Below are 461,373 nucleotides of genomic sequence, written 5' to 3' on the forward strand. Positions count from 1 at the left end.
ATAAAATGGAAATTCCTGAAGAAGAATACTACTTGCCACTTGGAAAAGCAGATATCAAGAGACAGGGTACAGATGTTACTTTGGTTTCTTTCGGTAAAATTATGAAGCTTGCTTTACAGGCTGCTGAAGATATGGCCAAAGAAGGAATATCTGTAGAGGTTATCGACCTGAGAACAGTTCGTCCTCTTGATTTTGACACCATTTTAGAATCAGTGAAGAAAACAAACAGGCTGGTTATTTTGGAAGAAGCCTGGCCATTTGCTTCTATATCTTCTGAAATTACTTATATGGTACAGCAGAAAGCATTTGATTATTTGGATGCTCCTATCAAGAGAATTACTACTCCTGATGCACCTGCACCTTACTCTGCAGCCTTGTTTGCAGAATGGTTCCCTAAGCTTGAAAAAGTGAAAGAGGAAATTAAAAAAGCGATGTACGTAAAATAATTATAGAGAAAAACTTCCGAAAGGAAGTTTTTTCATTTATTATATTCATGAAGAAAAATTCTTGACGTCATAAAATTAGTATAAATTTGCGCCTTTAAAATAATTAAGCTGATATGGCAGAAGTTACAGAAGATGGCTACCACTTTGACATAAAGAAACTTTCCTTTATAGGAGTTTTAGTGTCTCTAGGAATTGTTTTTGGAGATATTGGTACCTCTCCGCTTTACGTAATGAAAGCAATTGTGAATGCAAGATCCCAGGGGAGTAATATGCCATTCAACGAATACATAGAGGGGGCACTCTCCTGTATTATATGGACTCTTACGCTTCAGACAACAATCAAATATGTGATCATTGCTTTGAGAGCAGATAACAAAGGTGAAGGAGGAATTCTGGCTTTGTTCTCTTTAGTAAGAAACCTTAAAAAAGGATGGTTGTATCTCATTGCCATTATTGGTGCTGCAGCCCTTATTGCGGACGGAGTAATTACTCCCTCACTGACGGTAATGTCCGCTATTGAAGGTCTTGAAATTTATAATCCGCATACGCCTGTGGTTCCCATTACAATCGGAATTCTGATTGCCATTTTTGTAGTACAGCAATTCGGAACAAGCTTCATAGGGAAGTTTTTTGGTCCGGTAATGGTAGTTTGGTTCTTAGTATTAGGAGGTTTGGGAGTAATGCATTTGAGCGAAAATTTTGAGATTTTAAGATCATTCAATCCGTACTACGCTTATAAACTAATAGCCAATTCACCAAGTGCTATTGTTATTTTGGGAGCTGTTTTCCTTTGTACAACTGGGGCAGAAGCATTGTATTCAGACTTAGGGCACTGCGGTGCTAAAAATATCAGGATAAGCTGGGCATTTGTTAAAATTATGCTTATTCTAAACTATCTTGGGCAGGGAGCCTGGCTTTTGACCAATTATAACAAACCTGGATTCTCCGTAGTAAACCCGTTCTTTGGAATTATGGAAGAATGGATGATCATTCCGGGCGTAATTCTGGCAACAGCAGCGGCAATCATTGCCAGCCAGGCATTGATTACAGGGTCTTTCACCATATTCTCGGAAGCAATGTCTCTTAACCTTTGGCCGAATCAAAAAATTGATTATCCTTCCGGTGTTAAAGGGCAGATGTATATTCCAAGAATCAACTGGGGCCTTCTTATTCTGTGTATTATTGTAGTTCTTCACTTCAAAGAATCAGGGAAAATGGAAGCTGCTTACGGACTTTCCATTACAGTGACAATGCTGATGACGACAGTTTTGCTGGTATTCTGGTTACTGAAACACAGAGTAAGCAAAGTGTTGATTCTGTTTTTCGCATTAGTATACATGGCGATTGAGCTCGGGTTCTTCAGCGCGAATATCATCAAATTTATGGAAGGTGGATGGATTACGGTTGTATTGGCTGGTTCTATTGGACTTTCTATGTATGCATGGTATAACGGCCGATTGATCAAAACAAGATTTATACAGTTTGTAAAAATCGAAAAATATGTGTCGATCCTTAAAGACATGAAACTGGATGAAACGATCCCGAAATATGCTACTAACCTGGCATACCTGAGCCGTGCAAAAAGAAATGATGAGGTAGAATCCAAAATTATTTATTCTATCATCAAAAAGCAGCCGAAAAGAGCCGATCATTACTTTATCCTGAGCATTGTAAACCAGGAAGATCCCTATACATTCAGATATACGGTAGACGAAATTCTTCCGGGAACGGTCTATAAGATTAATTTCCTTCTGGGATTCAAGGTAGACCGAAGAATCAACGATTATTTCAATATGGTGCTTAAAGATTTAATGGCAGACGGAACCATTCCTTCACGAAGCAGCCATCCTTCTCTGAGAGCTCATGATATACCGCCGGATCTTAAATATGTGATCATAGATAATACATATATCAACGATATACTTTTAACTGTTAAACAAAAGATTATTCTTAACATTTACAATTTTGTGAAGTATATCGGAAGTGACGACTTTAAAGCCTGGGGAGTATCTTCTCACAACGTTGAGGTCGAATCTGCTCCAATCACAGAATTAACAGTTTATGATAATAAGATAGAGCAGTCCGGATATTTCCGTCACAACTCGTAACCCGCTAGCAGTAACCATACTATCTATTTAAATAAAATTCAATAAATTTGTAGATAATTTTTTTAATGGATACAATACAAAAAGAAAAAAATATAGCTTTGATTAAGGATGTTCTGAGAAACTACCTGTTAGAAAAGGGTTTCAGAAACACCCCTGAAAGATATACGATATTGGAAGAGATTTATAATATGGATCATCACTTTAATGTAGATGATCTGTATCTTCTGATGATGCAGAAGAAATACCATGTTTCCAAAGCAACCATTTACAATACTATTGAAATTTTCCTTGATGCAGGCCTGATCCGTAAGCATCAGTTCGGAGAAAAGACATTGACGTCTTCATCTTATGAAAAGTCTTATTTTGACAAACAGCATGACCACCTGGTGATCTACAAAAAAGACTCAGATAAAGAGATTGAAGAAATTATTGAATTCTGCGACCCAAGAATCCAAGGAATCAAAGAAGCCATCGAAGAAGCGTTTGGCGTAAGAATTGATTCTCATTCGCTGTATTTTTATGGCACTAAGAATGACTAATTAATGAGAATAATACTTTTTCTGTTAATCTTTATTTCTACGCTGGGTTTTGCGCAGGATAAAACTCCTGTGAAGAGAGATCCGTATTTACAGACTCCTGCTCAGAATAAACAGGTACAGTTAAGACCTGAAGATAAAGTAAAGATCATCCACGCAGACGAAATCAAGAAAAATCCTGAAAAGTACGATGGGAATCAGTATTTTACCGGAAATGTTCAGATAGAACATCAGGGCTCCATTCTTACTGCGGATGAGGTGGTTTTGTATAATGAAGAAAACTTTGTAAAAGCAATAGGCAATACAAGACTTCAGAATACAGACGGCTCTGTAATTACTGCAGGAGAAATGGAATATGATGCCAACACCCAAAAAGGTGTTGCAAGAAAAAACGTGGTTCTGACAGATCCTAAACAAACCATCAAAACAGATATTCTGTATTACGACAGGCTGGCTAATCAGGCTTATTTTAATACAGGAGGAACAATTTCTGACGGTCAGAATGTAACCTACGCCAAAGTAGGAACTTATTTCCTGAATACCAGAGTGGTTGATCTTACGGGAAATGTAAAGATCGAAACGCCTCAGTATACGATCGAGGGCCCCAACATCAAGCAGAATCAAAATACAAAAATTGCTGACTTTATCGGCCCTACAACCATTACCAGCAAAACCAATCCCAGAAACAGAATTTATACGGAAAAAGGCACCTATAAAATGGATTCTAAAGAGGCTTTTCTCACCAAAAACTCCAGAATCTTTTACAATGAGAAAATCCTTACCGGTGATGATATGTATTACAATCAGATTACAGGATTCGGTAAGGCAACGGGAAATGTAACTCTTGACGATCCTAAAGAAAGAAGATATATAAAAGGCGGTTACGGAGAAATTTTTGAGAAAAAAGACTCCGCAATGATGACGAAAAACCCCTATGCAGTTAAAGTGATGGAAAAAGATTCCATCTATTTTGCATCAGAAAAAATCATCTCTTACCAAAGACCGGATTCACTGGATATCAAAGTTAAGAAAAGCTACCTCAGAGCCTATAAGAAGGCACGTATTTATAAATCTAATGCGCAGGGAAGAGCAGATTCCATTGCCTTCAATGAGACAGACGGAATTATGCATATGTATACCAACCCGATTCTTTGGAGCGGAGAAAAACAGGTAACCGGAGATAAAGTAGAAGCCTACTTTAATACCCAAACGGAAGATATAGATTCATTAAAAGTAATCGGAAATGCCTTTGCCATCAGTAAAGTAGACTCACTCACTTTAAAAGATGAGTTTAACCAGGTAAAAGGAAAATTCATGACTGTCTACTATGAAAAAAATGCCATTAAAGAGGCAAGAGTCGTAGGAAATGCCCAGTCTATCGTCTATGTGGATGATACTGATCAGGAGACCAAAAAACCGGAAAGAATAGGGATTACATTGTCTACCTGTGGAATTATCGGAGCATTGTTTGAAGAAAGAGCGCTGCAGATCATTTCGTGCAGTATCGGAGCAGCTTCAGATACTTATCCGATGAGCATGATAGAACCTTCGAAAAGGAAATTCCCGGATTTTAACTGGAATACCAAAGACCGGATCCGGAAATGGCAGGATATTCTTGTAGATACCCCTAACAATGAGGAAATACAGTATACTGCTGATAACGAGCTCTTCGATAAAGCCCAGAAAGCGATAGATGACGAAAAAGCCAAAGAAGAAGCCAAGAAACCTAAACGAACCAGAAAATAATAGAAAAGGCCAGTAGCTCACTGGTCTTTTTTGTGGATTAATTTCAGCATTTAATGAATCTTTTATAGCTTTGCTGAAATTTTTGGAGACAATGGAAATGCATAAAGATTTTTTTATATATCAGGCTCAGACCACCCAATTTGCCGCGGGTTTTGAAGTAGAAAAAGCTACAGGAAGTTATATATACGGAACAGACGGGAAAAGATACCTTGATTTTGTAGCGGGAGTTTCCGCCAATACATTGGGGCACTCCCATCCTAAAATTGTGGAAGCCATCAAAGAGCAGACGGATAAATATCTTCACGTCATGGTCTATGGTGAATATGCACAGGAAAAACCTGTCGCATTATGCAGGCTGCTTGCAGAAGCTACTCCGGATCCTTTAGAAGTTACGTACCTTGTAAACAGTGGTGCTGAAGCCATTGACGGAAGTTTGAAACTTGCCAAAAGATTTACGGGAAGAGAAGAAATTATTTCCTTTAAAAACTCTTACCACGGAAATACCCATGGGGCTTTGAGTGTTTCAGGAAACGAAACCCATAAAAGAGAATTCCGTCCTTTATTACCAATGGTCTCTTTCATTGAATTCAATAATGAAGAAGACTTTGATAAGATCACAGAGAAAACCGCCTGCGTTATCCTTGAAACCATTCAGGGAGCAGCAGGTTTTCTGGTTCCCGATAAGGGCTATCTGATCAAGCTGAAGAAAAGATGTGAGGAAGTAGGTGCCCTTTTGATTTTGGATGAAATACAGCCGGGATTCGGAAGAACAGGGAAGTTATTCTCTTTTGAACATTTTGGAATTGTTCCGGATATTCTGGTGATGGGTAAAGGAATGGGAGGAGGCGTTCCGGTAGGAGCTTTTATGAGTTCCAGAGAAATTATGGAAACCCTTTCACACTCACCAAAGCTTGGCCATATCACTACATTTGGAGGGAATCCTCTGATTGCTGCTGCAAGTTATGCTACATTAAAAGAAGTATTGGAAAGCGGATTAATGGATGAAGTGGAGGAAAAGGAAAAGCTGTTCCGCGAGCTCTTGGTTCATCCTAAAATCAAAAATATCAACGGTAAAGGGTTAATGCTTGCCGTCAACCTGGGATCACCGGAATATACATTGGAAGTAGCCAAAAAATGTATGGAAAAAGGGTTGGTAGTTTTCTGGCAGCTGTACAGAAATGAGTACCTCAGAATCTCACCGCCGCTTACATTATCAAAAGACGAAATCAGAGAAGGATGTCAGATTATTCTGGATATACTGAATGAAAATTAAAAGTAAAATCTCTCCCGAAAGGAGAGATTTTTTTATGCTTTACATGGCTTAATTAGGCATTAAAACTTACTGCAGCAAAGATTTAAATCCAGTGATAAATATCATACAGATTCTATAAAAAAGTAATTGTTTTTTTGCGTAATAAAAAAATTAATTTATATATTGCGGGACGATAAAACAAAGATTATATGGCGAAACATAAAGTCCATTACGAATTTCCAATGCACTGTTTATCAGAGATTTTGTATGAATATCTGGCGACTGCAGAGGGATTGTCTGAATGGTTTGCGGATGAGGTAACAGAGAAAGGCGATGATTTCTTTTTTAGCTGGGGCGGAGGACCTGCTGAGAAGGCCACTTTGATCAGATATAAGCCTGAAGGTTTCGTACGTTTCAGATGGGAGGAAGATGAAGGAACAAAAAATTTCTTTGAAATGACAATCACAATTGATGATATTACAGAAGATCTTGCTTTAAATATTACAGATTTCTGTGAAGAAGGTGATGAAGAGGAAAATGCAATGTATTGGGAAAATCTTATTGAAAACCTGAGAATAAAACTGGGTGCGGCGTAATACCGTGCTATATTAAATGATAAAACTGATGAACGATTTATCGTTCATTATTTTTTTGTAAATAAATCACTGCAAAAATTGGAAAATCAATATTTTACATCAGACGAGTTAAATGTAAAGAACAGAGCTTTTCTCTGGGGAGATGCTGTAAAGGTTTCTTTCTTTGTAAGAAATGGAAGATTGATCATGGACGAAGAATGCTATTTTTTCCTGATGGCTTCCATGAGAAAGATGAGAATGAATATTCCCTTAACCTACACCCTGGAGTTTTTCCAGACGCTTTTTCAAAAAGAAATTATCGAAGGTAAAGGAGTAAAGAACGGCATTATCAATTTCCAGGTGTTCCGGAATCATGATGGAATAACATTGGCAAAATCTTCTGTATCTTATTTTTACGAAGTTTCAGAAATGACAGATGTGCTGGCAGTTCATCAAAGACTTTTAGAACTGGATCTGACCAAAGAAATTAACGTCAATAATAACCTCCTTAGCAATATCAGAGTACACTGTCCGGAAAATATCTACGGTGCTATTTATGCACAGGAAAATGATCTTGATGACGTGATTCTTTTGAATCCTAACAAGAGAATTGCACGTACTACCGTGGGAAACCTGCTTTTTTTGGAAGGTGATGTTATTAAAGTGCCAAAACAGACGGAAGGAGCTTACATTTCTCCCTTGATGGAAAATTTTGTTACTTTTTTACATAAAAATAACCTGGCAGATATCCAGGAACACGAAATTATCGCATTCGAATCTCAGAAAGCTGAAGAAATTTTAATGATTTCAGATGAGAAAGGGATATTTTCTGTAGGGAAGATAAGAAATAAGACTTTTGAAAATTCCCGTTTTTCAGAATGGGTAGAAAGCTGGAAGGAAAGCTTTCATCAGTAAAAATTGACAAACCCGGTAAACAACAAAGTTCCAGAAGTCCTTTACCGGGTTTTATTCTGAGTAAATCAGAATTTGTATTTTATTTAATATTCGTTGATGATTTCAACAAATTTCTGTGCAATTTCTTTTCGCCCTTTTTCGCTGGTAATGTAGTTTCTGTTTTCAGAATTATTGATGAATCCAAGCTCTACCAATACAGCAGGAGCTTTGGTTTCTCTTAGAATATGAAAATTGCTTTCCGATATTTTACGGGCATTGAATTTTTTATAAATTTTTCCGGCGAGTTCCTTGGAAATATCAGAATTCTGAACATATACCTCATATCCGTTATCTTCCCTCTCTTTTTCAGGAGAAGTGTTGACGTGAAGTGAAATAACCATTTCGGGGTTCAGTTTATTGATTTGATTGGTTCTCTCGGAAAGAGTAGGATAGATGTCAGAATCTCTCGTTAAAATGACTTCATATTGATCCTGTTTTTGATTGATTTTCTGAATTTCCTTAGCAATGCTTAATGCAATATTTTTTTCCAGAATTTCACCATGGGCAGCCCCAAAATCATTTCCGCCATGGCCGGCATCTATAACAATGTATTTTTTGTTAACAGGAGTGAAGGATAAAAACGCAGTAGAAAATAGTGATAAAGCAAGTAATGTAATACCTTTCATATCAGTGATTTTAGTTTTTCAAAGAACGGAAAAACTTTCTTTAAAATTGGTTAAAGGAATCTTAAAGTTTGTTAATTGTCTTGATATGACGAAAAATATACTTTTTAGTTGAGTGAGATATCTTCAGGAGAATTGGCCCAGAGAAGAAACTCTCCCCCAAGGTTCTGCATGATAGACTTCCAAAGGGTCTGATCATTAGGAAGCGTATAATCCAAATTATAAACATCCACCACAGTCCACATTTTTCTTTGAACTTCAGCATCCAGCTGGCCCGGAGACCATCCGGAATACCCTGAAAATATTTTAATATGATCAATATCCAGCTCACCGCTTAAAACCGCGTTAATAATACGTTCAATATCCTCAGTAAGGTAATATTCATCCGTGATATCGGTATAGACCTCTGTAACTCTTTTGCCTTTGACAATGAAAAATACCTTGTCGTTTTCTACAGGACCGCCATCATAGACCTCAATTTTAAAGTCAAAAAAATCTTTGAACTTGCTGCTCATCTGACTGTTCTTTTTGTTCAGGATCAAGCCAAATGCACCACTTTCGTTATGTTCAATAACCAACACTACCGATCTGGAAAAAATATCGCCGGAAATGTCAGGGGTCGAGATTAATATTTTACCTTTGTAGGAGTGATTCATACTCAAATTTAATAAAAAATATTTATGGAAAACCTGCACGACAAAAGAAAAGTGTATGATAAATCCCAACTTATTGAAAGTGAGATAAAACAAAATCCCATTGAGCAGTTTAGAGACTGGTTTTTGGAGGCTAGTGAGAGCCCTGTCATCTCAGAAGCCAATGCTATGGCGGTTTCTACAGTAGAGGAAGACGGGTGTCCAAGAACAAGAATGGTACTGCTGAAAGCATATACCCATGAAGGGTTTATCTTTTATACCAATTACAACAGCAGAAAAGGAAAAGCCATCGAAAATAATCATAAAGCATGCCTGCATTTCTTCTGGCCTAATCTTGAAAGACAAATTATCATTAAAGCTGATCTTGAAAAAGTAGCGGAAAATTTAAGTGACGGTTATTTTCATTCAAGACCCAAAGGAAGCCAGCTGGGAGCTGTTGTTTCTCCTCAAAGTCAGATCATTCCCAACAGAGAAGTCCTGGAAGAAAAACTGAAAGATCTGGAAAAGGAATATGAAAATACAGAAGTTCCGAGACCAGCCCATTGGGGAGGATATCTTGCAAGACCATATGAAATAGAATTCTGGCAGGGAAGGCCCAATCGTCTTCATGACAGAATTATTTATCAGCTTGAAGATTTTGATTGGAAAATTTCCAGACTGGCGCCTTAATAAGAGAAGGGATGCCAGAATTAGATAGAAGCTGCTGATGCTGTTTTTTTGCTATTAACTGATAATGAAATACATAATAAGAATAAGCGGGCCAAAGCCCGCTTATTCTTATTATGTGTAATGGTAGAAGAAGGCATTGGCCTAAACATATTAATTTTTAACACGTTAAAAACTACCTGATATTTAATTTTTTATAGCAATTAATAATAAAAAAAGGCCGTTTCTAAGAAACAGCCTTTGAATTGTTGTAATCTGAATGATTATTTTTTCTTAGCACCTGAAACTGCATTTGATAAATCAGCTCCAGCCTTGAATTTAGCAACTTTTTTAGCAGCAATTTTGATTGGTTTCTTAGTTGCAGGGTTAATACCTTGTCTAGCCGCTCTCTCAGCTACTGAGAAAGTACCGAAACCTACTAAAGAAACTTTTCCATCTTTTTTCTTTAATGTAGTAGTTACGTTACCAATGAAAGACTCTAAAGCAGCTTTTGCTGCAACTTTAGTGATACCTGCATCTTTTGCGATTGCGTCGATTAATTCAGACTTGTTCATAATTTTTAATATTAAAGTTAGTTCGTAATTATAGCAAATATAATACTATTTTCTAATTGTGCAATTTTTTTATTAAAACTTGTAAAATTTTTTTGCTTTTCGGTGAAATCAGTTAAAATATGATAATTCCAATTTTCACGGAAAATCTACGTTACAGGTTACTAAAATCATGCCAAATGCTTATGTGTATTGACTTTAGCAAAAAGTTAATATTATTTTTCATATTTATTAAATCCTAAATTCTGTATAAACAATTAATTTTTTTGACCATATGATTATTAAATCTATAAGTAATTTTCATAATTCTTGTATTTTGTAAAATTAAACCCCTGTGTTTGTGGGAGTTTTAAAATCATACTAAAGACCTGTTTTATTAATTTTTATTAATAAATTTGCACCATGCTAATAGAAGTTTTTAAGTCTAAGATTCATAGGGTGAGAGTAACAGCCTCTGACCTTAATTATATAGGGAGTATAACAATAGATGAAGATCTTATAGAAGCTGCCGGCCTGGTAGTGGGAGAAAGGGTCTATATTGTGAATGTGAACAACGGAGAACGTTTTGATACCTACGTGATCAAAGGAAAAAGAAAATCCGGAGAAGTATGTCTGAACGGGCCTGCAGCAAGAAAAGTACAGCGCGATGATATTATCATTATTATTGCTTATGCTCAGATGACCCCGGAAGAAGCAAAAGACTTCCAGCCGAAGATCGTTTTCCCGGATGAAAAAACAAACCTTCTTACGTAGTACATGGAGAAAACATCAAAAAGCCCCGTAAAATCAATACTTACAATAGTAATATCGCTTGCTTTTGCAGGCTTTTTTTTATGGCTCGCCTTGAAGGGGCTGGATTTTAAAGTGATTCAAAAGTCTCTTTCGAAGGCAAATTATCTGTGGGTATTGCTGGCGTCCGTATTTGGGCTTCTTGCCTACTGGTTCAGGGCGATCCGATGGAATCTGATGCTGGAACCCATGGGACACAGGATTTCCAGCTCCAATGCACTTTGGTCCATATCATTTGGATATCTTATGAATCTTACCATTCCCAGGAGTGGGGAAGTGGCGAGAGCGACAGCTTTATATGGAGTTGAAAAAGTACCTGTAGACAAATCTTTCGGAACCATCATTTTGGAGAGAGTAGTGGATCTGGTTTGTATGTTGGGATTTCTGGGACTTACATTCTTGTTCAAGTATGAAGCAATTCTATCCTTTTTTAAAAATTCCGGAATAAATATTCCTACCAAGATGCTGATCATCGTTTTACTTTTGGTGATAGGAAGTATTCTCTTTTTTATTTTCAGAAAAAAACTTGTACATGTTCCGTTTGTAGGAAAAGTAGTTAGTTTCATAGACGGAATTTTTGAAGGATTAACTTCAATTTTTAAATTGAAAGAAAAGGGGAAATTTATCCTTTATACATTAGGGATCTGGATCTGCTATTATTTTGCCGCATATCTGGTTTGTTTTGCCCTTCCGGAAACCTCAAATTTTACTTTTGCAGACGGGTTTTTCATTATTGTAGTTGGAACATTGGGAATGATCATTCCGGCCAGCGGAGGAATCGGAGCCTACAACCTTGCAATGAAATATGGTTTCATGGCGTTATTCATTTCATTAGGAAAAAGCGCAGATTTCGGAGGTGAAATGGGGCTTACCTATTCTTTTATTTCTTTACCGCTGCAGATTGTAATTATGCTGGTAATGGGACTGATTTCTATTCCTATGCTGGCAAAGGCAAGAAATAATGCAGTCTCTGATAAAGAATTTGAAAATTAGTCATCCCGTTTTTTAAGCATACAGGGTCCAATTTTTTAATTGGATCTTTTTTAATGATCATTTTGTGACTTAAAGAGTTTAAAATTAAGCAGTATCGAGCATTTTTTCATCAATAAATTTGGTCAGTTCGTAAATCACTTCTATCTTAATGCAAAAAATAATCATAATATAAAACACTATGGCAATTAATCTACAGAAAGGGCAAAAGATCGAGATAGGATTAACGAAAATGACGATTGGGCTAGGATGGGACCCGAATGAAGGAACCGGCTACGATTTTGACCTGGATGCTTCTGCAATCATGATTGATTCTGACAGAAAATTAGTAAGTGAAGAATACTTTGTTTTTTACAATAACCTGAATTCCCCGGATGGAGCGCTTACCCATACAGGAGATGATCCCAGTGGCAAAAACAGTGATGGTGATGATGATGAAGCCATTATTATAGATCTTGATAAAGTGGATTCCAGAGTGGCAGAGATTCTCTTTGTGGTAACGATAGAAGATTTTGAGAGAAGAAGGCAGAATTTCGGGCAGGTGAGAAACTCTTATATCAGAGTAGTAGACAATCATTCCAATCAGGAAATTGCAAAATATGAGCTGGATGAAGATTTCTCTATTGAAACAGGTGTAGAGTTCGGCAGGCTATACAAAAGAAACGGAAGCTGGAAGTTTGAAGCTTCGGGAATAGGATACAGAGCAGATCTCGGGTTTTTCCTTGAGAAATATTACAAGGGGCAAATCATCAAATAAAAAATCAAATACACAAAAACGATAACTATGGCAATCAATTTACAGAAAGGACAAACGATAGATTTAAGAAAGAACGACCGCGGAGAAAACGTTTATGATCTTTCTAAAGTAACCATCGGATTAGGATGGGACGTAAGAAAACAGGGCAGCGGATTCTTCGGAAAGCTCTTCAGTAAAGAAGCAGAATATGACCTGGATGCAGTCGCGTTTCTTTTAGACGGCAATGGAAAAGTTGCCAATTTGGGAAGAACGGTACAGACCAATGACGGAAGGCAGATGGGGCTTTACCAGGGAGATGTGGTTTTTTTCAATTCTATGCAGCACCCAAGCGGAAATGTATGGCTTACGGGAGATAACCGAACCGGAGCTGGCGATGGTGATGACGAGCAGATCATTGTAAAGCTGGATCAGCTGGATCAGAGCTATCAGAAAATTGTATTTCTTGTTACCATTTATCAGGGAAGAACCAATAATCAGCACTTCGGAATGATTGAAAATGCATTCATCCGTGCGGTAGATGCTTCCGGAAAAGAAATTACAAAATACAGCCTTTCAGGCGATTCAAGTATGAACGGAATGTGTGCAATGGTTTTTGCCGAAGCCTACCGCCACAACGGAGACTGGAAATTCCGTGCTGTGGGAGAGCCGCACCATACTGATAACTTTATAGATATTTTGAGACAGCAGTACGCTTATTCCAACTAGATTTTCAATTTTTTCCAACCCACATACAAGCCGGCTTGGAAGTCTCCGACTTCCTCCGCCGGCTTCAGATTAATACTTGTCTATAATGAGCAGGAGATTATTAGCTTATTTTTTATTAGATACTTCTGGATCTATGAACGGAGAACCAATTCAGGCATTGAACAATGGCTTCAACGGCCTTATCAGTATGCTCCGTGCAGATCCGCAGGCAATGGACAGCCTGCATTTAAGTGTCATTACCTTCGATAGAGAGGTTAAGAATATGGTCCCATTAACAGATCTGGCCAGTTTTTATCCCATGGAAATTACCTGTCCGGATAGCGGACCTACTCATACCGGTGCTGCATTGGAGATGGTTTCTGAATTGGTTCAAAAAGAAATGGTAAAAGAGTCTTCCGATACAAAAGGAGACTGGCAGCCTCTGCTGTTTATTTTTACGGATGGAAAACCTTCTGATATTCAGAAATACAGACAGATGATCCCTGTGATCAGAGGACTTGAGTTTGGGGCGATCGTAGGATGTGCAGCCGGCCCGAAAGCTGATGAGCAGTTTTTGAAAGAACTCACAGATCATGTGGTAAAACTTGATACTACAGATGCCATTACCCTTTCTTCTTTTTTCAAATGGGTGAGTTCTTCTATCACACAGGGAGGGCAGTCTCAGAATACGGGAGAAAATATCACTTTACCTCCGCCGCCATCGGAGCTTAATATTATTATTTAAAATTGTCTTTACAAAAATGAGAAGACTGCCTATTTATTTTTTAATAGATATCTCCGAATCTATGGTAGGAGAGCCTATTGAGCAGGTACAGGAAGGTATTGCCAATATCATCAGGGAATTAAAAAAAGATCCGTATTCGCTGGAAACGGTCTACATTTCTGTAATAGGATTTGCAGGAGAAGCGGAAGTGATTACTCCGATGCAGGATATTATAAGCTTTTATCCTCCGAAAATTCCTATTGGGAGCGGAACGTCACTTTCTCAGGGGTTAATCAAAGTAATGGATTGTATTGATAAAGATATTGTCAAAACAACCTATGAAAGAAAAGGCGACTGGAAGCCTATTGTCTTCGTTTTTACAGACGGCGTTCCTACTGATGATGCCACCAAAGCTATTGAAAGATGGAATACCAAATACAACGGAAAATCCAATACGATTGCCGTGTCTATAGGAGAAAATACCAATTATAAGCTGCTCGGTACTTTGGCAGATAATGTTTTGTTGTTCAATAATGCTGATGAGAATTCTTACAAAGAGTTTTTCAAATGGGTAACAGATTCTATTAAAACAACTAGTCAGAGCGTCACAGAAGCCAAAAAGGAAGGAATCAATTTATCTAAAATTGATTCTCACATTCTGGAAAAAGTAGATCCCGAAATGGAGCAGAGATTTCCGGACAATAATTTTGTAGTACTGAACGCAAAGTGTCAGGAAACAGCAAAGCTTTACCTGATGAAATTCAAAAAAGCCTTTGCAGAATCCAGCATACCGGGAATGGCCACAAGATACTACAGGCTTGACGGAGCGTATAAAATTGATGAAAAAGCTTACTACAGACTTTCCTCCAATCAGAAAACCCAACTTAAAATCAATATTGAAGAACTGGACGGAGGAACATCATGTCCTCATTGTGCCAATCCCATTGCCTTGGCCACCTGCTCGTGTGGAGGTATTCACTGTCTGAGAGGCGAAGGATACAGCAAATGTCCATGGTGCGGAACTTCAGATTATTATGGATTTTCCGGGGGAGGATTTGATATTAACAGAACTTTGGGCTAATGATGGGTAAGTTTTTCAGAAAATCCTCGGATGGATCCAAGCCTAAAACTGTGGAGAAGGCCCTTATCTATAAAGAAAAAGAAGAATTCAAAGATGCTCATTGGGTAGTAAAGAATGCCAGTGCAAAGCAGTTCTATGAATTCCATCTTGACATGGACGATTTTCCGAACATAAAAATTCAGAATATCGCAAACCTGCATGAGACGGGCCTCAGTTTTGAAAACGGGAAAATTTCAGGAACTCCGGTTACCAGCAATATGTATCATCTGGACGTACAGTTTTATCATATTCATGATCAGAATCAGATAGAGACCAAAAAAATACAGCTCTTTGTCAATGCAGATCCCAAAGACTTGTGGAAAAATATCCCAAGCGATAAAAATGCGGCTTTTTATAAGTCTGAGGAAAATTCATTCAAAGGTTCTTTTTCAGATAAAAAAATGGTTGTCGCTTCCAAAAGAGGACGTTCTCATGCTCACGAAGGTCAATTTCGTGAAGACGATTTTGCTGTACGTATGCTGCCTGCAGATTGGAATATTGTTGCTGTTTCAGACGGTGCAGGCTCAGCTTCTGCTGCAAGAGAAGGTTCAAGGCTGGCAGTGGTAACAGTCAGTGACTTTTTCAACTCACAGGAAATTTTAGATCAGATCGAACATAATGTCAATATTCTGTACAACCGTCAATCTTCCGCTGAAGAACAACGGGAAGCTCAGCAAAATGTCATTAATATCTTATCCCAAAGTGTTTTATATGTTCATCATACCCTAGAAAAAACTGCCTCAGAAAATGCCCTTTCTATGAATGATCTGCATGCAACCCTTATCTTTACTCTGCTTAAAAAATTCAGTTTTGGATATATCATTCTGAGCTTTGGAGTAGGAGACTGTCCCATTAATCTCATTAATTCTGATTTTTCAGACGTTCAGCTTCTAAACAGGATGGACGTGGGAGAATTTGGTGGCGGCACCCGTTTTATTACGATGAAAGAAATCTTTGATGATACAATGTTTTCCCGTTTCCGGATCACCTGTGTAGAAAATTTCTCGTATCTGGTGCTGATGACAGACGGCATTTATGATCCTAAATTTACCACAGAAAATAAGCTGGAAGATACAGACCGCTGGAAACTGTTTTTTGAAGACCTTGCCGGAAATAATGACGACCGAACAAAAGTAGATTTTATCAATGATGAAAAAATTGATGAAGAACTTTTAGGCTGGAGTGACTTCTGGAGCAGAGGAAATCATGATGACCGCACATTGGCCATAATCTATTAATACCATGAAAAAGACCATTAAGGTTGTCTCTGTTCTGGACGCAGCCAAATCCTATGAATATGTTGATGAAAATCCTATCCGCGGCGGGGTGAAAGATGTTTATTTTTCGCCGGATAAAGACTATGTAGTCGCTTTCTACCGCAGTCCGCTGGATGAAGGACAGAGGGAAAGAATCTTGAGAATTGTTTCTACTTACCTTCAGAATATCAAAGGTGGGAATACTTCAGAGTATTTTCTGAACGAGATATTCAGATGGCCTTATGATATTGTTGAGAAAAATAAACTCACAGGAATTGTGGTTCCTGTTTATCATCCTAAATTTTATTTTAGCAAAGGATATATCGGTTCAGATACTATTCAGGGACAGGATAAAGTGGGAAAATGGTTTACCGCTCCCATGTTCCGGAATCAGCAGTACCCGTTGAGACTGGATCCTTCAGAGCTGGGAGACTGGCTGAGCTATTTCCAGATTGCTGTCAATATCAGCAGAGGGGTAAAAAAACTGCATCAGATGGGGCTGGCACATTCCGATTTATCTTACAATAATATTCTGGTAGATCCCGTTACAAAATCTGCCTGTATTATAGATATTGACGGGCTGGTAGTTCCCAAACTTTTTCCGCCTGAAGTAATAGGAACCGCAGATTTCATTGCTCCTGAAGTGTTGAAAACAAAACATTTAAGTCTTCAGGATCCGGGCAGGCAGCTGCCCAATCAAAAAACAGACCTGCATGCTCTTGCCGTTTTGATTTATATGTATCTGCTGAGAAGACATCCTCTTCGCGGAGGGAAAATCTGGGATCTCGATTCTGAAAAAGATGAAATTCTATCCATGGGAGAAAAAGCCCTTTTTGTAGAACATCCTGAAAATAATTCCAACCATGTAAAAGCAGATCATCTCAGAAAATGGGATGCCTTCTGGGGAGACCCAGAAAAAATTCCGTACACCGTTACAGGCCCTTACATTTCAGAATTGTTCAGGAAGGCTTTTATAGACGGACTGCATGATCCCATCAGACGCCCAACAGCCAATGAATGGGAAACTGCGCTGCTTAAAACCGTAGATCTGATACAGCCTTGCCATAATCCCCATTGTACAGAAAAATGGTATGTTTTTGATAATACCAGCAATCCGAAATGTCCGTTCTGCGGAACACCCCACCAGGGAACACTTCCGGTATTGGATCTGTATTTCAGATTTGATGATGAGGTATGGAAGCCGGAGAATCACCGATTAATGGTCTATCATAATCAGTATCTTTTCAAATGGCATGTTTCCCGGAAAGTGATCAGAAATGAAAACCTGACAATGCAGGATAAAATGCCTGTAGGGTATTTTACATTTCATCAGGGAAAATGGGTGCTGGTAAACCAAAGTCTATCCGGAATGAAGGATGTCACAGAACAAAAGGAAATTCTTCCCGGTTCTATGGTCGAACTTACTGATGGTAAAAAAATATTACTTTCCTCTGAAGAAGGCGGAAGACTGATCTATGTAACCATGGCAAACCAGTAATTCGTCATAGCGAACGTAGTGAGCCAATCTCATATTTTCAGATCTCACAAATAATTGTGACTATTTATGCTCATTTATTTGTGAGATTTGTATTTGATCAAGAATAATAAATGATAAAATTGATTTTAGCAAAGTCTATATTCAATAGAAACGGGCTGTAGCCCATTAAGAAAAATAGATTTAGATTCCAGCGGCTTTAGCCAAAACTTAAAAAAAATTACTCCCTTTCCGTTTCCATAAAATAAGAATACTGATCCTCATCCACAATTTTGAAACCCAGACTTTTATAAAGATGCTGCGCTTTATTGGTTTTTAAAACACTTAATGAAACCGTTTTTCCAGCTAATGAAGCTTCCTCCAGAATATCCATCAAAATTTTTTTTCCAAGACCTTTGCCTTGCTGGCTGGGATCAATCTGAAGCTGCAGCACCTCAATATTGGTAAACGTTCTATCTACTTTTAACAGTCCGATGGGTTGATTGTCTAAAAAAATAATATTAGCTTTATCAAACTGATACAGAACTCTTTGCAAAGTTGTTTCCCTGTCGGTAGAAAGTCCTGAAGTTTCGTAATGAGGATTCATCGTTTTTATTCTGAGAGCAAGAAGAAAATCAATATCATTTTCATCAGCTTGTTTGTAGTGCAGATCAGGATTCATGTAAAAAAATTAGAGTTTTATTTTAATGCAATTTTCAGTCCCATTTCTTCCTTCATATACAGCAAAACCTCCGCGTTTCCTTTGGCATCGTCTACCGGGTGGTGGGTATGTTCGGTTTTTCGGAGATGTTTCCATTGGGCAAATGTGTCTTTTTCAAGCCCGCAGTAAAGATCAGAAAGTCTTCTGGAAGAAAAGCCAAACGGATTTCTGCCGATAAAATGGTGGAAATACCAGCAGATAAACATCCAGTCGAAACCATTATTATCACTGATAAATATTGGCCTGCCCTTAGAATGAATTTTAATCCAGTCTTCAAAAGCCAGCATCACCTTCTCAGGATCATCAAAACTCATCGTTTCTTCCCTGCTGAAACCGGAAACCGCCAAAGCATCAGGATTGTATTTTTCCGAAACAGGCTTTAATTTTCCATAAAAAGTTGTATCCAGTTCCTTCTTCACCAGCACTGCTCCGAAACAGACCATTGAAAAATCGCCGGGAATCGGGCCATCCGACTCTATATCAACCATGATGTAGCTCATTGAAATCGTTTTTAGCAGAACGAAGATATTGAAATAAATTGAAGGACGGAAGATGGAGGATGGAAGTTGGAAGTTACTTTTTGTTTACAAAGAACTTCTGTGTTTTTTCATCAATGGATAATTTGAAAATATCTCAATCAAAAAACTTGATAAGTTTATCATCTTACAGAACCTCCATCTTCCATCCTTATATCAACTCAAAAAAGCTCCTTTTTCCGATTTTTATTTTCGTTTGAGGAATCAGTTCAATTTCTTCATCTGCGTCCGTTATTTTAACAGTATTAATCTGAATTCCCCCGCTTTCAATTAATCTCCGGACCGCAGACTTGCTGAGGTTATTTTTAAGCTGATGACAAAGCTCAATAAGAGATATGGTGTTTTCAGTACTTAGTAAAGAAGCAATAGCAACAGGTTCGTACACTTTCTCCTCAGAATTTTTATTCTGAAACTGATTGATAAAAAACTGTTCTGCATGTTCCGCAGAAATGGTATTGTGATATTGGCTGATGATATTCTTTGCAATCAGCTTTTTAATATTCATAGGATTTTCACCTTCTGAGATTCTGGAAAGAAGATCTCTTTTTTCTTCCGGAGAAAAATCTGTAGTCAGGTTGATAAACTCTTCAATCAAAACATCAGGAATCGACATTGTTTTTCCAAACATTTCATTGGGTTCATCTGTCAGTCCGATAATATTATTAAGCGATTTGCTCATTTTCTCCTTTCCGTCAAGACCTCTCAGCAGCGGCATGCACATGACAATCTGGGCAGGCATCTGATGCACTTCCTGCAGCTGCCTTCCCATCGTGCAGTTGAATAGCTGATCCGTGCCACCCATTTCAATATCACATTTTATCTTGACAGAGTCAAATCCCTGAAGAATAGGGTAGATCAATTCATGCAGGGCAATAGGAGTATTTTCTGTGAATCTTTTATTAAAGTCATTTCGGTGCATTAATTGGGCTACGGTAACTTTGGAAAGCAGCTGGATTACCTCAGAAAAATCAAGAGCATCCAGCCAGTCAGAATTAAAAACAATTTTCGTCTTTTTTACATCAATTACCTTGGAAAGCTGATTGATATAGGTCTGGGCATTGTGTTGAACATCTTCAGTGCTCAATGGTTTTCTTGCCTTGTTTTTTCCGGTGGGATCGCCAATTCTCGCAGTAAAGCTTCCTACTACAATAACGATCTGATGTCCCAGGTCCTGGAACTGTTTCAGCTTTTTTAAGACCACAGCATGTCCCAGGTGAAGATCCGGTGCGGTGGGATCAAATCCAAGTTTGATGGTGAGTTTTCTGTTTTCTGTTTCAGCTTGAGCCAGTTTCTCTTCCAGCCCGTTTTCAGGCAGGATGATTGCCGCGTTTTCTTGTAATAAATGAACCATGTCTGATAGTTTTAAAATGAAAAAAGCCCGGACAGGTACTGTCCGGGCTCTATATATACGTTAGATTATTTTTATTGGATTACAGATATAGAAAGTCTTCCCGAACGATAGCCCGGAGTGTAATATTCACTGAAGAATGGAAGACGCAATATGCTGTTAAGATGTTTCATTGTAATAAAAAACAGGAATTTCCTGAAGAGCCAATATCTAAACCATTAAGATGCATTGCAGGGTTATAACAAGATTTGTTTTTAAGAAAAAACTTAACCATCCATCAATCTTAATGGCTTAAAATAATGGTTCAAAACAATTTTACTTGCGAATTCTGAAGCTAATTTCATGCCATAAATCCCTTAAAAGCAAAATACAGGATAAAGATGTAAAAACCGTATTTTATTATCTTTTTAGTCACTTGGAAAGAAGCCTTTATAACAGGGCTGATCTTTTGTTTTTCTGCAGGAACTTTCATAGAGAAATAAATTTAATGGTTAAGTACATGTTCAGAATATAAACTTTTAATCTGTTCTTTACATATCTCAAGATCTTCTGCAGACGCCTTATCTGCTTTGTCAAAAAATAAATGTCTGATGATTTCCAGACCGGAATAGATAAAAATACCATTGTCAGATGTGAGTGTCAATGCTTTATCCATTCCCATTTTTTCATATTCGTCATGAGATTTTCCATGGGTGTTTATAATAATGGTTGTTTTACCTTTCAGAAGGCCTTTCTGTACCCCCTGATCATAGCGGTAAGCAAAACCATAGCTGAATACACGGTCTATATATCCTTTCATCACAGCAGGAAGCCCGGTCCACCAGATCGGATAAATAAATGTGATCTGCTCTGCCCATGCTATATATTCCTGTTCCGTTTTTACATCCGCTGAAACTTTACCCATACGCTGTCCCTGCATATCGTTTAGAGAGAGTACAGGATCGAAACCTATAGCATAAAGATCTCTCACAACAACTTCTTCATTACGGGCATGAAGGGTTTCAACAACAGTATTCAGCAGGTTATGATTTAAACTGTTTTCGTTAGGATGTGTGTAAATGATTAAATGTCTCATTGTTTTGATTGTTAAGATTAATGAGACAAATGTAGTACAGTGTACTTTTCAAAAATTGTAAGAAAACGAAATGGCTTATTCAGACTTTGGATTACAGATTTCCTGCTGGAATTTTAAATACTGTGCCGGCGAAATGTTGATAAAATGCTTGAAATCATGAATCAGCTGGCTTTGATCATAGTAACCGCATTCATCAATGATGGTAAACCATTGTATCTGGTTTTGCTTTCCGGTTTCCTCCTCAATGATTTTTACTGCTTTTAAAAAACGGTTGTAGCGGGTAAGCTCTTTTAAAGAATAACCAAACTGCTCCTTCTGCTTTCGCTGTATATTTCTTTCCGTCTGCCGGGTCTGCTCGGCAATTACTTTTACAGCATTTAAAAGATTATGGTCAAAACGGCTCAAAAGCTCACCGGTAGAATCCCGTTCCTGAAGGTAAGGTCTGCAGAACGCAAGAATATGATTGACCTGTTCTTCTGCTGAATCTAATTCTGAAAGCTGATACCAAAGATCTGTAAAACAATTTTCTTCCAGCAGTTCATCCGGATGTTGTACCGGCCGTTCCATGGATATTTTCCCAAAAAACCTGTAAAAAGCATCATCCTTGAAATTCGCGACCAGAATAGAGCAGCCTGGGGGAAGCGTATACTCAAAAGCCTGTCTTACCGGTCCGAATACCATGCATTTATCCACACTAATGATCACCTTTTCACGAGTAGACATGCTGGCACTTTCCCCGAAACAAAATAACAGAATGGTCTGATAAGTGGGTAAAAGCGTTTTCATAACTGATGTATCTGAAGGGTTTTCAGCAAAATAAAAGTGACTGAATACATTTTCATATTCCTGAGGAACCGAAATTCTATACTCATTATATTCCTGATGTAACGCCATAAGCCTGAAATTAGAAGGTGAGGTGTTTTACCATTTTATAATTAGTCATTGCAATTCCTTGTACACTAACAGTTTGTTCCTGAGTAATCTGAAAGCCTGCTTTTTCAAAAAATGGTCGTGCAGTTTTGCTCACATCAGCAGTAATTTCCTTCTGATGATTTTGTAGAGCTTCTTTTTCGATCTGATGATAAAGCAGAAAAGCAATGCCTTTATGCTGATGGTCTTTGTGTACAAAAAGAAGGTCAATATAATTTCCCTGATCGAGCGAACAGAAGCCTGCTATTTTATTTTCAATGACAGCAAGCAAAACATATTGATCTCTGATTACGCTCATCCATCTTTCCTCATTTTCTGCACCGGATTTCCAGGCTTCGAGCTGTTGAAGATCATAATCTTTTTTACATACTTCATCTATGGCTGCTGTAAAAAGCTGCAACATGTCGGGCAGATCCTTGGTGGTTCCTTTTCTGATGGTAATGCTGTGATTATTGGATGTAGTGTTGTTCATAAAGCCTTTGCTGTTCTTTATTGAGAAGCGGATAGAAAAGATTCATTTGCAGAAGAGTATAATGGCGGATTGCTTCTTCAGGATTGAGTTTCAAAATAAGCCTGTTGTGAGTAAGCCAGTTATCGGCAATGATAAAAATCTGTTCAACCAGTCCCTCTATAATAAATTGCGGAAGATCTTTCTGGAATATATGGTTTTTCTGAAGATCAGAAAAGATCAGCTGAAATTCTTCTTTCCTGCTGAAATTGATCCCTTCATATTGGGATTCAATGCCAGGATTCTGGTTTAGAATATCTATAAAATTAATGAATATGAAGCGGTAAGCGTAAAAAATTTCGGAAGTAGAATAGGTAAACTGGTATAAATCCTCAAGTGTTTTATTTTCTTTTTTTTTCATCCGGTTCAGCAGTGTGTCCATTTTAAGGGTAAGCTCTGAGAAAAGAAATTGAACGATGTCCTCCGAATGTTTGAAATGATAATGCAGATTTCCTGCGCTGATATGAAGTTCAGCCGCAATATGCCTGGTGGTGACATTGTTATATCCCTTATCATTAAATAATTCCAGTGCTTTGGACAGAATTTTATCCTTGGTCTTCATTATCCAAAGATAAGAATATCAGAATGGAAATAAATCATATTTTTTAAATTAGAACATTTGTTCTAATTTAATATATTTGCAGTATAATGATACAACAATGGAAGGAAAACAGAAATTCAATGATAAGCCGGCAGAAAGTACTGATCCGGAAAACAGAACAGATCCTCAGGAAATACTATCAAAAATACTGCAGGTAATTCTTGGAATAATCATGGCTGTATTGCACATGTGATGAGAAAAGGAATCTCATTTTGGTTTCTGCTGGGACTATTGTCGTGGGGAGGAATAATTCTGCTGAGAAGAAACGGAATTATAATTCCCATTATTAATAATTATTTTACAGATTGTATTACAATTCCTATGTATTGTTATCTGATAGAATATATCATGAATGCTATGATGGGCTGGCAGTGGAAACCAGATTTGAAATTCGTACTCACCTCCGTACTGTATCTTTCTTTTTTATTTGAGGTGCTATGCCCGGAATTGTCTCCGCGTTTTACAGGAGATGGGCTGGATGTGCTGGCGTATTCCGGAGGAGCAATAGGATATTACTTTATGGCAGTCAGAGAGGATGATAAAATCGCCGGCGATTCCACATCGTGAAGGAGATTGCCGGCTGTGTTATAGTTTTTATCCTGGTTCAATAATTATTCTTACTGCATTTTCTGCAGCCGTTTTCTTTCGGTTATGTTTACAAGACAATTATTGAATGCAGAATGTTACATTGCAGGATGCATATTTTTTTATTTCCGTTCCAGTTTAATGATTGGACCTTTGTAAAACTTAGTCAGATCATACAGATCCGTAAAATAACGCTGGAGGTCCGGAATAAGGTTATGGTCAAAATCTTTCAGACTGCATTGGTCTTCTGCCAGAAGATATAAAGATTGGTTATCTGGTTTCAGATATTCACAGAGAATGTTATCTTGATGCTGTTTTCTGTGGATAAGTTCCGTAAGAAATATTCCGTAGATCAGAAATTGGTTAAAATTTTTAGAATCAACAATATAATTCATATCCTGTTTCAGCAGCTTTTCATAATCTGAAAGTATCTGCAGGAAATTTTTGGCGTGAGCAGTTGTTGGAATTTCGTAAAAAAGATCAATACCATTGACGAAAAGCTGAGTTTTGGTCTCTTCATGATCTGAAGAATACACCTGATGGAACCATTGGAAAATAAGCAAAAGCTCTTCCTGGGTAAGCTTTTCAACAGAATCCTTTATTTTTTCTTTAATGGTTTCAAGGGTATTTTTCGCTTCAGGCTGAAGAAATTTCAGAATATTTTCTTCTTCACGGCACAGCTTATTGTACAAATTAATTTTGGCAACAGTGGGATTGGTCTTGATGAAATAAAGTTCTTCCGCCATAGTTATTTACCAAGTCAGCTTTTAAATGGTTATTTAAATATACGAAATATGCGGTAACTGCATTAAAAAAATTAATATGCAATGAATGGTATGGCTATCGTACCGTTTCATGAAGTGCAATTCTGTTTCCTTCTGAGTCTTCAAATTCTGCTACAGCAAAACCGTATTTGTCGTCTGTTCTCTTGGGATAAAGAACGGAACCTCCATATCGAACCGCTTTTTCCAATGTTTGGTCAATATTCTCAGTTTTAAAATAAATAATAACACCATCTTTAGAAGGTTTGTAGGCCTCTCCTTTGGCCAATGCTCCTGTGATACCGCTGCTTTTTTCTTCAAAAGGAAACAAAGCCATCTCGTAGCCATCTATGATTTCTTTGGTAAAACTAAAGTTGAAAACGGCAGAATAAAATTTTTCAGCACGTTCCAAATCATTCACTGGAATTTCAAAGTAGACTGCAGGATTGGTGGGTTTCATATTTTTCGCAGGATCAGGTTTTTCTGACGGACTGCAAGATACACTTAATAGTAACAAAAACATGAAAAAGTAAGGAAGTGGTTTCATGATCTGAAAGTTTAATGGCCGGACTATTATTTTCTTAATCTAAAAATAAAGTTTTTATCCCAATTTAAAAAATAGATAGACTTATCTATTTTTTATGTAGATTTGTGAAAATTTTCATCATGAAAAAAGAAAAAGTGCGTGAAAGAATTATCAGGGTTGCTTCGGATCTGTTTTATAAGCAGGGGTACAATTCTACGGGAATCAATCAGATTATTGCTGAAGCTGATATTGCCATTGGTTCTTTGTACAATCATTTTTCCTCGAAAAATGATCTTCTCCACGCTTATCTTGTTAAGGAAGAGCTGGATTGGTTTAAAGGATTTGAAAACAGTACCTCTACCATTTCAGATCCGAAAGAAAAACTTCTGGCACTTATTGATTACAGAAAAAAACTGCAGCAGACATCAAAGTTTGCAGGGTGTCATTTCATTAAAATTATTTCCGAAATAGGAGAGGGGAATCCTTCCGTTTCCGGATTTGCCCAACAGCATAAAGAAAAACAAAAAGAGCTGATCAGAACATTAGTCAATGAATATACAGCACAAGCATTGATGACCGATCCCGAATTAACAGCAAAAAGTATTTTTCTTTTGATAGAAGGTGCTGTGGTGACGTCTACCATCAGCAGGCAAAACGATTCTTTTGATCACGTAAAAAAAATTGTTCAGGGTTTATTACCCTAAATTTTTTATTCTTAAAAAATAGATATATCTATATAAAAATGAGATACAAGTATTTGAATTTGTGGGTGATATTGTTGGGTCAATTATTGATCATAATGGACATTTTTATCATCAATGTATCTGTACCCTCTATTGAGCGTGACCTTCATGCTTCTAACGGGGAGATGCAGTTCGTGATGGCCGCTTATCTTATCGGATTTGCCTCTTTACTGATTACCGGGGGAAGATTGGGTGATCTGTATGGAAGGAAAAAGATGTATATCACCGGATTATCAGCGTTTATGATAAGTTCCGTTGCGTGTGGATTTTCTGCCGGAGCAGAGCAGCTGGTTATTTCAAGGTTCGTACAGGGGATAAGCGCAGCGATGATGGCCCCCCAGGTATTATCCATGATACAGATCCTGTTTCCCGGTCATAAGGAACGTACCGAAGCAATGGGCTGGTATGGAATTACAATTGGAATAGGAACTGTTTTGGGGCAGTTTCTTGGGGGGTATTTTTCTTCTCTGACCGTCATGGAAGAGCCCTGGAGATTTGTTTTTCTGATTAATGTTCCCCTAATTATACCGGCCGTTTTTTTTACCATCAAGGTATTGAATGAATCTAAGGCTTCTGTGAAGCAGTCTTTTAATACAGGAGGAGTTGTCATTCTTTCTGCAGGGCTGTTTTGTGCTACTTATGCCTTTACCTTGTCTGAACATGAAGGATTTACCTTTAAAAATGGGTCATTAATGATCATTTCAGCAGGAATTTTGTTCATTTTCATAAAAGATCAAAAGAAAAGAATCCGGAATGAACGTTCTTATCTTATTGATTATGAGTTATTCCAATATAAAAACTTTAATCTTGGAATGGCAGCCGTTTCTTTCTTTTTTATCATGCTGGATTCCTATTTTTATATTCTTTCTCTCTTTTTTCAAAATGGCTTAAAGATCAGTCCACTGGCTGCGGGAGAAATTATCGTTTTTCAGGGATTAGGGTTTATCCTTGCTTCTGTTATGTCAGTAAAACTGATTTTAAAATATGGTAAAAAAGCCTTAATGGCAGGACTTTTATTTATTATTGCGGTACTTATCTTTCAGCTGTTGCTATTCAGAATGGAGATTAGTTTTCCTGTTTTTTATCTGTTGTTATTTTTGCATGGGCTGGGAATAGGGTCTGTCATTCCTTCTCTGGCTACTATTGCCCTGTCGGGAATGCCTGAAAAGCTTACCGGCAATGCTTCCGGTGTCTATAATACTTTTCAGCAGATTGCTGCTGTTATCGGAATTGTTGCCGTAGGAAGTATTTTCAATTATTTTCTGGGAGAAAAACCTGAATATCAGGATTATCAGAACGCTTTTCTTGCAGCCATACTGATCAATATTTTATGCATTATTGTTGTGATTGTCTGTGTTTTTAAAGTTCCGGATGAGGTTCTTCCTGAAATGAGATATATTCCGAAAAAATGAGACCTTTACACATTTCATCTTTCAAATGTCACTGTCAGCAATTCAGATTGTACAGTTTTCTACTAACGGAAAAGCTGAATGTAAAACATCCAGCTTTATTGATTCTTAACTAAAAAAAATTAATTTGATTCCGTATACTTTTTGAAATTATCAAGAATAGCCTGCCAACCACCCTTCTGCATTTCTTCAGGATTTTGATTTTCCGGATCGAAAGCTACGTTGAGGTGGGTTTGCCCCTCCTGTTCTTTAAAGTCAACCTCTACCTGCCTTCCGTCCGGCATGGTATACTTAAAGTTTTCACCGTCTTTTATTTCATCATAAACCGCTTCGAAGTCGAAACCGAAGCTTCCGTCTTTGGCCTCCATCCTTGCAGCATATTTTCCTCCCACTCTCATATCATTGGAGGCTGAGGGACACTGCCATGAAGGATCTGCAAAGTTCCACTGTGTAATGTGTTCCGGACTGGTGTAATAATTCCATACTTTTTTTGCATCTGCGTTAATGGCAGCAGAAACTGTGATTTTGTGGCTCATTTTTATGGTTTTAATGTTAATAATAATTCATCAAGTTTTTCTAGAGTAGCCCTCATTCCCTGTTCCATACCCATTTCGATAACGGTTTGAAGGTCGGTTAATGACTGATAGGTGACAACCGTTTCTACCAAAGTGTTTTCGTTTTTATCTGTAAAACTGACTGCCCATTCTGCCTGAGGTAAAGCTGTGTTGATTTCTCCTTTTTCGTTGCAAAATGCATCGCTTGAAGAATAAGAATCAATAGGGTTGATCTTGTGATAGCTAACCCATCCCCAATATTCAGTTCCATTGGGGTCTACCATGGCATAATGCCAGTGTCCGCCTTCACGGAAGTCCATCGACTTTGTTTTAGTGGTCAGTGGTTTTGGAGCAAACCATCGGTCAAGAAGCTCACTCTTTGTGTAACAGTCCCAAACCATTTGCCGGCTTGCCATAAACTCACGTCTGATTGTTAAAGTGTTCTTTTCCTTATCTGCAAGAAAATCGAACTGAAGATGATGTTTCATACTATTATTTTATAGTTTGTTTTGGTTAAATAATTTGATCCTTATTGCTGCTGGCTTTTTAAGGTTGCCAGTAAAGTGTCAAGCTGGTCGAAACGGCTTTCCCATATCTTTCTGAACTGTTCCAGCCAGTGATCAATTTCTTTCATTTTATCAATTTGTAGAAAATAATAAATTTCTCTTCCCTGATGATTTTGGGTCACCAATTCACATTCAGTCAGGATTTTAAGATGTTTTGAAACTGCCTGCCTGGTCGTGTCAAAATGTTCTGCTATCGTATTGGGTGTCATTGCCTGTACTGCTATCAGTGCAATAATTGCCCTGCGGGTGGGATCTGCTACAGCCTGAAAAATATCTCTTCTCATAGACAATAATTTTTAAATGAAACCATATGGTTGCAAATATATGTGCAACTTTTCGGTTTCGCAAGTTTTTTTTTGAAAAATGAACAGATCAAAAACTGTAATTAATAATAATTTGCTGTAAAAGCTATGTAATCAGTTGTTTATAATGTTATTGCTGTCCGCTATTTTCTGTTTTCGCGCATCGCTTTAATCAATCTGTCATTTCTTTTATCGGCTCTTTCATTATTAAGAGAAAGAACAGCCCATATGGCAGCCGGAAGCCATCCGATCAGTGTAATCTGTAAAATCAGACAGAGAATTCCGGTGAGAACTTTTCCACGGATCATAAATGATAAGAAGGGGAGTACTATAGCTAACAACATGAGTGTAAGTTTTAATTGATTTTTTTAACGGGACTGCGGATCAAAATATGCTTTAAAAGTAAGGGGATCTTCTGTTGACGCTTCAGCTTCTTCAAGATATTCCAGATATTCTTCCTGATGTTTCTGCATATAAACAAGTACAATGGAAAGGTTGACAAACAGATTTTTGTCTTTGGAACCCAAATGTAATGCCTTTTCTAAATAATCCAGCGCCATTTCGTTTTCTCCCATATCAGAATATACAGCACCAATATTGGTGAGAGCTGAAGTATTTTCAGGCTCAATCCGTAAAATTTCCTCTAATTCTTTCACTAAGAGATCATTTAAAGTATCCCAATGGTCTTCATTTTCCCATCTTTTAGCCTGAAGTTTTTTTACGTTTTCTAATCTTTGTTTTATCGTGCTCATTATTTACAATTACTAATGGATCGTTTCCCCGTACAAATTTAGCTTTCCTAAAATACATATTTGGTTTTTTCTTTAGTAAAATATTTTATTCTTTAAGCCAATACTAGGGTTCATTTTTCAAAAGTTCATGATAACTGTAGAATGGATTTTAATAACCATTAGTTGGAAGTAAAAAGAACAGCAATCGCTGTTCTTTTTGTATTGTTTTTAATCTATTGAACCAATTCTTTCAGTGTTTTTTCTGACTTCATCAGCTCACCGTCCGGAATCTGATGATTAAGGTAGGTGAAAAGTAAATTGGTTACCCAGCTGTCTTCAATATTGTGAATGAAGTAAGAGCATATCAGGCCAAAATCATCGGAAATATATGCCGGCAGATCTGAAGAACCTGTATTTCTGAATGTGGAAACAAATATTTCCTTTCGGATATCGCTAATTTTATCTTCAGTTTCCTCATCAGTAGATTTTTCTTCAATGGCTTGATAAGCATTCATCCACCTGTCAGAAAATTCAGAAGAATCTCTGTTGTCAAGAATTTTATCAATCTTTTCAGGCGTAATGTTGTCAAGAATCATTTTTAATGATTTATTAAAAACTAATTCTAATGCGTTTATTTCTTCTGTCATCATCCAATAATTCTATCCAAATGCTCTTTTCAGCAAGCTTTCCACTTTCGGTTCGCTGCCTCTGAAGTTTTTGTAAAGTTCCATGGGATCTTTTGTTCCGCCCGAAGAAAGCAATACTTTATATTTGGCCGCAATTTCAGGATTGAAGATTCCGTTTTCCTTGAAATACTGGAATGCGTCAGCATCCAGAACTTCTGCCCATTTGTAAGAATAATATCCTGCAGAATAGCCTCCCTGGAAAATATGGGAGAAGCTTGGGCTCATTGCGGTTTCAGCATTAGAAGGATAAAGCGTGGTTGCTTTGGTATACTTATCTTCAAATTCTTTCACACTCTCGTTCTCCAATTCTGCCACTTTTGTATGGTAGTTCATATCCAGCAGTCCAAAACCTAACTGTCTTAACGTCTGATACCCTTCCATAAAGTTTTTAGACTGTTCAATTTTTTCAATTTTTTCGTCAGGAAGTACTGCTCCGGTTTTATAATGTTTCGCGAAAGTCTTTAAGAATTCCGGCTCATAGCAGAAGTTTTCCAGAAACTGTGAAGGCAGCTCAACGAAATCCCATTTTACGGATGTTCCGGAAAGAGTAGGATATTGAGTATCGGCCATCATTCCGTGAAGGGCATGCCCGAATTCGTGGAACAGAGTAGTTACTTCCTGGAAAGTCAGTAAGCTTGGGGTATCTTTTGTGGGCTTGCTGAAGTTGCAGACAATGGAGATATGAGGACGGGAATTTTCACCGTTCCGTTTGTACTGGTTTTTGTAGCTCGTCATCCATGCGCCTGCTCTTTTCCCTTTTCTCGGGAAATAATCAACGTATAATAATGCCTTGTAGCTGCTAGCCTGAGCGGAGTCGAAGGCCTCCTTTACTTCATATACATTGACGTCTTCATGGTATTTCGGAATGTCATTTCTTTCTTCAAACGTAAGCCCGAAAAGCTTTCCGGCCAGTCCGAATACAGCCTCCTGTACCTGGTTTAATGGAAAATAGGGTTTTAATTCTTCATCATTAAGATCGAATTTCGCCTTACGAAGTTTTTCAGCATAGAATGCATGATCGTAGCCTTGCATTTCCTCAATTCCGTCAGCTTTTGCTAACGCTTTTAATTCTTCAATTTCCTGATCTGCATAAGGCTTTGCTTTGGTCAGAAGTTCATTTAAAAAATCTAAAACTTTTACCGGAGACTTAGCCATTCTTTCTTCCAGAACAAAATCGGCATAGCTGGTATATCCGAGGAGCTCAGCTTTCTGCTGTTTTAAATTCAGAAGTTCTTTAATAAGTTGCTGATTGTCAAATTCTCCGCCATCAAAAGACTTTTTACCATTTGCCAGAGCCAGTTCTTTTCTCAGCTCACGGTTTTCAGCATAGGTCATAAAAGGAATATAGCTCGGATACTGTAGCGTTACTACCCAGCCATCAAGGTTTCTTTCTTTAGCTTCTTCAGCATATTGATCAATGATAGCTTCAGGAATTCCTGTAAGATCTTCCTTATTGGTAATATGTTTAAAATAAGCATTGGTGGAGGCCAGCACATTCTGACCGAACTGTAAAGATTTCAAAGAAAGATCCATGCTGATTTTCTTCAGTTGTTCTTTATCTTCTTCATTCAGTAAAGCTCCGCTTCTTACAAAACCTTTGTAGGTTTCATTCAAAAGCATTTCCTGTTCATCATTGAGGTTATATTTTTCCTTTTCATCATATACTTTTCTGATTTTGTTGAAAAGAGCTTCGTTTTGAGAAATTTTTGAAGAATATTCTGTTAAGATCGGAGAAACTTCCTGTGCGATCTGCTGAATTTCGTCGCTGGTCTCCGCTGAATTTAGGTTGAAAAAAATATTAGAAACCACATCCAGCTGCTCTCCGGAATAGGCTAAAGCTTCAATTACATTTTCAAAAGTGGGTTCATCAGGGTTGTTGACGATGGCATCAATTTCGGCTTCAGATTTTTGAATCAATTCTTTAAATGCCGGAAGATAATCTTCATTTTTAATGCTGTTGAACGGTGCTGAATGGTATGGAGTGTTAAACTTTTCTGTTAAAATATTCATGTTATATTTTTTTATAATCAGGTAAATGTAAGGATTCATTGGGAATCACAGCTGAAGCGGACAAAAATAATGCCTCACTGTCAAGTTATGACAAAAATACCTTATCTTTAATTAATCTTGTCATATGGAAAGAAGGAGTGATGCGGGAATATTTAATTTTGAGAACCGATTTCAAAATCATGATTAAATAAATAATCTTAAATATATAGACTATGAAAACACTCTTAAAAATTATCGGTATTATCATTGTACTGATTCTTATCTATGCTGTCATTGCCATGCTGGCTTTCAGTAAAGATTATCACTATGAAAAATCCATTGTCATTAATGCTCCACAGGAAAAAGTATGGGCCTATACGGGGAACTTAAAAGGATATAACCAATGGGATCCTTTCTCCAAGACAGATAAGAACATTGTCATTACCTATTCAGGAGAAGGAGATAAGCTTGGAGACTCCTATCATTGGAAGGGTGATAAAAATGTAGGGGAAGGTGAGCAGTCTATCACCGAACTCATCCCTAATCAAAAAATGGCAACCCAACTTCACTTTATAGAACCTTTTGAAGGAAATGCTAAAAGCAATATTGTACTGACACGTGAAGGGAGTGGAACAAGAGTAACCTGGATGATAGATAATGAACTGAACACCATCATGAAAATTATGAAACCTATGATGGATAATAACATGGATAAAATGTTTGGCCAGGGGCTGGATAATCTTAAGAAATTAGCTGAAAAATAAAATGAAAACCTTGTCAATTGACAAGGCTTTTTTTATTACAATTCTTTCTTCCCGATTTCGTTAATCGAGTTATAGTTTCCTTCACCTTTCGGGTTAGGACCGTACTCATTAGGACCGTGATCACTGTCTGCAAACAACATCCAGAAGCCATAAAAAGGAATTAACTGGTACCATCCTGAATTTCCTCTGTCATGGCATCTTTTGGCGCCCTGTGCAATGAAAAACCATAGAAATGGAATAAGTAAAAGGAAAAACACAATGGTAACACCCACGGGTGGCTCGTTGCTTTGAAAATAAATATTGAACGGTACAGAAAATACGGTATACAGAAGATAGGACAATCCGTATTCTGTCCTTCTGATTCTTCCATCAAATGAAAATGGTGCTTTAAACATGATTTTAGTTTTAAAAGCGGCAAAGCTAAAAAATATTTTTTATAAATAATAACTATTTTATGAACGTTATTTTATGCAGAGCAAAGTAATATTAGTCTAAAAATATTATCTTTATATAAAGAATAGATTATATGGAGAAGATTGTATTTGAAAAAAGTGATATCCGGGACTTTGTTAAAATTACCATTGCAGAGAAAATTGAAAAGCTGAAAAATTTTATTGAATTTACTCTGGAAGCCAGTCGTGACATAAAAAAAACTCCGAAATATGACAGCATGAGAGAAGAAATGCAGGAGGAGATTTATCAGATGCAGCGGCAGCTGGGTGCTTTGAATGATCTCAAAAGAAATATGGCAAAAGTTCTGAATACCACTACAGAAAGGGTACAGCTTGGCTCACTGGTGATAACGAATAAGGCCAGGTTTTATATATCCGTGTCACTGGGAGAATTCTTTTTTGAAGGAGACAGGTTCTATGCCATTTCTCCCGAAAGTCCTATGGCCAAAAAAATGATGGGCATGAAGGCCGGTGATGAATTTACCCTCAATAAAATCCATCAGAAGCTTATAGAGGTACTCTAAATAAGATTCATCAATATCCCTTTTCAGTGTAATGGTTTCCATCATTATAATAATTAACTTCAGATTTATGTTTGGAGTTTTATTTTTATTTAGTACCTTGCTATGCAAAATACTAAACTATGAAATGGGAGCAATTAAGAACAGACAGCATTAGCCAGTGGATCATTATTCATCTTCGTTATCTTGTAGGATCCGCTTTTTTTCCGTCGGGTTTAATAAAGCTTATGGGAGACAGGTTTACCAGGATTTCAACCGATCACCCAATCGGATATTTTTTTGAAGCCTTGTATCAGTCCGGTTTTTATTGGAATTTTTTAGGACTGGCACAGGTAACAGCCGGAATTTTACTGATGACACAGCGCTTTGCCACACTGGGAGCATTGATGTTTCTGGCTATATTGAGTAATATCTGGCTGATCACCCTCAGCCTTTCCTTTGCAGGAACCTGGATAATCACCTCCTTAATGATGATTGCGGTCATGATCTTGGTCATCTGGGATAAACATAAACTGCTTCCTCTTTTTAATTACAACAAAGCTATTATGGTGAAGGAATATCCTGATCCCGATAGCCGATGGGGCGTTGCCGGGGTAGTATATTCCATAAGTTTTATTGCATTGTTTATGCTGAATCCTGTAAAAGGTGAGGCTTACGAAAAATGGCTGAGTATTCTGATCGCTTTGATTATTGCAGCAACATTCATCATAAGCAATTATCAGGCGTATAAAAATCGTAAACTGGCTGTAAATCCTTAACGTTTTAAATGAGATAGATTGAATTCCATGTTGTAAATTTGCAGTATGAATAAAGCAACCCTTTTAAAAGAAATTATAGAGGAGAGAAGGAGTATTTTCCCGAAAGATTATACTGACACAGCAATCCCACAGGAAGTTTTGACGGAAATTTTACACGCTGCCACGCTGGCTCCCAATCATAAACGGACCAAGCCATGGCGTTTTAAAATATTCAAAGGAGAAGAAAAAGTACAGCTTGCATCAGAAATGCAGGCCATCTATAAAGCAACCACAGCAGCGCCTCTTTTTTTAGAAAAAAAATACGCTGACATTGGTTTTAAAATTAATAAAGCTGATGTTGTAGTCTCCATTGTTGTCAATTTCAGCGGAATGGTTCCTGAATGGGAAGAAATAGCAGCTACTTCAATGGCGGTTCAGAATATGTATCTTACCTGCACAGCAAATAATATAGGGTGTTACTGGAGTTCTCCTAAGATTGTAGATGGATTGAAAGACTCTCTTACTATTGAAGAAAACCAGAAATGTCTTGGATTGTTCTATATGGGTAATCTGGAATAAATGCCCTGGCCGAAAGGTTTGTTGAGCTTTTTTTCTTTATGAAAGAAAATAAGGGAAAACAGGTTTCCGGCCCCTGAAAAAATGAATTTCATAAAAGTTTGTATCCGGAGCTTTTTACTTCAAACTTTTTTATTATCTTTGCACTCTTAAATATTTAACTGGGACGAGTTCCCGTAAAATTCAAACATTATGTCAGTAAAAATCAGATTACAAAGACACGGTAAAAAAGGAAAACCTTTTTTCCACATCGTGGTTGCAGATTCCAGAGCGAGAAGAGATGGTAGATTCATCGAAAAACTAGGAACTTACAACCCAATTACTAACCCGGCAACGATCGAATTGAACGTTGATTCTGCTGTAAAGTGGTTAAACAACGGTGCTCAGCCAACTGATACTGCTAGAGCTATCTTATCTTACAAAGGTGCTCTTTACAAAAAACACTTACAAGGTGGTGTCGCTAAAGGTGCTTTTGACGAAGCTGAAGCTGAAAAAAGATTCAATGCTTGGGTAGAAGCTAAAGATGCTAAAGTACAAGGTAAAGTAGAAGGTTTGGCAACGGCTAAAGCTGATGCTAAGAAAGCTGCTTTAGAAGCTGAAGTAAAAGTAAACGAAGCTAGAGTTGCTGCTGCTGCACAAGCTGAGGCTGATGCTAAAGCTGCTGAAGAAGCTGCTAACGCACCTGCTGAAGAAGTTGCTGCTGAAGCTGCAGAAGGAGAGGCTCCTGCTGCTGAAACTGAAGAAAACACTGAAGCTTAAGAACAAAACCCTGTTATGCGTAAAGAAGATTGCTATTTTTTAGGTAAAATCACACGCAGACACGGACTTGCGGGTAACGTCATCCTTAAATTGGATACCGATCAGCCCGAGCTTTACAATAAACTGGAATCAATATTCGTTGAAATCAACGGATTATTGGTTCCATTTTTTATTGAAAAATCATCATGGAGCAAACTGGATGCTCTCAATATTGCATTCAAAAATTCTTCTGAAGCAATGGTAGATCAGGTGTTGGGCAAAAGTGTTTACCTTCCGCTTGCTTCACTACCCAAACTTTCAGGAAAACAATTCTATTACCACGAAATCATCGGGTTTGAAATTTTTGATCAGGATGATAACAACTGCGGAGTGATCAGATCCGTAAACGATCAGACGGCGCAGGTGTATTTCATTACCAATCTGGATGGAAAAGAAGTGGTGATTCCTATGATCAAAGATTGGATTCTTGACGTTGACAGAGAAGAAAGAACAATCAAAATGGAGCTTCCTGAAGGTCTTATTGATGTTTTTCTTGTTCCTTCCAAGAAAGACGAATAATTTGCAATAAGCAAAGCTTAATTCGTACGCTCCTTTCTATTATCCTTAGATTATATCCAAATATTATTCTCAGTTCAAAGTCTTGTGAATGCAGGTCTATCAGTTGAACATTTTCCTGAATTCTCCGGGAGACTGATTGGTTTTCTGTTTAAAGAGCTTGCTGAAAGACTGCGGATGCTCAAATCCCAGCTCATAGGCAATTTCACTTACAGAAAGACTGGTTGTACTCAAACGTTCTTTAGCACACTCTATTAATTTATTCTGAATATGCTGCTGGGTGTTTTGCTGTGTGTGAAGACGCAAAAGTGTTCCAAGATAATTAGGCGAAATATTCATCTGATCGGCAATACATTTCACAGATGGAATACCGTTTTCAAGGAGATTGCCGCTTTCAAAATATTGGGAAAGAATATCTTCAAACTTATACAGCAGTTCATGACTGGATTTTTTCCTCGTGAAAAACTGGCGTTCATAAAAACGGTCAGAGTACACCAGCAGTAATTCAATCTGGGCAATGATGAGCTCCTGCGTGAATCTGTCTGTGTTGGTCTGATATTCCCGCTCAATATTTTTAAACAGATCAATTAGGATTTTTTCTTCCTTATCCGAAAGAAAAAGGGCTTCTTTTACTTTATAACTAAAAAAATCATAGGATTTTATTTTTCTCGTTAATGACGTGTTCCAGAGAAAGTCAGGATGGATAAGCAATAAAAAACCGGTAGGTTCCACGTCTATATCAGGATTGATTTCAAGGCTCAAATATTGCTGTGGTGAAACAAAGCAAAGCACTCCCGAATCGAAATCATACGGTTGCTGTCCGTAGTTGAACTTTGGAGTAACATTCTTTTTCAAACCGATTGAATAAAAATTCTGAATCCATTTCAGTTCCTCATTGTCTACAACATACCGCACTTTGCTGTAGTCTATGACGCTGATGAGCGGATGCTCAGGATTAGGAAGACCACAGAAAGCATGAAAATCCGAAATAGTGTTAAAATGAACAGGCTGTTTCATAAGAGCAAAGTTAGCTGTTTTTACAAAAGTATAATATATTGATTTTAAAAGCCTTCAACCCCGGCCAGACTAACTTTTCTAAAATTGTATTTCAGATGCCCTGCTGAACGGAGTTGAAGAAATTATCAGATTTAAATGGCCGTAGAAACGGTAAGACTTTCCCACTTCTGCGCGTCCTTCTTTAAAATATCAATTTTGTTATTCAGAAATTCCAGTGTTCCTACTCCCAGTAATAAATGTACGGGAGGATTTTTCTCTTTGCTGATCTGGATCAGTACATCGGCTGCTTTTTCCGGATCATTTGGCTGATTTCCATTAATCTCATTAAGGTGGGCCTGTTCCGAATTTCTTGCTGCTTCATAAGCCTGGATTGGGTTGGCAGGTGTTTTCACAGAGTCTTTGGTTAAAAAATCGGTGCGGAAATATCCGGGATAAACAACAGTAGCATGCACTCCGAAATCTTTTACTTCTTCAGCCAGTGCTTCTGTAAATCCCGCAACAGCAAATTTTGTAGAGCAGTAGATGCCCCAGCCCGGAAAATTAGCAGAATATCCTCCCACAGAAGAAATATTGAAGATATTTCCTGATTTTTGTTCACGAAGATAGGGCATTGCGTTTCTGATCACATTCAATGTTCCAAAAACGTTCACGGCATAATTTTCTCTTGCTTCTTCGTCGGTAAGCTCTTCCAGCGTTCCGATTTGTCCGTAGCCTGCATTGTTCACAACCACATCAATTCTTCCGAAATGATTCACTGTTTTTTCAATAGCAGATTTGATTTCATTATTGTCTGTAATGTTGACACCAAGTGGAAGGAAGTTTTCTGAAACCGCTCCGATGGTGCAGATCAGGGATTCAACGGTACGGCTTGTAGCAGCAACCTGAAACCCTTCAGATAGTAATTTTTTTACCAATTCGAATCCTAAGCCTTTCGAAGCTCCTGTCACGAACCATACTTTTTTTGTTTCCATTTTTAAATATTTTTTTGTTTAAATGATGGTACAAAGATGGCAAGTTACGAAAAGGGAAATGTAGCCGAATCGGGGAATGATGTATCCAAATCGTGAATGGGATGGAAAAGACGGTTCAGGATAAATTTTGCTGTAACCGGTCAATCTGCTCATACATTTTATTAAAGAACATTTTCCTTTCCCGGTTTCCGGATTCATTCAGCGACCTGGAGTTCTTGATCTGATGCTCAAAATAGCTCAGAGAATCTTCACAGGTTATTTTATCATTGGTCATCATATATCCGAACATGCTGAAAGGCACAAAAAAAGAACATTGCTCTTCATTCTTGAATAAAATACTGTTATTTAAAATGACTAAATCATTCACATAAATCTGAAAATTAGTTTTTTCCAGTGTTTTAATTTCGAGCCCTTCCAATAATGTTTTCAGATCTTTCAGAATAAGATCCGCGTCTTTTTTCTTTAATAATCCCATTTCGTAATAGAAGGATATTTGTCTTAAAGCACTCATGATGGTGGTGTCATTCCAGATTTCAGTAACGTTTTGCTTATCATAAAGGTCTTTCAGGAGATCGTTTTTTACAGAGTGATAATCCATATTAAATTCATGAAACGGACTTAAAAACTTATCCTGATTCAATAAATTCATCCAGACATAAAACTTGAAACGTGAAAGCACTGAATCTGAAATGGTATAAAAAAACGGAATGTCCTTCGCAGAGTAAAATACTTTGGAGTGGGTAATATTCTGAAAAACATTCAAAATCTTCAGAGAGTTCTCAAAATAATTTAAAAGATCTTCGGTAGTTCTTACGGGCTGTGTTCTCTTGACAACCAGCTGGTTTTCCGTTCCCAGAAACTGATCCAGTGAAATCTGATAATATTGGGCGAGTTCCAGTGCTTCTTCAAAACTGAACTTAGCTTTTAGTGAAGTCCTTCTGTGAGCTGCGTCATAACTGATATTAAGGATGTTGGCAATCTCATCATTTAAAGATTTTTCACCAATTTTTCTCCGAATCTCTTTTAATAAGGCTTCCTGGTGCATAGTTTTGTGATTTTCACAAATGTAGGATTTTTTGTGAGAACAACGGTTGAAAAGGGGGGAGCTTGAAGCTGGTAAAAAGGAAATGTCATGTTAATGATTATTAGTATTGATCACTGAAAATAACTTCCAACCCGTATTTTGTGATTTTCGCAAACATGATATTTTTTTTAATTTTTTTTCACATTTGGAACCAGGGCTTCTGCTGATAATTTTGAATTGTAATTTTAAAATAACGAGTTATGAAAGCACGAATTTTATTCACAGCAGTTCTTTTATCCGGCAGTCTGGCATATGCATCAGACAGTTTAAAAGTTGATTCTTTGAAACCCAGATTAATAGCAGCTTCTCCCTCAAAGAACGTCCGAAATGTCAATGGAATTTTATTTAAATATAATGATGAGGAAAATCAGTTTAAACCTAAAAAAGTAAACGGATTGGGAATGGGGTTCAATTTTCTGGGCATTTTTCTGCCGCCGTTAATGCTGTTCAACCTGAGAATACCCAGCAATGGTGATTATGTAATTGTTCCGCGTGAGAAGATGAATACCATCAATGGACTTCAGCTCTCGCTCATCAATATGGAACCCACGGTTACTAATGGTTTGGAGATCAATGTTTCAAGTAATATGAACACTTATGCAGTAACCAACGGAATGTCTGTGTCTCCGTTTTTTAATCTGCACCATGAGATGAAGGGCGTTACTATCGCACCACTGGCCAATATCGGTAATAAATGCAGGGGAATACAAATCGGTATGTATAATAAATGTGAAGATTTCCGAGGTATACAAATTGGCGGATGGAATGAAAACGGAAGAAGAAAGCTTCCTTTGATCAACTGGAATTTTAAGAAACAGAAAGTTAATAAGAAGTCATGAAAAGGTTGATTGTAATCACTGCATTATTTCTTTGCGGTTTTTTGAAAGCTCAGTATGAAGAAGTTAAAGAGAAAAAATGGCTGGTCATTCTTCTCAGTACCAGAATTGAAGGAACTGTAATGAATCGTACAACTTTCCTGTCAATAGGAACAAAACTGACGGATGGTGATAAGAATTATTATAGCTTAAGAGGACACTTTAACTGGTGGGATGAAAGAAAACTGCTGGTGATTCCGGAGTTTGATTATTTCAGAAAAGTGGTTTCCTCTAAAGATGGAGCCTTACTATCAGCAGTATATGTTGGAGCCGGAGTTTCACCCTATGCTGTTTCACCCAAAATAGGAATAAATTTTTATCATTTTTTCTCTTTAGAACTTGGCTACAACTTTGAGTACAATGCATACAAACCTTTTCCTATCAAAGGATTCCGTCATGGAGAAGGAATCAACCTGGTCTTTTAAATAATATAAACCATTAAACCTAACAATCATGAAAAATTATAAACTGATATTGTCCTTTTTATTCCTGTTTTCACTACGTATTTTTTCACAACATACAACGAATGATACAATGAATGTCCAGCAGGAGGAACCTTTTGATTATAAAAAATATTATGACTGTAATTTTGGAGAAGGAAATGTTTTGATTGTCATCAGGAAAGGAAAAGAATTTACAGATCTTAAAGATTTAAGAAAATCCGGGAAAGGCTTTGCTATTAAAATGGAAGCCATCTACAGTATGGAATTTGCAGATGGGCAAAGATATGAATCAAGCGTGGTGAAGAAAATCACGGCCGACAGTCTTTCGATCACCAATTTTTTCAATGAAAATGCGGCAAAACTGGCAGGGCAGCCTTTTAAATTGATCAGTTACCCTCTGTCCTCCTTGAAATATGTCCGTTTTATTGATGACCGTATGCTGTCTCTGTACAGTAAAAAGAATATTCAGAAGAACTTTGATCTGCTAGTGAAAAGAATGGATCGGGCAAAAATGTGTCCGGCGGTTATTCAGTTTAAAGAAAAAAATAACGAAATGAAAGTCTGTCATTTTTACCTGACCTCTCAGGGATATGATCTTCTTTACGAAGATAATGGAAGAGTATATTATATGGAAGGCAGAGTAGAATGGAAATGATTGCTGAAGAGAGTGCAGTCTTTATATTGTACTCTCTTTTTGTTTTTCAGCATACGTTTTAATAAAATTATTCCCTATTCACGGAAAAAAGTACTGAGAGTGATGCATCTACTGAAGAAAAACAATATTTTTGTAATATAGCTAGGATGAATGATGAAAATAAAATATCTCTTACTGTTTTTGATTATGGGGTGGGTGCTCTGCCAGGCACAGACCAATAATGATGGAAAGCACACTCTGGAAGTACACACTTATGATGAACTGGAAAAAGAATTCTATGGACACCGTGCGGGAGATGCCAACAGTAAAAGTATTGCAGAACATTATCTGAAAAAAGCAAAATCTGAAAAAAATACCGCTCATATTGCAGAAGGATATATCATGCTCCATTTTGAGGAAAATGTTCCTGCTGCATTAAAATACCTTGACAGTGTACAATACATCACCCAAAATTCCAAAGAAGATATTTATCCGGCAAGAACTTATCTGTTAAGAGGAAATCTTTATTTTCGGAATGATAACCTCCAGTCTGCATTGAACAATTATATCCTAGGACTGAAGTATGCAAAAGAAAAAGGAAATAAGAGGCAGATTGCCATGGCTCATATCAGTATAGCCTACCTCAATAATTATATCGGAAAGCATGAAGAAACAGCAAAAGTACTGAAGCATTATGCCTATGATGCCGACTATATGAATGAAGACGAGAAAAATTCTCTTAAACTGAATCTTGCAGATGCCTATATAGAAATCAATAAAATGGATTCAGCTTATATTCTGATACAGGATGGGCTGCAGAATTCCAGAAAACATAAAGACCTTTACCGTTATTATCAGAATCTCGGACTGCTGGGATATTATAATCTGCATTCCAGAAAATACCAGAAAGCCATTGACGGCTTATTGGAATGTGAAAAATATTTCTTCACCAACAATAATGGCAGTAAAAGAAATCAGCATTATACCCTTCTTTATTTGGGAAAATCCTATGCTGGTCTTCAGCAGAAAGAAAAGGCCGTAGACTATTTCAGCAGGATAGATTCCATGGTTCTTAAAACCAACTACATCTATCCTGAGCTGAGGGATGTATATACCTATCTTATTGATTATTACAAAGAAAAAAGCGATACGGAAAAGCAGTTATATTATGTAGAAAGGTTTTTGAAAGTAGATCAGGTGCTGGATAACCAGTTCAGATACATTTCCAGAGAACTTCCGAGAAGATATGATACCCCTGAGCTTCAGCAGGAAAAAGAAAGCATTACGAATGAGCTTACGAAAAGAAAAAGTCTTTTTTATATCGTCTTAAGTCTTTTGCTGATATCCCATCTGCTATTCATCAACGTTTATTTTAAATATAAAAAGTCTGAAAAGAACTATAAAAAGATTGCACAGGACCTGATCCTGTCGGTTAATGAGAGAAAATTTGATAAAGACTATAAATCTGAACCGGAAAAAGAAACCTTCTCCGAACCTCTTTCATTGGAAAATACAGGAAACGCAGAAGACAAAGCTACCAGAACAATCTCTGAAGATGTTGCCCAGACTATTTTAGGTGAGCTTGAAATCTTTGAAAGCAAGGATCAGTTTCTCAACAAAGGAATCACGCTGGGAAGTCTCGCTAAAAAGATTAAAACCAACTCAAAATATCTGTCGGAAATTATCAATACCCACAAAGGGAAGAACTTTGCCACGTACCTCAATGATCTTCGTATAGATTATGCGATCCGCAGACTGGCTAATGACAGAAAATTCAGGTCTTATAAAATTCCTTTTATTGCCGAAGAATTAGGATATAATAACGAACAGGCTTTCACTTTAGCATTCAAAAAAAGAACCGGAACACCTCTTTCTGTCTATCTGAAAGAAATTGAAAATATGACCGGAAAATAAGTTTAACTTACTGATTTTCATTCTATTTATGTTTATAAATTCATGATTTTAGGTATATAAATTTATGAATCTATAAACCATACCCTTGCATCATTATATTGCTTAATGCATCTTTGCTTCAGGTAAAAACACAGCCATTTATTGTGTATGTGCACAATACAAGAGATCAGTTCCGGGCTTTTGATTTTTTACAAATCAGGCCAGGTACTGTATCATAAAAATTAATTACAGCGAAGATGAAAATGTAAAGTAAACCACCAGAAAATAATAGTAATAATGAGATCATTGTTCAGAAGTTTAAAAATATAAAGTGTAGTGATTATTTAAAAATCAGAAGCATTTGAATGCAAAATCCGGTGGTGAATCCGCCACAATAGTTTAAAAGTAAGTATAGTGTTAAAAATGGATGTGGGGCCGGGTAATTGCCAAAGCGTTATCACTTAAAAAACTAATAACCATTTCAGTAAAACTAATTCCATGAAAGCTCAGAGTAAATAAAATTTTATTCTTTTAAAAGTGATAGTGTAAAAGCGGCTATTCCGGGCCCATACGGATTTTATTGAAGTTCAGGACAGTATTGAGTGGAAATGTACCCTTCAAATGCAGAAGACAAGGCAGAAGAAAAAAGGTGAATTTCCTGAACTGAAAGTTTAAATGCTTGTTAAATGATTTTTAAAGACAGCGCAATCATCAAGTTGCGCTGTTTTTTTGTAACTTTGCAGACATTAATTTTTATACAAAAAATTTATCATCAACAAATGAAAAAGCAAACGATCAAAGAAATCCTGAAGGATTACAAGAAAGTATTACATCATGACATTACAGTTTACGGATGGGTAAGATCCTTCCGTGCTAATCGCTTTATTGCGCTTAATGATGGTTCTACGATTAATAATTTGCAGATAGTTGTTGATTTCGAAAATTTTGATGAAACGATCATCAAGAATATCAGTACAGCTTCTTCTCTTAAAGTAATAGGAGAAGTGGTAGAAAGCCAGGGAGCAGGACAATCTGTGGAAATTATTGCTAAGAAGATTGTGATTTTAGGTGATAACTTTACAGAAGAGCTTCAGAGTACAATTCTTCAGCCTAAAAAACACAGCCTTGAAAAACTTCGTGAGCAGGCACACTTAAGATTCAGAACCAACCTTTTCGGAGCCGTGTTCAGAGTACGTCATGCTGTAAGTTTCGCAGTTCACTCGTTCTTCAACCAGAACCAGTTTTTCTATATCAACACTCCGGTTATTACGGGAGCAGATGCAGAAGGAGCCGGTGAAATGTTTGGAGTAACAAACTTTGACCTGAACAACATGCCGAAAACAGAAGAAGGAGAAATTGATTTTGCACAGGATTTCTTCGGTAAGAAAACCAACCTTACCGTTTCCGGACAGCTTGAAGGAGAAACTGCCGCTATGGGATTAGGAAGAATTTATACTTTCGGACCTACTTTCCGTGCTGAAAATTCTAACACTACAAGACACCTTGCTGAGTTCTGGATGATTGAGCCGGAAGTGGCATTCAACAACCTTGAAGACAATATCGACCTTGCGGAAGATTTCTTAAAATATGTGATCCAGTATGTATTGGATAACTGTAAAGATGACCTTGAATTTTTAGACAACCGTTTTGCAGAAGAACAAAAGACAAAACCGGAAAAAGAAAGAGCAAAAGAGGGGCTTATCGAAAAACTTCAGAATGTAGTGGCTAAGCGTTTCAAGCGTGTAAGCTATACTGAAGCTATCGAAATCTTACTGAACTCTAAAGAAAACAAAAAAGGAAAATTTGCATACCCTGTTGAAAAATGGGGAACAGACCTTCAGTCTGAGCATGAAAGATATCTTGTTGAAAAACATTTTGAAAGTCCGGTAGTATTATTTGACTATCCGAAGGAAATCAAAGCTTTCTATATGAAACTGAATGATGACAACAAAACCGTTGCGGCCATGGATGTTCTATTCCCGGGCATCGGTGAAATCATCGGCGGATCAGAAAGAGAAGCGAGATTAGATGTTTTAAAACAGAAAATGGCAGATATGCATGTAGATGAACACGAGCTTTGGTGGTACCTTGATACCAGAAAATTTGGTTCTGTTCCTCATGCAGGCTTTGGTTTGGGACTGGAAAGACTGGTTCTTTTCGTAACGGGAATGACGAATATCAGAGACGTAATTCCTTTTCCTAGAACACCGAAAAGTGCTGAATTCTAGAACAATAAAAAAAGCCTTAATCACAAATTAAGGCTTTTTTTATTATTTAATAGTTTATTATATTAGGATAACTCATGCAAAAATCATGCTAAATGTGTTTTTTATCAAATAAATTTATTAAATTCGTAGAATATGTTATGTTAAAACGCAAAGAAGAATATGCTTAAACAACACTTACAACTCAAATTAGGACAGAAGCTTGCCCCTCAGCAGATCCAGTTGATGAAGCTTATTCAGCTTCACACTCTTGAATTTGAAGAGGAGTTGGAGAGAGAGTTAGAAGAAAACCCGGCTTTGGAAATTGCGAAAGAAGATTCTAAAGAGGATGATTATTCTTCTCTGGAAGATGCTTATCAGGATGAGGGTACGGAAAGCATTGAAACAGATTTCGACGTCAATGAATATATCTATGACGATGAACCCAGCTATAAAACCGCGTCCAGCAACTACTCTCCGGATGACGAAGAGTTTGATAACGAAAGTCTTCTTACAGAAGGGCAGTCCTTATATGATTATCTTACAGAACAGATCCACCTGGTGAATATCGGTGAAGAAGATCTTAAGATTGCAGAATATCTTATCGGAAACTTAGATACAGACGGATATCTGAGAAGAGAAATTAAATCTATTGTTGATGATCTGGCTTTCTCGCAGGGAATTTACACTACAAAAGAAAAGGTAGAGGACATCCTCGAAAACTATGTTCAGAAGCTTGATCCGTCAGGAGTAGGAGCAAGAGGTCTGCAGGAATGTTTATTATTGCAGATTGAAAAGAAAGTAAGCTCAGACAAAGCGGTGTCTCTGGCTGCCAACATCTTAAGACATCAGTTTGAAGCCTTAACAAATAAGCATTACAATAAGATCATTCAGAAATACGATATTGAAGAAGATGATCTGAAAGATGCCCTGGATGAAATCTCAAAACTGTCTCCTAAAGTAGGAGGAAATTTTGATACCCAGACCATTACGATTAATCAGGAAATTATTCCGGACTTTGTGATTCAGGTGAAGGACGGTCAGGTAATTCCTATGCTGAACAGCAAGAATGCACCTACGCTAAGAGTTTCTGAAGAGTATAAGGATATTCTTACCACTTATTCTCATGATAAGAATTCATCCGAACATAAGCAGGCTGCTTTATTTATTAAACAAAAGCTGGATGCTGCAAAATGGTATATTGATGCTATTAATCAGCGTCAGAATACGTTATTGCAGACCATTACAGCCATTGTAAAGTTCCAGAAGGATTATTTCATCACCGGTGATGAAAAATCGCTGAAACCAATGATTCTGAAGGATGTTGCCGATATTACAGGATTTGATATCTCTACCATTTCAAGGGTTGTTAAAAGTAAATATGCAGATACCCCCAACGGTATTGTATATCTTAAAGATCTGTTCTCTGACAGCTTAACGAATGACGATGGAGAAGAAGTTTCTACCAAAGAGATCAAAACCCATCTTCAGGAGGTGATCAGTAAAGAAAATAAAAGAAAGCCGCTTACAGATGATGCATTAGTGGTCATCCTGAAAGAGCAGGGATATAATATTGCGAGAAGAACGATTGCAAAATATCGTGAACAGCTCAATATTCCTGTCGCAAGACTAAGAAAAGAACTTTAAAATAAATCAAAAGAGGCTGTCTCAAAAGTGAGACAGCCTCTTTTGTTCATTGGCCTCAAACAGCTAAGAAATCAGAAATACCTGATCGCTGATCTTTTTGAACAGACTGAATGTATTGACCTGTTTTCCGTATTCTTTGCTTTCCCAAAATACTTTTCCGTCCCTGTAATCGTGCATCAGTACAAAAATTCCCCCATTGATCTTTAAGAATGCAATTGCAGGAAAACTGAGTTCCTCGATATCATTCCAGTCATCAAGCCTTACGACCATGGATTCTATATCAAAGTCATTTTGTAGTATATTGTAAAAGCTGTAGAAATTATAATCTTCTATTGGGATGTTATAATCTCGTATTTTGCCTGCTTTTTTATGCTGCTTTACAAATTTATTCAACAGAAAGTTGAAAGACAGTAAATACTCATATTTTCCAATCATAAATGCTGAAGGTTTTTAATAGATATAGTAGGCATGCTCCGTAATCCTGTTCTGTATACTCTTAATGCTTATTTTATACGGAATATTTTCTCCGTTTTTATAATGAAAATCAATGGTGCTGATATTCTTTTTGCTTACACCGATCCATTGGTTGCCCTTAAGCTGGTAAAGAGAAAACTGATTATAATGAAGCATATTTTCGCCTTCGTTAATAATAATCAGTTTGTTTTTATCCTGCGGATAAAAGGTAATGTGGGTTTTCCCGATTTTATACGACTGCTCTTCCAGGAAATTGACATGCTGTTTCTGAGTATAAGCAAGAAGTTTAGATTTCATCAGTAAAAACCTGTAACGTGTATTGGTGACTCTTTTCTCTATCTTCCTCCGGATTTTTTTTATAGGATAGGAAATCTTGTTAGAGGTGTAATGAATTCCCCGAGGTGAAATAGAAAATTTACCCTTCGCATCAAACGGATCTATAAAGAAATAAGGATTGTCTTTAAGGTTGATAAGATGAATCAGAAGGTATTGTTTTTCAGTCACCGTATTGAAAATATTACCTTCCACCCAGTGATGGGTGACATCGGAGTACACGAATTCCTGAACGATGTTTTTGTGATAATATTTAATTTCTTTCTGAAGTTCAAGCTTCCGGACAACCAGTGTGAAGCTTTCAATTTCAGTCGGGATCTCAGTGATATCTTTGGAATGAACAAGGTTAAATTCAAAATTACATTCGTCAAAACAGAAATGGCGGGTATTCTGAAGAATATGTGCATAGTCCTTACTCTTTTTGAAAAGATTGATGCACTGATCATTGTTCTTCAGTAAAGTGAAAAATCCGGCCGGATAGTTTTTGTGAGGCGATATTACATCATATTTCTTCAGTATTTTCTCTGTGATAAAATACCGGATATTCCCGAAGATAATATCAATGTCACAATATCCCCAGAAGTCGTATTCCTTTAAATAGTCCTGAAATATCAGGCCATAGGTTGGCTTAAAATCACATAGTTTGTAACCGTCCAGAACGCTGATAGAAAGACCCAGCTTTTCACTGGCTATTGTACTGAATTCGGCGAGGCTGCTGATCCTGATAAAATGCACATTCGGTAAATGAAATGGCGGTTCCAGATTGGTGAATAATAAAAAATCAACATCCGGATTGTATTTGCAGCTGTATAAAAAATGATTGAAATACTCAGGCCAGCTTTTGCCAAAATAACAGTTTATTAATGCGATTCTGGTCATTTTATGTCAGTTTTTTAATATTCAGCAATGAGTCATAGCTTTTATGTAAAAAATAATACAGAATAGACTCGTGGATATTCGGTTTTGAAGCAAACATTCTGTTGATAAACATATGAATATAGCTTACCACCAATGATTGAACCATTTGCTGAGATTGAAGTTCTTTAATCTCCGTAATATAACGGGCGGTTTTTTTAGTTCTTACATCCAGAATTTCAGAAAATTCATGTGCACCCGCAAGAAGTTCCAGGGTCTGATGCCTGTGATCTCTGTATTTATCTTTCAAAGTCTGTTTAGAATGATCATCCAGCATGCTTCCGTATCCATTGGCAAGCTGTTGCAGGATGTCTCTTTTTTCTGTCATCGTATACCCGAAATCGTCAAGAATACGGTTGATGCCTGCTGCGGCAGCTTTCCAGACGGGAGTTTCTGTATATTCAGTTTCTTTCAACAGCTGGCAGACACATTCACTGTCGAAGTAAAAAATGCTTTCCATCTGATCTATCGTAGTTTCGCCATAGCGTTCAATTTCCCTGTTGTAAGTATCCAGCATAATTTTATGAATAATCATTTCCCGGGTCAGGAACTTGTCCAGTAACTGGTAAATCTGGCTGGAAAGGGTATGGTCCTGAGATGCAGTCAGAAACCTCACTCTGATATGCATGTCCGGATCGCTGTAACGGATAAAGAACCATTTTTTTATAATTCCTTTTCTGACAAGTCCGTTGGCGAATTTATAGATGGTATCTTTAATAATCTGGTCCGAAACCTTTGTGCTGCAATAGATCTTATAGAAAAGCCATTCGCTTCCGGGTACGAAATTTCGCACAACCGTATTTTTTACAGGAAAAGGTGTTAGTTTTGATTTCTTTTGGCTGCTTACATTATGCCAGGGGATAAGAAATTCATTGCTGTGAGGATTCCCGTTTTCATCTCTGGTTACCGTTTTATATTGATCGGAAAGGTTTTCCAGCACTCTTATCTGTTTCTCTTTTACCAGATGATCAAAGAGAATTTCCAGCGAAAGAGGATTGTTGGTAAATACCGGAAGTTCCATATCTTTTTCGGTAAAAACACAGACCTCAGGAATGTTTTTCTCCTTTAGATACTCTTTGAAGACCTGAATATCAGGCTTCTTTCCCTTGAATATTTTCTGATCATCCAACAGCCATGATGCTCTGGAAAGGATCACATTATTCATCATAATTCTGGGCAGAAATTCGTAATTCACAAACATTCCCCAGTTCCAGTTATAAGACGGCGTCATATGCTGGTACTGAAGATCACACAGAAAATGATACATCGGTACTTTATGCAGGTTGTAATTATGCGCCGATGAAAGACTTGGGATTACTTCTTTATGATGCTTTTTGGAACGGAGAACAATTCTGTCATTCTGCACCGAAATCATAAGATCCTCCAGATAAACAGGCTCGCTGTCTGCGTGGTGGCGGTTAATGATGGGAATTTCATATTTTCTTAGATGAGGTCTGATGGTAATATTCCCGACTCTCGGCTGAGGATTGTGTACCACTTCAGCAATGATCTGCCCGTCATAGAATGATTCTTCTTCCACCAAAGCTTCTTGTACCAATTTCTCCAGATGTTCATCCATATGGCAAAAACGTCCCAGATAAGTGGAAGACGAAGGTCCGTCACTGAATTTATGAAAGATAACAGGTTTTCCCTCCTCATCTTCATAGATATGGGCAAGCGAAGACATTGAGAACGGGATGTTTTTATTCTCCTCTGAAAATGGAGAAACTTCTTCCTGCGTAATCTGTATTACATTCTCATTGTTTTTTAAGGCATTAATAAGCTTTTCTCCCAAAAACTGATTCCATTTCAGGGATCCCTGAATGACATTGGTTGTGTTTTCAGACTTAAACTGGATTCCATCCGTCAGAGTGGGGTTGTCATTATCCGAATGTAGCGGATAGTTAATTCCCGATAACGGGTCAAGGGCTAACAATACCGGAATTTCCTGCTGATCATATCTTGCAGTAAATTCTTTTTTAAAATTCTCCAGCGAATCAATATTGTCGGGTGCGCCGATCTGAAAGACTGTTGAAAGTACCTTTTTAAAATCTTTAAAAATATTTTTATCCAGCGTATTGGATGTTTTGCCCTTCAGTAAGTCGGTCTGAAGGATATTTTTTTTGTGGTTTTTGATTCCTATGGAATTTAAGATCTCAGAAATCTGATCAACTGCAAGAAATGTAGTATTGGTTTTATTGGCTTTCTGTACAATTTCAAATATGGTAATTAAACTGCGGATTAATGCTGCATCTTCTTTGTTTTCTTCATCAGCGGGAATGTTCAGTTCTTTTAAAAACTGATAGATAAAATCCTGAAAATTCTTGTCGGTAACCTTTGGTGAAAGCTCACTGATAAGAATTTTTGAGTCTATAAGATCATTAACATAGTCGAAACTATCCTCATAAGAAATGTCCTGGTTTACTAATATTTCTATGATGGAAGAAAGCTTCAAGCCGCTTTTACAGGCTTTTATGATAGAATTCAGGTATTTGTTTTTTTCGGTGGAAATAATTTCATACTTCAACCCGGAATCCCTGATGGTGGGCTCAATATAGCGGTATTTATTTTTGGTGCTGTAGATCGTATTGTTGGTATAGAAATGACAGACTTTTCTGACCTGCATATTTTCCTCCAGTTTTACCGTAATATCATGCAGCAGCTGCATATCCAGTCTTGCAAATATCTTATCCTGGTCCTTATCCAGAATGATTTCTGTACGGTCACTCCATTCTCCCTTACTTATTCCGGCATTGGTTCCGAAGGGGATGGTTCTGAAATGGGTTCTTAGCCAGTATTTCAGCAGTGATTTTTTGATCTTATCCGCTTTTTCTCCGGACAGTTTTTTTTCTTCCCAGTTGATGAGCTGTTCATACAAATCCGGTGATGACAGATAAATGGTATTGCGAAAGCTTTCTGTATGGATATCCTCCTCCCACTGATCAATGCTTTTTTGTGGAAGAAGCGGTGTTCTCAGCAGGTAAAAGCTCAGTTTTTCTATATCGTTGTATTTCATCCTATATTCATTAAGTAAATTTTATCCCAATCCTTTGCTTTTTCGGGATACTGATAATCCAGCAATACCATTCCTACCCCCGAAATACCTTCCAATAGCCCTGTATGTTCTACCCATTCGTCATTTTTAAGATCATAAGGGAATTTGGCTCCTTTTTCCAGCTGGTTCAGAGTAAGAGACATCCAGTAATTGTGTGCTTCTTTCAGTTCTTCGTCTTGAAATATTCTGTAGAATTTATTGAATATGTGTGAAATTCCCGCGGTTCCGTGGCATATTCCTGTGTCTATGCAGTCGTTTTTCTGACTGTAAAATACTCCGGATTTGTCTGCTTTTATTTTCGATACATTCAATATAAGGTGATGGCACATTGCTTTCAGGTTTTCGTCCTGCAAAACGGTATACGCTTTCCAGAGCCCGATTGCAACTCCCAGGTCGCCATAGCACCATGCCAGTCTCTCGGATAACTGTTTTTCACCTGTTGCAATATTAAGTTTTGAAGGAAATATGTGCTGTGCCTGTTTATTTTCTTCGTAAAGTTCCTTAAGAAAGGTAACGCTTCCACTGATCAGTTTTGCACAGGTTTCTTTTTTGCATCCTCTGTGATAGCATTCGGCTAAAAAAGATAGGATAGAAGGCTGTCCGTGGGCAAGACCAAGGTCAATGATGTTCTCTTCTTTTACTATATGATCAATCCAGAAGATGGATTGGTTTCTTTCATGTTTCAGTTGGTCTATATGAGACACTATTTTTTCTACGGCATCGAATTTCTTAATTTCAAGAAAGTAAATCCCCAATCCGATCAGGCCGGTAAATAAATCGTATTCTTTTTTATCTGCAGCGGCAGAAAGCAGTTCAAGAAAAAATTCAATAGAATCTTCTTCCAGACTGTCAATATCTTCATCTGTAATAATATCAGCATTGTGTAAAAGCCTCATAAAGTAAATAATGGCTAAGCTTCCGGTTGCAAATGATGAGTAAGAAGCTTCTGAAGCCATATCAATGAGATCCTCAATTTTTTCAATCTCTACATCATTGTTGTAAAATAATGAGTAGTATCCGTTTCCCAGGCTGAACGTGATGTTTTCACCTTTATCCTGATTACATTTTTCTGAAATTTGGGCTAAAAAGAAGTCAATTTTATCTTTATACATATTGGCTTAATATTTCAATAGCTGTTAGGGAATCTTTATGTGAACGCGAGATATTGTTAAACATAAATTCATTATATCCGTAGAGTTCTTTAAATTCCAGCAATTTTTCGTGAAAGAAACTTCCGTCTCCTACAAGGCTTATATTGCTTATATCATTGTTGGTACTCTTTTTAGCAACATTAATCGCCTTACGTTTTGTTTTATGGCAGCATCCGGAAAATGTAAGGACCATGGACGGCTCTTTTCCGTGTTTTGCTTTATATTCTGTTCTGAAGTTTTGCAGCTCTTCCTTAAGATAATCCTTATTTGATTCTCCATGAAATATGGATCTTGCAAAATTGAGATCGTTCTCCAAAGCAACTTTTAAACCTGAGTGTGATGATCCCATATACCATACATCCGGAATATTCCCTTTGTAAGGAGGAATGATGAGATCTTTTTCAAGAAATTCACTTTCATCTCTTAAAAAGCTGAGTGTAGATTCCAGTTTAGGAAGAAAAGAAGAAAAATAGTTTTCTTTATCTACATCTACATTAAAATATTTAAGATCATATTCACCAACCAGACCTTTTACAAATCCAAGGTCTAATCTTTTGGGATATAAACTGGATAACAGCTTATAATTGTGAGCCACTCTGAATGGGCTTTGCAAGGGAAGAATAACGCCTGCAATTCCTATTTTGATTTTTTCGGTTAATCCTAATAATATGGGAATCAGCATTTCAGGAGTAGACCACGCCATGTCATGGGCTTTTGAAAAATAGTTTTCGGTAACCCAAAACCTGGAAAAACCCAGTTCATCCGCTCTTGTAGCATAGTCGATGATATCGTATAATGATTTCTTAGAATTGTTGAGTGAGTTTTCTCTTATGCCAAATTCTAAAAGGCCTATTTTTAATTTATTTGCCATAATAGAGCTATTAAAAGCAGCTACCCCTTACGGAGTAGCCACAGTTTTTTGTAAAATGTTTCTGATTAAGATACAGGACAAACACAAAGGTTAGTAGATCTGCTGCTTCCCGCAGTGCAAGTCCAGTGTGAACAATCGAAAACAGATGTTACTAGCTCTTTTCCAGCTTTTACTGATTTCATTTCGTCAGAATTTAATTGAGATAACTTCTCTTTTTTAAGAGTTAACTTCTTTGTAAGCTTTTTGCTCATGGTTAAAAAAATTTTAATTTGTACCTACTCGTTAGCTTTTCGGTTTCCGCTTTTTTATCAATTAAATTATATTTTTAAAAATTTGATGACAGATGTGTTGATGGCATCCGGTTTTTCAAACGGCACATAATGAGAGGCATCCGGAATAATCAGCAGCTGTGCGTTAGGGATACTGCTATTGATCATTTTGGTATGTTCTTCCCTGATCACATCGTTACTTCCTGCGATGATCAAAACCGGATTTTTAATCCCTTTCAGCTGTTCTGTACTGATATGGGGGTGCTGAACCATTAGTTTGATCAGCCTCTGGTTAGGGGCATCTTTTATTTCAAGCTGTTTTTTAAAAGTATCCAGCGTTTTGGGTTCTATACCTTCCGGATTTGTATTGGCTCCGATAACAACAAGCTTGTTTACAAGATCAGGATGATTAATCGTAAACAGTAATCCTGTAATTCCGCCGTCACTCCAGCCTAAAATATTAAATTTACTGATGTTAAGCTCTTTTGTTATGGCTAATAAATCATCAGAAAATGTTTCGTACATGTAATCACCAGTGGAAAGATCCGTACTTCTTCCTTGCCCTCTTGTATCGATTGCGATGACTTTGAACTGCTTTGCAAGATCAGGAATCTGCTTATAGAAATCTGATATGCTGCCATTGTTTCCATGAAGCAGGACAAGCGGTTCTCCGCTTCCATATTCTTCATAATATATTTTAGCGTTCTTAAGATCTATATATTTTCCTGATTTATTCTTTCCATAGATTGTTTTTCTGGCCTGCTCTTTATTATTGTAATAATCCACCAGCGCCTGTTCTTCAGTGCTGTTTTCTGTTTTGCTTATCGTTTTGGGAGCGCTCCCGTTTTTATCTTTGAGGTAGCTGATGTCTATATTGGAGATGAAACTTCCTTTGCCGGTTTCCCATTTTCCCTGGCTCTGATAACGGAAAAGCAGGTCATTGGATAAGGTTTTTTTTGCTGAGATTCCGAATACGAAATCTACATTATCCTGCGGCACACTTTCAACGAGCTGTAAGGTAATGGCCAGCTGATCGAGATCACTATAAATGAGTTTATACTTTTGAAGATCTATCGTTTGCCATCCTGTAGTACCTGTTTTGTAAATAATGTTTTCATACAGGAGAGATTCCTGCGGAATATTGTCCTTGACAGAATAGATATTCAGTTTCAAAGTAATTTCCTTGAATTTTGAACTCGGAATGATATAAAAATTATAGCTGTTAAGTTTGGTCCATCTGTAAATGTTGAATACCTGTCCCTGCTCTATAGTAGGAACATTTTTATCAAACATTTTAGAGAAAGTAAGCATCGGCCGTTTTGTGTTGCCAACAGCTTCATTTTTTGGCTTTTTCCCTGTTAGATTGATTTCCTGAATCGCATTGGTTTTTTTACTTAATTTGATATGGGCATCTGAAATAATTGCCTGCACGGTAACTTTTTTATCGTCATAGCCGTTGGATTCGAAAATAAGGTGATCGCTTTTCCTGGTATCTTCAGGGATTTCTATTGAGTAGTTCCCATGACTATCTGTAATGGTGCTGATATTTACATTCTCAAGACTTACTGAACAGTAAGAAATTGCCTGGTTGCTTTCATCGGTAACTTTTCCAGATATTTTTTGAGAGTAAATACTTATACTAAGCAATAACACACCTAGTACCAATATGATTTTCATGAGTTAGTTTTTTGTAAATATATTGTTTTATTTCAAATTAATCACATTTTGTGGAAAAAATATGAAAAAAATATTTATCAAATGAGCTAATATTGTTGATTTTTTATACAATATTTTACATTAATTCTAATAAATTATACTTTTTTTATACAAAATGTCAATATTCGGAGAGGGTCTGTATAATTTGTTTTTCACCTGTTTGTGTTTTAAATAACTCTACTTTCCGGAGAAAATAGAGTTATTTGTTTTTTTTACAAAAAATAATAGCTGATTTTTAATATGGGCAGGCGGGGCATTTTAATGATTGATTTTAATAGTGTCCAGCCCAAGTTCTCTCATAGAAATCTCCCTCATTTCCACCTTCCTTATTTTACCCGAAATGGTCATGGGGAATTCATCTACAAACTTCCAGTATTTTGGAACTTTATAATGGGCAATTCTTCCTTTGCAATATTCCTGAAGTTCTTCTTCCGTGATGGTAAATCCTTTTCTTACTTTTACCCAGGCCATGACTTCCTCCCCAAACCTTTCACTGGGAACCCCGATAATCTGAACATCCAGAATGTTGGTATAGGTATACAAAAAATCTTCAATTTCCTTCGGAGAAATATTCTCCCCGCCTCGGATAATAAGGTCTTTTATCCTTCCCGAAATCGTAATATAGCCATCCTGGTCCATTACGGCCATATCTCCGGTGTGCATCCAGCGGGCATCATCAAGCACTTTTTTAGTGTTTTCGGGATCATTCCAGTATTTCAGCATTACAGAGTAACCTCTTGTACAAAGCTCTCCATGTTCTCCACGTTGGAGAGTTCTTCCGTTTTCATCAATAATTTTTATTTCAAGGTGATCCTGAACGGTTCCCACTGTGCTCACCTGCTTTTCCAAGGGTGTTCCTATTAAAGTCTGCGTTGATACAGGAGACGTCTCCGTCATTCCGTAACAGATGCTCATTTCTTTAATGTTCATAAGGTTTTCCACCTTTTTCATGATCTCCGGAGGACATACAGAGCCCGCCATAACACCCGTTCTCAGACTGGAAAAATCATAAGTATCAAAATCTTTTACAGCAAGTTCAGCAATAAACATGGTAGGTACCCCGTACAAAGACGTACATTTTTCGTCAGAAACAGCTTTTAACGTAATATCCGGATCAAAGCTGTCATTGGGAATGACCATGCAGGCTCCATGGGCGACACAGCACATATTCCCGATCACCATACCAAAGCAGTGATAAAAAGGGACCGGAATGCAGACACGGTCTTTTTCTGTATATCTTAATCTGATACCTATAAAGTAACCGTTATTGAGAATATTATGATGAGAAAGGGTAACACCTTTAGGAAAACCTGTAGTTCCTGATGTATATTGAATATTAACAGGATCATCAAACTGTACATGCTCTTCAAAACTGTGCAGAACTTCATCTGAGATATCCTGGCCATTGTTCACAAACTCTTCCCAGTTTTCATCAAAGAAAATCTCATGCTCCAGATTAGGGCATACTTCTTTGGCATATTCTACCATTTCTTTGTAGTTGCTGCTTTTGAAGCTTAAAGAAGAAAAAATAAAACGGACTTCAGATTGATTAAGAACATAGGTCAGCTCATGCGTTCTGTAGGCCGGATTAATATTGACTAAAATAGTGCCTATTCTCGCGGTGGCAAACTGCAGAAGAACCCATTCGTAACGGTTGGAAGACCAGATTCCGATTCTGTCACCGGATTTTGCCCCTAAAAGAAGCAATGCTTTTGCTACAGCAGTGGTCTGATTATAAAATTCCTGGTAAGTAGCTCTGTAATTCTGATGAACACAAACTAAAGCTTCCTGATGAGGATACTTTTCGACAGTCCTTTTAAGATTTGCTCCAATGGTCTGTCCTAATAATGGAACATCAGAAGTTCCATATACATAAGATAAGGGCATAGTGTAAGATTTGGTGGGCTAAAAATAATAATTATATCCCGAACTATGCCTATGAATATTAACTTTCCTGAGAATCTATTTCTTTAAGCTGTTTTAAATTTTTATCAAGCTTTCTGATAATAGTTCCGTATACCAGCCTGTAATAAAACCAGATCATGGATATAGCCAGTAATGTGCTTACCACAATGCCTACAATGATAATGGTGAGATTGGAGCCGGTAGGCTGTATATTCTGTGAGTTGAGTGTATAAAAAATAAAGGCTGTAAGTACAAAGGTAAATACTACCAATAATACGATGCTGATCAGTATAAATGCATTGACCGTAGTTTTGAACTTAATAATCCTGGTGATGAGCCCTTTCAGGTTTTCTTCAATCTTGATTCTTCTGTAATTCTGGTAGAATTTTAAGACAAAATAGGCAGTGATCAATAAGCTTAAGATTTTTATAGCTAAATAAACATGACCGAAGTTATTCTCTACTTCAGGAGCCTCCTGAGCGCCCAACCTTTCCAGCATTTTACGGAAACTGTCGGATTCTTCTTCAGGGACAAGATAAAACAGCCCCAGTACGGAAAAGAACAGAAATTCTACCACGCTGATCCAGAAAATATACTTCACATAATTGCGTGATTTTCTATTCAACATCTTAAGAATCTCATTGTTGTCATATTTAGGCTGAACAGGCTGTTCCTGCCATGTTTTTTTAAAACTATCTAGATCAAATTCAGGCATATTTTTCCATCTGTTCTTTAAGGGTTTTCTTTAATCTGTTCATTTTTACACGTGCATTAACCTCAGTGATTCCGAGGTTTTCTGCAATATCCTTGTAAGGCAGATCGTCAAGATACATCATGACAATAGCTCTTTCCACATTGGGAAGAGTCTTGATTACAGTATACAAAAGTGATACCTGCTGCTGTTTTTCATCATCATCTTCCACAAAATCTCTATGGTTAATGTCCAGCTCGTTAGTAGGAAGGCTTTTGCTTTTTTTTCTAAAAAGAGTAATGGCGGTATTGAGCGCTACACGATACATCCATGTGGAAATCTTGGAATTTCCTTTAAAGGAATCATAACTTCTCCAGAGCTGTAACACGATCTCCTGGAAAAGATCCTCTTCATCCTCCAGAGAATTGGTATAAAGACGCGATACTTTAATAATCAGTCCCTGATTATCTTTGATAAGCTGCGCAAATTCTTTTTCTCTGGAATCCATAGATATATAATGGCACGAAGATAATAATAAAGTGGTAATTGGTGAAAATTATAACATAAAATAGTAAAAAGACAAAAAACAAAAGAGAAATATTGATCAGCCGGAATCCTCTGCACAGAATTAAAATCCCTGCAGCATTTAGCTGCTTAATATTTTTACCACAAAATTTGCGTACCTTTGCCTCCGCGAGAAAATCGGCCTGTTGATTTCCCGTTGTACGGGAGGTAGGAAAGTCCGGACACCACAGAGCAGCAAAGCGGATAACATCCGTCACCCGTGAGGGTAGGACAAGTGCAACAGAAAGCAGGTACAGTTCGGCTGTAGTGAAACCAGGTAAACTCTTTGCGGTGCAATGGTAAGTATATCGGTTCTTTCCAGCAATGGAAATAGGGGCGGCTCGTCCTGAAAACCGAGGGGTAATCAGCTCAAGTGTTGCAGCAATGTACCACGCAGATAAATAACAGGCACTTCTTCGGAAGTACAGAATCCGGCTTATAGATTTTCTCGTGATTTTTTTAAACGCTCAAAGCCAGAGCCTGGAAGAGTAAATTTTTTAAACTTCCATTCTCAAGCTCCTATCTTCCAACCCGATTTTATTCGCTTTCCAATTGTTTTTTAGATTCCTGCAGATCCTGTCTGTCTTTCTCAGAAAGGGTAGGATATTTCAGATCCATTTTTTCCAGGGTGTCAATAATAATCTGAATTGCTGCTACTCTTGCGAACCACTTATTATCAGCAGGCAGCACATACCATGGAGCATGATCTTTTGATGTTTCATTAATCGCGGTTTCATATGCCCCCATATACTGATCAAATAATGCCCTCTCCGGAAGATCTGCAGCAGAGAATTTCCAGTTTTTTTCCTGTTCATCAATTCTGGCGAGAAGTCTTTTTTTCTGTTCATCCTTAGAAACATGTAAAAATATCTTTACGATAGTAGTTCCGTTCTGGGCAAGGTGTTTTTCAAAATTCCGGATACTTTCATATCTGTTTTCCCAGAATTTATCATCAAAATCTTTTACTGAAGACCAAGTTTTTTCACTTAAATTATATTCCGGATGCACTTTACAGACCAGGACACTTTCATAATGTGAGCGGTTGAAAATTCCAATCATTCCTTTCTGCGGCAGAGCGAGATAGTGTCTCCATAAAAAATCATGCGCATATTCTTTAGAACTTGGTGTTTTAAAACTGGTCACATTACATCCCTGTGGATTCACTCCTCCGAAAACATGCTCTATCATACTGTCTTTTCCTGCAGCATCCATGGCCTGAAGCACCACCAGAAGAGATTTGCTTCCATCCGCATACAGTCTTTCCTGAAGTTCACGAAGTTTTTCTTTCTCCTGAATCAGCATTTGTGCTCCTTCTTCTTTGGTAAGCTTTCCTTTGTATGATGTTGAAGCTTTTTTTATTGAAAATTTTCCGCTTATTTTAAAATCATCTGAAAAATCGGTGTCCATATTTTTTTTAGATTAAATGATTAAATGATTAAATGATTAAATGATTAAATGATTAAATGATTAAATGATTAAATGATTAAATGATTAAATAGTGTTATTAAAATTCAATAGAGGTGGTTTGTACTCCGGCCATTTAAAAAAATCTAAAGGCTTCAGTTACTAACAAAATAATATTTCTATTACCTATTATGATCCAGCCGCTATCTCTCATCTAATCTAACATAAATGTAATAAAAAAACCGCCTCAATGGAGACGGTTCTTTTATTTTTTTGAGTAGAGATTACTTCGCAGCAGCCTTTTTAGCAAGTTTTGCCGCTTTTTTCTCTGCTTTAGCAGCTTCTTTCTGCTCAGCCGGAGTCAGTACTTTTGGCTCAGGAGCGTTCGCATCTACGTTACCTTTGATGTAGATTACACTTCTGTTGTTTGCAGGGTCGTTAGAGAAAACTTCAATCATTTTGTTAAACGGACCAGGGATAGCAGTGTTGTATCCAACCTTGATCTTCGCTGATTTCCCAGGCATAATCGGATCTTGGCTGAATTCAGGAGTTGTACATCCACAAGAAGGCTTTACATTTGAAAGGATCAGTGGCTTATCACCAGAATTCGTTACAGTAAAGAATCTTGTACCATCAGAGCTAGGTTTAATAGTTCCGTAATCGAAAGTCGTTTTATCAAATGTAATTGTTTGTGCAGATGCCAGAGCAAATGTCCCGAATAATGCAATTCCTGCAATTAGTTTTTTCATATTCTTGAATGTTAATATGTTTGTTAGATAAATTTTGTGAAACAAAGTTAAAAATTATTTTAATTCATGCTTAAAAATTTTTTTCTTTAGACTATTTTTGCAAATTGCAAGCCAAAGAAATAGAATTTATGCAGATTTCAGAAAAGTACAATCCACAAGAGACAGAACAAAAATGGTACAGTTACTGGTTGGAAAACAAATTTTTTCATTCAGAACCTAATGACAAACCACCATATACCATAGTCATTCCTCCGCCAAACGTGACGGGGATATTACACATGGGGCATATGCTGAACAATACCCTTCAAGATGTTCTGGTCCGTCGTGCAAGAATGCGCGGATTTAATGCTTGTTGGATTCCGGGAACAGATCACGCTTCAATTGCTACTGAAGCTAAAGTGGTTGCTAAACTGAAGTCTGAAGGAGTCAATAAGTCAGATATTACCCGTGAAGAGTTTTTAACTCACGCCTGGGACTGGACCAATAAATATGGAGGAACGATCCTCGAGCAGCTGAAAAAGCTGGGATGTTCATGTGACTGGGACAGAACGCGTTTCACGATGGAGGATAAGCTTTCGCAGCAGGTGATCAAAAGTTTTGTAGACCTTTATAACAAAGGACTCATCTACAGAGGCTATAGAATGGTAAACTGGGATCCCGAAGCCAAAACCAATATTTCTGACGAAGAAGTAATATTTAAAGAACAAAACGGGAAATTATATTTCCTTAAATATAAAATAGAAGGATCTGAAGAATTCCTTTCAGTGGCAACTACACGTCCTGAAACTATTTTCGGTGATACTGCGGTATGCATCAATCCGAATGATGAAAGATATGCCCACCTGAAAGGTAAAAATGTAATTGTACCTATTGTAGACAGAGTAATTCCGATTATTGAAGATGAATATGTAGATATTGAGTTCGGAACCGGAGCATTGAAAATTACTCCTGCTCACGATATTAATGATTATGAGATCGGACAGAAACATCAGCTGAAAATGATTGATGCGCTGGATGATGACGGAAATCTTAACGAGCATGGTTTACATTATGCCGGTAAAAACAGATTTGACGTAAGAAAGCAGATTGCAAAAGAGCTTGAAGAGAAAGATCTTCTGTTAAAAGCAGAAGATTATGTTAATAAAGTAGGAACTTCCGAAAGAACAGGTGCTGTTATTGAACCTAAAGTTTCAGTACAGTGGTTTCTTAAAATGTCTGAAATTGCTAAACCTGCTTTGGATGTAGTAATGGATGATGAGGTTAAGTTTTATCCTGAAAAATTCAAAAACACCTATAAGCACTGGATGGAAAACATCCGTGACTGGAATATTTCCCGTCAGCTTTGGTGGGGACAGCAGATTCCCGCCTATTACTATGGAGAAGGAGAAAATGATTTTGTAGTAGCAGAAAATAAGGAAGAGGCTTTGGAACTGGCAAAGCAAAAAACCGGAAATTCTAACCTGACTGCAGAAAATCTTAAACAGGATGATGACGCTTTAGATACATGGTTCTCATCATGGTTGTGGCCAATGTCTGTATTTGACGGATTGCTTGATCCTGAAAATAAAGATATCAACTACTACTATCCTACATCTGATCTGGTTACAGGCCCGGATATTATTTTCTTCTGGGTTGCCAGAATGATCATGGCCGGACTGGAGTACAGAAAAGAAGTTCCTTTCAAGAATGTGTATTTTACAGGTATTGTAAGAGATAAGCAGAGAAGAAAGATGTCCAAATCGCTTGGAAACTCTCCGGATCCTCTTGAACTCATGGATAAATACGGAGCAGACGGAGTACGTGTAGGTATCTTATTGAGCTCTGCAGCTGGAAATGACCTTCTTTTTGATGAAGACCTGATGCTTCAGGGAAGAAATTTCATGACGAAAATCTGGAATGCATTCCGTCTGATCAATATGTGGCAACATGAAGATAAATCTGCTGTAGCTACAGATAACCAGGCTATTGAATGGTTTGAAAACAAATTAAATAAAACAATAGCTGAAATTAATGATCAGTTTGAAAAATTCAGAATTTCTGATGCACTTCATTTGATCTATAAATTAATTTGGGATGATTTTTGTGGTTGGTACCTGGAAGCTATCAAGCCTAATTACGGTGAAGGAATCTCTAAAGAAGTTTATAACAAAACCATTTATTTCTTTGAAGAATTAATGAAGCTTCTCCATCCGTTCATGCCTTTCTTAACAGAAGAATTATGGCAGACGATCTCGGAAAGAAGTATTGATGAGGCTTTGGTGATTGCTCAACAGAAAGAAGCAGGAGCATTTGATGAAACAATTATTAAAAACTTCGAAACGGCAGCAGAATTAATTTCCGGAGTTAGAAACTACCGTCAGACCAAAGGAATTTCTCCAAGAGAAGCCGCTGAGGTATTTACTAATGCCACTGAATTTGCCAACGAAGCCGTTGTAAGAAAACTGGCCAATATCTCTGAAATCCACTTCGGACAGAAAACAGATAAGCCTAGCTTTACATTCCTGGTAGGAGCCACTGAAGTTTCTATTCCTTTAAGTGAAAACCTGGACTTAGGAGAAGAAAAGGCTAAAACTGAAGAAGAAGTGAAATATTTAAAAGGATTCTTAGTTTCTGTAGAAAAGAAGCTATCCAATGAAAAATTTGTTGCGAATGCAAAGCCTGAGATTGTAGAGGTGGAGCGTCAGAAACAAAAAGATGCTTTGGATAAAATAGCGATCCTTGAAGAAAAACTGAAAAGTTTATAAAAATTACCTAGCAAATAGGTTAATTTGTCGGAATGTCAGGCTGAGCGGAGTCGAAGCCTTTTTGAATATGAAACAATATTTTGTATATATATTAAAATGTTCCGATAATTCCTATTATACAGGAGTTACCAATAATATTGATTTGAGATTATCTCAACATCAGTCAGGGAAATTTCCTGAAAGCTATACTTATAAAAGAAGACCGGTTGAGCTGGTCTTCTTTTATCTATTTAATGATATAATTCAAGCAATTGCGTTTGAAAAACAAGTGAAAGGTTGGAGTCGTAAGAAGAAAGGAGCAATTATAAATAATAACTGGGATAAGTTAAAAGAATTATCTATTTGCCGGAATGATAGCCATTCTGACAATTTTAAAGGTAAAGATCCCAAAGGCTTCGGCTCCGCTCAGCCTGATACAGAAAACAAAGAACAAATTAAATGAAACATATAGAAAACATAAAGAAACTATTCTCGAAAGACTTTGTAGAAAGTCCGTTGCTGGAAAGTTTTGAAGTAGGGAAGATCTATCTTTCCAGTGGTAAGCTTGTCGCCTGTGATCCCCTCATCACAAATGATATGCTTCCTTTTGCTACAGAATTTCCGAAAGGAGATTTTCCTGTAATATTACATAAAGAAAGAGAAAGCAATTGTGTAGCCTATGCTGAAATAATATTCGAAACTTCTGAAATTAAAGAATGGAAAATGGCAATTACTCCAGGACAGGATATAAAAGAACTTGCAGAAGGAGAAGTTTTCGGATATCCTGTAGAAAGCGGGATGGGATGCTTCATGGATGTTGATACCCAAAACAGCCTCAACGAACTGGAACAGAGACTGTACCAAAATAAAGGAGGAGATTTTATGGGAATCTACGAAGAATTTTTCCACGATTATTTCTTTGATGAAAAAGGAGCAATAGACCAATTTGCATTTCTGAAACCTGCAAAAGAACATCCCGGAACTATATTTGCTTTTGAAACAGGATATGGTGAAGGATTTTATGCAAGTTATATAGCTTACAATAAAGATCAGAAACCAGTTAAAATAATTACTGAATTTATTGAAATAAGTTAATTTTAAATTATTTATTTTTGGATTGCAATTTTGACATGTATAAATTTTAAAGCTAATACAAAACACAATGAATTTCTCATCAGAACAACCCCGGATTATTGTTGTAGGAAGCTCCTCTATAGATTTGGTTCTTGAAACCGAAAAAATTCCTATGCCCAACGAAACCGTTTTGGCCGTCAAGTCAGATAGCTATTTTGGTGGAAAAGGAGCTAACCAGGCAGTAGGTACTGCCAGGCTGGGAGCAAGTGTATACTTTATAGGGTGTGTAGGGATGGATCCTCTGGGACAGCAGATCATGAGAAATCTGGTAAGCGAAAATGTAAATGTAGGTTTTGTTCATGAAACAGATAAGGATGCTACAGGAACAGCTTATGTAACAACTTCTCACGGAAATGCAGCTATTGTAGTAGTGCCGGCAGCCAACAAGTATCTGAGCAAACCGCATATAGATGAAGCTGAAAAATATTTCCATACGGTAGATCTTGTGCTGATACAGCTTGAAATTTCTATGGATGTCGTAGAGCATACCGTTAAAAAAGCTAAGCAATACGGAAAGAAAGTAGGATTATATGCTTCTCCAGCTATGAGAGTGCGGGAAGATATCTTAGAAATGGTTGATTTTATTGTAGCTAAAAGTAACGAACTCTATATCATTTTCGGAGAAGAAAAAAGAGAAGAAGTCCTTAAGAAATACTTTAACAAAGTTTTTGTAAGGGATGATACCAATTCAACGATCTATTTTGATGGTACAGAGATGAAGTACTACAGAAATGATAAAGATGAAAAAGTTCATAAAATGGGAATGGGGGATGCTTTTACATCAGGATTTGCCATTGCCCTCTGCCATGGAAATTCTATTGAAGATTGTGTGAAATTCGGAAATGAAGTTTCATCAAGAGTTTCAGGAGGTAAAGGCTCTCAGACAGGGCTGCCGAGAATCTCAGATTTCTTCTCTTAAAGCTATTTACGACATATCAAAAGTCTGAAACTTAACATAAAAATATAAGTAAAATGTCCACTTTTATAGTGGATTTTTTCTTTTGATACTATGGAAAAACTAACACTCACCACAGAAGATCATGTTTCCCTTGCCGTGCATCTTTTTAAACCCGAGAAAGATAATGGCAAATTACTGCTGATCAACTCGGCCACAGGAGTAAAACAGCAGGTCTATTTTTCTTTTGCCAGCTTTTTTGCAGAACAGGGGTTTACGGTTATTACTTATGATTACAGAGGAATAGGCCTTTCCAAACCGGAGAATATGAGAGGGTTCAAGGGCTCCATGAGATTATGGGGTTCAAAAGATTATAAGGCATTAACCCAATATATTCAAACAAATTTTAATGATTATAGAAAATACTGCTTAGGCCATTCTGTCGGAGCTTTAATTCTTGGTATGAATGAAGATTCTGAAATATTTGAAGAATTTATTTTTGTAGGAACACAAAATGCTTTTGTAGGAAACCTTAAAGGAATTACAAAGGTAGAAGCATATCTGGGCTTTGGAATTGCTCAGCCTTTAACCACTTCATTATTAGGATATTTTCCGGCGCATTGGTTCGGACTGGGAGAAAGTCTTCCAAAAAATTGCGCATATGACTGGAGAACCTTAATTTTAAACAAGAAATCAACCAACAGGCTGTTGGAAAAAATGGAGAACTTCTCTGAAAATCTGACGCAGAAAGTATTTGTAATCCGTGCGGAAGATGATATATGGCTTACGGAAAAAGGGGTATTAAGCTTATTAAATCATACCTATCCTAATCTTAAGCCTACTTACAGATTAGTAGCTGTTTCCGAATCTGATAAAAAAGAAATCGGGCATATCAATTTTTTCAGAAGTTACAACAGCAAACTATGGAATATTATTTTAAATGAACTGATAGATTAATGAAAAGTACGATTGACAACACCGTAGCATTTGTAAAAGAAAAATTAGAAGGAGCAGAAGCCGGACATGACTGGTTCCATATTGAAAGAGTCTGGAAACTCGCTGCTCAGATTGCAGAAACAGAAGATTGTGATATAGAGGTTGTGGAATTGTCTGCACTTCTTCATGACATTGCAGATCCTAAATTCCATGATGGTGATGAAACCATCGCTCCCAAAATAGCCAGAGCATTTCTCGAGGAACAGAATGTTTCTGAAGAAACCATTCAGAAGGTTTTGTTTGTCATTGAAAATATTTCGTTTAAAAACAGAGATCAGGCGCCGGTAAATCCACCTATTGAGCTTCAGGTTGTACAGGATGCAGACCGTATTGATGCTATTGGAGCAATCGGAATTGCCAGAACATTCAACTTCGGAGGCTTTAAGAATAATCTTATGTATCACCCTGATATTAAGCCCCAGCTCGGAATGTCTAAAGAAGAATATAAAAAATCTAATGGAACCACCATCAACCATTTTTACGAAAAGCTATTGCTTCTGAAAGATATGATGAATACTGAAAAAGGAAAAAAAATGGCCGAAGAAAGACACAATTATATGCTGAATTTCCTCGACCAGTTTTATAAAGAATGGAATGTAGATTAGAAAATATTCAATTTGCTTCTGCTTGTCAAAATTGACTATCCGAACAAATGATGCTATGTGCAATATTGTTTCGGATCGTTTTCATAGGCAGATTTATTTGAACAATTCAAGAAAAATGAAGAGAGAAAACCTTTTTTATTGCCGGTTGAAATTAAAAAAATAGTTTCAGACATACATAAAATATAGAGAAGAAGTATCTTTGTAGAATATGACACTCATTATTCTTATAATATTTCTGGCTTCCGTCCTTTCTTTGATCCTGTTTAAGGTGAAATCAGGAAGTATGGCGAAGTGGGCCAAGCTGTTTCGTATTGTAACACTGGTCTTCTCAATATCTGTCTTTACGTACTGGTTTATTAAGAAAAGTGCGGTGGCATTTGTGGATAATTCTGTAGGCCTGCAGGTGATCAATAAGCTTCCTCAGGCATTAGACTTTTACATGATTAATGTAAATAAGACCGACAAAAATACAACTCTTGAGCCCAAACACATTGGGATAGTACGTCCGGAATATTACAGAATAGAATACCTGAAAATGGATAAATCTGATGAATACTGGATCGTAGGATATCTCGGAAAGAAAAATCTGGTTTACTTTTCCCAACATTCTGTACCCAATAAAAATATTGATCAGATTGTGGAAGTCCAGAATTACATCAATCAAAGTATGAAGCTTTCTGAAATTGCTAAAAAGCAGGTGGATGCTTACAATTATGAAAATACAAAGCTGGGCATCTGGATTACCCTGGATTTTCTTCTGCTGTTTCTCAATCTCGTGCTGCTTGTGAGAAAAAATAAATAAACAAAAATGGAATGAGTACTACATCTCATTCCATTTTTGTTTTGTTAAGGATAATCAAGAATCTGCATTACCTGTTCCTTAAATTCTTCAGGACATGCCCTGATGAGTTTGTCTTTAGTATGTTTGTTGATCTTTTGGGGCACAATCCATTCCGTTTTATTAGAATTCAGACTGTGGCTGTCATAGACTCTTTTTATGGTATTATTTTCATAAAAAATATATTCATCACCAAGCCAGTTATTGGCAATACTGATCGTACAAATTTCCTTTTCCATGATTTATGTTTTTTAAAGTATAATGATTAATGAAAAACATTATACTCTAATATACGAAATTTTCGTGATGAAAAAAGGAGTGATTTTCTATTTTAAAATATATCGAAATTATTCTATTTATAGGTGATATCCCTTAAAAAAGGGTTCCTGTGCTCTCTGTAGCCATTTGCGGGATGTGGAGATCTGTTTTCCATTCCTCATTCACTTTTTTAATGAAATAAGCAGACAATAAAGGAGAAGCTTTCTCGATATTCTGATGCACAAAGAAGTAAAGATTCTGCAGTCCCTCTTTCTTCCATTTGGTAAGATGCTTTAACCAGTCATCCAGTCTTTCATAATCACTTTCTGCATTGGCGCCTACATAACGTATGAATGCATTGGGCGTCGTAAGACGCATGTGAAGCATATCTCTTCTTCCTGCAGTATCTACAATAATATTGGTGATATGATGTTTTTCAAAAAGCTCGCAGGTTGTATTCAGAATTTCCTCATCGGTAAACCATTCCGTATTGCGGAGTTCTATAGCTAACGGAACTTCTTTAGGCCATTCTTTTACAAACTTTTCAAGCCTGTCATAATCCTTAGGCTTAAAATTATCATGAAGCTGCAGGAAAGCCATTCCCAGTTTTTCATCAAAATTGATAACGGAAGATGCAAACTGTGTAACAGGATCCGTTACGTCAATCAGTCTTCTGAAATGAGAAACGGTATTGGTGATCTTTGGAAAGAACTTAAAATCTGCCGGCGTTTTTTCCTTCCATGTAGTTACCTGATCAGGCGTAGGCATTCCGTAGAAAGTAGCATTCAGCTCAATAGAATTAAACTGAGTTGCATAATAGGTAAGCTCATCCTTGGTTCCTTTGGGATAAAAACCTTTAAGATCCGTTTTGTTCCATTTTGCACATCCGATAGAAATATTTTCAAGTCCTTTTTTATTAAGAGCCAGTATTTCTTTAGTTCTGGGATGATCTTTAGGTAAAGTGAAATCTATTTTTGAAGGGTCTTCTACTTGTCCGAATTTCATATCTGTAATTTTGGTATTAAACAATAAACACAAATATAAACCAAAATATCAGAGCATTCTAGTAATTCTACAGAAAGTGCTTCACCAGAAAACGATTGTTAATAGTAAAATTTTAAGAAATCAAAACGTTTTGAAACACTTGTAAGAAAGGATGTTGTTGAAGTGTTGTCTAGAAAAAAGATTAACATTTCCACGCTATTTCTATTAAGTTTTTTTTAAGGAAATATTAAACATTCTGTTACGTAATGTTAATTCTATGTTACCATACTTCATTTTTACTAGGTCTAATTTTACACCAAGTTTATAGCGAATAAAATATGAAGAAAAAAATCATCTGTGCTTTTGCTCTGTTATCATTCGGGTTTGCATTTTCACAGGAAACCAGCTCTAAAATTTTCGGAAGATTAAAGGGAACCTCTTCCGAAGTTACAGTAAAGGTAATACATATTCCTACCAACAGTACCTTTGAAACGAAAAGTAACAGCAAGGGACAGTTCAGTTTGGATAATCTTCAGCCGGGAGGACCTTATAAAATTGAAATATCTGACGGATCACAGGTTATCTATGAAAACCCCAATCTGCAGCTTTCTCTAGGAAATAACGATTTACCCGTAGTAGAAGTGGGAAGCAAAGAGAAAACAATTGATGAGGTAAAAATTACTTCCAGAAAAACGACTGCAAAATATGGAGTAGGAATCAGTCAGGCGCAGATTTCCGGACTTCCTAACATCAACCGTGGAATTCAGGATGTTACTAAACTGGTTCCCCAAAGTGCCAACAACTCTTTCAACGGAACCAATTTCCGTTATAATAATGTAACGATTGACGGTTCTATCAATAATGATGCTATCGGATTCAGTCCTTCATTAGGCGGGCAGACCGGTACTTCAGGAATGCCTGGAAGCAGCACGCGTTCCAATTCTATAAGTCTGGATGCTATTCAGGATGTGCAGGTGTATATTGCACCTTATGATGTGAAATTGGGAAACTTCCTTGGGGGAAGCATTAATGCAGTCACGAGAAGCGGGAGTAATGATGTTACCGGATCAATTTATGCATATGGAAGAAACGCAGCCATTACCGGAAGAAACAGGGTAGGGGATAATTCTAAAATGCCAAGCGATTTCCAGGACTTTATCTATGGTGGAAGAGTAGGATTACCGGTTGTAAAAGATAAAGTGTTTTTATTTACCAACCTTGAATATACCAAAAGAACAGACCCGGTTTTCTATAATGCCAATGATCCGGGTGCATTGGTAAATGAGCAGGTTGCACAGCAGATTTCAGATTTTGTACGAAATAAATATGGATTTAATGTGGGAAGCTTTAATCAGTACAATAACTTCTCTGAAAGCTCTAAGCTTTTCAATAAATTAGATTGGAAAATTAACGATAAACATACCTTGTCCATTAAAAACAATACGGTATTTTCACAGGCATCCAATCTCGAAAGGGATGGAGCCAACTTCAGATTTTCCAGCATGGATTTCGTTCAGAAAAATACAGCGTCTACCACTACACTTGAATTGAAAAGCCGTTTTAATAATCAATGGAGCAATAATTTGGTGCTGGGTTATTCTTCTATTCATGATTACAGAGATCCTGCTTCCGGCAACGTGATGTTTCCTCAGGTAGAAATTGCTTACAACGGAGGAACTATTCTTCTTGGAAACGACAGAGAAGCAACGGTTTTCAATATGAAGCAAAAAACTTTTGAAATCACAGATAATCTTACTTATAAGACAGGAAATCATACTTTCTTATTAGGAACTCACAATGAACTTTACAACATTGATTATGGTTTTGTAAACGCCTTGAACGGAAGAATTTCCTATAAAAACTTAACTGATTTTTACAATGGAACACCTTCAAGAATAAGAGGCACCTATCCTTTTAACGGAGACAGCAGACAGACCCTTTTTGATAATCCGTATGCTCAGTACAAGGTAAATCTTCTTTCCATGTATCTTCAGGATGAAATCAACTGGGGAAGAGTAAGACTTTCACCAGGAGTAAGAATAGATTATACAGATTTACCGAATAAACCGCAGCTGAGTCCCTTGGTAACGAATTCGCCTCAGGATCCAAACGCCGGAAATACCTATAATTACACTCCACTAAGCCAGCTTACCAACAACTATCTGAATAAACCTACATTCTCCCCAAGACTTGGGTTCACCATTGATCTTACAGAAAACAGATCTATGGTATTAAGAGGAGGTTCAGGAATCTTTGTAGGAAGAATTCCTTTTGCATGGTTAGGATATGCTTATTACAATGACGGAGTTGGTTTTGGAAGCTATGATTACAATGGGCCAACAGCAGCACAGCTTGCTGCCAACGGAGATCCCTTGAACAGCGCCAATTTTCCGAAATGGCAGAATTCTTCAAAAGTACAGGTAGACCTTATTGATAACAATTTTAAAATGCCAAGAGTCTGGAGAAGTTCATTAGCCTTCGATTATACTTTAGCGGGATATAAACTGACTTTGGAAGGGATATATACAAAAGTGCTTTACGATCTGAAATTCCAGCAGGTGAATAAGACCGATAACGTGACGTATTACAGTTATGACACGAACCATGAAATGCCTGTCTATACCACCAATATCAACAGTAACTTCTCCAATGCCTATCTTTTATCCAATACAAAAGAAGGATACCGCTATAATCTGACGGCACAGCTTTCAAAGTCATATGATTTCGGATTCAATTTCTTTGTAGCTTATACTTATGGAGATGCTAAAGATATTACCAATGGTATCAGAAATTCAATGGAAAGTAACTGGCAGATGAATCAGTCTCTGACGCCTAATGATCCGAAACTGACCACGTCCAATTTTGCCATCAAGAACAGAGTGGTAGCCAATCTCGGATATGCCTTTACTATCTCCGATATGAACAGGTTATACACCAATGTATATTTCAATGCTCAGTCCGGAAATCCTTTTTCATGGGGATTTGTAAACAGTACGATTGCCAATACGGGGCAGGCTGCAGGTCTTGCTTATATATTTAAAGATGCTGCGGAGGCTGCCAAATATATTGTTCCTGTAAAAGATGCTGCAGGAAATGTAGTGGTAACGGCTCAACAGCAGATTGCAGAGTATGAAAATTTTGTCAACAGTAATGATTATCTGAAATCCAGACGGGGTAAGTTTACAGAAAGAAACGGAGATGTTACCCCATGGAATATTCAGGCGGATATCAGAATAATGGATGAAATCAGACTGAGTAAGAAATCCAAGAATAATATACAGATCTCTTTAAGCATCATCAATTTTACCAACTTGCTGAACAAAGACTGGGGTAAAGTCTATTTTGTACCTAATACTTTCAACTCTACAGCGAGTGTTGGATTAACGAAAGTGGGAAATATAGCAACAGGTCAGCCTTCTGCGGGAGATCCTACCTATAATTTCAAAACTCCGGGACTGCCGTATACGATTGATCAGTTTGCATCAAGATTCCAGGCTCAGCTGGGTGTTCGATACAATTTTTAATAACGCTTTTACATTTTACTTCATATAATTCTTTTTCAGAGGTCCGGATGTTCTTTCCGGACCTTTTTATCAATAATGAATAATTACTATATAAAAAACGACAAAAGCACACCTTCCGGTATGCTTTTGTAAATATAGCGTGTTTATTACTTGGTCCTATGCCTCGCAGCTTGAGCAGGATACGAAGTTAACCATCATTTCTTTAGAAACCGATGAACTTCTTTGGTAGTACAACGTTTTTACTCCTTTTTTCCATGCTTCAATATATAGATAATTGACATCTTTTACAGGCATTGTAGAAGGAATCTGAAGATTCAGCGACTGCGCCTGGTCAATATATTGCTGTCTCTGTGCTGCCTGAGAGATGATTTCCATTGGAGAAATTTCTTTGAACGTTTTGAATACTGCCTTTTCTTCAGGAGTAAGTTCATTCAGGTGCTGTACAGATCCATGGTTGAGCATGATTGTTCTCCATGTTTCTTCGTTATCCAGTCCTTTTTCTTTCAATAGTTTTGCCAGGTATTTGTTTTTACGCATAAAGTTTCCTTTAGCAAGACCTGCTTTATAGTAGTTAGAAGAGAAAGGTTCAATTCCAGGAGAAGTTTGTCCTAAGATGGCAGAACTTGAAGTGGTAGGAGCAATAGCCATTGTAGTGGTATTTCTTAATCCGTATCCTTTTAATACTTCCGGTTCTCCGTAGATGTTGGCAAGCTCTCTTGAAGCCTGTTCAGCCTGTTCTTTGATGTGTCTGAATGCTCTTGCGTTGAACTGAGTCGCTTCAAAGCTTTCAAACGGAATCATATTTTTCTGTAAATAAGAATGGTAACCTAAAACTCCTAATCCAAGCGCTCTGTGACGCATCGCGAAGTTTCTTGCTCCCTGTAGGTAATAGTTACCTTCAGTTTTATCGATAAACTCGGATAATACAGCATCAAGGAAGTATACTGCTAATTTTACAGCATCTGTATCTTTCCACTCATCGTATAATTCTAAGTTCATGGAAGACAGACAGCAGATGAAAGATTCTTCCATAGTAGACGGAAGCATGATTTCAGAGCAAAGGTTACTTGCGTTCACCGTCATTCCTAAATCCTTATACACCTGAGGCTTATTTCTGTTCACATTGTCGGTAAAGAAAATATAAGGAAGACCTTTTTGCTGGCGGCTTTCCAGTACTCTTGCCCAAACTTTACGTTTTTCCATATCACCGTCTATCATATCCTGCATCCAGTAGTCGGGTACACATACTCCGGTAAACAGGTTCTGAATAGGGCTTCCGATATCTTTAATGGATAAAAATTCTTCAATATCTCCGTGGTCAATATCTAAGTAAGCAGCAAAAGCTCCTCTTCTTACGCCTCCCTGAGAAACAACATCCATCGCTGTATCAAAAAGCTTCATGAATGAAACTGCTCCTGAAGACTTTCCGTTATCCGTTACCGCAGTTCCTCTGTTCCTTAATTCTCCGAAATATCCTGAAGTACCCCCTCCGATTTTGGTCTGCATGATCACTTCACCCATTTTGTGGGTAATTCCTTCAATGCTGTCCGGAATGTGAGTGTTGAAACATGAGATAGGAAGACCTCTTTCCGTACCCATATTAGCCCATACAGGAGAAGAGAAACTGATCCATCCTTTTGTGATCATTTCTTTGAATGCCGGTTGAAGTTCAGGTTTGTATAACCTTTTTGCAGCAGCAGTGGTAATTCTGTCGATAGCACCGTCTACCGTTTCACCTTTCAACAGATATCCTCTGTTCAGCATCTGCTCAGACTCTTCATTGAGCCACCATATATTTGAATTTTGTTCTTCCATAGATGTTATATTTTCGAATTCCGGAGTGATTCTTTCACTCCGGAATTTTGTTTCTTTATATTATTGATTGTAAAATTTCTACTTTGTGGGAACCGTTCAGCCCGCTTTCATCTCTTAATCTCTGAAATTCTTTAAAAGACGGAACATTCAGAACTTCATGCTGAACTTCTTCATTAACGTAGTTTGAATAATGTACAAAAGTAACGCCGTCTTCCTTTACAAAAACCTTGTATTCAAAGGTGGAAGAATCTAAATTTTTAAAATCTTCCAGGAATTTTTGGATATTGGTTTTATTGTCTGGAACAAATTCGGGGTTTACCGTATAGGTTACAATTACATTGATCATTTCTTTTGTATTTGTGCTTTATTAATGAGCAGCAATTCCATTTCCACCTAAAGATCAGAGAAGGATAATTCCTAATACTGACTGCTTTGACGCTCGCTTCGCTCGCGCCTTTCTATTAAAACAAATCGTTTGCTGTAATACTCTTATCGTGCTTCGTGTAATCTACAGGTCTTTTTGCAAAGAAATCATCAAGTGAATTGGCGAAAACTTCCTCTTCGAACCATACCATTGGTTTGTATTGTTCCGGAGTGATGTTGTATCTTGTTTTCATGTTGATTTTCTTCAAGCTGTCATCTACACGGTATTTCATGAAGTTTAATAAATCTTCTTTAGAAACATTGTCGATTTCTCCCAGTTCAAAGATCCAGCTAAGGATATCACCTTCTCTTGCGATAGATTCGTCTACTAATGTGTAGATGTCTTCAATATCACTGTCTGTTAATAAATCAGGCTGTTCTTCACGGATTTTATTGATCAGGTAGATTCCTGCGTTGGCGTGAATCTGCTCATCTACGGAAGTCCATGCAATGATATTGGAAACATTTTTCATGAATCCTTTGAATCTTGTGAAAGAAAGGATGATGGCAAACTGCGAGAAGAGAGAAACGTTTTCTACTAAGATACTGAATAACAGTAAAGCAGAAACATACTCTTTAGGGGTTGCAGAATTAGCATGTTTTAAAGCATTTCCTAAAAACTCAATTCTTCCTTTTACGGCAGGGATCTCAATAACGTTAAGGAATTCGTCATTATATCCTAATACCTCTAATAAACGGGAATATGCTTCAGAATGACGAAACTCGCATTCAGCAAAAGTAGATCCTAATCCATTGAATTCCGGCTTTGGCAAATGGTTGTATAAATTTCCCCAGAATGTCTTTACAGACACTTCGATCTGTGCAATGGCTAACAGCGCATTTTTCACAGCATGCTTTTCGTGTGGTTCCAACTGCGAATGAAAATCCTGAACATCTGCAGTAAAGTCCACTTCCGAATGTACCCAGAACGATTTGTTGATTGCCTCTACAAATTGAAGAACCTCCGGGTATTCAAATGGCTTATAACTTACTCTTTTATCAAAAATTCCCATATTAAATATCTTTATAATTAAATAATTTAGATCCTTGTGGATAACGTTCCTGAAATACTTAACTTTTTGTTTATCTGTAGGTTGTGAATTAAAGTTATTCACTTTTGCAAATCCATATTTCTTGTAAAGAACTAATAGCAAAGTTCGAAAAAAAGAACTGATTTTGAAAGAGGTAAATACTAATAGGCTGACTTTTAGCCCGAAAAGTTTTCCACATTTACATGAAACAGGCTCGAGTAATAGGCTGGACCGCAATCTCAGGGGTAAATGAATGAAAAACTAAAGTTACAGTTAAACAAAATTTCATAAAGTACTATGGATAAAGGTTAAAATTATTAAACAAAAAAATATTTGAATAAATTTTTATTCTTGTAACAATTTGAAAATATCATCTACTTATTGGGTATAAAACATACATCACTTAATGTTAGTAATTCAGGATTTAAACAAGTCATACGATACAGGGAAAAGCAAGCTTCATGTTCTCAAAGGAATTAATCTGAATATTTCTGAAGGGGAGTTTGTTTCTATTATGGGAAGTTCCGGTTCCGGAAAATCCACGCTTCTTAATATTATCGGGATTCTGGATGAGAAAGATTCAGGAACTTATGAACTGGACGGAGTTCCTATCGAGCATCTTTCTGAAGTAAAGGCTGCAGAATACAGAAGCAGATTCCTGGGATTTATTTTCCAGTCTTTTAACCTTATCAATTATAAAACGGCTTTGGAAAATGTAGCACTTCCCCTGTACTATCAGAACGTACCGAGAAAGGAGCGAAATAAGAAAGCTCTGGAATATCTGGAAAAAGTAGGGCTGGCACAGTGGGCAAACCACCTTCCCAGTGAGCTTTCCGGAGGTCAGAAACAGAGAGTGGCTATAGCAAGAGCTTTGATTACCGACCCAAAAGTAGTACTGGCAGATGAGCCTACCGGAGCATTGGATTCCAAAACAACTCATGATATTATGAAACTGCTTCAGGATATCAATAATGAAGGGAAAACAATCATCGTTGTAACCCACGAGCCGGACGTGGCTGCACAGACCAAAAGAAATGTAGTGCTGAAGGACGGGATTATTGAAAGTGATGAGTTTATTAAGCAGATTGTACTATAGGAATTTGATAATTTGAAAATAAGATAATTTGAAAATTTTACTGATTTTGTTTTTAATCTTTAAATTTTTCAATCTTTAAATACCCATAAAAAATGTTTGACCTAGATCGTTGGCAGGAAATATTCAGTTCTATCCGGAGCAATGTGCTCAGGACGGTACTTTCAGGGTTTACAGTAGCCTTGGGGCTGTTTATTTTTATTGTGCTTTTCGGAATTGGAAAAGGGCTTCAGAATGCTTTCTCAGAAGGATTCTCAGGCGATGCCAAAAACCTGATTACCATTGTTACAGGGAAAACTACAATAGCTTATAAAGGACTGCAGTCTGACAGAACAGTTACATTGAATAACGGTGATTATGATTTCCTTATTAATGCAGATAAAAAAAATGTAGGCGCTTCAAGTCCCAGGTACAATGCCAGCTTAATGGTAAAATATGGAAAAGAAAGCGGAATTTATCAGGTTCACGGAGCTGAACCCGGAGAGCAGGTCATTGAAAACCGAAAGATGATTGACGGCAGATATATCACTCCCCGAGATTTAGAAGGAAAACAAAATGTGGCGGTTATCGGAAGAATGGTTCAGAGGGATTTAATTAAAAACGGGAGTCCTGTAGGAAAAGAATTAGACATTAATGGATCCATATTTAAGGTAATAGGTGTTTTTTCAGATGATGGCGGAGACTGGGATGAAAGACATATCACTGTACCTATTACGACCTTACAGCAGATGAAAAAAGGCTCAGATACGGTGAATATCGCTTACATTTCATACAGTGATAAGCTGACTCCGGAGCAGGCCATTAAATATGGGGATGAGCTGAAAGATAAATTAAAATCGAGAAAAAATGTATCTCCTGATGATGAAAACGGAGTGCGTGTCTGGAACAATGCAAAGAACATGAATGATACCTTTATATTTATGGCAGTTCTTACAGCCATTGTAGGATTTATTGGTCTTGGAACGCTGCTTGCCGGAATTATCGGGATCAGTAATATCATGGTGTACATTGTAAAAGAAAGAACCAAAGAGATTGGGGTACGAAAAGCCATCGGAGCAAAACCAAGCGGAATTGTAGGACTGATTGTTCAGGAAAGTGTTGTCATTACAGTAGTATCAGGGCTTGTTGGAGTAGGCATAGGTGTTCTGACCTTAAGTCTTATTGGGGATAGTCTTGAAGAATTCTTCATTAAAAGTCCAAGTGTAGGATGGGGATCTATTATGATGGCATTCATTGCTTTGATTTTCTCAGGATTGATCGCAGGATTTGTACCCGCATACAGAGCTTCAAGAATTAAACCGATAGAAGCATTGAGAACGGAATAATAATTTGAAAAAGATAAACGAATTAAGAGAACTTATAATTCATAACTAATAATTCAGCAAGGTGAATATCATATTTAAAAAAGATACTTGGCAGGAAATTTATTATTCTTTGAGGAATAATAAGCTCCGAACATTTCTTACCATGATTGGCGTAGGATGGGGAATGTTTTTGTATGTAAGCCTTCTTGGAGCTGCAAAAGGAATGGAGAACGGTTTTGATAAATTGTTCTCAGGTTTTGCTACCAATTCCATCTTTCTGTGGGCGCAGAAAACCTCCATTCCTTATGAAGGATTTCCAAAAGGAAGAGAAGTTCATCTGAACTTAACCGATATGGAAATGCTGAAAAGAAAAGTAACCGCCATAGATTATATATCACCTCAAAATGCAAGAGGAAGTTTTACCGGAACACCGGGAGAATCGATGTCCAGAAACGGAAAGAACGGAACGTATTCGCTTACCGGAGACTACTCTGTAGGAAATAAAATTTCGGAAAAGAAACTGATCTTCGGACGTTACATCAATGATGCCGACGTTTCAGGAAATAAAAATGTAGTGGTAATTGGGGAAGAAATTTATAAAAACTTCTTTGATGCCAAGAAAAAAGAAAATCCGATAGGAAAATCAATCAATATTAAGGGGCTGTTCTTTAATGTAATTGGAGTTTTCCGTGTGAAAAAAGGAGGCGGATTTGAAAATGACCAGACGGCTTTTATTCCACTTTCTACATACACAAAAATGTATAATGCGGGAGATCAGATAGACATGTTTGCCATCGTAAGTAAGCCGAATGCCAATGTGAATTCTGTAGAAGAAGACGTAAAGCAGGTGCTGAAATCAAAAAATAAGGTTTCACCCGAAGATACCAACGCATTTGGAAGTTTCAACTTAGGAAAAGAATTTAAAAAACTGACAGGTTTCCTTACGGGAATGCAGTTGTTAACCATCATTGTAGGTACACTAACCATCCTTGCAGGAGTTATTGCTATTTCGAATATCCTTCTGATTACGGTCAAAGAAAGAACCAAAGAAATCGGGATCAGAAGAGCGTTGGGAGCCAAACCGGCAGAGGTAAGAAATCAGATTTTGCTGGAAAGTGTCGTCATTACGCTCTCCTCGGGGTTACTGGGCTTTATGTTCGGAATTTTTGTACTGATGATTCTAAACGCCGTTACCCAGGGACAGGATTCATTTCCTTTCTATAACCCGACGGTCAATTACGGAAACGTATTTGCGGCAATGGCGGTAATGGTCATTTTAGGACTGGTAATCGGGATGATTCCGGCGCAAAGAGCAGTTAAGATCAGACCTATTGAAGCATTAAGAACAGAATAATTAATTTTCCACATCATTCAATCTATTTAATAAAAAATAAACTATACATATGAAAAAGAAATTCACCTGGAAAAAAGCCATTTATATAGTACTGGGGCTTTTATTTGCAGTGGCATTGTTCTCGGGGCTCGGTTATCTTATCAAATCAAACTCTAAAGAAGGTGAGGCTTTCCTTACCCGTAAGCCTACAGTCCAGAATATGGATGATAAAGTAATGGCTACTGGGAAAATTGTTCCGAAAGAAGAAATTGAAATCAAACCGAATATTGCAGGGATCATAGATAAAATCTTGGTAAAGGAAGGCGATAAGGTAGAAGTGGGGCAGCTGATAGCCACTGTAAAAATTGTTCCGAGCATCTCCGAAGTAAATGCTGCACAGCAGGAAGTTCAGAATGCACAGATCCAGATCAGCAACGCCCAGATGAACGTAGGAAATATGCAGAAGCAGTTCGAAATGCAGGATAAATTATACAAGCAGGGAGTCGCTTCAAAACAGGAATTTCTGAATTCCCAGCAGCAGTTATACGCTCAGCAGCAGACTTTGAAAAATGCACAGCAGCAATTAAATACCGCTCAGAAAAGATTACAGATTGCCAAAACAGGAGCAACTCCTGAGCTTAAAGGGCAAGGTTTAGCTACTACGGAAATCCGTTCCAAAGCTTCAGGTACTGTACTTGAAGTTCCTGTAAAAGCGGGAAGCCAGGTGATTGAAGCCAATAACTTTAACGCCGGAACTACCATCTGTTCCGTAGCAGATCTGAATGTTCTGATCTTTAAAGGTGAAATTGATGAAGCACAAGCCGGAAAACTAAGCGAAGGAATGGATATGAACATCGTAATCGGTGCCCTACAGAACAAAACTTTCCCAGGAAAACTAACCATGATCGCGCCTAAAGGAAAAGATAATGCAGGAACTATCAAATTTCCGGTAGAAGGTAATGTAACTAATCCTAATAATGATTATATTAGAGCAGGTTTTTCTGCCAATGGTGAAATTGTTTTGAGTTCTCAGAAAAATGCATTATTATTGGACGAGTCTTTAGTTCAGTACGAAAAGAAACAGGGAAAAGATGTTCCTTTTGTAGAAGTGAAGCAAAAAGACGGGAAATTTAAGAAAGTATATGTGAAACTGGGAGCAAGTGACGGTATCAACGTACAGATTCTTCCTGGATCCAATATTACAAAAGACACTGAAATAAAAGTGTGGAACCCATCTGATAAAGATAAAGAAGAGCTTAAAGAAAAAGCGAATAAAAAATAATAAACTACACTATACACTTTTAAACTGTGAATCCTGGAGGAATTTTTTTCTCCGGGATTCTTTTTTTAATCAAAATTTTTACAATAGTAAATTCCTATATTTGAATGATATAAATTCATGGAGAATGTGCAGGTACGCCGGGAAAACTTATAAATCACATTATGTCTGTTTTAAATGTAGAAAATCATTTAAGCAGCCGGAATCATATGATATTATAAGAAGGATTGAAAAAGAAAAAATATACCATGAGCTAATGGGAAGTCAGTTCGTAAAGTAGGATATGCCTTCACAAAAACAGAAACAGAAGAATTACAAAAAATTGTTTCCGAAATTGAAAACAGAACTATAAAATGTCCTGAATGCAGCAGTCCTATGGCTGATTTGGGGAAAGATTTCAAAGCACCCAAAAAAACAGCAGTCAAAGAATGGAAAATTATAGAAAGCCTTTTTAAAACAGGAAAATATTTTCATACCTGTGGATGTGATGGAATAGGTTATATTCCTAAAAATCCCAATGACTATAAAATTTATTTAAAAACCATATTGCAGTCCTACGAGGAATCATTGATTTCCTGTCAGAATAAACCAATAGAAGAATTTACTGATAAGAATGAGGAGATTAATTATTGGTCAGACAAAATTCAAAAGATAAAAACCGAAATTACTGATAATAAATTCGAAGAGGTGTAACGAAAAGTAAATTTAAAATGTCTTAATTTTAAATTCCAAACTATACCTCCATGAAAAAAGATTATTGGATCCTGCTGCTTTTTATCATCGCAAAGTTTATCCTTCAATATTCATTGATAAGCCCTGAGTATGAACTTCACAGAGATGAATACCTGCATCTTGATCAGGCCAATCATCTGGCATGGGGTTACCTCTCCGTTCCTCCTGTTAACTCATGGCTGGCATGGATGATTAAAATATTGGGAAATTCCATATTTTGGGTTAAATTTTTTCCAGCGCTGTTCGGAGCTTTAACCATTGTATTGACATGGAAAGTAGTTGAAGAGCTTAATGGAAGTCTATTCGCTAAAGTCCTGGCTTCTTTAGGTATATTATTTTCAGTACTTCTTCGCGTTAATATGCTGTTTCAGCCGACATCTTTAGAAATTTTCCTGTGGCTGTTCCTTTATTATAGCCTGATTAAATATTTCAATTCCCAGCAAGTAAGATGGATCTACATAGGAGCCATCATTTTCGGAATAGGAGTATTAAATAAATACAATATTGCTTTTTCGTTATTAGGGCTTATCCCTGCATTATTATTAACGGAGCAAAGGAAGATTTTTATGCAGTCTCATGTGTATTGGGCTGCACTTTTAGCATTAATCATTATTTTTCCCAATCTCCTCTGGCAGTATCAGAACCAGTTTCCGGTAATTCATCATATGAAAGAACTTTCAGAAAATCAGCTTGTGCATGTAGACCGTATGGATTTTATGAAATCTCAGATCCTGTTTTTCATAGGTGTTATTTTCGTAATGATAACAGGATGGGGAGCACTATTATTGTACAAGCCATTTGAGAAATTCAGATTTTTCTTCTGGAGCTATATTATAACAATCACTCTTTTTTTATTTTTCAAAGCAAAAGATTACTATGCGATAGGACTGTACCCTGTCTATATTGCTTTTGGTTCCGTTTTTCTCGGGCATTTGCTTGAAAAAGGATGGAAAAGATTTTTGAAACCCGTCTGCATTCTCGTTCCGGTACTTTTATTTCTTCCTTTATATAATGTAGCCTTTCCGAATAAAAGTCCTCAATATATAGAATCCCATCAGGATCAGTACAAAAAATTCGGACTGCTTCGCTGGGAAGACGGAAAAGATCATGCGCTGCCTCAGGATTTTGCAGATATGCAGGGCTGGAAAGAACTGGCTCAAAAAGTAGATAAAGAATATTCCCGGCTGTCAAAGTCAGGAAATACGATGGTTTTGTGCGATAATTATGGGCAGGCCGGTGCTATCAATTACTATTCAAAGGCCGGTGTTGTAGCAATGTCTTTTAATGCAGACTATATCAATTGGATCGATTTAAGCAAAAAATATAAAAATGTGATCAGAATCAAAGAGGCTTCTGAAGCAGGAAAAGAGCTCAGTGAATCCGGTTCGTTTTTCGAAGCTGCTAAATTAAAAGATTCTGTTGCCAATCCCTATGCAAGAGAAAGAGGAACTGCCATTTTCAGATTACAGGGAGCCCGAATAGATGTTATTAAAAGAATAAGGGAAGAAATCATCGAAGTTAAAAATGAATGGAAATAGTTTTTAATAAGATTGGAGATAATGATGGGTAGGGCATATCAATTTAATAGATAAATATTATCGCAACCTTGTTGCTTTAATTTATTTTATGGTAACTTTGCACCATCAACTATCAACTATCAACTGAACTATGGCAAACAAAAACTTTGATGTTATTATAATAGGAGGAAGCTATTCGGGATTATCAGCAGCAATGGCTTTAGGAAGGTCTTTGAGAAACGTTCTCATTATTGACCACGGAAAACCTTGTAACAGACAAACTCCGCATTCGCATAATTTTGTTACCCACGACGGCAAAACACCTGGAGAAATTGCAAAGCTGGCCAAAGAAGACGTAGAAAAATATGAAACCGTTCGCTTTTACAACGGAAGCGTAGTAAAAACAGCGAAAACAACTGAAGGTTTTGAGATTGAAGGTTCTGCCGGAGAAAAATTTCACGCTAAAAAACTGATTTTGGCTTCAGGTGTTAAAGACATTATGCCGGATATTCCCGGGTTTGCAGAATGCTGGGGGATTTCTGTGATCCATTGTCCATACTGCCACGGCTATGAAGTGAAAAACCAAATAACAGGTATTCTTTCTAACGGAGAAATGGCGTACGAATTTTCAAAACTGATCTTTAATCTGACCAAAAACCTTACTTTGTTTACCAATGGAAAGGCTGCACTTTCAAAAGAACAGATTGAAAAACTGAATCAGAATAAAATCATTCTTAACGAAGATGAAATTAAAGAAATAAAACATGAACAAGGTTCTATTCAAAAAATAGTTTTCAAAAACGGAAAGGAAATTCCATTACAGGCCTTGTATGCTAAAATTCCTTTTGAACAAAATATACAGGTATCTGCTGATCTGGGATGTGAACTGACAGACAATGGATTTATCAAAGTGGATATGATGCAGAAAACAAACATTCCCGGCGTTTTTGCCTGTGGAGATAATGTCACCATGATGAGGTCCGTAGCCAATGCTGTTGCACAGGGAAATTTTGCAGGAGCTGTAGTGAATAAAGAGCTCTGTGATGAAGAATTTTAAAAGCTTTCTTGGAAAATAAAGGAGGAGTATTTTCATTTTTTAGTGTTGAAAAATCATTTTTTCAATAGATAAATCTCAATGAAAATTCCGTACATTTGGGGTGGAAATTTCAAAAACTAAAAGTAAAATGGATATTATTTTCGACCTGATTGAAAAAGAAAGACAAAGACAAACCCATGGATTAGAGCTTATCGCATCAGAAAATTTTGTTTCTGAAAACGTGATGAAGGCAATGGGAAGTGTACTGACAAATAAATATGCTGAAGGATATCCCGGAAAAAGATATTACGGAGGATGTGAAGTAGTAGATGAGGTTGAAACATTGGCGATCAACAGAGCTAAAGAACTTTTCGGAGTAGATTATGTGAATGTTCAGCCACATTCAGGTTCTCAGGCGAACGCTGCCATTTATCTTGCGGTTTTGAAACCAGGTGACAAAATTATGGGGATGGATCTTTCAATGGGAGGACATCTTACGCACGGTTCTGCAGTGAACTTCTCCGGTATCCAGTACAACGTAGTTTCTTACGGAGTGCAGCAGGAAACAGGTCTAATTGATTATGACCAAATGAGAGAAGTAGCATTAAGAGAAAAGCCAAAAATGCTTATCGCAGGTTTCTCAGCATACTCAAGAGATTTGGATTATGCTAAATTCAGAGAAGTTGCAGATGAAGTTGGTGCTACACTTTGGGCAGATATTGCTCACCCAGCTGGTTTGGTAGCAAAAGGATTATTAAATTCTCCATTCGAACACTGTCACGTAGTAACCACCACCACCCACAAAACCCTGAGAGGGCCAAGAGGAGGAATGATTATGATGGGTAAGGATTTCGAAAATACCTATGGCCACAAAACGCCGAAAGGAGAAATCAAAATGATGAGCCAGGTGCTGGATGGAGCTGTATTCCCGGGAATTCAGGGAGGACCGCTGGAGCATGTAATTGCCGGTAAGGCCGTAGCTTTTGGTGAAGCCCTGGATGTACAGTTTGAAACCTACGCAAAACAGGTTAAATCTAATGCTCAGGCATTATCAAAAGCAATGATCGACAGAGGATTTGACATCGTAAGTGGTGGTACAGACAATCACCTGATGCTGGTAGATCTTAGAAACAAAGGGGTAAACGGTAAAGAGACAGAAAAAGCATTAGTGCTTGCAGATATTACTTGTAACAAGAATATGGTTCCGTTTGATGATAAGTCTCCGTTTACTACATCCGGTATCAGATTAGGAACTGCTGCTATCACAACAAGAGGACTGAAAGAAAATGATATGGATACTATTGCAGGATTAATTTCTGAAGTAGTAGATAACATTAAAAACGAAGAGGTTCTTGGATCAGTTAGAAAGAAAGTTAACGAATTAATGGAAGGAAAAGCCCTGTTCAATTACTAACAGGTATTCCGATATCAGATAAAGAATGAGCAGAATGCTCATTCTTTTTTTATACAAATGGACAAAAAATCTTATACCTTCGAAGAGATCAAACAGAAACTGGTGAATTATTGTGTTTACCAGGATCGCTGCCATGCAGAAGTGGAACAGAAGATGAGAGAATTTCTGCTCATTGATGAAGCAAAGGAAGAAATTATTTTATACCTCCTGAAAGAAAATTACCTTAATGAAGAAAGGTTCACAAGAAGCTATATCAGAGGTAAGTTTTACATCAAGCACTGGGGCCGAAACAAAATCAAAATGAATCTGAAGCAAAAACAGATATCCGAAAGACTCATCAATTCCTGTTTTGATGAGATCTATGAGCCTGACTATGAAAAAACAATCAGAAAGATTTTTGAAGATTATTACTCGAAACAAACAGGCTTGAAGGAATATCAAAAAAAAACCAAGACAATAAAATATTTGATGAGTAAAGGTTTTGAATATGAGAAAATAAATGATATTTTTGACTAAATTTTAATAAATTTAAAAAAAACTAGACCGTGATTTCCTTAAATAAAACAAAAAGTTCATTGAAAAAGATTGATATATAGATATTTAATAATTATTTTAAATATAAAACAGCTAAAACAAGAAAATTTTACAGATAAATGTCATCTTTGTGAGAATTTTTGTGGTATGGTTTTTGTCAGTGAGTTTAGCTGTATTATGATGAAATTGTTAGATTTCATAAATGTAACATCAAATTTATTTTCGATTTCAACATATTGAGATAAATTTATTTATTTTTGCATGATTGTATCGGAATTATCTTTGATTGGATGATTAGATATTAGACTATAATTAAATATGAACACCAATAAAGACAATGTACAATTCTCTTAGGAAAACAATATTTGGAGGGGATAATGTTGTCAATCTCTCAGACGTAAGATATCTTCCTAGATGGATAATTCTTGTAATAGACATTATTATTCTGGTTATATCTTTATTTCTTTCTACTTACATTATCGAAAAAATTACCAAACAGGAGTTCATTTATCACGAAGATAAAAGTATGATTTTCGCTTTTATCATTTTGATAAATACTGTTTTTATGTATGTTTTTAAAACCTATGCGGGGATTATCCGCCATTCAACATTCATAGACTTATTTAAGCTTTTGATATCGTGCTTTTGCACAATGCTGGCTGTCGGAACTGTAAATATCTTTTATTTCTGGGTAACCGGAAGTAAGTTTATACTTACACCGTATCTGATCCTGTATTTTGTGATTTCCTTTATGGGGCTGTTTCTCTTTAGATTATATGTGAAAGAGTTTTTCCATATAGTAAGAGAATACAGAAGAAGTGCTCTGAAAAAAAGAATTCTCGTATTGGGTATTGATGAACAGTCCATTGCTATTGCCAGAGCTATTCTGGACAATCCCAGTCTTCCCTATCAGGTCGTAGGATTTCTGACTCAAAGGACAGATTCAAAAAGAGCCTCATTACTTGGGAAGCCTATCTATGAAAAGAAAAAAATTGAAGAAAATACCAAAGAAGATCTCATTATAGATGGTGTCCTCATTGTAAAGGAAATGATGGCAAGAGATGAAGTGAACGCCTGGGTGAATTTATTTCTGGAGAAGGACCTTAATATTTTTAAAGCTCCATCCGTACAAAAATTAAGAGATAGTGATTTAGGAGGATCTATCAGAACTCTTCAGATTGAGGATTTACTGAACAGAAAACCGATTAAAATTCAAAACGAAAAAGTTAAAAGCAGACATTTTGAAAAAACTGTACTGGTAACCGGTGGGGCAGGATCGATAGGAAGCGAAATTGTAAGACAGGTCGCCAATTTTAACCCTTCTTTAATAGTGGTATTGGATCAGGCAGAAACGCCGCTTTACGAAATTGAACTCGAAATGAGGGAAAAATATCCTCAAATTGCTTTCAAGTTTGTCTTAGGTGATGTCTCCAACCAGCACAGAATGGAAGCTCTGTTCCAGATGTATAACTTCTCAATGGTTTACCATGCAGCGGCTTATAAGCATGTTCCGTTGGTGGAAGAGAATCCTCACGAAGCCATCTTTGTTAATATATTAGGTTCAAAGATTGTTGCAAAGTTATCCAGCAAATATAAAGTAAACAGATTCGTTATGGTATCTACAGATAAAGCTGTAAATCCTACTAACGTAATGGGCGCCTCAAAACGTGCTGCGGAACTTTTTGTACAGTCACTGCAGAATGTTGAGGGTAACGTTACAAAATTTATTACAACAAGATTTGGAAACGTATTAGGATCCAATGGGTCAGTAATTCCTCACTTTAAAAAGCAAATTGAAGCCGGAGGTCCTGTAACCATTACCCATCCGGACATTGTAAGATACTTTATGACCATTCCTGAAGCCTGTGAACTGGTTCTTCAGGCAGGTACCATGGGAGAAGGTGGAGAAATCTTTGTTTTTGATATGGGGGAACCTGTTAAAATTCTTGATCTTGCTAAAAGAATGATCAAGCTATCAGGCTTTGAGCCCAATATTGATATTAAAATTATTTATACGGGGTTAAGACCGGGGGAAAAACTGTATGAAGAACTTTTAAGCGATGATGCAAAAACGCTTCCTACTCACAATGAGAAAATTATGATTTCTAAAGATCCTTCTATGGGATTTGAAGAGATAGATACTCTCACAAAACAAATCACAAAGGCCTCCTTAAGAAGGGATAAAGTAGAGGTAGTAAGAATCCTTAAAACTATAGTTCCGGAATTTAAAAGCAATAATTCTATATTTGAAGCTTTAGATAAATAAGAGGAATATAAGTGTATATTTGTACAATTTTAAAATATGAAAGGGAAAATATTAGCTATATCATTAGGTATTTTATTGGTTTCTTGTAAGACGAATAAGAATGCACAAAATGATTTAAATTATATGCAGAATATAGAGCAGGTGGCTATAGATGCTTCTGTGAAAAATTCTGGCAATGCAATACAGACAGGTGATCAGCTTATTATTCTGATTACCGCAAAAGATATGGATGTTGTAAAACCATTCAATCAGAATTATTCTTCATCAGATGTGATACAGCCTAATGGTGGCGCGGGGGGAAATACTCCTTCGCAGGGTGCTACAAGTATTACAGGACCTACTTATATTGTAGACGCTAATGGAAATATTGATTTTCCGGTTTTAGGCCAGATCAATACAACCAATAAATCACTGGTCGATTTTAAAAATGAAATTCGCGAAAGATTAACGAAATATATTATAAATCCAACTGTAAACGTAAGGCTTGCCAATTTCAAAGTTACAGTACTTGGAGAAGTAAACAGACAGGGAGATTATACTATATCTAACGGGCATGCAACTATTTTAAATGCTCTCGGTCTCGCTGGTGACCTTACTATGTACGGAAAGAGAGATGATATCCTGATTATACGATCAGAGAACGGACAGATTACTCATGGAAAAGTGAATCTGCAGGATGCCAATCTTATCAACTCGCCTTACTATAATCTGAAACAAGGAGACGCTATCGTAGTAGCATCTAATAAAGCAAGAAATATTGCCGCAAAACAAAATCCTAATACAGGTATTTATTTAACAGCAATTTCAATTGGTATTACGGCAATCGCTGTAGTAATAAGTCTATTCAAGAAATAAATTAATGAACAATCAGGATCCTACTCAATTTTCTCAAACAGAAGATCATCTTAATATTAATGATATTGTTAGGCCATATATTAAAAGATGGCCATGGTTTGTGATTTCAGCTTTTTTATTTGTATTGGGTGCTTATATCGCTTTTAAATTTATAACTCCTGTATACAACGTAAAAACTACCATTTTAATTAAAGATACCAAAAATGCTCCTAGCGCAACTAATGATGCCAGTGTTTTACAAGATTTATCAGGCTTTGGGGGAATGAAAACCAACAGTATCGAGAATGAGATTGAAATTCTAAAGTCTAAAAGACTGATGAAAGATGTAGTAATTACTAAAAATCTTCAGGTTGATATTTTTGCCAAGGGAAAAATTATTAAAAAAGAATTATATAAAAATACTTCACCTATAATTGTAAAAGTAATCAACGAAAAACCTCTTGCAAAGTTCCCGGGTAAACCCTTAAATGTTTCATTAAAAGGAAATGAAATTACTATTACTTCAGATGAATTAGATAAAAGTATTGTTTCTGGTTTCGGAAAAACAATTAGTCTTCCTTTTGCCAATATTATTATCATTAAAAATGATAAGTTTAATCCAAATGAAGTCAAAGAGTTAAATACTAGTGATTTAGAAATCAGTATTTCACCAATAGAGGCAAAAGTTAATAGCTTACAAAATCAAGTCGGTATTGGAGTAGTAAATAAAGAAACTACTGTTGTAGGGCTTGAAATAAACTATCCGGAGACAGCTAAAGCCGCAGACATTTTGAATACTTTAGTTGTAATGTATAATAATGATGCAATTACCGATAAAAATCAGGAATCTAAAAAAACTCTGGACTTTATTGAAGACAGAGTAAAAAAGCTATCTGTTGAACTTGGTCAGGTAGAAAATGAAAAAGAAAACTTTAAGTCTAGAAACAACTTAACAGACCTGGAAACAGAAGCAAAGATTAATTTGGAGAGTTCTGCAGCAGCAAGGGCGAAACAGTTAGATGTAAATGCTCAGTTAGAGCTTACCAATTCCTTGATGAGCTTTGTTTCTAAGCAAGGGCAGTATCAGGTACTTCCATCTAATGTAGGTCTTAATAACTCTGAAGCAGTAGCAGGAATTGTAAATTATAATCAATTAATACTGCAGAGAAACAGGTTGCTGGAATCTGCTACACCAGAAAACCCAGCAGTTGTCGATATTACAAAACAGATTAATTCTTTACGTACTTCAATCGTTCAAAGTTTACAAAGAAATCAAGCAGGGCTTGAACTTGCTCGAGGTGAATATTTAGGAGAACAAAACAAAGTTTCTGAAAAAATTTCTAAACTTCCATCCATCGAAAAAATGTTTAGAGGTATTGAAAGACAACAGCAGATAAAGGAAAACTTATATTTACTATTATTACAAAAAAGAGAGGAAACAGCTATTGCACAGTCTATTACAGCGCCTAAAGCTAAAGTGATAGATACAGCATATTCATCACAAGCTCCGGTGGCTCCTAAAAAAGCTTTAATTCTTTTAGCTTCATTTATTGTCGGATTATTGATTCCGGTTGTTGTTATATATCTAAAAGATTTATTTAATAATAAGGTTAAAACTAAACATGATCTGGAAAAAATTATTCATGCTCCAGTAATTGCAGAATTGCCAAGTCTTGAAAAAGGGGATTCTGAGATTGTGAAGGTGAATGATATTACACCAATGGCAGAAGCATTTAGAATTCTTATTACCAATATGAATTTCATGCTTCCTAAGGATAAAAAAGGGAAAATTGTATTCGTTACATCTACTGTAAAAGGGGAAGGAAAAACTTTCACTTCTGTAAATTTAGCTTTGACACTTGCTAATCCCAAGAAGAAAGCAATAATAATCGGGTCAGATATCAGAAATCCGCAATTGCAAAGATATAATCCTGCCAGAAAAGGTCTTACTGGACTTACTGAGTTCCTTTACTCGGATAATACTAAACTTGAAGATATTATTCACGTATCATCTTTTAATCCTCATTTGGATGTTATTTATTCAGGAATGATTCCTCCTAATCCAACAGAATTATTATCTAACGGACGTTATGAGATTCTTTTAGATGAATTGAAAGGAAAGTATGACTATATTATTCTAGATACAGCACCGCTGCTTCTAGTAACAGATACATTCCTTATTGCTGATCTTGCTGATGTCACGATCTACGTATCAAGATCCAGATATACAGAAAAATCATTAATGGAATTTGCCAATATTAATATTGATCAGAAAAAGATCAGAAACGTAGGCTTTGTTCTTAATGATGTTAACAGAGAAAATTTAGGGTATAGTAACAAATACGGTTATGGATATAATAATCATGTTGAAAAATCATGGTTTGAAAAAATAAAAAATAAACTTAGTTAGTGATGAAAGACTATAAAATAGCAGTTATTGGACAAGGTTATGTGGGACTTCCCTTGTCATTGGAATTTGCAGCTCATTACCCTGTATTGGGATTTGATATCAATACGCAGCGTGTAAATCAGCTTAATGATGGACAGGATATTACCCTGGAAGCCGATATAGAAAAACTTAATGAAGGCTTAAGAAAATATAATGAATCTGATGGTACATTAGGATATAAAGCTACCAGTGAGTTATCAGATATTGCTGTGGCAAGTATTTTTATCGTAACAGTTCCTACACCTATAGATAGATATAACGCACCGGATCTTAATCCATTGATTTCTGCTTCAAAAATGTTGGGGGGAATCATTAAAAAAGGAGATATTGTTATTTATGAATCTACTGTTTTCCCAGGGTGTACAGAAGAAGAATGTGTACCGGTTTTGGAAAAATATTCAGGATTAAAATACAATGAAGATTTTTTTGTAGGATACTCTCCCGAAAGAATTAACCCTGGAGATAAAGTAAATACACTTACCAGTGTAAAAAAAGTAACCTCTGGTTCTACAGACGAAATTGCTGAAGAAGTGGATCTTTTGTATAAAAAAATCATTACTGCAGGAACTCATAAAGCATCAAGCCTTAAAGTGGCTGAAGCCTCAAAAGCAATTGAAAATGCACAGCGTGATGTTAATATCTCCTTCGTAAATGAATTGGCATTGATCTTTGACAGGATAGGAATTGACACAAACGATGTTTTAGAAGCAGCCGGAACAAAATATAATTTCCTGAAATATAAACCAGGATTAGTTGGAGGACACTGTATTTCCGTAGATCCTTATTATTTAGCACATAAAGCAGAACAGTTGGGATACCATCCTGACGTGATTTTATCCGGACGTCGTGTTAATGACTCAATTGCTAAATTCATTGCTGCTAAAGTGGTAAAACTTATGATTGCCAAAGGTGGAGTTATTAAAGATTCCCAGGCATTGATCTTAGGAGTGACGTTTAAAGAAAACTGTCCCGACGTAAGAAATACAAAAGTAGTGGATATTTATACTGAACTTTCAGATTATGGAGTTAATGTAGATATTTATGACCCTTGGGCAAGCAAAGAAGAAGTGAAACATGAATACGGAATAGATATCCTGGATGCCCTTATTGAAGGTAAAAAATATGATTCTCTGATTATCGCTGTATCCCATAATGAATTCCTTCAAATGGATCTTAACACGCTGAAAAAAGGAAATTCTGTAGTTTTTGATACTAAAGCCTGTTTAGACAGAGATTTGGTAGACGCCAGATTATAAACATTTACAATGAACTATGATATCATAATTGTTGGAGCCGGGTTAGTAGGACTCGCTACGGCATATCAATTAAAAATTAAAAAACCAGACGCTAAAATTTTGGTTTTAGAAAAGGAAAATGATGTATCACTACATCAATCCGGACATAACAGTGGAGTGATTCATAGTGGAATATACTACAAGCCAGGTAGTTTAAAAGCGAAAAATTGTATTGAAGGTTATAATTCTGTAATCAATTTCGCTAAAGAACATGGTATCCGCTATGATCTTTGTGGAAAAATTATTGTTGCCACTTCACAGGAAGAACTGCCGCTTTTAGATAATATTTATAAAAGAGGTGTTGAGAACGGACTTCAGGAACTGAAATACCTTTCAAGAGAAGAATTTCGTGAAATTGAACCTCATTGTGAAGGTGTGAGAGCAATCAAAGTCCCGCAGACAGGGATTATTGATTATCCCGGAGTGGCCAAAAAAATTAAAGAGCTTTTTCAAGAATTAGGAGGAGAGGTTAAATTCAATAGCGAAGTAAGAAATATTATCAATAATAACGCTGAAATCATCGTTAAAACTCAAGCTTCTGAATTCAAAACAAAGAAACTTATTTCATGTGCAGGACTGTATTCTGATAAGATTACAAAAATGACCAATGAAAAGAATGATGTTATTATTATTCCTTTCCGTGGCGAATATTATAAAATAAGGGATGAAAAAAAACACCTGGTAAAGCACCTTATTTATCCTGTTCCTGATCCTAATTTCCCATTTTTGGGCGTTCATTTCACAAGAATGATTGACGGTAATATTGAAGCCGGCCCCAACGCGGTGCTAGCTTTTAAAAAAGAAGGATATAAATTCTTCGATTTTGATCTGGAAGAAACCATGCAGACATTAATGTGGCCCGGATTTAGAAAAATTGTTGCCAAATATGGTAAAACAGGACTAGGCGAAGTACATCGCTCATTATCCAAATCCGCATTTACCAAAGCTCTTCAAAAACTTATGCCTGAAATTCAGGAATCTGATCTTGTACCGGGCGGTTCGGGAGTTCGGGCGCAGGCTTGTGACAGAAATGGAGGTTTAATTGATGATTTTGACATTGTGAAAAATGGAAACATTATTCATGTAAGAAACGCGCCTTCACCAGCAGCCACATCTTGCCTTTCTATTGGAAATAAGATAAGCGAGTTAATTGAAAACTAACCTCCAAGACTAAAATATACATTTCATATGAAAATTCAAATGGTTGATCTTAAAGGTCAATACGAAAAAATAAAGCATGAAGTAAATGCAGGGATTCAGGACTGTCTTGATAATACTGCTTTTATTAATGGTCCTGCAGTAAAAGAATTTCAACAGGATTTTGAAAAATACCTTAATGTAAAACATGTGATCCCATGCGCAAACGGAACAGATGCGTTACAGATTGCTATGATGGCGCTGGACTTACAGCCAGGAGATGAAGTAATTTGTCCTGCTTTTACATATGTAGCAACTGCAGAAGTAATAGGGCTTCTTGGTTTAAAGCCAATTATGGTAGATGTTGACGAGAATACTTTCAATATTGAATTGGAAGGACTGGAAAAATATCTTACTCCCAATACTAAAGCCATTGTTCCTGTACATCTGTATGGACAGGGAGCCGATATGGAAAAAATCCTTGAATTCGCTGAAAAGCATAATCTGTTTGTTATTGAAGATAATGCTCAGGCCATCGGATCTGATTACACATTTACAGATGGAAATGTAAAAAAGACCGGAACTATAGGCCATATAGGATGTACATCTTTTTTCCCTTCCAAAAACCTGGGCTGCTATGGAGATGGAGGAGCTTTAATGACGAATGATGATGATCTGGCAATGAAAATAAGAATGATTGCCAATCATGGTCAGCAAAAAAAATATTATCACAAAGTTCTGGGATGTAATTCCAGGCTAGATACCATCCAGGCTGCTGTTCTAAAAGTAAAATTAAAGCATCTCGACGAATATTCTACGGCAAGAAACAAAATGGCTGCATATTATGATGAGAATCTAGAATCAATAGCAGAGATTCAGATTCCACAAAGAGCAGAAAATTCTACCCATGTTTTTCACCAGTATACATTAAGGGTAAAGAATGGGAAAAGGGACGAATTACAAAAATTCTTGGGCGAAAAAAATATTCCAAGTATGATTTATTATCCTCTGCCGTTATATAAGCAGGAAGCTTTTGCACAATATGTAGAACCTGATTTTACATTGCCCGTTACAGAACTCCTTTGTTCAGAAGTGATTTCCCTTCCTGTTCATACAGAATTTAATCAGGAGGAAGCCGATTTTATTATTTCAGAAATCAAAAACTTTTTTAATAATAACTAATAATCAACTATAAAAAGAAAAAAATATGTCGGATTTTTTTGCACACGAAACGGCAGTTATTGATGAAGGCTGCAGCATAGGAGCCGGAACAAAAATTTGGCACTTTTCTCACATTATGCCAAATTGTATTTTAGGAGAAAAATGTAATATCGGGCAAAACGTAGTTGTTTCTCCTGGTGTGATCTTAGGAAAAAATGTAAAAGTTCAGAACAATGTCTCTATATATGAAGGAGTAACCTGTGATGATGATGTATTTCTTGGCCCTTCAATGGTTTTTACTAATGTTATTAATCCTAGAAGTGCAGTTAACCGAAAAAACGCATATCTTAAAACACATGTGGGCACAGGAGCCTCTATCGGGGCTAACGCAACAATAGTATGTGGTCATAATATTGGAAAATTTGCTTTTATCGGCGCTGGAGCAGTAGTAACAAAAGAAGTTCCAGCTTACGCATTGGTCGTAGGGAACCCTGCAAGGCAAATGGGTTGGATGAGTGAATTTGGGCACCGTCTGAATTTTGACGCAGAAGGTATTGCCGTGTGTGAAGAAAGTGGTGAAAAATATAAATTAGATAATAATCAAGTTTCAAAAATTTAATATAGAATGTCTGAAAAAATAAAATTTGCCGTTGTAGGCTGTGGGCATATAGGAAAAAGACATGCAGAAATGGTGTCTAGAAATGCCGAATGTGAATTGGTAGCTTTAATTGACGTAAAAGATAAATCCTCTTTAGGGATTGAGAATTATGAGGTGCCTTTTTTTTCTTCACTAGATGCATTTCTTAATTCAGGAATTGAAGTAGACGTTATCAATATTGCTTCACCCAATGGTTTTCACTTTGAACAATCTTATAAAGCAATATCGGCAGGAAAACATATTGTGGTTGAAAAACCAATGGCACTGAATAAACAAGATGCGGAAAAACTTATTTTTCAGGCTTTACACAAGCATAAGCAAGTTTTTGCAGTGATGCAAAACCGTTATTCTCCTCCTTCTGCTTGGGTTAAAGAAATGGTAGAAAGCGGAAAGCTTGGTAAAATATTTATGGTACAGCTTAACTGTTATTGGAATCGTGATGACAGATATTATAAGCCGGAATCCTGGCATGGAAAGCTGGATCTGGACGGAGGTACATTATTTACCCAATTCTCACATTTTATTGATATTATGTACTGGCTATTTGGGGATATTACCAACATTAAGGCTAAGTTTGCAGACTTCAATCATAAAGATCTTACAGATTTTGAAGATTCAGGTTTTGTAAGTTTTGATTTTGTGAATGGAGGAATGGGATCTCTTAATTATTCTACATCCGTTTGGAATCAGAATCTTGAAAGCTCAATGACTATTATTGCAGAAAATGGAGCCGTGAAAATTGGTGGTCAGTATATGGATAAAGTAGAGGTTTGTAACGTAAAAGATTATGTAATGCCGGAATTGCCACCTACAAACCCAGGTAATGACTACGGCGCCTATAAAGGTTCTGCTGCAAACCACCATTATATTATTGAAAATGTTGTGGATGTAATCAAAGGGAGAAACACAATTACTACAAATGCCCTTGAAGGACTAAAAGTGGTAGATATTATTGAAAGAATTTACGAACTGAAAAATTCGTAATAATTGCTAGCAACAATTTTGTTGTGGGAAAATGTAATGATAAAATAGAATGGTTGAAAAAATATTAAACCTGATAAAAAAGCCTGCAATTTTATATTCAATTGCCAATATGCTTTTTTTGTCTACTATTTTTTTAGCAGATGTTATAGTGGCAAGAACTTATTCTTTGGAACAGGTAGGAGGCTGGAAACAGCTTATATTGCTTGTACAGTTTACTGCTACACTTTTGTCTTTTGGATTTATTGAAGGTTTTAGGTATAATATTGCCAAACATCACGATAAAATAAAAGAGCTTCTGGGAACAGTAACATTTATTTTTTTAATAATAAGTGTTGTCATTTTTGTTTTTTTAAGTTTTGACACTGTATCAAAAACATTTGGCGAATTATTAGGTATTAATGTTATAGTAAAAGCTGGCTTTTTAATTCCACTTTTGTATTTCCTGCTTTCTGCAAATGGTATTTATTTACAGATTTGCTTATCTGTAGGTAAGATTAAGGTAATATTAATCTCAATGGTGGTGTTCTGTGTTGTATTGGCTGTCAGTCTCTTTACATTTTTAATAAATAATTTTTTTGATTTTCAAATCAATATTTTTTTACCTTTTTTATTGGCATTGGGTTTACAGCTACTGACTTACGTGGTTATTTTGAAAATCTATCCAAAGGTGAATATGAACGGAGCAAATATTTCCATAATGTTTAAATATGGTTTTCCATTATTTATCGCTACTTATTTAGGAATGTTTACTTTGCACATTGATAAGGTTATTATTAATAAAATTGGAGGGTTAAGTGAATTTGCTATTTATTCTATTGGGGCATTGGAAATTCCTTTTGCAGGATTAATTACAAAATCAATAGTTAGTGTGAGCTATCCGATAATAGTACAGCATGTAGAGAATAATGAGATCGAAAAAGGAACAGATATTTGGCTGAATGACATTAAAAAAGCCTCATACTTTATTTTTCCCTTGGTCTTTGCATGTATATTATTTTCTAAACAGATTATTTTAGGATTATTTGGGGACAGGTATGCTGCAGCCGTTCCTGTTTTTGAAGGATATTGTCTCATATTGCTATGGAGAAATGCAACATATGGTACAATATTGTCAATTAAAGGAAAAACAAATTATATTACTCTTGTTTCTTTAATATCATTAATTGCTAATATCATCCTTATTTATTTTTTTTACCAGATGTGGGGAATTATGGGGATTGTACGGGCTTTATTTTGTTCAGTTTCAATTTGGAATATTAGTAGTTTATATTTTGAGAAAAATATAAAAAAATATTTTTCGATATATAAAGATAAATGGATGTTTATATTAATATTAGCAGTTTTTACATTATATATTTTTAAACAATGGTTCCATTATTTATAAGGGATTGTTAATCGTAAAATTATTATTTGTTGAACAAATCACATTTTATAATATAAAATTTAAAACAAAAATCAAATGTGTGGAATAGCAGGAATTATAAGTCAAAGTAGAGAAATTTTAACTTACCAGCAATTAAAAAAAATGACGGATGCTATTGAGCATCGCGGGCCTGATGGTGAAGGACAATGGATAAATGATAGTAATGTAGTAGGGTTAGGACACAGAAGGCTGTCCATTATAGATTTATCTGATGCAGGAAGCCAGCCAATGCATTATTTAGACAGATACAGCATTGTTTTCAATGGTGAAATATATAATTACATCGAGGTTAGAGAATTTCTGAAAACAAAAGGATATACATTTGTTTCAGATTCTGATACGGAAGTATTAATGGCTAATTTCGACTATAAAAGAGAAAAGTGTCTTGAAGACTTTGATGGTATGTTTGCTTTTGCTCTTTGGGACAAAAAAGAACAGACCTTATTCTGCGCAAGAGACAGGTTTGGAGAAAAACCGTTTTTTTATCACCAAAGCAACAATAGTTTTTATTTTGGATCTGAAATGAAAGCCCTTTGGAGCGCAGGTGTTCCGAAAGAAACAAATAACAGAATGCTTTTCAACTATTGGCATTTTGGTTATATTAATAATTCAAATGATTTATCTGAAACCTTTTATAAGGATATTTTTTTACTTGAACCGAGTCACTATATTGTTGTAGATCCTAATGGTAAAATTCTGAAAAAACAAAAATATTGGGATATTGATTATAAAAATCAATTGGAAAAAATTGATTTTAATGAGGCTAAGGATACATTTTTCAGATTATTTGAAACCTCAATAAGCAGAAGACTGCGCTCCGATGTAGCTGTGGGAACAAGTTTATCAGGAGGTCTTGATAGTTCTTCAACAGTTTGTATGATTAATCATATGAAGGTTAATAATGTGGAGCAAAAAACGTTCTCTGCTCGTTTCCCTAATTTTATCAAAGATGAATCTGTTTATATAGACAAGGTATTAAACAGTGTCAACGCAAAAGGAATAAGCTGCTTCCCAACTACAGAAAGCATGCTCGCTAATGTTCAGGAGATTATTCATCATCAGGAAGAACCATTCGGTACACTAAGTATTGCTGCTCAGTACGAAGTAATGAAATTAGCCCGAGACAATAATGTTATTGTGCTACTGGATGGGCAGGGTGCAGACGAATACCTTTGCGGTTATCATGGTTTGATAGATTCTTTCTTTATTGAATTAAAAAATAAAGATAAGAAAGCATATAAGGAACAATTGGAAACGTATAAGAAAGTACATGCTTCAAACCAGATTAATAGTGTGTCAAGAAGACTCAGAAATAATTTTCTGAAAGAGAAGCTATCTGATGCCCAAATAGACAGATTACTGGGCATAAAATCCGGCATTGATAATTTTACAAAGAAAGATGCCAAAAAGGATCTGTATTCTAAATATAAGAATGAACAGTTTGAAAGAAAATACAGTGCTTCATCATTAAATGAAATGCTTTATCATGCAACTTTCAGAGGAGGCTTACAAGAATTGTTAAGATATGCCGACAGAAACTCTATGGCACATTCTTTAGAAGTTCGATTACCATTTTTATCTCATGAATTGGTAGAATTTGTATTTACCTTACCATCAATATGTAAGGTAAATAATGGTTTTTCTAAATATATACTTAGAGAAGCGATGAATGATATCGTACCAAAAGATATTGTCTGGAGAAAAGATAAGATTGGATATGAACCGCCTAATAATAAAACTATTGATGGGCTTTCATTAAAAAATTATTTGGTAAGAGAAATTGGCCTTTAATTAAGGGCTATTTCCAGAAGTTTAAATTAAGAAAAGGTTACTATTTATTTATGAAGGTTTGCTATCTAAGTTGGGGAGAAACTCCCAGGTCATACGGTGTTTTTGGATCACAGGTTTTAGGACAGTTTATCGAAACAAGAAAACAAATGCCCGAAAGTGAATTTTATTTCATTTCTGGAGTTCCTATTATACATAGTGGGTTAGTGAGAGAAAAACTGAAATATAATGAGGAAGTAAGCAAAGTAAAGACCAAGCTTGGAGATATAAAATTTGCTTGGGTTCCTATATTCTGCCCTCAGAATATAGTATATTCTTCAAGACACTTTTTCAATTTTCTTGTATATGGAGCGGACATTCTACTAAAAAAACAATTTTTAAAGATTAAACCGGATATCGTACATTGTAGATCTTATGGAGCAGCCTGGGTAGCTTTAAAAGTGAAACAAAAGTATAAATTAAATTATAAAATCATATTTGATGCCCGAGGTCTTTATCCGGAAGAGCATGCCTTGAAAAATAACTTTTCTAATACTAATAAAAACTATTTATTTTTAAAAAAAATTGAGAAAAAACTTTTAGATGAATGTGATTTGACAATTGCCGTATCGGATACAATGAAAAATTATTTTGAATCTCTGAAGGCAAAAAAAGTGGAATGTATCTATTTAAGCGCTAACACTGAAAAATTATTTACAGAAAGGGAAAAGAATAAAGATGAAGTGGTATTTGGCTATGTAGGAGCACTAAGTGAAAGTACTTGGCACAGAACCTCCGAATTACTGAAACTATATCAGAAACTAAGACTCACTGTAAAGAACCCGAAGATTCATATCATCACAACTTCCAGCCACCATGATGTAAAAGAGATGTTTAAAGAAATTCCTGAAAATGAAATTTATTTATCTTCAACCCGTACTGTGGATGAATTGAAAGAAGAAATGAAGAAATTTGATTTTGGAATAATGTCTTATTTTAATGCAAAAAATGAATTTCAGCTTACTTTAAGTGATATGGTTTTAGCCGTAAAATCAGCTGAATATTTAGCAGCAGGTCTTCCGATGATTGTTAATAAAAAATGTGGGGGTATTTCATACATTATCAATAAACATAATTTAGGAATTGCCTACGATCCAGATTCATTCGATGAAATTAGTACAGAGAATATTTATAGGTTTGTAAATGATAATAAAGATGCAGAAAGATCTCAACTATCATTAGAGTTGTTTGATTACAAAAACAATGCAATTCGGTACATGAATTATTATAAATCTTTAGTAAAGCAATAAATGTATTTTTTTATAGTATTACAATTATTTTTATACATCTTTTCTATTAAATTATTAAAGCACAAACCACTATTTGTGGCACTTACTATACTTCATCTTATCGTATGTTTTATAGTACGTGATATGACTCCGTTTTCTATAAATGCAGATTACGATGCTTATTATTATGGTTATGGAGATCTTGATTTCAGTACTCCATGGTTCCTGAGACTATTCCGGGAGCCTTATTTCTATTACTTAAAAAGCATAGCAGGTCTATTTGCTTTTGATAAAAAAGAAATGTTTAATTATATTTATTATTTCAATTTTTCAATAAGTGCACTATTTTTTATATGGCTTGCTCAATTAAAGGATGTAGCGTTATGGAAAAAAGTAATATTCTATGTCATTTATTATTTCTTATTTTCATTTACTGTTCTCAGAAACTCTCCGGCATATATTTTAGTAACAATATTATTTTATTATCTACAAAGAGATAAAAGATGGTATTGGGGATATTTGGCATTTTTTGCCCATATCAGTAGTATAATTGCGTTAGGTGTATCTGTTTTTAAAAATAAAAAACCGACATTCAAATTTTTAATCTATGCTATTTCTGCATGTGTACTGATATTTGTATTTTCAAAGATACCAATATTCTCTGCACTGCTTTTTAAATTTGATGCATACTCTACCCTTGCGAGAAAGGCTTCTATCTCTCATATAGTATTTTTTCTGGCATTTAACTGTGCAACTATTTTTGTATATTTTAAAAACAGAAAAATCGTATTCAACAACGTTTATATTTTATTATATCTTATTTGTGTTGTTTTATTTACCATAAACCCGGTAATGTTTTTTCGATTTTCGATTTATGCTATTTCCTACTTGATAACAAGCCCTACCGAAAAACTGACAAGTATAGATAAAATTCTTAATAATGCAGTGTTTTTACTCTTCTTTTATTTTATATATACTTTTAATGCCAATAATATAACCATATAAATTATTAATAAGATACCCATAAAAATCACTATATGTTATGAAAAAAGTTATAGTATTGATATCTACCTACAATGGAGAAAATTTTATTAGAGAACAGATGGATTCTATTCTGATGCAGCAGGATGTAGAAATAGAAATTCATGTAAGTGATGATAATAGTAGGGATAATACAGTCAATATTATTAAATCTGAATACTCTGATAAAATTTCAAATTTAAATATTAATAAAATAGGTACAGGAGCAGCTGCAAAAAATTTCTTACAGCAGCTAATGAGGCTTTCAGAATCTGATACCTTTGATTATGTAGCATTATCTGACCAGGATGATATATGGAATCCTAGAAAAATGATAGCAGCAGTTGAAGCATTAGAGAAATCGAACTCAAAGATGTATGCTTCAAATCTGACAATTTGGAATAATAGCGACAACAGTACACAGTTATTCAAAAAAGATTTCCCCCAAAAAAAGTACGATTATCTTTTTGAGGGAGGAAGTGCAGGATGTACTTATGTACTGACAAGAGATATAGTTCTGGAACTTCAACAGATAATAAAAAATATAGATTACTCAGAATGGCCAAATTTTTCACATGATTGGCTGCTTTATTTTTTAGTTAGAAATTTGAATGAGAAAGTATTTATAGATGGTAATCCTTATATCAATTACCGAATTCACGATCAAAATGTACATGGCCATATGAATACTTTGTCTGTAAAAATGATTAAAGAGAGAACAAAATTATTTTTTAATGGATGGTATCATCATCATGCCTTACATTACAAAAAATTATTACAGAGCAATTCCTTGGAATATAAAATTTTAGATAACTTTACAAAGTCATATTTTTCACGAATGGGAGTTTTGTTAAAATATAATTTCCAATTAATGCGTGATAACAAGAAATTTTTAATGTTTTTTTTCTTTACAATGATAAACTTTAAAACACCAAAAGATGTATAGAAGAATTATTAAAAGATTTTTAGATATTATTATTTCGTTTACCGTTATTTTATTCTTATTCCCTCTATTTTTGGTAGTTTATATCTTAGTTAAATTAGATAGTCCAGGGAAGTTTTTTTTCTTTCAGGAAAGGTTAGGATACAAAGGACAAGTATTCAAAATCTATAAGATACGTACTATGTACGATAAGGAAAGAGTTGCAGATAGGGAAATATTAAAAGGAGATGTAGAAGTAACAAAAATAGGTCACTATTTAAGACGTTTCAAGATAGATGAACTTCCACAAATTATTAATGTTTTTCAAGGTGATATGTCGTTAGTAGGACCAAGACCATGCTTGCCTAGACAATTGGAAGAATTTAATGAAGACGGGAAGATGCGTATTAAGGTAACTCCCGGTCTTACAGGTCTTGCACAAGTAAACGGGAATATTCATTTATCATGGGAAGAAAGATGGAAGTATGACAGAGAATACGTTGAAAAACAAAGTCTTTTATTAGACTTAAAAATTGTATTTAAAACCTTTTTGATACTTCTTAACGGCGAAGATAAATATATAAAACGTCCTAATGTATAGAATATTAGTAATAGGAGCTGTAAACTCTACAGCAAGGATCATTCAAAAGCTTATCAGCCATAAGCTGGAGATAGTTGGTGTATTAGGGCATGAACCTAAAGATAAAAACAAAGTTTCTGGTTGGGCAGATTTAGCTTCATTGTGTCTCAATTCAGGAGTTGATTATAAAAGTTTTGTAAAAATCAATGATGAAGAAAATCTTAACTGGGCTAGAGAGAAAAATGTAGATATTATTTTTGCTGTTGGGTTCTCACAATTACTCTATTACCAGTGGTTTTCAGTTGCCAAGTTGGGGTGTATAGGTTTTCATCCTACAAAGCTTCCGTTAGGAAGAGGAAGAGCTCCCCTGGCATGGGTTACTCTAGAACAGACTCATGGCTCTGCAACATTTTTTCTTATGGGAAAGGGCGCAGATGACGGACCTATTTTTGCTCAGTCTATTTTTAAAATTGAAGAAAATGATGATGCTGGAAGTGTTGAAACCAAAATTTTAGACCATATTGATATTGCGTTAGACCAATGGCTGCCAGAGTTGAAAGACGGTTTATGGAATCCAGTTCCTCAATGTGAACACTTAGCTTCTTATTATGGGGTTCGTAAAGAGGAAGATGGACTGATCAACTGGAATGATAATGCTCAATATATTAACAGACTCATTAAAGCGGCATCAAAGCCTCATCCAGGAGCTTACACCTATTGTAAGGATGAAAAAATTACTGTTTGGTCCTGCCGTTTGGAGAAAGACCTTCAATTCAAAGGAGTTATTGGAAGAGTCCTGTTAAAAAATGAAAAACAGGAATGCCTTATTCAGACAGGAGAAGGATTGTTATGGATAGAAGATTATGAGTTTAAAGAACAGCCTGTTATCCAAATTAATGTAGGAGATAAACTTGGATACAGCATAGAAGACGAAATTTATAGAATAAAAACCATATTAAAAAATAATAAATGAATAGAGTAGTAGTAGTAGCACCACATGCCGATGATGAGATAATTGGATGTGGAGCAACCATTGCCAGACATATAAAATCAGGAGATGAAGTAACTGTAGTTGTTGCAACTAATGCTTCTCTTGGAGCTCCAGAACTTTATAGACAAGACCAAGTAGAAAATACACGCTCCGAAGCTCTTGCCGCACATAAGTTTTTAGGAATAAAAGAAACCATTTTTATGGACTTCCCAGCTCCTGCCCTTAATGCTTTTCCCGAATTCAAGATTTCCTTGGAAATTTCCAAAATATTCAATAGAATAAATCCTACACATTTATATCTTCCTCATCCCGGAGATATTCATCAGGATCACAAAGCGATCTATAGAGCTTCCTTAGTAGCTGCCAGGCCACAAGGAGAAAATAAAATTTATAATATATACTGTTACGAAACGCTTTCTGAAACAGAATGGACCCCAATGCAAGAGAAAGCTTTTATCCCAAATCATTTTGTGGATGTAACGGATGTATTCTCAAAAAAAGCAGAAGCAATGAAGTTTTTTGGCTCACAAATAAAAGAATTTCCTCATTCCCGATCAACAGAAGCATTTGAAGCTTTAGCAATGTATAGAGGTGCTACGGTAGGAGTAGCAAGGGCAGAAGCCTTTGTAGTAGAAAGACAATTGGTTTTGTAGTTAAAAATTGAATTAATCTTTTGTTTGTGAAATAGAAACTTACAAAGAAATTCGTTAAAAGATAAGGGAATAAAAAGGATATATATATTTGTTAGTACTACTATCGCTTTTACAAAAACACCTATCTTTGTGTAGCAAATTTCAGGTGAGAATAGGGAATAAGAATTGAATATCAGAATTAAAAAAACAGAGAAAAATATTATATCTCTAATAATAAAGATGCTGGGTATTATTCACTTTTAGGTTTAATTTAAGATTGTTTTACTGATAAAATAGTCGCTTTCAAATAAGTAGGAATTAAAGGTAAGATAATAGCAAAGCCGAAGAATTTAAAGGATCAAAATAAATATGGGAGCACAAATAAAAAAAATAGAATATGTATTTCCTGAAATTGTAGTTACAAATGAAGATTTGAAAAGAGATTTTCCGGATTACGATTTCGAAAGGTTTGAAGAAAAAGTAGGAATTAAAAAAAGATATATTGCAGGCGGAAGCGAAACAGGCTTAGATCTTGCTGAAAAAGCATGTAATAAGCTGTTTGAGAATTTTGATAAACAAAAAATAGACTACATATTATACTGTACACAAAGCCCGGAATATTTTCTTCCGACAACAGCCTGCATTCTTCAGGATAAATTAGGGCTGAGAACAGACATCGGCGCGTTGGATTTTAATTTAGGGTGTTCTGGTTTTACCTATGGAGTAAATTTAGCCAATGCTCTTATCTCTTCTGGGCAGGCAGAAAATGTTTTGCTGGTTACTGCAGAGACGTATTCAAAATTTATCCATCCAAAAGATAAAACAAACAGATCCATCTTTGGAGATGCAGCCGCTGCAACACTTATTAGTAAAACTGAAGAAGATCATATTTTCAAGTTTAAATTCGGGACCGATGGTTCCGGATATGACAAGTTGATCATTAAAAACGGATGCAGCAGATTTCCTTTAGATCCGAATGCTGAAGAAATAGGATATGGTACAGATAACATCTATACAGATAATCATTTGTACATGAATGGTCCTGAAATTTTCAACTTTACAACTAAAGTTATTCCTAATTTTGTGAAAGAAATTATGGAAGTCAATAAGATGGAAGTAGGTCAGGTTGACCAATTTGTTTTTCATCAGGCCAATTCTTTTATGCTGGACTTCCTGCGAAAAAGAATTAAAATAGACAAAGAAAACTTTTATAATGATCTGTCTGATGGAGGAAATACCGTTTCATGTACAATCCCTATTGCATTAAAGAGGTATACAGAGCGTTTGGATAAAGATCAGGAACTTACTCTTGCAATTGTTGGGTTTGGAGTAGGATTATCATGGTCAGGAGGAATCATTAAAATAAATAATAAACTTTAACAATAGAATAAAATGAATATTGCAGATTTTACATCACAATTACAGGAAGAATTAGAATTGGAAATTGATTTGACTCCGGAAACGGATCTGTCTCAATTAGAAGAATGGGACTCTATGGCTGCTATGATCCTTATCGGTTTCGTATCAGATAATTTTGGAGTATTGCTAAACGGTGATGATATCGCTAAAATTACAACAGTAAATTCTTTGGTTGAAAGAATCGGAGAAGATAAATTTGATTAATTATGTTTCAGGAGTTTAATAATGTTTCGATAGAGTATATCAGTTCCAGCGTTCCGATTCAAGCAGTTGGGAATTCTTTTTTTTCAACATTGTTAACAGAAAAAGAAATAAAAGTTTTTGAAAAAACAGTTGGTATCAAAGAAAGAAGATGGGCAGATAAAGGAGTTACGGCATCAGATCTTGGATTTGCAGCTGCAGAAGAATTACTGAAGCAGGTTGACAAAAGCAGGATCAAAAGCCTTATCTTTCTTTCACAGACATCAGATTATAAAATTCCTTTCACTTCCAATATTTTACAGGATAAATTGGGATTGCAGCAGGAAATTCTGTGTTTTGATATCAATGCAGGCTGTGCAGGTTTTATTCAGGGATTAAGTACGGCTTTTTCCATTGCTTCTACTTTAAAAGAAGGAGAAAAAGTATTGCTGATTATTGGAGAAACCTTATCAAAGATTTTATCACCTACTGATAAAAGTACCAATATGCTGTTTGGCGATGCTGCCTCAGCTATTTTGGTTTCGAAAAACAGCAGCGCTGATCAGTCATATTTCAATTTCTTTTCAGATGGAGCTAATCATGAAGCCATTATAATTCCTGAAGGAGGCTATAGAAAAAACATCACAAAGGATAGCTTTGATTCTGAAAACGAATCAGGTCTGTACCTTAATATGAACGGAGCAAAAGTGTTTGATTTTACATTAAGAGAAGTTGCTCCCAGTATCAAAAAAATTGAAGAAGAATCATCAGTCAATCTGTCAGAAATTGATGGTTTCTTCTTTCATCAGTCCAATAGATTTATTATCAAGCAGATCAGTTCACTATTGGGAATAGATAATAATAAAGTTCCGATTAATATTGAACGTTTCGGAAACACAAGCGGGGTAACCATTCCTTTATTAATCACTACGAATCTGGAAAACCTTGAAAACAAGTCCAAAGTTTTATGTAGCGGTTACGGATCTGGTTTATCCTGGGGAAACTGCATCATTAATCTATCGGAAACAAAAATTTTACCATTAAAAGAAATATAAACATGAAAGCATTAATACTTCCCGAGCATTATTACAGAAATGATGTTTTAGAAAAAGAACATGAACTTTTGTTTCAGCAGACTTGGTGCTTTATAGGTTTTAAATCTTTTTTGAAAGAAGAAAATGACTTTATCACTCAGGACATCGGAGGAATTCCGGTAGTTGTACAAAACTGCAGAGGTACGATAAAAGCATTTAAAAATATTTGTTCACACAGACACTCAATTATTCAGGTTGAGCAGTCCGGTAACAGACCTTTGATGTGCCCCTATCACGGATGGGCATACAATGATAAGGGAGTTCCTACAGGGATTCCTAAAAAACCTTTATTCAAATTCACTAAAGATGAATTAGAGTGCTTAAAGCTTAAAGAATATAAAGTAGATTTTTGTGGAGAGCTCATCTTTGTTAACCTCTCTAACGATCCGTCAGAATTGAAAGATTTCATGGGTGATCTGTATGATGAAGTTGAAAAAATGAGTAATAATTTCGGAGAATTGGTAGATATTAATGATATGGTCATTAATGCCAATTGGAAAATTTTAGTTGAAAATACCTTGGAAAGTTACCACGTTAATCTTATCCACGAAGAGACCTTCAAAAAATTAGGAGCCGGAGGAATGGAATTTACTTTTATTAAAGAACATTCTGTTTGGGATGCAACGCTTTTAGCAGGTGAAAATGAAGGTAAAAATGCTAAAATTCACTCGCCTTATCAGAACAGAGAATATAAGATTTCAGGTTATAAGCACTTGGTTGTATTTCCAAATGTGTTGATTTCCAGTACATATGGTGTTTCCTTCAATTTGTCTTACATTACTCCTATTGATAGCAATTCTTCAAAATTTGTCAGTTACGTTTTCTTAACAAAAAAAGAAGATGAGAAAGCAAATCCTACATTGGAAAGCATCTATAAACAGTCATTGATAAGCTTTAACAGAAAAGTTTTCGATGAAGACAAAACAATTTGCGAAAAAGTACAGATCGGAGTAAAAAAATCACCTTTTACAGGAGAATTAAGTGATGAAGAAGCAAGAGTGTGCGAATTCCAGAAAAACTATAAAAAATACATTGATTAAATGAATATTATTCTTACCGGAGCTACTTCAGGAATTGGTTTTGAAACCATGAAAGATCTTGTTAAGGACGGCCATAAAGTGGTAGCAGTAGCACGAAATTTTGAAAAGATTCAGGATTTTTTGAATGAAGCTAAAGATAATGTCGTTTGCTGTCCATTGGATTTATCAGAAGTTTCAGAAATTGAAAATTTGTTTAAAAATTTAGATTTTTCTGAAAAGTTTGATGCGCTTATACACTGCGCAGGAATGGAAGAAACAGTTCCGCTTACATTATACAATCCCGAAAAGATTGAAAGAATATATAAGCTAAATGTATTTTCAGGCATTGAATTGCTCAGACATTTTACAAAGAAAAAGTACAGCAATGATGGGGCAAGTGTGGTCTTCATGTCATCAGTGATGGGAGTATTGGGGCAACCGGGAAAAATAGGGTATTGCTCTACAAAATCTGCAGTAGTAGGTTTGGTAAAATCTGCCGCCTTAGAATTCGCGAAAAGAAAAATAAGAGTGAATGCAGTGCTTCCCGGGGTAGTTGATACTCCAATGACGCAGAATCTATTTTCACAGTTGAGCGAAGATAATGTAAAAGAGATTGTAGACATGCACCCTCTTGGAATCGGAAATACAGAAGATGTAGTTCCCGCAATAAAATTTTTAATATCTGATGGTTCAAAATGGATCACAGGTCAAAATATAATAATCGATGGAGGATATTCAGTACAGTAAAGAATCTGTAATTATTGGAGCCGGAGGTCTTGGAAGAGAACTCTTGAGTTTTATCAACCACTCCCGTAAATTTAATGGCAATGTTCCTAATATTGTAGGATTTGTGGATGATAATCAGACAGCCTTAGACAAATTCAATCTTGATCTGCAGGTGATTGATTCATTATCCAATAATGATTTAAATAAATATGAAAGTATTTTACTAGCAATCAATAGCTCTGATCTAAAAAGAAATATCTTTTCTAATACTGATAATTCCAAGATACACGGTTTTGTTCATCACACTTGTATTATTGGTGACCGAACCAAAGTAGATCAGTCCGTAGTGCTTTTTTCCAACGTTCTGATATCATGCGATGCAGAGGTTTCAAAAGGAGTCTTTATCAATTGCGGAACTCAGATTGGCCACGATGTCTTTATTGACGAGTTTACGAATATTATGGCGAATGTAGATTTGGGCGGACATTGTAAAATTGGAAAAAATGTGTTGATTGGGACGGGATCAACCATCTATCCCGGAGTGAAAATTGCTGACAATACCATTATCGGAGCCGGAAGTGTAGTTTTCAGAAATATTAAAGAAGCCGGAACTTATGTAGGAAATCCTGCAAAAAAAATATTTTAATGACATCCATGAGAAATGTATTTCACAAACTCAAAGTAGCAGATAAATCTTTTTTAACAGAAGATGCTGTATTATTGACTTTTGATGTCACCGAAGATCTTAAAAGTTCTTTTGTTTTTGAATCAGGTCAATATGTTACTTTGAAGTCAGAAATCAACAACGAAGAAATCAGGAGATCTTACTCAATTTGTACAAGCCCTGAAGAAAATTCTTTATCGGTTGTGGTAAAAGCAATAGATGGTGGTGTATTTTCAACCTTTGTTAAAAACAGAATTGAAGTAGGGGATGATTTGGAAGTAAGTGTACCGGAAGGAAGATTTGTTTATCATATATCAGAAAATTCTGCCAAAAATATTTTTTTAGTAGCTGCAGGAAGTGGAATAACTCCTATTATTTCAATTGTTAAGAATATTCTCAATAATGAGCCGTTAAGTAAAGTTACATTGCTTTTTGCCAATAAACAGATTGAGGATACTATTTTTCTGGATCAGCTAAAAGCTTTGGAAGCTCAGTTTAAAGAGACTCTAAAAGTAATTTACATATTTAGTAGGAAAAAACAGGAACATCATCATTTTGGACGTATTGATTATGACTTTTTAGATACCCAAATTCATAAGGAACTGGATGTGAAAAGTTTTTCGGAATTTTACACCTGCGGACCTGAAGAATTGGTAAAAACTGTTCATGATTATCTTCTCTCTATTGAAATTCCAAAGGAACTTATTAAAAGTGAACTTTTTTATTCTTTGGAAGGTGAAGTGGGTATCGAAGAAATTATTTCTGAAGAAGTAAAATCCGGACAGACAAAAGTTGAAGTAATTATTGATCAGGAATCTCATTACGTAACTGTTGACCATAAAAATAATCTCCTGGAGTCTTTATTAAACGAAGGCCTTGATATTCCGTACTCATGTAAAAAAGGAAACTGTAGCAGCTGTGTAGGAAAAGTGATTTCAGGTACTGTAAATATGAAAGAAACAGATGTTTTAATGGACTACGAAATTGAAGACGGATTTATCTTAAGCTGTCAGTCCGTTCCAACCTCTGAAGAATTAACCATTTCATACGACGAATATTAATAAATTATTATGAATTCAAAAATCTGGTTATCCTCTCCACACATGGGAGGTAACGAACAAAAATATATCAATGAAGCTTTCGAAGAAAACTGGATCGCTCCATTAGGACCAAATGTTAACGGTTTTGAAGAAGACCTGGAAAAGTTCCTGAATCAGAACGTAAAGGTTGCCGCTTTATCAGCAGGAACAGCAGCTATTCACCTGGCTTTAATTGAAGCTGGTGTTCAGCATGGGGATGAGGTAATTTGCCAGTCTATGACGTTTTCTGCATCGGCCAATCCAATAGCTTATTGTGGTGCCAATCCTGTTTTTGTAGACAGTGAACCAGATACATGGAATATGTGCCCGAAAGCATTGAGAGAAGCCATTGAAGACAGAATTCAGAAAGGTAAAAAACCAAAAGCTGTTATTGTTGTTCACCTATACGGAATGCCGGCAAAAATGGATGAAATTACCGCTATCGCTAAAGAATTTGGAATAGATTTGATTGAAGATGCTGCTGAGGCTTTGGGATCCACCTACAAAGGAAAGGCTTGCGGAACATTCGGACGTTTCGGAGTGTTAAGCTTTAACGGAAATAAGATTATCACTACTTCAGGTGGGGGTGCACTGGTATGCCATACCCAGAAAGATAAGGATCAGATTGTTTTCTTATCCACTCAGGCAAGGGATAATGCTCCTCACTATCAGCATTCACATATTGGTTTCAATTACAGAATGAGTAATGTTGTGGCAGGAATAGGAAGAGGACAAATGGAAGTTCTGAAAGATAGAGTTTCTGCCCGCAGAGCGATGCATGATTTCTACCTTGAAATTTTCAGTACTATTGAAGGAGTAACCGTATTTACAGAACCAGATAGTGATTTTTATTCGAATCACTGGTTATCTGCAGTCATTGTTGATCCGGAAATTACCGGGAAGAACAGAGAAGGTTTAAGACTTGCTTTTTTAGAAGATAATATCGAGTCAAGACCACTATGGAAGCCCATGCATCTTCAGCCTGTTTTTGAATCTGCCCCTTATTACGGAGGAAACATTGCCGAAAAACTCTTCGATAACGGATTATGCCTTCCCTCAGGCTCTAATTTATCCGATGATGACAGAGAGAGAATAACAAAAGTAATCCATACTTACTTTGAAATTTAATAGTACACATTTGAATGAATCAGTATAAATATTGGAAAGTAATTTTTGATTTTATATTAGCAGTAGTACTTGTGTTGCTGTTTATGCCAATACTGATCATTTTGTTTGTGGTTGCAAGTCTGGACACATCTTCCAATGGTATTTTTTTTCAAACCCGGATAGGGCAGTACGGAAAACCATTTACTATTTTTAAGTTTAAAACAATTCATGAACATAAGAGAACATGCTCCGGAACAGGGCAGGCTCTCAGGAAATTTAAATTTGATGAACTTCCGCAGTTGTTTAATATTTTGAAAGGTGAAATGAGCTTTGTCGGACCCAGACCTGATATTGAAGGGTATTATGACAAACTTACCGGGAAAGACAGAAAAGTACTGGAACTCAAGCCAGGATTAACGTGTGAAGCAAGCATAAAATACAGAGATGAAGAAAATATTCTGAAAAATCAGAATGACCCATTAGCATATAATGATGAAATACTTTTCCCCAATAAAGTAAAAATGAATCTTGAATATTTTGAGACCATGTCTTTCAGAAATGACGTCAGGATTTTGTTTAAAACAGTAAAAACCGTATTGAAATAGAATTTATGAAAATTAAAGAAACTCCGCTTAAAGATTGCTATATCATAGAGCCTACCGTATTCGAAGATGATAGAGGATACTTCTTTGAAAAGTACAACGAAAAAAGATTCGAAGAACTTACAGGAATGAACGGGCACTTTGTGCAGGATAATATTTCCAAGTCTTCTTACGGAGTACTTAGAGGGCTGCACCTTCAGAAAGGAGAACATGCCCAGGCAAAACTGGTATCTTGTCTTGAGGGAAGCGTATGGGATGTAGCAGTAGATCTTAGAGAAGACTCCCCTACATTCGGGAAGTGGTTCGGTATTGAGCTTACGGCTGAAAATAAACTGCAGCTGTATGTACCCAGAGGATTTGGACACGGTTTTTCAGTGTTAAGCACGAGCGCTGTATTCTCTTACAAATGCGACAATTTTTATAATAAAGAATCAGAAGGAAGCGTGAAATTCAATGATCCCGATCTTGGTATAGACTGGAAAATTGATGAAAAGGATGCCGTGCTTTCAGATAAAGACCAGAATGCTCCCGGATTTAAAGAAAAAAACTTTTAAAGTATATCCCTGAAAACCACTTTTCTAAAGTGGTTTTATTTTTTGATCCTTAACTCTTCAATATTTTGTATCTTTGCAGACTCAAAATCAAAACGATGCGTACAAAATCTGTAGGGAAGAAGAAAATCAATGTAGTCACTCTTGGATGTTCCAAGAATGTATACGATTCTGAAGTATTAATGAGCCAGCTGAAAGCCAATGGAAAAGAAGTGGTTCACGAAGACCGTGGTGACATTGTTGTCATCAATACCTGCGGATTTATTGATAATGCCAAAGAAGAGTCTATCAATACCATTCTTGATTATGTAGAGGCTAAAAACAGGGGAGAGGTTGAAAAAGTATTCGTTACAGGATGTCTTTCAGAAAGATATAAACCGGATTTGATTAAAGAAATTCCGGATGTAGACCAGTACTTCGGGACCAGAGATCTTCCCATGCTCCTGAAACACCTTGGAGCAGATTATAAACATGAGCTGGTAGGAGAAAGACTGACCACTACTCCTAAACATTATGCATATCTTAAAATTTCGGAAGGATGTGACAGGCCATGTTCTTTCTGTGCAATTCCGCTCATGAGAGGGGGACACATTTCCACTCCCATCGAAAAATTAGTTTCCGAGGCTCAGAAATTAGCGAAAAAAGGAACAAGGGAACTCATTCTTATTGCACAGGATCTTACCTATTATGGTCTGGATCTTTATAAAAAAAGGGCATTAGGTGATCTTCTGAAGGAATTGGTAAAAGTAGAAGGTATAGAATGGATTCGTCTTCATTATGCCTTCCCGAGCGGTTTTCCTGAAGATGTTCTGGATATTATCCGGGAAGAACCTAAAGTCTGTAACTATATAGATATTCCTCTTCAGCATATCAATTCAGATTTATTGAAATCTATGAAAAGAGGAACTACCCACGAAAAAACGGATGCTCTTTTAGGAAAATTCAGAGAAAAGGTTCCCGATATGGCCATTCGAACTACGCTTATCGTAGGATATCCCGGTGAAACAGAAGAAATATTCCAGGAACTTAAGGATTGGGTAAGAGAACAGAAGTTTGACAGATTAGGCTGCTTCACGTATTCTCATGAAGAAAATACTACTGCCCATGTATTGGATGACAATATTCCGCAGGAAGTAAAAGAGGCCAGGGTAGAAGAAATTATGGAACTGCAGTCTCAGATTTCGTGGGAAAAGAATCAGGAAAAAATAGGTAAAATTTTCAGATGTATTTTTGACCGTAAAGAAGGAAATTATTTCATCGGAAGAACAGAGTATGACTCTCCCGATGTAGACAATACCGTATTGGTTTCTGCCGAAGATACTTATATTTCAATAGGTGAGTTCGCAGAGGTCAGAATTACTTCAGCGGAAGAGTTTGACTTATATGGAGAATTAGTGTAGCTAACTTGTTATTAATCAGTCGGAAGTGAAGTTCATAAAATTAATATATTAATAAATTTTAACATAGAATTTTCTCTGCTGTCTGTTTTTATATATCTGACAATCAAATTGTTAATATTTTGCAGAATTAAGATTTTTTAATTTTCTTTTTTTAATTATTAAAATTTGAAAATTATGTCTTAAATTTGCGCAATAAGCAATATTTTTAAATAATATGCTTTCAATGAGTTAATCATTAAAATGGGAGTAAAACTTAATTTTAACAGTTATAATAGAGTTTTAGTTTCAATATGATATTCACAAGTTGGGATGCATTTCCTTTTTGGAAATATTGATGAAAAAAAATGTAATTAAAAATCTTTAAAAACTTATGAAAAAAATTTTATTAACAGCAATTATGCTTGTTGGCCTTTCGGCTTTTTCTAAGGCTCAGACTACAGGGCGAGTGGGGATTAACACGACCACGCCTGCCGCAACACTGGACGTAGTAGCAACTACTACGGATAATACCAGACCTGATGCCTTACTAGTCCCTCGTATGACAAGATCTCAGTTGTATGCAAAAGATGCAGCTTATACGGCTGCTCAAAATGGTGCACTTGCTTTCGTTACTACAATTGACGGAACGGCTACAACTAAAACAGCTAATGTTACAGCTGTAGGATTTTATTACTATGACTCTGTATCTTCTACTTGGATTGCTGTAGGTGCTGGCAGCACAGCGGCAGCTCCTCCTACTTACAGAACTGTTGCAGGATCTGCAAGCATGGTAATTCTTCCAAGTGATTTGGGGAATGTAGTATTGTTTTCAGGTGGTGTAGCTGGACAGATCCAATTACCTACTCCTACTGCAGCTATGGTTGGAAAGAAGTTAACGCTTATATCAATTGATGGACTTCAGCACAATTTGACTAACTTGAATACTAATTATTTAACAAAATCATTATCTGTTTTGCAGCAGTTTGGATCTGAGTTTATTACAGACGGTACTAACTGGTATGCATTAGGAGGACAATAATTACAAACACAATAATTTAAAATTTAAATTTAAGATGAAAAATATAAAGTCTACTATAGCTGCTGTTATGTTATCCGTTTTAGGAAGTTACATGAGCGCACAGATTAAAGGTAATCAAACTTTTGGAGATAATACAATTCAGGCTTCTTCAGCTTTTTTAGATGCTTCTTCAACTGCTAACGTTACTGCTGCTAATTTAGGTAAAGGATTTATTTTCCCTAGAGCTGATATCACCCAATTAGCATTAGCTAATCAAGGTACATTATATAATGCTGGTAATAACCCAAACAGGTTTGACGGCATGATTGTTTACAATACAGCATCTACTGGTACTGCAGCTAGCGGAACTTTATCAGAGCCGATTTTTCCTGGGTTTTGGTACTATGATAATAAAACAACAAACCCTACAGGTGGGGTATGGAGACCAATCGCAAATGCTGGTACTAGAGAAAATATTCTTACCACTGAGACGGTTACCAACAGACAAATTAACAGTGCACAGGTATACGGTATAAAAGGAACTTTTGCTGCAAGTGGTACAAGTACTTCAGTTACAATTCCTGCTCCAACGGGAATGACTGCTATGTATGCAATTACTATTTATAAAGCTGGTAGTAATACGGTATATTCTAGAGAACTATATTCATACGACCCAGCTACAGGAGCTGCTGTTACAGGATCTCCTAGTATGTCTGTAGTATATCCTAATGGAACTTATGACTATGTTCTGGAATATTTAAAATAAATAATTTATTTAAGTACAGATATAAAACCAATGAGAAATCATTGGTTTTTTATATTTTACGAGATTTGCGTTCATTTGTTTTGACGGGTAATTCATCACCAGCAATTCGTTTTTTAATGATTTGAGAAAAAATTCGGAGCAGTGCATTGACTTTTGAATTTTAACAAAATGAGCGATGTTAAAATTTAATTCAGAAATCATATTGTAGGGGACTAAACCGCTTCTGAAAGAAACTATTTTCAAGATCCTGCTTTTAAGACTTTACATAGTAAATGTAGATTGTATAGGTTTTATTTTAACTTTAGCAATTTTGCAATATATTGATTATCAGTATTTTTTAAAATCACAAGATTTAAATTATGCACAAATTAGTTAATTATGTTAACTTTTTGCAAGTTTTTTTAACACTTTTTAACAATGTGGCTCAAAACCCCTATTCATAAGGGATTACAACGTTTGTTAACATTTTATTAACATTTGGTTAACTATTTTTAACATATCAAATAGGGTTTTATAAAGATTCCTGATACATTTGCTCCGTCAAAACCAATAAAAGTTCAAAATGATGAAAAGATTCATTCTCGTAATCATAATGATGATTTCAACCCTGGGTGTTTATTCTTTTACGAGTAATGCCTTAGATGCGAAAAAAACAAGTTATGCATCGTACTACCACGATAAATTTAACGGTAGAAAAACCGCTAGCGGAGAAATCTTTGATAACTCAAAGTTTACCGCAGCAAACAGAACGCTTCCATTTGGAACAAACGTTAAGGTTACCAACCTTAAGAATGGTAAAGAGGTAATAGTGAGAATTAATGACAGAGGGCCTTTCCATTCATCAAGATCTTTAGATATGTCTAAAGCAGCGTTCGATGAGATCGGAGATACCAATCACGGTACAATTCCGGTTGAATATGAAATTGTCGATTAATTTTATGATTTAAATTAAAAAAAAGCCAGCTATTCAGCTGGCTTTTTGTATGCGCTAATATTTTGTGGATTATATATCCAATTCCAGTAAAGCAGGACAATGGTCAGAATGTACGGCCTCTTTTAAAATAGCAGCCCTCGAGAGCTTATCTTTTAAACTGTAAGAAGTAAAGTTATAATCCAGTCTCCAGCCCTTATTTCTTTCTCTTGAATTCTGTCGGTAGCTCCACCAGGTATAATTATCAGGATTACTGTTGAAAAATCTGAAACTGTCTATCAGTTCACATTCATTCATAAAATTCGTCATCCATTCTCTTTCCATAGGAAGGAAGCCCGAAACGTTTTTTAAACCAATAGGATTGTGAATATCAATTGCTTCATGGCAGATATTAAAATCACCGGATATAATAAGATTGGGAATTTCTTTCTTTAAATTTTTGATGTACTCAAGAAAGTCATGGCAAAACTGCATTTTGAAATCCAGCCTCTCGATATTGGAAGCAGAAGGAACATACACAGAAATAGCTGAAAAGCCATCAAAATCTGCACGGATGATTCTCCCTTCATTATCGTAACTTTCGATACCGCAGCCATACTCCACGTGATTAGGTTTGATTTTTGAGGCAATTCCGACTCCACTGTAGCCTTTTCTGACCGCCGAATGCCAATAACTGTGGTAACCCAGTTTTTCAAGGCTTTCAATGTCGATCTGATCGTTTCCGGCTTTACTTTCCTGAATACAGATAATATCCGGATCGGCAACTTTTAACCAGCCTAAAAAATCTTTAGTGAAGGCAGCCCTGATTCCATTCACGTTGTAAGTAATTAATCTCATTAGTCTTCTATAAAAAGTTTAAAATTTTCATTGTATTTTGAAGGAATAAATTCCGTAATCTCATAATCTGCGATCTGATGAACATAAAAAGGGTCTTCGGAGATGATGTGTTCAATGTCATTTTGAGACGCTGCATTCGCGATGATGATACCTCCTGTTCTGGGTTCCTTTCTTCCTGAAGCTATAAAATTTCCTGATTCATAATATTTATTAAGGAAAATATTATGTTGAGGAATATGCTGTTCTACATTTTCTATAGAACTCTTGTAGGTAAGCGAAATAATAAACATGATTTATTTTTTACGAAGATATGAAGTATAATAAACAGGCAGAAATAAAAAAGCCGGTTTTGAATTTCAAAGCCGACTTTTTTATAGGATTATAAAGTGATTTTACTTTTTAAAAACAGTTTTGCCATCTTTGGTCAGTTCTATTTCCTCACCTTTACCTCTCAGCTCATAATGATCATTTTTGTACCATATTCCTGAGGCTGGTTTTTGTCCCTGTAATTCAATCGTTTCATTGTTGAATACCACGGTTGCTGTGTTTTTCGTATTATTGAAAGTCATTTCCAGCGTCTTGCCGTTTTTATCTTTCGAAGTACTTTTTACAATTTCATCCTGAGTTCCTGCCACAGCTGCTGAATCAGACGGCTTGGAAGCGATACTGTCTACAGTAGTGCTGGCATCTGTTGCTTTTTTTTCCTTATTACATGAAGTTAAAAATAATGCGGCAGATGCTGCGGCAATAAAAATGTGTTTTTTCATAAATGTATATTATTAATGTGTGTGTCTTGTTGTATGCAAAATAAGTGCCTTAAAAACAGAAGCGGAAAAAATCATTCGATTTTTTCCGCTTTTAACCCAAAATTAAATAAACTATGAAAAAAACTACTTGGGTTCTAAAATACTGATAGGGATAATACATTCTTCCAGTGAAATGCCCCCATGCTGGTAAGTTTCTTTATAGTAATTAACAAAATGATTGTAATTTTTAGGATAAGCCAGGAATATATTGTTTTTGGCAAATATATATTTCGAGCTCAAATTTCCTTTAGGTAAAAAAAGTTTTTCAGGATTCGTAATTGCCCATACATCACTATCATCATACGTTAAGCTTTTACCTGTTTTGTATCTGATGTTGGTGGATGTTTCTCTGTCTCCAACCACTTTACTGGGTTTTTTCACATATACCGTTCCGTGATCAGTAGTGATTACCAATTTATATCCGTTTTCTGCGGCTGTTTTAATGATCTTCATCAAAGAAGAGTTTTCAAACCAGTTGAATGTTAGAGAACGGAACGTCTTATCATCACGGATCAGCTGATCTACAATATGATTGTCTGTTTTAGCGTGAGAAAGAATATCAATGAAGTTATAGACAATTACCAGAAGGTCGTTATTTTTATGCTGATTGAAATCATCGTAAATTTTTCTTTCAAAATCCGCATTCAGTACTTTAAGGTACTTCATAGATTTTGATCCGAGGCCGATCCTCTTCATCTGATCTTCCAGGAAGTCACGCTCAAATTCATTTTTGTTTCCTTCTTCATTGTCGTTAAACCACTTGTCGGGAAAACGTTTCTCAATCTCAGAAGGCATCAGTCCTGCAAAGAAAGAGTTTCTTGCATATTGGGTGGCAGTAGGAAGGATGCTGTAATAATAATCCTCAGAAATCTTATTGTAATATTTAGTAAACAGAGGTTCAATAACTTTCCACTGATCATAGCGAAGATTATCTACCATCAGTAAAAGAACTTTTTCTTTTTCCACTTCAGGTTTAATCTTTTCCTTGAAAAGTGTATGGCTCATCATAGGTTTATCCGAATCCGTAAGCCAGTGCTCGTAATTTTTTTCTATAAACTTAGCAAACTGAATATTAGCTTCTTCTTTCTGAGACTGCAGCAGATCAGCAAATTCATTATCCGCCACTTTATCAAATTTTATTTCCCAGCTCAGAATCTTTTTATAATATTCCGCCCATTCCTGATACGTTCTCAGGTAAGAAAGTTCCATAGACAGGTTTCTGAATTCCTGCTGATACTGTAAAATCGTTTTTTGCTCCACCAGATTATCCTGCTGAAGATTTTTTTTGAGGGAAAGCAATATCTGGTTAGGATTTACAGGCTTCAGGATATAATCTGCTATCTGAGATCCTATGGCCTCTTCCATAATATGCTCTTCCTCACTTTTGGTTACCATTACAATTTTTAAGGAATTATCTTTATCCTTAATCATCGGGATGGCTTCCAGACCGGAAATTCCGGGCATATTTTCGTCAATCAGCGTTAACGCAAATTTCTCTGAGTCCATAAGTTCCAAAGCCTCGTTCACATTGTTAACAGGAGTTACCTGGTAACCCTTTTTTTCTAAAAATACAATATGAGGTTTAAGTAAATCTATTTCATCATCTATCCATAATATCTTTTCTGACATAATTTATTTTTTACATGGTTATTCTATCAAAATGTTGACCAAATCCTTTTAAAATCTCACAAAATAGAAATATTAAAAGTTAAATATTAGTTAAATGAAAATACCATTTAATATTTCACAATTTTGTTCACTTTATTCGGTTGTTCTTATATATTCCAAAGCTTTTTCCAGAACTTCGTCTTTTCCGTTTTGAAGGCCATTCACCGTAGGTTTTACAATGACGTCCGGAATAATTCCTATCCGCTGCGTTTCCCTTCCGTCAGGGTAATAGGCTCCAAGACCGGAAAATCTTGTGTCAAGATCAGCAATTTTAAAAATAATGACGTCCCCGTTGGCTCCTGAGGTATTGCTGCCAAAAACTTTAGCTTTCGGATGCTGTTTGAGCATCATTGCGGTGGTTTCTGCCTGGCTTTGGGTGTTCTCATCTACTAGAACGATGACATTACCTTTATAGTATTCCGTGTTTTTTCTGCCGGTGACGTTTTTCCTGCTGTAAAATTTGCCGGGATAGCCCGTATCAGGAAAAGTAAACTGATAATAAACAGAAGGCTGTGGAAGAAGAAGATAACTTAGCGGGATGATCGTTTTTCTGGGATAATTCCTGAGATCAAAAATAATGGATTTTACAGTTTTTAAATCTGCAAACATCTTATCCAGGTCTTCTTTTTCTATGATTCCCATATTGACATATCCAATTTTCTCTTCTTCATCAATGAATTTCCACTTTTGGGGAACCGGAATTTTTTCACGAATAATATCCTTAACGATATATGTTTTGGTGGTTATTTCCAGATTTTGTCCGCCTCTTTCAATTTTTAAAGCAATAGAATCCTTCTTGCTGAAAAGAAGCTTATCTTTTATTTTGCTGACTTTACCCCATGAATTAGATGCCGGTACATATTTTCCCAGAAAGTTAATCAGCTGGGGAATTGTTTTTCCTTCAATATCATAAATGACATCTCCCGGAAGCAGAGGGTTTTGACTTTTGGGACGGGTTTTGTTAATTTTTGTAACGACTAATTTTCCTTCAGCATAAGAATATTCTACAGGAACCTTTCGGCTGCCATACAGTGTACTGTAAATCTCTTTGGAAAAAAGATAAGCATGCGAGTCATCTGTTTTGGCGACCAGTTCTGCCAATGCTAAGTGATAATCTGTTGTATTGTCAGCCATCAGAAACTTTGGGATCATTTCTGTAAGAACGGTATTCCAGCTTTGGTCGGTTTCATACTTATAAGGAAAAAAATACTCTGCATAATTCCAGTATCTGAATAACTCCAGCAGGCTCACTGTTTTGGATGTAAACTCTGAGCCATATGACTTTTCGTTCCTGAAATATATTTTTCTTCCGCCTTTTCCGAAATAATGGTTGTCTCCTAAATTCCGGTTGCTTTCAATGTAGCGGAGCTTCTTAGTGACGTCTCTGGAGAAAATTTGAGCATTGTCAATCCAGCTTAAGTCAAAATTTTTTAGGAAGTATTCTTGATGATCCTTTACTGAACATTCTCTGCATAAAGGAATTTCTCCAAGGTTTTCAATCCATTCCGAATACAAATTATTTAAAGATTGTTTATCCGTGATATTCTCCAGTTCATTAATTTTTTGAAAAAGCTGTTTGTCCCAGTTCAGATTTCCTTTCGCAGCATGCGGATGGTAATATTTTAAAAACCCCCAAACTCTGCACAGCGATTCAAGTTTTTCGGTCTCGGTTACCATTTGTCCGGAAAAATGTAAACTTAAAAATACTAAAAGAAGAAGAGCATATTTTCTCATTAATGAGTGGTCGTGTTTTCTTTCAAAGATAGGCTTAAAATACAACAGCTGCAAACGTTTCTGCCGAATAAATACGCTGCGGAGACAGATTTCTTTTAACATGAAATTAACCGGAACTCAAATTTAAAATGCCTAACTTTGTTGCTAATATTGACGTTTCAATGCAGAATAAGCTAAAAATCATCAACGATCCTGTTCATGGATTTATCAAAATTCCTCACGAAATTTTATTTGATATCATTGAACACCCCTACTTTCAGAGATTGAGGAGGATAGGGCAGACAGGGCTTTTAAACCTGATTTTCCCGGGAGCCACTCATACGAGGTTTCATCATGCACTGGGAGCAATGCACCTGATGTTTACTGCTTTGGAAACATTGAAGCAGAAAGGAGTGAAAATTTCTGAGGAAGAGGAAAAAGGAGCGATGCTGGCTATTCTGATGCATGATATTGGTCATGGTCCGTTTTCTCACGCCCTGGAAAGTATGCTGATGGATGACTGGCATCATGAAAACCTTTCTTTATTGCTGATGAATAAGCTTAATGAGGAGTTTCATGGACAGCTTTCAATGGCGATTGAAATGTTTCAGGGAAAATATCACAGGAAATTTTTCAATCAGCTGATTTCCTCACAGCTGGATGTGGACCGTCTGGATTATCTGAAAAGAGACAGCTTTTTTACAGGCGTTTCTGAAGGAAATATTAATACCCAGAGAATTATTTCCATGATGAATGTATGTGAAGAGGGCGAACTGGTGATTGATGCAAAAGGAATTTATTCCATAGAAAATTTCCTGACAGCCCGAATGTTCATGTACTGGCAGGTGTATTATCATAAAACTTCCGCCCTGGCAGAATTTCTATTGGTAAAAATTCTTGAAAGGGCAAAATACCTGATTTCCCACGGTGCTGAGCTTCCTGCAACGGATAATCTGAAATATTTCCTATACCGTGAAAAGAGTGCAGCTACGGATGAGGATATAGAAAGATTTACAAAGCTTGACGACAATGATGTAATTCAGGCCATGAAAGAATGGCAGAATTCGGACGACTTTGTTCTTTCTTATTGGTGTAAATGTGTAATTCAGAGAAATTTACCGAAAACCATTATTTCATCACATCCGTTTGACGGGAAATTAATTGACGAAAAAATAAAAAAGACCAATGAATTTTTCGGAATCAATAATGGGAAAGAATTGGTGCATGAAATAAAACGAAAACTGCTGCCGTATCATGCGGACAAGCAGCCTATCTATTTACTGCATAAAAATGGTAAAAGAACAAGACTTCATGAGTCGGAAGACCAGCTTTTATCGGGGTTAATTGTAAATAAGACTACCCGTTATATCCTTATGTTTCCTAGAGATATCTCCGGACTGGAATCTTAAAGAATATTAAAATTTACGATCTGAAACTAAAACGTGTTTGCAAATTATAGAATTTCTTATCTTTGCAGAATATGGAATTTACAGCTTCGCAAATTGCAAGTTTTATTGACGGAAAAATAATAGGTGACGAAAATGCACTTATTACAGGGGTTTCACCAATTGAAAATGGCGAATCAGGACATCTTTCTTTTATAGCACAAGATCGATTTTCCCATTTTCTGGATACCTCAAAATGCTCCGTTATCATCGTTTCAGAACAACTTCTGGTTAAAAATAATTATAATCCTACCTTAATCGTTGTAAAAGATGCTTATCTTTCTTTCCAGATTCTGATGAATCTATATCAGGAAATGCAGGGAAGAAAAGAAGGTATTGAAAATGGTTCATCCATCCACGATACAGCTGTCATAGGAGATAAAGCCTATATCGGGGCATTTACCTATGTTTCCGAGAAAGCTAAAATCGGGGAAGGTTCGCAGATTTATCCGCATGTGTATATAGGAAAAGGAGTAAAAATTGGTAAAAACTGTAAGATAGACAGTGGTGCCAGAATTTATGACTACTGTATCATAGGAGACAATTGTGTGATTCATTCCAATACGGTAATTGGAGGTGATGGCTTTGGTTTTCAGCCAACAGCAGAAGGCTTCAAGAAAATACCACAGCTTGGAAACGTCATTATTGAAGATGATGTTGAAATTGGTTCAAACTGCAGTATAGACAGAGCTACAATAGGCTCTACCGTTATCGGAAAAGGAACCAAGATAGACAACCTGATTCAGATTGCACACAATGTGAAAATAGGGAAGAACAATGTAATTGCAGCACAAGCAGGAATTGCAGGTTCTACTACCATTGGAGACTGGAACCAGATTGGTGGACAGGTAGGAGTTGTAGGACATATCAAAATAGGAAATCAAGTGAAAATTCAGGCTCAGAGCGGCGTGAATTCCAGCGTTAATGATAGAGAAACATTGTATGGTTCGCCGGCAATCAGTTACAATGACTATTTGAGAAGTTATGTTCATTTCAGGAATTTACCCGGAATTGTAAACAGAATAAATAATCTTGAGAATAACTCAAAAGATAATACTAATGAGTGATATGCAAAAAACACTTCAGCAAGAGGTTACTCTTTCTGGAATTGGTCTTCACACTGGTAAAGAAGTAAAACTTACCATTAAACCTGCTAAAGAAAATACAGGTTTTGTATTTGTAAGAACAGACTTGGAGGGACATCCACAGGTAGAAGCAGATGTAAATTATGTGGTAGCAACGGAAAGAGGAACTACCTTAGAAAAATTAGGCGTAAAAATTACCACTTGCGAACACCTTTTGGCAGCCCTTGTAGGTTGTGATATTGATAACGCAGTTTTAGAAATGGATGCCTCAGAACCTCCTATTCTGGACGGATCTTCAAAATACTTTGTAGAAGCCATCGAAAGTGTAGGGGTAGCAGAACAGAGCGTAGCAAGAGAATATCTTGTTGTAAAAGAAGTTCTTACGTACAGTGATCCGGCTACAGGTTCAGAAATCACAATCATTCCTTCAGATACTTACGAAGTAACGACCATGGTAGATTTTGGGACTAAAGTTTTAGGAACCCAGAATGCCACTCTTAAAAATATTTCAGAATTTAAAGACGAAATCTCATCAGCAAGAACATTCAGCTTCCTGCATGAATTGGAAATGCTTTTGGATCATGGTTTGATCAAAGGAGGAGATATTTCCAATGCTATTGTATATGTAGATAAAGATCTTACTCCTGAAACTACAGAAAAATTAAAGAAAGCCTTTGGAAAAGATAATGTATCTATCAGACCAAACGGTATTCTTGATAATCTTAATTTAAACTATCCTAACGAAGCGGCGAGACACAAATTGCTGGATGTAATTGGTGACCTTGCCTTGGCAGGGGTAAAAATAAAAGGTAAAGTTATTGCCAACAAACCGGGACACTATGTGAACACTCAGTTTGCAAAAAAACTAAACCGCCAGTGGAAACTGCAGAAAAAGAAAAACGTTCCGGATTTTGACCTTACAAAAGAACCCGTATTCGATATCAACGGAATTATGAAGCTTATGCCTCACCGACCTCCGTTCTTATTGATTGACAAAGTTCTTGAACTTTCAGATTCTCACGTAGTAGGTTTGAAAAACGTAACCATGAACGAGCCTTTCTTCGTAGGACATTTTCCTAAAGAACCTGTAATGCCTGGAGTACTTCAGGTAGAAGCATTGGCACAGACAGGAGGTATTCTTGTATTGGCAAGCGTTCCGGATCCTGAAAATTACTCTACTTATTTCATCAAAATTGATAAAGTAAAATTCAAGAGAAAAGTAATTCCGGGAGATACGCTGATATTCAAAATTGAATTAATAGAGCCTATCAGAAGAGGAATTGTTCATATGCAGGGATATGGATATGTAGGAGATGCAGTAGCAGTAGAAGCAGAGCTGATGGCTCAAGTTGCAAAAAATAAAGTTGATTAAATGATTCATCAATTAGCAGCCGTAGATAAACGTGCGAAAATCAGCAAAAATGTGATCGTAGAACCTTTCACTACTATTGCAGGGGATGTGGAAATTGGAGAAGGAACCTGGATTGGTCCTAATGTAACCATTATGGATGGGGCAAGAATCGGCAAGAACTGCAGGATTTTCCCGGGTACAGTAATCTCCGCAATTCCTCAGGATCTGAAGTTTGATGGCGAAGACACCCAGGTGATTATCGGTGACGAAACAACAATCAGAGAATGTGTTACGGTTAACAGAGGAACAAAAGCCCTGGGATATACCAAAATAGGTGCACACTGCCTTATTATGGCTACTTCACACATTGCTCATGACTGTGTTATCGGAGATCACGTTATCATTGTTAACGGTTGCGGTATTGCGGGACACGTTGAGATTGGAGATTATACGGTAATGGGAGGTTTATCAGCAGTTCACCAGTTTGGTAAAATCGGGAAACATGTGATGATTTCCGGAGGAACCCTGGTAAGAAAAGATATTCCGCCTTATGTAAAAGTAGCTAGAGAACCCATGTCTTATGCAGGGATCAATTCTGTAGGTTTAAGAAGAAGAGGATTTACCAATGAGAAAATCTTTGAAATCCAGAAAATCTACAGAGCCATCTTTCAGATGAAGATGAACGTTTCTCAGGCTATTTCCCACATCGAAAAAGAAATGCTTCCAACGGCTGAAAGAGATGAAATTTTACAGTTTATTCAAAACTCACCAAGAGGTATCGTGAAAGGATACGGAACCGGAAAGGATAGAGAATAATTTAATAATAAACACTATCAGGCTATGAAAAGTTTACTTGTACTTACAGCGCTTTCAGCAACTTCTTTTTTGTCTGCACAGCAAGCGGAAAAGTCTGAAACGGTAAAAAAAGAAGAACCTTTCACCATAGTAAGGAAACTTCCTGAAGGATCTAATGATAGTATTGCAAAAAATAACTTAAATGGTATTCTGAAACAGAAAAATACCGGAAGTTCTATCTTTGGAACTGCCGATCAGTATAAATCTGATCTTCAGATGAATGTAAACAGATTGAATAATAATGTGAATACGTTCAATAATAATACATTTAACAGAATGATGCCACAAGGGCAAGGAATACAGTTTAATAAAAGAAAATAAATATTTACAAAATTAATGGCAACAAGTAACGATATCAGAAAAGGTCTTTGCATCGAATATAGCAATGATATTTTTAAAGTAATCGAATTCCTTCACGTTAAACCAGGAAAAGGACCTGCTTTCGTAAGAACAAAATTAAAATCAGTGACCAACGGTAAAGTAATTGATAATACTTTCTCTGCAGGACACAAAATAGATGAAGTAAAAGTAATCACCAGAAAATTCCAGTATCTGTATGATGATGAGAACGGATTCCACTTCATGAACAATGATGACTTCTCTCAATTATATATCAATAAAGAAATGATCGAGAATTCTCAGTTTATGAAAGCTGGTGAAGAAGTAACCATCATTTTGAAAGAAGCTGATGAAACTCCACTTTCTGCGGAACTTCCACAATCTGTATATCTGGATGTCATTGAAGCTGATCCGGGTGTGAAAGGAAACACGGCAACCAATGCTCTTAAAAACGCAATCGTTGAAACAGGAGCAAGAGTAATGGTTCCTTTGTTCATTGAACCGGGAGACAAAATTAAAGTGAGCACTGAAGACGGCAGCTACTTAGAAAGAGTAAAAGAATAAATAAAATTGACATAAATTCGGTTTGCATCAGCAGTCCGAATTTTGTTTTATAAGAAAATCTATTGTTATGAGATTTCATTCTCCGCAAAAGCTTAAAACCATTGCAGATTTAATAGGATCTACATTTGTAGGTCCTGAAGATTTTGAAGTATTGGGAACCAATGAAATTCACATGGTAAAGCCAGGTGAAATTGTTTTTGTTAATCACCTTAAATATTACGACAAAGCATTAAATTCTGCCGCTACTATTATTTTAATTGATAAAGAAGTAGAATGTCCGCAAGGAAAGGCACTTTTAGTTTCTGATGATCCTTTCAGAGACTTTAATAAAATCAATACGCACTTTACCAGAATATACAATTTCACAGAAGAGCTTCATGATGTTGAAATAGGAGAGGGCACAAAGATCCACGCCTCTGCCGTGATTGGGAATAATGTGAAAATCGGAAAAAATACTTTGATCTTCCCTAATGTAGTGATTGGTGACCGTACGGAAATTGGAGATAATGTCATTATCCAGTCCAATACCGTTTTAGGAGGTGATGCATTTTATTACAGAAAACTGAACGGAAATTTCGACCGTCTGATTTCAGTGGGAAATGTGATCATCGAAAACAATGTAGAGATCGGAAACGGATGTACGATTGACAGGGGGGTTACAGATTCCACCATTATTGGAGAAGGTTCTGTTTTGGATAACCAGATCCAGATCGGGCATGATACCGTTATCGGAAAAAAATGTCTTATTGCTTCTCAGGTAGGTATCGCAGGATGCTGTATCATTGGTGATGAGGTTACATTATGGGGGCAGGTAGGTATCGCTTCCGGAAACAAAATAGAGGCAGGATCCGTACTTTTGGGAAAAACAGGAGTAAACAGAGATCTTGAAAAAGGAACCTATATCGGCATGTTTGCAGAAGATTTTAAAACGTATCTGAAAAAAGAAGTAAAGCTGAGAAATCTCAAATAAACAATTCTAAAGGTTTTATCTAAAATCAAAGAAATTTAAGTAAATTTGTGAGCATTAATAAAATAATAAATAAATTAAAACAACAATAAAATGTCAATTTTAGTAAACAAAGATTCTAAAGTAATTGTACAAGGATTTACAGGGAACGAAGGAACTTTCCACGCTGGTCAGATGATTGAATACGGAACAAACGTAGTAGGTGGTGTTACTCCGGGAAAAGGAGGTAGCGAGCACCTGGGAAAACCGGTATTTAATACAGTAGCTGACGCTGTTGAAAAAGCAGGAGCCAACGTAAGTATCATTTTCGTACCACCGGCATTTGCAGCAGACGCAATCATGGAAGCTGCCGAAGCAGGAATCAAAGTAATTGTATGTATTACGGAAGGTATTCCTGTAGCTGATATGGTAAAAGTAAAATCTTATATCGCAGACAGAGACTGCAGATTAATCGGACCAAACTGCCCTGGAATCATTACTTCTGAAGAAGCTAAAATTGGTATTATGCCAGGTTTCGTTTTCAAAAAAGGTAAAGTAGGTATCGTTTCAAAATCAGGTACCCTTACTTACGAAGCGGCTGACCAGGTGGTAAGAGCAGGTTACGGTATTTCTACTGCTATCGGTATCGGTGGTGACCCAATCATCGGAACTACTACCAAAGAAGCATTAGAGTTATTCATCAACGATCCTGAAACTGAAGCTGTTGTAATGATCGGTGAAATTGGTGGAGGTCTTGAAGCTGAAGCTGCAAGATGGTACAAAGCCAGCGGATCTAATAAGCCTGTTGTAGGATTTATTGCAGGACAAACTGCTCCTAAAGGAAGAACAATGGGGCACGCAGGTGCTATCGTAGGGGGTGCTGAAGATACAGCTCAGGCAAAAATGGAAATCATGAGAGAAAACGGAATCAACGTAGTAGATTCTCCAGCTGATATCGGTGCTACTGTAGCAAAAATTCTAGGATAAGACAAAACAAAAAACATATGAAAAAACTTTTATTAGCCTCAGCACTTACTCTTTCTGCTTTATCTTTTGCACAGGTGCAATGGGGAAGCACAAGATTTGGTGTTACAGGCGGCTTAAACTACTCCAGAGTATCCAATGCCCATAATCCTTCGGGCCCAAGATATACTTTTCAGGCTGGAGCTTTGGCTTTAATCCCCGTAGGAAAAACCAACCAGTTCTTTATTCAACCGGAAGTTCTGTACTATGGTGCAGGAGAAACAGGGAAAGATAAAGATGCTAAAGGAGTAAGTGGTTATGATGCAGTATATGCTAACAACTACTTAAGTGTGCCTCTTTATTTCAAAGGATATTTTTCGGAAGCTGAATCAGAATTCTTTGGATTATTAGGACCTAGATTTAACTTTTTGGTCAGTCAAAACGTTAAAGATGTTCCTTTAAACAGACCGTATTATGATCCGGACGTAACCGATCCTACACAGCCGGCCGGCGTGAATGGAAAAGCGAAAAGCTTTAACTGGGGAATCGGTTTAGGAATAGGATATAGCTACAAAAGACAACTTGAAGTTGCTGTAAAATATGACTTAGGTCTTGGTGATACGTACCCTGGTCTTAAAAAAGAAACCAAAGGTACAGATAAGAAAAAATCAGAACAGGTACTGGCTCTTACGTTAAGCTACATATTCCAATAAAATAGAATATTTCAAAATAAAAAATCCCGGAAACTCAGTTTCCGGGATTTTTTTATATGGCTGATATTAAATTATCCTTTAATCCACTTCCATAGCTCTTTCATGGTCGCTTTATTTCCATACATCAAAATACCTACACGATAGATTTTTCCGGCCAGGAAGATCATAAAAACAGTAGTTGCCAGCAACAGTACGATTGATAGTACAATCTGCCATACAGGAACTCCAAAAGGAATTCTTGCAATCATCGCAACAGGTGAAGTAAACGGAATGATAGACAGCCAGAAACCCAGGGGACCGTCCGGATTGTTCATTAATGTGAAGCTTCCATACATCCCTAATGTTAATGGTAAAATGGCAAATAAAGTGAATTGCTGTGTCTCAGTTTCGTTATCTACTGCAGAACCAATGGCTGCATAAATAGAGCTGTAAAATATATATCCCAGAAGGAAAAACACAATAAATACAAAAATAATCAATGGGAAATTCAGTTCCAGTAAACTGTGGGAAATTTGTGTAGCAAGCTGTCCCATATCCAGTTTAGCAGTGATTTCTTCATTTCCGCCAGGGATATTCTTCTGAAGAGGAGAGAAGCCGGTATTTAAAACCAGTGCTCCAATTACAGACATGGTGATCCAGATGATAAACTGAGTCAGTGCAACCATAGTTACCCCTAAAATCTTACCCATCATCAGTTCAAAAGGCTTTACAGAAGAAATAATAATTTCCACAACACGGTTGTTCTTTTCTTCCAGCACACTTCGCATCACTCTTACCCCATAAATGATAATGAACATGAAAGTAACATACATCAAAACCATGCTCAGCCCGGATTTTACTCCAAACGCAAGATCAGAGTCTTCTTTATTGTTATCTGTCACGTTGATGGTCTTTAGCGTGAAGCTTTTATCCAGATCATTAAGCTGAGCCTCCTGAATACCCAGTTGTTTTATTTTTTCTTTTTTAACAACATTGCTGATATCAGAAACAATTCTCTGTTTTGTATCAAACCCGATTTTACTGTTGATGACAAGTCTTGTATCCTTTTCAAGTTCATCAAAATTCTGATTTTTCAGTTCAGGAAGAATCAGAATGCCGTCCAGAGACTCATTTCCCTTTAAATTGTTGATCTTGGATTTTTCATCCGCAGCAGAAACAAAAACATAGTTTAATTTCTCGTTAGACTTCAGCTGGTCTGTAAACAGACCGCTTTTATCAACCACTTCTATGATACTGTGAGACTCATTGGCTTTAAACATAAGCCCAATCACCGCTCCAAAAGCAATAATCATTACCGGCGCCAGCAAAGTCAGTATAATGAAAGATTTTTTCTTAACCTGTGTAAGAAACTCTCTTTTCGTAATTAAAAAAATATTATTCATAAAATTAAGGATGGTTACTTACAGCATTAATAAACACTTCATTCATGCTCGGAATTCTCTCGTCGAATGACCTCACTTTTCCTACCTGTACCAGATCCAGAAGTACTTTATTCTGGCTTTCTTCATTTTTCAGGTCAAAAGAAACAAGATTATTTTCATTCGACAAATTGAATATTTCATAGTTGCTTTTGAAATTCTCAAACTGCTCACTGCTTACCTCAGAAAGGGTAACCCCAAAAATATTTTTCTTGAATTTTTCCCTTACATCAAAAACCCTTCCGTCAATAATTTTCTTGGAATTGTTGATCAGAGCAACATAATCGCACATTTCCTCCACACTTTCCATTCTGTGGGTAGAAAGAATAATCGTGGTACCATTATTTTTGAGATCAATGATCTGATCTTTGATTAAGTTGGCATTTACAGGATCAAAGCCTGAAAAAGGCTCATCCAGAATTAAAAGATGAGGTCTGTGTAGAACTGTTACCACGAACTGAATCTTCTGAGCCATACCTTTAGAAAGTTCCGAAAGCTTTTTCTTCCACCACTGGTCGATATGCAGTTTTTCAAACCATTTTTTGGCCTCATTCAAAGCATCACTCTTGCTCATTCCTTTCAGTTCCCCAAAATAAAGAATCTGGTCGCCGACACTCATATTTTTATACAAGCCTCTTTCTTCCGGCATATAACCAATATCTTTGATATGGGTGGGGTTGAGTTGATCTCCATTGATGAAGATATTTCCTGAGTCGGCCTGAGTAATTTGGTTAATGATACGGATAAAAGAAGTTTTTCCGGCTCCGTTGGGACCTAAAAGCCCATAAATACTGCCTTTTGGGACATGGATGCTGAAATCATCCAGCGCGACCTTTTTTCCGGCATTATAGGTCTTTTTAATATGTTCAGCTTTTAGCATTAAAAATATTCTTTTTACAATTAGTATTAAAAAGTCCCGAAAGTTACGGAAATATTAAAACAGAATTCATGTAAAAAGAAAAAATCCTGATGATTATCAGGATTTTAATTTATTGTTTTACGATTTGAGTAACTTTCTGCGTATTGTCACTTAAAATATAACGGATCATGTATTTTCCGGGCTTCAGTTTTTCAATATTGATTTCGCCGGAATTCATGTTGACTGTATAACTAGCGACCTGCATACCCAAAATGGAATAAAAAGTCACACTTTTGATTCTTAAAGAAGAATCTTTTGCCTTAATAATAAGGAAATCCTTTGCAGGATTCGGATAGGCAAGCAATACACCATCATCCGCTTTTTGAGTGATGGAACCCGGCTCTCTAAGCTGAGCTTTTAAATTGTTGGAAAATCCAACAAAAGTGCCTACAAATAGAAATAAAAGTAAAAGTTTTTTCATCAAATTTATAATTTCTCGAATATATATAACAAATGTAATACATTCTACAATGTCATACAATAGTTTTTTGTAGAACTTATATTAAATTTGTAGAAACTTATTCAAAAAGTATTCCAAAATGATACATTCAAGAAATAGAAGACTTAGAGTTAATGAATCTATCAGAAGTTTGGTAAGAGAAAATGTGCTTACAACTGATGATTTTGTAATGCCGATCTTCGTAATGGAGGGCGAAAACAAGCAGGAGGCAATCCCGTCTATGCCGGGAATTTTTAGGCGGAGTATAGATTTAACCGTCAGGGAATGTAAGGAATTATTTTCTTTGGGTGTAAAAGCTGTCAATTTGTACATGAAGGTGTCTGAACATCTTAAGGACAATACCGGAAAAGAAGCATGGAATAAAGACGGATTAATGCAGAATACGATCAAAGCAATCAAAGATGCCGTTCCCGGAATGATTGTAATGCCGGATGTGGCCCTGGATCCTTATTCCATCTACGGACACGACGGAATTATTGAAAACGGAAAAGTTCTGAACGATGCTACCAATGATGCACTGGCAAGAATGTCGGTCTCTCATGCAGAAGCCGGGGCAGATCTTGTAGCTCCAAGTGATATGATGGACGGAAGAGTATTGGTTATTCGTGAAGCATTGGAAGAAAGCGGATTTACTGATGTAGGAATTGTAAGCTATGCGGCCAAATATGCCAGCTCTTTCTATGGACCCTTCAGAAGTGCTTTAGACAGCGCTCCAAAAGATGATATGGAAATTCCGAAAGATAAAAAAACGTATCAGATGGATTTCCACAATACCCGTGAAGCATTGAATGAAGTGTTCAAAGATATTGATGAAGGTGCAGATGTTATCATGATCAAACCGGGCCTTCCTTATCTGGATATCGTTTCCAAAGTACGTGAAGCCATTGATCTTCCTATCGCCGTTTATAATGTAAGCGGAGAATATGCCATGGTAAAAGCGGCAGCTCAGAATGGCTGGCTGGATAATGATAAAACAATCATTGAAAGTTTAACCTGTTTCAAAAGAGCAGGAGCAGATATGATTTTCACTTATTTTGCAAAAGAGGCTGCTATCTTACTGAATAAATAAAACTTATAGAAGTAAGGATCGGGAAAAGAACGTTAATGTTTAGTTAATTGCTTCTGCAAGACCATTTCGAATAGATAAATCAGGTATTTTTGAGTTAAACTAATTTCGAGAAACGAAATAATTACAACATCAAAAAATTATTTATGAGAAATCTTAAAAAAATTGAGAGAAATCAATTGAAGGAAATCAAAGGCGGCGACATTATTATTGACAATCCGAACTGCGGAACATGGTGTAAAGGAATCTGGCATCCATGTACAATCAATCATCTGGCTTGTCCTCCCGAGTAATATTCCGAACCTGTAATAAAAGCAAAAAAGCTGTTCCATAAGAACAGCTTTTTTTATACCTATTTACTGAATATTACAGCCAGCCTTTTTTTCCATAAACATACGTATCATCAAATTGCTTATCACTCATGAAAAGATATAAAATTCCTTCAATAAAAGGAATAATAGAGGCCGCTCCTAAAGTAAATATATTCAGGGACACCTGAATAATTCCTTCTTTCGTATATCCCAGGTAAAATTTATTTAAAGCCAGCCAGCCTACAAGAATTCCCAATAAAGCTGCAGGAATTTTTTTCTCTGAACGGTAAGGAATACTGTTCTGCTGGTTTTGTGCATTTTCTGTTTTTGTATACCCGTAATTTTCCATTTTGTATTATTTTAAGTGTTTGATATGTTTTTACTATAAGTAGATCAAAATTGTGAAAAGTTACAATGATTTGGAAATGAATAAGTTTACATTTAACGCAAACAAGTTGACATTAACCTGTAAGGGAAGTTTATATTTTTGATATATTTGTCCTATGATTTTACGAGGAGAAAACTTAATCAAAGAATACGGTCCTAAAAAAGTTGTAAAAGGCGTTTCTGTACAGGTTCAACAGGGAGAAATTGTTGGTTTGCTGGGTCCGAACGGAGCAGGAAAAACCACATCGTTTTATATGATTGTAGGATTGGTTAAGCCTACTTCAGGAAAGATTTTTCTCGATAAACAGGAGATTACTACAGATGCCATGTACCGAAGAGCCCAAAAGGGGATAGGGTATCTGGCTCAGGAAGCTTCGGTTTTCAGAAAGCTGTCCGTAGAGGAAAATATTATGGGAGTACTGCAGCTTACCAAGCTTTCCAAGCGTGAGCAGCAGATAAAATGTGATGAACTCATTGAAGAGTTTTCTTTACAGCACGTTCGTAAAAACAGAGGAGATCTTCTTTCCGGAGGAGAGAGACGTAGAACCGAAATTGCTCGTTGTCTGGCTACAAGCCCGAACTTCATTCTTCTGGATGAGCCTTTCGCGGGGGTAGACCCGATTGCCGTGGAAGATATCCAGAAAATTGTAAGAAGCCTTGTCGATAAAAACATCGGAATTCTGATTACTGACCACAACGTACAGCAGACTCTGGCCATTACCAATAAAACCTACATTATGTTTGAAGGAAAGATCCTGAAAGAAGGACTTCCGGAAGATCTGGCAAACGATCCGCAGGTAAGAGAAGCATATCTCGGTGAAAACTTCGTTTATCAAAGTATTTTAGATAAACCTAAAAAGAAGAAATACGCTTATAATATCTGGGCAGGTAATTTTGATTCAAAAGCACAGCTGCAGGGATTCGTCAGTGAAAATTTCAGTCAGTTTGATGATCTCAGGCTGCTGCATGGTTTTGAAGAAGTCAGCTTTGCTACTTTAGCCAATTCTGAAATTGAGCATATCTTTAATGATGTGGTAGATAAGAACGCCAATAATTCATTTGTTTTGCAGAAAAAGGAAATTAATTCACAATATTCTCTGGAGCAGGCAGAAGCAGAGTCTAAAGAAGCCAGCAGAAAAGAGCTGCACTACCTTACTACTTATCTGTTTGAAGGATAGGAAGAGGTTCGCAGAAAAATTCTTTACTGCTTTTTTTCTAAGACTTTGTAAGAAAAAATTAGGATATTGGAAATTAAATATAAGGATTGCTGTAATGAGCAGGTCTTAGGTTTGGTTTGCTGTATTCTCTTGCCCGGCAAATATGATTTCCCAATTATTAAAAGCGAGGTCAGATAATTGATGCTGGTTCATACTGTCGATGAAAGCTTGATAAGCGATATCTAAGAAGGATTTCAGCTTACATTCATAAGACACAAATACACAAGATTTTGAAAAACAGTTGATGATTGGGCTGTCATCCTGTTCCAGTAAATGGATAAGATCTCCTAATCCTTTTTTCTGAGCTTTCTCAGAAATGGTAATTCCTCCGTTTTTTCCTCTTTTTGTTAACACCAGCTCTTTTTTAGACAGAAATTGAACCACTTTAATGAGATGATTACGCAGAATATTAAGTCTTTCAGACAATTCATCCAAAGAAGAAGAGGCCTTATCATTTTGATTTAAATAGATTAAGACGCGCAAACTATAATCAGTAAAGTGGTTCAGTTTCATGAATTGCTAATTTAAATGAAGCAGTTGGGGCCCGAATTCTTCATAAAGAATATCCTCTTTGGCAATGCCTAACTGTAGTAAAGAATTATATTGAGCTTTAATAAATGCTTCAGGACCACAAATATAATACTTTGCATTATCAATAAGAATTTCATCCCTTATTTCCTGTAAGTTTATTCTTCCTTTTTTAACAGGGTCAGAATGGTTATCAACGGTTTCATAAAAAATATGAGTGGTTAACCATTGATTGTCTGTATTCAAATGGTTTATATGATCTTTAAATGCGTGTACTTTTTCGTTTCTGCAGCTGTGAAGCCAGACTACTGTGCTGTTTTGTAGAGTATTCTTCCGGGTTTCCAGCATACTCAGTAATGGAGTGGCTCCTATACCACCGCTTATGAGTACCAATGGATTTTCAGATTCAGGATGGGCATAAAAAACTCCTGCAGGGGCGCTTACCCATAGTTCATCCCCTGTTTTCTTTTGATGCAGCTGGTTAGAAACAATGCCATCAGGTAAGTTTTGGCCATTCTTTTCTCTTTTAACCGAAATTCTGTAATATTCAGGATTGAATGCTGAAGATAGGCTGTATTGTCTGGGCTGCTCGTGTCCTAATTCAGGAATAAATGTTTTTATTGAAATGTACTGCCCCGGAAGATAATCTGCAATTAATTGATGGTCCCTCGGCTTTAGATAGAATGATTTTATTTCATCGCTTTCCTCTACAATATCTGCAATTACAAAAGCTCTCCAGCCTTTCCAGCCTCCTTCTTTTTTCAATGCAGATTCATACAGCTCATGTTCTATCGAGATCATAATCTGGGCTAGCTCGTTATATGCCTGAGTCCATGCTTCTATAAGCTCATCATGAGCTGCTTCTCCTAAAACTTCCTTTATTGAGGAAATCAGATGAAAACCTACAATATCATACTGCTCCGGACTGATATTTAAGCTTACATGTTTATTTCCAATAGACTGTAAAACATTGATAAGTACCTGCGGATTTTCAATATGTTCGGCGTAGGCCAGTACAGCTCCGGCTAAGGCATGTTGCTGTTTTCCACTGGCTTGGTGGCTCATATTGAACAGGTTTTTAAGTTCAGGATTATGCGTAAACATTCTGGTATAAAAATGCTTTGTTAAATCTGTGCCATTGGTTTTTAGAACTGGCACTGTTGCTTTTACAAGTGCTTTTTGGTTGGTATTCATCTCGTCTTTTTTTAATGATGGTACAAATGTATAAAAAAGAATTTTAATTGTTGTATCTAAAATGAAACAATTGAAAATGCAATATTTTTACTGAAAGATATCTAGCAGAATAAAGTAGGGATAGTATTTCTTCAGCTTGTAAATGGTTGATTTTCAAAGGAAAGCTATAATGAATTCATGGGGATCGTTTCTGAAAAACATCACTTCAATTTTTAGCCAAATAAAAGTTCCAGTTGCATTAAGTGGGGTATTTCTATGAATTGTTTTGAAAAAGGCTTACATTTACTTGGTTCTATAAACAATATTAATGGCAAAACCTTTTAACAGAACCGTTACTTTATTCGGAATTTATAAGCAGCTCGTACCATTCATCAGACCTTATCGTCCCATGATTTACGGAACCCTGTTTCTTACTTTTCTCGGAGCTCTGGCAGCACAGGTAAACCCGATTGTTTTGAAGTATACAGTGGACGAGGTGACCAAGCTTACCCATCTTCCGCACCCGATGTCAGAAGGAATTCATATTCTCATTATCATTTCTGTCATTTTATTGGGAAAAGAACTTCTGAATATTTTTATCAACTTCGGACAGAAATTTTATGGTGAAAAAATCAGAATTAATGTGAGTTCTGTACTCGCACAATCGGCAATTGATAAAATCCTGACATACAGAGTCGCTTACTTTAACGATGAAAACCATCAATCCGGAAAATTGCAGATCAGAATAGACCGGGGTATAGAAAGCCTGACCAAACTGGTTCAAAACTTTTTTATTGATATTCTGCCGCTTTTTTCCAATGCCATCATCGCACTGATCATCATGTACATGCAGAATGTGTATGTGGGGCTTGTTTCTACGATTATTGTTCCGATCTACTTTTACATCAGCTCTCTGCAGGCGAAAAAACTGAACGGAGTTCGCCGTCAGCTTAGAAATCAAAGGGAAAAAAAGACTTCCGGACTTCTCAATCTCATTAATTCTATTATGGTGATTAAAAGCTTTGTCCGCGAAAAATTCGAAGGGAAAAAGCAGTATGATCTCCAGATGGAATTAATGGAGAGCCAGATGATTACAAGAAAAACCAATTTCATCTATGATGGTTTGAAAACCTTTATCGAACAGTTCGGGGTGGTGTTGATCATCCTTTTAACCGTTTATCTTGTGCTGGACCAGCAGATGACTATTGGAGCTATTATGCTTCATATCATGCTTTTCAACAATGTCTCTGCACCTATTCGCCAGCTTCACAGGATTTATGATGACATGAACGATGCCATGATTTATGCGGAAGGTTATTTTGATATTCTGAATGCAGATGACGAGACAGAATCTAATGGGCGTTTTGTAGAAAAGGAAATCAGAGGAACTTTTGAATTAAAAAATGTTGATTTCACGTATCCAAACGGTACAAAAGCTTTACATGACGTTTCCATGAAAATTGAAAACGGAAAAACAACGGCTTTGGTAGGATTAAGCGGTGCAGGAAAATCCACAGTTATTAATCTTTTGTGTAAATTCTATCTTCCGGATTCAGGAGATATTCTTCTGGATGGAGTCAATCTTAATGAATTTGATAATACTTTTCTGAGAAGTGATCTTGGTCTTGTTCTTCAGAGAAACCATATCTTCCAGGGGAGCATAGAAGATAATATCCGGTACGGAGATATGAATGCCAGTTTCGGGGAAATTCAGGAAGCTGCTAAAAAAGCTTATCTGCACGACCAGATTATGGATCTCCCTGACCAGTATCAGCATGATGCCACACAGCTTTCCGGAGGACAGCAGCAGAGAATTGCCATTGCAAGATTATTTCTTAAAAATCCTCCCATCATCTTTTTGGATGAGCCGACAGCCAGCCTTGATGCCATCGCTACAGAGCAGATCAAAAATTCTCTGGATGCCATAAAAGAAGGCAGAACTGTGATCATCATTTCCCATTCACTCTCCCAGATTCTGGATTCTGATATCATTTATGTCATGAAAAAAGGAAGAGTGGTTGAGAACGGAACCCATGATGAGCTTTACAGTAAAGAAGGAACCTACCGTGAGATTTTTGATGCCTCAGCCCGCAGCCTTAATCTTGATAAACTGGTCAATACTTACAAGGAAAACTAAAAAGCTTCCTCGTTATAATTCATACCTCAAAAAAGAATTTTAGCTTTGCTTTATCATGAACGATCATTATCTAAAAAAACTCGATCGGGTAACTGCTATTCTTACCCAATTACAGTCTAAGCCAATTGTAAGGGCGCAGGATCTGGCTGAAAAATTTGATGTAAGTATCAGAACCATTTACCGTGATGTAAAAACCCTTGAAAATGCAGGAATTCCCATTGTAGGAGAAGCAGGTAACGGCTATTCTTTAATGGATGGCTACAAGCTTCCTCCTATTATGTTTACCAAGGAAGAAGTCTTAAGTTTTATCACTGCAGAGAAGCTGATGCAGAAATTTTCCCACCAAAGTTTAGGCAGTCATTATCAGGCGGCTATGGAAAAGGTTCGTTCAGTATTGCGGCATTCCGATAAAAACCTGATTCAGAATATCGAAAAACAGATTGATGTTTTCAGCTTTCAGACCGATTCCGGAGATTCCCTTAAAAATGTGATTCCTATTATTCTGGAAAGTATAGCAGAAAAAAATCAGCTTCTTATCAGATATAAAACTATAGACGGCAGGGTAGATAACAGAATCATTGAAACAGTCGGGATGTTTTTTGAATTTAACGTGTGGTACATCATGGCATACTGTACCTTGAGGAAAGATTTCAGACAATTTCGTATCGACAGGATTTTAGAAATTTCGAGAACTCAGAATCCCTATTTGCAGGAATACGGACAAGTGAATGATTATCGTAAAAAATCCAATGGGAATAAGGCTAAAGCCAAATTGCTGGTTGACAAAAAAATAATGAATCACCTGGTAAATTCTAAAAAATATTACGGATTAACCGAGGAAGTAGAGACAGAAAACGGAGTAGAACTTACTTTTGAAACAGAATGGATCAATGATGGATTCCCAAGATGGATTATTACTTTTGCAGATTATGCCACTGTTCTGGAGCCGGAAAGTCTCCGTATACGTCTGAAAGAACTGCTGGTAAAAATGATAGATAAACATCAATAATAAACCCCAACAAGACAGCTGTTGAGGTTTAAAGACTTGATTGAGGCAATAAATGAAATAGTTAATACGCTGAGGTAAAACTGCAAAAAGCTAAATTTGTTTGTAGCAAAAATGATATGAGTAGTTAAGATGGAGGAAAATCACCAGTAACAAATGACATTGCATGGATAATTTTCAGGATCTCCGCCTTTCGCGATTTTACCTTTCACTTTTTTATTAAAATCTTTCCCAGAAGAAAGGAGGCTCAATTCCTAAAGCTCTCAGGTAAACATAGCCTTGTCCACGGTGATGAACTTCGTTGTCTACAAAATAAAGAATGTTCTGATATACAGGAAATTCATATTGTCCGAATAAATTGAAAGTCTCCTGAAAACGTTCTTCAGAAATCTGATTAAAATAATGGTTAATCACTTCTGTTTCTTCATCCCATTTCTTTAACAGTTCTTCTTTGGTTTTCGGATTAAATGCTTCTTCACTGTACGCTTCCATATTTCCTTCCACAATTCCTTTTAAAGCTGGCCCGCCAATGCTGATCAGTTCCACTGCCAGTTTTGCAAAAGGTCTCATTCCGCCCACAGAAAATTCGAACAGCTCTTTTTCAGGAAAAGATTCAATGACTCTTCTTGTAAGATTTCGGTGTCCCTGCCAGTCGTTAAGCAGCTGTTCAGAAGTCATAAATTGTTTAGTGGCTGTTGCTGTAGTTGTCATAATGTTATTTTTTTGTTTGTTGCTGATACAAAGGTAGGAGAGGGTTATGACAACAGTTTGTCAGTAGGATTTTTGATGTTGAAAAAATATTTTTTCTTTATTAAAATATTGATCCCTACTTTTGCGTTAGAAGAAAAGTATATTAATAAAAGAAATCGCCAAACTAGAATTATGAAGAAGTATATTTTGCCTGTAATCACCGCTTTTTTATTAATATCATGCAATAAGATAGAGGAAAAAATTGACGAGACGGTTCAAAGAACAACAGAAACTGTACAGCAGAAAGCACAGCAGGCTGTAGAGGAAACGGTAAAGAAAACAGTGAATGAATCTATTAATTCTTTAACCCATTCGGAAGATGTTAAGTTTAATACCGTATTTCCAGCTAAAGGACCTTCTGTCGTTTCTGAAGAGAAGGGCAGGAAAATTAAGATTCCCGGAAGATCTGAAGGATATATTTTTAAATACAAAGCAGACATAGCCGTTTTGCTCCCATTTCTCGAAGGCCAGCCAACATCCGACGAAAGTAAATCTGAAAAAACAGCCCGTAAAATTGATGGTCAAAGCATCATTGATAAGATAAGTTTTTTATCAAAATTCCTTCCTGATAATACTTTTGATGCCAGTATTCTGGAAGATATCAAATCTGATAAGAATATTCAGTATTATAAGCTGAAAAGATTTCCCAACAGTAGTACCATTATCTACAACCCAAAAAACCAGACCATCATACAATACGTAGAGGTAAATAAATAATTTGGATATGGCCGGTTTCTCCCGGCCATTTTTTGTGCACAGTCGCTGGGCAGCAGGCAAAGTACGATCAGTCTGCGCAAAACCTCTATTGGTAGAATAAGATTAAAATCATTTCGCATATCAGTTATATTTTTGGTCAGAATCCAGCGCTCATACCAGATTTTACTTTTTACATTGTTCAAAAAAAAGTATTTTAGTACTATGAAAATTTACACAAAAACAGGAGATAAAGGTCAGACTGCACTATATGGTGGAACAAGGGTTTCCAAAGCCAGTGCAAGGGTAGACAGTTATGGAAATATAGACGAGCTGAATTCATTCATCGGGATTGCGAAAAGCCACATCCAGGACGAAGAAGTGTTGAGACAGCTGAAGAAAATACAGTTTGATTTATTTACAGTAGGTTCCGAAGCTGCAACTCCAGTGAATAAACTGATGCTTGCTAACGGAAAATCACGGCTTCCTATCATTATTTCAGAGACAGAAATTGAAGAACTGGAACAATGGATGGACACTTTTGATGAAAAGCTGGAGCCGCTTCAGTATTTTATCCTGCCGGGCGGAGGAAAATCTGCGACTTTTCTGCACGCAGCAAGAACCATCTGCAGGAGAGCAGAGCGCTCACTGGTATTTTTAAATGAATCGGAAGAAGTGCGTCCCGAATTGATTAAATATTTAAACAGGCTTTCAGATTATCTTTTTGTATTGGCCAGATATATTTCAAAACTGAACAACGAACCGGAAGAATACTGGAACCCGAATGAACGATAAAGCATTACTTTTCATCAACGGAGACGCTCCGAAATCATTACCCAATTCTGAAAATTATGGCTTAATCGCATGTACAGACGGTGCTTTCCATTATTTAAAAAAGATGGGATTTCCCCTGGATCAAATGGATTTTATTTCCGGTGATTTTGATTCTCATTCCGGATCAGATGAGGATATGTATGGGGAAAAATTTATTCTTACCCTTGATCAGGAAAAAACAGATTTTCATAAAGCATTGGAAATCATTCAGGAAAGAGGCTTTTCTAAGGTTGATGTATTGGGAGGAAGCGGAGGCGAACAAGATCATTTTCTTGGAAATCTTACCGTGGCGTATGCATTCAAAGATGTAATGAATATTAAATTTTATGATGAGTTTTCTGAATACTACTTTATTCCTAAATACGTTACACTGAGAGGAGTAAAAAATAGGATGATTTCGCTTTATCCATTTCCATCAGCGACCAATATAACCACAAAAGGTCTGAATTGGCCGCTAAGCAGCGAAAGTCTGAATATTACTTCTAGAATTGGAACCCGGAACTTCGCTGTTGAGAACGAAATTTCCGTGGAATACGAATCAGGAGATCTTTTATTATTTGTAGGAATAAAGGAGATAGAATATCCTGCAATTTATTAAATCTTATTAATAGAAATGAGTCTTACCCATTTTAAAAAAAGACTGTCATTAAACACAAACAACACCAATATTTTCACAAATAGCAAAAATTTTTACATCAATAGAAACGGGTAATTATCATGAGCATAGTCGAAGGAGCCCGTTTTAAACAAAAATAAAATAAACCGGCTTTAGCCAAAACTTATTAAAATATTGAATAAACTAATCAAAATATCAGTTTTTACCATGTCATTATGCTGTATTTTCTCATGCAAAACCCAGCATTTTGAAACACCCGAATACGGAAAAAACGAAGCTGAAAAAGTGATTCAAATAAAGAAAGTAACAAATTTCCGTACTGTCGGAAATATGAAAAATGTAGATGGAAGAACCTTAAAAGAAGGAAAGTTTTACCGAAGTGCTCATCTTCATAAGCTTAAAAAGAAGTCTTTTGAAGAATTTGAAAAACTGGGGATTAAAGAAATTATTGATCTTCGAAATTCAAAAGAAATCGCCGGAAAACCAGATCAGCTTCCTTCAGCAATGAATTATAAAAAATATTCAGCGTTTGAAGATGAAGGAGATCAGCTGGCTCAGGCCAAAAAACTGGTTCTTAAAGGCAAGGTGAACGCATCTGATGCTGATAAAAGAATGATCAGTTTCTACCGCGAATACGTTACGGAAAATCCGGAAATGATAAAAAAAATGATTACAGAAATTCTGGAATCTAAAGATCCAATCCTTTACCACTGCACTGCGGGAAAAGACAGAACGGGAATTACCACGGCATTACTTCTTACCATTCTGAAATTTGATAAAGAAACTATTTATAATGAGTATCTTTTATCTAACAATTACAGGAAGGAACTTGTTCAGAAAAGACTCCGCCTTGCCAATACCTTGCATTTTCTCTATCCGAAAATGGATCTGAAGGTACTGGAAAAGCTGAGCTGGGTAGAAAAAAGATATCTTGATGCCGCTTTTGAAGAAATTGATAAAAAGTACGGATCTGCAGATACCTACATTCAGCAGGCGTTAGGGATTTCAGATTCCAAAAGAAACGAGTACATCCGGAAGTTTACCTATTGATTATCAGAGATAAATTTTTGTGCGGTTTAATATTGCCTTTTAAATTAAAATTATAATAATTTTAACACCTAAAAATGAAACTTTTTTAGCAATTTTGCATTTCTTAATTCACTTGTTTAGAAATGAAAATAAAGTACTCGGAACTTATTGATCAGACATTGTATTTCCCTACGGAGGAATTTAATGTTTCTGAGAACAATTTGTTGTTTCACGATGTTCCATTGATGGACGTTGTAGAGCAATTTGGCACTCCGCTAAAGATTAGCTATTTGCCGAGAATTTCTCAAAATATTCAGAAAGCTAAAAGCTGGTTTAAAGAAGCTTTTGAGAAAACCGAATATAAAAAGAATTATACCTACTGCTACTGTACAAAATCCAGTCATTTCAATTTCGTATTGGAAGAAGCATTAAAGAACGATATTTCGATAGAAACATCATCTGCTTATGACATGGATATTGTAAAGTCTCTTTACGAAAAAGAAAAGGTAGATAAAAACATAGAAGTCATTTGTAATGGTTTCAAAACTGATGATTATCTGACAAAGATTTCAGATATGATCAACAGCGGTTTTGAGAATATTACTCCGATTCTTGATAACTACAGAGAATTGGATAAGCTTACGGAAAGCATTGATTCTACCTTTAACATCGGAATCAGAATTGCTTCAGAGGAAGAGCCGAAGTTCGAGTTCTATACCTCAAGACTGGGAATCGGATATAAAGATATTATCCCTTATTACAGCCAGAAGATCGCTGAACACCCGAATGCAAGATTGAAAATGCTTCACTTCTTCATCAATACCGGGATTAAAGATACATCTTACTACTGGAACGAATTATACAAATGTCTTCGTGTATATGCCCGTCTGAAGAAAATTGCCCCTGAAGTAGATTCACTGAACATCGGAGGTGGTTTCCCGATCAAAACTTCCCTGAATTTTGATTATGACTACCAGTATATGGTAGAAGAGATTGTTTCTCAGATCAAAAAATTCTGTGAAGAAGAAGGAGTAGAAGAACCTAATATATACACTGAGTTCGGAAGTTTTACCGTTGGAGAAAGTGGTGCAAACCTTTATAAGATCATTTCTCAGAAACGCCAGAATGACAGAGAAAAATGGAATATGATCGATTCTTCTTTCATGACCACTCTTCCTGATACGTGGGCTATTTCAAGACACTTTATCATGCTTCCGCTTAACCGTTGGGAAGATACGTACGAAAGGGTTTTCCTGGGAGGGCTGACTTGTGATTCAGACGATTATTATAACTCGGAACAGCATACCAATGCCATTTATTTACCTGTTTTCAGTGATACAAAACCTCTGTATATCGGATTTTTCCATACCGGAGCCTATCAGGAAACAATTGGGGGGTACGGCGGTGTGCACCATTGTCTGATGCCTCAGCCAAGACACGTCCTGATCCAAAAGGATGAAAACGGTGAACTGCAGTACGAAATTTTCCGCGAAAAACAGGAACCGGAAGATATTTTGAAAATTCTTGGTTATAAATAATTTTATAATCAATAGGAACGGGTAATTATCCTGAGCATAGTCGAAGGGAGCCCGTTTGATCAGAAATAAAAAATCAACTCAACTGGCTTTAGCCAAAACGTATACAAAACAAAAGCTCTCAGAAATTTTTCTGAGAGCTTTTTTATTTAAAAATATTTTGAAATTTTATCCAGTTCCAATTCCTCATAATCAGAAACTACAGTATCGGCTAACGTGTAATCCTGGTTTTTTGAATGTGGACTTCTGTACGCTGCACAGAAGATTTTTGCTCTGTGGGCTGCCAGAATTCCGTTGGTAGAATCCTCAATCACCATGCAGTTTTCAACAGGTTCGCCTGCCATTTCTGCTGCCAGTAAAAAAACTTCAGGATGAGGTTTTGATTCTTTTAAATCTGCACCGCTGATCTTTCCGCTGAAATATTGCTCCAGTCCAAATTTTTCAAAAACCATATTAATCGTTACCATCGTAGCAGAAGAAGCCAAAATAAGCTTTATCCCATTTTCATGATAATGTTCAATCAGCTGTCTTACGCCCGGAATTAAATCAAATTCATCATCATTGTAGAAATAGTCTTTGAAATGAGACCTTTTGATTCCTGCGATGGATTCATAAGTATGATTCAAATTAAATTCTTTAATCAATGTTTCAGAAACCCTTTGGGTAGAAGCTCCTGTAAAAGAGGTGTATAAATCTTCGGAAACCGCAATTTCCAGTTCATCAAACGTTTTGAAATAAGCTTTTCTATGTAATGGCTCCGTATCTACAATTACACCATCCATATCGAAAAGAACAGCTTTTAAAGGCATATAATGAGTTTTGTACAAAAGTAACTTTAAAAATTTAAACAGTAAAAAGATTTGAAAATTTAACATCAGAAGGAAGGTTAAAAATTCATAACAAACCGTTCCTTACTTATAACTCAAGTACTATTTTGTATCTTTGCGAAATCATTTAATCTTACAATCAGTTAATTTTTTAATTAATAATTATATATGAGAACATACGCAGGAATTCCCGAGGAAAACGCAACGTTAGAGAATTCGAAAGTAATGTTGGTAACGGTTCCTTATGACGGAACTTCAACATGGGGTAAAGGAGCTGATAAAGGCCCTGAATTATTCTTAAACGCTTCTGAAAACATGGAGCTTTATGATATTGAAACTCAAACAGAGCCTTACCTTCAGGGAGTTTATCTGGCAGGAGAAGTTTCTGAGAATTCTACTCCGGAAGCAATGACGGAAGCCGTTTATCAGAAAACAAAAGAGCTTCTGAACAATGAGGGCAAACTATTCACCCTTTTCGGTGGAGAACACTCTGTTTCTATAGGCTCTATCCGTGCGGTAGGAGAGAAATTTGAAAACCTTACCGTTCTTCAGTTAGACGCTCACACAGATTTGCGTCCTGAGTTCCATGGTTCTACTTCCAACCACGCGTGTGCCGTTTTTGAAGCCAATCAGAAGCATAACTTAGTACAGGTGGGAATTCGTTCTATGGATGCTGAGGAAGCAGAATATTTACCGGAAGGAAGAGTATTCTTTGCCCATGAAATCGCTAACAACGAAAACTGGATCAATGATGTTTTGGAGAAAGTATCAGGAAATGTTTACATCACTATTGACTTAGATGCTTTTGATCCTTCTATTGCACCTTCTACAGGAACTCCCGAACCAGGTGGATTACAATGGTACCCAACGCTGGAATTATTAAGAAAAGTATTTGAAAAATGCAATGTAGTAGCATTTGATATTGTAGAGCTAATGGATTCTCCGATGGCTAAGCCAACGGCTTTCCTTTCTGCTAAGTTGTATTATAAAATGCTGGCTTACTACGATATTTATAACAATAACTAATATTCCGCAAGAATCGGATTTTTTCTGCCGTATATTCTTTGGAAATTTGTGAGGTAAAATAACAGCACTATGTCCACACAAAATCAGATAGATTATAACAGAATTGCCAAGGCGATAGAGTATATCCAGCGCAATTTCAGGCTTCAGCCAAGTTTGGAAGAAGTGGCAGAAAATATTCACTTGAGTCCGGCCCATTTTCAGAAGATCTTTACAGACTGGGCAGGAACAAGTCCGAAGAAGTTTTTACAGTTCATCAGTCTTGAGCATGCTAAAAATTTATTGAAGGAAGAAAAAGCTAGTTTGTTCGATACAGCTTATGAGACAGGATTATCCAGTACCAGCAGGCTTCATGATCTGTTTGTAAAGATAAAGGGAATGTCTCCGGCAGAATACAAAAACGGAGGAAAAAGCCTTACGATTCATTATAGCTTTTCGGAAAGCCCATTCGGAAATATACTGGTAGCTTCCACCGAAAAAGGAATCTGCTACATGGCTTTTGAAGACCATAAAGAAAAAGCACTCGGGGAGCTTAAACAAAAGTTCCCCAATGCTTCTTTTACGGAGCAGCAGGATTCTCTCCAAAAGAATGCACTGTCTATATTCGATAAAGACTGGACAAAACTCAATACCATAAAATTACACTTAAAAGGAACCGATTTTCAGCTTAAAGTATGGGAAAGCCTGCTGACCATTCCGATGGGAAAACTGTCCACTTATGGCAGCCTGGCAGAAAAGATGGGAAACCCTAAAGCATCCAGAGCTGTAGGAACCGCTATTGGAAGTAACCCCGTAGCATTTCTTATTCCGTGTCACCGTGTGATTCAGTCTACCGGACATTTGGGCGGCTACCGATGGGGAAGTGAAAGAAAGCAGCTCATTGTGGGCTGGGAAGGATCACATATTTACTCATAAAATATTCTACCACAAAAGGATTCTACAATTATTAAGTTTTGGCTAAAGCCAATGGATTAGATTAATTTTTGTTAAATGGGCTCCCTTCTACTATGCTCAGGATAATTACCCGTTTCTATTGATGTAAAAATTCGTGTCATTAGTAAAAATATTGGTGTAATTTGTGTTTAAATATAAAAGCATTTAATTAAAAACTATGATGAGCCTCTTCGAAGAAATATCAGACTATCCTCTCAATATCCTTCCGCATGACGGAACCGTTCATTACTACGGAAAAGTTTTCTCAAAAGAAAAATCAGATTTTTATTATGATTATCTGCTTAAACAAATTCCATGGGAAAATGATGAAGCATTAATCTTTGGAAAGCTTATTTTAACCAAAAGAAAAGTAGCCTGGTTTGGAGAGAAAGCTTTTGAATACACCTACTCGAAAAGAACAAAATATGCTAAATTCTGGACTCCGGAATTATTGGAACTGAAGAAAAAATGTGAAGAAGTTTCCGGAGAAACTTATAACTCCTGCCTGCTCAATTTATACCATGACGGAAGCGAAGGAATGGCTTACCACAGTGATGGCGAAACGGATCTGAAGAAACACGGAGCGATTGCTTCTCTAAGTTTTGGGGCTGAAAGAAAGTTTTTATTCAAACATAAAACAACCAAAGAAAAAGCAGAAATATTCCTGGAAAACGGAAGCTTGTTAATCATGAAAGGAACTACTCAGGACCATTGGCTTCACAGACTTCCCCCCACTACAAAAGTGAAGACCCCGAGAGTAAACCTGACCTTCAGGACCATTGAGGAATAAATTATGAGACTGATTTAATATCAATAGAAGTGGGCTTTAGCCCACTTGAACAAAAGAACAAAATCATCTGGCTTTAGCCAAAACCTAAAATAAACTTCAAGCTCTCAAAAACAAAAAAGCTGTTCAGACGAACAGCTTTTTCAATTTATTTTAGAACGTCAGCTTCAATAGAGCTGTCATCATATACCTTAATAAATGCTTTGGTGTAATCCTCTTTGGTGGCAAAATTCGGATTATCCATAAACTTCTGTGGGTTGATTGCGAAAAGCGGAAACCATGTACTGCTGATCTGAATCTGGATCTTATGTCCTTTTTTAAAGGTATGAACTACATCCTGAAGTCTGAAATTAACGGCTGTTTTCTGGTTAGGAACCAATGCTTCTCCTTTTTCTTTTGTATTTCTGAATCTTGCAGGCATAATCTCACTTCGTACCATCTGATGATAATTACCATAAATAACTCCATCTTTCTTTTCTGCAGGCTTAAAATCTTCAGGATAAACATCAATTAACTTTACAGCAAAGTCGGCATCGGTAGATGTGGAAGCGATATTCAGTTTGGCCATGATCTCTCCGGCAAAAGTTATGTCGTCTGTCAATACATCGGTAGTGAAAGTTAAAACATCAGGTCTTCCCACTGCAAATCTCTGGTCTTCCGACATATAATTTTTCGGGGTGAAACCATTAAAATCTTTTAAATGATCTGAACTTAAAACAGGATTGTTAGGATCACTGTAATATTCAGAATACCCTTGTCCGGAAGTTTTCTTCAATGTTTTATCAGCTAAATAGAAATTCACTTTCTGTGCATTTTTAGGTGGATAAGAAGCGAATTCTTTCCATTCTTTAGCTCCTGTGTCATACATCAGTGCTTCTGGCAGTCCTGCATCCTGTTTCGTGTTTCCTTTGAGATAATGGCTGAAGAACTTTGTTTCTATATTTTTCTGATAATAGGTGGCAATACTGTCTCCAAAATACGTTTCACTGTGAAAATGTTTTCCCTGCTCCTGAGACCAGCCGCCGTGGGAGAAAGGTCCCATTACAATGGTATTTTTAGCTTTGGGACTTGTTTTTTCGATGGTTTTATAAATGTTAAGAGGTCCGGAAAGGTCTTCTGCATCAAACCATCCGCCTACAGTCATTACAGCATGATTGATATTCTTCAAATGAGGAAGAAGTCCTCTTTTCTGCCAGAATTCATCGTAATTGGGATGATTCATAATTTCTGTCATAAAGAAATTGTTCTTGTAATATTTTTCATAACCGTCTTTCAGGGTGCCCATATCTCTGTAGAACTTAAGACCGTCTTCAGAAGTCTGCTTTATGAAAGAATCCATGTACCATGCCTGCTTTTCAGGTTGTGTCTTCTGAACCCCAAAAACCGGGAAGGTTCTGAAATAGCCCAGCATAAATCTTCCGTTGTGAAGAAAATCATCATTCCAGAAATCAGAAATAGGAGCCTGGGGAGAAGATGCTACAAGGGCCGGATGCTGTGATAAGGTTCCTACTGCGGTGTAGAATCCCGGATAAGAAGTTCCGAACTGACCTGCTTTTCCATTATTGTCTTTGATATTTTTCAGCAGCCATTCAATGGTATCATAAGTATCTGTACTTTCATCCACATCTTTTTTGGTTTTATGCTCTACCTGCGGAGTCATATTGGTAAAAGTACCTTCGCTCATATATCTTCCGCGTACATCCTGATACACAAAAATGTACTTATCCTTCATAAGATAGGTATTGGGGCCTAACTTTGCTTTATATTCATTCTCTCCGTAAGGTGCAATGCTGTAGCAGGTTCTCTGCATCAGAAACGGATATTTGTTCCTGTTTGAAATATCTTTCGGGATATAGACCGCTGTGAAAAGCTTCACGCCGTCACGCATGGGAATATAAAATTCTTTCTTGGTGAAATTGTCTTTAACGAATGGGTCTTTCTGTTCCGTCTTCTGCGCTTTCCCAAGAATGAAAAAAAGAATACATAATACTGAAATATGGATTTTCATAAAAAAAATTTAGCGCTAATTTAAAAATAAAAACAGGTTTATTTGTAAATCTTTGTTTAAAAGGTGGCTGCTATTCATATTTGTTTGGTAAATATGATCCTATTTCGTGGGAAACCAGCCGTCAAAAATTCTTTGAATTTTCGCCACCCCAACGGAGGGGAATTTTACCTCTTCAGCTGTAATGGTGTTCAGGGGTAAAATTCCGTCTGTTCATAAAAATAGCCGGAACAATCCGGCCATTATCAAAAATTATATATAAAATTGTGGTGTTGCTTTACTGTGCTTTTTTGCCGGCAAACTTATTCAGTTTCATGCTGATGGAGAACATGATGTATCTTTTCAGAATTAAATCTTCACGGTCTTCGAAATAAGAATCTGTAATGGTTCTTCTCACACTCTGGTTTTGGTTTAATACATCATAGACTTTCACTTTTGCCGTAAACTGTTTTTTATAGAAGGAGTATCCAAGGCTGGTATTCCAGAAATAAAAATCCTTTTTAAACCCAGGGGCAATATTGGAATTGGTATTATATTCAAAATCGTTACCAAATACGAAATTGCCTTTCAGCAGATAATTGGTGAGTTCAAGTTTTAACGACTGATTAGTTGTATTTACGTTGGTCACACTGTAATTGGTATAGTTGGAGAAGCTGTATCCAATCCTGTAGGAAGGCCGGATGGTTATCTTATCTTTGATTTCGTACACAAGATTTAGACCCGGATTAAGATTATAAGAATTGCTGGTGAAAGACTGCCCGTCAATGAAACCATTATTGTAAGCATAATTCATGTTGAATCTTGGGTTAATGGTCAGTGTATTATTTTTCCATTTCAGCGTTTTACTGAATCCCCCGCCGGCATTGATGCTTTTATTTCCGCTTACGTTATCATACGTAACGATCTGTTTCCCGGTATTATCGTAGGTGGAAAAATTAATAATATCATTATTCCTGTAGGTAAAACCGATATTGATATAGTAACTGATAAATTTTACTTTGTTATAATTGTTGAAATACAGGGAAAGACTGTTGCTCCATGTATTTTTCAGGTCAGGATTTCCCTGAAAGGTTGCCAGAGGATTAGACTCATCTTTATACGGAGTAAGCTGTTCTGCAGTTGGTATGGTGAAATTAGAATAATTATAGATACTTAAAATTTTACCTTCACCCAGCTGATAATAGAGGTTAACATTATATTCCGGCAGCGTAAAATTTTTCTGCAGATTATACTGCTGGCCGTTATACAGAGAATTGACCTTCATGTCGGAAACATTAAGTTTCGCGGACGCCCAGAAATTCAGTTTGTTTTTATTAATCTGATACGTTAATTCGGGAGAGATCTGATTGATTCTCTGCTTCATATTATTAGATAAAAGCTGGTTGAATTTGGAGTAATTACCTGTTGCATTATCGAAATCATTTACATTTCTCAGGTCTGTGGAGGATCTGGTTTCATATTTCACTTCAAAACTCACGCTTGATGAATCGGAAATAGGTTCCGTATATCCGGCATTGAAATTAAATGAATTGTTCTGATTTTTATTTTTAGCCAGCTGATCCCTGTTGTCAAAAGTGGTACCGCTTTGCTGATAGAAGGTATTCTGGGACTGGTTCAGATTATCTCTTCTGGATTCTGATATAGAGCTGTTCATATTGGCTGAAACTGAACGGCCTTTTTTCCTGAATTTTCTTGAAAAATAAAGGTAGGGATTAAATGAATTGCTTTCAGAATCATTACTTGAATAAGCATTACTTTCGTTAAGAAGGCTCCCGTTTCTTAAAGTAGATGACTTCAAATTGTTAAAGCTAAAGCTTTTGTTTTTAGTGAATCTTGGGGAAAGATAGATACTCGTCATAGAATCCAGCTTTATTTTGACTGAAGCGTCGAAATTGTACTGTTTAGATTCATTTTCACCATTGCTTTCAGAATGGGTCTGAAGCGTGTAATCCGGTAAAAGGGTAGATCTTGAAACTTTGGATCTTGTTTCCGTATTAGAATCGGAGTGCATCACGCTGAAAGAATCCAGATCGGCATCTTTTCCCAGCTTATCACTGTAATTAAGGCCTATGGTTGTAGATCTCTGAATTCCTTTCGTGCCGCCTCCCTGATTAAAGTACGTTACATTTCCCACTGTTGAGACGGTTCCGCCCTGCATCATCCAGGCATTTCTGCCATTTCCCATACTGTCAAAAACCTCATCTCTGGAGAACCCCTGCGAATTAATATTATTGGACGAGGCCAGAAGGCTTATTTTCGTGTTTCCCTTAAAATAACTGGCCAGCCCGCTTGCTTCATAACGTTTGTCGGATCCATAACCTACGGTAAGTCTTGTCAGTAATCCTTTATTTTTCTTTTCGTCAATAGTAAAATTGATGGTTGTGTTTTGAGATTTCGGGGCCTTTCCGCTTAATTCTTCCTCCTTTGTTTTAGTGGTGGTAAACTGAATGTTTTTGATGATATCGGCAGGTAAGTTCTGAAGGGCAATTTTGCCGTCTTTATCAAAAAACGGTTTTCCGTTGATCATAATCTGATCTACTTCCTTCCCGTTGACTGTAATTTTTCCGTCATTATTTATTTCTACACCGGGAATCTGCTTCAGAAGTTCCTCTATTTTACTGTCAGGTCTTACTTTAATGGCTGCCGCATTGAACTCAATGGTGTCTTTTTTAATTTTAACGGGAGACACTGTGATCTTCACTTCATCAATAGCATTCACCAAACCCTGTTTTTCAAGCTGAATATCCCCCAGAGATAAGGACTGGTCTATTTTTTCAAACTTTTTGGTATAGGAAGATACCTTCTCAGCATCAATCTTAAGAATGGAAGGTTCTTTAAGCTCATCAATTTTCAGGGAAAATTTTCCCTCTTTATTGGTTGCTGTGTAATTAACGATAGATGAATCTTTTACTTTCAAAAGATAGACGGTCGCATTTTCTATCGACTTCTTTTCAGAATCTGATATTTTTCCGTCAATGTGTAATTTTTGGGCGTGCAGTATAATGACTGTGAACATCAAAGTCAATAGCAACAGAGTTTTCTTCATTAGTTTTTTTTGAGCGGTAAAAATATAAAAACATCCCAAAATTGGGATGTTTCTAGGCGTTTTTTGTGAATTTTTATTACTTTTTAATAAAAATTATGCTCTTAAATATCTTGAATAAGCATATCCTTCCTGGCCATCTGCAGTTTTTACTTTCCACCAGTCGTCAGAAGTCTGTTCAATTAAAGTGACAGAAGAACCTTTAGACGCTTTACCAACAACAGCAGCTTCAGTAGAAGGCTCCTGTCTGATATTCAGGTTAGAATCTTCAGTAGCAACGGTTAAAGAAGCTCCTGAAGCAAGACCTGCAACCTGCACATCAATATTGATATCTGAAGCAGAATAAGTAGAATCAATAGCCCCTAAAGCATTCCATACGGCATCTTTAGCAGCAGTATTGGAAGCACTTCCGGAAACATAAAGAATACCGTCCTGCTCCTGAACCTGAAGATTGGAGATCCCCGCAGACTGAGCTGCTGAAACTACGCTTGAATATTTATCTTGTAATTCGCTCATCTTAAATTATTTTACGATTAGGTTGTTGTTATACTTTCCGATTTTCAAAGCATCTACAGATTCTTTGATTTTTCTAGCCTGCAGGGCAGAAACATTTCCTGTAAGAGTAAGCTGTCCGTTTACAACCTCCACTTTTACAGAAGGGAAATCTTTCACCGCATCCTGTACTTTCTTTTGAACAGCAGGATCTACAGCTGAGGCTGTTTCAACAGGAGCAGCAGCAGGAGCAGCAGCTATTGTAGACATATCCATTACGTCTTTTACTCCGCTGATTGCTTTTAGTTTGGCGATCATCGCGTCTTTAGATTGCTGATCTGCAAAAGTTCCGCTTAAGTGAGCTACACCTTCTTTTACTTCCACAGAAGCATTGGGATTAGAAGTTACCACCGTTGTAGCCTGAGTCTGAAGATCGGCATCAGAAACTTTCTTTTTACAAGAAATAGCACCGAAAGATACAGCTACAGCTAATGCAGCCATTGCAATAGTTTTTTTCATATTGTATATTTATTTTAATGTTGTTATACACTCAAATGTAATAATAAAATTTGTACCAAAAGAATAAAAATTCAATAAATGTTTTTAATTTTTTTTACAATATTTTCTAAATCAACGTTTTAGTTTTCAGTTATTGAAAACTTAGCAGACATAATGTGAAATTTATCAACATTTTTAAAATATACTGCCAATTCTAAAACTATTATATTTGCGCAAATTGAAACTTATATATGAAAGGACAGAATAAACTTTTTATAGCAATTATCATTGCCCTGGTTGTGGGTGTAGGGATTGGAGGTGTTGTGCATGTGAGTTATCCGGAAAGCGCAGAACCTTTTTCCAAAAACATAAAACTGTTAGGAACGGTTTTCATCAGATTGGTACAAATGATTATTGCGCCTTTGGTTTTCACAACTTTGGTAGTGGGAATTGCCAAGATGAGTGATATTAAAATGATTGGAAGGGTAGGAACAAAAGCAATGCTTTGGTTTATTTCTGCTTCTCTGGTTTCTCTTTTTATCGGGTTAATCCTTGTTAACTGGCTGGAGCCGGGGCATGTTACCAAATTGCCGATCCAGGATGTTTCGTCTGCTGATGAGCTTCTTAAAAACAGCAAAAGTTTTTCTATGGAGGACTTCGTAAAGCACATGATTCCTAAAAGTTTATTTGAAGCCTTTGCGACTAATGAGGTTCTGCAGATTGTAGTTTTTGCAGTGATGTTCGGAATTGCTCTGGCTAATCTGGGAGAGGAATATGCAAAACCTGTGGTAAAGCTTTTTGATATTATTGCCCATGCTATCCTAAAAATGGTAGGATATATTATGTGGTTTGCTCCGCTTGGAGTGTTGGGAGCTATCGCAGCAGTAGTAGCAACCAATGGTTTTGAAATCTTTAAGGTATACGCTATTTATTTGAGAGATTTCTTCTTTGCAATCGGAGTTCTTTGGCTGGTACTTCTCTTGGTAGGATACTTTATCTTAGGAAACCGTCTTTTTGATCTGTTAAAAAGAATAAAAGAGCCATTACTAATTGCCTTCTCTACCACCAGTTCAGAGGCTGTATTCCCGAAATTAGTGGAAGAGCTTGAAAAATTCGGATGTAACAGCAGGGTAGTGTCTTTTATCTTACCGTTAGGATACTCATTCAACCTGGATGGAAGTATGATGTATATGACTTTTGCTTCAATTTTCATCGCTCAGATCTACGGTATCGAAATGACCATCGGACAGCAGATCACCATGCTTCTGGTACTAATGCTTACTTCAAAAGGAATTGCAGGGGTTCCGAGAGCTTCTCTTGTAATTATTGTAGCAACCTGTTCCATGTTCGGGATTCCGCCGGAAGGGATCGCCCTGATTTTACCTATAGACCATTTCTGTGATATGGGAAGAAGTATGACCAACGTACTTGGAAATACTCTGGCCACTACTGCCGTTTCTAAGTGGGAAGGACAGCTGACTGAACCATTAGACAAAATTTAAATACTGATGAGTTTAAATAATTTAGAAAATCATAAAAGCCATATTGAAAAATATGGCTTTGCTGTTATCAATAATGTGTTTTCGCATAAAGAGCTTGAAGAGATCAACCATGTTCTGAGCCATATTGATACCTCAAAAGAGAATTTCAGAAAATCTGATGATCTTTTTGCTATCAGACAGTTTTTAAAAGAAGTTCCGGAAATCAGAAACCTTGTTTTTAATGAAAACATCAGGAAAATAATTAAGGAGCTCTTCGGTGAAAACTATTTTGCCGTTAAAAGCATTTATTTTGATAAACCAGAAACTTCCAATTGGTACGTAGCTTATCATCAGGATCTGACCATTTCTGTAGATAAAAAACTTGAACTTGCGAATTTCGGACCCTGGACCACCAAACAAAATCAGTTTGCTGTACAGCCTCCGCTGAATATTTTAGAAAATATCTACACCATCAGAATCCATCTGGATGATACGGATGAAGATAACGGAGCACTGAAAGTCATTCCTCAGTCTCATGCAAAAGGTATTTACAGACCGGAAACCATTGACTGGACTGTAGAAACAGAAGTGATCTGTAATGTGGAAAAAGGTGGCATCATGATCATGAAACCACTCACGCTGCATGGTTCCAACCGGACGACCAACGGAAAGAAAAGAAGAGTAATCCATATTGAATTTTCTGATATCGAGCTACCTGAAGTCCTGCAGTGGTCAGAAAGAATGAATGGATAAAAATCGCGCCCTTCGAGTTTTCGAAGGGCGCGATTTTTATAGTCGGAAGCTGGATGCAGGAAGAGGGAATTATATTAGTTTTTTAGTCACAAGATATGACTTCACCGTATGGGTCATTTTTGTTGTAAGAGAGGAAAAGCAAAGCTTCTTTTGGATTAGGATCCCAGAAAGATGTCGTTGCGGAGACGATCATATTTGTTTTCAGTATATTTTCGATTATACTGTCCTTACTTCCAAAAGTTGTAACCGGAGTAATTTCCTGAACTTTTGACATTTCATTTATTTTTACTTTATAGATAGCAAAAGGCTGCTTAGGTTTAAATCCACTGATTTTTGATAAATCAGATTTATTTCCAGTTTGAGTTTCATCATAGCAACGTGCGAACTGTATAAAACTAAATTTATGATTATCTAAGTAAGTAAAGACTTTCTCCTGATTTTTCAGCCACAATTTTTCAGCTTTTGTTGGTTTATTTTCCAGTTTTGATTTTGGAGTGCATGATGAAATGGAAGAGGTGTTATCGTATCTATTTAAAAAGATCAGATACCTTTCATTGGGCAGTACATTAACTTCGCAAGCTCCGGAATAAGAATTTCCAATTAGCCCTCTCACATTTATTGTTTTGAATATTGTTCCCTTATACATTTTTTCAATTTCAATATCTGCTTTATAGGTTCTTTGTTCGATATTTTCGTCATATACTTTCAGTATTTTGATAATGCCTGCAAAGTCAGCACTCTGATAATTCTGTGGTAATGTTTCATATACACATTTACAGGCTGAAACTTGTATAATACTGAAAAGTAAAAATAGTAGTAATGATAATTTTTTCATAAGTGTTTTCATTGTTTTATTTTACAGCAATCTCATCAATAAAAATATAGGCATCACCGCCTGCTCCCTGATGCCATTCCGGAAGTTTTCCGAAGTAATAGGCTTTTACTTTGATATATCGGGCTTCGGTAGGAAGAATTTCGCTGGAAAAATCTTTGATCTGTACCTTTTCATCTTTAGGGTCAATGTCATTGTCAATGGTTTTTAAAAGGATAAAATCTTTACCGTTCATGGAAGCGTAATATTCCACTTTTTTAGGCATCAGAATCCATGCTCTGCTGTCCTGAAGGTAGGTAGAGGATAATGACTTGATTTGTTGCGGTGATTTGAAATCAATAACGGCTTCAAAATTTTGTCCCTGATAACCTTGCCATTCCCCTTTTCTCCAGTTGACATCTCCCTTGATGTCGTCAATAAGAGCCAGTTTTCCGGTAGCACTGTACTGAGGAGTAACTTTTGAGAGGATGTTAATATCCCAATAATTAGGTCTTCTGTTGAAATTGGCAGTCGTTACAGAGCTTTTCTCACCATTTCTTTCAGCGTAAGCCATTACCTGGGTGGTTTTGGTAATCGTGAAAGGAGTTTTATAAAAAGAAAAAGTCTTTCTTTTATTGCTGTCACTGTCATCCATTGTCATGTAATACAGCTTATCACTGGGGTTCAATGCAGTAATTTCAACTTTGGTAGAAAAATCAAATATTCTGTCTGCTGAAATTACCGGTGAAGCGGTTTGTTCTGTATATCTAAAATCTTTAAAAGATTTCACATTTTCAAAACCAAGCTTTTTAAGCTCTGCTCTTCCGGTGTTTTTAGTAATTGTCCTTGTAGTACCGTCTTCAAGATGAATTTTAATTTCATCAAAGTAAGGAGTTGTCGTTTGCCATTCGGGTAATCCTGGAGTTACGGAATAAATTCCCATGGAACTTAAAACATACCATGCACTCATCTGGCCGCAGTCTTCATTTCCGATCAGTCCGTCAGGCGTATTTTTATAAAAATTATCAAGGATATATTGTATTTTGGCATCTGTTTTTTCAGGCTTGTCTACAAAATTGTACAGGTAAGCAATGTGATGGCTTGGCTCATTTCCCTGAGCGTACTGTCCCATCAATCCTGTGATGTCCACCTGCTCTCTTCCTGTTGTTTTATCCGGAGCGGTAAATATGGCATCTATAAATTGCTCAAATTTCTCTTTTCCGCCGTGCACTGCAATCAATCCCGGAATATCCTGCTGTACGGAATAAGAGTAATGCCACGAATTTCCTTCCGTATAATTATTATTGACTTCCCTCGGATCAAATGGCTCATACCAGTTTCCATTCTTTCTCGGCTGCATAAAACCTGTTTTTGGATTGTAAAGATTTTTCCAGTTCTGAGAACGTTTCATGAAATACTGATAATCCTCTTTTTTTCCTAAAATTTTTGCCATCTGGGCAATACACCAGTCGTCATAAGCATATTCTACGGTTTTGGAGACGCTTTCATGCTCATCATCTATGCTGATGTAATTATTCTGTTTATAAGCATTCAATCCGAAAATATCCTGCATTGCCGAACTCCTGGCAGCCTGAAATGCCTTTTCATAATCAAATCCCTGAATTCCTTTAGCCATAGCATCCGCGATGACGGAAACAGAGTGGTAACCGATCATACATTCTGTTTCATTGGAAGCCAGTTCCCATACCGGAAGTTTGCCTCCCTGCTCGTATTGCTTAATAAAAGTATTGATGAAATCTGCAGTTCTCTTTCTGTCGATTAAAGTCATCAGCGGATGTGCACCTCTGAAAGTATCCCAAAGTGAAAATACGGTGTAATAATCAAAGCCATTGGCATTATACAGCTTGTTGTCCCTGCCTCTGTATTTTCCATCCACGTCCATATTAATGTTCGGTTGGGTGAAAACATGGTAAAGAGCGGTATAGAAAACTGCCAATTTGTTTTTATCCTCAGATTTCACTTCAATTTTTGAAAGTTCTTTATCCCATTCATACTGCGCCTGCTTTTTAATTCCTTCAAAATCATTGGATTTTCCTTCTTCCAGCATATTTTTTCCTGCTCCTTCGTAGCCGGTAGGAGAAACAGAAACTTTAACGCTGATCTTTTCACCCTTTTTCACGTACGTAGAAAAGGCCAGTGCAAGCTTTGTTCCGGTAAACAGATTGTTTTCCTGTTTTCCATTCACTTCTTTTTTTGAAATTTTCACAGGTTTTGAAAATTCAATCCTCGCATAGATATATTGGTTGGTAGCCCACGCTTCACTTCTTCTGAAAACTTCAATAGTTTTATCATCAATGATCTTTACTTCACCTTCCAGCAGTTTGTCTCTGTGGTTGAGGTCTAAGATAATATTGGCATTTCCTGCGTTGTTGAAGGTGTATTCATGATAACCTACTCTTTTGGTGGCAGTAAGACGAACGTTAATATTATTTTTATCCAATCTGACAGCGTAAAACCCCGCCGTTGCTTTTTCATTTTTATGCGAAAACTTTGAAGAATAATCTTTACTGCTCAGGCTTGGATTTCCCATAGTGGGCATCAGCATAATATCCCCATAATCTGAAACTCCTGTACCATTCAGGTGGGTATGAGAAAAGCCATAAATTACAGAATCCGAGTAATGATATCCGCTGCACCCGTCCCAGCTTCCATCAATTCTTGTATCAGGAGAAAGCTGAACCATCCCAAAAGGAACAATTGCTCCCGGAAAAGTGTGGCCATGGCCTCCGGTTCCGATCAAAGGATTAACATACTGGGAATAATTCTGTGAGTATATAATTTGGGTAATCAATAAAGAAAATGCTATCAGCCTTTTTTTCATGTTCTAATTTTATAAAGACGAAGATATTGAAAAACAGTAAAACAGATGTAATAAAAGATCATTGCCGATTGTCTTATTGAAAAACGATATAATTCATGAAGAAGACGTTACTTGCTGTGATCATGTTGCTGCCTGCATTTGCACTGGCTCAAAGTGTAAGCGGAAAGATCACCCAAACCGGAAATGGTGTTGCCTACGTGGAGGTAATTGCCGTAAAGGATCAGAAGAAGCAGACTGCTATTTCAGATGAAAAAGGAAATTACACTCTGAAACTTTCTGAAAATGGAAATTATAGTGTTAAGCTTATACAGGACGGCATAGAAATATCCACCCAAGATGTTGTTATTAACGGAGAAACAAAGCAGGACTTTTCTATTGATACAAGGAAAGAAAAACAGATAGAAGGCGTTACGCTTACTGCCAGAAAAAAATTAATTGAGAGAAAAGCAGACAGGCTCGTTTTCAATGTTTCCAATTCTGTGGCGTCACAAGGGATGGACGGGGCAGATGCTCTTGCGACAACTCCCTTGGTAAAAGTAAATGACAATACGGGAGTTTCCATTGTGGGAAAAAGCGGAGTAGCAGTGATGATTAACGACAGGATTTTGAATTTGTCAGACGCCGAACTGGTGACTTACCTGAAAAGTCTCAGATCCGAAAATATTGAAAAAATTGAAGTCATTACCGCACCGCCTGCTAAATATGAAGCGCAGGGAAACAGCGGTCTGATCAATATTGTTCTCAAGAAAAATCAGAATCTCGGATGGAGCGGCAGCTTAACATCGAGTCTCCAGCAGCAGACCTATACAGGAAATTCAAACAGTGTGACGGTGAATTATCAGAATGAAAAACTCCGTACGTCACTCAAGCTGAGACAAAATAAAAATGAAAAGCACTCTTACGAAAACTATTGGATAGAAGGAGCAGATGGTCTTAAAAGCAATGACAACAGAAGAGATTTCGGGGATGGGCTTGGCGCTAATTTAAGTCTGGATTACCAGCTGGGTAAGAAGTCTAATGTAGGATTTATCTATGATTTCGGATTTGGACATTCCAATATGGATATTACCAATACTTCCAACTATTTCCAGAATGGTAATTATACCAATACACTGCTTACTTATGCGGAACACAGGGCAACCGGCAGGCAGCATACTGCCAGTGCCTACTATGATCTGAAATTCGGAAAGCAGGATAATAAATTAAGTATTACAGGTAATTATTTCTCCAATACACCGGAAACAATAATTGATTTTACAACTACAGAAAATTCAGGGGACCGTTTTGTGGTAAAATCACCTTCTACGGTAGATTATAAAATCTATTCCGGGCAGGCGGATCTTACACTGCCTTATCAGATTGCCAGGACAGAAGCAGGGATAAAATTCACCAATTTTGATAATAATTCGAGTATATTTTATCAGAACTTAATGAATGGGCAATATATCACAGATCCTCTGAAAAGCAATGAATTTGAGTATAACGAGAAAAACTATGCAGCTTATATCAGTTTTGAGAAGTCATTCAGCGAAAAATGGTCGGCGAAAGCAGGACTGCGTTATGAGTATTCTGTAGTCAGTGGAAATTCTTTAACTTCCGGACAGCAGACCGAGACTTCTTATGGAAAGTTTTTTCCCACAGCTTATATCAGCTATAAAAGCAATGAAAATAACACTTTCAGTCTGAATTATTCCAAAAGAATTAACAGGCCGGGATTCCGTGCGATCAATCCGTACCGATGGTATACCAATATCAATTCTTATTTTACCGGAAATCCATTTCTTAATCCATCTATCAATCATAATTTTGAGCTTTCTTATGTTTATAAAGGAAAATTGTCTGCATCCGCGTATTTCCAGAGAACATTAGATGCATTTGGGCAGCTTACTACTCTGAAAGGTGAGAATAAGGTAAGTACATTCGAAAACTACTACCATCAGAACAGTATGGGAGTTTCTCTTAATTACTCAGATACTTTTTTCAGAAAATGGGAGGCCAATTACTCTGCTAATTATTCTTACATGAATACTGGTGTTTTTATTACCGATGCCCTTTCTAGAAAGGGGAACAGCTACGATTTCGACTTTCAGAACAATATTTCACTTAATTCCGGCAAAACAGTACAGCTCGTCCTGAATTACTGGTTTCGTCTGCCTTCCAATTCGGGAAATTCATATATGAAGTTTGCAGGAAACCTTACTTCGGGAGTTAAGATGAGCCTTATGGAAAGAAGCCTCCAGCTGAATATATTTGTTTCTGATATTCTGAGGCAGGGGAAAAGCCAGGGTGAAATTTATTATAGTACAGGCACACATTCTTATAACAATTACTACGATGCCAGAAGGCTTACCGTATCCGCAACGTATACTTTTGGAAATAAAAAAGTAAATGGAATGGACCGCAATGTAAAATTTGACGAAAAGAACAGGGCTTATTAATCACCTGAATTTACATTATTTTGATGCTTTATGGCACTCGGAATGAAACGGAGTGGAAAGGCAATACAGAAAATTTCTACACTTCTCCTTCAAAAAAATCATTGAGATATTTCTCTTTGTCTTGTTCTTCCCGTCCGGAGCCCAGGTATTTCTTCCAGGATCGGGATTCATAATAGACGATGCCCATTTCCCAAACACAGTAAGTAGGGAGGTGGGTTTTGTTTCTGTTCCATATTTCAAACTTACCGGAACCGTTGTAATAGACACTTTCCCATAATTCATTTTCACTCCGCCAGGTACACACCAACAGAAGATACTGTTCTCCGCAGCGATGCATAATTACGAATCCCGTATCATCCTTTTTCTGAAAGTTTTCTTCAGCATTTTCAATGCATATTTTGGCATCGGTGATGTCCTGTGAAGAAATTTCAGCAGGATCAGACGCCAAGTCATACCACTTGAATTTTGTTTTTCCAACGGTAAAGATTTCTCTTGGCTGTGCGTATTTGGAAGGATAAGATGTAGATTTCATATCAATTGTTTTCTGGGATTAGATGTGGTACCAATATAAAAAACAGAAATAATAGTTTTTAACGATCTGATTTATCACCTGATATTATAGATTTTATTGATTCTAAATTACCGAAAAAATGCGTAAATTTGTAAACAATTTATATTTATATGTTGACGAAAGAAAAGGTTCAGGATTTCCTTAAAGAAATAGAAGTAGACGACTTGGTGAATAATCTTCAGATTATGGGTAATGATGTTTATATTGACATGACTGCCCATTCACCTGCGATGCATGAAAAGAAAAAACTGGAAGCTGCCATGAAGCAGGCTTTTGCCAGTGAGTTCGGAGAAGACGTTCATTTAAAACTTAAGATCGTTTCTCCGGAGCCTAGTGAAATTCAGCAAAGTCAGATTAAAGGAAAACAAATTCCTGGAATTCAAAATATTATCGCTATTGCTTCAGGAAAGGGAGGCGTAGGAAAGTCTACAGTGTCTGCAAATATGGCAGTAACACTGGCAAAAATGGGTTTCAAAGTAGGGTTGTTAGATGCTGATATCTATGGTCCTTCAGTTCCTACCATGTTTGATACAGAAGGAGAAAAACCGATTTCTGTAGAGGTAAATGGCAAAAGCCTGATGAAACCTGTTGAGAATTATGGTGTGAAAATGCTTTCAATAGGGTATTTCTCGGGGGCAAATCAGGCGGTAGTGTGGAGAGGTCCTATGGCTTCGAAAGCATTGAACCAGATGATCAGAGATGCTGCATGGGGAGAATTGGATTTCTTACTGATAGACCTTCCTCCGGGAACGGGTGATATTCACCTGTCTATCATTCAGGAAGTGCCTGTAACAGGTGCAGTTATTGTAAGTACACCTCAGCATGTTGCATTGGCAGACGTCCGAAAAGGAATCGCAATGTTCCAGATGGAAAGCATTAATATTCCGGTTCTTGGATTAATCGAAAATATGGCGTATTTTACACCGGAAGAACTTCCTGACAATAAATATTATATCTTTGGAAACCAGGGAGCGCAGTATTTAGCGGAAGATCTCGGAATTCCGGTATTGGGAGAGATCCCGTTGATCCAGAGCATCAGAGAAGCAGGAGATGTAGGAAGACCGGCAGCGCTTCAGGAAGGATCTAAAATTGCAGATATCTATACTGAAACTGCCAGAAAAATGGTAGAAAGCTTGGTGGAAAGAAACAAGAACCTTCCGCCTACTGAAGCAGTGAAGATTTCTACAATGGCCGGATGCTCGCCAAAAGCAAAATAATAATAACTTTCAATAAAATTTGAAAAAACCGAATTGAACTGAAAAAATATGGAAACAAACATAACACACGAAGATACAGTAACAAGAGTAATGGAAGCTCTGGAAAGCATCAGACCGTTTTTGAATAAAGACGGTGGTGATATTGAGCTTATTGATGTGAAAGATAATCAGGTGTTTGTGAAACTTTTGGGTAACTGTTCCGGTTGTTCTTTGAATTTTTCAACCTTAAAATTAGGGGTGGAGAATACCATTAAGCAACATGCTCCGGAAATCGAAAAGGTAATCAACGTAGAGTAAAAGTATATCTGAGATATTTTTAAAAAGACAGGCTTTTTAAGGCCTGTCTTTTTTTTGTTTTTATATCAAACCTCAAAGGTTTCTGCATGCTCGCGGCTATGAAGAGACTTCTACTGTTTTACAACTTTATTCCCCACACCCGTAACAGAAACATCCGGCTTTCCGGATTTTGTTCCGGAAGTTCGGTAATAGACGATATTACCGCCGCCTTCCATAGATACTTTATCTACTTTATCAATATACACTTTATTCCCCGTTCCTGAGACTGTAATTTTTTTAGCACTTCCTTTTACTGTTAAAGTGTTGTCTCCACCTTCGACCTCAACAACGCCTCCGTTGAGGGTATACTTGAGCGCATGACCTATACCTTCTACATGAACCACTTTATTGCCTTCTGTTTTTTCTACGCCTTTTTCAGACTCTACTTTTCTTGATTGTGCGAAAACTGTTGCTGTTCCGAGTAAAAGAATTGCCAGAATTCCTGCTTTTTTACTATTTTTCATTGTGAATTTGGTTTTTGTTGATGATAAATATAGAAATAAAATGATTTTTTCAGGCATTTTAAAAGTTAAATCATCATAAATTTCTTCATAACAAAAAAGCCCCGGAAATTCCGAAGCCTTATTATAAAATGGTATACTGTAATTGATGTTTACTTTATAATGACTCTTTTGATCTGTCCTTCCGAAGTTTTTACAAGATAGACTCCTGTAGAAAGGGTAGAAGTGTTTATTGTTAAAGCATTTTTTTCTTTCCCGATTAATTTTCCCGACATATCATACAGTTCGTAATCCTGCTTTCTGTTGAAGTAAAGAGTATTTCCTTTATTAACAGGATTAGGAAATACATTAAACGTTGCCTGTTCAGTTTTTACCTCACCTGTTCCGAGTGTTGCCGGCATTGCTACTTCATACATGGATAAGGTTCCACTGATCTCGTTGGCGATAATTACATAACCTTTATTGGTAGTTGTGTTTTCCGGGGCGATATAGATAATTCCTTCAGGACCATTATCGCCGCCATATGCTGAAGTAGAACGCGAATGTTTGTAATCTGTGAAAGTAGGATTATTAGGATCTGTGATATTGTACACCATGACACCTCCGGTTCTTTCCAGTGTAATGAAAGCATAGGTCTGTCCATTGATGCTTCCTAAAGCTACTCCTTCAGGTTCAGGGCCTTTGGCACGGCTTCTGTTCTTAATGGCATTCGACTCATTATCTGCGTTGAATAGTAAGGGCTGATAAGCTGCTATGTACCGTTCAAACTGATCTCCACTATCATAGACAATCTGTTTTGTATCTGCATTGAAGATAGAGAATGAACGGGCTCCTAAAGCAGCCATTTCTTCAAACTCTGCATCTCCGTCTGTATTTCCTGTAGCAGATGAAACCCTGAATCTTCCCAGGTTATAAGAAGCCTTTACGATATTGGAATTTGGGAACAATACAGGATCTAAAGTATAGTTGTTAGCTCCTACAGTCGTTCTTTCACTGAATCCTGAAAGGTCTTTTTCATCTCCTTCATTAGCGGTTACAATATAATTGGTACTTCCTACCTTGTAATTTTGTACCGCATCTGGTACGTAATAGGCTTTCACAGGCCAGTTGGCAATTAAAACCTCTCCATTATTATCTGAAGCATCAAATCCGTTACCCGGCAGGTTCATATCTTTTTTGCCCAATCCCCAGACTCCTGTGATGGTCTTGGTGGCTAAGTTAATCTCGGCAATGGCATTGTTTTCCTGAAGCGTTACCCATGCCTTCTGGCTGTCGGCGCTGATGGTTACATATTCGGGTTCCAGATCCTGAGAAAGTGTATTGTTCGTTCTAACTTTTCTTAATCCTGTAGCTGTTAACGCTGCTACCTGTGAATCAAAACTATTAAAGTTGAGCGTGGTTACATTGCTTTGAGAAAGAGATCCGATGCCTCCGGAAATATCAATGATACTAATGGTTCCTTCGGGATCTACCGTATAGGCATCATTAGGTTCTCCTTCATTGGCAGTAACCACTTTTGTTCCGTCCGGCGAGAAGGTTACCATGTCGGGTAAAGCTCCTACAGTTACCTGTTTCAGAAAATTACCGTTGATATCGAAGAATACTACAGAGCCATTTTGCTGTGGATTACTATTGGGAGAGGCTGCTGCAATGATTCCATTTTTAACGGCAATACTGGTGATTCCGCCATAAGGAGCCATGTTCACTGTTTTTACCACTGAAGGTATCGCAGGATTGCTGAAGTCGATAATATCAAAAACATCTGTAATAGAGCTGATCGTGAATAAACGTTGTGTGGATGGATCATGAACTACAATTTCCGTAGAGCTGTTATTGTTTCCGGAAGGATCAAAGCTCAGGAGATAATTCAGCTGAATCTGATGAGAAGGAACTGGTGCCGGCTTATCATTATCTACAATATAAACAGTAGCCGAATTATCTCCGGAAATTGTTGCTCCAACCGGATTTTCAAGACTCACCACGAAATACTCAGCCTGCTGCTCAGCCACTGTGTCATCAATAATCGGAATAGTAACGGTGTAACTCGTTGTAGATGGGGTAATAGTAATGGTCTGATTGGCCAGAGTAAAATCATTGCTGCCAGCCGTACTAAAAGGAGCCGGTTTTACAACAAGATTAACTGTAGAGGTTGAAGGATTGCTGATATTGATTTTAAATGCAAGATTTCCTGCATTTTCATTGACTTTGATGAAATTCTTCTCTAAAGAAATCGTTGTTCCCACTGTTGTAAAAGTACTGGATGTAACAGCCGTAATCCCGTTATCACTGAAGTCTTCTACCATATCAGGTTTAAGCGCTGCAAAATAAGTTTGTCCCAGCCCGAGTCCGGAAGTTGGGATTACCGTGATGGTATTGTTGCTGAAAGTGGTAGTGAAGGGAACTGGTGTACCTGCAGCATTTCCAAGCCGGAATTCAATGAGGTTTTGTGCATTAGAATCGTTAATCGCGGAATTATCTGTAAGCCTTACATTTTCATTAAAAGTTATGGTAGGATTTACAGTGGTTGGGATATTGTTGGTGTTATTTGCAGGAAGATATGTAACCGTTGGCGGAGTAGTATCTACACTTCCTGCCGGAGTTGCATCTACCGTAAAGTTATCAAATCGGTTGTTTCCTTCCGTTCCGCCTCCTGCAGCAGAAAATTCTACCTTTACTTTAAAATTTGGATTGTTATTGGCCGCCTGAATCGCAGAAAAATCCAGGGTCACCAGCTGTGGATCCGCATCCTGGGGATTTACTGTCTGGAATTGTACAAAAGTAGTTCCGTTGGTAGAATAAGACCAGGTTTGCGTTCCTGCTCCCTGCGCAGATCTTCTGGTTGTAAATTTAACAATGACATTGTTATATCCCGTTGTCGGAACGTTGAATTGTAACGCTCCTCCAATCGGATTATTGAATCTTAAGTGAGTTCCGGAAGCGTCACCGTTTCTGGCATTCAAATTCTGAGAACTAAAGTTCTGTCCGGTACCGCCGGCAAAATCTATACTGCTTGTACCGCCTGCTATAGCGGCAAGAGAACCGTTCACCAACGTTGATGAAGGTGCAGTGACGGTAGCCGCAGAAGAGTTATCGTTAAAATTCCAGTAATGAATCAGTGTCTGTCCGAAAAGACCGCTCTGAAAAAAGAATGCAGCTAGCACAGACCCTTTTAATAGGTAGTTGTTGATCATTTTTTACTTCAATTAGATAAATGCAAAAATGAACTTTATGTTTCGCAACTATTTTAATGGAATTTTAAGAAATGTTTAAAAAATAGGTTTATTTCTGATAAAAGATAAAATTGTATTGAAATGGGAAACTAGAATGAAATTATTTCCCGGATTTCCCGGAAAAGTTCAAAATTGTCCCTGATTTATTTCCTTCAAGAGGATGTTTCTGCATATAAAAATACCCCGAAACAGCAGTCACAAGCAACAGTACAAAAATAACCAGAACAATTCTTTTTAACATGCCTCTCATATCGCTAAATTTTTAATATCTCTAATTTCTAAAGTAGATGTAGGGTATCCGTTTTGTGTCACTTTGATCATTGCTCTACCCACTTCGTGTAAAGTTAATGATTTTGACTGAAAAAAAACAGGAAAAATCCAAATAAAAGGTTTAAAAAACCATTTTACATTCAATTGACCCTCAACTGGTTTCATAAATCCGGGACGGAAATTATAAGCCCCTTTGAAATTCATCTTTTTTAAATCATTTTCTGTTTTGCCTTTTACCCTTGCCCACATCAGTTTTCCACTCTCTGTACTGTCTGTGCTTGCTCCGGAAACATAGCTGAATACCATGTCCGGATTTTGATTCAAAACAGCTTTCGCAAAGTGAATGGTTGTATCGTAAGTGATTTTGGTATAGTCTTCTTCATTCATCCCCACACTGCTGATTCCTGCACAGAAAAAGCAGGCATCATATCCCTTCAGTTTCTCATCATCAAGATCTATGGATAAAAAGTCAGAGATAAGATATTCTTTCAGCTTTGGGTGTGTTTTTCCGGAAGGCTTTCTGCTTACGCTCAGGATTTCGGAAACATCCGGATTTTCAAGGCATTCCATTAAAACGCCTTCACCTACCATTCCCGTAGCTCCTGTAAGAATTATTTTGATTGAGTTCATTGATTTTTGCTATTGATATGGTTATGACGGATGAGGATGAGGTTTTACTTTAAATTTTTTGATAAAAGATAAAAGATATTGTTGATAAAATTCAATAGGGGTGGGCTTTAGCCCGCCTTAAAAAATGATCTACCTTCCATTGGCTTTAGCCAAAATCTAATAAAAAATGTAAAAAACCGTCTGAGAGCATAGAGATTGCTTCGTCGCGCTGCTCCTCGCAATGACAAAATAAAAGCCAGCACAAAATGGCTGGCTTTCAATATCATTTCGGGCTGCTATTTTTTATGTTGCAGCTGACTGTAAATATTATGAATCAATCCGTCTGCCACAGAAATTTTCGGAACGAATATCCTGTTGATATCAGACCATGACATGACATTATTGAAGATTCTAAGAGCGTGCACCAATACGTCAGCGCGGTCTTCTCTAAGGTTGTAATTAGTCATTCTTTCTTCCACAGACAGCTCATTGAATTCTTTGTACACTTTTTTCAGGTGAGACAGAGACATAGGTTTTCCGTCTTTGGTTTTGCTCATGGAAAATACTTTGTTAATGTTTCCTCCTGACCCTATGGCTACAATGGGTTTCTTGCTGACAATATTTTCCTTGATTTCATCCTTCATTTCTTTCCAGTTGTCTACCGTAACCAGATTGTTAAGAAGACGGATGGTTCCGATATTGAAAGATTTTTCGTAGACCATTTTGCCGTTTTCGTAGAAGGTAAGCTCTGTGGAACCTCCGCCCACATCAATATATAAGTAGGCAAATTCTTTGTCAAGACCTTCTGCCACATGGTTTTCATAGATCAGGGTAGCTTCTTCGTCTCCGGAAATGATTTCGATATTGATTCCTGAGGTATCTTTCACCATATCAATAATTTCATTACCGTTAACAGCATCGCGCATGGCACTGGTAGCACAGGCTCTGTAATGGTCTACCTTGTATATTTTCATAAGATCGCTGAAGATTTTCATGGAATCAATAACCATTTTTTCTCTTTCCGGACCTATTTTCCCGATGGTGAAAACATCCATTCCCAGTCTCAGAGGAATTCTGAGGAGGTTCAGCTTGATGAATTCAGGCTTTCTGTTATTGATCTTTACTTCATTGATAAGAAGGCGGGCTGCATTACTCCCTATGTCTATCGCTGCGATCTTCATTTTTTAGTTGTTTTAGCTTTTAAATATTTATAGGTTTCTATTTGTGACCGGCATTCTTTTTTATCATTCCGTATATACTCATTGCTCAGTTTTTTGTCCAGAATTCTGGCTTTCACATTATCCCTAAGCTGAATATCAAGAATATCTGTTAATTCTTTCTTAAGGTTTTTATCAGTGATTTTGGCAGCGGCTTCAATCCTGTAATCCAGGTTTCTGGTCATCCAGTCAGCGGAAGAAATGTACATGTCTTCGGAACCTTTATTGTAAAAATACATAACTCTGGCATGTTCCAGATATTCGTCTACAATACTGATGGCTTTTATTTTTTCTTTAAAATCCTTTTGGTTTACGGCACAATAGATTCCTCTTACAATTAATCTTATAACTACGCCGGCTTTGGCCGCATCATATAGTTTTTCTATCAGCATTCTGTCGCTCATAGAGTTTACTTTTACGATGATCTCTGCTCTTCGTCCGGCTTTAGCTTCCTCGATTTCTTTATCAATATGGTGAACAATTTTTTCACGCATAAAATGAGGGCAAACTAATAAATTTTTACAAGTTTTCAAAATCGGAATGAAATCATCTTTAGGCTTTTTCAATACATTGAAAACTTTATTAATATCTGCCATGATTCCGCGGTCAGCAGTCAATAACAGATGGTCACCATATATTCTTGCTGTTTTTTCATTGAAGTTTCCGGTGCTTACAAATCCATACTGGATGGTTTTATTGTGTGATCTCTTTTTGATGACACAGAGCTTGGCATGCACTTTTTTGTTAGGAATGCCCACAAGCACGGTAATTCCTTCCGGTTCCAGCATATCTTTCCATTCCAGATTGGATTCTTCATCAAATCTTGCCTGAAGTTCCAGCATTACCGTGACTTCTTTGCCATTTCTGGCAGCATAAATTAAAGCATTGATAATTTTTGAACTGCTGGCCAGGCGGTAGGCCGTGATCTGTATAGACTTTACATCCGGATCCATGGCAGCTTCACGAAGCAAATCAATCACCGGATTATATTTGTGGTAAGGAAAGGTAAGAAGAACGTCTTCTTTTAAAATGACATCAGTTACTCTTTCCCCATGTTCAAAAGCCTGATGCGTAAAGGAAGTTCTTTCCACCGGTCTTTCATACTTTTCAAAAACATCAGGAAAATCCATAAAGTGCTTGAAATTATGAATTTTTCCTCCGGGAATGATGCTGTCCTTCTTGGTTAAATTCAGCTTTCTGATAAGGAGCTCCAGCAAGGCTTTATCCATATCTTTATCAAAAACAAAACGGGTAGGCTTTCCTTTTCTTCTGTTTTTGAGTCCTTTTTCTATCTTTTCTGCAAAGTTGGTTTTGATGTCGTTATCCAGATCCAGCTCAGCATCTTTCGTTACTTTAAAGGCGTTGGCGGAGAATTCATCGTACCCGAAATAAGAAAATATATGTGGAAGGTTGAAGGTGATCACGTCCTCCAGTAGCATTACATTTTTCTCTTCCGGATCTTCTGTTGGCAGCAATACAAATCTGCCTACAAAACGGGAAGGAATCTCAATGATTGCATAATTGCTGGAATACTGCCAGTCTTTTTTTCTCATCGCCACCCCCAGATAAAGACTTTTGTCTCTTAGATAGGGCATTGGTGTATTTTCATGAAGAAGAATAGGAATCACATTAGATTCTACCACCTCATCGAAATATTGCCGGACAAATTCTTTCTGTCTCGCGGTCAGGTTTTTGGAGTTTTTAATGAAAACTTTATGCTCAGCCATTTCTGTCTGGATTTTTTTCCAGGTTTTATCAAAATTCTGCTGCTGTCTCATTACAATTTCATTGATGCGCTGAAGAATTTTGGATGGCGGCTGGTAGAAAGATTCAGCAATCACCTTTTCTTTAAAATCCATGGCACGCTTTAATCCGGCAACACGCACTCTGAAAAATTCATCTAAATTATTGGAGAAAATTCCGAGGAAGCGTATTCTTAAATGTAAGGGAACTTTTTCATCCATAGCTTCCTGCAAAACTCTTTCATTAAAGGCAAGCCATGTAATATCTCTGGGATTAAAGTGTATTGACATTCTAAATGTGTATATTTTATCAAAAATAATAATTCGTAAAGATTCTTGCTCTATTTCTTAGGTTAAACTTTGATTAATTTTTGAAGAAAGCAAAAAATAAGAAATCAATGAAACAGTTCATTTATGCCTGCGCTCTCAAGCTTTTTTTTAAGCCTTCCACTTTCTTGTACATCTTGTTAAAAAAAATATTTCGTTCTTTATTATTGGTAGAGAGAAGTTCTGAATTTTTTAAGATGAGCTTAATACTTTTTTCATAATTATCACATACTCTTTTATCCTGAGTATAATAATAGCTCAGGATATTGTAGGGCATAAACAGTATTTTCTGGTCAACAGACTTAATGAATACACTGTTATTCATGATCAGCAGGTCATTTTGATATAATTTAAAATATACTTCCTTGTTTCCCTTTTTTTCATTAATGGTATCTTCTTCTATCTGTTTCAGCATATCCAGAATATCATTGCATATATCCAAAGCATTTTCCGTAAGGATCAAATCCAGCTGATGGAAGTAAATAACCTGTTCAAGAAGTGCATAAATGGTAACCTCACTCCAGATTTCTGTGGAACTTACATCGTTGTACACTTCAGGCAGAAGCTGCGCCTTTTCTTTAATGTTTGCCGGAACTTCAAATTTTTCGAAACTTACTCTCTTTGAGAAAAAATCAGCATCCATGAGTTTGAGCCATGTATAAATTTTAAACTTATAAAGTTTTTCAAATTTCATAAAATAAAAGAGGGGAATATCTTTGGCCGCATAGATGAATTCTACATCTGGAGTTCCTTTTATTTTTTGCAGGTTCAGGATAGAGAATTCAAAGTATCTCTCCAGATCGTCAATATTATAAATATCATGTACTTTATTCAGTACTGCATTGCCGGAACCGGAGCTGTGGATCTGATCCAGCGAGATTCCGAAATGTGAGGCAAGAGAAATGCCTTCATTGAGCGTTATATGGCTTTTTCCGCTGATCCTCCTGTAGGCAGTATCATTGGAGAGAGCCAGTTTATCTATCATTATATCTACAAGCTTTTTCTTTCCACCCGATTCCTTAATCAGGAAATCGAATAGAGTTTTTTGATGGTTTTTCATGGTTTTAGTGTTGTATTCTCAAAATTATCTAAAAAAAACAAATAAAATCTATTTTTTAGATAATTTATCTAATTGTTTTTTGTGTTTCAGATGCATTGTCTTTTCAGACGTGATTTATTTTATGGATTTTTGTAATGAATCCAAATTTTTTTCTATGAAAAAATCTATATTATTAATTTTTTTCTTGATAATCTCATCAGGGAAATGGCAGTCACAGACCCTTACATTTCTGTATGAAGACGGTGGAAACCAGATCGAAAGAAAGTATTGCGCTACCTGTGCTGCCCACACAAAGAATGCAACAAACGGTATTACAGACAAAAAAGAGTTTCCTCCGTCTGAATATCAGGTGAAGATCTATCCCAATCCTACCAAAGACAAAGCTACGCTGGTTTGGTCATCTGAACTTGGGAGTATGATTGAAAAAGCAGAATATGTAGCTTATAATTTCACCCAATACAGGGAGCTGGTACTTGACAAAAGAGGGAACAAAGCAGTTCTCGATCTTTCTGATCAGCCAATAGGAATGTACGTTGTCATTTTCTATCTGACTACAGGGGAAAAACTTACCTACAAGATTCTTAAACAATAACCATAAAAACTTGCTAACATGAGAAAAAAGTTATCTCTTTTATCCCTGCTCTTTTGGGTGGTTGGATGGATACATGCACAGAGCACGGGACAAACTGGCGGAGAGCTATCCGTATCTCCCACTGGAGGTGCCAGTTATTCAATACCTATTGCCACACTTCCCGGAATTAAGAATATTGCTCCCGGAATTTCCCTGAGTTACTCCAGCCAGGCAGGAAACGGAATTGCCGGATGGGGCTGGAATATTACAGGAATTTCCTCCATTACAAGAGTGGCTTCAACCAAATTTCATGATGGTCTTATTGATGCTGTAAATTTCAACGAGAAGGACCGTTTTACACTGGATGGACAAAGGTTGATTTTGAAATCCGGAATATACGGACAAAATGGAGCCGAATATCAGACCGAAAATTATTCAAACAATAAAATCATTTCCTACGGTTATATTGCAGAAGGCCCGGAATATTTTGCCGTTTATTATCCCGATGGAAGGATTGCCAAGTACGGATATGTGGGGAATTTTTCCCAGGCAGGAAATTCTTTGGAGTGGAAGATTGTTTCCATAGAAGATCCTCAGGGCAACCAAATGAAGTTTTCTTATGAAAGTATTAATGGCTATATCTATGTAAAGTCTATAGAGTACGGAAACAATTCGGTGGTGAATCCCACTCAGAATGTAAATAAAATTAATTTCTATTATAAGGCCGCTTCCAGATCAGATCAGATCTATATTTACAGTTACAGAGTTATTCATTCTGAAAGAAAGCTGGACAGAATTGAAATTCTGGGAAATGATAAACTGTTCCGGAAATATCAGCTGACCTATGATACCACTTCCCTGAATTATGAAAGGCTGGTTAGCGTGCAGCAGTTTAATGGCAGCGGAGAGAGTGTAAAACCGGTTTTGTTTGAATATGATACCACAGAAAACGGGCTTACCAATAATTCAAAAACGGTCACCTCGGTATCGCCGGCCTATGATAATACAAACTGGCAATATACCTCAGGATATTTTGATAATGACGGATCAATAGATTTCATGACCTATCCTAACTCCAGAGACAAGGTATATCGCTTTAATTCTACGCAGCTGGCTGTTACCAATTCTAATCTCTCAGGAAGCCTCACCAATATTGAAAAATTTACGGATATTTTTTCAACAAAATTAGTGCTGGCTAATAATAAATTTTATAACCTTGATGCGGTAAGCACTGTTACGGCGGCCAATACCGGGAGCACCAATCTGAGTGATGAGGAAGTAGTTAAGATTAATAATTATATTCCAAATAACAGCACCAATTCATTAGATCTGGCATTTTCTAATTACTACAGGTTTGAAAATGCTCTCAATGAAAGATGTATTGTGATCAATGACAGCAATACCTATTATTCCAGGATCCCTAAAAGATATTTAAGCGGAGATTTTGATGGGGACGGGGTTTCAGATTTGCTGGCCATAACGCTTCCTTACAGCATCAGCCAGATCTATAACTGTGGCGGTACACTGGATCCGTCAGCGAAAGCAACAGCTAAACCTCCTCTTGGATGCTGTACACAGGGATATAATGTGGATGGCTCTACCGTTTATATGCTGAAACTGGATCCCAATAATACAGCACCGCAACAACCTGCTGTACTGGGATATAATAATGTGATAAAGTCTGCCTCCAAACTCTACGCAGCCGATTTTGACAGAGATAATGTGCTGGATATTTATGTAGTTAATCCCGGGCAGATCGTCGTTCTGGGAATGAAGAACGGGGCTTTTGTACAGAAAGCTGTATTCTCCGGTAATCTGATCAAGTCTGAATTTCCGGTATACATCGCTGACTTCAATGGAGACGGAAAAACAGATCTTATTACACCCATTGCCGATGCCAATTCCAATTGGTATATTTTGATGTCCAATGGTGGCTTCTTTGAGGCGACCGTACGCGATATCGGGGCTAAATATTTTAAGCCTAAAGTTGATAACCTGTGTTATCCCATTACATCAGGAGGAAATTATCCTAATAACCTCTGCGGATATATGCTGCAGCAGTTCTATTATACATTCACGGATATTAATGGTGACGGAAAGGCAGATATGTTTTATCATGACATTCTGACTCCTTATAATGTTCCTGAAGACGGATATGCAAAGAATTATCCCTACCTGACGTACGGCGACAATTATACGGTAAGAGACAGAGGAGGTGTGAAATACAATATGGGCAGCGATATTAACGGACTCCCGAATTTTTCGCCCTATATAGACAGCTGGCAGAATAATCACACCTATGGCGGTGCTACCAATAAAGGAACTCCGATATTTCTGAATAATCCCAACGTTGCCAATCAGAATTTAGATTATGCGTTTTTTGGCGGAGACAAAATAAAGTATGTTTCTTTCAAAAAAGATAACAGGGTAGATGTTACCATTAAAAGAATCAAAGAAAATGATCTGATTACCAATATTACTTATGATACGGCAGTAGATACGGGAGGGGGTACCGGCAGTTATGTTGCAGACAATTCGGAAGAATATCCTTATATCAATCTGAATATCGCTCCTTCCATAAAGCTTGTGAAACGGGTAGAAAAAAGCTTCAACGGAGAAACAAAAATACAGGATTACAAGTATAAAGGAGCTGTGGTCAACATGGAAGGACTGGGCTTTATCGGCTTTAAAGGACTTGCCGTATCAACCGTTTATGGAGGAAATATCACCCAGCCGTTATGGACAGTCTCTCTGCAGGATCCACAGAAAAGGGGAGCGGTGTCAGAAAGTTTCCAGATGAGCGGTGCGGTAAGCTTTAGCGCTCCGTCTTCATTTATTTCCAAGACCATAAATACCTATAATACATCCCTTCTTCCTAATAAAGTCTTTGTCAATCTTCCAACGCAGGTACAGCAGATTGATAATTTGGCTGGAGTTACTACCAATCAATATTATGAACTGTATGACACGTATTATAACCCTAAGAGAATTCGGAATGTTGCCAGCGGAGGAGAAAAAATAACGCTGGTAGACTATGAAGATAATGCTGCTCCTGCCAACAGCCAGTATTATATTGGGAGAATACTTAAAAAAACAGTTACACAGACTCTGGGTACAGATACTTATTCTACAGAAGAACAATATTCATATACCGGAAATCTGGTCACCCAAACCAGGAAAAAAGGGAACAATACAGATTATATTACAGAAGACATCAGTTATGATCCTTTTGGTAATTCAGTCCTGAAAACACTTTCTGCTCCAGGGATGATGCCAAGAGAAGAAAAGATGCAATATGATCCGTCCGGCAGATTTCCTGTAAAATCTACGGACATCCAGGGAACTTCGTCACTGTTTACCTATGATACAGATTTTGGAGTACTGCTTTCCAAAACCAATCATCTTAATCAGACAATCTCTTATACGTATGACAACTGGCAGCGAAAATCTGAAGAAAAAGATATTTATGGAAATACTACACAGCTGTCTTATGAATGGATTACCTCAGGAGATTTCAGTAATGGTACAAAACTGAGGATAGCAGATCCTACAGGCGCGGTTCAGGAAACGATTACTGATAATTGGGGCCGTAAACGCCTTGAGAGAGCGCTTTCAATTAATAGTAAATGGATCGAAAAAAGAACAGATTATGATGTTCAGGACCGAGCGTACAGAGAGAGTGATCCCTATTTTTCAACTTCAGCGCCAAGTAAATGGACCGTCACCGAATTTGACATTTACGGAAGAGTTGTGAAAGTGAATTTTCCTTCCGGAAAAATAATTACTTCGTCATATAACGGTTTATCTGCAACGGTGATAGACGGACAAAAAACACAAACCATCACCAAAGACGAATGGGGAAATAAAATTAAGTTGACAGATAACGGAGGTGTAATTACTTACAGCTATTATGCCAATGGAGCACTGAAATCAACCAATTATCAGGGGCATATCATTACTGTGGAACAGGATGGCTGGGGAAGAAAAACAAAGGTGTCGGATCCGTCCGTGGGGGGTGACTATACCTATGTTTATGATAATTTTGGACAATTATTACATGAAATTAATCCAAAAGGAAAAACAGATTACGCGTATGATCAATTTGGACGTCTTGCCAAAAAAGATATTTCCGGTGACCATACCGATATCAAAATTTCCTATACATATGATGCCAATGGATTTTTAACTGCAGAAACAGGATCTTCTAACGGAGTAAGTAACTCCTATACCAATGAATACGATAGCTTTTACAGACTTAAAAAAAGAGTGGAAGATAATGGTACAGCAGTTTTTACAAAACACTTTACTTATGACGGCTTTGGAAGAACCAAAACAGAAATTAAAGAAACAGTGTTCGGAACACTCACCAGCAGCTATGGTATTGAAAATCTGTACGCTTCCTGCGGACTTTTGGACAAAATAAAAAATACTGCAGGAACAGTAATATGGCAGCTGAACGAAATCAATGAAAAAGGAAGTATTCTGAGCGCAGCGCTCGGAAACGGAGTTTCTATTACGAATCAGTACAGTGCCAATAATTTCTTACAGGAAAGCAGGCATATCAACGGTTCTAATTCCGTACTATTAAGTAATACTTATGATTTTGAAGATATCAGCGGGCTTCTCAACAAACGCAAGAATGATGCTGTACCAATCAGTATCGTTGAGAGTTTTGGCTATGATGCCATGCAGCGTCTTATATCCTGGACGGATGTGGCGGGAAATCAGACCCAGAGCTATGATGCCTTTGGAAGAATTGATAACAACAGTGTAGTAGGCGAGTACAAATATGAAAGTGCCAACAGGTACAGAAAGAAAGGTATTAATTTGAACCTTTCAGGAGATTCATACTACTCCGTTCCTGCCAATCAGCTGCAGCAGATTTCTTATAACGCCTATAAAAATCCGGTTGAAATTACACAGGATAATAATCAGTTGGTAAAATTTGCTTATAATATCCATCAGACAAGATCCAATTCAGAATATAATTATAACAAATCTTTCTTATTCTACGGACGGCATAAAAGCTATTCCGATGACAACACTGTTGAAATTATAGAATATAGTTATCCGGGAAAACCCAGTGCCACTGCTTTAGGAACAAGAATTATAACATATGTGGCAGGCAATCCTTATTCGGCGCCGGCAGCCTATATCAAAGACTTTTATGTCACCGGACAAGTTATGAAAGAAGGGCTGCATTATCTTCACAGAGATTATCAGGGAACAATTCTTGCTATTTCTGATGAGGTTGGCAAAGCTGAAGAAAAAAGGCATTTTGATGCATGGGGAAATTTAATGTATCTTGAGCAGAATGGTACCAAGGTAAGCCTTAAAGGATTCCCGGATTTAATGATCGAAAGAGGCTATACAGGACATGAACATTTTTTCCAGGTAGGATTGATTCATATGAATGGAAGAATGTATGATCCTAAACTGCATACCTTCCTGTCCGTTGATAACTTTATTCAGGATTCATTCAACAGCCAGAATTACAATAGGTTTGGGTATGTTCTGAATAATCCTCTGATGTTTATTGATCAAGGTGGCGAATTTGCGTGGGTCTTAGTATATGTGGGAGCAATCATTGGCGCCGTGATGGGAGCAACCAGTTATATTGGTCATGCAATACAGACGGGGAACTGGAACTGGGGACAGTTTGGCCTTTCTATTCTGGGAGGAGCTGTTTCCGGAGCCATTATGGGGGCTTTGGATGGCGGAGCTTCCAGTGCGCTCACCTGGGGAGCTATTGCCGGATATGCGGCAACAGGATTGGTGAGTGGTTTAATGCCAAGTTATTCTATGGATCTTGGTGGAGGATTTGGGTTTTCTGTTTCTCCATCTATAGCCTTTGGAAAAGGGTTTAGTGTAGGCGCAAGCTTTAGTGTATCGTACCGTAAAGGAGATTTTGGTATTGCCGCAGGATTTGGGGTAAGCTATAAAATTTCTCATGCCGGAAGTGGACTGAGCGGCTGGGAATACAGAAAATCTATTATGGCCGGAACACTGGGCACCGAAGGGAATTTAGGAGTGATGCTTGGAACCAATATGTGGAGCGGACTGCATGAACAGCGTACCGGTATCGTAAAACTGGTAAGTGGAGATTTTTCGCTCACGTATGAGAATGACGGAGCACCATTTGGCAAGATAGGATTAGGGGATAATAATGACAGCTACAGAACAGCCGCCATGTCTTTGTCAATTGGTGACTTTCACGCAGGATTTAACTTATTTACAGGAGTAAGAAATAGATCTACTTATGAGGAGTATCCTGGAAATGATACAAAATATCAGTATGATTACAGAGAAATGAGAAAATATGGACGTGATGATTATCTTCCTGGAGCTTATGGAGAAAAGTATACCCATGGGCTAGTAGCGGAGGAAGGGCCTAGATATAGACTCGGAGCAGCATATGTCGGATGGGGCAACTTTAGAATAGGGGTTAATTCTGAATGGATCAGACATGGAATTCAAAATGTGCTGGCCCACCGATGGATCTCTCCTCAACCTGCATTTTTGATGCTTTCAAATAATTGGGCACCCTATTTTCAGTATCAAACAGTAAATGAATTTACATCATGGTAGCACAAAAAACAATAACTGGATTTCTAATCTTCATGTCTTTTTTTTCTATGTTCTCATGTCAGTCGGCAGAGCTCAAGCATGTCAGAAATAAACTTTTAAAAAAGACACAGGGTTTTGAAACTGCGAATTTTCCACTTTTGTATTTTGACAGACTCTATATCCTGGAAGGAACCTATATTACAAAAGGAAAATTCAATATTGTTCCACCTAAACTGGAAATGCATAGAGGATCGGATCAAAAGAAGTATGAAGACTATATCATTTTCAACAGCAATGGTACGGTTGAAAAACTCTATGCTGAAAATGAAAAAGCAGCAAAGCAATTGCTGGGTAAGGATACTTCAGGTCCTAATGCCATAGTATATAGGAAAGGGGACAGGTTTTTTATGGATGCTGTTCAAGCATTCAAGATGGGAGGCGGATATGGAATTGACAGACAGGAAATAAAATTTGAAAACAATAAACTGTTTATCCAGGATGGAGCCAATTGTTCCGTTTACTTACCTGTTGAAAAGCCATAATTAAAATTTCAATTTCATTTTATTATAAAAAGGGGAAAAGGCATCTTTTCCCCTTTTTCATAGTATTGTCGTATCAAATTTAATCACAATGTGACAAATTGTACAAAACCCTATTGTATTCCACATTTAATAAATTTATTTTCAATGATGTCTCAAGATACTTTATCATCACAATTAAGCAAAAGCATAATCGTCGGATAATTTTGTTCTGTGTCATTTTGTCATAATTTTTCAAATGGTACAGATATTGAGAAATTGAGAGTGTAAATTAAATTAAAAATAGAAAAAATATAAAATATTATGAGTAAAATAATTGGAATTGACTTAGGAACAACCAACTCTTGTGTTGCTGTAATGGAGGGTAAAGACCCTGTTGTTATTCCTAACGCAGAAGGTAAAAGAACTACTCCTTCTATCGTAGCTTTTACGGAAGACGGAGAGAGAAAAGTAGGTGATCCTGCAAAAAGACAGGCTGTAACGAATCCAACCAAAACTGTTTACTCTATCAAAAGATTTATTGGAACGCACTTTAAAGATGATGCTTCTGAAATCACAAGAGTACCTTATAAAGTAGTTGCCGGACCAAACGATACCGTAAAAGTAAAAATCGACGATAGAGAATATACACCACAGGAAATTTCTGCAATGACGCTTCAGAAAATGAAGAAAACTGCTGAAGATTATCTTGGTCAGGAAGTAACAAGAGCGGTAATTACTGTTCCTGCCTACTTCAACGATGCACAGAGACAGGCTACTAAGGAAGCTGGTGAAATTGCAGGTCTTAAAGTAGAAAGAATTATCAACGAGCCTACGGCTGCAGCGTTAGCTTACGGTCTTGACAAAAACCATAAAGATCAGAAGATCGCAGTATATGACCTTGGAGGTGGTACTTTCGATATCTCTATCCTTGATTTGGGAGACGGTGTATTCGAAGTATTGTCTACAAACGGTGATACACACTTAGGAGGTGATGACTTTGATGATGTAATCATCAACTGGATGGCTGACGAGTTCAAAGCTGAAGAAGGTGTAGATTTAAAATCAGATGCCATTGCACTTCAGAGATTAAAAGAAGCAGCTGAAAAAGCAAAAATTGAATTATCTTCTTCTCCTCAGACAGAGATCAACTTACCTTATATCACAGCTACAGCTACAGGTCCTAAACACTTAGTGAAGACCTTAACAAAAGCTAAATTCGAGCAATTATCTGCTGATCTTGTAAGAAGATCTATGGAGCCTGTTGCCAAAGCATTAAAAGATGCTGGTTTATCAACTTCTGATATTGACGAAGTAATCTTGGTAGGTGGTTCTACAAGAATCCCGATCATCCAGGAAGAAGTAGAAAAATTCTTCGGTAAAAAACCATCTAAAGGAGTAAACCCGGATGAGGTGGTAGCAATTGGTGCCGCTATCCAGGGAGGTGTATTGACAGGTGATGTAAAAGACGTATTATTACTTGACGTTACTCCGCTTTCTTTAGGAATCGAAACAATGGGGTCTGTATTCACAAAATTAATTGAAGCGAATACTACCATCCCAACTAAAAAATCTGAAGTATTCTCTACAGCTTCTGACAATCAGCCGGCTGTAAGCATCAGAGTAGGACAGGGGGAAAGACCAATGTTCAACGATAACAAGGAAATCGGTAGATTTGATCTTCAGGATATCCCGCCAGCACCAAGAGGAGTTCCTCAAATTGAAGTAACATTCGATATTGATGCAAACGGTATCCTAAGTGTATCTGCTAAAGATAAAGGAACTGGTAAAGAGCAGTCTATCAAAATTCAGGCGTCTTCAGGTCTTTCTGACGAAGAAATCGAAAGAATGAAGAAAGAAGCTCAGGAAAACTCTGCAGCAGATGCGAAGAGAAAAGAAGAAGTTGAAATCTTCAACAAAGCTGACGGATTGATCTTCCAGACTGAAAAGCAATTGAAAGAATTCGGTGAGAAACTTTCTGCTGACAAAAAAGCAGCAATCGAAGCAGCTCATGCAGAATTAAAAACAGCTTTCGAAGCTAAAAATGCTGATGACGTAAAAGCTAAAACTGAAGCGTTAGATGCAGCATGGATGGCAGCTTCTGAAGAATTATATGCCGCTGGCCAGCAGCCAGGTGCTGATGCAGGTGCAGGTGCTCAGAATCCAGGTGGAAACACCGGAGCTGAAGATGTACAGGATGCAGACTTCGAAGAAGTGAAATAAGTATTGATTACGATCAGTTAAATATAAAAAACACAGCAGACATTGTTTGCTGTGTTTTTTTTATTTCTGATCTTTTTGTATTACAAAATTCAGCATTGAATTATATCTGTATTTACAATTTTAAGAAATATTTTTTTTGAGTTGAAAAATTTTATATTGTGTTGGAAAGGAAGGAAGGAACTGGATGCATTAATTTTTGGGGTGACAAAGATTTGGCTTGTTTTATGCTATATTCACCAAGTTAATTTTAAAAAAATGACAATATGAAAAAGAAATTATTCACATTATTAGCTTTTGGATTATTTGCAATTGCTATTAATGCTCAGGAAACTGTAAAACAGGAAGCAAAAAATGTAGGCAATGCCATTCAGAAAGGGGCAAAAGCCACAGGAAAAGGAGTAAAAAACGGTGCAGAATGGGTTGGAGATAAAACCCGAAAAGGAGCAAAAGCTACAGAAAAAGGAATTAAAAACAGCACAAAATGGGTTGGAAAAACGGCTGCCAAAGGTGCAAAAAGCGTTAAGAATGTTGCTGTGAAAGGAGCAGATGCAGTTTCAGACGGTTATAAAGATGTAAAAGCAGATTTAAAGAAATAATTTTCTGAAAATAAAAAAAGAAACGACTCTAACAGGAGTCGTTTTTTTATCTAAAAGGGTCTGACAATATTATCAGCTTGATTTTCTGACCAGGAAATATATGCCGGAAATATTACAGTCTTTATTATTTTTTCAAATTAACAAACCACTATCAACAATGAAACATGATTTTTATGTTGTGTTGTTGAAGAATACATTTTAAAATAAAAAGGTAAGCCCATAGTGATGAAATGAGTTAGAAACCGCTGTTGATAATAATTATATTATAACCTTATTTTCTATATGGGTGATTATATGTAAAAATTATTTTATTTTAAGTTAAAATAATTCCGGCAATTTCATCAATCTATTTTTTATTTAGAATAATTATAATTAATTTTGCGGTCTAAATATTGTAAGGGTGAAAGTATCGTTATTAGTTGGTGCTGTTTTTTTAACAGCAGGCGGATTCCTGTCTGCTCAGAAAGTAGAATTCTATCATAATGGGCAACTGAAAAAAGGAGCGCTTGCTCAGGATAGCCTGAAAGAGTGCAAAGAATTTCATAGAAAAGCTAATTCTATGATTCTTAAAGGAAAATGCGAAATTGTCTTTTTCGATGCCGATAATAAAAAAGAAACCATAATCATAAAAGATGGAGAGGAGCTGCAGCTTCAGATCTTATCCCCCAAAAGTTCATTACGAGAAAAATCAGAAATCCGGATAGAAGGCGTACAGCTTACCGCAAAAAAGAAACAGTTTTCCGAAATTTCAATTCAGCAGGAAGCCCTTCAGAATCTTCAGTCTTTCTCCATCGGAGATGTCTTGCAGCAATTACCCGGACAATATGTACAGCAGTTCGACAATACCCAGTTTAAGAATATTGTCTTCAGAACAGCGAGTGGTGCCTCAGTAACGGGCTCCGGAAATATTCCCGGAGGCGATGATTTCGGAAACAGGGCATTTGGAGTACAGCTGATGGTCAACGATATTGCCTTATCCAATAATGAAAATATGCAGAGCTATGATTCTGCCAACAGCGGCCCTTTTGGAATAAGCTTCAATACAACAACGAATGGAGGAAGCTTAACACCCAGCCAGCCCAACTATGGGGTGGATTTAAGAGAAATTCCTACAGAAAATATCGAAAGCATTGAAGTGATACAAGGGGTTCCTGATGCTAAATATGGAGACTTAACATCAGGACTTATTAAAGTAACAACCATTGCCAAAGCATCACCTCTTCGTTTGGATGCTTCCCTCAGAGAGGGAACTTATCAGGTAGGGCTCACAAAAGGTTTTAAGCTTAAAAACAACAATGCGCTTAACGTTTCCGTAGATTATATGAATTCACTTTCCGACCCAAGAACCAGCCTCGTAGGATATGATAGAACGAATGTGAATGTACTTTGGTCATCAAGAAGTAAAAGCGGATTCAGTCATAAACTTTCAGCGTCATTTTCTACCAATACCAGTAAAGGAAAAAGAGATCCGGACGACCTTGACGGACTCATCATTAATGTAGACAATAAAAGCTTCTCATTAGGAAATAATATCAGCTATCATTTTAACCGGAACGGAAGTAAACCGTTTTTCAGAATGATAAGCGCAGATGTAGGGATCAGTTATTCGACACAGCTTACAGAACGCAGATATTGGCTGAATCAGGGTGCACGTCCTTATGGAAACTCAACTTCAGACGGAGTTTATTATGCTCCGTATACACCGCCAAGTTATGAGAACCAGGCATTTTCCGATGGTAAACCGCTTACAATTTTTACAGACATAAGTGTAAACGGAACTAAAAGTACTGCTTCAAAATGGGTTCACATGTACAGTGCCGGGGCCAACTTCAGATACGGGAACAATTTTGGAAAGGGACGTTATGGAACAGCAGGGCAGTTTACAACAATTACTGCTGCCGGACAGGGATCCAATGGGATGAGAGATTTTAATTACCGTGACAATGTTTTTGCGACTAAGCAGTACGCATTTTATATTCAGGATAATATTACAAAAGCATTTGCCAATAAGCATATCCTAAGAACCAATCTCGGACTTCGTTACGACCTGCAGAATTCATTTTCTACCTACTCGCCCAGGGTTAACACCTCGTATCAAATGGGTAAATTCTCTTTGAGAGGAGGTTTCGGGCTTACTTCCAAAGCACCGTCTTTAAATCAAATCTATACTGCACCAAGATATTTTGACTTCCTTCTTGGAGATTACCGTCTGCCGGGATATTACTCTGCAGCTATTATGCAGACCGTAGTTACTCCGGGTGATAATGCTAACCTGAAGCCTTCCCGAAGCTGGAAAACCGAAGTGGGAGCAGATTACAGATTTCCTTTTGCAACCGTTAACCTTACAGCGTATTATAACAGGCTATTTGACGGATTTACCACAGCGAGTGTCCACAAAATTATGGACAAAGCGAAAGTGAATGTGAACATATCAGGAACCGATGTGCCAACTTTTGAAATTGTAGGTACAGAAAAATTTAATTACCTCCAGAACCGTATTGTTAACGGATATTCGTCAGTAGATAAAGGGTTGGAACTGATGGCAAGTTTCAAAAAGATCGAAGCTTTAAATCTTGTTATTGGCTTCAATGCCAGCTATGTAGAGACTTCCGGTCATAAAGATGAAGGCCTTTATAAAATCAGCGCTCCTGCTATTGTGGATAAAGAGTATGAATATGGAATCTACAATGACTCACGAAACAAAAGTTCCATGGCCAGAGCGAGTTTCAGTTTTGATTATCACCTGGCTTCATCAGGTTTAATTATTGGTCTCAGAACGGATCATTTCCTTTCAGACAGAAGACTGAACGGAGCCAACGATATTTATCCGATAGGGTATATTACACATAGCGGAGAATCGCAGATGATTCCTGAACACGAGCGCACCAATCCGAAATATCAGGGGCTTTTCCTGAAACCTTCAGAAGAAAAATTGTCAGGACTCTATAACAAAACACTGCATAATATCCATTTAAGGGTAACCAAAGATTTCTTAAGTGGTTTCAGACTTTCCATCTATGTAAGTAATGTTTTCAACTTAAAAGCATACGACGAAAGAGGAACTTTGTACGGAAACTTTACTTCTACTTCATTCGGAGGAAATATTTCATACAGATTTTAATACAACTAAAAAAAAATAAACATCATGAAACGATTGATACTAGCATTCATAATTCCTGTACTCACAATCATAGGGTGTAACAGAGATGATGACTTTGGAAAAAATACCGAAATTAAACCCGTACCATTTACTGTAAATATTAAATATGATGCTTCAAAATACCCTTCTGCTGCAGATAAAGGAGTTGCCAATGTAACCGTTATCCTGAAAAATACGGCAACAGGGGATCAGATTAAGGGAAAAACTGATGCTAACGGTGATCTTAAATTAAATGCCGTTTTACCGGGAAACTACAGCGTTCAGGCAGAACTGCAACTGAAAAAAAGTGAATACGAGCAGCAGATTGGACAGGAAACCAGCTATGAAATTGTACACTTCGGAGGCTTTGACGAAAAGGTAACGGTTAATGCAAATACTTCTTCAAAATTAATCAGGATTACCAGTGGAAATCTTGGTGATCTTGTGATCAAACAATACTATTATGCAGGTTCAGATACAAAATTAGGTGCCAATTTCAGAGATCAGTTTATCGAAATTCATAATAATTCTGACCAGACGATATACGCTGACGGTTTATATCTGGTTTTTCTCGAAGGAAATACCAATAATAATCCGACTACTTATACCTTATCTAACGGGCAGTACGACTGGAGCAAAACAGCTGGTGGCGGATCTGCTGCCAATACAGATTATGTTTACTCCAATATCTTCATTAAAATACCCGGAAGCGGCAGCCAATATCCGATTTTACCGGGGAAAAGTATTGTCATTGCTCAGACAGCCATTAATCATAAAATGCCTTTTGATGATATTAACGGGAATGGAGTCGCCATTCAGGATCCGGACAGAACAGTAGACCTGAGCCATGCAGACTTTGAAACCTATATGGGAGATTACAATACAAGTATTGGTAAGAAACCTTTTGCATGGGACATCCAGAATATTATGGTGCCGGATATGCTGGTTTCGTACTGGAGTATTGCATCCAATGATCTGATACTTAATGTAAACTCCATGCTGGGCCTGGGAATTCTGAGGGCAACAGATGCAGAAGTGGCAGCATGGAAAAAAGTTGCCGCTCCCAAAGCGCCAACCGGAACTCTGTTTCTGCAAATCCCAAAAAGTTATATCATAGACGGAATTGATATTACAGACAAAGAACAAAAAGCACCAAAAGACTTTCCTGCAGATATAGATGCATCAAGAACATTCATTGTCAATGCAGCGGGACAGGCAGAAGGTACTTTTACAGGACTTTCTGTCATCCGTAAAACAAAAGAAATGATCAATGGGCGTGTGGTATTGCAGGATACGAATAATTCGGCCAATGATTTTGTAACGATTAAAGCAAACCCTCGAGGATATGCGCAATAATAAAAATAAAACAATTCAAGTTTTTAGGTACGGTCTGCTGGGATTAGCTGCATTAAGCAGTCAGTTCCTTCATGCCCAGGCTACTCAGCTGGACAGCATTAATGTGAGCTCTGTGGAAAAGAATATCAGAATTAATGATCCGTACATTTCATTTTTTCAGCCTTTGGATTTTTCCCGGACAACTTTTCAGTATTCTTCAACAAAACAAAACTTTAAACGGGTGCAAACCGCTGAAGAGCTTGGAAGCTTTACTTTTCAGTCTGAAGGAGTATATAAACTCAATAATAAGATTGCTTTATCCGGAAGACTTAAAGCAGATAAAACGACAGAAGAAAATGTTCCCTATATTTTAAGTGATGAGAGAACTGCCCATTCTTCTTTTATCTATAACCCTTCTTATTACTGGGTTCCGCGTACGGCAAGATGGCAGAAGCAAAGCTATCTTATTAACGGGCAATTTGCCTATAATCCTGTAAAACCTGTAATTCTGCAGGTGGGAGGAGAGGGGATTTATGCCAAATCTTACCGGCAGAACGCAGATCCAAGACCCAAAGTTGACGATTATCAATACAAAGCTTTTGCAAAATTAGGATGGAAGTGGAAACAGCATGCAGTTTTTGGAAAACTGAGCTACGTTCATCATTACAAAGGAAATGATATCATGTTTGTGAATATGAAAGGAAATGTACCTGCCAATGACAGCATTTATATCCGCTATAATGAAGGCTATGGTAATCAGTACATCGGAATAACCCAGTACAAAACCTCTGAATATAAAATGGGAGGATATATCTGGGGTGCAGAGTATGCCTATAACACTGCAAACACTCACTTTTCTGCAGGGTATGATTACAAAAATCTTATTGAACGCTTCTACAGGATTTTTGAATACCAGGATGCAAATTTCAACTGGCAGAAGGACTATACAAAATATTCCGGGCTGAAAACAGATCTCCATAGCTTCTACCTCAATTTTTTAGGAAATTATAAGGGAAAGAAATGGGCTTCCATGGTAAGTTACCAGGATCAGGCAGATACGAATTATAATTACCCTTTGGAGTATACCTCATACCGTCTGGAGCAGAAGAATCTCTTCTGGCAGAACAGTTTAGTTTGGTTCAACCGTAAAAATGAAGCTTTTAAAATTCTTTTTGATGCAGCCTATGGAAAAAACCGTGTAAGGGATTTATCTGTAGTAATGGATAGAAAACTGGCGTTCTTCCATTACCTTCTCGGAGCAGAAAAAGAATTTGTTGTAAAGCCTTCACACAAGCTGGCCGTAGGTCTTTCGCAGAATCTTTACGTACCTTTGGAAAAAGAATTCAATTATCAGCCTTATCAGAGTACAAAAGAGAATATCTTTGCAACGAAGATCGCTCAGCCGGACTTTGCCTATGATGCAACGCCTAAAATAGGCCTTAGATGTAACGTAAGTTATATTTTTGATCAGAATAAAATCAGGTATGAGCTGTTTGGAAATTTTTCTCAGACCTGGCTGATGAACAGTACGTATAAAAATCAGGCAGAATACAATGGCAGAGCAAATCATGTGGTTTTAGCAGGATTAAATGTTTATTATTAAAGTAATGAAAGACAGATATATTGCTTTTCTGGCTATGGCCGGAATAATATGTTTACTAAGTTATACTTCTGATAACAATCCTACGGGATATACCGTAGAAGAGCTTCGTACATTATACAGCAGCGGAGACCAAAGCAAATGGCCGGCTCCTCATTTATTTGATGAAGCTAAAGAAGGGTTTCAGGATATCGGACCTTTATCTAAAATGAGTTTTCCTGAAGACAATCCGTATTCCGAAGATAAAATGGAACTGGGGAAAATGCTGTTCTTTGATCCGAGATTATCAAAAAGCGGACAAATTTCCTGTGCCAACTGCCACAACCCCGAAATAGGATGGTCAGACGGAAGCCGGGTTTCATTTGGACACGACAGGCAGACGGGAACGAGAAACGCACCTACTCTTGTGAATATCGGGTATGCTAAAACATTCTTCTGGGACGGCCGCTCCGCAACTTTGGAAGAGCAGGTGAAAGCCCCTATTGAAAATCCGGTAGAAATGAATCTTCATATGTCAATGGCGACCAAAAATATCAGAAAAATTAAAGGCTACAGGTCTCTTTTTGTAAAAGCTTTTGGAAATGGCGAAGTAACCGAGGAGAGAATTGCAAAGGCTATTGCCACTTTTGAACGTTCTCTGATCAGCCCGCCATCCCGGTTTGATAAATTCGTTACCGGAAAGAAAGATGCTTTAACAGATTCTGAAATCAACGGACTTCATTTATTCCGGACAAAAGCTAATTGTATTAATTGCCATAATACGCCTTATTTTTCTGATCAGAAGTTTCACAATCTTGGACTAACTTATTATGGAAAAAAATATGAAGATCTGGGAAGGTATATCGTGACGAAGAAAAATGAAGATGTGGGAAAATTTAAGACTCCTACATTAAGAGAAGTTTCGGAGAACAAACCTTATATGCACAATGGCCTTTTTCCTGAGCTGGCAAACATTGTCATGATGTACAACGCCGGAATGGGGAGGGAAACTCCCAAAGCAGATCAGATGAATGATCCCAAATTTCCACAAAAATCAGGAATGGTAGAAAAACTGAATCTTACAGATGATGAAGTTTTCGATATTGTGGCATTTTTAAAAACCCTGAACAGTTACAAGTATAAAATGCGTCCGCCGGAATTGCCGAAATCATAATCATATAGTAAAACTCTTCCCATCGGAAGAGTTTTTTTGTAAAGAATTAGTTGTATTCTCTGTTCAATTCCCCACCGGTTTGTAGGTTCATCGCTGTAACTCTTTCATAAGAATTGGGCATTACTGCTAAATTAAACAGGTAAGGATTACTGTTTTATGAAAAGTGAAGAATGAATGATGAGGAGTGGTTTTAATTTGTATATTTGATTTTTATTTAGAATAAATAAAAATATTAATCAATAAATAATTATGAAAACAATTTTATCCATCTAATCTACATTTTCACTAAAAAACTATGGAACAACAGAACAAAAGAATCCTCACCCTGGATCTGATAAAAGGTATAAGCGTCATTGGAATGATCATTATCCATACCTTATTGGTGTATGCCAATGTAAAATCACAATATGAAACGGTCATTGGCAGTTTTATTGTTTTTCTCGGAAGAGGAACTTCCATTTTCCTGATCTGTATGGGAATTACTTTCATGACTTCAAGCCATCAAAGTCTTAAAAGTGCTCTAAAGCGAGGCGTTTTACTTGTGTTTGCAGGTCTTTTCATGAATTTCATGAAATTTATGATCCCTGTGATTTTTAATTTTGCTCCCGATAATTTTATGCAAAAATACGGCTGGCATGCTCCAATTGAGCAGCAGTATGTATATCTGGTACAGCTTGGGGATATTTTACAGCTGGCAGGGATGTCTTTACTGTTCGTAGGGTTTATCAGAGAGTATGTGAAAAATAAATATGTCATGCTGGCTATAGGTTTGTTCGTTGCTCTGATCTCAAGAGAAGTCAGCGGACTCCATCTGGATTATCCTGTCATCAATTATATTCTGGATCTTCTTTTTAATACTGATTATCCTGCGTATGTCTATTTCCCTGTTTTCCCATGGATGGCATTTATTATTATCGGAATGTTCTTCGGGAAATGGTTTCAGGAACTGAACTACGATACCCGGCAGATATTCAGAAAGATGCTGTATGCAGGAATTTTGTTCATTGCGATAGGGGCACCGCTGGTTTTTCTGTATGGTGATTATCATTACAACGGCTTTTACCATATGGGGCCAGGAGGTGTTATCTATTTTGCAGGCTGGACCTTGCTGTTTTTATGGCTGATCAATACCATTACAGACCATGTGAAAGAAAATGGCTTCATGCGTGTTCTGAAATACTGCAGTAAAAATTTAACTTCAATGTATATGATCCAATGGATACTGATCTCATGGGGAAAAGGAATTTTCGGATATAGACAGCATGAAATAGGTTATGTATCAGTACTCATTGTACTCTATATCATCCTCACTTTTTCAGTGCAGACTCTTGTAGATCTTATAAGAAAGAAAAAAACGTTACTTGATTTCCGACCCATGTCACCAGATAAAACAGCTCTGAAGTAATCCCGGTTCAATTGATTGCATGATGACAAATCACAGTAACAGGTTTACTGTGGTTTTTGCTTTTTCTTATTTATTTCTTCTATTTGCTTTTTTACCGAATTGACATCTTCTTCAGAAAGTTGATCATAGCCTTCTTCCTTAATCTGTGCTAATTGCGTTTTTACTATTTCATCCTGCTTGTCCTCATTTTTCATCAACTGATCCCGTAGTGAAATATAGAATGGGGCAGCGTACACTTCATCTTCCAAAAACTCAGAGATATTTTTGTTTTTTCCAACGCAGCCTAAAGTATATTTCATCACTAAAGGATGAGAGGAATAGAATGTATAGACCTCTAAAAATCTTTTATCTTTCCTTTTAAACAGCTCTTTCCCTGAATATAATTTTAATGCGTTGCTTCCATTCATGGCAAAATAATAAAGTTCATCATTGGTCGCTATTCTGGCAACTTTTTTAAACTGATTATAGAGTTGGCTTTCTTCGCCGCCCGCTCCGGTATGAGATGACTCAGCGTAAGAGATATTGTCCAGAGGTTTCGCTGTTTTTTTAACGGCACCGGAAACCTGAGCATTCAACTTTATAATGCTAAACGTGAACAGCAAACAATAAAAAAGAGTAAGTCTCATAATTTATATTAAATTTTAAAGTTAAATAAAATAACTAATGAGTAAATACTTAAATTCGTGTAGACTTAAAATAAAAATTCAAAATGAAATACCCTAAAATTTTTGTCATTGTTACCCTTCTGCTGTTTCAATTGGGAGCAGCTCAGGAAAAAGCAGATATTGTATTGAATAAAGCTTTAACGGAAGCTAAAGCAGGTAAGAAAAATGTTTTATTGGTGTTCCATGCCTCATGGTGCAAATGGTGTAAGATGATGGAGAAAAATATGGATCTTCCCGAAACTAAACTCATTTTTGATAAAAGATTTGTTACAGCATATATAGATGTTCAGGAAAGAGGTGATAAAAAAAGCCTTGAAAACCCGGGCGGACAAGAGCTGATGAATAAATATAAAGGCGAAAATGCCGGACTTCCGTTCTGGCTGATTGTAAGCCCGAAAGGAGATGTATTGGCAGATTCTTTTGATGCGAAAGGAGAAAATCTGGGATCTCCGGCAACACCGGAAGAAGTTACCACTTTCATTGCCAAGCTGGGAAAAGCCTCAAAACTAACTAATGAAGAGGCACAGACCATCGAAAAGGTATTTGTAAAGAAATAAGAAGAAAAAAATAGAAAATCCCTCCAATAAATGTATTGGAGGGATTTTTTTTTATAATCTGTTGATTACTGCTTTTTATAGTAATATTCAATATTCGTCCATAAAACCTGATCTCCTGATTTTATCATTTGAGAAGGATTGGTAAAAATATTTCCAAAAACATTTTCATATTGGGTAGTCCCAAAATGTGCACTTTTAGTGATCAGAAGGCCTTCTTCATCTGCTCTGGGTACTCTTTTTATATATCTGTACGTTCTTTTTAACGTAAAGGATGAAGTGCTTTTATCGAAATTACCAATGTAAGACGGTGTATTCATAGCCTTTTCCTTGATGAGTACAGAGTCATTGACGATCGTGAAACTATAAGTGAAATCTGTAGATGAATTTTCAGAAATTAATCTGATGGTTTTGCTGGTAAGATCAAGGCTTATCTTTTCCCAGGCAGGTTGCCGGTACTCTTTCCAGTAATCGTTGAGATAAGACTCCTCCGGTGTAGACTTTTCCCCATTGGATCCCTTGTACAGCACCGTATTTTTTACACTGTAGCTTTTGAATTCAAACAGATACATTTCTTTATCAATAGGTCTCGGATCATCATGGGTATTGTCATTATTTTCACATGAGATGATTGACAATGCCGTCATCAGGGCATAAAAGGGATATTTCATGGGTACATTTTTACAAAAATAGGGCTTTCACAGGTATTAATGAAACAAAACAGAAAGGAAATCAGAGTTAACTGACTAAAAAAGAAAAAGGCGAGAGAACAAATTTATTTTTGCCTTTCGCCTTTTTACCTTAATTTATTTTCCAAAATACATCTGATCCTGCTTCTGCTGCTCATTATAAATGATCTGGAAGCTTACCGGCATGTATTGATAAAGGAGTTTCCAATGTTGGATTTTTGCATGCTTTTTAAAGCTTTCAAAAGACCGTACAAACATGTTTTCAATCATGTCTCGTACATAAGAATTACCATTCCTGTAAAGCCAGTCCATCAGTTTAATATGATGGGCGATAATACTGATCTTAGATTCCTGTAAAAGGTTTTTTAAGTAATTTACGGTGGCCTGCATGATTCCGGCAAAATTGTCCTGAACAGACAGCTGGATAATTTCATTGCGAAGTGGCGGATAGAAAAATTTTAAGTACTCAACAGCTAATTTTTGATTAATAGTTTGCATTTGTTCTTTCATCATAATTAATAATTTTTCAAACACTTTTAGATGCAGCGAAATGTATACCAAAATTTATAAACAGGCCGCAAAAATAAATACCCCTAAGATCACAGCAATGTGAGTGAGCAATATCTCTGCATTGTGTCTGTTAGTCGTGGTTTTCCACGTTTTCCAGTCGGAAATTCTTCTTATTTTGTTTTTCATAATCTATTGATTGTGAGTTATTTTAATTTTTGTTTAATCTAAACACTTTGTAATGAAACGGCTTAATAATGTAATAAAACCGTTATATACCATGGCTGTAAATCTGTCTTGAATGCACTTTCTGCAGATTGGCAGAAATATGGTTGAAAATCACTTTTCTGTATTCCTCACTGCAGAAAGCGGTACAGTTGTCCAGAGAATAGATAAAAGTAGTCTCAATAGCATTCTTTAATACTGTATCTCCGTCAGTGTATATTTTGTCCATTTTCTGTAAACTTCTGAACAGCAGGTTTCTGTCATTCTGACGGATCATATTTTTAATACGTTCCGTAAAAGTGCGGATGATGCTGTATGAGTTCTGAATTTTAATGTCTTTTACTTCGTTTTCAAAATCGGGAACCACATCTGTGATTTCCTTTACTGCTTGCAGATAATTCATAAGAGTATATTTTAATGGTGATTGTATTCCAGCACTTTGATGAAAGCACCAAAGATGAAAATAGTCAGAAAAGCCAAAAAGAGCAGGTGATAGGGCTTGAGCCACTTTGGAGTCTCGGGTCCTTTGCTTTTTAACCTTCTGAGCTTGTCTATTCTGTTCAAAGTCTTTAAGTCCATTTTCTATGTTTTCAAATGATGATGCCAAAGGTATTCCGCTGGAATTTATTTTTACTTAAAATATTGATAATGAATTTTTTGTAGGTTTTTTGTCTGGTTTTTATCATAAAAAAACATGTCAAAATGATAAGGTTTTTATCAAATTGAAAATGAAAGAGAAAAACTTGTGCTATCTTTCATTACAAATGAATGACCGAGAATTCCCATCCTTTGGAGGGGTGTTGAGAATTGAAAGAATTTTGACGGGGTGGTCAAAAGAGAGTAGTACAAAATGACATTTTTTAAGTTTCGCAGAAAGGATAAGAATGAATATCTTTGCAGTCCAAATATTCAGAAAAATGTTTTCAAAAATAATAGTACACAGAGTCGGAAATAAGATCAACGGGGATTCCCTGACGATTTCACAGGAAGAATTGAAGCTGGAAGAAGGAATGGCAGAAATGCTTGAAGATTACTTTTTAGGTTCTTTTAAATCAGAAGAAACGTTCCACTTTTACAGTGATACGTATCTGGTGAATAATCCGGTGTACAGTGCGGTATCAGAAATTTTCGATGATAAAGACAAGTTCATCTGGGAATCTGAAAATATTGCAAAACACCTTTATGAAGCAGCAGAAAATCCGAGAGTTCAGAGCGGAGAGCTTTTCATTGTACTCTTTGAAGATGAAAGTGACCGTCCGGACAAAGTGGATAAAATAGGGATTTTCAAAACAGAGAAGAGAGAATCTTTCCTGAAAATAAATCCTTCCGAAGAAACATTTGATATTGAAAAAGACCAGGGAATCGGTTTGTCTAAAATTGATAAGGCGGCTTTGATCTACAACAACAATAAAGAAACAGGATATGTACTTTCTGTAGTTGATAATAACAAAAACGGGGATATGTATTACTGGTTTGAAGATTTCCTGAAAGTAAAACAACGTGATGACGAATATTTCCACACGCAGGAAGCGTTGATGGTGTATAAAGATTATATCACCAAACAGCTTCCTCAGGAATTTGAAGTTTCCAAGGCAGACCAGGCAGATTTCCTGAATAAGTCTATCAATTTCTTCAAGGAAAAAGAAGAATTCAAGCTGGATGAATTTGCCAGTGAAGTGCTGGGTGATGAGCATGTAATTGAAAGTTTCGTCAATTTTAAAACAGATTACGAGCAGGATATGCAGGTGAATATCGCGGAAGAATTCCCGATCAGTGAAGCGGCGGTAAAAAAGACCCAGAGACATTTTAAGAGCATCATTAAGCTGGATAAAAATTTCCATATCTACATCCACGGAGACCGTCAGAAAATTGAAATGGGCGAGGATGATAAAGGAAAATACTACAGACTTTATTTCGAAAAAGAGGTGTAAAAAAGAAATCTCCGTTCCATAATAATATCATAACTTTATTGCTGATACAAAATAGAAGCTATGAAATTTCTGATTATTTTCTGGGGAGCTTTTTTCATTTTTTTCTGCGCTCCTTTTCCAATCTTATTGTATATGCTGAATGAGGAGCTGGCAGCAGAACCGAGAAATTCATTAGCGGTGAGCTATGGGTATCTCGGTTTTTCTTTGTTGATATGGGGGTATGTGATTATTTTCTTTATCAATAAACTTTTCATTAAAGCTTTTAAAGAGAAGAATACTATTCAGTCCATTTTACAGAACGGAGTTCCAAGAGACGCCCGAATTATTGATTATAAACTTCTCAAATACATTCCCCAAAAAAACATGAATCTCATTGAGGTCAGACTTTCTTTTCCTAACCGCAGCAATACCGTGATAGAACATAAAATGATGTTTCATGATGCTAAACCACACGAAAAAAGATTTGAGGTGGGAAACACCGTAAAAGTATTGCTGAATCCTAAGGTATCACAGGAACCTTTCTTTATTTTAAGTGATCAGAAAGTAGGATTCAATACATCAGGAATGTTCTTAAGGATCGTATTTCTTGTATTATTGATTGCTTATGTTATTGGCTTATACTCTTATTTCTATTGGCGAGAATCTTTTGATTTCGGCTGGAGGTTTCTGACATTCATGCACCCGATTATTTTCAGCGGTGTTATGTCGATTATGTATGTATTGGTTTTTCAGCTGATTTTCGGAAGGTTTTTTAAAAATACAAAAGAGGAACGCATCCTTTTTTCGGGAAGAAGTGCAGAAGCTGACATCATCAGCGTAAGTGAGACGGGGCTCACCGTGAACGATCAGCCTCAAATTATGTTTCAGCTGAGTTTTAAAGATTTTAGAGGAACCGAACATATTACCGTATATAAGAAAATAGTCAGCCGTCTGAATCTGTCTTCCGTCCCTAAAAAAGGAACCGTAGAAATCATGTATGATGAAAATGATCCGAAGAAGGTTATGATTCCCAGAGGGTTTTAGAAAGTAAAAGGCGAAAAAGTAAAAAGGTAAAAACCCTGAATCTGATAATAATACATCAGAATAACTACCTGTTTTAGAATTTAGAGGTAAAAGTCCATGTTTAACATTGACTATTTAACATATAAAAAAAATATTCAGATGAATTTTTTTAATAAATACATTTTTGTTTAAGTAACAGGGGTAAAATCAATTTAGTTTATAATGAAAATATCTCTTATGCATTACTATAAAAAACTAATACAAATATTCATTTTATTTTCTAGTGTTTTATTTTATACACAATCATACAAACACGATACTCTGCGTGGGGAATTCACTTATCAATTAAAAGCTAAATTCGATAATCGAACTGACAACCGATATGAAGAACTATTCATCTTACAAATAGCAAATCGACGAGCTTTTTTTGCAAGTGCTGTATCGTTGAAGGGTGATTCAGTAATGACAAATTCAGGTACAGCATCAAATAATCCTGATGGAAGTATAATTCTTGGTTGGAAAGCAGGGGTCGTGATTCCAAAAACGAGTTTCAACTTTACAATTATACAATCTAATGAAAATATACAATATTTCGATTTCGCTTTTATGTCGTTACTTACGTATAAAGAACCTGTAATAAAAAATTGGAAACTTATAGATGAAACAAAAATAATTAACACAATTAATTGTAAAAAAGCAGAAGTTACTTTTAAAGGGCGTCATTGGATAGCTTGGTATTCTCCTGAAATTCCGTTTCCTTATGGTCCGATGAAATTTAGCGGATTACCTGGATTAATTGTCAAAATAACAGATGATAAAGGAGATTATGATTTTGAACTTGTAAAATCTGTACCTACTTCTAAATTAAAAGGTAAATTAGTTAATATTAGGGAAAGTCGATATACTGGAGCTACAGAAACTACACAAGCAAAATTAAAACAAGCAAAACAGAATGTAGAATCTAATGTCGCCGGTGTACTCGCTAGTTACGGTACAACTATTATACAAGGTCAAGAAATGATAAGGCAAAGACAAAAAGAACGGGAAGAAAACAAAAAATACGAAAACCCATTAGAATTAGAAAAAGATTAGTAACAGCTAATCTTTTTTTCATTTGCTAATATCTATTCGTTTTTTTACCTTATTCATTATCTTTGTCTTCTTAGCTAAATCATATGAAAACAAAACTTGTCGATCTGACAAAACCTATCCAATACAATGCGGGAGACCCATGGTTCATGCGGGTGAAAATTAAACATAAAGCACACCGGAAATCACATTGGTTGATTAGGTTGGCATTAAGACTTCCTTCAAGGCTTTTTCCTAAAAACTGGATTGGATGGGCAGATGATACCATCAAAAATATGGGGCTTCATGCTACAACACATATTGATGCTCCCTGGCATTACGGCCCTGTAGTGGAAGGAAAGCCTGCTAAAACGATAGACCAGATTCCGCTGGAATGGTGTTTTGGAGACGGAATTGTGATCGACTGTACTCATAAAGAAGATTTTGTGGCCATTACCGTAGATGATCTTAAAAAAGATCTTGGTAAAAACGGAATTACCATCCAGGAAGGAAATATTGTTCTGATCAGAACGGATCGGGATAAAATGATGGGTACTCCGGATTTTGTAGAAAAAGGAACGGGAATGAGCAAAGAAGCTACAGAATGGCTGATAGACCAAGGGGTAAAAGTAATGGGAATTGATCAGTGGGGCTGGGATCTTCCTCTGAAATATATGGCTCAGAAAGCCAAAGAACTCAATGATCCGGAATTCTTCTGGGAAGGGCACCGTGTAGGTATTGAAAAAGAATATCTGCATATCGAACAGCTCACAAATCTACGTGCATTACCTCCGTCCGGATTTAAAATCTGTGTATTTCCACTGAAGATTGTCGGCGGTTCTGCTGCTCCGGCAAGAGTGGTAGCAATGATGGATGTTTAGAAAAAAATATCCGGAAACTAAAAATAAAATGGCGGATTTGAAATTAATCAAATCCGCCATTTTATCTGTATCTCTTATTTTTCCGGATTAATTCTTTTTTCTGAAAAATAAAGCTCGGTTATATTCAAAGTTCATCCGGGCAATATTCAGTACAGAAATTCCCTGAGGGCATTCCACCTCACAGGCTTCTGTATTCGAGCAGTGACCGAATAATTCCGTATCCATCTGAGCTACCATATCCAGCACCCTTTTGCTCCGTTCTTCTTTTCCCTGTGGAAGAAGGGCCATGTGGGTGATTTTTGCAGAGGTAAACAAAGCTGCACTTCCGTTTTTGCAAGTGGCAACACAAGCTCCACATCCAATACAAGCCGCGGAATCAAAAGCTTCCTCAGCCGTCTGATGGGTCACCGGAATGGCGGTAGCATCAGGGGCCTGGCCTGTATTGACAGACACAAAGCCTCCTGAAGAGATAATTCTGTCAAAAGCTGAGCGGTCTACTTTTAAATCTTTCTTTACGGGAAATGCTTCGGAACGGAACGGTTCTATCAAAATGGTTTCCCCATCTTTAAATGATCGTAAATGAAGCTGGCAGGTAGTGGTGTTTTTTAATGGACCGTGGGCAATACCGTTAATCATCATCCCGCATTGTCCGCAGATTCCTTCACGGCAGTCGTGATCAAATTCTACAGGTTCATCCCCCTCAATGATCAGCTTTTCATTCAGGGTATCCAGCATTTCTAAGAAAGACATATGGGAATTCAATCCTTTCAGGTCGTAAGGGACCAGTTTTCCTTCACTTTTTCTATCTTTCTGTCTCCATATCTTAAGATGTAAATCCATAATTTTCTGTTTTTTATTTGTAACTTCTTACCGTTGGCTGAATCTCTTCAAAAACCAGAGGTTCCCGGATCAGTTCAGGTTCTCCGTTTTCGCCTGTCCATGCCCATGCGGAGATAAATTGGTATTCTGCATCATTTCTCATCGCTTCTCCATCCGGAGTCTGATATTCTTCTCTGAAATGAGCTCCGCAGGATTCGTTACGGGTTAATGCATCATAGCACATCAGTTCTCCTATTTCAAAATAATCGGCTACACGGCCTGCCTTTTCCAGTTCGGTATTCATTTGATCTCCCTGTCCGGAAACCTTTACGTCTTTGTAAAATTCCTGTTTCAGTTTTCGGATTTCCTGAATGGCATATTTCAGTCCTTCTTCATTTCTGGCCAGTCCGCAATAATCATACAGGAGTTTTCCTAATGTTTTGTGGAAATAATCAACGGTTTTGGTTCCTTTGATGTTGATGAAATTATTAATCTGGTCTTTAACCGCTTGTTCGGCCTGTTCAAATTCAGGGGTATCGGGTGAAATTTTTCCGGTATGAATTTCATCAGCCAGATAATTGGCAATGGTGTAAGGAGCAATGAAATATCCGTCTACTGATGCCTGCAGAAGTGAGTTGGCTCCTAATCTGTTGGCTCCGTGATCGGCAAAATTGGCTTCACCTAAAGCAAATAGACCGGGAACAGTAGTCATCAGCTCATAATCTACCCAAAGTCCGCCCATGGAGAAGTGCGCAGAAGGAGAGATCATCATAGGTTCTTTATACGCATCATATCCTGTTATTTTAAGATACATGTCGAATAAGTTTCCGTATTTTTCTTTAATCTTCTCTTTTCCCTGTTCCTGTATTGCCTTCGAAAAATCGAGATATACCGCATTTTTCAACGGCCCGATTCCGAACCCGGCATCAATTCTCTCCTTGGCGGCACGGGAAGAAATATCCCTTGGAGCAAGGTTTCCAAAAGCAGGATATCTTCTTTCGAGATAATAATCCCTTTCATTTTCCGGAATATCATTTGGTGGTCTGTTTTCCCCTTCCTTCAACGGAACCCAGATCCGCCCGTCATTACGTAAAGATTCAGACATTAAGGTCAGTTTTGACTGATAATCTCCGGATTGCGGAAGGGAAGTAGGATGTACCTGTATCCAGCTCGGGGAAGCCATTAAAGCTCCTTTTTTATGTGCTCTCCAGATGGCAGAACCGTTACATCCCATGGCAAGGGTAGAGAGGTAATAAATTTTTCCGTAACCTCCTGTTGCCAATACAACAGCGTGAGCTGCATGTCTTTCAATATCTCCCGTGTCTAAATTTCTTACGATAATTCCTCTGGCTTTGCCGTCAACAGTCACCAGATCCAGCATTTCATGTCTTGAAAATAATTGCACGGAACCTTTTCCTACCTGTCTCATCAACGCTTGATAAGCACCCAGAAGAAGCTGCTGCCCAGTTTGTCCTCTTGCGTAGAACGTACGGCTTACCTGAACCCCTCCGAATGAACGGTTGTTCAGATATCCCCCATATTCACGGCCAAAGGGAACGCCCTGTGCCACAGCCTGGTCAATGAGGTTCAGAGAACATTCTGCCATTCGGTATACATTGGCCTCACGCGCTCTGAAGTCTCCTCCTTTCAGGGTGTCAACAAACATTCTGTAAACACTGTCGCCATCGTTTTTATAGTTTTTTGCTGCATTCACACCTCCCTGTGCTGCCACAGAATGTGCTCTTCTCGGGCTGTCCTGAAAACAGAATGATTTCACATTATATCCCATTTCTCCTAAAGACGCAGCGATAGAACTTCCTGCCAGTCCCGTTCCTACAACAATGACATCCAGTTTTTTTCGGTTGGCAGGATTAACGAGTCTTGCTTTCTTTTTATAGTTTTCCCATTTATGTTCCAATGGGCCCTGTGGTATTTTTGAATCTAAAATCATGACCGTTGTGTTTAATGATACGTAAAGAATACATAAATGGGCATTAATGCAAAACCAACACATATAATGATTGAATAAGCAATCCCGATGGTTTTAAACCATTGTACAAATTTTGGATGATATAATCCCAGAGTTCTTACAGCACTGTGTATTCCGTGAATCAGGTGATAGCATAGAGCGATCATTGATACAACATAAATGATAACGTACCACCATTCTTTAAAGACATTGACTACCAGAACGTAGAGGTCTTTATTCCCGTTTTCATCCAAAGGAGGATTTCCGAATTTGTAGATATACCAGAAATTCTGGAAATGAATTACAAGGAAGATCAGGATTAAAGTTCCGAGAATTCCCATATTTCTGGAAGCCCATTGGCTGGCTCTTCCACGTCTGTCGGCCTTATAATCTCCGCCGGATTTTCTGTTTTTTAAAGTGATAATTAAGCCGTCTACCGCATGCAGAATGATACTGGCATACAAAACGTAAGAAACTATTTTGATAATGATATTTCCTGATAAAAAATGCGAATAGGCATTAAACTGCAGGTGTGCCTGCTCTTGCGGAAGGAAAAGCTGAAGATTTCCAAGGAAATGAATCAACAGGAAGAATCCCAAAAAAAGTCCCGTAAGGCACATCAGCATTTTTCTTGACAATGTTGATAACATATTTTTGATTTATTGGTTAATAATATCCTAAGACTTTCATCCACAATCCTCCTACAACCATATAAATGATCAGCAGAACGATTCCTATCTCAAGACCTCTGAGCCACCAGGCTTTCAGGTCCACATATCCGCTTCCGAAGAATACCGGTGCCGGACCGTGCCCGTAATGGGTAAGCACTCCATAAATAGAGCCCATGAAGCCCAGCATCATTGCCAGCAGCATAGGAGGAATTCCTAAAGAAACCCCTACCCCCAATAATGCGGCATACATGGCTGCTACGTGCGCCGTAGCGCTGGCAAAAATATAATGACTGAAGAAATAGACTACAATAATCACCGGGAAGGCTACCTGCCAGCTCAACCCTCCGATTTGCACCTTGATCAGATTACTGAACCAGCCAATGAATCCCAATTCATTTAAAGAACTGGCCATCATCACCAGTACGGCGAACCAAACGATTGTATCCCATGCACCTTTTTCACCTTTTACATCCTCCCAGGTTAATACGGAAGTTAGTAATAATAAGGTTAATCCGATGAAAGCTGTTGTGGTAGCATCAATGGAAAGTGCACCGCCAAATATCCAAAGGGCCAGCAGGATAAAGAACGCCAGCAGCATCAGCCATTCGTTTCTGGAAATAGGCCCCATTTCTTTTAATTTTTCTGCGGCCATTTTAGGCGCATCGCCCGTTTTTTTAAGTTCAGGCGGATATAATTTGTATAATACTAAAGGAACGACAAAAAATGCTACTGCGCCCGGAATAAAACCCGCTGCGGCCCATGACATCCAGGTAATATCAATACCAAGATTGGCAGCAAATTTCTGGCACATCGGGTTACTCGCTGTGCCGGTAAGGAACATGGAAGACGCGATGAGGTTCATGTAATAGCTGTTCAGCGTTAAGAATGATCCTAATTTTCTATGAGTTTCCGGTTTTTCAGGAACGGAATCAAAGCTTATCGCCATAGATTTCATGATCGGGTAGATGATTCCGCCGCCTCTTGCCGTATTACTTGGAATAGCAGGTGCCAGGCAGACATCAGCCAATCCTAATCCGTAAGCTAGCCCAAGTGAGCTTTTACCAAAAACTCTTATGAATAGGAAGGCAATACGGTTTCCCAATCCTGTTTTGATAAACCCTCTGGCAATAAAGAAGGAGATCCCGATCAGCCAGATGACTTTGTCTCCAAAACCGGAAAGAGCCTTGGTAATAGATTTTCCTGCATCTCCGGGAGCGACTACCTGCGTAAGGGCTGTAAAACCAATGGCCATCATACACATGGTTCCCATGGGAGCTGCTTTAAGAATGATTCCTAAAATAGTGGCTGCAAAGATCGCAAACAGATGCCAGGCATTTTCGGCTACACCTTCCGGAGCAGGAATGAACCATATGATTAACGCAACAACAAATGTGATCGCTACGTTTTTAATATTAATTTCTTTCATGATACTAACTATTTTAAGCGTTTAGAATCTACTTTGTACCTGGACAATGAATAGATTATTATTGTATTGTGATGTGTTTTCCACCTGATGTTTGTAGCGGTCAAACTGTACTCCCAGCTGAATTCTAGCCCCATAGTTTTTCAGGAATTCCAATCCGAACATCGGGGTGATTGTCTGTCTTGGGTTGGAAGCCATTCTGAAATTAGTGTCCAGATATTCGTAACGGCAGGACAGTTCAAAAGCACTCAGGTTTTTGTGATTGATCTCATATCTTAGATTCGGAAGGAAATAGGCACCACGAATGAGATACTGGTCCGGATTGTCTGGCCGAAGTTCAGGGGCAATAGAGTTGTATAAAACGTGGTTGGTTGCCTGTTTGGCTTCCAGCTGCATATCAAGGCTCCATTTGGGATCAAACTGAATCAGTGAGCTCAGATCTATCCCTACAGCGTAGACTTTTTTGCTGAAAACTTCTCCGGTTCCCCCATTCAAACCTACATTGAAATGGTATTTTTTTGATAATCCGAACACAAGGCGGGTTGAATACTGTTTTCCGTTGTCATTATCATTGATCTGGTTTTTTCCATTTCCGTTCACTATAGAAACTGCGTATTGGAAAGGAATTTCTCCCAATTGAAGCTGTCCTGTAGCAGACATTCCGATCTGGAAGCTCGTCCAGCCCAGTTTTCCGAACTCTGTATACTGATTAGACCAGTCTAAAGATTTAATAATATCAATAGGATAAGTCTCTTCAATACCGAACCACGGTCTGAACTGTCCTACGGTAATCGCTAACTTTGGGTTGAAAGTATATTTCAGGTAAGCATTTTCAAGAACTCTGCTTTTAGGATCATTTTTAAAATCGGCAAGATTGGCTAAAACAACCACTTCAGTACGTTTACTGATCTGTGCCCGAACCTGGACCCTCATGTATTTCAGCATGAAATTATTATCTGTTCCGGAGCCGTCCGTGTGATGAAGTCCGTTTACATCAACATCTTTGCTCATCCCTACAAGATAGCGCGCCTGAAAAAGGCCTTTGATCTGCAGCTGCGGATATTTTACATTGTCTTCTTCCTGTGCCTGAGGTGTGGTCTTCAGAGAATCCTGATTTTGCGCATAAGCAGATAACCCGCAGGCCAGCATGCAAAGGATCAGGCTTTTCTTTTTAAGTGAAAAAAAGGCCATATCTATTTTTGTTTTTACTGTGAATATCAGTTTAACCACAACTTGTTAACTAACCCACAAATCTTTTGGCTGATAACAACCTGAATACTTAACATTGCTTCCGTTTAATCCTAATAAAGGTACACTCAGAGCATTGTCTGCTAAGGGCAAGTACAGTTGTGGCTGAATATTTATTTTAATCCTAAGAAAGTGAAAGGTGCAGATTCTTTAAAATTTGCATTGGATTTCCCGTTATAAGTGTTATTATTACTAAGATCCAGTTTCATCACTTTTCCTTTAGGACTTAAATCAAAATCTTTAAGATCTACCCAGAAAGTATTCGGAGTGAAAACAGTCTCAAAATAATACACAAGATTCTTCTGATCAGAAACAGAACGCCATCTTGTAGAGGAAATATTAGGCTCCGTTGCAGAAGTGATTCCATAAGGTACGGAACAGTTTCTGATAACGCTGAAAACACTGGCTATTGCTGTGCGGGTATCTGCAGTCTGAGGAATTGCATTGATGTAGTAGGAAGCTCGTACGAAACGGTCTGCCGCACGGTTTGTTCCCGGAAGCATTACCGTTCCCGGAATCCCTTTCCAGTAATTGTTTAACGCCAGCTGTTCCTCAAAAACAGGAGAGTTGGTCATTACTGTATAAGAGGGATCATGATGAATAACCAGTTTTCCGTCAATATATTCAAATACCGCATTGTCTCCGGAAGCATCCGAAATGGAAAGGTGGACGGTTGTAAACCTTTCTGTTCCCGGAATATAATCACTTACAATAACGAACGGCTCTTTTCGTGAGAACTCTACGGCTTCTTTTACTGTGGCAAAATTGTCAAGATAATATTGGGCCCATAATGAAATTGCAATTCCCTTTTTACTTCCTTTACCATCAAATTTTGGGTATTGGGATTCTCCCAGCCAAAGAAGATTGGCCACTAATCCTTTTTCATTCATTCCGTCTGCTGACGCAATATCCCAGGAAGAGCTTACAAGACTTCCATATTTTGCCGTCCATTTTACAGATTTCGGACCTACCAATCCATTACGGTCTATTCCTTTGGGCAAAACCCATAAGTTGGCCGGAATTTCGTCACGCCAGTCCATAGAACGGGCTGTGATAACCGTATTTTGGGGTCCTTTGTAAACTACTCTTGTACATGCTTCTGATGGATTCCACAATCCTATAGAAAGGATCAGAGAAAATAAAATTAATGGGAACTTTTTCATAATAGTATTATTTGAATTTAAATTTTGTATTGAATTTATTGAGAATAATTCAATGGATTTTGATCATATTCATTATTTGGTGATATAAATTTAGCGAAATTTGTTTAAATAAAACAATAATTAAGGTTAATAATGTGTAATCCATGTTATGAATCATGGTTAATGAATGAATAACTCCATTATTGAGAAATTTTTTGTATATTTTAGAGATATGACATTAAAAAAGGGGAAAAACAAAGAATATTTCAACGCGTTTTTTAATGTTCTTTTTATCCACCATCGCCCGTGACTGCTTGTTAGAGAGGTATTTGAAATAAGATACCACAAAAATTAACATTATTTAAAAAAGCGCTATATTTGATTAAAAGACTGAAAAGATATATGAATTTTGTAGAATGTCATGAAGAGCCTATCCATATTCCGGGTTCTATACAAAGTTTTGGTTATTTGATTGGCATTGATGCAGAGACTCATACCATTACTTTTTTTAGCAGGAATATCTCGGATATATTTGCAATCGAAAGCCCGGAAAAACTTTTCGAAAGGAAGATTACAGATTTTCCGGAAAGCTTTCAGAGTATTATCAATTCAGAAATATACACTTCTCTGGAAAGGTTTACCAGACGTAAAAACGAAACCTATTTTGACAAAATCTTTATCAATACAAAAGAATATCACTTTTCTGTTTTCAGAAGTGAGGCTTATATCTTCCTTGAATTTGAGGAGGTCCTGATCAATCCTGACAAAAGAATTTCCAACAAATATGATAATTTTTACATCATAGATAACGAAAAAGAACTCTGGGACCACCTTCTGGAAACCTTGACAAAAGTAGTGAACTATGACAGAATGATGGTCTATAAATTCATGATGGACGGTTCCGGGAAAGTAATTGCAGAGAAGAAGAATGAAAATATGGAAAGCTTTCTGGGGCTTCATTATCCGGAATCTGATATTCCGAAACAGGCACGTGATCTCTATATGAAAAAAAGAAAGAGAATTTTCAGCAATGTATATGCTGATACGGTGCCGGTTTTAAGCAAAAGTCCGGAAAGTATTGACCTTACTTTTTCAGCGTCCAGAGGAATGTCGCCTGTTCACGGGCAGTATCTGAAAAATTCAGGGGCAGCATCAAGCTTCAGTGTTTCTATTATTATTGATGACCACCTCTGGGGACTGGTAACCTGCCAGAATGTGGAACCCAAGCATATTGACCTGGAAGACAGAGTGCAGGCCGGAATCTTCACAACGTTGGCCGCCAATGCTTATTCCTCATTCAAATCCAAACGCGAACTGAATTACCGCCTGGAACTGAATGAAAAAATAGCTGAACTCAAAACAAAATTTTTAAAACACCATCATCTGCTGGATTCTCTTATTGAAAGTAAAAAAGAGATACAAAACTTACCGCAGGCAGATGGATTGGCCATTATTTCAGATAACAGCATCATCACATCTGGCAGTACACCGGATATGGAAAGCATTGCCAAGATTGTACAATGGGGATTGGGGCATACCAATGACCGGATTTACGTAAGCCGAAGCTTTCTTAAAGACCACGGTGAAGAACTGAATCTTCCTGAAACCGCTGCCGGAATTATTTTTTACTTTATAGAAAGGGATAAAAATGAAATGCTGATCTGGTTTCGTAAAGAGTTTGATGAGCACATTAACTGGGCAGGAAATCCTGAAAAAAAAGTAGCCGTTTTTTCTCAGAACGGAGAAGAAAAAAAAATGGTATCCCCCAGAACCTCTTTCAATATTTTTACGGAAAATATTAAAGGGTATTCCACAAGGTGGAACTCCCGCAGTGTAAGTGCAGTGCATGCTGTAAGGGATTTGATTCTAGAAACATCCCACAAAAACTACAACGCCATTAAAAGCCTGAATGATGAGCTTAAGAAGCTAAATGAAGAGCTTGATAGTTTTTCTTATACTATTTCTCATGACCTGGGAACGCCTTTGACGGTGATGAAACTGAATGCCCAGATGCTTCTGGGAAATCTTGCCGGGGATACGGAGAAAAGCAAAAGAAAAATAAATACCATCATAGAAGAAATTGACAGTATGGCTGAAATGATGCAGGATGTACTACAGCTTAGCCGTGCCAAGCACAGTGAAGTGCAGCTGGAAAGTCTGCAAACAGCTTCTACGATCTATAAAATTTCGGAAAATGCTAAAATGACATACGGAAGTCCGGCCAGTGAGATCATCATTAAAGAATGCCCGGATGTTTTAGCGGATAAAACCATGCTTCATCAGGTATTTCTTAATATCATCAATAATGCCGTAAAATATTCTTCCCACAAAGATCATCCAAAAGTGGAAATTGAAGGAAAAGAAGACGGAGATACTGTTATTTACAGAATCTCAGACAATGGTATTGGTATTCCTCAGGAGGAAAAACATAAGATGTTTAAGATCTTCAACAGGATGGATAATGCCAAAAAATTTAAAGGAAATGGAATAGGACTGTCTATTGTACACCGTATCATGAACAGGATTGGCGGAAATGTTGATTTTGAAAGCAATGAAGGCGGTACTTCTTTTATTTTGACGTTCAAAAAGCCTTATATTTGAGAAACTTTTAAAACGTTATTTATGGTTTCAGAATATCTTAAACAAAATACAGCAGATTATCACGATGCAGCAGAAAAACTTTTTAATTCTGAAAAGATTTTTAATAAAACTTTTACCTTAGAGGATTATAAAAAAATAATTCACACCAATTATCTGATGCTTCTGCACAGTGAAGATAAAATCTTCAGCAGCCTTTCTGATAAATATGCAGAGAAACTCCAGCTGAACGCAAGAAAGAAGCTTTCACTTATTGAAAAGGATCTGAAAAGTCTTTCGCTGGAAAATCAGGAAGTATCTCATTCCTTAGAGTTCAGTAATGAGCATGAAGCACTGGGAGCCATGTACGTAATTGAAGGTTCTACACTGGGAGGAAACGTTATTGCCAAACAGCTTTCTAAAACAGAAGGTTTTGATGAGGTTACGTTTAACTTTTTCGGATGTTATCAGGAGAATACAGGGCCAATGTGGAAGAATTTCAAGGAAGTTCTGGATACAGAAGTAATGCAGGAAAACTACAGCGATGTTCTTTCCGGTGCGAAAAAACTATATACGTTTTTGCTGAACGTCAACTAATTTATTTTAATTCTAATTAAATTCCTGAAAAATTGCGCAATTTTTCAGGAATTGTTAAATTTGGGGAGTTTCAAATTTAAACTTAACTAACAAAAAATAATTTTAAAAAGTAACAATATGAAAGTAACTGTAGTAGGTGCAGGCGCTGTAGGTGCAAGCTGTGCAGAATACATCGCAATGAAGAACTTCTGTTCAGAAGTAGTTTTGGTAGACATTAAAGAAGGGTTTGCTGAAGGGAAAGCAATGGATTTGATGCAGACAGCATCTCTTAACGGATTTGATACAAAAATTACGGGTACAACAGGAGATTACAGCAAAACTGCAGGTTCTCATGTGGCGGTAATCACTTCAGGAATTCCAAGAAAACCTGGAATGACAAGAGAAGAATTGATCGGTATCAACGCAGGTATCGTGAAAGAAGTTACTGAAAACTTAGTAAAACATTCTCCGGAAGTAATCATCATCGTGGTTTCTAACCCAATGGATACTATGGCTTACCTTGTTCATAAAACTTCAGGTCTTCCTAAGCACAAAATCATCGGAATGGGTGGTGCACTAGACTCTGCAAGATTCAAATACAGATTGGCTGAAGCTTTAGAAGCTCCAATTTCTGATGTAGACGGAATGGTAATTGCCGCTCACAGTGATACAGGTATGCTTCCATTATTGAGCAAAGCTACCAGAAACGGAGTTCCTGTAACGGAGTTCTTAAGTGATGAGCAACAAAAATATGTCATTGAAGAAACTAAAGTAGGAGGTGCTACACTTACAAAATTATTGGGAACTTCAGCATGGTACGCTCCAGGTGCGGCAGTTTCTGTAATGGTTCAGGCTATTGCTTGCGACCAAAAGAAAATGATCCCTTGTTCTTTAATGCTTGAAGGAGAATACGGACAAAACGATATCTGCCTTGGTGTTCCGGCTATCATCGGTGCTAATGGTGTAGAATCTATTGTCAACGTAACTCTGACTGCTGAAGAGCAATTGAAATTCGCTGAAGCTGCTAATGCAGTAAGAGAAGTGAATGGAGATCTTAAATTTTAATAAGTATCTGCTTTAAGCACGAATTACAATAATAAACCCCGGCTGTTTCAAGGAAACAGCCGGGGTTGTTTTTTTGAACAATATTGAATGATAACTTTTGAACCATTAAAGAACGGAGAATTAAGATTGATAAAGAAAAATCAATGATTTTTTAAGCTTGATGGTTGATGTTTTCGACGCGGCCGGAGGCCGCGCCGAAACTTATTATCACAAAATTTTGAATACAATATCACTTCGTTGTATTCACAAACCGACTTACAGCGCTCACAAAGTCTTTATTTTTCTCATAATACAAAAGATGTCCGCCATCAATAGAAACGACTTGCTGATTGGGAAACTGAAAGGTTTTATAATGCCGGGTTCCGACTGCCTTATCTTTTTTTCCTGTTATAACAAGCACCGGAATTTTAATATCTCTTGTAATGGGAGCGTAATCGGTGTAGTATTCTTGGAAATCTTGAGGTTTTGAAATAACCGCCATTCCAAAGTCGATGATGCGGGGATGGAGAGAATCTATTTTATCCATTTCTTTGATGGTTTCGATATCTTCGGTTAGGAATTTATACCCGATTCTTTTCTTTCTTAAAGCACTGCTTATTTTTGAAAGTTCTGAAGAAAGGCTGTCTTTAGGCACTTCTCTGTTTTTTACCTGTAAGAGACTGTTACCATATTCTATCTGCTCTTTGACAGATTCATCATTCAGGAAATGAAGCGTGACATTGGCAAGAATGAGTCCTTTGGTATGCTGAGGATATTTTTTAGCATAATTAACCGCGATGATTCCGCCAAAAGAATGGGCTAAAAGGAAGATTTTTTTCAATCTGAGATGCTGCCTCAACGCTTCAATATCCTGGATCATTTTTTCAAGATGATAGTTTTCAGAAGTTCCGGATCCGCCAGAACCCCGCTGATCCATATAAATCATCTTCATGCTTTTTTCCAGGTTATTTCCTCCCATCAGTTCAAAAGACGGGTACCCCTGACCTGGGCCTCCGGGTATATAGATGCAGGCTTCTCCCTGTCCGGAAACTTTATATCTTATTTTTACATGATCTGAGGTCTCAAAGAAACTTTCGGAAGTGTTATTCTGAGCTGAAACTATAGTTAATGAGACAAAAAATGATAAAAGGAAAGCAATTGTTTTCATATTATGATAACAATTGTAAGGGGTTATTTATTACGGTAATAACGACTTATTTTTTTTATCAAAATTTATGCTGCAAAAAAGAGCGGTAAAAACCGCCCTCAACAAAATTTTATCTAACAAATATATTTTACATATAAACGCATCCGCATCCCGTTTCCCATTCCTGGCACAGACGCATGGGCTCGTTACATCCGGGATTGCCACCGCCACCTCCGGAGACTCTATAACAGGTACCATCACTACAATAGTAAGAACCTATAGTGGGAGGGCAGTTGCCATCCATATCACATACTGCGTACGGAGTGTCACCACCGCTGATCAGCACAAGCTGATTTCTCCTTAATTTTTTTACATTTTTCATAGTAATCATTTTTTAATTTGTTGATTACTAATGTATAGAAAAAATAGCACACCTGCAAGTGATTTAATTAAGGCGCATTGAGAGCATATAAACTGGTCAAATTTAATCCATATCCAAAGTCATAAAAAAGGCTGTTTCTTCTGAGTTATTGTACAGTCTGGTATTCACTCCCGTAATATTGAATCCCATTCTTCTGTAAAACTGGATGGCAGGGTAGTTGGTGTTCTGGGTCTCCAGCTCAATAACGCGGCAGTTTAATCTTCTGGCTTCTTTAACTGCACTTTTAATCAGCATGATTCCTATTCCCTTTCTTCTGTGTTTTTCATCAATCAGTATATTTTCAATATAAAAACTGTTGTTCCAGATCCTGTGTTCACAGATAATCCATCCTGCAAGTTCTTCATTCTCATAAGCACCGAAAGAATTTCCCTGCTCAATAAGGGTATTAAGGTCTTCCAGCTCTTCAGGAGTTGTTTCCCAGGTCTTGCTGTAAGGTAAGGACTTTTCCTTTACAATAAATTCAAAAGCTCCTCCAGCCTCGATTGATGAAACCACATATCTTTTGTCTGTGGTATAACCATTATGCCCCCAGTCTACACTGGGATCAGATTCAAGTTTTTGCAATTTTCTTATTTCCATGTGAGGTATTTTCTAAGTTTATTGAATTTCCGTACAGATTTCAATCAGATAATTACTGGGATCTTTTACATAAGCCGTTTTTTGACCCCATGGTTTTACTGCAATATCTTCATAAAGAACAGCTCCGTTTTGCAAAGCCTTTTCTACCAGAGCTTCTACATTGTCTGTAGTAAACGCCAGTTCTATTCCGAAGGGTTTGTCCTCGGTTTTTGCCGTTTTAAAACCGTTTTTAATATTGGAATTTGCAAGATTTACAGAAGCAAATGAAAGGCTGGTTTCTCCCGTCAGTAATTCGCCATAATCTTTTTCCGGAGTAATAAATTTTATTTCCGTATCAAAAGTATTTTTATAAAAATTCATAGACTGTTCTACATCTTCCACATAGAGAATGACATATTTGAATTTGATCATAGTATTTAATGTAAAGGTTTTTACCTGTTGTTTATTATATATTCGTCATCGACCATCAGCTCTATATTCGGACCATGTAAAGGATATTCTTTAAAACTTCCGAAGTGCCCGAAATGCAGAGGATAATTCTGGGTAAGTTTCCTTACTTTAGCTCCGAAGGCATTGATATCAATTGTTTGAATGGAATCTTTTGTCTGTCTGCCATTGCCAAAAAAAAGCATCAGATTACAATGATCTTTACAATCAAAATCATTATAATAAAATACATGGATGTTTTCTTCCCTGCAGATCTTTTTCAAATCCTGAATCAAATCTTTTTTATACTGTAAAGCAAGGTTACAGTCAATTCTGGCAGAATAATTTTCAGCATTGCTTTTCCTGAAGTCAGAGCCTGTCATCTGAATAAAGCGGTGTTCTATATTTTTGAATTTTTCCTTTTCCGGAAGAAAAGTTCTGCTGGATTGGCTCGTAAAAGGAGCACTCGAATCTATTACAATGGCATTTTCACGAATCAGCAGTTCTTCGATTTCTAATGCCAGCTGAAAATGAAAATCGAAAAGCATATAATCTCCAATGCTGATGATCTGTTGATTTACGCCGATATTCAAATGCAGAGAGGTTTCTTTATAATGACTTTTCAGCGCATTCAGCTTCACAGTTAGTTCACTGGGATTTTCTACCTGCACTCTTGCCACCAGTTCTGCAGGATTATCAGCATGTCCGCCGTACCCCGGATAAAATTTGAAAAATTTATAGTCATATAGTTGATCAGGAAATTTGAAATACCAGTATACGCCTAAAATCATAAGGGTGGATTGATGAATTGTACAATAATCAAAATTAAATAAAATTTCACACTCCAAAACTTTCAAAACCCTTAAATTTGTTGTCAATAAAAATTTTACTTGGATGCTTAGGAACATTTCAATTGCGGCAGCTACTTTATTGTCCGTAGTTACAATCAATGCACAGAAGAACAGAAATACCCAACTGGAAAGACCCAAATTAGTCGTAGGGCTGGTTGTAGACCAGATGCGCTGGGACTATCTGTACCGTTTTTATGGTAAATATGGAAATGATGGTTTCAAGAGACTTTTGAATACCGGATATTCTTTGAACAATGTACATATCCCTTACGTTCCTACGATTACAGCTTTAGGACATACCTGTATTTATACGGGATCTGTACCGGCTATTCATGGAATTGCAGGAAATGACTGGACAGATAAAGAAACAGGAAAAGGGGTATACTGTACTGCGGATGAAAGCGTTCAGCCGGTAGGAACTACCAATACCAAAACAGGAAGCCACTCTCCGAAAAATCTTTGGTCCACAACTGTAACTGACGAATTGAGACTGGCTACCAACTTCCAGGGAAAAGTAGTAGGCGTTTCTTTGAAAGACCGTGCCTCTATTCTTCCTGCAGGACACACGCCAAACGGAGCTTTCTGGTTTGATGACAGCACGGGAAATTTCATTACCAGCACATGGTACATGAATGATCTTCCTCAATGGGTAAAATCATTCAATTCTCAGAATCTTCCTGAAAAATTAGTCGCTAACGGTTGGAATACATTACTTCCAATCAACGAATATACAGAAAGCGCACCAGACAATTCTCCATGGGAAGGGCTTTTGGGAAGCGCAAAAACACCTACATTTCCTTACAGCAACTTAGCAAAGGATTATCAGGTTAAAAAAGACAATATCCGTTACACACCTTTCGGAAATACCTTGACATTGAAGTTGGCAGAAGCTTCTGTAGAAGGTGAAAAGCTCGGTGGAGATAATATCACAGACTTTTTAGCGATCAATCTTGCCTCTACAGATTATGCCGGTCATAAATTCGGACCGAACTCTATTGAAGTAGAAGATGTGTATATCAGATTAGACCAGGATTTAGCAGAATTCTTTAAATATCTGGATTCCAAGGTAGGAAAAGGAGAGTACACCGTCTTTCTTTCTGCTGACCACGGAGGAGCACATTCTGTAGGATTTCTTAAAGAACATAAAATCCCTACGGGGTTCTTTGGGGAAGATGCAGAAAAGAATCTAAATCAGAAGCTGAAAGAGAGGTTTGGAGCAGATAAACTGGTCAATGCAATAGATAACTATCAGGTTTATTTTGACAGAAAAGTATTGGCAGACAACAAGCTTGAATTAGATGATGTAAGAAACTTTGCCGTAAAAGAAATTGAGAAAGATCCTACAGTTCTATATGCTGTTTCTGTAGACAAAGTTCAGGAGTCAAGTATTCCGGAGCCAATCAAACAAAGAATTATCAACGGGATCAACAGGCAGAGAAGTGGAGATATCCAGTTAATTTCGCATGATTCTATGCTTCCGCCCTATTCTAAAACAGGAACCACACACAGTGTGTGGAATTCTTATGACTCACATATTCCTTTGATCTTTATGGGATGGGGAGTGAAGCAGGGAGAAAGCAACAAAGAATATCACATGACAGATATTGCGCCTACAGTCTCTTCTTTATTGAAAATACAGTTCCCGAGTGGAAACGTAGGAAATCCTATTACGGAAGTTATTGGTAAATAAGTTGAAACTGATACCTCATAAAAAAAACATTCCATTACGGAATGTTTTTTTTGTTTTTCTTAGCCTATGAATTTCTTATCATCCGCTGTATCTCTTTATGAAACATTTTGTTTTGCTTTCGGACTTTTACAATGGAATATAAAAGCATCAGAATAAAAAAGATCCCCAACACAACAGAACCAATGGTAATGCTGCTATAGTAAGATTTCAGTTTTTTACTTTTTAAAGCAGTTTCCTTATTGTGATTGTCAATTACATGGTTAATAGATTTCAGCTCATTCTGCTTTATTTGGAAACGCATTTCCAGGTATTTCTTATTATACTGCTGATATAGGTTCTGTTGTCCCAGCGCAAGATAATTATCCGCTAACTCCTTATAAAGTCCTTCATTCAGGGTTATATCTCCGGTATTTTTGCAGAGGCTTTCAGCTTTTAATAACAGGTTGACTGCAGACTCATTTTCGTGATTTTGTTTGTAAATTTCAGCAAGTCCTTTCAAAGCGAATGCTTCCAGACTTTTAGCAAAATTTTTTCGCGCATAGTTTACAGACTGCAAAAAAGCCTCCTGCGCTTTGTCAGTCTGATGAAGATTAAGATAGCAATATCCGATATTGTAATATACCACACTCATATTGGAATAAGTTGTTTTCTTCACCGGAACCTTTTCATAATTCTGTATGGAAATCAGAAATTTTTCCAAAGCAATTTCTGAATTAGACTGGCTTTTATACACCATTCCTCGTATGGCATAGCTTGCTGCAGTTTCCGTATATTTTTCTGGATTTTTCTCCGGAATTTTTGCAATATACCGATCTGCCTCAATCAGTGTTTCAAGGCATTTGCTGAAAAGTTCCATCTGCTGGTACTGTATAGCCACCGAAATAAATACACCTGCCTGGCTTTTCGGATCATTGGTTTTCAGAGACAGTTCCTTCGCTTTCAGAATATATTTTAATGATTCTTCAAAGTTCCTTTTCGCAATATTGGCCGTGGAAAGAAGCATATAAAGATTAACAGAGGTCTTCACATCCGGAGAATTTTTTAATAGCTGTTCCCCTATTTTAATCGTGTTATCAGGATTGTCATATATTTCAAGTTTTGCTTTTTTCATTAAGACACTGTCGGGTGTCTTTTGTGCTTGTGTGAAAATACAGACGAACAGGGAGAATATCTTTAGAAATAGCTTCATGCGGTTTGGGTTTTACTGATTTCCTGAATATATGCATTGGGAGACATTCCGGTAACAGATTTAAAAACAGTTGTAAAGGCACTGTGCGAAGAGAAACCCGAATATTCCGCGAGATAACTCACTTTATAATTACGAAAAGCAGAATCTTCCCTTAATAGCTGCACAATATGATTAATCCTGAGTTTATTGATATATCCGTTAAAGTTTTTCTCCCTGTTATTGATAACTTCCGAAAGATATTTGGTATTGATTTCCAGTTGAGAGGAAAGCTGGGATAATGACATATTTTTATTTAAGTAGGCATCAGATTTTTCGAATTCTTCTAATTTTTGAAGAATTTCATCTTCTTTTTCTCTCGATATTTTTGTTGAGCCGGGATCTTTTGTTACCGATGTTTTGTTTACAATAAGCTGCTGAGGTTTCTGGCTGATCTGCTTTTCAAAAAAGTCAAACTGCTTTTTTAAGTCTCTATTCTTACTTTTAATAATCAGAAAATAAGTAAGCAGGCCCAGAACAATTACCGATAAAATGAGAATCAAATACCAGAAAGATCTTACATGCATATAGTTTTGAAATTCAATATTTTTATTCTGATTGGTTTCAACAAGTTTTACAAGATAACGTATTCCCTCTTTTGAATTTAAATCGGTTTTTGCTTTCAGATCATTATGAAGTTTATTGTATTGGTTGTATTTTTCATCATTATGAACCGCGTAGTAATTTTTGGATAGTGATTCGTAGATTTTAATTTTTAAATTATTAAAAGGCAGGTTTTCAATCAGGCCAAGCGCGGTTTCCAGCTTTTCAATAGCAGCTTCATAATCCTGTTTCAGAAAATAATACTGGGAAAGGTTTTCGTAAGCCAATCCTAGCAGAAAAGGCTTGTTTTTTTGGGATTCAAGATCTGAAATAACCCGGTTTATAAGTATTTTATAGTCAGAAAATTTGTTTTGTTTCAGCAGATAAGAAGACCGGAAAGTCCTGTTCTCGATTTTTATAATGGCATTTTCTTCATTATGATCACTAAGGTACCGGTTGCTTTTATCCAGATTTTGTAGTGCCGTGATATAATCTCTGTTAATTCCTGAGTTTAAAGCCTGAAGCTGGTACAGTTTTGCTGTGGTGATTCGCAAAGCCGGATCATTGCTTTTAAGAAGTCTCTGATCAGATAAAAGATGGGATATAATTTTTTTTGACTGATTATACAATCCTAAGTTTTGGTATTGATCAGCCAGATTATAGCCGCCGAAAACCTGCATGAAATAAGAAATTCCGGTTTTGGGATCAGCGTCTTCATGCTGAGCGAAAATATTTACAGACTGTACATAATCGCCCTTCATTGCCAGTGCCTGTGAAATGATGTTCTGAAGTACCATTTTATGTTCGGTATTCTGATCACTAACGAGAATTCCCTGAGTATAGCTGATGCATTCGTCAGAATTCTGATAGAGTTTAAGAAAGGCTTTATCTGCCAAAATCGTAAAGTCCGGACCGGACTGCCCATTCATCAAATGAGCACTGAAAATCAAAATAAACAGCAGGAATCTTCTGCTATTGTGAATTAATTGATGAGTAAATAATTTGTTTTCTGTGTTTTTTTGAATAATGCGGGTAAAATCCATATTCAAAATGATGTTTTGTATCTTGTTGGCTATTAATGTTTTGGAAATTTAATTCTTTCAAAATTCACGAATTATGAAAGCCCATTTCTTTTGATCGGGTAAATATTGTTTTAATATTGTTTCCACCAATTCGGATCGCTAAATATAATAAAATATGAAAAATTTTTACAGAATGTCAATGAAAATATTGGCCGCTTGTTTTTTCCTGAATTTTAGCTATACAGAGGCACAGCTTACTGTAATAGGTTTGGGGAATTATAATGTAGGTGCAGTTTCGGATAACGGAGTAGTAAGTATGCATACAAGCGCAGGAGCGATCTATAAGTGGGATGCAGCCAACGGACTTGTACAGATAGGGGCAATATCCAATGGATATCCGGCTGCCGGAAGGACAGTGGTTTCCAATGACGGAACCAAAATCTCGTCTTCCATTACCAATGCAGCAACAGGGTTCAATGAAATATCAACTTACGATGTAGCAGCTTCCTCCTGGGTCAACAGAGGCGGACTTGTTCCCACCGGATGGGATGGAAGTGTGAGCTCCACCTGGGGAATGACTACTAACGGAAGCACAGTTGTAGGTCTTGGTTATCTCACTGCCGCAAATGCACACGCGGTAAAATGGGACGAAGCCGGAGGAATGATAGATTTGGGAAGCATAGTTCCCGGACGAAGCTCCAGAGCCAACGCAATTAATGCTGCAGGAACAGTGATTGTAGGATGGCAGGACGAGCCGACAGGTACCAGAAGCGGTGCAAAATGGCAGGATGGCGTAGAAAGCTTTATTACAGATAATAACGGTAATAATGTAGGAGAAGCAGGCGGAATTTCTGCGGATGGAAGTACCATCATAGGAGCTGCAAATCCAAATCCATATGTATGGAATGCTGTAAGCGGGCTGACGTATATTACCCATCCTAATGCTTCATTCACCTTTAAAGGAGGTGCAACGGGAATTTCTGCTGACGGGAAAACAGTAATTGGATATTACAGAGCATTCGGAGCGCCACCCATTTCTGGGGAAGGCTTTATCTGGAACTCTTCCACGGGGAGAGTCAATCTGAATGATTATGCCGCATCACTGGGAATTGCCACCAATGGAGTAACGATGGGACTTCCATTAGCGATTTCTCAGGACGGAAAGAAAATTGCCGGAACAGGAATGAATGCGTCAGGCCAGATGATTGCATTTTACCTGGATATTTCATCGTTTTTGTCAGTGAAAGATACTGTTCAGGGCAAAGACACTATTGGTATTTACCCTAATCCGGTAACTGATAGGCTTTATTATAAAGGAGCAGGTAACATAGAAAGAGTTGAAATATATAATATGGTTGGGCAAAAGGTGAAAACATTCAATACTGTAGAAGGGCAGATGGATGTTTCATCCTTGCCAAAAGGAGATTATATTTTACAATACTGGGTGAAAGGAGAAAAGCAAGCTTATAAATTCATAAAAAAATAAACATATAAATAGTAAAAGTAGTGGGATGAATGGCCGTTTTCAATATTGAAAGCGGCTGTTCTTTTTTACTTACTCTGACCAACAGACCGCTTTTTTTAACATAAGTCCAATTTTTGGCAGATACATATAAAAAACTATCTTTGCAAAAATTTTGGTTTCCAGTGTTTTGGAATGAAAAGGGAATCGGGTGTAAATCCCGGACTGTCCCCGCAACTGTAAATCGCAATAAAAGTTTCTGCAAAAAGCCACTGTTTAAAAACGGGAAGGTGCAGAATGCGAAAGTCAGGAGACCTGCCAGGATTGTAATTAAAAAACATATTGCTTTCGGAGGAAAAGTAAAAAAGTATGGATATAAAAAGATCTTTAGTACTGCTTTTTTCGTCTTATGGCTGCTTTCTTTTTGGACAGGAGAAAGCCATAGATACTGTTTATGTCTTCGACAATCAGATGAACAGGGTGAAGCTTTTTCATCCTATAAAAACAATTACGGCAGAAGATGCCGAGAAGAATTCCAGTAATCTCTCAGAACTTCTAAGATTTCAGTCACAGGTTTTTATCAAAGAAAATGGACGTGGTGCTGTTTCTTCCCCGTCTTTCAGAGGAACTACCGCGCAGCAGACTGCTTTTGTGTGGAACGGAATTAATATCAACTCTAATTTTTTAGGTCAGGGAGATATCAACAATATTGCCTTGTTCGGGTACGATCAGATCGGAATAAAAGCCGGCGGAGGAAGTGTAATCTACGGAAGTGGTGCTATCGGGGGAAGTATTCATTTAAATAATACTCTTGATTTTAATAAAGGATTCCAGGGCTCATTATTTTCAGAAGTCGCTTCTTTTAATACCTATAATAATTTTGTAAAGGGTTCGTACAGTAATGATAAGCTGAGTTTTAAAGCTTCCGGAAATTATTCTGTAAGTGAAAATAACTATGAGGTAAGCGATCTGAATTACATCAACAGAAACGGAAATTATTACAACACAACATTCAACGTAGGTGCATCCTACAAAGTAACGAATGATCATAAAATTTCCTGGCAGAGCCAGTTTTTTGATTCTTCACAGCATTATCCCGTGTACGAGGAAACGGGTACAAAAACGAAATATAAAACGCAGAGTGTAAGAAGTCTGCTTTCCTGGGACTGGAACAGAGCGAAGTTCAGCAATTCCCTTAAAGCAGCCTATACTGAAGAGAATTTTCAGTACTTTGGTTCTTTAAACCAGCCAAAATCAAGCGGAGGAACAGGGAAAAATTATATCTTTAAAAACGATTTTAATTACTTCCTGAATTCAAAATGGAATTTTAATGTCATCGGAGAATTTCAGGTCAATAAAGGAGAAGGTTATCAGAGTGGAATTTCCAATGTCAGCAGAAATGTTGGTTCAATATCAGGATTGTTGAGGTATTTTGCCACAAAAGACCTGCGTTTTGAGGGGGGATTCAAGAAAGATTTTGTAGAAGATGTGAAATCACCGCTGATGTACTCTTTCTCCGGAAAATGGAGGGCTGCAAAATGGTATGATGTAAGTGTAAATGTATCCAAGAACTTCAGATTTCCCTCCTTTAATGATATCTATTATGAACCGGGAGGAAATAAAGATCTGAGACCGGAAACATCTACCCAGGTGGATATGACAAATGAGTTCAAAGCAGGAGATTTCAGACTTACTTTGTCTCCTTACTACATGAATATAACGGACCTTATTGTATGGCTTCCCACTGCTTTAGGCTACTGGCAGGCATACAATATTAATAAATCTGAGTCTTACGGACTGGAATCTCAGCTCTCTTTCAGCAAACAGCTGGGCAAACATAAGATCTATGCAAATGCAGGATATTATTATGCAAAATCTATTGACAAAGAAACCGGGCTCCAAAGGCCATATGTTCCCATGCACAGAGGAAATGCCAATCTGGATTATGAATATGGTTTCTTCAGATTCTTTGCACAGGCACTCCTGAACGGGGTTACCTATACCACAAGCGATGAAAAGAGATCAGAGGCTATAGATCCTTATTTTCTTTTAAATATGGGGGCCTCTGCAACGTTAGCAAAAAAATATACCTTAGGGTTTAAAGTGAATAATCTGACGGATACTTACTATAAAACAGTTTCTTTTTATCCTTTACCGAAAAGAAATTATAGTGTGTATGCTACAATACATTTTTAAAAATTAAAATTGAATAGATATGAAAATAACTAAACTTTTAACTGTATTATTTGCAGTCGTGTTATTGTTTAACATTTCTTCATGTACAAGTGATTCTACGGAAGTGGAGATCTCTCCAATCACTTATCAGAACGGGTATTTTATCTCTAATGAAGGGAACTTCAACAGTCAGGGAGCTAAAGTAACATTCCTGACAAGAGATTTAAGCATGAAGCAGGATGATGTGTATGGATATAACAACAATAAAGAAATCCTGGGTGACGTTCTTCAGACAATTGGTCTTAACGGAAATAAGGCTTATCTTGTCTTAAATAACTCAAACAAAATTGTAGTAGTAGACCGTTATACATTCAAAAAATTAGCAGTTATTACGGATCAGATTGATAATCCAAGAGGAATTACTTTTACCAACGACTTTATCTACGTTTCGAATACCAATTTCACAGCACACACTCAAAGTGTAACGAAATATAAAGCTTCTGACTATTCATTTGTAAGCAAAATCAGCATGACTGATGTTTCTGACAAAATAGTGGAAGCAGGAGGAAATATTTTCGTACAGAATGCATCATCAGGATATGGAAATAAGATTACTTATATCAATACTTCTAACGACAGTAAAACTGAAATTAACGTTCCAAACGGACAGATTGGAAACACTGTTTCATATAAATCCAACGTTTATACCATTTCTTCAACAGCTGCAGATTCTTATATCTATAAAATTTCAAGCACGGGAGCAGTAACGCCGGTAATTACGCTTACAGGAATTCCAAATGCTACAAACCTTCAGATTGATAACGATAAAATCTACTTCAGCTCTGCCAATAAAGTGTATACAACAAGCTTGGCTGCACCGGCAATTCCGACAACTCCACTGTTAACAGCAGAAGATGGCGGACTTTATTTTACGCTTTACGGATTTAACGTTATTGATGGAAGAATTTTTGCATCAGATGTTAAACAATTTAAAGCAGAAAGCGAAATGATCATCTATTCAGCAACTACGGGAAGCAAAATGGTAACTCTTAAAACAGGAGGCCTTGGTGCTAACGGAACTGTCCTGAACCCGTAAAAATATAATTTTTTATTTTTTCATCATTTGTGTTTTTTTCCGGTCGGTTTCTTTTGAAGCCGGCCGGCTTTGTTTTATAGGTGGATATACAAAAGCCCGGCGGGATGGAACATCCCGCCGGGCTTTTGTATTTTATTATTTATCTGTTAAATCAGATGGTTAATCCCAGTTTCTCAGCTTCAGCAATAACAAACCTGGTGGCTTCTTCTTTTTCATTAGGAATTTCGCCCTCCAGAATGGCTTCTTTTACTTTCTCTTTCAGAATACCAATTTCACGGCCTGGCTTAAGATGAAACATTTCCATAATTTCTTCACCGGTGATGGGCGGCTGGAAGTTTCTTACCTGATCTTTTTCTTCCACTTCCTTTATTTTTATTGCTACGTATTCAAAGTTTTTCTTGAATTTCTCCTGCTTCTTCGAATTTTTAGTAGTAATATCTGCTTTACAAAGCGTAAAAAGGTCTTCAAGATTTTCTCCCGCATCAAATAAAAGCCTTCTTAATGCAGAATCAGAAGCGTCATCAGTAATCAAAGCAATAGGCCTTGAGGAAAGCTTCACCATTTTCTGCACATACTTCATGTCAGTTCCCAAAGGCAGTTTCAATCTCTGGAAAAGAGTTTTTACCATTTTTGAGCCCAGAAATTCATGTCCGTGAAACGTCCATCCTGTTCCTTCCACAAACTTTTTTGTAGGGGCTTTTCCAATGTCGTGAAGCAGGGCAGCCCAGCGAAGCCAGAGATTATCGGTATTCACTGAAATATTATCCACTACTTCTAAAGTATGGTAAAAGTTATCCTTATGCGTTTGTCCCTCTACTTCTTCTACACCTTTCAGCTCAATGAGTTCCGGAATAACCAGCTTCATAAGACCGGTTTGTTCCATGAGCTTTAATCCGACCGAAGGTTTCTCAGAAAGCATAATTTTATTGAATTCTACCATTATTCTTTCCATAGAAACTATCCTGATTCTTTCTGCCTCCTGCTGAATGGCTTTCAGAGAGTCTTCCTCAATATTAAAGTTTAAAGTGGAAGCAAAACGTACTGCTCTCATCATCCTCAAAGGATCATCAGAATACGTCTGAGCAGGTTCTAACGGTGTCCTTAAAATTCCATTTTTAAGATCATCAATCCCGTTAAAAGGATCAATCAGTTCTCCGAAGCTCTCTTTATTTAAAGAAATTGCCATTGCATTAATGGTGAAATCTCTTCTTTTCTGATCATCTTCCAGGCTTCCGCCTTCTACTTCCGGCTTCCGGCTGTTTTCTGTGTAGCTTTCCTTTCTTGCTCCTACAAACTCAAGCTCAAGCTCTTTATACTTGATCATGGCAGTTCCATATGTTTTGAATACGGAAACCTTTAATTTAGGATCTATCTCCTGAGCTACATTTTGAGCAAGCTCAATACCGCTTTGTTCCGTTACAAAGTCTATATCTGTAGACGCTTTTCTGTTCATCAGAAGGTCTCGTACATAACCGCCCACAATATACACGGACTGGTTATTCCTTTCTGCTGCTTCAGAAATGATTTTAAAAAGTTTTAAATTCTTATTTTGATTAAGATTAATTTTCATTGCTAATAATAGTGACAATTTCTACGTATGTTATTCATTAATCATAATGAGCATACATTTTGCTGATTTTTCCGTCTTCATTAAAAAACATAACTTCAACAGCGTGTTTATCGATAATCGACTTATAAAATAATGCTACTGAATCTACTCCAGCTGTAGAATGAATAAGATCAAAATGAAGATCCGGAAACTTATCCAATGCTTTTCTCCAGTATTCACGAACCGCTTCTTTTCCTTGTAAAGAGCTTTCCTTACCACCTGTGGCCAAAGTAATCATAGGCGTTGTGATTTCAATATCATCCGAATAGTGGGAGAGAATTTCTTCCAAATCATGAGCGTTCCACGCTTGAACCCACATGTGAGCAAATTCCTGATGATCCATAGCAAATAGTTTATGAGTTGAGTTTGCAAAGATAGAACTAAAAAAAGAAATCCTGCCGATATGAACGGGCAAGACTCTAAAAAATAAATATACAGACTCAGAATTTTTATTCCCGAAGCACTTTTATTCTGTTGTCATTCCATATTTTGATGACCGAAGAACCGGAATATTTTGAAACCTTGTCTCTGTCTTCTTCCACAGCATAATCGACAAGGCTGATCATTTCTTCAGAAATATCAGAAAATTTCAGCGGACTTTTCTCACCACTGAAGTTGGCAGAAGTTGATACCAAAGGTTTGTTCAGTTTTGTGATCAGTTTTTTACAGAAATCATTTTTCACCAGTCGGATTCCGATGCTTCCGTCTTCCGCAAGAAGTTCCTTAGGCAGGCCTCTTGGATTTTCATAAACAATGGTTACCGGTTTTTCACTGAGATCAATAATTTCCCAGGCCATCTCGGGAACATCCACCAGATCCTGAAGTCTTTTTTCAGATTCCACCAGGATGATCATGGATTTGTTTTTTTCGCGCTTTTTGATGTCAAAAATTTTATTGACTGCTTCAATATTGGTTGCATCACAGCCAATTCCCCAGATCGTATCGGTAGGGTAAAGAATCGTTCCGCCGGATTTTAATATTTCAATAATATGTTCCATAATTGTAAGTGAATTCAAAGAGGGGATAAAGGTAGAGAATCTATGAATTTTAGGCAAAAAATTGGAATGTAAATCTGTTTATGATGACAGGTTTTAGTAAAGCCAGTTGAAGGTGCACAATTTAAAAACGGGCTTTAGCCCGTTCCTATTGATATTTTGATGGTGTATGATTCTATAGGTTATTGTCTAATAGAATTAAAATACGATTTTACAGATTATTAGAGATGTTATTCTATTCAATAGAAATGGGCTTTAGCCCATGTAACAATGGAGACCAATCCTTTGGCTTTAGCCAAAACCTACCTACATTTTAAAATTATATCTTTCAATAAATTCCTTATACTCCTCTCCAAAACTTTTTTTCTGATGGTGTTTTTCCTGATTTTTAATATAATTTCTTACATTCTCTACCATCGATTCAGAAACTGACACAGCAAAATATTCATCCTGCCATGAGAATTTTCCTATTGTAAGTTGATTTTTATTGATCCAATGTGAAGATTCACCTTTTAACAGTTGTACAACTTTTTCAATATTCTGATCAGAGCCGAGAGAAATAAGACAATGACAATGATCTGAATATCCATTAATCATATCTAAAAATATTCCTTTTTCTGTAGCATATTCTTTAATATGTTTCCAGACTTTGAGACGTATGTCAAATGTATTGAGAAAAGGATCTCTATTTCTTGTAGAGAAGACAAGATGAATGTAGATTTTGATAAAAGCCATTTGTGTTGTTTTATCAAAAATACTATTTATTTAATAAGTTTTGGCTAAAGCCAATGGAAGGAGATGTATAATGTGAAAACGGGCTCCCTTCGACTATGCTCAGGATAATTACCCGCTCGTATTGATGTTTTTTGTGGTATAACTAAATATGATTCAGCGAATTATTAGAAAGGTTATGTTATTCAATAGCAATGGGCTTTAGCACATTTAACCAATAAATATCAATCCTATGGTTTCAACCAAAATCTACGAAATTATAAATTTCGGCTAAAGCCAATTGAAGGAGATATATAATGTGAAAACGGGCTAAAGCCCGTTCCTATGATGTTTTTTGTGGTATAACTAAATATGATTCAGCGAATTATTAGAAAGGTTATGTTATTCAATAGCAATGGGTTTTAGCACATTTAAACAATAAATATCAATCCTATGGTTTCAACCAAAATCCACGGAATTATAAATTTCGGCTAAAGCCAATGGAATTAGCATAATATGAGAACGGGCTAAAGCCCGTTCCTATTGATGTTTTTTGTGGTATAATTAAATATGATTCAGCGAATTATTAAAGAAGTTATGTTATTCAATAGCAATGGGTTTTAGCACATTTAAACAATAAATATCAATCCTATGGTTTCAACCAAAATCCACGGAATTATAAATTTCGGCTAAAGCCAATGGAATTAGCATAATATGAGAACGGGCTAAAGCCCGTTCCTATTGATGTTTTTTGTGGTATAATTAAATATGATTCAGCGAATTATTAGAGAAACTATGTTATTCAATAGAAATGGGCTTTAGCCCATTTAATAAGAAAATAGATTCTTCGGCTTTAGCCAAAACTTATAATAAATCAAAATTCCATTGAGTATTCTACATCCATCCCAGTTTCGATAAATACCTTTCCTCAATGATATTCAGGTGGTGGTAATTGTGTCCTACGATCAGTTTTCCGATGGTTTCTACCGTAATTTCATGGCCATTGGCTGTACCTTTATTCTGTAAAGCGGAAGGATGAAGTGTTTCTAATAGAATCTGAGAAGATTTTCTTACCAGTTTGTATTCTTCCAAAAGGGAATCCAAAGTTCTTTCATTGGCAAATGATCGTTCTGCGTATTCATTTTCGTCAAATCCGGGAAGGTTGTTTTTCTCTCCTCTTGCGAATGCCAATATTCTGTACTGGAAAACTCTTTCTGTATCGGAAAGGTGGAGTAGAAGTTCTTTTAAAGTCCATTTTCCTTCTGCATAAGCGAAATGAGATTGTTCTTCGGTGAGGTTGGAATAAATTCCTGTGGTTTTATCTGCTGATATTTGGAGTTCATCTAACCAGTTTCCTGCCGGAATCATATCTAAATATCTTTGAATGTATTTTTGAAATTCGGTCATATCATTTTTTGTTTTAAGGAGTAATTGGGATGTGGGTTTTGGATCTTCAGGTGTTGGGATATGGATTATAAAATATTATATATCAGTCGTTTATTGCTCGAGGTTTGTCCATTCGTAAAAATTAACAGAATCATAGCGTTCAAAGCCGCAAGAGGGGTAAAGCTGATTTCCTATATCATTATTTTTTCCTGTTTCCAAAAGAATACCACATGCTTTTGATGAACGGCAAAGTTCTTTTGCTTTTTCAATCAGTTCTTTCGAGTAGCCTTTTCCTCTATGATCTTTATTTACATAGAGATCATTCAGAAGCCAATAGCGCTGCATCCGTGTAGATGAAAATATGGGGTATAATTGCACAAAGCCGGTCAATGCACCATTTTCTTCCGCAACAAAAATTTCAGAATCTTTATTTTCCAGTCTTTCCTGAAGAAAATTGGTGGCAGCGGGAATATCGGTTGTTTTGTGATAAAATACTCTGTACTGATCAAATAATTCCGCAAGTTGTGGTAGGTCGGAAAGAATTGCTTTTCTTGTATTTTTCATAGTATTAGCGGTGTTATACTAAAATGAGAAAGATGGTACCATCCTTCTCATTTTATGGTGTTTTTATTAAGAAAATGCTTTCTCTAAATCTGCAATAAGATCTTCAGCATCTTCAATACCAACGCTTAAGCGGACAAGGTCATCGGTAATGCCCAGTTCAGCACGTTTTTCTGCAGGAATGGACGCGTGTGTCATGAGAGCAGGGTGGTTTGCTAAAGATTCTACACCTCCCAAAGATTCCGCAAGCGTGAATACTCTCACTTTTTCTAAGAATTTAATGGCATCTTCTTTTTTTCCTGATTTGAATGTAAATGAAACCATTCCTCCGGCTTCTCTCATCTGAGATTTTGCCAGCTCATACTGCGGGTGAGATTCCAGACCAGGATAAATGACTTGATCTACAGCCGGATGAGTCTCCAGGTATTTTGCTACTGCCAGACCATTGTCAGAGTGTCTCTGCATTCTTAGTGCCAGTGTTTTGATTCCTCTCAATACCAGATAAGAATCATGAGGACCTAAAATACCACCACTAGCAAACTGAATAAAGTGAAGCTTTTCTCCCAATTCTGCATCTTTGGCAATAAGTGCTCCTGCAATTACATCAGAGTGTCCTCCTAAATATTTTGTGGCAGAGTGCATCACGATATCAGCTCCCAAATCAATGGGTCTCTGGATATAAGGCGTGGCAAAAGTATTGTCTACGGCCACTAAAATATCTTTTCCTTTTGCGATGTCCACTACTGCTTTAATGTCTACCAGTTTCATCAATGGGTTAGTAGGGGTCTCTACCCAGATCAGCTTTGTTTTATCAGTAATGACATCGGCAATTTTAGAAACATCATCAAAATTTACGAATGTAAACTTCAGCTGATATTTTTCGAAAAGTCTGGTAAACATTCTGTAAGTACCTCCATAAAGATCATCTACAGCAATCACTTCATCACCAGGGTTTAATAGTTTCAAAACACAGTCGATAGCCGCAAGACCGGAACCGAATGCCAAGCCTCTCGCTCCGTTTTCAATACTGGCCAAGGAATCTTCCAATGCCTGTCTTGTAGGGTTGGCAGCTCTGGAATATTCGTATCCGGAATGTACACCCGGGCTTTTCTGCGCAAACGTAGAGGTTAAAAATACAGGTACATTTACAGAACCTGTTGCAGACTCATGGTGCTGCCCTCCGTGAATTACTTTTGTATTAAAATTCATAATTTTTTGCTTTTAAACTTTAGCAGTAAACAATAAACGAATTGTCTAATACCAGTTATTTTGTATTAAAATTTGCTCTAGCTGAATACAAAAAGCTTACCGCTTAGTGCCTGCAGCTTACCGCAATTGTTTTTTTTATTTAATAGCAGATTTTACAGCGAATTCTTCTGCAATTTCTTCCATCCACTGTGCTACATCCTCTTCACCTGTTGCTCTCTGGTAGGTATTTCCTAAAGATATTAAAATCTGATGGATGAACATTTTCATCTGGTCTACAGGCATTTCTTTCGTCCAAAGATCTATTCTTAATGCTTCTCTGGTTTTATCATCCCAAACAGAAATCATCGTTGCCTTGGTATCTTGTTTTTCAATACCCCCATCCTGAGCGTTCCATGTAATATTTTCCGGTACGTGATTTTCATCAAGCTCTACATCTATGGTAATCTGAGTCTTTCTCATTGTTCTATTTTTCTAAATTCTAATTTTTCTATTATTTAAGTTTCGGTTTATAACCGGATTGATTAAAAATTGTGGTGGCATCCATTTTAAGGAAATCCGTTAGCTTCGTTTCTGGTTTTTCCTTCAGATAGGCTTTACAAATCTGCCAGCCAGTAAAAATTCCGATTTGAGGGGAAGATTCATTATCAATTTCGGTATAAAATTTTGAAAATGGACCCGGCGAAATAAAACGTTCTCCCAGTCTTGGGTCATCTCCGAAAATCAGATTGCTTTCTACAAAATAATTCCAGATATTGGCCTCATTGCTCGCTGCCCATTCGTACTGCTTCTGAGTATAGTTCATTTTCAGGTAATCAGGAAGATCCGGAAGAAAAGCATCCTGAAGAATCATTACTTTTCCGTTCAGAATAATCTGGTCTATGAATTTCTGGTGATCTGGAGATTCTGTTACAATATTTTCAGCAAAAAGCCGAGATACTTTCGGAACAATATTCTGAGGATTCATGGACTTCTGGAAATACAGTTCCAATCCTTTATAATGGGCATTTCCGTCTCCCATAAAACCGGTCACATCGATAAATAGCAGATTCCCTTTTTCATCATAAAATATGGGATCCTGAACCATCTGTAAAGCTGATGAGAACAGATATACCTTTGGACTTTTAAATTTTGGAAAGTAATATTTTATATGTGAAAATAAGCTTTGAAGCTCTGCTTGAAGCTTTGTCTGATCTATTTTTCCGATAGCTTCCCTGTAGATGTTGATCTCTTCGGCATCCGCTCTTCTTTTTCCGAAATCAGCATCAGAAACACTTCCCTGAAACCATGGAAATTGAGCTTTAAACTGATCCAGAGGAATATTGGGATTGTAAAATTCTTTGGAAATATCTGTAATATCTACTTTCTCAGCAGTTTGTTTTACTTCTACCTTCCACTGATTTTCAGGTTCTTTTTTGCAGGAAACAAGCCCCGCAGCCAAAACAGAAGAAAGCGCAATATATCTAAAAATCTTCATTATTTTTACATGGAATTTAAGTTTACAAAAATAAGGATTTAATACACAATTCATGATGAAAATTAAAATATTTACCACCCTTTTCCTTATTTCAGGATTTTCGTTTTTCTACGGACAAAAGCTTGAATTTAAAGATAAAAACTTTGAAAAAGCAGTACTGGAAAATTTCGATCAGAATAAAAACGGAATCCTTGAATTTCAGGAAGCCGGAATGATATCGAACCTGTTCCTGGTTCAGAAAGGAATTACCTCTGCAGAAGACCTCCGATTTTTTAAAAATGTAAAAATGATTGTGCTTGATGATAATGTGATTTCTGCTATAAAGATCAGCAATCTGGATCTTCTGGAACTGTTTTCGTGTACGGGGTGTAAAATTTCATCATTCAAAGCAGAAAATCTTAAAAATCTAACCTCATTATACCTGGATCATAACCTGCTGCAAAGTATTTCACTGGAAGGACTTCCGAAAATTGAGCAATTAACATTATCTTTAAATCAATTAAAAACAATTGACCTGAATCAGTTGAAAAGATTAAGAAAGCTGAATCTGGAACATAATAAACTGCAAAAAATTGATATATCCAGGAATCCGGCATTGCAAACGTTGAATATAACAGGGAATACAATAAAAGAAACAGATATCAAAAATGGAACAAAGACAGAGGTCACAATTTTTGGTACAGAAGATTAAAACTCATCTTTATGAAAATAGAAACAGAACGACTTATTTTAAGAAAGCTTGAAGAACAGGATGTAGAACGCATGTTCCTTATGGATTCTGACCCGGAAGTGATGAAATATATTGGTGTGCCGGTTTTAACGGACATCAATGAATCAAAAAATGTCATCAGAATGATTCAGAAGCAGTATGAGGAAAACGGAGTGGGAAGACTGGGGGTTGTAGAGAAAGAAAGCGGGCTTCTGATCGGCTGGAGCGGCTTAAAATTGTTAACCCATGAAACCAATGGCTATAAAAATGTATTGGAACTGGGATACCGTTTTCTCCCGGAATCATGGGGAAAAGGATACGCAGTAGAATCCGGATTAGCGTCTCTGGATTATGGCTTTAATGAGCTGAATGCAGAAGTTATTTATGCTTATGCCCACTCTGAACATGATGCCTCCAATCATATTTTAAGAAAATTAGGATTTGAGAAAACCGGTGAGTTTGAAGAACCGGACGGAATCTGCTTCTGGTACGAACTGAAACGTGAAAATTATCATAGAAAATGATTACGATAAGACAGGAAGATAAAAAAGACTATCAGGAGGTATTTCAGCTCACAGAAGAAGCTTTCAGGGAAATAGAATACAGCGATCATCAGGAACAGTTTTTGGTTGAAAAACTAAGGGGTTCGGATGCCTTTATCCCGCAGTTATCATTGGTAGCAGAAGATGAGAACGGTACAATTGCAGGACATATTCTTTTCACAAAAATTGAAATTACCAATGAAAAAGAATCATTTGATTCCCTGGCTTTGGCTCCTGTTTCCGTAAAACCCGAATTTCAGAATCAGGGAATCGGAGCAAAACTGATTCTTGAGGGACATCATATCGCAAAAGGACTGGGATATGAATCTGTGATATTAATTGGGCATGAAAAATATTATCCGCGCTTTGGTTACAAAAAAACAAGTAATTTTGGAATTTCTTTTCCATTTGATATTCCTGAAGAAAACGGAATGGCTGTAGAATTGGTAAAAGACGGATTAAAAAATAAAAAAGGAGTGGTGAAATACCCTCACGAATTTGGAATAGACTAAAAAAAATAAACGATGCAGACACAAAAAGTGATAGATCATATCGTAAGCTGGTTAAAAGATTATGCGACAAAAGCAAGAGTAAACGGTTACGTAATCGGAGTTTCCGGAGGGGTGGATTCCGGAGTAGTTTCCACATTGGCAGCAATGACAGGGCTCAAAACGTTACTCATAGAAATGCCGATCCGCCAGAAAGCCGATCAGGTAGACCGTGCACAGGATCATATGAATGACCTTAAATCCAGATTTCCTAACGTAGAAACCATGTCAGTAGATCTAACCCCTGCTTTTGAGGAACTGTACAAAACCTTTGATGTAAAAGATGACCTGTATCCTAACGAAAAGCTGGCTTTTGCCAACACAAGATCCCGTCTGAGAATGCTTACCCTGTACTATTACGGACAGCTGAACGGACTTCTGGTTTGCGGAACAGGTAATAAAGTGGAGGATTTCGGGATTGGTTTCTATACAAAATACGGAGATGGCGGCGTAGATGTTTCTCCTATTGCAGATCTTTACAAAACAGAAGTGTATGAGCTTGCCCAAGGGCTTAATCTGATCAAAAGCATTCAGGAAGCAATTCCTACTGACGGTCTTTGGGATGTGGACAGAACAGATGAACAGCAGATTGGAGCTACTTATCCGGAACTGGAAAAAATCCAGAAAGAATACGGAACCAAAACTGCCGAAGATTATGAAGGGAGAGATAAAGAAGTATTCCTGATCTTTGACAGAATGCATAAAGCAGCAAAACATAAAATGGATCCTATTCCGGTTTGTGATATTCCGGAAGAATGGAGAAGTAAATAAATAGCGTGAAAGAACCTGTTTAACCCTGTAACGGTTTGTCAGTATTGTATGTTTTCTTATTGTTACAAGGTTATATGGGTAAATTCTTACATTAATACAAAGTTATAATGAACGGTAAAATAAGATCTGTATTTTTTATATGCCTGGGACTTCTTTTCGGCATGGGGACCATGTATATCTACAAAAACTTTATTGAAAAAAAGAAACATCAGTCAGGTTCTTTAACAACTGAAAACGTGAGCTACGGCAGTACTTCTTCGGATCAGGGCGCTCATACCGGAAATCTATCGGATCAGGTTTCCATAGATCAGCTTACCGAAGAAAAAACGGTGATAAACTATGTTAAGAAAAATCATCAGCTTCCGGAATATTATATCACTAAAAATGAAGCAAGAAAGCAGGGCTGGGATCCTTCCAGAGGAAATCTCTGTGAGGTACTTCCCGGAAAAGCTATTGGCGGAGATAAATTCGGAAACAGGGAAGGCCGTTTGCCGGATGGAGAAAAATATTTTGAAGCAGATGTAAACTACCATTGCGGCGGAAGAAATGCTGACCGTATTATCTATACCCGTAAGGGAGATGTATACCTTACTAAAAACCATTATAAAAGCTTTGAAAAACAGTAACGTCTAGAAACCGGATTTAATCAATAGTATAAATCCTGATTGGAAAGATGTTACAGATGACATTGAAAATAGTATGGATGTTTCCTGAGATTGCTTCGTCGCACAGCTCCTCGCAATGACAAAATGTATAATTTGCATTATAATGAGTATAAATCGTAATTTTGAAAATAGTAGATTTCTTTATCTTTTAAGTGTTTTACTTCTGATCTTTTCATGTTCGGAAAAGAAAAATGCCGTAAAGAAAAAAACGGAAAAACCTTGCGTAACAATACTTATACAGCCATTTAAAGATATTAACGAGGACACGGTAGCCAAAGTAACCGAAGGTATAAAAAAGGTATACCCGAATGTAAAAGTTCTGGACGCCATAGACTTTCCGGCGAATACTTATTATAAAGAGAGAAACCGCTACAGAGCTGATTCAATCATTAAATTTTTAAGTAAGGAAACAAAAGAAGGATTTGTTACCATAGGCCTCACTACAAAAGATATCAGTGCTACCAGAGGAAAAATCAAAGATTTCGGAATCATGGGATTAGGGTATACACCCGGGAAAGCCTGTGTAGCTTCGAACTTCAGGCTGAGCAGAGAAAACCGGGACGAGCAGTTTTTCAAGATAGCCATTCATGAGCTGGGCCACACACAGGGGCTGCCACACTGCCCTGAAAAAATGTGCTTTATGAGAGATGCGGAAGGAAAAAATCCTACAAATGAAGAAACCGGTTTCTGCAAAAAATGCAAAACCTTTTTAATTAATAAAAATTGGAAATTTAGTTCAATATGAAGACAGTATATATAGATTTTACAGACATAGGTGACTATGAAGATTTTTACGCCCAGCTTAGGGAAAAAATTCAGCTTCCTGAGCATTTTGGTGATAATCTTGATGCCCTTTTTGATACCGTCACCGGTGGTCTGGAAATGCCGCTGCATTTAGAATTCGTCAACATGACGGTAGATCAGCTTGAGATTTTTGAAGATCTGCTGACCACCCTGGAAGATGCTGAAGAAGAAGTGGAAGAATTTAGCTTTAGCTATTATCTGGAGCAATACGAAGATGATGAGGACGATGTAGAATCTGAAGAATAATAAAAAAGCTGTTTCGTAAACTGAAACAGCTTTTTTTGTGCTGAAATGTAAAGCTTTTTTACCAGCACTTTTCGTCTCCTGCACAGAGGAAAAATCTCAATCGCCTTCCCGCTTATCGTTACAAAAACGTAGAATCAAAATAAAAAGGAAGCAGATCTTTCACCGCATGCACTTTTACAACCTCCTCATTCATACTTGAGAAATACAGGTCAATATTTTCATTCTGTTTGGTTTCGTACTCCATTAAGCTCTGGCGGCAGGCTCCGCAAGGCGGAATTGGCGGATTTTTCTCGTGAAACTCCTTAGGACCGCCAACAACGAAGATTTTTTCTATTTTCAGATCCGGAAAATTGGCTGCCACCCAAAAAACAGTTGTTCTTTCTGCACAGAGCCCGGATGGATAAGCTGCATTTTCCTGGTTGTTCCCGGAGTAGATTTCTCCGTTTTCCAATAACACGGAACACCCTACCAAAAACTGAGAATAAGGCGCATAGGCATTCTCACGAGCCTCCTTGGCTCTTTCAAATAATTGTTTTTCTATATCGCTCAGCTCACTGCTATTTTTAAAATATTCGTAACTGATCTGTATATCTTTTTTCATATATTGTACACTAAAAAAGGGGGGTAAAATTAGTTCTTTTTAATGAAGTGGACAATATTTTATTCTTCCGGTGAAAAGTTCAATTTTTTAAAACAGTAAAATGTTATACACACCAATAAAATTCAGAAATGTAGAGTTGAAAAACAGATGGGTAATGTCACCTATGTGTATGTATTCATGTGAAAACGGAGAAGCTAATGACTTCCATTTTGTGCACTATGGAAGCAGATCGCAGGGCGGTACAGGATTATTGATCGTAGAAGCTACCGGAGTAGAGCCTAAAGGAAGAATTACCAATCACTGCATGGGAATCTGGAATGATGAGCAGGCAGAAAAATTACAAAGAATAGTAGAATTTGTGCATAAAAACTCAGAAAGTAAAATCGGGATCCAGCTGGCTCATGCAGGAAGAAAAGGTTCAACCTGGAACAACCTGCAGATTTCTCTGGAAGAAGGCTGGGAAACTGTTGCGCCGAGCCCTATTCCGTATCATCCCACAGAAAGAATTCCACATACACTTACTGCAGATGAGGTAAAAGAGCAGGTGCAGAATTTTAAAAAAGCAGCAGCAAGAGCTGTAAAAGCAGGCTTTGATGTTATTGAAATTCATGGAGCGCACGGATATCTGATCCATCAGTTTTTATCACCGCTTTCCAACATCAGAACAGATGAATATGGAGGAAGTTTCGAAAACAGAATCAGATTTCTTCTCGAAATTGTAGATGCTGTTAATGAAGAGCTGAATGAAAACACAGCGCTTTTTGTAAGAATTTCAGGAACAGAATACGCAGAGAACGGCTGGGATATCGAAAGCAGTGTAGAGCTGGCAAAAATTTTAAAGGAACATGCTGTAGATCTTGTAGATGTATCCAGCGGCGGAAATATTCATGGAGCAAAAATCCCTGTTTTTGAAGGTTACCAGGTGCCTCTGTCATCACAGGTGAGAAATGAAGCTGAAGTGAAAACCGGAGCTGTAGGATTAATTACCAAAGTAGGGCAGGCTGAGGAAATCCTTCAGAAAGGAGATGCAGATCTCATTTTTGTGGCAAGAGAGATCCTGAGAAATCCTTATATTGCTGTTCAGGGGTCTTTTGAAATGAAAGAAGACTGCTTTTTTCCCCATCAGTATACCAGAGCCAAAATCTCTTCTTAAATAAATCCTTTACAGAACGCAGAAATGGATATTGATGACTTCATGCTTACCTGTCCCAGTAAGAAATATCTGGGAGTAGAATGCCTGGGCTGTGGTGCTCAGCGGGCTGTCGTACTGGTGTTTGAAGGAAAGTTTTCGGAAGCTTTTCAAATGTATCCTGCCGTCTATACCTTACTGTTATTCTTTTTTACCCTAGGGCTGAGCTTTATTGATAAAAAAAGAAAATACGGTCGTGTTTTAATGATGATGATCGTCGTTAACCTTATGATTATAGTGCTCGGGTATCTATACAAACATCATTAGCCCAAGTGGAAGAACTGAAAATGAATGTCTGATTGAGAATAGGACAATAAAATGATGGTTTCTTTTGTTATTCTGTATTTATAAGATTGAATAGAAAATTTTTAATAAAAAATAAAATTAATTAGTTTGAAATCCTAAAATTGATTTTTAATTCGGAATTTCTAAAATGTCGTAGAACTACTACAATTTCTGAAACAGTGCCTCAAAAACTTTTTAAATTAGAACATGAACTCTATCTTTGTTATATAAATCCTATATAGGAGAACAGTAGTAAATGTTTAAAATGTAAGAATATGGCAGGAAATTCAAGAGGAATCTTAAAATTCAATGGAGGTGAAGGACAGAAGTTATTAAAGCTTAATTATAGCGTATCAAGATCAACAGATGTATCTGGGCGTGTTGCTTCTGATCCGTCAAACGCATTGATCAAAGTAACCATTGAAGCAACAGAAAAATCTGATGTTTTAGAGAGCTTGTTAAACAGCAAATATAAACCTACCCAAGGAGAAATCCAGTTCAATAAATCTCACGAAGAAGGAACACTGATTTCTTTGAAGTGGGAAAACGGATATGTCATTCAGCACGAAGTAGACTTTGATGCAATAGACAGCAACAATATGCTGATCAGCTTCGTAGTAAGTGCGGAAAGCATTACCTATGGAAATTCATTCTATGATGGGCTTTGGCCAATGAGCTAGGTCTTTCATCAGATAAAAATAAAAGACTGTCCCTAATAAGACGGTCTTTTTTTACCTAACACTATATTATTCAGGATCTTTTGTTTTTATTTTTAAACTCCCGATCTGTTGAATAATCGTTTAGAAAACTAATCAAATCACTAAAAATATGTCAAATACACCTGGAAACTCACAATCGACGTCTTTTCGTCCGACGCAGAATGCAGATGGTATTTCCGCAAATCATCATACAGGTATCAACCGTCTGGTAAAGCTTTCTATTGTTATAGAAGGTAAAATTATCAAGTATTATAAGCATTTCAGACTTAAACAAAGTACCAGAAGACATCACGAATTTACATTGACACTGGCCCACGATACCCTGGGAGACAGGCAGACCCATTCTTTGGAAGAAGCCAATAAATTTCTTGGTAAAAGACTTACAGCCGTTATTTCCTATAAAGATATAGATAACAGCCCGGAAAGAACCTTCGTAGGGGTGATTACCGGGGTAGGATTCAGTCAGGAGCATATGAGTCTGGGAAATATTGTGCTTACAGGTTACAGCCCTACCATTCTTCTTGACGGAGCACCGCATATTCAGAGCTTTGGAGGTGCCCAGCCGGTGAATGTAGGAATCATTGCCGAAGAAGTGATCAAGCAGGGAATTGATAAAAGCCGATTTGATGTAAGGGTAGATGCCAATAATTTTTCCCAGATTATCTACAGCAGCCAGTATGATGAAACCCATTATAACTATCTGGCAAGAATGGCAGAAGCTTACGGTGAACAGTTTTTCTATGATGGCGAAGTGCTGCACTTTGGAAAGCTCCCCGCTCAGAACAAACCCATTACCCTTACCTACGGAAGCAGTGCCAATGATATAAAAGTTGAATTGAAAGCAGTACATACAAAGCCCCAATTCTACGGATACAACAGCAATAAAAATGAAAAACTGACTTCCGGTTCCACACCCATAAAGCACGTTGGTGACCTGGCAAAAACAGCCTACAGTCACAACGAAACCATTTACAAAACACCGGCTTTACAGATTGCCCCCATCAAAGCCACTACCCATCTTGATGTGGAATATTCTCAGAAAAGCGCCTCCGGAAGTGAAGCCGTGAACGTTTTTTCCGTTTCAGGAAATACAACAGTTCCCTTCCTGCATCCGGGCTGCGTTGCAGATGTACAGATGCGCAAGCCGGATTCTAATGAAACGTCCTATTTCACAAGGATCATGATTACAGAAGCAGAACATGAAATAGACACCATAGGGCATTATAAGGGAAGCTTCGTAGGAATAGCAGCAGACACCGGATTTCTTCCAAAGCCTGAATTTACCATTCCGAAGGCTGAACCACAGACCGCAACCGTAATTTCCAATACAGATCCCGAAGGACAGGGAAGAGTACAGGTAAGATTTGACTGGCAGACGAATGATACCACCCATTTTATCCGCATGATGAGCCCGGATGCCGGCGGAACAGATCAGATTACTCAAAACCGCGGTTATGTAGCCATTCCCGAAGTGGGAGACCAGGTGATGGTCAATTTTGTGCACAGCCACCCTGACAGACCTTTCGTGATGGGAGGAATGTTCCATGGAGGAATTGCCTTAGGAGGTGGAGTGAATAATCATCTGAAATCTATCCAGACCAGAAGCGGAATCCGAATTTTAATGAATGACGAAGAAGGCAGCGTAACCATCCTGGATCCGAGTGGAAATACTTATTACATGGACGGACAGGGAAATATCAGCATGAAAGCCCCTAAAAACTTTACTTTAAATGCTGGTGATAATATCAGTATCACTGCAGGAAAAGAAATTTCAATAGGAGCAGGAGCAAGTATTACCAGCACTGCCAACGATAATATTGTTTCCATAGCAGGAAAAGATATGAAACTTACCGCTTCGGGAGATATTACGGAAACTTCAGATACCAGAACGGAAATGATTGAAAAGGAATTCAAGAGACAGTCTGAAACTTCCAACGAAATAGCAGGTGAAATTTCCATGTTCAGCGAACTGGAAAATATGACCATGCAGAGTGGAAAGATCGTAGAATTCAACAGTGCTGAAAAATCAAAACTTTTCTGATATGGCCATCATAAAAACAGCAACCAATCTACGCATAACAGTAAAAGATTCATATCATCTGAGCGTGGGAAAAAAGGTCGAAAAAATAGCAAAGAAAATCAATGTAGAAGCACAGAAAGGCAATTTGATTTTAGCAAGTAATAAGAAAATAATGTCTCATGGGAATAAATAAATTAAAAATCCTGTTTTTTTTCATTATAGGAAGTTTCTCATTAGTAAGTTGTCAAAATAAAAAAATGGAAGAAAAATACAGCTGGCTCGGAACCGTGAGCGCACCTCAGGAATATCCCATGGAAGTTTATCAGGGAAATATCATCGCTGATGATTTTACCTACAGCTTTGATGCTATATGGGGAACGCAGAATACAGGCTGGGGAAATACAGGTGCCACGATGAATGTTTCTACCCAAAAAATGGATATTCCCAATACATTGGAATTCACTTGGTATTCCCTCGTGGAAAAAAAATTCTATACCGGAAAATGGCCTCTGGATAAAACCAAAATTGAAAAACTGTTCAAAGAAGGCTTTACCGATAAAGACACGGGAAAGAAAGAAACCTACACTACTTTTAAAGTAGGGCTGGCACCCAAGGGAAAAATCGTAGTATGGATTAATGCACCGGGTGTTCAGAAAGAAATCGGCAGCTTCCAGGCACATGACACCATTATCACAAAGGAAAAAGCCTACGAAAATGCTCAATATATGCTTGAGGACGGCTATGCAGATGACCGTCTGAAAAGTGATTTTCTGATAACGCCCGAAGTGAAAAACAGGATTGCTGCTTCCGGTTATCCCGATCCTTCAGTATATGAAACATATAGAAAAAAATACCTCTGGAAACCTGTTGTAGAACTTCCGCAGGGCTATCAGGTAAAAAAGATATTCTTTATGGCGGCTAACGGAGAGTACGATACTTATGACGGAAGCACAAAAGAAAGAGCGGTCCCTTATTACCTATCCATAACTGTGGTGGGGCCTGACCACAAAGAATGGGGAGCTAATGTTTTCTTTACTAAAAATGAGAGTTATTACACAGACAATGTCTTAAAAGGAAATAATGTTCTTCCTGTAGATTTTGATCTGAATGATATTAATAAAGTATTTGGAGCACTGGATCAGAAAAAAGAAGCCGATTTTATCCTAAAAATAGTTCCTGAAAGCAAAAAAATGAACGTAAGTATAAAGCAGGACGAAAAAACATATCAGCTAAAAGATTTCATCAGTAAAATTTATTAGATTATGTCTAACGTTGTATTTGGAAACTATTCGCCATCATCAGCCCCGGAAAATATAATCAGTGTCGCACTGGGAATATTCTTTGACGGTACCTTAAATAATAAGACCAATTCTGATGCGAGGAAAAACAAAACCAAGGCTTATGATGACCATGGAGGTGATCCGTCAGATAATAACAGCTACAATAATGACTGGAGTAATGTAGCCCGACTTTGGGAAAATTATGATAAAAGAAATGCAATCTACATAGAAGGGATCGGTACCCAGGATAACAAAGGAGATGAAATGGACGGCTATGCCTATGGCTCGGAAAAAACAGGCATTAAAGCCAAGGTACAGATTGGATGCGAAAAAATTGCAGAAAAAATAAGCCTGCTTAAAAAAGCAAATTCCACGGCAAAACTGGGAACAGTCACCCTGGATGTCTTCGGTTTTAGCAGAGGAGCCGCCGCAGCACGGTATTTTGTACATCAGGTATCTAAGAAGAAAGTAAGTTCAGACCCTAAAAGTATAATGTTCGGCAATTTAGGAACCGAATTGAAAAAAGTAGGCGTCAATCTGGACGAAATAAACGTGATTATCCGCTTCCTCGGTATTTTTGATACTGTTTCCTCTTATTCTGAAAATACATGGACAACTTCCCCCAATTTCAGTAATGATATTGAAGAACTTCAGCTGGATGATATTGCAAGAGCCAGGAAAATAGTACACTTTACGGCAGAAAATGAGCACAGGATCAATTTTGACCTAACCGATATAAAAGTCAAAGTAAAGCAGAAAACCGTCTATCTCGGGATTGAAAAATCATTCCCTGGTGTGCACAGTGACATTGGTGGAGGCTATGAAACAGGGCCTGAAGCCAAAGACGAAATCATCAACGGAAGTACCAGCGTTCAGAAAAAAAGAAAAGAACAGCTTGTTGCAGAAGGCTGGTTTCAGGACGGGGAACTAATCATTCATGAATACAGACGCAAGCTCTCCAGTAACAGAAAACTGGTTAAAAAAACATACAGCTTCATCCCATTACAGTTTATGGGAGAGTACGGCAAAAATGACGGATTGAAAATTGATACAGGGCAGATCAGTACCAAATATAAAATTTCTGATGATCCGCTTCTGGTAAGGGTAAAAAACAAACTCACCCCGTATGTAATGGGAAATGGAAAACCCTATACCTTCCGATGGACCCAAAGTATTCACGACCAATATAAAGGATCCAAAGTTCCCGAACAGAGATATGCCGATTATCAGAGAGAACTAGCAGAACAGACGGATCTGAGAGAACTCAGAAACAAATATCTGCATTGGTCTGCAGACTATGACTGGGTAGGCATGGATCCTAGAGAAGATGGAAAAAGAGTAGTACATTAATGGACAACGAAGAATTGTAAAATCTGGCTCACCCGCAGCGTTATGAAGTAAGAGCTTATTATGCAGAAATATAATAAACATACCGTTCAGAAAGATGAAACCTTAAAAAGTATAGCCACGCTGTACGGATTGGATAAAGATGTATTAAAACACTTTCATAATAATCACTGTGCTGTTAAGGATATGATCCTGATCAACCTCAACGGCCAGAAAGAACTTTTTGTTCCCAGAACTGCCGTAGCAGATAAAACCCTTTTGGTACAATTCGGAAAGGGCAACAGTCTTACTCTTCAGCCGGAAAACACAGTGCGAAGATACAGTGTAGTCATTACCATTGAAAAAGGAGAAGATAAGAATGAATTAAAATATGAAACATCGGTTCGGTGGCTGAAAACAGAGAAAGGACAGCAGTTTTTTGAAATAGACAGAACATCCAATCTCTATCTTAATGAAGAGGAAGTCAATGAAATTGCAGATCTGCTGGCCTACAGAACATCTAAGGTTTTATATCCTTTACAGATCAGTACAGATGAGCATGGGAAATTCGAAACGGTAGAAAATGCTGAGGCTTTTTCCAAAAGATGGGCCGCTGTAAAAGAAGAACTCTATAAAGAATTTGAAGGAGAAACCGTAGACGAATACTGCAGAAAGATTGAAAAAGTAATCAGCGAACCTGAAGCCCTCAACCTGTACATCAAAAATGATTATTTCATCCGTGCTTTGTTCTTGGGAATATACCGGAGCTTCGGAAACGAATATAAAACAGAGATGACGGTCACTTTTCCTGTAGTGGATAACGCAATAGAACCCAGTTACAGAGTAACGCTGGAAACAGATCCCCTGAAAGAGGAGACAGGCTTAATTACCATAGAAGGTAAAGGAAAATTATATGAAGAAAGAGAGATTGATGATTTTATAAGAAAATCACCTTTTTCATTGATTATAAAAGATAACCCTGTGATGAATGAAGAAGGAACATTCAGAATAATAAGCTATCTGAAACAGGAAAACACACTTCCGAAATCTCTTTATCTTGAATGCAGCATCATGCTGCAGGAAGAGAAAAAGATTTCAGTATCAGTATCAGAAATTGATGAAAAATAAAACAACATTTCACTAAAGATAAAATTAATATGGCAGAAAAACATATTGTAGTACAGGGCGCTATGTGCAAATGCCAGTTCGGGCAGGCTCCGGACAAGCTGAAAGTACTTACACACCAGAAAGAATATGCCAATGATAAAAGCGGTTCCAAAAAGCTGATTGTCACCACAAAAGAAATAGGAGGAGCCACATTTGAAAAAAACACATTCGGAAACTGTACCAAAATGGGAGGTCCGCCGCCTCCCTGCAAAATTATGGTCACAGAATGGCAGAACTTTTATGATAAAGTACAGCTCAGCAATGGCGGATATATCATTGTAGAAGACAGCAAAGCAGTATGTGCAGTTGCCGGAACTCCGTGCATCGAAATTATAGACCACGGTCAGAGAGCAGAAGCCAGCCAGCAGAACTTTAAAAATGCAGATAAAGACGTTCAGCAGCAGATTAATCCGCTGGTGGATTCCGAAGAAATGTATAACGAGCAGCCTTCAGGAGGAGGGCAGGATGGTGCAATCTAAATGATAACAAAATGGCAAAAGGCGTTAAAAAAATAAAAGTGGTAAGCGGATTGTATTACCCCAAAATGTCAGTATTAGGGCAAAGAATTACAATAAAGCCGGATCAGTGGGTGCAGTTTGGTGTCGAAGAATGGCTGCCGGGTACTACAGATGCAGACAAAAAGAAGCCTCTTACCTGGATGAGGCAGAACAGCAGCAGAAAAATTATCATCAATCAGATCACCTCTGCTACCGGATATAAGTTTTTAATAGGCAAACAGTACTGCGGAAGCTATCAGTTTTATATTGAAGCCAGTCTTTCCGGAGTAAGAGATACCAAAACCAATACAGGAATCTTCGTAAGAGGCTGGTGTGAGCCCAAAATTGTAAGCAGCAAATGGTCTACACAGAAAAACAGCAAAAGCATTAAAAATAACAAAAAGATCGAATACATTTCCTACGGGCACATCGTACACCTAAATCTGGTAACGGAAGGCCTGAACGGAAATACTGTCAGTATCGAGCTTTGGAATCAGCAGACGGCAAAAGCAGATAAACTGGTTCATACCTACAATAATGTCCAGGTTATAGATGGTGAAGTTAATCTTAAGATAGAAAACACCTTTGCCTGGATGGCCTATGTGGATAACATACAGAATGTGGAGGAATTCTATGTTAAAGTAAAAGATACCGCCTCAAAACAATACATTAAAGATAAGCTTGGAGATGATCTTCATGCCATCTATCTGAATGTTAAAAATAAAGTGGTGACCACCAATACCAACGGTGCACAAAACCAGACTCCCACTAAAGTATATAAGCCGGACGTAAACTCTGTCAGGCTGGAACCCTGTAAGTTTGAAGTTATCAAAATTACCGAAAATGAAACAAAAGATGGGAAAGCCAGCAATACAACCGTTAAAGTCTTTGACAATGGAAACGGTGTCAAACTGATAAAATCAGCTGCATTACAGGAGCATATTCAGAGAACAATTTTTTATAAATTCGATTCCACAGTCATTGATAAAGACGGTGTTGCTATTCTGAATAATGTACTCAAATTCCTTCTGGAGCATAAAGATGCTACCATGAATCTCAGCGGCTATGCCTGCGTGATAGGAAAAGAAAACTATAACAAAGGACTTTCCCAAAGAAGAGCAGACGTCGTCAAAAAATTCTTTGCAGATGGCGGGCTGGATCCCAGAAGAATCATCTCCGTAGGAAAAGGAGAAGTAGATCCTACCGACGATAAAATGGGAAGAGACAATATCAAATACAAAAATGAGAAAGACTACGAAAATAACCGTAGAGTAGATATCTCATTTGTTTTTAATGCCCATGATGCACAAACTATTCATTATGAAGTAACAGCACCAGATGTCTCTACAAAGAAAGACCTCATCATTGATGTCACAGGCTTTCAAACCAATGAATGCTTCAGGGATAGTAAAGGAAAACATAAAAAACAGATTCAGGTTGTAGATGTAGGACAGGCAATCGATAAAGGAGATACGGTAAAAACATTTACCACACCCACCTTTACTTATGGAGTATATTCAGATTTATCTCAATTTAATGCTCTTCCTATACAATATATCTGGCCTGCAGGGACAAATCCGAATCAGTTTCATCTGCATGTTCATACCTGCAGATATTATAGCAATGAGAAAAGGACGACAGTATTGATAAAAGCCTATCCGGATATCAGCTGGACATTGAGCTTTACGCTGAATCTTACCAATGATCTCAGCGTAAAGTGGATGAATATGGATCCCCATGAGCATAAAGAACTGCAGAAAAAAGCAGGCAAAATGGGTGCAGAAAAAAGATGGAAACAAAAAGACGCTTCATTAGCCTTCAGTTTAAAGGCAAAATGGAACAATGATAAGCAGGAAAAAGAATTAAAATATCAGTACGAAACCAAGTTTAAAAAAATATATGATACATTTGCTGCCATAGGAGCATTGTCAGATGGAGTTCTTAATCAGGCCAAAGGAAAAGTACGTTCCATTTCTCCTAAGGGAATTCCGGTAAGTTTTGCCGTGAAACCTCCTAATATGGAGCTGTCTGGTAATTGGCTTTTGAAGCATCCTAAAGATAATAATGCCATTATTGGTACGGATGTAGCTATAGGTTTGAAAGCAAATCCGCTGATTGGTCTGGAAATGACAGTTGACCTTCTGGGAGCTTTAGTATTCGGAATTTCCGGAGCGGTAAGCGGAGGAACAGCAGCGCCGGGAGTCACAAGATTGTATCAGGAAATTCAAGGGAAACTGAAATCCGGAATAGATGTAGGGAATGATAATGCAGGCTTCAAGGCATCTGTTGATATCTTTATGGACCTTATTATTTCCAGTACCATAGAAGTGGAATCTGAATTTAAGTTTAATACCGCTGGAAAACTGAAAGACTCTGAATTTAAAGTCTCAAGTAAGAGTAAACTTAAACTGGAATTGAAAGTAGGAGTGAAAATTCAGGGAGAAGTTTCACTGGCTGTTATAAAAGCAGAAGCTTATTTTGAAGCATCAGCATCAGGAAGCGCTTCCATAACCTACGGGCATGGGATCAACTACGATGAAAAAGGATTATATTACCGTCCTGTTCTCGGATTTGACGGCCTTGATGCCCAATATGTAGTTACAATAAGTGTAGGGCTTGCTATTAAAATTGCAAAAAATAAACATAAAGTGGAGGAAAGCAGAAATGGAAAATATGAAATTGCCAAAGGGGATTTTAAAAATGTAATTCCTCCTTTTGATGTGATAAAAGAATTAGAATCCTTATTTGGAATAAGTGCAAATATTCCGTTGATTAAAAATGATTAATATTCATACAATGAAAAATCTTATCTTATTATTTAGCTTTTTGGCTATTGTGTCCTGCAACGGACAAACCGATCTGGAATCTTTAAAATTTGATGAAAAACTGCCGGATAACAGTTTGAAGGGAGAAAAGGAGACAGAAGCCAATTACGGATTATTATCTTATAAACAGGCTAATATTAACAATTATAAGCTGGGAACAGCATCATTTTCCGAATATACAGTACCTAAAGGGTATGAATATTCCAATAATAATCTGGCGTTATTCGTAAACTCTTATCAGAACAACCAATATCTGGGATTTGTACTGAACCTCGCTAAAGAAGATGAAGGAAAAAAGCTGATCGATTACCTTACTAAAACATACGGTAACCCGGAAAAAAGATCCACTGATAAAACAGGAGCTGCTTACTTCTGGGATGCATCAGCTAAAAATAAATGGCTGTTTTTAACCCAAACCCAGGAATTGACTCAAAGCAATACAAAATATACCAATACCAAACTGATTGTAGTAAAGAAAGGAACCAGAGTGGAGAACTCTTCAGATACCGGCACTTTCTCCATCTTAGACAGTTTTACCCTTGCTTATCCTAAAAAATAAAAGATGAAACCCTATTACGAAATAGATTTTAGTGCGGTAATGTGTTCATTTCAGATCAAAATTAATGATGTGGAATTAATTTCATTGAGTATTGAAGGACAAACGAGATCAGATTTTCCCATCAATCATCTTATTCTGGAAGGAGGTAAACAAACAATTGAAGTGAAAGGACTTCCCATGGATGGACATCAGGAACTGCACGAAGATTCTTACATAAGATACAGAGTGAATCTCTATGATATGGCTTCCGGAGAATACGCTTTTGTAAAACAGTTTGATGAATATTTTACCAAAAAACCTGATAAAAACATACCTTTTATAGGACATGCAAGTACATTTGAAGCAGAGGTACCTTATAAACTGGAAGCATGGCAGAATGGAATCAACCTTAAAGACGTCAAGTTCGACGTTAAAGAAAAACTGATCAAAAAGTATAACGAAATTATAAAGATGATCAATGGCGGCAACTACAGTTCGTTCATAGCACAATATCAAAAAAGAGAAAATAATAACGCTTTAGCTATGTATCTTAGCAAAAGCCAGGCAGAAGGCAGGATGCAGGGTATCATTTCGGATATGCAGAATGGATATAAAGCGCAGAGCCTTCCGGATGATATTCAGGTAGAATATTCAGCATACGGAAAGCTGGCCGCTTTAAAATGTACAGATATGATGTCTGCATTACGTCTGGAAAATCCGGAAAGTGATGAAGAATTAGTTCTGCCTATAACATTTTATATTCCCGAAGGGAAGGATGAGTTTGAGATGATATAGCAATCTTTAAAAGAAAGAAATACTGAAGCAAAATTCAGATATTTCCACCAGATTTTAGAACAGAATAGATGGAAGTTAAAAAGGGAAAACCATACATTGCATATAGTATTTTAGGAATAATTGCTGCAGGCTTTATTTACTTTATTCTGTGGATTATTTTCAAAGAAAAAATGCCGCTGCATGAATATGCTTCTGAAATTTCCAATAACTATGACAGTTACGCAGAGAAAGCGATCGTTTTTTTTCCTTTACTTTTTTTTGTTTTCATCTTCATTGTTTTAATGAAGCCTACTGCTTCAAAACGTTTTTTACGCCTGCAGTCCTCACTGCCTACCTCCAAGATCCATTCTGTAGCAAAAGGACTGGCAGAGATTGAAGGAACATTGGTGATGAAAAACCCTTTATCCTCACCAGTGAAGAATGAGGTATGCATCGGATATTATTATACCATTGAGGATATTGACAGAGATTCAGACGGAAAAGAAAGTTACAGAACCATTCACAGGGAAACGAAATGCAATATCTTCCGGGTTAAAGACGACACAGGAATCATAGAAGTAGAACCGGAAGGAATAGAGCTGGTTTTATTAGAAGAAACCAATGTAAGCAGCCATGGCGGTAAAAGGTACAAAGAAACTCTTTTAAAAGATGGCCAGAAGATGCTGCTGGTAGGCTATGCAGATTCTAAAAACGGAGTACCTTTCATCAGAAAAGACGATTATTATAAAATACTCGGTATTACTTCTTCCTCAGGAATCACAGTCTGGAACAAATACCAGCCCTTGCTGAGGTCATTTATGTTTACCTGTTTCATCATCTTTTTAATAATTATTTATATACTTACACAATAATGAATCAGACGGTCGCAATCATATTACTTATTCTGCTGGGAGTAGTTATCATCAGCTTTTTGATCAATCTCTATAACAAATTGGTGATGCTTAAATTTAATGTTGATAAAGCTTACGGAAATATTGATGTAGTGCTGAAACAGCGTGCAGATGAGATTCCCAATCTTGTCACCGTTGCCAAGCACTTTATGAACTACGAAGAAAAGCTTCTTTCCCGCCTTACGGAGCTCAGAACTTTTTACAATAACAGTACGGATGCCGATAAAAGAACCGAGATTGCCAATGAAACCTCAAAAGCACTCTCCTCATTTTTTGCCGTTTCAGAAAACTATCCCGAACTGAAGTCTAATAATAATTTCCTTGAACTGCAGAAAAGAATTTCCGATCTGGAGAACAAAATAGCAGACAGAAGAGAATTTTTCAATGACAGTGTAAACCTTTATAATATTGGAATTCATGAATTTCCCAATGTGATACTGGCAAAAATGTTAGGTTATAAAGACAAAACGTTACTGGAAATTACCAACCAAGAAAAACAGTATGACGGGGTTCAGTTTTAATACCTTTTTCGGATTAGAAGACAAAATAGCTGCTTACCCGGAAGCAACCATTTTCGGAGCGATGTTAGTACCCATTTTGCTGCTTATTCCGATAGCAGTGATAGGATGGATTTTTAGAAAACTGAAATTCAATATGTACATCATTCATGTATTGATGTATACTTTGCTTTTTACATTTATAATAGGAACACTGACCATATTTATCCTTTTCTTTATTACCGATAAAAATGGAGTGAAACTGGCCTATTGCTGGCTTACAATACTCGTGGGAATGTTTTTTTTCAGTTTAATCAATGCCAACACGAGTACCAAAATGTTTAGTGATTGGTCTAAAATAATTAAGGAAAGACAAAATCAGTAATTTTAGAAAAATATAGCATGATGAAAATAGCAAGAGTGCTGATATTGATTTTTGCAGTATTGATCAATATCTGTTGTGAAAATCAATCATTTGACCTGTCATCAGTTTCCCTGGGCGATGATGCAAAGAAGTATGATTTTGAAAACAAAGACCTATTTCTGAAAGATGCTGCAAAAACAGACATCATTCAATATTATGCTGATGAAAACAAAGGAATAACCTACGGAAATATACCCTTAGATAACACGATGGGTACAAGGATTACAGTATACAAAGGAAAAGTAGGCGCTGTAGATACTAATGCTGCCGAAAAATATGCTCTGGACTTCGTAGAAAAAATAGTAAAAAAACACGGAAATCCTACCGCCTCCATTACAGATAAAGCAACGGTAAATGCCAACCTCGCCAAACCAATTTTTGAAAAGCTTAAAAAACTTTCACCTGAAAAAGTGTCATGGAATCAACATGAGAAAAATACTTTTATATATCCATCTTCTTTCTTTTGGGATGACGGGAGAAATTATTCCATACTAAGTATTTCTATTGAAAATGATGGGGAAATAAGAAATAAATACATTTCTGTTACTAAAGACGCTTACCGTAATAATGCCGTTTTTGGGCTGAAATATCCCACACCACCAGCTTCTCCATGGTATAAGTATATGAATTAAATAATGGCCTTATTACAGAACAAAAACACCTAAAAAAGTACTTCCGTATACTTGAATCCATGTTTTTCTGTTTTATTATTGATAACCTGATGCTAACACTAACATTATGAAAAGATTGAAATATATAATAATACCCATAATCTGCCTTGCTTTTGCTTCATGCGGTGATCAAAAAAATAAAGCGCCGGCATCTGTTGTTGAAACACAGGGGAGTACACAGACAGAACCCTTTAATCTTGCTAAAATTAAGGTAGGAGAAAATATCAACGAAATTTTAAAATCTGCCGGAGCCACAGAAAAAGAAGCGGTACGCACCAGTGATGTTACGCTCATTGGAAATGAAAAGCTCGCTTTTTCGTCCAAAGAATTACTACACTTCAACGGAATTGATCTGGAAGGCAAAAACAATAAAAACACCAACAAAGTAATCTTACACTTCGGAAAGGTAGATGAGGAAATAGGCCCTCTCGCCAATGAAAAAGAAGACGAACTGGGAATGTATCAGCTCGATATTTATACCGAAGAAGAAAAAACCGCACTTCTGGATAACCTTAATAAAACATTGCAGAAGCCCAGCTTCGATACCATCCGTGAAGGATTTGAATCTGAAGTGAAAGACAATGAGATCATTCAGACCCATAATAAACTCAGACAGGAAGTGGCGATATGGAGAACCAAAGATATGCTCTATTATTACTGCGAAACCAAAATAGACAACAGACCGGACGAGTACCGATGCAATCTTTTCGTATTCAAAAACAAAGAATGGAAAGACCTCCTGAAAGGATCCGGATATCCTGATCTTGATAAAATTCATTGAATAAATTAAAACATTCGCTTAGCCAAATCAGTTTGCTGATTCCTTTTTGCTCGGTAAAATAAGACGTTAGAAAAATAAATCCTTTGCGTCAAAAAAATAATAATTCTGTAAAAAAACAAAAATGCCAGTCTAAAAAGACCGGCATTTTTTTATATCAAATGATTGTTCAGACTATTTCACGATAAACTGCATCGTCGCCTGATCCAGTTTCAAAATATACACTCCCTGACCCAGATTTCCTGTTTTAATAGAATTTCCATTTTTGAAAGGCTGATCAATCGTCTGAAGAGTTTTTCCCTGAAGATTATAAATCTCAGCTTTCTTTACCTTCTGAAGATCTCCTTTTACAAAAATCTCCTGGTTTGTAATAGGATTGGGAGAGATTTTAAAACTATTTGAAGCTGTTTCTGCAGCTGTACTTTGAGCCATTCTTGCAGAAGAGCCGGAATAACAGGTCCATGAAAGATCATCAATAGCAACCCTGTTACTTGTTGAATTATTCACAAGACTTACCACTACGTTTCCGGAAATATTGATATTATTGATGGTCGTTGTAGTTGCTGAAGCACTGTAAGGAATAGTACCAACGGTGGTTCCGTTTACTTTTACATCAAAAGTGCCATTAACCCCTGTAAACTTAAGCTGTGTAGTAACCGTCAGAGATCCTATACCAGTGGCAGAACTTCCTGAAGTTAAAGATCCGTTTCTTACCGTAATTGCTTTATTATTCAACGTCTGATCAGTTCTTGCATCCGTTGCCGTCCACGAAATTCCGCCACTGCTCCATGTTCTGGTGGAATAAGAAGCAATGGCTGCAGGAATCGTTTCAAAACTCTCATTTACACAATTGGTAGCCGGAGTCGTTGTTCCGGAATTGGTAGTACCGGAAACAGAAGAACTGTTCGGAGACGAATTTCCAGCCGCATCTTTTGCAACAATATAAAAACTGTAAGTAGTAGATGGAGTAAGACCTGATATGGTTGCTGAAGTTGAGCTAACCGTGGTTTTCAGGCTTCCGTTCATATACACATTGTAAGCAGTAACCCCTACATTATCTGTAGAAGCAGTCCATGAAAGCGAAATGCTGCCCGACGTCTTTCCAGAAATAGTAAGACCTGTTACTGTAGTCGGAGCCTGTGTATCACTTGCCGGCTGTTGAGAACCCCAAATCAGATTCACATAATTAGGATTGTCAATAAATGGATTTCTGTTCCCCTGATAGGCATAAGAAGCATTATTTCTCTTAACCTCAGCAGAAGAAACCGGATCCTGATTATGCCATGCTAACAAAACATTCAATTCCCAAGTCTGAAGCCCCGGGAAAGTAGAACTCCCCAGCATATTTCCTGATGAAAACGAAGAAAGCTTACTCTGATAACGCGTTACAAAATAGAAAATCATACGGGCAACATCTCCTTTAAACTCATCAATCGGCTCAAAAACCGTCCCGGAATACCCTGAAGAAATTGATGTTCCAAGTTTGGATCCGTTCAGTGAAGTGAAAGAAGCACTTCCAACCTTTCCATAAGGATAATTGCTTCTCATTCCGTTCACTTTTCCGTCTGTAGCTCTGATGAAATGAATATCTGCAACCATTGGAGAAGCTTCGCTAAAAAGACTTTGAGGAATCACATGCTCTCTGTTATAGCAATTTCCTTCTGTAGAATATGTTCCACACTGATTAGTACCAGGAGTATATTTATAAGGATCAGTACCGGCAGGGTTTTCAGAATACATATCAAGGATAGAACCGTCATTTTCATAATCCTTATCAATATCAGTGGTTTTATAGGCTGTCCACAAACCATTGTAACCTTTATCCTGGTGTCCGCTCGTAATAATGCTGCTTAAAGCAGTTTTTAACGCTGCACCGCTTAATCCGTTGGCAGAATTGTAGTATCCGGCAGGAGCCTGTGCATATGCAAGTCCTGTGAATAAAGAAAATAAGATGATTTTTTTCATATTAATACAAGTTTCAACAAGAATACTACATTTTTGTGAATAAAAAATTACGGTATCGTTAATTTTGAAATGTACTGCATGTAAGAAGCTTTGGATAATGGATTTCGGGTTACAGGATTTGAAATTCGAGGTTTCGGGTTTGTGAGATACGGGTTTAAAGTTTTCGCCTTTTGGTTTTAAATTTCAGTATTTTTAAAATTCAATAGAGGTGGGCTTTAGCCCGCCTTGTAAATTATAATTCCATTTACCCGGCTTTAGTCAAACCTTAATGAATATCCTCATTCATAAAAACAAAAAAAGATCTGTGAAAATCTGTGCTATCCGTGGTGAATTAATTATCATATCCTATTATTCAATAGGAGTGGGCTTTAGCCCGCTTATCAAATAAATCAAAAATTATCTGTTAAATCCGCATCATCCGCAGGAACGAAACATAAAAAAGCCAGTACAAAAGTACCGGCTCATATAATGGATGACTTACATCTTATTTTCTTTGTGGCGGATAATTCTTCATAATCTCAGCCATGATTTCGGGAATCTGTCTCTGTTTCGCCTTTGGAGAATCTACAGAAATTCCGCTTCCGATACCCTGCCAAACCAATTTGTTGGTTTTTGCATCAATCAGGTCTACAATTAAAGCTCCCTCATTATAATTCGTGGTCCAGGTTCTGTTCATCCCGACACCCCAACCGAACGGTCCGCCCCATCCCCACATTCCGTAAGGAGAAGAAGAATTGATATCCGTAACTTTCTTATGATTAGCTTTTACATTGATAATCAGATCCGGGTTTTCTCCGGACTGAAGACCCTTGCTCTGAAGCTGTCTGGACAGTTCATTCAGCACTCTGTCTTTATCAATATCATTCAATTTTAGATCATCAATTCTTATTTTATACGTTTTGAAAGAATTGAAGTTGGCTGTTTCAGCATAATCTGAACGCACCTGAAAAGGACTACATGAAGTTAACCCTAAAGTAGCGGATGCCAATAAGATAAAAATATATTTTTTCATTTTATTTTATTTTTTTTTATCACTTTTAATGAATGTATCAGTCTTTTTGTCGTACCCGTAAGGACAGTGTCTGCAGCCGCTTTTACAGCAATGTCCCCTTTTCAGATGGAATTTTTCTGTAAAAACCTTGTACCCCTGTTCATTATAGTAGAAGTCTTCACCTTCTTTGATGTCATAATGGGCCATAAGTTAAATGCTAGTCAAAAAACTTTTTATATTTGTTACTATGATAATTGTATGCCAAAAGCCCTTAAAAAAATTAAAAATTAATGGCATTGCTCTCTTTCCCTTTATCTTCATTAGGAAACCCGAAGATAAGGAAAATAATGTATTGATCAATCACGAAAAAATCCATTTACGCCAACAATGGGAAATGCTTGTTGTTTTCTTCTATATTTTCTATGTTATTGAATATTATTACTGGGTTTTTAAACTTAAAGACGGGGATCTGGCCTACAGAAGAATTTCATTTGAAAGGGAGGCTTACGCCAATGAACAGAATCTCAGCTATCTTAAAAATAGAAAATTCTGGAGCTTCAGGAAATATCTTTGAAATGATGATGATGAGCTGTGCAATTCGGGATTCGGGTTTTGAGCGTGTGGATTTGGAAGTATATTTTACCCTGGAACTCATCTGAAAAAACAAAAGCTCATGTGCAAGCATCCCTGCAGTCTGGGGTAGAAAAAAGCTTTCAGCTATCTTTAAGTAAATCTTTTCCTACTTTTGCAAACAATAAACCTCGAATAGTTAAAACTGAAATGCTGTTAAAACTTCCCGCAGAACCTGTACCCATTCAGGAAATTCCCGTTCACAACAAGATAAAACTGTTTATGAAAAGGGAAGATCAGATACATCCGATGATTTCAGGGAACAAATACTGGAAGCTGTTTTACAATATCAATCACTATCTGGAAAGAAACCCTGAGCATCCTTACATCATTACTTTTGGCGGAGCTTTTTCCAATCATATAGCAGCAGTTTCGGCAGCAGGAAATTTGGCGGGTATCCCGACATTAGGGATTATCAGAGGTGAAGAGCTGCAGCATAAATGGAGAGATAACCCTACTTTACTTTTTGCCAAAAGAAGCGGGATGAACCTGAAATTTGTCACCCGCGAAGAATACCGCCACAAAGAAAAACTGACAGAATTCCTTCAACAGGAGTTTCCGGACGCGTTGATAGTTCCTGAAGGAGGCACTAATGAAGAGGCTGTAGAAGGAGTGAAAATGATGCTCAACGAACAAACAAAAGATTTTGACTATCTTTGCACTGCAGTAGGAACAGGAGGAACTATTGCAGGAATTTCAAAATTTTGTGAAGACAATCAGAAAGTTATAGGTTTTAAAGTGGTTGATGATGCTTCACTGGAAAGTAAAATTTTTGAATTAACTTTGAGACAGAATTTTAATCTAATAGATTCATGTTTTGGAGGTTACGGTAAAATAAATGATGGAAACATCCGTTTTATCAATGATTTCAAAGAGAAATATGGTATTCCTTTAGAACCGATTTATACAGGAAAAATGATGGAGAAAGTTTTTGAACTGATTGAAGAAGGGTATTTTCCTGACAACAGCAGGATTTTGTGCTTTCACACTGGCGGACTGCAGGGAATTGAGGGAGCTAATCTGCTTTTAGAAAAACAGAATAGAAATTTAATTATATAAGTAAAATTGAAAAACATGAAACACCTAGTGTTCCATCTTTCATTTTAAAACAATAAAAAATATAAGATGAAAAGACTTTTCCTATCCATAAGCCTTTTAGTTTTATCAAAATTTTCTGCCCAGACTTGGGCAACCGAAGATCAGTATATTCAGAAATTTGCTAAATATGCCGTAGAAGAAATGGAAAAATATAAAATTCCGGCTTCTATTACCCTTGCCCAGGGACTATTGGAAACAGGGGGAGGACAGAGCAGGCTGGCACTGGAAGGTAAAAATCACTTCGGTATAAAATGTAAAGAAGACTGGACCGGTAAAACAATGAAACATACCGATGATGCTCCCAATGAGTGCTTCCGTGTATATGAAGATCCAAGACAGTCTTATGAGGACCATTCCATATTTTTAGCGACCAGAAAATACTACACGAATCTATTCAAACTGGATATGAAAGATTACAAAGCATGGGCTTACGGCTTAAAAAAAGCAGGATATGCTACCAACCCACGCTACGCTTCTATTCTTATCACCAAAATTGAAAAGTACAAGCTATACGAATACGACAATACCAATTCCAATGAAGTATTGTACGCGGTTCTTAGAATGTATCCGGATCTGAAAGACGACAGAACCTTTATGGCACAGCTGGAGCCGTCAAAAGCAGGTAGAAAAGCTAAGGAACCGGTTACCGTAGAAGTTCCTTACAAGCAGACTTCTTATGCACAACAGCAAAAAAGAGTGGAAAGAATCAAAACAAAAGCTGAAATTCTTAACGCTATTCTGATCAAAATTCACCCTAACGACGGTCTGAAATACATTGTCATTCCTGAAGATACTGATGTGAAATTCATTGCCAGCAAATTCAAAGTTAGCGAAAGCAGGCTGATGAAATGGAATGAGCTTGAAAGTGAAACACTGAAGAAAAATGACATCATTTTCCTTGAGTCCAAAAATTCTACAGGAAATACAGCTACCTACAAAGCTGAATCCGGAGAAGATATGCATGATATTGCACAGAAATTCGGAATCAAATTAAATAAATTATACGCTAAAAACAGAATGGATGAAGGGCAGCAGCCATCTGCAGGACAGCTTATTTATTTAATAGACAAAAAACCAAGAAACTAATTTAATTTTTTGTTGAGAGTTTACCGTTGACAGTCAAATGCCAACCCGCAGCTGTCAACAGCAACTGAGCATATATGAAGTATCAAAGAAGTTCGGCTTTATTTGACGAAGCCTACAAATACATTCCGGGAGGTGTGAACTCACCGGTAAGAGCATTCAAATCTGTTGGAGGAGTGCCTGTTTTTATGAAATCGGCAAAAGGAGCTTACCTTACCGATGCAGATGACAATACTTATATTGATTATATCAACTCTTGGGGTCCGGCCATTTTGGGACATACCCATCCTGAAGTGCTGGAAGAACTGAAAGTACAGGCAGAGAAGGGGTTCTCTTTCGGGGCACCTACAGAACTGGAAACAGAAATTGCAAAATTCATCATTGAAAATGTTCCGAATATTGACCAGATCAGAATGGTTTCTTCAGGAACAGAAGCATGTATGAGTGCCATCAGACTGGCCAGAGGATATACAGGAAGAGATAAGATCGTAAAATTTGAAGGCTGTTACCACGGTCATTCAGACTCGTTCCTGATTAAAGCGGGAAGTGGCGCCGCAACATTCGGAAACCCCAATTCTCCGGGAGTCACTGCAGGTACTGCTAAAGATACTTTATTAGCCCGATATAATGACTTTGAGCAGGTAGAAGATTTATTCCGTCACAATCAGGGAGAAATTGCAGCGGTAATTATAGAACCTGTTGCAGGAAATATGGGATGTATACTGCCTGAAAATGATTTCTTACAGAACCTGAGAAAAATCTGTGATGAAAACGGTGCGCTATTGATCTTTGATGAGGTAATGACCGGGTTCAGACTGGCATTCGGAGGGGCTCAGGAACTGTTTAATGTAAAAGCAGATCTGGTAACTTACGGAAAAGTAATCGGAGGCGGTCTTCCGGTAGGTGCTTTCGCAGGAAGAAATGAAATTATGGACCACCTTGCACCGAAAGGCGGTGTTTATCAGGCGGGAACATTAAGTGGAAATCCTTTGGCCATGAGAGCCGGATTAAAAACACTTCAGCTTATTAAAAATGATCCTGAATTTTTCAGCAGATTGGAAAAGACAACCGAAACATTAGACTTTGAAATCGGAAAAATCCTGAATGAAAAAGGAATTGCCCATAAAATCAACAGAAAAGGTTCCATGATGTCTGTCTTCTTTCATATCAACAGAGTGTCCAACTTTGATGAAGCGCAGGAAGCGAATCATTCTTTGTTTAATAATTTCTTTCATCAGATGCTTCAGAATGGAGTGTATCTTCCGCCAAGCGGTTATGAAACGTATTTCATCAGTGATGCGATCAAGGATAAAGAAATTGATATGACACTGGAAGCAGTAAGAAAATTTGAATATTCAAATAAATAGAAATAAATGAAACCGGATTTGAGATCCGGTTTTTTTATGCAAAAGAAATTTGTTTTGAAGGGTTTGGGTAGAAAAAAGTTCAACGCAATGTTTGTCACTCTGCAGGAGTCTCAACAGCGTAAAAACGACATAATCTGGATTCCTACAGAACGACAAGCGTTGTGGATATGTTTTTATCATAGTATAGAGAAGATGAAAAAATATTAATAAGACGCTCCAAAAAGGAATCAACGCAAAGCATAAATCATACAGATTTTGTAATAAACGATACACTTCACTGAGAGCGCTTCTTTTTAATTTTGTATTAAAATAGATTGGAAATGAAGACCTCAGACAATACCATCTCCCGCAAAGACTTTATCCGGAACTCGGCTATGGCAGTTGCGGGGCTCAGCTTAATTCCAAATATCATGACAGCATCACCTTTCTTCCATGAAAATCATGTTCCGGCAAAAGGAAAAATGAGCTTAAAAAATGTCCGTCTGGAAACAGGTTTTAACTATGAGGATGGGGAAGTGGCTTCTACCAAAACAGATCTGTTCTATGTGGAAGTAGAAAACGGAAAAATCACAAAGATCACCCCAAACAAGCCTGGTGCTGCAGCAGTGGATGCAAAAGGACTGCTGATGCTTCCCGCATTTAAGGATATGCACATTCATCTTGATAAAACTTTTTACGGAGATCAGTGGCAGGCGGTGCGAAAAAGAACGGGAGGAGTAAAGGGAATGATCGAGCTGGAGCAGAAAATGCTTCCCGAAATGCTGAAGAACTCAACCTTTAAAGCAGAAAAACTGATTGAACTGTTGCAGTCCAAAGGAACCTCCTACGCGAGAAGCCATGTGAATATTGAGCCTACTTCAAAACTTCAGTCATTAAAGAATCTGCAGAAAGCATTAGACAATAAAAAGAAAAGCTTTGGAGCTGAGCTGGTGGCCTTTCCGCAACATGGCGTGTTCTATACGGATTCCGCACCTTATCTCAGGGAAGCGGCCAAGATGGATATTGATTTTATCGGAGGAGTAGACCCCTTTAACATAGATGGAGCTATCGAAAAAGTAGTAGATTTTACAGTACAGCTTGCTTTGGATCATAAAAAAGGAATTGATATCCACCTTCATGAAACTGGAGACTCCGGATTAAAAACGGTTGAATATCTGATTAAAAAGGTAAACGAAAATCCTTCTCTGAAAGGGAAAACTTATTTAAGCCACTGTTTTGTCCTGGGAAAATTAGAAACCGCAAAACAGGAAGAAATCGCTGAAAAATTAGGAGAAGCAAAGATCGGAATTGTTTCCACCATCCCGTTCGGAAGATTGATTATGCCTATACCGGCGCTTTACAAACATAATGTAACCGTCCTTACCGGAAATGACAGTATTGTAGATCACTGGAATACTTTCGGAACGGGAAGCGTGCTTCAGAAAGCTAACTTAATGGCTCAACTGTATGGATATTCAACAGAATTTTTACTGTCAAGAAGCTTAAAACTGGCTACGGGAAATATGCTGCCTTTAGATGATCAGGGAACCCAGCAATGGCCCAAATCCGGTGACAAGGCAGATTTTGTGCTGATTGATGCAAGCTGCTCTGCAGAGGCGGTTTCCAGAATTTCTGATGTAAAGTCCCTTGTACATGAGGGAAACATTGTCTTTTAACTCAGAATCAGAATTGATTAAATAAATTAATATATAATCTAGTTGTGTTTTTCGACCACAAAGGGTAGGGAAGTTTTATGAAGAGTCGCGGAAATGAAGCCGGCAACCGAAGATAGCGCGATGAGATAAAGCTTTTGTTCCTTTTGTGGTTGTTTTTTAGTTTATTCTCTCATAAATTTTAGTAATTTTAGGAGAAAATAAGGCAGCGTGGCTTACCATACAGATCATTTTCCTATTTTGGGAATTCAGGAATTTAGCGAAAATCAGCTGAAAGGCTGTAATTTGCTGTTCAATGATCTCTCAGGCGCACGTTCTATAGATGATCCTCATAAGCACGATTTTTTTATCATCAATCTTTTTGAGAGAGGATCCGGATCCCATACCATAGATTTTACAGAATATCAGGTACAGGACTACCAGATTCACCTTGTTTTTCCGGATCAGGTACATCAATGGGTGATCGAAAAAGAAACCATCGGATATCAGCTGATGATCAGCAGAGAGTGGTTTGAAAGTTTTCTGCCATCATTAAGGTTTTCTGCATCGTATTACCAAAATCATCCGGTGATCCAACTTTCCAAAGACGTTTTTGAAACTTTCCTGTATGAATTCCGGGAAATTGAAAAAGAACTGTCCCATCAAAAAGTATTCTGGGAACTGATTCAGAAAAGAAGCGAAATGATCGGTTTGCTGGTAAGTAAATCTGTGGAAGGTGCTTTCAAAGACTTTGAAGTGTATAACTCCAATCCTATCATTTCAAAATTCCTGCATCTTATTGATGAACATTTTAAGACAGAAAGATCCGTCTCTTTCTATGCTGATAAACTGAATATTTCGGCCAATTATCTCAATATTGTCTGCAAAAAAAATCTCAATGCTTCGGCGTCGTCACTTATTCAGGACCGTATTTTACTGGAAGCAAAAAGACTTTTAAAAGTTTCCGAAATGTCCGTGAAAGATATTGTATATGATCTCGGGTTCTATGATCATGCCAGCTTTTCCAAATTCTTCAAAATTCAGACGGGTATGACGCCTTCCCAGTTTAAAGAATAATCTGTACAAAACAAGACATGATTGATACACCGGTTTTCCCTTCAGACCGGGCTACTTTTGTACTGTTAAATCGTACATCATGCAATTTCCCTATCAATTAACTGCAAAAGGAACCTATTCCCTTAAAAATGTCCGTCTGGAAACAGGCTTTGAATACGAAAATGGAGAAGTTACCGGAACTAAAACTGATCTTTTCAGCATTGAAATTGAAGACGGAAAAATAAAAGCTGTCAGACCCAATATTCCTGCTTCCAATGCAATAGATGCTAAAGGATATCTGATGCTTCCGGCTTTCAGGGATATGCATATCCATCTGGATAAAACATTATATGGACTCCCATGGCAGGCTCTTTCTCCGAAAAGGAAAACCGTAAAGGATATGATTGCTTATGAACAGGAAATTATTCCCGAACTGCTGAAAACCTCAGTAAGCAGGGCAGAACAGCTGATCAGCCTGCTGCAGCACTACGGAACTCATTTTGCGAGAACTCATTTTAATATTGATCCTACTTCGGGACTGAAGTCTCTGGAGCATCTTGAACAGGCTCTTGAACATAAGAAAGATTCCTTCAAAGCTGAACTTGTAGCCTTTCCGCAGCATGGCGTTTATTATACAGAATCTGCTCCTTTGATGAAAGAAGCCGCTCAGTTGAAAAGTGTTGGATTCATCGGTGGACTGGATCCGCTAAGCATTGACGGCAGTATTGAAAAAGTGATGGATTTTACAGTTCAGCTGGCTTTGGATCACAATAAAGGAATTGATATTCACCTGCATGAAGCCGGAGAATCCGGGATGAAGACCATCAATTATCTTATTGACAGGGCAATTGAAAATCCGGCACTGCAGGGAAAAACATTTGTGAGTCATGCATTTGCTTTAGCCCATCTTTCACCTAAAGAAACAGAGCAGATTGCAGAAAGACTGGCCGCAGGAAATGTAGGAATAGCTTCTTCCGTGCCTTTTAAAGGAAAGATAATGCCTATTCCAACCCTGAAAAAATATGGGGTGAATGTAGTAATCGGAAATGATAATGTGCAGGATTACTGGAGTACGTTCGGATCCGGAAATATGCTGCAGAAAGCTAATCTGATCGCAGAGCTGTATGGCTATGCCACAGAATACGCATTGTCCAGAACCTTACAGTTTGCCACGCAAAGTATTCTTCCTCTGGATGAAAAAGGAAAGCAGCAATGGCCAAAAGCGGGTGATGAAGCCGCCATTGTTCTTACAGATGCTTCATGTTCTGCTGAAGCCGTTTCCAGAATTTCAGAAATAAAAGCCCTGATGAATGACGGGAACTTATTCTGGCGAAATTAATCTGAAGTATATATTTTTTATACACTTGTTTTTTGTAACTGCCATCGGAAGGTTTTCTGGTGGCTTTTTTAAATTATAAATGATGAATGATGAGGTTTCGGGTGGGGGATTCGAGGTTTTGAGATTCGTGATTTGAGAATTTGTGATGCTGTAATATCAATTTTATGATTTCTTATATTCAATAATAACGGGCTATTATCCTGAGCATAGTCGAAGGGAGCCCGTTTAAACCTAATAAAAAACTCCTCCGGCTTTAGCCAAAATCTATTAATCTGTGATAATCTGCGAAAATCTGTGGTCGAACAAAAGAAATAACGGTTCAAACTACAGTTTTTAATTTTCACAATGTGAACACCACTTAACATTAACTTCGGGAGATAACTGCCATATTCAATGATTACCATTAAAAAAAGCCCCCGGAAAATAGTTCCGAAGGCCTCTATTGAAATTAAATCTAAGTACTTATATACTGTTATAAGTTAAAGTTGGTCCATCCTGCATACCAGGTATCGTTAGCATCTTTTACAGCACCTCTGTACGTTACCTGTGTAAACCAGCTTGCTAGTTTAGGATTGGTAAATGCTCCTCCGGTTAATAACGGAGAACCGGTAGTAGGTGTAAAGTTTGGTGTAGTTCCTGCAGGAGCCCATGCACCGGCAAGTTTTACATCCGCAGTAGAAGCAAGGATGGTGTTTCCTTTAGCATTAAACCATGTTGTAAGATCGTTTAATGTATAGGTTGTAGGAGTAGAAGTAGAAGGTCCGAATTTTAAAGGCGTTGTATTTCCTGCTAAAATGTTGTTTTCAAAGAATAATTTGTTACCTACAATATTGTTATCCGTTGGAGCACCTTTCGTAGCATCAATGAATAAACCTACAGGGAATCCTGTGAATACAGAATTGAATACAGAGATAGAAGAGTTTCTTCTGATCTGTAAAGCATTCTGGAATAATGCATTGATAGATCCCGGAGCCGCAGAGTTGATTGGCCCGATGATCGTCATGTTAGAGAATGTAGCGGATGTCTGAGGAGTCAGTGTAGAACCGTTAGCATCATTGTCAGATTCAAAAGCATTAGAACCAGAAACGTCAGCCACCTGAGCATCTCTTACTGCGATACCAAACTGCACATTTCCTGAGAAACCGTTATCAGTATCGAAGTCATCATCAAGACCCTTGTAAGAGATAAGGTGAGAACAGTTTACTGTTCCTCCGAACCATTCAAAGCTGTCATCATTCGCATAAGCCACTTCTACGTAATCTACTTTGGTTCCGTTACCTACCCCCCCGAACGTAAGTCCGTTGATCTCTTTATCCGGTAAGAAGGCATATCCTGCATATTCTATTCTTACATATTTTAATACACCGCTGTTATCAGCAGCATTATTTCCACCATAAAGTCCAAGACCTTCAGAGTTATTGATTCCTCCTTCAATCTCTCCAACTCCGTTGGCACCTCCGAAAGAAGCATTGGTAGGAGCATTTCCTAAAATTACTACTCCTGCCCAGTCACCTCTCTTAGGACTTGGTTTTTCAGAAGTGAAGATAATAGGGTTGGCAGCAGTTCCCTCTGCCATGATTTTGCTTCCTCTTGTAATGATTAAAGCTCCGTTTTTATCAGCCTCACCTACAATTTTTGTACCTGGCTCGATCGTTAAAGTAGCGCCGTTGGTTACATATACTAGTCCTCTTAGCTTATAAATTTTGTTAGCTTTAAGCGTCATGCTGGAAGTGATCTTTCCTGAAAGAATAAGGTTTTCAGTATCTCCGTTTCCGTTACCTCCATTTTGAATAATGGTAGGTCCATCTTCTTCTATATTTCTACATGCGGTAGTTGATACTAGAGCGCCAAGCATTAAAGAATATAAAACGAACTTTTTCATGTTATAAAGAATTAAATTATTTATTAGATTATTTTATTGAGTGAATTAAAAATTGTATCCCAGCGTTACACTGATATTGGTACCTGAAAGCCTTTCAATAGCAAGAGCATCTTTGCTGTCATACTTACCGTTGTCATTCAGGTCATGGTAGAATTTGGCACGACGGTTCAGGATATCTGAAACATTCAGCTTGATCTCACCTTTATTGTTCCATATTTTTTTAGCAAGCTGGAAATCAAGAAGCGGTCTTGGTGCTTCCCAGATTGGTGGTACCTGATCGTTTCCTACATAAAGGATCCTTCTTCCGATCATGTTGAATAATACGGTAGAAGACCATCCTGATTTTTCAGTATCATACTGAAGGCTTACGTTGACAGTGTACGGAGATTGCCCCTGCATTGGCCTGTCAATGTTCGTCGTTTCGTCCGTTACCCTGTTTTTGATTAATGCTACGTTTCCACCCAGCGTAAAGTTTTTAAGAGCACTTACAAAATCAAGCTTTTTTCTTACTTCTACTTCCACCCCGTAAGCGTCAGCTTTATCTACGTTCAGGTAGTTGAAGGTATTACTGGTTCCTACCCCAGACTGGTTGAAGTATAATTCGATAGGTTTTTTAAAGTTTTTGTAGAAACCTGCCACAGAGATAATTTCTCCGTTTCTTGGGTAATATTCCCAACGAACGTCGGCACTTGTGATTTTAGTTCTTTCGATAGATTTATTCCCGATTACAGTAGCTCCCAGGTCAAAATCATAATAGGCTAAAGGAGAAACCTCTCTGAATTCCGGTCTTACCACAGTTTGTGAACCTGCAAGACGGATGTTCATCTTAGGATTTACCTTAAATGTCAGGTTAACAGCAGGTAAAAAGTCTGTAACACGGGTATTGACAAAACGGTCATCGCTTTTCTTCGTGCTTCCAACCAGCTGGTCAAAGTTTTCAACTCTTAATCCCCAAACCGCTCTTAACCATGGAGTAAAGTTATTGTCAAACTGTAAATATCCCGCATTAAGGATCGTATTAGCAATATATCGGTACTGATTTCCGGCGATTTCATCAAATGTAAATCCTCCGTTACCTCCGAAATTTTCCGGATTGAAAATGGTTTCGAAAGGCTGAGAAAGTAATCCCTGATTGAAATTTTCAAGCCTTACAGAGAATGGTCGGGAGTTGTAGATTCTGTCTTTTACCTGGAATAAGTAACCGCCTTTGATTGTTTGTTTCTGCCCAAACATCGTGAATGTCTTGGAAATGTCACCTCCTGCATTATACAGATAATCACTTAGAGTAGAGTAGAATACACTTCCTGATTTCTGAGAAAGACCATTGGAAATCAATGCTAAATAAGGACTTCCGGTCATGTTGGTGTACTGGTTATACTGTAAACGCTGCAGCAGAGGAATGTACTGGTCCAGGATCCCGAAGCTGCCGTACCAGTTAACAGTCAGTCCCCCAAGAGCATCTATTTTATGGGTACCGGTAAGGGTAGAGTTATAGAATGTAGTTTCCTTAAATCCGATCTCCCTCGCCATGATATTGGTACCGTTGATCGGATCAAATTCAAAATCCTTACCAGTTCTAAAGGACATGTGGTTCACGGTATTATTCGTGATGATATTCTTTAAGGAGATTTTATTGTTATTGTTCAGCTTTAAAGCCAGGTTCAGCATTCCTCCTAAAATAATATCATTGCTGTATTTTTCTGTAAAATAATCGAAGTTGGTATCAGCAAGCTGGTCGTTGATGGTAAAGAAACGGTTGGTAGACTCGGTTCTCCTTTTGTTGTTCGTGTAGTTTAAAACAGCAATTACCCCCAGATCTTTTCCAAATACTTTCGTATTGAAACCTCCGTCTAACTGTAAGCTTATGTTTTCTGGGTAACCAATACTGTTATATCCGAGATTCTTTGTAAATCCTTTACCGATTTCTGTTTTCTGAGCTTCAGATAGAATACTGAAAGCATTTTTGGCAGGCATATTGGTAGGAAGCTTTCTGTAACCGTCATCAATTCCTAAAAAGTCCCATTTCCCTCCTTTCTGCATATGGAATTCCTGTCCCATAGTAGCCGTATTTCCTCCTACACCTACTTGTACATTGAAGAAGTTTTTGTTAGGAATATCCTTAGTATTCACCTGAATCAATGCACCACCCCATTCTCCCGTATATTCAGGGATGAAAGTTTTGTTGATGACAAGTGTTTCAATAACGTTGGCAGGGAAAAGATCGAAAGAGAAAGTCTTTCTGTCAGGCTCAGTACTGGATAGCTGAATACCGTTCAGCATCGCCTGGTTATAACGGTCTGATAAACCTCTTACTACAATATATTTTCCTTCAGATAAACTCACCCCGGAAACTCTCTTCAGAACTTCACCCGTGTTTCTGTCCGGACTTCTTTTAATAGCTTCGACCCCGATCACCTGAGAAACTACACCTGCGTTCTTTTGTAAACCTATGGTTGAGGCTATGGTTTCTTTTCTCGCGTTGGATTTTATGACAACTCCCTCAATTTCTTTCTCTTTAGTGGAGGGCTTATCCAGAACGATATCAAGATGAGTATTACCTTCATTCTTGATGATAACCTCGCTGATCTCTTTTCTGTTGTACCCATTGGAACTTACCGTTACAATGTAATTGGTACCAGGGGACAGGTTGATAGAGTAGTATCCGGAAATGTCAGTAGTAACTTCCTGGCCATTTACTTTTACTTTTACCCCTTCTATAGGAGTATTATCTTTCTCGTCCAATACCCTACCTTCCAAAATCTGGCTTTGTGCAAAAGCATAGCCAGCAGAAAACAAGGCAAGTAGCATAATGCTCTTGTGGAGTTGTTTTTTCATTTTACTTCTTTTACTTCTTTTTCAAGGGCAAAATAAAGGCTAAGTTTTTAGGAAAACTTTAGGATAATCTTAATTAATTGTGAAGTTTGTATTAACGGGTGAATTGATTTTATAATTATTGATGTTTTATTTATATAATTATAATTTTTGTTTTAATTTTAAGTAATATTCCTTATATTTGATTTGTGTGTATTTATTTGTTAATTTTTTTATTGATTTTGTAATTTTATCTTAAAATGTGGTTTTTTAATAAATACTTAACATTCGGCAGATAGATGAAATCAATTGAAATAATTAATTTTGTGGGAATTCTTAAACTAGAAGATGAGCAAAAAAATTCTTTTAATAGACGATGAACTGGACATTTTAGAGATTCTGTCTTACAATTTGGAAAAAGAAGGGTATGATATCTATACGGCTACCAATGGTAACGAAGGGATAGAAAAAGCAAAGGAAATTGTTCCGGACCTTATCTTATTAGATGTCATGATGCCTGAAAAAGATGGTATAGAAACCTGTCAGGAACTTCGTAAAGTGAAAGAACTTCAAAAAACACTTATTGTGTTCCTTTCTGCAAGAAGCGAAGAATTTTCTCAGTTAGCAGGTTTTCAGGCAGGTGCCAATGATTATATCGTAAAACTGATCAAACCGAAAATCCTTATCTCTAAAGTAAATGCATTATTACAGCTTACCTCTCAGGTGTCTGACAATGCAAAACTCATCGAAATCGGGGACCTGGTTATTGACAAAGATAATTTCAGAGTTTCCAAAAGCGGCCAGCAATTTCTTCTTCCCAAAAAGGAGTTTGATTTACTTTACCTTTTGGCTTCCAATACTGAAAAGGTTTTCAAGAGAGAGGAAATTCTGGAAAAGGTTTGGGGTAATGATGTGATTGTAGGCGAAAGAACTATAGATGTTCATATCAGAAGGCTGAGAGAAAAACTGGGAATCAATACCATTCAGACATTAAAGGGGATTGGATATAAACTGATTGTTTAATTCGCTAAAAATCTTAACTTTACGTTTAATCATTAAAACGTTGTAAAATTGAAATTTTACAGACTTACCCTCGTTGCCTCCTGTCTTCTGACACTGGTAATGTTCCTTTTGGTAATCGTATTCGATTCACTGAAAGATATCTATTACGAGACCCCTTTATTCAAAACGGGTCTTTTCATCTGTATTGTCCTGATCTTTCTGATCAACTGTGTAGTACTGGAGCTCCTTTTCAGTTACTACAGCAGAAAACAGGTAAAAGGGCTTTCCGGATTTCTTCCGCAGGAAATTGTACAGAATCATGACGAAAATATCACCATTAAAGAATTAGGAGAAAGGTTTTCAGATTTCAATCAGCAGCAGGTATCAGAAATTGATATGATGAAGGAAATGGAAAGCTACCGTAAAGAATATATCGGAAACGTTTCCCATGAGCTGAAAACACCCTTGTTTTCTATTCAGGGATATGTAGAAACCTTAAGAGATGGCGGAGTGGATAACCTTACCATCCGGGACAAGTATCTTGAAAGAATTGATAAATCGGTAGAAAGGCTTATCGCCATTGTAACAGATCTGGATATGATCAACAGACTGGAAGCAGGAGAGATCAATCTTACCGTTTCAAAATTTGATGTTAACTTTCTGATCAAAGAAATTTTTGATCTCCTTGATCTTGAAGCTGAAAAGAGAAATACAACCTTACAGATTCAGACCCTTCATCCGCAGATCTTTGTGGAGGCTGATAAACAAAAGATTTCGCAGGTTTTCATTAATCTTATTTCCAATGCGATTCATTATGCTAACAGACAGGAAGCAAAAGTCATCGTAAAAACCAGTGTCCTGAAAAATAAGGTGCTGATCGAGGTAATAGATAACGGAATGGGAATCAAATCTGAAATCCTTCCAAGAATCTTCGAAAGATTTTACCGTGTAGAAACCAGCAGAAGCAGGAGAGAAGGCGGCTCCGGACTTGGTTTGGCTATCGTAAAACACATCCTTGAAGCACATAACGAAAATATTACCGTAGAAAGTGTGTACCTCGAAGGCACAAAGTTCAGTTTTATGCTTGAGAAAAGTAAATAATTCCGGCAAAATGTAAGAAAAAAAAATATTTTAAAAAATCCTGAAATATTTTTTTGTCACATGTCATTTATTATATATTTGCAACAGAGATTTATCATAATTATAAAGGCAAAAAAGTAATTTAAGAAACTGATATGGTTTACAAAATCCGCGTAATATTAGATGCGAAAGAGGATATTTTCCGTGATGTCGAAGTTAAGGGAAAGCAAACGTTATGGAACTTACATTTAGGAATTAAAAGTGCATTCAGTCTGCAGGGCGACGAGCTTTCTACTTTTAATCTGTTAGAAAATGACGGAACAATCGTAAAAAGTGTCCCACTAGAAGATATGAGTGATGATGGTGATGGTGAGATTATGTCAGATGTGTACATAGACGAGGCTTTTGAAAATGTAGGCGACAAAGCACAGTTCCAATATGGGCTTCTTGATCTTTGGGAATTCTTCTGTGAGCTGGTAGAAGTCATTGAAGAAACAAAAGGAGTTAATTATCCGATTACGGTATACCGATTTGGAAACGTTCCTTTGAAGGCCCCTAGCAAAAACGGAAGTGCGGGAGGATCCAAAAAGAAATCAGCAATGCCTTTGGCAGATGACGAGTTTGGTTTTGATGATGATTTCGTTGCCGGCGGAAATTTTTCAGATGAAGATGACGATAGCTTTGATGATGAGGAAGAAGAAGATTACAATGACGATGTCTTTGATGATGAGGATGACAATGATGACGAAAGATAGTCAACAAAAATATTTCAGCCCTGGATTTTGTTCCGGGGCTTTTTTATAGCCAAAAGTTAACCAAAAGAAAATTTACAAATACGCTGATTTCATCATTTCCGCTTTCCAGCCAAAAAACAATTCTTACTTTTGTTAAAAATAGTTGGATGAAAAAATTAATTTTATTAGCTGTAATTGGTCTGGGAATTGTTTCCTGTACTACCCGAAAAAATACAAATAAGATGACAGAACTGCCAAAAGATTGGAAACACACTACCAATATCTATGAAGTAAACGTAAGACAATATACTCAGGAAGGAACTTTCAAGGCATTCGCCAAAGAAATGCCCCGTCTGAAATCCATGGGGGTAAAAACACTGTGGTTTATGCCCATTACTCCAATTGCCCAGCAAAACAAAAAAGGAAGCCTGGGGAGCCCTTATGCGGCAGCAGATTACACTTCCATCAACCCTGAGTTCGGTACTCTGCAGGATTTCAAAGATATGGTGAATGAAGCACACAGATTAGGATTCAAAGTAATCATAGACTGGGTAGCCAATCATACGGGCTGGGATCATGTATGGACAAAAACACATCCTGAATTTTATCTGAAAGATCCGGACGGTAAATTCCATATCGCTTCAGGAATGGACGATATCATTGAACTCGACTATAAAAACCAGGAAATGCGCCATGCAATGATTGATGCGATGAAATTCTGGGTGAAGGAAACCAATATTGATGGCTTCCGATGCGATCTCGCTTCATGGGTTGAAGTAGATTTCTGGGAACAGGCACGCCCCGAAGTAGAAAAAATAAAACCTCTTTTCTGGCTGGGAGAATTTGATGAACTGGAAAGCCCTGAATATGGAAAAGTTTTCGATGCCAGCTATTCATGGAAATGGATGCACAAATCTGCCGATTATTACAAAAAGAATGAGCCTCTGCAGGAACTGAAGGATCTTCTGAGACAATATTCCAATATCGGAGATGCTTCTATGAGAGCATGGTTTACAGCGAACCATGATGAAAACTCATGGAACGGAACCGAATACGAAAAATACGGAGTCATCACGAAGCCAATGGCTGTATTCTCTGCCACATGGAATGGCGTGCCGTTATTATATTCCGGACAGGAGCTTCCAAATATGAAAAGACTGGAGTTTTTTGAGAAAGATGCCATTAAATGGACCAATACTTACCAAATGGCAGGCTTCTATAAAACATTATTCGATTTAAAAGCTTCCCAGCCTGCTTTACGAGGAGGTGACCCTAATGTAACTACCTACCTGCTCAATACTACAGCAAACGACAAGATTCTTGCTTATGTAAGAAAAAACGGAAAAGATGAAGTGCTGGTTGTTCTGAATATGTCCAAAGAACCTGTTAACTTTTCAATAGAAGATGAGCATGTATCGGGAACGTTCAGAAATGTTTTTGATAAAACGAGAAGAGATTTCAGTAACGGAAAAGACTTCAGCTTCAAAGTTTCAGATTATGCCGTATTTGAAAAATAAGCCGTAAAGCCTTTGAAATTTTAGCTGAAACTGTAAATCTTAATAACTAGTCTTTAAAGGCACTGAATTCCCCTCCGCTGGAGGGGTGTCAAAATCTATGATTTTGACGGGGTGGTTTTTACCATTCATCATAAAACAACGATCATGCAATGAATAAACAGGAAATAATCAATATCATTAAAACAAAAGCTGCTGACAAAATCCAATACTTTGAGAATCTTATTGCAGAAACCAGAGCTTCCAACAACGACACGAAAAGCTCAATGGGAGATAAATATGAAACCGGCCGGGAAATGCTTCAGCAGGAAATTAATAATCTGCAAAGACAGCTTAACGAGGTACTGAACCAGCAGACTGTATTACAGAAATTAACATCCGATCCTACAGAAAAAGTGCAGAACGGATCGTTGGTGAAAACCGACAAAGGACTCTTCTATATCGCTGTTTCAATGGGAGAAATCGTTTCTGATCATCAGAAAATCATGACGGTTTCAGCGGAATCGCCCTTGGTGAAAGTGATGCATGGTAAAAAAGCAGGAGAAACTTTTACCGTTAATACCATTCATCAGACCATTGAAAATATATGGTAAATTAATTTCTGTTAGAGTACAGATATACAGCTGTTTAATAGAAAATAAACATCACCCCTATAAAAAGCATTCATAAAAGTGAGTGCTTTTTTTGATCGTTTTTACTAAATTTGAAGCTTAAAATCTCATTCAAAATGCAAAACTACCTGGATCTTTTACAGCATATTTTAGACAACGGAACTGATAAAACCGACAGAACGGGCACCGGAACAAGAAGTGTGTTCGGGTATCAGCTGAGATATGATCTTTCTGAAGGATTTCCTTTGGTAACTACCAAAAAAGTGCATTTGAAATCTATTATTTATGAGCTGCTTTGGTTCCTGAAAGGAGATACCAATATCAAATACCTGAAAGATAACGGAGTAAGCATCTGGGACGAATGGGCAGATGAAAACGGTGATCTGGGACCGGTGTACGGAGCACAGTGGAGAAACTGGACTGGTGCTGACGGTAAAGTGGTAGACCAGATTAAAGATGTTATCGACCAGATTAAAAAGAACCCTGATTCCAGAAGACTGATTGTATCAGCATGGAATGTGGCAGAAATTCCTAATATGGCTCTGGCCCCTTGCCACGCTCTGTTTCAGTTTTATGTGGCAGACGGAAAACTTTCTCTGCAGCTGTACCAGAGAAGTGCGGATGTTTTCCTTGGCGTACCGTTCAATATTGCAAGCTATGCTTTGCTTTTGATGATGGTAGCGCAGGTTTGTGATCTTGAAGTAGGAGATTACGTTCACAGCTTCGGAGATGTTCATATTTACAATAATCACTTTGAGCAGGTAAACAGACAGCTTGGAAGAGAACCAAGACCACTTCCTGTGATGAAGCTAAACCCTGATATTAAAGATATTTTTGATTTCAATTTCGAAGACTTCACATTAGAAAACTATGATCCGCATCCGGGAATTAAAGCTCCCGTAGCGATTTAATACGAAGTCTGGTGCGCTGATATTTTTTTTATTCTGATATTTCTATTATTTTTGGTCCGGTTAAATAACCAAATTAACTGAAACACTTATGAAAGAAAAAAACAGCAGGAATTATCAGATATTGTTGAATATCCTGATGATTGTGTATACCCTCTATATATTTCTGGCTATTTTTAAAGAAAAAACATTGCTGACAGATGATTTGGCCAGCGCTTATGGATTAGAAGCCATTTCCGGATCCTATCTGTCTTTTGTACGTTCTTACCTGGATTCCCAAACAATGGGTGCCCGCCCGGTATCAGGAATTATAACGGCAACAGTGTGCTTTTTAGCAAGGAACAATGAATCTGTTTATTTTCTGGGACTTCTTTTTTTTCCGCTCTCCTTACTGGTAATATACTGGGTTGCCCGTAAAATTATTTCGAAAGAGCTTGCCAGCTTAATGACTCTGCTGTATTCTGTTTCCTTAATAGGGACAAGCATTCAGTTTTCAACCATGATGCTCAATTCAAATCTGGCAACGATCTTTTTTGCTTTAAGCATTTATTTTGTTTATATCCGGAAAAACATTGCAGCCAGTTCTGTTTTCTTTATCGCTTCGGTATTGAGTTATGAGATTTTTCTTCCTTTGGTACTTCTGAATCTGTTTCTTGTAAAGGAAAATAAAAAGCGGCTTTTGTTTGCAGTTTTTACATTGGGAGCTATTTTTATTTTCAGGAAAGTAATTCAGCCGGCCGTATTTGTACATTACTATCAAAGAGATGAGGTAGGTAAGGTGCTTGAAGTTAAAAGAGTATTATTTGTAATAGTTCTTTCCCTAAAAATGTTTTTTTATGATTTCTTCGCTGGAATTTATAAAGGAGTAATACATCTGAGAAAAATAAATGTGTTAGGAATAATCATGTCTTTAGCGATTCCTTTTACAGTCTATAAAATATTCTATAAGTACGATTTTAAAAGTCAGTCACAGGCTCTCAAAAAACTGAGTATTTTTTCTTTGGCTGCTGTGATCCTGGGAATGAGCATTTTTCTTTTCTCATCATATATCCCTACACTTTTCGGATTTGAAAACAGAAATCTGGGAGCTATAAGACTTTTTTATACCCTTTTTATGATTTCAGGTGTGATCTGGGTATCTTTGAAATTAAAATTACAGCATAAAACGATCAGTATTTTTCTGTCAGTAATCACTTTTTTTCTGGTGATTACCAATATCAGTGTAAAGGACTCATGGATCTATGCTGCAAAATTTAATAATGAACTGTTCAGCAAACTGAATACCGCACTCAAAGAAAATAACATTGAAAAAGGAGAAATTTGCCTTGACTACGGAGTTTTTGAAGAGCTTAAATCCAATCCGAATTTTACGCTTAGAGAACCCATTTTCTATAAAAGATGGGAAAGCCCTCAGTTATGTAAAATGAATGGGATTGACCCCCTGAAAATTCAAGTAGATAATCCCATTGATAAAAAAGATTGTAACATCAGATTTGTATATAAAAACGGGAAAATGATACTTACAAAATAAATCATATTACAAATTATCTGGAGATAAATTCTTCTGCACGCTTTCTTTTGACAATTGTTTCTTACATTTGAAAGAACAACTCCGGCTTACTGCTTCTTTGAAAGGATGGGGAAAAGTTGGAGAGTATCTATTTCAAATGCTTAAAAATAAATTATGAAGTATTTAAAAATCAATATCGAAGAAAATGCAGATATCGAAGCTCTGAAAAATGCCGTACTCCAGTTGAAAGGAGTAGCTTCAGCAGAAATAGTAGATGACGAAAATCCTGAAAGCGAGCTGAAAAAAGCTTTTGCAAAAACCAAAGAGCAGCTTAAAACAGGAGATTATGAAACTTTAGTTAATGATATTTTCGATATCATCATTAAAAAATAATTCTAAAAAATAAGTAAGTAGACCAATGAGAAAAGCCATTTTGTCAATTGCTATACTCGGGATTTTATTTTCCGCAGACGTATCGGCACAGACTGAAACTTCAGGAAGAGAAAAAGTATACAGAGCCACACCTACTAAAGTAACAGAGCTTAAACACACCAAGCTGAAAGTAAATTTTGATTATCAGAAAGAACAGATGAATGGGGAAGAATGGCTTACGGCTTCACCCTATTTTTATGCTGCCAACGAACTTATACTTGATGCAAAAGGAATGCTGATTCATGAAGTAGCACTTGATAATAACGGAAAGAAGACCCTTTTACAATATGATTATAAAAATGATATCCTGAAAATCAGTCTGGATAAAACCTACCAGAAAAATCAGGATTATACCGTTTATATCAAATATACATCCCGCCCGAACGAGGTAAAACAGCAGGGAAGTATGGCAATCAATGATGCAAAAGGACTGTATTTCATCAATGCCCAGGGAACAGATTCTGATAAGCCTACACAAATCTGGACACAGGGAGAAACAGAATCTTCTTCCGCATGGTTTCCTACTATTGATAAACCCAATCAAAAGACGACACAGGAAATCTATATGACGGTTCCCGATCAATATGTAACCCTTTCCAACGGTCTCCTGAAAGAATCCAAAAAAGAATCTAATGGACTTAGAACCGATCACTGGGTAATGGATAAAAGACATTCTACCTATCTTTTCTTTATGGGAGTGGGAGAATATGCTGTTGTAAAAGATAAATGGAAAAATATTCCGGTTGATTATTATATAGAAAAAGAATATGAGCCATACGCCAAACAGATCTATGGAAATACTCCTGAAATGATCGACTTTTTCTCCAAAAAACTGAACTATGATTATCCATGGGCAAAATATGCCCAGATCTCAGGGAGAGATTATGTAAGCGGAGCCATGGAAAATACCACTGCCACTCTTCACGGAAGTGATATTCTTCAAAAGCCGGGACAGCTTATTGATGAGAACACATGGGAAGATACCATTGCGCACGAACTCTTTCACCATTGGTTTGGTGATCTTGTTACAGCTGAAAGCTGGAGTAACCTTACCGTTAATGAATCTTTTGCCAATTACTCAGAATACCTTTGGAATGAATATAAATACGGAAAAGACCAGGCAGATTATCATCTGATGACAGACGTAAATCAGTACATCCATAATCCGTCAGACTTTAATAAGAATCTTGTAAGGTTCAATTATGAATCCCGCGAAGACGTTTTTGACCTGGTAACGTATCAGAAAGGAGGAGGTATTTTAAATATGCTGAGAAACTATCTCGGTGACGATGCTTTCTTTGGCGGAATGAATGATTATCTGAAAACGAATGAATATCAGAATGCAGAGGCACATCAATTAAGACTGTCTTTTGAAAAGGTGTCCGGAAAAGACCTAAACTGGTTCTTTAATCAATGGTATTTTGGAAGCGGAAATCCAAAAATAAATTCCTCATCCACCTTTGAACCTGTAAAAAAACAGGTAACAGTCACCATTAATCAAACCCAGGAAAAACCATTTGAATTCCCTCTGGCGATAGATGTGTATGACAATGGAAAACCTAAACGATACAATGTTTGGGTAAATGCAGAAGCAAAAAATACATTCAGTTTTAACGTTTCTAAGGCACCTGATCTAATAAATATAAATGCTGACGGAGTCTTACTGGCAGAAATTACAGATACCAAAACACCAGAGCAAAACCTGATGCAGTTTACCAATTCTAAGGAATTCAAAAGCAGGTATCTGGCTTTAACCGGAATTAAAGATCAGGTGGGGAAAAGCCCCGCCGCCATAAAATTACTCGCTGCCGCTTTGAAAGATCCTTTCTTCAGAGTTAGAATCAAAGCGTTAGAATTAATAGATCTTAGCAATCCGGAACAAATGAAAGCCTTAGGAGCTGAAGTTGAAAAACTGGCAGCCAGTGACCCGAAAACATTAACGCAGGCAGCTGCTATCAGTGCATTAGGAAAAACAAAAGACAAGAAATACCTTCCTTTGTTTGAAAAAGGAGCAGGAGCAGTTTCCAATGCCGTAAAAGGAAGCTCAATGGGAGCAATTCTATCTATTGATCCTTCAAGAGCCAGTGGTTTGGCTGATAAAATTGATATGAAAGGTGCTTCAGATGAACTTCAGGCTCAGTTGCTTCCCATTATTGTGAAGAATAAAATCACATCCCAGATGGAAAACATAGCTCCCCTTGCTGCCTTCTATCCATTTATTAAATTCCAGAATCCGGAATTAGGAAAAGCGGCGGAAGACGGTTTCAACTGGATTATGACTTCCGATAACCTGAAAGCAACGGAAAGCATTACAAAAATAGCGGGATACGCCAAAAACCAGATCGGAGACAATCCACAGGCTAAGATGATGATGGTTCAGATTCTGAAAGATGGCTTAAGCAAAAAAATGGAACTGCTGAAACAGAATCCACAAAATGCAGCCAGTATCAATAAGCAGATTGATGTTCTCAATAAAGCCATTGAAAACTATAAATAACATTTAAAGCCGGCAAATATGCCGGCTTTCTTTTAATCCTAAGATTACTCAATTGTCATATTATATTTTAGAATCCATTGATTTTTAATGATGTTATAAAAATCAGCACTTTTTACCACTGTTTTTTGCATTATCTTTCATAAATTCGTTTAAAATTTAGACAATTATGAGTTTTGGAATTGAAGCAGCGGGTTATTATGTGCCTGGTTTATATTTGGAGATTAAGGATTTAGCAGAAAAAAGAGGAATAGAACCGGCAAAATTGGAAAAAGGCTTAGGTCTTCATAAAATGGGGCTTTCTGATGTTCACGAAGATGCTGCCACCTTTGCAGCAGAAGCATTACTGAAGCTTATAAAAGATTATCAGATCAATCCGAAGGAAATAGCAAGAGTATATCTGGGAACAGAAAGTGCGGTGGACGCAGCCAAACCCACGGCTTCCTACGCAGTACAGATGGTAGAAAAAGTATTGGAAGAAGAATTTGGAGCAAGAAGTTTTAAAAATTGTGATGTCCTTGATATGACTTTTGCCTGTGTAGGTGCGGTGGATGCTTTACATAACGCTCTGGACTTTGTAAGAGTGAATCCCGATAAAAAAGCAGTAGTAATTGCCAGCGACTATGCAAAATATGAATTAGCCTCATCAGGAGAATATACACAAGGTGGAGGGGCGGTAGCGCTTTTGGTTTCCTCAAAACCAGATCTTCTTGAAATAGAAAATAACTGGGGAGTTGCTTCAGAAAGTGTTTTTGATTTTTTCAAACCCAGAAGATCTTATCTTAAAGAAGATTTGAAAGGAGCCCCAGAGAATTACCCGGAAAAAATTGAAATTTTTACGGATGAACCTGTTTTTGACGGACAATATTCTAATCAATGTTATCAGGATAGAATAAAAGAAGCTTATCAACATTATAAAGAAATAACAGGACAGCAAAAGCCTTATGAAAACTGGAAATACATTATCTTCCATCTTCCGTATGCTTTCCATGGGAAAAGAGTTTTTACAGAGATCTATAGTCTTGAAAATGGCCTTTCTTATGAAACAGCAGAAGAACAAAAGGCTGTTGCAAAATCTGAAAACTATCTGAAATTAATTAATGATAAGATAGAAAAGACCCAGAGAGCGTCTTCCGAAATAGGGAATATGTACACCGCTTCTATTTTTATGGCGTTTCTTTCTGCATTACAAACTTCTTTTAATGAAAATGAAGACCTGTCCGGAAAAGAAATAGGTTTTGTGGGCTATGGAAGTGGTTCGAAATCAAAAGTATTTGCCGGAAAAGTTTCTGAAAACTGGAAAAATGTAGTGGAGAAGTGGAATTTGTTTGAAAAACTTAAACAAAGAACTCCGGTAGATTTTGATACGTATGAGAAACTTCACAGAAAACAATTAAAGGAATCCGTAAATAACCAATATAAAGGTTTTGGGCTGGTCTCTGTAGAATCTGAAAATCCGGTTCTGGTCGGAGCAAGATATTACAGTTATCAATAGTAAAACTATTTTAAAAGTAAAATGTAAAGCATCCCAGAAATATGGGATGCTTTGCTTTTTTATGAATGTAAAAAATGATCTGATCTTTCAAGATTTGTGGTTGAATTATTTTTAATCTAAATGATTAAATGGTTAAAAAAATACAGTAAATTTTGATATAGCTTTTACTTGCATTAACCTAATTCAATATATAGTAGATGAACAGTTTTTTAATTCCAATATCGCTTACACGGCATCCAAATAAGGGTTATACGGTACTTTTTTATATAAATTTTAATAAAATTAGCTGTTTTTTACTCTCTTTTTCTTGAAATTTAAAATTTATTTAATTTATTTTTTTCTAAATAATTTATTTTTTTGATTTATATTTTTCTTTAATTGTATTAAATTAATGAAAATTGATTTTAATTTTAAAATTTATTAAAATTCTGTTAATGTTTAAATTGGCTTATTTTTCCTTAATTTTTTAAATACAATTAAAATAATTCTACATCATTTTTTTAGTATAGATGTGAATATCCCCTTTCTGGCAGCCTGTTTTCAGAGTTTAATGAATTGATGTTGCAAATATTTATTGACATATTTGTCACTTGAATATATTAAAATCTGTTAATATGAATGTGAAATTAAGCGTTTTGACAGTCGGTGTCCTGTTTTTTACAGGCCAGACTGTATTAGCTCAGGAAAAGGACTCTAAGAACAGTAAGGACAAGGAGACAAAACTTGAGGAAGTTGTTGTTTTAGGTTATAGCAAGACTGCTACTAAAGCGAAAACAACTACATCTTCGGTTACTGTTGGTTCTGAAACCTTAGAAAACAGACCTAATATCTCGGTACTGAACTCTATTCAGGGTACGGCTCCCGGGATCGTAGTAAATTCAGCATCTGGATCTCCAGGTTCTGGAAAATTCAATATTTTGATCAGAGGTGCAAGCTCCCTTAACGGTTCTACAGATCCTCTATACGTTGTGGATGGAGTAATTACTTCCGGTTCTCAGTTCAGAAACCTAAACTCTTATGATATCGATACATTCAGTATCCTGAAAGATGCTCAGGCAACTGCGATCTATGGTAACAGAGCGGCGAACGGAGTTGTGGTAATTACGACTAAAGGAGGGAAATTCAACTCTGGAATGAAGGTTTCTTACGATGCATTAACTTCATTCAGTAAATTACCTACTTCTGACTATAACATGTCAGACGGTAGACAACTTTTACAAATTCAAAAGAATTTAGCAACGGGTAAAGGTAATACCTTAACTCAGGATCAGATTAATAACTGGGGTACTAATACAGACTGGAGTAAGCAATTTACCCGTATTGGTATTTCTCAGCAGCACAACCTTTCCATTACAGGTGGTGGAGAAAACATCAATAACTTTTTATCTCTAGGATATCTTGATAGTGAAGGAACTGTAAGATCTACAGACTTCAAGAGATTTACAATGAGAAATAACCTTAATGGTAAGTCTAAAAACGGAAAGTTAACTTTCGGGGCTATCATGGGGCTAGGATATTCCAGAAGAAACCAGCTGGATGATGAAACAAACACAGGTATTTCTAACAATACCCTTCAGAACCCTTTATTCGGAAGTGTCCTTTCATTACCATACGCAACACCTTCTCCATATGCTAACGGGCTTGAGCTGTATAATGCTATTAAAGGAGATGCTACCAATAACAGACACTGGATTCTTCAGGATAACATCAATGGGGGAATCAGAAACAGATTTACTGAGTTAAGTATCTCTGCCAATGCGAACGTAAACTACAAAATTACAGATTATTTAAGCGTTGGAAACAGAACAGGTATTGAGTATAAGCAATACGACAGAACTTTCGCAAGATCACCACTTGGATACCTTGCGATCAGTGTAGCTAAAGGAGACGGATCTACATATGGTGGATTCGAAGATTTTTCTACAATAAAAGATCTTACTTTCAATAGTATTACGAATATTACATTCAATAAATCTTTTGGAGATCATACCATTAGTGCTGGTGCATACATGGACTATATTAAAGCTCATGTAACTACAAATACCCAAAGACAAAATGGTCTGAACCCATTACTGTGGGAATTTGGTGCAGGAACCGGTTATATTCCTTTTAACCCGGATACACCCAACATCTACAGACCTTCTAACAGTGCTACAAAAGTAACTGCAGGTACCTTAGCTTACTTTGGAACTTTAGATTACGATTATAAAGATAAATATGGAGTAAGTGGAGTTGTAAGAAGAGATGGTTCTTACCGTTTCCTTCCTACCAACAGATGGGAGACTTTCTGGTCAGTAGCAGCAAGATGGAATATTGACAAAGAAGAATTCATGGCAAATTCCGGATTCAGATTGCTTAAGCTAAGAGCTTCCATCGGTACTACAGGTAACCAGAATTTAGGAATTGCGACTGATAATCAAAACCCATTAGCACTTCTTCCAAATAATTTCCTTAATCTTTATAATGGTGTTTCAGGATATCAGAACTTATTGGGATATAACTTTGTTAACTTATCAAACCCTTCTCTGGAATGGGAGCAGGTAAAACAAAGTAATATCGGTTTAGATTTCAACTATAAAGGATTGGTTGAAAGTAGTGTTGATTACTATCAGAAAAGAACATCAAGAATGTTCAATGACCTTCAAAGATCATCAGTTACCGGAACTTATACGATCAGAGGTAATGATGGTGTTCTTGATAACAAAGGTATTGAAGGGATGATCAAGTACAACGTGATCAGAAACGAAAATACAAAAGTATCTGTTTTTGTGAACGGTGCATACAACTCTAACAAGATTGTTTCTATGAACAGCGAAAACCTTGCTGGAGATGTGGTAAACGCTATCGGTGGACCTGCTGGTCAGTATCAGCTATATACATATGTTGGGGTAAACCGTGACAACGGAAACTTACAGTTCCTTGACAAAAACGGAAACATTACTGAAGCACCAACATCTGCAGACAGAGTATTGACTGGAAAATCAAGATATGCTAAGTTTACAGGAGGTTTCGGATTCAATGTACAGCACAAAGGATGGTTCCTTGATACATTATTCTCTTTCCAACAAGGAGGATGGATCTATGATAACCTGCAATCATGGATTATGGATCCGAATGCAGCGGCAACAAGAAACCTATCAGCTGATTTATTGAATGCCTGGACTCCTGACAACAGAGATACAGATATCCCTGCATTAAAAGCAAGCAACCTAAGCTTAGGTTCTTCAGACAGATTCTTACACAGATCAGACTTTATCAGACTTAAGAATATTTCTGTAGGATATAACTTCAGCAAAAGCCAATTAGGAAAACTGCCGGTAAAAGGAATAAAAGTATTTGTTCAGGCTGAAAACCTTTACACCTGGACAGATTGGAAAGGATTCGATCCGGAGCCGATTACTTCATATTCATTAAATGTTTACCCTAACCCAAAAACCGTATCTGTAGGTTTAAATGTTGATTTTTAATAGAGAATAATTATGAAAAGAATTATAAATACAATATTAGTTGTAGCCACCCTATCATCTGCAGCATTTACGCTGAACAGCTGCCAGGATGCACTTGATATAAAGCAGGCAGGACAATTAGAAGGAGAAGACCTCTATACAAGTGTTGCTAACCTTAATGAAGTTTTAAACGGATCTGTTTACGCTCAGTTAGATCCAATTGACGAGATCTATTTCACGGCTGTATTTACAGACGAAGTAAAACCCGGATCTGGTAGTGGAGGACAGGAATACACACTTCACAGACATTTCCTTGATCCGTCAAGTCCTATTATTACCGGAGGTACAGTAGGTACAGTTGCCAGTGACGGAATCTGGTTAAACAATTACAGAGTAATCAACAGAGTAAACAGACTTCTTGAAGGAGCAAAAAGTATTACACCTACTACTGTTGAAGAAAAGAATACATACAATGCGATTCTTGCACAGGCAAGAGCTATCAGAGCATATTGTTATGTACAGCTGGAGGCTTATTTCTCTCCTGATATGAAGGATCCTAATGCGTTGGGAGTTATTCTTCTTACCGATGTGCCTTCTACAGAAGCAAAATTGCCAAGAGCCAAAAATCAGGATGTATATAATTTTATTAATGCTGATTTAGATTATGCCAGAGGAATTTTGGGGAATTCTACCACTCCAAGAAGATATAAAGTTGATAAGAATTTTGTAAATGCTGTTGCAGCACGTTTTAACCTTTACAGAGGCGAAATGGCATTAGCTAAACAAAATGCAGAATTAGTAATTAATGGATCTGGCCTTTCTCTTACACTGGCAACACCAATTACTGGTACCAATGCAGCAGTCCCTGTTACAGAAGCTGATGGATCTGTATTCCAATCCGGACCTTTCAGTGATACCCCTACAAGCAAGTGGAATATTGCATTCTATGGAGGAATTGACGAGAGCACAGGAAATGGTATCGCAGGAGGTTCTTTCAACCCATACAGAAGAATGTGGGCGGATACCGAAAACGGAGAAGCTATTTTCTCTCTGAACAGACTACCTTTAGGAGCTGGTGCAGCTATTGGAGGTAAATGGAATACAAACCAGTCTAACATTAGTGGAGCACCGATGTGGTTCTGGGGAAGAAACCTGTACAACATGTTTAAGAATACTCCGGGAGATATTAGAAAATATGCTTATGTAGACCCTTCTTCAAAGCCAAATCCAAACTATGCTTCTGCAACAGCAGGAAATACCAGAACGGACGGATTGGTAATTGACAAATATCCTGGTAAAATAAGTACAGCGACCAGAAACGACGTAAAAGTTTTCAGATTGTCAGAAATGTACTTTATTATAGCAGAAGCGGAGGTGGCAGCAGGAAACCTTGCAGCAGCCCAGGATAAAATTCAGCAGGTGAGAGTAGCAAGAAACTTCCAGGGAGCAGCTACAACACCTACGTATTCAAGCGCGCAGGCAGCGTATGCAGATATCTTAAAAGAGCGTAGAGTAGAATTAGCGCTTGAAGGACACCGTTTCCTGGACCTTAAGAGACTTGCGGTAGCAGCTAATGTATCTATGGACAGAAACGCTACGGACGATATTATCGATGTGAAAAATCTTCCGAATGGTGATTACAGATATACATTACCTATTCCAATCAGAGAAATCTCTGCTAACCCGAACGTTAAGCAGAATGACAAATATTAAGATTTAATTTTAATATATTTTTTAAGAAGAGTCCCGGAAACGGGGCTCTTTTTTGTTGAAAAGCTATCGTAGAAATGTACTGTCCTGATAACTTTTAGGTGTTACACCTTCCAATTGCTTAAAAACCCTGGAAAAATAATTTGTATCAGAAAACCCTGTTTGGAAAGCTGTTTCTTTGATGCTCGTCTGGCTGGCAAGAAGTTCTTTCGCTTTACTAATCCTTTCCTGAAGGATAAAATCATTCGGGGAAGTTCCCAGTTCGTCTTTGAACATTTTAAAGAAATTCGACTTGCTTACATAAGCCAGCTTGGCAATACTGTCAATAGATAATTTCTGATGCAGATTTCTTTTAATATAATCCACTACAAAACCTATTCTTGATTTGTTTTTAACGATATTCTTTTCTACCATACTTCTGGCCTGGGTCTGCATTAATCTGATCAGGAGCTCCTTCAGTGCAAAATCAGCCATAATATCTTTTTGAGAATTATCATCCATAGCAATTCTCATAATATTGTTGGTAGCGGAGGCAAGCGCTTTATTGTTAAACAGAAAATACTCATCCAGCTGAATATTCCATTGCGAAGTTTCATCTACTTTGGGAAGATTGTAGTTGAGATAGTTAAGAGAATCTTCAATAAAATCAGGATTAAGACTTAAGGAAATGCATTGGGTGGGGATTTCATCTGCTTCAGGAAAATCAATCACCATGGTTTCTCCCGGGGCAACCAAAATGCTTTCTCCTGGAAAGTAATCAAAATAATTGGTCTTTTTATCAAGCTTCATATGCTTCTTACCCCTCAGCATGGCTGTAAATGCAATATTATCAAAATGAAGTTTTACATCAAAAGCTGCCTTATGAGTTTCGTAAATGCTGAACTCACAATTGTTTAGATTGAATTTCGTCTGGTTTTCAACAAGACTCAATAGTTGGTTTTCCTTACGTAATTCAGGAGTATTTAATAAAATCTTAGTATTGTTATTCATTTCTAAAATTTTTTGAAGCAGAAGTAACTCAAATATAGAAAATTTGACACTATGTTGCTGTTAATAAAATACTAAAATTAAAGTCCTTGTACTATTTTACACTTTTTTTATAGGATTGTGCTATACTCTTTCTGGCTTCTCAGTGTAATTTGGCAATATTGAAAAATAAAAACAATACTAATATGAGCACTATTACAGAACCAAGATCAACCACGCTTTTACAGCGTCCTGAGTTCAAAAGCAGATACGACAACTACATTGATGGGAAGTTTACTCCACCTGTTAAGGGACAGTATTTTGACGTTGTTTCTCCGGTAGACGGAAAAAACTTTACCCAGGTAGCACATTCTTCCAAAGAAGATTTGGAACTGGCTGTAGATGCTGCAGAAAAAGCATTTCAGACATGGAAAAATACTTCCTCCACAGAAAGAAGCATCATCCTGAATAAAATTGCAGACAGAATAGAACAGAATTTGGAATATCTGGCCACCGTGGAAACAATTGATAACGGAAAAGCCGTAAGAGAAACACTGGCTGCAGATTTACCTTTAGCAATAGATCATTTCAGATACTTTGCTTCTGTGATCCGCGCAGATGAAGGATCTCATAACGAACTGGACAAAGATACCGTATCATTGATTGTTCACGAGCCTCTTGGCGTCATTGCACAGATCATCCCGTGGAACTTCCCGATATTAATGGCAGTCTGGAAACTGGCTCCCGCATTGGCAGCAGGAAACTGTGTCGTTTTAAAACCGGCAGAAAGCACCCCTGTTTCCATTATGGTATTAATGGAGCTTATCGGTGATCTTTTACCGGCAGGAGTGATTAATATTGTCAACGGATTCGGGGCAGAACTTGGAAGAGCTCTTGTAACCAATCCTAAAGTTGCAAAAGCCGCATTTACGGGTTCTACTGCTACAGGACGCCTGGTAATGCAGTATGCTACAGAAAATATTATTCCTGTAACGCTGGAGTTGGGCGGAAAGTCTCCCAATGTATTCTTCAATTCTGTAATGGATGCAGATGATGAATTTTTAGATAAAGCGATAGAAGGAGCCGTGCTCTTTGCCCTTAACCAGGGAGAAATCTGTACATGCCCTTCAAGATTACTCGTACAGGAGGGGATTGCAGATGCTTTTATCGAAAGAGTCATTGAAAGAGTAAAAGCCATCAAAGTTGGAAATCCACTGGATAAAACCGTGATGATGGGAGCGCAGGCTTCAAAAATTCAGAAAGATAAAATCCTTTCTTACATCCAGCTTGGAAAAGAAGAAGGAGCGGAAGTTCTTGTAGGAGGAGATGTAAATCACTTAGGGGAAGATCTTGAAGACGGATATTACATTCAGCCTACCATTTTTAAAGGTAACAACAGAATGAGAATTTTCCAGGAAGAAATTTTCGGTCCCGTGTTGGCCTTCACTACTTTCAAAGATGAAGAAGAAGCTGTCAAAATTGCCAATGATACTATTTATGGACTTGGAGCGGGAGTGTGGACCAGAGATGCCCACCAGTTGTATAACATTCCACGCCAGATTGAAGCAGGAAGAGTATGGGTAAACCAATATCATTCTTATCCGGCCGGAGCACCATTCGGAGGGTACAAACAGTCAGGAATCGGAAGAGAGAATCATAAAATGATGCTTGATCACTACCGTCAAACCAAAAACATGCTGATTTCTTATAACAAAAATAAGTTAGGTTTCTTTTAATATTATTTAGGACGTGCCCGATTGCCCTAGGCTTTGTCCGGGGCAGCGGTCGGGCTATCCAGGGCTGCACTTCGTTTCGGTGCTTCATTGCATTCCGCACCGGCTCGTTCCTCGCCGCCCTTCCTATCCCTCACGCAGAAAAATTACCTGTTCAGATATGGAGATAAAAACTAATAACTCGAAATAACTCAATCCAAAAAAGAAAATATGATTCCAAAAACAATGAAAGCGGCAGTAGTTCAGGGCTACGGCCAGCCTCTGAAAATAGAAGAAGTACCTGTAAGAGAACCCGGAAGATATGAAGTCCTTGTCAAAGTAATAGCCTGTGGAGTTTGTCATACAGACTTACATGCTGTGGATGGCGACTGGCCTGCAAAACCCAAAATGCCTCTTATCCCCGGACATGAAGGCGTGGGTATTGTGGTAGCATGCGGACCTGAAGCCTTTGTAAAAGAAGGAGATGCCGTAGGAGTTCCGTGGCTGTACAGTGCCTGCGGATGCTGCGATTATTGTATCACAGGCTGGGAAACCCTTTGTGAAGCTCAGAAAAATGGAGGTTACAGTGTAGATGGCGGATTTGCAGAATATGTTATTGCAGACTCAAGATATGTAGGCCATTTGAAATCGGATGTTAATTTCCTTGAAATTGCTCCCATCTTGTGTGCCGGTGTAACCGTTTATAAAGGATTGAAAGAAACAGAAACCAAACCCGGAGAATGGGTGGCCATCTCAGGAATCGGCGGGTTAGGGCATGTAGCCGTTCAGTACGCAAAAGCAATGGGAATGCACGTCGCAGCCATTGATGTAGCAGATGATAAGCTTGAGCTGGCAAAAAAATTAGGGGCAGACCTTGTGGTCAATGCAAAAAACACAGATCCTGGAGAATATTTACATAAAGAAGTCGGCGGAATGCACGGCGCATTGATTACTGCCGTTTCACCCATTGCTTTCAAACAGGGAATAGATGTGTTAAGAAGGAAAGGTACTATTGCTCTCAATGGCCTTCCTCCCGGTTCTTTTGAACTTCCGATTTTCGAAACGGTTTTAAAAAGAATCACCGTGAGAGGCTCTATTGTAGGAACAAGAAAAGACCTGCAGGAAGCATTGGATTTTGCCAATGAAGGATTGGTAAAAGCTACCGTTACTGCAGCAAAGCTGGAAGATATCAATGAGGTATTTGATAAGATGAAAAAAGGACAGATTGACGGAAGGATCGTTTTGGATATCGCCGGTTCAAATTAATTGATGATGTGTTGTGGAATCCCGGTCATATTTTACCGGGATTTTTTATCCGCATAACGTTTGCCGTAAATTAAAATAAAGATAATGGAGACAAAAATATCAAGACTTTCCGCGACAGAACAGGCGCTTGAAGTAATCCGTAAGCTGGAAGACCAGTATGGCCCTCTCATGTTTTATCAGGCAGGAGGGTGCTGTGAAGGAACTCAGCCCCAATGCTTCGAAAAAGGAGGATTTTTTCCCAGAATGAATGATGCTATGATTGGTACCATTAACGGACATGAGTTCTGGATAGACCGTGATCTTTTTGAATACTGGAAATATTCCCATTTTACCCTCGATGTTACAGACGGTTTCGGACCGGGAGGTTTCTCCCTGGAAACCCCTTTAGGCAAAACCTTCAAAGTTCACTACAGACTTTTCAGTCCGGAGGAATATGACAATCTGGAACCTGTAAAGCGTAGTGAATAATGTGAGGTAATAAAAAATTCAGACCTTCACAAACCGGTTCACAAACATGGCGGCAACAATATCACCTACCGCATTCAGAACCGTTGCTAAAGGATCTACCAAAGTTCCGATGATCATAACGGCAGGAATAGCTTCCTGAGGCAGTTTGTAAACAGAAATCATCAGCATTTCTCCAATGTATCCGCCATTAGGAATTCCACCAGCTACAATACTCACAAAAACAGTAATTCCCAAAGCTAAAAGAAGATTGGCAGGATCAAAAAAGTCTCTTCCGATAATTAAAAATGCTACGTAGATCTTAATGATTGAGGACATAGAAGATCCATTTTTGTGCAAAGTAGTCCCAATAGGAATGACAAGATTGGCAATAGAATTCGGAATTCCGATTTTTGAAGCAGCCTGTAAATTGGCTGGCATGGTTGCAAAGCTGCTGCAGGTACTTATTGCGGTTAAAGTAGGGTAGATGGCATTCGTCCAAAAACTTTTAACTCCTTTCTGCCCATTCGCCATAAAAGCATAAAGAGAAAAGAATACAAGAAAATAAATTACTCCTGCAATATAATAAAGCCCTAAAGGCTTAGCATAAAATCCAAAAAGCTGCGGTCCTAAAGTCGCTACCTGATATGCAAAATAGGCGCCCAGCCCAATAGGAGCAAGCTTCATTACCAGCAAAAGCAATTCTTTCATTACTTCATATCCGGAAGCAATAAAAACCCTGAAAGGCTTTCCCTGCTCACCTGTTTTTCTGGCAGCAAACCCGGTAAGGAATGCAAATACCAAAAGAGCCAGCATATTTCTTCTTGAGAAAAGCTCAGTAAATTCGCCTACCGTAAAGAAACTGACGATTCTGTTACCCCAGCTGTCCTCATTGGCCGCTTCAGTAATCATCTCAGAACTTCCTGAAACGCCTGAAACCGGAAACAGATATACGGCACAGATCGTAAAAACAGCTGCAGTAAGAATAAAGAATAAAAACGTAAGTGCCATTACCAGAATAATCCTTCCAAATTTAGACTGCTGTTCCAGTGATGCAATAGAATTGGATACAGCAAAGAAGACCAAAGGAACTACACTCACGAAAAGAAGATTAAGGAAAATATCTCCTAAAGGTTTAATATATTCTACAAAACCAGGAGCAACAATTCCAATAATGCTTCCAATAGTAATTCCTAAGAGTAAAAATATAATTCCTGAGTAGTTTTTTAAAACTTCCTTCATGCAGTGCTTTTTGCCAAAGATAGGGTTATTTTTAACATTGTGTTATATAATTTTCAGCGGTAAATTTCATAAATTTGAGTAAACCTCAATTTTATGGCTTATATAGATTACTATAAAATTTTAGGCGTAGATAAAAACGCAACACAGGATGATATTAAAAAAGCCTACCGGAAACAGGCAAGAAAATATCATCCCGATCTCAATCCCGGAGACAAAGAAGCAGAAAAGAAATTCAAAGAGCTGAACGAAGCCAATGAAGTGCTCAGTAATCCGGAAAACAGATCAAAATACGATAAATACGGAGAAAACTGGAAGCACGGCGAAGAATACGAAAAAGCCCAGCAGCAGAGACAGTATCAGCAGCAAAGTTACAGCGGAGGATATTCCGGAGCAGACTTTGGTGAAGGAGAAGATTTTTCAGATTTCTTCCAGAATATGTTTGGCGGAGCAGGTGGAGGCTTTGGCAGAAGTACCAGAGGAAGAGCGTCCGGCAAATTCAAGGGGCAGGATATAACGGCTGAACTGAATCTCAATTTAAGAGATGCCGCAAAAACCCATCCGCAAACTTTTGAAATCAACGGGAAGAAAGTAAGAATCACCATTCCGGCAGGAGTATATGACGGACAGCAGATCAAACTGAAAGGACACGGAAATCCGGGAGTAAACGGAGGACCGAGCGGAGATTTATATATTACCTTCAATATCCCGGCAGATCCTGATTTTGAAAGGATTGGTGATGATCTCAAGACTAAAGTCGTTATTGATCTGTACACCGCTGTCTTAGGAGGTGATGTGAAAGTAAACACCTTGGATGGAAGTGTAAACCTGAAAGTAAAACCGGAAACCCAAAACGGGATGACCGTAAGACTGAAGGGAAAAGGCTTTCCTGTCTATAAAAAAGAAGGAGAACACGGAGATCTTTTTGTAACCTATGAAGTGAAACTGCCTTCCAATCTTACCGAAAAGCAGAAAGAACTTTTTGAACAACTTAAAAATTCCTAAGCCATGAGTGAAAGAATATCACGGGAAGAACTCGTAAAAATCTATAATATAGAAATCACTTTTTTTGATGAGCTTGTAGATTACGGGCTGCTGAATATTCAGATTGAGAATAATATTCATTATCTGATGTACGAAGACCTGCCAGATCTCGAAAAGTTTGCCAACTGGCATTATGATCTCGAAATCAATCTGCCTGGCCTTGAAGTGATTCATAGTATGCTGAAAAAACTGGACGCACTGAACCGCAGAAACAGAGAACTTATGAATAAACTTTCTGCTATAAGTGACCAATATGAAGATATTTAGTTTAGTTTTGTAGCTTTTTAAAGCAACTCTATAATTATGAATGAAGAAAAGGTGATTACACTAAAACCAGACAGAAAGATTTTTGAAGATATATATTTTAGCGGTAATCAGGGAAGCCTGCTTTTTTCACCTACAACAAAAGGGAAAACAATTACTACCATTGCCGCTGCAGTCATTGTCTTTATTGTTTTTCTTTTGAAAGACCTTCTGAGTAAAGAGAGTTTTGGCGTTTTATACTTTCTGAGTTTTATATTTTTACTTTGTGCTGTTTTTCTGTCTGTAAGTGTTAATAAAGTCTCCAGATGGAAGAAACAGGTAAATCGTTATTTAAGTGTCCTTGAAAGATGTACGATATACGAAATAAGATTTGATAAGAATTTCTTTACCGTCAATATTGATGGTGAAAAAGAAACCAGCGAATGGAAAGATTTTGAATCCATTGACAGTACTCATGATTTTATTTCCCTTGAAGGAAAATACAGCTATATGTTTCCCAGGAAAGCAATGAGCGAGAAAGAGTATAGCCTTCTTAAGAATACTCTGAAAGAGAAAGTGAAAACCAATCAATAAAACAAAAACGGAGCAAAATTATTTTGCTCCGTTTTTTTATAGATAAGTTAAGCTTATTTACTTTCTTCCAGCCAGCCCATTTCCTTCATCCACTCGTCATTGTAGATTTTTCCTACATATCTTGAACCATGGTCATGAAGCAGAACGACAATTACGTCATCTTTAGTGAACTGATCTTTCATCTGAATCAAAGATGCAATGGCACTTCCGGCAGAATATCCGCAGAAAATACCTTCTTCTTTAGCCAGTTTTCTTGCATAGATGGCTCCATCTTTATCCGTTACTTTTTCAAAGTGATCAATGACAGACATATCATAGTTTTCCGGAATAATGTCTTCCCCGATCCCTTCTGTAATATAAGTGTAGGCATGATCGTAATGCAGTTCGCCTGTTTCGTGGAATTCTTTCAGAATAGAACCATAAGTATCCACCCCGATTACCTTGATGTCTGAATTTTTTTCTTTGAAAAATGTTCCGCATCCTGTGATGGTACCTCCTGTTCCCGCTCCTACTACAAAATGAGTCAGTTTTCCTTCAGTCTGTTCCCAGATCTCAGGAGCTGTTGACTCGTAATGAGCAGCCCTGTTGGATAAGTTGTCATATTGATTCACATACCATCCGTTTTCAGTTTCTTTTGCCAGTCTTTTGGACACTGAATAATAAGATCTTGGATCAGTAGGTTTTACATCTGTAGGACAAACGATTACTTCGGCACCTACAGCACGAAGAATATCACATTTTTCTTTAGACTGTTTTGAATTGGTCACAAAGATACATTTGTACCCTTTAATAATGGCAGCTAATGCCAATCCCATTCCTGTATTTCCGGAAGTCCCTTCGATAATAGTTCCTCCAGGTTTTAATCTGCCGTCTTTTTCAGCATCTTCTATCATTTTAAGAGCCATTCTGTCCTTCACGGAATTTCCGGGATTGAAGGTCTCTACTTTTGCTAATACTAATGCCGGAAAATCTTCACCTAATACTTTGTTAAGCTTTACCAGCGGTGTGTTACCTATCGTTTCAAGGATATTTTTTGCGTATTTCATAAATGTTTTATAAGCACCGCAAAGATAAGGCTTTTTAAATTACCGTCACTGTGGATAACGTGTGGATAAGTTGTGGATAAAGCTTAAATAAACTGATTTACAATGAAATAACTTTCAATTGTAAATTATCAATTATGGTGTTAGTTATACTTAATCGCCTTTACCGGAGAAATCTTACTGATCAGGTAACTTGGAATAATCAATGCCAATCCTGAGATAAACAGAATTCCGACTGAAATTGAGATAATTGCGATAGGATTAAGATCTACGGGAACTGTACTTACATAGTAATTTTCCGGATTAAGTTTAATTACTCCAAAGAATTTCTGAATTAAAATAAGGCCCAGCCCGATCGCATTTCCATACAACAATCCAGGAATCATGATAATAAGGGTGTAATTAATGAAAGTAGCTCTTATCTGTGAATTGCTTGCACCCAAAGTCTTAAGAAGACCAATAGAATTGGTTCTTTCAATAATTAGGATCAGAAGAACCATAATAATATTAATCACCACTACAATCAGCATGATGATAATGATCAGGGCGATATTGGTGTCAAAAATACTGATCCAGTCTGTGATCTGCGGAAATTTTTCAGTCGCTTTCTCAGCATAGTTTTTATATCCAATTAACTTTTCAATGCAGGGAAAATCTTTATCAATGTCATTTACATCTTTCAGGAAGATATCAATACCGCCAATCTCATCAGGTTTCATATCCTGAATTTTTCTTGCATGGTTGATTCCGCCAATAACGAACTGTTCGTCAATCAGCTTAATATCCGTTCTGTAAATACCTATGACTCTGAATTTACGGTAAAGTGGTTTTTGATCTGCTTTTAGAAATACAGTTACAATGCTGTCATTAAGCTTAAGATGAAGATCTTTAGCTACCTTTTGTGAAATAGCAACATCATTATTGAATCCTTTTTCCGTTACTTTTGGCGTGGTTCCGGCGATAAGAAATTTTTTGAATCTCAAACTGTCAAAATCTTTCCCGATCCCTTTAAAGATGATGCCCGCGAAATTATGTTCATTACGCATAATTCCGGTCACCGTCACATATTTTTGTACGCTTTCTACATCGGGCAGCTCTTTTATTTTGGCAATATTCAGCCCCTGATTATCAAGTACAGAAGTATTGTATGAAGAATTTGAACGGGTGGATCTCACCGTAATATGTCCGCTGAAATCTGCCAGCCTTTCTTTAATAGCTTTTTTGGAACCAAAACCGGTGGCTACGGTAATTAGGGAAACAATAATTCCCAGTGCTACGGAAAGCCTGCCAATGAAGATGATAACCCTTGAAAGGTTATTTTTGTTATCTTTGGAAAATGCTATTTTTCTAGAGAAATATAAAGGAAATTTCAAGCTTATGAATTTAGATTTCAAAATTAAAAATTTACTTCTGATTTGCCTAATTTTTTTAGGAGTATTCAACCAATATTATTCTCAGACTCAAGTTCAATCGGATTTTAAAACCGGGGCAGACCAGCCGGAAATCTATTTGCCACTTTTAAAAGGTAAAACCATCGGGGTCGTTACCAATCAGACGGGATTAATGAGTGACAGAACTCACTTGGTTGATTTTCTGGTGAAAAACGGGATCAGAATCAAATCAATTTTTGCTCCTGAGCATGGTTTCAGAGGTGATGCCGATGCTGGTGCAAAAGTAAAAAACGGAGTAGATGTTAAAACTGGAATTCCCATTGTTTCCCTGTATGGTAATAATAAAAAACCAAAACCGGAGCAGCTTTCAGGAATTGATATGGTCATTTTTGATATTCAGGATGTAGGAGTGAGATTCTATACCTATATTTCCACTTTGTCATATCTGATGGAGGCTGGTGCGGAAAATAATGTTGAGGTTATGGTGCTGGATCGTCCTAATCCACATGACGGGTATACGGATGGCCCTGTTCTGAGAAAAAAATGGACGAGTTTTGTAGGAATGCATGAAGTTCCGGTGGTGTATGGGCTTACAATAGGAGAGTATGGAAAAATGGTAAATGGAGAGAAGTGGCTGAAGAATGGAGTTCAGGCGAAGTACACCCTTATTCCGATGAAGGGTTATCACAAAAAACAGCGTTACCCGATCCTTGATAAACCTTCTCCTAACTTACCTAATGATAAAGCCATCAATTTATATCCAAGCCTGTGCTTTTTTGAGGGAACTCAGGTTTCTGTAGGAAGAGGAACGGAGCTTCCTTTCCAGATTTATGGATCTCCATGGACGGAAAACCTTCCGTATCAGTTTACTCCAAAGCCAAGCTATGGTGCCAAAGATCCTTTCCTGAACGGAAAACTATGCTATGGCGAAAACCTGTCCAACTATCCTGACGATTTAAGAGAATTGAATCTTGAATGGGTCATCAAAGCCTACAAGAACTATAAAAATCCTCAGCAGGATTTCTTCCTTAAAAACCTTTGGTTTGATACCTTATCAGGGACTGATGAATTCAGAAAACAGATCATTGACGGAAAGTCAATTCCGGAAATTAAAGCTTCATGGAAAAAAGATCTGGAAAATTTCGAAAAGATCAGAGCCCGATATGTGGTATATGAAGATTAGTTAATCAAAATTTTGGGGCGGATTTTTATCATTTCTGCCCTTGTTCAATATAAAAAGTCCAATGGTTAGCCCCACAACACCCGCGAAAGCAGTCATTAAGGCCCTTTGTAACTTATCAGGAAGATCGTTCCCGATATAGTTCATCAAAAAAAGGATCACAAAAGTGATCACAGAAATAATAATATGGTTTCTTCCGAATGGCTTCATGGTATTATTTTAATTTATACGAAATCATCACCCCTCCTCTGTATGGAATAATTTCGCCGCTTTTATTAAAGTTCTGAGCAGAATCATAACGTCTTCCAGTTGTACGGTCATAACCCTTATAAAATCCTTGCGATGTTCCAACGGTTGCATAAAGATCAAGATTCCACCTTTCAGACAACTGAAATTGGTATCCTGCAGTGACACCAAGCATTAAAGAGTATCCTTTCTGATAAAGGTTAGAATTCATGACAATTTCTCCGTCGTCCTTTTGACCTGTTGTATGATTATTCCAATAATTCCATTTTTGAAGATTAAAAGCAGAAACTCCAATATTGGCGCCGATATACCAATTCTTGAAGGCTTCTTTAAAATAATATCTCCCTTCCACAGAAAGTGAATACATTTGTAATTCATGTCCTGCAAAGGATTTCCATGGTGAAATGAAAATGTCTCCCTGAAGGGTATATTTTGGACTTATCTGTTTTTCGATTCCGAGATTTAAAATTCCTATTGGAGCAAATAAAGCATTTCCTTTTATGTATAAACTTTTATCCTGTCCTCCTTGTTCCTGTTCCTGAGCACTCAAAGTACTTGCCGACAGGAAAGCTAAAATGCCTGCTGCTAATAATTTATATTTCATCAGTATGTAATGTTTATTTTATCTGCTTTAATAATTCATCTGCCAATTGAGAATCCTTATTGCCCTGAGCTGCCATGTTTTTAGACATTTCAGCATAGTTTTTTGCCATCTCTTTATTTCCCGTCAGATGGTAAAGTTTGGCAAGTATATAAGTATTTTCTGAAGTTTCGCTTCTCATGACCGATTTTTCTACCCATTCCGTAGCTTTTTTTAATGAAGCTGGTGTTTTCACATGGTCTGCAAATACCCATGCTGCTCTTAAAAGCTCATTCGGGTCAAATGTATCCGAGTTTTTATAGTACTCTAAAGCTGCTTTTTCGTATTCCGGAAAATTACTGTTTTGTTCATAGTAGCTTAGTTTAGTCTGATTCAGTTTTTTTAAAGCTGCTTCTTTTCCTACCAAAGGCTCTGCCGTTTTTAAGAAATAATCATCGTTGATTTTTTTATTTTTATCATCAATAGACTGTTCTACTATTTTTCCTAATTTCAGCTGGGCATCAAATTCATTGTATGTTTCTTCGGGAAGAAATTTAATGATCTCTGCTTTCCGTGATGCAAAAACATTATAATTGGTATCTTCAGATGATTTTACGAAATAAAGGAGAAATCCGATTTCATCTTTAGTCAATTCTTCAGTCTTCTTTTTATTTTGAAAATATCTTTCGGAAGCCTTTTTGGCGAAATCATAGTCTGAATTAGCATTCAGTTTCATGATGTTGATCAGAAATTCAGGATCTTTTTCACCACCGGCAAAACGGTCTTTCAGAGAACCCTTTTTATTTCCGGGAGAATTGATATCCTGCGCCATTGCTACAAACAGGCTTTCTTCCATATATCCGGTATTTCGTGAAACAAGTTCGCCTTCACCGTTAAGGAAAAGGTAGGTAGGATAGGACCGTACTCCGAATTTGGAAGCGATTTCCCTGCCTTCTCCTTTTTCCATGTCAAATCTTGCATTAATGAAGTTGGTGTTGTAATAATCACTCACGGATTTCTGGGTGAAAACACTTTTTTCCATCATTTTACAAGGACCGCACCATGAGGCATAAGCATCAATAAAAACCAGCTTCTTTTCCTTCTTGGCTTTAGCAATAATGTCTTTGAATGGAAGTTCCTGAAACTGGATGGCTTCCTGAGCTGAAATAGCGATGGCACAAAAAATAGATAACCCGGAGATGATCTTCTTCATTTTCAAATAAGATTTGTAGGCGAAGATAATTAATTTTCAAAATATAGCGTGATGAATCTTTTGTCTGAATAACGATATTAACTAACTTTAAGACTTAATTCGGTTTTATGCTTTGGGTTCTTTTATTAAAAAACACAGAAGTTTGCCGGTTTTTGATGATTGGTTTTTTACTCTGTAATGTACGCGCTCTGGCGGTTTTTCAAAAAAACAAAATCAAAATTTAATTCACTTTATAGTCCTGAAATCTTTGTTATATCTTTGCAAACTAATAATTTATAGGCACAGGAGCCTGTGATTTAAAGAATTTGATTATTAATTTTAAGCACGCTTTATCCAAAAAGTCCATTTATATTACCGCTTTAGCTGCCTGCCTGATTGCTGTAGCAGCATTTGCTGTTTTAAGTCTTTTGATCACCGAAGACAGCCGCAAAAATACTGATGATTTTGCTAAGAAAACATTCTACCGGAAATATGAATCCATAGAACACGAATTCAGAAATATTGAAGATTATCAGTATCTCCTTCGTGCCCTGATTCAGAAAGACGGCCTGAAAAATTACAAAGACTATTCTTTGGTTTTAAATGATTTAAACAAAAAAAGAAACCTGTTGCCCTACAGCTGGTATTATTATGAAAATAGTCGTTCAGGGAAGACCGAGAGCAATAATCCTTTATCTGATATTTTTAAGAAGACTGATGCTGAAGAACAATCTATCGCGATAAAAAATAATGGTCCCGGGCATTTCAAAGACCTTTTGATAACCAAAAAGGACAGCATGTACTGGATAAGCTATGATTCTTTGATGCTGCCTGATAAAAACAAACTTTATTATGGATCTACCGTGAGTCTGGATGATCTCCATCAGTATTTTATCAATGTCGACAAGAGTTCCAATACTTACGCATATGTTTTTACCAAAGAAGGAATTTGCATTACCCATCCAGAAAAAAAATATATCGGGAAAAATATTTTTGACTTTACAGATATTAAACCTTATGATACGCTGACCAGTAAAACTGAAGCAGGATATACTCAGGGAACCGCTGTTTCAGAATATCTGGGAGTAGAAGTAACGCGTTTCATTAAACCCTTGAAAACGGATAATTTCGATGGATATACCGTAGTGAACCATGTGAACTTTATCATTGACGAAAATATCAGCAAGATAAAAACGTACACCGTTTATATTTTTCTGGCAGCGCTGTTTCTGATTGTAACAGTTTTTATATTGTTTCAAAGAGCCACCAGCCTTGCGTACCAGGAAAAAGAAAAAATACAGTCTGAGAAAAATTTATTGCTGATAGAAAATGAAAAGATGCACAAAGCTGAAGTCATCAATCAGCTTCAGCAGCTTAAGAATAACATCAATCCGCATTTCCTTTTCAATTCACTCAATTCTCTGTATATGTTAATTGGGATCAATAAGGAGAATGCCCAGAAGTTTACCATGAATCTTTCCAAAATCTATAGATATCTGATTGTGCCTCCGAAGGAAAATATTGTTCTGGTTTCGCAGGAAATCAAATTCATACAGCAGTATATGGAACTTCTGAAAAGCAGATTTGATGAAGAGATCAGGTTTGAAATAATGATTAATAATCCTGAAAGTCTGGAAAAGAAAATCCCCTATTTATCACTGCAGATCGTTACAGAGAATGCTGTAAAGCATAATATTGCTACAATTGACCAGCCTTTGGAAATTATGATTATAGTAGATACCGAAGGAATCACAGTAAAGAATACCTGGCAGCCTAAAACAGAACCGGTCCAGGGAGAAAAATTCGGAATTGATTATTTGAATCAGGTTTATGGGTATTTTAAGAATAATCTTCTTCATATTTCTGTAGATGGTGAATATTTCGTATGTTTTTTGCCATTAATGAAGTGAAAATAAAAATCCATTCACTCCCGAATTATCACCATTCACTCCCTAATATTATTTATATGATTCATGATACCTCTAGCTTTGCGGCTGAAACTAAGATATTTACTATTTGGAATGAATCGGACTATTTTAATGAAGAATTACAGGCTCGCGCTGTATCTCGGTCTTGCTGTGGCTTCACCAATGGCAGTAGCACAGAAAAAAGATAAAGATACAGTAAAGGTCAACAAAGAAAAAACAGATAAGGCAGAAACATCCTCCTCAAAGAAAACAAAAAAAATTGAAGACCTGATTAAAAAAGGAACTTATAAAAAAGGACTTTTTAATACCATCCAGGTAAAAACTGATATTTATTTTGAAATTCCGGACAGTTTGATGGGGCGTCAGTTTTTGGTGGTCAACAAGCTTTCTCAGGTACCGATGCAGGTAAATGAAGCTGGCTTAAATAAAGGAATGAACTATGAAAATAAGGTCATCTCCTTTCACCGTGATCCCGTAGCTAAAAAAGTATGGGTAAAAACGGTGGTTCCCAAAGTGTCTTCACCAAAAAATGATGCGATTACAAAATCTGTAAAAGACAACTTTTCAGAATCTGTTATTGAAGTTTTTGACATTGAAGCACAAAACAGTGATTCTACAGCGGTAGCCATTAAAGTGAACAAAGTTTTTGATGGAAATCAGAAAAGCTTTAACGATGTTTTGGCCAATGTAGGATTGGGAGGTTCTGTGAAATCAAGCCTTTCTTATATAGAAGGAGTGAAGACATTTCCAAAGAACCTGGTAGTGAAGTCTCAATTGTCTACCTCAGTCAATGAAGGCGGGGTAGATCTTCCGGTAACATTGGGCGTTACTACCAATCTGGTACTGCTTTCTACAATACCGATGAAACCAAGAGTAGCCGATTCAAGGGTAGGATTTTTCTCCGAAAAACACTGGTCGTTTAATGATAACCAGCAGAAAATGGACGAAAAGTTCTTCATTACCAAATGGAATCTTGAACCCAAAGACGAGGATAAAGAAAAATATTTAAGAGGTGAGCTGGTAGAGCCCAAGAAGCCGATTGTTTATTATATAGACCCGGCAACCCCCAAACAATGGCGTGATAAAATTATTGCCGGAGTACATGACTGGCAGGCGGCGTTTGAGCAGGCAGGATTCAAAAATGCAGTGATTGCGAAAATGCCGGACGAAAAAGATGAAGATTTTGATATTGATGATGTAAGATATTCTGTGATTACTTACGCCGCATCGCCAAAGTCAAATGCAATGGGACCCTCTGTAGTAGACCCGAGAAGCGGTGAAATTATCGAAGCAGACATCATCTGGTGGCATAATGTAATGACTTCTCTTCATGACTGGATGAGAATTCAGACAGGACCTATTGACCCGAAAGCAAGAGGAAATAAATTCAGTGATGAACATATGGGTGAAGCCATCCGCTTTGTATCATCCCACGAAGTAGGGCACACCTTCGGACTGAAGCATAATATGGGTGCTTCCTTTGCATTCCCTGTAGAATCGCTTCGTTCTAAAGAATTTACAGACAAAATGGGTGGTACAGCACCTTCCATTATGGATTATGCTCGTTACAATTACGTAGCTCAGCCGGAAGATGGCGTTACCGCAATCACTCCGAAAATTGGGATGTACGATAAATATGCCATAGAGTGGGGGTACCGTTGGTATCCGGATGAATTCGCGGAGAAAAAAGCGCTGAAAAACTTAATTGAAAAACATGAGGACGACCCAATGTATTTCTACGGCGAGCAGCAGAGCTACCTGGAAACCATTGATCCACGCTCACAGTCAGAAGATTTAGGTGATGATGCCATGAAAGCCAGCGAGTACGGAATGAAAAACCTGAAAGTTGTGATCAATAATCTTTTACAGTGGACCTATGAAGATGGTAAAGAATACACAGATACCGGAAAGCTGTATTTAGGGGTCATCGGGCAGTGGGATCTGTATACAGGCCATGTGATGGCTAATGTGGGAGGAATTTATCTGAATAATACTGTTTTTGGTAACAAGAAGAAGGCTTACGAAGCCGTTCCTGCAGAAATTCAGAGAAGAGCGGTTGATTATCTTGTTAACAATGCCATCAACCTGCCGGAGTGGTTATTCTTTAATCCGATCACAGAGAAAACCTATCCGGTTAAAGATTCCCCAATGGGACCATTCGAGCAGACCCCTTACACTCTGGCAAGAGGAATGCAGTATGCGAATATTTATTCCTTATTGATGGATGACAGATTGCTCAGATTACTTGAAAACGAATTGAAACATCAGGTATCAGGCTCCAAAGAAGAGATCTACACAGTCGAAAACTTGTTTGATCAGCTAAGAACGGCCATTTTCAACAAAAAAGGAAGCCTTACAATGCTTGAAAAGATGACTCAGAAAAACTATGTTGATGCCTTGATTGTCTCAGTGAACAAATTATTTGAAAAAACAGCAGTGAAAGGATTAAAAACAGATGATACCCTGAATATCCCGACCATCTGTAATTTTCATGAAGAGGATCACGGTTTGAGAAATATCAATTATTCATCCATGAAGAGAGTATCTGAAGTTACTACTTACAAAAGGGCGGAACTTCAGAAGGTTCTGGATCTGTTAGACAGAACAAGATACAGAGGTGATGATGCTTCAAGAGCACATTACACAGATTTAATCATTCGTATACAAGAGGCTTTAAACAAATAAACGGCAATGAAAAAAACTCTAATACTTTTACCTCTTTTGGCTGCTAATATAGCAATGGCCCAGCAAAAGAAAACCATCACCGGGAAAATAGAGGACGGAAACACATCCCAGACGATCAGCGGTGCATCTATAAAAATTGAGACCCAGTCGGTCTCTACCAAAACTGAACTGGAAGGAATTATTGAAAGTGTATCTGTAGGTACAGTAACCGATAAGGACGGAAAATTCATTTTGGAAATTCCTGCCGATACAAAAACTGTATTGGTAAGCTACCCGGGCTATGAATCCAGGGTTATTCAGCTCAATGAAGGACAGACTAATTATACTATCAGACTGACTTCTGAAGTAACAGATAAAAATAAAATCCAGGAAGTAATCATCACCGGTTACCAGAAAATTGAAAAGCGTAAGCAGACTTCAGCGGTTTCTACCGTAAAAATGGACAACATCAGCCAGGCTGGTGTGGCCAGTGTAGACCAAATGCTGGCAGGGCAGATTGCTGGTGTGGCAGTAACTCCCGAAACCGGTGCTCCTGGTAGTCCTGCGAAGATCAGAATCAGAGGGACAGCTTCTCTTTCCGGTCCCCAGGATCCACTTTGGGTAATTGACGGGCTTCCATTAGAAGGAAATGATGTTCCGAACTTTACCGATAAAGACAATATTGACCAGCTTCAGAACTTCTCCATCGCAGGATTGAATCCTAATGATATTGAAGATATCACGATCCTTAAAGATGCCGCAGCAACAGCAATTTACGGAGCAAGAGCTGCCAACGGAGTTATTTCCATTACCACCAAAAAGGGAAAAAAAGGAAGTTTGAGACTGAACTTCTCAGCAGATACTTTCGTGACTTCACGCCCCGATTTTGATAAACTGAACCTTTTAAATGCTTCTGAAAAAGTAGACCTGGAACTCATGCTTGCCAAACGTGCTGATCTTACTTACCGGGCAGATAAAGGGGAAGTGATGAGAATTCTGACTCAGAACAGCCAGCTTGATGCTTTCAGAAACGGAGGGTTTGATGCCCTGAATTCATTAACGCGCCAACAGATCAACGGTTTAAGAAACAACAATACAGACTGGGGAAAACTGCTGTACAGAAATGCCATCAACAAACAATACGGATTAAGTGTTTCCGGAGGAAGTGACCGTGCAGATTACTATTTCTCCCTGGGATATTATGATGAAGAAGGAACAACGATCGGTACAGGTTTTAAGCGTTATAACCTGACTTTAAAAAACAACTACAAATTAAGCGATAAGTTAAATGCAGGAATCTCTATTTTCGGAACGCAAAGCGAACGTACCTCTTTTGTAACGGATGCCGATGCGTCAATAAACCCTGTTAATTATTCAAGAAATGCCAATCCATATCTGAGACCTTTCAATGCAGACGGAAGCTACAACTATGACAGAGATATGGACGGTTTTGAAGACCGTTATATTCCTTTCAACTTTCTTGAAGAAAGAGAAAATACCAACTACTCACTGAAAAATAACTCTTTGAAAGCGATTTTAGACTTAGAATACAAAGCTTCAAAAAGTTTAAGATTCACCTCCCAATTAGGGATTCAGTATGATGCCAACAAAACAGAAAAATTTGCAGCCGAGAATACGTATTTCACCAGAAAAATGAAAGAAAATACCCGTTATTACAAAGACGGTAAATACAATTACTTTCTGCCGGCTGGTGCAGTGAAGCAAAACTGGGATAATGATTTCTTCCAGTACAACTGGAAATTGCAGGCAGCATACAGTACAAAGATCAATAAACATGAAATTGATTTGATGGCCGGTACGGAAATCCGTAAAACAGAAGATAATACAACCATCACAAGAGCTTTCGGGTACGATCCTGTCACAAGAAGAGCCACCGCAATCGTTTTTCCAAATTCAAGTTTTGCAGCGGATAAAAGATACGAAACCTACCGTGAAGCAGCTCCTATAGAAAATGCATATGCTTCTATGTTTGCTACAGCATCTTACACGTATGATCAGAAATATACCTTCTTCGGAAGTGTGAGATATGACGGAACGAACCTTTTCGGGGTTAACAAAAAATATAAGTACCTTCCCATCTGGGCCGTTTCAGGATCATGGCTGGTGACGAAGGAAGACTTTATGAAAAATATTTCTGCAGTATCCAACCTGAGACTGAGAGCTTCTTATGGTCTTCAGGGGAATATTGACAGAAATACCTCACCGTTTTTTATCGGTGAATACAGTGATGCCACTATTCTTCCGGGAGTAAAAGAAGGAATTATCAATGTAATAAGCCCTCCGAACGATAAGCTTAGATGGGAAAAAACAACCAATACCAACGTTGGGCTGGATTTAGGTTTGTTCAATAACCGTGTAAGCCTTACCGCTGATGTTTACAGCAGAAAAGGGACAGATATGATCAGTATGAGAGAAACCCCGCTGGAAACGGGCTTCGAATATACCATGATGAACTGGGGAAGTCTTACCAACAAAGGTTTTGAATTGGCATTATCCACTAAAAACATCAATCATGATAATTTCAAGTGGACCACTACCATCAACTTTGCACACAACAAGAGCAGGGTGCTAAGCGAGCAGCCTCGTGACAACGCTTTCCTTCCTTCAAGAGAAGGGCTGCCGGTAAATGCTGTTTTTGCATTGAAAACGGCAGGAATGGACGAGCACGGAAATCCATTGTTCTGGAAAGGAGATCAAAAGATTTCAGCAGTGGAATTCTTTAAATTATACGATGTATATGCAGATTTTCTTCCGGGGCAGCTTGTAGATACAAAACTTACAAACGCTGAACTGAGAAGCTTATTCACCTATGTAGGAGATAGAGACCCGAAGTTTACCGGAGGTATCATCAATACTTTTAAAGTAAGCAATTTCGACCTTACTATTTCTGCAACATTCAACCTGAAGCAGACTGTAATGAGAACTCCTTCTTACCGGGGTATGGAGCTGGACAGAGGAAGAAACTATACAAGAGATATCTACGAAGCAGGAGGATCACTTCCCGGAATTACCAGTCCTGATATGGATGCTAATCCGGAAGGATGGATGGCCAATAAATGGTTTGCCGGAAACCGATCCAGTGCATACAGCCTTCTTGATGTATGGGCGAAAGAGATAAGCTACATCAGAATCAGCAGCATCCGTTTAGGCTACACCCTTCCGAAAGAATTTACCAATCCTATGGGAATAAGCAGCTTAAGACTATGCGTCGAAGGGCGTAACCTCTTTGTATTCAGTAACGGATACAAAGGATATTTTGATCCGGAAACGTATGGTAATATTTATGCACAGCCTATCACCAAGTCGGTGACCGTAGGATTTAATGTTTCTTTTTAAAACTTGAGAAAAATGAGAAAAATTACAACAATCATAGCGCTTACAGCAATCAGCCTTATCAATATCGGATGTGACAGGTTTTTGGATATTCAGCCTGAAGGAAAGATTATTCCTACCACTGCTGAAGATTACCGAAAAGTACTTACATCAGCCTATTCAAAATATCCTGTTCACAAATCTCTGGTGGCACTTCGTACCGATGAGGTGAATATTGATGATAATTCTACAGATTTTATCTCCTACCGTGAAATTGCGATGTGGAAAGATTCCAACAATGATCCGGCGTCTACAGAATTTCCGTGGGTAAGCTTTTACTCTGTCAATTTCTACCTGAACCAGATCATTATTGAAGGAAGCAAAACTATGCAGGATTCTCCGGAAAAAAATCAGATTTTGGCAGAAGCGTATGCCCTTCGCGCGTATCTGTATTTTGACATGGTTAATCTCTACGGAAAACCCTACAACATTGCTACAGCCTCTACAGACAGGGGAGTTCCCATCAGCCTTGAAATTGACCTTGAGCAGGTGTTAAAGCCATCTTCAGTACAGGAAGTTTACAATCAGGTTCATGCAGATCTTAAAAAAGCAGAAGACCTGATGGTAGAACAGAAACAGGCAGCGGGCGTTAACTACAGGTTCTCGAAAACAGCATTGCTGGCATTTGAAGCAAGGGCTGCGTTATACGAAGGAGACTGGAATAAAGCTTTAAACTATGCAGATCAGGTGCTGGCTGTAAAAGGAGATTTGAGCAATTTAAATACCGTAAATACACCTCCCAACCATTATGCTTCCCCCGAATCCATCATGGCTTTAGACAATACATGGGATAATTCTATCAAAAACCTATCTTTTGCTTCGCCCGAACTGATTTCTTCATATAATGCTGCCTCCGATAAAAGGTTTGGCATGTATTTTGAAAAAAATGGTAGTAAGTATAAAATCACCAAAGGAGGAAGTTTAGAATTTAAAGTGTCTTTCAGAACAGCAGAAATGTATTTTATAAAATCTGAAGCTCTGTTAAAATTGAATAAACTTACGGAAGCCAAAGAAATACTTCTGAAAGTCTTAAAAAACAGATACACTCCGGATGGATATACTTCAGTGCAAAATGCAGTGTCTTCAATGGATTCTACAGCATTGATGAACTTTATTCTGGATGAAAGATTCAGAGAGTTTGCCCTGGAAGGGCACAGATGGTTTGACCTGAGAAGAGCAAATCAGAAAAAAATAAGCCACACCATCAGTGGCAAAGAGTATATTCTTCAGCAGAATGATCCGAGATATACCATTGAATATCCAATGAGTGCGAAGAAGAATAACCCTAATTTATAAAACTTCATATCAAATTCAATACAGAGGAAACCGCTTGAACTTAATTGTTTTAGCGGTTTTTTTGTACTTTTGCATCGTTATGAAAATTGCCATTATAGAAGATGAGCTGCTGGCTGTGAATTATCTGAAAAATCTTTTGGATACACAAAGCATAGTCCCTGTTACAGAGACCGTTGTTCTTCGTTCCAAAAAACAGGCAATTGAATTTTTTGAGCAAAATTCGGCAGATCTTATCTTTATGGATATTCATCTCGGTGACGGAATGAGCCTGGAAATCTTCGAACATGTGGAACTTTTCACCCCGGTTATTTTTATTACCGCTTTTGACGAATATGCCATGAAAGTTTTCAGGCATTTCACCATTGATTATCTCCTGAAACCTTTTGAAGAAGAGGATCTGTATAAAGCGTTACGAAAGTTTATCTCCATCAGAAACAATTTTGATCCTGAACCGGTCCTTAAATCTATCTCATCACTGCGCCAGGCAGATGAAGAAATCATGAAACGCTTTATGGTAAGAGAAGGGAACAAGCTCAAATCAATAGACGAACAGAATACCGCTTATTTTTTCGCATCCGGAAAATACCTTTTCCTGACTACAAAAGACCATCAGACCTATATTTATGATGATACTATTAAAGATATCATTCAGAAATTAAATCCGGAAATTTTCTTTAAAATAAACCGTAAGTTTATCATTAATAAAAATGCCGTTTCCGAGATTATCAAACACTCAAGCCAAAAAGTAGAACTCAGGCTTTTTCCGGAACCGGAAGTAAATGCAGAAGTTTTTATCAGTAAAACGCAGATTGCCGAATGCCTGAACTGGCTGAACAGTTGATAAGATTTATTTCAATCTACATCATTATATAAATGCAAGTTTATCTCTAGTCATTTTATTTCTAAGTGTGCCAATAAGCGGCAGTTTCTTGATGAAACCCAATGTTACACTCACGCTCAAAAAGAATCATTGAAGTTGATTCCCAGCTTTGCTCCCTCAATATTTTAGTTTATTGAACTTAAAATCAGCATTAAGATGAACTTCAAAATACAACAACAAAAAAACCTCTAAATAAATTAGAGGTTTTAAAGTGGTTTCTCCAGGAATCGAACCAGGGACACATGGATTTTCAATCCATTGCTCTACCAACTGAGCTAAGAAACCATTTATATTTTTGTTTATTACTTCGTTGTTTTAAAGTGATGCAAAAGTATAACATTTTCTAATACCGTGCAAGTTTTTTTATTTTATTTTCTTAATAAATCAATTGATACGGCCGGTTTTTAGCTTCAACACTTTGTTCGTCAATAGTTTGGTCTGTTTAATTTTTTTTCATTTTTTTCTGTGATACTTTTTTGAAAAGCTTCTACTAAGACTATTTTCAATGTTAAAAAGAATCTATTCAATCAAAAAATAGGGTATGCCACGGAAAATAAATAAAAAGCCGGTACTATTTACAGTAACCGGCTGATAATTTGTAAGTCACGATTTTAGGGAAGAGCAGAAAAATTTATGTCCGGAGCCTGTGTAGGTGCAGTTACTGAAAACGGTGTGCCGGGAGGAACGATTGTATTAAAGAATCCGCCATTCTGAAGGAAAAAAGCGCTGCCACTTGTACCTCCCATTGCATCTATTCTTTGTTTTGCATTGTACGTATTATCTACACTAAATTTTGCCCCTGAAACTGGCAGCCAGCTGCCATCGGAAGTCTTTATCCATTGATTTTTGAACTCTGCTTTTCTGCCCTGATATCCATTTTCGGGATTGAAATTTTCAACGAAGCTGTAGAAGCTTTTAAGATAAGTGCTGGTTTGAGGTCTTTTCCAGCTGGCTATCAGTTTCCATGCCGAAGCATCCGGAGATAAAAACCAAGCTGTAAAATCTGTTTTTCCGGTTCCGTCCGGCTCACCTTTTAGTAAGAATTTGTAGGTTTGTCCAGCAGTCCAGTTGTATTTGTAATAACTTTGTCCGCCAGATCCTTCATTACCAAATTCCCCGATTGTTACTCCGGAACCGGCTCTGTTCAGAATAATTTTGTGATCAGGAGGAATATTGTTGGGGTCATCGGTTTCAAACGGGCTCCATACGGAGAACAAAATCCTTCTTTCCGTGGCAGAGTTCACCTGCATTCCAAAATAGCCTGCACTAAAGCCATTCGCCATAAAATAAGAGCCAATTTTATCTTCTCCGGCAGGAACTGTGACTTCATTGTAATAATAGCTCACATTACTGGCCGTTGGAATTACATAATTCAGGTGGCAGGAAGGCCCTCTGCGTGCCCAGTAATAGTAAGAAGGATCATTGCTGAAAACATTGGTTCCTGCGGAAGCTGCTCCGCTGAAAGTTACATCTGTTACATCCGCAAAATATCCACCGGTTTTAGAAACACCTTGCAGATCAATTTTTATATAGCCAGGGGAGGAAACAGTGAAATCACCAACGGTATAATCTTTATATCCGGAACCTGTTAAGGTAACATTTTTTGAAGTGTTTCCTATCGTTACCTTTACCACACTTGTACCCGAAGGAACAGATGCTTTTAATCCAACGGTTAACGGTCCCGTGCTGCTCACTTTGAAATAAGTGCTGATTACCGTATTGGAATTGGTCCAGTTCCCTAAGTTGGTGGAGGTGATAACCTCGCTGGCGCCTGCTGGCTTTACGGTTAAAAAAGAATTTCCGGCTACCGGAACGCTGAAAGAGGAAGCCCTATTAAAAACTGAAGCGTTTTTCATTGCTGCAACAGTATCTGCAGTTGCTACAGTGTTTTCTGCACAGGATTGAAAAATAATCAAAGCAGCGATACCCAGAAATGTATCGGTTAATAATTTTAATTTCATATTATTTTTTGTAAGTGATTTGCTCTACTAAATTAAGTTTTAGTTGCCGAATAAAAAATTAATTCCCTTGGTTTTGATTAATTTTTTTGTTTTGATAAAATTAGTTGAGAAAAATCTGTTTTTTTTACCAGAGCGGGAAGAGGGCAGGAGCAGGGAAATAGATAACAACAAAAAAACCTCTAAAATAAATTAGAGGTTTTCAAGTGGTTTCTCCAGGAATCGAACCAGGGACACATGGATTTTCAATCCATTGCTCTACCAACTGAGCTAAGAAACCATTGTATTTTTGTTTGACTTACTTCGTTGTTTTAAAGTGATGCAAAAGTAGTAAGATTTACTATACAAAGCAAGTATTCATCGTACTTTTTTTAAATAAAGTTAAAAACTTACTGATTATCAGCCGGATTATTTTCCTGCTCTTTTCTGATCTGTTCACTCATCTCTTCCAATACCGGTTTGATCGTGTTTTCCGGGAGGTCACTGATGCGGATATACATTAATCCGTCAATGGCATCATTGAAGTTGGGATCTACGTTGAAAGCAATTACTTTTGCATTTTGCTTAATGTATTTTTTGATTAGAACAGGAAGCCTCAGCTCGGGTTCCAGATCATCAATAATCTTATCGAGTTTGTTAAGATCAGATTCCATTTCTTCAAAGAAAATATTCTTATCCCTGTCGCGAAGCTTAACTTTGTATTCGTTTCTAGGAGTGATATATTGAGCTACGGCGGAATCAAAATAATTGGAACGCATGAATTCGATCATCAGCGATTTTGAGAACTCAGAGAATTTGTTGGAAATACTCACGCCTCCCATAAGGAATTTATGGTCAGGATTTCTAAGGCATACATGCACAATTCCTCTCCATAAAAGGAAAAGAGGAAGGGGTTTCTGCTGATATTCCTGGCAGATGTAGGCACGCCCCATTTCAATCACCTTTTTAAAGAAAGGGTGGATGTCCTGCTCAAACTCAAATAAAGAGCTGGTATAGAATCCTTTGATACCATATTTCTTCATGACCTCTCTGCCCAATGCCATTCTGTAGGCACCAGCCAGCTTTTTCTCACCGTTATCCCAAAGGAAAAGATGATGGTAATGCTTGTCATACTCATCAAGGTCAAACGGAAGATTGCTTCCTTCACCTACTGCACGGAAGGTAAGCTCTCTCTGACGTCCGATTTCCCTCATAATAGAAGGGATTTCCTCGTAAGTAGTAAAGTAAATCTCATAATTTCCGTTGCTGAACAGCATTTTATCAGTTCCTCTCAGTTTATCAACATCTTTTATGATGTCTTCCACAGGAGTTTCGTCAATAATATTCTGAACAATATTTTCTTCCTTGAGTAGAGGAAATTTTACAGATAAATTCTGAAGATTAATACTTTGGGCAAGGGATTTTCTCTTTTCATAGTAAGATTTCATCATATATACCTTGCGTTTCAGAAATTCTCCCAATTCCTCAATGGTTTCCATGTCATCCATGGCCTTTACAGTGATAGGACGCCCTATCCTGATTCTGATCGGCTTTTCTCTGTCATTCATCATTTCTGCGGGAAGCATCAATGTCTGTAAATTCGGATGAAGTTTAGCCACCTGGTAAAAAAGTCGGCTGTTCTTTGCATGGAAATACATAGGAACTACCGGCACTTTAGCCATTCTGATCAGCTTAAGTGCCGTTTTTTCCCATTCTTTATCTAGAATTTCTCCGTACGGATTGTTTTTGTTAGAAACTTCTCCTGCTGGGAAAATACCTACACAGCCTCCGTTTTGCAGATGCTTGAGCGTTTCGCGCATTCCCGAAGAGCTGCTGTAAGCTTCTTTTCTGTTTTCAAAAGGATTTACAGAAATTACGTACGGTTCCATAGGCTTGATTTTTTCCAAAAGGAAATTCCCCATCACCTTGAAATCCGGACGTACTTCTGACAAGATCTTGCACATCAGAATTCCGTCAATAGCACCCAGCGGGTGATTGGAAACCAAAATAAACGGCCCCGTTTTCGGAATCTTTGCCAGATCCTCTTCAAAAGCTACATAGCTTAGGTTTCTTTCTCTCACAAATGAGTCGAAAAAGTCTTTGCCTTCCTTGTCTTTTAGCTTATCGTATAATTTATTTACTTCGTTTATTTTAGCAATGCTCATCACAGCAGATGCTACCGGGTTCTTGAGAAACCCAATTTTATTTAAGCCGGAAGCTTTGATCAGATCGTTTTTCGAAATTAAACTCATGTGTGTTTAGTCGCAATTAATATTATTGTGTTACCATTTGAAGCGTATTCTTGGAAATTTGTTCCAACAATACATTTTTTTCATGGTAAAATTTATCAATATGATCCATCTTCGCATTTCTTACTGTGAATAAAGATACATTTTTAATTGCTTCGGTTTTAAAAATTTTTTGAAGCTCTTCATTGAGCTCATCAATATGATTAAACTTATCCTCAAGGCACAGTGCCAGAGAGATCGCAGAGTTCTGCATCAGAGAAACCTTGATCTTATATTTGGATAAAAATCCGAAAATGAGGCTCATGTGGTCTTCTGCAATAAAAGAGAAGTCTCTTGTTGAGATTTTCAAAAGATCCTGATTTTCTTTTAAGATATAAGATTCTTCCTGTTGGTTTTTGTCTGAAGCACCTACTTTAGTTCCTTCCTTAGTAGGATCTACGAAAGATTTTACATAAAAAGGAATATTTTTTTGCTGCAGCGGCTGTAAGGTTTTCGGGTGGATTACACTTGCCCCGTAGTATGCCATTTCAATAGCTTCCTCATAGGAGATATTGGAAAGAAGCGTTACATCACTGAACTTTCTTGGATCCCCGGTCATTACGCCCGGTACATCTTTCCAGATCGTCATGGCTTCAGCATTTAAACAGTAAGCAAATATAGCAGCAGAGTAGTCAGAACCCTCTCTTCCCAGCGTCACTGTAAAATTATTGTCGTCAGAACCAATGAATCCCTGCGTTACGTAGCATATTTCAGGATTAAGATGAGAGATAAACTCTTCCGTTCTTGCCCAGTCTACAGTACCTTCTCTGTACGAGTTATCTGTTTTTACATAATCTCTGGCATCCAGCCACTGATTGGTAAATTGGATTTCGTTCAGATATTCACTTACGATTTTTGTGGAAATCATTTCTCCGCAGCTTACCACCTGATCATACACAAAGTTGTAGTTGGGAGACTTATTTCTTCTTAAAAAAGAATCAATATCATCAAAAAAGAGATTGATCTCAGCGAAAACCGCGTGATTTTCAGGAAAAAGTCCTTCCGCAATCTCAATGTGTTTTCGTTTTATCTTTTCAATCTCAGTTTGATAGTTGTCCTTTTTGAAATAAAGTTCCACAACTTTTTCCAACTCATTGGTCGTTTTGCCCATTGCTGAAATCACCAGCAAGCATTTGGCAAATCCCTGGCTTTTTAGAACCATAGACACGTTTTTCACACTGTCGGCATCTTTTACTGATGCTCCACCAAACTTGAAAATTTTCATTAAATTGTTAAAAATAAAATTGTTAGATAAAAAATTACATGAGTTTTTTACGGACGTCAAAATTATAAATTTACAACGAGATATGAAATAGCCTAGCGCAGAGATAGAATTAAGATTTCCTTAAAATCAACAAATCATGAAATAATCTGAATTTTTCATGAGCAGGAACCGGCAAATTCGGGGACGTAATTTTCAATAATAACATTGTGTTATCTTATTTTGTGATTGTATTGTATTGAAATACAGTGTGTAATCTCTTTTTTAATTAAATTTTCTTAATGAGATAAATTTTCCGAAATTTGGGCAAAACGTAAAAAGAAAAATATGTCAAATCAACCATTACAGACTTTAGGAGAATTTCTTATAGATAAACAGGACGATTTTCAGTATTCTACAGGGGAATTCTCTCGTCTTCTAAGTGCAATAAGATTGGCTTCGAAAGTGGTAAACAGAGAAGTAAATAAAGCCGGAATTGTAGATATCACAGGAGCTGCAGGAAACCAAAACGTTCAGGGAGAAGAACAGCAGAAACTGGATGTTATTGCTAATGAAATTTTTATTACAGCTTTGTCTCAAAGAGAGGTTGTTTGCGGTATTGCTTCTGAGGAAAATGATGATTTCATTGATATCAAATGTGGCGAAAACGGCCACTTAAGCAAATATGTAGTACTGATCGATCCTCTGGACGGTTCTTCCAATATTGACGTAAATGTTTCCGTAGGAACTATCTTCTCCATCTACAGAAGAGTTACTGAACCCGGCACTCCGGTACAGCTGGAAGACTTTTTGCAAAAAGGAATCAATCAGATTGCGGCAGGATATGTAATTTACGGGTCTTCTACCATGATTGTGTATACGACAGGAAACGGAGTAAACGGATTTACACTGGATCCTTCATTGGGAACGTATTATCTATCGCATCCGAATATGACTTTCCCAAAAACAGGAAAAATTTATTCTATCAACGAAGGAAACTATATCAAATTTCCTCAGGGAGTTAAAAATTACCTGAAATACTGCCAGATGGAAGAAGGCGACCGTCCTTACACATCAAGATATATTGGTTCTCTGGTGGCAGATTTTCACAGAAATATGCTAAAGGGAGGGATTTACATCTATCCTTCTTATTCACAGGCTCCCAATGGTAAACTAAGACTTTTATACGAATGTAATCCAATGGCATTCCTTGCGGAACAGGCAGGTGGAAAAGCAACTGACGGATTCAGAAGAATTTTGGAAGTGGAACCTACAGAACTTCACCAGAGAATTCCGTTCTTCTGTGGAAGTATTGACATGGTGGAAAAAGCAGAAGAATTTATGCGTATCGACAGCGTGAAATAATGGAAGCGGCTTATTTACAATATTTATTACAATTTAAACGCCCGAGTGGAACATCTCGAGGCGTTTTGCTTGATAAGGAAACCTTTATTCTTACGCTTTCTGAGAACGGGAAAAAAGGGGTGGGTGAATGTGCAGTTTTCAGGGGACTGAGTTTTGATGACACACCAGATTACGAAGAAAAATTAAAATGGCTTTGCGAAAATATCAATCAGGACAAAGCTGTTTTACAGGAAGAACTGAAAGAATTTCCATCAATCTGGTTTGGATATGAGCAGGCCATTCAGAATCTGAAATATGGCGGCAGTATTTATTTTCCGAGTGAATTTACTGAAGGAAAATCTGCCATTACCATCAACGGTCTGATATGGATGGGTGATGCGGGATATATGGAAGAACAGATTCAGGAAAAGCTGGAAAAGGGATTTCACTGCATTAAATTAAAAATTGGAGTCGATTGGAAATCTGAGCATATCATTCTACAGAAATTAAGAGAAAAATTCTCCAGAGATCAGCTGGAGCTTCGTGTAGATGCCAACGGAGGTTTCAGCAAAGAAGAAGCGATTACTGTGCTGCAGCAGCTGGCGGACCTTCATATTCATTCTATTGAGCAGCCTGTTAAGGCCGGAAATTGGCAAGATATGGCCGAATTATGTGCCAGCACACCCACTCCGATTGCTTTGGATGAAGAACTGATCGGAATTACAGATTCTGAAAAAAAGAAACAGCTTTTAGAAACAGTTAAGCCTCAGTATATCATCTTAAAACCTGCATTAGTGGGAGGTTTTTCTGGTTCAGATGAGTGGATTTCCCTGGCAGAAAGTCAACATATCGGCTGGTGGATTACATCCGCACTGGAAAGTAATATTGGTTTGAATGCCATTGCACAGTATACATTTACCAAAAAAAATCCAATGCCTCAAGGTTTAGGCACTGGAGCTTTATTTGTCAATAATTTTGAATCCGATCTGGAACTCAGAAATGAGCTGTTATGGTTCAAAATATAACTGCAGAAAGTTTATCAGCATAATGGTGGAGGTGAGTCCGGACATGTAGTTTGTCCGCAGTAATCTGGTGCCCAAGATCTGCAGCACATCGCAACGGGGTTCCAGCTGTTACACCCAAGAGGAGGTCTTCCTCCTTTGATGGTTTTTAAGTCTCCTCTTTTGATTTTTTTTAGATTTTTCATGTTATTAATTTTATTTGATTGGTAAGTAAATGTCGAAAACTTTTTTTAATTATACAACATGTGGGGAATTATTTTTGTAATATTTAACTTTATTGTGAAAGTTTTATGTTATGCTTGATATTCTGTTTACCAGTAAGAAAGACCTTCAGAAATAAATTTCACGGGCAGAAATGACAATGCATTCCTGCATAAGAATTGTAGGAATAATATTGGTATTTTGGTAATGTTTATAAGGTAAAGTAGTTGTTGGGCCGGATAGTTTTTTGTTTTAAAGTTATCAATTCAGTTAAATCACATCTTTTACGAAGATGGCTTTCTTGATATATCTTAAAATATAAGAAAACCTTTTTTTAATCTGTTCCATAATAAAAAATTGTAATTCCCTACAGATTGAATTGGCAATCTTTATGCCATACTTGGAAATAGGGCTAATTTTAACGCAAAGTTCATTTTTTTAAGGATAATTTTAATTATTTGTTACGAAATTATGGTGAAAACATTTTCACTGTCTTTTACTCTGGTGGTGATAAGATTTCTGTCAATTCCATGTAAGTTCTGAAAAATGTCATTTTGTACCTGTGAGCTGGAAAGATACCCCCAGTGATTTCCCACTTCATACTTAAAGCTGTTCAAAAGATCATCTTTTACAAACGTACAGTCAATTATGGACACAATATCTTTATATTGCTCAATATTACCAGGCCCGTTTTTACCGAGTCTCGGGGTCAGAATATTTTTTGTAAACTGGGAAATTCCCAAAACGGCGTCCTGCCTGTTCAGATAAATGGAAATTCGGTTGGCTAATAATGGAAGTTTATTGTAAGAATCTTCAGAATCTTCAAATACTTTATAGCTCACATCCGCATTTAACAGTAAAACCTGGTCGATCACCCTCAGGATATTTTCTTTTTTAAGACTGTACAGCATACTTTGAAGTACTCTGTTCCCCAACGAATGAGCCATGATATGGATTCTCTGGTTGCAGGGTTTAAGATCACGGTTGGAAAAAATATCTTTTAAAAACTGAGTATAGAAGTAAAACATTCTCATCAGAGATGACCCTGAATTGATACTGGAAGCTTTATCATCAAAATAACTCAGCGGCATAATGCTTCCGGAAGCCGGCCAGCTTATAAATAAAATATGTTCTACAGGAGATGCGGGATTATCAATGAATATTTTTTTCAGATCAAGAATTGCTTTCAGTTCATCATCAAAATCATACAGATAGCCGTGGATGAATATAAGAACGTCACTTCTTTCTTTGGTGGCAGACATGTTTTTGTACAGTTCATAAAACATTCTCTGGGTTCCGCCGAGGTTATTGGCTGTAAGAGGAGATTTTTTGATTCCTTTTTCGCTCAGCAAAACGTCTAAAACTTCTTCATAGCCTTGTTTTTCAGGTTCGGAGAAAAGGTGGTAGTTTAAGATATTCCTGTTGGTATAATCCTTCTTCTTTTTAGCCTGAGCAGTCGGTTCCTTATAATTGTCAAAATCACATTTGGCGATCCTGAAATTGGGAATCGAATATTCATCATTGGAAAAAGAGTCTTCTTTCTCACCCTTATGACGAACTATTTTCCGGTTACTTAAGATATAGACGGCCATGAATGATATTGGATTAAATGGTTTTAGCTTTTCCTAAATTACTGAAAATTCCTGAAATACAATGGATCATGCTTTTAAATTATCACTTTTACAAACGCTTATTTTTCCGTAACTTTGTGAAACTTTTTTTGCTAAAAAATAAAAGCTACTTTAATGGAAGAAGAAAAAAAATCACTCAATTTTATTGAGCAAATTATTGAAGATGATCTGGCAAACGGTCTGAAAAGAGAGCAGATCCGTTTCCGTTTTCCCCCTGAACCGAATGGTTACCTGCATGTAGGGCATACAAAAGCGATCTGCATCAACTTCGGTCTTGGTGAAAAATACAACGCTCCCGTAAACCTTCGTTTTGACGATACGAACCCTGAAAAAGAAGAACAGGAATTCGTAGATTCTATCATGAAAGATGTTGAATGGCTGGGTTTCAAATGGGATAAAGTTTTGTATGCATCCGATTACTTCCAGCAGCTTTATGATTGGGCAGTACAGCTTATTAAAGAAGGAAAAGCTTATGTAGATGAGCAGCCTTCTGAAGTGATTACTGAACAAAGAAAAAATCCTGCCGAACCGGGAATTGAATCTCCGTACCGAAACCGTCCTGTTGAAGAGTCTTTAGATTTATTCGAAAGGATGAAAAACGGTGAATTTGAAAGCGGCTCAATGTCTCTTCGTGCCAAAATCGACATGGTGTCTCCTAATATGAATATGCGTGACCCTGTGATGTACAGAATTTTGAATAAGCCCCACCACAGAACAGGTACAGCCTGGAAAATTTATCCGATGTACGACTGGGCTCATGGTGAATCCGATTATATTGAGCAAATTTCGCACTCGCTTTGTTCTCTGGAATTTGAAAATCACAGACCATTATACAACTGGTATTTGGATCAGGTTTACGAAGAAGGAAAGGTTAAAAACAAGCAGAGAGAATTTGCAAGGATGAATGTTTCCTACATGATTACTTCCAAAAGAAAGTTACAGAGATTAGTGGCTGAAGGGGTAGTGACCGGATGGGATGATCCTAGAATGCCTACTATTTCCGGGATGAGAAGAAAAGGATTTACTCCTGCTTCCATCAGAAACTTTATAGAAAAGGTAGGGGTAGCGAAAAGAGAAAATCTTATCGAGATCCAGCTGCTGGATTTCTGTGTACGTGAAGACCTGAATAAAGTGGCGAAGCGTGTAATGGCAGTGGTAGATCCTGTGAAATTAGTGATCGAAAACTATCCTGAAGATAAAGAAGAATGGTTAGAAACTGAAAATAATCCTGAGCAGGAAAATGCCGGTACAAGAGAAGTTCCATTCTCAAGAGAATTGTATATTGAACGTGAAGACTTCAAAGAGGAAGCTAACAATAAATTTTTCAGGCTTAAGCTGGGCGGAGAAGTTCGTTTAAAATCTGCTTACATCGTCAAAGCTGAAAGAGTAGAGAAGGACGAAAATGGTGAGATCACTACCATCTACGCTACTTACGATGAGAAAAGTAAATCCGGAAGCGGAACAGAAGAAAGTTTAAGAAAGGTAAAAGGTACTTTACACTGGGTATCTGCAAAGCATGCTATTCCTGTAGAAGTGAGAACTTATAACCACCTGTTTACCGTGGAGCAGCCTGATGCCGAAAAAGATGTTGACTTTTTAAACTTCATCAACCCTGAATCTGTAACAATTGTAAAAGGATTTGCAGAGCCAAGCCTGAAAGAGGTTGCTGTTGGAGAACCCCTACAGTTTCAGAGAATAGGTTATTTTACAAAGGATCAGGATTCTACGGACACCCATTTTGTGTTCAACAGAACTGTGACTTTGAAAGACTCTTATAAGCCGGAGTAAAATTTATTTATAGAGATAAATGAAACAGGGCTTATTTTTTTAAGTCCTGTTTTTTTTATTGATGGTATGGAGCAAAACGTACGTAATTCACGAAGTTTTTTATGCCCGATACTCCAAAGCCGGATACAAATTATTAATTAAAAAATGTAAAAAATTGTGAAACTCATCAATATATACACCAATTCTTTCAAAGGACTTTCGCAGGAGAGTTGGATGCTGGCATTGGTAATGCTCATTAACAGAGCCGGCTCTATGGTACTTCCGTTTCTGGGAGTTTATATGACCAATCATTTACATTTCAGTATTGAAAATTCTGGAATCGTGCTGAGCTTTTTTGGAATAGGTTCGGTTATCGGATCCTGGCTGGGAGGGATGATTACCGATAAAATAGGAGAGTACAGGGTACAAAGTCTGAGTTTATTGCTCAGTGTTCCTTTATTCTGTATGATTCCGCTTTTTACCACAGAAGCCGGACTGGCAGGTATTATTTTGGCTCAGAGTATTGTAAGTGAAACTTTCCGCCCTGCCAACTCGGTAGCCATAACCAAGTATGCAAAGCCTGAAAATATTACGAGAGCTTTCTCTTTGAACCGGATGGCTGTAAATCTTGGATTTTCTATCGGACCTGCGCTGGGAGGAATTTTATCTGCTATCTCTTATGAATTTCTGTTTTTTAGCAATGCGCTGGCTGCACTGCTGGCCGGGCTGATGTACATCTGGTTTTTTAAAGACCGTGCAAGATTAGCCAGACTGAAAGCTAAAACAGTAAAAGAAGCTATTGTGATTAAAAAAGAAAGTTCTCCTTACCGCGACGGCAAATTTTTGATATATTGTGCATTTTGCATGCTGTTTTCTATATGTTTTTTTCAGTTATTCAGTACTCTGACGATATTTTATAAGGATACGGCACATCTGAGCCAGCAAAATATCGGCTATATTCTGGGGTACAGCGGATTTCTGATAGTATTGCTGGAAATGGGGCTGGTACAGGTTGCTGAGAAGTATTTTACTTTAGCCTTTACCATGCTGTTCGGAACTTTTCTGTGCGGTATTTCTTACACCATGCTGGCTTTTGATTACAGTATGATTACGCTTGTACTTTCTATGACCTTGCTGTGTGTCGGCGAAATATGGACACTTCCCTTTATGTCAACAATTACAGCACTGCGTTCCGGAGCCGGAAATAAAGGTGCATACATGGGACTGAACGGAATGTCATTTTCCATAGCTTTCATCGTTACTCCATATATAGGAACTCTGATCGCAGAAAAATTAGGATTCAATATATTATGGATCGGAACAGGAGTGCTGGCTGCGGGGATTGCCATTGGTTTTTACTTTATCATTCCCTGGATGCTGAAGGATAAAAACAGAGTGGAAGAAGATGCAGCATAAAGTACAGCAGTCTGATTCACGCATATAACAAAATTCTCGGGCAATTTCGTAGAAATTGCCCGAGAATTTTTTAGATAAACAGATGAGCTGTTCTAAAGTTTAGAAAGAATTGAACGGATAATCATATCCGCATGAATTCTCGAATTTTCAATGAACCAGAGATGGGTGTCTTTTCCTCCGCATACTACTCCCGCCAGATAAAGATTCGAAATATTGGTTTCCATCGTTTCGGTATTGTAAAACGGATTCAGGCAATCTCCATTCAGCTCTATTCCTGACTTTCTTAGAAAATCAAAGTCAGGAAGATAGCCGGTCATAGCCAGTACAAAATCGTTGTCAATTTCATGAGTTTCTCCATTTTCATCCCTGAAAATAACTGTATCCTCTTTAATTTCGATCATTTCTGCATTAAAATAAGCTTTAATGCTGCCTTCAGCAATTCGGTTTTCAATATCCGGTTTTACCCAGTATTTTACACTTTTTGAAATCTCAGAATGGCGGACAACCATTGTTACTTCAGCACCTTTTCTATACGTTTCCAGTGCCGCATCTACGGCGGAATTGCTTGATCCTACCACCACTATTTTCTGCTTTGCGTAAGGATACGGTTCAGTGTAATAATGCTTTACTTTAGGAAGGTCTTCCCCGGGAATATTCATCAGATTGGGGATGTCGTAAAATCCGGTGGCAATTACCGCATTCCGTGCATGATAGGTGGATCTGGTCGTTTTAATTTCAAATATTTCATCGTTTTTCGAAACACTCAACACCTTTTCGTAGAGATTGATGTTCAGCTTTTTTTGTCGGGCAATTCCCTGATAGTACTCTAAAGCCTCCTGTCTTCCGGGTTTTGGAGCAGTGGAAATAAATGGAATTTTATCAATTTCCAGCTTTTCAGCAGTAGAGAAAAAACGCATGTATAAAGGATAATTATACAGTGAGTTGACAATAGTCCCTTTTTCTATGATTACATGGGTAAGGTTGCTTTTTTGAGCTTCAATAGCACAGTTCAGACCGATAGGCCCTGCTCCGATAATGAGAATATCCAAAATTTCCATACAGCAAAGGTACAACTGAAATTATAAATTATCAATGATAAATAATGTTTGATGAATTCGTTATTTATCTATATTCTATAATGGTTGGCATCAGTTTTGGTGCTTTTTCTATCCACTACAGATTTTACCCTATGAAAAAAAGATTTATTCCCATATTAGCTATGAGCACAGTATTAGTTCTCAGTGTTGCTACAGCCTGCAAAAAAGAGGCTGGCAAACCTGTTCCCAATCAAATCGATTCCATCGCACAAAATAAAACCGACAGTGCTGGAACTATTCAGAATAATGTTAATAAAGAAGCAGCTTTAAAGCAGACGAACGATGAGCTTCTGAAGGCATTGAAAAATAAGGATTATACCACTTTCGCTTCTTTCATTCACCCTGAAAAAGGCGTCCGTTTTTCCATGTATGCTTTTGTAAATGTAAAAGAAGATAAACATTTTTCTAAAGCAGATTTTGAAAAATATCAGCCTACCAAAACAATTTTTACCTGGGGGGCACATGATGGTTCCGGAGATCCTTACAAGGCAACAATTAATGATTATCTAAGTAAATGGGTCTTTTCAAACGATTTTACTGCCTCACAATATTCGTTCAATAAATTCATCGGTGGAGGTAATTCTCTGAATAACTTAAAGGAAATTTATCCTAAAGATGACTTCACCGAAAATTACATTAAAGGAACCGAAAAGTACGGAAATATGGATTGGAAAACACTTCGTTTTGTGTTTGAGGAATTCCAGGGCCAATACTATCTGGTTGCTGTTCTGAATGACCAGTGGACGATATAGAACTGAAAAGTTAAAAGTTAGAAGCTGACAGATGAAATAACTTCGGATTGTCAGCCTCTAACTTTTTTTTATTTCAAAACCTCAGTCAGCTGGCGGGTAAGATTTCTTCTTGAAAACTGCTCAATATGCTGGGTGTTTTCGAGAAGGCTGCCACTTTTCCAAAGTTCAAATTTTTCAAGGATAAATTTTTTAACCATTTCTGTATCCTGATAGTTAAAGTGCTTTCCTGCCTTCGTTTCTTCAAGAATTTTTGCAACATCTGCTTTCTCCGGACCAAAAGACAGAATTTGTTTTCCTGAAGCCAGGTACTCAAATATTTTTCCGGGGATTATCCCCTTTGAGGATTCATTCGGGAAATTGGTGATCAGAAGCAGATCAGAATTCTGCATTTCTTCTACCGCCTTACCATGGGCAAGATAGCCAAGATTCAGGATGTGATTTTTCAGACTTGAATTTTCAATGGTTTGAAGAATCTTATCATCTATTCTTCCTACAAATTTTAACCTGAAATCTGCTGCAAAATCAGCGTTTTCGCGGATCAGTTCATCAAGAGCCTTCCATAGGTTTTCGGGATTTCTAAGTTGCTCCAAAACCCCGATATAACTTAAAGTAAATTGATTTTCAGACTTTTGCGCCTTAACCTTATTTTCCGAGTCACTTTCATCAAATCCATTGGTAATACACACGGCGTTGGCGCCTGCCTTTCTGAAGTTTTCGGCATCAGTATAGCTTGTAGCCAGTGTAATGTCTGCGTTTTTAAATACAGCTCTCTCAAGCTGACGGTGTTTTTTATCCGAACTTTTGGTTAATTTCAGATGTTTATAATAGGAAATTTCTGTCCATGGATCACGGAAATCAGCAATCCATTTCAGGTTGGGCATTTTGCTTTTCAGTCCCAAGCCAATCAGATGAAGAGAGTGGGGGGGACCCGAAGTGACAATAGTATCAATCGTATTGTCTTTCAGATATTTTTCCAGAAATTTAATTGAAGGTTTTACCCAAAAAACTCTGGCATCCGGAATGAAAAAGTTGCCTCTTACCCAAATGGAAAGTTTAGATTTCCAGCTTTGATTTTTTCCTACATCAAATTGTCCGGCCTTGAATTTTTTATTGCTTTTATTCAGTTTTTCAGCCAGCTGATAAGGTTCCCAGATTTTGGTTCTTACCATTTCAATGTTTTCAGGAACATCTTTCATCAGTGTTTCATCCAGCAATGGGTAGCTTGGATTTTCGGGAGTGTAGATGATGGGTTTCCAGCCGAAATCCGGCAGATATTTTGCAAACTTCAGCCATCTTTGAACACCAGGACCTCCCGCAGGAGGCCAGTAATAGGTGATAATCAATATTTTCTTCTGTTCCATTTATTTATTTCTGTGTCATTCAGAATGACATACCGCAATAATTAATTTTATGCTTTGTGCTCAGCTGCAATCTCTTTTTTCCTGTTCTTATTCATCCAGAAAATTCCAAATGCAGACAATAGGATAAACAATCCGAATGAAAGAAGAGAAACCCATTTTCCTTTTTCAATGACTTCCGGTTCAAAAACCATTCTGATGTGGTGATTTCCTGCCGGAACATGCACTGCACGAAGTAAATAATCTGCTTTGATATATGGAACTTCTTTCTCATCTACAAGCACTTTCCACCCGTGAGGATAGTACACTTCAGAGAATACCGCTAATTGTGGGGTCTTCGACTGAGATTTAAATTCAAGTTCGTTGGGCTGATATTTCGTAAGATTGATGAATGCTGTAGAATCTGCCTGAACTGGTTTGTCTGCAAAATAGGCTTTATCAGCTGATGCAATAACTGCTGTCTTTTTGTTGTCAATAGTTCCGATTGCTTTAATTTCCTGATTAGGACTGTCTACAAACTTCAGGTCGCTTACAAACCATGCATTTCCATTGGCTTTGGGATTAGGAACCACCTGTGGCTGGTCAGGCCCTCCAAACACCAGATATTTAGCATTTAATAAATTTAATACATTAGGCGTTTTTACACTGTCGACATTGTTGATATACTCATTCAATACATCATCATATCTTCTTAATTTCACAGCATGATAACCACCGATTGAAGCTTTAAAATAAGACGTATTGGTTTCACTTGTCACTCCCAGTGTCTGATTGTAAATTCTGTAGTGTGTTTTGTCTTTTTCAGCAATGGTTTCCAATGTTTTGTTGATGTTCACATTACCCAGAATAGATTCCAGATTAGGATTTCCCTGAACTTTTTCAGCAAGAAGGTCTGAACTTTCTGTCTGGAAAGGATTTTCGGCAAAGATCTTATCTACATAGTTTTCATCATTTAAATAACGCTTGTTTACCGTCCAAAGATCAAATAAACTCACGACTCCTATTACTACTAAAGCAATATTCTGATTAAGCTTTTTCTTTAAAGTTAAGAACAGAGCTGCTGCTGTAATGGCAACGTAGATAAATGCTTTTATAGCATCTATTCTGAATAATTTATACCTCTCATCTACAAGATAATCCAGCAGGAAAGGAGGAAAATAGGTCTTTTCGCCCTCAGTGGAGAATCCTAATAACGATTTTCCAAAGATTAAAAGAATCAATAACAATCCTAATGTTCCGCCACTTACATAAAGAAGAATTTTCTGTTTGTATTCTTCAGTCAGTTTTTCATCCGTGAAGAATTTGTATAATCCCAGAATGGCAATCAATGGAAACAGTAATTCTACCACTACTAAGATAGAAGAAGGTGCTCTGAATTTATTATAGAACGGTACATAATCAATAAAGAAATCGGATAAAGGCATAAAATTGCTTCCCCAGGCCAGTAAAATGGTCAGGATTGAAGCTCCTAAAATCCAGTAACGGTATTTTTTGGATGCAAAGAAAAATCCTAACACTGCAAGGAAACATACAATAGCTCCCTGATAGGCAGGTCCGGAAGTTCCCGGCTGGTCTCCCCAGTAGGTCATTCCGCCGAAACCTTTAGAGATTCTGTCCATTTCCGCCTGTGAACCTACGTTTTCCTGTACAAGCTCCTGAACTTTGCTCATCATTTCTTTTCCTTCCGGTTCCTGGCTTCCTCCTCCCATTAATCTTGGGATGAAGAGATTTAAAGTTTCAAGCTGCCCGTAGCTCCACATCAGCATACTTTCTTTGTCCATTCCTGATTTTCCTGAAGTATGGCTTTCGTTATCCAAAATCTGCTTTCCACGAACGGTTTCTTTTACATATTCAGAATTGGCCATGATTCTCTGTGAATTCATTCCAACCCCGATAATACACGATGCTGCAATAATACCTGAAGAGATCAGGAAGTGCTTCATAGGTGTCTTTTTCTGAACAGCTCTGATCAGCTCAGACAAGAATAAGAATCCTAACGCAAGGAAAAGATAATACGTCATCTGAGGGTGGTTGGCTGCAATCTGCAGTCCCATAAAGAGGGTAGTGACAATGAATCCCCAGATATATTGCTTCCTGATGTACACAAGTAAAATTCCGGCTAAAAGCGGGGCAAAATATTCAATCGTGTTTACTTTACCATTATGTCCTGCTGCTATAATGATATAAAAATAGGTTGAAAGTCCGAAGAAAGTAGCTCCCAGCAAGGCATACTTCCAGTTTCTGACTACCACCATTCCCAAAAGGAAAAAACCTGCAAAAAGCAGGAAGAGATAATTTACCGGCCTTGGCAGGAAATTCAGATTGCTGTCGATTTTCTTGATGATGTCCCCTTTGAACTGGCTTCCCATCTGATAGGTAGGCATTCCTCCAAACATGGAGTCGCTCCAGTAGGTTTCATTTCCGGTATCAGCCCGGTAGTCGAGCAGTTCTTTTGCTCCTCCTCTATACTGCACAATATCGTGCTGAAAAAGCTGTTTGCCTGTAAGTACAGGAGTGGAATATAAAAATGCTAAAACTATAAATACGACTAATGAAGCTGCAATATAAATTAAGTTTTTATTTTTTGCCATGCTGGTTATTATCTTTTATTTCTTGGAATTTTTACCTTTTGTCTTTACTCTCTTTCACCTCTTCATAGTCTACGGTTTCTGCATCCCAGTTGAGGTTCTTTTTGTTATTCTTATTCGAGTTGTGTAGGTCCTGCTGCCCGTTTTTTGGATTGTTGTTATTAAAACGGTAACTATAAAATGTTTTAAAGAAAATTCGTTTAAGAATATTCCATACAAAGAAAATAATAATGGCAGTAAGTACTAACTCAAGAATGTACTTCATAATATTAAAATTTAAAGTTCAGGGTTTAAAATTAAACCCTGAATGCATTTAATTCAGTTATTTAGCAGAGGGGTTTACCATTACAGAAGAATTGGAAACGCTTTTCATAGACTGAGACTGTTTTCCGTCTGAAATGGTTTCTACCTGTGTTGTTTTTACATTGATATTCTGGTTGGTAATCCATCCTGTGCTTTCGTCAAACTTAATGGTTCCGTTCTGAACCAGTTCACTGCTCAGGCTGTGGGTGATAGGCCCCTGAGCTTTCTTTTCGGTTTTCTTAGGAATTCCTCCGGTAACTGCAATTTCTGCGGTTCCGTTTCCTAAACTTTTCATTACATAATTAGAGGTTACCTTTACATTTCCGCTTGGATCTGCATTTTCAGAAGTTGACCATTTTTCTCCAATTTTCACTCCTTTTTTAGGAATAATCATCAGGTTTTTATGAAACTGGTCTTTCAATACTTTTTCGTTAAAAGATTCTTTAAGGCTTGCCACTACGCTGGCTTTCTGATTGGCATCTTTGATAAGAGTTCCTACAGCAGTTCCCACTTTGGCATACACGGCATCAAATCCTGTAATAGAAATGACATTCCCTTTCGTATCCATTTTCATGGCAAGTTTGTTTCCTGTAAGTGCTTTATTGACGTTCCAGATCATTTTAAGATCATCTTCCTTAGGGATTGGCAATTTTGTATCTACCACTACTGTTTTTCCTTGTGCAGACTGAGAATTTCTCTTCGCAACAAGATTAAGGGTCATATCATAGACATCTCCTTTAATATCATTGACTACGAAATTCATTTCATCTGTAGATTCACTGGTTGCAGTGATGGATTTTCCCTGAGGATCCGTCATCGTTTTTACATCTCTCTGATAGGTTGTAAGAGGATAAGTTTTGCCTTTTTCAAGCTTAAAAGTCTGTTTGATAACGCCCGCAGAATCTTTGATTGCCGGATTTTCCGCAACTTTCGCTACAGAATCAGCAGGAACTTCTATTGTTACTGTTTTTCCGGTTTTAGGATCTACTTTCGTTATTTTTGCTGTTTCTTTTTTACAAGATACAAGAGCTATTGATGATATAAGCGCAAGCGCTGCAATGTTCTTCATTCGATTTTTTTAACTTTATTTTTTACTACTATTTCTTAATAAATTGTCTGCAATATCCTGCAGTTTTCCCTGGGATTCACCATCCGATTCATTGGAAAGGATAACCACTCCCATGTTTTTTGAAGGATAGATCTGGAGGACACTTGAAAAACCAAATGTGCCACCCGTATGATAAACGGTTTTACTGCCGTCTTCATAATTGTGGATTCTCCAGTATAATCCAATGCCGTCGCCTTCCCCTTTTACCAAGGGCGTGTGGGAGGTTTTCACATAGTGATTGCTTTCGTCCAGATGATACTGCATATATTTCACCAAGTCTTCTGTATTGGTCACAATTCCACCTGCCGGAGCAAAAACAGTTGTGAAATTTCTGGGCATTACCTTTCCTGTTTCATTATAGCAAGTCAATAGCTGAGCAGAATTCGTACCAAGAATGGTTTGATTCATATTCAGAGGCTTGGTAATAAACTCTGAAAGCAGATCTGCGTAGCTTTTATGATATACTTTTTCAAGGATATCTCCCGCAATCTGTGTCCCTGTATTGGAATACTTGTACTCAGTTCCCGGCACAAAATCTATTTTAGCCTGATGAAGATCTTCATAAAACTTCTTTTTCGAATAGTTTTTATAAAAATCAGAGAGTGCTAAGGCTACTGAGTCCATCGGTTTTTTGAATGTTTCCGACTGGTCCGGCAAAAACTGAGGTAATCCTGATGAATGATTGGTAAGGTTACCGATCGTTATGGGATGTTTTTCAAACTCCAGATTAGGATAATTTCCATCCAGATACTTACGGATATCATCACTCATTTTGATTTTTCCATCTGCTAAAGCATGTGCCAGAAGAGTACCGGTAAATGTTTTGGTAATGGATGCAATCTCATACAGGCTTTTGGAAGTGGGAAGTTCTGATTTTCCGAGTTCCGTGGTTCCGTAATTATAAAAATAACTTTTACCGTCTTTTATAACGCCTATTGAAATTCCCACACGGGCGGGATTCTGCATATAAGCGAGTGCTTCTTTCTGAACCATCTTATCTAGATCGGTGACGAGACGGTTATCTGTTGCTGTTTTTTTTGTCTGCGCATTCATAACGAATGGGGCAAAAAATATGGGTAAAAGGATCTTTATTTTCATGGTTTACGAAGTTGGTATCGCTGTCATTTTCTGTCTTACCGCTTCATACAAAATCGCACCACATGCTACAGAAACATTCAGAGACTGAGTTTTTCCCTCAATAGGAAGTTTTATTTTTTCGTCGGCATGATGAAGAACTTCTTTGGAAATTCCCGTTTCTTCATTTCCCATTACAATAGCGCAGGGCTCAGTAAAGTTGACATCATAGATCAGTTTCTGGGCTTTTTCGCTGGCAGCATAAACGGAAATTCCGCTTTGCTGAAGAAAATCTACGGTGTGTGCCAGATTGTTTTCTTTACATATTTTGATATTATAGATGCCTCCTGCAGACGTTTTAATTGCATCTGAATTGATGGGTGCCGCACCTTTTTCCGGGATGATTACCGCATCAATTCCTACACATTCTGCCGTTCTGCAGATGGCTCCAAAGTTTCTTACATCAGTAAGTCTGTCCAGAATTAAAAGAAAAGGAGTTTTTCCCTGTTCAAATAATTGTGGAACAATATCCTCCACTTTATGGAATGGTACATCTGAGATAAATGCAACCACTCCCTGGTGGTTTTTTCTTGTAAAACGGTTAAGCTTTTCAACCGGAACATAATTGGGACGGATTTTATTTTTCGCTAAAATAGCTTTTAGTTCAGCATAAATAGGACCCTGAAGTGCATTCTGCACAAAGATCTTGTCAATCGTTTTTCCCGCTTCAATAGCTTCAATTACGGGACGCAGCCCGAAAATAAAATCGTCTTTTTTATCTGTCATCTTATTATTTTAAATAGTGAGTTGTAAAATGTGAATTTTCTTTGTAAGTCGATCTGGCGAATGCGTATTTACATTTGACCATTGACTTGCGCAGCAAAATTCACTATCTCCCTTTTTCCCCTAGAATTGCTCTTTTCTGCGCCAGCACATATCCGTAGTGAAGACTTTCGTGCATGTTGTTGAAGATAATGGCATCCTGAATGCTTTTCAGATCCATCCCGAAACTTGTGGTGTATGGAGTGTAGTCCGAAAAGAAATCGCTGTCATAATCCTTCATTAAAATCTTGGAAGTTTCGGTTAGTAAAAATTCAAGATCTTCCACCTCAGACTTCTGAACATTTAAGTTGGGTAAAGTTCCTTTTTTATAGGTTTCAATCCAGTATTTATCAATACGGAAGGGATTTCCACTCAGGTAATAGTGCAGGAGCTGCTGTGTAGCAACCGTATGTGCAATATTCCAGTAGATATTGTTGTTGAAACCATCCGGAATCAGAATCAGATCTTCATGAGAGGTGTTCTGAAGCACGTCTAAAAGGTTCTTTCTTACCTGTCTGTGCGCTTGAAAATGATAATTCATTTTGCAGTTTTTTTAATCACCAAAAATAGTTTAATAAACTGGAAATGACAATTTTTGAGCGGGTGATTAAAGCGAAATTTATATATTTTTATGAAAAAAATAAGATAATCCTGTTGAGTTTTAAGACTTCAGCAGTTCCTGACCTTGCATCAATAGAGGAATATTTAACAAACTTTAACTCAAAAATAGCATTTATTATGTTGATTAATGCAAGTATTTATCAGAAATTTACCACTTATTTTAAATCAAGCTATGTCAGAGATATATCAAGCTGAAGATATCCGCCAATTGACGGAAAAAGTAAAGGAAAAAAACTACTTATTTTCTCTTCTGAGACAGGAAATCAACAAAGTTATTATTGGACAGGAATATATGATAGACCGGCTTCTGGTGGGGCTTCTGGGGAATGGTCACGTTCTTTTGGAAGGAGTGCCGGGACTGGCCAAAACTCTTGCGATAAAGACACTGGCTGATGCCGTTCATGGTGAGTTTTCAAGGATCCAGTTTACCCCGGATCTGCTTCCTGCTGATGTAGTGGGAACCATGATTTTCAATATCAAGGATAATGATTTTTCAATAAAAAAAGGACCTGTATTTGCCAATTTTGTATTAGCGGATGAGATCAACCGTGCGCCGGCGAAAGTGCAGTCTGCGCTTTTGGAGGTAATGCAGGAAAAGCAGGTGACAATTGGTGACGAAACCATGAAGCTCCCAAAACCGTTTCTGGTATTGGCCACCCAAAACCCGATTGATCAGGAAGGAACTTATCTTCTGCCTGAAGCACAGAGTGACCGTTTCATGCTGAAGTGTACCATAGATTATCCTGCCTTCGAAGATGAAAGACAGGTGATGAGAATGGTTTCTACATCTCATCAGCCAACGGTGAAGCCGGTGATTGCCCTTCAGGATATTGTGGATGCAAAAGAATTGATCAACCAGATCTATCTGGATGAGAAAATCGAAAAATATATCCTGGATATGGTGTTTGCAACACGTTATCCGGAAAATTACGGTCTTTCTGAGCTTAAAAATTATATCAGCTTCGGAGCATCTCCAAGGGCATCTATTAACCTTGCCATCGCTTCGAGAGCTTATGCGTTCCTGAAGGGAAGAGCTTTTGTAATTCCTGAAGACGTAAAAGCACTGGCAAAAGATGTTTTAAGACACAGGATGGGCTTAACTTTTGAGGCTGAAGCTGAAGAAGTGACAACAGAAGAGATCATCAACAGAATTTTGGCAAAAATCCAGGCACCATAATGAGTGATGTAATAATCAGAAAAGCAGTTAAGGAGGACTGTGCTGCCATGCTGAATTTAATCCGGGAATTGGCAGAATATGAAAAGGCACTGCATGAAGTAACGGTAACACTGGATGATTTTACGCAGGATGGTTTTGGTGCTTCGCCTGTTTGGGGTGCTTTTGTGGCAGAATATGAAGGTGAGATTGTAGGAATATCTTTGTATTATGACCGATATTCAACATGGAAGGGAAGAAGGCTGTATCTTGAAGATCTTGTTGTAACAGAAAAGCTGAGAGGAAAGCAAATAGGAAAAAAGTTATTTGATGCCACGCTGGAGTTTGGTAAAGCCAATCATTACAGCGGAATGGTCTTCCAGGTACTGAATTGGAATGAACCGGCCATCAATTTTTATAAAAAATACAACACAAAGTTTGATAATGAGTGGTCAAATGTATCTATTGAGTTTCAGGATTAATCCGAAACCCGTGACCCGCAAATCAACAGTTAACGTTAAATTTTAAACGCATCTATGCAGATAAAAGATATTGTAAAAAAAGTAAAGCAGATTGAAATCCGTACCAGAAAAAAGACGGAGGCTGCTTTAATGGGGCAATATCACAGCGCCTTTAAAGGCCAGGGGATGACTTTTTCGGAAGTGCGCCCTTATCAGTTTGGAGATGAAATCAGAAGAATCGACTGGAACAAAACTGCGCGTTTCCGTGAGCCATTTGTAAAAGTTATGGAAGAAGAAAGGGAGCTGACGATGATGATTCTTGTTGATATTTCCGCTTCCATGGATTATGGAACACAAGTTCAGCTGAAAAGAGAATATGTCGCAGAAATTGCAGCCAGTTTAGGATTTTCAGCCGCTGGCAACAATGATAAAGTAGGATTAATTCTGTTTGCTGATAAGGTATATAAAGTAATTCCTCCTCAAAAGGGAAGAAAGCACATCCTTTCCATCATCAGTACTATTCTGACCGCAGATTATGTTCCCGCAGAATCCAAAATAGATAAAGCGATGGAATACATGATGGGAATTTTTAAAAGAAAATCTCTGGTTTTCCTGTTTTCGGATTTTGAAGATGAGTACGATTCCAAAATGCTGAGAGTAGCGTCAAAGAAACATCAGCTGCTGGGGATGAGGGTTTACGATGAAAAAGACAACGAAATTCCGGATATAGGATATGCGCGTTTACTAGATGTGGAAACCGGAAAAGAAATATGGGCCAATACTTCCAGCGCGAGGTGGCGGTATACCTTTGCAGAAGCTCAAAAACAAAAACTGAGAGCTCTGGAAGAAGATTTTGCCAATAGCTCTGCCAGTTTTATGAATATCAATACCGGTTCAGATTATTCAAAATTATTGTATAATTACTTTCAGAAAAAATAACACCGGGCTCAGCTCGTAACTAAAAAACATAAGGCGTCTGCCAATATTATTTAACATTGAGAAAAATACTTTTAATATTATCTTTTCTGATCTGTGCGAATGCTTTTTCACAGATATTATCCTCTAATGTAGAAAAGAAAACCATTGCTTTGGGAGAAATCAATCATATGACGATAAAGATTGATAATCTCAATGAACAGCAGGTAACTTCAGCGCCCAAAAATGAGCTTCTTCCTTTTCATTTTGAAGAAACCAAAGACAGTATCGGGCAAACTGCCAATACTTACGAGAGAAAGATTGAGTTTGCCGTTTTTGATGAAGGAAAGTTTACTATTCCGGAGCTTGAGTTTAAGGTGGGAGATAAAATACTGAAAACTATTCCGTACGAAATAGATGTCATTAATACCGCTCAGAAAGCTGATCAGATCAATGATATTATGCGTAATAAGCAGGTAAAACTTGAAGCAAAAGATTATTGGGAGCTTTATAAGTTTTATATTCTTGCTGCCCTGGCGGGTATTGCAATCATCATCGCCATTATCATGTTTATAAAATGGGGCAGAAAATCAAAGAATATGCCTGTAGTGGCTACGAATCAGACTTTGAAAGAACTGGATTCTCTTAAAAAGAAAAAATATATTGAAGGTGGAAACTTCCGTTCGTTCTATGTAGAACTGATTGATATTTCAAGAACCTTCATCACAAGGCAATACCGTCTTCCGGCAGATGTACTTCTTACCGACGATCTTATAGATGTCATAAAAAAGAATAACACCATCTCACAGGATAACGAAAAAATAATAGAAGATGTGTTCCTCAGAGGAGACCTGGTGAAATTTGCCAAAACATTCCCCGATCAGGAAACAATGGAAAGAGATTTTGCCAATATCAGAGACTTTGTGAAAAGATCATCCAAAGATTTAGAATTCGAAAACTTGAGAAAGGATGTTTAATTTTGAGTTTTACAGTCCGTGGTTTTTACTGCTTTTCCTGCTGTTTATTCCGTTATTGATTAAAGACGCCGGGAGACGCAGAAGAAAAGGGATAAAGGTACCCACGATAAAAAATATGGATCACAGCGGAGGAATCCAGGGTGTACTTTTTTTATTGAAGATTTCAAAGTATATCATTCTTTCAGCTTTGATTATTGCCATGGCAAGACCGCGAACATTCACGGTTTCACAAGACAGGGATGATACTAAGGGAGTAGATATCATGTTATCTATTGATGTTTCTTTAAGTATGCTTGCGAAGGATCTCACTCCAGACAGAATTACAGCTCTTAAAGATATTGCCGTAAAATTTGTTCAGAAACGTCCGAATGACAGGATAGGAGTGGTAGCATACGCTGCAGAAGCCTTTACCAAAGTTCCGGTGACTTCAGATCATCAGGTGGTAATTGATGAAATTAAAAACCTGAATTCTGCAGGCCTTGAACCTGGAACAGCCATAGGAGAAGGTCTTTCCGTAGCGGTGAATCATTTGATTAAAAGCAAAGCCAAAAGTAAAGTAGTCATCCTGATGACGGATGGGGTAAGCAATATCCAGAATGCTATTCCTCCACAGCTTGCTGCCGAACTGGCAAAAAATAATAATATAAAGGTATATTCCATCGGAATCGGTACCAACGGCTATGCGCTGATGCCGACTTCTCAGGACATCTTTGGAGACCTTATTTTCACTGAAACAGAGGTAACCATAGATGAAAATACCTTGAGAGAAATAGCACAGACTACCGGCGGAAAGTACTTCAGGGCGACCTCCAACAGCAGTCTGGAAGAAGTGTATGATGAGATCAATCAATTGGAAAAATCTGATGTAAAGGTTTCCAAGCTTTACAATTATGAAGAATATTTTAAAATATTCCTTTGGATTGCACTAGCGATGCTGGTGCTGGATGCATTATTGAGATGGGTGTTTTATAAAATTTTAAGCTGATGAGTTGGTCTTTAGGAAATTATTGGTATTTATTTTTACTGTTGCTTCTGCCGCTGTTAGCTATCTTTTTGATTCGTTTTTTAAAATGGAGAAAAAGGAAAAGAGAAATTTTTGCTGCCAGCCAGTTTCATAATAATTTATTTGAAAAAAGTTCGGGGTTTACAAAGTTTTTCCCTGCCTTATATTTATTAGGTACGCTGTTTCTGATATTCTCTATCATTGATCTCCTGAATGGCTCAGAAGAGGTAAAAAGTACCCAGAAACTGAATAATGTGATATTCATGCTGGATGTCTCCAATTCTATGAATGCTGAGGATATAGATCCAAGCCGTCTTTCGGAAGCCAAAAACCTGATGCTTGCGACCATGAAGAAGATGAATAATGACAAAGTAGGTATTGTCATCTTTGCCGGAAGCGCAATGTCGATTATGCCTCTTACAACAGATTATAATTCTGCAGAAACGTATATCAGCGGTATTGAAACAAACTCTATGCAGATTCAGGGTACAGATTTTCTGAAAGGCATGCAGGCTGCAGCTGAGAAATTTAAAAATGTAAGCAAAGGATCCAGAAAAGTGATTTTGCTGAGTGATGGGGAAGATAATGAAGGAAATGATAATGCCGCCATCAGATTGGCGAATAAAGAAGGAATAAGCATTACTTCGGTAGGAGTGGGAACAGATGAAGGAGCTCCGGTTCCGGAATATGTATTCGGGCAGCTTATGGGATATAAGACAGATGTAAACGGAGGTACGGTAATTTCTAAAAGACAGACGGAAGCTTTGAAGAAAATGGCTGAATCTACAGACGGAGCTTATATTGACGGAAATAACATTAACGAAGCTCCGGACAGGATTGTAGATGCCGTCAATAAAAAATCCTCAGGAGCTGAAACCATGGTGAAGTCTCAGAATGCCATCCATTACTACCAATATTTTCTTGCAGTATCTCTTCTGTTTTTCTTTTTAATTTATATTTTTAATCCTAAAAAAGATTTTAATGTGTAAATTTCCCTGATTTATAGAAGAAATTCTACAAGTACTTTAACCGAATTTTAACAAATAAAACTCTGTTTCTTAACATATAAAGGAATAATTTTGCAAGTAATGAATACTAAAATCATATTTTTATCGTTTATTGTTGCCATCTCATTCTCAGGCATTTTGTTTGGGCAGGAAAACTACAGAAATTTAGTTCACGAAGGTAATCAGAAATTTGACGGTAAAGACTATGAAGGAGCGTCCTCTAAATTTATGGAAGCGATAAAATCTAATGATAAAGATTTTACCGCTCATTACAACATGGGGAATGCACTGTATAAAAGTAAGAAATACGAAGAGGCGAAGGCAGAGTTTGAAAAAGCAGAAAAACTTTCACAAACCCTTCCTGATAAAACAGCCGCTCTTCATAATTTGGGGAATGCCTATATGCAGATGAATCAGCCGGAAAAAGCTGCTGATTATTACAAAAAAGCTTTGAAGCAGGATCCGTACAGTGAGGTAACCCGAAAAAATTATGAGATTGCCAAGCTGAAAGAGAAAGAAAAAGAACAACAAAAAAACCAGCAGAATAACTCAGGTAAAGGCGGCGGCGGAGATGATCAGAACAAAGGAGACGATCAGAAAGGCGACAAAGAAAAACAGGATCAGGGAAGCGGGCCTCAAAACCAAGGTAAAGGTGACCAGGGCGACAATCCCAAGCAGAATGAGAATAATGAAGGCAGAATGCCAAAGAATCTTGAAAATGCGATCTTAGATAAAATAAACGAAAAAGAAAAAGAAACCGCCAGAAGAATCTTAAACAAGAATTCTTATTCGATGCCCGAGAGCAACGAGAAAGATTGGTGATGCAGCACAAATTGATTTACATATTGCTTACCCTCGCATCCGTGATTACTTACGGACAGGTAAATCTTACGCTGGATGCTGATAAATCCGAGTATGGGGGAAAAGATATTGTAAACCTTACCATTGTTCTTGAACTTAACGGAACCGACCTTGTACAGCAGACAGGTCTGCAGCTTCCGGATCTTTCGAAGTTTAATATTATAGGAAGCGGATCTGTTACCAATACCGTAATTGATCCTGCCACCAATACTTTAATTACCCAAAAAGTTTCCAGAATTGCCCTTGAACCTAAGAAAAAAGGAAAAATAAAAATTGGTTCAGTGCTGGTTACTGTTAATAATAAAATTTACAAAACCGAACCTTTTGACGTCAATATCCGTGATATTGTAGACAGAAGATCATTAGCGGCCAATACCTCCAATGATGTCTACCTGAATATGGAAATTGATGACAGGGATGTGTATCAGGATCAGCCTACCGTTGCTGTTCTCAGAGTATATTCCAGAAATATGGACAACCTGAGAAAAGTAAAGAATATCCGTCTTCCTGAGCAGGACAACATTAATGTGCATCCTATCAATTTCGATAAATCTGAGATAGATCCGTCAGGATACGGCAATATGCCTTCACAGGTTTTAGCGATGTTTATGGTATTCCCGAATGAAGCAGGTTATGTGGAAGTTCCCGGGGTATCCGCTTCTGTAAGCACTTATTCCAATAAAACCAAGATTGTCTCCAATAAAGTAAAAATCAACGTGAGAAAACTGCCGGAAGGTGCTCCGGAATGTTTTAAAAATGCTGTTGGGAACTTTAATGTAAATGTATACAATGCTTCTAAAGAAAAACCGGAAGCCAAAAAACCTCTGAATGTTGTGGTGAAAGTTTCAGGAGAAGGCAACCTGCCGGATATGGATCTTCCTAAAATAGCAGCTTCTCCGGATTATGAAGTTTTTGCCCCGAAAATCACAACCAAAGTTTCTCCGGGAACCGCCGGTATGAAAGGGGAAATTTTGGCTAATTACGTTATTATTCCAAACAAATCAGGAGCTATCGCCATTAAAACTGAACAGTTTGCTTTCTTTGATCCAGCCAGCAAAGAATATGTAGATCTTGGACAAAAAACACTGGCTGTGAATGCATTTTCTCATGATCAGATCATGGAAGCACGTTCTACCGTAGAAAAGGTAAATGAGTATACCAATAATCTTCTGGAGACGGTAAATACTCCGGTTTTAAAAACAACATCATTCAAAGTAAAAGAAAAAAGTAAATTCCACTGGAATATCCTTTTGACTAATATTGCTATTTTGCTAAGTTTATTTATTGCTTATCTGCTATTTAAAAATTGGCAAAAAAAACGTACATTAGTTAGGGAAACTGTACCGTCCAAACCGTTAGGTTCCGTAGCTGAAACCGAAAAAGAAATCAGAGCATTGATGAAAACGGATATCAATGATTATTTCGGGTATCTGGAAAACCTTAAAGACAACGGAGAGTATGAAAAGTTCTTTATGACCCTTGAAGAACTTGATCAGGAAGTGAGAAGCCAGTATTTTCAAGGCTCTGCTGTGGAGTTTAAGACTTTTCTTGAAAAGCACAAAGGATCTTCAGTTGCAGAAGACTACAGCAAATTGCAGCAGAAAGTTCAGATGGAAAAATACAACCCTGTAAAATCTACTGATGCTCTTGAGGAACTTTTGAAAACAATTGTTAATTTATATTCACAAATTAGCAAATAATCAGTTTATTTTCATATTTTTGCGAAATTTTTAATTACAAAGAGATGGAAATTTTTGAGGGTTTCTCTATTAAAGAGATCGTTACCAGCTTCATGGTTCTTTTTGCCGTTATTGACATCATCGGCTCAGTTCCTATTATTGTAAGCCTTCAGCAGAAGTTTGGAAAAATTGAGGCCGGAAAAGCGGCCATTACTGCTGGTCTTATTATGATTGTTTTTCTATTCGTAGGAAATAAAATTCTTAAGCTTATTGGGGTGGATGTAAATTCTTTCGCTATTGCCGGAGCTTTTGTGATTTTTGTCATAGCGTTGGAAATGATTTTAGGAATTGAAATCAATAAGACAACCGAAGCAAAGGCCGCATCCATCGTACCCATCGCATTTCCGCTTGTTGCAGGTGCCGGAACACTCACCACAGCGCTGTCTCTGAGAGCTGAATTTCATGATATTAATATTATCTTCGGAATCGTTCTTAATACAATTTTCGTATATTTGGTGCTGAAATCAGCGAAATGGCTGGAGAAGAAAATCGGGGATGCTACCTTAATGATCCTTCAGAAAGTTTTCGGAATCATCCTTTTGGCAATTTCAATTAAATTATTCACTGCAAATTTTGCCCAGCTGGTGCAGAATTATATTAATTTTTAAGAGTCATGAAGAAGTTTTATAAAGTATTTTTAGTACTGTTTATTGTATTCATCGCCATCAATCTTTATGCTATTAACTGGCAGGCAACAGATATCCTGGGAGATGAAGATAACGTTAGGTTTGCATTTTCAGCCGGAGCTGCCGGAATAGGTCTTATCCTGCTTTTTGTAATGGATACCTGGAGCAGAATCGGATTAAAAAAATAAATTGAATTTTTCAATATAATACAGCCTCTTTCTTTGGAAGGAGGTTTTTGTTTTTATAAGAGGGCATCCGGTAACACTAAGATATTACAAGATTTTTCAATATCGCTTCAGATTTCAGCTCTGTTTCTCTCCATTCTTTGTCCGGGTTGCTTTGAGCGGTGATTCCACCACCTACGAAAACATGCACAGCATCTTTGTAAAGTCTTGCGCAACGGAGATTGACAAAATAAAGAATACTTTCGCCGGTTTCCACTTTGATATAACCGGCATAAAATTCACGGGGAAATTTTTCATAGTGACGGATATTTTCATTGCAGAAATCTTTTGGAATCCCACAAACGGCAGGAGTAGGGTGCAGATCCTGAATAATTCGGTCGAGATCTTCCGGTTGAATTGTTGTTTTAAAATCTGTACGTAAATGTTTAATATTTCCTGAGATATGATCGTATGTTTCAGATTGTTCAATACGGCCAGAATAATTTTTAAGAATATCCCGAATATAAGTGCTTACAGGCTTTTGCTCTTCTATTTCCTTTTCAGACCATTCTTCAGAAACGGGAAGGGTTCCGGCAAGAGCCATGGTTTCAAATTCATGGGTTGTTTTATTAAACTTTCCTAAAACTTCGGAAAACGCTCCCATCCAGGCATTCTTGCCATCATTAAACAGGTATCTGAAAGCATTCGGGTAAGAGACACACAAGTTTTTAAAACTCTCTTTATAATTGATGGTATTGAAATCTGTAACTATTTTCCTTCTTGAATAAACAAGCTTCGGAAGATTGTTTTCTTTAATCACTGCAATAACCTGCTCCAAGGTGTTACAATATTCTTCTTTGGTTTCAGCGGAATACTTTGCGGTGTTACTATTCAGTGTTTCGCTGGTGATGGAGATATTGTCAAATTCGGCAGGATTTACTTCAAAAATATCTCCGTTAAAGCTGATTTGATCTGAGCCATCATAAGAAAAAAAGCTAACGGCATTCTTAGTGTTTTTTTCATCAGCAGACAGTAGTCTTTCGTTGAAGGGAAGTTTGAAATAAATCATGATCTATGAAGGGATTTTGAAAACCACCCACCGGAAATACTACAGAAGATTCCGGACGTAATTTTCCTTTCTGCAAAGGTATTATTAGTCTTAAAGATGTCAAAATAAAAAGAGCTTAAATTTACTTTAAGCTCTTTTTATTTTATGTTGATGCAACTTATCTTTTGATGATATTATTTGTCATCGTAGTATGATTGATAAGGACTCCTTTTTCGTCACGGATTTCAATTTCAGAAACATGCATGGTTTTTCCTTTTCTGATAAAACGTGCTGTAGCGGTTACAATGCCGTCTTTTTTGCTTCTCAGGTGGTTAGAGTTAATATTGGTTCCCACCCCGTAGTACTTTTCACCATCAATAAAAATATTAGACAGGCTTGAACCTAACGTTTCAGCCAGAACACAGCTTGCGCCTCCGTGCATGATGCCAAACGGCTGGTGCGTTCTGGGAAGAACGGGCATTGTGGCGGTAAGCGTTTCATTTTCGAGATCAATATCTATGAAATTTATTTCAAGAGTCTTCGCAAGCGTTACGTCTCCCCAGTTATTGATGAATGCTAATATTTCTTCTTTTGTCTGACCTTTCATTTTTTATAGTTGATAAATGATGATTGATTAATTTTGCCTCTAGCCTCTAGCCTCTAGCCTCTAGCCTCTAGCCTCCAGCCTTTAATTCTGTTCAGTTCCCATAATATTGGGATTCCAGTTTTCAGGGACTTTAGGAACAATGTCATTTTTTACATAATAGTCCTGAATTTCCTGCATAATTTCTGAAAAAGGAACCGAAGCTATTCTCTCATATGGGATGGTATAACCAAGATAAACAATTTTTCTTTTGAAATCACCTGCTGCCAGTACAATGGGGACTTTTGCAGCGAGTGCCATATGATAGAAACCTTTTCTCCATTTCGGAACCCAGCTTCTTGTTCCTTCCGGGGTAATGACAAGGCTGAAGTCTTCTTTTGCGAACTGGCTGGCAACAAAATTTACCAGATCATTTTTCTGGCTCCTGTCGATACCAATACCCCCAAGACCTTTTACAACACCTCCATACCAGGCTTTCGTGTGAGCATCTTTAATGATAATTTTTAAAGGCTTTTCCAGTGACCAATAGGCGAAATTTCCTAAAATGTATTCCATATTATGGGTATGGGGTGCTACCACAAGGATACACCGGTTCAGGTTGTTGACATCGCCCTGCAGAACGACTTTCCAGCCTAATATTTTTAACATTGCTTTGCCTATAAGCTTTTTCATAGATTTCTTGGATTAAAAACAAAAAAGTATAACCAAACTTTGGTTATACTTTACAAATATATTGAAATATTATCGCTCTTAAAACAAACCGCTAATTAAATCTACGATTTTCAGTACGAATTCCATTGCAAATTGTATCATGATAAGAAGGTGTTTTTGGTTGGTTGGTTATTAAATTTTTGCTCTACGAAATTAAACTTTTTTTTTCATATAAGAAACTAAATAAGTCTTTATTTTCAGTTTTCTGAGAGAAGAAGGGTGTGAATTTCAAACGGTTGCCATCCACCCACACCTTCTACCACTCTCTGAAGTTAATTATTTAGTCTGTATGGAAATTTCGTTTTTTCCGTCTTTGATTTTGATGTCCATATCTTTATTGGATTTCTTGATAGTAGACACTGCAGAATCAATTACTTTCTTTGCCTGGTTGTTCGGAACTTTTTTACCGTTTACAATGATGCTGTCTTTATCATCAGAGTTGTATTCAATACTTGAACCGTTTACCGTAATTTTATTTTTTTCAATTCTTACCCCGTTGTGGTCTTCATCTCTGTCCTGATCATCATCATTGATACCGTCTCCGTCTAAATCACCATCTATATGGATACCATCTTTTTTCATGGAAATAACAACGGTTTTTTGCGGAACTACAAGTTCATAATTCAGGCTGTAATCTCTGAATCTGTGCTCGTATGGATATTTGATGTAGTTAGGAAGAAGTACTTTGTTGTTTACAATTTCCACAGGAACCGTCATCTGGATAGGGAAGTTATATCCTTTTCCTTCTTTTTTAATGATCAGATAAGGGGTTTTAATATCCGGTTTTCTTGTAACGTCTACAGAAATATAATCTTCTTCATAAACTGTTCTTTTATCAGAATAAATATCATTGTTATACCCTTTGAAATTCTGAGGGATGTTGATCTGTTTTACATCTACATACACCGTATCCGAAGTAGTGTTGATGGCAACATTTTCCACATCTTCCTTACTGCCTCTGTAGATCATATCTTTCTTAGCCATGCTGATTCCGAAGTACGTTCCCAGCCCGATAAGAAGAAGGAATAAGCCTCCGATTACCCATCCGATATTTCTCAGTTTTGTTTTTGGAGAAAAGATCTTGATGCTTAATAAGCTGAAAAGGATTGCCGGAATTAAGCTCCCGATGACCATCATGGCTGCCAGTACTTTATCAAGTCCCTGATCATCCATATAAAATCTGATTTCGTTAGCTCCTGGGAAATCCGTATCCATTGCAAAAAGGGCAAATAATACAAATACTCCGATAATGCTTCCTACAGCCATCAATACAAAGAATCCTCCTACAATGTACTTGAATATATTCCAGACTCCGCTGCTTGCGTTGCTGATATACGGCTTGTTTTCGTTATAGATTTCTCCGACCCTCTGAGTAGATTCATTGGCAAACTGTACCAATTTATTAGACTCATTCTTAAGATTGTCGAAGTTCATAGGCTTTCCCTGCATTTTCAGGAAATCTGCTGCTGTTTCAGCTTTTGGAAGAACAATCCAAAGGATTACGTAAAGAAGACCAATCAGTGAAGAAGAGATCGCTGCTGTAAAAATTCCCAGTATGAAAATCCCCAGCCAGATTGCTCTCATGGTAGTAATATCCATTCCTACATATTGCGCTAAACCGGCACAAACTCCTGCTACTTTTTGTTTTTCCGGATCACGGAACAATTGTTTTTTATCGGTATAGCTGGTTCCTGAATTATAATTTCTTGCAGATGTTTTTTCAGAAAAATAAGCTTCTTCCTGTTCTTCAATTTTTTCAGGGCTTCCGATCTGTGCAATTACCTTTTCTACATCGGTATCGTTAATCACTTCACGTTTTCCTAAAGAATCTTTGAAGATTTCCACCATTCTTATTTCTATGTCATGCATTACTTCATCCGCCTCAGAAGCATCCAGAGAGCTTCTCAGAGCATTCAGGTAATCGCTGAGCTTTATATATGCGTGTTCTTCTATGGTAAAAGAAAAACCTGCGAGTCCTATTGAGAGTGTCTTGTTCATAGCTTTGTTTTTTAATTTTGTTGGGTGATTTGGTTTACTGAGGCTGTCAGTTCATTCCATGTATTGAGAAGTTCATCCAGGAAAAGTTTTCCTTTTTCTGTAATCTGATAATATTTTCTGGGTGGTCCTCCTGTAGATTCTTCCCATCTGTAAGAGAGAAACTCTCCGTTTTTTAGTCTTGTGAGAAGAGGGTAGAGGGTCCCTTCCACTACATCCAGTTTTCCTTTTTTCAGTTCGTCAATAAGATCAGAAACATACATTTCTCTGTTATTGATGAGACTTAGAATACAGAATTCCAGAATTCCTTTTCGCATTTGCGCTTTGGTATTTTCGGTATTCATCTTTGATAAGTTTTGTTAATTAGTTATATTCTTAGAAAAATGCTCCTAGCTAGCTGAGCCTATTCTAATTTTACATTACAAAGATATGTAAATAAAATGGTATTATGCAATACAAAGTAGTGAAATTTTTAAAATTAATAATATAATTTATTGATATTCAGTAGTATAATTTTTTATTGAATTTTCCTTTACTATAAATTTAAATGAAAAATGGCTGATTATTTTTAAAATTTGAGGAAAAATGTCATGGCCCTGGTACTTATTGTTATATACCCATTTCTTATCATATATTGATTAGGATTCGTATTTTTGTTGGGAAAAACACTTAAATCATTTACTGTTACCATGAATACATTCAATAAATATAAGTATATTCCTGCTTTTGTTATACTGGGATCTGCCTGTTTCGGACAATATCAGTTTGAAGTAAAAAACGCATCGAAAAGCTACGATGCCATTATTCAGATAGAAAATTGCGATAATGGACAGTGCAGCGGAAAAGGAACTGTAGATTTGTTTGATCAAAAGAATACAAAGGTGCAGACTTTTGTTTCCGGTAATCTGGTGCTGAATATAAACGAAGGGGAAAAGCCTGTAAAGGGAAAAATGTTTCAGCTCAGGAAAGAAAACAGTCCGGTAATTATTGATGATTTTAATTTTGACGGAACAGAAGATATAGCGGTAAGGAATGGAAATATGGGAAATTACAGTTCCGCTTCTTATGATGTATACGTATTCAACAGTACAAGAATGGCATTTGTAAAGAGTAACGAGCTTACAGATCTGGCTTCAAATTCCTTTGATATTTTTGGGGTAGATGCTCAACGTAAACGTCTCATTACCTTTGGAAAATCCGGCTGCTGCGATCTTTTTACCACAGAATATGCTGTAATACCGAATAAAGGACTTGATAAAGTACTGGAAAAAGAAGAAGATATGACGGTAGAAGGCAAAGTAAAAGTAATTACAAAAGAAAAAATAAACAATAAATGGGTGACCAGAACCAAGGTCTATCCATCAGAACAATATAACAGAGAAAAGTAAGATGAAAATTCAGAAAGAAATAGATTTTATCCTGGCTGTGGATGCTTTGAAAAACGTGCAGCGAAGAAACTATAATGCCGATGACTCCCGAAGAGAAAACACAGCAGAACATTCCTGGCAGATCATTATTCTGGCTCAAATTCTTTATCCTTATGCTAAAAACCGCGCTGATATTGATTTATTAAGAGTTATAAGAATGCTTTCTATTCATGATCTTGTAGAGATAGAAGCCGGAGATACTTTTATTTTTGATGAAAAAGCAATGGTTGGAAAGTTCGAAAGAGAAAAGGCATCTGCCCAAAAGATTTTCGGAATTCTGGATGAACCTTTACGTACAGAATTCTTTAATTTATGGCTTGAATTTGAAGATGAAAAAACACCTGATGCTATTTTCGCATGTGGAATTGACCGTATTATGCCGTTTATCCTAAATTCCCATACTTCAGGAAAAAGCTGGACAGAAGCAGGCGTGACGGAAAAACAGATCCGCAATATGCTTGAAAATGCCATCAGCAGAGCATCGGACGAAATGGGAGAGGCCTTTGAACTGTTGCTGAACCAAAATCTGGAAACAGAGAAAGTGGTAAAATCACTGTAAGAGACATAGAATAAGACTCGGGCGGCCTTTGGCCGCCCGAGTCTTTATATTTACAGGATTTGGATGGGTTTCTTAAATTCATCGATTGCTACAAAAGTAAAATCACCCACAATGGCTTTTTCTCTTTCGTAAGAATACATTTGTTCGGTATAGATTTCAACATTTACTTTCATACTGGTTTTTCCTACGTATGAAACTTTCCCGATCAATTCCACAATGGTTCCGGCAGGAATAGGTTTTTTGAAATCTATTTTGTCACTGCTTACCGTTACCACTCTTTTTCTGGCAAAACGGGTAGCGGTAATAAAAGCTACTTCATCCATCAGCTGCATAGCCGTACCACCAAAAAGGGTATCATAATGATTCGTTGTGTTAGGGAAAACCGCTTTAAAGATTCTGGTTTCGGAGGCTTCAATTCTTTCTTCTGTAGTCATATATCATTATTAATTAAAGCGAAAATGAAATAGATATCGGAACCACAGAATAATAGCAGGAATCAAGAGAATTCCTGAAACAATTCATCAGATCAATACAACTTCAAATCGCGAAAGTTACTTGTTTAAGAAAAAGGCAGGTCTCCTGACTTGTAACATCTTTTATCTCCTTCCCATGCCTCGCACAGTGGATCTTTGATAAAGATTACAGTTACTTACAGTTGCGCGACAGTCCGTGATTCTCACACGGTTCCCTTTTAATCTGCAGTGATGCAGAACCAATTTCTATGATGAATAAGCGTTAAAACTTTTCAGGGGCAAAAATAATGAATTTATTCCGGATTATGGTAAATAATCTGGCTGATTACTCTTCCTTTCTTAATGGTCCAAAGCGTGGTATATCTGTTTTCTCCTGAACCATTGATCATATAAAGAAAGATATTGTCGTTGTCAAGGGAAGTGACCCCCATGTTTTCAAAATCCATGGTAGGCTGGAACATATTCTTAATGGCTTCTCTTACGAAAACAGATCCTCTTCCCGGCTGTTGTACCCTGATGGATTTGATTTCAGTCATTCCTTCCGGGAGATCATTTCCAATTCCCCATGGTTTTACTTTATCAATGGTAAGAAGTTTTCCTTCGGCATCTTTTTCCTTTTTACGGTATCCCGCATTGGAAGGATAGATATCAATAACTACTTTGCTTCTTTGGGCAGTAGGAATTTTCGGGTCAGAGTTATCTGTGAAGATAAGTGATTTTCCATTTTTAGATTTGGAAGGAGTGTAGGCAGGAAGCTGATCAATATAAGCAATACGTTCTTTATTCACCATTCCTTCTTTGTCAAGCGTTTCATAACGTACAAAAGGTTTGTCGTCATCCTGCTTTTCAGGATATTTGATCCAGATCCACTCCGTTTCCCCCGGAGCAGGCTTTACATAAACGAACACATCACCTTTACGCATACGGATTTTATCTACAATTTTTCTGTAATTATCCTTATGAACACGCACATTGGCATATCCTTCTTCCGCTTTTACCACTCCGAAAGGAACTTTATTCTGCCCTTTTACAAAAGCGATCGATAAAATACTGAAAGCGGATAAATAGAATGCTTTGTTTATGAAAGTCATCATGAAAATTTTTTAATCCTTCAAATATATAAATTAAATGCTTTTCGGAAGATAATTATAGCGCTGCAGTTCACTTAAATCTTGTATTTGTTTGAGATGGCCTTCAGAAAGCAGCAATATCTGATCAGAGATATCCAGAACATCTTTAAAGTTGTGGTCAGAAATAATGAATCCTTTACGGGCTGATTCCTGGCGGACATATTTCTTTAGCTCTTCAGTGATTTTTGGGGAAATACTATGAAATGGCTCATCCAGCAATATAAAATCTGCTTCAGAGTAAATAATCATAAGAGTTTCTATGATTCTCTGCTCACCTGTAGAGAGATTTTTAGGCTTTTGATGAAGAAATGGCTGTATGAATTCTGAGGTAAAAAGCAGCTCAGTATTTTTGGGGTTACAGAAAAGCGGAATCAGATTTTTAATCTTTATATATTTTGGCAAAAAAAGATTTTGGGGTAAGTAGGAGATTCTGTTTTTTCTGTCGGAAATGTTTTTCAGGATGGTATGGTCATATTTTATAAACTGGTTATCACCCCGTTCCGTTCCAAATATGATTTTGAGCAGTGTCGATTTTCCGGTCCCGTTTCTGCCCAGTAATCCTACAACCTGACCGGTTTCACATCCTATATAAATATCCTGAAGGATTTTTCTGTCATCAAAAGATTTTGTCACACTATCAACATGAAGCTTACTCATAAGAATAATGTTATCATTTTTACAGTGAGACTTAATGCCATTGTTCCTGCCCAAAGAAAAGTCCTTGAAAATCCGGTGTTGGCATAAAAATAATATTCGCTTTTAAATCTTACTTCATAGATAAAATAGTGAAGAACAGGTACCGTTAAAAGAAAACTTAAACCAAACGTTTCAGCCTTGAAGGGAAGTATCAGAGAGATAAGCAATGAAAACAGTAAGGCGGGAAGTAAAATTTTCCTATAAAAGATCCAAAGAATAGTAAAGTTTCTGGTCATATTTTAAAAGAGTGTGGGTTATTAGGTCTTTAGCTGTGCAATAGAGCATCTTTACGCTTCAAATATATGAAAAACGTTTGTGCTAGGTAGGAAATTACAGATTCAAAATAAAAAAGAGAGAAAACCAACGGTTTTCTCTCTGCTATCTGCATAAGTTTTACTTTCTGAATCATTAAATTCTTTCAAGTTCATCCGCGTCAATCGTAGTCTTAAAAGTTCCGTAATTGACAATCACTTTGTTTCTTGAAATTTTTTCAATAGTTCCTACACTGGTGCTTCCGGTAATACGGACACGCTGTCCGATTTTCATCCACAAAGAACGGTCGGTTTTACGTTGTTCTTCCAGTCTTTCATTCGTTTCAGCAATTTTTTCAATCACTTCTTCCTTTTTCAGCTGCTGGGTGATTTTTCTCTTCACAACCTGAAGCCGTTTAGATTCATCCTTGTCACTTCCCAGTTTCCTGAATTTTTCCTGCTCCAGGAGCTTTACAAAATCTTTTACAACATCCTTCCTGGATTTTCCTTTGGTATAGCTGTCTATGAATGCCTCAATCTTATTACCGAACTGAAGTTTACGGTGCTCCTCTTCATACAGTTTCTGGAAATTGAATAATTTCTGCTGAAGCTGGTCATTCAGTTTCTGAAGGTTATCACGTTTATCTTCTACAGATTCTTTCCTTTCCGCAAGATCAGACTTCAGTTTTTCCACTTCAAACTTTTCCTGCTGCAGCTTTACAATCGTTTTATCCAGATTAACGATATCATGCTCTACCTTTTTCTTGGCAGAATGGATAATAAATCTTGGAATTTTATTCTTTTCCGCAACTTCAAAAGTAAATGAACTTCCTGCCTGTCCTACTTCCAGCTTGTACATGGGTTCCAGTGTTTCCTCATTGAAGAGCATGGCCGCATTCTGGGCATTGGGAAGCTGTTCTATCACCAGTTTGATGTTAGTATAGTGGGTGGTGATGATGGCAAAACTCTTTTTATCATAGAAAAACTCCATGAAGCTTTCTGCCAGGGCACCTCCAAGTTCAGGATCAGAACCAGTACCAAATTCGTCAATCAGTAAAAGCGTATTGGCATCAGCCTCACGGATGATTCCGGACATTTTCTTTAACCTCGATGAGTAGGTGGATAAATGGTTTTCAATAGACTGGTTGTCGCCAATATCAGTCATGATTTTCTCAAAGAAAAACATTTCAGATTTCGGGTGAACCGGAACCAGAATACCACTCTGAATCATCAGCTGTAATAATCCAACCGTTTTTAAAGTAATTGATTTTCCACCGGCATTCGGACCGGAAATACAGATGATTCTGTTATGATCCGTTAAAGTCAGCGTTTGCGGATGGATAATTTTGTTCTCAATCTTATTTCTTAACCATAACAGGGGATGATAAGCATCTTTTAATCTCAGTGTTTTATGATGGTTGATCTTGGGAAGAACTCCGTTGATCAATTCACCAAATTTCGCTTTAGCTCTCGTAAGATCAAGATCAAAAATATAAACCTGATACCTCCATAGCTGAGGCTGGAATTCTGCGAGCTCTGCAGTCAGCTTACGGAGAACTTTGTCAATTTCTTTTTTCTCCTCCTCTTCATTTTCACGAAGCTTGAAGTAATGCTTTACAACGCTGTCCGGCTGAATGTAAGTAATGGAACCTGTTTTGGAGATGCCTAGCGTTCTGCCGGCAACTCTTTTTTTGAATCCTGACTTTACCGCCAGAACCCGTTGGTCATCAATAATGGTTTCCCTTATGTCATCCAAAAAATCACTCTGCCCGTAGGTGGTAAGCGCACGGTTGAAATTTTCCTGAATCGCTTTTTTAGCATGCTGAATTTCAGTTCTTATCCCTTTCAAAGCAGGAGAGGCCTCACTTTTTACCTCACCAAAACGGTTAAAAACCTTATCTACCTTATCAATGATCTCTTTTCTGAATTCCAGTACAGAAACCTCTTCTAATAATGTAGGAAATGTTTCCGGCATGGTAGGGAAGAACTTCTGAAGTTTTCCGATCTGTTCCGTGATGGTTTTTATTCTGATGAAAGCAGCATTTTCCAGGCGGTAGTTCTCAATCAGCATCAATTTCAGCTCACTTTCAATATCTTCATATTCATCAAACGGAATCGCATTTGAACTTTCAAAACTGGACAGATATTCTGACGTTTTTTTTAATGAAAGTTCCGCCTCGTCAATTTCCATCGGACGAAGTTGAAGAATTTTTTCTCTTGTTTTCGGAGAATACGCAAATGGGGAGATTTCCGCGAGCAATTGCGGAAACTCTAATTCGTCTAAATCTTCTTTATCTATATACACAGTGCAAATTTAGTGAGAATTTTGATGATTACGTATATCTGAGAGATTTACAGAATAAATTAACTTGGAATTTAAAGATTATTGAGCAGCTTTTTTTCTTGAAAACTTTTAAATTTCAAAAAAAGATCAATTTTTTATAATGCAAAGGTTTTTTATTTTTACAGGATTTTATTTCAAGCGAGCAAAGACGAATCAATAACATTGATTCTTCCAAGCGTGTTGATTATCATTCTGCTTCATTAGCAAATTAGTTGCTTTTCTTTGCTCATTCAAATTAACTAATAGAATCCAGTAATTTTTGCGTTTAATAACTAATCAATTAAATTAATTCCGTCTTTTGGCATTTATATAAATTTATGAGGTTCTTTTATTACATTTGAGCTATGAAACTGGAAACCGAAAGATTAATACTGAAAGACATCAGCGAAAGCCACGTTGAGGATATTTTACGCATTAGAAGCAATGAAGTCATCAATCAGTTTGTTGTAAGGAATTCTCCGAAAAATAATTACGATGCACTCCAGTTTATTTTAACCATTAAAGAAAGAACTAAAAACAACCAAACCGTTTATTTGGGTATTTCTTTAAAAGACCAGCCGAATCTTATCGGAACAATCTGTCTCTGGAATTTTTCTGAAGACAGAAAAACAGCAGAAGTAGGTTATGAATTATTACCGGAATATCACAGACAGGGAATAATGTCCGAAGCTTTAAAAGCGGTTTTAGATTTTGGTTTTAATGAATTACATTTAGATGAAATTGTAGCCATTACCAATATATTCAATGAAAACTCAAAAGGCATTCTTTTGAAACATGATTTTGTTTTGCTGGAAGGTGAAAAAGATGAGGGGTTTCCGGGTAATATTATTTTTAGTCTGAAAAAGATCTCTGGAAAATAAGAAAAGAGGATTTTTCTATGTTAAAAATCCTCTTTTCTTATTTTAATATGATTATTTTTGCAGTATGACCTGGACAGAAATTTTAGCCCCGATAAAAAAAACTGAATACTTTACCACTCTTTGGGAGAAAGTGAAAAATGAATATGCAACAACAAAAGTTTTCCCTCCCAAAAATCAGATTTTCAGAGCACTGGAGCTCACAGCTTTTGATGATGTGGAAGTGGTGATTATTGGTCAGGATCCTTATCATAATGATTACCAGGCAAATGGGCTGTGCTTTTCTGTTTCTGAGCAGGTTACTGCACCACCTTCTCTAAAGAATATTTTTATTGAGCTAAAAGATGATCTTGGCGTGGTAAGAACTTCAAAAGAACTTGATGACTGGGGAAGGCAGGGCGTTTTACTATTAAATGCAACCCTAACGGTTCGGGCTCATTCACCTAATTCTCATAAAGATCTGGGCTGGGAAAAGTTTACCGACTTTATCATTAAAGAAATTTCAGATAAGAAAGAAAATGTAGTATTTGTACTGTGGGGCGCTTTTGCACAAAAAAAAGCCGAACTTATAGATCCGGCTAAGCATTTTGTCCTGAAATCGGCGCACCCGTCACCTTTTTCTGTTCATAAAGGCTTTTTCGGAAGTAAGCCTTTTTCCAAGATTAATGAATATCTTATTTCCAAAGGAAAGAAGCCTATTTCTTGGTAGGATCTGCTTTTTTTATTGTGATTCCGATTTTATATTTTCCTTCTAATGCTTTGGCTCCTTCCTGTTGTTTCGGATAAGGGGAGACATCCTGCAGAGTGATAATATATCCGTTAAATTCTGCCGACTGCCGGTAATTTCTTGCCGGAAAATCCATGCTGGCAAGATTTAAAATAGCTGGCCGGGTTGCAGTACCCATTACCTCCACCTGAGCAAGAGCTGCCCCGGCCCAGATACAGTTAACTCCTTCCGGACATCGGCTGTCCTCAGAAATCCCTTTGAAAGTCACATTCATCTGATATTCTTTCAAAAACTTATTTTCACCTTCGCTAAAGTACAAAACGCCGTCTTTCTCCTGAGTAGACGGAATTACTTTCGGATGCGTTTGTACCTGCGAAGCATTGGCTGATGCTTTAGATTTCTTTTGGGCATCACATCCCGTTAATGCAAATATTCCCAGACTGAGTATGATAGCTTTATGGTACATAATTTCTTAATTTAATTAAATGACATTGAACATATTAAGTAATACTACCAAAAACATTGCCACTCCTACCACAAAGCTGAATCCTGTTCCGTAAATGAACCCAATGAGTGCTCCTTTGGTAGACCGTAAAGCTTTATTCATGTCTTTGCTGTCATGAAGCAGCTCGCCGATAAATACCCCGGCAAACATTCCTACAAGAAAACCCAAGGGAATCGGAAGAAATATTCCCACAATGGTTCCTATTACAGAACCGATACTTCCCCAGCGTGTTCCGCCATATTTTCTGTTGGTTTTTGCAGGGATCACGTAGCTTAGTACTACAGAAGCGGCTGTAAGAATCCCGAAAGCCCAGATATAGATCATGGGAAGATCTGCATCCGTCCCGAATTTATAGATCAGAAGTCCGCATATACTAAGCAAAAGTCCGGGTAAAACAGGAAGAAAAGTTCCCAGTATTCCGACAAACAAGAGAATAAGACAGAAAATATTGATGATAGTTGTATCCATTATAATAAAAAAAATATCTCTGCAATATAAAAAAAGTGGCCTTATAAAAAGCTACTTTGATAACGGAGTTATAAAATTTTATTACAAATTTAAGAGCATGTTTTCCGGAATCCGCCTTCTGTGACTCCGGCATTCTGATGGATGCTGCCGGCAATATTCTTTCTGCAATGATATTCTGAGAAATGATTTACCAAAAAATTGCATGAAATATCTTCCGGAGAACACCTTTTTGGGATGAAAATTGATTATCATGATTGTTAATTTCATAAATTTGCTGTAATGAATGACCAGTTACAAGAAACTAAAAACTTTATTCAGGAGCTGAGTGAGCAGCTTTACATTTATATTACCCAGATTTCACCCTCCGGGCTGGATTGGGTTTTTCATATTATTGTAAAACTGAGCTTACTTCTTGTACTGTTTTTCATTACAGATTTTATTTTTAAGTTTATCATCAATTCTGTTTTCAGATTATTTCATAATGAACAGAAATTTCCCATCTTAAAATCTATTTATCAGGCCAAAATTACCAATTCTGTGGCTCATTTTGCTGCTTTAATTGCTGTTGCCGGTATCCAGGGATCTATATTTCCGGAAAATGCACTGCCCAAAACAACCATTTTCATCATACGGTGTATCAATTTAGGATTGGTACTGATGCTGGCTGGTATGCTGTACAGATCGCTAAGCGCATTCAGGAATTATTTCAGTATTAAGCAGGATTTCTACAAAATTATGGCATTGAATGCCATTTCAGAGACGGTAAAAATCTTAGGACTTTTTATCTTTACGGTAGTGGGACTTTGTGTGATTTTCGGGATCAAAGGAACTACCATTGTAGGAAGTCTTGGGGCAATTACGGCGGTGCTGGTACTTGTTTTCAGAGATACTATTTTAGGGTTTGTGACGGGGCTTCACGTGGCTACTTCTAAAAACCTGAAAGTGGGAGACTGGGTAAGCATTCCTAAATACAGCATTGAAGGAAATATAACGGAAATCAATCTTTTAACAACCAAAATCACCAATTTTGACAAGACGGTTTCTACCATTCCAACGTATGACCTGATGACAACAGAGATCAAGAACATGCAGGTAATGTCTGAATCCAACACCAGAAGAATAAAAAAATCCATTTATTTCAATATCAATTCTTTTAAATTTCTGACAGACGAAGATGTGGAGCGTCTGAAGGAGATCAACTTAATTTCAGACTATCTCGAAGAAAGAACATCAGAAATCAAAAAAGAAAAAGAAAGCCTTGAACACAATGATAAAATTGTGAATGGCAGACAGCTTACCAATATCGGGGTCTTCCGGTATTACGCACAAAAATACATCGAAAACGATCCGGATATAGATAAAAACGGCACCAGGATGGTTCGTCAGCTGGATATCACTCCGCAGGGGCTGCCTCTTGAAGTGTACTGCTTTGCCAATGATTCCAAATGGGAACGTTTTGAGCAGATTCAGGCAGATATTTTTGACCATTTGCTGGTGGCTTCAAAAGAATTTGAGCTTCAGGTGATGCAGGTAAGTATTAAAGTATAGAAAAGCTGGAAACCGTAGAAGGAAGCTGGAAGATTCAGTGCCTTTTTACATAAAATTGAATTAAACTTTTAAATGATTATGAATGCAGAAGACCGATAGAAGTACAATGCCTGGATTTGCTTCCAGCCTCATGCTTCCAGCTTCTGACATCTCATATCTAACATCTAACATAAAAAATGACAAAACTAAGCGTAAACATTAATAAAATTGCGACCTTAAGAAATGCAAGAGGAGGGGAAACCCCAAGTGTGACAGAAGCTGCTGTAAAAATTCAGGAATTTGGAGGACAGGGGATTACCATCCACCCAAGACCTGATGAAAGGCATATCACCAGAAAAGATGTCTATGATCTGAAGCCATTGGTTACGACTGAGTTTAATATTGAAGGAAACCCTCATCAGAGCTTTATTGATATGGTTTTGGAAGTGAAACCTGAGCAGGTGACCCTTGTGCCGGATGCGGATGATGCCATTACGTCCAATGCAGGATGGGATACCAAAAAACATCTGGATTTCCTTACTGAGATCATTGCCGAATTTAAAAAATCAGGGATCCGTACATCTATTTTCCTGGATCCTTTACCGGAGCTTGTGGAATATGCTGCTAAAACCGGTGCAGACAGAATTGAACTGTATACTGAAGCATACGCAAAAAACTACCTTACCAATAAAGAACAGGCTATAAAGCCCTATTATGATACTGCCGTTGAAGCCACTAATTTCGGATTGGGAATCAATGCGGGGCATGATCTGAGTTTAGAAAACCTTAAATATTTTTCAGATACTATTCCCAACCTTTTGGAAGTATCCATCGGGCATGCTTTGGTTTCTGAAGCGCTTTATATGGGATTGGAAAATACAGTTCAGGCTTATTTGAAGAGACTGGCAAAATGGTAATTTCTCACCTCTAACTTCTTAAAAACATGGAAATTTTAAATTCAAAAATATTTGGCGAAAACCTTACAAATACGCCGCTACTTGTATTTCACGGATTGTTTGGAATGCTGGATAACTGGGGAAGCTTCGGAAAAGATCTGGGAGAATATCTTCCGGTACATCTGATTGACCTTAGAAATCACGGAAGAAGCTTCCATTCTGAGAGTATGTCTCACGATGATCTGGCAGACGATATTGCACGTTATATGGATCACTACGGAATTCAGAAAGCACACGTTTTAGGACATTCTTTAGGAGGAAAAGCCGTGATGCAGTTTGCGATAAAATATCCGGAACGTGTTGAAAAGCTAATCGTTGTAGATATTTCACCTAAAGCCTATCCGCCGCATCATCAGGGGATTATCAAAGCTCTGGAGACAGTGGACTTTACTGCTGTGAATTCAAGAAATGAAGTGGAAGCTGTTTTAAATCAATACATTCCTGAAAAATCTACGATACAGTTTCTAACAAAGAATCTGTATTGGGACGACAATAAAAAACTGGGGTGGAGATTCAATCTTAAAACGCTGTCAGAAAAATATAATGAATTTGTTTCTAATGCAGTTAAATTCGGTGTTTTTGATGGAGATACCCTGTTTATAGCAGGCGCAAAATCCAATTATATCCTTCCGCAGGACGAATTCGGCATCAAACAGCAGTTTCCAAAGGCTAAGGTGGTAACGGTAAAAAATGCAGGACACTGGGTGCAGGCAGAAAATCCGGTCGATTTTGCAAATGTGGTTAAGGATTTTCTTGAATTGAATTAATTTTATTCTTTAGTTTTTAATATTATGTTAAAATTTTATTAAAACCCGATATTATTTCTCCATAAGTTGAAATTTTTGTACTTTGGAATTGTCAAAACAATAAAAATATTAACTTATGGAAAACAAAAATTCAAAAAAGAAACCGTTTTTTGCGACATTCCTTGAAAAGCAGGTTAAAGATCCTGAGACCGTAAAAGGAGGAGGTATTACTTCCGTTCTTGCAGATCAGATTACATCAGTAATCAAAGACCACATCACTACTACAGCGCTGGAAGATAGTGTTACGAAGCCTGATAATGACAATGTAACAATGAAATATCCTTCTGACGGTGATGAGGATGTTTTAGAAGTATAAGAAAATAAGCTTACGCCCAATAATTTCAAATCAAAACTAAAACTTTATGAAAAGCAACAACTCAAAAAAGAAGCCGTTTTTCGCGTCTTTCTTAGAAAAACAGGTGAAGGATCCTGAAACCGTAAAAGGAGGAACAGATATTATCTCAATTCCTGAAAGAGATATGATCACAAAACCAGCTGTAGATACGGTAACTTCTCCCAAAGACGATATGATGCATACGCTGAAATATCCATCTGACGGTGATGATGATACGATCATTATTCCGCTATAAGATCTGGTAGAATATGTAATAAATAGCAGGGGAAACTTAAATTAGTAAGTTTCCCTTTTTAATAAAAGCCGGCAAATGATTCTCTGCATCACCCATTCACAGGATTTTTATAATATTGATCTTTTTTTTCAATACCTTACTTCCAAAAATATTCCTTATTTCAGGCTGAATTCTGACCGCCTGAATCATCTTCAGAAAATAAGCATTCATGAAAATTCATTCGAATTAACGGATGAAAATGGAAATACCATCCATTCTGACACCATACAAGGGGTATGGCACAGGAAAGCCTGGAGAATCAGTGCTCCCGAAGAGCTGGATCAGGATTACGAAAGAGTTTTCCTGAACGAATATGGAAGTCTCCGGTACAATCTGTTGACCATTTTGGAAGATATCCCCTGGATTAATCCTTATGAGAATGAAAAAAAGGTGGATGGAAACAAGATGTTTCAGCTGAAAATTGCAAAGAACAATAACTTAACGATTCCCAAAACCATTTTTTCTAATGATGAAGAAAGAATAAAAGCATTTTTTGATCAGTACTGTCACGGCAAAGCCATTGCTAAGCTTCACGGAGTAACCGCAAAAACGATGTCAGGCGAAAATATGATCTCCACTACTGTTATTGAAGAGGAATCTCTGGAACATCTTTCAGATATTGTTTACTGTCCGATGATTTTTCAGCCTTATATTGACAAAGAATATGAGCTGAGAATTGTCTATGTTGACGGTGAATTTTTCACCGGAAAGATCAATAACAGCGAAAATGCAGATTGGAGAGTTGCCCGCGAAGGCTATTTCTGGTCAGCGTATGAACTTCCGGGTTCCATCAAAAACAATCTCACCGCCATGATGAAAGAAATAGGGCTTTATTTGGGAGCCATTGATATGATCAAAGGTAAAGACGGTCACTATTATTTTCTTGAAGTGAATGCACAGGGAGAATGGGGCATGCTGCAGAAAGAACTTGGTTTCCCCATCGCAGAAAGAATTGCCGATAATATTATCAAAAGAATCAATTTTCATGAATAAAATTTTAATTATAACCCATACCGCAGATAACTTTTCTATTGAAAAAGTAACAGAATACATCGAAAAAAATAATTGTGAAGTTATTCGTTTTGATGTTGATATTTATCCCTTACAAAACAAACTTTCCACTATTTTTCAGGACGGAGAATGGGTGAGTTACCTTGAAACACCTGAAGCAAAACACCGCCTGGACGATATTTCTGCCATCTGGTACAGAAGAGCCTACAATATTGGAAAAGGACTTAAAGAAGAAATGGATTCCAAGTTTTACGGAGCGGCAATGGGAGAAATCCGCAATACCCTTTTCGGATTTTTTGAATCGGTGGATGCTTATTCTCTGGGGAAGCCAAGTGTTTACAGAAGATTAGACAGTAAAGAAGAACAGTTAAAAATTGCAGATAAATTAGGATTGACTATTCCTGCAACCTGTCTTACCAATAATCCGGATGAAGCCAGAAAATTTATCCTGAAACATCAGAATGTAGTGGCCAAAATGCAAACCGGTTTTGCCATCTACGAAGACGGGGTAGAAAATGTGGTATTTACAAACGTTGTAAGTGAAGATAAGCTGGAAGAGCTGGATTCATTACTGTACTGCCCGATGCAGTTTCAGCAAATGATTCAGAAGAAAAAAGAACTCAGAATTACCATTGTGGGCAGAGATGTTTATGCCTTTGAAATAGATTCTCAGCAATCCGAAGATGCTAAAATAGACTGGCGGAAAGATGGTGTCAATCTTATTGATAAGTGGAACAGAACAGAACTTCCTGCAGATGTAGAGGCAAAACTTCTGGAACTTCTTGATATTTACAACGTAGACTACGGAGCAGTCGATATGATAGTTTCCCCTGAAGACGAATATTATTTCATCGAGATCAATGCTGCAGGAGAGTTTTTCTGGCTGGATAATCTTACAGAAGGAAACCTTATTTCAAAAAGTATTGCAGACGTTCTTTGTGATAAAGCGCCAAGAAGAAATAATGAAGTAATAGCTTAAAAAACAGAACCCCTCTTGAGCATAAAAGTCCTGAAAGTTGTTAATTCTTTCAGGACTTTTAATTTGACCATCCATTGTAATTGATAAAATCCGGGTTTATTATTGATCAGAATGATAATATTGGTTAAATAAAGCTGAATTATGCTTTAAAAATCGCAAATTTGCAAAAGCAGTTTTTCAGAGAAATCCTCAGAGGTTTGTGAAGAATTGCCGGATAGAAAATATTGTTATATTTTAGTCAGCAATCAAGAAAATAATTAATGATTTTTGTAACGGGTGCTACCGGAATTCTGGGAAGAATAATTGTACTGGAGCTTCTTAAAAGAGGTAAACAGGTGCGTGCTTCCAAAAGACCGGGCAGCAATATAAACGAAGTAAAGCATTCATACAGCTTTTATACGGAGAATCCTGACGATTTTTTCAATAAAATTGAATGGATCAACGTAGATTTTGATGACCTCGATTCTTTGAAAACTGCGCTGCAAGGGGTAGATGAGGTGTATCACTGTGCCGCAAAAGTAAGCTTTCATCCAAAAGATGAAAAAGAGATGTACCACACCAATATCAAGGGTACAGAAAATCTTCTGTATGCCTGCGAAGAATCAGACGTTAAAAAATTTCTCCATGTAAGTTCTGTAGCCGTTCTTGATAATTTCAATGAAAAAGGGGAATTGGATGAAGATTCCGACTTTAATCCTAAACTGGAACATTCGGCCTATGCTATTTCTAAACATTTATCTGAAATGGAAGTATGGAGAGCTTCTGCAGAAGGGCTGAATGTAATCATTATTAATCCGGGAATGATCATCGGAAGCGGAAACTGGCATCAGAGCAGTGGCGAGCTTTTCTCTACTTTTGAAGACAACAGTTTTACCTTTTCGGGAGGATCTGCTTACGTTGACGTAAGAGATGTTGCCAATACGGCAATAGGATTAATGGAAAATAATCTTTTCGGAGAACGTTTTATCATTGTTGCTGAAAATAACAGATACGCCGATCTTGCCAGACAGATAAGAACCCGCCTGGGGCTTAAAGAGGCCAGAATTCTTTCACAGACAGAATTAAATATCGGGAGATTAGCCAATGCTCTTTTCGGATGGCTGATCCCGAAGCTGAAAATGGTTACCCGGTCAAATATTGAAGCCATTTCATCATTCAACACCATTTCCAATCACAAAGTCAAAGAAAAGCTGAACTATCAGTTTATTCCCGTAAAAGAAAGTATAGACTTTCATCTGAATAATTATATTAACGACAAAAAGCTGAAGAAATGAACCTTGCAGAGGCAATTATCCTTAAAAATGTAGAAAAGCATCCTATAAAAGGAGCAATCGGGTTTAAAAAGAAAGATGCAGGCTGGAAAGAACTCAGCTGGAAAAAATTCAGCGAAATTATTTTTAAAACTGCCAATGCTTTAAAAGAATCCGGAGTTCAGGAAAATGACAAAGTCGCCATTTATTCAGATAATTCTTCCGAATGGATGATCATGGATTTGGCTTCAATGGCAATTGGTGCTATTACGGTTCCTATCTACTCAACCAATAATGCCGAGCAGGCAGAACATATCATCAACGACTCCGGAGCAAAAGTTGTTATGGTAGGAAATCAGATGCAGTATGATGCCTGTCTTGAGTTCTTACATAAGCAGGAAAATAACCTGGAAATGATTATTATTTCCAAAAAAGCAGTTTGGATCAAGAAAGAATTCAACAGTTTTTATCTTGAAGATTTTATCGCCAAAGCTTCACCTAAGCTGGAAATCTGTAAGAAAGAAAATGATGATACAGCAACATTAATTTATACTTCCGGAACTACCGGAACACCAAAAGGGGTAATGCTTACTCATGGAAATTTTATCAAAGCATTCGATTCCCATTTTGAATTTTTTAAGTTTAAAAACTTTGAAGAAGAGCTTTCACTGGCATTCTTGCCCTTAAGCCATGTTTTTGAAAGAAGCTGGAGTTTATTAAGCTTATACGGCGGTGCCCGTGTTTATTTCCTGGAAGATCCGAAAAATGTAGCGAAAGCACTGGAAGAAGTAAAACCTACGGCCATGTGCGCGGTACCAAGATTTTTCCAGAAAGTATATGCCGGAGTGTTGGAAAAAGCAGAAGAGGGTTCATCGTTAAAGAAAAAAATCTTTAACTGGGCGCTCAAAACCGGATGGGAGACTGCCGAATTACGAAGAAATGAAAAACCAATTCCTTTTGGATTAAAATTTAAAGAATCCGTTGCAGATTTGTTGGTTTTCAGTAAAATTAAAGACAAAATGGGGGGGAGACTTTGGTTTCTGCCTTGCGGAGGAGCGTCTCTGTCACCGGAAGTTACCCGCTTCTTTGAGTCAGTAGGGATTCACGTAACCGTTGGATATGGATTAACTGAAACTACAGCTACATTGACTCTTTTCCCCCTGACTCATTTTGAACACGGAACCAGCGGAAAACCTCTTCCGGGAGTAGAAATGCGCATCGGAGAGCATGATGAGATCCAGGCGAGAGGCAATGGAATTATGAAAGGATATTACAACAAGCCTGAAGAAACCCGGAAAGTATTCACAGAAGACGGTTGGTTTAAAACCGGTGATGCAGGAAAGTTTGATGATAAAGGAAACCTGATCATCACAGACAGGATCAAAGACCTGATGAAAACTTCTAACGGAAAATATATTGCTCCACAACAGATAGAAAACCTTCTCACCAATAATAATTTCATCCAGCAGATCATGCTGATTGCGGAAGGAAGACAGTTTGTTTCAGCACTCATTGTTCCTAATTTTGAGTTTTTACAGGATTATATTAAGAGAAATAATATTCCTTTTACCAATTGGGAAGATGCTGTAAAAAATGAACAGGTAATCCATTTTTATAAAGAAAAAATTAAAGAACTACAGGACCACCTTTCGGACTATGAAAAAGTGAAGAAATTCACCTTAATGCCCGCAGAGTTTGATATCAATACAGGAGAAATCACCCCTACATTGAAAGTCAAAAGAAATGTAGTGATCAAAAAATACGCAGATATTATAGAAAAGATGTATTAAGTAATACACTTAAATTAAACTATGACGACACAAGATTTTATAGGAAAAGAAAATTTCAATATTCGTACCCAAACGGTTTCAGAAAGCTGCCCGTCTAATATTGCCCTGATTAAATATTGGGGGAAATATGCGGATCAGATTCCTGCCAATCCTAGTATCAGCTATACTTTAAACCATTGTAAGACCAATACCTCAATGGAGTTTATTGCAAATGAAACTTTTTCGGTACAGACTTTTCTGGCTGGAAATGAAGAAGTGAAGTTTGCCGAAAAAATTGAAAAATATTTCAGAAATATAGAGCAGTACCTTCCCTGGATTTTAAAAGGGAAATACGTGATCAGAACGGAAAATACCTTTCCGCACAGCTCAGGAATTGCAAGTTCAGCTTCAGGATTTGGTGCCATCGCAAAATGTCTGATGGCATTGGACGCTTCATTTACCGGAAAAAAATCTGAGGAAGAATCTTTAAGAAAGGCTTCATTTTTAGCAAGACTGGGAAGCGGAAGTGCTTGCAGAAGCTTGTATAATGGACTTGTGGTGTGGGGAAAAACTGATGAGGTATCGGGGAGCTCAGATCTGTTCGGAGTACAATATCCGGATGCTGAGATTCATGAAGTTTTCAAAAATTTTAATGATTGGGTGCTGTTAATCCATGAGGGTCAGAAGAGTGTTTCTTCGTCGGTAGGACACGGTTTGATGAAAACGAATCCTTACGCAGAAAGAAGGTTCCAGGAGGCCAGAGAAAACTTTGTTCCGATGAAAGAAATCCTTAAAAAAGGAGATATGGAGAGCTTCATCAAATTGGTTGAGCATGAAGCACTCACACTGCATGCGATGATGATGATGAGCGAACCGGCTTTTATCCTGATGAAAACAGGTACACTGGAAGTGATCAATAAAATATGGGATTTTAGAAGAGAGACAAAGCTGCCTTTATTCTTTACCCTGGATGCAGGAGCCAATGTTCACCTTCTCTTTCCTGGTGGTGCTGAAGATCAAATCAAAAGCTTCATTGAAGCTGAACTATTGCAGTACACCCAGAAGAATGGAGTCGTGAAGGATGTGATGAGGTTTTAAAATTCAACAATATTCTAAAAAAAGTGGGCTTCAGCCCACTTTTTTAGTCTTCGGTAACAACAGCTTCCCGTTCGCCATCTTCTTTCTTTCCTTCTTCTATCATGATTTCGGCTTCTGCTTTCTCTTCAGAAGTAGCCGTTTCTATAAGCTCTTCCTGTGCATCATTATGATGATCTATGAAAAACTCACAATATACAGGAAGGTGGTCTGAACCAAAATTTTCCAAGGTCTTCAGCTGTTTAATAAAAATATCTTCGCTGTGAAACATCAGGTCGATAGGGAATCTTAACAGGCGGTATTTTGCATGAAACGTAGAAACAAAAGAATGCCCGATTCTCGGATCTATCAGATGACTTGTTTTTCTGAAAAGTACAGATGATCTTGACCATGCAACATTATTGAAATCTCCCACTACAATAACTGGTTTCTTAATGTCTTTTACACATTTGGCCGTGCTCAGAAGATCTCCGTCTCTTTCCTTGGAGGTTTCTTCTTCGGTAGGGCTGGGCGGCGGCGGGTGAACTCCGAAGAAAACAAAAGAAAAACCATCCGCTGTTTTCATATGGATTTCAATGCTTGGAATATCATCAGCTACAAAATAATGAGTCTTCGCTTCTGTGATTTCGATTCGGGAATAAAAATGCATTCCGTACGTGTTTTCCAGGGTTACCTTATGCTGATAGCCGTACTCTTTTTCCAGGGGTCTCATTGCTTTTTCCCAGTCACCATTGCTTTCCATGGTCATGAAAAAATCAGGATTATATTTTTTAATAAGACCAGCGAATCTTTCATATTCTTTATTGAACTGATAAACATTAGCTGAAATAAAATGCAGCTTATCAGAAGATTTGTGTCGCTGCCTGTGCTTCTTTACGGGATAAAAATGTGTGTATTGGATGAGCGTTTTGCTGTGATAAACGAACATAGCCAGCAGAATACCCTGATAATACCATAAATATTCTACAGAATCTGTAAAAAGTCCCAGTAGAAAAGTGAAAAGTATAAGGTAAGTAACCTGTATTTTAGCAAATTCAGGCACTCTGAATATCCAGTGAGAATGCTGAATTTTTGGCAGTATAGTCATGACCAGTAGTAGGAGAGCCAGAATCAGATAAATAATCCACATATAAATGCTATGAAATAATTTTGATCACAATTTAAGAAAAATGATTTTTAAAATTTGTTAATCAATTTAAATTTTATTTTATCTATTTTTATTTATCTAAATCTGTTCTATGAATAAAATTATGGCACTCCTGCTACTGATGACTATTTCAGCTTTCGGTCAGCAAAATAAAGATATTGAAAAGCCTATCCGTAACCTGTTTCTGGGCATGAAAAATGCAGATTCAGAGCTGGTAAAATCTGCTTTTGCAGAGAATGCTGTGCTTCAAACTATCACTAAAGACGGTGTCGTAAAAAGCGACAGCATACAGGATTTCGTAGCTTCGGTTTCAAAATTTACAAAAGGAGATCTGGATGAAAGAATTCTCATAGAAGCTATTCATAAAGATGGAAACCTTGCCAGTGTGTTTACACCTTATTCTTTTTATTTAAAAGGCAAGCTTTCTCACTGCGGAGCCAATAGTTTTCAGCTGGTGAAGCAGAATAATGAATGGAAAATCCAATATATTATTGATACCAGAAGAAAAGATAACTGTAAAGAAATACAATAATCAATTAAAAAGAACTTAAAATTATAAAAATGAAGATTCATCATATTGCAATCATCTGTTCAGATTATGCCGTGTCAAAGAAATTTTATACGGATATTTTGGACCTTACCATCATCCGCGAGGTATACCGTGAAGAACGACAGTCTTATAAGCTCGATCTTGCAATCGGTGATCAGTACGTCATTGAATTATTTTCGTTTCCGGATCCGCCCAAACGTCCGTCACGTCCTGAGGCTTGTGGTTTAAGACACCTTGCTTTCTCGGTAAAAAATGTTACAGAAAAACGAAATGAACTGGTAGGTAAGGGACTTACCTGTGAGGAAATTCGTATAGACGAATTCACGGGAAAAGAATTTTTCTTTACCCAGGATCCCGACCAGCAGCCGTTAGAGTTTTATGAAATGTGAAAATTAGTGGGCGTAGCCTGCAAAGAAACTCACCGCCATAATGGCTAAAACAATAGAAGAAATGACTACATATACGTAGTCTTTTTCTTTTAAATAGCCTATTAACGCGAAAACAATTCTCATTAAAGGCGTGAAGATCAACAAAAGGATACCCAGCTGAATAATAGCTGTACCTTCTCCTTTACACAGAGAATTCCAAAAATGTCCCCAAACTTTTTCAGAAGAAGTCCCTACTACAAGGCTTGTATATTTTTCGGGCATTGTAAAACCTTCAAAAAATAACTTGATAAAACCAATAAGTGATGTTGCCACAGACAAAATAACACCCAGTCTCAGAAGATTTCCTACGGAACGGTTCAGATCTACATCTGTAAAATTCTTTTTCATTACCTGAAGCTTTTGTTGATACCGTTATACATCATATAAATTGAAAGAATGGTAATCACAATGGCAAAAAATACTTTTAATTTTTTGGTCTTTGATACCATCAGCGTCTTTGAGCCAATAAAGCTTCCGATGACAACGCCTATCAATACCGGAGCTACAATGACCGGAATAATTTCTCCTCTCTGAAAATAGATCAGCGCACTGGCAACTGCCGTTACTCCAATCATAAAATTACTGGTGGTTGTAGATACTTTGAAAGGCAGTTTCATCATATTGTCCATTGCCAATACCTTTAATGCTCCAGATCCAATCCCTAAAAGACCAGACATGGCACCGGCAAACATCATCATCAAAAATCCCGGAACGGTATTTCTTGCCGAATAGCTTTTCAGAACACCTTTGTCAGGGAAAGTACCGTACAATTTTAATTTCTCTTCCAGACTTCCTTTCACCAAAGGTTCCTGGTGGTCCGGTTTTCCTTTAAGATTTAAAATAACCGTTAAAAGAAGAATACTGGCGAAAATAATTCCGATGGTATTAGGATTAAGCATCCCTGAAACCAGAGCGCCAACAATGGCTCCTGCTGTGGTCGCTATTTCGAGAAACATCCCGATTCTCATATTCGTAAAGCCTTCTTTTACGAAAGCTACAGCCGCGCCGGAAGAAGTTCCGATCACAGAAATGAGCGAAGCACCGATAGCATAATGCATTGGAACGCCGAAACCCAGCGTTAATAAAGGAATAATGATAACTCCCCCTCCTAAACCCGTAAGTGAACCCAAAAGACCAGCGGAGATTGCACCAAGGAAGAGTATGATGATTTCTGACATACTACAAATAATGTTACAAATATAAAATTATTGTAGTAGTCTGCCAAACATTTGAAAAAGATAAATTTAACGTATTTTTGCATGCATGAAAAATCAATTGAAATTATTTTATGTCATCCTCGGGGCTACCCCTAAAGGAAGAAATATTGAACAGCACGATGTTTTCTTCGGAATTGCGGAGAATCTGAAAGACCTGATTCCTGATATGAAAGAGTTTTGGAAGGAAGCAGAAGGAAAAATTCACCTGGACTGCTACCAGGAAGTCAGATTTGCAGACGGGTATAAGGTAAAGATTGTGGAAAAAGGAGAAAAAACATCAGAAAATCAGTTGTTTTTCCTCAATCTAGGAGGGTATAAGCCTGGTTTCTTTGAGGAGTTTCATGAGCAGCATCTGATGGTAGGGCAGTCTATGGGTGAGATCGTAAAAAGAGCAAAAGCTACTGAATTTTACCAGACTATGGGATTTGAAGGTGCGGTAAGCCATATTGATGATAAGCATGGAGTGGATATTGATGATATCTTCAATGTAAGTGATATTCTTCCTTCCTATATGAAAGAAAAATATTCTATCATTCTTCAGAAATCTGATGAAGAAAATCAGGAAAATCCAATGGGACTTGGCTATCTGAAAATTGATAAAATTCAATAAAGAATAAATCTAATACAAATAAAAAATGAAAATAGGAATTCTGGGAGGCGGACAGCTTGGAAGAATGCTGATACAAAGTGCACTGAAGTATGATGACCAGTTTTATACCCTGGATCCGGCTTCTGATGCGCCGTGTCACAATATCTCATATTTTACACAGGGAAATTTTAATGATTATGAAACGGTTTTAGACTTTGGAAAAGATAAAGACGTTGTAACCATTGAAATAGAACATGTAAATGCTGATGCATTGGCAGAACTGGAAAAACAGGGAATAAAGGTGGTTCCCAATGCCAGCATCATTAAAACAATACAGCAAAAGATCCTTCAGAAAGAATTTTATAAAGCTCATGATATTCCAAGTCCGGAATTCCAGGTGGTATGGAACAGTGATGAGAAGATTATCATGCCCTTGCCATTTGTTCAGAAGATGAACACCGGAGGGTATGACGGAAAAGGAGTACAGGTGATCAAAACGGAGGAAGATTATCAGCACTTATGGACTGAAGCCTCTGTAATTGAAAGTCTGGTAGATATTGATAAAGAACTTTCTGTTATTGTAGCAAGAAATGAGAAAGGAGAAACCAATATATTCCCGGTAACGGAAATGGTGGCCGATCCAAAGCTGAATCTTTTGGATTTCAATGTATGCCCGGTGCTTCTGACGGAAGATGTTCAGAACCAGATTGATTCTATTACGGAAAAATTCCTGAATGCGGTAAATTCTCCGGGATTATTCGCCATTGAATTATTCCTTGATAAAGAAGGGAAAGTATGGGTAAACGAAACCGCGCCAAGGCTGCATAATTCTGGGCACCAGAGCCAGGAAGGAAATACCAACTCGCAGTTTGAGCAGATGTACCGTGTGGTAAAAAACTTGCCTTTAGCAGATACTGATGCTATCACTTATAGCGGAATGCTGAATCTGGTAGGGGCAGAAGGGTATGCAGGAAAAGTAATCTATGAAGGAATGGAAGAAGTCCTTAAACTGCCTGAAACCTACATCCACCTATACGGAAAAACAGAAACCAAACCTGGAAGAAAAATGGGACATATCAACGTTCTTGCAGACTCCAGGGAAGAGCTGATGGAAAAGCTTGTGCAGGTGAAAGGAATGGTAAGAGTAATTGCTGAGTAATATCAGTTTAAAATAGATAAAGGGAGCTGTTTTATCTTTAAAACAGCTCCTTTTTATGTTGTTCTACAAACGATTCAATAGGAACGGGCTATTATCCTGAGCGTAGCCGAAGGGAGCCCGTTCGTTTATAAAAGATTATCAATTCAATCGGCTTTAGCCAAAACTTATTTTTTAGGTTTCGGCTAAAGCCGAATGCACACATGATGTTTATATCGGGCTAAAGCCCGATCCTATTGATAATATAATTGCTTTTATAATTAAGGCTTCTTAACAACCTCAATATTGTCTTTTTTATAATTGTATTTAATATAAGTTCCTAAAGCTGTTGACAAAACCGAAAATTCGTCCAGAGTTGTAAGCGGTGCATAGAGTTTAAACGTACAAATGTCCGTTGCAGAAATAAAAGGATTGGTTGCCAAATGGCTGTGAGTAGACATTGTTACTGTTCCTCCATTTTCCAATACTGTAGAGGTTGGAATAAGTCTTGAATGAAATTTTTTATGGGAAATAATATTCCCTTCTTTATCAGAAACAAAAAGATAATCATTTCCGAAAGGAATGACTCCGGACTGTGCCGTACCTGGTATTAAATACACTTTATAGTTTTCATTAAACGGGATAATAATCATATTAAGGCTATAGCCTTGTGGTACCGTTACTGCATATTTTGGATCGGATAACTGCGGAATAATGGTAGAACGGATATTTTTTAATCTGGTTTCAGTTTCATTAATTACCCTTTCCTTAAAATTTTCTTTCACAGGTTTTGTTTGGTTATTTTTGAAAGAAAGTTCTGCAATCACCATATTACCGACTTTATTAAGAAAAGAAGTTTTGATGGTGTCATTTTTTTGATAGGTGATATAGCTTCCGGTATTTTCAGCAAGTCTTTTATTGCTACCTACAATATCTCCTGCATGCCATGATGCATTTTCGTAAGTGTAGAGTAGATTTCCTTCAGTTTTGATAGAGTCCAGTTTCTTTTTCAGCTCTTTATCAGAAAGAGTGAGGTTTTGTGCAGAAAGAATGATGGACACGAAAAAGAAGAGAAATCCGATAATTTGTTTCATAGGTTATTTTTTTTGCCAAAATACAAAATTCAATAGGAACGGGCTTTAGCCCGTTCGTTTATAAAAGATTATCAATTCAATCGGCTTTAGCCAAAACTTATTTTTTAGGTTTCGGCTAAAGCCGAATGCACCCATGTTGTTTATATCGGGCTAAAGCCCGATCCTATTAATGCTGAATTGTTTAATAATTTAACAAAGAATGATTATTCACACATCGGCAACCTCCAGCATCCCTCTTCCAGCTCCCTGCCTTTTATTTAAAAATCTTCTGAATCACATTTCCAATCTCCACAAAATCGCCATGATTTCCAACAGAACGTATTTCAGGGCTGTTTTTGTCATACTCCGAGAAAGGGAAAATAAGAAGATAATTGTTATCCTTCAGATTCCTGTTCAGAAGTTCAGGGATCAGTCTCATTCTCGGGATATAAGATTTCATACCGCGCTTTGCCATCAGAATAATCAAGGCTTCATCATCTTTCAACTGTGCAGCGGTTCTTTCGCCATCCTGCCAGGTGTTCATAATGATGAATTCTGCTTCTATATTGGCTTTTTTAATGATCTTCTGAAGAATATCAAGAATGTTTTCCGGCGCATAAAAAATTACTGTTGCTCCTGAATTTCTGGCAATATTCCAGACTCTCAGCAAAGCGTGGAAAAAGCCGGCTTCCTGATGAGCATTTTCAGGAATCATGACCGCATATTTTTTAATGGTGGAAAGTGGTTGTGCCGCATGATAAACCAGAACATTCACATCATCATTCTGCAGATAACCGTTATAAAGATTGTATACAAAAGAAGGAGAAAACCCTTTTTCATCCTCCAGCCCAATAATAAGGTCTGTGATTTTCTGTTCTTTGATTACATTATTGACCCCGTTGATCACATCATTGTCATATCTTTTTAAAGCCTGTAATTTAACATCTGCGGCGGCGGCCGCATCTGTCGCCTGATGAAGAAGTTTCTCTGCATTCTTTACGGAAGATTCATTTTTATCTTCATTGATGACATTCAAAGCAAATAAATCTTCGGTGTTGGAGTGTGCTTTGATCAGGATTCCCAGATTCACCATTCTTTCTACAGTAGCTTCGTGGTTAATCGCCAATAGTATATTTTCTTCTTCATGCGTATTTCCGGATACGGTATCTTCATTATCACTTTCCGCAATTTTTTGGGCACTCGCCATTGAAATGAAAGAGGAAATGGTACAGGAAATCAGGATCAGTAAAATACTTCCGTTCAGCACATGTTCGTTCAATAATCTTACCGGCTCTCCGGTTTCGGTTTCAGAAAGAATGATGTTATATCCTACCATTACAGAAGCCAGTGTTGCCGCTGCCGATGCAGAGCTCAATCCGAAAATCAGTTTTCCTTCCTCTTTGGTGAGTCTGAATGTTTTTTGAGTGGCTACCGCAGATAGATATTTCCCCCCGATAGATGCTGCCAGCATAATTCCTGCAACTTCCAGTGTTTCCCAGCTTTTGAAGAAAACTTTGAAATCAATCAGCATTCCTACACTGATCAGGAAGAAAGGAATAAAAATGGCATTTCCCACAAACTCCACTCTGTTCATCAAAGAAGAGGTGTGAGGAATAAGCCGGTTTAAAGCCAAGCCGGCAAAGAATGCTCCGATAATTGCTTCTACACCAGCCAGTTCAGCCAGCATCGCAGCCAGATAAATCATCACCAGTACAAAAATATACTGTGAGATTTTATCATCCACTCTTTTGAAAAACCAACGGCCAATGATAGGAAATACAATAAGTACAATCAGGGCAAAAACAACAAAAGAGACAGATAATTTAACCCAAAATTCGGTTCCTACATCACCCTGAGACATTCCCACAATCACAGCAAGTACCAATAAAGCAAGAATATCTGTGATCATGGTCCCTCCAACGGTGATATTAACTGCTTTGTTTTTAGCTATTCCAAGCTTGCTCACCAACGGATAAGCAATCAGGGTATGAGACGAAAAAAGACTTGCAAACAGAATGGAAGTCAGCATGGAGAAATGTAAGATGTAATATCCTCCCAGATATCCCAGAACAAAAGGAACCGTAAATGTGTAAATACCAAAGGTGAGACTTTTCCATTTATTTTTCTTAAAATCTCCCATATCAATCTCAAGGCCGGCCAGGAACATGATGTAGAGCAGTCCCGTAGTTCCCGTTACCACAATACTGCTGTCTCTGGATAAAACATTGAATCCGTTCGGGCCAATAATAGCTCCGGCGATGATAAGCCCCAAAAGATGCGGAACTTTAATTTTATTAAGCAGCAGTGGTGCTGCAAGGATAATGACCAGTACCAACAGGAACTTCAGTACCGGATCTTCTATAGGAAGACTCAGGTTGTGTATACTCAGTAAAATCATAAGTGTTTATTTTGTGGAACGTACTAATTCAACAGAGAACTTGGCGGTACAGCCATCAGAAGTGATGGTTCTTGTTCCTTTGATCTTGTTGTCCGAAATATCATTGAGAAGAACGCTCATCTCTACATTCTTTTTGGCTGTAGAATCTGTTTTAAAAGACAGTCTAATCTCATTGTTTTCAAACTTGCCCGTATACAGCCGTACCAGGTTATTGTTATTGATGATCTTAGTAATGGGCTGGGTAGAATCATTATCAAACTCCCAGAGATCAGTACGCTGATCGCCTACAGCATACTCGCTGCAGTTGGATTCTGTACAGATTACTTTTCCGTTCCATGCACCGGAAATTTCTGTGGGCCAGGCAGCAGCAATTACCACAGAATCTTTCCTGGCAAAAATACTGTCTCTCATTTTAAGAAGTGACTGATATTCGGATTCTTTCTTGGCGAATACTTTCTCTTTCTCCAATAATTGTTTCTCCCTGTCTGTCAGGTTTTTTTCTTTCTCTTTGTAATCACAGCTTACAAGAAGAAAAGAAGCGGTCAGAAATAAAAAAAATGTGTTTTTCAGCATATTGTATTAGTTGGAGTATACAATATAAGGAAAATGAGGGAAATACAAAACCCAACTGAAGCATATCTGATTTAGATTATTTTTAATAAGTTAAAAGACAGTTGGATAGGTTAGGTAAGATTATTGATATTATTTTTTCATTAAATTAAATGGAATGAAAAATATTTTTTTCTCTTTTTTATTTCTCGGAAGCTTGTTTTCAGCTCAGGCCGGACTTTCCACAAAAGCGCAGTTACCGTCTCTCAATCTCTGGAAAACCATTCCTGATGGTCCCGGACCCAAAGGCGAAATGATCATTTCTCCCAAGGGGTCTCTTACGAATATCACTACTCCTAAGCTTATTGTTCATCAGCCGGCAAATCCTAATGGAATAGCCGTTCTCATAATCAGTGGCGGCGGATATGCCCATATCGAATCCGGATCAGAAGGATTTCCTGCTGCAGAATGGCTGAAATCTTTGGGGATTACAGCTTTTGAGCTTCAGTACAGACTTCCGGAAGAAGGCTGGGCAACAAGATCAGTGGCTTTTCAGGATGCACAGCGCGCCTTACGTATTATCCGAAAGAAGGCTGTAGAATATAAGATCAATCCAGATAAGATTGGGGTACTCGGGTTTTCTGCCGGCGGACATCTTGCGGGATATATTTCTTCTACATTCAGCACAGCGTATTATCAGGCTCAGGATGATATTGACTTAATTTCTGCCCAACCCAATTTTACCGCAATGATTTATCCGGTAGTTTCTATGCTGCCACCAAATAATACGACTCATTCATTTAAATCTTTATTAGGGAAAGATTCTGATACTCAGGATCAGATCAGGCTTTCTGTTGAAAAACAGGTGAATGCACAAACTCCCATCACTTTCCTGGCTCAGTCTGAAGATGATCCTATTTCTCCTGTAGAAAACAGTATCCTCATGTACCGGGCGTTAAAAGACCATGCAATTCCGGCTGAATTACACTTGTTTCAGTCAGGGGGGCATGGCTGGGGACTGGGTAAAAAAGGAACCAGTACCGGAGAATGGACGGAACTTTTTTTAAAATGGTTAAAAGCGAATGGAATTGATAATAGTGATCAGTGATTTTCTTAAAGTCTTAATGCATTTTTTACCCACAGATGAAACAGATGAGAACAAATTTAAATGATAAATGGTCTTTTATTCCAATCTTTGTCTTTTAAACATTTCCGGTTTGTAATTGATAATAAAAACACCGCAGATGATCATTACGGCAGCCAGGATGAATTTAGATGTCACTTTTTCATCCATAATAAGCCAGCCCAGAAATATGGCAATAATGGTATTGATGTAGGCCAGAATAGAAACCTGTACCGGAGAAATTTTCGTCAGTGCATAGTGGAAAGCGAAAAAAGCAGCTACAGAACCGAAAAGAGCAAGATATACCATAGCTGAAATACTTTTAAGAGTCCAGTTTCCGAAGTTATAATTTTCAGAAAACAGAAATGCAAAAATAATCTGAACCAGCCCTGCAAACAGGAACTGATAGAACAGGTTCAATGTTATATTACCGCTCTGGATATTTAATTTTTTGGTAAAAATAGTTCCGGAAGCCCAGCCTGCAATAGCGCAGAACAGAAAAATCATACCCATTCTGTAATCGGGGTTGGCAAGATCTTTAATACCATCCCAGAAAATAAAAAGAATCCCGCCGAAACAGAGCAAAACACCACTGAGTGCCCGGAAGCTGAATTTTTGTAAGCCTATCGCTACACTCCCCAGAAATACCAGAATAGGGGAGCAGGCACTGATGAGTGAGGCAAGGCTGCTGGAAACCGTTTCTTCAGCTACAGTGGTCATGCCATTAGCTACTACCAGCATCAGGGAAGCAAAAATAATCTGATACCCCAGACTTTTCCAGCCAATCCATTTGAATTCTTTTCTCGAAAGAAGAATAAAAAACATAATAACAGAAGCCGTAAACTGCCGGATTCCTGCTACAAACCATGCGGGGATCGTTTCCACGGCGACGCGGATCGCTAAAAAAGTAGTTCCCCAGACAATGGCAACAGTAAGAACCGCAAAAATAAGTTTATAATCTTTCAATGTAAATCAGTAGTGTAACGGGCAAATGTAGAGGTTTTAATACAATTGTGATGGGTACAGTTGTTTGGATTTTTACTGATACAGATTGGGGTATGGGTTGGTCGTTGTTAATGGAATGGTTGCTGTTTAGTTTAGTTTAGTTTAGTTTAGTTTTGCATATTTGATAGTATTTAATAGAACTTCCGGCATCCTTCCTTCAACTTCCAGCTTTATTTTTTATCTTTGAGCATCTAATAAAATTGAAGATGGTAGGAATTATTATGGGCAGTCAGAGTGATCTGCCGATCATGGAGCAGGCTGCAAATTTTCTTAAAAGCCTTGATATCCCTTATGAATTAACTGTTGTTTCCGCACACAGAACCCCTGAAAGAATGTTCGATTATGCCAAGACAGCTCAGGAGAGAGGCCTGAAGGTAATTGTAGCAGGAGCAGGAGGAGCAGCTCATCTTCCGGGAATGGTGGCCAGCTGTACAACACTTCCGGTAATCGGAGTTCCGATTTTGTCCAGTAATTCTATAGACGGGTGGGATTCAGTGTTATCTATTCTTCAGATGCCTGGTGGAATTCCCGTAGCCACAGTAGCTTTGAACGGAGCTTTGAATGCCGGAATTTTAGCTGCAAAAATTTTAGGAAGCTGTAATGAAGAAGTAGCGGCAAAGCTTCAGAAATATCAGGATTCTTTAAAAGATAAAGTGCTGGGAACGGTAGATGACATTAAGGCCCAGCATCCTAATCATTTTGACAAATAGTTTACACGTAAACTTACAATAAAAGCCCCGCTGTTCAGCGGGGCTTTCTCTGTTTTATTTCTTAATGAATTTTGAAGAGATCGTTTTATCTTTCAGAATGAGTTGTAAAATGTAGTTTCCTTTTAACAGCGAGCCTATATTAATCATTGCTCTGCCGGGATTTCCTTCCTGTACTATTCTTCCGCTGGCATCAAAAATTTTATAGCCTTTGATATCACTGAGTCCTTCAATATGGATATCGTCCACTGCAGGATTCGGATAGAGCAGAATTTTTTTACCGGGCTGTATGTCTGATGAAGACAGTAAACAGTTTCCTACAGTATCTCCGGACATGATCCATCCTTTATTGATAAGGATATTTCTTTTATCGGCTGCATTGGAAGCGTATTTCAGAGGCGCTATGATATCTAAATCAATATTATTTGCCGTGTTAGGATTGTCAGCCCATCCTGCCAGTGTATTACTGAAATTTTCACAATCCATTCCTGTTTCCATCAAAGCCTGTGCACCGATAGTAAGGGAGGCCAGATTCCAGCTTGCAAGAGAATGATTAAAGTTAGGAGTTTCTTTCAGAATCTGGTCTATTCTGGTAACTTTTGACATATCCCAATTTTCCAAAGAATGATTAAAAGCCGTACAGCCATGAATAGCATGGGCCATATTCGTAATTTTAGAAGTATTCCAGTTATTTAATGATTGATTAAACGCAGAATCAAAATGGAACATAAAACGAATATCTTCAAGGCTTGAGGTATCCCAGTTATCCATAGGCTGGTTATAGCTGGGACAAAGAGCAAACATCCATTTCATATCCTTTACATTAGAAACATTCCAGCTGTTCAGTGTCTGGTTGAAAATTCCTCTTCCTGCAAACATAGCGCTGAGATCCGTTGCCGATGACATGTTCCAGCTATTAAGATAAGGGGAGTTGAACTGATCAGGAAGGGTAGTATTGATACTGTCATACATGATCGCAAACATGCTTCTGAAATTCTTGATCCTGGAAGTATCCCAGTTTTGCATAGAACTGGCACCGGTAAAGCTTTTTATACCATAAAACATATACGAAGCATCTTCAATATTAGTAAGATCAGGACTGTCTTCCGCCGTAATCTGAATCAGTTTACAGTGGCCGAATGCACTGTTCATAGAGGTCCAGGCGATGTTTCCCCACTGTTCTATTTCCAATATCTTATCGGCGCTGCCGTTGATCTGCCAGATCGGGAAAACCTGATCAGGAAGTTGTACCTCCTGTACATCTCCGAATTTGATCTGTCTGAAAACACCGTTGCCATTGCTTACTTTTACTCTGTATTTTGCTGCCGATTTATGCCCGAATGACATTCCGAAATCAATAAAAACCTGTTTTGTGGAAGTTACACCAATAAGGCTGCCATTGTGCTGGGGATAGCCCACTTCCTCCCAGTAGATGTCATAATTCTCACCAATTCCGGGAAACCATATTTGCTGATCATTGGCCTGATAGGGAGCACTTACCGTAATGGGCTGTATGACTGTAGAAGCAGGTTTCCAGATCGTAATAAATTCATTCTGGGCTTTTACTGTAGATAACAGCAAAATAAAAAGCCCTGCCAAAAGTTTTTTCAATGCCATATGGAGTGTTTTACGATTATTTCTTAATGAATTTTGAAGAGAATGTAGAGTCTTTCAGGATGAGCTGCAGAATGTAATTTCCTTTGGGTAAACTGCTTACATTGATGATATCTTTATTAGGATTTCCCTCCTTTACGAGCCTTCCGCCGGCATCATAAATTGAATAACTTTTAATATCTGCCAATCCTTCAATATGGATATCATCCGCTGTGGGATTAGGATAGAGTGAAAGTTTTCTGTTTGGTTTTACATCCGATGAAGATAATAAACAGCTTCCAACAGCATCTCCGGTTAATGTCCATCCTTTATTGATCAGAATATCTCTTTTGTCTGACACATTTGAAGCATATTTTAATCCTGTTACAGAACCTAATAAAACATTGTTTGCCGTGTTAGGATTATCTGCCCATCCCAGGAGGGTTTTGCTGTAATTTTCGCAATTAATGCCGGACATACTAAGGGCAGCGCCCCCATTAGTTACAGAAGCCAAATTCCAGTTTCCTAACGGCTGATTAAAGCTTGAGGCTACATTCAGAATCTGATCTATTCTCGTTACTTGAGTCATATCCCAGCTTTCTAAAGACTGATTAAATGAAGTACATCCATGAAATACGTGAGCCATATTGGTAACCTTTGAAGTGTTCCAGTTGAGGGGCTGGTTAAAAACAGGAATCATATGAAACATGAAATGCATATCCTCTAGGTTAGAAGTATCCCAGTTGTCCAGGCGCTGATTGAAGCTTAAGCACTGGCCGAACATCCAGCTCATATCAGTTACTTTTGATACATCCCAGCTATTGAGACTCTGGTTAAAAAGCTTTCTGTTTCCAAACATATAACTCAGGTTGGTAGCAGAAGACATATTCCAGCTGTCAAGATAAGGGGTGTTGAACTGCTCGGTAAGGGCAGCCGGTGTAATATCAGATAAGAGCGAAAACATAAAACTGAAATTCCTGATCTTTGATGTATCCCAGTTTTGCATAGAGCTGGCGCCTGTAAAGCTGGTTGTACCGTAAAACATGAATGAAGCGTCTTCCACATTATTCAGTTTCGGGGTATCTGTTGCAGTAAGCTCCATAAGCCTGCATAAGCTGAAAGCACTGTTCATGCTCGCCCATGAAATATTACCCCACTGTTCTATTTCCAATAATTTATCTGCACTTCCGTTGACCTGCCATATAGGAATGAGCTGTTCAGGAGCTGCAAATAGCTGAGGATTTCCGAATTTTATCTGTCTGAAAGCTCCGCTGCCGTTAGTGACTTTTACTCTGTATCTGGCATCCGTTCCGTCTGACAGTGAGGTGCCGAAATCAATAAGAACCTGCTTTGTAGAAGTGACGTTGGTAAGGGAACCGTTATGCTGAGGATATCCTATTTCTTCCCAATAAATATCATAATTTTCACCAATTCCCGGAAACCATATTTGCTGCGGGGTAGCCTGGTACGGAGCATCTACAGTTACTGTGGGTATTGCAGTAGATGCGGGTTTCCAGATGGTAATAAACTCATCCTGAGCATTCACAATGATCATTGTCAGAAGAAAAATAAGAGCCGGGATCTTTTTTAAAATCATGATTATAGTTTATGGTATTAGTTTTGGCTGAAAATAGGAATAAGTTTATATTTTTAATTATATCTCTATTTTATGACATAAATATAAGTAAATTTTGAAATATTAATAATATTATTCGTTATTGTTTTGAATATCATTTATTTTATCAAATAAAAAACTCTCCGTTTTGGAGAGTTTACTTATTCCTGAATCATATTGTCACGCGTATTTTTCTGGACGGCAATGGCTCCGAAGAGTGCAAGCAAAAACGCAAAGGCGTAAAAACCTTTCTCACTCGGAAGAATAGTAGCATTCCAAAGCCCGATCGCCAGCAATACAATAGATGATAATGTAGCAAACCAGCAGATCCCATAGTAAATATCTGTTACCTGAATGTTTTCTAACCTGTCTCTTACCGCTTTCTGTAAAGAAACAACAGCAAATAAGCCATAAAGTAGAATAGTGAAATAATATCCTTTTTCATTCAGCAGCATTTCAGCTCTTGCAAGCCCCACGATGAAACCGATCATTCCTGCCCCTAATGCTACCCACGATGCGGCTACGAATGCATTCGATACCTTTTGTTTTTTCATAGATTAATGTTTTATTTGAAGGAGCTAAGATATTCATTTTTTGTAAATACAGCTCTGGTAAAGGGAAAATATGGGAAAAATACTGAATAGATGGAGTAGGTTTATGTTTCGGCTAAAGCCGAATGGATGTTTTTTTATTTATAAAAACGGGCTAAAGCCCGTCCCTATTGAATCATTACAATATAAACCTCGAAAACATTAGAGCTCGCACCTCGCATCCCGAATCTTGCCCCACAAAAAACTCCCCAAAACAGGAGAGCTTATTTTTATTGAGTAATATATTCGTAATTATACTGAACGGACAGGCTTCCGTCAGCCTCTTTTCCGATAACCTGAACCGGTAATCCGGAGCTGTTATACTGTATTGTATAGCTTATAGTCTGGCTTTGCTGCCATACACCATTATTTTTAAAGCTTATTTTTTCAACGGGATAGTTGTTTTTACTTAGATTGTAGGCTCTTCCCATCATAATTTTCAGATACTTGTTGATATTGGTGTAAGGGTTGAGTTTATCATCGTAAGAAAAATCACTTTTATTGCTGTAGGTTATTGCTCCTCCCCATGTTGAGGTTTCAGATGAAATATTGTTTCCATTATAGACATAGGTGTCAGTTCCTGGATTAGAGCATTCAGGATTCTGGCAAAGGGTAGAAGAGATCACCTGTCCGGTTGTATTATAATTATAGGTAACCGTTCTGTTGTAATTTGAATTGGTATAGATGGCTTTGATATTGGCTAACTGATCTCCATTATAAGTATAGGCAGAATAATAATCTACTGTACCATCAGGTTTATAGTAAATAGTTTTTACAGGCTTTCCGGCATTATCATATTCAAAAGTTGAGGTTCTGCCTTCTGAAATGGTTTTGATTAATTGTCTCTGGGCATTATAACTTAATGTTGACACAGTAGTTTCAGGATTGGCAGGATCATCATAATAGACGGTTGTCACTTTACTCAGTAACAGCTGAGGTTGTCCGGATGGATTATCAGTTCCCTCATTATCGTCATTACTGCTGCAGCTGTTAGAGAATACAACAGCGCTTATCAGTCCCATCAATAAGAATTTTTTCATGGTATTAATTTAGGTGGCAAAAATAATGAATTGCTCTGCAGTTTTGCATAAAAAAATCCCACTATTTCTGAAATAGTGGGATTTTATCTTATTTTATTTAAATCTTAGTATCTGTAGTATTCAGGTTTGAATGGTCCTTTTACATCTACTCCGATATATTCAGCCTGCTCAGGAGAAAGAGTTTCAAGCTCAACGCTTAATTTCTTAAGGTGTAAAGCGGCTACTTTCTCATCTAAGTGCTTAGGAAGCATGTATACTTCGTTTTTGTAAGCTGCAGAGTTATTCCATAATTCGATCTGAGCCAGAGTCTGGTTAGAGAAAGAGTTAGACATTACGAAGCTTGGGTGGCCTGTTGCACATCCTAAGTTTACCAATCTTCCTTCTGCAAGGATAATGATCTCTTTTCCTTCCACCGTGTAAATGTCTACCTGAGGCTTCACTTCAGATTTAGTGTGGCCATAGTTCTGGTTTAACCATGCCATATCGATTTCATTATCAAAGTGACCGATATTACAAACGATCGCTTTGTCTTTCATTTTAAGGAAATGCTCTCCTCTTACGATATTGAAGTTACCGGTAGTCGTGATCACGATATCTGCATTGTCTACCACAGTATCCAGTCTTTTTACTTCATAACCGTCCATAGCAGCCTGAAGTGCACAGATTGGGTCAATTTCCGTAACAGTAACGATAGAACCAGCCCCTCTGAATGAAGCAGCCGTACCTTTACCTACATCTCCGTATCCGCATACAACCACTCTTTTTCCGGCTAACATTACGTCTGTAGCTCTTCTTACTGCATCTACAGCAGATTCTTTACATCCGTATTTATTGTCGAATTTAGATTTGGTTACAGAATCATTTACGTTGATGGCAGGCATTACCAAAGTTCCGTTCTTCATTCTTTCATATAGTCTGTGAACCCCTGTAGTAGTTTCTTCAGAAAGCCCTTTGATGTCTTTTGTGAACTCAGGATATTTATCAAAAACCATGTTTGTTAAATCTCCACCATCATCCAAAATCATGTTTAATGGCTTTCTGTCTTCACCAAAGAATAAAGTCTGCTCAATACACCAGTCAAATTCCTCTGCATTTAAACCTTTCCAGGCATACACCGGAATTCCTGCAGCGGCAATTGCAGCAGCAGCGTGGTCCTGTGTAGAGAAAATATTACAAGATGACCAGGTAACTTCAGCTCCTAAAGCTACCAATGTCTCAATAAGCACAGCCGTTTGGATCGTCATGTGAAGACATCCTGCGATTCTTGCTCCTTTCAGCGGCTGAGACGGTCCGTATTCTTCACGGATAGCCATCAAACCTGGCATTTCTGCTTCTGCAAGGGTAATTTCTTTTCTACCCCATTCTGCAAGGGAGATATCCTTAACTTTATAAGGAACGTATTGTGTTGTAGTACTCATATGTAATGAATAGTTTTAAAATTCAATTGATAACGAAAGGCAAAATTACGATTTATAATTAAGATATAAAAACGGTAGACTAAGTTCAGTTTCATGAGATTAAACATGAATGAATATGATTTAGTCTTAATATAAATAATTAAATTGAACCTGTAAAAATAGATTATGAATCATACGCATACAGAAAAGAAAATTAAACCGGTGGTCCCAAAAGTACAGGAACTGATCAATGCTTCAAAAAGTGTAATACTGGCTACAGTAGACGCAGATGGATTTCCTAATCCAAGCTATGCGCCTTTTGTGCAGGTAGGTTCAACCTTTTATATTCTGGTTTCTTTCATGGCAAAACATACTAAAAATCTTGCTGATGGAAGAAAAACAGCTATAATGTTTATTAAAGATGAATCAGCCACTAAGCAAATATATGCCCGAGAACGATTAACTCTTGAAGTTACACCTTCTCAGATAGAAAGAGATTCTGAAGTATGGAATAATGTGGTAGCTCAACTTAAGCAAGCTCACGGAAAAGTAGTGGATGTAATTTCCGGGATGGGAGATTTTATTTTAATTGCATTGCAGCCTGTAAAAGGATCGTATGTGAATGGTTTCGGAAGTGCTTATTTTGTAGATGCCCATCTGGAAATAGTTGAGCATAGAAATGATGTGAATCATCAGGCTGAATAACTGAACCGGAAGTTGGATGCTGGAGGTTTGTAAAGATTAAGGAAACAAAGAACTGGTTTTTTGTACTAATTTTTTAATTTAATCTGAAATTTACTCTTATAATGAATAAGAACTTCCATCCTCGAGCTCTCATCTTTAACCTTCTCCCGAATGATTTCTTTTTAGTATTTTTGTCCAATAATAAAAGAATGCCCCTCTACAGAGATTTTTCAGATGATAATGCCACGATTCTGGTTTGGAAATATGATGAAAGTGAAGAACTTGATATCAATCAGCTGCTGGAACCGGAAAATGCCGGTAAGGTAAAAGATTATCATCCTAAAAAATTATTGGAAGTCCTGATGGTTCGTAAGCTCCTGAAAGGATTGAAGCCGGATGCTAAAATTTTATACAGAGAAAGAGAACCTTTTCTTTCGCCTAAGGATGCGGAAATTTCTATCACACATTCCTTTCCTTTTGCGGCCATTGCTATTTCTAAAAATAAGATAGGAATAGATGTAGAAAAATTCAACCCTAAAATCTTAAGGGTGATTGATAAATTCACCTATGAAAGTGAGCGCAGCTTCATTCCTGAAGACAAGGCGGATACTTTCTATACTATTATATGGAGTGTAAAAGAAAGTATGTACAAAATCCATCATTCAAAATACTGGTCTTTAAAAAAGAATTATGAAGTAAAGCCTTTTGAACTGAAGCATCTTCATAAAATAAGCTGCCGGGTATATGATGACGAGTTTTCTGATGAATTCAAGGCCAGAGTAGAATTCTTCGATGATTACTGCTTTACGATTGTGGAGGAGTAGGATCTGTTTCGTTTTTGTATTTCTCGATCACTTTTCTCTGTTCTTTGGCTACGTCATAGATCAGTTCCAGAATGTCATGAATGTTTTTAAGCTCCGTTAAGTGGGACACTTTATCAGGATCTCTTCTGTCAACAATATCGTTTTCCTCAATCTCGGTTTTTCTTTTCAGAATCATATCCTCAATGGAAGAATCTTCCGGCTCCAGACGGCTTTCCATCTTTAGAGTTTCATTAATGTCATTTCCATGAAGTAGGGCAGAGGTCTGTGTCATCTCTGATTCAATTTTTCTGCTCCAGCTGTCAGCATCTATTTCAGGATATTGCTCGCTGCTCTTTGAATATTGTGATAAAGAAGCGGTATAGGCGGTAATCAGGTGAGAGGTGGCTACAAACTGATGAACAACTTCCAGTTTTTTCTGCTGGTTTTTAGGATCAGAAATCATCCTTTGAAAATTATCGGAAAGGTTGGCTAAGGAAATGATTGCATTTTTTCGTTTTACCTTATAATCCTCAAGATCAAAATTTCCCTGCAGGAATTTAGAAATCACACTCTGGAAGTAGATGAGGTTATCTGCTGCAGATTTTTTCATCAGATCCAGGTTTTGGGTATGTTCCCAGACGGGAAGTACAATATAAGATACTGCAAAAGCAATGATTCCGGCAATGACTGTATCAATAATTCTGTCTTTGAAGATAATATTGATTTTCCCGGGGTTTAAAAAATTAAAGCTCAGAAAAACATAAATCGTCATGAATAATACCGCCCAAAAATACCGCCCCTTAAGGAAGCTGAAACACATGATCATACTGATCAGGAGAATAGCGAACAAAACTCCGTTAATGTGTATAAAGTGCAGAATAGCATACGCAATGCTGGCTCCCGCAATGGTTCCGTAGAGACGGAGCAGATTTCTCTGCTTCGTAATAGAATAGGCTGGCTTTAGAATAGCGGTAATGGTAATTAAGATCCAATACGTATGACCCAATCCCCACAAATCGAACATGGAGAAAATATATCCCAGCATCAAAGCTGTCGTAATTCTAATAGCATGGCGGAAGTGTGAAGATGACAGTGAAATGTTATTCCTTAAAACCTTAGCATTTAATTTAGGTTCATTCGGCATAAATTTTCTGAGATCTAATCCGGTGGATAAACTCTTCGCCAGTTTTATATTTTGGGAAAATACTTTATAAATCTCGTTGATTTCTTTGGTAATTTCATAGATACGCATCAGGATCTGACGCAAAATCATAAAATTTTCCAGATTGTCAGGAGAAAGCTGTTTATTTCTAAGCTCGAAATAATTATAATTTAAATTCTTTAATTCCACATCCAGATCGGCCATTGGCTTTGCTCGGGTACCGCTTTGAAGCGCAATTCCGATATTGGTAATCTCTTCCGCCAACAGATTGAGATAATCATGAATATTAACCAGGATCATGCTGTCCTCAAAGCTTTGCTGGAGCTTTTGATAGTCGCTTTCTGAGGTCATCAGCTTTTCGTGAAGGTCCATGGAATTCAGAAACATCAGCATCAATAGGCGGCTGGTTGTTGTAGATTCATTAACGATGGTTCTCGTTTTAAAAACTGTTTCTCTGGTATCTTCCTGCAGGTTTTTTATTTCAATCTGCTTTGCAATAACCTGGGTAGTGAGCTTGTTAAAATCGGGATTTTTCTGATAATAATTGGCTTTGATCTTTAAAAAATCCGCGAGCTGGAGATAGTTTTCACCAATCATCTGGCTTGCCAGTTTATAAGGACGGATGGTGGTTACAATAAGAAATATAAGCAAGAACCATATACATCCGGAAGCAAAGATCAGAAGGCTTTTAAAGATATTGCTTCCGGTAAGATGTCCGTCAATAAAGATGGCAAGAACAACAAGAGATAGGGAGCCTACTGCGGCTAATCTCTGGCCATAAACGCCAATAAGGGAAAAGAACATTCCGAAGACAATGATCTCTGCAAGAACCAATACTTTGATATTCATCACCAGACTGGCGATGAGCGCTACCAATACAAAGCAGCAGATGGCAAAAGTAAGGGCATTTCTTCTTCGGATAAAAGGTCCCGGCTGGTCCGTAAGGGCGACAAAGCTGGTTCCGAGCGGAAAAAGGAAATATTCTTTCAGAATTCCAAAATGGGCGAGGACTAAACAGGGCAGTACAGTAGCTAATGTAATTCTGATCGCAGAATATACATACTGACTGGTTACAAATTTTTTTAGCTCCGCAGAATAGTTCATCTTACAAAAATAGCTATTGAATTTAAGAAAATCGCCATAAAAAAAAGACTTTTGTAAACTTAATATTATATTTTTAGCCACCTGAATATATTATCAGGCCAATTAAATTGACAAGCGCAGCGTATTGACGATTTATAAGTCAATAGTGAATTTTTGCTTCGCAAAGTGAATGGTGAGTTTTTTTAACGGTTTCAAAAATTGACGAGCGTAGCGGATTGACGATTGACCATTCACAAAAAAAGCCTCATACGAGATGAGGCTTTTTTATATAGCGGGTGCTTTTTTTTAACGGTCATTATTGGATGTTTCATCTCCAATGTTCCAGGTAAGACCGAAACGAAGTGTGTTATCCAAGGCGCTGTTAATTTTAGACATATTGATAAGGTAAGAAAGATCCAGTCCGAAAGAACGGTATTTTAATCCTATACCGGCTGTAGCAAACTGTCTTGCTCCCTGCTCTTCACTTTCATGGAAGTAACCTCCTCTTACAGAAAACGCATTGTCATATGAATATTCCAGGGCACCACTGTACATGATGCTGTTTTTATTTTTGAAAGACTTGCCGATACCAGCCATTGGCCCTACATTTGGAATCTGGTAGATGGGCTGTCTGGTATTTGGATCTATTCCTGCATATTCAGATCCCGGAACTAAAAGTTTTGAACCTTCTACAGAAATTCCTACTCTGTTCATATCATCCAGATACATATCATAGCCAACCCCTAATCTTGCCATGGTCGGAAGATAAGATCTTGATTCTTCATTTCCTGTATAATCCAGCTTTGGACCTAAGTTCTGAATTGCCAGACCTGCGTTTATTTTACCGTCATATCCACCAATACTGGAGAATCTAGGAGAGGTATAATATCCTGAAACGTCTACCGCGAAACTGTTGGCCGCTTTAAGTGTAGTATCTGTATTGAATCCTCCGGCTAAGTCTGAACGGATGAATCTACCGGTAACAGCACCAGAGAAGGAATCAGAAAGCTTTAAGGCGTAAGCAACGTCAATGGAGAATTCGTTTGGTTTTGATGTACCCATTGATGCAATTTCTGTCCCTACCAGCTGAGTCAGGTCTACCTGTCCCATATTGAAATAATAGATACTTGCAGAGATTGTAGATCTTTCTTCCTGCCCCAAAAACTTATGAAACGAAGCATATAATAAGAATACATCATTGGTAAGTTTTCCCATATAAGGCGTATAGTTAAGACCTACGGAAGAACTTGTCCTGCTGAAAGGATATTTAGCCGCATTCCAGAACTGTGAAAATGCATCCGGAGAGGTTACCACCCCTTGATCTCCCATACCTCCTGATCTCGCGTCAGGTGCAATTCTTAGGAAAGGAGCTCCGGTTAGAACTGGGTTTACTTTACCTAAATCTTGCGAATAGCCTAAAAAACCAGCACTCAAACCAAATCCTAAAAGCAGTTTAGTAGTTAAATTCATATGTTGTCTTTTATATATTATCAGTTTTTTATTAATATTATTGTCTATGTATTATTTAATTATTTCAAAAGTACCATTTTTTCTACAGCTGTAGCACTTCCTTTGCATTTTTCTTGATTTTGACTTTTTGCAAATATCTTAAAAATATACGTACCTTTTGCTACTGTAGCACCAAAATCATCTCTTCCGTCCCATTCTATTGCCTGACGGGGCGTTCTAAAGCCCTGTAGGAAAGGTTCTGCTACCACCGGCTGAGATAAAGTTCTTACCAATCTTCCGGTAATGGTATAAATTTGTACGTTCACATCCAGAATATCATCACAGTTGTGCTCAAACTGAATATAGGTTTTGTTCGTAAATGGATTTGGCCAGTTCAGCGGGCGATTGATAACCAGGTGCTGATCTGCTTCATCCTTAACTTCAAAGTTTAACGTAGCAGTTGTAGAATTATTGTTTATGTCCCAAACTTTAAATGTTAATTGGTGCTGACCCACTGCAAGATTTCTGAAAGGATAGGTTACATTTCCTTTCTGAAAATCGGCAAGGCTCGGATTTAAACATCCGTTTCCTTCTCCTGCAGCGTAAAAATCGTTCAGAACAACGGTGTTGATAATCTGCCCGTCCAGATACACTGTAATATCATGACCCACTCCTGAGCCTGTAGAGTTGATCCCAGTATCATCCGTAAGACAGGCAAGAAGCATTGGATTTTGGTTGGTAATACCGCCATCAGCAAAATTGGTATTGTTCATATACAGTTTTACTTTGGGAGGTTGATTATCATTAATTCCGTTAGGGTTGATATCCCCTACCTGTACAGCCTGATTATTGAAAACATCTGTTGATTTATTATCTGCATAGGTTAAAATTCTTCCCTGGCCTACAGCATAGTTAATGTCTTTAGGAACATAGAACTCAGTGGTGAATACGCCGTTTACAGCAGTTCCGGCAGCTTTTACAATAGCACTTCCTTCTTCAGTATAATCTAATACAGGAGCTAGAGCACCATTGTTGTTTAATGTTTTTTTATTTAATCTCTTATCAAAAATATTGATGCTTACCCTACCGTTAAAAGTATTGTTCAGCGTTCCGTTGGGATTGTTGATATGTCCTTTTATTTTAACAAAATCCAAACCTCTTATCAAACCAGGAACCGGAGTTTCAATATTATCAATGACCAGAAGTCTTTGAGGTCTGCTCAGTTTCATGGCAGGGTCACCCAGGAAGTTTACCTTTAAGTGGTTATTATTGGGGCCCTTTTGTTTTTTAGCAATTAAGTGGGCATTTCCTAAAGAGTTAAAATCATCATTGGTTAATTTAAATATATTTTGAGTAAATGTATTGCTGAAATCACGCCCGTAATCTACCCCGATGGCACGGCTGGAAGTAATCATTGTTGATGCACCGCCCTGCTTCATTTTCAGGAACTGTTCTCCTACAGAGTTGGTTGAAGGTTCGTCCCAAAGTGTAAATTCACACGTGATGGTAGAAACAAACGGGAATCTGCTGTATACATTGGAAAAGTTATTGGCATTCTGAACCTCAGTACTTGTCAGTACCCTTTCCTGTGCCCAGCCGTTGATTCCTCCGTGCCCGAAATAAAACAGATATAAACTGTTCCCGATCGCATTGGAAATAGCCTGGTTTACCTGCGGATATCTTCGTCCTCCGGAAGTGCTCTGAGAAGGGAAGGCGTCCATGTATAATTTTTTGACGTTATATTCTTTCAGATCAGTGGAGCTGGATTGTTCAAATATACTCGCCAGAGAAGTATTCATTACATTGTGGAACGGGCTTCCCCCTTCATTGTTGTCATCCACTACGAAATCAAGCCGCATACGCCAGTCTCCGAACGGACTCGATTGCCCCTGAAGAGCGTTATAATAAGCCAGCGTCTTATTGATCATATCTCCGGCTTCGCTTACATTCGCAGCAGGAATTCTTCCTACGGGAAGGTCAGGAAGATTGTTTTCAATTAATAAAGTTGTCTGCGGCTTGGTCATTACAATATAATCATCCGTTACAAATGATGATACATAATCTGAAGACTGTTCACTCTGGTAGCTAGGAACAACATTGGTGTTATTCGGAATCCTGTTTTTATAATCATAGGAAGCATCTCCCAGAATAAATACATACTGAAGCCTTCCAAGAGGAGTGTTCAGTTTGCTGACAAAATCTCTTATGGCGGTAAGATCTTTACTTCCGCTTCCATACTCCTCATAGATCTTATTAATGTCTACAATCTCGACCTTATAATTATGATTGGTCTGATGGTAATTGGCAATTCTCTGTGCCTGGCCCATCATTTCAGGGACCGTCAGGATCAGATAATCTACAGCCTGAATAGCAGAAAGATTCTGATTGGATATTCTTCCTACAAATTGCGGGCTGAATGCCGCATCCGAACGGAATGCTACAAATTCATTATTAAAGTTGGGATCAGAAGCTGTGTATGCAAAGTTGAAAAATCCTGCTCCGGCTTTATTCACCCTTTTGTTGACATTGGTAATGTCTGTCACATCCCATACCTGCTCTATATTTGCAGCATTGCTGATACTGAATCCATAGCTTGTATTGCTTCCACTTACAATAGAGTAATCTCTGAAGTTCATCTGTGAACCATTGAAGGCAAGATTTTCTTTATACTGAATTTCTACATAGTCAAAATAGAAAGTTCCGTTAGGGTTTGTAGAAATATCAGGATTCAGAACGATCGTAAACTGATTTCCGGTAAGATTGGTAAGACTTCCGGTAAATGTTACAGGATAATAAATATATTGATAGCTTGAAGTATCCGTTGGGATGGTCTGCAGCGGATGAGGAGTTAAATTATTAATTTTAAAACCAATCGTATTCTGCTGGGCATTGTAGCCGACTACCTGTGTTCTGTATCGGATAACATCATTAGCCTGGATAGGAGAGTTGGTGGTAAACGTTATTGTTTTTTCATTGATGAAAGGAGTTTCTTCCACCCATGTTCTCCCTACTTTTAAAAGGTTTTTCTGATCTTTGTTGATTACCTGATAATTGTCATATCTTGTAATCAGCTGGGCAGGAAGATTTCCGTCAACTGTTGAAATCCTTTTTCCGGCACCTTTGTCAAAGTTGATATAGTAATAAGAAAAATCTTCATAGATATTTTTGACATTGTTGCTTCTTTCGCTGAAGCGGGTGTCTTTTCTCTTGAAGCCGTTTCCGTTGGAAGTATCATAAAGGTTATATCCGTCCGGACCCTGGGCATAGAAAAGAGCATAATCATTGTCATTCCAAACGCCGTCATCTTCACCTACTACCTGAATAGAATTTTCCTGTAAAGCGCCATATCTTGCATCCTGATTAAATTCGGGAAGCATAAGACCTCCGTTTCCATATATTCTGAAATTTTTAGGGTTTACAGAAGCCGGATTAATTCCGTTGTCTTTTAAAAACTGCGATGTAATTTTGAATACGCCGGATTTATCTACCTTTATTTTGTAGAAGTTTCCACTTGACAGCGGGTTTACGGTAGTTCCTATTTTATTAACCGTTCCTGTAGTATTTACAAATGAAGCCGCTTCAGTAACATTAAACGAAGATAATCTCTGAACACGCCCTTTTACATTTTTAAAGAGAGCAATATTAATGCTGGCATAGTTTTCTCCATCCAGATTATAATAGGAAACATCTGCCACGTCATAGTCCGGAAGTCTGCCTTTATCCAGTTCAAATAATTCCTGATTGGATACGTTTTCCCAGACAAGATCTGAAATTTTCAGCTGCTTTTCTCCGATTTTTTGCTTGGTTGTTATAAAAACATTATTTTGGCTGAAAGAAAAACCCTCATTTGTAAAATTAGGAAGATTCAATTTTGTGTCACCAAAATCCTGGATTTTAGAGCCGTTCCATTCTATGGTATTTCTCTGAGCGTAAAGTGTTGATGCAAAAGCGATTAAAGATAGAAGCGTAATTTTTCGTCTCATGTTTACTATTGAAATTGCTAAATTACAAAATAAATGAAAATTTTAGAATTAAATTGTGATACAATAAAATTAATTTGTTAACGTTTTTCAAAAAAATCAAATGTTTACTTGATTTATTGAATAATTTATTTTTTCTTTGTACTTTGAAAATATTTATATCGACTATGAAAAAACTAAAGTTGTTTTCATTAATAGCATTAAGTTCTACACTTGCATTAACCAGCTGTGGCGGATCGGGAACCAGCAAAGGTGGCGGTACCAAAAAATTTGTCAGTAAAACAGGTTGGAAACCAAACGAAAAACAAGGTTGGTTTTTTGCAGGAAAGCAACAAAAGCAGAAGGGGTGGCCTGGAATGGTATATGTAGAAGGTGGAACTTTTACAATGGGATTAGTGAAAGATGATGTTATGCACGATTGGAATAACACGCCTCGCAGAATGCAGGTAAGTTCATTCTTTATCGGAGAAACAGAAATTACTAACTACGAATACCGTGAATACCTTACATGGTTGAAGTATGTATTTCCACCAAGTGACCCTAGTTTTAAGGAGATCTATAACGGTGCTTTACCAGATACCTTATTATGGGACAACAAATTAGCAAGAAACGATTATAACGAAACGTATCTGCGTTCTCCGGAATTCGATTACTATCCGGTTGTAGGCGTTTCCTGGACTCAGGCCAACAGATACTGCGAATGGCTTTCAGACAGAGCCAATGAAAAAGCTTTGATGCAGGCCGGTATTATTGCCAAAGACTTATATATCAACGAATCCAACAACCAGGGAGGTACTGCATTCAATATGGATAAATTCAAATCCAATGATCCTGAAATGCAGGGATATATTAATGAAAAAAGAATGCAGCAAAAAACTGGTATGAAAACAACCAACCAGAGATTGCTTGCCGCTAACAGAGCTCCGAATGCTGCAATGGTACAGAAGTTCAGACTTCCTACTGAAGTAGAATGGGAATATGCAGCTCTTGGTATGGCTAAAACCAGAGAATACAACCAATACCTGGGTAAAAAACCTGAAATCGAAAGATTAAGAGGTACTAAAGGAAGAGACAGAGGAATGTTCCTTGAAAACTTCAAAATGGGTAAAGGAGACTATTCCGGTATCGCAGGATGGAAGAATGACGGATCTGCTCAGACTTCTGACGTAAGACAGTATCCATCTAATGATCTTGGTATTTATGGTATGTTCGGTAACGTTGCAGAATGGACTGCAGATGTTTACAGACCAATCATTGATGAAGATTATAATGATTTCAACTACTATAGAGGAAATATGCCTCAGGCGATCGTAAGAAACGGAGACGGTACTTACAAAATGATCGACGAAGGTTCTATCAAATATGATACGCTTGCTGACGGAAGATTAGTATACAAAGGACTTCCGGGACAATTTGAAAGACAAACGATTGCTGACTACAGAAACTATAGAGATGGTGACAGACAGTCTTCTTTAGAATATTACAGAGCTTCTGATTCTGCTTCAGGATTCGATATGTACAATTCTCCTAAGACAAGCTTTGTTGTAGATGGAAATGGTAGAGTAAAATTACAGAAAGATACCAAAGAGAGAACTTCAGGAATTTCTAACGAAGTTAGAGTAGTAAAAGGAGGCTCTTGGCAGGATACAGCTTATTGGCTGGACCCGGGACAAAGAAGATATAAAAATCAAAACAGAGCTTATGGTTGGGTAGGATTCCGTGTTGCACAGGATGCCAGAACCAGCGATAAGAGTAGAACTAGAAGATAATATTTATCAAAAAATACTTATAAAAAACCTTCCGAACTTTCGGAAGGTTTTTTTATTTTTGACTCATGAAATCGCTTTCATTAAAAAGTCCTGAATACCCACCTGGAGTTGGTGATTGTCTGTGATTTCTTTTTTTAAAATATATATACTTCCACATGAATATAGAACAGTTTTATCCTGTATTTCTGCAGGCTGCGAAAGTAACCATAGACAGCAGAAAAATAGCAAAGAATGATATTTTCTTTGCCTTTTCCGGCGACAATTTCAATGCTGCCACCCTGGCGGAAAAAGCCATTGATGACGGAGCTTTGGCCGTAATTGTTGAACTTCCGGAGTTCGAAAACAGAGATAAAAATATTTTCTATGTTCCTTCTACTCTTGAATTTCTGCAACAGCTTTCTCTTCATCACAGAAGCAGGCTTTCGATTCCCATCATAGGGCTTACAGGCAGTAATGGAAAGACCACTACAAAAGAGCTGATTCATGCAGTTCTTTCAGAAAAATTTAATGTTCAGTACACATTCGGGAACCTGAATAATCATATCGGAGTTCCTTTAACGATCCTTTCAATTAAACCGGAGCATGAGATGGCTGTGATTGAAATGGGGGCTAACCATCAGAAAGAAATAGAATTTCTGTGCACGATCTCTCAGCCTGATTTTGGATACATTACCAATTTTGGGAAAGCGCATTTAGAAGGTTTCGGAGGTTTTGAAGGCGTGATAAAAGGAAAATCAGAGCTTTATGCTTATCTTAAAAATAATCATAGAACTATAGTTGTTAACGAAAATGATCCTATTCAGATTGAAAAAACTGAAAACTATTCACCAAAAATCACTTTTGGAAAAGAGACCTCCGACTATAATTTTGAATCTTTTTCAGAAGAACATTTTGTAGGGTTAACATACCAGGGGATAAAAGCTGTGTCAAAACTGACAGGAGAGTATAATTTCACGAATCTTTGTGCAGCAGCAAGCCTTGGACTTCATTTCGGAATCAACTTTGAAAAGATAAAACACGCTCTTGAACGCTACACACCTACCAATATGAGATCCCAGGTGGTGAAAAAAGAAGGCAGGACTTTGGTTCTGGATACCTATAATGCCAATCCGAGTTCTATGACAGCATCACTGAATAATTTTATCAGTTTTGAAGGAACTAAAACCATTATCATTGGAGATATGCTTGAATTGGGAGAGGAAAGTGAAAAGGAGCATCAGAACATCTTACAACTGGCTCAAAATCTTCGTTTTGATGAAATTATTACGGTGGGGAAACATTTTAAAGCCGTTAATTCGTCAGGTCTTGCCTTTGAAAATACGGCAGAGTTGACAGAGTATTTAAAGCAGAATACAATACAGTCTGAAAATATACTGTTGAAAGGCTCCAGAGGGATTGCACTGGAGAAGCTGATCGACTTTGTGTAATTAAAAAGGAGGCTGAAAGTTCTATGTTAACTTCCAGCCTCCTTTTTTCATTCTTCCCGCTTTTAGGATTCCCGTTTTTTTGTTTCCCAGAATTCTTTTACGATCAGTTTAATATTTTTAAACGTACTTGGGAAAACTTCATTTTCAATTTCAGAGGTTGTTTTCCAGGCCACTTCAGTAATACCTTCTTCTATTTGCGGTTTAGACGTGTCTTCACCATCATAGATCATTTCAAACCAATGGGTGCATTTTAGAATTTTCTCACCGTTTCTTTCAATATAGATATGGTAAGTGGTATTGATGAACTTTACAAGTTCCACATCACTAAGACCTGTTTCTTCTTCTATTTCCCTTACAGCAGACTCTTCCCTGGATTCTCCTTTTTCCATTTTTCCCTTGGGAAGATCCCACTTGCCAAGCCTTCTGATAAAAAGAATTTTGCCCTCAGGATTATTCACAAGTCCGCCTGCTGCTTCTATAATTCGGAAAAGCTTTTGAAATTCCTGCCAGATTTCGTCCAGATTATCTCCATACACATTAAGTTCCTGCACAGAAGTATTTTCCAGAAGATCCAATGCTATTTCTAAAGTCGTGAAGCTTTCATACCTAAGCTCTTTTTCAAGATTTTCAGGATATTTAGAAACTAACAGCTTTTTTTCGTTCACAAAAACTTTATACATCTTATATTTAGATTTAGCATTGATTATCAGTGATTTGCTTCTTTTTAAAACAATAAGAAATGACTTGTTACTGTCTTTTTGCCACAATCACTCACAAATATATAAAATTGTCATAAAAAGGTAACAGTAATTAAGAGCTTATTTTGTGTATTTATTTCCCTGTCACAAAGGAAAATTTCTTATCAGATAGCTCTACATTTGTTTTAAACAGCAAATCCGGCAGACTGTAGAGATAAATTTTTAATGAAGGAATTTCTGGCTTTAAGTTTACAGGTCAAAAGTAGGGTTTAATAAGTGTCTTTGAAGATTTTTTTATAATTTTGTTGTTGCAGGAAACCCTGTGCCTGCTGTTTTTACCTGATTTTCGGATGAAAGTAACTTTAGTGTTTTCATGGTTGATATTGTATGACCGGAAAATTATGTAGTAAATAAAATATTGAGTATCAGTTTGAAGTATTTATGCATAAAAACTTTATACATTTGTAAGAGTTAAGAATTTAATTATAAAAAATAAGAAATGAATTTAGAAGGACGAAAGATTATTGTCAATAAATCATCTAAAGAGCTTAGTGAGCTACTGAAATCCCCTGAAAATTATAAGGATTTTATGCCGGATGGTCTTCAGAAATTTGAAACCAGAGATAACGGATTTAAATTCGGATTGCAGGGAATGCCGGAAATCGCTTTAAAAATAGACGAAGTGGATGACCACAAAGCGGTTTTAAAATCTGCGAGCTCCAGCTTAGATTTCTCACTAACGGCAACTTTAAACCCGATTAATGATAACCAGACTGAAGTTCAGATGTTATTTGAAGGTAAATTTAACCCGTTTATCAAAATGATGGTAGAAAAGCCATTACAGAACTTTATCAATACGCTTACCGATAAAATCGAAGCTTATAAATAATAGAAAGACCTTCAAAACGAAGGTCTTTTTTATTTTCATGTTCTTGTGTTTTAGGCTATCGTTCCTGAGGAATGATCACTTGTGCTTCCTGTTGCGGAAGAAAGAACATTTATCTCATTATTCATTCTCAGAACCCCCATAAAAGCGAAGATCAGAGCTTCCTTATAATTAATGATCTCCGTTTGAGGAATAATGACCGCAGCGGTTGTTTTTGATCTTATTTTTTCAATTAAAAACAGGTTGTAGGCGCCGCCGCCTGTAATAAGGATATCTTTTACAGGATATTCATTGATGACATCGGCAATCTTCTGGGCAGCATGTTCTGTAAAAGTTGCCAGAGCATCTATGGGATCTGTATTTTCAAGAGCCGGAAAGATGTGTTCATTACACCATTCTATTCCCAAGGATTTTGGATGGGGCTGCTGATAATAGCCCAATGCATTAAGTTTGTTCAGTAAAGCTGTATTGATTTCTCCTTTTTTAGCAAGTTCTCCGTTTTCATCAAAGGTTTTATCAAGCTTTTGAGCCAGATAATTCAATACGATGTTCACCGGAGCGATATCGAATGCAATTCTTTTCCCGCCATATTGTAAGGAAATATTAGAAAACCCGCCAAGATTCAGGCAGGCGCTGTATTCAGAAAAAAGAAGCTCATCGCCTATGGGAACCAGCGGAGCTCCGTTTCCGTTCATCAATACATCCTGGCTTCTGAAATCATAAATAACAGGTATTCCGGCTTCCAGCTTAATTGCTCTGCCGTCACCAATCTGTAGGGTAAAATTTTTCTTTGGCTGATGAAATACGGTGTGGCCGTGGGATGCAATCAGATGAATATTTTCAAGCTGATGCTGATTTATAAATGCCCTGACCTGCCGGCCCAGATAAAAACCATAATCAGAGTGCAGAGCCAGTAGATCTTCAGCAGAAAGGTGAATGGAGTCTCTGAGCTTTTTTTCCCATTCTTCGGAATAGGGAAGGGTATCAGCTTTCAGGATTTGAAAGGTCCAATGATCATGCTTTTCAAATTCAGCAAGACAGATATCCAAACCGTCCAGACTTGTCCCGGACATCAGTCCAATAGCCAGCGCTTTCATTATTCCTGAAATTATTTTTTATTCTCGGAAATTCTCTTCGAACTGAAATCTCCTGAGTTGTTATAAAAGGTATATTCTGAAAAATCGTCTTTTGCCGTCATTCCGTTAGCGCCTACCAAAGTAGAGCCGTCTTCCATGGTGACGTATACTGTATCTTTAGTATAGATTCTGTTCTTTTTCTGGTCCCAGTAAATGCTCTGCATCGCAAACCTCTGGCCTTCATTGGTTTTTATTCTTACATCGCCTTTGGCTTCATAGAATTTTTTGTATTCAAAAATGCGGGCATATTTTGCGGTAATTCTGCCGGGAACCTTAGGCTTTTTTTTATCAAAAAACTCAATATCAATTCCTTTTCTGGCCACTACATAAGGGCTGTCTATGAGCTCATATTTTTCAATGATGGGTGCTTTGGCTTTTAAAGTAACAAAGCCGGAGTCACGCTGTATAATATTGGCGTTGTTGATGATCTGTGAAGGGAAATTTTTGCTTTGGCTACCATTTCTTTTGGTAAGGTCTTCTTCACAGGATGTCAATATAAAAAATATAGCACAACTAAAAAGGCATGCTATATTTTTATATGATATTTTTTCTGAAAAATTCATTCTAGTTATAAAGAGTCTTTCTGAACCACTTATCAGCAAAATTAAAGCCGATTTTCAGGTTAACAAAATTCTGGTTGATCAGGTTATTTTGAAGGGTTCCTCTTTTTCCAACTTCCAGCCCGATTTCAAGACCACTCATTCTGGTGATACTGCTGTTTTTGAACGGAAGCATTACTCCGGCAGAAATACCGAACTTATTGATGCTTGTTCCTTCCAGTTTTAGGTTTCCTCTTTCGTAGAAGGCTCCATATCTGTAGATTACTCTTGAAAAGTAGTTTCTGAAGTTGTTATAATTAGGAAGGTACCATCCGCCGGCAGAAATTCTGTAGGTATCCTGGAAATCAAAAGTTTTACCAAAGTAAGAGATATCCTCTCCTTTTTTATAGTCTACCTGTCCGGAAAGGAACCAATGGTTTTCACTTCCATATCCAACCCCTACGGATGCCTGAAAAGGTAGAAGGTTTTTAGATTTTATCTGCTGCTGATCTATGATGGTTTCAGACCCGTCCACTTTAGTGGTTTCCTGCGCATCAGAATATCTGTAGGTACTGTTCATGTACTCGGTAGTCATATTACTGGTATTACCGAAAGTAGCCGTAGCACCTATTGTAAATTTCTTGTCAGTACGGGTATTTAAAGTCTGGTAGCTTGTACCCAGGGTAAAGTTAAAATTTCTGACTCTGTTTTTAGTCTCATAACCATTCACATATTCACCAGCATACGTGCCTGTGGCAGCGTTATAAGCACGGAATTCATTAAGGTCGCTAAGATCTCCAAAATAAAGGTTAGCTCTTGCCCCCACGGAGAGTTCCTGATTAATTTTATAAGAAACTGCTACCTGTGCGGTATTCAAAGTTCCGCTTCCTTTAAAATTGTTTCTGTAAAGAGGAGTCTTATTATCTTCCGCAAGCTGTTCCGTTACAATATCGTAGCTTTTGGAACTGTACGGCTGATATGAGATTCCCATTTTTACTTTAGAAGATAACGGAAAAGCTAATGAAATACTGGAAAGATACGTAGAATGCTTTGTAGATTTCATATCGTTATAGTTCGATTTGAAATAATTGTTTTCATTGGTAGCTTCCAGCCTGATACTTGTAAGTTCAAAATTGGCGTTATTTGCCGGGTTGGCAAAATTGAAACTACTGGTAAAATCACTAATAAAAGCAGTGGATATACCTCCCATAGAAGTAGTCTCGATCGTATTATCATATTTCACATCCCCAATTCCATAAGTTGCATAAGGAGAGTTGCTTAGACTCTGTGCATTAAGAAAATATCCAACTGATATGAATGATACTACAAAGATTTTTTTCATTCTTTATTTTTAAAACAATGCGCAAATATCTTAAATATTAATGAATTGTAAAAATTATATGTGGTTAAAGTTTGTTAAGGGCTTTTCTTTACAAGGAAAATGCAATTTTTCTGCAATAAAATATCAATTCTGTTGTATAAATAAGACTGTCCTATAATGAACAGTCTTGTTGTATATAAAATACTTTTTTTGTTATTATTTTACCTGAAGTACGGAACGGCTGTGGCTGAAACATTCAAAGCTGAATTTACCATGATATTTACCCATTCCTGAAGTTCCTACACCTCCAAAAGGTAAATAATGAGATCCTACGTGAATAATAGTACTGTTAATTTCAGCATCGCCGCTTGTGGTATGGTCCAAAACATACTCTGTAAACTTTTGGTCTTCCGAAAATACATATAATGCCAAAGGTTTTGGACGGCTGTTGATTTCGTTCAAAGCTTCTTCAATATCAGCGTAGGTCATGATAGGAAGAATAGGTCCGAAGATCTCCTGCTGCATCACCTGATCATCCCAGGTAATATGATCCATTACCGTAGCTTCAAAGTGGCGCGTTTCAAAGTCATACTTTCCGCCGTAGATTACTTTTTGCGGGGCTGCTTCCAGATAACCTGCAAGATGTCTGATCTGATTCTGGCTTACAATTTTACCTATTTTCCCCAGAGAATTTCCTTCGTAGGTACTGTCCAGATTAGCCTTGAATTTTTCAATAAATGCCTCTTTCACAGACTCATGGATGTAAATATAGTCAGGAGCCACGCAGGTCTGTCCGCAGTTAATCCATTTTCCATACGATATCCTAGCCACCGCTTTATCCAGATCAGCATCTTTGTGAACAATAGTTGGAGATTTTCCTCCAAGTTCAAGAGTCACCGGGATTAATTGTTCTGCAGCAGCTTTCATGACAATTTTCCCAACATTCGGGCTTCCGGTGAAGAAAATATAGTCAAAAGGCAGGCTTAATAGCAGGGTATTTTCTTCAATGGCTCCCTGAATAACGGATACATAAGATTCATCAAAAGATTCTTTTACAATATCTTCAAGAACCTGTGCTACATGAGGTGTGTTTTCGGAAGGTTTTATAATCGCTGTATTGCCGGAGATCAAAGCCCCGATAAGCGGACTGAAGGTCAGCTGAACAGGATAATTGAAAGGTCCTATAATATAAGTAACTCCGTAAGGCTGATACGTTACTTTGCTTTCAACTTCAGCGCCTGACGGATGGGGTTTTGAAGGTACAGGTGTTGGTTTTGCCCATTCATCAATATTTTCCAGCATATCATCAAGTTCGCTGATCACAATCTGAATTTCTACATATTCCGCTTCTTTTCTGCTTTTTCCCAAATCTGTAGCTAAAGCCTCGCAAAGAGCATCCGTATGCTTTAAAAATACTTCGCGGAATTTTCTTAGCTGTTCTTTTCGGAATTCAACATCTTTGGTCTGATTGGTTTTGAAAAAGGCTTTCTGCTGTTGAAATATGCCTTCTATTCTTTGTTCCAGGTTTTTATCCATCGGTTTATGATTTTATTATTTGAAATTGGTGTGAAACGGTAATGAATTTACGAAAAATTTCACCGGATAAATTTATTGTATAAAATTAAATTTTGTGCAATTTAAATTTAGATTTTATTCTAATTCTATTATTGATGTTTCCTATACTATAACTGGTATGGATTTGTTTTTAAACTTTATTTTTAACCATTAAGATTGTATGAAGGGCTTTAAGAATATTAAGATAAGCTTGGCTTTAAGCTTAAAAGTCAGAACGATTTATCTTACCTACACTTCATTTATTAACTCCTTCTTAATGGTTCATTCTATATTCTATTGATATAAGTTTAAACCGCATTCAAAATGTAAGATCTATATTTTTATCCATTTTAAGCCGACTTAATTTTATGAATTGAAATAAGATTTTTTATCTTTGAAACATGAATTGGGAGAACATCGCCGGACAGACAAATCTGAAAAAACTTCTTAGAGAAAGCATCGCCGAAAACAGAGTGAGCCATGCCCAGCTTTTTGTAGGAAAAGAGGGATACGGAACCCTGCCTGTTGTCCTGGCCTACGCAAAAGAGATTCTTAGCCGGGAAAACGAACACGCTTCAGCCAAAGTAGAACATCTTAATCACCTGGATCTGCATTTCAGCTTTCCTGTTTTTACAGATAATAAAAATTCACTGAGCAAAAATAAGTTTGATGAGTTCAGAGAAATGATTCTGGCTTTCCCATACGCAAGTTATGATGACTGGACCGCTGTTTTAGAGTCAGAAAATAAGCAGTTATTTATTTCTGCTGATGAGATTGACGACCAGAACCAGAAGTTTTCTTTGAAAAGTTATGAAGGCGGGACCAAAATTCTGATAGTCTGGAGAGCTGATAAAATGAATATTGCAGCTTCAAACAAATTTTTGAAATTTTTGGAAGAACCGCCGGCAAAAACAGTCATTCTTTTAACGGCAGAAAGTACCAATGATATTCTTCCTACCATTCTTTCCAGAGCACAGATTGTAGAGATTCCGAGAATCAGTGATGAAGATATTGAAAGCCACCTCAAGAAGAATTTTTCTGTTTCGGAAGAGAAAGTAAAAGAACTAGTCCACGAAGCGCAGGGAGATCTTAACCAAGCGATAAAACTGTTGAATTCCGGAGACAAAAGCAATGAATTTGAAAAGCTTTTTGTACAGTGGGTGAGGGATGCTTTTATGGTGAAAAAGAAACCGGAATATCTCAGAAGTATTATTGTCTGGGCAAGGGAAATTGCAGGCTGGAACAGGGAAAAGCAGAAAAACTTCCTGAACTACTGTTCTGAAATTTTCAGGCTTGCATTGCTTCAGAATTATCAGTCCGAAAATCTGGTCTATAAAAAAATAGATGCCAACGGATTCAACTGGGCTGGATTTTCCAAATTTATCAGCGGAGCCAATATTGAAAGTATTTTGGAGGAAATCAATACCGCAGATCTGCACCTTACCCGAAACGGGAATCCAAAAATTGTTTGGACCGATCTCGGAATAAAGCTATCAAGGTATATTCACAAAAGCACGTAAAATAAAATTCCGGTTACAGCCGGAATTTTCATTTTGAGGTTATCATATTGGGGTCACATTTGCTCTTTTTTTATGTATGCGTTAATCCCAATAGGGTATAAAACTAACATTTTGTTATAGAAGTTTTTCCGAAATATTACATGAATATGAACTTTTCTTGAAGTATATTTCATCAAAAAACGCCTTTCCTGCGCTTTTAGCATCTATTATAGAAAACGTCTTTTCTTTACGATAAATTAAATCTATATTAAAAAATCAATCAATCGTTTGATTTGAATCAAAACTTGTGTACATTTGCGCCCTGAAAAATGAACACTAACATGATTTCAAAAGAAGAAAATATATTATTTGCAGCCGAGAAGCTTTTTGCCGAAAAGGGGTTTGAAGGAACTTCCACACGGGAAATAGCAAAGGAAGCTAATGTAAATATCTCTATGATCTCATATTACTTTGGCTCTAAAGAAAAACTTTATGAGAAATTAGTGGAATACAGAATGAATGAAGGTCAGTTTTTCTCAAAAGACCTTTTGGGAAGAACCGATATCAACGAATGGCAGAAGATTGAAAAAGTAATTGATCAGTTTTCTAACAAGATTCGGACTCAAAAATGCTTTTACAGGATTATGCAGAGAGAGCAGCTGCATACTCAGAATCCTCAGATTGTAGCATTTTTGAAGCAGATTAAAATGGGATTTCTTTCCATGTACTCCCAAATATTGGAAAGCGGTCTTAAGAATGGAATTTTTACCAAAAACCCACCCATTTATCTGCTTCATTCCACAGTAAGCGGAACTTTATTCTATGCTTTCAATGCGAAAGAAATGTATAAAGAATTCCTGAAGGAAACGGAAGATGAAGAGGCCTTTGATGAAAGATACTATACAGAACTTAATAAACACATTAAATATTTACTAAAAGACCTTTTAGGTTATGAAGAGAATAAATAACTCAGTGATTGCATTATCACTATTCGTAGGAATAGCAAATGCAAATGCTCAGGAGAAAAAAACACTTTCTCTTGACGAAGCTGTGCAGCTGGGAATCCAGAACAGCAAGAATCTCAAGATCGATGCAGCCAAGATCGAAGAGGCTACAGCTGATCTTTTGGAAGCGAAGAACAGACAGTTACCGGAGCTTAAAGTATCTGGAAGCTATATGTACCTTCCTATAAAACCGAATATTGATATCAAACTTCCGGGTCTTTCAGGCGGGGCAGGAGGTCCGGAAGTGCACCAGGTTCTTTATGGTTCAGCTAATCTTAGTGTTCCCATCTACAGTGGCGGAAGAATCAAGTATGGCATTCAATCTGCAAAATATCTGGTTGAAGCCTCCAAGTTAAGCACTGAAAACGATAAAATTGCAATTGCCTACAATGTCGCTCAGGCTTATAATAACTTATTCAAAGCGAATCAGTCTATCAAAGTTTTTGAAGAAAATCTTGCTGCATCTCAAAAAAGAGATGAGACGTTTCTTAAGATGGAAAACAATGGTCTGATCGCAAGAAATGACAGATTAAAAGCTAATCTTCAGACTTCAAATATTGAACTTCAGCTGTTGGAAGCTAAGAACAACTACAATATTGCCAATATCAATATGGATCTTTTGTTAGGCCTTCCTGAAACTACAGAACTGGAAGTGGATGAAAACTATATTGAAGAAGGATCAGACGTGAAGCCCGTTGATTTTTATGTTAATGAAGCCAGAGAAAACCGGAAGGACTTACAGGCTTTGGCTCAACAGAGAAAAGCGGCAGAACTGGGATCAAAAGCGGCAAAAGCAGAAAACCTTCCTTCCATAGCATTTACGGGAGGATATGTAGCCGCAGATATTCCTAAGTTTCTTACCGTATACAATGCCATCAACGTAGGTATCGGGGTTTCTTATAATCTGTCAAACCTTTGGAAGGAAAATTCTTCATTGAGACAATCGCAGGCGAGAGAGAAACAGCTTGCTGCTACCGATGAATTATTGAATGACAATATTAAGCTTGACGTTAACAGAGAATACCAGAACACAGACTATTCAAAAAAGAGAATTGCTGTTTTCGAAAAATCTGCCGAGCAGGCTAATGAAAATTACAGAATTACAAAAAATAAGTACGACAACGGTCTTGCAACTATGACAGAACTATTGGATGCAGATGCAGCACAGATCGCAGCTAACGTTGGCGTGATCAATGCTAAGGCAGATGCAGCACTGGCATACAGAAAATTATTACAGACAACAGGAACTTTAACAATTAAATAATCAGATCGAAACCAAAATGGAAAATAATAATACACAGGCAGCTGAACCTAAAAAGAAAAAAAGTTTAGTTTTCCCTATCATTTTAGCGGCAGTAGTAATCGGAGGAGGTATCTACGGTTACAGAGCCTTTACTTACGGACAGTACCATGAAGAGACTGACGATGCCCAGATTGCTTCCAATATGGCACCGGTAATTTCTAAAGTATCAGGCTATGTAGCTCAGGTAAAAGTAAAAGACAACCAGTTTGTAAAAAAAGGAGATACCCTGGTGATTTTGGATAACAGAGATCAGAAAATGGCTCTTGAACAGGCTCAGGCGGCATTATCTACAGCCAGAAGCAATATTTCAAATGCAGAAGCTACTACAACTGCTACTTCAAAAAATATCGGTTCTTCGGAAGCAGCGGTAGTTACGGCTAATGCTCAGATAGAAGCAGCAAAAGTAAATGTATGGAAAACTTCTCAGGATTTGAAAAGATATGCGAATCTTGTAAAAGACCATTCTATTACAGAACAGCAGTATGAGCAGGCTTTGGCTGCGAAACAATCAGCAGACAGACAACTGCAGGTTTTAGTAGATCAGAGAAATCAAATTGCTCAGCAGACTCATATTGCCTCTTCCCAAACGGCTGCAAGCTCACAACAAATCAGTGTGGCAGGATCCGTAGCTAAACAAAGAGAAGTAGATGTAGAAAATGCAAAACTGAACTTGTCATACACCGTAATTCTTGCACCTGAAGACGGCTACGTAGGAAAAGTACCTACACAGGCCGGTCAGTACCTGCAGGCTGGCGCACAGTTGTTTGCTCTGGTTAAAAACGACCAGAAATGGGTAGTTGCTAACTTTAAGGAAACACAGGTAGATAAAATGGTAGAAGGCCAGAAAGTGAAAATTGAGATTGATGCTTTTCCTGATCAGGAATTTGAAGGAGTGGTAAGCTCATTCTCTCCGGCTACAGGAGCTACTTTCTCTATCCTTCCTCCGGATAATGCGAGTGGTAACTTCGTAAAAGTAGTTCAGAGACTTCCTGTAAAAATTGATTTTGTAAATCTTGACAAAAATATTGCAAAAAGACTGAGAACAGGAATGAACGTGAAAGCAGAGGTTGCTTTGAAATAACATGTAAAACTGTTAAAAATCAATGAACATGGTTTTGTCGTAATGAATCTGTTTTTCGGTCATTAAAATAGACCGCTTTACAGTTAAAGATTCCCTTGAGAAGCAAAATTAACCATTGATTTTTTACATCAAAAATAACTTATGCAAGATTCATTAGTAGAATATGGAGCGCGAAGAGTGATCATTACGATTACTGCTATCCTTTGTGCCCTTCTTGAAATTGTAGACTCCACGATTGTCAATGTTGCCTTGAATGAAATGAAGGGAAATCTTGGAGCTACACTTTCAGAAGTAGGGTGGGTGATTACAGCGTACGCCATCGGGAACGTTATTATTGTTCCGATGACGAGCTGGCTTTCACAGCAGTTTGGACGTAGAAATTACTTTGCGGCATCCATCATTATATTCACCGTATTTTCATTTTTATGTGGAAATGCCACCAATATCTGGGAGCTCGTGTTCTTCAGATTGATGCAGGGAATCGGGGGAGGAGCCTTATTGGTAACTTCACAGACGATTATTACGGAATCTTATCCGATTGAAAAAAGAAGTATGGCTCAGGCTATTTATGGTCTGGGAGTAATTATCGGGCCTACACTAGGCCCGCCTCTTGGAGGATATATCGTAGATAACTTCAGCTGGCCGTACATTTTCTATATTAATATTCCGATTGGGATTGCAGCCACTTTGATGACCCTGCAGTTTGTAAGAAGTCCGAAATATGCTGAAAAACGTAAAGCTTCAGATGTTGACTGGGTCGGGATCGGTCTACTGGCCGTGACGGTAGGTTCATTACAGTTCATTCTGGAAAGAGGACATGAAGAAGACTGGTTTGAAAGCGGAATGATTGTAGCCTTTACAATAGCTGCTGTTTTAGGATTCATCTTATTCCTCTGGAGGGAACTTACCTTTAAATACCCGATTGTTGAGCTAAGAGTACTTAAAAACAGCAACCTTAGAATCGGAACAATGATGTCGTTCGTACTCGGATTCGGGCTTTATGGTTCCACATTTATTGTTCCTCTTTACACCCAGAGTATTTTAGGATGGACGGCACTTCAGTCTGGAGCACTGATGATTCCTGCAGCATTAACAACAGCTTTCATGATGCCAATTATCGGAAGACTGCTGGCAAAAGGGGCAAAGCAGCAGATTTTGGTTTCTTTAGGACTATTCATCTTCTTTGTCTACAGTTTCTGGGGATACAAAATTCTGACACCGGATACCAGCAAAGATGCCTTTTTCTGGATGCTGATTGTAAGGGGAGCAGGTTTGGGATTATTGTTTATTCCCATCACATCCTTATCATTAAGTACATTAAAAGGCCAGGAAATTGGTCAGGGAGCAGCCTTCACAGGAATGATGAGACAGCTGGGAGGATCTTTCGGGATTGCAGCCATTACCACTTTTATTGCCAATGCGGGTCAGAAATACAGGAATAACCTTATTTCTCATCTGGACGAGAACAGTTTTGATGTTCAGCAAAGGCTTGCTGCTCTTAAAGCCAGTTTCGTAGCGAAAGGAATGACACCTGACGCCGCAATGAATGCCGCTTATAAGATGCTTGATCTGTCCGTAACCAAACAGGCAACGGTATTATCCTATATGGATGTATTTCTTTACCTTGGAATCGTATTCCTGATATGTATTCCGTTTATCTTACTCGTAAAAGAAAGAAAGAGCAAAGAAAAAATAGATTTGAGTGAAGCCATGCACTAATACATTTTAATGATAAAAAAACCTCCGAAATTTCCGGAGGTTTTTTTTATGCTGCTCTGTTGAAAAGCAATAATGTACAATAGGTAAACTTCAATGAAAAATAATATCACCTGTTGGAGAGTTTATTTATTTTTTTCTAGCTTTGTTTTACAACGTTACAACACTAATAACTTATTAAATATGAATCAGATCCAACTGCCTGACACTTACGCGGCATTATCAGACTTCAGAAAAAATGATGTCTATCTTCCTGAAATGAACCAGGCGCAGATTATTGCAGATTTCTTTCCCGGAACTTTTACAGAGCTTACCCAGCGCCTTTCGGATATTACAGGAGCTTTCTACGGAGGTATGCTTAAACAGATCGGAAAACTATACGGAGCAGATGCTATTGAAGAGGTTTCCCGCACATTTATGTATGATTTGGGCTCAAGAATGGCATTAAAGAATCTGGAAGCAAAACCTCATTTGCAGCCCGGAATTCCAGCGGTTGCAAAAATATTGATAGGAGCTGTTTTTACATCCAGTCCGGAATACAGCTTTGAATTCAAAGCATTAAATGATCATCAGTGCGAATTGCTCATTAAAGGAACAGACCGTTACCACAAAATCACCAATAGCCTGCAGATTGCCGGCCTGCTGAAATGGCCGGTCATAAAACCTTTTATACAAGGCGTTTGCGATACTATGGGACTGGATGTTTTACTTAATATAAAAGTACTGAGGCTTGATCCGGATAGTTCCTGCAGCTATCACGTGGCTATCTCAGAAAAATAGTAATAAATGATAGTAAAAGCGGACTTTAGTCCGCTTTTTTGTTTAAATGATTGCCTGTGCATACAGCATCCCGCAGATTCTGCAGATCTTAATCTTGTCAAAAAAATTATAATCAGAGCGAAAAGAAATCAATTGGGAATGGGCTTTAGCCTATTCACAAAAGAACATAGCCAAAGCGTAAAATATTAAAATAATAAGCTCCAGCTCTCCAACCTTCGGACACCGAATTCTTCAATTCCGAAATTACTGTTGAATCTGCTTTATCCACTCAATACCACTTACATCAATCAGTTTCAGAAAATGAATTTCGTTTTTCATTACAATATCATTAATATTCAGGGTTATATCCGCTTTGGCTCCCAATGGAATTATCAAGCTGTGTTTCCCCGGTTTTACTTTGGCGACATAGTGATTTTTTATCATTTCTTCAGACATCCCAGCCAGTTCTTTATGATCCAGCTCTTTTAAAATCTTTCCGTCTTTATCCAGAATATGAATGCCTATCAGGAAGGAACCGTACACATCAGCACCTTCTGTTCTGAACACTTGAAATTTCAGATCCGAATTGTTACGGGACATGTTGGCAATTTCAAGTTTTGGTTTTACCGATTTATTATGAAGCGGTCCCCATACACCACCATGGAAATATTGATTGGTAAAAATCGTTAAAGCAAACAGAATAAGTGAACCTGTCAATACAAAGATCTTGGGATTGGGATAAGGAAAATTTCCGGAACCCATCCATTGAAACCATTTTTTTCGGGTGAAATTTTTATTGCTTTTCATAAAATAATGATCCAGAGAATACGTGCCGCTTCCTGTAAGAAAAAGCACAAATCCGCCTGTAATTCCCAACACACCTATCTGCCATTCATCAAGGCAGGTTGTTCCCAGCCAGCCGGAACCCAATAAAATTCCAAGAGCCAGGCTGAAAACTCCAATACTCATTACTCTTGTAAAGAGTCCGAGAATAATGAAAAGACCAACAATCGCTTCGATGATAGTGAAGACCATCATAGATCTTTGTAGTGCGTCAGGATGAGTCACCAGATATTCAATAACGGGTTTTATTCCGAGAGCATTGGGTAAAAAATGATTGAATTTCTCCCCGATGTATCCCTGTTCGTCGGGAATAAGTTTGTTTTCCAGCACAAGCCGGCGCCAGAAGGCTGAAAAGTAAGTCCATCCGATGACCATGCGGAAGGATAAAGTATAGAGTCCGGCCAGTTCCGAAGACTGGCTTTTTATGGTAGTTTTCATTGAAAGTTAATATTGTATTGTAAAAAACTGATTTTTATAACCTGACTTAAAAAAGGTTAAACAAGGTTAAGCTTCAGTCTTTTAAACAGAATATATTTTGGAGGGCTGCTGCCTGTAGAATGCCCTGAATAATCATTGAAAACAATTTTTTTTTCAAAAGAATTTTTCGTGACTGAATAAAATCCCGGAAAATAATTTTTCTCTAGTTTCTGAACTTTATTTTTTGAAGCCGAAATTTCTGAAGAGACAGAAGCTGTATCACAGCTTGTTGTGAGTGATGAGGTCGTTTTTACCTTATTCAGACCGCTGATATATTGAATATCAAAAATATCAAGCACATTTCTTTTTACAGGACATGGAGATAAAGAAAACAACAGAATAAGCATCGTAATGATGGCTTTAAATGTTTTCGTATGGACTCCTGCAATGGGCATAATTACAAATCTACACTTTATTTCAATGAAAGCTTAATGAATTGTAAAAAATCGTCCTGCTGATCAACAAATAAATAATGAGAACAGTTGTAAATAAGCCTGAAGTTTTTCTTCCCGACAATATTTTTGAGATCAGCCATCTGTTTTTCTGAAAATATTCCGTCATTCTTACCATACACTGCAAAAATGGAAATTCCTTTTTTTCGGATGTCTTTTAAGACAGAAGTATTATCCAAATTATTCTGTAGCTCATTCTGATAAAATTTAAGAGGAGAATCAGGGTTTCTTATATTATTTTTGTAAAATTCACCTGCTTTGTATTCTGTTCTTAGCTTTTCACTTTCGGGAGTGGGATGGGGCATATCAAAAAATCCAAGTTTTCCTGCCATATCATAGCATCTTTTTCTATAAGCTGCAGAATTATTATCCAGACTTTCTATTTCTGAAATCTCTTTGAGGTTGACGGGATCATTTTTAAAATGTTCTTTGGCTTGTTTCAAAATATGGTCGTAGGTTTCCTGTTGGGTAAATAAAGCTCCCGCAAGCGTAAGAGTTTTTACCTTCTCAGGAAATTGAGCTGTAAAAAGTGTTCCAATAATTCCGCCAAAGCTATGGGCAAGAATATTTGCTTGTTTGATGTTGTAAGTTGTGTAAATACTTTTTAAATCCTCAAAACTTTCTTTGAATGTCATGGTGGCATTTCCATCTTTTGAACGTCCTTCACCACGCCTGTCATAGACAATCACATAAAATCCTTTATCGGCAAGCTTCTGAGCGGTAGTTCCTTCAAATAGGGTAGCGTTTCCACCTGGCCCGCCATGAATAAAAATAACAGGAGGATTTTTCGGATTTCCATAGGCTTTAGAATACAAATGCTGTGCTTTAAGGAATATTGAACCTATAATGAAGAGAAGAGAAAACATAAATTTCATGATCCAGTTTTTGAATTCTCTAAACTACCAAATATTCTCTGATCGGAAAAAGGTAAAATGAAGGGAATTATGATTACATTTAAAAATTAAAAATCACTACTGACGGACAGTTGTCACAGCTCAGGTTTATCTTTATACCTTGAAATTTTTAACTAAAAAAAGAAGATATATTATAATGAGTTATTGTTTAGCAATAGAAGGAATGCAGCCCGAAAGCAGAAAAGAACTGCACAAAAATTATCATGACAATTATTATGGATTTCCCATTCATGACGATAATGAATTGTTTGGAAGACTGATTCTTGAAATCAATCAGGCGGGATTAAGCTGGGAAACGGTTCTGAAAAAGGAAGAAAGTTTCAGAAAAGCCTATCATGATTTTAATATTCAGAAAATAGCGGCATATACGGAGGAAGACCGAGAAAGACTGTTGAGCGATCCCGGAATTATCAGGAATAAATTGAAGGTCAATGCAGCAATTGAAAATGCCAGAACAGTTATAACATTACAGAAAGAATTCGGATCATTTGAAAAATGGCTGGGGCACCATCACCCAATGACTTTGCAGGAATGGATGAAGCTGTTTAAGAAGACATTCAAATTTACCGGAGGAGAAATTGTCAACGAATTTCTTATGAGTACAGGATATCTTGAAGGTGCCCATCAGGAAACCTGTCCGATTCATTCAAAGGTGTTGGCTCAGAAACCTTTGTGGAAGGAAAAAACAGCTGAGTAATATATAGGGATTTCTACGGAATGACGAGTAGATGCTATATTCTGTATTCATTCCGTAGCAATTTTTATTTACTTCATGCTTCTAACCGATACATCCGGCTTTTCACCTTGTGGAACAATAAAAATAGCATTATCACTGATGGTATCTCCGGGATCAAAATAATAGCTTCCCGTTACAGGAATAGTGCTGGTAATGAATTTTCCGGATTTGTCATAGGAAGAATAGGTCACATTAATCATTTGTGCCTTCATTTTTAATTCTATCTTTTTAGAAGTGAGCCTGGCTCCGGTTGCGTTTATACAGTCCAGCTCTACCAGACCTGTATTCGTTACAATCTGAGGAAAAGCAGACAGTCTGATATTGTAAGCTTTATCTGTAGTATTTTTTACAGACGCAGAAACTTTATAGCGGTCATAGGACTTTCCGCCCGAGTCTACAGTTTCTTTATTGAGGATCGTAAAGGTAACAGCCATACCGTTTAGATCTACAGTCTGACCATCAGAAATTTTTTGTGCTTGTATCGTAATTCCTGAAAATACAGTGATGGGGAACAATAATAAAGTCAGATTTTTCATAATATTGATTTATGTATCTAGATATAAATATTTTACATAAATAATACAATGTAGAATTTTTTTAACAAAAATCTGGTTATTTGCTAAGGCTATTCATAATCTCCTTATGTTCATTTCCCCATTTTTCAAACTCAAGAATAATGGGTTTCAGTTTGTAACCGATTTCTGTAAGTTCATATTCTACCCTTGGCGGAACCTCTGCATATACGGTCCTGGTAATGATTTTATCATCTTCCAGCCTGCGGAGCTGAAGGGTAAGCATACGCTCGGTAATATTCTGAAGCTTCTTTCTAAGTTCCCCGAATCTCATTTTCCCGTTAATCAGGTAACAGCATATCGCCAATGCCCATTGACCTCCGATAATGTTGGAGGCATAGATTTCCGGACATTCATCTGCAAGCGCTTTTTTATTGGCAAAATTGGTGGAGGTTTCCTTTATTTTAGTCATTACTTACATTTTTTATAGTACCATACAATAAGTTGCTAATGTACGAAATGTAAGTTACGTATTGTAATTTTGTAGTAGAAATTTAAACATAATGAAGACCTTAGTAATTGTAACACACCCGGATATTGAGAAATCTGTGATTAATAAAAAGTGGATTGAAGAATTAAAAAAATATCCGGAAAAATATAAAGTTCATCAACTGTACGAAGCCTATCCGGATGGAAAAATTAATGTAGCTCAGGAGCAGAAGCTGATGGAGTCTTATGATAAAATTGTATTTCAGTTTCCTTTTTACTGGTTCAGCAGCCCGCCGCTTTTGAAACAATGGCTGGATGAGGTGGTTTTATATGGTTGGGCATATGGAAGCAACAGCGGTTTCAAGCTGGCAGGAAAAAAAATGTCTTTGGCGGTAACCGCAGGAATAGATGAAGATGGATACAGCAATTCCGGGGAATATAAATACACGATGAAAGAGCTTTTCAGGCCTTATGAACTGACTTTTGATTATATAAAAGCCGATTACAAAGAACCTTTCGTCTATTATGGAATTGAAAGAGATTCTTCTGATGAATGGATCAACAGAAGTGTTCCAATGTATCTGGAGTTTTTGGATAATTTATAATCTTATGCGAGGTAAGTTGAACTTATATTTTTATGAGTTCAACTTACTTTTGAATGTATTCAAATGGTTCTACATTCCAGTCCTGCAGATATTTTTTTATCGTATTACTGTCAATATTAAAGGGGACATCCTGGTATTTCCAGCCGTTTTTAGGAATTTTTAAATCTATAAGATAGTTTTCGATAGAGTAGATGTCAAGAACTTTCGCATTTTTAGGTTTTATAGAATCGAAAATGATTAGGAATTTATCTCCCCTTTTGTAAGAACAATTTGTTGTTTTAAAAAATATTTTATTACCAACCTGATATTTGTAATCTGTTCCTACACCATTATTGTTCTTTTGGTGCCAATCAGTAACAGCCTCTCCAATTGTATATTTAGGATTTTTGAGAATATCATTGATTCCTAAATTGGCACTAATTACCCCAAATATAATCAGCCCTAAAGTGAGTATCAGAATAATGATATGAAATTTTTCTGAGATCAATTTTTTAATTTTCAACATGTGAGTCTTCTTTTGATCTATTCTCTATTTAAGACCCTGTTGATTCTTTTCTCTGCCTCCTCCTTAGTAATTCCTTTATAAAAATCATCAACAAACGGATGATCATAACTTTCATGAGGATAAACAAAAGGTCTTCCGACGGAATTATTTACTACCACGGTCGTAGGAATACTTTCCTCAAATTCATAATCCGGAAAATAGGTGGATAGCCATCCGAAATATTCTGCTTCGAACTCTTTATTATCATAATTTTCAACATATTCATTGAAGTTTTTTTCACTTAGAGAAACCCAGATTCCGTATTCCAGATCCCTGCAGTCATCGGTGACCTCTTGTACAAGCACGCTACGGATGAATCTATGGGTATCTTCAGAATCTTCAACGACACATAAATCTGAAGTAAGTTCAGTATTCTTTAATTCTTCTTCTGATAGACAGTAATAAAAATAAGGAGCATTATAGGCGATTGCTGGCCAATCTTCCTTTTCTTCTCCACAGCATTTGCAGATAAATTTCATACTATTATTTTATGGGCGATGTAATTAATAAAAGAGATACTTTTTTACCCCACCGTAGGCGTATCCTCCTCTTTCAGTATCTTTTTCTCCTTCATGGTTAGCATCATTCTTTCGTATTTGTACTTTTCCCAGTCAAAGGTGTTAAGGAAATCAAGTGCAGCCTGAAAACCTCTGTTGAAAAGTTCTTCTTTTTCTTCCTTTTTCATAAAGAAGTTCAGCCAGCTGCTGGTACCGCAGTTTACAGCCTGTATACTGTACAGTTTATAGAAAGTATGTTTGGTCAGAAATGTCTTGTCATTAAACCCTTTTAAAGTACTGATGATATTTCCGGCATAGCTGAACGGACTTTTAAGGATTTCCTGACTCGTTTTCCCTTTTTCCGAAAGAATCGAAGAATCACTCGTCAGCTGTACCCCGAAAAGAGGCATTCTCGGATAGAAAACTTCATCCGCATGAAACAAATCAATCGGAAAATTGGAAATACTGCCGCCGTCAATGAAAACTCCTGCAGGATTAATATCTTCCGGCTTCGTGTTCATCCAGTATCTCCAGGCATATTGCACGGACTCATCATCCTTATTGATCTGTTTCCGGAAAGGTTCAAAGAAAAAAGGGACTGCCATAGAGGCCCTTACAAATTCGGCAGGGCTAATGTGCTTCAGTTCTTCCTCAGACCAGTAAAGATTAGCCATTGTAGGAAGTTCTACTTTTATTTTTGCATTGATATCGGTGGTAATGACCACGTATTCGGATTTTAAAAGATAAAAAGGATTATTTTTATAATAATCATTATTGACTGCGCTTTCATAAAAAATTCTGTACCGGGTTGGGTCAATATGTACCAGATTTTTGATTTTAATCTTTTCAATGCTTTGCAGCGCCATCCTGTAATATTCCTGCCCGTTTCCATAACGGTAATTAAGCTTGAGGTCCTTTTCCTTTTGAATGAATTTTTCGTTGAGATTGGCGACTGTTTTTATGCCAAACTGCTCCAGGGCATTTTGCATGGTATTCTGAAAGACATTTCCGGGATTTAAGCCGCTGTTTTCTTTTCTGAAGTTATTATACAGCTTTTGAATACAGAAAAACAGAATGACAGCCGGAATCAGAGGAATCAAAAACATGAGCTTGGCATTCAGGATGGTTGTGGAAGGAGCCGCAAAAGGAATACTGATCAGAATAATAAAAAGAATGGCAGCAATAATAGCATTGATTTTAAAGAAATCTTTATTATTAAGCATCGCATGGAGTGTCGTTTTCACATAGGTTTTACCATCCATGAAATCTGCAAAATCCCAGCTGAAAAGAATATCTTTGATAAGTCCGCTTTTAGCTTCTTCTTTAGTCTTGCAGGCAGCAATAAGCATGGTATTGATAGCACCGGCACTTGTTCCCGCTACTTTCAGAAAACGGATTCCAAAAATTTCCAAACCGTAAAGATAACCCACCAATGCACTTCCCCAGACACCACCTCCTTCCTGTACAAATTCTATGTACTGATTCCCGTTCGGATCCAAAAGATCAGAAAATTCTTTGGCAGAAATATTCTCGTGTAAGGCAAGCAGTTTATCCTTAGATGCCTGTGAAAGAGAAGGATCTTCCAGAATTGTGTTAAGGTTATCAGTAGTCATGGTATTTTGTTTGATGGTGTATTGTCATTGTGAACCGCGGTGAAGCAATCTAATACTCTAATTTAATCAGTCGATTTATATTTCTGCGACTTTGCGTTCGGGAAAAAATTACCACTGTCTTCGCCTCACATAAATAAATGTACTGATCACCACAGTAGCCATGGCTCCCAATGTTATAAAATATCCATATTTATGATGAAGCTCCGGCATATTATCGAAATTCATTCCGTAAACTCCGGCAATAAAAGTGATCGGTAAGAAATAAACCGAATAAATTGCCAAAACCTTCATAACCTGGTTGGCCTTTTGATCCGAAAGCGCCAGGAACATCGAAATAAGGTTGGTGATCTGGATATTTAAATGATCAAAATCGGCAACAACATCTTTATGCTTGTCCTTCAAATCTACAATTTCAGAGTCCTGAAGATTGAGTAATTTAAATTTATCTATTGCATCTGTAGAAATCACCAGCACCCGTGAATTCAGTCCTGATTTCCTTTTTAGCTTATAAAGACGTCGGATCTGGCTCGTATGATTGGTGTTTTTAAGGAAAATCTCGTTTTCAATATTGTCCATCGTTTCAAACAGGCTTAATGATTCATCATCAAAACTTTTCATGATCAATATGGCAAGTTTCAGCATAATCTGCTGTGGAGTAACATCATCCTGAATAGAAGAGATCTGTTTCTTAGTCTCGGAAATACTTTTTGTTTTCATCCTGTGGATGGTGATAATGGTATTCTCTACCAGAAAAATTCCGATCTTGGTACTGATATCACTGATGGTATTGAGATTTTTTCTTTCCAGCTCCGTGCTTTCCCGAAGGAGAAAGAACTTTACATTTCCGTCTTCTTCATATTTGGGAAGGTGATTAGGGTCCATCGTATCTTCCAGAAGAAGATTGTTGATTTCATATCTTTCATGAAGAAATTTCAGGTCTTCTGCAGTAGGAGCCTCTACATCTACCCATTCGCACTGGGAGGTTCTGTAAATTGTATCAATTGGCATAAAGTAAAAATACTAATATTTTGAAAAACTATGTGTTAAATAAGTTTTATCTTTGCCAAAATTAAAAAACTATATGATTAAAAGTACAATAAAAGGTGTGGGATTTTATGTTCCAGATAACGTTGTTACAAATGATGATTTAGCAAAACTGATGACGACCAATGATGAGTGGATTACGGAAAGAACAGGTATCAAGGAAAGAAGACATAGAAAAAACAGATATGATTCTCAGGAAACCAGTGCTTATTTAGGTTTTAAAGCTTCCGAAAAAGCCATTCAGAATGCTGGTCTTACATCAAAAGATATCGACTATATTATTTTCGCCACCTTGTCACCGGATTATTACTTTCCCGGATGCGGGGTATTGCTTCAGGATATGCTGGGGTGCGATACCATTGGGGCGTTAGACGTAAGAAACCAATGTTCAGGGTTTGTATATGCTATGAGTGTGGCCAATGCATTTATCAAAGCAGGAACCTATAAAAATATTCTTGTAGTGGGAGCTGAAGTTCATTCTTTCGGACTGGATTTTTCTGATGAAGGTAGAGGAGTTTCTGTTATTTTCGGTGACGGGGCAGGAGCAGTAGTGCTTTCTGCATCGGAGGATGAAAACGCCGGAGATATTTTAGCCATGAATATGCATTCTGAAGGAAAATATGCTGACGACCTTTGTACTCAGTTCCCGGGTTCAAAATTCGGGTGGAGCGACAGAATGAGAAAAGATCCCGAAAATGTTACCAATAAGGAAGTATATCCGATTATGAATGGAAACTTCGTGTTCAAGCATGCGGTAACAAGATTTCCGGAAACGATGATGGAAGCCCTGAATAAAGCAGGAAAAAAAGTGGAAGATCTTGATATGTTCATTCCTCATCAGGCGAATCTGAGAATTGCTCAGTTTGTACAGGAGAAGTTCGGATTGCCGGACGACAAAGTATTTAATAATATCCAGAAATACGGAAACACTACAGCGGCTTCTATTCCAATTGCTTTAAGTGAAGCAATTGAGCAGGGAAAAATCAAGAGGGGAGATCTTGTGCTTCTTTCGGCTTTCGGAAGCGGGTTTACATGGGGAAGTGTGCTTTTTGAGTATTAATAAGTAAAAAGCTGATGGCTGATTGAAACTGAATATGGCCCATTTTTCACGTCACCACAACTGAAGACGCGAAAATTCTCTGCTGTAGAGGAGTGTCAAAAATTCTTGGAGTTTTGGGCGGATTGGCTTAAACATATAATTAAAGACCGCAGAACTGAAATTCTGCGGTCTTTATTTTTTCGGGTATCTGCAGATGTTATCTCACTTGCGATCCGAATATTACAAATGTAATAAAGTATAATATTTTAAAAAAAACACTGTTTTTTAATTTTTTTAAGAATATTTTCATTAAAAGCAATATTATTTAAATAATAATTTTATTCAATAATAAGTGATTAAAATACAGTTTTTTATAGAAGTTTTTGCTTTTTCAACAATAAAATGTTGCTTTTTTTCTCAAATACTGCGAATTGTATTTTTTTTAATATACCTTTGACTCGTTAATTATAACAAACACACACAATGAAAAAACATTTATTACTAGGGATACTTATGTCTCCTCTGGTTTATCACGCGCAAGTGGGTATTTCAACCACTACCCCTCAAAAAACTTTACATGTCAACGGATCTTTGCAGGTAACCAGCGAAGTCAGCGTCGGTGGTACGGGAAACACTGCGGGAAATGCAGGAACTTCAGGTCAGGTTCTTACATCCGGCGGACCCGGTGCTGCACCTACCTGGACCACCGTAAAAGGAACAATTTTTTCGGCAGAATATGCGCAGGGGACATCTCCTCTCGTGATTCCTCAGGGAACATCTGCTGATGTACCGGGCGTAACGGTAACGGTAACCGTACCGGCAGGAGTTACACGAACTTATATGTTTTCTATTTTAGGATATGCTCTTAATCCTTCTATAAAAGAAACTCAGGGAGCTTTCCAGCTGTTTCAGGATGGAGTAAAAATAAGTTCTGCCTATACATCCATGGTAAGCGGATCAACGCTGAACAGTCTTCCGTCACCGGTAACTTTTCTGAAATCCGTAACACTTACGGCTGGAACCTATACTTTTAAAGTAAGATATGCTGCATGGTTCGGAGATCAGACTGTAAACTATGTTCCTACCAACTACGGAGGATATAATAATGACCCTGAAGCAATGCTTACAAAGATGCAGGTTTTAATCTATAATAATTAAACACTTCCATTAGACTTACAGGATGAAGCCACAGTATTTCTGTGGCTTTTTATTTGTAAAAAACTTATATTATTTTACAGTGTCTTTCTTGATATTGATTTGAAATTTCTAGCCCATTTCATTTTTTTTCTGATCATGCTCTATCGCAAACAGGCCTATTTAGCAGTATTATAGAAATAAACAATGTAATATTTGTTGGTTATTGAAAATTTAAATTATTTGTTAAATTTTGTATTATATTTTATTATTAACTTTATATGGTTAAATTTTAATTAATAAATTAAATAAAAACGTATGAAAAATTATTTATTGCTTGGGGCTTTTTTAGTTCCCTTATCTTTTTGTGCCCAAGTGGGTATTCAGACTCCAACTCCGCAAAAAACCCTGCATGTTAATGGTTCTTTACAGGTGGTAAACGAGATTAACGTAGGCGGAAACGCTTCAACTGCCGGGTCAGCCGGTACCTCAGGACAGCTGCTGACTTCTCAGGGCCCCGGTGTTGCACCGGCATGGCAAAGCTTTAATACGACAAGTGGAACCATTAATAGTGCTGTGTATATACAAGGAACTACGGCAGCTACAGCTACTGCCGGTACTACAATTGATGTACCTGGCGTTACCTATACTGTAACAGTACCAGCGGGAAAGACACAAACGCTTTTATTTACTATTTTGGGTTATGCAACATTGGTAGATGGGAATTCAAGTCAAGGTGTTTTTACCCTTTTGCAAGATGGGGTGAAAATTTCTTCAGCCTTTGCTTCCAAAGCAGGAAATTTTCCTGGAGGAGCAAGCTTAGGAAGTATGCCAATTCCTGTAACATTTTTGAAATCGGTTGTACTTACAGCAGGAACTTATACGTTTAAAGTTCAATATGCTGCTTGGTCTGGATCAGCAACAGTCAATTTTGTTCCTTCAGCGTATGGAGGGTATAACGGAGATACAGAAGCAATGCTTACCAAAATGCAGGTATTGGTATATAATAACTAGAATATTTTCAGCGTACAATAAAAAACCGCAGAACTTCAGTTCTGCGGTTTTTGTTTATTTAGTATAGCAACTATTAAAGACTTTTTAATAATTTCTCTGTATCCGAGGAATCCTCTCCTGTGCTTTTAGACAGTTCAATGGATTTTTCAGCCCAGATTTTTGCATTTTTCTTATCACCTATCTTATTGTAAAGATTTGCTAGAGTATCGGTATTGGCAAAATTCTGATCTTTTTTTACAGATTCCTGAGCCCATGTAATGGCTTTTTCCAGAGAGGCTTTGCTGTTTACATTTTCAAAGAAGTTCCACGCCAGAGAGTTCAGCTCTTCAGAACCTGCAGCAGAATAATCTTTGTATAAGTCAAGAATTAATTTTTCATACTCAGGAATGTCTTTATTCTTTAAAGCTCTGTTAGCCTTCATTCTTTTTAAGATCTTGTCAGCTTCTTCCTTGCTTAAAAATTTCTGAGCTTCTGCCATAAAATAGGCATCGTCCCACTTTTTGGTGTCCGGATTATAGGCTTTTTTAGAAACTGTGTTCAGCTTTATATTCTTGTCGAACTTTTCATATTTCTCGGCTGGAAAGAATTTAACAATATCCGCTTTTTTATTCTGAAATATTTTGTACAAAGGGCTGTCCGTTGTTTGTACGCCCGAAAGAAGCATCTGAACATCATCCTGCTCTAAGGTAGGCTTTTGCTCAAAATAACGGTTCATCACTTTACCGGAAAAATCAGCATCGTTATACATGGTGAGAACGGCAAGATTTTTTAAAAACTCAGGATCTTTTTCTCCTTTTTCAAACTGCTCCTTCAGGGAAGTCAGTCTTTTGTTAGGATCTTCAGCATCTTTTGCAAACTGGATGAAGTCTTTTTCTTCCACGTAACCCAGTGTTCTGTGTACCGCCTCACCATTTCCGTCAATGAAAAGATAAGTAGGGAATGCTTTTACATTATACTTTTTGGCAAGCTCTATTCCTTCTCCTTTTTCCATATCAATTTTTGCATTGATGAAGTGAGAGTTGTAATAATCTCCAACAGGCTGAAGCGGGAAAATGTTTTTTGCCATCAGTTTGCAAGGTCCACACCATGAAGCATATGCATCTATGAAGACCAGTTTTTTTTCTTTTTTTGCTTTCGCAAGGATAGAGGCGAAATTGCCTTCTTCAAATTTAATTCCCTGCGCCCATGCAAGGACACCGATAAAGATGGAGGAAAGTATTGCTATTTTTTTCATAAAACTTTTTATTCCATGCAAATGTAATAAATATGATGACACTCAGGCCGTTCATATTGAAAATAATTATCCGGTAACATTAGTTTTACAACACAGATAGGTTGATATGAAAGAAAATCATCTATTATTTTCGTATAATTATTAAAATTAATGCAAATGTACGTTTTAGGTTAAATAGTTAAATTTCAATATAATATTTTAATAAAAAATAAAATATCACTAGTTTTGTAAAAAACAAAAAGACACCTAGTGAGAATAATGATGAATTATTATAGAATAAAAATAATAATTTGTTCTTCTATGTCTAATAATCTACTGAAACTTGTGTTTTTGCTGATAACAGCAGTCCCCATATTTGCGCAGAAAAAAAGCAGCTTCGATCTGATCTGTGAAAAAACTTCTTCCGTTACCGCCTACAAAGATCTCCCTAAAGCGATCAAAACTGCAGATTCTCTTTATATGAAGGCACAGCAGCCCTCTGAAAAAATAAAATGTCTTGTTCTTTCCTCGGAGCTCTATCACCACGCCGGTGAGCTTAAAAAAGCAATTTGTTACAGCGAAAATGCCCATTCCGTAGTCAATCACATTGATGATCCTAAATGGATGACTGTTGTAACCAGATTACTTGCGAGGCAATATAGACAGGTAGGGTTATACGAAAGGTCCAGAAAATACATTGTTAAAGGGCTGGAAGCATCCGGCAGAATTACTGATTTTGAAAAAAGGAACGAAGCAGCAGGGCTGTTGAATCAGGAAATGGCTTTCTATGAAATGGAACAGGGGAATTATACCCATGCAATACATTATATTGAAACTTCCCTGAAATATTTTGAAAAGATAGACAGTAATGCGGAAGACAGAACCGCAGCAGCTTCTTATCAGCTGTTAGGAGACGTTTATTTTAAACTGAATGATTATAATACTTCTGAAAACTACTATAAAAAAGCAAAGGAACTCCTCAAAGATTCAAACTGTACATTAGGATTAATCTACAACGGACTGGGAGGCATCCGACTGAAACAGAAAAACTGGAAAGATGCAGAGCTGTATCTTAAAAAAGCAGAAAAAATAGCCGATACATCCCGGAGCCTGAAATTAAAAAAGGCAGTCTATTCCAATATCAATGATTATTACGAAGGAACTGGCGATAATTATAAAGCATCATTATATGCTGCAAAATATATACGTGCTTATGACAGCATTGCCGCCCGCAATCAAAGTTTTACCGGAAAGAGCTTAGAAAACCCGAAGGGAAAACCCGGTAAAAAAGCAGGACGGATGAATTTTGTGAAAAATACCACTATTATAATACTGTTTACCTCATTGGTGGGCTTACTGGTCTTTTTCAGATTCAAACAGAAAAAGCAACGATCCAAATTCAGAAACATCATAAGAGCTCAGTTTACCCTGATTGGTAAACGTAATCATGAGCCTGTAAGACCCACTTATGGGACAGAATTCTCCAATATATCCGTAGAAGAAATTGATGAGAAAGACTCTGAAGCGGACCGCAGAAGAAATGATTCTCTGATGACTTCCGAAACAGAATCCAAACTGCTTGAGCTTCTTGAAGAATTTGAGAAAGGTGATCTTTATAACAATAAAGGCATGTCACTTTCCTTTCTGGCAGGTGAGCTTGGTACGAATACCAAGTATCTGTCTTATGTTATTAATCAGCATAAAAGTTCTGATTTTAAAACATATATTAACCGTTTAAGAATCAGCTATATTGTAGACAAACTGATCAATGATGAAAAGTACAGACAGTATAAAATAAGTATTCTTGCCGATGAATGCGGTTTCTCATCGCACAGTAAGTTTGCTGCCGTCTTTAAGGCGGTTACAGACTTTTCGCCTTCTGCCTATATTAAGTACCTTGATGCAGAAAAGAAACCAGATAAGAATGCCCGTTTTCCTGAAAATGATTAAAAAGAGGCCAATTATTGAATTCTATCTTACCATTTTCACGAAAATGAACAACCTATTATTTTAGAGAAAACCTTTGCTGCCCTATATTTGTGACAGTTTCACAGGACATAACACAATCCTGATACAGCATATTACTTTTATTTCTTCTTCTGAATAAAGATCATTGTCTATGAAACTGTAATTCCCAATTTTTAAATCTTGAAGAAAAATATTCTGTTCAGAATATTCTGTATATCTCATAATCGGGGTTGATTGCCCGGTTTTTTTTCAGTCAAGTTTTTTTAAGTGCAAATCCACAGATTACTGTGGATTTGTGATTTTATTTAACTTTTGTGCTGTCGGTTTTTGCTTTTGAAGAATCTGACGGTGCAGGAGAAGGTATGGAATTGGCCACAGCAGAATCTCCCATTCTGTTTCTTAAAGAGTCTTTGTTGTGAGCATCTTTATATTCTTCTCTTTTTTCTTTGTTTTGAGCACAGCTTCCAAGAAAAAGAAGTCCGGTAACGGCTCCTATCCATAATTTTTTCATAACAGTTAATTTTTATGTTGGTTCTGATCAAATATAAGGATTTAAAGATAAAAGATAAAAGATAAAAGATAAAAGATAAAAGATAAAAGATAAAAGATAAAAGATAAAAGATAAAAGATAAAAGATAAAAGATAAAAGATTTACCTTAAATGTCTGGATTGAATACGTGTGAGTTTTAACCTGCCTTTAAAATAATATAAAATCATCGGCTTAGCCAAAACTTAAAAAAGTAAGCTAACATTCGAATCCAAACAGAATACTATTTTCCATACGATTCCAAAAAAAATCTGCAGAGCTTTCATCTGCAGATCTTCCATTTTTAGATTGAATGTTTATAATTACTATCTGGCAGGAGGTGTTGCCATAGAATCCTTTTTGATCTTGATACTGTCAGGATTCGTCATTTTAGTAGTCATTGTATCAGTAGTGGCAGGTGATACACTTTTTTGTGTGTTTTCTACCGCCGCTGAGTCCCGGCTACTTGTAGACATTGTCGATTCTTTGGTTCCACAGCTCACTGCAAATATTCCTATTCCAATAGCTGCTAGCAATAACTTTTTCATATTATTTTATTTTGGGGTGTTATAGGAAAAAATCAATAATTATTCCTAAATAGGTTTATGAAATCGTAAAATATAGGTAAATATTGTTAAAAAATGTTAGGTGATAGAGTGTTGGAGGTAAATTGGGGATGCAGCCTGAGAGTTTAGCGCCAAATTAAGTAGTCAATTTAAAATCTAAACTATAAACGAATCACGAACTCTGCAGGCATCCGCAAAAAAGCCCCGAAACCGAAATTCCGAGGCTGTATTTAAAAGAACAGACAATCATTTGCTCATTGCCTATGATTCATTACTTATCCAAGATAAGGGTATTTGTAGTTTTTTGGAGAAACAAAAGTTTCTTTTACGCTTCTTACAGAAGTCCATCTTAAAAGATTCATCTTAGACCCTGCTTTATCGTTGGTTCCTGACGCTCTGCCACCACCGAAAGGCTGCTGACCTACTACGGCACCTGTTGGTTTATCATTAATGTAGAAGTTACCAGATGCATTCTCTAAAGCTTTGTACGCTTCATTGATGGCGTAACGGTCTTGTGAGAATACAGAACCTGTCAATGAATACGGAGAAGATGAATCTACTAACTTAAGGGTCTCTTTCCAGTCCTGATCTTCGTACACAAATACAGAAAGGATTGGGCCGAAGATCTCTTCTACCATACTTTCGTACTGAGGATTAGTAGTTTCAATTACTGTTGGGTATACGAACCATCCTTTAGAATCATCTACTTTCCCTCCAATAGCTACAGTAGCTTCACCGGAAGCATTAGCTCTGTCAATATATCCTTTACATTTTTCGAAAGAATTTTTATCAATTACCGCGTTTACAAAGTTGGAAGTGTCTTCAGGAGAGCCTACTTTGATAGAGTTGATCTGAGTTTCCATTACTTTTTTCACGTCAGCCCAAAGAGATTTAGGAATATAAGCTCTGGAAGCAGCAGAACATTTCTGTCCCTGATATTCAAAAGCACCTCTTACCAATGCAGTAGCTACGGCTTCTACGTTAGCAGACGGGTGAGCAATTACAAAATCCTTACCTCCTGTTTCTCCAACAATTCTTGGATATGTTCTGTAATTGTGGATATTATCACCAATCATTTTCCACATACCCTGGAATACTTTTGTAGATCCTGTAAAGTGAAGACCTGCGAAATCACGGTGAGCCAATACTTTTTCAGCCGTTTCTTTACCATCTGTAAAGATCATGTTGATAACCCCTGCAGGAAGACCCGCTTCAGTTAGTACATCCATGATTACTTTTGCAGAATAAACCTGCTTGTCAGACGGCTTCCAAACCACTACATTCCCCAGCATGGCCATACAGGTAGGAAGGTTTCCGGAAATAGCCGTAAAGTTGAATGGAGTTACTGCAAAGCAGAACCCTTCTAATGGTCTGTATTCTACACGGTTCCAGATTCCGTTGTCAGAAACCGGCTGCTCAGAATACATTTCAGTCATAAACTCTACATTGAATCTTAAGAAGTCGATGAACTCGCAGGCAGAATCTATTTCAGCCTGATGTACATTCTTAGACTGCCCGATCATTGTTGCCGCGTTGATTACATCTCTGTAAGTACCGGCCAAAAGATCGGCTGCCTTTAAGAAAATTGCAGCACGCTGTTCCCAGCCTAGTTCATTCCATTCTTTTTTTGCTGCCAATGCCGCGTTGATAGCGTCATCCACATGCTGCATACCACCCTGATAGTAAAACCCGAAATCATGAGCATGATCCTGTGGAGACTGAAGCTGTACTTTTGTATCCGTTTTTACTTCTTTTCCATTGATGATCATTGGGATTTCTACCTTTTCAGCCCACATTTTTTTATAAGTGTCGATAAGGCTTTTAACTTCCGGAGATCCCGGTTCGTATGAATTTACCGGCTCATTTACCGCTAATGGTACTTGCGAAATTGCTTTTGACATATTACGTTTTATTATTTTATTTAAATTAATAAGATGTGTATACAAATTTACAATAATTATAAAGAAAGAAAAAATACCGTCTCTTTTTGTCAAATAAATTCTAAAAAGAATCAACAGGTACTGTAAAGATTTTTTTTAGCGGTAAAAATTATGAATTAGCAGCGTATTGTTCCTGTTTTTTACGTTTAAGAAAAAAATACTCGGATTTGCCATAATTACAGGAATTGGGACAATAAAATATTTGTCATAGTTTAAAAATTGTTATTAGCTGTTGTAAATAAAGGATTTATAGGTAAATAGTAAAATGATATAATTTCATATTTGTTGTGATTTTGAACATTTTAAATAATTTTTTTGATAGCCAAAGGGGTAAGATTGTTCTAATTTTACACCATTATTAACAGGTATGAAAAGAAGAGTCTTATTTTTCTCTTTTGTGATATTTTTCTCAGCGTTGTGTGCAGGTCTTTTTGCACATAAAGGGAAAAGTCAGCCATACTCTGATATCCTTTCAAAAATCCATCTTCTTCAGCAGAAATCTGATCAGCAGACCCAGCCTGAAATGTACAGTTTCTCAGACGTGCAGGATGTGCAGGATTCCAACGACTGGGAGAAAGTGAAGTTTGATTATTCAGTACTTGCCCAGCAATGGTTATTATATTTATTTGCAGGATACACGTATAATACTCAGGCTGCGGCCGTTCAGAACCGTACTTATATTACAGCGCCGAGATACATTCTGTACCATTGCTTACAGGTAGCAGGCTGCTAATTTCTTTTTTATCTTTAATGATCCATGGTTTGTATTCCCGTGAATACAGACCCGTAAGAATCATTCCCATTTTACATCTTTGAACATGTCTATTTGCCTTTATGGAGAGGCGAACCAGATACTGTTTGTCCAATTTTAAATAAAAAAAATATGCATTTAACACCGAGAGAAACGGAAAAGCTTATGCTGTTTCTGGCAGGCGAACTCGCTCTGAAAAGAAAGGCGAGAGGCCTTAAATTAAACTATCCGGAATCCATAGCGCTCATCAGCCATTTTTTGCTTGAAGGAGCACGAGACGGAAAAAAAGTAGCTGAACTGATGCAGGAAGGAGCTAACCTTCTTACTAAAGATGATGTGATGCCCGGTGTGGCAGACATGATCCACGATGTTCAAATAGAAGCCACTTTCCCGGACGGGACGAAGTTGGTCACCGTACACAATCCAATCCGTTAATACCAGCTGATTATGATACCAGGAGAAATTTTTGTAAAAGAAGGTACAATTATCTGCAATGAAGGCAGAGAAACTGTAAAAATAAGAGTAACAAACACAGGAGACCGTCCTATTCAGGTAGGTTCACACTTCCATTTTTTCGAAGTGAATAAAGCGATGAGTTTTGACCGTGAAAAAGCTTTCGGAAAGAGACTCAATATTGTAGCAAGTACTGCAGTACGTTTCGAGCCGGGCGAAGAAAAAGAAGTGGAATTGGTAGAGATAGGGGGAACTAAAAAAGCAATGGGCTTCAATAATCTTGTCGATGGGCAGGTAGATTCTGAAGAACAGAAAAAAGAAAGCCTTGCAAAAGTTGAAGAGTTAAACTTTAAAAATCATTAAGATGAGCTTACACGTAGACAGAAAACAATACGCCAATATATTAGGGCCTACAGCCGGAGATAAAATCAGACTGGGAGACACAGAAATCATCATTGAAATTGAAAAAGATTTCACTCACTATGGAGACGAAGCAGTTTTCGGAGGAGGAAAAACTGTACGTGACGGGATGGGGCAGAATGTTACCGCAAAAAGAGACGAAGGTGTTCTCGATCTTTGCATCACAGGAGCGGTAATTATTGACCACTGGGGAATTGTAAAAGGAGATATCGGGATCAAAGACGGAAAGATCGTAGGAATCGGAAAAGCCGGAAATCCTGATACGATGGATGGTGTAACACCTAATATGATCATCGGCGCCTCAACGGAAGTTCACGGAGGAAAAGGATATATCGTAACAGCAGGAGGAATTGACACTCACATTCACTACATCTGCCCTCAACAGATTGAAACATCCCTATACAGCGGAATTACCACAATGATCGGAGGAGGAACAGGTCCAAATGACGGAACCAATGCTACCACAGTAACGCCGGGAAGATTCAATATGCAGAAAATGTTGGAAGCAGCCGAAGAATATCCTATGAACCTCGGTTTCTTCGGAAAAGGGAACTGCTCAGCAGAAGAACCTATTGAAGAACAGGTGGAAGCAGGTGCTTTGGGAGTAAAGATCCATGAAGACTGGGGAGCTACTCCAGCGACAATTGATGCAGCGTTGAAAGTAGCTGATAAATACGACGTTCAGGTTGCCATCCACACCGATACGTTGAATGAAGGAGGGTTCCTTGAAGATACCATGAGAGCAATCAACGGAAGAGTGATCCATACATTCCACACTGAAGGAGCTGGTGGAGGCCACGCACCGGATATCATCAAAGCAGCTATGTATCCAAACGTATTGCCGGCTTCTACAAACCCTACACGTCCTTACACAGTCAATACAATTGATGAGCACTTAGATATGCTGATGGTTTGTCATCACCTGAGTAAAAATATTCCAGAGGATGTGGCATTTGCAGATTCCCGTATTCGTCCTGAAACCATTGCGGCAGAAGATATTCTTCATGATATGGGTGTTTTCAGCATTATGAGCTCAGACTCTCAGGCGATGGGAAGACCAGGAGAAGTGATCACAAGAACATGGCAGACGGCAAGCAAAATGAAGGAGCAGAGAGGCGCTTTGGAAGAAGATCAGAATATAGATAATGATAACTACCGTGCAAAAAGATATGTTGCGAAATATACCATCAATCCAGCTATTGCACACGGTATTTCAGAATATGTGGGATCTGTTGAAGAAGGTAAATTAGCCGATTTAGTGATCTGGAAACCAGCGTTATTTGGAGTAAAACCGGAAATGATTGTGAAAGGTGGGTTCGTCATTGCGGCTAAAATGGGAGACCCTAACGCATCTATTCCAACACCTCAGCCGGTTATTTACAGAAATATGTTCGGAGCCCATGGAAAAGCTAAGTTTGGTACTTGTGCGAACTTCGTTTCTCAGATTTCTATTGACAACGGAACCATTGCTTCTTACAAACTTGAAAAAATGATTCTTCCGGTGAAAAACTGTAGAAATATTGGTAAAAAAGACCTTATCCATAATGATAAGACACCTTTAATCGAAGTGAATCCTGAAAACTATAAAGTAACGGTAGATGGTGAATACATCACCTGCGAGCCTGCGGAAAAGCTTCCTTTAACTCAGCTGTATTATTTATTTTAAGAATACACGTAATCATAATGGATACCAACCTTGTAGGTTTCAAAAACCTATAAGGTGTATTTAAACGTGCCCTTACAGTATAATTAATTTGAACAGGTTAAAATGAAATATTTAAATAAAACAGTTTTTTCTGTTGCTATAGCAGGTATATCTATGCTTTCAGGAAATCTGAGAGCCCAGTTTCTGGGCGGGCACAGGCTTAAAAGTGATGAAGAAGGGCCAAAAGGACAGTTTATGGTCTACGGATCATTAGACTATTCAAAGCTCACCACACCTTCAAGCAGCAGCAGTACGGTTTCCAGTGCACCGTTGGGAGTAGGGTACTTCATCAATAATAATGACCTTATCGGAGTTAATTATGCTTACTCGCAGAATACAGTGGACCACAATGTAGTTTACAAGCAAAATGAAGCAGGAATCTGGTATAGCCCTTCGGTAATGCTTGGGAACTATTTTGTGTTGATTGGTCAGGTGGATGCCCACTATGTTTGGGGGCAACAGCTGTCAACAGCTGCTGACGCAATGCAGAATTTTAACGGATTCCGCCTTCGTGCCTATCCTTTGATTGGAATATTACTCGGAGGAGGCTGGGCCTTGAAGTTCAAATTTGCAGAACTTTCAATGCTTCAGACCAAAACGAAAGAAGAAGGCTGGACGAAAAGCTACGTAGCAGGAATCAGCGGTTCAACATTCGGGGTGGGAATCTCCAAAAACTTAGACTTCAGAAAAAAATCTAACAATGATAATTAATCAAATTATTGGCAATCTGGCAGAAAATCCTACGGTAAAATCCATAGATTATCTTGATCTGGAATGGTTTGAAACTACCAAGAGAATTCAGCGCAAAAAAACAAGACAGGGAACTGATGTTGCTGTCAGGTTTCTCAGAGAGGGACAACGTCTGCGTGAAGGAGATATTCTTTTTGAGGATGCAGAAAAAATAATTGCCGTAAATGTTCTGGAAACAGAAGCTATCGTGATGTCGCCCGCTTCACTGTTGGAAATGGGGACCGTATGTTATGAGATCGGGAACAAACACATTCCGCTGTTCATTCAGAATGATAAAGTTTTGCTTCCTTTTGAAATGCCGATGTTCAGATGGCTGGAAGCTAGTGGTTTCAAGCCGGAAAAACAATCTGTGAAACTGCTTAATCTTCTTAAATCTAATGTAGAACCGCACGGACACGGAATTCTGGGGTCAACAATCTTTACAAAAATCTTAAAAATGGCTGCTCCGAAAGATGAATAACATGAATATAAACTTCCTGTCAGGACTGCTTCATCTTGCGGATCCTACGCTTCCTATCGGCGGCTATACGCATTCCAATGGTCTTGAAACCTACGTTCAGGAAAGAATTGTACATAATGCGGATACCGCCAAAGAATTTGTGCAGAATATGCTTCAGTACAACCTCAAATTCAATGACGGTTCCTTTGTGAAACTGGCTTATAAAGCGGCAGAAAAAGAAGATTTAGAAACATTGATACTTCTTGATAATGAATGCAATGCGATAAAATGTCCGAAAGAAATCCGCCAGGCAAGCCAGAAACTGGGACTCCGGCTGATTAAGATTTTCAAAAGAAGAGAAAATTTCCCTTTTATGGAAGCTTTTGAAAAAGCGGTTCAGAATAAAGAAGCCAATTCCCATTACTGTATTGTGTTTGGCGTATATGCTTACCTCATGAAAATTCCTTTATATGAAGCTCTTTTGGGATTCTATTATACATCGGTCGCCGGAATGATCACCAATGCGGTGAAACTGGTTCCTCTGGGACAGCTGGATGGGCAGGATATTCTATTCTCACTCTATCCCGTAATGGAAAAAACAGTATGGGAAACCATGGAACTGGACAGGGATATGGTGGGGCTTTGTAATACTGCTTTTGATATCAGATGCATGCAGCACGAGAGACTGTATTCAAGACTTTATATGTCGTAAAAAGTAAAAATAAAAGACAAAAGGGAGTAAAGGCAAAATGATAAAAGGAAGTAGGAAAAGCTAAGGATACGAAGGAGCTTAAGATTAAATGAATAGGAGTATTAGCTGAATGAAATGCCTTTGCGATCGAAAATATTCACCATCAAAAAAACTTAGCGTCTATTGCGTTAAAAGAATAAAATAAAATGTAAAGAAAATGGAAAATAGAAAATATATAAAAGTAGGTGTGGCAGGACCTGTAGGTTCAGGAAAAACTGCATTATTGGAACGTTTAAGCAGAAAATTATTCGGGACTTATGACCTTGGAGTCATCACCAATGATATTTATACCAAAGAAGATGCTGAATTTATGGCAAAAAACAGCCTTCTTCCCCACGACAGAATTATCGGAGTAGAAACAGGAGGCTGCCCTCATACCGCCATTCGTGAAGATGCAAGTATGAACCTCGAAGCAGTAGATGAACTGGCAGCACGTTTCCCGGAAATTGAGCTGGTTCTGATCGAAAGTGGAGGGGATAATCTTTCTGCAACATTCAGCCCGGACCTTGCAGACGTAACCATTTTCATCATTGATGTGGCAGAAGGAGAAAAAATTCCCAGAAAAGGAGGTCCTGGTATTACAAGATCAGATTTACTGATCATCAATAAAATAGACCTTGCGCCTTACGTAGGTGCCAGCCTTGAGGTAATGGAAAATGATGCCCGAAGAATGAGAAAAGGAAATCCTTTCGTATTCACCAACCTGAAAACAGATGAAGGGTTGGATAAAGTAATCGGTTGGATCAAAAAATATGCTCTTTTAGAGGAAGTTGAAGAACCGAATTTGGTTAGATAAATGGATAGTCATTTAAGAATTATTGCAGGATTTAAGGGAGGAGAATCCTATGTGAAAGACCTTTATGTCTCACTTCCTTTCAGAGTAGTTTCTGTAGGACAGCGGAAAAGTGACAAAAAGCTCTATCAGATGGTGATGAGCTCCTCTCCGGGAATTCTGGATGGAGACCATTATCATTTGGATATTGCCCTTGAAAAAGGTGCGGCACTTCAGCTGCAGTCACAATCCTATCAGAGACTTTTCAACATGCAGGACAAGGCGCTTCAGGAGCTTATTGTCTCCATGGAAGACGAAACTTCTTTTGCCTATGTTCCGCATCCTATTGTTCCTCACGAAGACTCCAGCTTTAAGAGCAAAGCCCATATTCACATCGGAAAAAACAGTCAGATCATCATCAGTGAAATCATTACCTGTGGCAGAAAACACTATGGAGAGGTATTTAAACTGAAGCGTTTTCAGAATATCATGGAAATTTATCACAATAACAAGCTTGTAGTGAAAGATAATGTGCTGATTCAGCCCGACATGATCCCGGTCAGCAGTATCGGAAACCTGGAGCAATACACTCACCAGGGAACCCTTATTTTCTACAGTACAAAGGAAAATGTAGATAAAAACGGATTGATAGAACAGATTGTTGAATCTGCCGTACAGCATCGTCAAGAAATGGAAGTAGGAGTTTCCGCCATGGAAGATAATGGATTTGTAGTGAGAGCTTTGGGGCATGGAGGAGAAATGATGTACAACTTCTTCCTGCACATTCAGGAAATCCTTTGGTCACTCAAGTAAAAGAAGATAACCTGCGATTGGCATATTCAATAGACGCGGGCTTTAGCCCGCGAAATAAAAATTAATCTTCCAGTGGCTTTAGCCAAAACTTAATAAAAAATCTGAAATAAGAGTATTAATAGAAAATGGACAGTACAGTTTGGGCGCTTCTTTTGAGTGCCGTTTCAATAAGTTTTATACATACAGCATCAGGGCCGGATCATTATCTGCCATTTATTGTGATCTCAAAATCCAAAAAATGGAGCGGAATGAAAACAGCCATATTAACCGTTGTCTGCGGATTCGGACATGTGTTCAGCTCCCTGATTTTAGGCTTTATCGGGGTTTTTCTTGGGTGGCAGCTGAACAAAATTTCATGGTTTCAGGATATCAGAGGAAATTTTTCAGGATGGGCACTGCTGATCTTTGGGGGAGTGTATCTTATATACGGACTCATTCAGGCGATCAGAAACAAACCGCATAAACATTTTGATGTAATGGGTGATGAGGTGTATGTGTACGAACATAATCACAGTGAAGCAGTAATGCCTCAAAAAAGAATAAGAGTGACTCCGCTTGTACTTTTCATGATTTTCGTGATGGGACCCAGTGAGCCGCTGATTCCACTATTATTTTATTCAGGTGTAAAACATTCCATGTCCGAAATTGCGGTACTGGTCACTTCGTTCACTATAACTACAGTACTTACAATGCTCGGAATGGTTCTGCTGGGACGTTACGGGTACTCAACATTATTCAATACAGAAAAACTGGAAAGATACATGGGCGCGGTAAGCGGAGCAGTAGTAACCGTTTGCGGAGTTGGAATGGTCTTTCTCGGATGGTAAATCGGTTTTGGGTTTCGGGATTTGAGTTGGAGAGTTGGAGGGTAAGAGAGTTTGAGAGTAGGAGGGTATGAGAGTTCAAAGGTTGAAGAAAAAAAAGGAGCTGAAAAATGATGAACTTTTAATCCCCTATTTTTTATCTTAATCTAATTCCCGCACCTTGCACCTCGAAGCCTCGCATCCTGAACCCTCTAACCCCGAAACTCGCAACCCGCATCTGGCAACAAAAAAATAACCAGCAACAAAACAACAACCCATTATTAATAAATTAAAAAAACAATGGACGAATTTTTCAAAAAATTACTCTTTCTGGATAATGTTTTAAAGGGAATCGGGCAGATTATGCTTCAGGAAAACAGATGGACCGGTCTTCTTTTTCTTATCGGAATTTTTATGGGAAGCTGGCAGTGCGGAGTAGCCGTTCTGCTTTCAACAGCAGCCGGCACTTTCACAGCAATGAAGCTGAATTATGACAGATCTGAAATCAATGCCGGGCTTTACGGTTTCAGTGCAGCTCTTGTAGGAGTAGCACTGGCATTTCTGTTTCAGACAACATTATTAATCTGGATTCTTATCATACTGGGTGGAGTATTAGCTGCTGTTATTCAGCATTTCTTTATCCAGAAGAAAATTCCGGTGTTTACTTTTCCTTTCATCCTAATTACCTGGGTGCTGGTATTTATGCTCCATCATTTTACCCATATTCCGCCTTCAGAAATGTTGAGCAGTGAAGTGGTTCCTTCGGAATACGACGACTTTCTTACCTGTACTAATGGTTTTGGAGAAGTGATATTTCAGGGGGGAATTCTTTCGGGCATTATTTTCTTCATTGCCGTTTTCATCAGCTCGCCGGTGGCCGCTTTATATGGATTGGCAGCCTCTATCCTCGGTGCGGGATTATCCCAGCTGAATGGAGAGCCTATTAAGGAAATTCATATGGGATTATTTGGTTTTAATGCCGTGCTTTCAGCTATTGTTTTTTCTGGAATTAAAAAAACTGATGGGCTGTGGGTACTCACTGCGGTTCTTATTACCATTGCCATTGATGATTTTTTAATAGACAATCATTGCCTGGATATCGTGGGAGGAGTATTTACTTTCCCATTTGTAGCCGGAACCTGGATTACACTTTTAATTCAGAAAGTATTGATGAAATCGAAAAGCTAAGAGGTTAGAGCGTAGGAGAGTTGGAAAGTTTGAGAGTGCAAGACTGTTTAAAGTTTATAGTTCAAGGTTTAAAGCTCTTTAGTAATAATTGACCATTCACTTGCGAAGCAAAATTCACTACTGACATTCCTCTCTCTCTAGTTTCTAACTTCAAAATACATATTAAATCAAACAATTCAATCAAACAATGAAAATAACAAAAATAGCAGCCGCTTTTCTGGTTATGGCCTTCAGTGGAAAAATGATGGCGCAGGAAACCGAAAAACAGTTGCTGATCAAAGATGCAGATGACAAATTTCCTATTGCGGATGTTTTGGTGAAATACGATCACGGAAACAGCCATACCCATACGGCAGCAGACGGTACATTTGCTGTTCCTTTACAATCTCTTCCTGATACTCTTGTAATCAGCCATCAGGGATATGATGAGGTAAGATGGGCCATAACCCCTGATGAAGATAAAAAGAAAGTTATTTTTTTACAGCACAAGCCTTTTCAGATTTCTGAAGTGGCAATTAATCACAGCACATTTTTATCAGCCATTACCAAGGTTGATCTGAACAAGTTTCCTGTAAGTTCAGCACAGGATCTTTTGAGAAAAGTTCCAGGATTGTTTATTGCGCAGCATGCAGGTGGCGGAAAGGCAGAACAGCTTTTTTTAAGAGGATTCGATGCCGATCACGGTACAGATGTAAGCGTAAATGTAGATGGAATGCCTGTGAACATTGTATCTCATGCACATGGTCAGGGATATTCTGACCTGCATTTCGTCATTCCTGAAACCGTCAATAACATAGATTTTGGAAAAGGCGCCTACTACATGGATCGGGGAGATTTTAATACCGCAGGATATGTAGATTTTCAAACTTATAACGGATTAAAAAACAGTATGATCAAACTGGAAGGAGGCTCTTTCAATTCAAAAAGAGTACTGGGAATGTTTAATATTCTGCATGATGATCTGGGAAGAAAAAATGCGTATATCGCTGCAGAATATAATTATACAGACGGCCCCTTTGATGTAAAACAGAATTTTAACAGGGTTAATATTTTTGGAAAATACAATCAATGGCTGACTGATAAAGATTATTTCAACATCCAGTTTTCTACATTTAATTCTTCATGGAATGCTTCAGGCCAGATTCCGGAGCGTGCCGTAGACGAAGGAATTATCGGAAGATGGGGAAGTATAGATCCTACGGAAGGAGGAAAAACTTCCAGAACAAACCTTCAGATGAACTTTAAGCACATAATTTCTCCTTCTGAACAGATTGATGCAATGGCTTTCTACTCAAAATACAACTTCAACCTGTATTCTGATTTTACTTTTAACCTAAAAGATAAAGAGCATGGCGACGAAATTCAGCAGACCGACGGAAGAAATATTTACGGAGCCGAAATTAAATATACAAAGACTTTTTCGTTCACCAACAGCTCTCTGAACTGGATCTCAGGAATCGGAGTACGAAATGATGATATCAATACCCTTCAGCTTAATCATGTGTATCACAGAGATCTTCTGCTGGAAAGGTTATCGGAGGTAACGGGAACGGAAACCAATCTTCATGCCTACTCAGGATTGATATGGAAAATTGGAAAATGGACCATCAATCCGGCTCTGCGCGTAGATCACTTTATCTTTAATATGCATAATCTGCTGGATGTGGAACAACTGCCGTCCGGACAGTCAAAAGAAGCAACCAGGCTGAGTCCAAAATTGAATTTCTCTTATGCTCAGAACGATAATGTGATGTGGTTTCTGAAAACAGGGATGGGCTTTCACTCCAATGACCTGAGAGTAGTGGTTCCCAATAAAAACGACAATACCCTGCCATACTCTATAGGTGCGGATTTCGGGGTAAGACTGCACCCGTTCAAATCTCTGATTATTACGCCTGCATTATGGTATATGGATCTTCAGCAGGAATTTGTTTACGTAGGAGATGATGCGGTGGTGGAGCCTTCCGGAAAATCAAGACGTTTCGGGGCTGATCTTGGAGTGCGTTTTCAGCCGTTGGAAAACTTTTATCTGAATGCCGACATCAATTATTCCCATGCAAGATTTACAGAAGAAGAAAAAGGGCAGGATTATGTTCCGCTGGCTCCGGTAATTACCAGTACAGGATCTGTTAACTGGGATTTCCTGAATGGCTTTTCTTTAGGACTTCAGTACAGATATCTCGGAGCAAGACCTGCTGTAGAGGATAACAGCATCAGAACCAAAGCATACTTTGTAAACGATCTTATGCTTTCCTATAACCGTCAGAAATGGGGAGCCAATATTCAGCTGAACAACCTGTTTAATGTAAAATGGAATGAAGCCCAGTTTGCAACAGAAACTCAATTAAAAGGAGAAGCTGAACCTGTTACAGACCTTACGTATACACCGGGCAGTCCTTTTGGAGTAAGAGTGGGAGTGTATTATAAGTTCTAAGTAAGAGGGTAAGAGAGTGAGAGTGTTTGAGAGTATAAGGGTTGGAGGATAAAGTGCGGGATTCGGACTTGGTGGCTATTCCTTCACTCTTTTGCCTTCTCTGCTTTAAAAATATTTTGTATAACTTTAAATCATCATAATAAGGATATGGAAGTACTATCCAATTTTCAATATAAAAAGCTTTTTCTTCCGAATATTACGGACAGAATATTAGCTAACAATGCTGATATACAGCTGTATCGGATAGAAAATTATCTTAAAGGCATTCTTATGCCGGTAATTCCTTACCGTACTACATTCAATTTTATTATTTTCGTTACCAATGGACATATCAGACAGTACCTCGAAAATAAAGAATACAATGCTGAAAAAGGAGGCGTAATCTTTATTAAACAAGGAACAATTACCGCAACCGTAGAACTTTCGGAAGATATTGAGGGGTTTTTCCTTGCCTATGAAAATAATATTCTTTCTGAACAGGAACTGCCGAAACATAAAAGCAGCATCTTTTTTATGACCCCTTTCCTGAATCTTGACAGTCTTACTTATGGTACCATCACACAGCTTCTTCCGATAATGGAGCAGGAACTTTGGCTCAATAATCTGAATATCAATGATGTAGTAGTGACCATGCTTCATCTGATCCTGATCAAAATGCTGAGCACAGACTCAGATACCCATCATAAATCTGCAACGCGGCCAATGGAGCTGTCGCTGCAGTTCCGGGATATTTTGTTCAAATATCATGTAGGAGAAAAGAGAGTAGCTTTTTACGCAGATAAGCTGTCTGTTACAGAAAGTTATCTGAATAAATGTGTAAAAGGTGTTACTCAGAAATCACCAAAACAATGGATCAATGAAATTGATATCAACTACAGCAAAGCACTGCTTCATTCCAGTAAAGATATTGCGGAAATTGCTTATGAACTGAATTTTCATACGGCATCGCATTTTACCCAGCTTTTCAAAAAAATTGCAGGAATTACGCCAAAGGAATACAGAACGCAGTTTTTGAATAACAGCAGGATTTCAGTGTAATGAGGCTGGAAGCGGTAGGTAAGATGCCGGAAGTAATGATGCAAAATTGGTCAGTAGATAGCTAAATCCTATCTCTCAGCTTTCATGCTTCCGTCTTCCTACATTCTCTCGTTTTCCAGAATCTTCAGCACCAGCTTTTCTTCTTTTGTAAGATCGGCTTTTCCGTCATTTTCTTCTATAACTTCCAGCTCATCAATGTATTTTTTGATGGTATTGTTCTCGTAAAGATTAATGACTAAAGGGTGAACATAATATTTTCTGCACACAGCGGTAGTGTTCCCTAAATTCTGTGCCACAATATCCAGCGCTTCTTTCACTTTCTTTTTACTTTGGGTATCATTTTCTGCATACCCTATTTCTTTAAAAGCAATCAGAGCTCCCACGGTTCCGGACCACGTTCTGAAATCCTTTGCCGTAAAATCTTCACCGCTTATTTCTTTAATGTAATCATTCACCATTCCGGAGTCTATAGAATGTCGGTTTCCTTCGTCATCAAGATATTGGAAAAGCTCTTTTCCCGGAATATCCTTACATTTCTGAACCAGTCTGGCCAGTCTCCTGCTTCGAAGATCTACGTGATGCATCACCCCCTTTTTGCCCTTGAAAGTGAACGTTATTTTCTGCCCGTTTACCTTTACATGTTTACCTTTCAAAGTGGTTAATCCAAAAGAGCCGTACAGTTTTTCGTAAATACTGTTACCGATACGGATGTTGGTCCTTTGCATCAGGCTTACAATTAAGGCAAGAATCTTCCGCTTTTCAAAATTTCTCAAAGCAAGGTCCTGTTCTATATGCAGACGCATTTCCGGTAGCGCATACCCGAACTGAAGCATTCTGTAAAATTTAGTATGATTTCTTAACGCTGTCCATAGAGGATGATAGCGGTACTGTTTTCTTTGTTTTACATCAAAGCCTGTTGCCTGAAGATGTCCGTTTTCTAAAGCACAGATCCAGACATTTTCCCATGCAGGAGGAAGTACCAGTTTGTTTATTCTTGTAATTTCTTCTTTATCCTTTATTTTTTCACCGTCTTTATAGTAAGAATATCTCTTTCCCGTTTTCTTACGGGTAATTCCGGTGGTTTCTGCATCGGTGGTATATACAAGATGTACCGCCTTTGCAGAAGCTTCCGGGTCCTTCATTATTTTAACAATTTTTGAAGGCTTAAGATGAGAAATAATCTCTAAATCTGTATTCTTCTCCATAAGCATGGTTAAGAGTTTTTACCCTTCGAAAAAATCAGTAAAAGAATTCCTACGATCACACAGACTACGATAATTCCCCACCACATCCCTGCTTTAAAAACTGTTTCTACTGCTTCACAACTGGTTAGAAATAATAAACTTACTATTGCAATACTGTAAAAGCTCCACTTTTTCATAGGTATGTATTTTTGTTGGTGTTAGACTCTGAGGCGGTCAGCTCTCCAATTTTTTATAGACCTTTTAATTTCATCTCCTGAGATGTTTTCATGCAGTGCTCTATACAGAAGCTCTTTGAATTCATCATCATAGGTAAATCTCAATGCGGCAATCTGATCAAATTTCAGTTTTTCAGCAACTTCATCAGATCTCTTATTAAAAATCTCAAAATAACGCTGCTTAAATTCCAGAATTACCATCCGGTTTTGAAGTCCCAGCGCATAATGCTGCCGCATCATTAATGCCAGGTAGAAAAGCAAAAAAATTACAAGAGAAAAAAGTATCCAGACCAGCTTATTTCCCGGATCTTCCCAGACTTTGTACATACCGAAAATCTCCAGTATGATAAGCAAAGGAAGATAGACAAAATGATGAGGCGGATAAAATTTTCTGTGGTTATTGTAGTTTTGCTGTTTCATGAAGTAAAATGTAGCAATAATCTTTCCAAAAATTTATTATTTTAATAATGTGGTAGTTTTTTATACTATCAAATAGTGTATTTTGTGAAATATGTTTATTTGTCTGGCTTTTGAAAGAGCCATTTAAAAATAACGCAGATAAAGCAAAATAGGCAGTAGATTTAGGCTTCAGACATCAAAATTTTTGTAACTTTCGGTGGTTAAAAATTAAAAGAATGACTTCAAAGGAAAAAGTTGCTGCGCTTCGTGAAGAAATGCAGAAAAATAATGTTGATGCATTTATTGTATATTCTGCAGATCCCCATATGAGCGAATACCTTCCTGAAGAATGGCAGGAAAGAGCTTGGCTGTCTGGTTTCTTAGGATCTGCCGGTTTTGTGGTAGTTACAAAAGATAAAGCCGGGCTTTGGACAGACGGAAGATATTTTACTCAGGCCGCTATTGAACTGGATGGTTCCGGAATTGATCTTTTTAAAGACGGAATGGAAGGAACCCCTAATTATATTGACTGGATTATTTCAGAAATTCCTGAAGGCGGTAAAGTGGCGGTAAATGCTGTTGCAGCTTCTCATGCCAACTGGGAACTGCTTTCTCAAAAATTCAGTGCCAAAAATATTGTGCTTGCAGATATTCCGCTTTTAAAAGAAGTCTGGAAAGACAGAGGAACCCCGTCTGCTCACCCTATATTTGTACATCCGGTAGAAAGGGCAGGGAAATCTGTCTCTGATAAAATTGCTGCAATCCGTCAGAAAATGGAAGAGCAGGAAGCTACCGTACATATTATATCAAGTCTGGATGATGTAGCATGGACCCTGAACCTGAGAGGAAGTGATGTAGAAAGCAATCCGGTATTTTTAGGATACATTGTCATTACTAAAAATGATGCGGTTCTCTTCACAGGATTAGAAAAAATGGAAGTGGCCGCAAGAAAACAAATGGATGATGCCTTTGTAAAAATGATGCCTTATGAAGAATTCAACAGCTACCTGAAGACCTTCAAAAACGAAAAAGTACTTGTTTCTCCAAACAGCAATCAACAGATTTTTGAAACATTAAAAACAGATAACCAGTTTATTAAAGCTCCTGTTCCGGGCAACCTGATGAAGGCCCAGAAAAATGAAGCTGAGCTGGAAGGTTTCAGAACCGTAATGGTAAGAGATGGGGTTGCGATGGTAAAATTCCTTTACTGGTTAACGCACAATGCAGGTAAAGAAGCCATGAATGAATATTCTATCGGACAAAAACTGAGAGGTTTCCGTGCAGAAGGTGAGAACTTTGTAGGAGAAAGCTTCGGATCTATCGTAGGTTATAAAGATAACGGAGCCATTATGCACTATTCTGCCAAAAAGGAAGGGAGCAGGGAAGTGACCAACGAAGACACAATCCTTGTAGATTCAGGAGGCCAGTACCTTGAAGGAACTACAGATATTACAAGAACTTTTGCGCTGGGTACACCATCGGAAGACTTCAAAAGAAACTCAACACTGGTATTGCAGGGATTAATCCGTTTATCAATGGTAAAATTCCCGAAAGGAACAAAAGGAGTACATCTTGATGCTATCGCAAGACTTCCGCTTTGGATGGAGGGCAAAGATTTCAACCACGGAACCGGACATGGTGTGGGAAGCTTTATGAATGTACACGAAGGTCCGCAAAATATCAGAAAAGACCTGAACCCTCAGGAACTTCTTCCGGGAATGGTTTGTTCAAATGAACCGGGATATTACCTGGAAGGTCATTATGGAATTCGTCATGAAAACCTTATTGCCGTAAAAGAAGCAGAAAAAACAATCCACGGCACATTCTACGAATTTGAAACACTCACATTCTGTCCATTCTTCAAAGATACGGTGGTGAAAGAAATTCTTTCAGAAAACGAAATCGAATGGCTGAACAGTTATCACAAAACATGTGAAGAAAAGCTTGGTCCCTACCTGGAAGGAGAAGTTAAAGAGTGGTTCCTGAAATTGGTAAGCCCTCTCTGATAACAAAAGAAGCAGGATGAAAACTGCTTTGTATCCTGATCTTTAAAGCGAAACAAAAGAATTGTTAGATAAAACCAAAGTCCTGTAAGGTATTTCCTGCAGGGCTTTTCTTTTTGTGCAACCGTATTTTTACGGATATAATTACAGTGATAACCCTGAAGCATAAAAAATAAGATTGATCTATCTTTGTTACAACAAAACATCATTCATATCTTCATAAATAACTCAAGTAAATTCAAAACGGTAGATCATCTCGTCCTGAGATGATTTTTTTTGTTTTCAATTGAAATTTCTTAAAAAAAGCGCTACCCAAAATCAAATAATTGTTTTTGTCACTGACGACTTCGAATCTTCGATTTCTGACGAGTACACATCCCCTTACAAAGAATCAAAGAAGTTGATTCCGTCTCTGCTTTCGTAATTAAAATTTCACAAAAATGGAAACTTTGCGTTTATAAAGAAGATAGCCTCTATTTTTTTATCTATTTTCGTGGTTTTATAGAAAGCCTTTATTAAAAAATGATGATACAAGACTATTTTCGTAGCTTTAATCTGTTTTCAGAAGAGGAAATAGAAGCGTTTTTACAGCTTTTCGAAATCAGAAAGCTGAATAAAAATGAATATTTCGTACAGGAAGGTGAGCGCTGCAGAGAAGTCGCATTTATCAGCGCCGGGATTTTCCGTTCTTTTTATACTTCCGATACCGGAAAAGATATGACCTATTGTTTCAAGTTTCCGAATACAATGATTGCGGCCTATTCATCATTCATTTCAGGATGTGTTAGTAAAGAAAGCATCCAGGCGATCACTGATGTAGAACTGCTGATCCTCAAAAAAGAAAAAATGGATATCCTCGTTCAGGATGCTTTGAACTGGACACAATTCTTAAAAATTATTGCCGAACAGGAATATCTTGAACTTGAAAACAGATTTTTTCAGCTTCAAAGGGACACTGCTGCACAAAGATACGCTGCGCTTATCAGAAATTATCCGGATTATATTCAGAAGATTCCTCTGCAGTATCTATCATCTTATCTGGGCATCACGCAGCGTCACCTGAGCCGTATAAGAAAGGAAGTTTCTTTTTAGACATTTGTCCTGTTTATTGAGATAGGAGCGCTCTACTTTTGTCAAAAAAAGTTATGGAGCAAAATATTTTAATTATCGGAGGAAACGGATTGGTGGGAAAAACAATTTCCCGTATCCTTACATCAAGAAATCCCCATCTCAGTGTTTTTATTGGAGGGAGGAAAGGAGGAAAAACGGATAAGCACCTAAAGATTGATGTAACCGATCCTTCTTCTTTTACAATTATTTCTGACAGAAAAATACACCTCATCATTCTTTCTGTGAATGATAAAGAGGATAATGTCCTTCGTTATGCTATTGATCATCAGATCGATTATCTGGATATTACAAAACCAACTCCGGCTTTAGTGAAAGCCTATGGTATTGCTGCAAAATCAAAAATAAACAGCAGAATTGTCTTCAGTTCCGGTTGGATGGGCGGGATCGTTCCGGGATTGGTTAATACATTATCAGATTCTGGTGATATCAGTGAAGTGAAACTGTTTGTCTACTATTCCGTGAAAGATCAGGCAGGAGAAAGCTCAGCTCATTTTATGGCTGAAAATGTGGCGGTGCCTTTTGTTCATTATCAGAATGACAAGCCTGTTTCTATCCGACATTTCCTGGATACGGAATCTTTTAATTTTTCGTACGGAATAGGAAAGAGAAGTGCTTATAATTTTGATGTGCCGGATCTCTATATTCTCAACAAGATAGAAAGGATTTCCGATGTAAGTGTGAAGATGACGTACAATTCCAAATTCATTACCTGGCTGCTGGGAACATTTCAATACCTGAGAATATACAGTATTTTGTCATTAAAGGAAAGAAAAATGATTTTTGGTTCCAGTGGAAACGGTGATCAGGCGGTCTTTGAAATTGTTGTTGATGATCAGTCCGGACAAAAGAAATTAAGCCTTCAAAGCTTAAAAGGACAGGCTGAACTCACTGCCCTTTCTGCAGTTCTGCACACCGAGGAACTCTTGAGAAATCCTCATAAAAATAAGGTGTATTTCAGCCATCAGCTGCACGAGCCTTTATCTTTAATGGCACAGCTTAATGCCTATGATTCTATTAATATCAAAGTAAAACAATGAAAAAAATAGCCATTATCAACGGGCATCCCAACCCATACTCCTTCAATTTCGGATTGGCAGAAGCTTACAGATCGGGCGCACTGGAAGCAGGGGCAGAAGTAAAAGAGATCGTGATAAGGGATTTGAACTTCAACCCAAATTTACAGTTTGGTTATCAAAAAAGAATGGAACTTGAGCCGGATTTGATGAAAGCCTGGGAAATTATTCAGTGGGCAGAACATCTGGTTTGGGTATATCCCGTTTGGTGGGGGGGATTTCCTGCTGTAATGAAAGGATTCATAGATCGTCTTTTTTTGCCGGGAATGGCTTATAAATACCGTGAAAATTCTGTATGGTGGGATCAGCTTTTAAAAGGGAAAACCGCCCATATGATTACCACATTAGATCAGCCGGGCTGGTATTACCGCCTGTTTTTTGGAAGACCCAGTGTAAACCAGCTCAGAAAATCCATTCTGGAATACTGTGGTGTGAAACCCGTTAAACAGACGTATATCGGGATAATAAGAAATTCTAGCGATGAAAAGAGAGCCTATTGGCTAAAAAACGTTAAGGAATCAGGAAAGAAATTGAAATAAATTAGTACATAAAGTAATGATAACTTTATCCGGTAATACTCATTTGTATTATCAGATAAAGTTTCATTATCCAGCTGAAAGAACTTGTAATCTTCCATTTTACAGCCCTTTTTTACCCTCAATCCAATACGCCTGGGATTTTATACATTTTGAAGAAACCCCTCTCGCTTTAAGGAATTTCCGGATTAAAGACATTCTTTCACCGTTTCCGGTAAGATAAAAAGCAACTTCATCATCAGAAATAGTTTCTTTTTCTTCTCTCAGAAAATCGTTCAGAGCCTCAATCATTCTCATGGTATTGTTTTTAGGGCTGTGATATCCGTATAAATTCAGTTTTTCCAACGCGGAACATTCATCCAGTTCGTGAAGACAAATGAAAACAGATCCGGATTCCTCTACAGCTTCTTTAATGGAAATAGAACTTCCCAGTGAAGTTTCATCACCTACAGAAAAATGAATTCTGGCATCAGGAGCAAAGAAGTGTTTTCCTCTCGGCATTAAAAGTTTGATAGAATCACCCTGATTCAATTGGGCTACAAACTGACTTCCCGCAGCAGACGGGTTATGCAGATGAAATAAAACATCAAAAGTTCCGGCTTCCCTGTTGAAGTTGAAAGGAGAATAGTTGCGGAAATCGCGGTCATTGATTCTTATTCCTATGGCATATGCGGGTTCATACGGAACATCCTGTAAATCCGTTTCAAAGCGGATACGGCAAAGATCATCCGTGATTTTTTCTATATGGCTGACGGTACATTCTTTAAATTTTGAGGACCAGACATTTTCTACAGTGTCATTGATCCATTTTGGTAGGCTTGGCATAAATCATTTTTATTGCAAAGGACGTTGCAAAATCAGAAAATACCGATAGCGGTTTCGGGGAATTAATTGGACTATTCGTGGTTCACGCCTGTTGATGCAGATTCCGGAATTCTGATGGGGAGAGCTCTTCCAGTTTAGAAAATAAACGGCTGAAATAAGTATGGTCACTATACCCCAGCTCGTAAGCCACTTCTTTTACACTCAGATTGGTGAAGACCAGTAATCTTTTGGCTTCTATTAAAATTTCCTGATGAATCCAGTGCTGTGCAGGTTTTCCGGTAATTTCGCGAACCGTTTCCGTTAAATATCCTCTGGTGATATGTAACACTTCTGCATATTCTGATGGACTTTTCATGGTTTTGAAATTTTTCCGGACTAAAATCCTGAATGCTCTGGATAATTGTAAAGCACGGCTTTCTCCTGAAGCGGGAGAAATCGTATTCTGAGAATACGTCAGAGCAAACATTCCGAGAAAGGCATTAAGCAGTGACTGAACAACCAGAAATCCTTCTTTTGTGGAAAGCATTTCATTCGTGTACGAAGCATGAAGCATATCAGCTGTCGTACTGATCTTCTTGATAAGTTTTTTACTCAGGGAAAGCGGCAGTATTTCGCCGAGGGATTCATCAAAAAAAGAACGTATTATGTCCGGAACAAGCTCTGCTTTTACAGCAACAAACCAACCGCATACCTCTTTCATTAAAATCCCCTGATGTACCTGACCCGGCAATACACAGAAAATAGTGGAATCTCTGCTTTCAACTGTTTTAAAATCTACCATCATTCTTACATGGCCGCTTTCCATACAGGTAAAAATGTAATGACTGTCTCTGTGTATTCCTTTATCCATAAGAATATCCTGAGCATTATAGGTACGCTGATCCATCCTTTTAATATGGAATTTGTGATGCGTAATGCCGTTTAAATCATACGTGGGAATGGTCTGTTTCATGGGTAAACCTGTTGTGATGAGGATAATACGTAATGGTAAAATTACGTATTTCTACGGTTTCGCGACCCAAAGATTAATCTCAAATTTGCGAAACATATCATAAACGGTCCCCTTACATTACGTTTTTATATGAATATACATCAGAATCCGGAACAGAAAGAAGCCTGTTCCGGATTTATTTTGCTTTTGAAAATGCCATTTTTATAGCTAAATAAGTTAATACACTGGCCATAAACCATTTCTGAACTTTTATCCATACCGGATTATTGGCAAAGAACAAGGCAACTCTTGAAGCTGTGAGCACAATAGCAAAGTTGATGCTGAAGCTTATCAGTACCTGAATAACTCCGAGTTCAAGGCTTTGTGTGAACACAGAACCGTACTCCGGCTTAATGAACTGAGGAAAGAATGACAGGTAAAAAACGGCCACTTTCGGATTTAATACGTTCGTTAGAAAACCAATAGTGAAAAGCTTTTTGGGACTGTCATGGGCAACATTTTTATCAACATCAAAAATATTTCTGCTCTTTGGTTTTATGGCCTGGTAAGCCAGATAGAGAAGATAAACGGTTCCCAGTGTTTTAAGAACAGTATAAGCAATTGGAACCGCCAGTAAAACAGCCGTAAGACCAAAAGAAACCATAATGATATGAAATAAAAACCCACACACGACTCCGGCTAACGAGATAAAACCAGACTTTTTTCCCTGTGTTATAGACTTTGAGATCAGATAAATCATATTAGGGCCGGGACTGATGACTAAAATAAGTGCGGCTATGATGAAAAATATAAGCTCTTGAAATGGAATCATTTATGAGTGTTATTATTGTTCTGCGCAAATATAGGAAATTTGCAGCCTGATCTGTTTGATACCAATTGTATTCTCTCGTTTTTCTTCAAATTTTTTTAAGCTTTCTATTCTGTTGGGCATAAAATTTTTATTGTGTAATCACTATATAGGGAGTATTTGTACGGAATGTTTTTTTTGGTTGTTTATACTGTAAAATTCTGATGTTTTTGTTTGTTACTTTGACTTAGGAAATTGGAAAAAGAACTTTGCTAAGTGCCTGACAAAAGACTCTTTAAACTGTTTCCTATAAAATAAGTGAAGTAAACAGGGAGCGCCGAAAACCTTTCAGAGTAGGCAACATTCAAAATCAAATCTCATGGACACACACACTTTAAATGAAACATCATTTCAATTTACCGAAAATGGAAAATCTTATGATGTTACCTTTCATGCCAATAAAGGCTTTTCTTCATTCGCTGCATCAGAATTTACTCAGGATCCGGCGGTTAACGAAAAAGTTCGGCAGGCTTACATTGCCCTTATGCCATACGAGAATAAAATTATCGAATGGATTTCGCAATCGCCAGATAATGGACGGAAATATATAGAAAATCCCGTTCAGGCTATGGAAAATGCCAATATGGGAATTCCACAGGACATCATTCAAATGATTAAAAATGCTTCTGAATTATTAGTAACCACATTAAAAAAATAAAGATATGGCAACAGTAATGACCCAGGGATGGGACCTTGTAGCGGTAGCAACACAAACATTGCTCAATGAACTCATTGAAGTCGCTTATAATGATAATCTTTTTCCCAGTAATGTAAATACAACAATATCTGGGATAACGTTTGACGGATATTTTGGGGTACCCACTACCAATCTTAATCCATCACAAAGCTCGGGAACAAATTCTATGGCCTCAATAGAAGTTCCTATAAGCGGGACTCTTACTTCATCCGGTGTATCGCATACAATTCCGCCAGATAGTACTCTTCTTATTGTTTCCAATCTGTCATATGTGAGCATTACTCTGGATGGTATCAGTGCTGTAAGGCTGTATTTGGATCTTGCCAGCCAGCTGGCTACCTATACGGTAAGTATACAGCCTCCTCAAGGTTGGGTAGCTATGCTCAATGGAATTATTCAATATTATCTGCAAAATTTATATACTGGAGGCTCTTATTATTTGGGAACAGTAAATATGGAGGGAGTTCCGGCTGCTGTATTGCCTACAGGCAGTGTTCATTTTGCAACCCAGCCTAATACCTCTGATGCTTCCTCTAATATCCTGGCTATGGTAGCCAATACAAGTACAGGATCTCCAGGTACACTTAACTTTTCTGGAGGGCCGGCTTTATTACCCTCTGATCAGAACGCTGCACTTTATATCTCTAATCGCTGTATCCTTAATAATATGCTGCTGCCTGTTCTGGCTACACAGCTGAATACAGCTGCAAGTTCATTTACGGTGACGGGAAACTCAAGTACACCTTATAACGTAAGTCTCAATACCTCTGTAAATCTGGATGGTGAATATGATCCTAAATTAACGAGTATGAACAATTATGTAAATAACAGTGGGCAAATACAGTCTGATTACGGAGCGGTGGGCTATCCAATTTCTGCTTTTTCCAGTCTGATATGGATTAATGTCAGCGGACATATTTACCTTACGCCTACCTTATCGGGACAAACTATCTCGTTTGATGTAGATGCTCCATCCGGAAGTGGTTCTGCAGCATTGAGTGCCGGAGGTTGGGCGATTGTAGGAGCACTCATTATTGCAACTTTTGGTACTTTAGGTGCGTGTGTGGCAGCTGTTGTTGCTATTGTTGTGCCAATAGTTGTTACTCAGCTTAAATTTAATATTAGCATGTCTCAGGTAGGAGCCAATATCGGAAGTGCATCCACTTCTTTCAATTGGCCTGCAGCTACTATTGCTCCTTTAACAAGTGTTACACTTCCGGGGGATCTGATTCTGTATGTTGATCCTCAGGTTTAGGGTACTTTGTTTTTATAATACATCATTCAAATTGTTAATAATGGATTGATCATTGATTAATCCATTTCTTTGTTTATATAAGAAACATAAAATTGTTTCCTCAAAATTCATTTTTATTTCCGCTTCAAAACTGATGAAAGCTCTTTATCATGTTGAAAAAGATCTATACATTTGTCATCAGGAATCAATAGAGAATATTTTAACGACTATTATGTCCAAGCTAAAAGCCATAAGAGAACAAAAAAATCTGACTCAGGAAGAATTATCAGAAAAATCAAAAATTTCTGTAAGAACTATTCAGCGTATAGAATCCGGCACAGTACCCAAAGGACATACGCGCAGAGCACTGGCACAGGCATTGGAAATAGAGGAATCCGGTTTGATGGCAGATCTTCCACAGGCGGCTGCGCCGGCAGAAACAGTTGAAATGGAAGAAGGAATAGAAGAAAGAATAGAAGAAGAGACTGTCTCCATCAATTATTCTTATGTAAAAATCATAAACCTTTCATCTCTCTTATTTACCCTTTTACCCCCGCTGAATATCCTCGTTCCGCTGCTGCTTATGTTTACCATGAAACAGAAAAACAATCTTGTAAGGCAGATCATTTCCGTTCAGATGATCTGGACCGTTATGGCACCTGTTATTTTCATGCTCGGAATTTTTTTAAAGCTCGGAAAACAGTTTACCCCGATCCTTATGATCCTGATTGTGCTTTCAAATGTATTCATCATCCTTCGAAACGCATCCGAGATCGATCGGAATAAGAAATTGTATTTCTGTCTGAAATTCAGTATGATATAAAAACTGTCATCATTTTGTCGGGTTTTTGTCGGGTTCATTTTTAATCATAAAACGATTGAAAGCATAATCTTTGTCAAAAAAATCAGCAATGACAAAGTATACTCAGTTTATCTTTTCTCTTTACATCCTATTCTTCAGTACGGCACAGGCACAAATTAAAAGTACTGATCCTCTCTATAGAACCATTATGTCAAAAGACAGTCTGTTTTTTTCAGGAGGTTATAATACCTGTAACATCGCGAAGATGGAAAGTATGTTGAGTGATACGTTTGAATTTTATCATGATAAAAGCGGTTTTGAGAATAAAGAGAAATTTATCATTGATTTTAAAAACGGATTGTGCAAGTCTCCGGAAACCTTTCAGCTAAAAAGAGTACTGGTAAAAAACAGTACAGAAATTTTTCCCATGTATAAAGATGGTAAGATATATGCAGCCATTCAGAATGGAGATCATCTTTTTTATGAAAGAACGGGTAATCAGGCAGAAAAATTAGTAGGAGAAGCAAAGTTTACCCACCTTTGGATGCTGGAAAATGCCGAATGGAAGCTTAAGAATTCATTAAGTTTTAATCATCATCCGAAGCAAACCACCGATCTTGAAACAATGTTTGATAATGATCAGTCAATGCAAAGCTGGCTGAAAGAAAATCATATTCCCACGCTGGGATTAGGCATTATCGAAGGAGGGAAGCTTCAGACGATAAAAGTCTTTGGAGAGCTCAGGAAAGGAGTTTCGGCTCCGCTTAATGCCCGTTTTAATGTAGCCTCTCTTACCAAACCTGTTACAGCAATGGTGGCACTGCGTCTGGTAAGCCTGGGAAAATGGAATTTAGATGAGCCATTAGATGCTTACTGGACAGACCCTGACCTCATCAACGACCCAAGGCATCAAAAACTGACAACAAGAATTATTCTGAGCCATCAGACCGGTTTTCCCAACTGGAGATGGATGAATGCTGACAAAAAACTGAATTTTCAGTTTGATCCCGGTACAAAATACCAATACTCAGGAGAAGGATTTGAATATTTGCGAAAGGCGCTCGAAAAGAAGCTGGGAAAATCACTGGATCAGCTTGCCACAGAATTGATTTTTAAACCGCTCAAAATGAACAGTACAAATTATATCTGGGATCAAGATCTTGATGAATCAGTATTTGTAACAGGATATAATGAAAAAGGAGAGGCTTACCCCATAGAAAAAATCAAAACAGCTAACGCTGCGGATGATCTTCATACCACGGTAGAAGATTACGGGAACTTTATGGTAAGCGTAATGAAAGGAAAAAACCTGAAACCTGAGGTATTCCGGGAAATGATCAAGAAACAGGTGAAAGTTAAAGAAAACAAATATTTCGGGCTAGGTCTTGAAATCTATGACCTTGGAAATGGTGAATATGCATTATCTCATGGCGGCGCGGATCAGGGAACCCGATGTATTGCTATTATCGTGCCCGGTTCGGGAAAAGGGATTGTAATATTTACCAATGTAGATGACGGATATAAAGTATATGAAAAGCTGGTACTGCATTACCTGGGAAAAGAAGGACAGAAAATTGTCGATATAGAAACCCGGTAGCGGAGTCGTTTTTCCGGAAGTGCTAAATCTTTGTATATTTAGGATATTAATCTGAAAACAAATGAGATCGTAAAATGTTTGTTTTCAGAGTAAAATTAGTATGAACGGAAATAACAATAATACTATGTGGCAATATTACATTATTCTGGGAGCAGGGGTCATTCTGTTTGCAGCAGCATTGCTGAGCTTTAAAAATACACTTTTCTTCTTAAAAAATGCAGAAAAAGCAACCGCTACCGTCACTTCACTAAGGGTTTTCGAATCCGATGGGGAAGTTTTCAGTCCCCTATTTACCTTTCGCACCCGTAATAATATTGAATATACCTTTGAGCTGCCGGAAGGAACCAATCCTTCAGCCTGGTCTGTAGGAGACACAGAGACCGTTATTTATGACCCTGCGAATCCTTCTTATGTGACCCTGTATACTTATTTCAGAATATTTGCATTGCCTTTACTGCTGATTTCTATAGCATTGCCACTACTGGTGATAGGTGGAGGTTATTTTATTGCTGCTCAGTTTTTAAAATAACCTCATCCTGCCGGTAGTTTTATTTTACCTTTTCAAGAAGATACAGTTTCGCTCCGGAAAATGACAGCTTGGGAATAAGGTTTCCTTCCAGTACCATTGTTTTATTATTAACATCAATCACAGAAATGTAATTGTTGGAGTTGTATTCTATATAATTCTCCTTTTCTTTTGTTGAAGGGTTTTTACCAAACTCCATAGAGTATTTCACCCAGTCTTCATCCTGCGTACTGCAGTGAACCGGCTTAAATTTAGATTTTTTAGTTTTGAAAACAATCTGATCAAAACCTTCCGCACATTCTGAGGTAAATGAGCCATCAGGATTCTGGTCTTTGGAAAAATCCTCAAAAGAACCACGATATACTCCAACCACCTTCCACGTACCGTCCAGCCGGTCTTCATCTATTTTTCCTTTCGCTTTGCTTACTGCCCAGCTGATTCCGTTCACCGTTCCTTTTACCGCTTTATATCCAAGATTAACCGCTCCTGATACTACTTTTGTAGCCGTTCTCACCACACATGAATTGAGAACAAAAAGAGCCGAAGCCAGCAATAGTATTTTTTTCATTGCGTCAATTTTTTAAGAATACGAAGATAAGGTTTTTGAAAAAACTGATGGATGATGAATTATTTTTCAGACCTATTCGTGATATTTTTTAATGCCAGGGAAGAAATCAGTCAGGAGGCTAATGCATTTTACTGTCTTCAGCGGTCCGGTTCAGCGTCCGAAAATCAGGATTCCCCTCGTAATATGGCCTGTTCATGATATTTCTCCTTCCATCTGCCTTAGTTTTGGAATAATTTTATCCTCACAAAACATCACCATTATGAATACTACATTGAATTTCAGTAAAAAATTATTATCCGTTATTTCCCTTGTTATTAGTATGGGAATGGGATTATCATCTCTGAAAGCGCAGAATAATGCCGCTGGCGAAAAATACACGGAAAACACTACAGTCCGGTCAGCTTTTCAGAATACAAAAAAAATCAGGGCGGGATTGCTGGATGTGGGCTATGCAGAAATAGGCCCCGAAAGCGGTAAAGCGGTAATCCTTCTTCATGGATGGCCGTATGATATCCATAGCTTTGAAGAGTCGTCTGCGCTACTTGCAGAAAAGGGCTATCGTGTTCTGGTCCCCTATTTAAGAGGATATGGAACCACCACATTTGTTTCCGCCAACACAAAACGCAATGGCCAGCAGAGCGCTGTTGCATTGGATATTATTGCATTTATGGATGCGCTGAAAATAGATAAAGCGATTATTGGCGGGTTCGACTGGGGGGCAAGAACAGCAGATATCATGGCAGCGCTGTGGCCTGAGCGTTGTACCGGTTTGGTTGCTGTAAGCGGATATTTGATAGGAAGTCCAAAGGCCAATGAAAAACCTCTGGCTCCCAATGCTGAATTTTTATGGTGGTACCAGTATTATTTTTCCACAGAAAGAGGGTATAAGGGGTATAAGGCCAATACAGAAACATTTAATAAATTAATCTGGAAAACAGCTTCTCCAAAGTGGGCTTTTGATGACCAAACCTACGAACGCTCAGCGGCAGCGTTCAATAATCCTGATCATGTTGATATTGTCATTCACAATTACCGCTGGCGTTTGGGATTAGCTAAAGGAGAAAAAAAATACGATGTGCTTGAAGCCCAATTGGCAAAATCTCCCTCCATTACAGTTCCAACCGTTACTTTGGAAGGCGATGTCAACGGTGCTGCGTTTCCTGCCCCGGAAAGCTATGCTGCCAGATTTACAGGAAAATATGCACATCATACCGTAACGGGCGGCATTGGACATAATCTGCCACAGGAGGCTCCAAAAGCATTTGCAGATGCAATTATAGAGGTAGATTCTATGTCACAAGCGACGAATTGATAGCAACAGTTTCGAAGTCGTAAAATAAGCAGATAAAATTTTAATTATCATTATGGGTTTCCGCAATTTCTTAGAGAAACTTTTTTGTAAATATGTGCAAAGTATTAAAATAAAGTCAGTTGAAATGGGAAATGAACCTAATGATGCTCCAGATTGTTATTTGACAGATTTACAACAAATGGAAGATGAATGTGCGGCTCCATTTGAAAACCCTATTTTAGCAGGAATGTGGTAATAAAATAAAAATTCCAGAATGTTTAAATACTTTTCAATAATACTACTGATTTCTTTTACTTGTTTGTTTTCTCAACAAAAAGCAAATACGTCCATTTCAGAACTTCAGGTTCAATATGAATATTCTTTTGTTAGGGATACTACAGATATCAATCCAAACCATAGGTTCAAAGAGCTAATGCTTTTAGATTTTAACCCTAATTCTTCGGTATTTTATAGTCAGCAGTATGCTGCTGCAAGAGAAGCTGTCAAAAAGGCAACTTTTGCTGCTCAAACTTCAAGCAATGTTGAAATTAAAGCATCTGATTTACCGAAATATAAGGTAGGATATTCTGTGTATAGAGAAGGTTCAAAAATTTATTTTACGTCTAATATTAATCGTGATTTTTTCACATTTGAAAATACTTACTTAGACTGGAATACTAATTTTAAAGAGGTAAGAACTATTCTGGGATATAAGTGCAACAAAGCTACAACTAAGTTTGGGAACAGGGTTTATACAGCTTGGTACGCAAAAGATATTCCGGTTTCTGAAGGTCCATATAGATTTAAAGGCTTAACAGGTCTAATTTTAGAGATTAGTGATGAGAATAAGTATCATTCATTTACAGCCATTGGAATTGAAAAAAAAGCCATTGAAATTGCTCCTTTACAGAAAGGTATTCCGGTAACAAAAGAACAGTATATTAAAAAACGGGAAGAATTTAAAAACAATCCTTATCCACAAAGTAAAACTCTTACAAAAGAAAGAAGAGACCAAATGATTGAAACATTTAAGAAGGATAATAATCCAATTGAAAACTAAAATAATGCACCTTCTTACTTATAGGGGTGCATTTGATTCGTACATTTAATTAGAAACAAAAACCACTACTCAGCAGCAGTGGTTTTTATTTTTATCTAATAGTAAATTCTTCTTATAAGCCTTCTTCCAGTTTCAGCTTATTCACTAAAGGATTGGCATACATGGCTAAGAAATATTCTTTAGAAACAGGATCAGACGGATCAATACGCATTTCAAGTCTGCGGATAAATAATTGCTTTTCCTGTTCCGTATATTGGGAGGCGTAAGTATCGGTATGGTGAAGAAGGTCGTAAGCGATGTATTTGGTAGGCCAAAGCTTATAATTGCTGATGATGGATCGGTCAATTACCTGGGCAATTGCCTGCAGCTGTTTATTTTTATTGTCAATAGTGGCTGCAATTTCATCCAGTTCAGTATCAATCACTTTACCGGCATGAAGATGAATTCGTTTTTTCTGTCCTAGTATTCCACTCAGCATGGTGGTGAAATCCTCATTTTTTCCTTTGATATATTGCTCATCCCGATGCTGAGCCAGCAGCTGGGGCATTTTTAAAGAATCCGTAGGATCATATTCGTAAGAAATAGAAATAGGAACAATTTTTAATGCTTTAAAGTAATCCGTCAGAGACTGATCTCCCGCTGCCATGGCAAGCATCTTTAAGACACCCTGCTGGGTAGCATCATTACCGTTTTTGGTACGGCCCTCACGCTGTGCTATCCATACGGAGCGGTTTTCCGTAAGCAATTGTTCTTTGATATATTCAGACATGGTCTGTGAACTGGTAAGCTGATCACGCAGAGATAAATCTCTTTGAACCAGGAAATTACGGTTCAGCTTTGCCAGTACATTTAAAAAGTTTTTGCGCACAAGGTTGTCACCAATAGCAGAAGCCGTCATGATAAGACCACTTTCCAGCAGCACCAGATTAAGCAGGGAAGTATCCAATACAATATCTCTGTGATTAGAGATGAAGAGATAAGAGGTCTTTTTATCCAGCTTATCGAAGCCTGAAGTGGTTAATCCTTCAGAGCTTTTGGCGAGAATCTGGCGAACAGCATAAGCCACAAACTGATGCTGAAAATCACTGATGGAATGAACATCTTTAAACTGCTCCAGCCATACCTGCTCATCCGTCTCAGGAAAAGTAAAGCTCATCAGCGCCTTCATCATAGGATCGCGGGCAATACTTCCCAATCTTTCATTCACTTCCTGATCGTAAAAATACCGGATTTCATCAAACTTCGACATGCGATTATTTAAAATTAAAACTTTTTGCAAAAGAACGAAAATTTATCTGGGGAATGGGCATAATGGGTGTTAAAGTATTATGAAGGGCGTAGAAGTTAGGATATAATGAAGCTATTGTATTTTGTTATGATGAGTAGAGAAAATGAATATTATTTGCATCACAAGCATATACTATCAGGTAAAAAATACGCCCTCATAATTTGTATTACTGATTTTTATCAATATGAAATCAGAGCATATCAGAATTAATTAAATTTTTACTTTTTTTATTTCTCACATCGTTATAGTGCTTCTTAATGTTTTCAATCATTTGCTTTCCGTGAATGCTGATCAAATTTTCGAAATCACCATTGTCATCCAGTTCATCAAAAAATAGTTTGGATTTTAATGTATCATAATTATTTTTAGAATTAAATTCAGCTTGTTTA

The 461,373-nt window shown here is 37.4% G+C and carries 432 protein-coding genes, 2 tRNA genes, 1 other RNA gene, 1 pseudogene and 2 riboswitches (2 of these 438 running past the window's edge); of the genes and pseudogenes, 261 read left to right on the top strand and 175 right to left on the bottom strand.

All coding sequences use genetic code 11. The features are described from left to right. The 7 genes from BLW74_RS02540 to BLW74_RS02570 form a co-directional block, all read left to right on the top strand. On the top strand, positions 1-446 hold the 3' end of the coding sequence (locus BLW74_RS02540; protein WP_089689880.1) for a pyruvate dehydrogenase complex E1 component subunit beta. Its footprint begins 535 nt before the window's first position; 446 of the gene's 981 nt are visible here — the last part of the coding sequence; its start codon lies off the left edge, out of view; the stop codon is at positions 444-446. A gap of 113 nt (positions 447-559) precedes the next feature. Beyond that, complete coding sequence (locus tag BLW74_RS02545; protein ID WP_089689881.1) at positions 560-2,554, top strand: KUP/HAK/KT family potassium transporter; 1,995 nt, start codon at positions 560-562, stop codon at positions 2,552-2,554. Positions 2,555-2,619: 65 nt separating this feature from the next. Continuing rightward, a complete protein-coding gene (locus BLW74_RS02550; RefSeq protein WP_089689882.1) occupies positions 2,620-3,093 on the top strand; it encodes a Fur family transcriptional regulator in 474 nt (157 codons plus the stop codon). A 3-nt stretch (positions 3,094-3,096) separates the two neighbouring features. Continuing rightward, entirely contained in the window at positions 3,097-4,836 is a 1,740-nt protein-coding gene (locus BLW74_RS02555) for an OstA-like protein (protein WP_089689883.1), read from the top strand. Between the two features lie 97 nt (positions 4,837-4,933). Further along, positions 4,934-6,109 carry an aspartate aminotransferase family protein gene (locus tag BLW74_RS02560; protein WP_089690639.1) on the top strand — a complete coding sequence of 392 codons (1,176 nt, stop codon included), beginning with the start codon at positions 4,934-4,936 and terminating at the stop codon, positions 6,107-6,109. 188 nt (positions 6,110-6,297) lie between these two features. After that, the gene (locus BLW74_RS02565; protein ID WP_034696870.1) at positions 6,298-6,684 is read left to right on the top strand and encodes an START-like domain-containing protein; all 387 of its coding nucleotides are present in this window, start codon (positions 6,298-6,300) and stop codon (positions 6,682-6,684) included. Between the two features lie 78 nt (positions 6,685-6,762). Continuing rightward, entirely contained in the window at positions 6,763-7,578 is an 816-nt protein-coding gene (locus BLW74_RS02570) for an aminotransferase class IV (RefSeq protein ID WP_089689884.1), read from the top strand. An 83-nt stretch (positions 7,579-7,661) separates the two neighbouring features. Here the strand turns inward: BLW74_RS02570 and BLW74_RS02575 are convergent, their stop codons facing one another. Together BLW74_RS02575 and BLW74_RS02580 are read right to left on the bottom strand one after the other, a co-directional pair. Then, positions 7,662-8,243: an N-acetylmuramoyl-L-alanine amidase family protein gene (locus tag BLW74_RS02575; RefSeq protein ID WP_089689885.1), complete on the bottom strand. Its 582-nt coding sequence runs from the start codon at positions 8,241-8,243 to the stop codon at positions 7,662-7,664. A gap of 104 nt (positions 8,244-8,347) precedes the next feature. Then, the gene (locus BLW74_RS02580) at positions 8,348-8,896 is read right to left on the bottom strand and encodes a YqgE/AlgH family protein (protein WP_089689886.1); all 549 of its coding nucleotides are present in this window, start codon (positions 8,894-8,896) and stop codon (positions 8,348-8,350) included. A gap of 24 nt (positions 8,897-8,920) precedes the next feature. Between BLW74_RS02580 and pdxH the strand changes: the two genes are divergently transcribed. After that, on the top strand, positions 8,921-9,562 hold the full coding sequence (gene pdxH, locus BLW74_RS02585; protein ID WP_089689887.1) for a pyridoxamine 5'-phosphate oxidase: 642 nt from the start codon (positions 8,921-8,923) through the stop codon (positions 9,560-9,562). 260 nt (positions 9,563-9,822) lie between these two features. Here the strand turns inward: pdxH and BLW74_RS02590 are convergent, their stop codons facing one another. Then, on the bottom strand, positions 9,823-10,113 hold the full coding sequence (locus BLW74_RS02590) for an HU family DNA-binding protein (protein ID WP_002976900.1): 291 nt from the start codon (positions 10,111-10,113) through the stop codon (positions 9,823-9,825). Positions 10,114-10,512: 399 nt separating this feature from the next. Between BLW74_RS02590 and panD the strand changes: the two genes are divergently transcribed. From panD to BLW74_RS02630, 8 genes are all read left to right on the top strand, one after another. After that, positions 10,513-10,863: an aspartate 1-decarboxylase gene (panD, locus tag BLW74_RS02595; RefSeq protein ID WP_029294648.1), complete on the top strand. Its 351-nt coding sequence runs from the start codon at positions 10,513-10,515 to the stop codon at positions 10,861-10,863. Positions 10,864-10,866: 3 nt separating this feature from the next. Beyond that, positions 10,867-11,892, top strand: a complete 1,026-nt coding sequence (locus tag BLW74_RS02600) for a lysylphosphatidylglycerol synthase transmembrane domain-containing protein (RefSeq protein ID WP_089689888.1) — start codon at positions 10,867-10,869, stop codon at positions 11,890-11,892. A 178-nt stretch (positions 11,893-12,070) separates the two neighbouring features. After that, on the top strand, positions 12,071-12,646 hold the full coding sequence (locus tag BLW74_RS02605) for a TerD family protein (protein WP_089689889.1): 576 nt from the start codon (positions 12,071-12,073) through the stop codon (positions 12,644-12,646). Positions 12,647-12,673: 27 nt separating this feature from the next. After that, a complete protein-coding gene (locus tag BLW74_RS02610) occupies positions 12,674-13,351 on the top strand; it encodes a TerD family protein (RefSeq protein WP_089689890.1) in 678 nt (225 codons plus the stop codon). An 85-nt stretch (positions 13,352-13,436) separates the two neighbouring features. Further along, positions 13,437-14,075 carry a vWA domain-containing protein gene (locus BLW74_RS02615; RefSeq protein WP_089689891.1) on the top strand — a complete coding sequence of 213 codons (639 nt, stop codon included), beginning with the start codon at positions 13,437-13,439 and terminating at the stop codon, positions 14,073-14,075. 16 nt (positions 14,076-14,091) lie between these two features. Further along, entirely contained in the window at positions 14,092-15,135 is a 1,044-nt protein-coding gene (locus tag BLW74_RS02620) for a TerY-C metal binding domain-containing protein (RefSeq protein WP_089689892.1), read from the top strand. Then, complete coding sequence (locus tag BLW74_RS02625; protein ID WP_089689893.1) at positions 15,135-16,412, top strand: PP2C family serine/threonine-protein phosphatase; 1,278 nt, start codon at positions 15,135-15,137, stop codon at positions 16,410-16,412. Before BLW74_RS02620 ends, BLW74_RS02625 begins: the two co-directional genes overlap by 1 nt. Positions 16,413-16,416: 4 nt before the next feature. Beyond that, positions 16,417-17,928 carry a helix-hairpin-helix domain-containing protein gene (locus BLW74_RS02630; RefSeq protein WP_089689894.1) on the top strand — a complete coding sequence of 504 codons (1,512 nt, stop codon included), beginning with the start codon at positions 16,417-16,419 and terminating at the stop codon, positions 17,926-17,928. A 217-nt stretch (positions 17,929-18,145) separates the two neighbouring features. Here the strand turns inward: BLW74_RS02630 and BLW74_RS02635 are convergent, their stop codons facing one another. The 7 genes from BLW74_RS02635 to BLW74_RS02665 all read right to left on the bottom strand — a co-directional run bounded on the left by BLW74_RS02635 (position 18,146) and on the right by BLW74_RS02665 (position 23,584). Further along, on the bottom strand, positions 18,146-18,586 hold the full coding sequence (locus tag BLW74_RS02635) for a GNAT family N-acetyltransferase (protein WP_089689895.1): 441 nt from the start codon (positions 18,584-18,586) through the stop codon (positions 18,146-18,148). Positions 18,587-18,603: 17 nt separating this feature from the next. Then, the gene (locus BLW74_RS02640; protein ID WP_089689896.1) at positions 18,604-19,125 is read right to left on the bottom strand and encodes a 3'-5' exoribonuclease domain-containing protein; all 522 of its coding nucleotides are present in this window, start codon (positions 19,123-19,125) and stop codon (positions 18,604-18,606) included. 187 nt (positions 19,126-19,312) lie between these two features. Continuing rightward, positions 19,313-20,512, bottom strand: coding sequence for a tyrosine--tRNA ligase (gene tyrS, locus BLW74_RS02645; protein WP_089689897.1), 1,200 nt, complete (start codon positions 20,510-20,512; stop codon positions 19,313-19,315). 481 nt (positions 20,513-20,993) lie between these two features. After that, positions 20,994-21,584: an NAD(P)H-dependent oxidoreductase gene (locus BLW74_RS02650; protein ID WP_089689898.1), complete on the bottom strand. Its 591-nt coding sequence runs from the start codon at positions 21,582-21,584 to the stop codon at positions 20,994-20,996. Positions 21,585-21,659: 75 nt separating this feature from the next. Next, positions 21,660-22,478, bottom strand: a complete 819-nt coding sequence (locus BLW74_RS02655; protein ID WP_089689899.1) for an AraC family transcriptional regulator — start codon at positions 22,476-22,478, stop codon at positions 21,660-21,662. Positions 22,479-22,488: 10 nt separating this feature from the next. Next, on the bottom strand, positions 22,489-22,986 hold the full coding sequence (locus tag BLW74_RS02660; protein ID WP_089689900.1) for a GNAT family N-acetyltransferase: 498 nt from the start codon (positions 22,984-22,986) through the stop codon (positions 22,489-22,491). Further along, positions 22,964-23,584 (bottom strand): TetR/AcrR family transcriptional regulator, encoded by a 621-nt coding sequence (locus BLW74_RS02665; RefSeq protein ID WP_089689901.1) that lies wholly within the window; start codon positions 23,582-23,584, stop codon positions 22,964-22,966. The genes BLW74_RS02660 and BLW74_RS02665 overlap by 23 nt, the downstream gene beginning before the upstream one ends. Positions 23,585-23,681: 97 nt before the next feature. Here BLW74_RS02665 and BLW74_RS22770 point away from each other — a divergent pair, with 97 nt between their 5' ends. Together BLW74_RS22770 and BLW74_RS02670 are read left to right on the top strand one after the other, a co-directional pair. Further along, entirely contained in the window at positions 23,682-23,816 is a 135-nt protein-coding gene (locus BLW74_RS22770; protein WP_262487309.1) for a hypothetical protein, read from the top strand. Continuing rightward, positions 23,816-24,190 (top strand): hypothetical protein, encoded by a 375-nt coding sequence (locus BLW74_RS02670; protein ID WP_089689902.1) that lies wholly within the window; start codon positions 23,816-23,818, stop codon positions 24,188-24,190. Before BLW74_RS22770 ends, BLW74_RS02670 begins: the two co-directional genes overlap by 1 nt. A 140-nt stretch (positions 24,191-24,330) precedes the next feature. On the opposite strand, the gene BLW74_RS02675 is transcribed toward BLW74_RS02670, so the two are convergent. Together BLW74_RS02675 and BLW74_RS02680 are read right to left on the bottom strand one after the other, a co-directional pair. Then, positions 24,331-24,954, bottom strand: coding sequence for a hypothetical protein (locus BLW74_RS02675; protein ID WP_089689903.1), 624 nt, complete (start codon positions 24,952-24,954; stop codon positions 24,331-24,333). 94 nt (positions 24,955-25,048) lie between these two features. Beyond that, positions 25,049-25,516 (bottom strand): VOC family protein, encoded by a 468-nt coding sequence (locus BLW74_RS02680; protein WP_228424746.1) that lies wholly within the window; start codon positions 25,514-25,516, stop codon positions 25,049-25,051. A gap of 119 nt (positions 25,517-25,635) precedes the next feature. Here BLW74_RS02680 and BLW74_RS02685 point away from each other — a divergent pair, with 119 nt between their 5' ends. Next, the gene (locus BLW74_RS02685; RefSeq protein ID WP_089689905.1) at positions 25,636-26,199 is read left to right on the top strand and encodes a TetR/AcrR family transcriptional regulator; all 564 of its coding nucleotides are present in this window, start codon (positions 25,636-25,638) and stop codon (positions 26,197-26,199) included. Positions 26,200-26,237: 38 nt separating this feature from the next. Next, the gene (locus tag BLW74_RS02690; RefSeq protein WP_089689906.1) at positions 26,238-27,650 is read left to right on the top strand and encodes an MFS transporter; all 1,413 of its coding nucleotides are present in this window, start codon (positions 26,238-26,240) and stop codon (positions 27,648-27,650) included. 119 nt (positions 27,651-27,769) lie between these two features. On the opposite strand, the gene BLW74_RS02695 is transcribed toward BLW74_RS02690, so the two are convergent. The 7 genes from BLW74_RS02695 to BLW74_RS02725 all read right to left on the bottom strand — a co-directional run bounded on the left by BLW74_RS02695 (position 27,770) and on the right by BLW74_RS02725 (position 32,496). Further along, a complete protein-coding gene (locus tag BLW74_RS02695) occupies positions 27,770-28,183 on the bottom strand; it encodes an SRPBCC family protein (RefSeq protein ID WP_089689907.1) in 414 nt (137 codons plus the stop codon). 2 nt (positions 28,184-28,185) lie between these two features. Beyond that, positions 28,186-28,689, bottom strand: a complete 504-nt coding sequence (locus BLW74_RS02700) for an SRPBCC family protein (RefSeq protein WP_089689908.1) — start codon at positions 28,687-28,689, stop codon at positions 28,186-28,188. A 41-nt stretch (positions 28,690-28,730) separates the two neighbouring features. After that, positions 28,731-29,051 carry an ArsR/SmtB family transcription factor gene (locus BLW74_RS02705; protein WP_089689909.1) on the bottom strand — a complete coding sequence of 107 codons (321 nt, stop codon included), beginning with the start codon at positions 29,049-29,051 and terminating at the stop codon, positions 28,731-28,733. Positions 29,052-29,212: 161 nt separating this feature from the next. Then, positions 29,213-29,413: a YqaE/Pmp3 family membrane protein gene (locus BLW74_RS02710; protein ID WP_089689910.1), complete on the bottom strand. Its 201-nt coding sequence runs from the start codon at positions 29,411-29,413 to the stop codon at positions 29,213-29,215. A 24-nt stretch (positions 29,414-29,437) separates the two neighbouring features. Continuing rightward, positions 29,438-29,821 (bottom strand): tetratricopeptide repeat protein, encoded by a 384-nt coding sequence (locus BLW74_RS02715; protein WP_089689911.1) that lies wholly within the window; start codon positions 29,819-29,821, stop codon positions 29,438-29,440. A gap of 212 nt (positions 29,822-30,033) precedes the next feature. Continuing rightward, positions 30,034-30,450, bottom strand: coding sequence for a hypothetical protein (locus BLW74_RS02720; protein ID WP_167358363.1), 417 nt, complete (start codon positions 30,448-30,450; stop codon positions 30,034-30,036). Between the two features lie 9 nt (positions 30,451-30,459). Beyond that, positions 30,460-32,496 carry a M3 family metallopeptidase gene (locus BLW74_RS02725; RefSeq protein WP_089690641.1) on the bottom strand — a complete coding sequence of 679 codons (2,037 nt, stop codon included), beginning with the start codon at positions 32,494-32,496 and terminating at the stop codon, positions 30,460-30,462. Between the two features lie 212 nt (positions 32,497-32,708). Here BLW74_RS02725 and BLW74_RS02730 point away from each other — a divergent pair, with 212 nt between their 5' ends. Further along, entirely contained in the window at positions 32,709-33,239 is a 531-nt protein-coding gene (locus tag BLW74_RS02730) for an SRPBCC family protein (RefSeq protein WP_089689913.1), read from the top strand. Between the two features lie 35 nt (positions 33,240-33,274). Here the strand turns inward: BLW74_RS02730 and BLW74_RS02735 are convergent, their stop codons facing one another. Further along, positions 33,275-33,634, bottom strand: coding sequence for a DUF805 domain-containing protein (locus BLW74_RS02735; protein ID WP_089689914.1), 360 nt, complete (start codon positions 33,632-33,634; stop codon positions 33,275-33,277). A gap of 131 nt (positions 33,635-33,765) precedes the next feature. Here BLW74_RS02735 and BLW74_RS02740 point away from each other — a divergent pair, with 131 nt between their 5' ends. From BLW74_RS02740 to rimM, 5 genes are all read left to right on the top strand, one after another. Further along, the gene (locus BLW74_RS02740) at positions 33,766-34,215 is read left to right on the top strand and encodes a GreA/GreB family elongation factor (RefSeq protein WP_089689915.1); all 450 of its coding nucleotides are present in this window, start codon (positions 33,766-33,768) and stop codon (positions 34,213-34,215) included. Positions 34,216-34,334: 119 nt separating this feature from the next. Further along, the gene (locus BLW74_RS02745; protein WP_089689916.1) at positions 34,335-34,970 is read left to right on the top strand and encodes a DoxX family membrane protein; all 636 of its coding nucleotides are present in this window, start codon (positions 34,335-34,337) and stop codon (positions 34,968-34,970) included. Between the two features lie 45 nt (positions 34,971-35,015). Next, the gene (locus BLW74_RS02750; protein ID WP_089689917.1) at positions 35,016-35,528 is read left to right on the top strand and encodes a nitroreductase family protein; all 513 of its coding nucleotides are present in this window, start codon (positions 35,016-35,018) and stop codon (positions 35,526-35,528) included. 189 nt (positions 35,529-35,717) lie between these two features. Continuing rightward, positions 35,718-36,284, top strand: coding sequence for a 30S ribosomal protein S16 (locus tag BLW74_RS02755; RefSeq protein WP_089689918.1), 567 nt, complete (start codon positions 35,718-35,720; stop codon positions 36,282-36,284). A 15-nt stretch (positions 36,285-36,299) separates the two neighbouring features. Then, the gene (gene rimM, locus BLW74_RS02760) at positions 36,300-36,842 is read left to right on the top strand and encodes a ribosome maturation factor RimM (RefSeq protein WP_089689919.1); all 543 of its coding nucleotides are present in this window, start codon (positions 36,300-36,302) and stop codon (positions 36,840-36,842) included. A gap of 99 nt (positions 36,843-36,941) precedes the next feature. Here rimM and BLW74_RS02765 read toward each other — a convergent pair whose 3' ends face one another. From BLW74_RS02765 to BLW74_RS02775, 3 genes are all read right to left on the bottom strand, one after another. Further along, entirely contained in the window at positions 36,942-37,856 is a 915-nt protein-coding gene (locus BLW74_RS02765) for a helix-turn-helix domain-containing protein (protein ID WP_089689920.1), read from the bottom strand. A 131-nt stretch (positions 37,857-37,987) separates the two neighbouring features. Further along, positions 37,988-38,827 (bottom strand): SDR family NAD(P)-dependent oxidoreductase, encoded by an 840-nt coding sequence (locus BLW74_RS02770; protein WP_089689921.1) that lies wholly within the window; start codon positions 38,825-38,827, stop codon positions 37,988-37,990. A gap of 115 nt (positions 38,828-38,942) precedes the next feature. After that, complete coding sequence (locus tag BLW74_RS02775; RefSeq protein ID WP_089689922.1) at positions 38,943-39,872, bottom strand: helix-turn-helix domain-containing protein; 930 nt, start codon at positions 39,870-39,872, stop codon at positions 38,943-38,945. Positions 39,873-40,111: 239 nt separating this feature from the next. Here BLW74_RS02775 and BLW74_RS02780 point away from each other — a divergent pair, with 239 nt between their 5' ends. From BLW74_RS02780 to rpoN, 6 genes are all read left to right on the top strand, one after another. Then, positions 40,112-40,750: an LA_2272 family surface repeat-containing protein gene (locus tag BLW74_RS02780; RefSeq protein WP_089689923.1), complete on the top strand. Its 639-nt coding sequence runs from the start codon at positions 40,112-40,114 to the stop codon at positions 40,748-40,750. Further along, positions 40,747-41,211 (top strand): hypothetical protein, encoded by a 465-nt coding sequence (locus BLW74_RS02785; protein ID WP_089689924.1) that lies wholly within the window; start codon positions 40,747-40,749, stop codon positions 41,209-41,211. Before BLW74_RS02780 ends, BLW74_RS02785 begins: the two co-directional genes overlap by 4 nt. Positions 41,212-41,239: 28 nt before the next feature. Further along, on the top strand, positions 41,240-41,884 hold the full coding sequence (locus BLW74_RS02790; protein WP_139265684.1) for a hypothetical protein: 645 nt from the start codon (positions 41,240-41,242) through the stop codon (positions 41,882-41,884). Between the two features lie 150 nt (positions 41,885-42,034). Then, the gene (locus BLW74_RS02795; protein ID WP_089689926.1) at positions 42,035-43,777 is read left to right on the top strand and encodes a helix-turn-helix domain-containing protein; all 1,743 of its coding nucleotides are present in this window, start codon (positions 42,035-42,037) and stop codon (positions 43,775-43,777) included. Between the two features lie 758 nt (positions 43,778-44,535). Next, positions 44,536-45,984 (top strand): asparagine--tRNA ligase, encoded by a 1,449-nt coding sequence (asnS, locus tag BLW74_RS02800; protein WP_089689927.1) that lies wholly within the window; start codon positions 44,536-44,538, stop codon positions 45,982-45,984. Positions 45,985-46,143: 159 nt separating this feature from the next. Further along, positions 46,144-47,607, top strand: a complete 1,464-nt coding sequence (gene rpoN, locus BLW74_RS02805; RefSeq protein WP_089689928.1) for an RNA polymerase factor sigma-54 — start codon at positions 46,144-46,146, stop codon at positions 47,605-47,607. A gap of 63 nt (positions 47,608-47,670) precedes the next feature. On the opposite strand, the gene BLW74_RS02810 is transcribed toward rpoN, so the two are convergent. The 10 genes from BLW74_RS02810 to BLW74_RS02850 all read right to left on the bottom strand — a co-directional run bounded on the left by BLW74_RS02810 (position 47,671) and on the right by BLW74_RS02850 (position 59,495). Then, a complete protein-coding gene (locus tag BLW74_RS02810; RefSeq protein ID WP_089689929.1) occupies positions 47,671-48,042 on the bottom strand; it encodes a hypothetical protein in 372 nt (123 codons plus the stop codon). Between the two features lie 15 nt (positions 48,043-48,057). After that, on the bottom strand, positions 48,058-49,293 hold the full coding sequence (locus tag BLW74_RS02815) for a DUF6625 family protein (RefSeq protein WP_089689930.1): 1,236 nt from the start codon (positions 49,291-49,293) through the stop codon (positions 48,058-48,060). 1 nt (position 49,294) lies between these two features. Continuing rightward, entirely contained in the window at positions 49,295-52,345 is a 3,051-nt protein-coding gene (locus tag BLW74_RS02820) for a lantibiotic dehydratase (protein WP_089689931.1), read from the bottom strand. Continuing rightward, positions 52,342-53,496 carry a lanthionine synthetase LanC family protein gene (locus tag BLW74_RS02825; RefSeq protein WP_089689932.1) on the bottom strand — a complete coding sequence of 385 codons (1,155 nt, stop codon included), beginning with the start codon at positions 53,494-53,496 and terminating at the stop codon, positions 52,342-52,344. The genes BLW74_RS02820 and BLW74_RS02825 overlap by 4 nt, the downstream gene beginning before the upstream one ends. Next, positions 53,489-54,406 carry an LLM class flavin-dependent oxidoreductase gene (locus BLW74_RS02830; RefSeq protein ID WP_089689933.1) on the bottom strand — a complete coding sequence of 306 codons (918 nt, stop codon included), beginning with the start codon at positions 54,404-54,406 and terminating at the stop codon, positions 53,489-53,491. Before BLW74_RS02830 ends, BLW74_RS02825 begins: the two co-directional genes overlap by 8 nt. 65 nt (positions 54,407-54,471) lie before the next feature. After that, positions 54,472-54,657, bottom strand: coding sequence for a class I lanthipeptide (locus BLW74_RS22845; protein WP_193544291.1), 186 nt, complete (start codon positions 54,655-54,657; stop codon positions 54,472-54,474). Between the two features lie 66 nt (positions 54,658-54,723). Further along, positions 54,724-56,352, bottom strand: a complete 1,629-nt coding sequence (locus BLW74_RS02835) for an alpha/beta fold hydrolase (protein ID WP_089689934.1) — start codon at positions 56,350-56,352, stop codon at positions 54,724-54,726. Positions 56,353-56,649: 297 nt separating this feature from the next. Beyond that, positions 56,650-58,278, bottom strand: coding sequence for an AMP-binding protein (locus BLW74_RS02840; RefSeq protein WP_089689935.1), 1,629 nt, complete (start codon positions 58,276-58,278; stop codon positions 56,650-56,652). 58 nt (positions 58,279-58,336) lie between these two features. Continuing rightward, on the bottom strand, positions 58,337-59,011 hold the full coding sequence (locus BLW74_RS02845) for an MFS transporter (protein ID WP_089689936.1): 675 nt from the start codon (positions 59,009-59,011) through the stop codon (positions 58,337-58,339). After that, positions 59,004-59,495: an RNA polymerase sigma factor gene (locus BLW74_RS02850; RefSeq protein ID WP_002976998.1), complete on the bottom strand. Its 492-nt coding sequence runs from the start codon at positions 59,493-59,495 to the stop codon at positions 59,004-59,006. Before BLW74_RS02850 ends, BLW74_RS02845 begins: the two co-directional genes overlap by 8 nt. 186 nt (positions 59,496-59,681) lie before the next feature. On the opposite strand from BLW74_RS02850, the gene rnpB reads away from it, so the two are divergent. After that, positions 59,682-60,006: RNase P RNA component class A (gene rnpB / locus BLW74_RS02855), an RNA gene on the top strand. Between the two features lie 82 nt (positions 60,007-60,088). On the opposite strand, the gene BLW74_RS02860 is transcribed toward rnpB, so the two are convergent. Continuing rightward, positions 60,089-60,958 (bottom strand): polyphosphate kinase 2 family protein, encoded by an 870-nt coding sequence (locus BLW74_RS02860; RefSeq protein ID WP_089689937.1) that lies wholly within the window; start codon positions 60,956-60,958, stop codon positions 60,089-60,091. Positions 60,959-61,239: 281 nt separating this feature from the next. After that, positions 61,240-61,704, bottom strand: a complete 465-nt coding sequence (locus BLW74_RS02865; RefSeq protein ID WP_089689938.1) for a DUF1573 domain-containing protein — start codon at positions 61,702-61,704, stop codon at positions 61,240-61,242. A gap of 128 nt (positions 61,705-61,832) precedes the next feature. Between BLW74_RS02865 and BLW74_RS02870 the strand changes: the two genes are divergently transcribed. From BLW74_RS02870 to BLW74_RS02900, 7 genes are all read left to right on the top strand, one after another. Then, positions 61,833-64,448 carry a valine--tRNA ligase gene (locus tag BLW74_RS02870; protein WP_089689939.1) on the top strand — a complete coding sequence of 872 codons (2,616 nt, stop codon included), beginning with the start codon at positions 61,833-61,835 and terminating at the stop codon, positions 64,446-64,448. Positions 64,449-64,515: 67 nt separating this feature from the next. After that, complete coding sequence (locus BLW74_RS02875) at positions 64,516-64,890, top strand: GIY-YIG nuclease family protein (RefSeq protein ID WP_089689940.1); 375 nt, start codon at positions 64,516-64,518, stop codon at positions 64,888-64,890. Then, the gene (locus BLW74_RS02880; protein WP_089689941.1) at positions 64,887-65,522 is read left to right on the top strand and encodes a DUF4241 domain-containing protein; all 636 of its coding nucleotides are present in this window, start codon (positions 64,887-64,889) and stop codon (positions 65,520-65,522) included. The genes BLW74_RS02875 and BLW74_RS02880 overlap by 4 nt, the downstream gene beginning before the upstream one ends. 67 nt (positions 65,523-65,589) lie before the next feature. Beyond that, complete coding sequence (locus BLW74_RS02885) at positions 65,590-66,480, top strand: ribokinase (RefSeq protein WP_089689942.1); 891 nt, start codon at positions 65,590-65,592, stop codon at positions 66,478-66,480. A gap of 90 nt (positions 66,481-66,570) precedes the next feature. Further along, positions 66,571-67,413, top strand: a complete 843-nt coding sequence (locus tag BLW74_RS02890; RefSeq protein WP_089689943.1) for an alpha/beta hydrolase family protein — start codon at positions 66,571-66,573, stop codon at positions 67,411-67,413. Then, on the top strand, positions 67,413-68,057 hold the full coding sequence (locus BLW74_RS02895; protein ID WP_089689944.1) for an HD domain-containing protein: 645 nt from the start codon (positions 67,413-67,415) through the stop codon (positions 68,055-68,057). Before BLW74_RS02890 ends, BLW74_RS02895 begins: the two co-directional genes overlap by 1 nt. A 208-nt stretch (positions 68,058-68,265) precedes the next feature. Then, positions 68,266-68,859, top strand: a complete 594-nt coding sequence (locus BLW74_RS02900) for a hypothetical protein (protein WP_089689945.1) — start codon at positions 68,266-68,268, stop codon at positions 68,857-68,859. A 44-nt stretch (positions 68,860-68,903) separates the two neighbouring features. On the opposite strand, the gene BLW74_RS02905 is transcribed toward BLW74_RS02900, so the two are convergent. Next, the gene (locus tag BLW74_RS02905; RefSeq protein WP_089689946.1) at positions 68,904-69,134 is read right to left on the bottom strand and encodes a hypothetical protein; all 231 of its coding nucleotides are present in this window, start codon (positions 69,132-69,134) and stop codon (positions 68,904-68,906) included. Between the two features lie 133 nt (positions 69,135-69,267). Further along, positions 69,268-70,158 carry a DUF72 domain-containing protein gene (locus BLW74_RS02910; protein ID WP_089690643.1) on the bottom strand — a complete coding sequence of 297 codons (891 nt, stop codon included), beginning with the start codon at positions 70,156-70,158 and terminating at the stop codon, positions 69,268-69,270. Between the two features lie 317 nt (positions 70,159-70,475). On the opposite strand from BLW74_RS02910, the gene BLW74_RS02915 reads away from it, so the two are divergent. After that, on the top strand, positions 70,476-73,661 hold the full coding sequence (locus tag BLW74_RS02915; protein ID WP_089689947.1) for a TonB-dependent receptor: 3,186 nt from the start codon (positions 70,476-70,478) through the stop codon (positions 73,659-73,661). Between the two features lie 156 nt (positions 73,662-73,817). On the opposite strand, the gene BLW74_RS02920 is transcribed toward BLW74_RS02915, so the two are convergent. From BLW74_RS02920 to BLW74_RS02930, 3 genes are all read right to left on the bottom strand, one after another. Next, positions 73,818-75,485 carry a ribonucleoside-diphosphate reductase subunit alpha gene (locus BLW74_RS02920; RefSeq protein WP_262487313.1) on the bottom strand — a complete coding sequence of 556 codons (1,668 nt, stop codon included), beginning with the start codon at positions 75,483-75,485 and terminating at the stop codon, positions 73,818-73,820. A 46-nt stretch (positions 75,486-75,531) separates the two neighbouring features. After that, the gene (locus BLW74_RS02925) at positions 75,532-75,822 is read right to left on the bottom strand and encodes a hypothetical protein (protein WP_089689949.1); all 291 of its coding nucleotides are present in this window, start codon (positions 75,820-75,822) and stop codon (positions 75,532-75,534) included. A gap of 115 nt (positions 75,823-75,937) precedes the next feature. Then, positions 75,938-76,912, bottom strand: a complete 975-nt coding sequence (locus BLW74_RS02930) for a ribonucleotide-diphosphate reductase subunit beta (RefSeq protein WP_047378790.1) — start codon at positions 76,910-76,912, stop codon at positions 75,938-75,940. 424 nt (positions 76,913-77,336) lie between these two features. Between BLW74_RS02930 and BLW74_RS02935 the strand changes: the two genes are divergently transcribed. The 39 genes from BLW74_RS02935 to BLW74_RS03125 all read left to right on the top strand — a co-directional run bounded on the left by BLW74_RS02935 (position 77,337) and on the right by BLW74_RS03125 (position 119,118). Beyond that, positions 77,337-78,026, top strand: coding sequence for an ABC transporter ATP-binding protein (locus BLW74_RS02935; protein WP_089689950.1), 690 nt, complete (start codon positions 77,337-77,339; stop codon positions 78,024-78,026). A gap of 92 nt (positions 78,027-78,118) precedes the next feature. Beyond that, on the top strand, positions 78,119-79,348 hold the full coding sequence (locus BLW74_RS02940; protein ID WP_089689951.1) for an ABC transporter permease: 1,230 nt from the start codon (positions 78,119-78,121) through the stop codon (positions 79,346-79,348). A 61-nt stretch (positions 79,349-79,409) separates the two neighbouring features. Beyond that, positions 79,410-80,681, top strand: coding sequence for an ABC transporter permease (locus tag BLW74_RS02945; RefSeq protein WP_089689952.1), 1,272 nt, complete (start codon positions 79,410-79,412; stop codon positions 80,679-80,681). 49 nt (positions 80,682-80,730) lie between these two features. Beyond that, entirely contained in the window at positions 80,731-81,942 is a 1,212-nt protein-coding gene (locus tag BLW74_RS02950; protein ID WP_185116333.1) for an efflux RND transporter periplasmic adaptor subunit, read from the top strand. A gap of 372 nt (positions 81,943-82,314) precedes the next feature. After that, positions 82,315-82,632, top strand: a complete 318-nt coding sequence (locus tag BLW74_RS02955; RefSeq protein WP_089689954.1) for a hypothetical protein — start codon at positions 82,315-82,317, stop codon at positions 82,630-82,632. 50 nt (positions 82,633-82,682) lie between these two features. Then, a complete protein-coding gene (locus tag BLW74_RS02960) occupies positions 82,683-84,209 on the top strand; it encodes a glycosyltransferase family 39 protein (protein WP_089689955.1) in 1,527 nt (508 codons plus the stop codon). A 130-nt stretch (positions 84,210-84,339) separates the two neighbouring features. Beyond that, positions 84,340-85,245: an NAD(P)/FAD-dependent oxidoreductase gene (locus tag BLW74_RS02965; RefSeq protein ID WP_089689956.1), complete on the top strand. Its 906-nt coding sequence runs from the start codon at positions 84,340-84,342 to the stop codon at positions 85,243-85,245. Positions 85,246-85,372: 127 nt separating this feature from the next. Further along, entirely contained in the window at positions 85,373-86,638 is a 1,266-nt protein-coding gene (gene glyA / locus BLW74_RS02970; protein WP_034699074.1) for a serine hydroxymethyltransferase, read from the top strand. A gap of 57 nt (positions 86,639-86,695) precedes the next feature. Next, positions 86,696-87,154: a regulatory protein RecX gene (locus BLW74_RS02975; protein ID WP_089689957.1), complete on the top strand. Its 459-nt coding sequence runs from the start codon at positions 86,696-86,698 to the stop codon at positions 87,152-87,154. A 355-nt stretch (positions 87,155-87,509) separates the two neighbouring features. Beyond that, complete coding sequence (locus BLW74_RS02980) at positions 87,510-89,438, top strand: polysaccharide biosynthesis protein (protein ID WP_089689958.1); 1,929 nt, start codon at positions 87,510-87,512, stop codon at positions 89,436-89,438. Between the two features lie 36 nt (positions 89,439-89,474). Next, a complete protein-coding gene (locus BLW74_RS02985) occupies positions 89,475-90,293 on the top strand; it encodes a polysaccharide biosynthesis/export family protein (RefSeq protein WP_089689959.1) in 819 nt (272 codons plus the stop codon). Positions 90,294-90,297: 4 nt separating this feature from the next. Then, on the top strand, positions 90,298-92,682 hold the full coding sequence (locus tag BLW74_RS02990; protein WP_089689960.1) for a GumC family protein: 2,385 nt from the start codon (positions 90,298-90,300) through the stop codon (positions 92,680-92,682). After that, positions 92,682-93,977, top strand: a complete 1,296-nt coding sequence (locus BLW74_RS02995) for a nucleotide sugar dehydrogenase (protein WP_089689961.1) — start codon at positions 92,682-92,684, stop codon at positions 93,975-93,977. Before BLW74_RS02990 ends, BLW74_RS02995 begins: the two co-directional genes overlap by 1 nt. Before the next feature lie 9 nt (positions 93,978-93,986). Beyond that, on the top strand, positions 93,987-95,177 hold the full coding sequence (gene lhgO, locus BLW74_RS03000) for an L-2-hydroxyglutarate oxidase (protein ID WP_089689962.1): 1,191 nt from the start codon (positions 93,987-93,989) through the stop codon (positions 95,175-95,177). A gap of 27 nt (positions 95,178-95,204) precedes the next feature. After that, entirely contained in the window at positions 95,205-96,335 is a 1,131-nt protein-coding gene (locus BLW74_RS03005) for a DegT/DnrJ/EryC1/StrS family aminotransferase (protein WP_089689963.1), read from the top strand. Between the two features lie 25 nt (positions 96,336-96,360). After that, complete coding sequence (locus BLW74_RS03010; RefSeq protein ID WP_089689964.1) at positions 96,361-96,933, top strand: acyltransferase; 573 nt, start codon at positions 96,361-96,363, stop codon at positions 96,931-96,933. Between the two features lie 6 nt (positions 96,934-96,939). Continuing rightward, the gene (locus BLW74_RS03015) at positions 96,940-97,956 is read left to right on the top strand and encodes a Gfo/Idh/MocA family protein (protein WP_089689965.1); all 1,017 of its coding nucleotides are present in this window, start codon (positions 96,940-96,942) and stop codon (positions 97,954-97,956) included. A 49-nt stretch (positions 97,957-98,005) separates the two neighbouring features. Next, complete coding sequence (locus BLW74_RS03020) at positions 98,006-99,340, top strand: lipopolysaccharide biosynthesis protein (protein ID WP_089689966.1); 1,335 nt, start codon at positions 98,006-98,008, stop codon at positions 99,338-99,340. A gap of 75 nt (positions 99,341-99,415) precedes the next feature. Then, positions 99,416-101,170, top strand: a complete 1,755-nt coding sequence (gene asnB, locus BLW74_RS03025) for an asparagine synthase (glutamine-hydrolyzing) (protein ID WP_089689967.1) — start codon at positions 99,416-99,418, stop codon at positions 101,168-101,170. A 146-nt stretch (positions 101,171-101,316) separates the two neighbouring features. Next, positions 101,317-102,456: a glycosyltransferase gene (locus tag BLW74_RS03030; protein ID WP_167358364.1), complete on the top strand. Its 1,140-nt coding sequence runs from the start codon at positions 101,317-101,319 to the stop codon at positions 102,454-102,456. Between the two features lie 75 nt (positions 102,457-102,531). Next, complete coding sequence (locus BLW74_RS03035; RefSeq protein WP_167358365.1) at positions 102,532-103,440, top strand: EpsG family protein; 909 nt, start codon at positions 102,532-102,534, stop codon at positions 103,438-103,440. A gap of 37 nt (positions 103,441-103,477) precedes the next feature. Next, positions 103,478-104,401 carry a glycosyltransferase gene (locus BLW74_RS03040; protein ID WP_089689970.1) on the top strand — a complete coding sequence of 308 codons (924 nt, stop codon included), beginning with the start codon at positions 103,478-103,480 and terminating at the stop codon, positions 104,399-104,401. After that, positions 104,394-104,978 (top strand): sugar transferase, encoded by a 585-nt coding sequence (locus BLW74_RS03045; RefSeq protein ID WP_089689971.1) that lies wholly within the window; start codon positions 104,394-104,396, stop codon positions 104,976-104,978. The genes BLW74_RS03040 and BLW74_RS03045 overlap by 8 nt, the downstream gene beginning before the upstream one ends. Next, complete coding sequence (locus BLW74_RS03050) at positions 104,971-105,930, top strand: methionyl-tRNA formyltransferase (RefSeq protein WP_089689972.1); 960 nt, start codon at positions 104,971-104,973, stop codon at positions 105,928-105,930. Before BLW74_RS03045 ends, BLW74_RS03050 begins: the two co-directional genes overlap by 8 nt. Continuing rightward, positions 105,927-106,601, top strand: coding sequence for a PIG-L deacetylase family protein (locus tag BLW74_RS03055; RefSeq protein ID WP_089689973.1), 675 nt, complete (start codon positions 105,927-105,929; stop codon positions 106,599-106,601). Before BLW74_RS03050 ends, BLW74_RS03055 begins: the two co-directional genes overlap by 4 nt. Positions 106,602-106,949: 348 nt before the next feature. Further along, positions 106,950-107,960, top strand: a complete 1,011-nt coding sequence (locus BLW74_RS03060; RefSeq protein ID WP_089689974.1) for a 3-oxoacyl-ACP synthase III family protein — start codon at positions 106,950-106,952, stop codon at positions 107,958-107,960. Between the two features lie 12 nt (positions 107,961-107,972). Beyond that, positions 107,973-108,203 carry an acyl carrier protein gene (locus tag BLW74_RS03065; RefSeq protein WP_089689975.1) on the top strand — a complete coding sequence of 77 codons (231 nt, stop codon included), beginning with the start codon at positions 107,973-107,975 and terminating at the stop codon, positions 108,201-108,203. Positions 108,204-108,205: 2 nt separating this feature from the next. Further along, a complete protein-coding gene (locus BLW74_RS03070; RefSeq protein ID WP_089689976.1) occupies positions 108,206-109,234 on the top strand; it encodes a 3-oxoacyl-ACP synthase III family protein in 1,029 nt (342 codons plus the stop codon). A 2-nt stretch (positions 109,235-109,236) separates the two neighbouring features. Next, a complete protein-coding gene (locus BLW74_RS03075; RefSeq protein WP_089689977.1) occupies positions 109,237-110,313 on the top strand; it encodes an aromatic ring-hydroxylating oxygenase subunit alpha in 1,077 nt (358 codons plus the stop codon). Next, a complete protein-coding gene (locus tag BLW74_RS03080; RefSeq protein WP_089689978.1) occupies positions 110,314-111,039 on the top strand; it encodes an SDR family NAD(P)-dependent oxidoreductase in 726 nt (241 codons plus the stop codon). Next, positions 111,017-111,664, top strand: a complete 648-nt coding sequence (locus BLW74_RS03085; RefSeq protein ID WP_089689979.1) for a NeuD/PglB/VioB family sugar acetyltransferase — start codon at positions 111,017-111,019, stop codon at positions 111,662-111,664. Before BLW74_RS03080 ends, BLW74_RS03085 begins: the two co-directional genes overlap by 23 nt. Then, entirely contained in the window at positions 111,664-112,743 is a 1,080-nt protein-coding gene (locus tag BLW74_RS03090; RefSeq protein WP_089689980.1) for a ferredoxin--NADP reductase, read from the top strand. Before BLW74_RS03085 ends, BLW74_RS03090 begins: the two co-directional genes overlap by 1 nt. A 9-nt stretch (positions 112,744-112,752) precedes the next feature. Beyond that, positions 112,753-113,889, top strand: a complete 1,137-nt coding sequence (locus BLW74_RS03095) for a DegT/DnrJ/EryC1/StrS family aminotransferase (protein ID WP_089689981.1) — start codon at positions 112,753-112,755, stop codon at positions 113,887-113,889. Positions 113,890-113,903: 14 nt separating this feature from the next. Next, complete coding sequence (locus tag BLW74_RS03100) at positions 113,904-114,473, top strand: sugar transferase (RefSeq protein WP_089689982.1); 570 nt, start codon at positions 113,904-113,906, stop codon at positions 114,471-114,473. 5 nt (positions 114,474-114,478) lie between these two features. Beyond that, a complete protein-coding gene (rfbC, locus tag BLW74_RS03105; protein ID WP_089689983.1) occupies positions 114,479-115,024 on the top strand; it encodes a dTDP-4-dehydrorhamnose 3,5-epimerase in 546 nt (181 codons plus the stop codon). 95 nt (positions 115,025-115,119) lie between these two features. After that, the gene (rimO, locus tag BLW74_RS03110) at positions 115,120-116,421 is read left to right on the top strand and encodes a 30S ribosomal protein S12 methylthiotransferase RimO (protein WP_089689984.1); all 1,302 of its coding nucleotides are present in this window, start codon (positions 115,120-115,122) and stop codon (positions 116,419-116,421) included. Between the two features lie 397 nt (positions 116,422-116,818). Then, a complete protein-coding gene (locus tag BLW74_RS03115) occupies positions 116,819-117,439 on the top strand; it encodes a hypothetical protein (protein WP_139265685.1) in 621 nt (206 codons plus the stop codon). A gap of 34 nt (positions 117,440-117,473) precedes the next feature. After that, the gene (locus BLW74_RS03120; protein ID WP_089689986.1) at positions 117,474-118,184 is read left to right on the top strand and encodes a hypothetical protein; all 711 of its coding nucleotides are present in this window, start codon (positions 117,474-117,476) and stop codon (positions 118,182-118,184) included. A 562-nt stretch (positions 118,185-118,746) separates the two neighbouring features. Further along, on the top strand, positions 118,747-119,118 hold the full coding sequence (locus BLW74_RS03125) for a septal ring lytic transglycosylase RlpA family protein (protein ID WP_089689987.1): 372 nt from the start codon (positions 118,747-118,749) through the stop codon (positions 119,116-119,118). A 69-nt stretch (positions 119,119-119,187) separates the two neighbouring features. Here the strand turns inward: BLW74_RS03125 and BLW74_RS03130 are convergent, their stop codons facing one another. From BLW74_RS03130 to BLW74_RS03150, 5 genes are all read right to left on the bottom strand, one after another. After that, positions 119,188-119,952, bottom strand: a complete 765-nt coding sequence (locus BLW74_RS03130) for an exodeoxyribonuclease III (RefSeq protein WP_089689988.1) — start codon at positions 119,950-119,952, stop codon at positions 119,188-119,190. After that, positions 119,952-120,242, bottom strand: coding sequence for a YciI family protein (locus BLW74_RS03135; RefSeq protein WP_089689989.1), 291 nt, complete (start codon positions 120,240-120,242; stop codon positions 119,952-119,954). Before BLW74_RS03135 ends, BLW74_RS03130 begins: the two co-directional genes overlap by 1 nt. Before the next feature lie 102 nt (positions 120,243-120,344). Beyond that, positions 120,345-120,719, bottom strand: coding sequence for an MliC family protein (locus BLW74_RS03140; protein ID WP_089689990.1), 375 nt, complete (start codon positions 120,717-120,719; stop codon positions 120,345-120,347). Positions 120,720-120,842: 123 nt separating this feature from the next. Then, positions 120,843-122,387 carry a T9SS response regulator signal transducer PorX gene (porX, locus tag BLW74_RS03145; RefSeq protein ID WP_089689991.1) on the bottom strand — a complete coding sequence of 515 codons (1,545 nt, stop codon included), beginning with the start codon at positions 122,385-122,387 and terminating at the stop codon, positions 120,843-120,845. Positions 122,388-122,519: 132 nt separating this feature from the next. Continuing rightward, positions 122,520-124,160: a S41 family peptidase gene (locus tag BLW74_RS03150; protein ID WP_167358366.1), complete on the bottom strand. Its 1,641-nt coding sequence runs from the start codon at positions 124,158-124,160 to the stop codon at positions 122,520-122,522. Positions 124,161-124,321: 161 nt separating this feature from the next. On the opposite strand from BLW74_RS03150, the gene BLW74_RS03155 reads away from it, so the two are divergent. The 9 genes from BLW74_RS03155 (at position 124,322) to BLW74_RS03195 (ending at position 132,400) form a co-directional block, all read left to right on the top strand. Continuing rightward, entirely contained in the window at positions 124,322-125,548 is a 1,227-nt protein-coding gene (locus BLW74_RS03155) for an HD domain-containing protein (RefSeq protein ID WP_089690645.1), read from the top strand. 71 nt (positions 125,549-125,619) lie between these two features. Next, positions 125,620-126,651 carry a UDP-3-O-(3-hydroxymyristoyl)glucosamine N-acyltransferase gene (gene lpxD / locus BLW74_RS03160; RefSeq protein WP_089689993.1) on the top strand — a complete coding sequence of 344 codons (1,032 nt, stop codon included), beginning with the start codon at positions 125,620-125,622 and terminating at the stop codon, positions 126,649-126,651. Beyond that, positions 126,644-128,041, top strand: a complete 1,398-nt coding sequence (locus BLW74_RS03165) for a bifunctional UDP-3-O-[3-hydroxymyristoyl] N-acetylglucosamine deacetylase/3-hydroxyacyl-ACP dehydratase (protein WP_089689994.1) — start codon at positions 126,644-126,646, stop codon at positions 128,039-128,041. The genes lpxD and BLW74_RS03165 overlap by 8 nt, the downstream gene beginning before the upstream one ends. Beyond that, a complete protein-coding gene (gene lpxA, locus BLW74_RS03170) occupies positions 128,042-128,836 on the top strand; it encodes an acyl-ACP--UDP-N-acetylglucosamine O-acyltransferase (RefSeq protein ID WP_034699162.1) in 795 nt (264 codons plus the stop codon). A gap of 24 nt (positions 128,837-128,860) precedes the next feature. Continuing rightward, positions 128,861-129,196 carry a hypothetical protein gene (locus tag BLW74_RS03175; RefSeq protein ID WP_227413163.1) on the top strand — a complete coding sequence of 112 codons (336 nt, stop codon included), beginning with the start codon at positions 128,861-128,863 and terminating at the stop codon, positions 129,194-129,196. Positions 129,197-129,211: 15 nt separating this feature from the next. Then, a complete protein-coding gene (gene efp / locus BLW74_RS03180; RefSeq protein ID WP_089689995.1) occupies positions 129,212-129,778 on the top strand; it encodes an elongation factor P in 567 nt (188 codons plus the stop codon). A 67-nt stretch (positions 129,779-129,845) separates the two neighbouring features. After that, on the top strand, positions 129,846-130,748 hold the full coding sequence (locus BLW74_RS03185) for a UDP-3-O-(3-hydroxymyristoyl)glucosamine N-acyltransferase (RefSeq protein WP_089689996.1): 903 nt from the start codon (positions 129,846-129,848) through the stop codon (positions 130,746-130,748). A gap of 90 nt (positions 130,749-130,838) precedes the next feature. After that, positions 130,839-131,711 (top strand): succinate--CoA ligase subunit alpha, encoded by an 873-nt coding sequence (gene sucD / locus BLW74_RS03190; RefSeq protein ID WP_089689997.1) that lies wholly within the window; start codon positions 130,839-130,841, stop codon positions 131,709-131,711. A gap of 17 nt (positions 131,712-131,728) precedes the next feature. Beyond that, a complete protein-coding gene (locus BLW74_RS03195) occupies positions 131,729-132,400 on the top strand; it encodes a porin family protein (protein WP_089689998.1) in 672 nt (223 codons plus the stop codon). Positions 132,401-132,471: 71 nt separating this feature from the next. On the opposite strand, the gene BLW74_RS03200 is transcribed toward BLW74_RS03195, so the two are convergent. The 3 genes from BLW74_RS03200 to BLW74_RS03210 form a co-directional block, all read right to left on the bottom strand. Beyond that, the gene (locus tag BLW74_RS03200) at positions 132,472-133,782 is read right to left on the bottom strand and encodes an ABC transporter permease (protein ID WP_089689999.1); all 1,311 of its coding nucleotides are present in this window, start codon (positions 133,780-133,782) and stop codon (positions 132,472-132,474) included. Positions 133,783-133,786: 4 nt separating this feature from the next. Then, on the bottom strand, positions 133,787-134,698 hold the full coding sequence (locus tag BLW74_RS03205) for an ABC transporter ATP-binding protein (RefSeq protein ID WP_089690000.1): 912 nt from the start codon (positions 134,696-134,698) through the stop codon (positions 133,787-133,789). 109 nt (positions 134,699-134,807) lie between these two features. Continuing rightward, on the bottom strand, positions 134,808-135,158 hold the full coding sequence (locus BLW74_RS03210) for a T9SS type A sorting domain-containing protein (protein ID WP_089690001.1): 351 nt from the start codon (positions 135,156-135,158) through the stop codon (positions 134,808-134,810). Between the two features lie 118 nt (positions 135,159-135,276). On the opposite strand from BLW74_RS03210, the gene hemB reads away from it, so the two are divergent. Both hemB and BLW74_RS22300 read left to right on the top strand, forming a co-directional pair. After that, positions 135,277-136,266: a porphobilinogen synthase gene (hemB, locus tag BLW74_RS03215; protein ID WP_089690002.1), complete on the top strand. Its 990-nt coding sequence runs from the start codon at positions 135,277-135,279 to the stop codon at positions 136,264-136,266. Positions 136,267-136,409: 143 nt separating this feature from the next. Beyond that, a complete protein-coding gene (locus BLW74_RS22300) occupies positions 136,410-136,556 on the top strand; it encodes a bacteriocin-like protein (RefSeq protein WP_167358367.1) in 147 nt (48 codons plus the stop codon). Positions 136,557-136,629: 73 nt separating this feature from the next. Here BLW74_RS22300 and BLW74_RS03220 read toward each other — a convergent pair whose 3' ends face one another. Next, positions 136,630-136,923 carry a TM2 domain-containing protein gene (locus BLW74_RS03220; RefSeq protein WP_089690003.1) on the bottom strand — a complete coding sequence of 98 codons (294 nt, stop codon included), beginning with the start codon at positions 136,921-136,923 and terminating at the stop codon, positions 136,630-136,632. Between the two features lie 154 nt (positions 136,924-137,077). Here BLW74_RS03220 and lptB point away from each other — a divergent pair. Further along, positions 137,078-137,803: pseudogene (lptB, locus tag BLW74_RS03225) on the top strand (LPS export ABC transporter ATP-binding protein); the annotation flags it as partial. A 441-nt stretch (positions 137,804-138,244) separates the two neighbouring features. On the opposite strand, the gene BLW74_RS03230 reads toward lptB, so the two are convergent. Next, positions 138,245-138,691, bottom strand: a complete 447-nt coding sequence (locus tag BLW74_RS03230) for an Rrf2 family transcriptional regulator (protein WP_089690005.1) — start codon at positions 138,689-138,691, stop codon at positions 138,245-138,247. 6 nt (positions 138,692-138,697) lie between these two features. After that, a complete protein-coding gene (gene hmpA, locus BLW74_RS03235) occupies positions 138,698-139,900 on the bottom strand; it encodes an NO-inducible flavohemoprotein (protein WP_089690006.1) in 1,203 nt (400 codons plus the stop codon). 388 nt (positions 139,901-140,288) lie between these two features. Here hmpA and BLW74_RS03240 point away from each other — a divergent pair, with 388 nt between their 5' ends. Beyond that, positions 140,289-142,016 carry an ABC transporter ATP-binding protein gene (locus tag BLW74_RS03240; RefSeq protein ID WP_089690649.1) on the top strand — a complete coding sequence of 576 codons (1,728 nt, stop codon included), beginning with the start codon at positions 140,289-140,291 and terminating at the stop codon, positions 142,014-142,016. Positions 142,017-142,071: 55 nt separating this feature from the next. After that, complete coding sequence (locus tag BLW74_RS03245; RefSeq protein ID WP_089690007.1) at positions 142,072-143,025, top strand: helix-turn-helix transcriptional regulator; 954 nt, start codon at positions 142,072-142,074, stop codon at positions 143,023-143,025. A gap of 216 nt (positions 143,026-143,241) precedes the next feature. Here the strand turns inward: BLW74_RS03245 and BLW74_RS03250 are convergent, their stop codons facing one another. Then, positions 143,242-143,733: a DinB family protein gene (locus BLW74_RS03250; protein ID WP_089690008.1), complete on the bottom strand. Its 492-nt coding sequence runs from the start codon at positions 143,731-143,733 to the stop codon at positions 143,242-143,244. Positions 143,734-143,904: 171 nt separating this feature from the next. On the opposite strand from BLW74_RS03250, the gene BLW74_RS03255 reads away from it, so the two are divergent. From BLW74_RS03255 to BLW74_RS03275, 5 genes are all read left to right on the top strand, one after another. Then, entirely contained in the window at positions 143,905-144,489 is a 585-nt protein-coding gene (locus tag BLW74_RS03255; protein WP_139265686.1) for a hypothetical protein, read from the top strand. 201 nt (positions 144,490-144,690) lie between these two features. Further along, complete coding sequence (locus BLW74_RS03260) at positions 144,691-145,260, top strand: cob(I)yrinic acid a,c-diamide adenosyltransferase (RefSeq protein WP_089690010.1); 570 nt, start codon at positions 144,691-144,693, stop codon at positions 145,258-145,260. Further along, positions 145,250-145,897: a thiamine diphosphokinase gene (locus BLW74_RS03265; RefSeq protein WP_089690011.1), complete on the top strand. Its 648-nt coding sequence runs from the start codon at positions 145,250-145,252 to the stop codon at positions 145,895-145,897. Before BLW74_RS03260 ends, BLW74_RS03265 begins: the two co-directional genes overlap by 11 nt. 192 nt (positions 145,898-146,089) lie before the next feature. Further along, on the top strand, positions 146,090-146,965 hold the full coding sequence (locus BLW74_RS03270) for a tyrosine-protein phosphatase (RefSeq protein ID WP_089690012.1): 876 nt from the start codon (positions 146,090-146,092) through the stop codon (positions 146,963-146,965). Between the two features lie 122 nt (positions 146,966-147,087). Next, on the top strand, positions 147,088-148,482 hold the full coding sequence (locus tag BLW74_RS03275; protein ID WP_089690013.1) for a type III PLP-dependent enzyme domain-containing protein: 1,395 nt from the start codon (positions 147,088-147,090) through the stop codon (positions 148,480-148,482). 146 nt (positions 148,483-148,628) lie between these two features. Here BLW74_RS03275 and BLW74_RS03280 read toward each other — a convergent pair whose 3' ends face one another. Continuing rightward, complete coding sequence (locus BLW74_RS03280; protein WP_089690014.1) at positions 148,629-149,288, bottom strand: HAD family hydrolase; 660 nt, start codon at positions 149,286-149,288, stop codon at positions 148,629-148,631. Positions 149,289-149,474: 186 nt separating this feature from the next. On the opposite strand from BLW74_RS03280, the gene speB reads away from it, so the two are divergent. From speB to BLW74_RS03295, 3 genes are all read left to right on the top strand, one after another. Next, entirely contained in the window at positions 149,475-150,332 is an 858-nt protein-coding gene (gene speB / locus BLW74_RS03285) for an agmatinase (RefSeq protein WP_089690015.1), read from the top strand. A 69-nt stretch (positions 150,333-150,401) separates the two neighbouring features. Then, positions 150,402-151,244: a bifunctional helix-turn-helix domain-containing protein/methylated-DNA--[protein]-cysteine S-methyltransferase gene (locus BLW74_RS03290; RefSeq protein ID WP_089690016.1), complete on the top strand. Its 843-nt coding sequence runs from the start codon at positions 150,402-150,404 to the stop codon at positions 151,242-151,244. Between the two features lie 199 nt (positions 151,245-151,443). Then, positions 151,444-152,052, top strand: coding sequence for an alpha-ketoglutarate-dependent dioxygenase AlkB family protein (locus BLW74_RS03295; RefSeq protein ID WP_089690017.1), 609 nt, complete (start codon positions 151,444-151,446; stop codon positions 152,050-152,052). A 145-nt stretch (positions 152,053-152,197) separates the two neighbouring features. Here the strand turns inward: BLW74_RS03295 and BLW74_RS03300 are convergent, their stop codons facing one another. From BLW74_RS03300 to BLW74_RS03315, 4 genes are all read right to left on the bottom strand, one after another. Further along, positions 152,198-154,057 (bottom strand): CocE/NonD family hydrolase, encoded by a 1,860-nt coding sequence (locus BLW74_RS03300; RefSeq protein WP_089690018.1) that lies wholly within the window; start codon positions 154,055-154,057, stop codon positions 152,198-152,200. 274 nt (positions 154,058-154,331) lie between these two features. Next, positions 154,332-157,100: a TonB-dependent receptor gene (locus tag BLW74_RS03305; RefSeq protein WP_089690019.1), complete on the bottom strand. Its 2,769-nt coding sequence runs from the start codon at positions 157,098-157,100 to the stop codon at positions 154,332-154,334. A gap of 93 nt (positions 157,101-157,193) precedes the next feature. Next, complete coding sequence (locus tag BLW74_RS03310) at positions 157,194-157,613, bottom strand: SH3 domain-containing protein (protein WP_089690020.1); 420 nt, start codon at positions 157,611-157,613, stop codon at positions 157,194-157,196. 6 nt (positions 157,614-157,619) lie between these two features. Then, positions 157,620-158,108, bottom strand: coding sequence for a BON domain-containing protein (locus BLW74_RS03315; RefSeq protein WP_089690021.1), 489 nt, complete (start codon positions 158,106-158,108; stop codon positions 157,620-157,622). 230 nt (positions 158,109-158,338) lie between these two features. On the opposite strand from BLW74_RS03315, the gene BLW74_RS03320 reads away from it, so the two are divergent. Both BLW74_RS03320 and BLW74_RS03325 read left to right on the top strand, forming a co-directional pair. Then, positions 158,339-159,589, top strand: a complete 1,251-nt coding sequence (locus BLW74_RS03320) for a dicarboxylate/amino acid:cation symporter (protein WP_089690022.1) — start codon at positions 158,339-158,341, stop codon at positions 159,587-159,589. A 6-nt stretch (positions 159,590-159,595) separates the two neighbouring features. Then, positions 159,596-160,321 (top strand): phytanoyl-CoA dioxygenase family protein, encoded by a 726-nt coding sequence (locus BLW74_RS03325; protein ID WP_089690023.1) that lies wholly within the window; start codon positions 159,596-159,598, stop codon positions 160,319-160,321. Positions 160,322-160,403: 82 nt separating this feature from the next. Here BLW74_RS03325 and BLW74_RS03330 read toward each other — a convergent pair whose 3' ends face one another. Next, complete coding sequence (locus tag BLW74_RS03330; RefSeq protein WP_089690024.1) at positions 160,404-161,168, bottom strand: hypothetical protein; 765 nt, start codon at positions 161,166-161,168, stop codon at positions 160,404-160,406. A gap of 4 nt (positions 161,169-161,172) precedes the next feature. Beyond that, complete coding sequence (locus BLW74_RS03335) at positions 161,173-163,974, bottom strand: GH92 family glycosyl hydrolase (RefSeq protein WP_089690025.1); 2,802 nt, start codon at positions 163,972-163,974, stop codon at positions 161,173-161,175. 95 nt (positions 163,975-164,069) lie between these two features. Between BLW74_RS03335 and BLW74_RS03340 the strand changes: the two genes are divergently transcribed. Next, a complete protein-coding gene (locus BLW74_RS03340; RefSeq protein WP_089690026.1) occupies positions 164,070-166,412 on the top strand; it encodes an outer membrane beta-barrel family protein in 2,343 nt (780 codons plus the stop codon). 76 nt (positions 166,413-166,488) lie between these two features. Here BLW74_RS03340 and BLW74_RS03345 read toward each other — a convergent pair whose 3' ends face one another. Then, a complete protein-coding gene (locus tag BLW74_RS03345) occupies positions 166,489-166,944 on the bottom strand; it encodes a hypothetical protein (RefSeq protein ID WP_089690027.1) in 456 nt (151 codons plus the stop codon). Positions 166,945-167,093: 149 nt separating this feature from the next. Between BLW74_RS03345 and BLW74_RS03350 the strand changes: the two genes are divergently transcribed. Further along, positions 167,094-168,200 (top strand): Mrp/NBP35 family ATP-binding protein, encoded by a 1,107-nt coding sequence (locus BLW74_RS03350; RefSeq protein ID WP_089690028.1) that lies wholly within the window; start codon positions 167,094-167,096, stop codon positions 168,198-168,200. 48 nt (positions 168,201-168,248) lie between these two features. Continuing rightward, positions 168,249-168,497, top strand: coding sequence for a NifU family protein (locus BLW74_RS03355; protein ID WP_002977212.1), 249 nt, complete (start codon positions 168,249-168,251; stop codon positions 168,495-168,497). Positions 168,498-168,607: 110 nt separating this feature from the next. Here BLW74_RS03355 and BLW74_RS03360 read toward each other — a convergent pair whose 3' ends face one another. From BLW74_RS03360 to BLW74_RS03385, 6 genes are all read right to left on the bottom strand, one after another. Further along, positions 168,608-169,000, bottom strand: a complete 393-nt coding sequence (locus tag BLW74_RS03360; RefSeq protein ID WP_089690651.1) for a DUF3060 domain-containing protein — start codon at positions 168,998-169,000, stop codon at positions 168,608-168,610. Between the two features lie 149 nt (positions 169,001-169,149). Continuing rightward, entirely contained in the window at positions 169,150-172,188 is a 3,039-nt protein-coding gene (locus tag BLW74_RS03365) for a choice-of-anchor I family protein (protein WP_089690029.1), read from the bottom strand. A 285-nt stretch (positions 172,189-172,473) separates the two neighbouring features. Further along, positions 172,474-173,127 carry an NAD-dependent epimerase/dehydratase family protein gene (locus tag BLW74_RS03370; protein WP_089690030.1) on the bottom strand — a complete coding sequence of 218 codons (654 nt, stop codon included), beginning with the start codon at positions 173,125-173,127 and terminating at the stop codon, positions 172,474-172,476. Between the two features lie 275 nt (positions 173,128-173,402). Then, entirely contained in the window at positions 173,403-174,287 is an 885-nt protein-coding gene (locus BLW74_RS03375) for a Ppx/GppA phosphatase family protein (RefSeq protein WP_089690031.1), read from the bottom strand. Continuing rightward, on the bottom strand, positions 174,284-176,356 hold the full coding sequence (ppk1, locus tag BLW74_RS03380) for a polyphosphate kinase 1 (protein WP_089690032.1): 2,073 nt from the start codon (positions 176,354-176,356) through the stop codon (positions 174,284-174,286). Before ppk1 ends, BLW74_RS03375 begins: the two co-directional genes overlap by 4 nt. A 121-nt stretch (positions 176,357-176,477) precedes the next feature. Continuing rightward, on the bottom strand, positions 176,478-177,452 hold the full coding sequence (locus BLW74_RS03385) for a hypothetical protein (RefSeq protein WP_089690033.1): 975 nt from the start codon (positions 177,450-177,452) through the stop codon (positions 176,478-176,480). 154 nt (positions 177,453-177,606) lie between these two features. Here BLW74_RS03385 and BLW74_RS03390 point away from each other — a divergent pair, with 154 nt between their 5' ends. The 10 genes from BLW74_RS03390 to BLW74_RS03435 all read left to right on the top strand — a co-directional run bounded on the left by BLW74_RS03390 (position 177,607) and on the right by BLW74_RS03435 (position 196,559). Further along, the gene (locus tag BLW74_RS03390) at positions 177,607-178,044 is read left to right on the top strand and encodes a T9SS type A sorting domain-containing protein (RefSeq protein ID WP_139265687.1); all 438 of its coding nucleotides are present in this window, start codon (positions 177,607-177,609) and stop codon (positions 178,042-178,044) included. An 18-nt stretch (positions 178,045-178,062) separates the two neighbouring features. Beyond that, positions 178,063-184,611, top strand: a complete 6,549-nt coding sequence (locus BLW74_RS03395; protein WP_089690035.1) for a polymorphic toxin type 23 domain-containing protein — start codon at positions 178,063-178,065, stop codon at positions 184,609-184,611. Between the two features lie 32 nt (positions 184,612-184,643). Continuing rightward, complete coding sequence (locus BLW74_RS03400; protein ID WP_139265688.1) at positions 184,644-185,132, top strand: hypothetical protein; 489 nt, start codon at positions 184,644-184,646, stop codon at positions 185,130-185,132. A gap of 300 nt (positions 185,133-185,432) precedes the next feature. Continuing rightward, the gene (gene dnaK, locus BLW74_RS03405; RefSeq protein WP_089690037.1) at positions 185,433-187,331 is read left to right on the top strand and encodes a molecular chaperone DnaK; all 1,899 of its coding nucleotides are present in this window, start codon (positions 185,433-185,435) and stop codon (positions 187,329-187,331) included. A gap of 263 nt (positions 187,332-187,594) precedes the next feature. Beyond that, entirely contained in the window at positions 187,595-187,927 is a 333-nt protein-coding gene (locus BLW74_RS03410) for a hypothetical protein (protein ID WP_089690038.1), read from the top strand. 400 nt (positions 187,928-188,327) lie between these two features. After that, on the top strand, positions 188,328-191,048 hold the full coding sequence (locus BLW74_RS03415) for a TonB-dependent receptor plug domain-containing protein (RefSeq protein ID WP_228424748.1): 2,721 nt from the start codon (positions 188,328-188,330) through the stop codon (positions 191,046-191,048). Positions 191,049-191,072: 24 nt separating this feature from the next. Then, positions 191,073-192,422 carry a DUF4876 domain-containing protein gene (locus BLW74_RS03420; protein ID WP_089690039.1) on the top strand — a complete coding sequence of 450 codons (1,350 nt, stop codon included), beginning with the start codon at positions 191,073-191,075 and terminating at the stop codon, positions 192,420-192,422. Beyond that, positions 192,412-194,004: a DUF6850 family outer membrane beta-barrel protein gene (locus BLW74_RS03425; RefSeq protein WP_089690040.1), complete on the top strand. Its 1,593-nt coding sequence runs from the start codon at positions 192,412-192,414 to the stop codon at positions 194,002-194,004. Before BLW74_RS03420 ends, BLW74_RS03425 begins: the two co-directional genes overlap by 11 nt. A gap of 4 nt (positions 194,005-194,008) precedes the next feature. Beyond that, positions 194,009-195,154, top strand: coding sequence for a cytochrome-c peroxidase (locus BLW74_RS03430; protein ID WP_089690656.1), 1,146 nt, complete (start codon positions 194,009-194,011; stop codon positions 195,152-195,154). A 295-nt stretch (positions 195,155-195,449) separates the two neighbouring features. Next, positions 195,450-196,559: a heparan-alpha-glucosaminide N-acetyltransferase domain-containing protein gene (locus BLW74_RS03435; protein WP_089690041.1), complete on the top strand. Its 1,110-nt coding sequence runs from the start codon at positions 195,450-195,452 to the stop codon at positions 196,557-196,559. Positions 196,560-196,603: 44 nt separating this feature from the next. Here the strand turns inward: BLW74_RS03435 and BLW74_RS03440 are convergent, their stop codons facing one another. After that, positions 196,604-197,185, bottom strand: a complete 582-nt coding sequence (locus BLW74_RS03440; protein WP_139265689.1) for a hypothetical protein — start codon at positions 197,183-197,185, stop codon at positions 196,604-196,606. An 83-nt stretch (positions 197,186-197,268) separates the two neighbouring features. On the opposite strand from BLW74_RS03440, the gene BLW74_RS03445 reads away from it, so the two are divergent. Continuing rightward, complete coding sequence (locus BLW74_RS03445; RefSeq protein WP_089690043.1) at positions 197,269-197,781, top strand: thioredoxin family protein; 513 nt, start codon at positions 197,269-197,271, stop codon at positions 197,779-197,781. A gap of 65 nt (positions 197,782-197,846) precedes the next feature. Here BLW74_RS03445 and BLW74_RS03450 read toward each other — a convergent pair whose 3' ends face one another. The 5 genes from BLW74_RS03450 to BLW74_RS22305 form a co-directional block, all read right to left on the bottom strand. Further along, positions 197,847-198,449 (bottom strand): hypothetical protein, encoded by a 603-nt coding sequence (locus tag BLW74_RS03450; RefSeq protein ID WP_089690044.1) that lies wholly within the window; start codon positions 198,447-198,449, stop codon positions 197,847-197,849. Between the two features lie 135 nt (positions 198,450-198,584). Beyond that, positions 198,585-198,980, bottom strand: coding sequence for a DUF7674 family protein (locus BLW74_RS03455; RefSeq protein ID WP_089690045.1), 396 nt, complete (start codon positions 198,978-198,980; stop codon positions 198,585-198,587). Positions 198,981-199,031: 51 nt separating this feature from the next. Further along, on the bottom strand, positions 199,032-199,163 hold the full coding sequence (locus BLW74_RS22775) for a hypothetical protein (RefSeq protein ID WP_262487310.1): 132 nt from the start codon (positions 199,161-199,163) through the stop codon (positions 199,032-199,034). 82 nt (positions 199,164-199,245) lie between these two features. Beyond that, positions 199,246-199,602: a DUF7674 family protein gene (locus BLW74_RS03460; protein WP_089690046.1), complete on the bottom strand. Its 357-nt coding sequence runs from the start codon at positions 199,600-199,602 to the stop codon at positions 199,246-199,248. Between the two features lie 11 nt (positions 199,603-199,613). Further along, on the bottom strand, positions 199,614-199,778 hold the full coding sequence (locus BLW74_RS22305; RefSeq protein ID WP_167358368.1) for a hypothetical protein: 165 nt from the start codon (positions 199,776-199,778) through the stop codon (positions 199,614-199,616). 338 nt (positions 199,779-200,116) lie between these two features. Between BLW74_RS22305 and BLW74_RS03465 the strand changes: the two genes are divergently transcribed. The 4 genes from BLW74_RS03465 (at position 200,117) to BLW74_RS03480 (ending at position 204,081) form a co-directional block, all read left to right on the top strand. Next, complete coding sequence (locus BLW74_RS03465; protein ID WP_089690047.1) at positions 200,117-201,130, top strand: nucleoid-associated protein; 1,014 nt, start codon at positions 200,117-200,119, stop codon at positions 201,128-201,130. Positions 201,131-201,190: 60 nt separating this feature from the next. Beyond that, on the top strand, positions 201,191-202,153 hold the full coding sequence (locus tag BLW74_RS03470) for a hypothetical protein (protein WP_089690048.1): 963 nt from the start codon (positions 201,191-201,193) through the stop codon (positions 202,151-202,153). 201 nt (positions 202,154-202,354) lie between these two features. Further along, a complete protein-coding gene (locus tag BLW74_RS03475) occupies positions 202,355-203,224 on the top strand; it encodes a GLPGLI family protein (protein WP_228424750.1) in 870 nt (289 codons plus the stop codon). An 83-nt stretch (positions 203,225-203,307) separates the two neighbouring features. Further along, complete coding sequence (locus tag BLW74_RS03480; RefSeq protein ID WP_089690049.1) at positions 203,308-204,081, top strand: cyclase family protein; 774 nt, start codon at positions 203,308-203,310, stop codon at positions 204,079-204,081. 87 nt (positions 204,082-204,168) lie between these two features. Here BLW74_RS03480 and BLW74_RS03485 read toward each other — a convergent pair whose 3' ends face one another. The 6 genes from BLW74_RS03485 to BLW74_RS03510 all read right to left on the bottom strand — a co-directional run bounded on the left by BLW74_RS03485 (position 204,169) and on the right by BLW74_RS03510 (position 211,374). Continuing rightward, complete coding sequence (locus BLW74_RS03485) at positions 204,169-204,921, bottom strand: succinate dehydrogenase/fumarate reductase iron-sulfur subunit (protein ID WP_089690050.1); 753 nt, start codon at positions 204,919-204,921, stop codon at positions 204,169-204,171. A 13-nt stretch (positions 204,922-204,934) separates the two neighbouring features. Beyond that, positions 204,935-206,851 (bottom strand): fumarate reductase/succinate dehydrogenase flavoprotein subunit, encoded by a 1,917-nt coding sequence (locus BLW74_RS03490; protein WP_089690051.1) that lies wholly within the window; start codon positions 206,849-206,851, stop codon positions 204,935-204,937. Positions 206,852-206,862: 11 nt separating this feature from the next. Continuing rightward, positions 206,863-207,519 carry a succinate dehydrogenase cytochrome b subunit gene (locus tag BLW74_RS03495; protein WP_089690052.1) on the bottom strand — a complete coding sequence of 219 codons (657 nt, stop codon included), beginning with the start codon at positions 207,517-207,519 and terminating at the stop codon, positions 206,863-206,865. Between the two features lie 16 nt (positions 207,520-207,535). Next, positions 207,536-208,966, bottom strand: coding sequence for an anion permease (locus tag BLW74_RS03500; protein WP_089690053.1), 1,431 nt, complete (start codon positions 208,964-208,966; stop codon positions 207,536-207,538). Between the two features lie 21 nt (positions 208,967-208,987). Next, entirely contained in the window at positions 208,988-210,154 is a 1,167-nt protein-coding gene (locus BLW74_RS03505; RefSeq protein WP_089690660.1) for a porin, read from the bottom strand. 170 nt (positions 210,155-210,324) lie between these two features. Further along, a complete protein-coding gene (locus BLW74_RS03510) occupies positions 210,325-211,374 on the bottom strand; it encodes a linear amide C-N hydrolase (protein WP_089690054.1) in 1,050 nt (349 codons plus the stop codon). A gap of 381 nt (positions 211,375-211,755) precedes the next feature. On the opposite strand from BLW74_RS03510, the gene BLW74_RS03515 reads away from it, so the two are divergent. From BLW74_RS03515 to BLW74_RS03525, 3 genes are all read left to right on the top strand, one after another. After that, positions 211,756-213,954 carry an ATP-binding protein gene (locus tag BLW74_RS03515; RefSeq protein WP_089690055.1) on the top strand — a complete coding sequence of 733 codons (2,199 nt, stop codon included), beginning with the start codon at positions 211,756-211,758 and terminating at the stop codon, positions 213,952-213,954. Between the two features lie 21 nt (positions 213,955-213,975). Then, the gene (locus tag BLW74_RS03520) at positions 213,976-214,527 is read left to right on the top strand and encodes a biliverdin-producing heme oxygenase (RefSeq protein ID WP_089690056.1); all 552 of its coding nucleotides are present in this window, start codon (positions 213,976-213,978) and stop codon (positions 214,525-214,527) included. A 117-nt stretch (positions 214,528-214,644) separates the two neighbouring features. Next, positions 214,645-215,571, top strand: coding sequence for a malate dehydrogenase (locus BLW74_RS03525; RefSeq protein WP_034699354.1), 927 nt, complete (start codon positions 214,645-214,647; stop codon positions 215,569-215,571). Positions 215,572-215,800: 229 nt separating this feature from the next. Here the strand turns inward: BLW74_RS03525 and BLW74_RS03530 are convergent, their stop codons facing one another. The 5 genes from BLW74_RS03530 to BLW74_RS03550 all read right to left on the bottom strand — a co-directional run bounded on the left by BLW74_RS03530 (position 215,801) and on the right by BLW74_RS03550 (position 218,935). After that, positions 215,801-216,718 (bottom strand): alpha/beta fold hydrolase, encoded by a 918-nt coding sequence (locus BLW74_RS03530; protein ID WP_089690057.1) that lies wholly within the window; start codon positions 216,716-216,718, stop codon positions 215,801-215,803. 127 nt (positions 216,719-216,845) lie between these two features. Beyond that, positions 216,846-217,079, bottom strand: a complete 234-nt coding sequence (locus BLW74_RS03535; RefSeq protein ID WP_089690661.1) for a hypothetical protein — start codon at positions 217,077-217,079, stop codon at positions 216,846-216,848. A 102-nt stretch (positions 217,080-217,181) separates the two neighbouring features. Then, positions 217,182-217,718, bottom strand: a complete 537-nt coding sequence (locus tag BLW74_RS03540) for a GNAT family N-acetyltransferase (protein ID WP_089690058.1) — start codon at positions 217,716-217,718, stop codon at positions 217,182-217,184. A gap of 18 nt (positions 217,719-217,736) precedes the next feature. Beyond that, positions 217,737-218,129 (bottom strand): VOC family protein, encoded by a 393-nt coding sequence (locus BLW74_RS03545; RefSeq protein ID WP_089690059.1) that lies wholly within the window; start codon positions 218,127-218,129, stop codon positions 217,737-217,739. Between the two features lie 20 nt (positions 218,130-218,149). Beyond that, positions 218,150-218,935, bottom strand: a complete 786-nt coding sequence (locus BLW74_RS03550; protein WP_089690060.1) for a hypothetical protein — start codon at positions 218,933-218,935, stop codon at positions 218,150-218,152. A 103-nt stretch (positions 218,936-219,038) separates the two neighbouring features. Between BLW74_RS03550 and pafA the strand changes: the two genes are divergently transcribed. Further along, positions 219,039-220,685 (top strand): alkaline phosphatase PafA, encoded by a 1,647-nt coding sequence (gene pafA, locus BLW74_RS03555; protein WP_089690061.1) that lies wholly within the window; start codon positions 219,039-219,041, stop codon positions 220,683-220,685. A gap of 64 nt (positions 220,686-220,749) precedes the next feature. On the opposite strand, the gene BLW74_RS03560 is transcribed toward pafA, so the two are convergent. After that, on the bottom strand, positions 220,750-221,874 hold the full coding sequence (locus BLW74_RS03560; RefSeq protein ID WP_089690062.1) for a tetratricopeptide repeat protein: 1,125 nt from the start codon (positions 221,872-221,874) through the stop codon (positions 220,750-220,752). After that, on the bottom strand, positions 221,871-223,496 hold the full coding sequence (locus BLW74_RS03565; protein ID WP_089690063.1) for a helix-turn-helix domain-containing protein: 1,626 nt from the start codon (positions 223,494-223,496) through the stop codon (positions 221,871-221,873). The genes BLW74_RS03560 and BLW74_RS03565 overlap by 4 nt, the downstream gene beginning before the upstream one ends. 154 nt (positions 223,497-223,650) lie before the next feature. Between BLW74_RS03565 and BLW74_RS03570 the strand changes: the two genes are divergently transcribed. The 3 genes from BLW74_RS03570 to BLW74_RS03580 all read left to right on the top strand — a co-directional run bounded on the left by BLW74_RS03570 (position 223,651) and on the right by BLW74_RS03580 (position 228,208). Next, positions 223,651-224,961: a T9SS type A sorting domain-containing protein gene (locus BLW74_RS03570; protein ID WP_089690064.1), complete on the top strand. Its 1,311-nt coding sequence runs from the start codon at positions 223,651-223,653 to the stop codon at positions 224,959-224,961. Positions 224,962-225,096: 135 nt separating this feature from the next. Further along, positions 225,097-225,274: riboswitch (cobalamin riboswitch) on the top strand. 32 nt (positions 225,275-225,306) lie between these two features. Then, positions 225,307-227,133 carry a TonB-dependent receptor plug domain-containing protein gene (locus BLW74_RS03575; protein WP_089690065.1) on the top strand — a complete coding sequence of 609 codons (1,827 nt, stop codon included), beginning with the start codon at positions 225,307-225,309 and terminating at the stop codon, positions 227,131-227,133. 19 nt (positions 227,134-227,152) lie between these two features. After that, positions 227,153-228,208: a YncE family protein gene (locus BLW74_RS03580; protein ID WP_139265690.1), complete on the top strand. Its 1,056-nt coding sequence runs from the start codon at positions 227,153-227,155 to the stop codon at positions 228,206-228,208. 151 nt (positions 228,209-228,359) lie between these two features. Here BLW74_RS03580 and BLW74_RS03585 read toward each other — a convergent pair whose 3' ends face one another. The 9 genes from BLW74_RS03585 to gldB all read right to left on the bottom strand — a co-directional run bounded on the left by BLW74_RS03585 (position 228,360) and on the right by gldB (position 236,153). Continuing rightward, positions 228,360-229,778: a CCA tRNA nucleotidyltransferase gene (locus BLW74_RS03585; RefSeq protein ID WP_089690067.1), complete on the bottom strand. Its 1,419-nt coding sequence runs from the start codon at positions 229,776-229,778 to the stop codon at positions 228,360-228,362. Between the two features lie 37 nt (positions 229,779-229,815). After that, positions 229,816-230,160, bottom strand: a complete 345-nt coding sequence (locus tag BLW74_RS03590; RefSeq protein ID WP_089690068.1) for a nuclear transport factor 2 family protein — start codon at positions 230,158-230,160, stop codon at positions 229,816-229,818. A gap of 106 nt (positions 230,161-230,266) precedes the next feature. Continuing rightward, positions 230,267-230,815 (bottom strand): L-threonylcarbamoyladenylate synthase, encoded by a 549-nt coding sequence (locus tag BLW74_RS03595; RefSeq protein WP_089690069.1) that lies wholly within the window; start codon positions 230,813-230,815, stop codon positions 230,267-230,269. Between the two features lie 303 nt (positions 230,816-231,118). Beyond that, the gene (gene tnpA / locus BLW74_RS03600; RefSeq protein WP_089690070.1) at positions 231,119-231,547 is read right to left on the bottom strand and encodes an IS200/IS605 family transposase; all 429 of its coding nucleotides are present in this window, start codon (positions 231,545-231,547) and stop codon (positions 231,119-231,121) included. Positions 231,548-232,417: 870 nt separating this feature from the next. After that, positions 232,418-232,930 carry a DinB family protein gene (locus BLW74_RS03605; RefSeq protein WP_089690071.1) on the bottom strand — a complete coding sequence of 171 codons (513 nt, stop codon included), beginning with the start codon at positions 232,928-232,930 and terminating at the stop codon, positions 232,418-232,420. A 90-nt stretch (positions 232,931-233,020) separates the two neighbouring features. Then, positions 233,021-233,473, bottom strand: coding sequence for a GNAT family N-acetyltransferase (locus BLW74_RS03610; RefSeq protein ID WP_089690072.1), 453 nt, complete (start codon positions 233,471-233,473; stop codon positions 233,021-233,023). Positions 233,474-233,539: 66 nt separating this feature from the next. After that, entirely contained in the window at positions 233,540-234,679 is a 1,140-nt protein-coding gene (locus BLW74_RS03615; protein ID WP_089690073.1) for a cystathionine gamma-synthase, read from the bottom strand. Positions 234,680-234,814: 135 nt separating this feature from the next. Beyond that, a complete protein-coding gene (gldC, locus tag BLW74_RS03620; protein ID WP_002977443.1) occupies positions 234,815-235,138 on the bottom strand; it encodes a gliding motility protein GldC in 324 nt (107 codons plus the stop codon). A gap of 31 nt (positions 235,139-235,169) precedes the next feature. After that, a complete protein-coding gene (gldB, locus tag BLW74_RS03625) occupies positions 235,170-236,153 on the bottom strand; it encodes a gliding motility lipoprotein GldB (RefSeq protein WP_185116335.1) in 984 nt (327 codons plus the stop codon). A 52-nt stretch (positions 236,154-236,205) separates the two neighbouring features. Here gldB and BLW74_RS03630 point away from each other — a divergent pair, with 52 nt between their 5' ends. The 7 genes from BLW74_RS03630 (at position 236,206) to BLW74_RS03660 (ending at position 240,438) form a co-directional block, all read left to right on the top strand. Then, positions 236,206-236,844 (top strand): leucine-rich repeat domain-containing protein, encoded by a 639-nt coding sequence (locus tag BLW74_RS03630; protein WP_089690075.1) that lies wholly within the window; start codon positions 236,206-236,208, stop codon positions 236,842-236,844. Between the two features lie 11 nt (positions 236,845-236,855). Next, positions 236,856-237,386: a GNAT family N-acetyltransferase gene (locus tag BLW74_RS03635; protein WP_089690076.1), complete on the top strand. Its 531-nt coding sequence runs from the start codon at positions 236,856-236,858 to the stop codon at positions 237,384-237,386. Next, positions 237,383-237,916 carry a GNAT family N-acetyltransferase gene (locus BLW74_RS03640; RefSeq protein WP_089690077.1) on the top strand — a complete coding sequence of 178 codons (534 nt, stop codon included), beginning with the start codon at positions 237,383-237,385 and terminating at the stop codon, positions 237,914-237,916. Before BLW74_RS03635 ends, BLW74_RS03640 begins: the two co-directional genes overlap by 4 nt. A 12-nt stretch (positions 237,917-237,928) precedes the next feature. Continuing rightward, complete coding sequence (gene nadE / locus BLW74_RS03645) at positions 237,929-238,723, top strand: NAD(+) synthase (RefSeq protein ID WP_089690078.1); 795 nt, start codon at positions 237,929-237,931, stop codon at positions 238,721-238,723. 107 nt (positions 238,724-238,830) lie between these two features. Further along, positions 238,831-239,349, top strand: a complete 519-nt coding sequence (locus BLW74_RS03650; RefSeq protein ID WP_228424752.1) for a ribonuclease domain-containing protein — start codon at positions 238,831-238,833, stop codon at positions 239,347-239,349. Positions 239,350-239,491: 142 nt separating this feature from the next. Next, the gene (locus BLW74_RS03655) at positions 239,492-240,133 is read left to right on the top strand and encodes a hypothetical protein (RefSeq protein WP_089690079.1); all 642 of its coding nucleotides are present in this window, start codon (positions 239,492-239,494) and stop codon (positions 240,131-240,133) included. Further along, positions 240,130-240,438 (top strand): barstar family protein, encoded by a 309-nt coding sequence (locus tag BLW74_RS03660; RefSeq protein ID WP_089690080.1) that lies wholly within the window; start codon positions 240,130-240,132, stop codon positions 240,436-240,438. The genes BLW74_RS03655 and BLW74_RS03660 overlap by 4 nt, the downstream gene beginning before the upstream one ends. A gap of 118 nt (positions 240,439-240,556) precedes the next feature. Here BLW74_RS03660 and BLW74_RS03665 read toward each other — a convergent pair whose 3' ends face one another. Then, complete coding sequence (locus BLW74_RS03665) at positions 240,557-241,039, bottom strand: cytidine deaminase (RefSeq protein ID WP_089690081.1); 483 nt, start codon at positions 241,037-241,039, stop codon at positions 240,557-240,559. Positions 241,040-241,139: 100 nt separating this feature from the next. Here BLW74_RS03665 and namA point away from each other — a divergent pair, with 100 nt between their 5' ends. The 17 genes from namA (at position 241,140) to BLW74_RS03745 (ending at position 256,943) form a co-directional block, all read left to right on the top strand. Next, positions 241,140-242,192 (top strand): NADPH dehydrogenase NamA, encoded by a 1,053-nt coding sequence (gene namA, locus BLW74_RS03670; RefSeq protein ID WP_089690082.1) that lies wholly within the window; start codon positions 241,140-241,142, stop codon positions 242,190-242,192. A gap of 42 nt (positions 242,193-242,234) precedes the next feature. Next, entirely contained in the window at positions 242,235-242,495 is a 261-nt protein-coding gene (locus BLW74_RS03675; protein ID WP_228424754.1) for a DUF2752 domain-containing protein, read from the top strand. Positions 242,496-242,788: 293 nt separating this feature from the next. Beyond that, on the top strand, positions 242,789-243,193 hold the full coding sequence (tssD, locus tag BLW74_RS03680) for a type VI secretion system tube protein TssD (RefSeq protein ID WP_089690084.1): 405 nt from the start codon (positions 242,789-242,791) through the stop codon (positions 243,191-243,193). Positions 243,194-243,341: 148 nt separating this feature from the next. Further along, the gene (locus tag BLW74_RS03685) at positions 243,342-245,273 is read left to right on the top strand and encodes a type VI secretion system Vgr family protein (protein ID WP_089690085.1); all 1,932 of its coding nucleotides are present in this window, start codon (positions 243,342-243,344) and stop codon (positions 245,271-245,273) included. 1 nt (position 245,274) lies between these two features. Beyond that, a complete protein-coding gene (locus BLW74_RS22310) occupies positions 245,275-245,445 on the top strand; it encodes a hypothetical protein (protein ID WP_167358369.1) in 171 nt (56 codons plus the stop codon). Positions 245,446-245,509: 64 nt separating this feature from the next. Then, entirely contained in the window at positions 245,510-246,511 is a 1,002-nt protein-coding gene (locus BLW74_RS03690) for a DUF2931 family protein (protein ID WP_228424756.1), read from the top strand. A 3-nt stretch (positions 246,512-246,514) separates the two neighbouring features. Next, entirely contained in the window at positions 246,515-247,882 is a 1,368-nt protein-coding gene (locus tag BLW74_RS03695; RefSeq protein ID WP_089690087.1) for a T6SS phospholipase effector Tle1-like catalytic domain-containing protein, read from the top strand. Positions 247,883-247,942: 60 nt separating this feature from the next. Further along, complete coding sequence (locus BLW74_RS03700; RefSeq protein WP_089690088.1) at positions 247,943-248,986, top strand: hypothetical protein; 1,044 nt, start codon at positions 247,943-247,945, stop codon at positions 248,984-248,986. Positions 248,987-249,015: 29 nt separating this feature from the next. Further along, on the top strand, positions 249,016-249,504 hold the full coding sequence (locus tag BLW74_RS03705) for a DUF4280 domain-containing protein (protein ID WP_089690089.1): 489 nt from the start codon (positions 249,016-249,018) through the stop codon (positions 249,502-249,504). An 11-nt stretch (positions 249,505-249,515) separates the two neighbouring features. Then, the gene (locus BLW74_RS03710; protein ID WP_089690090.1) at positions 249,516-252,308 is read left to right on the top strand and encodes an OmpA family protein; all 2,793 of its coding nucleotides are present in this window, start codon (positions 249,516-249,518) and stop codon (positions 252,306-252,308) included. Between the two features lie 10 nt (positions 252,309-252,318). Next, on the top strand, positions 252,319-252,906 hold the full coding sequence (locus BLW74_RS03715) for a hypothetical protein (RefSeq protein WP_139265691.1): 588 nt from the start codon (positions 252,319-252,321) through the stop codon (positions 252,904-252,906). A 3-nt stretch (positions 252,907-252,909) separates the two neighbouring features. Next, positions 252,910-253,680, top strand: a complete 771-nt coding sequence (locus tag BLW74_RS03720; RefSeq protein WP_089690092.1) for a hypothetical protein — start codon at positions 252,910-252,912, stop codon at positions 253,678-253,680. Positions 253,681-253,748: 68 nt separating this feature from the next. Then, positions 253,749-254,531, top strand: a complete 783-nt coding sequence (locus BLW74_RS03725; RefSeq protein WP_089690093.1) for a hypothetical protein — start codon at positions 253,749-253,751, stop codon at positions 254,529-254,531. Further along, complete coding sequence (locus BLW74_RS03730; RefSeq protein WP_089690094.1) at positions 254,531-255,091, top strand: LemA family protein; 561 nt, start codon at positions 254,531-254,533, stop codon at positions 255,089-255,091. Before BLW74_RS03725 ends, BLW74_RS03730 begins: the two co-directional genes overlap by 1 nt. After that, on the top strand, positions 255,072-255,452 hold the full coding sequence (locus BLW74_RS03735) for a hypothetical protein (protein WP_089690095.1): 381 nt from the start codon (positions 255,072-255,074) through the stop codon (positions 255,450-255,452). The genes BLW74_RS03730 and BLW74_RS03735 overlap by 20 nt, the downstream gene beginning before the upstream one ends. A 17-nt stretch (positions 255,453-255,469) precedes the next feature. Beyond that, positions 255,470-256,123 (top strand): hypothetical protein, encoded by a 654-nt coding sequence (locus BLW74_RS03740; protein ID WP_139265692.1) that lies wholly within the window; start codon positions 255,470-255,472, stop codon positions 256,121-256,123. A 106-nt stretch (positions 256,124-256,229) separates the two neighbouring features. Then, on the top strand, positions 256,230-256,943 hold the full coding sequence (locus tag BLW74_RS03745) for a hypothetical protein (protein WP_089690097.1): 714 nt from the start codon (positions 256,230-256,232) through the stop codon (positions 256,941-256,943). A gap of 171 nt (positions 256,944-257,114) precedes the next feature. Here BLW74_RS03745 and BLW74_RS03750 read toward each other — a convergent pair whose 3' ends face one another. From BLW74_RS03750 to BLW74_RS03760, 3 genes are all read right to left on the bottom strand, one after another. Continuing rightward, positions 257,115-258,905, bottom strand: a complete 1,791-nt coding sequence (locus BLW74_RS03750; protein ID WP_089690098.1) for an endonuclease — start codon at positions 258,903-258,905, stop codon at positions 257,115-257,117. Between the two features lie 484 nt (positions 258,906-259,389). Continuing rightward, positions 259,390-259,917 carry a DUF4136 domain-containing protein gene (locus BLW74_RS03755; protein WP_089690099.1) on the bottom strand — a complete coding sequence of 176 codons (528 nt, stop codon included), beginning with the start codon at positions 259,915-259,917 and terminating at the stop codon, positions 259,390-259,392. A gap of 6 nt (positions 259,918-259,923) precedes the next feature. Further along, a complete protein-coding gene (locus tag BLW74_RS03760; protein WP_089690100.1) occupies positions 259,924-260,103 on the bottom strand; it encodes a C1orf53 family protein in 180 nt (59 codons plus the stop codon). A gap of 40 nt (positions 260,104-260,143) precedes the next feature. On the opposite strand from BLW74_RS03760, the gene BLW74_RS03765 reads away from it, so the two are divergent. The 7 genes from BLW74_RS03765 to BLW74_RS03800 all read left to right on the top strand — a co-directional run bounded on the left by BLW74_RS03765 (position 260,144) and on the right by BLW74_RS03800 (position 268,100). Continuing rightward, positions 260,144-260,470: a hypothetical protein gene (locus tag BLW74_RS03765; RefSeq protein WP_089690101.1), complete on the top strand. Its 327-nt coding sequence runs from the start codon at positions 260,144-260,146 to the stop codon at positions 260,468-260,470. Positions 260,471-260,676: 206 nt separating this feature from the next. Next, positions 260,677-261,585 carry a 1-aminocyclopropane-1-carboxylate deaminase/D-cysteine desulfhydrase gene (locus BLW74_RS03770; RefSeq protein WP_089690665.1) on the top strand — a complete coding sequence of 303 codons (909 nt, stop codon included), beginning with the start codon at positions 260,677-260,679 and terminating at the stop codon, positions 261,583-261,585. 66 nt (positions 261,586-261,651) lie between these two features. Further along, positions 261,652-262,710, top strand: a complete 1,059-nt coding sequence (locus tag BLW74_RS03775; protein ID WP_089690102.1) for a glucosaminidase domain-containing protein — start codon at positions 261,652-261,654, stop codon at positions 262,708-262,710. A 74-nt stretch (positions 262,711-262,784) separates the two neighbouring features. After that, entirely contained in the window at positions 262,785-264,074 is a 1,290-nt protein-coding gene (gene hemL / locus BLW74_RS03780; protein WP_089690103.1) for a glutamate-1-semialdehyde 2,1-aminomutase, read from the top strand. Positions 264,075-264,394: 320 nt separating this feature from the next. After that, on the top strand, positions 264,395-265,729 hold the full coding sequence (locus BLW74_RS03790; RefSeq protein ID WP_089690105.1) for an amidohydrolase: 1,335 nt from the start codon (positions 264,395-264,397) through the stop codon (positions 265,727-265,729). Positions 265,730-265,936: 207 nt separating this feature from the next. Next, the gene (locus BLW74_RS03795) at positions 265,937-266,782 is read left to right on the top strand and encodes an AraC family transcriptional regulator (RefSeq protein WP_089690106.1); all 846 of its coding nucleotides are present in this window, start codon (positions 265,937-265,939) and stop codon (positions 266,780-266,782) included. Between the two features lie 79 nt (positions 266,783-266,861). Beyond that, positions 266,862-268,100 (top strand): amidohydrolase, encoded by a 1,239-nt coding sequence (locus BLW74_RS03800; RefSeq protein ID WP_089690107.1) that lies wholly within the window; start codon positions 266,862-266,864, stop codon positions 268,098-268,100. 472 nt (positions 268,101-268,572) lie between these two features. On the opposite strand, the gene BLW74_RS03805 is transcribed toward BLW74_RS03800, so the two are convergent. Next, positions 268,573-269,982: a hypothetical protein gene (locus BLW74_RS03805; protein WP_089690108.1), complete on the bottom strand. Its 1,410-nt coding sequence runs from the start codon at positions 269,980-269,982 to the stop codon at positions 268,573-268,575. A gap of 45 nt (positions 269,983-270,027) precedes the next feature. Next, a complete protein-coding gene (locus BLW74_RS03810) occupies positions 270,028-272,817 on the bottom strand; it encodes a TonB-dependent receptor domain-containing protein (protein WP_089690109.1) in 2,790 nt (929 codons plus the stop codon). Between the two features lie 324 nt (positions 272,818-273,141). Here BLW74_RS03810 and BLW74_RS03815 point away from each other — a divergent pair, with 324 nt between their 5' ends. The 12 genes from BLW74_RS03815 (at position 273,142) to BLW74_RS03870 (ending at position 289,732) form a co-directional block, all read left to right on the top strand. Beyond that, positions 273,142-273,816: a response regulator gene (locus BLW74_RS03815; RefSeq protein ID WP_002977493.1), complete on the top strand. Its 675-nt coding sequence runs from the start codon at positions 273,142-273,144 to the stop codon at positions 273,814-273,816. A gap of 48 nt (positions 273,817-273,864) precedes the next feature. Then, positions 273,865-274,896 carry a sensor histidine kinase gene (locus BLW74_RS03820; RefSeq protein WP_089690110.1) on the top strand — a complete coding sequence of 344 codons (1,032 nt, stop codon included), beginning with the start codon at positions 273,865-273,867 and terminating at the stop codon, positions 274,894-274,896. 134 nt (positions 274,897-275,030) lie between these two features. Next, positions 275,031-275,630 (top strand): IS1096 element passenger TnpR family protein, encoded by a 600-nt coding sequence (locus BLW74_RS03825; protein WP_089690111.1) that lies wholly within the window; start codon positions 275,031-275,033, stop codon positions 275,628-275,630. A gap of 146 nt (positions 275,631-275,776) precedes the next feature. After that, positions 275,777-277,126, top strand: coding sequence for an alpha-amylase family glycosyl hydrolase (locus BLW74_RS03830; protein WP_089690112.1), 1,350 nt, complete (start codon positions 275,777-275,779; stop codon positions 277,124-277,126). A 149-nt stretch (positions 277,127-277,275) separates the two neighbouring features. After that, a complete protein-coding gene (locus BLW74_RS03835; RefSeq protein ID WP_089690113.1) occupies positions 277,276-277,716 on the top strand; it encodes a GreA/GreB family elongation factor in 441 nt (146 codons plus the stop codon). 134 nt (positions 277,717-277,850) lie between these two features. Next, a complete protein-coding gene (locus BLW74_RS03840; protein WP_089690114.1) occupies positions 277,851-278,645 on the top strand; it encodes a thymidylate synthase in 795 nt (264 codons plus the stop codon). Between the two features lie 88 nt (positions 278,646-278,733). Next, on the top strand, positions 278,734-280,173 hold the full coding sequence (locus BLW74_RS03845) for a hypothetical protein (protein ID WP_089690115.1): 1,440 nt from the start codon (positions 278,734-278,736) through the stop codon (positions 280,171-280,173). A 153-nt stretch (positions 280,174-280,326) separates the two neighbouring features. Next, positions 280,327-280,545: a hypothetical protein gene (locus BLW74_RS03850; protein WP_062674294.1), complete on the top strand. Its 219-nt coding sequence runs from the start codon at positions 280,327-280,329 to the stop codon at positions 280,543-280,545. A 25-nt stretch (positions 280,546-280,570) separates the two neighbouring features. Continuing rightward, entirely contained in the window at positions 280,571-283,081 is a 2,511-nt protein-coding gene (locus tag BLW74_RS03855) for a M1 family metallopeptidase (RefSeq protein ID WP_089690116.1), read from the top strand. Between the two features lie 166 nt (positions 283,082-283,247). Beyond that, entirely contained in the window at positions 283,248-284,573 is a 1,326-nt protein-coding gene (locus BLW74_RS03860) for a hydroxymethylglutaryl-CoA synthase family protein (protein WP_089690117.1), read from the top strand. Between the two features lie 614 nt (positions 284,574-285,187). Then, the gene (locus BLW74_RS03865; RefSeq protein ID WP_089690118.1) at positions 285,188-288,040 is read left to right on the top strand and encodes a SusC/RagA family TonB-linked outer membrane protein; all 2,853 of its coding nucleotides are present in this window, start codon (positions 285,188-285,190) and stop codon (positions 288,038-288,040) included. Positions 288,041-288,052: 12 nt separating this feature from the next. Beyond that, on the top strand, positions 288,053-289,732 hold the full coding sequence (locus BLW74_RS03870; RefSeq protein WP_089690119.1) for a RagB/SusD family nutrient uptake outer membrane protein: 1,680 nt from the start codon (positions 288,053-288,055) through the stop codon (positions 289,730-289,732). A 63-nt stretch (positions 289,733-289,795) separates the two neighbouring features. Here the strand turns inward: BLW74_RS03870 and BLW74_RS03875 are convergent, their stop codons facing one another. Further along, entirely contained in the window at positions 289,796-290,719 is a 924-nt protein-coding gene (locus BLW74_RS03875; protein WP_089690120.1) for a helix-turn-helix domain-containing protein, read from the bottom strand. Between the two features lie 182 nt (positions 290,720-290,901). On the opposite strand from BLW74_RS03875, the gene BLW74_RS03880 reads away from it, so the two are divergent. The 3 genes from BLW74_RS03880 to BLW74_RS03890 all read left to right on the top strand — a co-directional run bounded on the left by BLW74_RS03880 (position 290,902) and on the right by BLW74_RS03890 (position 294,141). Continuing rightward, positions 290,902-292,431, top strand: coding sequence for an aldehyde dehydrogenase family protein (locus BLW74_RS03880; RefSeq protein ID WP_089690121.1), 1,530 nt, complete (start codon positions 290,902-290,904; stop codon positions 292,429-292,431). Positions 292,432-292,638: 207 nt separating this feature from the next. After that, a complete protein-coding gene (gene adhP / locus BLW74_RS03885) occupies positions 292,639-293,673 on the top strand; it encodes an alcohol dehydrogenase AdhP (protein ID WP_089690122.1) in 1,035 nt (344 codons plus the stop codon). A gap of 84 nt (positions 293,674-293,757) precedes the next feature. Next, the gene (locus BLW74_RS03890; RefSeq protein ID WP_089690123.1) at positions 293,758-294,141 is read left to right on the top strand and encodes a DUF779 domain-containing protein; all 384 of its coding nucleotides are present in this window, start codon (positions 293,758-293,760) and stop codon (positions 294,139-294,141) included. A gap of 18 nt (positions 294,142-294,159) precedes the next feature. On the opposite strand, the gene BLW74_RS03895 is transcribed toward BLW74_RS03890, so the two are convergent. Continuing rightward, positions 294,160-295,359 carry a dicarboxylate/amino acid:cation symporter gene (locus tag BLW74_RS03895; RefSeq protein WP_089690124.1) on the bottom strand — a complete coding sequence of 400 codons (1,200 nt, stop codon included), beginning with the start codon at positions 295,357-295,359 and terminating at the stop codon, positions 294,160-294,162. A gap of 93 nt (positions 295,360-295,452) precedes the next feature. Between BLW74_RS03895 and BLW74_RS03900 the strand changes: the two genes are divergently transcribed. The 3 genes from BLW74_RS03900 to BLW74_RS03910 are packed head-to-tail and all read left to right on the top strand — an operon-like array spanning position 295,453 to position 297,237. Continuing rightward, on the top strand, positions 295,453-296,361 hold the full coding sequence (locus tag BLW74_RS03900; RefSeq protein WP_089690125.1) for a DnaJ C-terminal domain-containing protein: 909 nt from the start codon (positions 295,453-295,455) through the stop codon (positions 296,359-296,361). 3 nt (positions 296,362-296,364) lie between these two features. After that, on the top strand, positions 296,365-296,667 hold the full coding sequence (locus BLW74_RS03905) for a chaperone modulator CbpM (protein WP_089690126.1): 303 nt from the start codon (positions 296,365-296,367) through the stop codon (positions 296,665-296,667). A 36-nt stretch (positions 296,668-296,703) separates the two neighbouring features. Continuing rightward, positions 296,704-297,237 carry a YcxB family protein gene (locus tag BLW74_RS03910; RefSeq protein WP_089690127.1) on the top strand — a complete coding sequence of 178 codons (534 nt, stop codon included), beginning with the start codon at positions 296,704-296,706 and terminating at the stop codon, positions 297,235-297,237. Positions 297,238-297,290: 53 nt separating this feature from the next. Here BLW74_RS03910 and BLW74_RS03915 read toward each other — a convergent pair whose 3' ends face one another. Next, positions 297,291-298,283 carry a PLP-dependent cysteine synthase family protein gene (locus BLW74_RS03915; protein WP_047434153.1) on the bottom strand — a complete coding sequence of 331 codons (993 nt, stop codon included), beginning with the start codon at positions 298,281-298,283 and terminating at the stop codon, positions 297,291-297,293. Positions 298,284-298,423: 140 nt separating this feature from the next. Continuing rightward, positions 298,424-299,653: an ABC transporter permease gene (locus BLW74_RS03920; RefSeq protein ID WP_089690128.1), complete on the bottom strand. Its 1,230-nt coding sequence runs from the start codon at positions 299,651-299,653 to the stop codon at positions 298,424-298,426. A gap of 4 nt (positions 299,654-299,657) precedes the next feature. Here BLW74_RS03920 and BLW74_RS03925 point away from each other — a divergent pair, with 4 nt between their 5' ends. Further along, positions 299,658-300,854, top strand: coding sequence for an exo-beta-N-acetylmuramidase NamZ family protein (locus BLW74_RS03925; protein ID WP_089690666.1), 1,197 nt, complete (start codon positions 299,658-299,660; stop codon positions 300,852-300,854). On the opposite strand, the gene BLW74_RS03930 is transcribed toward BLW74_RS03925, so the two are convergent. Genes BLW74_RS03930 through BLW74_RS03940 form a run of 3 tightly spaced genes read right to left on the bottom strand, consistent with a single transcriptional unit; the run spans position 300,855 to position 302,890 of the window. Beyond that, the gene (locus BLW74_RS03930) at positions 300,855-301,061 is read right to left on the bottom strand and encodes a hypothetical protein (protein WP_089690129.1); all 207 of its coding nucleotides are present in this window, start codon (positions 301,059-301,061) and stop codon (positions 300,855-300,857) included. A gap of 4 nt (positions 301,062-301,065) precedes the next feature. Then, positions 301,066-301,701, bottom strand: a complete 636-nt coding sequence (locus tag BLW74_RS03935; RefSeq protein ID WP_089690130.1) for a DUF3575 domain-containing protein — start codon at positions 301,699-301,701, stop codon at positions 301,066-301,068. A 13-nt stretch (positions 301,702-301,714) separates the two neighbouring features. Further along, positions 301,715-302,890 carry a thioredoxin family protein gene (locus BLW74_RS03940; protein ID WP_089690131.1) on the bottom strand — a complete coding sequence of 392 codons (1,176 nt, stop codon included), beginning with the start codon at positions 302,888-302,890 and terminating at the stop codon, positions 301,715-301,717. 305 nt (positions 302,891-303,195) lie between these two features. Here BLW74_RS03940 and BLW74_RS03945 point away from each other — a divergent pair, with 305 nt between their 5' ends. The 5 genes from BLW74_RS03945 (at position 303,196) to BLW74_RS03965 (ending at position 312,991) form a co-directional block, all read left to right on the top strand. Further along, positions 303,196-304,779 carry a histidine kinase gene (locus tag BLW74_RS03945; protein ID WP_089690132.1) on the top strand — a complete coding sequence of 528 codons (1,584 nt, stop codon included), beginning with the start codon at positions 303,196-303,198 and terminating at the stop codon, positions 304,777-304,779. Positions 304,780-304,890: 111 nt separating this feature from the next. Further along, positions 304,891-307,482 carry a zinc-dependent metalloprotease gene (locus BLW74_RS03950; protein WP_185116336.1) on the top strand — a complete coding sequence of 864 codons (2,592 nt, stop codon included), beginning with the start codon at positions 304,891-304,893 and terminating at the stop codon, positions 307,480-307,482. A 6-nt stretch (positions 307,483-307,488) separates the two neighbouring features. Further along, a complete protein-coding gene (locus BLW74_RS03955; protein WP_089690134.1) occupies positions 307,489-310,818 on the top strand; it encodes a SusC/RagA family TonB-linked outer membrane protein in 3,330 nt (1,109 codons plus the stop codon). A 12-nt stretch (positions 310,819-310,830) separates the two neighbouring features. Beyond that, a complete protein-coding gene (locus BLW74_RS03960) occupies positions 310,831-312,150 on the top strand; it encodes a RagB/SusD family nutrient uptake outer membrane protein (RefSeq protein WP_089690135.1) in 1,320 nt (439 codons plus the stop codon). 79 nt (positions 312,151-312,229) lie between these two features. After that, positions 312,230-312,991, top strand: coding sequence for a LytR/AlgR family response regulator transcription factor (locus BLW74_RS03965; protein ID WP_089690136.1), 762 nt, complete (start codon positions 312,230-312,232; stop codon positions 312,989-312,991). A gap of 251 nt (positions 312,992-313,242) precedes the next feature. Here BLW74_RS03965 and BLW74_RS03970 read toward each other — a convergent pair. The 5 genes from BLW74_RS03970 to BLW74_RS03990 all read right to left on the bottom strand — a co-directional run bounded on the left by BLW74_RS03970 (position 313,243) and on the right by BLW74_RS03990 (position 318,480). Further along, positions 313,243-313,315: transfer RNA gene (locus BLW74_RS03970), tRNA-Phe, on the bottom strand. Positions 313,316-313,641: 326 nt separating this feature from the next. Then, positions 313,642-314,991 carry a DUF3472 domain-containing protein gene (locus tag BLW74_RS03975; protein WP_089690137.1) on the bottom strand — a complete coding sequence of 450 codons (1,350 nt, stop codon included), beginning with the start codon at positions 314,989-314,991 and terminating at the stop codon, positions 313,642-313,644. A 204-nt stretch (positions 314,992-315,195) separates the two neighbouring features. After that, positions 315,196-315,268 (bottom strand) — tRNA-Phe (locus tag BLW74_RS03980). A 109-nt stretch (positions 315,269-315,377) separates the two neighbouring features. Continuing rightward, positions 315,378-317,219 carry a lysophospholipid acyltransferase family protein gene (locus BLW74_RS03985; RefSeq protein WP_089690138.1) on the bottom strand — a complete coding sequence of 614 codons (1,842 nt, stop codon included), beginning with the start codon at positions 317,217-317,219 and terminating at the stop codon, positions 315,378-315,380. A 22-nt stretch (positions 317,220-317,241) separates the two neighbouring features. Next, a complete protein-coding gene (locus tag BLW74_RS03990; RefSeq protein ID WP_089690139.1) occupies positions 317,242-318,480 on the bottom strand; it encodes an aspartate kinase in 1,239 nt (412 codons plus the stop codon). A gap of 324 nt (positions 318,481-318,804) precedes the next feature. Here BLW74_RS03990 and fbp point away from each other — a divergent pair, with 324 nt between their 5' ends. Both fbp and menC read left to right on the top strand, forming a co-directional pair. Continuing rightward, entirely contained in the window at positions 318,805-319,821 is a 1,017-nt protein-coding gene (gene fbp, locus BLW74_RS03995; protein WP_089690140.1) for a class 1 fructose-bisphosphatase, read from the top strand. Then, positions 319,821-320,825: an o-succinylbenzoate synthase gene (menC, locus tag BLW74_RS04000; protein ID WP_089690141.1), complete on the top strand. Its 1,005-nt coding sequence runs from the start codon at positions 319,821-319,823 to the stop codon at positions 320,823-320,825. The genes fbp and menC overlap by 1 nt, the downstream gene beginning before the upstream one ends. Positions 320,826-320,839: 14 nt before the next feature. On the opposite strand, the gene BLW74_RS22315 is transcribed toward menC, so the two are convergent. Both BLW74_RS22315 and BLW74_RS04005 read right to left on the bottom strand, forming a co-directional pair. Further along, on the bottom strand, positions 320,840-321,007 hold the full coding sequence (locus BLW74_RS22315; protein ID WP_167358351.1) for a bacteriocin-like protein: 168 nt from the start codon (positions 321,005-321,007) through the stop codon (positions 320,840-320,842). 477 nt (positions 321,008-321,484) lie between these two features. Further along, the gene (locus BLW74_RS04005) at positions 321,485-322,615 is read right to left on the bottom strand and encodes an alpha/beta hydrolase (protein WP_089690142.1); all 1,131 of its coding nucleotides are present in this window, start codon (positions 322,613-322,615) and stop codon (positions 321,485-321,487) included. Between the two features lie 153 nt (positions 322,616-322,768). Between BLW74_RS04005 and BLW74_RS04010 the strand changes: the two genes are divergently transcribed. Both BLW74_RS04010 and BLW74_RS04015 read left to right on the top strand, forming a co-directional pair. Next, the gene (locus tag BLW74_RS04010) at positions 322,769-324,442 is read left to right on the top strand and encodes a glutamine--tRNA ligase/YqeY domain fusion protein (RefSeq protein ID WP_089690143.1); all 1,674 of its coding nucleotides are present in this window, start codon (positions 322,769-322,771) and stop codon (positions 324,440-324,442) included. 213 nt (positions 324,443-324,655) lie between these two features. Continuing rightward, positions 324,656-325,837, top strand: coding sequence for an MFS transporter (locus BLW74_RS04015; RefSeq protein ID WP_089690144.1), 1,182 nt, complete (start codon positions 324,656-324,658; stop codon positions 325,835-325,837). Positions 325,838-325,929: 92 nt separating this feature from the next. Here BLW74_RS04015 and BLW74_RS04020 read toward each other — a convergent pair whose 3' ends face one another. Then, positions 325,930-326,895 (bottom strand): YpdA family putative bacillithiol disulfide reductase, encoded by a 966-nt coding sequence (locus tag BLW74_RS04020; protein WP_089690145.1) that lies wholly within the window; start codon positions 326,893-326,895, stop codon positions 325,930-325,932. Positions 326,896-327,056: 161 nt separating this feature from the next. On the opposite strand from BLW74_RS04020, the gene BLW74_RS04025 reads away from it, so the two are divergent. Further along, complete coding sequence (locus BLW74_RS04025; RefSeq protein WP_228424758.1) at positions 327,057-327,686, top strand: hypothetical protein; 630 nt, start codon at positions 327,057-327,059, stop codon at positions 327,684-327,686. 68 nt (positions 327,687-327,754) lie between these two features. Here BLW74_RS04025 and BLW74_RS04030 read toward each other — a convergent pair whose 3' ends face one another. The 7 genes from BLW74_RS04030 to BLW74_RS04060 form a co-directional block, all read right to left on the bottom strand. Continuing rightward, positions 327,755-329,047: a glycosyltransferase family 4 protein gene (locus BLW74_RS04030; RefSeq protein WP_089690146.1), complete on the bottom strand. Its 1,293-nt coding sequence runs from the start codon at positions 329,045-329,047 to the stop codon at positions 327,755-327,757. A gap of 47 nt (positions 329,048-329,094) precedes the next feature. Further along, on the bottom strand, positions 329,095-331,635 hold the full coding sequence (locus BLW74_RS04035; RefSeq protein WP_089690147.1) for a YfhO family protein: 2,541 nt from the start codon (positions 331,633-331,635) through the stop codon (positions 329,095-329,097). A gap of 31 nt (positions 331,636-331,666) precedes the next feature. After that, a complete protein-coding gene (locus BLW74_RS04040; RefSeq protein WP_089690148.1) occupies positions 331,667-331,897 on the bottom strand; it encodes a hypothetical protein in 231 nt (76 codons plus the stop codon). A gap of 57 nt (positions 331,898-331,954) precedes the next feature. Beyond that, a complete protein-coding gene (locus tag BLW74_RS04045; protein WP_089690149.1) occupies positions 331,955-333,004 on the bottom strand; it encodes a DUF6263 family protein in 1,050 nt (349 codons plus the stop codon). Between the two features lie 15 nt (positions 333,005-333,019). Then, the gene (locus BLW74_RS04050) at positions 333,020-334,141 is read right to left on the bottom strand and encodes a serine hydrolase domain-containing protein (RefSeq protein ID WP_089690150.1); all 1,122 of its coding nucleotides are present in this window, start codon (positions 334,139-334,141) and stop codon (positions 333,020-333,022) included. Positions 334,142-334,144: 3 nt separating this feature from the next. Next, a complete protein-coding gene (gene rlmB, locus BLW74_RS04055; protein ID WP_089690151.1) occupies positions 334,145-334,903 on the bottom strand; it encodes a 23S rRNA (guanosine(2251)-2'-O)-methyltransferase RlmB in 759 nt (252 codons plus the stop codon). Between the two features lie 103 nt (positions 334,904-335,006). Then, complete coding sequence (locus BLW74_RS04060) at positions 335,007-335,480, bottom strand: DinB family protein (RefSeq protein ID WP_089690152.1); 474 nt, start codon at positions 335,478-335,480, stop codon at positions 335,007-335,009. Between the two features lie 252 nt (positions 335,481-335,732). Between BLW74_RS04060 and BLW74_RS04070 the strand changes: the two genes are divergently transcribed. The 10 genes from BLW74_RS04070 (at position 335,733) to BLW74_RS04115 (ending at position 344,490) form a co-directional block, all read left to right on the top strand. Beyond that, positions 335,733-336,737: an AAA family ATPase gene (locus tag BLW74_RS04070; protein ID WP_089690154.1), complete on the top strand. Its 1,005-nt coding sequence runs from the start codon at positions 335,733-335,735 to the stop codon at positions 336,735-336,737. Beyond that, positions 336,737-337,195, top strand: a complete 459-nt coding sequence (locus BLW74_RS04075) for a GNAT family N-acetyltransferase (RefSeq protein WP_089690155.1) — start codon at positions 336,737-336,739, stop codon at positions 337,193-337,195. The genes BLW74_RS04070 and BLW74_RS04075 overlap by 1 nt, the downstream gene beginning before the upstream one ends. A gap of 54 nt (positions 337,196-337,249) precedes the next feature. Further along, positions 337,250-338,113, top strand: a complete 864-nt coding sequence (locus BLW74_RS04080; RefSeq protein ID WP_089690156.1) for a DUF58 domain-containing protein — start codon at positions 337,250-337,252, stop codon at positions 338,111-338,113. Positions 338,114-338,169: 56 nt separating this feature from the next. Beyond that, a complete protein-coding gene (locus tag BLW74_RS04085; protein ID WP_089690157.1) occupies positions 338,170-339,066 on the top strand; it encodes a BatD family protein in 897 nt (298 codons plus the stop codon). After that, entirely contained in the window at positions 339,059-340,051 is a 993-nt protein-coding gene (locus tag BLW74_RS04090) for a VWA domain-containing protein (protein WP_089690158.1), read from the top strand. The genes BLW74_RS04085 and BLW74_RS04090 overlap by 8 nt, the downstream gene beginning before the upstream one ends. Next, positions 340,051-341,058: a vWA domain-containing protein gene (locus BLW74_RS04095; protein WP_089690159.1), complete on the top strand. Its 1,008-nt coding sequence runs from the start codon at positions 340,051-340,053 to the stop codon at positions 341,056-341,058. Before BLW74_RS04090 ends, BLW74_RS04095 begins: the two co-directional genes overlap by 1 nt. Positions 341,059-341,157: 99 nt before the next feature. Beyond that, on the top strand, positions 341,158-341,898 hold the full coding sequence (locus BLW74_RS04100) for a tetratricopeptide repeat protein (protein WP_089690160.1): 741 nt from the start codon (positions 341,158-341,160) through the stop codon (positions 341,896-341,898). Further along, on the top strand, positions 341,898-343,637 hold the full coding sequence (locus BLW74_RS04105; protein WP_089690161.1) for a BatD family protein: 1,740 nt from the start codon (positions 341,898-341,900) through the stop codon (positions 343,635-343,637). The genes BLW74_RS04100 and BLW74_RS04105 overlap by 1 nt, the downstream gene beginning before the upstream one ends. A gap of 44 nt (positions 343,638-343,681) precedes the next feature. Further along, complete coding sequence (locus BLW74_RS04110; protein WP_089690162.1) at positions 343,682-344,284, top strand: MarC family protein; 603 nt, start codon at positions 343,682-343,684, stop codon at positions 344,282-344,284. 5 nt (positions 344,285-344,289) lie between these two features. Further along, complete coding sequence (locus tag BLW74_RS04115) at positions 344,290-344,490, top strand: hypothetical protein (protein WP_089690163.1); 201 nt, start codon at positions 344,290-344,292, stop codon at positions 344,488-344,490. A gap of 76 nt (positions 344,491-344,566) precedes the next feature. Here BLW74_RS04115 and BLW74_RS04120 read toward each other — a convergent pair whose 3' ends face one another. The 5 genes from BLW74_RS04120 to BLW74_RS04140 all read right to left on the bottom strand — a co-directional run bounded on the left by BLW74_RS04120 (position 344,567) and on the right by BLW74_RS04140 (position 349,168). Then, positions 344,567-345,535 (bottom strand): chorismate-binding protein, encoded by a 969-nt coding sequence (locus BLW74_RS04120; RefSeq protein WP_089690164.1) that lies wholly within the window; start codon positions 345,533-345,535, stop codon positions 344,567-344,569. Between the two features lie 157 nt (positions 345,536-345,692). After that, a complete protein-coding gene (locus tag BLW74_RS04125; RefSeq protein ID WP_089690165.1) occupies positions 345,693-346,121 on the bottom strand; it encodes a PaaI family thioesterase in 429 nt (142 codons plus the stop codon). A gap of 81 nt (positions 346,122-346,202) precedes the next feature. After that, positions 346,203-346,790: a 1-acyl-sn-glycerol-3-phosphate acyltransferase gene (locus BLW74_RS04130; protein WP_089690166.1), complete on the bottom strand. Its 588-nt coding sequence runs from the start codon at positions 346,788-346,790 to the stop codon at positions 346,203-346,205. A 315-nt stretch (positions 346,791-347,105) separates the two neighbouring features. Continuing rightward, entirely contained in the window at positions 347,106-348,827 is a 1,722-nt protein-coding gene (locus tag BLW74_RS04135) for a PspC domain-containing protein (protein WP_089690167.1), read from the bottom strand. An 11-nt stretch (positions 348,828-348,838) separates the two neighbouring features. Next, entirely contained in the window at positions 348,839-349,168 is a 330-nt protein-coding gene (locus BLW74_RS04140) for a PadR family transcriptional regulator (protein WP_002977573.1), read from the bottom strand. 345 nt (positions 349,169-349,513) lie between these two features. On the opposite strand from BLW74_RS04140, the gene BLW74_RS04145 reads away from it, so the two are divergent. Together BLW74_RS04145 and BLW74_RS04150 are read left to right on the top strand one after the other, a co-directional pair. Further along, positions 349,514-350,212, top strand: a complete 699-nt coding sequence (locus BLW74_RS04145; protein WP_089690168.1) for an XAC2610-related protein — start codon at positions 349,514-349,516, stop codon at positions 350,210-350,212. 1 nt (position 350,213) lies between these two features. Then, positions 350,214-350,810 (top strand): HD domain-containing protein, encoded by a 597-nt coding sequence (locus BLW74_RS04150; RefSeq protein WP_089690169.1) that lies wholly within the window; start codon positions 350,214-350,216, stop codon positions 350,808-350,810. A 50-nt stretch (positions 350,811-350,860) separates the two neighbouring features. On the opposite strand, the gene BLW74_RS04155 is transcribed toward BLW74_RS04150, so the two are convergent. The 4 genes from BLW74_RS04155 to BLW74_RS04175 form a co-directional block, all read right to left on the bottom strand. Beyond that, positions 350,861-351,244 (bottom strand): acyl-CoA thioesterase, encoded by a 384-nt coding sequence (locus BLW74_RS04155; protein ID WP_002977578.1) that lies wholly within the window; start codon positions 351,242-351,244, stop codon positions 350,861-350,863. Between the two features lie 118 nt (positions 351,245-351,362). Continuing rightward, positions 351,363-351,542, bottom strand: a riboswitch (cobalamin riboswitch). 34 nt (positions 351,543-351,576) lie between these two features. After that, the gene (locus BLW74_RS04160; RefSeq protein WP_089690170.1) at positions 351,577-352,377 is read right to left on the bottom strand and encodes a hypothetical protein; all 801 of its coding nucleotides are present in this window, start codon (positions 352,375-352,377) and stop codon (positions 351,577-351,579) included. A gap of 30 nt (positions 352,378-352,407) precedes the next feature. Beyond that, the gene (locus BLW74_RS04165) at positions 352,408-353,070 is read right to left on the bottom strand and encodes an ATP-binding cassette domain-containing protein (RefSeq protein WP_089690171.1); all 663 of its coding nucleotides are present in this window, start codon (positions 353,068-353,070) and stop codon (positions 352,408-352,410) included. Between the two features lie 447 nt (positions 353,071-353,517). Then, positions 353,518-355,665: an endonuclease MutS2 gene (locus tag BLW74_RS04175; protein WP_089690173.1), complete on the bottom strand. Its 2,148-nt coding sequence runs from the start codon at positions 355,663-355,665 to the stop codon at positions 353,518-353,520. 383 nt (positions 355,666-356,048) lie between these two features. Here BLW74_RS04175 and BLW74_RS04180 point away from each other — a divergent pair, with 383 nt between their 5' ends. Together BLW74_RS04180 and BLW74_RS04185 are read left to right on the top strand one after the other, a co-directional pair. Further along, complete coding sequence (locus BLW74_RS04180) at positions 356,049-356,564, top strand: GNAT family N-acetyltransferase (protein WP_089690174.1); 516 nt, start codon at positions 356,049-356,051, stop codon at positions 356,562-356,564. A gap of 64 nt (positions 356,565-356,628) precedes the next feature. Beyond that, on the top strand, positions 356,629-357,270 hold the full coding sequence (locus BLW74_RS04185) for a uracil-DNA glycosylase (protein WP_089690175.1): 642 nt from the start codon (positions 356,629-356,631) through the stop codon (positions 357,268-357,270). Here BLW74_RS04185 and BLW74_RS04190 read toward each other — a convergent pair. Together BLW74_RS04190 and BLW74_RS04195 are read right to left on the bottom strand one after the other, a co-directional pair. Further along, positions 357,257-357,754 (bottom strand): hypothetical protein, encoded by a 498-nt coding sequence (locus tag BLW74_RS04190; protein ID WP_089690176.1) that lies wholly within the window; start codon positions 357,752-357,754, stop codon positions 357,257-357,259. The genes BLW74_RS04185 and BLW74_RS04190 overlap by 14 nt on opposite strands. A gap of 15 nt (positions 357,755-357,769) precedes the next feature. Continuing rightward, a complete protein-coding gene (locus BLW74_RS04195) occupies positions 357,770-358,261 on the bottom strand; it encodes a DUF456 domain-containing protein (RefSeq protein WP_089690177.1) in 492 nt (163 codons plus the stop codon). Between the two features lie 279 nt (positions 358,262-358,540). Here BLW74_RS04195 and BLW74_RS04200 point away from each other — a divergent pair, with 279 nt between their 5' ends. The 10 genes from BLW74_RS04200 to BLW74_RS04245 all read left to right on the top strand — a co-directional run bounded on the left by BLW74_RS04200 (position 358,541) and on the right by BLW74_RS04245 (position 368,286). Further along, positions 358,541-359,809 (top strand): mechanosensitive ion channel family protein, encoded by a 1,269-nt coding sequence (locus BLW74_RS04200; RefSeq protein ID WP_089690178.1) that lies wholly within the window; start codon positions 358,541-358,543, stop codon positions 359,807-359,809. 176 nt (positions 359,810-359,985) lie between these two features. After that, positions 359,986-360,705 (top strand): pyridoxine 5'-phosphate synthase, encoded by a 720-nt coding sequence (locus BLW74_RS04205; protein ID WP_089690179.1) that lies wholly within the window; start codon positions 359,986-359,988, stop codon positions 360,703-360,705. A 26-nt stretch (positions 360,706-360,731) separates the two neighbouring features. Beyond that, the gene (locus BLW74_RS04210) at positions 360,732-361,511 is read left to right on the top strand and encodes an alpha/beta fold hydrolase (protein WP_089690180.1); all 780 of its coding nucleotides are present in this window, start codon (positions 360,732-360,734) and stop codon (positions 361,509-361,511) included. A 115-nt stretch (positions 361,512-361,626) separates the two neighbouring features. After that, positions 361,627-361,866, top strand: a complete 240-nt coding sequence (locus tag BLW74_RS04215; protein ID WP_089690181.1) for a microviridin/marinostatin family tricyclic proteinase inhibitor — start codon at positions 361,627-361,629, stop codon at positions 361,864-361,866. A gap of 46 nt (positions 361,867-361,912) precedes the next feature. Continuing rightward, entirely contained in the window at positions 361,913-362,140 is a 228-nt protein-coding gene (locus BLW74_RS04220) for a microviridin/marinostatin family tricyclic proteinase inhibitor (protein ID WP_089690182.1), read from the top strand. 75 nt (positions 362,141-362,215) lie between these two features. Next, entirely contained in the window at positions 362,216-363,172 is a 957-nt protein-coding gene (locus BLW74_RS04225) for an ATP-grasp domain-containing protein (protein WP_089690183.1), read from the top strand. After that, positions 363,165-364,169, top strand: coding sequence for an MvdD family ATP-grasp ribosomal peptide maturase (locus tag BLW74_RS04230; RefSeq protein WP_089690184.1), 1,005 nt, complete (start codon positions 363,165-363,167; stop codon positions 364,167-364,169). Before BLW74_RS04225 ends, BLW74_RS04230 begins: the two co-directional genes overlap by 8 nt. A gap of 260 nt (positions 364,170-364,429) precedes the next feature. Further along, positions 364,430-365,443 (top strand): NAD-dependent epimerase/dehydratase family protein, encoded by a 1,014-nt coding sequence (locus BLW74_RS04235; RefSeq protein ID WP_089690185.1) that lies wholly within the window; start codon positions 364,430-364,432, stop codon positions 365,441-365,443. Continuing rightward, positions 365,440-367,209 carry an AMP-dependent synthetase/ligase gene (locus BLW74_RS04240; protein WP_089690186.1) on the top strand — a complete coding sequence of 590 codons (1,770 nt, stop codon included), beginning with the start codon at positions 365,440-365,442 and terminating at the stop codon, positions 367,207-367,209. Before BLW74_RS04235 ends, BLW74_RS04240 begins: the two co-directional genes overlap by 4 nt. A gap of 21 nt (positions 367,210-367,230) precedes the next feature. Beyond that, the gene (locus BLW74_RS04245) at positions 367,231-368,286 is read left to right on the top strand and encodes a diphosphomevalonate decarboxylase (RefSeq protein WP_089690187.1); all 1,056 of its coding nucleotides are present in this window, start codon (positions 367,231-367,233) and stop codon (positions 368,284-368,286) included. Between the two features lie 43 nt (positions 368,287-368,329). Here the strand turns inward: BLW74_RS04245 and BLW74_RS04250 are convergent, their stop codons facing one another. Then, positions 368,330-369,370 carry an endonuclease/exonuclease/phosphatase family protein gene (locus BLW74_RS04250; RefSeq protein ID WP_228424760.1) on the bottom strand — a complete coding sequence of 347 codons (1,041 nt, stop codon included), beginning with the start codon at positions 369,368-369,370 and terminating at the stop codon, positions 368,330-368,332. A gap of 163 nt (positions 369,371-369,533) precedes the next feature. Between BLW74_RS04250 and BLW74_RS04255 the strand changes: the two genes are divergently transcribed. Both BLW74_RS04255 and gloA2 read left to right on the top strand, forming a co-directional pair. After that, positions 369,534-369,962, top strand: coding sequence for a nuclear transport factor 2 family protein (locus BLW74_RS04255; RefSeq protein ID WP_228424762.1), 429 nt, complete (start codon positions 369,534-369,536; stop codon positions 369,960-369,962). A gap of 29 nt (positions 369,963-369,991) precedes the next feature. Next, positions 369,992-370,369, top strand: a complete 378-nt coding sequence (gloA2, locus tag BLW74_RS04260) for an SMU1112c/YaeR family gloxylase I-like metalloprotein (RefSeq protein ID WP_089690190.1) — start codon at positions 369,992-369,994, stop codon at positions 370,367-370,369. A gap of 3 nt (positions 370,370-370,372) precedes the next feature. Here the strand turns inward: gloA2 and BLW74_RS04265 are convergent, their stop codons facing one another. Both BLW74_RS04265 and BLW74_RS04270 read right to left on the bottom strand, forming a co-directional pair. Further along, positions 370,373-370,756, bottom strand: coding sequence for a DUF1634 domain-containing protein (locus BLW74_RS04265; RefSeq protein WP_089690191.1), 384 nt, complete (start codon positions 370,754-370,756; stop codon positions 370,373-370,375). After that, positions 370,756-371,586, bottom strand: a complete 831-nt coding sequence (locus BLW74_RS04270; RefSeq protein ID WP_089690192.1) for a sulfite exporter TauE/SafE family protein — start codon at positions 371,584-371,586, stop codon at positions 370,756-370,758. Before BLW74_RS04270 ends, BLW74_RS04265 begins: the two co-directional genes overlap by 1 nt. An 85-nt stretch (positions 371,587-371,671) precedes the next feature. Here BLW74_RS04270 and BLW74_RS04275 point away from each other — a divergent pair, with 85 nt between their 5' ends. Together BLW74_RS04275 and BLW74_RS04280 are read left to right on the top strand one after the other, a co-directional pair. After that, a complete protein-coding gene (locus tag BLW74_RS04275) occupies positions 371,672-372,235 on the top strand; it encodes a DUF1543 domain-containing protein (protein ID WP_228424764.1) in 564 nt (187 codons plus the stop codon). Positions 372,236-372,260: 25 nt separating this feature from the next. Beyond that, positions 372,261-373,373, top strand: a complete 1,113-nt coding sequence (locus BLW74_RS04280) for a 5-(carboxyamino)imidazole ribonucleotide synthase (RefSeq protein ID WP_089690193.1) — start codon at positions 372,261-372,263, stop codon at positions 373,371-373,373. Between the two features lie 257 nt (positions 373,374-373,630). On the opposite strand, the gene BLW74_RS04285 is transcribed toward BLW74_RS04280, so the two are convergent. From BLW74_RS04285 to BLW74_RS04295, 3 genes are all read right to left on the bottom strand, one after another. Then, positions 373,631-374,443, bottom strand: coding sequence for a hypothetical protein (locus BLW74_RS04285; RefSeq protein ID WP_089690194.1), 813 nt, complete (start codon positions 374,441-374,443; stop codon positions 373,631-373,633). Positions 374,444-374,696: 253 nt separating this feature from the next. Next, positions 374,697-376,820, bottom strand: coding sequence for a cation:proton antiporter (locus tag BLW74_RS04290; RefSeq protein ID WP_089690195.1), 2,124 nt, complete (start codon positions 376,818-376,820; stop codon positions 374,697-374,699). 6 nt (positions 376,821-376,826) lie between these two features. Then, entirely contained in the window at positions 376,827-377,393 is a 567-nt protein-coding gene (locus BLW74_RS04295) for a hypothetical protein (RefSeq protein ID WP_089690196.1), read from the bottom strand. A gap of 154 nt (positions 377,394-377,547) precedes the next feature. Between BLW74_RS04295 and BLW74_RS04300 the strand changes: the two genes are divergently transcribed. Then, positions 377,548-378,477, top strand: coding sequence for an alpha/beta hydrolase (locus BLW74_RS04300; RefSeq protein ID WP_089690197.1), 930 nt, complete (start codon positions 377,548-377,550; stop codon positions 378,475-378,477). A 75-nt stretch (positions 378,478-378,552) separates the two neighbouring features. On the opposite strand, the gene BLW74_RS04305 is transcribed toward BLW74_RS04300, so the two are convergent. Beyond that, positions 378,553-379,458 carry a DMT family transporter gene (locus BLW74_RS04305; protein WP_089690198.1) on the bottom strand — a complete coding sequence of 302 codons (906 nt, stop codon included), beginning with the start codon at positions 379,456-379,458 and terminating at the stop codon, positions 378,553-378,555. A gap of 245 nt (positions 379,459-379,703) precedes the next feature. Here BLW74_RS04305 and purE point away from each other — a divergent pair, with 245 nt between their 5' ends. After that, complete coding sequence (gene purE, locus BLW74_RS04310; RefSeq protein ID WP_089690199.1) at positions 379,704-380,207, top strand: 5-(carboxyamino)imidazole ribonucleotide mutase; 504 nt, start codon at positions 379,704-379,706, stop codon at positions 380,205-380,207. Positions 380,208-380,261: 54 nt separating this feature from the next. On the opposite strand, the gene BLW74_RS04315 is transcribed toward purE, so the two are convergent. The 5 genes from BLW74_RS04315 to ahcY form a co-directional block, all read right to left on the bottom strand. Further along, the gene (locus tag BLW74_RS04315) at positions 380,262-381,821 is read right to left on the bottom strand and encodes a BspA family leucine-rich repeat surface protein (RefSeq protein ID WP_089690200.1); all 1,560 of its coding nucleotides are present in this window, start codon (positions 381,819-381,821) and stop codon (positions 380,262-380,264) included. Between the two features lie 16 nt (positions 381,822-381,837). Further along, positions 381,838-383,394, bottom strand: coding sequence for a BspA family leucine-rich repeat surface protein (locus BLW74_RS04320; protein ID WP_089690201.1), 1,557 nt, complete (start codon positions 383,392-383,394; stop codon positions 381,838-381,840). A gap of 179 nt (positions 383,395-383,573) precedes the next feature. Next, positions 383,574-383,966, bottom strand: coding sequence for an inner membrane protein YiaA (gene yiaA, locus BLW74_RS04325; RefSeq protein WP_089690202.1), 393 nt, complete (start codon positions 383,964-383,966; stop codon positions 383,574-383,576). Positions 383,967-384,232: 266 nt separating this feature from the next. Continuing rightward, positions 384,233-385,042, bottom strand: coding sequence for a hypothetical protein (locus BLW74_RS04330; protein WP_089690203.1), 810 nt, complete (start codon positions 385,040-385,042; stop codon positions 384,233-384,235). 104 nt (positions 385,043-385,146) lie between these two features. Then, on the bottom strand, positions 385,147-386,460 hold the full coding sequence (gene ahcY / locus BLW74_RS04335; protein WP_089690204.1) for an adenosylhomocysteinase: 1,314 nt from the start codon (positions 386,458-386,460) through the stop codon (positions 385,147-385,149). Positions 386,461-386,625: 165 nt separating this feature from the next. Between ahcY and BLW74_RS04340 the strand changes: the two genes are divergently transcribed. After that, positions 386,626-387,144: a HugZ family pyridoxamine 5'-phosphate oxidase gene (locus tag BLW74_RS04340; RefSeq protein WP_089690205.1), complete on the top strand. Its 519-nt coding sequence runs from the start codon at positions 386,626-386,628 to the stop codon at positions 387,142-387,144. Positions 387,145-387,245: 101 nt separating this feature from the next. After that, the gene (locus BLW74_RS04345) at positions 387,246-387,947 is read left to right on the top strand and encodes a 4'-phosphopantetheinyl transferase family protein (RefSeq protein ID WP_228424766.1); all 702 of its coding nucleotides are present in this window, start codon (positions 387,246-387,248) and stop codon (positions 387,945-387,947) included. Here the strand turns inward: BLW74_RS04345 and BLW74_RS04350 are convergent. The 3 genes from BLW74_RS04350 to porU all read right to left on the bottom strand — a co-directional run bounded on the left by BLW74_RS04350 (position 387,928) and on the right by porU (position 395,603). After that, positions 387,928-390,192, bottom strand: a complete 2,265-nt coding sequence (locus BLW74_RS04350) for an FUSC family protein (protein ID WP_089690207.1) — start codon at positions 390,190-390,192, stop codon at positions 387,928-387,930. The two genes, BLW74_RS04345 and BLW74_RS04350, sit on opposite strands and share 20 nt — an antisense overlap. A 285-nt stretch (positions 390,193-390,477) precedes the next feature. Further along, a complete protein-coding gene (gene porV / locus BLW74_RS04355; protein WP_089690208.1) occupies positions 390,478-391,641 on the bottom strand; it encodes a type IX secretion system outer membrane channel protein PorV in 1,164 nt (387 codons plus the stop codon). A gap of 59 nt (positions 391,642-391,700) precedes the next feature. Continuing rightward, a complete protein-coding gene (porU, locus tag BLW74_RS04360; protein ID WP_089690209.1) occupies positions 391,701-395,603 on the bottom strand; it encodes a type IX secretion system sortase PorU in 3,903 nt (1,300 codons plus the stop codon). 164 nt (positions 395,604-395,767) lie between these two features. Between porU and gldJ the strand changes: the two genes are divergently transcribed. Both gldJ and BLW74_RS04370 read left to right on the top strand, forming a co-directional pair. Further along, entirely contained in the window at positions 395,768-397,369 is a 1,602-nt protein-coding gene (gene gldJ / locus BLW74_RS04365) for a gliding motility lipoprotein GldJ (protein WP_089690210.1), read from the top strand. A gap of 155 nt (positions 397,370-397,524) precedes the next feature. Continuing rightward, positions 397,525-398,796, top strand: coding sequence for a UDP-N-acetylmuramoyl-tripeptide--D-alanyl-D-alanine ligase (locus BLW74_RS04370; protein WP_089690211.1), 1,272 nt, complete (start codon positions 397,525-397,527; stop codon positions 398,794-398,796). A gap of 62 nt (positions 398,797-398,858) precedes the next feature. Here the strand turns inward: BLW74_RS04370 and BLW74_RS04375 are convergent, their stop codons facing one another. Next, positions 398,859-399,476 carry an NUDIX hydrolase gene (locus tag BLW74_RS04375; protein WP_089690671.1) on the bottom strand — a complete coding sequence of 206 codons (618 nt, stop codon included), beginning with the start codon at positions 399,474-399,476 and terminating at the stop codon, positions 398,859-398,861. A 517-nt stretch (positions 399,477-399,993) separates the two neighbouring features. Between BLW74_RS04375 and BLW74_RS04380 the strand changes: the two genes are divergently transcribed. Continuing rightward, entirely contained in the window at positions 399,994-400,383 is a 390-nt protein-coding gene (locus BLW74_RS04380) for an orotate phosphoribosyltransferase (protein ID WP_089690212.1), read from the top strand. Between the two features lie 50 nt (positions 400,384-400,433). Here the strand turns inward: BLW74_RS04380 and BLW74_RS04385 are convergent, their stop codons facing one another. The 4 genes from BLW74_RS04385 to mdlD all read right to left on the bottom strand — a co-directional run bounded on the left by BLW74_RS04385 (position 400,434) and on the right by mdlD (position 404,912). Beyond that, a complete protein-coding gene (locus tag BLW74_RS04385; protein ID WP_089690213.1) occupies positions 400,434-401,477 on the bottom strand; it encodes an anhydro-N-acetylmuramic acid kinase in 1,044 nt (347 codons plus the stop codon). A gap of 11 nt (positions 401,478-401,488) precedes the next feature. Then, a complete protein-coding gene (gene lptC, locus BLW74_RS04390; protein WP_089690214.1) occupies positions 401,489-402,079 on the bottom strand; it encodes an LPS export ABC transporter periplasmic protein LptC in 591 nt (196 codons plus the stop codon). Position 402,080: 1 nt separating this feature from the next. Beyond that, on the bottom strand, positions 402,081-403,397 hold the full coding sequence (locus BLW74_RS04395) for a BamG family beta-barrel-assembly machinery protein (RefSeq protein WP_089690215.1): 1,317 nt from the start codon (positions 403,395-403,397) through the stop codon (positions 402,081-402,083). Between the two features lie 195 nt (positions 403,398-403,592). Further along, positions 403,593-404,912 carry an NAD(P)-dependent benzaldehyde dehydrogenase MdlD gene (gene mdlD, locus BLW74_RS04400; protein ID WP_089690216.1) on the bottom strand — a complete coding sequence of 440 codons (1,320 nt, stop codon included), beginning with the start codon at positions 404,910-404,912 and terminating at the stop codon, positions 403,593-403,595. A 419-nt stretch (positions 404,913-405,331) separates the two neighbouring features. Here mdlD and BLW74_RS04405 point away from each other — a divergent pair, with 419 nt between their 5' ends. From BLW74_RS04405 to BLW74_RS04430, 6 genes are all read left to right on the top strand, one after another. After that, positions 405,332-406,450: a DNA polymerase III subunit gene (locus tag BLW74_RS04405; RefSeq protein ID WP_089690217.1), complete on the top strand. Its 1,119-nt coding sequence runs from the start codon at positions 405,332-405,334 to the stop codon at positions 406,448-406,450. Positions 406,451-406,770: 320 nt separating this feature from the next. Continuing rightward, positions 406,771-407,397, top strand: coding sequence for a TetR/AcrR family transcriptional regulator (locus tag BLW74_RS04410; RefSeq protein WP_228424768.1), 627 nt, complete (start codon positions 406,771-406,773; stop codon positions 407,395-407,397). Continuing rightward, on the top strand, positions 407,381-408,697 hold the full coding sequence (locus BLW74_RS04415) for a TolC family protein (RefSeq protein WP_089690219.1): 1,317 nt from the start codon (positions 407,381-407,383) through the stop codon (positions 408,695-408,697). The genes BLW74_RS04410 and BLW74_RS04415 overlap by 17 nt, the downstream gene beginning before the upstream one ends. Before the next feature lie 16 nt (positions 408,698-408,713). Next, positions 408,714-409,817 carry an HlyD family secretion protein gene (locus BLW74_RS04420; protein ID WP_089690220.1) on the top strand — a complete coding sequence of 368 codons (1,104 nt, stop codon included), beginning with the start codon at positions 408,714-408,716 and terminating at the stop codon, positions 409,815-409,817. A gap of 141 nt (positions 409,818-409,958) precedes the next feature. Next, complete coding sequence (locus tag BLW74_RS04425; RefSeq protein WP_089690221.1) at positions 409,959-411,536, top strand: DHA2 family efflux MFS transporter permease subunit; 1,578 nt, start codon at positions 409,959-409,961, stop codon at positions 411,534-411,536. A 180-nt stretch (positions 411,537-411,716) separates the two neighbouring features. After that, positions 411,717-412,313, top strand: a complete 597-nt coding sequence (locus tag BLW74_RS04430) for a hypothetical protein (RefSeq protein ID WP_089690222.1) — start codon at positions 411,717-411,719, stop codon at positions 412,311-412,313. A 243-nt stretch (positions 412,314-412,556) separates the two neighbouring features. Here the strand turns inward: BLW74_RS04430 and BLW74_RS04435 are convergent, their stop codons facing one another. From BLW74_RS04435 to BLW74_RS04445, 3 genes are read right to left on the bottom strand one after another with little or no spacing between them, the layout of a single operon-like run. After that, complete coding sequence (locus BLW74_RS04435) at positions 412,557-413,573, bottom strand: TQO small subunit DoxD (RefSeq protein WP_089690223.1); 1,017 nt, start codon at positions 413,571-413,573, stop codon at positions 412,557-412,559. A gap of 56 nt (positions 413,574-413,629) precedes the next feature. Continuing rightward, positions 413,630-414,007, bottom strand: coding sequence for a hypothetical protein (locus tag BLW74_RS04440; protein WP_089690224.1), 378 nt, complete (start codon positions 414,005-414,007; stop codon positions 413,630-413,632). Between the two features lie 17 nt (positions 414,008-414,024). Next, positions 414,025-414,939 carry an alpha/beta hydrolase gene (locus BLW74_RS04445; protein ID WP_089690225.1) on the bottom strand — a complete coding sequence of 305 codons (915 nt, stop codon included), beginning with the start codon at positions 414,937-414,939 and terminating at the stop codon, positions 414,025-414,027. A 175-nt stretch (positions 414,940-415,114) separates the two neighbouring features. On the opposite strand from BLW74_RS04445, the gene BLW74_RS04450 reads away from it, so the two are divergent. Beyond that, a complete protein-coding gene (locus BLW74_RS04450; RefSeq protein ID WP_089690226.1) occupies positions 415,115-415,675 on the top strand; it encodes a DNA-3-methyladenine glycosylase I in 561 nt (186 codons plus the stop codon). A 68-nt stretch (positions 415,676-415,743) separates the two neighbouring features. On the opposite strand, the gene BLW74_RS04455 is transcribed toward BLW74_RS04450, so the two are convergent. Together BLW74_RS04455 and BLW74_RS04460 are read right to left on the bottom strand one after the other, a co-directional pair. After that, complete coding sequence (locus BLW74_RS04455) at positions 415,744-416,250, bottom strand: hypothetical protein (RefSeq protein ID WP_089690227.1); 507 nt, start codon at positions 416,248-416,250, stop codon at positions 415,744-415,746. Between the two features lie 76 nt (positions 416,251-416,326). Beyond that, positions 416,327-416,698 carry a winged helix-turn-helix transcriptional regulator gene (locus tag BLW74_RS04460; RefSeq protein WP_089690228.1) on the bottom strand — a complete coding sequence of 124 codons (372 nt, stop codon included), beginning with the start codon at positions 416,696-416,698 and terminating at the stop codon, positions 416,327-416,329. A 91-nt stretch (positions 416,699-416,789) separates the two neighbouring features. On the opposite strand from BLW74_RS04460, the gene BLW74_RS04465 reads away from it, so the two are divergent. Beyond that, on the top strand, positions 416,790-417,320 hold the full coding sequence (locus BLW74_RS04465; protein ID WP_089690229.1) for an NAD(P)H-dependent oxidoreductase: 531 nt from the start codon (positions 416,790-416,792) through the stop codon (positions 417,318-417,320). A 43-nt stretch (positions 417,321-417,363) separates the two neighbouring features. Here BLW74_RS04465 and BLW74_RS04470 read toward each other — a convergent pair whose 3' ends face one another. The 4 genes from BLW74_RS04470 to BLW74_RS04485 form a co-directional block, all read right to left on the bottom strand. Continuing rightward, the gene (locus BLW74_RS04470) at positions 417,364-417,825 is read right to left on the bottom strand and encodes a hypothetical protein (protein ID WP_089690230.1); all 462 of its coding nucleotides are present in this window, start codon (positions 417,823-417,825) and stop codon (positions 417,364-417,366) included. Between the two features lie 17 nt (positions 417,826-417,842). Continuing rightward, positions 417,843-418,343: a DUF2199 domain-containing protein gene (locus BLW74_RS04475; protein WP_089690231.1), complete on the bottom strand. Its 501-nt coding sequence runs from the start codon at positions 418,341-418,343 to the stop codon at positions 417,843-417,845. A gap of 44 nt (positions 418,344-418,387) precedes the next feature. Then, complete coding sequence (locus BLW74_RS04480; protein WP_089690232.1) at positions 418,388-419,974, bottom strand: patatin-like phospholipase family protein; 1,587 nt, start codon at positions 419,972-419,974, stop codon at positions 418,388-418,390. A 108-nt stretch (positions 419,975-420,082) separates the two neighbouring features. Further along, a complete protein-coding gene (locus BLW74_RS04485; RefSeq protein ID WP_089690233.1) occupies positions 420,083-420,982 on the bottom strand; it encodes a magnesium transporter CorA family protein in 900 nt (299 codons plus the stop codon). 73 nt (positions 420,983-421,055) lie between these two features. Between BLW74_RS04485 and BLW74_RS04490 the strand changes: the two genes are divergently transcribed. The 3 genes from BLW74_RS04490 to BLW74_RS04500 all read left to right on the top strand — a co-directional run bounded on the left by BLW74_RS04490 (position 421,056) and on the right by BLW74_RS04500 (position 424,205). Beyond that, on the top strand, positions 421,056-422,078 hold the full coding sequence (locus BLW74_RS04490) for a 3-oxoacyl-ACP synthase III family protein (RefSeq protein ID WP_089690234.1): 1,023 nt from the start codon (positions 421,056-421,058) through the stop codon (positions 422,076-422,078). Positions 422,079-422,540: 462 nt separating this feature from the next. Continuing rightward, positions 422,541-423,215 (top strand): hypothetical protein, encoded by a 675-nt coding sequence (locus tag BLW74_RS04495; RefSeq protein ID WP_139265693.1) that lies wholly within the window; start codon positions 422,541-422,543, stop codon positions 423,213-423,215. A 294-nt stretch (positions 423,216-423,509) separates the two neighbouring features. Next, entirely contained in the window at positions 423,510-424,205 is a 696-nt protein-coding gene (locus BLW74_RS04500; protein WP_089690236.1) for a hypothetical protein, read from the top strand. Positions 424,206-424,278: 73 nt separating this feature from the next. Here BLW74_RS04500 and BLW74_RS04505 read toward each other — a convergent pair whose 3' ends face one another. Next, positions 424,279-425,439: a thioredoxin family protein gene (locus BLW74_RS04505; protein ID WP_089690237.1), complete on the bottom strand. Its 1,161-nt coding sequence runs from the start codon at positions 425,437-425,439 to the stop codon at positions 424,279-424,281. A 300-nt stretch (positions 425,440-425,739) separates the two neighbouring features. Here BLW74_RS04505 and BLW74_RS04510 point away from each other — a divergent pair, with 300 nt between their 5' ends. Next, entirely contained in the window at positions 425,740-427,368 is a 1,629-nt protein-coding gene (locus BLW74_RS04510) for a tetratricopeptide repeat protein (protein ID WP_167358370.1), read from the top strand. A 319-nt stretch (positions 427,369-427,687) separates the two neighbouring features. On the opposite strand, the gene BLW74_RS04515 is transcribed toward BLW74_RS04510, so the two are convergent. The 3 genes from BLW74_RS04515 to pruA all read right to left on the bottom strand — a co-directional run bounded on the left by BLW74_RS04515 (position 427,688) and on the right by pruA (position 430,379). Continuing rightward, on the bottom strand, positions 427,688-427,897 hold the full coding sequence (locus BLW74_RS04515; protein WP_089690239.1) for a hypothetical protein: 210 nt from the start codon (positions 427,895-427,897) through the stop codon (positions 427,688-427,690). Between the two features lie 341 nt (positions 427,898-428,238). Next, positions 428,239-428,460, bottom strand: a complete 222-nt coding sequence (locus tag BLW74_RS04520) for a cytochrome C551 (protein WP_089690240.1) — start codon at positions 428,458-428,460, stop codon at positions 428,239-428,241. Positions 428,461-428,753: 293 nt separating this feature from the next. Beyond that, on the bottom strand, positions 428,754-430,379 hold the full coding sequence (pruA, locus tag BLW74_RS04525; RefSeq protein WP_089690241.1) for an L-glutamate gamma-semialdehyde dehydrogenase: 1,626 nt from the start codon (positions 430,377-430,379) through the stop codon (positions 428,754-428,756). Between the two features lie 406 nt (positions 430,380-430,785). Here pruA and BLW74_RS04530 point away from each other — a divergent pair, with 406 nt between their 5' ends. The 13 genes from BLW74_RS04530 (at position 430,786) to BLW74_RS04590 (ending at position 442,735) form a co-directional block, all read left to right on the top strand. Further along, positions 430,786-431,151, top strand: coding sequence for a hypothetical protein (locus tag BLW74_RS04530; RefSeq protein WP_089690242.1), 366 nt, complete (start codon positions 430,786-430,788; stop codon positions 431,149-431,151). A gap of 150 nt (positions 431,152-431,301) precedes the next feature. Then, entirely contained in the window at positions 431,302-431,604 is a 303-nt protein-coding gene (ureA, locus tag BLW74_RS04535) for an urease subunit gamma (RefSeq protein ID WP_089690243.1), read from the top strand. Between the two features lie 12 nt (positions 431,605-431,616). Next, positions 431,617-431,985, top strand: a complete 369-nt coding sequence (gene ureB, locus BLW74_RS04540; RefSeq protein WP_089690244.1) for an urease subunit beta — start codon at positions 431,617-431,619, stop codon at positions 431,983-431,985. A gap of 1 nt (position 431,986) precedes the next feature. Then, entirely contained in the window at positions 431,987-433,708 is a 1,722-nt protein-coding gene (gene ureC, locus BLW74_RS04545) for an urease subunit alpha (protein WP_089690245.1), read from the top strand. 102 nt (positions 433,709-433,810) lie between these two features. Continuing rightward, complete coding sequence (locus tag BLW74_RS04550; RefSeq protein ID WP_089690246.1) at positions 433,811-434,458, top strand: hypothetical protein; 648 nt, start codon at positions 433,811-433,813, stop codon at positions 434,456-434,458. Then, positions 434,448-434,957, top strand: a complete 510-nt coding sequence (gene ureE, locus BLW74_RS04555) for an urease accessory protein UreE (RefSeq protein ID WP_089690247.1) — start codon at positions 434,448-434,450, stop codon at positions 434,955-434,957. Before BLW74_RS04550 ends, ureE begins: the two co-directional genes overlap by 11 nt. A gap of 1 nt (position 434,958) precedes the next feature. Further along, positions 434,959-435,648 carry an urease accessory protein UreF gene (locus BLW74_RS04560; protein WP_089690673.1) on the top strand — a complete coding sequence of 230 codons (690 nt, stop codon included), beginning with the start codon at positions 434,959-434,961 and terminating at the stop codon, positions 435,646-435,648. A 196-nt stretch (positions 435,649-435,844) separates the two neighbouring features. Then, positions 435,845-436,483 (top strand): urease accessory protein UreG, encoded by a 639-nt coding sequence (ureG, locus tag BLW74_RS04565; RefSeq protein ID WP_002977658.1) that lies wholly within the window; start codon positions 435,845-435,847, stop codon positions 436,481-436,483. Next, a complete protein-coding gene (locus BLW74_RS04570) occupies positions 436,484-437,272 on the top strand; it encodes an urease accessory protein UreD (RefSeq protein ID WP_089690248.1) in 789 nt (262 codons plus the stop codon). It abuts the gene before it with no gap. 125 nt (positions 437,273-437,397) lie between these two features. Then, the gene (locus BLW74_RS04575; protein WP_089690249.1) at positions 437,398-438,099 is read left to right on the top strand and encodes a hypothetical protein; all 702 of its coding nucleotides are present in this window, start codon (positions 437,398-437,400) and stop codon (positions 438,097-438,099) included. Between the two features lie 276 nt (positions 438,100-438,375). Then, positions 438,376-439,263 (top strand): urea transporter, encoded by an 888-nt coding sequence (locus BLW74_RS04580; protein WP_089690250.1) that lies wholly within the window; start codon positions 438,376-438,378, stop codon positions 439,261-439,263. 187 nt (positions 439,264-439,450) lie between these two features. After that, on the top strand, positions 439,451-441,697 hold the full coding sequence (locus BLW74_RS04585) for a TonB-dependent receptor (protein ID WP_089690251.1): 2,247 nt from the start codon (positions 439,451-439,453) through the stop codon (positions 441,695-441,697). A 147-nt stretch (positions 441,698-441,844) separates the two neighbouring features. Then, positions 441,845-442,735, top strand: a complete 891-nt coding sequence (locus tag BLW74_RS04590; RefSeq protein ID WP_089690252.1) for a helix-turn-helix domain-containing protein — start codon at positions 441,845-441,847, stop codon at positions 442,733-442,735. A gap of 98 nt (positions 442,736-442,833) precedes the next feature. On the opposite strand, the gene BLW74_RS04595 is transcribed toward BLW74_RS04590, so the two are convergent. The 3 genes from BLW74_RS04595 to BLW74_RS04605 are packed head-to-tail and all read right to left on the bottom strand — an operon-like array spanning position 442,834 to position 444,575. Further along, the gene (locus BLW74_RS04595; RefSeq protein WP_089690676.1) at positions 442,834-443,940 is read right to left on the bottom strand and encodes a DNA topoisomerase IB; all 1,107 of its coding nucleotides are present in this window, start codon (positions 443,938-443,940) and stop codon (positions 442,834-442,836) included. A gap of 8 nt (positions 443,941-443,948) precedes the next feature. Continuing rightward, positions 443,949-444,116, bottom strand: coding sequence for a phosphatidate cytidylyltransferase (locus BLW74_RS04600; protein WP_089690253.1), 168 nt, complete (start codon positions 444,114-444,116; stop codon positions 443,949-443,951). 21 nt (positions 444,117-444,137) lie between these two features. Next, the gene (locus BLW74_RS04605; protein ID WP_089690254.1) at positions 444,138-444,575 is read right to left on the bottom strand and encodes a DUF6526 family protein; all 438 of its coding nucleotides are present in this window, start codon (positions 444,573-444,575) and stop codon (positions 444,138-444,140) included. Positions 444,576-444,790: 215 nt separating this feature from the next. Here BLW74_RS04605 and BLW74_RS04610 point away from each other — a divergent pair, with 215 nt between their 5' ends. The 4 genes from BLW74_RS04610 (at position 444,791) to BLW74_RS04625 (ending at position 449,300) form a co-directional block, all read left to right on the top strand. Further along, entirely contained in the window at positions 444,791-446,560 is a 1,770-nt protein-coding gene (locus BLW74_RS04610) for an aminopeptidase P family protein (RefSeq protein ID WP_089690255.1), read from the top strand. 522 nt (positions 446,561-447,082) lie between these two features. Next, the gene (locus BLW74_RS04615) at positions 447,083-447,649 is read left to right on the top strand and encodes a Crp/Fnr family transcriptional regulator (RefSeq protein WP_089690678.1); all 567 of its coding nucleotides are present in this window, start codon (positions 447,083-447,085) and stop codon (positions 447,647-447,649) included. Positions 447,650-447,702: 53 nt separating this feature from the next. Further along, a complete protein-coding gene (locus BLW74_RS04620; RefSeq protein ID WP_089690256.1) occupies positions 447,703-448,725 on the top strand; it encodes a saccharopine dehydrogenase family protein in 1,023 nt (340 codons plus the stop codon). Then, positions 448,722-449,300 carry an NAD(P)H-dependent oxidoreductase gene (locus BLW74_RS04625; protein WP_089690257.1) on the top strand — a complete coding sequence of 193 codons (579 nt, stop codon included), beginning with the start codon at positions 448,722-448,724 and terminating at the stop codon, positions 449,298-449,300. The genes BLW74_RS04620 and BLW74_RS04625 overlap by 4 nt, the downstream gene beginning before the upstream one ends. Before the next feature lie 99 nt (positions 449,301-449,399). Here the strand turns inward: BLW74_RS04625 and BLW74_RS04630 are convergent, their stop codons facing one another. The 3 genes from BLW74_RS04630 to BLW74_RS04640 all read right to left on the bottom strand — a co-directional run bounded on the left by BLW74_RS04630 (position 449,400) and on the right by BLW74_RS04640 (position 451,885). After that, positions 449,400-450,122 carry a siderophore-interacting protein gene (locus BLW74_RS04630; RefSeq protein ID WP_089690258.1) on the bottom strand — a complete coding sequence of 241 codons (723 nt, stop codon included), beginning with the start codon at positions 450,120-450,122 and terminating at the stop codon, positions 449,400-449,402. 82 nt (positions 450,123-450,204) lie between these two features. Further along, positions 450,205-451,074: a helix-turn-helix domain-containing protein gene (locus BLW74_RS04635; protein WP_089690259.1), complete on the bottom strand. Its 870-nt coding sequence runs from the start codon at positions 451,072-451,074 to the stop codon at positions 450,205-450,207. 175 nt (positions 451,075-451,249) lie between these two features. Continuing rightward, positions 451,250-451,885, bottom strand: a complete 636-nt coding sequence (locus BLW74_RS04640) for a LysE family translocator (protein WP_089690260.1) — start codon at positions 451,883-451,885, stop codon at positions 451,250-451,252. Positions 451,886-452,240: 355 nt separating this feature from the next. On the opposite strand from BLW74_RS04640, the gene BLW74_RS04645 reads away from it, so the two are divergent. From BLW74_RS04645 to BLW74_RS04665, 5 genes are all read left to right on the top strand, one after another. Next, on the top strand, positions 452,241-452,579 hold the full coding sequence (locus tag BLW74_RS04645; protein WP_089690261.1) for a hypothetical protein: 339 nt from the start codon (positions 452,241-452,243) through the stop codon (positions 452,577-452,579). 4 nt (positions 452,580-452,583) lie between these two features. Then, positions 452,584-453,873, top strand: a complete 1,290-nt coding sequence (locus BLW74_RS04650; RefSeq protein WP_089690262.1) for a TULIP family P47-like protein — start codon at positions 452,584-452,586, stop codon at positions 453,871-453,873. Between the two features lie 211 nt (positions 453,874-454,084). Next, positions 454,085-454,675, top strand: coding sequence for a helix-turn-helix domain-containing protein (locus BLW74_RS04655; protein WP_089690680.1), 591 nt, complete (start codon positions 454,085-454,087; stop codon positions 454,673-454,675). An 88-nt stretch (positions 454,676-454,763) separates the two neighbouring features. Beyond that, the gene (locus tag BLW74_RS04660; RefSeq protein ID WP_089690263.1) at positions 454,764-456,251 is read left to right on the top strand and encodes a serine hydrolase domain-containing protein; all 1,488 of its coding nucleotides are present in this window, start codon (positions 454,764-454,766) and stop codon (positions 456,249-456,251) included. A 100-nt stretch (positions 456,252-456,351) separates the two neighbouring features. Beyond that, entirely contained in the window at positions 456,352-456,780 is a 429-nt protein-coding gene (locus BLW74_RS04665; RefSeq protein WP_089690264.1) for a DUF3592 domain-containing protein, read from the top strand. A 19-nt stretch (positions 456,781-456,799) separates the two neighbouring features. Here the strand turns inward: BLW74_RS04665 and BLW74_RS04670 are convergent, their stop codons facing one another. Further along, positions 456,800-457,345 carry a hypothetical protein gene (locus BLW74_RS04670; RefSeq protein ID WP_089690265.1) on the bottom strand — a complete coding sequence of 182 codons (546 nt, stop codon included), beginning with the start codon at positions 457,343-457,345 and terminating at the stop codon, positions 456,800-456,802. Between the two features lie 121 nt (positions 457,346-457,466). Between BLW74_RS04670 and BLW74_RS04675 the strand changes: the two genes are divergently transcribed. Genes BLW74_RS04675 through BLW74_RS04685 form a run of 3 tightly spaced genes read left to right on the top strand, consistent with a single transcriptional unit; the run spans position 457,467 to position 459,696 of the window. After that, positions 457,467-458,657 (top strand): alpha/beta fold hydrolase, encoded by a 1,191-nt coding sequence (locus BLW74_RS04675; RefSeq protein ID WP_228424770.1) that lies wholly within the window; start codon positions 457,467-457,469, stop codon positions 458,655-458,657. 52 nt (positions 458,658-458,709) lie between these two features. After that, the gene (locus BLW74_RS04680) at positions 458,710-458,892 is read left to right on the top strand and encodes a hypothetical protein (protein WP_089690266.1); all 183 of its coding nucleotides are present in this window, start codon (positions 458,710-458,712) and stop codon (positions 458,890-458,892) included. 18 nt (positions 458,893-458,910) lie between these two features. After that, positions 458,911-459,696 carry a GLPGLI family protein gene (locus BLW74_RS04685; protein WP_089690267.1) on the top strand — a complete coding sequence of 262 codons (786 nt, stop codon included), beginning with the start codon at positions 458,911-458,913 and terminating at the stop codon, positions 459,694-459,696. A gap of 112 nt (positions 459,697-459,808) precedes the next feature. Here BLW74_RS04685 and BLW74_RS04690 read toward each other — a convergent pair whose 3' ends face one another. Both BLW74_RS04690 and BLW74_RS04695 read right to left on the bottom strand, forming a co-directional pair. Further along, positions 459,809-460,945, bottom strand: a complete 1,137-nt coding sequence (locus BLW74_RS04690; RefSeq protein ID WP_089690268.1) for a 1-acyl-sn-glycerol-3-phosphate acyltransferase — start codon at positions 460,943-460,945, stop codon at positions 459,809-459,811. Between the two features lie 229 nt (positions 460,946-461,174). Beyond that, positions 461,175-461,373: the end of a DUF262 domain-containing protein gene (locus BLW74_RS04695; protein ID WP_089690269.1), read on the bottom strand. The gene runs 1,757 nt beyond the window's last position; only the last 199 of its 1,956 coding nucleotides appear in the window; its start codon lies off the right edge, out of view; the stop codon is at positions 461,175-461,177.

This window comes from Chryseobacterium culicis, assembly GCF_900108365.1.
Lineage (GTDB): Bacteria > Bacteroidota > Bacteroidia > Flavobacteriales > Weeksellaceae > Chryseobacterium > Chryseobacterium culicis.

Bases quoted from the DNA above. Each gene is read 5' to 3' on its own strand.
- BLW74_RS02935 (WP_089689950.1), top strand. From the start codon at position 77,337: ATGTTAGTAATTCAGGATTTAAACAAGTCATACGATACAGGGAAAAGC.
- BLW74_RS04070 (WP_089690154.1), top strand. From the start codon at position 335,733: ATGTCAGAGATATATCAAGCTGAAGATATCCGCCAATTGACGGAAAAA.
- BLW74_RS03990 (WP_089690139.1), bottom strand. From the start codon at position 318,480: ATGAAAATTTTCAAGTTTGGTGGAGCATCAGTAAAAGATGCCGACAGT.
- BLW74_RS22770 (WP_262487309.1), top strand. From the start codon at position 23,682: ATGGAAGGAAAACAGAAATTCAATGATAAGCCGGCAGAAAGTACTGAT.
- BLW74_RS02885 (WP_089689942.1), top strand. From the start codon at position 65,590: ATGAATTTCTCATCAGAACAACCCCGGATTATTGTTGTAGGAAGCTCC.
- BLW74_RS03340 (WP_089690026.1), top strand. From the start codon at position 164,070: ATGAAGAAGACGTTACTTGCTGTGATCATGTTGCTGCCTGCATTTGCA.
- BLW74_RS03230 (WP_089690005.1), bottom strand. From the start codon at position 138,691: ATGAAACTGAACCACTTTACTGATTATAGTTTGCGCGTCTTAATCTAT.
- BLW74_RS02580 (WP_089689886.1), bottom strand. From the start codon at position 8,896: ATGAATCACTCCTACAAAGGTAAAATATTAATCTCGACCCCTGACATT.
- BLW74_RS03695 (WP_089690087.1), top strand. From the start codon at position 246,515: ATGTCTAACGTTGTATTTGGAAACTATTCGCCATCATCAGCCCCGGAA.
- BLW74_RS03345 (WP_089690027.1), bottom strand. From the start codon at position 166,944: ATGAAATCTACATCTTATCCTTCCAAATACGCACAGCCAAGAGAAATC.
- BLW74_RS02735 (WP_089689914.1), bottom strand. From the start codon at position 33,634: ATGTTTAAAGCACCATTTTCATTTGATGGAAGAATCAGAAGGACAGAA.
- BLW74_RS02850 (WP_002976998.1), bottom strand. From the start codon at position 59,495: ATGGATTCCAGAGAAAAAGAATTTGCGCAGCTTATCAAAGATAATCAG.
- BLW74_RS03910 (WP_089690127.1), top strand. From the start codon at position 296,704: ATGAATGAAGAAAAGGTGATTACACTAAAACCAGACAGAAAGATTTTT.
- BLW74_RS04455 (WP_089690227.1), bottom strand. From the start codon at position 416,250: ATGAAAAATCTGACTTTATTATTGTTCCCCATCACTGTATTTTCAGGA.
- ahcY (WP_089690204.1), bottom strand. From the start codon at position 386,460: ATGAGTACTACAACACAATACGTTCCTTATAAAGTTAAGGATATCTCC.
- BLW74_RS03075 (WP_089689977.1), top strand. From the start codon at position 109,237: ATGAAAGCATTAATACTTCCCGAGCATTATTACAGAAATGATGTTTTA.
- BLW74_RS03315 (WP_089690021.1), bottom strand. From the start codon at position 158,108: ATGAAAAAAACTATTGCAATGGCTGCATTAGCTGTAGCTGTATCTTTC.
- BLW74_RS03545 (WP_089690059.1), bottom strand. From the start codon at position 218,129: ATGATCAAATTCAAATATGTCATTCTCTATGTGGAAGATGTAGAACAG.
- BLW74_RS04315 (WP_089690200.1), bottom strand. From the start codon at position 381,821: ATGGCATTGAAAAAACTTTTGGCAGGGCTTTTTATTTTGCTGTTATCT.
- BLW74_RS04475 (WP_089690231.1), bottom strand. From the start codon at position 418,343: ATGAAATTTATCTGCAAATGCTGTGGAGAAGAAAAGGAAGATTGGCCA.
- BLW74_RS04675 (WP_228424770.1), top strand. From the start codon at position 457,467: ATGCATTTTACTGTCTTCAGCGGTCCGGTTCAGCGTCCGAAAATCAGG.
- BLW74_RS04530 (WP_089690242.1), top strand. From the start codon at position 430,786: ATGAAAAGAAGAGTCTTATTTTTCTCTTTTGTGATATTTTTCTCAGCG.
- BLW74_RS02950 (WP_185116333.1), top strand. From the start codon at position 80,731: ATGAAAAAGAAATTCACCTGGAAAAAAGCCATTTATATAGTACTGGGG.
- BLW74_RS03875 (WP_089690120.1), bottom strand. From the start codon at position 290,719: ATGAATAACAATACTAAGATTTTATTAAATACTCCTGAATTACGTAAG.
- BLW74_RS04550 (WP_089690246.1), top strand. From the start codon at position 433,811: ATGAAATATTTAAATAAAACAGTTTTTTCTGTTGCTATAGCAGGTATA.
- BLW74_RS02900 (WP_089689945.1), top strand. From the start codon at position 68,266: ATGACACTCATTATTCTTATAATATTTCTGGCTTCCGTCCTTTCTTTG.
- BLW74_RS03725 (WP_089690093.1), top strand. From the start codon at position 253,749: ATGGAAGTTAAAAAGGGAAAACCATACATTGCATATAGTATTTTAGGA.
- BLW74_RS03665 (WP_089690081.1), bottom strand. From the start codon at position 241,039: ATGAAAAAAGATATACAGATCAGTTACGAATATTTTAAAAATAGCAGT.
- BLW74_RS02755 (WP_089689918.1), top strand. From the start codon at position 35,718: ATGTCAGTAAAAATCAGATTACAAAGACACGGTAAAAAAGGAAAACCT.
- BLW74_RS04445 (WP_089690225.1), bottom strand. From the start codon at position 414,939: ATGAAATTTATGTTTTCTCTTCTCTTCATTATAGGTTCAATATTCCTT.
- BLW74_RS03175 (WP_227413163.1), top strand. From the start codon at position 128,861: ATGAAAAGTTTACTTGTACTTACAGCGCTTTCAGCAACTTCTTTTTTG.
- BLW74_RS04265 (WP_089690191.1), bottom strand. From the start codon at position 370,756: ATGAAAAAGAATTTTACAGATGTAGATCTGAACCGTTCCGTAGGAAAT.
- BLW74_RS03430 (WP_089690656.1), top strand. From the start codon at position 194,009: ATGAAAGACAGATATATTGCTTTTCTGGCTATGGCCGGAATAATATGT.
- BLW74_RS04100 (WP_089690160.1), top strand. From the start codon at position 341,158: ATGAATACTAAAATCATATTTTTATCGTTTATTGTTGCCATCTCATTC.
- BLW74_RS04150 (WP_089690169.1), top strand. From the start codon at position 350,214: ATGAAAATTCAGAAAGAAATAGATTTTATCCTGGCTGTGGATGCTTTG.
- BLW74_RS04040 (WP_089690148.1), bottom strand. From the start codon at position 331,897: ATGAAGTACATTCTTGAGTTAGTACTTACTGCCATTATTATTTTCTTT.
- BLW74_RS03090 (WP_089689980.1), top strand. From the start codon at position 111,664: ATGACATCCATGAGAAATGTATTTCACAAACTCAAAGTAGCAGATAAA.
- asnB (WP_089689967.1), top strand. From the start codon at position 99,416: ATGTGTGGAATAGCAGGAATTATAAGTCAAAGTAGAGAAATTTTAACT.
- BLW74_RS03570 (WP_089690064.1), top strand. From the start codon at position 223,651: ATGAAAAATTTTTACAGAATGTCAATGAAAATATTGGCCGCTTGTTTT.
- BLW74_RS02860 (WP_089689937.1), bottom strand. From the start codon at position 60,958: ATGGACACCGATTTTTCAGATGATTTTAAAATAAGCGGAAAATTTTCA.
- BLW74_RS03960 (WP_089690135.1), top strand. From the start codon at position 310,831: ATGAGAAAAATTACAACAATCATAGCGCTTACAGCAATCAGCCTTATC.
- BLW74_RS02785 (WP_089689924.1), top strand. From the start codon at position 40,747: ATGAAAAGGTTGATTGTAATCACTGCATTATTTCTTTGCGGTTTTTTG.
- BLW74_RS03360 (WP_089690651.1), bottom strand. From the start codon at position 169,000: ATGAAAAATAGTAAAAAAGCAGGAATTCTGGCAATTCTTTTACTCGGA.
- BLW74_RS03490 (WP_089690051.1), bottom strand. From the start codon at position 206,851: ATGATTTTAGATTCAAAAATACCACAGGGCCCATTGGAACATAAATGG.
- BLW74_RS04060 (WP_089690152.1), bottom strand. From the start codon at position 335,480: ATGAATTATCATTTTCAAGCGCACAGACAGGTAAGAAAGAACCTTTTA.
- BLW74_RS03955 (WP_089690134.1), top strand. From the start codon at position 307,489: ATGAAAAAAACTCTAATACTTTTACCTCTTTTGGCTGCTAATATAGCA.
- BLW74_RS04450 (WP_089690226.1), top strand. From the start codon at position 415,115: ATGAGTTATTGTTTAGCAATAGAAGGAATGCAGCCCGAAAGCAGAAAA.
- BLW74_RS03015 (WP_089689965.1), top strand. From the start codon at position 96,940: ATGTCTGAAAAAATAAAATTTGCCGTTGTAGGCTGTGGGCATATAGGA.
- BLW74_RS04690 (WP_089690268.1), bottom strand. From the start codon at position 460,945: ATGTCGAAGTTTGATGAAATCCGGTATTTTTACGATCAGGAAGTGAAT.
- rimM (WP_089689919.1), top strand. From the start codon at position 36,300: ATGCGTAAAGAAGATTGCTATTTTTTAGGTAAAATCACACGCAGACAC.
- pruA (WP_089690241.1), bottom strand. From the start codon at position 430,379: ATGTCAAAAGCAATTTCGCAAGTACCATTAGCGGTAAATGAGCCGGTA.
- BLW74_RS03975 (WP_089690137.1), bottom strand. From the start codon at position 314,991: ATGAAATTAAAATTATTAACCGATACATTTCTGGGTATCGCTGCTTTG.
- BLW74_RS03245 (WP_089690007.1), top strand. From the start codon at position 142,072: ATGAACGATCATTATCTAAAAAAACTCGATCGGGTAACTGCTATTCTT.
- BLW74_RS22300 (WP_167358367.1), top strand. From the start codon at position 136,410: ATGAGAAATCTTAAAAAAATTGAGAGAAATCAATTGAAGGAAATCAAA.
- BLW74_RS04460 (WP_089690228.1), bottom strand. From the start codon at position 416,698: ATGACTAAAATAAAGGAAACCTCCACCAATTTTGCCAATAAAAAAGCG.
- porV (WP_089690208.1), bottom strand. From the start codon at position 391,641: ATGAATTTAACTACTAAACTGCTTTTAGGATTTGGTTTGAGTGCTGGT.
- BLW74_RS03935 (WP_089690130.1), bottom strand. From the start codon at position 301,701: ATGAAATATAAATTATTAGCAGCAGGCATTTTAGCTTTCCTGTCGGCA.
- BLW74_RS04570 (WP_089690248.1), top strand. From the start codon at position 436,484: ATGGATAGTCATTTAAGAATTATTGCAGGATTTAAGGGAGGAGAATCC.
- BLW74_RS02710 (WP_089689910.1), bottom strand. From the start codon at position 29,413: ATGTTGTTAGCTATAGTACTCCCCTTCTTATCATTTATGATCCGTGGA.
- lhgO (WP_089689962.1), top strand. From the start codon at position 93,987: ATGAACTATGATATCATAATTGTTGGAGCCGGGTTAGTAGGACTCGCT.
- BLW74_RS02610 (WP_089689890.1), top strand. From the start codon at position 12,674: ATGGCAATCAATTTACAGAAAGGACAAACGATAGATTTAAGAAAGAAC.
- BLW74_RS03485 (WP_089690050.1), bottom strand. From the start codon at position 204,921: ATGGATTTACATCTTAAGATATGGAGACAGAAAGATAGAAAAAGTGAA.
- BLW74_RS04465 (WP_089690229.1), top strand. From the start codon at position 416,790: ATGAAGACCTTAGTAATTGTAACACACCCGGATATTGAGAAATCTGTG.
- BLW74_RS04300 (WP_089690197.1), top strand. From the start codon at position 377,548: ATGAAAAATATTTTTTTCTCTTTTTTATTTCTCGGAAGCTTGTTTTCA.
- BLW74_RS02565 (WP_034696870.1), top strand. From the start codon at position 6,298: ATGGCGAAACATAAAGTCCATTACGAATTTCCAATGCACTGTTTATCA.
- namA (WP_089690082.1), top strand. From the start codon at position 241,140: ATGTTATACACACCAATAAAATTCAGAAATGTAGAGTTGAAAAACAGA.
- BLW74_RS04130 (WP_089690166.1), bottom strand. From the start codon at position 346,790: ATGAAAAAGCTTATAGGCAAAGCAATGTTAAAAATATTAGGCTGGAAA.
- BLW74_RS03400 (WP_139265688.1), top strand. From the start codon at position 184,644: ATGTCTTTTTTTTCTATGTTCTCATGTCAGTCGGCAGAGCTCAAGCAT.
- BLW74_RS04340 (WP_089690205.1), top strand. From the start codon at position 386,626: ATGAATCATACGCATACAGAAAAGAAAATTAAACCGGTGGTCCCAAAA.
- BLW74_RS03765 (WP_089690101.1), top strand. From the start codon at position 260,144: ATGATAATTGTATGCCAAAAGCCCTTAAAAAAATTAAAAATTAATGGC.
- BLW74_RS22845 (WP_193544291.1), bottom strand. From the start codon at position 54,657: ATGAGCAAAAAGCTTACAAAGAAGTTAACTCTTAAAAAAGAGAAGTTA.
- BLW74_RS04155 (WP_002977578.1), bottom strand. From the start codon at position 351,244: ATGACTACAGAAGAAAGAATTGAAGCCTCCGAAACCAGAATCTTTAAA.
- BLW74_RS02690 (WP_089689906.1), top strand. From the start codon at position 26,238: ATGAGATACAAGTATTTGAATTTGTGGGTGATATTGTTGGGTCAATTA.
- BLW74_RS04590 (WP_089690252.1), top strand. From the start codon at position 441,845: ATGGAAGTACTATCCAATTTTCAATATAAAAAGCTTTTTCTTCCGAAT.
- BLW74_RS03150 (WP_167358366.1), bottom strand. From the start codon at position 124,160: ATGAGAAAATATGCTCTTCTTCTTTTAGTATTTTTAAGTTTACATTTT.
- BLW74_RS03125 (WP_089689987.1), top strand. From the start codon at position 118,747: ATGATGAAAAGATTCATTCTCGTAATCATAATGATGATTTCAACCCTG.
- BLW74_RS02880 (WP_089689941.1), top strand. From the start codon at position 64,887: ATGAAACATATAGAAAACATAAAGAAACTATTCTCGAAAGACTTTGTA.
- efp (WP_089689995.1), top strand. From the start codon at position 129,212: ATGGCAACAAGTAACGATATCAGAAAAGGTCTTTGCATCGAATATAGC.
- BLW74_RS04670 (WP_089690265.1), bottom strand. From the start codon at position 457,345: ATGAAAAAAATACTATTGCTGGCTTCGGCTCTTTTTGTTCTCAATTCA.
- BLW74_RS03845 (WP_089690115.1), top strand. From the start codon at position 278,734: ATGAAAGAAAAAAACAGCAGGAATTATCAGATATTGTTGAATATCCTG.
- BLW74_RS03825 (WP_089690111.1), top strand. From the start codon at position 275,031: ATGGTTTACAAAATCCGCGTAATATTAGATGCGAAAGAGGATATTTTC.
- BLW74_RS03495 (WP_089690052.1), bottom strand. From the start codon at position 207,519: ATGTTATCAACATTGTCAAGAAAAATGCTGATGTGCCTTACGGGACTT.
- BLW74_RS04160 (WP_089690170.1), bottom strand. From the start codon at position 352,377: ATGATGACTTTCATAAACAAAGCATTCTATTTATCCGCTTTCAGTATT.
- BLW74_RS04645 (WP_089690261.1), top strand. From the start codon at position 452,241: ATGGACACACACACTTTAAATGAAACATCATTTCAATTTACCGAAAAT.
- BLW74_RS02905 (WP_089689946.1), bottom strand. From the start codon at position 69,134: ATGGAAAAGGAAATTTGTACGATCAGTATTGCCAATAACTGGCTTGGT.
- BLW74_RS04210 (WP_089690180.1), top strand. From the start codon at position 360,732: ATGGAAATTTTAAATTCAAAAATATTTGGCGAAAACCTTACAAATACG.
- BLW74_RS02720 (WP_167358363.1), bottom strand. From the start codon at position 30,450: ATGATGACAGAAGAAATAAACGCATTAGAATTAGTTTTTAATAAATCA.
- BLW74_RS03855 (WP_089690116.1), top strand. From the start codon at position 280,571: ATGAGAAAAGCCATTTTGTCAATTGCTATACTCGGGATTTTATTTTCC.
- BLW74_RS02780 (WP_089689923.1), top strand. From the start codon at position 40,112: ATGAAAGCACGAATTTTATTCACAGCAGTTCTTTTATCCGGCAGTCTG.
- BLW74_RS03895 (WP_089690124.1), bottom strand. From the start codon at position 295,359: ATGAAGGAAGTTTTAAAAAACTACTCAGGAATTATATTTTTACTCTTA.
- BLW74_RS02895 (WP_089689944.1), top strand. From the start codon at position 67,413: ATGAAAAGTACGATTGACAACACCGTAGCATTTGTAAAAGAAAAATTA.
- BLW74_RS04660 (WP_089690263.1), top strand. From the start codon at position 454,764: ATGACAAAGTATACTCAGTTTATCTTTTCTCTTTACATCCTATTCTTC.
- BLW74_RS03320 (WP_089690022.1), top strand. From the start codon at position 158,339: ATGAAAGGACAGAATAAACTTTTTATAGCAATTATCATTGCCCTGGTT.
- BLW74_RS03730 (WP_089690094.1), top strand. From the start codon at position 254,531: ATGAATCAGACGGTCGCAATCATATTACTTATTCTGCTGGGAGTAGTT.
- BLW74_RS02655 (WP_089689899.1), bottom strand. From the start codon at position 22,478: ATGGCGTTACATCAGGAATATAATGAGTATAGAATTTCGGTTCCTCAG.
- BLW74_RS03355 (WP_002977212.1), top strand. From the start codon at position 168,249: ATGGAAACAAACATAACACACGAAGATACAGTAACAAGAGTAATGGAA.
- menC (WP_089690141.1), top strand. From the start codon at position 319,821: ATGGAAGCGGCTTATTTACAATATTTATTACAATTTAAACGCCCGAGT.
- gldB (WP_185116335.1), bottom strand. From the start codon at position 236,153: ATGAAGATTTTTAGATATATTGCGCTTTCTTCTGTTTTGGCTGCGGGG.
- BLW74_RS03770 (WP_089690665.1), top strand. From the start codon at position 260,677: ATGCTGTTAAAACTTCCCGCAGAACCTGTACCCATTCAGGAAATTCCC.
- BLW74_RS04405 (WP_089690217.1), top strand. From the start codon at position 405,332: ATGAATTGGGAGAACATCGCCGGACAGACAAATCTGAAAAAACTTCTT.
- BLW74_RS04195 (WP_089690177.1), bottom strand. From the start codon at position 358,261: ATGGATACAACTATCATCAATATTTTCTGTCTTATTCTCTTGTTTGTC.
- BLW74_RS02915 (WP_089689947.1), top strand. From the start codon at position 70,476: ATGAAGAAAAAAATCATCTGTGCTTTTGCTCTGTTATCATTCGGGTTT.
- BLW74_RS03475 (WP_228424750.1), top strand. From the start codon at position 202,355: ATGAAAATATCTCTTATGCATTACTATAAAAAACTAATACAAATATTC.
- rlmB (WP_089690151.1), bottom strand. From the start codon at position 334,903: ATGACAGATAAAAAAGACGATTTTATTTTCGGGCTGCGTCCCGTAATT.
- BLW74_RS03065 (WP_089689975.1), top strand. From the start codon at position 107,973: ATGAATATTGCAGATTTTACATCACAATTACAGGAAGAATTAGAATTG.
- BLW74_RS03510 (WP_089690054.1), bottom strand. From the start codon at position 211,374: ATGAAAAAGTTCCCATTAATTTTATTTTCTCTGATCCTTTCTATAGGA.
- gldC (WP_002977443.1), bottom strand. From the start codon at position 235,138: ATGAGAAAGACTCAGATTACCATAGATGTAGAGCTTGATGAAAATCAC.
- BLW74_RS02605 (WP_089689889.1), top strand. From the start codon at position 12,071: ATGGCAATTAATCTACAGAAAGGGCAAAAGATCGAGATAGGATTAACG.
- BLW74_RS03365 (WP_089690029.1), bottom strand. From the start codon at position 172,188: ATGATCAACAACTACCTATTAAAAGGGTCTGTGCTAGCTGCATTCTTT.
- BLW74_RS03425 (WP_089690040.1), top strand. From the start codon at position 192,412: ATGCGCAATAATAAAAATAAAACAATTCAAGTTTTTAGGTACGGTCTG.
- BLW74_RS03815 (WP_002977493.1), top strand. From the start codon at position 273,142: ATGAGCAAAAAAATTCTTTTAATAGACGATGAACTGGACATTTTAGAG.
- BLW74_RS03740 (WP_139265692.1), top strand. From the start codon at position 255,470: ATGATGAAAATAGCAAGAGTGCTGATATTGATTTTTGCAGTATTGATC.
- BLW74_RS03630 (WP_089690075.1), top strand. From the start codon at position 236,206: ATGATGAAAATTAAAATATTTACCACCCTTTTCCTTATTTCAGGATTT.
- BLW74_RS02965 (WP_089689956.1), top strand. From the start codon at position 84,340: ATGGCAAACAAAAACTTTGATGTTATTATAATAGGAGGAAGCTATTCG.
- BLW74_RS03750 (WP_089690098.1), bottom strand. From the start codon at position 258,905: ATGAAAAAAATCATCTTATTTTCTTTATTCACAGGACTTGCATATGCA.
- BLW74_RS03660 (WP_089690080.1), top strand. From the start codon at position 240,130: ATGAAGACAGTATATATAGATTTTACAGACATAGGTGACTATGAAGAT.
- BLW74_RS02635 (WP_089689895.1), bottom strand. From the start codon at position 18,586: ATGAATCCTGATCTGCACTACAAACAAGCTGATGAAAATGATATTGAT.
- BLW74_RS03755 (WP_089690099.1), bottom strand. From the start codon at position 259,917: ATGAAAAAATATATTTTTATCTTATTGGCATCCGCTACTTTAGGGTTA.
- BLW74_RS04515 (WP_089690239.1), bottom strand. From the start codon at position 427,897: ATGAAAAAATTATGGATAGGAGCCGTTACCGGACTTCTTTTTCTTGGA.
- BLW74_RS02575 (WP_089689885.1), bottom strand. From the start codon at position 8,243: ATGAAAGGTATTACATTACTTGCTTTATCACTATTTTCTACTGCGTTT.
- BLW74_RS03710 (WP_089690090.1), top strand. From the start codon at position 249,516: ATGGCAAAAGGCGTTAAAAAAATAAAAGTGGTAAGCGGATTGTATTAC.
- BLW74_RS03115 (WP_139265685.1), top strand. From the start codon at position 116,819: ATGCTTGTTGGCCTTTCGGCTTTTTCTAAGGCTCAGACTACAGGGCGA.
- BLW74_RS02745 (WP_089689916.1), top strand. From the start codon at position 34,335: ATGAAATGGGAGCAATTAAGAACAGACAGCATTAGCCAGTGGATCATT.
- BLW74_RS02825 (WP_089689932.1), bottom strand. From the start codon at position 53,496: ATGTATAAAGATAAAATTGACTTCTTTTTAGCCCAAATTTCAGAAAAA.
- BLW74_RS02750 (WP_089689917.1), top strand. From the start codon at position 35,016: ATGAATAAAGCAACCCTTTTAAAAGAAATTATAGAGGAGAGAAGGAGT.
- BLW74_RS03865 (WP_089690118.1), top strand. From the start codon at position 285,188: ATGAATGTGAAATTAAGCGTTTTGACAGTCGGTGTCCTGTTTTTTACA.
- BLW74_RS04620 (WP_089690256.1), top strand. From the start codon at position 447,703: ATGGAGCAAAATATTTTAATTATCGGAGGAAACGGATTGGTGGGAAAA.
- gloA2 (WP_089690190.1), top strand. From the start codon at position 369,992: ATGAAGATTCATCATATTGCAATCATCTGTTCAGATTATGCCGTGTCA.
- BLW74_RS04230 (WP_089690184.1), top strand. From the start codon at position 363,165: ATGAATAAAATTTTAATTATAACCCATACCGCAGATAACTTTTCTATT.
- BLW74_RS03205 (WP_089690000.1), bottom strand. From the start codon at position 134,698: ATGCTAAAAGCTGAACATATTAAAAAGACCTATAATGCCGGAAAAAAG.
- BLW74_RS03385 (WP_089690033.1), bottom strand. From the start codon at position 177,452: ATGAAAAACCATCAAAAAACTCTATTCGATTTCCTGATTAAGGAATCG.
- BLW74_RS04685 (WP_089690267.1), top strand. From the start codon at position 458,911: ATGTTTAAATACTTTTCAATAATACTACTGATTTCTTTTACTTGTTTG.
- BLW74_RS03700 (WP_089690088.1), top strand. From the start codon at position 247,943: ATGCAGAAATATAATAAACATACCGTTCAGAAAGATGAAACCTTAAAA.
- BLW74_RS04665 (WP_089690264.1), top strand. From the start codon at position 456,352: ATGAACGGAAATAACAATAATACTATGTGGCAATATTACATTATTCTG.
- BLW74_RS04255 (WP_228424762.1), top strand. From the start codon at position 369,534: ATGGCACTCCTGCTACTGATGACTATTTCAGCTTTCGGTCAGCAAAAT.
- BLW74_RS03655 (WP_089690079.1), top strand. From the start codon at position 239,492: ATGAGTATAAATCGTAATTTTGAAAATAGTAGATTTCTTTATCTTTTA.
- BLW74_RS03840 (WP_089690114.1), top strand. From the start codon at position 277,851: ATGCAAAACTACCTGGATCTTTTACAGCATATTTTAGACAACGGAACT.
- BLW74_RS04395 (WP_089690215.1), bottom strand. From the start codon at position 403,397: ATGAAAAAAATCTTTGTAGTATCATTCATATCAGTTGGATATTTTCTT.
- speB (WP_089690015.1), top strand. From the start codon at position 149,475: ATGAGAACATACGCAGGAATTCCCGAGGAAAACGCAACGTTAGAGAAT.
- BLW74_RS03940 (WP_089690131.1), bottom strand. From the start codon at position 302,890: ATGAAGAAGATCATCTCCGGGTTATCTATTTTTTGTGCCATCGCTATT.
- BLW74_RS04015 (WP_089690144.1), top strand. From the start codon at position 324,656: ATGCTGGCATTGGTAATGCTCATTAACAGAGCCGGCTCTATGGTACTT.
- BLW74_RS04500 (WP_089690236.1), top strand. From the start codon at position 423,510: ATGAAAAATTATTTATTGCTTGGGGCTTTTTTAGTTCCCTTATCTTTT.
- BLW74_RS04125 (WP_089690165.1), bottom strand. From the start codon at position 346,121: ATGAAAGGTCAGACAAAAGAAGAAATATTAGCATTCATCAATAACTGG.
- rpoN (WP_089689928.1), top strand. From the start codon at position 46,144: ATGCTTAAACAACACTTACAACTCAAATTAGGACAGAAGCTTGCCCCT.
- BLW74_RS03295 (WP_089690017.1), top strand. From the start codon at position 151,444: ATGAGCCTCTTCGAAGAAATATCAGACTATCCTCTCAATATCCTTCCG.
- BLW74_RS03805 (WP_089690108.1), bottom strand. From the start codon at position 269,982: ATGAAAAAGTTCGTTTTATATTCTTTAATGCTTGGCGCTCTAGTATCA.
- BLW74_RS02740 (WP_089689915.1), top strand. From the start codon at position 33,766: ATGGAGAAGATTGTATTTGAAAAAAGTGATATCCGGGACTTTGTTAAA.
- BLW74_RS04605 (WP_089690254.1), bottom strand. From the start codon at position 444,575: ATGAAACAGCAAAACTACAATAACCACAGAAAATTTTATCCGCCTCAT.
- BLW74_RS02925 (WP_089689949.1), bottom strand. From the start codon at position 75,822: ATGATCAATGTAATTGTAACCTATACGGTAAACCCCGAATTTGTTCCA.
- BLW74_RS02890 (WP_089689943.1), top strand. From the start codon at position 66,571: ATGGAAAAACTAACACTCACCACAGAAGATCATGTTTCCCTTGCCGTG.
- BLW74_RS03890 (WP_089690123.1), top strand. From the start codon at position 293,758: ATGGAGACAAAAATATCAAGACTTTCCGCGACAGAACAGGCGCTTGAA.
- BLW74_RS03905 (WP_089690126.1), top strand. From the start codon at position 296,365: ATGAGTGAAAGAATATCACGGGAAGAACTCGTAAAAATCTATAATATA.
- adhP (WP_089690122.1), top strand. From the start codon at position 292,639: ATGATTCCAAAAACAATGAAAGCGGCAGTAGTTCAGGGCTACGGCCAG.
- lptC (WP_089690214.1), bottom strand. From the start codon at position 402,079: ATGAATTTTTCAGAAAAAATATCATATAAAAATATAGCATGCCTTTTT.
- BLW74_RS03535 (WP_089690661.1), bottom strand. From the start codon at position 217,079: ATGAAAAATGTAAAAAAATTAAGGAGAAATCAGCTTGTGCTGATCAGC.
- BLW74_RS03575 (WP_089690065.1), top strand. From the start codon at position 225,307: ATGGATATAAAAAGATCTTTAGTACTGCTTTTTTCGTCTTATGGCTGC.
- BLW74_RS03550 (WP_089690060.1), bottom strand. From the start codon at position 218,935: ATGATTTTAGGCGTATACTGGTATTTCAAATTTCCTGATCAACTATAT.
- BLW74_RS03350 (WP_089690028.1), top strand. From the start codon at position 167,094: ATGTTGACGAAAGAAAAGGTTCAGGATTTCCTTAAAGAAATAGAAGTA.
- BLW74_RS03965 (WP_089690136.1), top strand. From the start codon at position 312,230: ATGAAAATTGCCATTATAGAAGATGAGCTGCTGGCTGTGAATTATCTG.
- BLW74_RS03305 (WP_089690019.1), bottom strand. From the start codon at position 157,100: ATGAAGAAAACTCTGTTGCTATTGACTTTGATGTTCACAGTCATTATA.
- BLW74_RS02845 (WP_089689936.1), bottom strand. From the start codon at position 59,011: ATGCCTGAATTTGATCTAGATAGTTTTAAAAAAACATGGCAGGAACAG.
- BLW74_RS03580 (WP_139265690.1), top strand. From the start codon at position 227,153: ATGAAAATAACTAAACTTTTAACTGTATTATTTGCAGTCGTGTTATTG.
- BLW74_RS02795 (WP_089689926.1), top strand. From the start codon at position 42,035: ATGATGAAAATAAAATATCTCTTACTGTTTTTGATTATGGGGTGGGTG.
- BLW74_RS03005 (WP_089689963.1), top strand. From the start codon at position 95,205: ATGAAAATTCAAATGGTTGATCTTAAAGGTCAATACGAAAAAATAAAG.
- BLW74_RS04595 (WP_089690676.1), bottom strand. From the start codon at position 443,940: ATGGAGAAGAATACAGATTTAGAGATTATTTCTCATCTTAAGCCTTCA.
- BLW74_RS03470 (WP_089690048.1), top strand. From the start codon at position 201,191: ATGAAATTTCTGATTATTTTCTGGGGAGCTTTTTTCATTTTTTTCTGC.
- BLW74_RS03870 (WP_089690119.1), top strand. From the start codon at position 288,053: ATGAAAAGAATTATAAATACAATATTAGTTGTAGCCACCCTATCATCT.
- hemL (WP_089690103.1), top strand. From the start codon at position 262,785: ATGAAGTATCAAAGAAGTTCGGCTTTATTTGACGAAGCCTACAAATAC.
- BLW74_RS04080 (WP_089690156.1), top strand. From the start codon at position 337,250: ATGCAGATAAAAGATATTGTAAAAAAAGTAAAGCAGATTGAAATCCGT.
- BLW74_RS04585 (WP_089690251.1), top strand. From the start codon at position 439,451: ATGAAAATAACAAAAATAGCAGCCGCTTTTCTGGTTATGGCCTTCAGT.
- BLW74_RS03690 (WP_228424756.1), top strand. From the start codon at position 245,510: ATGGAAGAAAAATACAGCTGGCTCGGAACCGTGAGCGCACCTCAGGAA.
- BLW74_RS03775 (WP_089690102.1), top strand. From the start codon at position 261,652: ATGAAAAGACTTTTCCTATCCATAAGCCTTTTAGTTTTATCAAAATTT.
- BLW74_RS03055 (WP_089689973.1), top strand. From the start codon at position 105,927: ATGAATAGAGTAGTAGTAGTAGCACCACATGCCGATGATGAGATAATT.
- BLW74_RS22315 (WP_167358351.1), bottom strand. From the start codon at position 321,007: ATGAAAAATCTAAAAAAAATCAAAAGAGGAGACTTAAAAACCATCAAA.
- BLW74_RS03135 (WP_089689989.1), bottom strand. From the start codon at position 120,242: ATGTTTATTATTTCGCTTACCTACAAGAGTTCTATAGAAAATGTAGAA.
- BLW74_RS04235 (WP_089690185.1), top strand. From the start codon at position 364,430: ATGATTTTTGTAACGGGTGCTACCGGAATTCTGGGAAGAATAATTGTA.
- BLW74_RS02620 (WP_089689892.1), top strand. From the start codon at position 14,092: ATGAGAAGACTGCCTATTTATTTTTTAATAGATATCTCCGAATCTATG.
- BLW74_RS03280 (WP_089690014.1), bottom strand. From the start codon at position 149,288: ATGCCTTTAAAAGCTGTTCTTTTCGATATGGATGGTGTAATTGTAGAT.
- BLW74_RS04420 (WP_089690220.1), top strand. From the start codon at position 408,714: ATGGAAAATAATAATACACAGGCAGCTGAACCTAAAAAGAAAAAAAGT.
- BLW74_RS04165 (WP_089690171.1), bottom strand. From the start codon at position 353,070: ATGAGTAAGCTTCATGTTGATAGTGTGACAAAATCTTTTGATGACAGA.
- BLW74_RS04380 (WP_089690212.1), top strand. From the start codon at position 399,994: ATGAATTTAGAAGGACGAAAGATTATTGTCAATAAATCATCTAAAGAG.
- BLW74_RS04510 (WP_167358370.1), top strand. From the start codon at position 425,740: ATGTCTAATAATCTACTGAAACTTGTGTTTTTGCTGATAACAGCAGTC.
- BLW74_RS04650 (WP_089690262.1), top strand. From the start codon at position 452,584: ATGGCAACAGTAATGACCCAGGGATGGGACCTTGTAGCGGTAGCAACA.
- BLW74_RS22310 (WP_167358369.1), top strand. From the start codon at position 245,275: ATGGCCATCATAAAAACAGCAACCAATCTACGCATAACAGTAAAAGAT.
- BLW74_RS03265 (WP_089690011.1), top strand. From the start codon at position 145,250: ATGAACGATAAAGCATTACTTTTCATCAACGGAGACGCTCCGAAATCA.
- BLW74_RS03240 (WP_089690649.1), top strand. From the start codon at position 140,289: ATGATTTACGGAACCCTGTTTCTTACTTTTCTCGGAGCTCTGGCAGCA.
- fbp (WP_089690140.1), top strand. From the start codon at position 318,805: ATGTCAAATCAACCATTACAGACTTTAGGAGAATTTCTTATAGATAAA.
- BLW74_RS03595 (WP_089690069.1), bottom strand. From the start codon at position 230,815: ATGGAACATATTATTGAAATATTAAAATCCGGCGGAACGATTCTTTAC.
- BLW74_RS04205 (WP_089690179.1), top strand. From the start codon at position 359,986: ATGACAAAACTAAGCGTAAACATTAATAAAATTGCGACCTTAAGAAAT.
- lpxA (WP_034699162.1), top strand. From the start codon at position 128,042: ATGATTCATCAATTAGCAGCCGTAGATAAACGTGCGAAAATCAGCAAA.
- BLW74_RS03685 (WP_089690085.1), top strand. From the start codon at position 243,342: ATGTCAAATACACCTGGAAACTCACAATCGACGTCTTTTCGTCCGACG.
- BLW74_RS03255 (WP_139265686.1), top strand. From the start codon at position 143,905: ATGAAGAAGTATATTTTGCCTGTAATCACCGCTTTTTTATTAATATCA.
- BLW74_RS04035 (WP_089690147.1), bottom strand. From the start codon at position 331,635: ATGGCAAAAAATAAAAACTTAATTTATATTGCAGCTTCATTAGTCGTA.
- BLW74_RS02665 (WP_089689901.1), bottom strand. From the start codon at position 23,584: ATGAAGACCAAGGATAAAATTCTGTCCAAAGCACTGGAATTATTTAAT.
- BLW74_RS04030 (WP_089690146.1), bottom strand. From the start codon at position 329,047: ATGGAACAGAAGAAAATATTGATTATCACCTATTACTGGCCTCCTGCG.
- BLW74_RS02955 (WP_089689954.1), top strand. From the start codon at position 82,315: ATGGCTGATTTGGGGAAAGATTTCAAAGCACCCAAAAAAACAGCAGTC.
- BLW74_RS02820 (WP_089689931.1), bottom strand. From the start codon at position 52,345: ATGAAATACAACGATATAGAAAAACTGAGCTTTTACCTGCTGAGAACA.
- BLW74_RS03735 (WP_089690095.1), top strand. From the start codon at position 255,072: ATGACGGGGTTCAGTTTTAATACCTTTTTCGGATTAGAAGACAAAATA.
- BLW74_RS03250 (WP_089690008.1), bottom strand. From the start codon at position 143,733: ATGACAACTACAGCAACAGCCACTAAACAATTTATGACTTCTGAACAG.
- BLW74_RS04320 (WP_089690201.1), bottom strand. From the start codon at position 383,394: ATGATTTTAAAAAAGATCCCGGCTCTTATTTTTCTTCTGACAATGATC.
- BLW74_RS04485 (WP_089690233.1), bottom strand. From the start codon at position 420,982: ATGCCAATTGATACAATTTACAGAACCTCCCAGTGCGAATGGGTAGAT.
- BLW74_RS04480 (WP_089690232.1), bottom strand. From the start codon at position 419,974: ATGACTACTGATAACCTTAACACAATTCTGGAAGATCCTTCTCTTTCA.
- BLW74_RS03900 (WP_089690125.1), top strand. From the start codon at position 295,453: ATGGCTTATATAGATTACTATAAAATTTTAGGCGTAGATAAAAACGCA.
- BLW74_RS02545 (WP_089689881.1), top strand. From the start codon at position 560: ATGGCAGAAGTTACAGAAGATGGCTACCACTTTGACATAAAGAAACTT.
- BLW74_RS02980 (WP_089689958.1), top strand. From the start codon at position 87,510: ATGTACAATTCTCTTAGGAAAACAATATTTGGAGGGGATAATGTTGTC.
- BLW74_RS03500 (WP_089690053.1), bottom strand. From the start codon at position 208,966: ATGAAAGAAATTAATATTAAAAACGTAGCGATCACATTTGTTGTTGCG.
- BLW74_RS02725 (WP_089690641.1), bottom strand. From the start codon at position 32,496: ATGAATATTTTAACAGAAAAGTTTAACACTCCATACCATTCAGCACCG.
- BLW74_RS03715 (WP_139265691.1), top strand. From the start codon at position 252,319: ATGAAAAATCTTATCTTATTATTTAGCTTTTTGGCTATTGTGTCCTGC.
- BLW74_RS03860 (WP_089690117.1), top strand. From the start codon at position 283,248: ATGAGTTTTGGAATTGAAGCAGCGGGTTATTATGTGCCTGGTTTATAT.
- BLW74_RS04330 (WP_089690203.1), bottom strand. From the start codon at position 385,042: ATGAAAAAATTCTTATTGATGGGACTGATAAGCGCTGTTGTATTCTCT.
- BLW74_RS03605 (WP_089690071.1), bottom strand. From the start codon at position 232,930: ATGACCGAATTTCAAAAATACATTCAAAGATATTTAGATATGATTCCG.
- BLW74_RS03950 (WP_185116336.1), top strand. From the start codon at position 304,891: ATGAATCGGACTATTTTAATGAAGAATTACAGGCTCGCGCTGTATCTC.
- BLW74_RS04610 (WP_089690255.1), top strand. From the start codon at position 444,791: ATGACTTCAAAGGAAAAAGTTGCTGCGCTTCGTGAAGAAATGCAGAAA.
- BLW74_RS04370 (WP_089690211.1), top strand. From the start codon at position 397,525: ATGAATATAGAACAGTTTTATCCTGTATTTCTGCAGGCTGCGAAAGTA.
- BLW74_RS04345 (WP_228424766.1), top strand. From the start codon at position 387,246: ATGAATAAGAACTTCCATCCTCGAGCTCTCATCTTTAACCTTCTCCCG.
- BLW74_RS02675 (WP_089689903.1), bottom strand. From the start codon at position 24,954: ATGGCGGAAGAACTTTATTTCATCAAGACCAATCCCACTGTTGCCAAA.
- BLW74_RS03435 (WP_089690041.1), top strand. From the start codon at position 195,450: ATGGAACAACAGAACAAAAGAATCCTCACCCTGGATCTGATAAAAGGT.
- BLW74_RS03615 (WP_089690073.1), bottom strand. From the start codon at position 234,679: ATGAATTTTAATACAAAAGTAATTCACGGAGGGCAGCACCATGAGTCT.
- BLW74_RS04020 (WP_089690145.1), bottom strand. From the start codon at position 326,895: ATGGAAATTTTGGATATTCTCATTATCGGAGCAGGGCCTATCGGTCTG.
- BLW74_RS03130 (WP_089689988.1), bottom strand. From the start codon at position 119,952: ATGAGATTAATTACTTACAACGTGAATGGAATCAGGGCTGCCTTCACT.
- BLW74_RS04220 (WP_089690182.1), top strand. From the start codon at position 361,913: ATGAAAAGCAACAACTCAAAAAAGAAGCCGTTTTTCGCGTCTTTCTTA.
- yiaA (WP_089690202.1), bottom strand. From the start codon at position 383,966: ATGAAAAAACAAAAGGTATCGAATGCATTCGTAGCCGCATCGTGGGTA.
- BLW74_RS03915 (WP_047434153.1), bottom strand. From the start codon at position 298,283: ATGAAATACGCAAAAAATATCCTTGAAACGATAGGTAACACACCGCTG.
- BLW74_RS02870 (WP_089689939.1), top strand. From the start codon at position 61,833: ATGCAGATTTCAGAAAAGTACAATCCACAAGAGACAGAACAAAAATGG.
- BLW74_RS03095 (WP_089689981.1), top strand. From the start codon at position 112,753: ATGAATTCAAAAATCTGGTTATCCTCTCCACACATGGGAGGTAACGAA.
- BLW74_RS03395 (WP_089690035.1), top strand. From the start codon at position 178,063: ATGAGAAAAAAGTTATCTCTTTTATCCCTGCTCTTTTGGGTGGTTGGA.
- BLW74_RS03585 (WP_089690067.1), bottom strand. From the start codon at position 229,778: ATGAAAATTAATCTTAATCAAAATAAGAATTTAAAACTTTTTAAAATC.
- hemB (WP_089690002.1), top strand. From the start codon at position 135,277: ATGATACATTCAAGAAATAGAAGACTTAGAGTTAATGAATCTATCAGA.
- BLW74_RS04410 (WP_228424768.1), top strand. From the start codon at position 406,771: ATGATTTCAAAAGAAGAAAATATATTATTTGCAGCCGAGAAGCTTTTT.
- BLW74_RS03045 (WP_089689971.1), top strand. From the start codon at position 104,394: ATGTATAGAAGAATTATTAAAAGATTTTTAGATATTATTATTTCGTTT.
- BLW74_RS02990 (WP_089689960.1), top strand. From the start codon at position 90,298: ATGAACAATCAGGATCCTACTCAATTTTCTCAAACAGAAGATCATCTT.
- BLW74_RS02715 (WP_089689911.1), bottom strand. From the start codon at position 29,821: ATGAGCACGATAAAACAAAGATTAGAAAACGTAAAAAAACTTCAGGCT.
- BLW74_RS02660 (WP_089689900.1), bottom strand. From the start codon at position 22,986: ATGAACAACACTACATCCAATAATCACAGCATTACCATCAGAAAAGGA.
- BLW74_RS03525 (WP_034699354.1), top strand. From the start codon at position 214,645: ATGAAAGTAACTGTAGTAGGTGCAGGCGCTGTAGGTGCAAGCTGTGCA.
- BLW74_RS04145 (WP_089690168.1), top strand. From the start codon at position 349,514: ATGAATACATTCAATAAATATAAGTATATTCCTGCTTTTGTTATACTG.
- BLW74_RS04625 (WP_089690257.1), top strand. From the start codon at position 448,722: ATGAAAAAAATAGCCATTATCAACGGGCATCCCAACCCATACTCCTTC.
- BLW74_RS04615 (WP_089690678.1), top strand. From the start codon at position 447,083: ATGATACAAGACTATTTTCGTAGCTTTAATCTGTTTTCAGAAGAGGAA.
- BLW74_RS03080 (WP_089689978.1), top strand. From the start codon at position 110,314: ATGAATATTATTCTTACCGGAGCTACTTCAGGAATTGGTTTTGAAACC.
- BLW74_RS04010 (WP_089690143.1), top strand. From the start codon at position 322,769: ATGGAAGAAGAAAAAAAATCACTCAATTTTATTGAGCAAATTATTGAA.
- BLW74_RS04600 (WP_089690253.1), bottom strand. From the start codon at position 444,116: ATGAAAAAGTGGAGCTTTTACAGTATTGCAATAGTAAGTTTATTATTT.
- BLW74_RS03530 (WP_089690057.1), bottom strand. From the start codon at position 216,718: ATGAAAACAATTGCTTTCCTTTTATCATTTTTTGTCTCATTAACTATA.
- BLW74_RS03310 (WP_089690020.1), bottom strand. From the start codon at position 157,613: ATGAGCGAATTACAAGATAAATATTCAAGCGTAGTTTCAGCAGCTCAG.
- BLW74_RS04520 (WP_089690240.1), bottom strand. From the start codon at position 428,460: ATGAAAAAGTTATTGCTAGCAGCTATTGGAATAGGAATATTTGCAGTG.
- BLW74_RS04440 (WP_089690224.1), bottom strand. From the start codon at position 414,007: ATGCCCATTGCAGGAGTCCATACGAAAACATTTAAAGCCATCATTACG.
- BLW74_RS04630 (WP_089690258.1), bottom strand. From the start codon at position 450,122: ATGCCAAGCCTACCAAAATGGATCAATGACACTGTAGAAAATGTCTGG.
- BLW74_RS03560 (WP_089690062.1), bottom strand. From the start codon at position 221,874: ATGAAGCTATTTCTAAAGATATTCTCCCTGTTCGTCTGTATTTTCACA.
- BLW74_RS03810 (WP_089690109.1), bottom strand. From the start codon at position 272,817: ATGAAAAAACAACTCCACAAGAGCATTATGCTACTTGCCTTGTTTTCT.
- BLW74_RS03200 (WP_089689999.1), bottom strand. From the start codon at position 133,782: ATGAATAATATTTTTTTAATTACGAAAAGAGAGTTTCTTACACAGGTT.
- BLW74_RS02810 (WP_089689929.1), bottom strand. From the start codon at position 48,042: ATGATTGGAAAATATGAGTATTTACTGTCTTTCAACTTTCTGTTGAAT.
- BLW74_RS03290 (WP_089690016.1), top strand. From the start codon at position 150,402: ATGTCCACACAAAATCAGATAGATTATAACAGAATTGCCAAGGCGATA.
- ppk1 (WP_089690032.1), bottom strand. From the start codon at position 176,356: ATGTCAATACACTTTAATCCCAGAGATATTACATGGCTTGCCTTTAAT.
- BLW74_RS02685 (WP_089689905.1), top strand. From the start codon at position 25,636: ATGAAAAAAGAAAAAGTGCGTGAAAGAATTATCAGGGTTGCTTCGGAT.
- BLW74_RS02765 (WP_089689920.1), bottom strand. From the start codon at position 37,856: ATGAAACAGCCTGTTCATTTTAACACTATTTCGGATTTTCATGCTTTC.
- BLW74_RS04495 (WP_139265693.1), top strand. From the start codon at position 422,541: ATGAAAAAACATTTATTACTAGGGATACTTATGTCTCCTCTGGTTTAT.
- BLW74_RS02865 (WP_089689938.1), bottom strand. From the start codon at position 61,704: ATGAAAAAACTAATTGCAGGAATTGCATTATTCGGGACATTTGCTCTG.
- tssD (WP_089690084.1), top strand. From the start codon at position 242,789: ATGGCAGGAAATTCAAGAGGAATCTTAAAATTCAATGGAGGTGAAGGA.
- BLW74_RS02985 (WP_089689959.1), top strand. From the start codon at position 89,475: ATGAAAGGGAAAATATTAGCTATATCATTAGGTATTTTATTGGTTTCT.
- BLW74_RS04140 (WP_002977573.1), bottom strand. From the start codon at position 349,168: ATGAATACCGAAAATACCAAAGCGCAAATGCGAAAAGGAATTCTGGAA.
- porX (WP_089689991.1), bottom strand. From the start codon at position 122,387: ATGTCAGAAAAGATATTATGGATAGATGATGAAATAGATTTACTTAAA.
- BLW74_RS04075 (WP_089690155.1), top strand. From the start codon at position 336,737: ATGAGTGATGTAATAATCAGAAAAGCAGTTAAGGAGGACTGTGCTGCC.
- BLW74_RS02640 (WP_089689896.1), bottom strand. From the start codon at position 19,125: ATGAGCTACATCATGGTTGATATAGAGTCGGATGGCCCGATTCCCGGC.
- BLW74_RS04425 (WP_089690221.1), top strand. From the start codon at position 409,959: ATGCAAGATTCATTAGTAGAATATGGAGCGCGAAGAGTGATCATTACG.
- BLW74_RS03790 (WP_089690105.1), top strand. From the start codon at position 264,395: ATGAAGACCTCAGACAATACCATCTCCCGCAAAGACTTTATCCGGAAC.
- BLW74_RS03705 (WP_089690089.1), top strand. From the start codon at position 249,016: ATGGCAGAAAAACATATTGTAGTACAGGGCGCTATGTGCAAATGCCAG.
- purE (WP_089690199.1), top strand. From the start codon at position 379,704: ATGGTAGGAATTATTATGGGCAGTCAGAGTGATCTGCCGATCATGGAG.
- ureA (WP_089690243.1), top strand. From the start codon at position 431,302: ATGCATTTAACACCGAGAGAAACGGAAAAGCTTATGCTGTTTCTGGCA.
- BLW74_RS02960 (WP_089689955.1), top strand. From the start codon at position 82,683: ATGAAAAAAGATTATTGGATCCTGCTGCTTTTTATCATCGCAAAGTTT.
- BLW74_RS03030 (WP_167358364.1), top strand. From the start codon at position 101,317: ATGCCCGAAAGTGAATTTTATTTCATTTCTGGAGTTCCTATTATACAT.
- dnaK (WP_089690037.1), top strand. From the start codon at position 185,433: ATGAGTAAAATAATTGGAATTGACTTAGGAACAACCAACTCTTGTGTT.
- BLW74_RS03220 (WP_089690003.1), bottom strand. From the start codon at position 136,923: ATGGAAAATTACGGGTATACAAAAACAGAAAATGCACAAAACCAGCAG.
- BLW74_RS02680 (WP_228424746.1), bottom strand. From the start codon at position 25,516: ATGAAACCACTTCCTTACTTTTTCATGTTTTTGTTACTATTAAGTGTA.
- BLW74_RS02705 (WP_089689909.1), bottom strand. From the start codon at position 29,051: ATGAGAAGAGATATTTTTCAGGCTGTAGCAGATCCCACCCGCAGGGCA.
- BLW74_RS03610 (WP_089690072.1), bottom strand. From the start codon at position 233,473: ATGAAAAATACAAGAAAAGCAATTCTTTCCGACCTACCACAACTTGCG.
- BLW74_RS04470 (WP_089690230.1), bottom strand. From the start codon at position 417,825: ATGTTGAAAATTAAAAAATTGATCTCAGAAAAATTTCATATCATTATT.
- BLW74_RS04415 (WP_089690219.1), top strand. From the start codon at position 407,381: ATGAAGAGAATAAATAACTCAGTGATTGCATTATCACTATTCGTAGGA.
- BLW74_RS03720 (WP_089690092.1), top strand. From the start codon at position 252,910: ATGAAACCCTATTACGAAATAGATTTTAGTGCGGTAATGTGTTCATTT.
- BLW74_RS03195 (WP_089689998.1), top strand. From the start codon at position 131,729: ATGAAAAAACTTTTATTAGCCTCAGCACTTACTCTTTCTGCTTTATCT.
- BLW74_RS22305 (WP_167358368.1), bottom strand. From the start codon at position 199,778: ATGGACTTAAAGACTTTGAACAGAATAGACAAGCTCAGAAGGTTAAAA.
- BLW74_RS04490 (WP_089690234.1), top strand. From the start codon at position 421,056: ATGATTAAAAGTACAATAAAAGGTGTGGGATTTTATGTTCCAGATAAC.
- BLW74_RS03060 (WP_089689974.1), top strand. From the start codon at position 106,950: ATGGGAGCACAAATAAAAAAAATAGAATATGTATTTCCTGAAATTGTA.
- BLW74_RS03590 (WP_089690068.1), bottom strand. From the start codon at position 230,160: ATGGATCATCAGGAATTTGCTCACATGTGGGTTCAAGCGTGGAACGCT.
- BLW74_RS02830 (WP_089689933.1), bottom strand. From the start codon at position 54,406: ATGGCAAATAAATTAAAAATAGGCCTTTTAGAATTTGGCATAAGAGAA.
- BLW74_RS03275 (WP_089690013.1), top strand. From the start codon at position 147,088: ATGAAAATAAAGTACTCGGAACTTATTGATCAGACATTGTATTTCCCT.
- BLW74_RS04280 (WP_089690193.1), top strand. From the start codon at position 372,261: ATGAAAATAGGAATTCTGGGAGGCGGACAGCTTGGAAGAATGCTGATA.
- BLW74_RS02815 (WP_089689930.1), bottom strand. From the start codon at position 49,293: ATGACCAGAATCGCATTAATAAACTGTTATTTTGGCAAAAGCTGGCCT.
- BLW74_RS04135 (WP_089690167.1), bottom strand. From the start codon at position 348,827: ATGAACAAGACACTCTCAATAGGACTCGCAGGTTTTTCTTTTACCATA.
- hmpA (WP_089690006.1), bottom strand. From the start codon at position 139,900: ATGAATACCAACCAAAAAGCACTTGTAAAAGCAACAGTGCCAGTTCTA.
- BLW74_RS02555 (WP_089689883.1), top strand. From the start codon at position 3,097: ATGAGAATAATACTTTTTCTGTTAATCTTTATTTCTACGCTGGGTTTT.
- BLW74_RS03565 (WP_089690063.1), bottom strand. From the start codon at position 223,496: ATGGATTTTACCCGCATTATTCAAAAAAACACAGAAAACAAATTATTT.
- BLW74_RS04190 (WP_089690176.1), bottom strand. From the start codon at position 357,754: ATGTACCATAAAGCTATCATACTCAGTCTGGGAATATTTGCATTAACG.
- BLW74_RS03850 (WP_062674294.1), top strand. From the start codon at position 280,327: ATGAAGTATTTAAAAATCAATATCGAAGAAAATGCAGATATCGAAGCT.
- BLW74_RS04095 (WP_089690159.1), top strand. From the start codon at position 340,051: ATGAGTTGGTCTTTAGGAAATTATTGGTATTTATTTTTACTGTTGCTT.
- tyrS (WP_089689897.1), bottom strand. From the start codon at position 20,512: ATGGTTCATTTATTACAAGAAAACGCGGCAATCATCCTGCCTGAAAAC.
- BLW74_RS04200 (WP_089690178.1), top strand. From the start codon at position 358,541: ATGAATGACCAGTTACAAGAAACTAAAAACTTTATTCAGGAGCTGAGT.
- BLW74_RS04250 (WP_228424760.1), bottom strand. From the start codon at position 369,370: ATGACTATACTGCCAAAAATTCAGCATTCTCACTGGATATTCAGAGTG.
- BLW74_RS02600 (WP_089689888.1), top strand. From the start codon at position 10,867: ATGGAGAAAACATCAAAAAGCCCCGTAAAATCAATACTTACAATAGTA.
- BLW74_RS04180 (WP_089690174.1), top strand. From the start codon at position 356,049: ATGAAACTGGAAACCGAAAGATTAATACTGAAAGACATCAGCGAAAGC.
- ureC (WP_089690245.1), top strand. From the start codon at position 431,987: ATGAGCTTACACGTAGACAGAAAACAATACGCCAATATATTAGGGCCT.
- BLW74_RS02650 (WP_089689898.1), bottom strand. From the start codon at position 21,584: ATGAGACATTTAATCATTTACACACATCCTAACGAAAACAGTTTAAAT.
- BLW74_RS03540 (WP_089690058.1), bottom strand. From the start codon at position 217,718: ATGGAAATAAGAAAATTGCAAAAACTTGAATCTGATCCCAGTGTAGAC.
- BLW74_RS02910 (WP_089690643.1), bottom strand. From the start codon at position 70,158: ATGAAATTCGGACAAGTAGAAGACCCTTCAAAAATAGATTTCACTTTA.
- BLW74_RS03140 (WP_089689990.1), bottom strand. From the start codon at position 120,719: ATGAAAAAACACATTTTTATTGCCGCAGCATCTGCCGCATTATTTTTA.
- BLW74_RS04245 (WP_089690187.1), top strand. From the start codon at position 367,231: ATGACGACACAAGATTTTATAGGAAAAGAAAATTTCAATATTCGTACC.
- panD (WP_029294648.1), top strand. From the start codon at position 10,513: ATGCTAATAGAAGTTTTTAAGTCTAAGATTCATAGGGTGAGAGTAACA.
- BLW74_RS04560 (WP_089690673.1), top strand. From the start codon at position 434,959: ATGAATATAAACTTCCTGTCAGGACTGCTTCATCTTGCGGATCCTACG.
- BLW74_RS04285 (WP_089690194.1), bottom strand. From the start codon at position 374,443: ATGAAACAAATTATCGGATTTCTCTTCTTTTTCGTGTCCATCATTCTT.
- BLW74_RS04215 (WP_089690181.1), top strand. From the start codon at position 361,627: ATGGAAAACAAAAATTCAAAAAAGAAACCGTTTTTTGCGACATTCCTT.
- BLW74_RS03410 (WP_089690038.1), top strand. From the start codon at position 187,595: ATGAAAAAGAAATTATTCACATTATTAGCTTTTGGATTATTTGCAATT.
- BLW74_RS04580 (WP_089690250.1), top strand. From the start codon at position 438,376: ATGGACGAATTTTTCAAAAAATTACTCTTTCTGGATAATGTTTTAAAG.
- BLW74_RS02790 (WP_139265684.1), top strand. From the start codon at position 41,240: ATGAAAAATTATAAACTGATATTGTCCTTTTTATTCCTGTTTTCACTA.
- BLW74_RS03165 (WP_089689994.1), top strand. From the start codon at position 126,644: ATGAGTGATATGCAAAAAACACTTCAGCAAGAGGTTACTCTTTCTGGA.
- sucD (WP_089689997.1), top strand. From the start codon at position 130,839: ATGTCAATTTTAGTAAACAAAGATTCTAAAGTAATTGTACAAGGATTT.
- BLW74_RS02550 (WP_089689882.1), top strand. From the start codon at position 2,620: ATGGATACAATACAAAAAGAAAAAAATATAGCTTTGATTAAGGATGTT.
- BLW74_RS03640 (WP_089690077.1), top strand. From the start codon at position 237,383: ATGATTACGATAAGACAGGAAGATAAAAAAGACTATCAGGAGGTATTT.
- BLW74_RS03375 (WP_089690031.1), bottom strand. From the start codon at position 174,287: ATGAAGATCGCAGCGATAGACATAGGGAGTAATGCAGCCCGCCTTCTT.
- BLW74_RS03020 (WP_089689966.1), top strand. From the start codon at position 98,006: ATGGTTGAAAAAATATTAAACCTGATAAAAAAGCCTGCAATTTTATAT.
- BLW74_RS03925 (WP_089690666.1), top strand. From the start codon at position 299,658: ATGAATTTAGATTTCAAAATTAAAAATTTACTTCTGATTTGCCTAATT.
- BLW74_RS03330 (WP_089690024.1), bottom strand. From the start codon at position 161,168: ATGAAAACACTTATGAAAAAATTATCATTACTACTATTTTTACTTTTC.
- BLW74_RS04505 (WP_089690237.1), bottom strand. From the start codon at position 425,439: ATGAAAAAAATAGCAATACTTTCCTCCATCTTTATCGGTGTCCTTGCA.
- BLW74_RS02875 (WP_089689940.1), top strand. From the start codon at position 64,516: ATGAAACAATATTTTGTATATATATTAAAATGTTCCGATAATTCCTAT.
- ureG (WP_002977658.1), top strand. From the start codon at position 435,845: ATGGAAAATAGAAAATATATAAAAGTAGGTGTGGCAGGACCTGTAGGT.
- BLW74_RS04655 (WP_089690680.1), top strand. From the start codon at position 454,085: ATGTCCAAGCTAAAAGCCATAAGAGAACAAAAAAATCTGACTCAGGAA.
- BLW74_RS03390 (WP_139265687.1), top strand. From the start codon at position 177,607: ATGAAAAAATCTATATTATTAATTTTTTTCTTGATAATCTCATCAGGG.
- BLW74_RS02770 (WP_089689921.1), bottom strand. From the start codon at position 38,827: ATGGAAACAAAAAAAGTATGGTTCGTGACAGGAGCTTCGAAAGGCTTA.
- BLW74_RS02560 (WP_089690639.1), top strand. From the start codon at position 4,934: ATGCATAAAGATTTTTTTATATATCAGGCTCAGACCACCCAATTTGCC.
- tnpA (WP_089690070.1), bottom strand. From the start codon at position 231,547: ATGGCTTTTATCAAAATCTACATTCATCTTGTCTTCTCTACAAGAAAT.
- BLW74_RS03050 (WP_089689972.1), top strand. From the start codon at position 104,971: ATGTATAGAATATTAGTAATAGGAGCTGTAAACTCTACAGCAAGGATC.
- BLW74_RS02930 (WP_047378790.1), bottom strand. From the start codon at position 76,912: ATGGGAATTTTTGATAAAAGAGTAAGTTATAAGCCATTTGAATACCCG.
- BLW74_RS04185 (WP_089690175.1), top strand. From the start codon at position 356,629: ATGACCTGGACAGAAATTTTAGCCCCGATAAAAAAAACTGAATACTTT.
- BLW74_RS03635 (WP_089690076.1), top strand. From the start codon at position 236,856: ATGAAAATAGAAACAGAACGACTTATTTTAAGAAAGCTTGAAGAACAG.
- BLW74_RS03880 (WP_089690121.1), top strand. From the start codon at position 290,902: ATGAGCACTATTACAGAACCAAGATCAACCACGCTTTTACAGCGTCCT.
- BLW74_RS03420 (WP_089690039.1), top strand. From the start codon at position 191,073: ATGAAACGATTGATACTAGCATTCATAATTCCTGTACTCACAATCATA.
- BLW74_RS03185 (WP_089689996.1), top strand. From the start codon at position 129,846: ATGAGATTTCATTCTCCGCAAAAGCTTAAAACCATTGCAGATTTAATA.
- BLW74_RS04120 (WP_089690164.1), bottom strand. From the start codon at position 345,535: ATGATTTATTTCAAACTTCCCTTCAACGAAAGACTACTGTCTGCTGAT.
- rfbC (WP_089689983.1), top strand. From the start codon at position 114,479: ATGAAAATTAAAGAAACTCCGCTTAAAGATTGCTATATCATAGAGCCT.
- BLW74_RS04050 (WP_089690150.1), bottom strand. From the start codon at position 334,141: ATGAAAATAAAGATCCTTTTACCCATATTTTTTGCCCCATTCGTTATG.
- glyA (WP_034699074.1), top strand. From the start codon at position 85,373: ATGGATATTATTTTCGACCTGATTGAAAAAGAAAGACAAAGACAAACC.
- BLW74_RS04105 (WP_089690161.1), top strand. From the start codon at position 341,898: ATGCAGCACAAATTGATTTACATATTGCTTACCCTCGCATCCGTGATT.
- BLW74_RS02590 (WP_002976900.1), bottom strand. From the start codon at position 10,113: ATGAACAAGTCTGAATTAATCGACGCAATCGCAAAAGATGCAGGTATC.
- mdlD (WP_089690216.1), bottom strand. From the start codon at position 404,912: ATGGATAAAAACCTGGAACAAAGAATAGAAGGCATATTTCAACAGCAG.
- BLW74_RS04115 (WP_089690163.1), top strand. From the start codon at position 344,290: ATGAAGAAGTTTTATAAAGTATTTTTAGTACTGTTTATTGTATTCATC.
- BLW74_RS03210 (WP_089690001.1), bottom strand. From the start codon at position 135,158: ATGAAAAAACTTTTACTTTTATTTCTATTTGTAGGCACTTTTGTTGGA.
- BLW74_RS03930 (WP_089690129.1), bottom strand. From the start codon at position 301,061: ATGAAGCCATTCGGAAGAAACCATATTATTATTTCTGTGATCACTTTT.
- BLW74_RS03155 (WP_089690645.1), top strand. From the start codon at position 124,322: ATGCAGAATAAGCTAAAAATCATCAACGATCCTGTTCATGGATTTATC.
- BLW74_RS03325 (WP_089690023.1), top strand. From the start codon at position 159,596: ATGAGTTTAAATAATTTAGAAAATCATAAAAGCCATATTGAAAAATAT.
- BLW74_RS03800 (WP_089690107.1), top strand. From the start codon at position 266,862: ATGCAATTTCCCTATCAATTAACTGCAAAAGGAACCTATTCCCTTAAA.
- BLW74_RS03520 (WP_089690056.1), top strand. From the start codon at position 213,976: ATGGTTTCAGAATATCTTAAACAAAATACAGCAGATTATCACGATGCA.
- BLW74_RS04295 (WP_089690196.1), bottom strand. From the start codon at position 377,393: ATGCTGAAAAACACATTTTTTTTATTTCTGACCGCTTCTTTTCTTCTT.
- BLW74_RS03835 (WP_089690113.1), top strand. From the start codon at position 277,276: ATGAATAAACAGGAAATAATCAATATCATTAAAACAAAAGCTGCTGAC.
- BLW74_RS04025 (WP_228424758.1), top strand. From the start codon at position 327,057: ATGAGCACAGTATTAGTTCTCAGTGTTGCTACAGCCTGCAAAAAAGAG.
- BLW74_RS02835 (WP_089689934.1), bottom strand. From the start codon at position 56,352: ATGAAAATCATATTGGTACTAGGTGTGTTATTGCTTAGTATAAGTATT.
- BLW74_RS04435 (WP_089690223.1), bottom strand. From the start codon at position 413,573: ATGAAAACTACCATAAAAAGCCAGTCTTCGGAACTGGCCGGACTCTAT.
- BLW74_RS03830 (WP_089690112.1), top strand. From the start codon at position 275,777: ATGAAAAAATTAATTTTATTAGCTGTAATTGGTCTGGGAATTGTTTCC.
- BLW74_RS03300 (WP_089690018.1), bottom strand. From the start codon at position 154,057: ATGAAAATCCATATTTCAGTATTATGTATTCTTTTTTTCATTCTTGGG.
- lpxD (WP_089689993.1), top strand. From the start codon at position 125,620: ATGGAATTTACAGCTTCGCAAATTGCAAGTTTTATTGACGGAAAAATA.
- BLW74_RS03505 (WP_089690660.1), bottom strand. From the start codon at position 210,154: ATGGCCTTTTTTTCACTTAAAAAGAAAAGCCTGATCCTTTGCATGCTG.
- BLW74_RS04090 (WP_089690158.1), top strand. From the start codon at position 339,059: ATGTTTAATTTTGAGTTTTACAGTCCGTGGTTTTTACTGCTTTTCCTG.
- BLW74_RS04110 (WP_089690162.1), top strand. From the start codon at position 343,682: ATGGAAATTTTTGAGGGTTTCTCTATTAAAGAGATCGTTACCAGCTTC.
- BLW74_RS04635 (WP_089690259.1), bottom strand. From the start codon at position 451,074: ATGAAACAGACCATTCCCACGTATGATTTAAACGGCATTACGCATCAC.
- BLW74_RS03070 (WP_089689976.1), top strand. From the start codon at position 108,206: ATGTTTCAGGAGTTTAATAATGTTTCGATAGAGTATATCAGTTCCAGC.
- BLW74_RS04430 (WP_089690222.1), top strand. From the start codon at position 411,717: ATGAATCAGATCCAACTGCCTGACACTTACGCGGCATTATCAGACTTC.
- BLW74_RS02940 (WP_089689951.1), top strand. From the start codon at position 78,119: ATGTTTGACCTAGATCGTTGGCAGGAAATATTCAGTTCTATCCGGAGC.
- BLW74_RS03455 (WP_089690045.1), bottom strand. From the start codon at position 198,980: ATGATGAAAGAACAAATGCAAACTATTAATCAAAAATTAGCTGTTGAG.
- BLW74_RS03445 (WP_089690043.1), top strand. From the start codon at position 197,269: ATGAAATACCCTAAAATTTTTGTCATTGTTACCCTTCTGCTGTTTCAA.
- BLW74_RS02615 (WP_089689891.1), top strand. From the start codon at position 13,437: ATGAGCAGGAGATTATTAGCTTATTTTTTATTAGATACTTCTGGATCT.
- BLW74_RS03120 (WP_089689986.1), top strand. From the start codon at position 117,474: ATGAAAAATATAAAGTCTACTATAGCTGCTGTTATGTTATCCGTTTTA.
- BLW74_RS03010 (WP_089689964.1), top strand. From the start codon at position 96,361: ATGTCGGATTTTTTTGCACACGAAACGGCAGTTATTGATGAAGGCTGC.
- BLW74_RS03440 (WP_139265689.1), bottom strand. From the start codon at position 197,185: ATGAGACTTACTCTTTTTTATTGTTTGCTGTTCACGTTTAGCATTATA.
- BLW74_RS03745 (WP_089690097.1), top strand. From the start codon at position 256,230: ATGAAAAGATTGAAATATATAATAATACCCATAATCTGCCTTGCTTTT.
- BLW74_RS02670 (WP_089689902.1), top strand. From the start codon at position 23,816: ATGAGAAAAGGAATCTCATTTTGGTTTCTGCTGGGACTATTGTCGTGG.
- pdxH (WP_089689887.1), top strand. From the start codon at position 8,921: ATGGAAAACCTGCACGACAAAAGAAAAGTGTATGATAAATCCCAACTT.
- BLW74_RS03650 (WP_228424752.1), top strand. From the start codon at position 238,831: ATGAACGGTAAAATAAGATCTGTATTTTTTATATGCCTGGGACTTCTT.
- BLW74_RS03085 (WP_089689979.1), top strand. From the start codon at position 111,017: ATGGAGGATATTCAGTACAGTAAAGAATCTGTAATTATTGGAGCCGGA.
- asnS (WP_089689927.1), top strand. From the start codon at position 44,536: ATGAAAAAGCAAACGATCAAAGAAATCCTGAAGGATTACAAGAAAGTA.
- BLW74_RS04045 (WP_089690149.1), bottom strand. From the start codon at position 333,004: ATGAAGAACATTGCAGCGCTTGCGCTTATATCATCAATAGCTCTTGTA.
- BLW74_RS03760 (WP_089690100.1), bottom strand. From the start codon at position 260,103: ATGGCCCATTATGACATCAAAGAAGGTGAAGACTTCTACTATAATGAA.
- pafA (WP_089690061.1), top strand. From the start codon at position 219,039: ATGCTTAGGAACATTTCAATTGCGGCAGCTACTTTATTGTCCGTAGTT.
- porU (WP_089690209.1), bottom strand. From the start codon at position 395,603: ATGAGACGAAAAATTACGCTTCTATCTTTAATCGCTTTTGCATCAACA.
- gldJ (WP_089690210.1), top strand. From the start codon at position 395,768: ATGAAAAAACTAAAGTTGTTTTCATTAATAGCATTAAGTTCTACACTT.
- BLW74_RS04290 (WP_089690195.1), bottom strand. From the start codon at position 376,820: ATGATTTTACTGAGTATACACAACCTGAGTCTTCCTATAGAAGATCCG.
- BLW74_RS02975 (WP_089689957.1), top strand. From the start codon at position 86,696: ATGGACAAAAAATCTTATACCTTCGAAGAGATCAAACAGAAACTGGTG.
- BLW74_RS03465 (WP_089690047.1), top strand. From the start codon at position 200,117: ATGTTTTCAAAAATAATAGTACACAGAGTCGGAAATAAGATCAACGGG.
- BLW74_RS04375 (WP_089690671.1), bottom strand. From the start codon at position 399,476: ATGTATAAAGTTTTTGTGAACGAAAAAAAGCTGTTAGTTTCTAAATAT.
- BLW74_RS02775 (WP_089689922.1), bottom strand. From the start codon at position 39,872: ATGCACCAGGAAGCCTTATTAAAAGAGATTCGGAGAAAAATTGGTGAA.
- BLW74_RS03100 (WP_089689982.1), top strand. From the start codon at position 113,904: ATGAATCAGTATAAATATTGGAAAGTAATTTTTGATTTTATATTAGCA.
- BLW74_RS03260 (WP_089690010.1), top strand. From the start codon at position 144,691: ATGAAAATTTACACAAAAACAGGAGATAAAGGTCAGACTGCACTATAT.
- BLW74_RS03460 (WP_089690046.1), bottom strand. From the start codon at position 199,602: ATGAATTATCTGCAAGCAGTAAAGGAAATCACAGATGTGGTTCCCGAT.
- BLW74_RS02695 (WP_089689907.1), bottom strand. From the start codon at position 28,183: ATGAGCCACAAAATCACAGTTTCTGCTGCCATTAACGCAGATGCAAAA.
- BLW74_RS22775 (WP_262487310.1), bottom strand. From the start codon at position 199,163: ATGAAAAACAAAATAAGAAGAATTTCCGACTGGAAAACGTGGAAAACC.
- nadE (WP_089690078.1), top strand. From the start codon at position 237,929: ATGCAGACACAAAAAGTGATAGATCATATCGTAAGCTGGTTAAAAGAT.
- BLW74_RS04270 (WP_089690192.1), bottom strand. From the start codon at position 371,586: ATGTCAGAAATCATCATACTCTTCCTTGGTGCAATCTCCGCTGGTCTT.
- BLW74_RS04225 (WP_089690183.1), top strand. From the start codon at position 362,216: ATGATTCTCTGCATCACCCATTCACAGGATTTTTATAATATTGATCTT.
- BLW74_RS03335 (WP_089690025.1), bottom strand. From the start codon at position 163,974: ATGAAAAAAAGGCTGATAGCATTTTCTTTATTGATTACCCAAATTATA.
- BLW74_RS03985 (WP_089690138.1), bottom strand. From the start codon at position 317,219: ATGAGTTTAATTTCGAAAAACGATCTGATCAAAGCTTCCGGCTTAAAT.
- BLW74_RS04240 (WP_089690186.1), top strand. From the start codon at position 365,440: ATGAACCTTGCAGAGGCAATTATCCTTAAAAATGTAGAAAAGCATCCT.
- rimO (WP_089689984.1), top strand. From the start codon at position 115,120: ATGCGTACAAAATCTGTAGGGAAGAAGAAAATCAATGTAGTCACTCTT.
- BLW74_RS04680 (WP_089690266.1), top strand. From the start codon at position 458,710: ATGGGTTTCCGCAATTTCTTAGAGAAACTTTTTTGTAAATATGTGCAA.
- BLW74_RS04575 (WP_089690249.1), top strand. From the start codon at position 437,398: ATGGACAGTACAGTTTGGGCGCTTCTTTTGAGTGCCGTTTCAATAAGT.
- BLW74_RS03040 (WP_089689970.1), top strand. From the start codon at position 103,478: ATGAAAAAAGTTATAGTATTGATATCTACCTACAATGGAGAAAATTTT.
- BLW74_RS03515 (WP_089690055.1), top strand. From the start codon at position 211,756: ATGAATTTTGTAGAATGTCATGAAGAGCCTATCCATATTCCGGGTTCT.
- BLW74_RS03450 (WP_089690044.1), bottom strand. From the start codon at position 198,449: ATGAAATATCCCTTTTATGCCCTGATGACGGCATTGTCAATCATCTCA.
- BLW74_RS03675 (WP_228424754.1), top strand. From the start codon at position 242,235: ATGCTTACCTGTCCCAGTAAGAAATATCTGGGAGTAGAATGCCTGGGC.
- BLW74_RS03480 (WP_089690049.1), top strand. From the start codon at position 203,308: ATGAAAACAAAACTTGTCGATCTGACAAAACCTATCCAATACAATGCG.
- BLW74_RS04275 (WP_228424764.1), top strand. From the start codon at position 371,672: ATGAAAAATCAATTGAAATTATTTTATGTCATCCTCGGGGCTACCCCT.
- BLW74_RS04385 (WP_089690213.1), bottom strand. From the start codon at position 401,477: ATGAAAGCGCTGGCTATTGGACTGATGTCCGGGACAAGTCTGGACGGT.
- BLW74_RS02625 (WP_089689893.1), top strand. From the start codon at position 15,135: ATGATGGGTAAGTTTTTCAGAAAATCCTCGGATGGATCCAAGCCTAAA.
- BLW74_RS02730 (WP_089689913.1), top strand. From the start codon at position 32,709: ATGAAAACACTCTTAAAAATTATCGGTATTATCATTGTACTGATTCTT.
- BLW74_RS03370 (WP_089690030.1), bottom strand. From the start codon at position 173,127: ATGAACTCAATCAAAATAATTCTTACAGGAGCTACGGGAATGGTAGGT.
- BLW74_RS04005 (WP_089690142.1), bottom strand. From the start codon at position 322,615: ATGGCCGTCTATATCTTAAGTAACCGGAAAATAGTTCGTCATAAGGGT.
- BLW74_RS04640 (WP_089690260.1), bottom strand. From the start codon at position 451,885: ATGATTCCATTTCAAGAGCTTATATTTTTCATCATAGCCGCACTTATT.
- ureE (WP_089690247.1), top strand. From the start codon at position 434,448: ATGATAATTAATCAAATTATTGGCAATCTGGCAGAAAATCCTACGGTA.
- BLW74_RS02840 (WP_089689935.1), bottom strand. From the start codon at position 58,278: ATGCCCTTATCTTATGTATATGGAACTTCTGATGTTCCATTATTAGGA.
- ureB (WP_089690244.1), top strand. From the start codon at position 431,617: ATGATACCAGGAGAAATTTTTGTAAAAGAAGGTACAATTATCTGCAAT.
- BLW74_RS02700 (WP_089689908.1), bottom strand. From the start codon at position 28,689: ATGAAACATCATCTTCAGTTCGATTTTCTTGCAGATAAGGAAAAGAAC.
- BLW74_RS02630 (WP_089689894.1), top strand. From the start codon at position 16,417: ATGAAAAAGACCATTAAGGTTGTCTCTGTTCTGGACGCAGCCAAATCC.
- BLW74_RS04350 (WP_089690207.1), bottom strand. From the start codon at position 390,192: ATGAACTATTCTGCGGAGCTAAAAAAATTTGTAACCAGTCAGTATGTA.